Origin of the sequence: Pedobacter sp. MC2016-15, assembly GCF_026239695.1 — a bacterium.
GTDB lineage: Bacteria > Bacteroidota > Bacteroidia > Sphingobacteriales > Sphingobacteriaceae > Pedobacter.
The window spans coordinates 1-461,373 of record NZ_JAPIVS010000004.1 but is presented as its reverse complement, the minus strand read 5'-3'; the positions used below and the strand labels follow the sequence as shown (position 1 = coordinate 461,373).

Sequence of the window (461,373 nt, the reverse complement as noted above, 5' to 3'; positions counted from 1 at the left end):
GGCGAAGAACACAATGATTCCATCGGGCATTTGCTGGAAGCAAAGATTCTGGAGGGAATGATCCGCATGTATCCCCGGACAGCACTGTCCATGGAAATGTTCGGCACAGATGTACAGCCGGTTATCAATGAATATCTTTTATCCCTGATCTCCGAGAAGAATTTTATCAAAGAAGCAAAGGCATGGAATAACTATAAGGATTACAAGCCGCTAGTTGAAATCGCAAAAGCTGCCCATACGGATGTGATTGCAGCAAATGCGGCAACCCGTTACAGCAATGCAGTAACAATCGCCGGATTAGCGCAGCTCAAGGAATTTCCTGAGGCATCCAGAGCTTTCCTGCCACCTCTGCCGGTAGATACCGCAACCGGCAGGTATCATGAAAAGTTTATGGAAACACTTGGAGGACACAGTATGGGCGCCATGAAAATTTATCAGACCCAGAACCTATGGGATGCTGCCATGGCCTGGTCTGTTGCCAAATATGCAAAGGCCAATCCGGGCAGAAAGATCCTGCAGATGAACGGCAGGTTTCACAGCGATGAAAAATTAGGCCTGGTAGCACAACTAAAAAAGTATGCTCCCAGGCTTTCTGTAGTAAATATATCCTGCTTTTCTGCCGGCAGTGCTGATGCAAAAGACACCGCAAAGTATGCAGCCATTGCAGATTATGTGATTATAACCGATTCAGGAAAAGTAAATTAACTTTATACTGTTCTGGTTTTCAACAGGTCTCTGATTTCAGTTAGTAAGGTTTCTTCTTTCGATGGTGCAGGCGGAGCTTTAGGGGCTTCCTCTTCCTTGCGTTTCATCGAATTAATGGCTTTTACCATCAAAAATATGATGAAGGCTAAAATGATAAAGTTGATCACTTCAGTAGCAAAATTACCCCATGCAAATACAGGACCGGCCTTTTTCACATCTTCAAGTGAAGCGTTCGGGTTTGCAGCCACAAATTCACTTACTTTGTCGTTCAGTGGAATGTAGTAGTTGGTAAAGCCCTTATCACCAATCAACAGACTTATTGGAGGCATAATCAGGTCGTTCACCATAGAGGTAACAATCTTTCCAAAAGCACCTCCAATAATTACACCGACAGCAAGGTCTATCACATTACCCTTGACGGCAAACTCCTTAAATTCTTTAACGAAACTCATAATAAATTTATTTTATGTACAATATCACTTATGGTATAAACTTACATAAAGATAATGTGTTTCCGCACCTGTATTCTTAAAAGCTATAAAACAGATTTGATACTTTTGAGGAAAGCAAACTTCCCTTTATGACCTCCCGTATCATAAAAAATATAAAGTTTATCATAAATATGGGTATTATATCGAAAAAATAGCGCCAAATACAATAATAGACTTGACTGTATAGTTTATATCTAAACCAAATGCTTATTTTTGAAACGGGTCAAAATACCATTTCTACAAAACATGCTTAAACAACATTTACAACAAAAATTACTTCAAAAATTATCTCCGCAGCAAATTCAATTTATCAAATTGCTGCAGGTTCCTACTGTTTCACTTGATACCCGTATAAAAGAAGAATTAGAAGAAAACCCAGCGCTCGAAGACCCAAGTTTAATGATCGCTGAAGAACCTAAAGGAGAATATGACGACCTGAATGATACTCCCGACGATTTTGACGGTGGTTCTAAAGAAGAAAATGTTGATGAGTTTAACGTAGATGATTATCTGCAGGATGATGCAGGTAATGATTATAGTACATCATACAATAACAGTGATGATGATGATGAGAAAAAGGAGACGCCAATAGCGATAGAAAGTACGTTTTTTGAAAGTCTGCAGGAACAGCTTGACCTTGTTCCCCTGTCCGACCGCGACTTTATTATCGGTAAGCAGATTATCGGTAGTCTTGATGACGATGGTTATCTCAGAAGGCCCATCACTTCCATGATTGACGACCTGGCCTTTTCACAAAACGCCATGGTTGAAGAGGAAGATGTACTGGAAATGCTGAAAGTAATCCAGAGTTTTGACCCTCCCGGAATTGCTGCCCGCGATCTGCAGGAATGTCTGACCCTGCAGCTGCGTAGAAAAGACCCGCTCAATCCGATTATTCAGAAGGCCATCCTGATCGTGGAGAACTATCTTGATGAGTTTACCCGTAAACACTACGATAAGCTGGAGAAATCACTGGGACTGAACAGCGAAGATTTAAAGGAAATCATTGCCGAGATCCTTCGCCTGAATCCGAAACCGGGTGATTCTAACCAGGTAACTACAAAACAATTACAGGTAATTCCTGATTTCCATATTTCCAATAACGATTCGGTACTGATCCTTACACTCAATTCAAAAAACGCTCCTGAGCTGAGGGTGAGCCGTTCTTACATTGATATGTTTGAGCATTATGACAAGGCTGCCCAGAAGGATAAAAAGTTAAAGGAGGCCGTGCAGTTTGTGAAGCAGAAACTGGATTCTGCCAAATGGTTTATCGATGCCATTAAACAACGTCAGCAGACTTTGTTAAAAACGATGAATGCCATCATGCAGTATCAGTATGAATATCTGCTGACAGGTGATGAGCGTAAAATGCGCCCGATGATCCTGAAAGATATTGCAGATAAGATCGATATGGATATTTCAACAGTTTCCAGGGTAGCCAACTCCAAATATGTGCAGACAGAATTTGGAACGTTCCTGCTGAAATCATTCTTCTCCGAAGCCATACAAACTGAAAGCGGCGAAGAAGTGTCCAATAAAGAGGTGAAAAAAATTCTTGAGGATTGCATTGGCAATGAAGATAAACGCAAGCCTCTGGCTGATGAAAAACTGACAGAAATCTTAAAGGATCAGGGATATAACATTGCCAGAAGAACGGTAGCTAAATACAGGGAACAGATGAATATTCCTGTAGCGAGATTAAGGAAAGAGCTTTAGGCAGATCCGCTGTTTAATTCCTGCCAGCACAACCGGAAATCGCCGGAAAGTGAATCCAGATGGGCGAGCTTTTCCTGGAAATTCTCGATACCTGTTTTGAATTCGCCAGCGCTAGGTATATCAGATACGGGAACAGGATCCATCGCAGTATCCCTGTTCAGGAGTTTTCCTATGATCTCCCCTATCTTTTCCTGATCAGGTGTATCCAGGCTGAATTGATCGCTGGATAAATAAATGGAGGTAATTACCGCATTTATTTTGTACAGGATCTGGCGCATGGATTTCATTGCGCTGATATTAATTCTCTTTGCCAGCGGCTCCACAGATGCATTATCCAAAGCCTGCGAAAATCTATAAATCGCCACATTCGCCAGTTTCCTGGACAACCGTTCATGGGTGATATCCCGCGCAGCATGGCTGTGCTTTTCAACCGCAGCCTTAAGATATTCACAGCTGTCGGTTACTGCCCATCCAATCATCTCATGTAAACGTGTGGCATCCCATATCGGAAAAAGAAAGATCGTTGCCAGTGATACAAAACAGCCTGCAAGTGTATAGATAAAGCGCGAAAGCATGATATGGTTGATCTGCCCGGTATATACCACCAGTACCATGGTCACGGTGAGGGTAACAAAAAATGCACTTACCCCATAATTTAACCTGGTCGTACCATAAAACCCAAGCAATGAAATAGCCACCAGCGCCAGAATCACAACATTGGAACTGATCAGAAAACATAGCAGCACCGCCACCAGCAAACCACTTAGACTCCCCTCCAGCCGCTGGATATTCCGCTTTTTTGTCTGTGCAAAACCTGGCCTTGAAACAACCGCGATCGTTAAAAATGTCCAGTATCCATAGTCAGATTTTCCAATAGCCATGAGGAACAAAAATGTAATGGCAAAGGAAATGGCCAGCCGCAGCGAAAACCTGAATACCGGCGAACTGAATGACAGTGCAGAACGGGTGACGGGAGCGCTACGGTCTACAAACTGATCATAGGCGATGGTTCCCAAGTTATCTTCTACACTCAGTTTCTGTGAGGGCACATTTGCCGTAATTTGCTCCAGTACCTCTGCAATCTGATCAAGATTCTTCGTCAGCCCCTCAACAATGTGTAATTGAGCTGCATTAAGATTTCCCGATTCTGCATCCAGCTGAGACCTTTTCGCCGTAAACATGGCATGATTAAAATCATGAATTAAATAGGAACTGCTGACTTTACTGCGTTTATAGATCAGATCCATTTCCGTTCCGAGCAGGTTGATCAGATCATGCACTGTCTTCAGCGCTGCAGTATCAGCCATGGTATTTCTGATATAGGTATAATCGAAACTGAGCGCATTGAGCCGCTCATGCAGATCGATCAGCAGTAGAGCACGCCCTAATAACACCTGTCCATTTTCATTTTTGATATTCATGGTCAGGTTATCCGTCAGCAGGAGACTTCTTAAATACTCATGTTGCTGGTTGATGGCTACATGCAGTTTGATTGCAGTAGTCTGTTGCTGATCAAAAGGAATATCCAGGTTATAATATTTTGCCTTTTCCCTCAAATAAAGTGTACTGGTCTTGAGGCATAAAAGGATGGCATGGTTCAATGATCGGTACGGACTGATCTGGGACTGAATGACGCTGAGCAGGAAATACCAGATACCACCAATGGCAACATAGGCCGTAAACAGGTAGGGATTTGCTGGCTTTATGCCGAAAACTACTGTTGCCAACACAATAGCTACGCTACCAATCACAGACATCTTATCACCGAAAACACTGAGCATCGACAGGAAAAAGGCAGCGGCAACAAGTGTGATTGCTGCTAATGCAGGCAACTTAACAGTACAGGCGACGATAAAAGCGGTGACCGTAAACACTACAATACTGCTCAGCGCAGTCCTGATTTTATGGGTCCTGTTATCAGGCAAATCAGTAAGACAAATCAATAAAACTGTTGCAGCGATCCCAATTGCGGCCTCCTTATTGCCCGCAGCAAAAAATACAACCAATGGAACAATGACAGAGATCGTGTTTCTCAGGGCATCAGAAAAATGTTCACCACGCAGGAAATCAAGAAAGGAAGATTTCTCCTGTGAAAATCTTAAGGGGATCTGTGTGAAGCGCTTTTTCAAGCTCAAAGATAACAAAAATGTAGCTATGAAATGAGAAAGCGCTCAGTCAACTCTATTACTGGGGAGCTAATTCCGTAGCAATAGCCAGCCTGTTCCAGCCGTTGATGGTGATCACAGCAGTCATCAGTTGCGCCAGCTGGGTATCATCATAAAATGATTTTAGCTTTTGATAAGTTTCATTTGACAGACCACCATTGGCAATCAATGTCATCTCCTCTGTCAGTGCCAGTACAGCTCTTTCCTCATCTGTATAGATCCCATGAGCTTCTCTCCAGGCATTCAGCAGGTAAATTCTCTGTTCTGTCTCACCATTTTTTCTTGCATCTACGGTATGCATGTTGATACAGAAGGCACAACCGTTGATCTGGGATGCCCTGATTTTGATCAGTTCCTTCAAAGTTTTACTGATGCTGGTAGTACCCAGGTAATTTTCCAATCCAAGCAGCGCTTTATAAGCTGCAGGTTCAATGTTCGCAATGTTTATTCTCTTTTCCATTTCTTTAATGATTAATTGATGAATCAAAGATCCGGAGAAGGCGGTTCAAAAAACTTAAGCTGGTTTAAGAAATGCGGCTACGGTTGCTTTTTCCTCAATTCACTCAGATATTCTGGTGTAAGACCTAAATAAGAGGCCAGCATATACTGCGGAATGCGCTGAACAAATTGCGGGAACATGCTGATGAAATGCCGGTAGTTTTCTTCTTTGGTATGCACATGAAAAAACTTCACCCGCATCTGAGCCGCCGCATAGGCACGTTGCATCATCAGGCGAAAGTAACGTTCAAGTTGCGGAATTTTCTCCAGCAGTTTTTCCTGTTTATGGTGTTCTATGGCAATGATGGTAGAGTTTTCTACCGCCTGGATATAGAAATGAGAGCTACCCTGTGTGGTCAGACTCATATAGTCGGCAATCCACCAGTTCTCAAGGGCAAACTGGGTAACCTGTTCAATACCCTTCTCGTTTATAAAATACATCCTGATCAGCCCCTGCTCCACAAAGTAATTTGCCTTGCAGACCTGACCTTCTTTGAGCAGAAAATCTTTCTTTTTAACGTTTAGAGTTTTGATACCGGACAACAGCAGCTCTTCCTCTTCAGCATTTAAAGAAATCAATTTTTTGATGTGGGCAAGGAAATTTGGATACATAAGGTCAGGGTCGCTGACCAAATGTATCCAAATTTGTTAATTCTTTTTCAGGTTTTTCTCCAGGCGTTCCTCGGCTTTTTCAGCTTTCTTTTCCTGTTCCCTTTTCTCTTTACGCTGCTCCCTGCCGGATTTCTTTACATCACGTTTCTCGGCACGGACGATATTATTGTTTTTCCTGTTGTATAAGGCATCCACAATACCCTGACCTGTTCTGCTGAATACCTTAATCTCAGGTTTTTCCTGCGTACCGGTAACTACAACAGGCACACCAATCCAGCCTGCAGGCGGCAGACCAACTTTCACCAATACATCCAGCAGTCCGTTCAAACTTACCGTTCCGCTGATTGCTGGTCTGAGTACAGACACCTTGAAAGCAAATTCATCAATATGGATCAGGTTATTCTTGATATGCGTTTCAATATTTACACCTTTCATATCCGGGTCATTAAAAGCGTCAGCGCCAACTTTGTCGCCAATGACAGAAAGCATCTTGTAATTTTTTACCGCTACATCGCGAAGGTTGACCACACCACCACCTTCAAGAGACGGATAGATAGGACTCATATTTTCATCAAAGTCGCCCTTCAGCTTGTAATCCAATGACACAATCCCGCTAACGTCTTTTGCAGAAGTAGCCAGCTTACGCATCATGTCAATTTCTTTGTATGCCCTTTGCACATTAAAGTCCTGCACTTTAAAGCCGACATCAAAGTTGGCCGTCAGCGGCGATTCGTCCTGATAACGGGCATCAATGTTCATCCGGCTTCCCGCGATATCAAATGATGTATTTTTCAGATAAATCTGCCCCCCTTTTACTGCAGCCATTCCTTTAAGCTGTCCGATGTTCAATCCCTGAAATTCCACCTTTTTTGCATTGGCCGCAAGGGAAACATCCAGATTTTTCGGAACGATGACTACCCCACTGCTCTTAGGATTTTCGGCTTTGGCATACTCAATCTCTATAGATTTGTCGTCATTATCCCCACTCTTCAGCGCCATAAACTCATCCACCAGGATATAGTTCGAGTTCAATACAAAATTTCCATGAAGCGTTCCCTTACGTTCCAGAAAATAATTGATCGTATTCAGGAGATGTCCGTTCAGAGAGAAATCCGACTTTCCATAGGTGGCATAGAATTTCCTGAACCACATTTTCTCGTTCTCAAACTCGAAGTTCCCCTCTTTCAAGTAAAAAGGCTTCGGCATGTATGATGTATTGGCTTTAATGTTTTTGATGACCAGTGTACCTTTGTTATCAAGCTTGCTGTACTGACCCGTCGTAGCGTAACTCTGACGGCCATTCAGCGACAGGTCGGCTGTAATCAGACCACTAATGTCCAAACCTTTTCTCGCAAACACCTGATATATTCTTCCAATATTCAATACCCCTTTTGCACGGACCTTATAGAGTAAGTCCTCAAAGTTCTGCAGGTCAGCATTCACAAAGACCGGATTTCCTTCAAAATCAAATTTAAAGGGATCAAGTTTTACCCCGAGGCTGCTAAAGGTGCCATCCGTATTCTTGATGTTTGCGGTCATGTTGATATTCTGGATCGGGTTTGGATAAGATGCAGTTTTTACCCATCCGTTTTTCAGATCTATGTATCCATTGGTTTTCGGGAATAGCTTTTTATCCATGCTGAAGATTCCGTTTGCCTTCACATCGGCATTCATCAGACCTTTAAGTTCCAGATCTTTTAAACCCAGCGCTTCATCAAGCGTCTGCAGGTTGAGTGCTCCCTTTGCATCAGCATTGATCATCATCTCACTCAATCCTTTGGTTTTCACCACTGCCCTGAAATTATTTTTGTCGCCAAGGTCGAAGCTGAACTTCTTCAGGTCCAGTGTCAGTTGTTCAGGGTCTAAAGCCGGAGCATCAATATTCAGGTCGACATTGAGATTATTCATCGGCACCGGAGCTTTTGCACTGGAGATCGTACCATCGTTAACGAATAGCCGTGCTGTAAATCTCGGTTTAAGTTTCCTGGGTTCACTGAACTGACCTTTGAGACTAAAATACAAATCACTGTTACCCTCAATTTTGGTGTCTTTGGCCCAGTCCAGGAACTGCGGTGGCAGTACAGAAATCATATCCCGGATCGTCGTTTTTTCAGAGGCAGCTTTAATATCCAGGTTATAGCCATCTTTGAGGATAGTGACGAAACCCGTAAATTTGAGCGGAAGATCATTGATCTTTAACTCGTTTTTCCTCAGTACAAAAGTCAGTGCATCCGTATTGATCCTGGTAATCAGATCGGCACGCAGATATTTTTGTCGCGCATAATAAATCCTGTCCATGCTAAAGTCCAGCTGATCAATAGCCAGATCAGTCTTCAGATCAAAAATATCTTCACTCAATCCCCCGCGGCCGGTGTAGTTAAGTCCTTTTGCATCCACTAAGATTTTTGCAGGGTGGTCATTGTATTTGATACGCCAGTTCCGGAATTTTATCAGATCCAGCTTCACAGATGTGCCTTTTCCTGTAGTATCCTTCGGACTTTCAGAAGGGCTGGAGATATAAACGTTATAGTTGGCCTGTCCTTTACTGTTGATGTAAACATTGGCAAAAGCATCCGTAACATAGATCTCGTCAATCTTTACCTCTCCATCAAAGATCAGGTTTTTCAGATTGATACCAACCGCCACTTCCTTTGCAGCAAGCAGCGTATCCTGCTGAAAGGGTTTTGAGCCCTGCAGCAACAGGTCATCTACAGACACCGTCAGAGATGGAAAATGCCTGAAAAAGGTAAGATGAGTTTTCTTGTAATCCAGCTTGCCTGCCAGACGTTTATTGGCAAATATTTTTACCTGCTCAGAAATAGTTCCCGGAAACAGGATTGGAATAATAAACATCAGGAACAGAATAGATACGATGAAGATGCCGAGCCATTTCAAGGTCTTCAGCACCAGTTTTTTTGCGTTTTCCATATGATGAGCCCTGTTAAAGCAGGCATTACAGTCAACACAGTTAAACCGGAATGGTTTGATATGGAGCTAAAATCTATGTTCTAACCGCATTTCAACGCGCTAAAGCAGGTTCTGACGGAGCAAAAACTGGAGCTGTTTATTGACAATCAGGAGTGATTCTATCAGCTCCTTATTCTCCTTGCGCAAGGAATAAATTTCAAAAGCCTTCTCTATATTGATGCGGAGGTTATCATCATTCCATGGTTTTTGGATGTATTTATAGACCTCCCCCTTATTGATCGCATCAATGACAGCAGTGATATCTTCATAGCCGGTCAGCAAAAACCTGATCGGTTCCGGATAATCCGGAATCACAGATTCTAAAAACTCAATCCCTGTCATACCAGGCATCCGCTGGTCGCAAATGATAATCTGAATCAGCTCGCTCTCGAGGATCTTTCTTCCTTCTACTGCAGACTCAGCAGTAAAAATGTTAAATTTTCTTCTGAAGCTCGCCTTAAATGCGCTAAGATTATGCACCTCATCATCTACATACAGAACATTAATTGGATTATCGGCACTCATCAGATTGGGATCGTTTTTTTTTAAAGATATTGCTTTTATCAATTTATAAGAATTTATTTTTCGATAAAACCTGCCGGAGTATAGGTATAAATTATTTTAATAAAAATTCAGGGATAGCGCTTCAGTGTAAATTATCCCTTACGATGTATCGAATGTGTAATTAAAGCATTAATTTGAACATTTATTTATCAAAACATAATATCAAACTTAACTAGACAGTAGATTTTATGCTATATTTAGAATTTAGGACAGCTACCTATGTCTAAACTATAATCAACTGATAATCACAGTGAAAATTTGCTTTTAACCCCGTAATACCACTAACTTTAATTCTTACATCATTCAATGAGCGCGATTAGACAAAGCAGGAGAACCCGAAAATTAATAATGTTATCATTTATTCAAAGCCTGTAAGATGGAGCAAGGTTTAAATAAAGAAAATCCAGAGGTTAGGCTTAGAGCATTCAGAGCAATTGATGATCCGGAAACATGCGATCTGTTTGTTGAAGGACATACACATGTTTTAACCAGTATTGGGGTGACAAAGGTAACTTCTTCAAAGAATGGATGGACCACCAATCCGGCAGCATTTGTAATTGTTGTTGAATCCCTGGACGGGAAGAGAGTCTACGGTGGTGCCCGCGTCCATGTTGCCGGGGGATCTGAACCTCTGCCTATTGAATCGGCCACGGGAACGCTGGATAGTGGCATCTTTGATCTGGTTTGGCGCTGCGCCCAGCAAGGTACTGGTGAACTGTGCGGACTATGGAACTCCCGCGAGGTTGCCGGTTATGGCATAGGATCTATCTTCCTGATCCGTGCTGCTGTCGCCATTGCCCACCAGATCGGTCTGCAGTCCCTTTTCGCACTTTGTGCCCCCTATACCATCAAACCTGTAAGGTGTGTAGGTATGGAACTGGAAAACAGCATTGGAAATGAGGGTACTTTTTATTATCCGAAGCTCGATCTCGTCGCTACCACGATGCTGCTGAAAGATGTGCCCGTACTGGCACTTGCACATGAAGAAGATAAAACAGCCATCTTCAAAATCAGGGAACAGTCCAATATTGTCCGCATGGAAGAACTCCGGGGCAAGGAAATAAAAATCCATTACGAAACCCAAATCCCAAATCTCGACAAATGGCATCTGGAAGAGGTCATAGCCAACGCTAACGTCAACTTCATCAAACACAAAACAACAATTGATCAGGATATAAATTTCTTGTAGTTGCATGGCTGAAATAGCCGCATTTATCAATCCTCATCTTTAAAAATATTCAACATACAATGACAGATATTTCAAATCTTCTGGAACTCACCTCAGTCAAACAAACAGAATACAAACCTGTGCTGCTCAGAATCAATAACCCGGCAGACCGTGCCACATTTGACAATCTGATTACTGAGGGAAAAATAACTTTTATGCATGATGAACTTTATGTTCAGCTGCAGGAGCTCGTAAAGAGCATGTACCCCTCCATCAAAATAAAAAACGAAGAATATCCGGACCTCATCAGTAAACACCTTGACGGGAAAGACATTTTCAGTTACGGCGTATGGGCATATTACCCCTGGTCACAGCGCCTCGTGCATATACTGGATGAAGAAGAATTTGTTGAAGTACGCACCAACAGAAACAGATACAAAATCACCAAACAGGAACAAGACCTGCTCAAATCAAAAAAAATAGGCATCGTAGGTTTATCGGTTGGCCAGTCGATCGCACTGACTCTGGCTATCGAGCGTACATGCGGAGAACTCAGATTAGCCGATTTTGATACTGCCGAACTGAGCAACCTGAACAGGATCCGCACAGGCACATTTAACCTGGGTATCAACAAAGCTGTGATTTCTGCACGTGAAATTGCAGAAATCGATCCCTATATCAAAGTTATCATTTTCACTGATGGCCTGCATGCCGGAAATATGGAAGAGTTTTTTACCGGAACCGGAAAGTTGGATCTGTTCGTGGAAGTGTGTGATGGATTGAATGTGAAAATTGAAAGCCGTTTCAAAGCCCGCGAGCATGGTATTCCTGTAGTAATGGATACCAACGACCGCGGTATGCTTGATGTGGAACGCTTTGATACCGAACCGGAAAGAGCAATCCTGCATGGTTTGGCAGAAGGCCTCAATCCAGATAATATCAAGGATCTTACGAATGAGCAGAAAATCCCTTATATCCTGAAGATGATCGGTGCAGAAACCATCTCGACACGGTTAAAGGCATCCATGCTCGAAGTTGAGCAATCCATCAATACCTGGCCCCAGCTGGCTTCGTCGGTTACCCTTGGCGGCGCACTTACAACAGATGTATCAAGACGCATCTTACTTGATCAGTTCCATGACTCCGGCAGGTATTATATCGACCTGGATGAACTGGTAAAAGATGAAGAAAAGGCCCTTCCGGAAAAAAACCATGAGGAGAATCCATATCAGCCACTGGAGCCACAGGCTATGGAAAAAGTCATTGATCAGTATTTTCAGTCGACACCCGCTGCAGAACATCTGATCTCCGACGGGGAGCTTGACCAGCTCATTGATGCTGCTGTTGCTGCCCCATCGGCGGGGAACAATCAACCCTGGAAATGGGTGTTCAGCAAGGGTGTATTATTCCTGTTTCATGACAAATACAGGTCATGGTCATGGGGAGATTACTACGAAATGGGCTCACATATGGGTCTTGGTGGAGCTATTGAGAATGTACACCTGCAGGCTGCAGCGCTTAATTTACAGGATGAAGTTGCACTCTTCCCTTTGGGAGAGGAAAGTGGTCTCGCAGCTACTATCCGTTTCACATCCGCCACTGAAGCTGCCGGCGCTGAAGCAATAGTTTTAGCAGAACATCTGTTCAGCAGACATACCAACCGGAAAATTGGTGTACGTCAGGATATTGATAAAGAATTTTATCAAAAGATAGAAAACCTGGTTGCACAAGAAGAAGATATTCATCTGTACTATACAGAAAATGAGGCAGACCTGGAGGTATTGTCAGAGATTATTGCTGAGTGTGATAAGGTAAGGCTGTTAAATGAAATGGGCCATGAAGAATTCTATCATGAACTCAGATGGAGCAGAGAAGAAGCCGAACTTACCAGAGATGGAGTTGAAGTAGCATCAGTAGATATCACACAGAGTGAGATTGCCGGATTTAAAGTGGCGGGCGACTGGAAAGCGGTGGAGCTTTTATCCAGATGGGACAAGGGAAATGCCTTTAAAAAACTATCCACCAAAGCCGTTAAAAGCGCTTCAGCACTACTCACTTTCGCTATCGATGATTTTAACCATACGCAGCTGATCAATGCAGGCAGGGTGGTACAGAGAGTATGGATTCTGGCAAACCAGCAGGGTGTATCTATACATCCGATGTTATCGCCAGCTTTCTTTTTCAACCGCCTCATTCATGGTCAGGGACAAGCTATACCTGAAAAGGTTGCAGGAAACCTTCATCAGCTAAGGGAACAGTTTCTGGAAATTTTCCCGCTTGATCAGGGAAATCAGGACAGAAAAGAAGTGTTCATCATGAAGGTAGCTATTGCTGATACCGTAGGAAAACCTTCTCTACGAAAAGACAAGACTGAACTATTTTATAAATTTTAATCTCAAGCATTTACGACACCAATGTTATTCAAAAAACACGCGTATAAAGTAAAAACTTCTTTAATCATACTGCTTTTGTTATGCTGCAACCTCCTGTCTTCTGCCCAAACTGCAGTCGACTTCAAAGGTAAATTCGGCGTCATTGGTAATCAGATTGAGATTTTAACAGACAGCTCTTCGAAGCTGACGCTAAAAGATGCCATGGCATCTACGGCATTTAAAAAATCGGACAGCGAGTTTCCAAACCTGGGCATAACTCCGTATTCATACTGGATTAAGTTCAGCATCAGGAACAGTTACAGTCATGAAAACCTGGGTCTGCAGTTGTTACAGCCAATGATTGATAAGATTAACTATTATCAGGTAGATAATGGACGGATAGTGCGCTCAAACAGCAGTGGACAAACATTGCCATTTGACAGCCGGCTCATCAAACACCAGTCGTACATTTACCCTGTGGTACTTACAAAGAACCAGACCGATACGTTCTATCTTCATGTCAGGAGTGGCAAACAGCTGGTATTGCCGATCTATCTTGGTAGTATCGAGCAGGTCATAGAAAACACCCTGACAAAGGATATTACTTTTGGTATTTACACGGGTATTATACTGGTTATGCTATTGTATAATCTGTTTATTTTCATCAGTACCAAGGATAAAAACTACTTCTATTATGTAGTTTACCTGGCAATTGTACTCATCTCTCAAGCCTGCATGGAAGGCTTTGTCTTTAGATTTATATTGCCCGGAGAACCGCAGATCGCCAATATGTTTATCTATATCGCCACCGCATTAATTGGCGTGGCCGCGATAGAGTTTTCCAAAAGTTTTTTGTCGGCCAAACAGCTCACACCTAAACTTTATAAAGTTTCTTATCTGTTCTGGTTTCTATATACCCTTCAGATCGTGCTTGCCTTTACGGGTAATTTTAATGCAAGTTACGGACTGATGCTCTCAGTGGCGATGATCAGCGCCTTATATGTACTGTACATGGCCGTTGTGATTGTGATGAAAGGCTTCAGGGCAGCTAAATTTTTCCTCATCGCCTGGTCCTTCTTTATCCTCTGTGTAGTTACCTATGTGCTCAAAGATTTTAACATTCTACCCTATAATAACCTGACAGGTTCGGCGCTTTTAATTGGGTCCGGAGTAGAAGCCATCTTACTATCATTTGCACTGGCAGATAAAATAAACATCTTCAAGGCAGAGAAAGAAAGGTCACAGGAAGAGACATTGCGGGCTTTGCAGGAAAATGAAAGAATCATCCGTGAGCAAAACGTATTACTCGAATTAAAAGTAAGTGAACGTACGCTGGAACTGAGCGAGTCAAATCATGAATTGGGCATCACCCTCGAAGATCTGAAGCAGGCGCAGTCACAATTGGTAGAATCAGAAAAAATGGCCTCTCTGGGTCAGTTAACTGCTGGTATAGCCCATGAGATCAACAACCCGATTAACTTCGTTACGGCCAATATAAAACCGCTTAAACGCGATGTCGACATGATGTTTGATGCTTTTGCTTTTATCGAGGAAATCAGCTTGTCTGACTCTTCTATTCAGGAAAAACAACAGAAAATCAATGAGTACAAAGAGGAACTCGATTTCGATTACCTGATCATAGAAATCAATGACCTGCTGAAGGGAATTAAAGAGGGTGCCAGCAGAACGGCAGAAATTGTAAAAGGACTGAAGATCTTTTCGCGCTTGGATGAAGATGATCTCAAAGTGGCTGACATCAATGAAGGTCTGGATTCAACCCTGGTTATTGCCAATAACCTGCTCAATAACAGCATCAAAGTAACCAGGAACTTTGCTGATATACCGCACATAGAATGTTATGCGGGCAAATTAAACCAGGTATTTCTGAACATCATTTCAAATGGTGCTTATGCCGTGCACAAGCAATTTGGAGATACACCGGGCGGCGAGATCATCATTACCACCACAGCGGATGAAGAGTATGTTTACATCAACATCAGGGACAATGGCACGGGGATGGACGATAAGACGCAGAAAAAGATCTTTGAACCTTTCTTTACCACAAAGGATGTTGGAGAAGGTACAGGTCTGGGCATGTCTATAGCCTACAATACGATTAAGAAACACAATGGGCATATACACTTAAAAAGTGCTGCCGGAGAAGGAACGGAATTTATTTTGCAATTGCCGGTTATTCACAAGGTAATTGCACTTTAATCGATTGGAGATCAGCAGAAATCAGAAAGGGGTTTCTGCGCTAAGAAAGAAGTCGTTGTCTTAACATAAACTCAAGCTGGTCATTAGAGCCAGCGAGTTTTTCATTCATATCAGTGAGTTCGGCCTTTTCAAGATACTTGTCGTAGGCCCGCTTGATCGTCATATCCAGTTCTTCCTCATTCCATGGCTTGGCCAGGTAATGGAAAATCTTGCCTTTATTCACGGCGTCTACCACAGCGTTCATATCTGCATAACCGGTTAACAGGATCCGCATCGGGTCAGGGAATTTCTCCAGAACCTTCTCCAGAAAATCTACACCTGTCATTTCCGGCATACGCTGATCCGTAATGATCACATGAACCTTCTTCGCTTCTAAAATCTTCAGCGCCTCTTCGCCACTGATGGCAATCAAAACCTGATACTTGATCCGGAAAGTAGCTTTGAATGAAAATAAGTTATTTTCTTCATCGTCTACATAAAGAATTGTTATTTTATCTGCTGACATATGCGTGTAATTTACAATAAATCATTTTCAAGCCCTGCCGGGGTAAGTACAACTAATCAAAAGAGCTACCGAAATAAAATAGGCCATATTTGTGGCAACTCATAATAATTTAAAAATAATAGTAAAATTAATCAATTTTGTAGTGTAATCGCATGATAACAGGTTTTTATTTTAATGCCTCTGTCATATTTTAAAAGTGCCCCATAATGACGCTAATAAATAAACCTATACTTCAAATACTATTACAAAAGGAGAAATATAAAATTCACCCTGCGGATATTTTAAATAAAAGACCTAATATTCGAACTAATTTTGTAGTGAAAACATAAAAGCCATTTTTATGTTGTTATAAAAGTAAATGACGGTAAGGAATTTATTGTTACCTTGCCTGTAAACACACTGATAATATGACTCGCTCACCTGTTAAAGTTTTATATATTGATGATGAAGAAAATAATCTTCTCGCATTTAAAGCAAGTTTTAGGAGACAATATGAAATTTACACTGCGAATTCCGCGGCAGAAGGATTAAAGGTGTTGCAGAATTTACCGGTTGAAGTCATCATTGCGGACCAGAAGATGCCTCACATGACCGGTGTAGAGTTTTTTAAGAGCATTACAGATTCTTATCCTGATCCGATCAGAATCCTGTTGACAGGTTATACGGATATCTCCGCCCTGGCAGATGCGATCAATCACGGCGATATTTACAGGTACATCACTAAACCATGGAACGACCTGGAGCTGCATAATTCTATCAAAAATGCACATGAGGCGTACCGCTCTAAGATAGACCTCAGAAATAAAGTGGATGAACTGGAGAAAACCAACGATGAGCTGAACAGGTTTATCTACAGTATCTCTCACGAATTGCGGGCCCCACTGGTATCTGTCATTGGCATTGTCAACCTGGTAAAAATGGAAGGTCTTTACAATTCCAGCGGCGAGTACTGGGAACTGATTGAATCCTGCTCCAATAAACTGGATTACTATATCCAAAAAACTCTTCAGTATTACAAAAACAATAAAACTACCTCAGACAAATCGGAAATCGATTTTAAAAAGCTGGTAGACGAACTCATAGATCTTTATTCGTACACCGACAGGGACACCCAGTTCAAACTGAATATCAACCAGCCTCATCCATTTATGGGGGATTCATTCAGGCTGGAGGTGATTCTGGGGAACCTGATCTCCAACGCCATTAAATATCAGAAAGATACAGAAGAACAGAAACTCGTGGAAATATCGATTGATGTGACTCCATTTTCTGCAGAGATCTCTATCACGGATAATGGCCTTGGTATTCTCAATGAACATCTGGAAAAGATATTTACACAGTTTTTCAAAACTAAAAATAACAAAGGAAGCGGACTGGGATTATTTATTGTGAAGGAAGCATTAAATAAGATGAATGGAAAAATTTCGGTGAATTCTTCCTTGAATCAAGGTACAACTTTCAAAATTACTGTTCCGAATGCTAATTAACGTAGAAAGACCATTACGGGTAATGTTGATTGATGACAACATCATTGATCTGAAGATCAATTCAAAGATTATCCTGATCTCTAAATTATTTGATGAAATTATCCAGTGCCAGTCTGGTGAAGAAGCGCTGAGCTATTTCACCATGCACTCCGGTAAGCTCAACAAACTGCCGAATCTGATCCTGCTGGATATCCAGATGCCGGAGATGGACGGATTTGAGTTTCTTGATAATTATAAGCTCCTGCCTGAGGAATGGAAGGCCAATTGTCTGGTGGCGATGCTTTCATCAACACTGGACTTTGGGGATATCCGCAAGGCAGAAGCTAATCCATATGTACTTAAGTTGTTAAAGAAACCGCTGATTCCTGCTGAACTGGCGACGATCTTTAACGCGAATTTTAACCTTACCGACTAAACTCATTTGGTATCAGTTGCCCGCTCCTCGCAAATTTATTTGCTTTCCCCAATTCCAGGAATGCCGCCTGGGCAGCCTTTACATTTTCATCTTTACCTCCCCAAATCTCCAGTGCCGGCTGATGCAGCGCTCTTGAAAAGGAATAGGTAACAGGCCATGGCAGCTCTGACTGGTAAATATGATTGATGGCATTTAAGTGCCCCGAGGCAAGTTCAGGTTCCTGTCCCCCGGAAAGGAATGCAATGCCTGCAACAGTGGCTGGTACCGCATTGAGCAGACAATTTACCGTATAAGCTGCAACTTGTTCTGAATCTACTTTTTCTGTTGAATCCTCACCGGGTAATACCATATTAGGTTTGAGAATCAATCCCCTCAGTTCTACTTTCAGCAGGTTAAGCTGGTAGAATAATTCACGTAAGGTTCTTTCTGTAACTTCCGCACAACGTGCGATAGAATGATCGCCATCCATAATCACTTCGGGCTCTACAATCGGAACAATTCCGGCATGCTGACAAGCCGCAGCATAACGTGCCAGGGCATGGGCATTGCTGATGATACAGGCTTCAGAAGGTAAATCTCCGTCAATAGAGATCACCGCTCTCCATTTGGCAAAGCGCAAACCTTTTTGTCTGTAGCTGATGAGGCGTTCTGTGAGATCATCCAGTCCTTTGGTAATCTTCTCTCCGGGAAATCCGGGAAGGTCCTCAGTGCCTTCATCCAGCTTGATACCAGGAATTACTCCGGCCTGCTGCAGGATATCGAGAAAGCTCCTTCCTGACGAGCTTTGCTGGTCTATGGTTTCATCAAAAAGGATGGCTCCATTGAGGTAATCTCCGATTCCGGGAGCAGTAATGAGTACTTCACGATAAGCTCTTCTGAAGGCTTCTGTTTGCGGTATTCCGGCAGCTTCAAAACGTTTGTTGAGTGTTGCTACACTTTCATCTAATGCGACTAAACCTTTGTGGTCTGCCACCATTGCACGAGCAGTCCTGATAAGTTGATCTCTGTGTTCCATGTCAATTGAATATTATACCTGAAGAACAGGCTGACATCCCCAATTGTTCAGGAGCAGAAAGATCTATACACAGCGATGACGAACAGAAAATTTATTCCGGAAAGTTCTCAGGGAATTACGATTTCAGCAATTGAAAGACTTTGTTTACATCTTTCTCATCGCTCGATGTAAACTTCAGTTTCTTATCAGGTCCGTAAAAGAACATGGCAGGATATTGCTTGGGGTGGAATGACATGATAAAGACATGGTCACGGTCCTGCAAAATCTTTACGTTTTTTTGAACAGCGAGCTGTTTTGCAAAAGTATTGGTAAAATAATCGATAGAACGGTATTCATCCTGCGATACCAGGTAGATGTTTACGTTCGAAAGTTCTTTGTAACGTTTATTGAATTGTGATACTACTTTCTGGCAATGACCACAGGTAGCATCAAAGAAAAACACAAATGATTTTTTACCTGTCGGGATATTGTAGGTAGAGAAAGGTGAGTTATCCCTGTTATAAAAAACAGCGGTAGGAACGGTTGTACCCAGATCCTGTGCAACTGCACCAAAAGAAAGAAAAACTATTGTTAAGCAGGTTAGTAAAAGTTTCATATGTGTGTATGTTCAAAAATTTCTTCAAATATCGCTTTCAGGATTCAGTGTTATGTCAGTTAAATTACAGTTTTGTGTAAAATACAGATGGTATCCTGAAAGCGATAGAAGGTTATAGTGTGTTGTAATACGTGATCAGCGTTACAACATCTGCATCGTTTTTAAGATTGAGCTTTTCTGCTTTGATATAAGTTTCCAATTCAGATTGTTTGTTACCCAGGGCAGCAAGTATTGCTTTTTTGTCTTTTTTTACTGCAGTGCCTTTGCCGTCTTTATAGATGTAATACCTGGTAATCTCCTCAAAAGATTTTGTTGCAGTTGCGGAGTTGTACTCTTTGTTTGTCAGGATGTTTTTGGAGGTTCTTTTTAAAAATTGAGTTTTTCCATCTGCGAGTACTTCGAAGTAATAAGTATTTGTTGTAGAAGGGATGTTCGCGTAGCCAGTTCTGTAATGACGAGTCACCGTAGTTCCTGAAAGCGGAACATTAATGGAGAAGTCGCGCACCTGATCCAATAGTGCAATTGATTCATCATTATCTCCCATTACATACATTTTATCTTTCACAAGATCATACTTGATGTCCATGTCTTTGTATGTTTTACCATTGGCCAGCGTGAACGTGCCTTTAGACCAGTTAGGATTCACATAGGGCGAGCCCTGGATATCAACATATTCATTTTTTGCTGTAACCTGGCCTTTTGCATCATAGACCATAAAATAAGCTGCCTGGGCAAATACTGAGGCACTTGAGACTGTTAAAAAGCCTGATAGTAAAAAGGTGAGACGTTTTTTCATAGCGTAATTCGTATTTTTGGAAATTAACAAAAAATATATTGCAATCAAAAAGAGTTTAAACAAATAAGGCTCCCTGAATTCAGGGAGCCTTATCATTCAATTTATTTAAAATTAGTACCCAGGGTTCTGTGTTACAGTTCCAGCAGAGTTAATAATTTCAGATTGTGGAATTGGGAACAGGTTACGGAAAGTTTGCGTAATACCTGTTTCATTGTAACGACGCAAATCAAAGAAACGTTGTCCTTCATGAGCAAGCTCTAATCTGCGTTCTTTTCTGATCGCAGTAAGAAGCGTTGCCTGAGTTGCAGCTACTGACGGAGTCAAGCCTGCACGTGAACGGATTACGTTCAAATCAGCTAATGCTCCTGTCAGGTTGTTTAACATCGCTCTTGACTCAGCACGCGTTAAATAAACTTCCGATAAACGCATCATGATCACGTTATCAATACCAGGGTTTACCTGAGAATATTTCAATTGTTTTGAAGCAGGGCTTGTACTGAAGTTAACATTTCTTCTCAAATCACCTGCTTCGAATGCATCGCGGAGGTTAGTTGAAGAAGAAACCTCGTTTCTGCCACCAACTGATGTTGGGTAGTAATAAAACGCAAGGTTGTTTGCATCAGTAGCATTGTACTGAAGTTCCCAAATGGATTCAGTTGAGTTTTTACCAGTATACATGGCAGCGTATGAGGCACCAGGAACCAATGTATAAGTAGGAGTTGAACCAGTAATGATCGTAGTAGTCAAAGCTTCAGCATCAGCCCATTGTTGTCTGTACAACTGAACTCTTGCTTTCATCGCGATTGCAACATTCTTGTTTACCCTTCCAGCAGAAATAGTGTTAGGTAATTTAGTAATTGCATCATCCAGATCTTTTAAGATTTGAGTATAAACATCAGCTTCAGAAGATCTTGGAACTCTCTCATTTGCAGTGGCAGTAGTTAATGTCGGGTTCAATCTCAAAGGAACACCCAGACCACCTGGCTGGTTATAGCCTGTCGGGCTACCACCAAACATTCTGATCAAATCAAAATACGCAACCGCTCTGATGGTTTCACATTCACCGATAGCACGGTCTTTAAGAAAAGCCGGGTCGTTAATGTTTGGTGCTGCTGCGATGATATTATTAGCCCTGTTAATGGTTCCATTGATATGGTTCCAAATGCTGTTAATATCAGTACTTTCAACCGCTATGGTTTTATTGGCAACCTGAGACCAGGTAGGAAATGTACCTGTCCATGTTAAGTTATCAGCATATAGATCAGGGAAAACCAGATAATTTAGCGTCATGTAGCCTGTTTGCTGAAAGCCATCATACACACCAATGATACCTGCTTCCACTCCCTGCCTTGTAGTATAGGCTGTAGAAGCGTCCAAAGCCGTTTGAGGCTGCTGATCAAGTGTTTTTTTGCAGGATGTACCAATTAGTAATGCCGGCAAGATTATATATAGTAATTTTTTCATGTATTTAAGATTAGAATCCAACGTTTAGACCAAATGTGAACGTCTTCGCTTGTGGTGAAGTTAAAAAGTCTGTACCTGCAGAAGCCGGAGTACTGTTAAAAGTACTTACTTCCGGATCAAAACCTTTGTAGTCTGTAATAGTTACCAGGTTTTGCGCAGCTGCAAATATTCTCAGTTTTCTTACATGCAGTTTAGCAGCTAAATCAGAAGATAAGCTATAACCAAGGCTCAGGTTTTTCATACGTGCATAAGAAGCGTTCTCAACAAATCTGTCTGAAACTCTGTTGTTGGTGTTAGGGTCTCCTATAACCGCTCTTGGCATAGAGGTATTTGTATTGGTAGGTGTCCAGCGGTCTAATGTTGTTGCAAATTGACCATAAATAGTGTTCATACCTTCAGCAAAAGAACGCGTCCAGTTTAACACATCGTTGCCATAACCAAACTGCCATAACATAGCCAGGTCAATGTTTTTGTATTTGAATGTATTGTTAAATCCACCAGTGAATTTTGGTTGTGCAGAGCCTAAAATAGTTTGATCTGCAGAGTTTACTACACCATCACCATTGATATCTACAAATTTGATATCTCCAGGAGCAGTTCCAGCTACCTGATATAATGCAGTAGCACTACCTGTTGCAGTTCTTGCAGCAGCATTTAAGGCATCGATCTCAGCCTGGTTTTGGAAAATACCAGCTACTTTATAGCCACGGAATGATCCTACTGACTGACCAACTTCCAGCCAGCTACCAAAACCTGAAGCAACAGAAGCATTATTGTTAGCCAGAGATAAGATTTTGTTTTTGTTGAAAGAGATATTGAAACTTGTTGTCCAGTTAAAATCTCTGCTTTTAACGTTGATGGTTTGTAAATCTAATTCTAGACCTTTATTTTCTAGTGATCCAAGGTTGGTTGTATAACCTGTAAATCCTGTTGAACCAGCTAAAGGCAATGAAGCTAACAGGTCATTGGTTTTTCTGTAGTACCAGTCAGCACTTAAAGTAATTCTGTCATTCAGGAAACCGAAATCAATAGCGATGTCTGTTGAAGTAGTTTTCTCCCATGTCAGTTTAGGATCACCCAGCTGCGATGGATATAAACCAGCTACACCAGCGAAAGCAATACCTTGTGAAGCAGCAGTGTTATAGCTACCTAATAAGGTTCTTGAAGCGAAATCATTGATGAAGTTGTTACCTGTTTTACCCCAGCTACCACGTAGTTTTAAGGTAGATACCCAGTTGATATTTTTCATGAAGCTCTCATCAGAGATCAACCATGCTGCAGACAATGCAGGGAAATATCCGTAACGGTTTCCATCAGCAAATCTTGATGAACCATCGCTACGTAAAGTTGCTGAGAAGATATAACGGTTTTTATAACTGTAGTTCGCTCTTCCGAAATAACTCACTAATGTTGAACTAAATCCAGCAGATGATGCATCTGTCTTTACCGCGGCAGCAGATAATCTTTTGATATCATTACCAGGGAAGTTAGTTCCTGAAGCAAACAACGTTTCGTTGCTATCTTTTTGCCAAGACTGACCTGCTAATAAGTTCAGTGAGTGATCTCCAAAAGTTTTGTTGAAAGTTAATGTATTCTCATTCAAAAGGTTCAAATCTGAATAATAAGCTTCAATACCAGAACCATTTGTTGGAGCAGCACCGGCATTTAATGTTGAAGGAACAAACCTGCGCTCATGATAAATCTGGTAATCAGCTGCGAAATTTGTTCTGAAAGTCAGAGAAGGTAAAAGTTTGTATTCGCCATATACATTTGATAACAGACGGCTAGCAACAGTTTCGTTGAAAGGCTCTTTATAAGCAGCAATCGGGTTTTCAACTGAGCTGTACACATCGCGGCCATAAGTACCATTCGCATTGTAAGCGTTAATTGCAGGACTAATTAAGATAGCAGAACTCAAAACACCGTAAATGTTGTTATCATTGTTGATACGGCTGGAAACACTACGGTTAAAGCTGGTGCTTGTACCTACCTTGAATTTATCACTGATCGTATGATCAAGGTTTAAACGTGTGTTAAAGCGGTTAAAGCTAGAACCTTTTAGTATTCCGTCCTGATCAAAGAAGCCAGAGGTAATATTAAAACGAGTTTTTTCATTTCCACCATTGATGGATAGATTATAGTTGCTGATCGGAGCAGTGCGGAAAACCTGATCCTGCCAGTCAGTTGTAGGATAAGTAGCCGGATCTGCAGCCAATAATGGTCTTCCAAGGGTGTTGGAGATGTACTGGTTCAAAGTTACGCCAGCAGCAGCAATTTGAGTAGCATAGCGATTTTGAACAGCGTCCTGATACAACTGAACATACTGAGGACCAGTTAATGCATCAATCCTTTTAGTTGTTTGCTGAAAACCAGTGTTATAATCCAGGTCGATATTTGTTCTACCTGTTTTACCTCTTTTAGTAGTTACAATCACAACACCGTTTGATGCACGTGATCCATAGATTGCTGCAGCAGCAGCATCTTTCAAAACGTCAATTGATTCGATATCATTAGGATTGATATCATTCAGTGCGTTGGTTTGTCCGTTACCAAAACCGATCTGAGAGTTACTTCCAGTCTGAATTGGCGTTCCGTCAATTACATATAAAGGTTGTGAACCTGCGTTGATCGTAGAGACACCACGAACTCTTACAGTTACTGCACCACCCGGAGTACCAGATGCAGAAGTAACTTGTACACCAGCAACCAAACCTTGTAACGACTGGTCTAAACCTGTAACAGGACGATCTTTGATGTCTGCAGCTTTGATACCTGCAGTTGCACCAGTAGTAGTTCTTTTAGAAGTACTACCATAACCAATTACAACAACATCGTTCAGAGTTTTCTGATCAGAAACCAGTTTGATGTTATAAGTAGATGAATTTCCAATAGTAAGCGTTTGCGACAAGTAACCGATAAATGAGAATACCACAGAATTGCTTCCGGCAGGAACATTCAGTGTGTAAGATCCATCAGCGTCGGTTTGAACGCCATTATTAGAACCGGAAACTTTAATTGAAACGCCAGGAAGTGGCAGGCCGTCTTCGGATGAGGTTACCCTTCCTCCGATTTTTTTGTTTTGTGCATAAACACTATTCAGTGCCAACGCGCATACGGCAAGAAAAATTAGTAAAATTTTCTTCATTCGTGAATGATTTTAGGTTAGTTAATAAATTATTAGTGATGAAATATATATCAGATATTTTACAAACAAAGAATATAATTACACTTTTCAATGATTTTTTTGAAATTATTAATATAAAAAACTAATAATCAATAATAAAAACGTTGGATTAAACGTTACGACATGCTAATCCGTTTTATAAACTGTTTTCAACCCCTTTAAAAAAATTATATTCTATAGAGGAGTGATATTCATAATATTACAAGGATACTCTACTATTCAAATAGAATATACCACACATGAAATTAGCAACCAGAGATAAAAAGGTGAAAAATATTCGACAAATCCGGGTAGAATGGGACAAATGGGATTGAAGACAGCAGTCTGGGAGACTTCAGGATCAGTTAAGGATGCCTTCGAGGCAATAACGCAGCAAAAAAGGTTCAACAGCGGATCTCTGGCGGCGCTTTAACGGCCGGGGGGTAAACAAGCACCGCTTCAGCACCGCCTGAGTACCGCCTGAGCACCGCCTCCGGTCCGCTATTGATCCCTTGTTAATCGGTCATTGGGTCGAAGCCATCCCGAACGCTCCCAAGACACTCCGTCTCCTGCATCGCCATAGCTACAGGATTGATTAATGTCCCGATCATTTCCGGAACAGGCACATCCGTACTTTCACTATAACCATGTGTCAGTAAACGCACCCTGTTGATGCAAACCCGGGTAAACTCCGGAACGAACAGATCGAACTTCGCATACTTTCCCTCCAGTTCCGGATTTTCCTCCTGAAACTCCAGAATCGTATCAGCAACAGCTTTCCAGAAGTGCTGTTCATCATAACCTACACAAGTGTGAAAGATATTTCCGAGGTACCTGAAGACAGCATCAAAGATCCCCGAGAGGATAAACAGCGGCGCCAGCTCATCATCGATCTCACGTAAAACATCCACCAGGTCTTCGGGTAAGGTAGCTTTAGATTCTTCGGTGAGCACTATCTCCTCCACAAAATCCTTGATGATGATACGCTGTGGAATAAAGTCTTTCATCACCAGAATGGTATTCTCCCCATGCGGACTAAAGAAGAAGGCATGTTTGTAGAAGATCCTCAGCACGGGTTTGAGATAAGCACGCAGGTAAGCCTTAAGCCAGGCCGCGGCACCGATACCTGACTTCTCAATCATCGCCCCCACCAGACTTTCGCCTGCATCATCAACATACAGCAAACTCGCCATTGTCTGGATCCTCTCTCCCGGTTGCAGGTAGTTCTCTGCACTCTCCCGCCAGATTACTCCCAGAAACTCCTGGTACTGATATGGGGAACCGGGAATTGCACTGTACTGTGGATGCGTGTATGATGCCGTAGCCACTTCGCCAAGCAGCACCACCCCGGTTTTTCTGAGATACTCATCGCGGTCCAGCATCTGTTTTGCCCAGTTCGTAACACGCGGCGCAATGGCCAGTTTCTTTGGCGACAAGCCTCTGTAAATCGACGTATTTAAGATTGAAATGGCCGTCTTCACATAATGTTTTCCGGGATGACTGATATTAAAAAAAGTACGGATGCTCTGCTGGCACATGTATTCGTCTTTTCCTAAAGCCAATGGTACTATATACTGACTGGCAATATCATGTGCTAACTGCAGCACAATTTTATTGTTCCACTGCCATTCATGCACGGGGATCAGCAGGTAGTCTGAGGGATTCAGATCTTTATCACGCAGGATATCTTTGAAAGCCTCCAGCTGTGCGGCACCCAGCTCCTCTTCGTAAAACGAAGCAGCGGTAATCGTATCGAGCGACTTAAATGCTGCTCTGCTCTGATGTACTGCCAGCCAGGCCAGCTGTGTAGCCTGCCCCGCCTCGGGTGCATATCTGCCCTGGTCATCATGATTAAAACCTATCCTGCCCTTATTTATCGTAGCCCAGGGATGCCCGTCCATCTGGTGTTCTATGGTCTGATAATCTGCATCCGCCAGCTGGCCCGCGCTGAGCCTCCCCTTTTCATGGATATAGGCATCAGCATATAGCGTATTGAGCGTTTCCTCAACAAAATGCGCCAGCGTGAATGGCTTGATGCCAAAAGTATGCTGCATTTCAGTGAAAAAAGCAGGTGCATTGTTTAAGGGGACAGCTACACCGTCGACATATTTGATCAAAGTATCTTTTAGGATATGCCAGTAATCCAGCGCCCGGTGACAGGCAGAAAACGAATAGGAGATCTGCTCATGATCAGTGGATAAACGGAAATGCGTTAATCCATCCTGCTCCCTGCCAACAATCTCCGGCTCTGCCAGTTTCTCATGCATGAGTTCTGTGATAGACTTCGCGATATAATTTAGATTTACCTTGTTCCAAATCTCTTTATTGAGCGGCTTAACCTGATCAAAGTGCCTGTAATTCATCATTCAATGTTTCAATCGTTAATAATTCATTTGTTTTTTCTACACCAAACTGCTGGAAAGCTATCCTCTTTTCGGCTTTGTAGACTTCCCTGCCCAGGATCGTATTAATGATCACCGAATTGCGATAGGCACCCATTCCCAGATCGGGGGTTACAAAACCATGCGTGTGTAATTCAGCATTCTGAACAAAAATTTCGCTGCCCTGATGGTCGATGGTATAATGACGTCCGACATGGTATTGCTGATCTTCAGTACGCACAATCCGATCTGCAATTCCTTTCAGGAAAGAGGGCTCCTTATACTGATACCCCGTTGCCATCACCACAAAATCTGTCTGCTGAAGAAATTCCTGTTCCTGTTCGGTATGATAAAAACTCAGGTGATATCCCCCTTCTTCCACGACAGTGATCGTATTCAGCTGGCAGTTGGTACTCAACCTTACATTGAGCTCCTCCTGATCAAAACTCAGTTCATAGAGTTTGTCGAAAATCTGATTGATCAGGTCATAGTTGATGCCTTTGAACAGCTGATTTTGTTTCGCTAAGACCAGCCTGCGTTTCTCTGCGGGCAGGTTATGGAAATAGTCGACATACTCAGGAGAGGTCAGCTCCAGCGTCAGCTTGGAATACTCCAGCGGGAAAAACCTGTCCGGGCGGGTAAACCAGTTTAACTGCATCCCGTTCTCAGTTTCCGGCAAAAGGTCGTTGAAGATCTCCGCAGCACTTTGTCCGGAGCCGATGATGCTCACACTTTTTTGCTGCAGCAGCTGCCGCTTGAAATCCAGATACTGCGAAGTATGGATCACATGGGGATGGACACCATGACCACAGGACTCCGGGATCTTTGGCACCGTGCCGGTACCTAGAACAAGCCTGCGGGTATAATACATTACCTTTTCAAAAGTCTTTTGATCTTCTACCAGCAGTTCGTAACAAGCCTGCGACTCATTATAGGCAGTACTGATCACTTTTTGTCCGAAGCGGCAGGATGGCAATTGCGCGATTACCCATTTGCAATAAGCATTGTACTCCTTACGCAGGATATAAAAATCCTCCTTGATATAAAACTTATACAGCCGGTCCGTCTGCTTCATGAAATTCAGGAAACTATAAGGACTTGTAGGGTCTGCCATCGTCACCAGGTCGGCCATAAATGGAACCTGCAGCGTGGCATCACTCAGCATCAGTCCGGGATGCCAGCTAAATGAGGGCGACTGGTCCAGGAAGACTGCAGAGAGTTCTGTTAATGGTGCCGTGAGCGCCGCCATTCCGAGGTTAAAAGGCCCGATGCCTATGCCTATGATATCATATATTTTATCTTTCATCTGCTTATTGATTAAACGTCTTCCATCTGCCCTGTCAGGTTTACCTCTTTGCTCTCAGGGAATTTCTCCCAGTACCAGTCGCGGTAGCAGAAAGTCAGATTTGCATCTTTATGTGGCATCTTCAGCACCTGCTGATACTTAAATCCAAGGCGTGTCGTAAAAATGTGCATCGCTCTGGATTCTACCGCTGCCTCACCGATACATTTACCTACAACAGGCTGCAGAAATACCCAATCCATCAGCACCTGCCCACAGGGGAAGCTGAACTTTTTGTCCTTATCAGTAGGTGCGATCAGCAGGTGAGAGCCATAATCTGTTGGCAGCGCATCATAATAAGCACCCACAGATTCCCTCATCGGCCAGTACGGCTCCATCGTGAATGTCGGTACACCGTTCACCTCCCCGATAAAACTATGCGAATGATCACTTGGGATCAGCGTGCGGTAAAACAGCTCCAGCTCTCTGATCGGCCCATCCATTTTCCATATCGGCTTGGCATGCTCCTGGTTAAACCAGTCGTGCACCATTTCCAGATCCCTGTCGATATCAAAAGAGCGCAGCGTAATCGTAATCTCCTCTTTCGGGAAATACCTGCTGTACAGGATCTCTTTGGTCTGGGGTTTTATCAGGTTATCACAGAAGAAGTATCTGCTCAGCGGATTTGGATAATCCCTGTATATCGCAGGGTTATCAATGGGAGCACTGGCTTCGTCAATATTATGCAAATTGGTGAGCAGGTTACCTTTCACCTGCCAGCTACGGCTGTTGATCACATAATCTACGAGACCCGTGGTATCATTATCCTCATATTGTTTAAACTCAAGGTACACCAGATCGATCAGTTCCCGCTCATCCGCCAGCCCGTTACAGCCCAGCGCATTCACAATCCCCATCAGGTTATTGATCAGAAGATAGTACGTGTACTTCGGCAGGATATAGTCATCAGGCACAATAGCCCCGCTCTGATCAGCCAGGTCAGGCAGATAGCTCAGCAGCTCCTCGGATTTGCCTTCTCTGAAGAAGAAGCCCTGGTTATCCCTGAAATAAAGTTTAGCAGGGAAATTCTGGCTGTCCAGTTCCACCAGTACATTTTGCTGGTGAAATTCAAAGGCCATCCCGTACTTATTGAAGATCCCGATAATGGGACCTACACAAATATGAAGATATTGCTTAAACCAGTTTATGGCCACCTGCTCCAGAGGTTTGTTCTTTTGTTCTGCAGCCGCACGGATCACATTGACAATCCTGGGCTCCTGGCCCAACACCCCGTCCTGGCAAAGTGCAGCGAGTAAGGTGACGTTTTTATCAGCAGCCTCGCCCTTAAATACATTGTGCCTGATGCTGGTATTGAAGCCATTGATCAGCTTTCCCTGATGGGATACCGTGATAAAAGCAGGGTCCGTGATCAATTCTATTTCCGGATATTCTTTTTTTAGCGATACTCCCAGCTCTTTTTTCAACAGGCGGCTTACATCGTAGCCCCGGTGTAGTTCGCGCAAGAGGTTTACACGCTCAGAGTTAGTGATCTTTACATGCAGGGAAAACTTAAACATCCAGTCGCTCTCCCGGTTATAAACCGTTCGCACCGATGAAGTAGCCGTATACATTGGACCCCAGCTACCCAGACTATAAAGTAAACCTTCCTCCTCCATCTCTCCTACTTCAGGTAATCGGAGCAGGTATTTCGCTTCCCAGGGATGCATGGGCACTACCTTATATCCCGGATGCCGGCTCAGCAGATCCAGCAGAGGCTGGTCGGCCGACACATATTGCGTTAACTCTTCCCTGAAAACATCAGTGACAGGAAAGCCTTCGGCATTTTGTTCGTTTACATTTCCCGGAGCTATTAAAAAATAGGCAAGTTGAAACTGCCCCGCGGTTTCGGGTGAATACAGCATCAGCTCTGCTTCATTTTTGAAACCCATTCTGCCCTTTGGCAGCGGATGCGCATAATGTCCCAGCACCAGCGATTGCTCCGTTTCTATAAAATTCATTCGCACAGCATTGACATTTTTCCCTGTGCGGTTGATGTAGTCAAGGTATAAATTCATATTATCAATGCTATTGAGGAGACGCCCCCGCACCAGATCCTGATGTATTTCAGGAAACTCATCATGCGCATACATGATCACCAGCTCCATAAAGCGCATTGGATCAACCGGCCTGAATTCATCTGTTTGCAGGTTGCGTTCTGCGACAGGAAAATCAAAGAGGTGGCGTCCGCTTTCAGCATAGTGCTTCAGCGGGGCAAACACTTCAAAGCCCTGGCCTGAAAAATCAAAGCGGATGTGCAGGTCATGCTCCGTTCCTCCCAGGTATGCCGCCAGCGGTTCATCATATTTTGGTTTCCCGATATAACGGCTCCAGTTGGTAAATTCCCTGCAGTAACTGTTCAGTAGCGCATTGAAATTAATTTCTTCTGAAATCTGCTGTAGTTTTGTTAAACTGTAAGTATTCGTTTCCATGTTGTTTGATGATTTTGAAGATATTTTTAACGTGATCAACTGTGGTGAGCGGATTGAGCAAAGTAAATTTGAGATAAAAAGCCTTGTTGATTTTGGTACCTGCAACCAGTGCTTCGCCCCCATTGAACATACTTTTTTTGATAAACTGGTTCATCTTGCAGAGGTCGGCACTACTGTTTCTGGGGTTGTACCTGAACACCAGCGCACTGATATCAGATTCGTTCATCAGTTCAAATGCGGGGTCTGCCTGTAGCAGGGCGGCAATGTCAGCTGCTGTCTGGATAATCGTTTCAAAATAACCGCCCAGCTTAACCTTGCCCATCAGCCTGAGGGTAAACCAGAGCTTCAGCGCATCGAAACGCCTGGTTGTCTGGATGGATTTGTTGACCTGATTGGGTAGTCCGTCATGGTCATGATCCTTGGGATTCAGGTAATCCGCATGATGCGTGATCAGGTTGAACAGCGTTCTGTCTTTTACCAGAAAAGCCCCGCTGCTTACGGGCTGAAAAAACGACTTATGGTAATCTACCGTAACAGAATGTGCCAGTTCGATGCCGTTGATCAGACTCCGGTATTTGCTGGTCAGCAGCAGTCCACAGCCATAAGCGGCGTCTACATGATACCACAGATTATATTTTGCAGTTAACCTGCCAATTTCTTTCAGGGGATCGATATTTCCAAAATCTGTAGTTCCTGCTGTGCCTACTACTGCGATGGGAATATTTCCTGCAGCCAGCTCCTGCCGGATGGCATCTTCCAGCAGGATGGAGTTCATCCTGAAACTCCGGTCTGTCTTTATTTTGATCACAGATTTTTCACCCAGTCCCAGCAGAGAGGCATTTTTCTGGATACTGAAATGGGCCATTTCAGAAACGAATATCCTGAACCTGGAGGCTTCGGGTGGTAATCCGTTCAGTTTGATATTGTGCTGCAGGTGCGTCAGCGAAAAATGATCCCTGGCCAGCAGTAGTCCCATCAGGTTACTCTGGGTACCCCCACTGGTAAAAATCCCGTCGGATTCTTTTGCATAGCCGATCTCCTTACAAGTCCATTCGATCAGCTTTTGTTCCATCAGCGTCCCCCCTGCGCTCTGATCCCAGGTGTCCAGGGACGAGTTGATAGATGAAATCATCACCTCCGCAGCTATTGCGGGGATCACCAGGGGGCAATTGAGGTGGGCAATGTATTCAGGATGATGAAATGAAACAGCGTGACTGGTATACAAAAGCTCAACTTCGTTCAGGAGCGCCCTGTAGTCCATCAAAGGACTGTCCAGATCTACATTTGCGAATAATGGCCGGAGCTGTGCGGGACTTACCCCACTGAAAGGTTTTTTGTTAGTATCCAGGAAACGTTTGACGGCCTGGCTAACTTTCCCTACCGCATCCAGGTACTCCTCTGTATTGTCATGATGAAAGATGTCCTTCAGCGGATCTTCGTCGAATAAAAGATTTAAGTTTTCCTCCGCCAGATTGATTGTAAGCATATGGTCTTATTTAATAACAGGTAAATTATAGAATAGAGTCTTTGAATGCTGGTACTGGTAAAATATTTGGTTGCCTGAGAAAAAGACAATAAAAAGCGGTAATCAGCACGAAATAAAATGCACTGACAGGAGCAATATATTGCTACAAATTTTCTTTACAAAGAAGGGTATTATTTAGAATAATTCAAAACTATATTTAGAACTATTATGAATAAATAGTCAATTAGCTAATTTACAGGTATATAAATTGCTGACAAATGTTTAAAATTTACCAAAACACAAATAGATGTTTTAACTCACACGATTTAGCAGTATGCGAAAGGGGGAAATTAGAGAAAATAGATTTTAGCCGTGAATAGCCTGTTTGTTGCCGTAACTCTGGATGAGTTCACCTTCAAATTCCAGCCACTCTTTCCACCTTTTATCCACATCAATATCGATCGTATATTTACGGGCAAAGTTGAGGAAAGTCGTATAATGTCCAGCTTCTGAAACCATCAGATTATGATAGAATTTAGCCAGTTCGGCGTCTTTGATATTTTGTGATAACACACGGAAGCGTTCGCAGCTCCTGGCTTCGATCATCGCTGCAAATAACAGCCGGTCTATAAAAGCAGAATTCCTGCTGCCATCCCTGCGGTTAAATTTGACCAGCCGGCCCACGTAATCATCTTTACGTTCTCGTCCCAGGGTATACCCACGTTGTTTGATAATGTCAACCACCATCTGGAAATGCTGCATCTCCTCAATGGCGATGGCTGTCAGCTCCTCCACGAGGTCCATGTGTTCAGAATTTTGCGTGATTAAAGTGATGGCATTGGTGGCCGCTTTCTGCTCACACCATGCATGGTCAGTCAGGATTTCCTCGAGGTTAGATTCTGCAATGTTTGCCCAGCGGGGGTCCGTCAATAATTTTAATCCAAGCATGTGTATCTGAATAATTCTTCCTTCGCAAAATTAGTAATAATTTAGACGAATGAACAAAAAGAGAATCCTCATCATTGGATTGGTATGGCCGGAGCCCGGTTCATCCGCTGCCGGCACCAGAATTATCCAGCTGGCAGAGTTGTTTCATGAGGCTGCATATGAGGTGTTTTTCGCTTCCGCAGCACTCAAATCTGAGTTCAGCTATCCTTTGCAGGAAATCGGTGTGCAGGAAAAGGAAATCAGGCTGAATGATGAAAGCTTTAATACTTTTGTGAAGGAAATGATGCCTGATGTCGTGCTCTTTGACCGCTTCGTCTCTGAAGAACAATATGGATGGCGGGTACAGCAGGAATGCCCTGATGCGATGCGGATTTTAGATACTGAGGATCTCCATTTCTTACGATACGCAAGACAGGAGGCTGTAAATACCGGCCTTCCCCTGAATTTATATACCGATACAGCCAAGCGTGAGATTGCATCAATCCTGCGTTGCGACCTCTCCCTGATCATTTCTGAAGTGGAGATGGATATCCTCCAGGAGCAGTTTAAGATCAGTGAGGACCTGCTCTATTACCTTCCCTTTCTGGAGGAAGGACTGACACTAAAAGAAGTGCTTACCTGGAAAGCTTTTGAAGAGCGCGAAGGATTCGTGTTTATAGGTAATTTCCTGCATGAACCCAACTGGCATACGCTGCAGGTACTCAAGAAAAGTATATGGCCAGAACTGCGTAAGAGATTGCCGGGGGTGGTACTCCATATCTATGGTGCCTACTCCTCGCAAAAGGTCATGCAATATCATAATCCAAAGGAGAATTTCCTGGTACATGGTCGTGCCAAAGATGCGCGGCAGGCTATTGCAGCACACAGAATATTGCTGGCACCCATTCAGTTTGGAGCAGGCGTAAAGGGTAAATTTATCGATGCGATGCAGACAGGAACGCCTACGGTAACCAGCTCCGCAGGTGCAGAGGCGATGCGTGGAAAGCTGGACTGGAACGGGGCAATAGCCGATGATACGGAAGACTTTATCGATCAGTCTGTTAAATTATACAAGGATGAGGATCTATGGTCAACAGCTCGGAATAACGGTGTTAAAATTATCAATCAGCGTTATAAAAAATCTACATGGACAATCCTCTTTCTGGAGAAACTGAAGGAATTATCCGGAAATTTATCCACACACCGCAATGCTCATTTTGTTGGGCAAATCCTTCATTATCACGCTTTAAACAGCAGTAAGTACCTTTCTCTCTGGATTGAAGAGAAAAACAGGCAGTCTAAATATTAAAATATCTTTGTATCATTGCGCCCTTGTATAAAGATATATAGATATGAAGATTATAGCTGTTATAAACCATAAAGGCGGCACAGGAAAAACAACTTCAGCGCTGAATATTGGCGCCGGATTAGCACGTTTAAAAAAGAAAACTCTGCTGGTTGATATCGACCCGCAATCAAACTTAACTGAAGGACTCGGACTGAGGGATGTAGAAACATCTATCTATGACAGTATAAAAAATGATACTCCGCTTCCGGTAACCAACGTCTCCGAGTATCTGGATATCATTCCTTCCTCTCTCGATCTTTTGGGTGCCGAAATCGAACTGGTATCACGTTTAGGAAGAGAGACCATCCTGAAAAGATTGCTGAAACCGCTGGCCGGAAAATATGATTATGTACTGATCGACTGTGCACCTGCACTGGGAATGCTCACCGTAAATGCACTGGTTGCAGCAGACACGGTAATGATTCCTTTAGAGGCTGAATATTTTGCCTACAGGGGAATCGACAGGCTAGTATCCATTATCTCTGATGTAAGGACGCATTACAATGAAGCGCTGACTATCGGGGGTGTGTTTATCACCAAGATCAACCCAAGAAGGGTGATCACTGAACAGATCACTGGCAGTATCAAAAAATATTTTGATGATAAGTTATTTGATACTTCCATCAGAATCAACGTGGCCCTGGTAGAAGCACAGCTGAAAGGAATAGATGTTTTTGAATATGCACCAACCTCTAACGGCGCAGTAGATTATTCAAATCTGGTAGAGGAGATTTTAGTTAAAATATAAAGATTATGGCAAAGAAAAACCTGGGTGATATCGAGGATAACAATAAGAATTTAGGTGGAGTATCAGCCCTGTTCAATTCTCCTCTGAAAGAAAGCCCTAAAAAGGAAACAAAACCAGCTGCACCGGCTGAAGAAGAAATTGTAACCTACCCCCTGCGCATGAAAAAAAGCGCTTTGAAAGCTTTAAAAATTATGGGTGCACAAAAGGGTATAACCGTCAAAGAACTGATCATGTCAGTGGTTGAAAAGGAATACGACCTGTAATAAAAAAAGGGTTGTCAATAATTAACTGATAACCCTTTACTTTTATACTATTGCGGCCTTATTGCACCTTTAACGTTCTTCTTTGCGTAGTATGCACACTGAAATATCCCAGTGCATTGTTGTCAATATTTGAAGGCGGATTTCCAGGTGTTACACCCCCACCCGGGCCGTTCTGGGTTTGCTGACTCAAGGTATACCAGTACGTGAATACATCTTTGTCTATACACTGCATTTCCACTTCCACTGCGTCACCCGTTTTCAGTTCTTCATTGGTATCATCATCGAAAAATAGCGGATTGTTCACGTCATTACCATTGGTGAGGCGATCGTTATCAGCAAATACAGCTTTGATCTGTACCCCATTTACTTTCATTATCCAACGGTACTGATTCACCTGGTCGGCAGGATCCTTAAAATGTACTTCTACAATCTTTAAATCGTCCCCGCCAAAACTGATAATTTTGGTGCTCAGGGAATTGAGTCTCACCAAGCGCTGCAGTGTAGATTTAGCAGTGTAGGTGACATTTTTTGATACTACCCTCAGGGTATAAGTACGTCCGGTTTCGGCCCTCATGGAGTTCACCGTATATGTTCCCGGTTTGGTTTCTGTGAAAGTCCAGGAGCGGTTATTATCATCTGTCACAGTCACCTGTGCCCCGGTTATCGCAGGATAAGTATTGCTGTTGGTGTAGGGAACAGATTCGTTTATAGTAACCGTTTGTACGCCCAGTCTGTCGGTGATGTTTCCTTCAATAACAATCTGATTGGCAGACGTATCGAGTTTTACATCAATGACCTTTTCACAGGAAGCAAAAGTGATCAGAATGAGCAGAGAGAGAACGGTGTAAGATATATATTTTGATAAGAATTTGTATGTCAGCATGGCGATTAGAATTTGAAGTTATACGTAACAGATGGAATGATGCCAAACAAGCTGGTTTGTACAGCTTCAGTTTGCGTAGGATCGTTCTTTTTATCCCTGAACTGTATAGAATATGGGTTCTTGCGGTTGAGCGCATTGTAAACCCCAAAACTCCAGCTCGACTGATATATTTTGGTTTCTTTTGCTTTGAGTGTAGCACTCAGATCCAGCCTGCCTGTATAAGGCATCCTGTTGGCATTACGTTCGGTGTAATAATATGTTGTTAAGCCACCCACGCTGTATTTCCCTGCCGGGTAAGTCACCGCATTACCGGTACTGTAAATATAATTTGCAGAGAATGTCCAGCGCGGGTTCAGGTTATATATCCCTACGACGGCAAGGTCATGTGTTCTGTCCTGTCTGGCGTTGTAGTAATTTCCGTTATTGATACCATCAATCTTACGTTCAGTTTTTGACAAGGTATAACTGATCCAGCCGGTCAGTTTGCCCTTCGTCTTTTTAGCATACAGCTCGAGACCGTAAGCGCGGCCGGTACCATACAACAGTTCTGATTCAACAGTAGCATTGGCAATCAGTTCAGCTCCATCCCTGTAGTCGATCTGGTTTTGCATCCATTTATAGTATACCTCTCCGGAAAACTGCAGGGAATTATCTTTGCTGTTTCTGAAATATCCCATGGCCACCTGATCTGCCAGCTCCGGTTTGATATTGTTACTGCTCATCACATACTGATCTGTAGGTGATCCCGTATTGGCATTGGTCAGGATGTGGATATTCTGCGTATTCCTGTTATAGGAAGCTTTGATCGAAGTTTCATCTGTGAGGCTATAGCTGGCGGAGAAACGTGGTTCAGGATAGATATAAGTTTTTACAAAGTCGCCCTTACCCCTGTTAACGGTTGAAGAGATTTCTCCGGCACTGTTATAGGTATTGAAAGCACCAGGACCCAGTAAGGAGAATGAACTCAGACGTACCCCGTAAAGAATATTGAATTTGTCGGTCAGTGCCCATTCGTCAGAAACGTAACCTGCAAGTTCCAGTCCATATCTGTTCTCAACCGCTAAAGGATTAAAACTTGAATTACCGCTGGTGGTGATATCTGAGGGTGCAATGCGGTGATGTATCGCCTGCACACCAAACCTGATCACGTGTTTATTGCTGTAATACTGCAGGTCTTCCTTCAGGTTATAGTCGCGGATCATCGAAGTCACGCGGGCATTGTTATCTGCATCCAGCAGCTCCACCGCATAATGGTATTTGTTGTAGATGAAGGAAGTATTGGAGAATAGCTTATCGTTAAACACATGGTTTAAACGAATGGTAGCCGTGGTATTTCCCCAGTCGTTCGCAAACAAGTCTTTGATACCGATGTTGTCCTGCCCGAAATAGCCCGAAGCATAAATCGTATTCTTATCATTGAACTTATAATTCAACTTGGCATTGATATCATAAAAATTCAGGGTATTGCCGTTGAGTGAAGAATCGGGAGATGCTTTTAATAACAGATCGATATAAGTTCTTCTGGCACTCAGCATAAATGAACCCTTATCTTTTACTATTGGTCCTTCCACTTTGATACGCGAAGCGATCAGTCCGATACCGCCTTCAGCAGCAAACTCCTTGTTATTACCATCCTGCATCTTCACATCGAGCACCGATGAAAGGCGGCCGCCATATTGTGCCGGCATCCCTCCCTTATACAAACTCACATCCTTAATGGCATCTCCATTGAAGGTAGAGAAAAAGCCAAGTAAGTGCGAGGAGTTATATACAACAGCTTCATCCAGCAGGATCAGGTTCTGATCTGCGGCTCCACCCCTTACGAAAAAGCCAGTATTGCCTTCCCCGCCAGCTTTTACCCCTGGCAGCAGCTGGATAGTTTTGAGCACATCTTTCTCGCCGAAAAGCACAGGCAGGTTATCAAGAGATTTCATATCAAGCTTGTCCAACCCCATCTGCGGACTGCGGACATTTTCATTTTTACGGTTTTTGGATGTAATGACCACTTCATTCAGATCGCCTTTGCCCGAACCGAGTTCTATATTCAGTTTCAGCGGCGCATTCAAAGAAATCTTTTTGGTATAAGTTTCATAACCGGTATAGCTAACGATCATCTCATAATCTCCGCTGTTGCCAGAGAGGGAGTAGAAACCATAAGCATTACAGGAAGTACCAAAAGACTGCGTAGCGTTCTGGATTTTCACCGTGGCGCCGATCAGGGTTTCTCCGGTTGCAGCGTCCCTGATGGTACCACTGACGGTGAATTTTTGTTGTGCAATAGCCTGGGAACACAGGCATAGGAATAGGATTAACGACAGGTAACTCTTTTGTATCATGAATGAGGATTTATTAATGTTAAAACACGCTGCCCGCGAAATACCCTTAGTAGTTCAGAAAATAAATATCAATGGGCTATTTTTTTATCATATTGAAGCTGTAAATCCCTGAGCGCAGCGTCGTAACCTGCCCGCTCCATAAAGGCTGAAGGACGGTATGCATCCCCCGGCTGATGTTTCTTGTGCAATCCAAACTGGCTCGCATGAGAAGACAACCAAATATCAAATGATAATGTTTTCATTTGACTGAATGTGTAAGCGTAATCTGCTTCGATCTCCGGATAAGCTGTTACTTCAGAGAATTTTTTCTCCGTCACAATGCTTGGCATATTGGCTATCAGCACTTTGTAAGAGCGCTCTTTATCCTTCACATCAAAAAGAAAGCTGCATGAACCTTTGGTATGCCCGGGGTGATGCAGCATCACCAGATTCATATCCGCCAGTATAACTGTATCTTTATCATGCAGCAACCGATCAGCTTTAAGTGGCTGATACGTTTTACCAGCTCCCCCCAGGGCATAATCAGAACTACCGCCATCTGCCATCACCTGTGCATCTTTTTCATCCGCCATCATTGTAGCACCGGTCATCTTTTTGATGGCCGCCATCGCTCCCATATGATCGTAGTGCGCCTGGGTGGTCAGCAGAATCTTTATATCAGCAAACTTAAATCCAAGGGCTTCGACACTGGCTTTAATCGTCTTTGCCGAAGCTGCCAGCCCGGTATTGATCAGGATATGGCCTTTTGGTGTAGTCACCAAATAACAGGCAAGGTCGTAAGTTCCAACATAATAGAGATTACCCGCAATCCGAAAGGGGGCATAGGGCTGAGACCACTCAGGAGACAGATTTTGTGGTTCCTGAACTTTCTGTGCATCTGCAGCAAAACTGATTACTGAGCATAATACTGCCAGTAAACTTATTTTTAAGGTATGTATAAGCATATTAATAAGTTAGAACAAATATATGCTTTTTATGCAAAACCTGCGAATCTGAAGCCATTAGCCCGGAGATAAGCCGGCAATGCAATAAAATCTCTTGCCAATTGAAAATGAAATAATGTATATTTAAATTCAAATTGATTATCATGATTCAATCGATCCGTACTAAAGTTCCGGCTTTTTATGCTACCGCTCTGGCCTTTTTATCTGCAGGCCTGATGAATATACCATCCGTAAACGCGCAGTCGCTCCCGCCCGTGGAAACACAGGCCGCCAATACAAAGTATAAACCTGCTTTCGCCGGACAAACCCGGGTAGCAGGAGTAAAAACCAAAACTCCGTATTCCGTTGTTATTTTAAGTAAAACGTTAGAGCACCCCTGGGCAATCGCTCCCCTGCCCGATGGCCGCTTCCTGATTACGCAAAAGATGGGCACTATGTGCATCGTAAACGCTGCCGGGAAAACTGTTAAAAATATCACTGGCCTGCCGGAGGTAGTTCCCGACGGACAAGGGGGACTGCTCGACGTGGCTCTTGACCCGCAATTCGCGACAAACAGGATGATCTACTGGGATTATTCTGAGCAGACGACAGGTGGTACGCTCCTCGCTATTGCAAAAGGAAAGCTCTCAGCAGATGAAAGTAAAGTGGAAAACATCCAGGTGATCTACCGCGCCACACCGGCGTACAAGGGAAGCCTGCAGTTTGGATCCCGCATTGTATTTGATAAAAACGGAGATCTTTTTGTCACTACCGGCGAACGTTCAGGATCTGACATCCGCATGAAGGCACAGGCACTGGACGCGGCGATCGGAAAGGTGATCCATATTACCAAAGCCGGAAAACCGGTACCCGGGGGACCATTTGCCAATACACCCAATGCAAAACCGGAAATTTTTGCCCTTGGATTGAGAAGTCCTGAGGGTCTGGCCATCAACCCCGCAACCGGCGAGTTATGGGAATCAGAATTCGGTCCGCGGGGTGGAGATGAAATCAATATTATCCGTCGCGGAAAAAATTACGGCTGGCCGGTAGTAACCTATGGTCTGGAGTACAGCGGCGATAAGGTGGGCGCAGGAATACAGCAGAAAGAAGGTGTACAGCAACCCGTGTATTACTGGGACCCTGTACTCTCTCCTTCAGGGATCGTATTTTACAATAGCAATGTGATCCCGGAGTGGAAAGGTAATCTGTTTGTAGGAGGTCTGAGCAGTATGCACATTGCGCGACTGGTCATCAAAAACAACAAAGTTGTGGGCGAAGAGAGGCTGCTGAAATCTGAAGGCGAACGCTTCCGTGCGCTGACCGTTGGGAAGGATGGCGCCTTATATGCCGTTACCGACAGCGGAAGGTTATACCGTGTTGCTAAGAAATAGACTGAAAGTATCTCCGACTTGTATTGATAATATTCTGCCCGCAATTTAGAGGTCCTTTATTTGGCATTTGTCCGGTTTACATTCGGTGTCCAAGGGTTGATTACAGGGGTTTAATAGGGTGTTGACAGGCTCAAAAGGTAATTTGAGCCTGTCAACACCCTGTCAACACCCTGTTAAACCCCTGTTAGGTGTTGGTCAATAGCAAATCATACCCGAAGAAGGTATGCTATACAAATGAAGAAAAACCAGAACAGAACCGACCAGATCAATAGCATAACATCTTCCTTTCAGCACTGTTTTAGGGATATCATCTGTATCTTTGCGGAAAATTAGAAATATGAAGAGGCACAAAACCGTCAGAACTATTTTTATTTTCTTTCTGCTGGTGATACAGCTGATATTTCTATCGGAAATATTCAAGGAAAACACGCATTCCATATGGATTGTAGCATTACTGACAGTGCTTTCCATCCTGGTATTGCTGACTTATCTGCGCGGAAAAATCCACCACAGGGATCATGCTTATGAGCATATACTAGTGGTTTTATGGATACCTGCAGGGGCGCTAATCACCTTTTATCTCAACCATTTTCTGAGGTTTGGACCTGTACTATCTGCTGCCCTCGTAGGCACCGCAGCCTCCTTCGTTCCTAATTTAAGAAAAAATTCACATTACCTGCAGCAATTACCTGCAGCACTGTATTGCGGGGCCTTCATTGGCATGTCGAGCTCCGGCGTAGCCCCAAATTTCACGTTTATTACCACGGCAAGCATTTTCACTGCAGGTTTGCTGATCGTGTCTAAAAACCTGTTTGCCGGTGTAGGTGGTAAGCTGGGTACGCTTGCTTTTGCCGGTGTGGTGCTTACATCTTTTCTCTTTTTCCTGATCGCATCCTATGTATAATTTCCTGATCCTGTTTGCTGTCAGCTTTATCAGTCCCATCATCACATTTTATGTAAATGAAGAACTCAGACAGGGGCCGGTACGCGCATCTGCACTGCTATCGCTTCTGGTCGCTTTATTGTTCTACTGCTTCCCAAATATGCTGGACAGTTACCTTACAAAGAACATTCCGGTGGTATTTATTGGGGGGTCCTTTATCGGCATGGTTTCTTACAGGATCTTATCCAACTACTTTCTGATGGGTATCGCAGGACTTCTCTTTTGCCTCATTTATCTCAATACCAGCAAGTTTTTTACGGGGTATGGCGGTGCAGTAGGTACGACTTCAGCTATAGCTTTGCTTGCTGTGCTGAGTATCCCTGTCTTCACAAAGAAGCGACGGCTGACCAATGGGATGATGTTGTTGCGGAAAACGTTATTCAGAACCGGTAAGGGGGATAAATAAAAAAGGCCGGAAGAATCTCCCGGCCTGTAGTTTTTATATGGTGTGAAATTTTAAAATTCGTATTTAGCCGTAAGCCTCACGTTTCTTGGGATATCATAGATATAGGTGTAGTAAGAAACTGAGGTCGCTGTTTCTGCAGCAAGTTTAGTATAAGAACCCTGAGTCAGCAATCTGCGGTCAAGCAGGTTATTCATCAAAGCAGAGATGCTGAACTTACCTTTTGCATAGTTGATACCTGCATCAAAGCGTACATAATCAGGCAGCATTGTTTGTGTTGGTCCTGATCCTGTATAACGTTTAAACTGCATCTGGTAACCACCAGCAAGTCCGAATCCGTTTAGGAAAGAATTTGTATTTCTGAATCTGTATGATAACCAACCATTGGTAATATGTTTAGAAGCATTGGCCAGGTAAGTACCTTCAGCGTTTCTTGCCGGATCTTTGTTTTCGTCGTTAGTTACTTTCGGATCTGTATAGGCATAGTTTAAGGTCAGGTCTAAACCTTTGGCAACTTCCCCTACCAGGTCAAATTCTATACCCTTTGATTCCACTTCACCCAACTGCACCATAAAGTTGTTAGGATCACCCAAAGGATAAGCCGGATCAGGTGTCAGCACATTTTTCTTTGTGATCTTGTAGGCCGCAAATGTAGAGTTCCATTTTCCGTCAAACCAGTCTTTCTTTAAACCAACTTCAATATTATTTCCTGTAACAGGTTTAAAGGTAGCTCCTGTTGCAGAGCGTGATGCCTGAGATTGCGGAATGAATGCCTGATCGTACAGAGAGTACACCGAGAAATTATTCGTAATAGAATAACTTAAACCTACTCTTGGCGTAAATTTATTATCTGACATCTCTGCGGCGTTGGTTTTACCGACAGTGTTTGCATGTGTGAACCTACCCGCTAATGTTAAGCGTAATTTTTCCTGCAGGAATCGCAGTTCATCCTGCAAATAAGCTCCCGTGTATGTCGTATTGGTTGCATAAACATTTGCTCCTGAACGGTTCTGAATGCTTGTTGATCTGTTGAATACCGGGATATCGCCAGGTGCAATACCATAAATTGGATTGTAAATATTGAATACCTGGCCATTAGGCAACTTCAGATCCGGGATACCTGAAGAAGAGAAATCTCCCCATGTTTTCAGGTTACCCATATCCAGTCCACCCAAAATTCTGTGCGTTACAGGACCTGTCACTACTTGTCCCTGCAGGTACATCTGCACATTTTTATTGATTGCCAGCTCTTCGCTGATGTTCAGCGCTCTTTTCATATCGCCATTGGCTGCAATCGAAGAAGGCCATGGCGTACCACCTTTCAGTTCATAGTTCAGATAAGCAACCTGGGCATTGAAAGTCCAGTCTTTATTCAGCTTGTGATTCAGGTACAAGGTAACGTTATGGTCATTTAGCTTAGCCGGATCCAGTGAAGGGTCTCCAAGGAAGAAGCTAGGCGCGGTATCACCATATCCTCTTGGAGAAAACCCATAGTTTCCTAAAGCTTGCGCTTCCACATGCTGATGGGTATATTCTGCTGTAAATTTCGTATTGCTGTCAATCTGGTAACTGATCACCGGTGCAATTACATATTTATCGTTGTAGTTGTACTTATTGAAACTTCCTTTCGACTGTGCTGCCAGGTTTAAACGCATCAACAGTTTTCCATCAGTTGTCAGTTTGGTATCCAAATCTACGGCTCCACGATAAAGATTATAACCGCCGGCGCTCATAGACACAGAGCTTTTGTTTGTTCCTGTAGGTTTTTTGGTCACTACATTATAGATACCACCCGGTTCGCCATTGGCCATCATGAATCCTGAAGGACCTTTTACAAACTCTATGCGCTCAATTGTTGCAGCATCATCTGCCAGGGGGCCCCATGGTGTTTTCAGGTTCATCCCGTTACGGAATGCCGGAATAGAAAAACCACGCATAAAGATATTCGCATACTGCGCATCCCAGTGACCAACCCTTACAGCTCCACTCACGTTTCTGGTTACGCCATCCACAACATCAAAAACCATCTGATCTGCCATCACCTGGTTGGTAACTACCCTGATGTTCTGTGGCAGCTCCAGTAATTTAGTCTGCTGGCGTAATGATGGAGAAGTTGTTTCCACTTTGTATTTTTTGTTGCTGGAAATCTGAACGTCCTTTAGTTGTGACAAATTCTCATTCAGCGAGAAGTCGGAAATCACGGTACCTTTTGTTACCGTAACCTGTTTTTCTTTGGGATACAGACCCACTGCAGATACCACTATAATATATCCGCCGGTTGGAACTTTATGAATAGTATAAGTCCCATCTTCGTCTGTTACAGCACCATACGTTGTGCCTTTCAGTTTCACCGTTACTCCCTCGGCAACGGTACCATCAGCGGTAGTCACCCGACCTCTGATCCTTCCTGTATCCTGGGCAAATAACTGAATATTTATAAATACCAATAAAATGAAAGAAAGTAGTTGTTTTTGCATTAGCTCATTAAGTTTAATTAAGAATATTTTCGGTCACAAAGTAAAGGCTAATTTACCAGTAAACAAAATTATTTTTAAATAGTCTAAATAACGAACTAATACAGGATAAGTACATGTCTCCCGGTTACGTTCTATTGTCCCAGTGCAATATTTTCGAGTTGTTTACTGAGCTGATCGATCACCTGCTGTGCTGCACTGATCTGTTGTTTAGCTTCTTCCCAGTTATGCTGTTCGATCGCCTCTCTGATTCCCGGCAGGGTTTTTACCCCATATCCTGTATAAAATCCCGGTGCATAAATGCTGTGACGGTACCATGGGCGCTTCGGTAATCCAGCCGAAATCAGCAAGCTTTTTTCAGCCTGATAAACCGTCTTATTAAAAGCAGATGCCAGTTTAGGATCGGCCAATGCCTTTGTGCTTGTTTCGTTCAGTTTCACCGCGGATATTTTTAGTCGTGACAGAGCCTGATCGAAAGCACTGAAATCGAATGCCGGTACTTCAGGATTTTTAACAGGAGCAGTGAATTTTTCTTTTGGGTCTGCGGCCAGCTGGTAAATATTGCTTGCAATCAGCTGATTGTCGGTACTGTACTTCTCCCGCATCTGGTCGGCCAGCTGTTTGATCTCAGTTTCATACTGGCTGATTACCCCGCTCAGGTTCACAAAATCGAAAGGTAAAACTTCGGCATCTGCCAAACGTAAGACCGCACGGCCTGCAGTTTTTGCCAGCGCCACGCCATAGACAAAAGTGCTGTCTTTGAAACGTACATAATCATCATAGGAGTCGTAAATGGAGTGGTAATCCCCTCCCGCATCTTCACCACCATAACACAGATTGAGCGATGGAATACCCAGGTGTTGTAAAAATGCCGAGTAGTCAGAACCCGTTCCCAGTGCAGAGAGTGTCAGCGTGTCTTTTGTCAGTGCTGTTTTCTGTGCTTTTGCTGAGCTTGCATTCAAGGCTTCCTTAGCTCTTTTACGCTCAAAAACAGATACACCTGTTAAAGGATCTTTCACATCTTTTGCAATCTCACTGGTGAAATTTTCCAGGGCATGCGAGCCACCAGCTTCCAGGAAGCCACGACCATTGCCATCAGAGTTGATATAGGCAACAGCTTTTTCAGAGAGTTCCTGCGCATGGTCCTCTACCCACTCCGTGGAGCCCAGTAAAGATGGCTCTTCGCCGTCCCATACACAATAAACCAGGGTTCGCTTAGGTTTGTACCCTCCCTTAACCAGTAAACCTATGGCCCGTGCCTCTTCCAGCTCGGCCGCCAGACCACTCACCGGGTCACTGGCACCGTTTACCCAGGCATCATGGTGATTGCCCCTGATCACCCATTGATTGGGATACTGGCTGCCCTTGATTTTGGCAATCACATTATATGCAGGCACCAGATCCCAGTTGTGTTCTATCTTCAAATGAACTTTTGCTTTTCCCGGGCCTACATGATAGGTGATCGGCAGTGCGCCACGCCATTCAGCAGGTGCCACAGGGCCACCCAATGCTGACAACAATGGCAATGCATCGCCATAACTGATCGGCAATACAGGAATTTTCAGGATCGTTTTTGCATCAGCTCTATCCAGTCTTTTAGCCTTTGCCGTGGCGCCTATATTTGGCGTGAGCGGGTCGCCAGGGTAGATCACCATATCCATCACTGAGCCCCGCTGTACCGTCTGGTCATTTTTGAAGGGACCTTTAGGATAGACTTCACCCTGGTAAAAACCGTCATCTTTAGGGTCTGAGTAAATGATACACCCTATAGCACCATGCTCGTAAGCTACCTTGGGTTTGATCCCCCGCCATGAGCGACCGTATTTCGCGATTACAATTTTTCCTTTGACATCTATCCCCAGCTTTTCAAGTTTAAGGTAATCATCAGGCAGGCCATAGTTGACAAACACGAGCTCGCCACTGACATCACCATCGGCACCCCAGGCGTTGTAAGTTGGTAATTGCCCTTCCTGTCCGGAGGTAGCATCTTCTGCAAAGGCAGGCTCTTTTAATTGGGCCGTATACTTTGTAGGGTAAGTAAGTTCAAGCAACCTGGTCTTTGGGGTTGGAAATAACACCTGATAGGTCTCGATCTTTGCATCCCAGCCATATTCTTTAAATTTCTGCAGCACCGCCTGGGCTACAGCTTTCCCTCCTGCGGAGCCGAGATGATGAGGGTGTGCAGAAAGTTCTTTCACATACTGACCTACGTTTACATTGCTGAGCTGCTGGTCAAACTGCTGCTCAGTTTGCGATTGATTTGCTGAAGATGCGGCTGTAAAGCCTTTGATGGTTGCATTTTGTGCGTAAGATGCCGAGTAACCTACAAGACACAGTACGCCCAGAGTCCTTATCATTTTCATAAAGGAAATGTTAATTTAGATGGGTTTATGGTTTGAATTGGAAAGAACATAAATCAGATGACACGAAGATAATTAAATTCTTAATAAAGACTACTAAATTAGTAGTACAAACAAACATTAACTTCATTTTGAGACATTGAAGGGTATAGAATGATATATTTACCAAAATTTATTTTTTGATGAGGTTACTGTTTCTGATGATTTTCATAAGCCTGGTTATCAATACCAGTGCACAGGTTTTGCGTAAAAGAACAACCATGCTGATGGGCAGCCGCTGGCAGATTACGATCGTTGCCGGAGATTCCCTCAGGGCCGAGCAAAATATTGATACCGTCATCCAGGAGGTTTCGCGGATTGAGTACCTCATTTCTGACTGGAAGCCTGCCTCGCAGGTATCTCAGGTAAACTCCAATGCAGGGATCAAACCCGTAAAGGTGGACCCCGAAGTTTTTGCACTGACAGCAAGGGCGATTCAGCTCTCTGAAAGTACCGGCGGCGCATTTGATATTAGCTTTGCAGCCATGGACCGCATCTGGAAATTTGACGGTTCTATGGACACGATGCCTTCAGCAGAGCTGATCAGGAAATCAGTGGAAAAAGTAGGCTACAAAAACATTATTCTCGACAGCGCTAACTCAACTGTATTTCTGAAACTAAAGGGAATGAAGATTGGTTTTGGGGCATTGGGAGAAGGCTACGCGGCAGATCAATGTCGAGAAATGATGCTAAAAAAAGGCATCAGGGCAGGCATTGTCAATGGTTCCGGTGATATCAGCAGCTGGGGTACACAGCCGGATGGCAAGCCCTGGACGATTGGCATTACGGATCCCATGAACAATGACAAACTGATCGCAACTCTCCCTCTGCGGGAAAGCTCAGTGGTGACCTCTGGAAGCTATGAGAAATTTGTAATGTTTAATGGTAAACGTTACTCGCACATCATTAATCCTGTCACAGGATATCCCGTTACGGGATTAACCAGCGTGACCATTGTAGGTCCGAGTACAGAAACAGCAAACGGTTTCAGCACCTCCATGATGGTTCTGGGAAAGGATGCAGCACTCAGCTTTATCAAAAGATATCCTGAGTACCGCTATATCCTGATTACTGAGGGGGGACAATTTATCTCCTCTCCGGAATTGAAGATCCGGAAGAAAAATCAGTAACAATCTGTCAGGATCTGGCCGCGGGATTCATAATGACTTACACTCTGCTGGCTTTTGAGCTGACAAATCTTTTCCAGTGTTTCCATGACATCCTTTTGCATGGCCAGAGAACCACAAATCATGATGACACCACTGGCTGCCAGCACTTCAGCGATCATCGTGGCATCCCTTTCCACCAGGTCGTTCACATACTGTCTGCCTCCCTCGCGTGAAAAAGCAGGGTTTAGATTCAGGACTTTCTGAGCTGACTTACTCTCTTCCAGCATCGGCTGATAGTTTGAGTAAGATGCAAACTCGCGAAAGCCGCAATACAGGTGACAAGGAATCTGCCTGCTGTTCTGACTAATCATCCCCAGAAACGGTGCAATACCTGTTCCGTTAGAGATCATCACTACCGCTGCTGCCTCTGCAGGGAAATGGAAGTGTGTATTATTGATGATCCTTGCGGAGATCTTCTGCCCGGGTTGAAGTCTTTGTAAATACCCGGAACCCAAACCCTCTGCGTGTAGTTTCACATGAAGCTGGATCTGTTTATTGATTACTGCGATGGAATACAGACGCTCACGGTGATCGTTAGCCGGATAAATTGCCAGCAGATCGCCGGAAGTGACGCGTTTGCTCCTGCCGGGATGCAGGTTTAACATAAAGGTATCTCCTGCAGCGACATCCTGGGGACTATTGCCCAGCACTTTCAGTTTTTGCAAAGCTTTTTTACTGGCATAAAGTTCCGGGGATACCGCAATCTGAACACCCGACTGCTGCGACCAGGCTTCTGCCCATAAACTAAAATCTTCCGGAGATTTGTCGTTCACCGTATGAATATCTGTAAGGGGCTTCGCCCATTCCTGTGCAGACAACAACAGGTTTACACTGAAGGCGAACTTGCAGAAATCAGGATAGGCATGAGAGCCGAGACCCAGTACAGAGTAGTGTATCTGCTGCTGTTGTGGATGTTTTTCCAGCAACGCCATAAATTTCGTAGCATTGGCTGGCGGATCACCAAGTCCATAGGTTGCAGTAACTATAATAAAATGCGTTGCCTTTGGAAAAACCGTATAATTATTGAGCTCGGTAATAAATGACTTCTCCCCTGCTCTGAGTAATTGCCTGTGTATCGCAGCAGCAAAACCGTAGGTACTTCCATTTTCAGAGCCTACCAGGATAATAAACTTACTCTCTTCAGCCTTATGGGTATTGCGCGTTCGGTTGGATCTCCGTTTTAGCGTAATGGCAAAGCCGGAATAGATAAAAAACAAGATATTGACCGAAGCTGCAGCAAGAATAAAGGCCCATAGACCACTGGCCCGGCCGGTATGTAGGTTGAGGCTGAGATTGGCCAGGGATACCGCAGCAGGATAATGTGTTTCTCCTAGCAGATCCCCCGTAACCTGGTTAACCGCCAGTTCGCCGGTCTTTAGCTTCAGCGTGTAGTAATCCTCGGCATCTTCCGAAAAGGGGAACTCAACGGATTCAACTTCTGACAGATGTATTCCTTTGAACACCTCAAAATCTACGTCCTTTCTGACTGGTTCTGTACGGATCGCATCAAAGTCGACTTTCGGTGATTCCGTCTTTACATTCAGTAACTCAAACCTGACCATTGACAGGTAGGTACCACTGAGGGCAATGACGAAGACCGGAACCAGCGACCAGCGGCTGAGCATCACATGGTAGTACTGCGCAAAGCTGTCGCGCGTGATCTTCGTAAAAAAGCGTCTGATCCCTCGCTGCCGCTGGATAAGCAGGATAATACCCGAAACCGTGATGAGCAGCAGCAGGAAAGCTGTTAAACCTATAAAAAACCTGCCCGTTTCATGTAGAAAGAGCGAGCGGTGCAATCCTGTTACCCACTGAAAAAACTCGGTCTGCTGCTGCGGGACCCCTAATCTTTTTGCATGGATAGGATCCACGTAACTGAGCAGGTCCCCGCCCTGATCATCTGTGCCTTTGATCTCCACAAAGCCTTTCGGGTTAATTTTGATCTCTGTGATGCCTTGATACTTTTGCCTCAGCAGCGGCAGCGTCTGATTAAGGGTAATCTTATCAAATCCATCTACTCGGTACGACTGAAATTCTGCAGCAACAGGTTCAAAGGACAGGATAATCCCGGTAATTGCGGCAAGCGTAAGTAATAGAAAAGAAGATACAGCCAAAGCTAAATGGCTGTATCTCCAGACAGAAATGGTCATAGAAAAAATTTATTAGTTAGCGCTGAAACGCACATACCGGATATAACCGGTTCCTTCGCTTTTCGCAGCCAATGCCGCCGTAGTCAGGGGAATTTCCAGGTCTTTGACATGGTATTTCTGATCCTCTACGGCACTTTCAAATCTCAGTTTGTAACCCGCATTGATCTTTGAGGGGTCAATCTCAATGACATTTACACTGCGGTCGCCCCCAGTTACAGAGGCACCGGTGATGGCGCTGATATTTGGTTTTTTCAGGTAAAACTTGTTCCACTCTTTGAGGGTTTTATACCATTTTTTATCCGCGCCCATCACGTACAGGGTTTTCTCATAAACATCCTTGCTGTTGATCAGCGAGATGACAATGTAGGCTCCGTCGCCCATGTAATTGGTCATCTGGATCATACACTTATATTTATTGCCGCCCTGTGCCGCAGCGTTATCTGGTCTGGCACAGATCATCAACAGGAGAACAACTGTTATTTTATATAAATTTGACATCATTATTTCAGGAAGGTAACGGATACATTATTTTTGGTAAGCGATTCATTTTCACTGGCTAAACTGAAGGCAGTTTCCTCGAAGTTTGTTTGTGCATCTTTTTTGGCTCCAATAGAAAGAAGATACTTCATCACTGTATCGTCTTTGGCGATCATCGCCGACTTATGCAATGCTGTAATTCCTTCTTTGTTTTTCGCGTTTACGTCCAGTCCCAGCGGCTCCAGGCTTTTCAGCAGGGATAGGTTGTTTTTGGCCACCGCAAGGTGATACAAACCATCGCCATTTTCCTGCGGAGCCTTAAAGTCAAGACCATGTTGCTGCAGCAGTTTAATCTTTGAAGCAAAGTCATCTTGTCCCGGGCGACCGCCACCACCACCTCTTCCGCCCTGCGAGCGGAAAGATTCAATGGCATAGTACGCCAGGCTGTTGCCTTTTTTATCCAGCACTTTTACATCAGCACCTTTGCTGATCAGGAAACTGATCACTTCAGATGAATTTCCACGAACAGCAAGGCTCAAGGCAGACATCCCTTTTTGATTCTGCAGGTTGATGTCTTTTACCCCTGCCAGCAGCATCGCAAAAACAGCAGTGTCTCGGTTCGAAACAGCAGCATTCATCAACACTGTATTTCCATCTTCGTCTGCCTGGTTCACATTTACTCCTTTCGACAGGAAATAAGCGATTACTTCTTCCTGTTTAGGCTTGCGCACAACCGCATGTAAGACATTAGCCCCGTCTTTACCGGTTACTGTTGGTTTCAGCTTCAGGCTTTCCAGATACTGATATACTTCCAGCTTCGTTGCTTCCCTTCTGGAACCCTGAGCTGCCATCAGCATGGCATTCTCATTTGGTCTGATCCCTTTTTGCTGTAGTTTTTTTAGCAGACCGATATTTCCGGATTTTGCTGCATAGCTAAACGCGTTGTTGCCCGCAGCATCAGTACTGTTCAGGTCCAGTCCTTTGGAAACAAAATAATTGGTCAGCAACAGCTCGGGATCATTGGCGATAGCGATCAGCAATGCATTTGCACCATCAGCATTCAGGCTCTTCTTCAGATCCACACCGCGGGAGATCAGCAGGTCGTAAACTTTCGTATTCTGCTGTCCGCTTCCGGCTGCAAAAAGTACCGGTGTAAAACCATGGCTGTCTTCGTTATTTGTTTTTGCGCCTTTGCTCAACAGATAATCCATCGCGCTCGTATTACCCCTGATTGCTGCCCAGTGCAGGTAGTTCCTGCTGTCGTGCGTTACTTTGGCTACGTCATTACCTGGCTGTGATAGCAGGAATTTAATCGTTTCATCCGATGCATCAGCATTGATCGCCATCACCACCGGATCAAAGCTCATCGCGTTCAGCTGTGAAGGGCTGTTTCCTTTTTCAATTTCAGCTTTCACGGCAGCGACATCCGGTTTACCCTGCCAGAAAGCAGGCGTCAGCAGCGTATTCTGCTGTGCGCTGGCAGCGAGGGAAAACATGCTCAATAGTGCTACAAATAGTTTTTTCATCTTTATGATTTGATAGTAAACAAAAAAGTAGATGCCGCATTAAACGACATCTGCTTTTACTAAAAGATTTGAGGGATAAATTAGTATACTCCGATATAACGGTTACCTGCTTTGTTGATCAGTTTAGCACCAACAGTCATCGCACCGGTTTTTCTGTTGAAGATATAGATATTTCCATCCTGGCCAATAGGGGTTACCACGATCATTACATCATCACCATTTACAGCAATATTCTGGTATTGGTTAAAGCTTAAAGTTGCTTCACCAGGGATGCTCACTTTGGTAGCCGTTTTTGCATTCAGGTCGACACGTGCAATATATCCCCCCGTGCGGGTTCCTGCGCTGTTTACCAGGCTGTAGATCACATAACCAATACCATCACCTACATATCTCCAGGTTTCGATATAGCTGTCAGACACACTTAGCGCCTGATCCAGGTTCAGTACGTAGGAATTATCATAATCGTTAGTTGTTGCACTGATTCTTAAGATTTTCGAACCACCTTTACCCACACCTTCACCATGACTTGCCTGATAAACGTTTCCATCAGTACCTACGTATAACATCGTACTGCGGTAACCATTGGTATTACCTACAGCCTGTGTAGAAGTAATGATTTTTGGATTGGTCAGTGAGGGATAGTCAAGCACCAAAGTTTTTGATCCTGTTCTCGTAGCATTATCAGCCGTGAACGTTGGAGTTCCATTCGCTGCAATCGTGAATCTCGCAGGATTTACTTTACTTACCTGGGCGCCGATAAACACTTTATTTCCTGCTTTATTAATTACCGGAGCATCTAAACGACCGATATTGTAACCTGCAGCTTCATCTTCAGCAGACATCGCCAAAGGGAAATTTGTTGTGGTCAGAATCTTTGGGTTGTTCAGATCCAGGCTCAGGATACTTGCAGTACCTCTTCTGTGCTTAAACACAAAGTTTGGGCTTGTACCTTCGTATACTGAAGTTACAGCAGCAACGTTTACCGCCACACCAATACCTTCAGCAGCTTTCACCCAGCGTGGAGAGGTTGTTACATAATCCTTTGTTTGTACCTCTGCGCCATCAATGGTAAAGTTTTTACCACCTTTTACCAGGTATTTGTTGAAGTTACCTCCGTCATCACCTGTATACTGGATGTTGTAGATAGAGTTACCATCGGCAGATGCCTGCAAACGGGCAGTACGCGATGATTTCACATGCATACCGTTGTCAAATACGTTGACAGAGATGTTGGGGTTCTTTGCATCCGCAGCAGATAAGCTGTAAATCATTGTTCCACCATCACCATCTCCAGGCTCATCCTGCATCAGCGCACCTGATACCGTTACCCAGCGGTCAGCCTGCGTTTCGTCAGGATTATCGCCATTATTATCTTTTTTACAGCTGCTTAGCGAGAAAGTAAGTGCAGCAGCACTGCAGATCATCATAGTAAAGAATTTCATCTTCATAGTCGTTGTCGTATAGGGTTAAAATTTATTGATTGTATAGTTAAGTTTGAGATAGAAGGCCCTGCCCGGTTTCTGCACTCCGAAATTGTCATAGATCTCGGCGTTCAGGATATTTTTAGCATCAAAGCTGACCAGGAACTTCCTGTTGGGGAAGCCATAGCTGAAGCCTACGTTCTGCGCATATTGTGCAGGAGTAGTATACCATTCCGATTCAGGCCAGATTGTCCTGAAGGGAGCTACATATCCAATGGTGTAATACAGGTTTACCATTGATTTTTTCTGTATCAGGTTATCCATTCTGTATTGAACATTTCCATTCATGGTAAAGAAGGGCTCGTTAGGAATCTGTTTGTTGTAGTAGTCCAGCTGCTGGCCGGTAGCCGGATCAAACTGTATTTTGTACAGGGAATTGAATTTGGAAAAATTGAAGAGCACATTCAGCTTTTTGTAGTTGTAGGACAGCTCTCCCTCAAATCCCCTCGACTGCGCCTTGCCGAGGTTGACAAAGGGAGATACTTCAATTTCCTGATCATTGAGCAGCGTATTTGCTCGGCGCATGATCCTGTCCTTGATATTTCTCCAGAATGCGTTTCCTGATAATGAAAGTCTGTGACCACTAAAGTCGAACGTTCCCAGTTTAAAGCCAGCATTAAAGTTGTCGCTGATCTCCGGTCTTAATGTTGGATTGGCCTGGATATTCTCATCCGGACTACCAAAGATCTCATTGTCGGCCGCCATCCTTACCGCACGCTCCGTTGAACTGATCAGAATCACTTTTGGAGTTAACGCATAGGACACTGCAAGACCATAGCCCGTCGCTGTCCTACTGTCGCTGATCGTTTCCATGTTCACTACATTCTGCCCGTTGACGACGGTCACGATAGGGCTAACCCTACCGATCTTTTGCTGGTATGACTTCCCAAAAATATTTGTAGTCAGCCTGTTATTCAGCCATTGTGCTTCATAGTTCAGGGAGAAAACGTTCTTTGAAAGATCATTGGAGCCCTTAACCGCATTGTCGCCTACAAAAACCAGCAGGTTCTCATCCTGTCTGTCAATGTCATAATAGACATGGTTTAATGAAAGCCGGTGTCCTGCAAAAATATCGTAACTCAGGTTGGTTCTCAGGTTCGTAATTTGCCTGTCGATCGAGGTAATCGTTGGAATACCCTGTTGTGCCCCATCGCGGGTACGCATCAGGTTTCCGTTAAGGTCGCGGCGAATCTGGCCATCCCAGTTATACAACCAACTCACCGTATCCTGGAGATAAGTATTTCTTTCGCTGTACACCCCGTTGAACTGCAGGTTCAAACCTTTGGTCAGCAGGTCTCTTTTGTTATAGGTCAGGTTGAACACATTCGCTTTTGCATCAGCAAATCTGCCTTTATATGGAGTTCCCATGGTTTGTCCATGCTGGATTTCCTTGTGTGAATCCGAGCCATTGTAGCCCAGGAAAAATGCATCTGCCCATTTTACATCGGTAAATCCCAATTCAAACCGTCCCCCGAGAGCCCGGTACGCATCATTGAAACGACGGGCACGGTGGTTCCTGGTGACCACCCCGTTAGGTTCTACATTTTTAGAGAACCGCCCCCATATTTCATAATCATTATCTGAGTAACTGTAGAACCCGGATGCCCTTGCTGTCAATCCATTTTTGGCATTACGGTACATGCCGCTCACATCAGATTGCGTAGTATTGAAAGAACCATAAGAAGTCGAAAGTACAATATTGTTGTTGCCCGTACCTTTTTTCATTACGATATTGATGGCCCCCCCAAGCAAGTCGCCCGACAAATGAGAAGGTAAAACGCCCTTGTACACCTCTATCCTTTCGATCATGGCCGGAGGAATATTATTCAGGTTGAATGACGATCCATAAGTGGAGATATCGATACCATCGATAAAAATGCCGACAGATCTTCCTGTCATCCCATTCAGGTTGTACTCCACTTCTGATCCCAGTCCGCCGTTTTGCCTTACCCTGACCCCTACAGTACGGTCCAGCAGTTCGTTGGTCTGCAGATTTCTTAGGGAAGCTTCCCTGGTATCTATGACATTGACCGCAAATCCAGTCGTTTCTATCTTCCTTTTCTCCGTTGCTCCCTGTACCGTCACCTGGTTCAGCTCTTTGTCTTTCGTCGCTTTTACCTTGGCATTAAAAATCATTTGAGCTGAAGAAACCTTAACATCAAAGCTTTGAACAGCCGTAACTACTGAACTGATCATCAGTTTATACGTTCCAAACTTTAGATTGTCGATATGATATGCGCCATTTTCATCCGTTGCTACCACCCTGTTTAAAGATTTGATACTTACTGTAGCACCGGGAACGACATGATTATTGTCATCAAATACTTTACCGGAGAGGTTTCCGGTTTGGCCATATACTATTATATGTAAGAAAATAAATAAAATGATAAGTAAGGAGCGTCTCATTAATTGTTGTAACTTTTTTAGTAGATTCTTTAGAAGCGATCTTAATAAGAATAACTTCGCTGCAAAGATATAGGCCACATATGACGCAATCGGGAGAAGTAATAACGCTAAACGGAGAAAATTCAACGCATCTATTCAGTTTAAACAGAGGGACTTCCCTGCAGCATTCCGATTCTCATTCTTCATTCAGCAGCATTACAGCGGCTTTGAGCAGGGCTTCCAGGAATTACTGCATGCACATGATCTTTATTCTGAAAGGCAGAGTGAATGGATATTTGCCGGGTTCCAGGAAAGCTGCTGTTACCTTTAGCGAAAAACAACACAATATTTTGCTGATCAACGAAAAACTTAGTCTGCAGGTTAAGACTGAGGAACATGAAGTGATGTTTATCAGCATGGATCATTCTTTTCTTTCAGGATATCTTCCGGCAGAGCATTCCGGTTATCAAAACCTGCGCAACGGCATCGACCAGGATGAGCCGGCAGTATTTTCTGCATCAAACCTGCATATCACGCCTGAGATCAGTTCCATTTTGCAAGCCCTTAAAACATCCCCCCACACCGGATTCTGTGAAAAGCTCTTCCTGGAGTCCAAGATCCTGGAACTGCTGGTACTGCAGATCTCGCAGTTTGAGTTGCTGAAAGATAATACTCCCTCCCTGCAGCTTAAAAAGGAGGAACTTCAGAAGATGTATGAAGTAAAAGAAATCCTGACAGAAGATCTTACGCAGCAGATCTCGCTGCGCAGCCTGGCCCACAGGGTGGGTACAAATGAGTTTAACCTGAAGCGTAATTTTAAGCTTGCCTTTGGCACCACGGTTTTCGGCTACCTGAATCAGTACAAGATGGACTGGGCAAAGCGCATGCTGATCGAAAAGGATATTACGATTGCAGAGGTGTCAGAAAAGACGGGATATAAGTATGCCACGCATTTCAGCAGTGCCTTTAAAAAGTATTTTGGATACCTGCCCAATCAGATTAAATCCGGAAAGTTATCTCTGCTGATCTTTATTGAAGACTTTGTGGCTATCTTCGAAAATCTGGAGATGATTTTTGGCCTGGGCTAGCCGTTGTAAATGAATATCCGCGGCAGCATTGGCCACCGCAGATATCTTTTGGATTACTTGTACATCGCATCAATTTTCTCCAGGAACTCTTCCAGCGGAAGAGAATCTCTCATGGACTGCAGCCCTTTGGTATCTTCACCTACCAGGTTTCTGAATTTGTTGTTCGCACCTGTAGCGATGGCGAAAATCTCATCAACAATCAGTTGTGGCTCCGAAAGCATGGCATTATCCCTGTTTCCCATCAAACCTTTGAGTTTTGTGGTGATCGCATCATAATCTTTGATTTCTGAACTCTCGCCCCAGGTTACATTATTTACAAAATTATTTCCTTTAAATCCACCAATCTCCAGCAAATGAAGGTCGATATTTAAAGGTTTCAGTTCGTAATAAAGACCCTCGGTGAAGCCTTCCAAAGCAAACTTGGACATGTTATACAATGAGCCCAGCGGCACGGCGGTGAATAATCCCATATAGGAACTGATGTTGATAAACTTGCCACCACCATTAGCTCTGAAGTGTGGAATAAAAGCTCTTGTAACGTTGATCGGCCCACGTACATTTACGGCATATTGGGCATCGATAGCGTCCTCGGCGATCAGTTCGAGCGCACCATATGTGCCTTGTCCTGCGTTGTTGACCACCACATCAATTTTCCCAAATGCTGCTGTCGCCTTTGCTACAGCCTCAGCCACCTGTACAGGATCTGTGACATCCAGTTTGAAAATTTTAACGTTTTCGTATATACTGAGCTCTGTTTCTTTTTCAGGACTGCGCATTGTTGCCGCTACATTCCAACCTTGTTCAGCAAAATATTGTGCTGTGAATTTACCTAAGCCGGTACTGGTACCGGTAATAAAAATTGTCTTAGCCATTGTGATATATTATTTGAATTGTTTACTATTAGTTCGTTGATATTACTTTAGATCAGGATGCATCTGCAGCTTCCATGATTACTTTAGCTACCGCTTGAGGCTGCGAGATGAATACTACATGTGAGCCTTTGATCTCCGTTATTTTTGCTTTGGCCCTTTGATACATTTCGCGCTCGGTTCCGGGGTTTATTGCTTTATCTTCTGTAGCCACTATTCCATAACTTGGCTTTGTTTTCCAGGCAGCGACAGTTACCGCTTCTGCAAAACATTGACCGACGATCGGTGCCTGTGAATCCCTCATAAAATCGCTCTGTTCTTTTGACAGATCAGCAGAGAAGCCACTGTGGAATTTTGCAGGTTCAAAATATACCCTGCCCGTCTGGTCTGGAGCTGTAAATCCTGCCTCTGGTGCCTGTGGCGCTGCAGAGACCCATTTTACTGTATTTTCTCCCGCATCAGGAAGAAAAGCGGCTACATATACCAGTGCTGCTACTTTTGGATCTGCGCCCGCCTGGGTAATGACCGTACCACCCCAGGAATGGCCCACCAGAATTGCTGGCCCATCCTGTTGCGCCAGAACACTCTTTGTAGCTGCGACATCAGCTGCCAGCGAGGTCAGTGGATTTTGTACCATGCTCACATGATATCCCTTTTTTGTGAGGATCTCGTACACTGCCTTCCAGCCTGATGCATCGGCAAATGCGCCATGCACCAGCACAATATTTTTTACTGCTGCCTTCTGTGCATGAGCGGTATGGCTCAGGCTCAGCAGCTGACAGGTACTTAATAATGCTACGATGATGAGCAGTTTAATGGTGTTGAATGGTTTTACTGTTGCTTCCATGAGAATATGATTTTTGTGAATAAATATTATTGAGCTGTGACAGGAGAAGAGGAAAGTTTAGCCCTGCCTGCAGCATTGATGACCCCGCTGCCAGTATTTTGCAGAAAGCCCACGATCTCCCAGTCTTTTACATTGAATCCTGCGGGCAGTTCAAACTGTTGCGAACCATTCTTTTCATCCTGAAGGTTAAAAGTGTACAGCTTTCTTACAATCTGCGCATGACTTAATGTCCTGCCCTGATTTTCGCCTCTGGTCACATTGCTTACGGCGTGTTTTTCTACGACAGCAATCATGAGCTTATTGCCTTTCGTATTGCCTTCCAGCTGGAAATCCACTTTCATCTCTCTGCCGGTTTGCTGTCCCTGCAGGGATATTGATTCATTGGGTTTAGCACTCAGGGCTTTTTTAAGTGCCCATTCTGCGGCATTTTCGTCGCCGCCGGTAAACTCTGATTTTCCGTTTACAATCACCTGCGGGGTGTAAACCAAACCTGAGAACTGCTGACTGTACTGATACTGGCGTTTGCTGAACTGGGAGCTTCCGAAAACATCTTTCCAGCCCTGATGATCCCAGTAATCTACATGATAAGCCAGGACATACACAGGCCTGTCGCCCGCTTCCTGCTGGATACGTGCCAGCAGTTCATCAGCTGGCGGACAACTGGAACAGCCTTCTGAGGTAAACAGTTCCAGTACTGCGAAGCCATCGCCTACGACACTTCTGTTTGTTTTAGATGCAAAGCTATTGTTAACCAAAGCTGCGGTAACGATAAGGAGCGCAAATGCAGCACCTATTATTGACAATTTGATCGGTTTCATACTATTTTTTTGATTCAAAAGTAACTGTCAAATCAGCTGAGGTCCATCACTTCTTAGCCCAGTCAGACATATTGAGCTCCCAACCGGGAATTATCTGTCATGAAAATCCTGTGCTTACCTGTCGCCCATCCAGGATAGAAAAACATTAGTCTTTTCTTTATTGATCAGTAATTTGTCCGGCGTATCCATCAGTAGTCTCACAAAGAGTTTACGCAGGAAATAATGCTCCACTTCTTTGATCGCTTTAAAATTGATCAGGTATTTACGGTTTACGCGGAAAAACTGTGATGAAGACACAGAGTTCATAATCTGGTCAAGAGACTGATTAAGGGAATACTCTTGCTCATCAAAGCACATCATTGATACAGTCTCGTTCCGGATGAAGAAAAATGCGATATCATTTGTCTGTACCGTGGTGTATTTTTGATGTTTGAATACCAGAAAACTTGTCTTTGTCTTTTTGATATCCTCCGGCAACTCTCGTTGTGAAGCGTCAGCAAGCTCCCTGCTTTCCAGCATATTCTTTTCTCTCGGAGCAAGCAGGATGTTATTAGGTAAATACAAAAGATCTTCCTTAATGAAAATCATGTCATAGCTAAGCACCTGCTCTTTCAGATCCATAATTGCTGTATTTTTTTGGAAGTAATTCATATCAATGATGTTAATGTTTAATCGTCCTTTTGATGGCTCTCAGACTGTAAATACAAAGCCTGTGCCGTTCAAATAATCATTTGATATACAGATGAATAAACCAATAGCACCCCTCATGAAAACATGGTATTTCATGATTTTGGTGATACCGAAATTAAATCTGGTGATAACCGGAAGGAAACTGCTTGGAAGGCAAAAAGCTGATCGTGATTCGTGTTCCTTTCAGGTTCTCGAATTTGATACTCGCATTGATTTCTGCGCTCAGACCCTTCATCAACTCTATACCCATCGATTGATATTCAGTAAGCAAAGGATCTCCCCTTAGACCTATGCCGTTGTCCCGGATCTGAAGGATCATAAGCTGGTTTTCCCCGGTTAATGAAATTTGAATTTCAGCAGATTTTTGAACCGGGAAAGCGTATTTGATGGAATTGGTTACTGCCTCATTGATGATGAGACCCAGGGGAATGGCATATGAAATATTCAGCGTCACCGGGTCAATATCAAAGGCAAAGCTGATAAATCCCTCTACACCAAAATCTGTTTGCAGGTTATTCACAAGCTCGGGAATGTATTCTGTCATATCAATCGTATCCACATGTTCCGTTTTGTACAGTTTCTGATGGATGAGCGACATTGCAAAAATGCGGTGCTGACTATCCTCCACGGCTTTTAAAGCATCATCCTGCAGATACTGGGCTTGTGATTCCAGTAAGCAGATCACTGTGTGAAGATTATTCTTAACACGATGGTGCAGTTCTTTCAACAGCCAGTCGTTTTCGGCAGCCATCTTGCTGAGCATCTCATTTTTTTGAGAGATCTCTCTTTTCACTTTTCCAGCTACCATGAGTTGCCTGTACAGCAAACCGGCAGCTACAATCAGCAGTGCAATTACTACCCTGAGTGCCATTACCCGATCTTCTTAAAAATACCGAGTTTGGTCATCCTTGATTTCAGGGTCGACGAGTTGATATCAAGAAGATCCGCCGCGCCGCCCGGGCCATATATTTTCCATTTACTTTTCGTCAGCGCATTCAGGATATGATCACGCTCATTTTCTGTAATTGATTTTACAGTCCGTGTACCAGCAGCGACAGCTTGGTTGGATACCGGAAGCACTACCTTTTCTATCAGGTTAGCATCGCACAGCAAAACCGACCGCTCGACGAGATTCATCAGCTGCCGGATATTTCCGGGCCATGGATGTTCGAGCAACGCCTTCCGTACAGGATCTGTAAATCCGGAAATACTTTTATGGTTTGCAGCAGCGAAGACTTGCAGGTAATGTTCCGCTATTGGTAAAATATCGGCCTTTCTTTCCCTCAGCGGCAATAGCTCTATGGGGAAAACAAACAGGCGATAGTAGAGGTCAAGTCTGAAGCGGCCCGCGGTAATTTCTTCTTCCAGATTCCGGTTAGTTGCTGCGATAATCCGGACATCTATCTTTTTACGTTGTCCGCCCAAAGGGCAAATCTCTTTTTCCTGCAGTACCCTCAGCAATTTTGATTGTACTTCAACCGGCATCTCTCCGATTTCATCAAGAAAAATGGTTCCCCCCTCTGCCTGCTCAAATTTACCTGTGCGCTTTTCTACCGCACCGGTGAAGCTTCCTTTCTCGTGACCAAAAAGCTCGGATTCTATAAGCGTGGGAGATAGGGCGGCACAATCTACGATAATAACAGGCTTTACCTGACGTGCTGAATGGTCATGAATAGCACGGGCTACCAGCTCCTTTCCGGTCCCGCTTTCACCCAGAATCAGTACAGGGCTTTCAGCTGCAGCGGCAATTTGTATCAGGCGACTCAGATCCTTGAGTCCAGAGCTCTTTCCCGACATACCAAAGTTGCCTGGACTCAGATTTTTGGCATTGGCCCTGGTGTTTTGCATTCTGGAAACCCGTGCCAGTGAACGATGTTCCGCATGGAGATCTGCGGCTATTTCAAGCATTGCCAGCACGTCCTTTTCACGGAATGGCTTTACAAGAAATCCATAGGGTGAGGTTTGCCGGGCAAGTTTAAAGGTAGCTTCATCTGAATTGGCTGAAAGATAGATAAACGGGATATTGCGACTCTTGAGGGCAGGGGCCAGGTCTATTCCGGTTTTATCTCCCTTTAAGGAGATATCCAGCAATACCAGGTCCGGCATATCTGAACGCAGGGTCCTGAGCGCTTCTTCAACCGACTGCGCAATGGAACATACACGGTGACCGGCATGTTCCAGCATCTTGCGAAGGTTGTTTGCCTCAATAAACTGGTCTTCTACTATCAATACAGTGTTTTTCATACAAATTTCTGCTTCATTTGGTTTTTATCTGACAAGACCACAAACGCCACACACAAATTCATAATTGCAAAGGCTATGCCTAAGACTATTCATTTGATTTACAGACCAATTACAGAAATAAAGAGATCATGAAATCATTAATTATCATGATTATTCACGAGATATAATGATTTCAGCCAAATTGTTTGGAAATGCCCAGTTTAACCATTCTGGATTTCAATGTGGAAGAGTTGATATTGAGCAAGTCTGCAGCGCCTCCAGGACCGTAGATTTTCCAGTTACATTTTGCCAGGGCAGCAAGAATGTGGTCCCGTTGGTTGTCAGTCATCGATTTCACACCTTTTATTTCTAAATGAGTAGTAGCAAACTGCCTGAAGACTGGCAGGGCAACCTGGTTGATGAGCTGCCCCTCGCATAGAAGGACAGCACGTTCAACCAGGTTGATCAGCTGCCTGATATTGCCCGGCCATGGATAGCCGAGCAATGCCTTTCTGACGGATTCAGAAAAACCGGAGATATTTTTATGGTTGGCTGCTGCAAAAACACTGAGGTAATGCTCGGCAATCGGCATAATATCGGCCTGTCTTTCCCGTAATGGCAGCAGCTCTATAGGAAACACAAACAACCGGTAATAGAGGTCGAGTCTGAAACGACCTGCAGCCACTTCCTCTTCAAGATCCCGGTTCGTAGCTGCAATAATGCGCACATTGATCTTTTTACGTGTACCACCAAGGGGACAGATTTCTTTTTCCTGTAATATCCTGAGCAATTTGGACTGGATCTCCAGTGGCATCTCCCCTATCTCATCCAGAAAGATCGTACTGTTTTCCGCTTGTTCAAACTTGCCAATTCTTTTATCTACCGCCCCGGTAAAGCTGCCCCGTTCGTGTCCGAAAAGTTCAGATTCTATGAGTGTGGGCGATATCGCCGCACAATCTACGATCACCATTGGCTTTTTACCACGTACAGAATGATCATGAATAGCTCTGGCTACCAGCTCCTTTCCTGTACCACTTTCACCAAGTACCAGTACCGGGCTCTCTGCTGCGGCAGCGATCTGCACCAGATAGGCCACATCTTTCAAACCCGAACTATTCCCGGACATACCAAAATTGTCCTCAACGATTAACTCCTTTCCTTTCATTACGCTTATAATTTCGTCTTTTTTCCTTTAACGAAGATATATAAACATGGTTCCTGATCAATGCGAAGGCTGGTTTCCCTTATGATACCAGTGGTTTCATTTCATAACCCTCAAAGTCGTTCACCACCTGCATCGACAAGCCCAGTGCGTCTGCAACTCCCTTACCATAGTCCGGATCAGCCTTGTAACAATTGCGAATATGCCGGATCTGGATGAACTGCTGTGCGGAACCTATTGCCGCCGCGGTGTTGGTAAACAAAAGCTGTTGCTGTTCTGCAGACATCAGGCGGAACAGGTTGCCTGGCTGGCTATAGTAATCCTCATCCTCACGGTGGTCCCAGTGAGTTGCATCACCGCTAATCTTTAACGGGGGCTCAGAAAAATCCGGCTGCTGCTGCCATTCACTGAAGCTATTAGGTTCATATGATTTTGCACTTCCATAATTGGCATCTATACGCATGCTGCCATCACGGTGATAGGAATGGTATGGACATTTGGGGGAGTTTACCGGTATCTGGTGGTGGTTTACACCCAACCTGTAACGTTGTGCATCCCCATAAGAAAACAGACGTCCCTGAAGCATTTTATCCGGAGAAAAGCTGATCCCGGGAACAACCTGTGCAGGGTTAAATGCCGCCTGTTCCACCTCCGCGAAGTAGTTCTCAGGATTGCGGTCCAGCACCAGTTCACCAACCTGCATCAGCGGATAATCCTGATGCGGCCATACTTTGGTCAGGTCAAAAGGATTAAGGTGATAAGAATACGCATCCTCCTCTTCCATCAACTGAACATACAATGTCCATTTGGGAAAATCTCCATTTTCAATACTCTCATACAGATCCCGCTGATGGCTTTCTCTGTCGTTACCTGCCAGCGCCGCCGCTTCCTCATTGCTCAGATTCTGAATACCCTGGGCAGTCTTGAAATGAAACTTTACCCAGTAACGCTTTTGATCTGCACTGATCAGGCTGAAGGTATGGCTGCCGAAACCATCCATATGCCGGTAGCTTTTAGGTAGACCGCGGTCGCTCATTACAATCGTCACCTGATGTAGCGCCTCCGGCAACAGTGTCCAGAAATCCCAGTTGTTATCTGCACTTCTCATATTAGTGCGCGGGTCCCTTTTGACGGCGTGGTTAAGGTCTGGAAATTTCAATGGGTCCCGCAGAAAGAAAACTGGTGTATTGTTACCAACGAGGTCCCATATACCCTGCTCGGTATAAAATTTGATAGCGAAGCCGCGTATATCTCTTTCTGCATCTGCCGCCCCCCTCTCACCGGCAACAGTCGAGAAGCGGACAAATAAAGGCGTAGTTTTTCCAATCTCTGAGAACAGTGCGGCTCTGGTAAAACTACTGATGTCATGCGTAACCGTAAATGTACCATAGGCGCCAGAGCCTTTGGCATGCATTCGCCTTTCCGGGATCACTTCTCTATCAAAATGAGCCATCTTTTCCAGGAACCATGCGTCCTGCAGCAAGGCCGGACCACGTCTTCCGGCAGTCATGATGTTTTGATTATCTGTTACAGGTGAACCTGTACGGGTGGTTAATTTCTTCGGTTCCATCTTTCTACAGTTTAGCAGTGATCTTTTTACCTAAATATTCATCATCAAATACTGCTCTTGTATAAATGACAGGATACAATTTGCGGTACATCAGGTAAGTGACAGATACCATTACAAATGCAATAATGGCATCTACTGTAGCCGGGAAACCCAGCACAGCGATTTTTGACAGGAAAGCAAACAGGATATCGAAATATATCCCTGCGAAAACCCATTCTTTCAATCTCAATAATCTGTTGGGTGTAAGCAAAACGACAACGCCGGTAAGTTTGGCCACCCCAAGGATATAAATGAAGTGTGGCGGATAACCTAATTTTAAGGTGATGTCCCAGATTACATCGTTATGGGTGAGTTCTCCGAGGCCGCTTGCAGAAAACCATAAGGAAGTCATTGCAACCCCGATCCAGTAAATTGTTTTTGTTGTTTTGAGTGTCATAGCTGTTCTTTTTTTAAGTTTCTGAGACAAAGATGAAGCTTGCCCCACAGCTAAAACAGCTCAAAATACTTCAACCGGACGATTCAGCCCGTCAACCAGACAGTTTAAGTCCCCTATTGTCTAATTCAGCTCTCAGTTTGTCGGCACCAGCCCTTTTTTGATAGCAGAACAGGCAGGCTGCCTATAATTTTACCTCCATAAACTAGAACGGATCATATGAAAAACTCTAATCCAAGCCCCTTAAAAAAGCTGCTCTTGATAACTGGCATAGTCGTGATCGGTATTACAGCCCTGCAATTCAGGGATGCGCCAGTTGTGAATCCACCGGTGACCGCAGAAGTGCAGCTTCCAGATGATGTTAAAGCTATCATCGAAAGAGCTTGTTACGATTGCCATTCCAACCTAACCGAAATCGCATGGTTTGATAAAATCCCAGGAGCCTCACAGCTGGTGGCCAAAGATGTTACTGAAGCACGCTCGAGGCTTAACTTTTCTGAGTGGGACAAAAATCCACCGGCAGTGCAGCAACTATTACTTTGGGAAGTGGTGAATGCGATTGCAGAAGATAAAATGCCACTGCACAACTATCGCTTGCTGCATCCCGGAGCAACAGTGTCAGCAGCAGAACTGGACATACTGAAAAAGTATGTAAATACCCTTTCCGGGAGACATAAAATTGATACTGCCCGCATTATCCGTAATAATCAGCCGGAGCTGTCGGCAGCAATCAGGAAAGTCCCTGTATCACTGAACGGCATCCCCTACGCTGCGGATTATAAAACCTGGAAAGTGATCAGTGCCACCGATAAATATGATGGTGGAAGCATGCGTGTGGTATATGGAAATGACATCATGGTAAAGGCCATTAAAGAGCACACCCTTCCCTTTCCGGACGGTGCCAAGATCGTGAAAGCGGTATGGGGTAAACAACGCGAAGATCAGGATGGGAATGTGCTGCCCGGCAACTTCCAGAATGTGCAGATCATGATCAAGGACAGCAAGAAATATCAATCTACAGAAGGCTGGGGCTTTGCAAAGTTTGACGGACTGGCACTTAAGCCATTTGGAAAAACTGCCGCCTATGCCAACACCTGTATCAACTGCCACCGTATGCTGGTACCCGAAAGCGACTTCGTATTCAATATTCCTACAAAATAACTCACCTTAAAAAAACGATCATGTTTAAAAAATCATTTTGCGTCATCGCACTGGGTTTATTGCTCTTCTCCTGTACACAAAAACATCAAACTCAGCTTGCCCCGGAATACCTTTTTGATCAGAGCGACGAGCATGTCATCAGCTCAGTAATCAACAACAAGCAAAATACCATCTCTATCATTTACGGGAACGACCTGGCATTGAAGTATGCCCATGACACTTTGAGAATGCATACCCGCGGCGAAAAGTTCATTATGGTTACCTGGATACAAAAACCTATGCCACACTGGTATGGCACCAATATGAATGGAAATATCCTGTCTGTAGAAACGGTGAAGGTTTCTCAGAATCCCAATGGGGATGTGCTGTATGACTACCAGTTGCAGCAGAAAGACGGACACCATTTGGTAAAACGTGAAGCAAATAACGACAAAAGGATAAAACTAATCACCGGTCAGATGGCCGCAGTATTCCCATGAATCCAAATATAATATACATATAATCCAATCAAACAATGAAAACGAACATCAGAATCTTAAGCGCAGTAATCGCCACCACTCTCCTGTTGAGCACAGGAAATGCCGGCTTTGCACAAAATCAGCCAGCGGACAATTTAAATTCCTCAGGGCATAGCAACGATGAATCCATCCGGCCTTTCAGGGTAAATATTCCGGATGCCGCCATCACCGATATGCGTAAGAGGATCACTGAGACGCGCTGGCCGGAAAAGGAAACAGTAGCGGACCAGTCGCAGGGGGTGAAGCTTGAAAAACTAAAAGAATTATCTCAATACTGGGCCACAGATTACGACTGGAAAAAGGCCGAAGAAAAGCTAAATGCCTTTCCGCAGTTTATCACCAACATCGACGGACTGGACATTCATTTTATACATGTCCGTTCCAAAAATCCGAAGGCCATGCCTATGATCATGACTCATGGCTGGCCGGGATCAGTATTTGAGCTGCTTAAAGTTATCGGCCCACTGACAGATCCTGTAGCGTACGGGGGTAAGGCAGAAGATGCATTTGATCTTGTCATTCCTTCGATTCCCGGCTTTGGATTTTCAGGAAAACCTACAGCGACAGGATGGGATTCAGACCATATTGGCCATGCATGGGCAGAGCTGATGGCGCGCCTGGGTTACAAGAGCTATGTTTCACAGGGTGGAGACTGCGGTTCGGTGATTTCTCAGCGTATGGCTAAAAACCACGAGAAAGGTCTGATCGGTATCCATGTGAATATGCCTGCCACGGTACCTGCCGAAGTAGCTAAAGCACTTAAAAGTGGCGAAAAAGCACCTGCAGGATTGTCTGCCAAAGAACTTGAAGCATTCAAAACGCTGGATATTTTCTATCGTAACAGCACAGGATATTCAGGCATGATGGTCACCCGCCCGCAAACGATTGGCTACAGTCTCGCGGATTCACCCGTTGGACAGGCAGCCTGGATGTATGATGAATTTGCAGGATGGACATTTTCTGGTGGCGATCCGGAGAAATCACTGACCAAAGACGAAATGCTGGATGACATCTCGCTGTACTGGTTAACCAATACAGGTGCCTCATCAGCAAGGATCTACTGGGAAGATCATTCCAATAACTTCAATGCCGTAAACCTTAGTCTGCCCGTAGCTGTAACGGTATTCCCCGGAGAAATCTACAAAGCCCCAAAAACATGGGCTACAAGAGCTTACCATAACCTGATCTACTTTAATGAGGTGGATAAAGGCGGACATTTCGCGGCATGGGAAGAACCACAACTCTTTACAGAAGAGGTACGCAAAGCTTTCAAAACACTGCGTTCATCAGTTAAATAATACAATCTTTAATCAAATTAACAATGGAAACGCTAAAAGGAAAAACAGCTCTCATAACCGGAGGCAATAGTGGTATAGGGTATGCGGCAGCGAAAGAACTGAAAGCACAGGGTGCTCAGGTCATCATCACAGGAAGACGGCACGAGGCCGTAGCCAATGCCGCTGCACAGCTTGGTATTAATGGCCTGGTCTCAGATCAGGGCAAGGTCACTGATATAGAAGAGCTTGCAGCTGAGGTAGCTGAAAGGTTTGGCAAAATAGATATTCTCTTTATCAACGCAGGTGTTCTGGGTGGCTCTGCTATCGAAGGCGCCACTGAATCTGATTTTGATCATGTAATGGATGTCAATTTCAAAGGTGCTTTCTTTACGTTGAGCAGGTTTATACCTCAGCTGAATGATGGAGCCACAGTGGTGTTTCTGTCGTCTAACCTGGCGAGCATGAACGCAGCAAATTCTTCCATCTATTCATCAGGAAAAGCTGCGCTGAATTCGGTAATGAAAATTGCCGCAGTAGAGCTTGCACCGCGACAAATACGTGTGAACAGTATAAGTCCCGGCCCCACTCAAACTGATCTTTTAAACAAATTGGGTCTGGACGATGAATCCCGTAAAGGTTTGGACGATTACCTGATTGAACGCACTCCGCTGAAGAAAATTGGTACAGCAGAAGATGTTGCAAAATTGGTAGCTTACCTCTGCGGAGATGCAGGGAGCTATATCACCGGGACAGAGATTGTCATTGATGGTGGCAATCGGTTGTAATATCAGTAATGGATCATAAATGAAAAGCGCAGGAATATATTTCCTGCGCTTTTATCCGTTAAAAACTTATATAAGTAATGAACAAATGATGACTGAAGAACAGATCATAAGAGCGGGCGACGTGTTGTCAGATCCGCGGAACCAGAAGGAGGAAATCCAGGCTTTGCAGGATACCATGTATGTTGTGGGTGGCAAGTGGCGCTTGCTGATCATCAATTCTATATGCAATGGCAACAAGAGATTTCGCGAAATTCAGAGAAGCATACCCGGACTAACCACTAAAATGCTCTCCAGGGAACTGAAAGACATGGAAGCAAACCAACTGATCAAGCGGACGGTCACAGATGCAAAACCTCTTATGGTGGAATATGAAGAAACAGATTACTGCCTTTCCTTTGGTGGCATCATCCTGGAGATGATCAGCTGGGGCAAAAAACACCGGGAGCGCATCAAGAGGGTTTAAAGGTCGGGGACCGAAATGCCCGATCAGGCTTCCAATATGTCCACTTCAGGTTATCAGTCATTTACATACCGCGATAGCGAAGCTAAATTTGTTTTGTCAACAGATCGCAGAAGATCTGCAGACATATAAAATTAAAGCCAATCGCAATTCATATGGAAAATCTAAATGTTATTAACCGCCGCCGTTTTTTGGGTATTGCCGGTATCGGTGCAGCAGTACTGCAGTTCACAGGATTAAACACCCTGCAGGCAAGTCCAGCAGAAAAACTTGAGTTATCTTCTGCCAGAACAAATCCGCGCATTTTTACCGACATCAGGCAAGTAAAAACTTCGGTACTCGACATCGGCTATGCAGAAGAAGGACCGGCAGATGGTCCTGTAGTGATCCTCCTTCATGGATGGCCTTACGATATACACAGCTACAGCGAGGTATCCCCCCTGCTGACAGCCCAGGGTTACAGGGTGCTGATTCCCCACCTCCGCGGACATGGTACTACGACATTCCTTTCCGCAAAATCTGCGCGTAACGGCCAGCAGGCTGCCATTGCTAAAGATATCATCGAATTTATGGACGCCCTGAAAATCAAGAGCGCCGTAGTAGCGGGTTTCGACTGGGGTGCGCGGACAGCAGATATTATGGCTGCACTATGGCCAGAACGCTGCAAAGCGCTGATTTCCGTAAGTGGATACCTCATCGGTAGTCAGGAAGGCAACAAAAAGCCACTGATACCCGTAGCTGAGCAGAGCTGGTGGTACCAGTACTATTTTGCAACTCAAAGAGGTTATGACGGTTACAAAGCAAACACCAACGCTTTTGCAAAACTCATCTGGCAAACGGCATCTCCAAAATGGAAATTCGATGACGCTACTTTTGACCGCTCAGCGGCTTCATTTCTCAATCCCGACCATGTGGACATCGTGATCCACAATTACCGCTGGCGTCTCGGACTTGCCGAGGGAGAGAGTAAGTACGACGTTTACGAGAAAAAGCTGGCTACCCTTCCGGCGATCACGATCCCAGCGATCACACTTGAAGGAGATGCTAATGGTGCTCCACATCCAAAACCACAGGACTATGCATTCAGGTTTAAGGGCAAATACAAACATTATACACAGGAAGGCGGCATTGGCCACAACTTTCCTCAGGAAGCGCCCAAAGTATTCGCAGATGCAGTAATTGAAGCCGCCGGAATGGCAAATACTTAGATATATTCATTTACCAAACAAACTAAGACAACATGGAAAATCAACCAATTATTGAAACGACTAACACCGCAGGAAACCAGATTACTAAAGTGCTTTATACCGGCAGGGTACATATCACCGGCGGACGTGACGGAGCAGCAAGAAGCAGCGACGACCGACTTAGTGTAAGCCTTTCTTCACCTGGCGGACCGGGTAATGGCACCAATCCGGAACAATTATTTGCCGCCGGATGGTCGGCCTGTTTTATCGGCGCAATGAAGCTCAGCGCAGCAGCATTACATATCACTTTGCCAGCAGATACTGCGATTGATGCGGAGGTTGATCTGGCAACGGGGGACCAGGGTTATTCACTGCAGGCACGTCTGAACATCAGCTTACCGGATCTGCCGCTGGAAGATGCACTTAAGGTGATCCAGGCTGCACATCAAACCTGTCCCTACTCAAAAGCTACCCGTGGCAATATCAACGTGGAGATCAATTTAGCGATATAATAGCTCCAGCCCGGCAATCGAGATGCCGGGCTTATATTTTAAAGAGCATCCGGTACACCAACTCTTTACGTTCAGCGAGGATTTTACCGAAATCATTTTTAGACAACTGAAAAAATTGCTGATACAAAGGCGACATGATAATCGGATAGGACAGTAAAGAAAAGAGATTGATTAAAAAATGCACCGGGTTCATCTTTTCGATGTTGCCCGCCTCCATTTCCGCGGCCACCTCTGCCAGAAAAGATACCACAGGTCCCTCCTTAATTTTCGAAATCAGCGTATGTCCTGCCCGGTTCATCTCTGTAACCATAAAGGTTTCCTCATAGGGAAATTCACTCATTTCTGTGAGATAGATATCCATCAGCTCATCTACTTTCTTTGGAAAAGGATGATCAGAAAGCATAGCCTGATCCAGCTTTAAACTCAGGACAGTCATTGATTCCTGGAATACCTGGGAGATGAGCTGATCCCTGGTTCGGTAGTAGTAATGAAGCGCAGAGCGATTCATACCCGCAGCATCTGCAATATCCTGTGTAGTGGCATGTAGCTTTCCTTCAGAAAACAACAGTCGCTTTGCCGCAGCTTTTATCAATTGATCAGTTCCTGTATCTTTTAATGGCATAGGTATTTATTTCATGATAGATTAATCTCTCGGTCGATCCCGATGTCAGCGATAAAATGCTGATCGTGAGAAATGATCACTAAGGTTCCATGATAACTTTTAACGGCTTCAGTCAGTATCTCAAGACTTTTGATATCCAGGTTATTTGTCGGCTCATCCAGTATCAGCAAGTCAGGAGTGTTGTTGCTTACCGCCAGGCAGCAGAGTGAGAGCTTCATCTTTTCACCACCACTCAGGTCTTCAGTTTTTCTTTCCCATGACGCTTTAGGAAACTGAGAATAGATCAGCAACGACTTCAGCTGATGCTCCTCCAGCTGTCGTGTGTTATCAAATGAGAGCTGCTCAACTACAGTCAGGTCTGGTCTTAGCGAAGAATAATCCTGATCCAGATACAAATACCGGAAAGGATTGCGTTTTATCGTTCCTTCGCTGGGCTCCATTACTCCGGTGATCAGGTTAATCAGCGTAGATTTCCCTGCACCATTATTTCCCGAAATAAACAACCGGTCCCCCGATCGCAATTGAAAGCTCAAAGGTTTCCACAAAGCTTTATCACTATAACTGAAACTCATTTTTTCTGCCTCTACCAAGACCTTTCCATGGTGCATATCTGAAGCAGCAATATCAATTTTCAGCACCAGGTGCTGCTGTATCCGGGAACGTATCTGCTGGATCTGGTCTGCTATACCTGATGTTTTTTCCTGCTGTTTATCCAGTATTTTTGCAGTGCTCTGCTCAGCTTTGATCTTCAGACCACCGGCAATAATCCTCGGCAGAGAATTGCTTTGTCCCTGAGCCTTTCCCCGTGCCTCCTGCTTCTGTCTCTGTTCTGCCAGATCGCGGGCTTTCTGCTGTGTTTGCTTTAAAGATTTTGATTGCTCCTCCAGTTGCGACTGCAGTGCATGCAGCTTCCCATGTTTTTGCTCTGCATAGAAATCGTAATTGCCGCCAAACACTTCCAGGCCAAAGGCCGAGAGCTCTATAGTTTTGTTGATCAGGTTGAGCAAATGCCTGTCATGGCTGACCATCAGAATGGTTGCACGGCTGGATAAAATATACGCATAGAGTTTTGCCCGGCTAGCGGCATCCAGATGGTTGGTCGGTTCATCAAGTAAGATGACCGAAGGCTGCCATATCATGATTCCTGCCAGAAATACTTTCGTCTTTTCCCCGCCACTTAGCTCTTGCATCAGCTGTGCCGGAGACAGGTGGCCGATATCCCATTCGTTTAGAGCGTCATTCACTTTATCTTCGATCTCCCAATCATCCTCCAGCTGATCAAAAAGCAGCGGATCAGCATCACCAGCGGCGATCGCACGGAATGCATGAAGTTTTTTATCCACCCCAAGGGTCTGCGCAATGGAAAAAGCATCATACTGCCCCAGATGCTGTGGTACAAACCATGGTTTTTCAGCCACATTCAGTTCCCCCCCTGATGCGGATAACTGCCCCGCAATAATCTGCAGCAAGGTAGATTTACCCGCACCGTTGTTGCCTACCAGTGCCGCTTTATCAGCTCTGGCAATACTTAGATTGAGCTGCTCAAATAGCACCTCTTTATCCGGATGTACATAACTTAAGGAATTGATAATAATGCTCATAAAGGACCCCAAAGATAGTCAACATTTTTATTAAACAAAATTGTTGACTATAATTATATGTTTATATTTGAGCAGAAACCGGTTCGGAGGCCGATTGTCTGCTTCAGCAATCAAATTGTCCGGTTTATGGCTTGGCATAGTGCTAAAGCAGCTTAATATCAGTAATTTTAATCCTTATGAACAATAAGATCAGGATTGCGCCTGTGGTGATCTGGGGAAGCTCCATCTTTCTGGGTCTGCTTTCCTCAGTGCCTCAAATAGCCGCTATGCACTTCAATACCCTGGAAGCGCTGGTCAACGCTGGTATCACTGCTACCTTCGCAGTGGTGATGTGGTATTTTAACATTTTCATGTTATCGCGGCCGGTTAAAAAAGCAAAACAATCCATTTCATATGCCCGCCTGCTTGAAAGTCTGCTCTTCGGAATGCTCGTGATGTTTGCACTGGCATGGATACAGCAGCTCATCCTTTCGCATATCAACTTCGGACCGGTGATGTTGATGGTTGAAGTCAGGGGTATACTCATTAACCTGGTTTTTTACATGTTCCTCCACCTGATACAGCAAAATTATGAGAACCAGACAGTAAATATGGAACTGGAACGGATCAAAAGCGATAACCTTGGTGCACAGTATGAATTGTTAAAACAGCAAGTGAATCCACATTTTCTTTTCAATAGTCTGAATACTTTAAAGGCAATGGTAGAAACGGAAGATCCTGATGCGGTGGATTTTATATTGAAGCTCTCCAATTTTTACCGGTATACGCTGGAGAGCAGGAAGCTCGACCTGATCCATGTGTCTGAGGAAATGGAAATTGTAAAAGCATATTTGTTTTTACAGAATGCACGGTTTGAGGGTGGTTTTACATTTCAGAATGAACTGCCGGAAGAAGCTCTGGCAACGCTGATCCCTCCCTTTACCCTCCAGCTGCTGGTAGAGAATTGCATCAAGCATAATGTGGTTTCACTGGACAAACCTCTGCATATCCGCTTGTTTGGAGATACGGAACATATTATCATTGAGAACCCTATCAGACTTAAAACCGGCGATCATCATTCGCTGGGTGTAGGGCTCAAGAATGTTCAGCTGAGGTACGGCCATCTGCTGGAGAAGGAAATAGAAATTATAAACGACGGTAAAATCTTTCAAATTAAACTACCCATTATAAATGAATATAGTCATCATTGAAGACGAGATAAAAACGGCGAAGTCGCTGGAAAATATGATCTTAAGCCTGCGCCCTGATGCCCGGATCACAGGACAGTATCAAAGCATTGAAAGCTCGGTTGAAGCCCTGAAAGCCAATGCACAGCCTGATCTGATTTTCATGGACATACAGCTGGCGGACGGTTTGTCATTTGAGATATTCAAAGCAGTAAAAATCACTTGTCCGGTTGTGTTTTGTACAGCTTTCGACGAATATTCGCTGGAGGCTTTCAAAAGAAACGGGGTAGATTATGTGGTGAAGCCATTTTCGAAGGATGATATCAAAAATGCATTTGCAAAAGTGGATGAGCTGAAGAACTTTTTTCAGCAGCAGGTGGTACCCGATCTGGGCGATCTGCTGGCAAAGTTAGGTACATCTCCGGCCAAAACGAGTTTTCTGGTATTCAAGAATCAGAAATATGCTACAGTGCAGATAACTGATATTGCGTTTTTTTATATCCGCAATGACAGCACATCAATTATGTGTTTTGATCAGCAGGAATTTTCACTGACACAATCACTCGATCAGGTAGCCGCGTCGGTTTCCTCACAGCAATTTTTCAGGGTAAACAGGCAGTATCTTGTTAATTTTAAAGCCATTAAAGAAGTGGAACATTATTTCCTGCGCAAGCTATACGTAAAACTCAGTATTGAAACACCTGAGAAACTGCTGATCAACAAAGAAAAATCACACAGCTTTCTCAGGTGGATGGAAGAACGTTAGTCCGGCTGGCTTAATTTTTCAGGAAAGCATTTACTGCAGTCACGAATTTAAGATGATTCTGGAAAAACCCCGCATGTCCGGCATCAGGATAGATATCCAGTCGGGCATTTGGAAAGCTTTTGGACATGTTAACAGCATTGACCACCGGCACCGGGATATCATTCTCTCCCTGTGCGATATAAACAGGCTGCGTAACCTTTGTAAGCTCATTTAATGCCTCAGGATAAGGCTGTGCCCAGCCCAGTACTGCAGTCACTTCTGCTAGGCTACTTTCAGCGCTGAGAACTCCATCCCGATTAAGCTGCCTTTGCTGTGTCCTGAGGTAAGAGGCCTTTCCGGCTGCAATACTGCTGGCCGAGCTGGTAAATCCTATCTTCAGAAAACCTTCTTCCGGACTCAGTCCCGACGTTGATGCGAGTACTTTGGGAAGGTCACTCAGCCCCAGGCTTCCTTTCGGCCCCGTACCTGTCAGCACCAGCTTATTAACCAGTCCGGGCTCTGTCAGAACGATTTGCTGAGATATGAAGCTACCCATAGAGAATCCCATCAGGTTCACTTTAGTGTAGCCCAGCGATCGGATAAAGTTTACCACACCCTTAGCCATATCCGGAATGTTGTCTGGAGTTTTCCCCGTTGACGAAGCTACCCCTTCAATATCAAAAATGATCACTTTGTTTTCCCGGGCAAGACCGTTAGTAACCGCCGGATCCCAATCATCCATTGAGCCGCCTAATGCCGAAATCATCACCAGTGGTATTCCAGCCTGATTGCCCAGTGTCCGGTAGGCGTATTGTGCATCTCCCGTTTTTGCAAACTTCGTTACCGCCGTCTGGTGATAATCTGCTTGCTCATCTGGAACTTCAGTCTCCTGATGATCCTTTTTACAGGAACTTAAGCCCAGCCCAAGTAAAACTAAAAGTCCGGCTCTCCTGATTAATGTTGTTGTGTTTTTCATTTCCATCACTGCTGCATTTAAGTAAGTCATACCCAAAAGTAGATAGAGAGCAGCATGGCCCACAGTTGAGAGTGTCTGAACCGGACAAATCTTCAGCTGGTGTAGACAGAGACCCGACCGGATCAAACAATATGGAAGTTGATTGACTTGGCAACTAGCTCTGTGAGTGAGGTGACCTGTAGTTTGATGTATATATTTTTGATATGGCTCCGAACAGTTTCATAGGATATATTCAACTCAAAACCTATCATTTTATAACTTTTACCCTTCACAATATAGGTCAGAACTTCCTTCTCACGGACTGTCAGTTTATAGTCTACAACTGAAGGTTCTACGGGGCATTCTTTACGTTTCACCATTTCTATCACTCGTTTTGCCACCTGAGGACTCATGGATGAGCCACCCGCACGGATCTCCCTGATCGACTGTACCAGTTTATCCTTCAGGTCACTCTTAAAAATATAACCGGAGGCACCTGCCTGTAAGGCATGATAGATCTCACTATCTTCTTCCGTTGAAGTTTCAATGAGTATCTGAATGTGGGGGAAATGTTTTCTAAGCAGGTCAATCGCTGAACCTCCCCTCTCCCCTGCGATCGTGATATCCATGATCACCAGGTCAGGTGCCGACTGACGCAGGTTTTCTATAAATTCATTCACATTACCATATACACCCACAATCTCCATCTGCAACTCAAATTTCAGTAATTGCAGAATGCTATTGCGTACATTCCTGTTCTCCTCGAATACAGCGATGCGGATAACAGGACGGATAAAGCTGTCATTTTTAATCTGATACATTTCTTTTTGCATAAATTCATCCTCGTCAATACCTTACAGATCTGGATACCAGATCAAATGACGGCTTATCACTTCGGCTTTACAACTAAATGTTGTGTGAGTTCGACATATCAGTCCTTAAAGCAGACAAATCCGTTCTTTATCCCGCCACCTGTTTGCTCAGGCCATGGTCAGCTTCAACGACCAACTCCTCAGCAGAACAGTGTGCCGGATCACAGTTAATGATAATTCTCGTACCCAGATTGGTTTGAAAACAGATCTCGGCATTGATATCATGGCAAAGACCTTTAATCAGCTCAATTCCCAGCGACTGGCAGGCCTGCTCTCCTCCATTGCATGGCATGCCAATTCCGTCGTCAGCTATCGTGAGTATCAATTCCTGCTGATACTGATAAAAGATAACTGATATTGTTCCTTTCTTATTTGCGGGAAAAGCATACTTAATGGCATTTGTCACCGCTTCATTGATGATCAATCCAAAAGGGATGGCATGTGAAGCACTGAGTGATATCGCGGCAACGTCAATTTCAAACTTGATCCTTTCGGGGATATCAAAACTTCTTCTCAGATTTGAAACAAGTTCAGGTACATACTCAGCCATATTGATAGTTTTGATATCCTCTGAGCGATACAGTTTCTGATGGATAAGGGACATCGCAAAAATGCGGTTCTGACTCGTTTCCACAGCTTTCAGTGCATCATCTTTAAGATATCTTGCCTGTGATTCCAGCAGACATATGAGGGTATGCAGGTTATTTTTTACCCGATGGTGCACCTCCTTGATCAGCCAGTCCTTTTCAGACAGAAAACGCTGCAGTGCTTCATTTTGCTGACTGATCAGCAGGTTATTTTTTCTTGCAGTGACGATCTGACGAATCAGCAACAATGTAATTACGAAGAGCATGAACGCGCCTGCTATAATCCAGTTTCTGGAAGCTTTAGCCTGATTCAGAGCCTGAGCTAAATCTGGATTGCCATTGAGGTTACTCATACTCTCTGCAAAGGATGTGAGCGCCAGGCTAATGAGGAGGATTAAAATAAGGATTTGCCGTTTCATGATCTGTAGAGTTTTTGCGCTGATTTTATATTATTTTTTACTGTGCGTAGCCAGGATTCTGCTCACCTATCCCGGGATTGGCAATAAATTCATCAGCAGGAAGGGGAAGTATATACTGCTGTTTTGAGCTGATAGAGGGTTTTAGCTGTGACACCACTGCCAGAGGTAGACGCAGTAAAGCCATCCAGTCGGCTCCATCTTCCCCCAATAGGTTTCGTGCGATCTCAAGATAGTTCTGCATCAGCAGCTCATCAATAGTGGCAGCAGCTTCCAGTGCAGTAAAGTCTGTCACGCCAGCTCCAGACATCACAGCTCTAAGCAGCTGTCTGGCCTGTTGAAGATTGCCCCCGGATCTGATCACTGCTTCTGATTCCAGCAGATATACTTCGCTTAAGCGGAAAACGTAGGAAGTCTCTGACAACTGGCTGGGCTGTGCACCATAGGCGATATATTTCTGAAAATACCAGGTACCAGGACTAATAAGCGTATAATCACTCGCCGCACCAACCATCCATTTACCTCTGGGATCAGTTGCCAGCAGATCCTTTAAAGTTTGTTTGGCTACCCATAGGTCAACTTGCCCGGGATAATAAGCACGACTCAGACTCAGCAAATTCTTCTCCTGACCGCTATTCGGTTGTATACCTAAAATCACCTCAGCACTGGATAAGCCCTTCACGTAAAACAAATCTTTGAGGTTATTCTCCAGTTTGTAACGACCCGATTGCCTGATGGTTTCAGCCAGGCTGATTACCTGCTGATAATCATCAGTCCCGGCGCGGCTAATCAACACCCGCATCTTTAAAGCCATGGCTGCCCATCTCGTGGCATAATATGGGGGGCGCGATACCGCTGCATTCGCAATCGCATAGTCCAGGTCGGCATTGATAAAATCGTAGCTTGTCCTCACATCGCTCCTGCCCTGCGCCAGTTTACTCACTGCCGAAGCTTCCCGCCGGATCAGAATACCAAATCTGCTGGATATATCCCACCATTGCGCAAAATAACTCAGCAGCCGGTAATTGGCGTATGCCCTCAGAAAGCGGGCTTCAGCAAGCATCTCATTTCTCCTGTTCCCTGTAAAAACTTTTGCATCAAGAGCCGTTACACCTTTAATCACATTGTTGGAGGCCTCAACCAGCTGATAGCAATTCTGCCAGATACCTTGTCCAAATTTATTACCCATCTGGATACTATTGGATTCGTCAGGAAATGGAGCACCGTAGCCATTCCCGATAAAGCCAGCGTACAGGCTTCCGGGAATTTCGTGGCCCGACCAGTCTGTAGCATTGTTCGTCATGCCGCCGGCCAGGCGGAAGTAAGCACCATTCAACACATTCTCTGCTGTACTTTGATCTATAATCGCATTCGCATCCACAACCCTGTCCTGAGGTGGCGTACTCAGTTCCTTTGAGCAGGCACCCAGCAATATGGTAGCGATAGTTACCACTATTCTGACGGCTATCTTTTTCATACATCTCTTCATAAATTAAACCTTAAACCAAAACTATATTGCCGCAGGGTCGGGTATGAGGCATCATCCGTATACCCGCCAATTAAACTATAGGGATTATTACTCACCTCGGGATCGGGTCCCGGATATTTAGATATTATCAACAAATTATTACCTGCCAGGTAGATGCTGGCACTGCGAATGCGGAGTTTATCCAGGATCATTTGTGGCAGGTTATAGCTGAAAACCAGCGATTTCAGTTTGATATAGGAAGCATCAAAAACATTGAAGGTAGAAATCCCCTGCTGCGCACCGATCTGCCCCAGCACCAGTGCCGGATTATGGGATTGTGGATTGTCACCGCTGTGATGATCCAGAATATCTCTGAGATGGTTAGTGATATCGGGCAATCCCAGATCGTTTCCCCTGGGCAGATAGATGAGATCGCCTCCATAGGAAAAGCTGAACAAGGTCAGCAGACTGAATCGTTTGTAGGAAAATGTATTGGTAAACCCTCCAAAAAACTCCGGTTCGGCTTTACCAATGATCATCTTCTCCGGACGCCCGGCAGAGGGTCCGGAGCTGACTGTTTGAAATCGCGGTTCACCTGCAGCATTTACACCCAGGTAGCGCGTACCATAAATTGCCCCTACAGGCTCACCTTCGGTCAGGATCGTATTTCCCAGCGTATTGACAGCAAATTCATTGAAAAGTGGCGTTTTCAGCGGATCGGATAAAGTCTGATTCAGTTTGAGAACCCGGGATCGGTTTCCAGACACATTCAGCGTAGTATTCCACTGAAAGCTTTTGTTTTTAATGATATCCGCCCCCAACTCCAATTCAAGTCCGCGGTTTCTGATCGTACCATAGTTCTGTATCGCTGTAGTATATCCTGAGCTTGAGGGCACCTGCAAGGCAATGAGCAGGTCGGCCGACCGCTTACTGTAATACCCAAAACTTCCGCGTAACCTGAAATCAAACAGGGCGAAGTCTATCCCCGCATCCTTCTGCAGCGTCGTTTCCCATTTCGTCTGGTCGTTTCCCAGCTGTGAAGCAACCACAGCTTTGCTGCCCGCATAAATTGCCTCTGTATATATTGTATAAAAAAGGTTATCAGCTATATTCTGCGTGCCGGTGAGCCCCGCACTGGCGCGCAGCTTGAGTTGACTCAGCCAGCTTACATCCTTCAGAAAGCTTTCTTCATTGATCAGCCATGCCAGTCCTGCAGATGGAAAATAGCCCACCCTGTTATTCACCGGGAATTTGGATGAGGCATCCGACCTTCCTGTAAAAGTGACAAGATATTTGTCACTATAGGCATAATTTGCCCGCAGATAAAAGCTCAGCAGTGCCGCGCGGTCACTGAGCTGGGCAGGGTGATAAGTAGAGAAAGTATTTAATTTTGATTGTTGCCAGGATGCCCCTCCCAATAAAACCAGGCGGTTTCTGGGATTAAACTGCTTTTCCCAGGTCAGCGTATTCTCGTAGAAAAGTGCTGTTTCCTGCGTTTCGCCCTGTGTGGTAATCCCTCCATTTGGGCTGGGATCCGGTGCCGCGATGAATACCGTTGCAGGCACATAATTATACTGACGGTAGGTATTGTAATTCAAAGCAAATGTGCTTTTGAACTTTAATGATTTCCTGATATCATATTCCAGCGAGAGCGAGCCCAGCAGCGTAGCTGTATTGGCATGGTTCCTCCCCTGAAGCAAGTTAAAAGGATTTTGCACACCTTCCGCAAGAAAACTTCCTTCAAAGCCGGAAAGAAATTTCTTTGGCGAGCCATCCGGTTCAAAGGGTGCAAAATTCGGTGGAGCTAAAACCGCCGAGGTATATACTCCATTACTGATATTATTGCTGGTAAAACCATAATCCAGATTACTCAGGAGACGTATATGTGTATTGATATCGTTATCTATAGATATCTTCCCTGCAATACGGCTAAAATCCGTCCCCAATACAACACCAGTGCTGCGATTATAGGAAAATGAGGTATAGTATCTCGAATCATTGCCGCCCCCACGAATATTGATATCTGCATTTTGCACTTGTCCCACACGGGTAACGAGGTCAATCCAGTTGGTATTGTTTTGAAAATATGCAGGGTCGGATAAGATGGATTCCGCAATATAATAATGTGGAAGCCCGCTTTCGTCCTGCATGCGGTTTAAATTGGCAGCCCCTTCTTTGAGTATCGATGCATACTCTGGCCCATTGAGCACATTGAGCGTTCTGGGAGTACTGAAAGCCTGATAATAATTAACTTCTACAGCCGACTTTTGATTTCTGACCCCTTTTTTCGTCGTGATGATTACCACACCATTCGCGGCCTTGGATCCAAAAATCGCTGTTGCCGATGCATCTTTTAAGATGTCGATAGATTCGATATCGTTGATATTCAGCAGCGCAAGAGTGTTCAAACCACGGGAATAAGAGGAACCTACAGTTGTTCGTGCTGAAGGATCCAGCGTGAGGTATTCTATTGGATGTGTCAGGTCTGCAGCCGCCTGGATATACCTGTTCTCAATGGTTACCTGTACCCCATCGATCACATATAGTGGATCATTCCCACCGATGATCGAGGCAGCACCCCTGATCCTGATCTTTGCCAATCCTCCCGGCGAACCATCGCCCTGCACCACCTGCACACCCGCCGCCTGTCCAGACAATGCCTGGTCGACCGAAGTATAGGCTGTGTTTTTCAAGTTCTCCATATTCACCGATGAAACCGCACCGGTCAGGTCCTTCCTTTTCGAGGAGCCATAACCTACCATCACCACTTCTTCCAGCGCATTAACGCTTTGCTGTAAACGGATGTCAAGTTCAGTACCCTGCAGACCTGTAAGCGAAATCAGCTGAGTTTCATATCCTATATAATTGACTTCAATAAGGGCATCCGCAGGAACATCTGCCAGTGTAAAACTCCCCTTATCATCGGTAGCAGTCTGCCTTTTCAGGTGCTGAACAGCAACCGTAACGCCTGCAAGTGCCTCCCCTTTGCTGTTTGTTACCGTCCCTGTCAGTGTGCGGAGGAATGATTTTATCTTTTCCAGAGCGCCGGATGGCCTGGCTTTTATCACCACCGTCCTGGTACTGATCATATACGTGAGCGGTTGTCCTTCAAAGACTTTCTTCAGCACCTCTTCAAAATTAGCTGAGCTGATCTTTAAAGTAACCGGTCTCGCATTTTTCAGGTCGTTTTCTGAGTATACAAAGTTGTATCCACTTTGTGCCTTCAACTCTGCAAAAACCTGCCTGATCGGAGCCTGACGAACAGAAAGGCTGATGCGCTGCGCAAAAGAGAATGCGCTGAGCATCATCATCAGGATCAATATGAAAAGGCTTCGTATGTTCATTATCAAATAATTTTTCCTGATCTGATTCACTTAACCATTATTTCGAAACGACAACCCGTTTTCCTTGTATATGGAACTGTACCTTGCCCGTGAACTGCAGGATATTCAGGTTTTCTGAAAGACTTGCCTTTCTTGAGATCGTACCGCCAAACTGATCTTCCGGAATTGTCCCTCTGTACTCCACATCCACATCATACCATCTGGCCAGCACCCGCATGATCTGCTGGATACGATCAGCCTCAAATAGCAGTTCACCATCTTTCCATGATAAAATTTCAGCAGTTTCAACCTTTGTAACCGAGAATGTCTTACCCTGCAAAGCACATTGCTCACCCGGCGACAAGTACCGTACAGCATGATCTGCCGCTGCGACCACCTTCACCCTGCCCTCAAGGAGGGTAGTTTGCACTTCTGGTTCATCATCATAAGCATTGACATTGAAATGTGTGCCCAATACTTCTACGGTTTGTTTTTTACTGATCACCCTGAACGGTCTTTCTGCTTGGTGAGCTACCTCAAAATAGGCCTCGCCACTGAGTTCAACTGTGCGCTGATGTGCGGCAAAAACTACAGGATATCGTAACGAGGAGGCAGCATTCATCCATACCCTGGTTCCATCAGGCAGTACCAGACGCTGAAGTCCGGCACCGGATGGTACGAGAAGCGAATGATAAACTCCCTTATCCTGCCTTTGTGTCTTTTCATAAGCTAAAACCCCGGTATTGGATAAAATCATCCCGCCGCTCTCCTTACCGGCCGGCAAGCCCCTTGTGGCACTGTCCAATGTAATCTTCTTCCCATTTTCAAGAATCAGTACAGGGTACCTGGTTCCACTTGTTTTCACCAGCATCTGATCATTGGCATCATGGGATTTATTTTTTTGATACTGCGATAAAAACAATGCGAGTAAAGATAAGATGACAAGCACTGAGGCTGCCGCAACAATACGTGGCCAGAGAATTCCTGATTTTAGTTGATCATCGAGCCCAGCCCTTTTACGTGTACCCGCCCAGAGTTCCGCTGCAAGATGATCAAAATCATCAGCATCAGTTAATTTCCGTTGTTCAGATTCATGGAGATACCAGTTCTCGATTAGCGCCCTTTCTTTGGGACTGGCCGTTTGGTCAAGGTACCTGACAAGGAGTTTGTCTGCTTCTTCGTAATTCATACGCTCTGCTTTAGGGGATACTTAAAGGAAAAACACATGAAAATACCGCAGGGGGTATCGCTATAAAAAAAATCACTTCAGGAATGTAGCCAGAATCAGCATCGTTGCTGCGCCCCCTTTATCTTTAAGATTAGTACGAAGGGTTTTGAGTGATTTATGGATCTGCTTTTTAACCGTTTCCTCGGAGGTGCCTAAACTTTCAGCAATTTCCCTATGGCTGAGATGCTGCTTACGGCTCATCTCAAATACCTGACGCATCCTGGGTGGAAGGGCCTCAATTTCACGTTCTATCGCCGCCAGCAGATCCCGTTCTTCCAGGTAATGGAGGGTAACTTCACTGGCTTCAGTGGCAAATTCAGACAGAGAATTTAAATATTCCGTCCGGAATTTACGTTGCCGGATATTGTTTAACACCAGGTGACGGGCCGACACATACAAATATCCACCCAGATTTTGCTGCTCCGGAATTTTTTCGGCCCGTGTCCATAAGTTGCTAAAAAGTTCCTGCAGCAGATCTTTGGATTCTTCTTCATCCTGCAGCATCTTATAAATATGGCCATAGAGCAGGCGCCAGTAGCGACGGTAAATTTCCGTATACGCCAGCTGATCGCCTGATCTTAGAAGGTCAGCGAGTTCGGCATCATCATATGAAGTATAGGCCACCATAATAGAGCCGTAAATATATAGAATATTGCTTGCACTGCTCCTACCATATCGGCTTCAGGCCATAAACCTTCAGCTCTTTGACTTCGATATTATTTCCAAAGAATTTGAGACCTTCAGTATTACCTTGCTCCGGCTTGCGTTCCAAAGAATAAGAATATGCACCGCCGTCGATAAAGATCTCTATGGAAGTCCTGTCGATATAAATTTCAGCGGAGATTTCCATGCTGGTCATATCTTCCGGTGAATAGAAAACACGGTTTACAAGATTATAATTCATGTCATAGTCCAGCACCTTCTGCCCGGATAAACTGAGGCCGGCACTGGTAGCATGTGACAGTTTAATCCTGGTTTTGATGCGCAGTCCATCCTTGCTGCTGTACTCCTTTAGCTTTTCAGTGGCATCCTTCGCAGTCAGGTTTGTCCATTCGCCCAGGCTTTCAGATAACTGCTCTGTTTCCTTCACCGGCATACTGAACAGACGGGCTCCGTCCTTGGTATTTTTCAGTGTCAACACTGTTGGCAGCAGCATCATCCCATTGAAAGGCATCCCGGGATGGCCTACCCTGCCCCATCCGATCTGTATCCTTCGTCCGTCCGACTCAGGGATGTTGGTGAATGTCTGGGCGGCATAGATCGTTCCGTTCGAAAAGTAGTGCTTGCCAGACTCCGGTGTAAATTTCTTACCGTCAAAAGCGCCAATCATGTAGGTATTTGAGGCCCCGTACATCACCCATTTGGTTTTGGAGGCATCACCATCGACAGGCAGTTCAAAGAGGTCAGGACACTCCCAGAATCCTGTGGTATGGGATTGAAAAGTCCAGTCCTTCAGGTTTGCCGAATTGTAGATCGAGTGGCCATCACGTTCGTTCAGTACCATCACCCAATGTTTGCCGGGTTTGTACCAGAACACCCGCGGATCCCTGGTATCCACACTGTTCCATTTCGCTTTGGAATCGATGATCGGGTTTTTGCTGTATTTTGTCCAGGTACGTCCCTTATCCAGACTGTATGCCACACACTGCACCTGTTTGTCGTCTGAAGCCACAGTATATGTAGCTACCATTGCCGGTGTTTTTCCTTTGTTAAATCCTGCTGTATTCTCATAATCTATCACTGCAGAACCAGAGAACATCGTTCCGAGGTTATCCGGGCTCAGGGCTGTCGGCAGCTCCTCCCAGTGGATCATGTCCTTACTCACAGCATGTCCCCAGGACATGTTCTCCCACTCTTTTTCATAGGGGTTATGCTGGTAGAACAGATGATACTCCCCTTCATAAAAGATGAGTCCGTTCGGGTCATTGATCCATCCCCGCTTTGTGGTAAAATGAAACTGTGGTCTGTTCTTCTCCTTATACATCATCTTCTGACCTTCTATTTCATCATTCTGATAGATCTTTTTCAGTCCGGCCTCATCCCCGTCATAGCTGATGGTGATGGTCTTCCCCTTTAACGCCGTCACATCACAAAATACCCAGTATTCCGGTTCATCTTTCGCCAGTCTGATTTTGAAGGCACGCTCTTGCTTACCGCCCACAGCGAATTTCATTTCAGCTCTTGCCTGCGACTGCGCGATGGGCAGATTGAGGTAACGTTTGTTAATTTTAAGCACTATATCAGCTGCTGAAGCGCAAGTGAATGACGCCATTAGCATGCCGGTGCCCAGCATCATCTTGAAGGTAGTTTTCATATATAAGAAGAATTAGTGCATCGTCAGGTTAGAACCGATTTGTTCGAGCGTAGTGCCTTTTGTTTCAGGCATGATCCTCCATACAAAAAGCAGCTGCAGGATCATCATGGTCCCGAAGAAGAAAAACGTAACTGCGCCCCCCAGGCTTTCTGTGAGGTAGGGAAAGTAGAAAGCAATCAGCGCGGCCATGATCCAGTGTGTAGAACTACCCAGGGTTTGTCCTTTAGCACGGACCTGCGTAGGGAAGATTTCTGAAATAAATACCCATATAACCGCTCCCTGTGAAAAGGCGAAAAAAGCGATGAAGACCATGATAAATATCGGGATAGCCATGCTTCCCTGGATGTTGAAATAGAAAGTAAAACCTACGAGAAACAGGGAGATAATCAGCCCCACTGAGCCGATCAGCATGAGTACCCTCCGTCCTACACGGTCAATAAAATTGAGTGCCAGCAGCGTAAAAACAAAGTTGATAATTCCTATGCCTACCGTAGATAAAAGCGATGAATGCTTGCCTAATCCCGCCAGCTCAAAAATCCTTGGGGCATAATAGATGATGGCGTTGATACCAGAAACCTGGTTAAAAAACGCAAACAGCACTGCCAGCATGATCGGTACTTTGTACTGACCGGAGAACAAACCCGGTGATTTGACACCCTTGTCTGTACTGCTCAGCTGATCAGATTCCTGTATAGCACTCAGTTCTTCATTATAATTGGAAGGGTTGATAATTTTAAGGGTTTTCAGCGCTCCTTCAATATCTCCTTTTTTGAGGATCAGCCATCTCGGGCTCTCCGGAATAAACTTGATCAGGATCAGGAATACCAGCGAAGGTACCGCCTGTACCCCTAACATCCATCGCCAGGAATGCTCTCCGGTCTGGCTGAGCAGGTAGTTGGACAAATACGAGATCAATATCCCTAACACCACGTTAAACTGAAAGAGTCCTACCAGTTTCCCACGTTTATCTGCAGGAGAGACTTCGGATATGTAAATCGGTGCCGTCACAGATGAGGTCCCCACACCCAGACCACCTAGGAAACGGAAGGCAAGGAAAAGGTACCAGTTGTCTACAAGAGCCGTTCCCAGAGAAGATAATAAGTAAGCCGCGGCTACAAAGGCCAACGTGTATTTTCTGCCGAAGGCATCAGAAGGTCTGGATCCCAGCAGGGAGCCGAAAACCGTACCAATCAGGGCAATTGAAATTGTCAGTCCATGCTGAAATACGGAGAGGGACCAGTATTGCTGGATAGATTTCTCCGCACCAGAGATCACTGCGGTATCGAAACCAAAAAGGAAACCACCGAGCGCAACAACTATGGACCATGCCATAACAGAATTTGTTTTCATCTATTTATTTGGTTAGAAATTTTTGATCGCACAGTATACCCACACTGATGCTTGTGATTTAAATGTAATATCAAAATAATTAAAAACAAAGAAGATCACAAAAAATCGATTATTGTCTTTCTTTATTCAGATTCGGAAAGACCCGTTTCGAATCAGGGAGATTTCTGAATAAGTGCCATGGTGTTGTAATCACGAACCAGGTCACCCAAAATCTGAATACTGTTTCGGATCTCAGTAGTAAGTGGTGCTCCAAAACTAATACGGATAAAATTACTGAACCGCCCGTCGGTACTGAAAACCTGTCCGGGTGCAATACTGATATCCTTCTCCATCGCCATGCGGAACAGGCTGAAAGCATCAATACCAGCGTCCAGTTCTATCCACAGGACATATCCGCCCTGTGGCGCAGTGATGATAGTCCCCGGGGGAAAGGAATTGGCAGTTGCTTCCGTATAATGGAGGCATTGCATGTGAAGCATCTTACGTAGTTTGCGCAGGTGAAGGTCGTAACGGCCGGTCTCAAAGAAGTTCGCTACAGCGGCCTGCGTAGGTGTGGCAGAACTCACGGTATGCATCCGCTTCATGCGGAGCACTTCTTCTTTGAAACGACCAGGGATGCACCAGCCTACGCGGTACCCCGGAGCGAGCGACTTAGATACTGAAGAACATAACAATACCAGTCCTTCGGTATCAAAAGCCTTGCAGCTCAGGGGCCTTTTCCTGCCAAAGTACAGGTCGCCGTATATATCGTCTTCAATCAGTGGAATCTCCCTGGTTCTTAACAGCTCCACCAACTGCTGTTTCCTGGTATCTGATAGCAGCGCCCCGGTTGGATTGTTAAAGGAGGGCACAAAGAGGCAGGCTTTGATCGCTGTTGTTTCCATTACCTGCTCCAGATAACCGATATCAAGGCCATCTGTGGGATGTACAGGTATCTCCAGGACTTTCAGGTCGAGACTCAGCATGACATTGAATATCCCAAAGTATGTCGGACTGTCAATCGCAACGGTATCACCGGGTTTGGTCAGTGCCCGCAGACAAAATATCAACGCCTCCATACAGCCATGGGTGGTCACTATATCATCAGGAACGATGGCACAGCCCCAATTGATGCTATGTTTAGCAATCTGCCTGCGCAGAGCGATATTCCCCTGCAGCACTTCATAATGGCCGTTTCCGGAAGTGCTTTTCCGCAATGATTCCATCATCGACTTATTAAGTTTTGCTACAGGCATCAGCTCTGCTGAAGGCAAAGCCTGCGACAGCCGGATCATGTGCTCGTTGGGGATGTGTCTGAAAACGGTAGCGATCATCTCATCCACATTCACTGGCGTGGTATCCGGCAGCATCACCTGGCAGGGCAATGATTGCCGTGTCTCCTGATATCTTTTCCTGACAAAATAACCCGAGCGCGTTCGCGCTTCAATCAGTCCTTTATTCTCCAGTTCAACGTAAACTTTATAGGCTGTACTAAGGCTCACACCTTGTTCCCGGCTCAGCATTCTTACAGAAGGAAGTTTATCCCCGGGAGACAAAACACCCTCGCTTACCTGCTGTTCAAACCTCGCTGCAATCTGTTCGTATAAAAATTGATCTTCCATCTGTTATGGTCAAAAATAAAAAATCTGCATCTGTTTTTGTATGCCATAGATGGATTTCTTTGTAGAAAAAAAGCTATGCAAGCTCATCCTTTTACGCCCGCACAAATTGAGCAGTTCAGAAATGATACACCTGGTGCTGCTCACATCGTTCACCTCAATAATGCTGGTGCTTCCCTGCCGGTATCCTCAGTGGTAGATACCGTAATCCAATACTTACAGGAAGAAGCGTTAACCGGAGGTTACGAAGCTGAAGCGAAATACAAGCAGGAACTAGCCGATACCTATACGCTGATTGGCAGGTTGATCAACGCCGATCCTGAAGAGATTGCCCTCGTAGAAAATGCCAGTACCGGCTGGTGCATCGCCTTTCATGGTATTGATTTTAAACCGGGAGACGAAATACTGATCTCGGAGCTGGAATACGTGACTAACATGATCGGTTTTTTGAATGCCGAAAAATTGTACGGGGTAAAGATGGTGGTGATACCGAATGATGAACAGGGTAATTTTTCGTTGAAGCAGCTGGAGGCCGCGATCAATCCCAAAACTAAGTTGATTGCCGTTACGCATGTCGCCTCAACAACCGGTGGTCTGCTGCCTGCAGAGGCCATTGGGCGGATTGCTGCCCGGCACAAGGTCATGTACCTGCTGGATGCATGCCAGAGTGTAGGACAAATGCCTGTAGATGTAGAAGCAATCGGCTGCGACTTCCTGTCTGTAACCGGACGGAAATACCTGCGTGCACCACGTGGAACAGGATTTTTATATGTGAAACAGCAAGTGCAGGACAAACTGAAAACGCTGTTCATCGACGGGCATTCGATCAAAAGTATAAGCGAAAATGATTATCAGCCATTGGGCGATGCCAAACGTTTTGAGTTCTATGAGAAAAATAGGGCGTTAACATTAGGGCTTTCTAAAGCCGTATCCTATGCCCTGGATCTTGGTATTGATCAGATTTGGGAACGTATCAGTCACCTGGCTGCTTTGCTCCGCAGTAAACTTGGAGAAATTGCTGGAGTACAGCTTCATGATACCGGTGATCAGCTTTGCGGTATTGTCACTTTTTCTTTGAGCGGGGTTAACTGCCAGCAGGTAAAAGAACGGCTTGCAGAAGAGCATATCAATGTCTCCGTGGGATTAGCCAAATCAACTTTGTTATACATGAACAAACATCAGCTGCAAAACGTAGTGAGGGCTTCCGTACATTATTACAACACTGAAGCAGAGCTGGATATGTTATGCGCTGAGATCAAAACACTCATGTAAGCATGCATGGTAAAATGATAACAAAATCCCTTTTCAATCCAATAATATAAAATAATACCAATGCAACACTGTTGCGTTGGTATTATTTTATATACCTTTGATTTCAAATTTTGGAAATGAAAAGAATACCTGTTACTGTCTTAAGTGGTTTTTTAGGAAGTGGTAAAACCACCCTGCTCAACCACGTCCTCAATAATAAATCAGGACTCAAAGTAGCTGTCATCGTCAATGACATGAGCGAAGTAAACATAGATGCCAGACTGGTTGAGAGTCAGGGTGGCTTATCGCGAACTGATGAGAAGCTCGTTGAAATGAGCAATGGATGTATCTGCTGCACATTGCGTGAAGACCTGATGATTGAAGTGAAAAAATTAGCTGCAGAAAACCGTTTCGATTATATTTTGATCGAAAGCAGCGGCATTTCGGAACCTATACCTGTTGCGCAAACCTTTTCTTTTGTAGACCAGGTACAAGATATAGATCTTTCCCGGTTCAGCTATATCGATACCATGGTTACGGTGATTGATGCTTATAACTTTTACAGCGACTTCGGTACTGCAGAAAGGCTGACAGACAGAAATCTCACCAATATCGACGGAGATGACCGCACGATCGTCAATTTGATTACAGATCAGATTGAGTTTGCCAATGTGATCATATTGAACAAGACTGATTTGGTTGCTCCCGGGGATCTGAAGCTCATTCATGCCCTGCTCAGAAAACTCAATCCGGATGCCCGGATTATTGAAAGTTCCTTCTCTAAAGTTGATCCTGCTGCAATTCTAAATACAGCGATGTTCGATTATGAGGCGGCTTCAGCTTCGGCCGGCTGGATCAAGGAGCTGAACAACATTCACACTCCTGAAACTGAAGAATACGGTATCAATTCCATGGTCTTCAGAGATAGCAGGCCATTTCACCCGGTCAGGTTTATGAAATTTCTGCAAGAAGATTTTCCTTCCAATATTATCAGGTCTAAAGGATTGTACTGGCAGGCCGACCGCCCTGAGCAGGCTATGAATTTGTCGCAGGCCGGCGGATCATCACGTCTGGAAAGTGCAGGCGTATGGTGGTCCAGCATGTCCTATCACGAGAGAATTGCCTACGAGGATTTTGCAGAGAACCAAGAACTGATTGAATCAAAGTGGCACCCGCAATTTGGCGACCGGCAAAATGAATTGGTTTTTATAGGTCATCATCTGGATTGCGATCTGCTCAAAGCACAACTTATTCAATGTTTATTAGATGAGACTGAAATTGGAGACTATCTAAATGGAAATTTCAAAGTCACTCCTATATAAGTGTACGTGGATCGGATACCCACGTACACTATAGTTTTAGAAGTTATAATAGAAGTTCAGGTTAGCTGTTGTACCGATACCTCTTACATATTCTGCGTCAACAGCACGGTACTGAGTCACTACAGGATAATACGATTTGTTAAATAGATTCTCTACGCCGAGTGCTGTGGAGAATTTACTGCTAAACTTATAGTTAGCTGCAAGATTAAACAGATGAATAGATGTCACTGGCCCTTCACTGTTGGCATACAAGCCGTTAGTTCTCACATCAAAGCGGTCCCTGCTTCCGGTGTAAACCCAGAAAAGTTTCAAATCAAAAGCACTGGTCGGACGGTAGCCCAGATAGCCTGTAGCTTTTGGTGGAGCGATACGCAAACCGTTCAGGTATGCTTTATTGCCATTACTCTGCTCAGATTTACCTTCAACATAGGCATAACTTCCTCCAACAGTCCATTGCTGAGTCAGCAGCAGGTCGGCAGTAAGTTCGTAACCGTGAATATTTTCAGGCTCCCTTTGGGCAACCAGCACGCCACTTCCATTATCAACCAGGTTAGCACCCAGATTAGAGGTACTTTTATAATATGCTGCGGTAAAGTTAAGCTTGCCAATTGTAGTACTGAATCCAGCCTCATAATTGTTGGTAATAATAGGATCGGTAGAGATACTTTCCAGGTTGGTACTCGTCGCGCTGCGTAAGATACGGCCCAGTTCATTGATGGCAAATCCCTGTGAGAAACTCACAAAAGGGTTAAAGAAATCATATTTATTGTAGCGTAATCCCGCGTTGAAGGTAGTAGCATTGTAAGGAATTTTACCCCCTGTAACTGCGATACTGCCCTGATTGTCTGGTCCGCGGGCAATGGTATTGTAATCTTTCACTTTTACCCTGGCATTCTCATAACGGATACCCGCCTTCAGGATGAAATTGCTGAGCAGATCCAGTTTCATCTGCGCGTAAGGTGCAAGGTTTACCATGTTCATATCCGGAATATATACACGTCCGTCGGTCAGAATCTGGTTCGTGCGGTCGTTAAGCAGGTCCAGCCCGTAGGTCACCTCCCCCTCACCCAGCGTACCCATTTTCCATGGGGTATTCAGTGTTAAGCGTACCCCCTTTTTAAACGACTGGATCTTGGTTTGTCCAGGTCCGTACCAGGCTGTCCCCTGGGCTACATAACGGTTCATAGAGATAAAGCCATTATAATAAGCTGACAGATCCAGATTTGTATTTAAAGGCAATGCCTTGTTATGGTAGGTCACCAGCACATTGTGGTTGTATGGAGTTCCTGCAGGCTCTCCCGGATCTTCACCCTTCTGACCAACAGAAGGATTTACACCATATTTACCAATCACATTTACATAGTCGCTGTTTTGCGTGCTACGGAAAAGATTGTAAGATGCTGTTACATCACTGTTATCGTCAATATGGTAGCCCAGCTTTACAAAAGCATTGGTGAGTGAGTTCTCTCCAAGACCGTCAGGCTGTGCGTTCACTTTGCCTTTGGCATCACGTTGCACACCGGTATAGTTGTAGGTACCGTTCACCACGTAAGAAAAACGATTTAATGTTCCTGCAAAAGATTGCGATACACGGTAGCCCAAAGTTTGATTGGGATGTGCCAGATTACCGCTCAGCCCTACGCTTGAGGTTCCTGAAAAAGCCCTGTCGACCGCCGGTTTTTTGGTTATGAAATTGATGATACCACCTGCCGAGCCGTTCCCGTAGATGGATGTAGCACCCTTGATCACCTCAATTCTTTCGATTACTGCGGGATCAATCGTACGGATATCGCGGCTACCGTTCATCAATGGCGTGGATTGTGGGATCCCGTCTACCAGTACAAGCACTTGACGACCACGAAGTGTTTGTCCGGAGTTGGTGGCTTTATTGGTGGCTGTTCCCAAACCCGGAACCAGGTTACCCAGGATAGAAGCTACAGAAGGATTGACGTTGATCTGCTCCGCCACCTGGCGCTGGTTCAGGATCGTCACCGAAGAGGGAACGTCTCTGATGCTTTCTGCCTTACGTCCTGCAGTGACAACCACTTCGGAAAGTGCGTTTTTCTCCTGCAACTGCAGTGAAAGGTCAGTTGTCTCACCCGCCGTCAGCATAATTTCCTTGCTGATCGTCTGGTAACCTACGATGCTCACCGTAAATTGGTGTTTGCCGGCAGTAAGTCCTGCGAAGCTGAAGCGTCCTTCTTCATCAGTATGGCCGTTTGCACCACCTGAAATCAAAATAGTTGCATGTGAAAGCACTTGCCCGGATGCATCAGTAATCACACCAGTAACGGTAGCAGTCCCTGAATCTTGAGCGGCTGAAGAGTTAGGGGATACAAAGAATAATATTGAAGTGAGGATTAGAATCCGGGAGAGCTTGCTTAAAAGCAGTGTTCGTCCCGCCTGAATGGCTGAAGTATAAAGTTGCATATCTAATGATGAGTAATTCGGGGACTAATATAACTTATTTAGATCAATTCCAAGTAGTAGACTATTAAAATATTTAAGCTTGTCCTAATAATTTATCGTCAGGCTTCCTTGTAATTCGTCAATCATTCGTCAAAAAACTTCATAAGCAAATCATAGATTTTGTTATACCATATCAAACGCTACCTTTGAAACATACCACTTAGTATGTAATGAAGAAATCTGAAGAAACTCGATTGAGCATTCTTAAAAATGCTGCACAACACATGTACATAAAAGGATATCAGGCCACGAGCATTGACGATATCCTATCTTCTATGCAAGTGACAAAAGGCGCCTTTTTTTATCATTTTAAAAATAAGGAAGAGATGGCACTGGCTATCCTTAGGGAACTGATGCATCCAATGATGAAATCGATGATGGTCGTTCCTCTGAATTATTCTGAAGATCCGGTTAAAGATATTGTGATCATGATGAAATCTTTGTTGGGCGACCGCGTGAATTTTGATCCAAGATATGGCTGCCCATTGGTCAACCTGATCGAAGAAATGACACCCTTGAGTGAGCCTTTTAGCCAGGCTTTACAAATGCTGACCCTCGCCTGGATAGATGCTATTGCTGATTGCCTGAAACGGGGGCAATTACGTGGGAAAGTCAGGCAAGAACTGAATACCAAAGATGCTGCAACCTATATTGTGGGGGCCTATGCTGGTGCCAGAAATATGGGTAAAATGTTTGGTCCGGCTTCATATCAGAGCTTTTTAACGCAGTTCATCCATTACACAGAAACGTTAAGCTAAAAAAATTTACCCATAAACATACCAGTTAGTATCTTATTTAATTATGTTTTTAATTCTACTTTTTCTTCACTCTCTTTTCCGTTGGCTGGTATTGATCAGTCTGATTTATACCATCATATTTTTTGCAAGCAAATACATACGAAAATTGCCTTTTACAAATTCGGATAACCGGATCAGACACTGGACCGCAACTATCGCCCATTTGCAATTGCTCATTGGTATGGCGATTTACTTCAAAAGCCCGGTTGTTTCGTATTTCAGGTCGCCTGAAAAGAAGCTTATTTCCGGCATAAACGACTTTTCTTTTTATGGTTTGATTCATATTTCAATGATGATTACCGCAATCGTCATTATTACCCTGGGGTCTGCATTCTCTAAAAGGGAGGATAATGAGCAGAAGAAGTTTTTCCTGGTCGTCATCTGTTATGGAATTGCCTTACTGATCATTCTGTGTGCTATTCCATGGCCTTTTTCTCCACTCGCACAAAGGCCTTTTTTCCGAAATCTTTAAATAAATACATATGATGAAGCTATTCTCAACAAATATTGGCCGTCTGCGATTGATCGGGTTTCTGGAAGGTCTATCTCTGCTTGTACTGCTGTGTGTAGGGCTGCCGTTAAAGTATGGATACAATGATCCTTCCCTTGTCCAGGCACTGGGACCCATTCATGGTGCGTTATTCCTGCTATTTGTAATCAACACCATCAGTGTAGCGATACAAGAAAAATGGAAAATGAGTGATACCCTCAAAGTGCTGGTTTCATGTCTTCTTCCACTGGGGACATTTATTGCCGATCATTTTATACTCAGGCCTGCGTATAATGCTACAGTTCCAAAACATTCTAACAAAGTTTCCTAAATTCGTACCACGATGATCAACTACGACCAAAAACAATTCAGACCGATCCGGAACTCAGATAACGGCGAAACCTCAGGAGATACCATATTCCACTACCAGCAACAGGGAAACATCCTTACTGCAGTATATTCAGGAGGACAAATTAAAAGCGGGCAGCTCATCGGATTGGTAGATGAGCAGGGAAATATTGATATGCGTTATCATCAGGTCAACCTGAAAGCTGAGCTCATGACAGGCAAATGCAGGTCTACACCAGAGATTCTGCCGAACGGTAAGATACGTTTACACGAAGTTTGGGAATGGACATCCGGCGACCTTTCACATGGTGAATCTGTGATCGAAGAAATATAATACACAAAAGGGCACCCTACCTTACCATTGCCTTCCGGAGAATCTCCATCAGTTCCTGTTTCAATGCCAGCGGCTCCATGATATCTGCAACATCAATGAACTTCAAAAACCAGCGTACAAAAGCAGTTGGATGCACCGTGCAATTGAAATACATCATTACATGATCGCCAGTTTTTTCTTCTTTATAAAATCCGTAGCTGTCGCGATCCCAGAACAGGAAATGCGCTGTTTTCAGGTCTGCCCTGACCCTGATCGGGATGGCCGGCATAATATTGAGATCCTCACGTAGCTCCCGCAGCGCCGGATGTTTGCGGGTGAAAGGAGTACCGGTTAAGGTCGACTGCCTGATCCTGTCCAGCCTGAAACTACGGTAATCGTGGCGCAGAAGGCAGAACGCCAGTACATACCAAAAGTCTTTTTCGTAGTATAATCCCACAGGTTCAATCTCGCGGACTTTGGTATCCTTATCGCTGCTTTTATGGTAGCTGATTTTAACAATGTCCTGACCTGAGATACTGCTGAGCAGGGTATTGATGATGTCTGGCAGATAGTTAGCAGCTTCAGTTTCCGGGTTCACCAATAGCTTATCATCCAGATGCTGTAAAGTCACTTTCTGCTGACCATGCAGGGAGCTCTTCACTTTTACCAGTACAGATTCAAAATGTTGTTTGATAAATTTTGTCTGGTGCTGCTGCATCATCTTTTCTGCAATCAGCAGGCTCAGTACTTCCTCATGGGTAAACCTGGAGGGCTGGATGCGGAAGCCTTCGGATATGGAATATCCTGAACCATCGTGATAAGTCACCGGCACTCCCGCAGCTTCCAGAGCTTTCAGATCCCTGTAGATGGTTCTCTTACTCGTTTCAAACCTCGACTGCAGCTCAGTGATATTGACTATAGCTTTGGACTGCAACAGAAAGAACAGTTGTAGTATACGGTCAAAGCGTTTGCTGATATCCATCCCTAGACGTTCTGGGCAATCCTTTTCCTGATTCCTTTTTCCTTTAACATCTCCGCAATCTGGTTTACCATATGAATGGAGGCTTCGATCTCGTCTTTCCTGATCGCCACGCTTTCTATATTGAAACCAAAAGGAAGGCAATGCTCCGTACAAAAGGAGATTAACTCAGCGGCGATGTCCAGACATACCTGCACTGATTTTTCGAGCATGTTTTCTGAACTTTCAAGCTCTGCTTTCAGCTCATCTGGCACATGGATACCCAGCCACTCCATAAAATGCAGGGTTCTTAATGAACCACAGGCCGTTAACGTAAAGATGATTGTGGGTGGAACGCTGCCCTGACTTTTGCAAGCTGCGCAAATATCCACCACCACTTTCTTCGCATAACCCACGTTGAAAACACATTGCGAGATAAAGTAAGAAACCCCTTCTGCCGCCTTGTCCAGGATACGCTTGTCCTCATCTTTAAGCACAGCATGCCTCTCCGGGATGGTCACGGCTCCGATTACCGACTCATGTTCATGTTTACGCCATAACTGGTACGCCTCTGGCAAACTCGTTTTGACCTTAAAATCCGGCGCAGGCACACCTACAAAAACGGGGTAAAAGCTTTGCTCGCCCAGTGCAGCCAGCCATGCTGAAAGTTCTTCCCTGCTGTACTTGCCTGCCGGACGGTAGATGATCTTCGGGATTTCCAGTGCTGACAGATAGCTGCCCGCAAATTTGAAGGGATCCAGCGCATTGATAAAAGGAAATGGCCTTTCAACTGAGGTGCGCGCAGATTCATCCTGTACATCGTACACAATCAAAGCATCAATATCCAGAGGGATCAGCCTTGCGATGGTCCGTTCTGCAATCTCCGCAATTCTTTCCGGACTGGTTTCCGATTTTGGAGGGGTAATCCCGTACATCAAAATCCCCGACTCCCCCGATTTTATTTTATCTATGAACATAAGGCAACAATATATAAATTTTGTAAACAAGGGCAAGCGATAATTTTTATCTGCCTGCCCTCAGAGGTATTAAATCAACCTTCTACTTTGATTTGTTCGCGCGCTTGCTTCGCCGCAGCAACCATATTCTCCAGGGCAGCTTTAGTCTCCGGCCACTTCCGTGTTTTAAGTCCGCAATCCGGGTTCACCCACAGGTTGCGCGCCGGAAGCAGATCGGCCGCTTTCGCTAAGAGCGATGCCATTTCTGCTGTACCCGGTACCCGCGGGGAATGGATATCATATACCCCCGGACCAATTTCATTGGGATACTCAAAATGCGCAAAGGCCTGTAGCAGCTCCATTTGTGATCGCGATGTCTCAATGGTAATTACATCGGCATCCATAGCCGCAATATGTTCGATGATATGATTGAACTCACTGTAACACATATGGGTGTGAATCTGGGTTTTATCCTGCACACCACCAGCCGTAATCCGGAAAGCTTTTACTGCCCAATCCAGGTAATGCGGATGTTTTGCTTTCCTCAGCGGTAACCCTTCGCGGATAGCAGCTTCATCAATCTGTATAATGGCTATTCCTGCTTTTTCCAGCGCCAGCACTTCGTCACGAATCGCGAAGGCGATCTGGTTAGTGGTAATCTCACGCGGCTGATCGTCACGCACAAAGGACCACTGCAGGATCGTTACCGGTCCCGTCAACATCCCTTTCATCGGCTTTGCCGTTTGTGCGGCAGCAAAAGAGCTCCAGCGCACGGTCATGTTGCGCGGGCGACTCACATCACCATAAATTACCGGTGGTTTCACACAGCGGCTGCCATAACTTTGTACCCAGCCGTTTTTCGTAAACAGGAAGCCATCCAGCTGTTCCCCAAAGTACTCCACCATGTCATTACGCTCAAATTCGCCATGTACCAGCACATCCAGGCCAATCTCTTCCTGCCAGCGGATCGTCTCTATTGTCGCCTGCTCTATGGCTTGCTCATACTGTTCAAAGCTGAGATCGCCTTTTTTATACCTGGCACGCAACTGGCGGATATCATCCGTTTGCGGAAAGGAACCAATTGTAGTTGTTGGAAATGCCGGCAAGTTAAATCGTTCATGGTGCAAACGCTGACGCAGTGGGAAGGCACTATGGCGACTGGCATCCGCATCGCTGATTGCAGCAATACGTTTTTTTACTTCCTCTTTATGCACTTTTTTTGAAGAACGACGGCTTTCAATTGCACTTTGGTTAATTGCCAGTAGATCAGTATTTCCCTCTGCAATCTGACGAAGCTCATCAATCTCAGTCAGTTTTTGTTTGGCAAAAGCCATCCAGTTTCTGATCTCCGGATCGATAGCTGTTTCCAGTTCCAAATCAATCGGGCTGTGCAGCAGAGAGCAGGATGGGGCAATAATCACACGATCGGCACCCAGCTTCTCTACAGCCTTGCTGATCAGCCCGAGGGATTTTTCGTAATCGTTTTTCCAGACGTTGCGTCCGTCTACCACACCTATTGACAGCTTCAGGTTATCGGGGATCAATGCAAGTACTTCATCCAGCTGCTCTGGGGCACGTACCAGATCCACGTGGAGCGCATGTACAGGAAGAGAAACCGCAAGCAGGCTGTTATCGAGCAGTGCTTCAAAGTATGTGGCAATAAGTAACTTGACGCCACTTACACGATTTGCAATTGCACGATAAGCGTATTCAAATGCTTCTTTTTCTTTCTTTGAAAGATCGAGCGACAAACATGGCTCGTCCAGCTGGATCCACACTGCGCCTTGTAGCCTCAACCTATTGATGACGGCCACATATACAGGTACCAGTTTTTTGATAAGATCGATGCGTTCAAAACCCTCTTCCTTCTCTTTTCCCAGTAACAGATAACTCACCGGTCCCAGGAGCACAGGTTTCGCCTTTTTGCCCAGCTGTTGCTGTGCTGTATTATACTCACTGAAAATGTTTTCGCTGAAGATATCAAACTCCTGATCTGCAGTAAACTCCGGCACGATATAGTGATAGTTGGTATCCAGCCACTTGGTCATTTCCATTGCTGTAATGTCCAGGCCGTCCTTCTGATAGCCACGGGCCATAGCAAAATAAAGGTCGATCTCTGTGTTCGTTTTGATGGCCGACAAAACCGGTGAATACCGCTTAGGGACGTTGCCCAGCAATAAGCTGGTGTCCAGTACCTGGTCATAAAAACTAAAGTCGTTACAAGGGATCAGATCGATACCTGCATCCAGCTGGCTCTGCCAGTTTTGTTCTTTAATGGTTCGAGCAACATTGTTGAGTTCTGCAAAGTCAATTTTGCCAGCCCAGTATTGTTCGCATGCTTTTTTCAATTGTCTGTGGCTTCCAATCCTTGGGTAGCCGAGGTTTTGTGTCAACATTTCTTTCAACTTTTTAACTGGCATAAAGATACATTTGAAGATTATATAACTTTATAAAAGCTAAAAATCAGATAAATAATGCTGTTAAATCAAAATCTAAAGCATAATATGCTTTTAAAAGATTAATATTGCTGGCTGAAAAGAAGAATATTCTATGAACGACTTAGACGAAACGGATTTACTGCTGCTGAAGATCCTGGCCAACAACTCAAACCACACCAACAAAGAACTCGCGGCGATGGTAAATCTCTCCCCCTCACCTGTTTTTGAACGCATGAAAAGACTGGAGAGCAACGGCTTTATCAAAAAGTATATCGCCATTCTGGATGCAGAGAAATTTAACCAGGGTTTTATTGTTTTCTGCAATATCAAGCTGAAACAGCATGATAAAAAGATAGGCCACCAGTTTGTAGAAGATATCCTCGGTATTGATGAGGTGGTGGAATGTTATAATATCTCGGGGGATTACGACTTTATACTAAAAGTATATGCCAAGGACATGAAGCACTATCAGGATTTCGTCTTTAACAAACTGGGCTCTGTAGAAAGTATAGGCAGTACGCACAGCACTTTTGTCATGGCCGAAATCAAAAACACGCACAACATTAGTTTCTAAAAGAACAACGGCCGGGGGATGAACCACCGGCCGTTCAAATATCAATTAATAACCTGGGTTATTGGGCAATAAGGAAGGATCTATCAGGATCTGATCCTGTGGCACTGGTAAAATAAGCTTATTCGGATCAGTGATATTGAACACCGCAGCTGCACGTCCTGTACGTACCAGGTCAAACCAGCGGTGAGGCTCCAGTGCAAACTCAATCCGGCGCTCATTTTCTATCGCCAGCAGCACTTCAGCTTTTGTGAGCGCAGGCGTTACACCTAAACCAGCCCTGCTGCGTACCGCATCCAGATCGGCACGTGCTGCCAGCAGCTGTGCGGCGCTACCCTGTTCGGCACGTGCCTCTGCACGGATCAGGTACAGCTCCGCAATACGGATCACGAAACTCGGATCTGTAGCCGGCGATCGGTAGTACAGATTACCATACCAGCGTCCCTGGATATCCCGGGCAACCAGCACATTCCTGTTACCCCCTACCAGAGGGTTGTTTACCAGCGCTACAAAAGCATCATTGGGAGCCCACTGGCGCGTTCCGCCGTTTTCCTGTGGCTGCCACTGGTTACGGTGAGCATTCGTTTCCGTAGCACTGTAGAAAATCTCAAATACAGACTCCTGTGTACCACGTGCGTTGCCCGCGAAGAAAGCACTATACGGTTTCAGCAGAGAATAGTTATTGTCTGTAATCAGCCTGGTGGCAAATGCTTCTGCCTGTGCCCAGTCTTTATTGTAAAGGTAATATCTCGCTTTTAAAGCATATACCGTTTTGCGCGTGGCGCGATAGCGGTCGGTAGTCTCCGGCAGTAAAGGCTCTGCAGCATTCAGGTCGCTCAGTGCCTGCGCATACACTTCAGCTACCGGGCGACGGCCGAGGCCCCTGTTATCGGCAGGACTCTGTGTAGGTGTGGTAATGATCGGCGCTCCCCCCCAGGTTCTTGCCAGATCAAAGTAAGCCAGGCCGCGGATAAAATACGCTTCGCCGATAATCTGGTTTTTCTGTGCCTGTGTAAAAGTAGCATCATTCACATCAGGTACTCTGGCAATCACATTATTTGCCCGGCTTATCGTTTGATAAATTGCGATCCAGGCACCACTGATCGTGGCATTTCCTGAACTCACATTGTGGTTGATAAATTCCTGCACCTGCGACTGTGAGCCTGTCCACTGGATATTGTCGCCGGACAGGTAGCCGATTGATTGAAAGGTTGTACCATAATACCCTCCTGAGCCCAGGGATGAGTATACCCCATTGAGCGCAGTCTGAGCAGAAGTTTTATCAAAGATCGTCTGGTCGTCAGAGATCGATGCTCTGGGCTCCACTTCGAGAAACTTCTTGCATGACGTCAGTGCCAGGGTTGATAAGAGAAAATATATAAAGTTAATGCGTGTCATAATAGTTATAAAGTTACGTTCAGGCCAATTTGAATAGTTCTTGGTTGCGGCGGGGTACCTAAATCTATCCCCTGCTCGTTCTGTGCGCTGCTGGCACTTGATTCAGGATCAAGACCAGTGTATTTGGTCACTGTGAAGAGGTTGGTACCAATGGCGTAAATACGCAGGTTCTCCAGACCTACCTTTCTCGATATCTTTTTAGAAAAAGTATAACCTGCTGTTAAAGAGCGCAGACGCAGGAATGAGCCGTTCTCCAGCCATCTGCCTCCACCATCTTTGTAGTTGTTATTGTTGATACCATCCGGACGAGGGGTGTCAGTGATATCCCCCGGCTGCTGCCACCTGTCTACGTTGCTCGCAAAGATGATCCTTGCGGCATCCCTGGCACCACCGCCTTCACCAAAGAAACGGTTGTGGTTGTACACCTTGTTGCCATATGAAAAGGCCATGAACACGTTAAGATCAATGTTTTTGTACGTAAAGTTGTTGGTTAATCCTCCAAAAAACTTCGGCCAGATGCTGCCCAGAATCTGACGGTCGTCTGCCGTGATCTTGCCGTCTTTGTTATAATCTTCATAAATCACGTTACCCGTTTGCGGGTCTACGCCCAGCTCTTTATATACCCAGAAAGAGTACAAAGGACTACCCTGCTGCTGCAGAATCAGGTCGCGGCTGCCAAACTTCACTGGCTGGTCCAGTTTCTCAATTTTGTTTTTGTTTTGAGAAACGTTGAAGCTGCTGCTCCAGTTAAAATCTTTGGTTTTAACATTTACAGAGCTCAGGGCAATCTCAAATCCGCGGTTGCTGATCTCAATGCCGTTGTCAAAGTAGCTGGATAGTCCCTGCGTAGCGGCAAGAGGTCTCTGGATGATACCATCAGTAGTGTATTTGCGGTAGTAATTAAACTCAAAGGTCAGCCTGTTATTAAAGAAGGCCGCATCCAGTCCCAGGTTTAACTGTGAGGTCTGCTCCCAGCCTAGTGAAGGGTTAGAAATCTGCTGGGGCGCAGTACCCGGATTTCCCTGATAAGGCGATCCACCTGCCCAGAGACCAAGCGAAGCAAAATCGCCCGCCCCGTTCTGGCTTCCTGTAATACCATAACTGGTACGCAGTTTCAGGTCATCAATAAAACCTGCATCTTTCAGGAAATCCTCTCTTTTGATATTCCATGCGGCACCAATACCAGGAAAGTATCCCCATCTCTTATCCGGGCCAAAGGCCGATGAACCATCAGCGCGCAGACTGACATCCAGTAAATACTTATCAGCGAAATTATAATCAAGCTTGGTGAAAAATGAAGCCAGGTTTCTCTTCGACCAGCTTTCTGAACCTGTAGTCACGGCAGCAGAAGAAATCAGCTTATAGGAGTTATTGGCAAATCCTGTACCCTGTGCATAATTCCGCGAGTACGAGGTACTTTGCACCGTATTACCCACTAAAACGCCAAAGCTGTGGTTCGTATTGATCTTTTTGCGGTACGTAATGGTTTGCTCGTTCAGTAACGTTGTACGCTGACCAACGGATGAGGTTGCCAGGCCATTTGGTGAACCGGATAGCAGGAAAGTGTTCCAGTATTCTGATTCATTATAGTTATTGTAGTCGGCACTTACACTCGATCTGAACTTCAATCCCGGAAGGATGTCTGCTTCCGCATATAGGTTACCGATATAACGTAAGCTTGTAGAGTTCACATCATAGTTATCTAATAATAAGGTGACGTTATCAAATCCTGCGCGGCCAACCAGTACACCCTGGTCATTGTAGGGCGAAAGATATGTTGGGGTATGCAGCGCAGCTTGTAACAATCCGCCGGCAGGGCCGTCACCCGCGCGACCTTCATTACGGTAGCTGCGCGCAAAGGTGTTGCTGATTCCCAGCGTTACTTTGTCCGTTACCTTCTGGTCAAAATTGGCTTTAAAACTCGCCCTGTCGTAAGAGATCGGCTTGAGGATAGACTCCTGTTTATTGTAACCACCGGCGAAATAATAGCGCGAACCGTTGTTTCCGCCACCGATAGAGACATCATAGTTCTGCAGGTTCGCCGTACGGAAAACCTGGCTCAGGCGATCGTAAGTCTGCTGCTGCTCAGGTAAGCCCCTGCCACCTTCAGTCGTTGGTCGGAATGGCCTGGTGGCAAATGTGCCGCCAGTATTTACCCAGTTTTCGTTTACCAGCTGGGCATGCTGCTCACCGGTAGTTAAGTCCCACAGTTTTTCGGCCTTTGCCCATCCCTGCGAAAGGTTGAAGTCTATTTTAGGCTTCTGGTTAAACTTTCCGCGTTTGGTGGTAATGATGATGGCCCCATTGGCGGCACGTACACCATATAAAACTGTAGCCTCAGCATCCTTCAATACAGAAATACTTTCTATATCGCTGGGGTTGATATCTGCTATCGGCGATGTTGCCTTTCCACCGGTACTGTAGGTTTGTAAACTTCCGTTCTCAATAAATACCCCGTCAATAATGTACAGCGGGTTGTTGTTACCGTTCATACTGGTGGCACCGCGCAAACGAACATTGATCGTTTCGCCGGGTACCCCCGTATTGGTGTTGATCTGCAGACCCGCAACTTTACCCTGTAGCTGTGATTCAAAACTTCCGCCGGGGATCGCTTTCACATCATCCAGTTTTACTTTCGCTACCGAACCAATCAGGTCCTTCTTTTCCTGAGTGCCATAAGCCACCACCAATACTTCGCCCAGTTCCCTGGTTTGAGAGACCAGCGGGATATCAATATTTTCTGAGGTAGCGTTAATTTCCAGTCTGTCGTAACCAATATAATTGATGATCAAAGTATAAGGAAATTTTTGTCCGGTAGTAAACTCGAAGCGTCCATCTCCGTCTGTAGTTACCTGGTGGGTGGTGCCTTTGATTTGTACAGATGCCCCTGGCAGTGGATCTTTGGTTCTGGAATCAAACAGGCGGCCACTGAGTTTAGAGTTGATGATAGGCCGCTGTGTTTGTGCCGATGTGATTCCCGGCAGCAGGATCAGAAGGTAGAGCAGAAATCCCGTCAGGATATGGCTGCTGAGCCTGTTTTTCGACCCGGAATGATAGCCAGGTTTCGTTCGGTTTGGGGCATAGGAATGCCCACTTAAATCATGCGTAAAAGTGTAGTTCATAAAAAATCAGGTTAAATGTTATGCCTGAGCCTGTTGGCTCTGCGCAACAAATAATGTTTGTTTTTAAGGATGATCACCATGGTGACCGGTTGAAGAAAAGATTGAGGAATGCCTGGATTAAACCTTTTAGCAGCCTAACAGATACAGCAACAACATCGCATAGAATTTGCTGGTGTGTAATCTAAGTAGGAGACGTTAAGAGTTTTCATCGCTTGATTTGTTTTGCCGTAAATCGCCGCTAACCAGCGGCTTTCATTTGAATACCACGCAATTATAAGCATCTTAATCAGATAATCCAATTAATACTACTTTTTTAGTAGACTTTAATTGTAAAATAAAAATGACAAAACTATTGAGGGGAGCTTCTCTACCCCACTCAGATGATATTGTGGTGTATAGCCTTTGCGACTACACCTGTCAGAGAATTTACATCCAGTTTTTCATAGATACTTTTGATATGAGTTCTGACCGTATCATAGCTGATATTTAACTCCATACCAATCATCTTATGACTTAAACCATCAACTACAGCTGCAAGCACTTGCCGCTCACGTGGAGTGAGCTTATATTCAGGTACCCGAGGATGGATTCTGCCAATCAATCCTTTCTGGAGGGTATTGATCACTTTTCGTGAAATCGAGGGACTCATCGGTGATCCTCCATTATAAAGTTCTTTGATAGCATTGATAAGAAAACGATTCAGATGAGTTTTCAATATATATCCTGAAGCTCCCGCAGCAATGGATTGAAATACCCGCTCATCATCTTCAAACACCGTTTGTATGAGAATCTGGATATGCGGAAATTTGTGGTTCAACGTTCTCACGGTTTCGATGCTGTTTACCTTTGCCATCTCGATATCCATGATGACGATATCTGGTCTTAAGCGATAAATATCCCTTACACAACTGACTGCATTTTTATAATTTCCGACGATCTGAAAGGCAGGATCTGTATTCAATAATTCGGTAATCCGATGACGAACATTATCATTTTCATCAAATATCGCTATCCGTATAGACATGATTTATAAATTGATTTTTATGAATTGACTATACAAAGGTCATCAGAAAATAACCCCTGAATAATAGACATATAGCAAAGTCTTATGCATATTTTTCCCTGAGGATGTATTTTGTATCAATATACTTATCAAATAATTATCAAAAATGGACCAGTAAGTAGCTTCAGCTGGATACTCCGGAAGGAGCAGCAGTTAATATTTCAGATTAGGTCTGATAAAAGCTCATGAGTATCGGAAGACGCTGGCGTACCTGGGGCGACTGCATGGGATCATAGTGAAAAAGCTCTTTTCCCTTCTGGCTGACCCTGATAGAGAAGGGTTGCTTCAGAACTTCTGTCAGATGATAAACACTGAGTAATTCTGCAATATCCTCGTGCCAGCTGGCTGTGCTGTAAAGAGATACAAATGAGGTTTTGCTCAGTCCTTTGTATACAGCTGCTGCCTCTGAGGGAAGGAATTTTCTGCCGCCCCGGCGAAAGTGGTTTTTCACCAGAACAGAGTCTGCAAGAGGTTGCTGATGTGTAAAAATATCCTCCCAAATACCCCGGGCAAAGTTTTGCGTAAAAGTATTTTGTTTAGTTTTTCCGGCCAGCGTGTCGGTAGAGATAAGCCCGGTTGATCCGTCCAGCACATGTGTACCTTCATGTAATAATACGTAAGTGAATGCACTCAGTTTTCCGGCATCTATTGAGACCGTTATAGATGAGTCGCCACTGCTATAGCAGGTACGTTCTTTTTCAGTCACCCATTCAGAAATGGTTTGCGGAAGGATCCCTGCCCTGAAGGCAATATGATATTGTTTATCCTCGCCTCCCGCAGTGAGGGGTGCTGTTAAAGCTGTATTTGGCATATTATCCAGAAAGCTGATACTTTTGAGGTGCTGCATCAATACTTTCTGATGCCGGGAAGGAAGTACCGCAAATGCATCAGACACAATCTTCATCTCCTCTTTTGTGAGTGGATGTTCCTTCGGTGACATTCCTGCATCCTGAAACATCCTGATGACATAAGCTGGCGTTGTACCAACCCTCGACAGGAAAGCAGACTGTGGCTTGTGCTGAGCAAAACCTGGCAGGGCTGCGCAGATGAGTGCAATTAGAACGTTGATGGGATTTCGTGATAGTATCATGGCAGTACTAATGAAAAGTTTAAATCTCAATCTCATCTAAGTTGCTTTTCATGAGATATTTAGTTCTGAAACTGGAAGGTGATTCACCGGTTTTGATAAAAAATAGCCGGCTGAAATAAGCAGGATCTTCATAACCTAAATTATAGGCGATCTCCTTAGCCTTCATATCTGTATGCACAAGAAGTCTTTTGGCTTCCAGAATGATACGGTTTTTTATGATTTCATTTGGCTGAGGAAGATTCAATCGTTTAAACCTGTGCGTAAGTGTTTTTGGTGCCACCAGCAACAGATCTGCATAGTCTGCAACAGTATGTTTATTCCTGTAATGCTTATCTACAAGTAAAGTGAATTTCCTGAAACAATCCGGATCACTATCGCGGTCTGTCAGTACCCCGCCCAGGTGTTGCTGTTTCCAGATCCGTGCAGACTTGATGAAGAGCTGCTTCAGGTAAGTGCGGAGCATCTCTTCCTGAGAAGAGTCTTTGAGGGCGAATTCAGTCTCGATATGAGTGAAGAGATTAGTGATAAATTCAGCGTCCTGATCAGGAACACAAGTCATGGACACATTGTTAATATTATTAAACAAAAGTCCGTCGCATGCCACCTCTTCATCATGGATTTCAATGCAGTAAAAATCACGGTTATAGAAAATGAAGTATCCCTCATTTCCTTGCAGGTCCTGAATGTTTAACACCTGGCTAGGGGTAACAAAGAACAATGCAGGACCTGCTGCACTATATTGGCTAAAATCCACCTTAACCTTACCTCCCTGAGGTAAATAAATGACTTTGATGTAAGACTTGTAGGCTTCAGAATTCAGGAGATTCTGGCTTTCCTGGCTCACATGTATCAACCCTATCGTTTTAAAGTTGTTGTCAAATACCTGCTGTTTCATCTTCGTATGATTTTAATCTGAGTAAAACATACTCCTTCATTACCTGGGATAAATTTCGGTAGTAAACAGATTAATAACAAGTACGGAAATACGATTCATATAGGGACATTTTTAGCCCTATTTCAATTTAAAGCCTCCTTTCTGATTCCTTTATCGGCACATCATTGATGCTGGCATACCTTTTTTGCATCAGGCCATTTTCATCAAACTCCCAGTTTTCATTGCCATATGCACGAAACAATTCATCCTGATCATTGCGGAATTCATATTCAAACCGCACAGCAATCCTGTTATTGCTGAAAGCCCAGAGTTCTTTCTTCAGTTTATAATCCAATTCCTTTTCCCATTTGGCGGTCAGGAATTGTACAATTTCTTCCCGACCGTTCACAAAGACCGACCTGTTGCGCCACTCACTATCTACTGTATAGGCCATAGATACTTTAACAGGATCCTGGCTGTTCCAGGCGTCTTCAGCCAGCTGTACTTTTTGTTTTGCTGTCTCTACATTAAATGGAGGCAGCGGGAATTTTTGTTCCATCGTTTTTTCATTTTAGTATGAGAGCAATTATAGGATATTTCTCCAGGTTATGAAAAGAATATCAGCTTCCCTGATATGATATTTTTAGGAAGCAGCATTTATTTATTTGATATATTGTCTTGAAACAGCAAAGCTAATTTATCTCAGGAATCGTTCCGTCAGTTCAAAAACACGGTCGATCCACACTACCGTAGTTCCTGCAATCACAATGGCAACGAGTTCTAAAGTAAATTTCTGCACGATCTTTCTGTCTTTCACAGTTTTCCAGATAATGGGCAGGCTGATTACCGCACTGGCGAGTGATGAAAGTATAGCCACACTACCCGCAACGGATGCCGTAATCTGCGCGTGACTAGCCATTGTCGCTGCAGCTGCAGTGGTACTGGCGCTACTGATCAATCCTCCGAAAACACCTGTAGCCAGCATACCGTAACTGCCGAAGCCCCTGGTGAGCAATGTTCCTCCAATTTGTATCAGCACAAATAGCAGCCCGAAGGTAAGCACCTTGGGCACCGAGATTGGTGTATCCAGATGTGGAGTATCAACTTCCTCTACTTTGATCACTTCATTACTATCATTTCTGACATCCATCCATATACATAAACCCGAGACCAGAGACATCGCTATCAGCGGTAACAGACTTGCGGGTAATGCTGCAGGGCAAAAGATCCCCACCAGAATCAGGTTTCTCGCAAACATTGCAATGTTGGTGAGCAGGCATAAAACAGTGATCTTGGAGGTCAAAGCCCTGGTCTGCGCCCTGCCGCTGATCTCTGCCACGGTAGCCGTGCTGTTTACCAGTCCCCCAAAAATAGCCCCCCAATACAAGCCATCCGTGCTGAAGATTCTGAGGAAAACATAATTGAGAAAGCCAATACCCGAAATTGCGATCACACTCAGCCAGGCATCACTGGGATTGATTAAGTTCCAAGGATCGATATACCTGTTGGGCATCAGCGGATAGATTACAAAACCGATCAGTCCCAATATAATCGCACTTCTGATTTCCGAAGGTTTTAAACCACCCGCAAAGCGATTCAGTTCTATCTTCCATGCCAGTAACATCGTCATCGCAATGGCACCGGCAACGGGGGTAAAGATATGGCCGAAGCCTACCAAAACTCCCAGCAGGTAATCTACGATCAGTGCTGCCGAGGTGGCAATCTCCAGCGTATTGTTTACCCTTAAACTCCTTACATTGATGCCTGTAATCAGCAGAAAAACACCCAGCATGGATACAATAACAATTTCCAGTCCGATGATGGAAGAAAGTACGCCCAGTAATGCAATGATTGAAAATGTGCGGATTCCGGCTTCCTGGTGCGACCATTTACGTTCCATTCCGATCAGCATGCCGATACCGACTCCTACAACAATTTTTAACGCAACTGGCCCGGGGTTTAGATTGATAAATTCCTTGAGTGATTCCATTCGTGATGATATAGCTTCAATATAAGGAATTTACAGCGTAAGAGCCCTATTTCAGCTTATATATCACCGTTAAGATCGTATCTGTTTTTTCGAATTGGTGGTTACCTGGCGTATGATGGAAAGAAAAAAATGTGCTTACAGGACTTTAAGTACACTAAAGCGTAAGTATCCGTTTTCAATTTTTTGCGATTGTTTATTGTCATTAAAAACAGTCAAGTTGAATTTAGCTTCCAATAAGTAATCCTTTTCCCTTTTGGTAATACTGATGATTTCAAATTTGGAATCCCTCTGGTCTGCCGAGATAACTGAAGCTGGTTTAGTTAAATCCCATTGGGTATAGGACTTGTAGTCGCCCTTGTCATTAATAATCCTGACTGCAATTCCTGATATGGAATTGTTTCTCCAATAATCAGTTGCATATTTATACATTCCCGGAGCAAAGATGTCAATCCGGTTTTTAGGGTACTGCAGCCAGCCTCCATTATTCTCACTTGCAAATTCTGTTATATCCTTGTTATATACTTTTATAAAAGAAAGGATGATAAATGATTGGTCTGCTTTTATTGCAAAATCTCTCACAAATAAAAGGGAATCCTCATCACCTTTTATCAGATAGCTATGATATTCATCCGAGGTAATTTTAGTATTAGATTGTGTATTGAGAGTTGTGCCCTTTTCGATATTATTTGACACGTACTTTTTCCCATTTACGGTATAAGATACTGAATCTGTAAGCAGTTTTGCAGTGCGGGGATCCTCGTTTGTTCCTTTTTTACAAGCAGAGAGCATCAGCAGGCATAAAAAGAGACCTAAAAAATTTACTTGTTTCATATTTTATTTTCCCATTTGTAGTCAAATTTAAAGAAAAACAGCGATTTAAAACACAATAAATAAAATAGATTTAAAATTACAGTTATAACAATAGCATGAAGAGAATATCTTTTCGATAAAGTATTGACAAGAAAGTAAATGTGAATTTATCTATGTTAAATTACAGTAATGAAAAGTAATTGATCTCCAGGAATTTCTGCATGCCTTTGATGCCGTTAACCTTTGTTTCGATTTCTTTTACCACACCTGCGACTTTTATTTTTTCGGCTGGCAATTTTAGTTTACCACGATCATGGGCAATCAAGAATACTTCCTCGTTATGATCATTGCTGATCTCGTACAGATCATATCTGTCCATGACAGGTTCGGGAACGAACATCGTTACTTTACCAGTGAATATAGGGATCAGTATGAAGCCATTAAATTCTGATTTACTTTCTTTTACAGTGGGAATTCCTGTAAGAATTACATTTCCTCCAAGTACACCTAAATGATCAACCTCATGCACCATGAGTTCATGGGCCTTATATTTCAGAAACCCTCTCCTCAACTTATCATCCAGGCTGGATATGATCTCTACCTGATCTATTTTCGCCAACTTTGAAATTGATAGCTCTAAGAATAATATAAGATGTTGCTTTTCATTGGTCATACCAGCAACTTTAGCCAGTTCCGCAGCGTTGATTTCTCCGTCTCCGGCTTTCGTGAAAAGGTTAAAGAAGTGACCACCATTATCTAAATGGTTCATCGCTTCATTGATATTTTGAAAAGGTATAAGTTCTTTCATTGCAATTATATTCTTAAGATGCTACTCAATGCATAAAGTTACACGAAAGAACAATTTCCGGTCGCTATTTCTATATTTAACCTTAGAAAAACATTCATTCGTGCAACTATAGCAAAAAAAAGTTGCCTATTTAGCTAAGCCTCCTGCAAGTTTAATCTAAAGAATCCTATGAGATCAACCTTATCCCTCTTATCATTAATTTTATGTTTATCCTTGTCGGCATTAGCAGGTTTTTCCCAAACGCCAACAACCTTTCAGTCTTACCAGGTCGAGGTTAAAGGTGTAAATTTCAGTGTCGATCCACGCATAGAATTCTTTCATACGGTAGAAGTTCTCAGCGGTTTACCACTGGTAAATTTTATCGAACTGGATTATAAGCAGGACATTCTGATTAAGCTTGCTCCATATAAAAATCATCCCCTGTTTGCCTACCTGAAGCGAAACAGCCTGTATGGAAAGCTCTTCAATTCTATTGATGCGCCTATCTGGACAATGCTACATATGACTGAAGATCTGGAATGGCGCAAAGATATTCCTGTTGCAGAGGCTAAGGACCCTGGCCTGGATTCACTGCGTCTACTCATGAAAGATTTTGCAAAGAAATCCAACTATGTCCAATTCTTTAACAGCCATGCAGATTTTTTCCGCATCGCTTTGTCAACTCTTACCTACAATTTACCCAATTTCAATGAAAAAGATCGTTTGCTGAATTATTGCGGAAGCAGCGGCGGAAAAAATATCCGGTTCAATGTTATCCTCAACTTCCTGGGCTGGGGTAACTTTGGGCCACGGATTTTTAAGAAAGATGGTGCTGGGTTATATGCCGTAATCGCGCCCGAAAAAACTGCCATACGAGTACCCACCTTTGATGTTTCAGCACTCTACCGCCTGCTATGGCATGAGTTTGCGCACTCCTTTGCGAATCCTGCTGTTGAAAAACATCAATCACAATTTGATCAGTTTGAGTGGATGTGGCACCCCATAAAGGAACCGATGAAAGCTCAGGGCTATCATTCCTGGCAATCAGTGGTCAAAGAACATCTCACTGAAGCTATCGCATGCCGCATGGCCGCACTTAAGTTCGGTGAGAACGCTGCCGACTTAAACTATGTACGACGCCAATACGGAATGCAGTGGATTTATCTCCACCCATTGCTGGATGCACTGAAATACTACGAGAAAAACCGTCGTAAGTATCCTACATTGGAGAGTTTTATCCCAGAAATCATCACTGCTTTCAAACAGGTAAAGCAGAGTGATATAGACCCCTGGATGGCAGAAACTGATATCATCAGAAAGCCTAAAATCAGCTCCATACCAATAATTGACGATATCTATGGTCAAAAAGATATCTTGTTTGTTCTTTCAAGTGATGAAACAGACAAAGAAGCAGACCGAAAACTGAAGGACTTTATAAATAGATTCAAAAATATGGTGCCAGCATTGAAAGATGGCAAAGTAGTAATGGATACTACGGCTTTGAAAATGAACCTAACTAACTATAATCTTTCGGTCTGGGGTACACCACATGGTAATAAATTCTTGCAAAAATATATCAGACAGATACCATTGTTGATAGAGGATAAAAAAGTAATAGCAGAGAACATATACCAAGGCACTGGCTATGGAATACTAATGGCTTGGGTTAACCCTTTAAACACAGAAAAAGTGATGGCTATTTACACCGGACAAAATCCGGCCGATGTCATCGATTTTAATCAGATCCCGAATGGTGCCGGAAATTATCACATTTTTAATAACAAAGTCACGCTAAAGCAGGGAACCTTTATTCGTCAGAATGATATCTGGTTCGCAAAATAGATGATGCTTGTGTCAGGCTAACTCTCCTTTGCAGCCTCAAAATGTAAATCAGCTTTCATCTTAACCAACTTACCTAATAGAAGCGTGCTGGGCAGGCTGGCATTTTTGGATGCCGCAGCAACTGCAAAGTTCAAAGTTTCAATCTCTGTTTCACGATTATTTAGTATATCCTGATAAGTAGAAATGAGTTGTCCGTCAGACATTTTACTCAACAGCAGGATATTTTCCAGCATTTCGTCCAAACCTAAGTTCACACCTATCCCCTTTGCTACCACAAGACACTCCTTCACCACCTCTGTAGCAAGAGCCATGGCTGAAGAATCCCTGTAAAATACACCATTATCAATTTCTAACAGAGGACATATAGAATTGAAGACACAATTACTGATCACCTTTTTCCAGATCACAGTCCGGATATCTTCCTCTGCCCGGAAGCCAAATATCGATGTATTTATTTCTTCAATAATATACTCTAGCATTGATGATGAACCAGATATCGTACCAACCGGAGATGCTGCAACAGGTTTAAACCGCACCCTGTTGCCTGTTAACGACTGGCTTGTGGTAAATAAAACACACCTGTACAGATTCTCAAAGCCATACTCAAGAAAAGGTTTTTCTACATCCAATCCATTCTGCAGGAATACGATTGGCGACTCATTAGTTTTAAACCTGAGTTTCTCCGCCAAGGCCTCATTTCCAAAAGACTTGGTAGCGAGCAGAATAATTCCATCGAGGCTGTCATGATGATTCAATGTGCTGATCTTCAGCTCTGCCTGCAACACACCATTTTCAGTTTCTACCTCTATACTTTCAGTGCTGACCGGTTGCTGATCCACACTTCCTCTAATGATGGTTACCTTCTTTCCATTTAAAGTGAGCGCTACAGCTAAAGCTTTCGCAATTACTCCGTTACCAATAATATATATATCCTTCATCTAAGCAAAGCTATTGGTCTTGTTAAGATTCTGATATCCCCTAATGTGGGGCTTTCAAATACATTTGTTACGCCATTTCCTTCAGAAAAACCTCTTTGATCTGCGCAATCTCCGCATCATAAATTGTCTTTTTTCTGGTACCGAAATAAATCGTGTTCTCGATATGTTTAAAGCCATCCCAGATCAGGTTCAGGCTACCGTTCTCCAATTCTTTCATCGCTAGGAAGTCGGGTATCACCGCAAGACCTTCCCCGCTGCTGAGGCACCTCACGATGGAGCTGATATTGGGAACAATATAGTTGGGTTTAAAATCGGGACGCTTGCCGAAGTTCAAATGCCAGAAGCGCCGTAGATGCTCCATATCGCCCGTAGTACCATACCAAAGCTGCTTCTTTAACCACTGCTGAATCTGGGGCCTTTTGGCATCGTCCAGTATTCCCATAAGTTCGGAAGTATCCGTCCGCGCTCCGCCTACTACCACTATTCTTTCCTTTGAGAAAGCCTCATACTGTATTGCGGGATAATCACCTTTCTGAGGCGTAATGATCAGGTCCAGAATACCTGCGTCCAGATCGGCCAGCATCTCGGGATAATCGCCAAATTTAATGATCACATTGAAATCAAAGCTGGGCAGGTAAGACTCCAGTGTAAACTGAAAGGTTTCAAAGCACATGCCGATGCTGATTGTAGGCCGCTCCTTCTCCGTACTGCGATGAAAATGATGCTCTGCCTCTTCCAGTTTAACGATTGCCTCCAGCGTAAAGTTATACAAGACCTTTCCACGCTCTGTAGGCACCATTTTCCTCGAAGTACGATCAAAAAGCTTGTACCCCACATATGCTTCCAAAGAGTTGAGGTGCAGACTGATGCCAGGTTGTGAGACATACAATGCCTCTGCAGCAGCAGTAAGGCTACCGCGTTCATAGATAGCTTTAAAGCTTCTGAACCATTCTAAGTTGACCATATCTTATTATAATTATAATGATACAAAGGTATAACTTATACTATTTTAATTATAACACTTAGCCCAGTAACTTTGTCCTATCAAGAAGAAAAGAAATGAAAGAATCTAAAAAAATATTTGTTATCAACGGTGGTCAGGTATTCGGTCATTCCGGCGGAAGGTTTAACAGGACGATCTACGAAGCGACACAGCAGTTTTTTGCAGATAAGGAAGGATTTGAAATCCGCTCTACAGATATCAATGATGCATATGACCCCGAAGAAGAAGTAAAAAACTTTGTTTGGGCAGATACGATCATCTACCATACCCCAATCTGGTGGTTTCAGTTACCACATGGTTTCAAAAAGTATATCGATGAGGTTTTCACTGCCGGACACCGCAAGGGGATATATAACAGTGACGGACGTAAAGCGGAAAACCCGGAAATCAACTATGGTACAGGTGGCATGATGCACGGACGAAAATATATCGTAACCACTTCATGGAACGCACCTGCTACGGCTTTTACCTTACCAGGTGAGTTCTTTAATGAAACCAACGTGGATGAAGGACCGCTGTTCGGTTTCCACCGCATGAATGCCTTTGCCGGTATCGAACAGCTGGAAAGCCTCCATTTCCACGATGTGGAGAAAAATGCAGATATCGAAAAAGACCTGCAGCGCTACCGCTCACACCTGGAGAAGGTATTCCATCTGACTGAAGAAGAGGAACAAGTACTCAACAGCATTTAATGCTGTTGAGTTGTGTTCAGATAACGATCAAAGAATTCATAGATCCTCAGCATCTGGTCTATCCTCTGCCTGTTATCCCCTGATCTCACCAGCTCATGGCTGGCACCCGGATGTCTGACATATTCAACGGGTTTACCCAACACCTTCAGGCTTTTATAAAACATATCACTTTGTACCGTTCCTGTTCTGCCATCATTCTCACCATGAAACATCAGCAGCGGCGTATTGACGCGCTGTACAAAGTTTACCGGCGATTGAGCTTCAAGTACCTTCCTCACCGCCGGATCCCATGGGTAACCGCCAAAATACCGCGGTACCATGCGCCAGACATTGGCTTCGCCAAAGAAGGTCGCAAAATTATACACTCCCCGCTGGCTGCTCGCCGCCAGAAACCTGTTGTCATGACTAATAATCCAGGCCGTGAGGTAGCCTGCATAAGAACCACCACTGATCAATAGTTTCTTCGGATCTGCCCAACCCAGGGCAACCGTCCGGTCTACAGTAGTCAGTACATCACTTGCAGGACCTGGTCCCCAGTCATTCAGATTAGCCTTGAGGAAAGCATCGCCATAACCATTAGATCCCCTTGGGTTGCCATATACCACAGCAATTCCCTGCGCACAAAAATACTGGAACTCATGCCACATCGACTGATCTCCCGGACCCCACATCGAAGCGGGACCACCATGCATTTCCAGTAGCAATGGATATTTCTTTGTAGCATCAAAATTAATTGGCTTCATCACCCAATACTCTACTTCCAGTCCCTTATCATTAACAAAAGTGTATTTTTGAGGTATACTCAGTTGTTTGTTGGCTAGCCAGCCAGAGTTGAGTGCTGTGAGCACCTTTGGAGCTTTCAGTGCAAGGTCCGAGCTGTACACTTCTGAAGGATTACTTACCGAGGTTTTCACATAGATAATCCGGTTACCAGAAATATCAAAATCCGAAAGACCATCATCCTCAGAACTCAATTGCGTCACCTTACCATTTGATAACAAAGCATTGTAAAGCGGCGATCCGCCATTACTGGAAGCAGTAAAGTATACCGACTTCTCATTTTCTGCAAACAATACATCACTCTTTGAGCGGTCCAGTAAAATTTTGATAGCCTGAGCATTTGCGTCAGCTATTTTTTTCACAAAGAGTTGCGGCACATTTACCGTTCCCGGAACCGATGTTTGGTAAGCAAGCCACTTACCGCTTTCCGATACTGCGGCAACACTAAAAGATTTACCTTCTTCTCCCAGCAACTTTGTAAGTCCGCTGCCATCAGCATTAACGGTGTAAATCTGGTCTTCCAGTGCATTATCAGGATGATGCAATGAATCCAGTTTGCTGGTCAGCACCAGTTTATCATTACTCAGGAACTTCGGGTTACTAAAAGAATAAAAGCCCCTTGTTATCGCTTTTGGTACGGCAGCAGAATCTGCATCCATGATAAACACATGTGTAAAACGCAATTCGCTTGTCGTAGTTGTCTCGTTTTGGAACTGTACACGGGTAAGAACTTTAGCCTTCTTGTCGGATTCATTCGCGCTCAGGTAAGCCCTGATCTCCTCAATGCTGCCGTTTGCATTGCTTTTGGCCTTAGTGATTTTCAGATCTTCGTTAGCAGAGAATCCAGGTTTCTCATCATTCCAGGCTGGTACCTTATGCTCAGGGTTAAGACTGGCATCTGCCACGTATTCCTGTAGAGAAATCGAAGAAGTAAACAGAATCCTGCGACCATTCGGGCTCCAGGAAAGACTGCCTGCACCATATTTAAAATTGCTGATCTGCTGTATCTTGCCGTCAGCCACCTGTAACAGAAAGATCTGCTGTTTCCCCTTTACGTTTCTCAGGAACGCAATTCGTTTGCCATCAGGACTGTAGGCTGGCTGTGAGACTGCCTCCTTACCTTCAACAAATGGAACAGCCTTTGCCCCTGCTCTGAGATCCAGCTTCCAGAACTGGTTCTTATACGTAAAATCGTTTTTATCTTTCTCGGACGGAACAATGCTGTTCACAGAAAAAAGAACTGTAGAACCGGAAGGAGAAATCTGAACATTTCCTGCCCTTTTGATCAGCAGAAGATCAGTCACCGCAATTCCTTCTTTTTGCACCTGTGCCTGAAGCTGTGAAGAAAGAAGAGTAGAGGCAACTAAGAATACGAATATTTTCATTTTATAATTTTATTTGAGCAGAAGATCCATTAATAGATTAGCTGATACTTCTCCTTTATGTTTGATAAAGTCTCGCGGAGTTTTATCGCCAATTTCATAAACAAGCGACTCGGCACCATACTGTTTAAAGAGATAACTAAAAGCAGTATAAGTAGGTCCACCGCTGTACAGTGATTTTACGTTGGGCACATATCCCGGGATTTGTTCCTGGGTTTTGCGGAGCCAGCTGGAGATCAGGTCCGGATTGTCGCTCTTCAATTTTGGATCTACACGGTAGTAAATATCATCATAGGTAGAATGGAAGTCGATTGCAAAGACCAGCTTGTTTCCCTGATCACTAATCTCCTTCTTCAGAAAATCCCTTACTGCCGACGACTCTGGTTGGTTGAACGCATCCCAGTCGCGATTTAAGTCTACACCACCGGTATTATGTCTCCAGTTTCCTTCATCAACACCATCTGGATTCATTAGCGGAACTATATATACCAGGTATTCCTTCAGAAACTTCTTAGACAATTTAGCATCAGAAATCAGCGTCTGTACAAAGGCTGTCATCGCATAATGCCCTGTCACCTCCGGTGGATGTTGCCTGCCATAAATGAGGATGCGCTTTTTACTCGCTGGGTTTCCTATTTTCAGTACTGTCAGCGGTTTTCCCAGTGTACTGGTGCCAATCTGCAATGCAGTAGTATTTGGCTGATGGTTCAGTTCAGCAACCCATCCGGAAACATGCTTACTCGTAAAAAGCTCCTGCGCAGCCACCCAGGTGGTATCTTTACCTACCTTAAGTTTAAACTCATAGTTTTGCGGTACAGAATCAAGTTCAAAGTACTTTTTTGCCCCCGCAGTTTCCAGAGATGACCAACTCAATCCGTCCCTGCTGATTTTAGCAGGGTAACGGTGCCTCCCCTGCAGATATGTTAAACTAATAGTAATATTCTTTTCTTTGGCCGCCCAGACCTTAAAGGCATACCATGGACTGCCATTTATGGGTACATTTTCCGGACTGATCAGCGCTGTGTAGAGTGTATCATTTACTTTCAGCATACCATTCAGTCTTCCACCCTCAAAGTCATTGCTGAAATAAACGTCATCTCCCTTTTGTAAGAAGATGCCTTTCCATTGACGCAATACCGGTCGGCTGACCGTAGATACACCACGAATTGGCCCCTGACCTTTGAACCCTGTTTTATTCTGAGCCACAGCAACATTCCCCAGCAGAAGAGCGGCAATATAAATCGTTTTTATATTTATCATTTTCATTCTATTTATCCAGCAATTCCTTTAGCTTTTCCTGAAGCTGCTCTCCGCGAAGGTTCCGTGCTACAATTACTCCCTTGGAATCTATCAGGTAGTTGCCCGGAATTGCCCTTACCCCGTACAATTTAGCGATCTCACTTTTCCAGTACACCAGTTCAGAAACCTGTGGCCAGTTCAGGTGGTCGTCATTGATTCCCTGCACCCAGCTTTCCTTATTTTTATCCAGTGAAACACCAAAGACGCTGAAACCTTTATCCTTGTATTTCTGGTAGGCCGCAACAACATTCGGATTCTCCTTACGACAAGGTCCGCACCATGAAGCCCAGAAATCCAGCAGTGTGTATCCTTTAAGATTATCTGAGAATTTGATTGTTTTCCCCGAAGGGTCTGTTCCGGAGAAGTCCGGTGCTTTTTTCCCTACAGCCAGTCCGTCCAAAACTTCAACCAGCTTTTTAAGCTCCAGGACATAAGTGTTATTCGCGAGGCTCTTGTCTAGCAGGCCAATGTTTTTTGTGATATCCTCAGGACTTAACCTGTACGACCAGTTGCGGTACAGCACATATGCGGATACAATTGATGCCGGATGGTCTGTAATAAATTTGCTGATTTCCAGATCGCGCGTGTTCTTGTAAGTTTCAAAAAGATCCTGCGGAGCAGATCCCTTCACTGCTGAACGGCTATATCCTTTTACAGGACTCAGGTTCACAGAGATCTTTCCCTGATCCAGGAAAACATACAGCGGGATGCGGGTCGTATCAACACTTAGTCCGTATAATTCCGGAAGCACCACAGCAGAGCTGAATTTAAATTTTCCATTGGTTACTACTGCCGAGTCTACAGTGCTGAACATTTTATTATGAAATTTCTGCAGATAAACCTTATTGACAACGGTGTCAGCAACTGCGCCTTCAAGGTTCAGTTTGCTCTTCTGCTGTGCGCCAGCACTGAATACACTCAGCGAGAAGGCAGCGATTATAATTGATTTTTTCATGTGTTTTCGATTTATGGGTTAGTAAAGTTTATTGGTAGCTAATTCTGTATTTGGTGCCGGAAAAACATAGTTGGCCGCCGTTGTTGCTACGGCCGGCGTTTGCAGGTTCCCATCGCCTTTGGCCGGCAAGGCCTGCAGGTTTCTCAGCAGGTCCCCGGCGCGAAGCCCTTCGCCCAGCAGTTCAATTCTGCGCTCCTTCCATATTGTTTCTACCAGGGCTTGCTGTGTAGCAGTTGCCGCTGCAGGAAAAACGTAAGCAGCATCAGAACGCTGGTGAACAGCTTTAAGCAAGTTGGTGGCCAGCACCAGATTACCTGTTCTTGCGGCAGCTTCAGCATAATTGAGCAGTACCTCTGCATAACGGATGACAGGAATGTAGTCAAGAAAGGGAGATGGCTTTGCATATTTTCTGAAATATTGCTTTCCTGAAACAGTTCTCGTCAGTGCTGTCCGGCGTGCGTCAGCAGTTCCCCATTGGGCATCTCCAAGTATTCCTGCCGGGTTCAGGTAGTATTCCAGGTTGGTATTGTAGATATAAGCAATGGACGACTGACCCGTATAAGAATCCAGTGTGCTCATCGGAATACTGAAAATAGATTCTGCCGTAGCGTAGTCGGATGAGAAGATCGTAGCTATAGAAGGTTGCAGGGCATGTTTCACCGCCGTTGCGGTGGTACTGAACGGCGCTGTTGTTTGTGGCGCCAGTTTCTCCGCTTCTTCAGCAACTTTGGCGTAGTTGTTCATGGAGAGGTAAACCCTTGTTTTCAGCGCAATGGCGGCACTCGTATGTGCCCTGGTTGTATTCAGGTCGTTGCTGGTATAATTTTGTGGCAAGGCAGCTTCAGCTTCATCCAGGTCTTTGAGCACCTGTGCGTATATTTCGGCTACAGAGCTTCTAGCAAGATCGTTGTTTTCCGGACCTGCCTCTGCCTTCAAACGCAGGGGTACACCTTTAGAGGCCCCGGCATCCTTGTTATAAGGTTGTCCAAAACTGATCACCAGATCATAGTAAGCCAGTGCTCTCAGAAATTTTGCTTCCCCAACATACTGAGCGGCTTTCGCATTAGTTACCACGCCAGGGTTGGCGGCCAAACCAGCGATCAGTGTATTGGCCCTGTTGATCGTAGTATAGGCTGCCGACCACAAGTTGTTGATATCGTTAGAACCAGAACTGTAAGCGTTATTCCATCCGTCATATCCGGTATAAGTATTGGCAGTGATGTTCAGGAAATCTTCCCCTCTCACATCCTGGTACAGCAAAAACCTGCCGCCATAGAGACTTGCCCCTTTCAGCGCTTTGTATATCCCGTTTGCCACACCTTCAATCCTTGCCGGTGATTTAAAGATATCCTCGTCAGAGATCGTGGTTTCTGGTGCAATAGTCAGATCGTCATTTTTCTCGCAGGAACTGATCAGTGCAGTTGCCGACAAAAGAAGAATGAATTTATATTTGATGATGATTCCGTAGTATTTGTTCATGATGATTTAAGATTTCGATTAAAAACTTAGATTAAGACCCAGTGTGAAAGTCCTGCCCTGACCAATAGAGTTTTTCTCTACACCGATAGACGTTGTTGTATCGCCGTTAGAGGCAGTCTCAGGATCAGATCCCGTATAGCCCGTTAGCAAAAACAGGTTATTTGCCTGGCCATAGATCCTCAAACCTGAGATATCGAGTTTATTCAGGAATTTCTTTGGCAAAGAATACCCAAGTACCAGCGTTTGTAACCTCAGGAAGTCTGCTTTCTGCGCATTCTCAGAGATAGAAAATCCATTGGAACCATTGGAGATCACATCATTATAAACCAGTCTCGGGATATTGGTCACCTGACCCGGGGTAGTCCATCTGTCAAGAACATCAGTTGAGTTGTTGTAAAAACGCTGATCCAGCAGTGTACCCCTGGTACCGTTTAACATCTTGTTTCCTCCAGAATATGTCAGGTTTACGGTAAGGTCAAAAGCTTTGTACTGGAAACTGTTGGAGAAACCACCATACCATGTTGGTACAGAATTACTTAAGATCTGATAATCAGCCACGGTAATCGCTTCAGCGGTGCGGCCGTCCAGGTATGTCCAGTTGCTTTGTCCTGTTGGTACCGCAGCGCTGTATTGTACTTTTTCACCGTTTTTATTGATAAAGATACGACGCCCGTTTTCAGGGTTAACACCCGCACTTACCGCACCATACAAACTGCTTACAGAGTAGCCTACACGCGTCACATTGTTCGCTTCTGTAGTCGTCTGCGTATAACCGATAATGTCGCTGTTGCCTTCTGCCAGTGCTGTAACCCTGTTTTTTACGTGTGTATAGTTAAATGAAGCTCTCCAGTTAAAATCTTTGCCAGTCAGAACTGTACCCGATAGGCCCAGCTCAATACCCCTGTTGTACATGGCACCCACGTTGGTCAGGATGGCATCGCCCGGTAAACCTTTTGAAGGCGACTGCGGACTGCTCAGAATCAAACCATTGACATCATTGTTGAAGTATTCGGCAGAGAATTGCAACCTGTCATGAAATAAACCCGCTTCTATACCTCCGTTTGTTTGTTTACTCGTCTCCCATCCGAGGCTCGGATTTCCTGCCTGCGACAGTGCCCATGTTGCTGCAGATCCATAGATTGATGCCGCATACAGGTTAAGAGAGGCGTAGGCCGATGAAAGATTTCCGTTACCCACTTTACCCCAGCTCCCTTTAAGTTTCAGGGAATTTACCACAGCGCTCAAGGCCGTGTTTTTATAAAAAGATTCTTCACTCAGCAACCATCCGGCAGATACACCGCCAAAGTTACCGTACTTGTTATCACCACCAAGAGCAGAGTTCCCGTCTTTTCTGAAGTTTGCAGTTAAGAAATACTTGCCCGCATAATCATACGATAACCTGAAGAATGAAGAAAGGTAAAGTTTTTCTGATATGCTGTTGCCAGATGAGCGGATGGTTGCCCATGTACCCTGGTAGTTTTCAAAGAAAGGATCAGAAGTCCCTGTCTGGTTGGCGCCCCAGGCGGTGTAATTAAATTTCTGAACATCATATCCAGCTAATGCGGCGATGTGGTGTTTCTCTCCAAACCTCTTGTCATAGTTGAGGGTGTTGGTAAAGTTGTAGTTATTTCTGAGCGCAGCGATATTGGTTGCAGAACCGCCGGCAGAAAAGCCCGAGGAGCCAAGCAGAGGACTCAGGTAGGTAATATTTTCAGATCTCAGGCGGTCGAGACCATAGTTACTTTCAAAGGTTAACCCATCCAGCAGTTTAATAGATGCATGAACATTCCCTACGATATGATCATTAGAAGTTTTGTAGGTACTGTTATCAAACAATGCTCCCGGATGCCATAAGGTATTGGTAAACAAGTTATTTCCGGCGCCTAACGTTCCGGTGGCACTCAGGTTATACGAACCATCTGCATTGTAGGGAGAAACGTTCGGTGGCAGAGAGAAAGCCAGTCGCCCCGCACCAATCAGCAACAAACCACTGCTGCTCAGTGAACCCGTATTTTGCGCTCTGTTGTCCGTATTGTTATACGAGAAGTTACCTGTCAGCTTAAACCAGCGGTTTACCTGGTGATCAATGTTAAAGCGCAGCCCCTTTCTTTCGAATGTATTGTCCTGCGTAATCCCCTGCTGTTTGGAGTAGTTGGAAGAGAAATAATACTTTGTAGTTTCATTTCCACCGCCAACGCTGATATTATGGTTATGGGATACCCCGGTGCGATAAACCTGGTCGTACCACCGTGTATCCACATTCGAGCCGTCAGCATTTTGTGAGGGAAAAAAAAGCGCTGAAGCCACATTCGCGTTATTTTCATTTCCGCTCAGGATTTTGCTGTTCAGTACAGCTTCGTTTTTGATCTGCACATATTGCTCACTGTTCAGCAGCTCCGGCAATCTCGAAGCATTGGTTATGCCCACCCATGCGTCATAGGAAACCTTTGCCCTGCCCTGTTTTCCCTTTTTTGTAGTTACCAAAATTACACCACCGGCAGCACGAGAGCCATAGATAGAAGTTGAGGCCGCATCTTTCAGTACATCTATCGATTCAATATCAGAGGGGTTGATGTCAGATAATGGATTATTAGCTACAGAGTTGGTAGTAGAGATATCTCCCGTATTCACAGGGATACCATCCACCACAACCAGAGGAGAAGAACTGAGTGAAATAGAGTTTATTCCGCGGATGCGGATCACCGGCGCATCATTAAGTACACCACTAGGCGTAGATATCTGTACACCCGGCGCCTTTCCTATCAGCGCCTGCTCAAAACTCTGAACAGGAATGTCCTTTACCGCTTCGGCTGTGATCCTTGCTGCAGAACCAGTAAATTCTTTTTTCGCCTGGGTGCCATAACCCACAACCACAACATCTTTGAGGTTGGTATTGGAGGCAGATAGTTTGATCTCGCTGAATGATGACCCTGGTGTTTTCGTGATGCTGGTGTATCCTACATAACTGAAGGTTACCGCCTTGTCATCAGCAGTCACGGTGATCGAGAACTGACCGTTTGTTTTGCTCAAGACCGATCTGCCGCTTTGGTTTGCCTTGATAATTACGCCTGGAATAGGGCCGCCTGTTTCAGCATCCCTCACGGTTCCGCTAAGTTGCCTGTCCTGTGCGAACAGTCTTGCAGAAAAAACTACAAGTAGTAAAATAAGACTCAGTAAGTTTTTTTTCATAATAATTGAGTGTAAAAATTGGACATAAGAATTCCATCGCCTGGTTAAGGCCGTGATTTAAGGTTGAGAAAATTAGTAGGTTGGCGAGTGCCTAGCGCATTCGCATCGACATATCAGAACAATAGTGAGGATTACAATTTGGCTGACATGATGGAGAGTAAGAGCACATTAAAATAGATTTTTGCTGATCGCGTTTCATTGTAATTATTGATAAGTTTTAAAAAATGGTTTGAAACTTATTCAGATTTTTCCAAGGAAATCTCTCTTATCTATCCTCATTTAAGAGGAAGGATTTAGCACCTTATTTGGCAACAGGTTGCTAAGACATCACAGGGCCCATTCCCTCAGTCTTTCTGGATAAGTAACACAGATATGATCTGCTGCTACAAATGTATACAAATTTAGTAGACTTTAAAATTTATCTAGTATTTTTTTTGACTGATCCTGTAAAATTGAGACTAATGGATTTTTAGAGAGACGAAAAGATTGAAAATCAGGTCAGTTGAGTTCAATAATAATATCTTTATATAGATATGTACTGATATATAGATGTCATGATATTTTGTACGAATGATATATCTTCGGGAGCTGTGACAAACTGTTGTCACACGTTGTATTGATCTTTGAATTCAAATCAAAAACAATTATGATGATCAATTATCTCTCAACAATGAATTGGACAAGTGTCCTGATTGCATTTTTACTGTATTTCTTTTTAGGAGGCCTGTGGTTTACCTTGTTGTTTAAAAAAGCCTATGCCCAGTCGTTGGGTAAAGTCGGGCAATTGCCGGAGAAACCAGCTCCCATTTTTATTGTAGGTCCTGCGTTGTGTTCATTTGTCATTACCATTGCCACATCGGTTTTGATCTACGCGCTGGATATCTCTACGATCAGTAGCGCGATCGAGTTTGCAATGATTGTAGGTATAGGTTATCTCGTCGCCAATACGGTTAATATTGCGATCAACCCTAATATTCCGAATCCAATACTTTACGGAATCATCAGCGGCACATACCACCTGACGGGGATTACTATTGTTTGTGTGGTGCTTGTACTGATGAAGGCTTAAATCATCAAGGCTTTCCCGAAGCTTTCGCTGAGGGAAGCCATTGATCTATTCTTTTATCTTCGCTATGATGATAAGAATACCTTTAAAGACAAAATAAAGTAATACCGGAATAGCCAGGAACATTGCTACTATCATTATTTCTGGTGTACCAAGGGCTGCAAGAATTGAGTTCATAAAGGTTGAGATTAAAGCGTTTATAGGATGTATAACAAATATATAAAACTGACGATAAAAAACAAGTCTTGATAACGATGCATGATACAGAAATAATTTCACCGGCTAGTCAGGCAGAATGGAGAGCGTGGTTGATGAAGAATCATCTCTCCTCAGCTAATGTATGGCTGAAATTCTATAAGAAGAAATCTGACAAACACAACTTTACCTGGAGTGCCGCAGTGGATGAGGCGCTGTGTTTTGGCTGGGTAGATAGCAGGCGAAAACCTCTTGATGATGAAAAGTTTATCCAATTCTTTTGTAAGCGCAAAGCTTTAAGTACATGGTCAGAGATCAATAAAGCAAAAGTTGCAAATCTGATCGAAACACAGCAGATGATGCCTGCAGGCTTAACTGCTATCAACATTGGTAAAGAAAACGGTTCATGGAATTTCCTGGACGACATCGATGCTCTTGTTCTCCCTGCAGACCTGAAGTTGGCATTTGAGCAGCAATCCGGCACTCTGGAGTATTATTCTAACTTGAGTAAATCTGTTAAAAAATCAATCCTGCAATGGCTCAAATTTAGCAAGACTGATAAAACCCGCAAAAAGCGGATCATTGAAATCGTAAGTGCTGCTGCCCTGCAGGGCGTACCATCAGCAATCAGACGCTAGGTGATCTGTATTCTAAATGTGATGTACCTCACATAATCACCAGCCTATTTCAAATGTGATGTAGGTCACGGTCAATTCTCTCTGTTTCATGGCAACTTTGTGATGTAATCAATCAGGAATCATTCACTTAATAGCCAACATTATGCAAAAAGAACTTATTGTAAAATGGAAAATCAAAGAAACAGAAACAGCAGGCGTCCTTAGTTTACTGTCAGAGCTGGCAGCAGAAACAAAGAAAGAAAAAGGAAACCTTTATTATGCGATCTATCAATCAGAAACAGACGCTAACGAACTCATCCTACACGAGCGCTATGCGGACGAGGAAGCGCTGGATGCCCACAAAAATTCAGTTCACTATCAAACCATAGTGGCCGGAAAAATCATTCCACATCTTGAAGTACGCGAAGTAACCTTTGTAAAACAATTAATTTAAAAATTCAATATCATGAGAAATATTTTGATCATCGTTTCCAATGCCAATGCTATTGGTCCGAACAACAGAAGAACAGGGATTTTTTTACCTGAAGTAGCACACCCTTATGCAGAATTTGAGGCGGCAAATTACCAGATTGATTTTGCCAGTTTAACAGGAGACACGCCCTATCTGGATGCTTTAAATCTGGCAGACGACCCTCAAAACTTATCCTTCTTAACCGGAAAAGGCTGGGCGGACATGCAAAAAGCAAAGAAATTGGCTGATGTGGATGTTAGTGCATATGACGGGATTTTTATTCCCGGCGGATTGGCACCCATGGTGGATATGCCGGAAAATGAATTGCTTAAAAAAGTGATTAAAGAAGCTTACGAACGTCAGGATGCCGTTGGCGCAGTATGTCACGGTCCGGTTTCGCTGCTCAATGTAAAACTGAGTGATGGTACCTTCCTGTTAGAGGGCAAAAACATTACTTCATTTACTAATGAGGAGGAGAATAACTACGCTGCTGCTGACGTACCATTCCTTCTGCAAAGTGCATTGACAAACCAAGGCGCTAAATTCCATGAAGCAGAACCGTGGTCAGCTCACAGTATCATTGACGGCAATCTGATAACCGGTCAAAATCCGGCTTCAGCAAAAGGAGTTGCTGAAAAAATGATCAAGTTTTTAGAAGACTAAAAAATGGAATGCCCTGATAGATGCTATTGGGGCATTACTTCTTAGTACAGGCGACTCAACGTCTCCCGCGATACGCCAAGATAGGCTGCGATCAGATGTTTGGGAACTACATTGTACAGCAAGGGATACATTTTCAGCAGTTCTTCATAACGATATTTGGCATCATTATTCATAAACGACAAGAGCCTTTTCTGAGAGGCTACGTACCCTCTGTTGGAGCGCCAGCGGAAAAAATACTCCAATGCATAAATTTCAGAGCAAAGCCTTTCTCTATCCTCACTGGAAAGACATAGCACTTCTGAATCTGTAATGCAGTCGAGGTTAACAGTGGCGTCTACCCCACCGTATATTGCATTATAGTCAGAAGCCCACCAGGTAGACATGGCAAACTGAAGGATAAACATCTTCTGATCATCATTTACATAGAAAGTTTTCAGGCAGCCATTCAGTACAAAATATTCACTATCCACTTTATCACCCACACTGATAATAGTTTGTCCTTTTTTATAAGATTGGGGTTTAAAATGAGAAAAGAAATAATCAAACTCTTCATCTGTCAGAGTAACGGTTTTGGCCAGATGCTGCTTTAATATATCCTGAGGACTCATGTGATGAAAGTATTAAAGCCCTAAGATATAAAATTTGTGTTGGGCATACTTACAAATACTTATTGACTATCTCCATGTAGTAATCCCAAACTTTTTGCTCATTCTGAAGTGAATTGTATTCTTCGTCCAAGTTTTTATAGGTGATATAAAACAGATGCACTAGTTAACATAAAATTACGTTTAATCTTAAACTCGAATATATATTTAATCATAATGACTTATTTAAACATTAAAGAAATTATTTATATTTGAAAAGAGTCAGTAAATTTTGATTTGACAACAATTTACAGATCAATATTACATCACTTACAGCTCATTTTACATTAAATTTGATCTGTAAATTAACTTAACATGATCCATAAATGAAATATTCAGACAACGATATAGTTGATTATGTAGAACGGAATCCATCAAGTTCTTCTGTTCAAATATATGAGAGCCTAAATGAAGGTTCTTATGCGACCATGAAGAGGAGGTTGGCGGCCCTAGTACAACGCGGCCAAATTTTGGCTGAAGGTCAGACGCGAGCAACAAGATATGTGGTGAGTCCCGCAAGCAGGCTATTCAGCTCAATCAACATAGATCTTTACTTTGAAAAAGAAATCGATGATCGCGAAATTATAGAGGTCTTCAATTTCTCTTTAATGAATGAAATCCTTCAGGAAGTAAGTTTATTCACAGATGAAGAGAAAGACTTCTTGAACAACCTACAACAAGAATTCGACACCAATGTCTCACATATGTCTCCCAGCGCTTACAGTAAGGAAATGGAAAGGCTGGCAATTGACTTAAGTTGGAAATCATCACAGATTGAAGGAAACACCTATTCCTTACTTGAGACCGAACGTCTTTTAAAGGAAAAAGAAACAGCGTCTGGTAAACCGAAAGATGATGCTACTATGCTATTAAATCACAAGGAGGCTATCAATTTTATTTTGGAAAACCCTGACTATGTTGTTCCCTTGTCATTAACCCGGATCGAGGATATCCACAGTCTGTTAACTAAAGACCTTGCAGTAGAACGAAACATCAGACAAAGACGTGTGGGCGTTACTGGTACGAATTATAAACCGCTGGATAATGAACATCAAATAAGAGAAGCGCTTGAAAACATGTGTAATTTGATTAATAACAAGGAAAATGTTTTTGAAAAGGCACTGCTAGCCCTCGTATTGTTATCTTACATACAGGCTTTCAATGATGGGAACAAGAGAACCGCCCGGATCGTTAGTAATGCGATTTTGGTTGCTAATCGATATTGCCCAATATCTTTCAGAACCGTTGATTCAGTAGAATATAAAAAGGCAATGTTAATATTTTATGAGCAAAACAATATCAGCATTTTTAAAAGAATCTTTATTGAGCAGTTCCAATTTGCAGTAAAAACTTATTTTTAAATTTACAGTTCCGGATTCAATAAAACACCTAGGTATCGCTGAAACCTGGATGGCCTAGAACTATAGTATATTTACAGCAAATCAGATCACACTGCAGCTATGAATCCTTTCATTCTTGCCCTTAAAGCCCGCAACTTAACTGTAGAAATCCACCAGCACTCCGCTTATCAGATTGTTATATCAAAGGATAACCCTTTCAGGTCAACCATTGCAGGTAGGCTCAATGAAGGTATCCATGGTTTTTTGATCAAACCACATGTACCACATTTTTGCGTTGCTGAAAAAGGAACATTGAATATCCTTAATGTAGAACCTTATTCCAAAGTTGGTTTAGAACTCGCAAAGAGGTTTAACAATGACCAGGATACTATAGTATTTTATAACCCCGCTGAAGCAAATATATTTTTTGAGACCATTAATGACACGTTTGATATTCACACTATCATTGGTGCTTTAGTATCACAACTACCTACTGTGCAATATGATGAGCGTGTAGCAAAAATTATTGAATACATATCTCTTAATTCCTTTCGGCAGGATATTACGCCGCAAACCTTTGCTGACCTCGTTTTCCTCTCCCCTTCCCGTCTGACAGCATTGTTTAAACAACAAACGGGTAGTAGTTTGTCCAAATATTTATTGTGGACAAGACTTCGTCACGCGATTTTCACCACCCTTTCAGAAAAAGACAGAAGTCTCACAGATATTGCCTATGGCACAGGTTTCTATGACTTGCCACAATTGAACAAGTACATGAATGAGATGTTTGGTATGCCACCAAAAGCTTTAAAGTATAACAGTGATCTGATACAAGTTTACTAACACCGCTATTCTCAAATTTGAGCTATCAATTAAAAGATAGCAAAATGAAAGCAATAGCATATCACAAGTTTGGAAACACAGCTGTTTTGCAAACAGTAGCAGAAGCAATACCTGCAATTCAATCAAATCAGGTATTAGTAAAAGTTAGTGCCGTTTCTATCAATCCAATGGATTGGAAAATCAGGAAGGGCGAAATGAAGTTGATGTCCGGTTCAAAGTTCCCAAAACACACCGGAGTTGAGTTTGCAGGAATCATTGAAGAGGTTGGAAACTCGAATTTTAAAAAAGGCGACGAAGTATTCGGTGTGGTGAAAAACCCGATGAAAGAAGGAGCATTAGCAGAGTTTGTTGCAGTGCCGTCAATCTCTGTTTGGAAAAAGCCTGCTACTATTAGTTCTGCTCAGGCAGCTTCTATCCCGATTGTTGGCGCCGCTGCCGTCACGATGATCGAGAAAATGGGAGATATCAATACCAACACCGAGATTCTGGTGAATGGCGCAACGGGTGGACTTGGTATGTTTCTGCTTCAATTATTGAAGCAAAAAGGAGGAGCGATAACAGCTGTTGCGAGTACCAAAGCTGTCGAGTTTGCTACCAGATGGGGTGCAACCACTGTCATAGATTATACTTTAGAGAACGTATTGTCAGGAAATAAATCTTATGATATAATCATTGATCTCTCAGGCAAAATGGGATACGAAAATGCCAGGAAGATCATGAAGAGAAAATCCATCTTCTTAAACCCTACGCCAAAGCCTATTGAGATCCCTATCTCGCTTTTCAAAAACTTCTTTACAGGTAAAAAGCATGTTGTTATTCTGTCTGCACCATCTTCAAAAAACATAGGAGTGCTTCAGAATGCGATAGATAAAGGCTTACAAATTGAAATCAATAAGATCTTCCCCTTTACCCAGTCTGTAGAAGCCTATGATTACGCCGAAAAAGGTGGTGTTGTTGGCAAGGTAGCAATCAAATTATCTTAAAAATTTATCAATATTAATATCATCATGAAAAAGAAAATAGTAGTACTGGGTTCCACTGGAACTGTGGGCAGTAAAATATCAGAAATCCTTTTAAACCAAGGTCATCTTGTAACATTAATTGCTAGAAACACAGAAAAATTAGACAAATACCGCGGTCTCGGAGCAACAATTATTAAAGCTGACATCACAGATGTCGATACCTTGGCCCATGCTTTTAAAGATGCTGACAGTGCATTTATTCTTATGCCAGATAATGTACAGGCAGAAAATACTAGAGTATACCAAAGACAGGTTACCGGCAACTTGATCGAAGCAATTCAAAATTCAGGCATCAGGTATATTGTAAATATGAGCAGCCTGGGCGCGCAAATGCATGAAGGAACTGGTATAATGGCAGGAACAGGCGAACAGGAAGTTAGGCTCAATCAGCTGAGTGATGTAAATATCCTCCATCTTCGTTCAGCCTATTTTATGGAAAATTTCCTTCGAACAATAGGACTTGTAAAAAATATGGGGATCAATGGAACCGCAGCAGATGGTGATCACGCTATACCCATGGTAGCTACCCGGGATGTCGCTCATGTTGCAGCTGGGTATCTTTCAAATGCTAACTTCAAAGGCAAATCAGTTCAAGCGGTTATGGGTCCACGAGATTATACACTTCGCCAAGTTACCAACATCATTGGTGCAGCTATTGGTAAAGCTGATCTGGCATATGTACAGCTTCCCGTAGAGCAGGCCCGTCAAGCATTTCTTAAAAATGGATTTTCAGAAGATTTCGTAGATAATCTCATAGAAATGGGAACCTCGATTAAAACAGGTTTCATGAATTATCAAAAGAGAAATGATTCAAGTACCACGCCAACAACAGCAGAAGAATTTGTAACTGAAGTTTACCTGCCCACATACAATGCTTAAAGAGTGTTCTTACAAAATGTAGTGTAATAAGGGTTGTTATAGCAATCCTTATTCTTAGTGCATTACTAACCAAATACCTGTAAACCCCATATTATTATGGTATCCTAGATTGTAATCCCTTTTCAAAATGTATTACGAAGATTTCAGTATTCTCGCAAAAAAGGTTCAAAAACCTAGACCCTCAGCAGATGAACTTATTACGATAGTTTCTGAACTTCTCCTGAAATTAGTTCCCGACGATCCAGCGCAAATTTGCCGTATCAAAACAGACAATAATACTCAAGGCTACTGACGCAGTTGAGCATAAACCTGTATAAATAACAGCAAATAAAAAAACAACATGAAAACATTAATTATCGTTACCCACCCGGACATTGAAAATTCAGTAATCAACAAAAGATGGATTCAGGAATTAGAAAAATTCCCCGAACATTTCCATGTACACCAATTACATAAAGTTTACCCTAACCAGCAATTCGATATAACAGCAGAACAAAAACTGGTCGAAGAACATGATACGATCGTATTGCAGTTCCCCTACTACTGGTTTAACTGCCCTGCATTGTTAAAAAAATGGATGGACGAGGTTTTTACCCACGGCTGGGCATATGGCAGTCAAAGTGGGTATAAATTAAGAGGGAAAAAGATTGCGTTGGCTGTATCACTGGGTCTAAAAGAAGTAGACGTCCAGCCCGGCGCAACTTATAAATATTCGCTCGAGGAAATGACACGACCTTTTGAATTGACATTCGAGTATCTGAAAGCTGATTACAGACCACTTTTTGCCTACTACGGGATGACATTTAATCCTTCTGAAGAATGGATAGAAAAGAGCGTTCCCCTGTACCTTGATTTTTTGAACCAACATAAATAACCAGTTGATCCAATATTAAATCTGTACTATCATCATTTCTTCTCAGGTTAATCAACAGTGAAAATCATCTGTACATTTCACTCGCTTTTTTGTTCCCTTCCAGTAGCAATATTGTTCAGTTCAGACTAATATTCGGGATCTTCTTCCAAATAATTCTTTGTTTTGTCAGAACGCTCAGGAAAAAATAAGAATAACAAAGCAGATTGATTAAAAACAATTTTAATGGCGTATTTAAAATTAAGATTATTTGTATTTATTACGATGTTAACACTTTCCTGTGATATTGCAAAAGCCCAAAAACATGTATCATATTTCTTTGGCAAATGGGATGTGCTCGCAAAAATACCAACAGGTGACAAGCAAATGCTGTTTGAATTTAAAGACGAATCCGGACAGCTTACAGGCGCATTGTTAGACGCTTCAAGTCATAAGATATTGTCACCGGTGAATGTAAAATTAAGGGATAATATGCTTTCACTTCAATTGGTGACTGCCAACACAAAGATGGTTCTAACATTAAAACCGAACGGGATAAACGAGCTCAAAGGTGTATTTGGGACCAGGTATCCAATTCATGGAATACGGATTTACAGCTCTTATCATTAATTCATCTGGTCATACATGTCTTAGCTTACGTTATGGCTTCACTGAGGACTGTCTCCAAAACAGCCCTATTGTTTTCACCCCATTCCTCAATGCTAATGATCAAAGGCAGGAGACTATTTCCCAGTGCAGTTAACTGGTATTCAACTTTAGGAACTTTAGTATCAAAAGAAACCTTTTCTACAAAGCCATGCTGCACGAGTTCATCCAGTTGCTTGTTCATTACCCGCCTGTCAACCGCTATTTTTTTCTGTAGAGCTCCCGGCCTTTTAAGACCTACCGAGATATAATAGATCAACATCAGTTTCCACTTTCCGTTCAAAAGTTCCTTAAATACATGCAGGCCACATTCCTTCCTGATCGGGATTTTCTTTTTGTACATCGCTAAGTCAGTCAATTGTAAAAGCAAATAGGCACAAATTTGTGCGTACTTGCTGTCATGTCAGTAATCAAATACGTTTGTCTTAAATTATAAAAGACATGATCAAATTTACATTTTTAGTTCAAAAACTACCGGGCATGAGCCTTGAGGAATTTGTGGATTATCACAAAAATCACCACGCCCCTTTATTCTGTTTCATCCCTGAGACAGAACTTTACGTGAGAAAATATGTGGTTAACCACCCTATAGTAGCTGAAGGGTTTCCCAAACCGTTATACGATGCTGTAGTAGAAATCTCGTTTGACTCCTTTGAGGATTTCAATACCTTCTTTACATCAGAAAACTATCTGACTAAGGTGCGTCCAGATGAGCCCAAATTTTTTGATACCGTAAATTATATTGCAATGGCAAACAATGAAACAATTGTTAAAGCTGGTGTATAATTATAACTTTATTAATAACGCACGTCTCACTCTTTAGTCAGATGTGCGTTATTGATCTTCAGTATGACGGATCATATAACATCAAATAGAAATTAGGGCTTTTTTTTTAATCTTAAATCGTAGCTCGAGCTTTCTGCTGTCAGTGATATTATCTAATATTACAGAATGACATTTTTTTACCGACCTAACTTCTTGATTTGTTTTTTACTTTTTATATTATTTGATACAACAAACACTCATGGCCAGGATAAAGAAGTATATCAGGTTTTCAAACTTGAACAGAAAATAGGAACAGAGGTTATTTCTACACTAACAAGGAATGATAGTACCTTCATCAATATCGCAACTCAATTACAAGACAGAGGTTATCCTATACAGTTAAAGATAGATCTTAGAATTACTAATGATAAAATAAACCTTATATCAAAAGGGCAAACCTCCCGATTTAAGGAGGAACAATTGGATACTGAGGTAAATTTGATTAATGGATTCCCGATAAGTGATAACGGTTCAATCAAGATCAGGGAACTGCTAATCGCGTATTGGATAAAAATGGGTAAACCAAAATCGATAAAATCTGCAATAAGCGGATCTGACATCACTATCCAGGAAATGATTAATCCGTTTAAGGATGATGCAAAGCTTAGCGAGTTGCAAGCTTATATGATCAACCATGACCTTGATGAGGTTCTTTGGCTGAACAAAAAAGGTAAAAGCGTTTTCTTTGCGACCATAGATTCCGAAAATGATAAACGAGAATTAATCAGCGAAGACTTTATTGCAGAATTTGAAAAATTGAATCAAGAGTCATCACGATACTTAATTCAATCATACATCTCAAAAAGCAAAGTGTTGGCTGAAAAGCAATCTACGATCGCAATCCTGGCCGGAACTATCGTAGACATCGCGCAAAACGGCGAATTACGGGAAAACAACATGGTCTTAATAAAAGATGGCAGGATCAGTTACGTGGGAATTACTGACAAATCACTTATTCCTACCGGAGCAAAAGTGATTGATGCCACAAATAAATTCCTTATTCCTGGATTGTGGGATATGCATGCTCATATTTTTCACCCTTCCTTCCTGGAAAAACAGCTACTCTCGGGAGTCACTTCGGTAAGGGATATGGCAAATGAATTTGATCTGGTAGTTAAATTAAAAGAGCTTACAAAAGACAAGTCGGTACCTACACCGGATCTATATGCTGCTGGTTTGCTTGATGGTAAATCACCTCGCGCACTAGGAAGAATTCTGGCTACTAACGCTGATGAAATTAAGACAAATATATTGAGATATCATAATGCTGGGTTTGATCAGATTAAAATTTATGACAACATTAAAAAGAAAGATTTTAACACAATCGTTGATTTAGCTAAACAGTATAAAATGGATGTTGTAGGACACTTACCGACGGGGTATACGATAAACTATTTTATAAATAATGGAATGAAGAGCGTAAGTCACATACATTTTTTCATGAACAGCATTAATTGGAAAACGAATGACCTAATAACCGCGAACAGGCCATTACTTGACAGTTTAAAGTCGCACCATGTTTACTTGGATCCAACATTAAATATCTATCAGCTGATAAAAGATAGCAGACTTGGAAGCTTTAGAAAACTAGTTAAGTTATTTTCAGATTATGGCATATCAATAGTTGCCGGGACAGATAATGAGGGCACTATTTCTGATGAAATTCAGAACTACATTCAATCAGGAATGAGTCCTCTGGATGCGATAAAATCAGCAACAATTATACCTGCGGTTATGATGGGAGCATCAGATGTTAGTGGAAGTATTGAAAAAGGCAAAAATGGAGACTTATTGATTCTGGATGAAAATCCATTATTAAATATAAGTACCTTAAAAAAAATTCATACCGTCATCAAAGGGAGCTTTATAATTCATCCATAAGAAGACATTTTCTTCCATAGCAAACGACATTCCCATTCTGTTATGCCTTGAGAGGTAAGAGGGCTAGTGCAGAACTTTGTTTGTAATCTGCAGATAGCCATTCTTTTCTTTAATCATAGATAGACTTTGTAATGAACATATATTTTAGGTATTTTTGATGTACACCTTATCAAATTGCATTTATGCACACAGTAGATCTTATTTCCCGAAGGATAAATACGCTCTTTAGACTTGGTGAGAGGAAAGATGGAGTTTTTTTAACTGATCTCAGGAAGGAGTATCGTTCAGATCTTCAAAATTTTATTGTAGGCGAAACTTTAGGCGTACGAGACGGAAAAGTAGTTATAGGCAAAAACACTTATAAAAGATGGTTACAAAAGATTAAAACTAATGGTTTTGATTATGATGTAAAATTTATTTAAATGGCGATTGAAGATCAATTTAAAAAAATAAACTCGCTTCAAAAACAAATTCTAAAGCTGGAACCAAATCCTATAAAATGGGCCCCGGATTACTTGGAAAAAGTAAAAGTTGATTTTACTTATGCATCCAATAACCTTGAAGGTAATAAGATATCACACGGACAGACAATACAAATATTAAAGGATTTCGTTAGTCCAAAGGACACTTCAATTTCTGATTATCTCGATATCCTCAATCATAAAAGGGTTCTTGATTTGGTTTTCGAAAACTATCAATCAGAACGTATTACTGAAAGTAATATTAAGAAACTGCACAAAGAGTTGATGAAAAATCCTGCGCAATGGGCGGATGATACATATTGCGATCCAGGCAAATATAAAATTTTTGAAAACCGGACCTATAGATCTGACGGTAAAGAACATCTATATGCAGAGCCAGAGAAAGTCCAACCTGCTATGGAATTACTAATTAGGGAGACAAATGAAGCTTTAGGCATTAATTCTACCAATAGTGAATTTCACCCACTGTCTATAGCTACACGTTTTCATTACGTATTTCTTAATCATATACACCCATTTGGTGACGGAAATGGCAGAATAGCACGGATTTTTATGAATCTTATTTTATTACAGAAGGGATTTCCCCCTATTTTCATAAAAGAAGTTGACAAAAGAGATTATCTGGACTGTTTTACAAAAGAAGAAAAACACCCGGGAACGATGCTTGAATTTATGACAGCACAATTGATTGAGAGTCTAAAATCAAAAAAAAAGTACCTCATTGCAAGTTTGAATAAACAGTGATATTTACGCAGAAAAGATCTAACAGGTGCCATAATTCTTTAGGTTAATACGCAAGATCTTCGTAACCTCTTTGTAACGGTTTTGCGTGAATTTCATCAAAAAATTATATAAATCCTGCCAAAGAGTCACTGCCCTTGGCGTGTTTGCTAACTGAAATTAACAAAAGAAAGCAAAAAAGCCGTTCTTCTTTTCGAAAAACGGCTTTTTATCCAGTGGGCCAAGATGGGCTCGAACCATCGACCAAAAGATTATGAGTCTTCTACTCTAACCAGCTGAGCTATTGGCCCGCGAAAAATCTATTAGATTTTGCGAGTGCAATGTTACATATTTGTATTCAATTTTAAAAACAGTTTATGGAAAAAATCAAAAATATAATCTTCGACTACGGCAATGTCATTTTTGCGATTGACTTTACGATTGCACAAAAGACTCTTACACAAATCGGTATCCCTAATATAGAGAATTTTTTCGGACATAAAGGACATAATAGTTTATTTGATGAATTAGAAACCGGCAGCATCACTCCTGCCCAATTTCGCGACGGAATCAGGCTTGAAGCACAAAATCCTGCACTCGCAGATGCTGAAATTGATGCCGCATGGAACAGTTTGCTGATCGGCATTGTACCAGAGACACTGGAAACACTGGTAGAAGCTAAGAAACATTACAGGACTTTCCTGCTCAGCAACACCAACCAGATCCACTTCGATTACTTCACAAAATATCTTAAAGATGAATTTCAGGTAGAGGGTAACGACCACCTGTTTGAAAAAACGTACTACTCGCATGAAATGCTGCTCAGAAAACCTCACGTAGAGATTTTTGAACGAGTGATCAAAGAGAACAACCTGAACCCGGCAGAAACCCTGTTTATAGATGACAGTCCGCAACACCTTGTAGGTGCCAAAGCTGCCGGACTGCAAACCCTACTGATGACAGCACATCCCAAAGATCTGGGTGCCTTTTTAAAGAGTAACGGCATTTTGGTATGATCGAAAACAACCATAAAATACAGCCAAAGAAAAAGACCTCTTTGAAAGAATTTTATCCCTTTTATTTAAGCGAACACCAGAACACGACAAACAGGTTCCTGCATTTCACAGGCATATCTCTTTTATGCCTGTGTTTTATTACCTCGATGCTGTTTCATAACGTTTACTTTTTTATCGCCATACCTTTTGTGCTGTTCGGCTTTTCCTGGATAGGACACTTGTTTTTTGAAAGAAACAAGCCCTCTACATGGAAATATCCGTTTTTTAATATCGCCTGCGATTTCCTTTTATTCGGAGATATTATCATGGGCCGTCAGGGCTTCAAATCAAAATAACTGATATTGATAGGATTTATACCCACCCATAGATTACCTCTATATCGACATAGAAATTAGGTGTTGGCGTACCATCTGAATAGTGTATACTTTTATCCCATTCTTTAATAGGAAAGCAAGATAAAAGTATACACAACATGGAAGATAGAAACAAACCAACCCGCACACTGACCACTGCCTCCGGCAGACCATACACTGAACACGAAAACACACAATCTGTAGGAAACAGAGGTCCACTCTTGCTGCAGGATTTTATCCTGCATGAGAAAATGGCCCACTTCAACAGGGAGCGCATCCCCGAGCGCGTAGTACACGCCAAAGGAACGGGAGCATATGGCAAATTCACTGTAACACACGACATATCAAAATATACCAAAGCCAAAATCTTTAACCAGATTGGGAAAGAATGCAAGATCTTCCTGCGTTTCTCTACTGTAGGCGGTGAAAAAGGTAGTGCCGACTCCGAACGCGATCCGCGTGGATTCGCTTTAAGATTATACACTGAAGATGGCAACTGGGATATCGTAGGTAACAACACACCTATTTTCTTTATCAAAGACCCAAAGAAATTCAGTGATTTTATCCATACACAGAAACGCGAGCCAAGGACAAACCTGAAAAGTCCAACCATGATGTGGGATTTCTGGTCGCTCAATCCAGAGAGTCTGCACCAGGTGATGATCCTGATGAGCGACAGGGGAACGCCTTACTCCTACCGCCATATGGATGGTTTTGGCAGTCATACCTTCTCGATGATCAATGCAGAAAATGAGCGGGTATGGGTAAAATTCCATTTCAAAACTCAGCAGGGCATACAGAACTTTACCGGCCCTGAAGCTGATTCCATGCGTACCCAGGACATGGACCATGCACAGCGCGATCTAGTTGAAGCGATAGATAATCAGGAATTCCCAAAATGGAGTGTAAAAATCCAGGTGATGACCGAAGAGGAAGCACAAACTTTCAGATGGAATCCATTCGACCTGACTAAAGTCTGGCCACATGGGGAGTTTCCGCTGATTGATGTAGGAGAAATTGAGCTGAACCAGATCCCTAAAAATTACTTTGCACATGTAGAGCAATCGGCATTTGCACCTACCAACCAGGTGGATGGTATTGGCTTCTCACCAGACAGGATGCTGCAGGGACGTATTTTATCCTATCCTGATGCTGCACGTCACCGTTTAGGCGTAAACTATGAGCAGCTTTCTGTAAATGCCTGCCCATTTATGACCAATAACTACCACCGTGATGGTGCCATGAGGTTTGATGACAATGGCGAAGACAGCCCTAACTATTTCCCCAATAGCTTTGGCGATGTAGTGCCTGATCAAAGTTATAAAGAACCTGCTCAGGAACTGCATTCGAGCACGGCCGACTGGTATGACCGCAATGCTGGTGAAGGTGATAACGATCACTACACCCAACCGGGCAATCTGTACCGAAACGTAATGACTGAAGCAGACAGGAATAACCTGATCAATAATATAGTTGGCGCCATGAGTGGTATCAGCGGACCAAAAAGGTCGCAGATCATCAACCTGCAGTTATGCCATTGGTTCAGGGCAGATATCAGTCTGGGAATGGCGATTGCCAGTGGATTAGGCATTGACGCCGCACAGGCGATGCAACACCAAAGTCATCCGGCATAAACCAGAATCAGCACCCCGCTAAAAAAGGCAGGGTGCTGATTCATCTTCATTTCTTTAGCGTTACCCTTCCCAGGTACTCTGTGTCTGAAACCCTTTTCTCATCAGCAGAAACAAAGAAGATCCAGCAATGGATATGATGTCCCTCAAGTTGCGGATATCCCTTATAAATCCATTTGAGCGCTGTTCTGGGAACGATCTCACGCGAATGCATCCCAAAATAAAGATTTTTGCCCTTTGTTTCATCAAACAATACAATAACAGCCCGATCATGCAGACGGGACGTTTTTCCCGGAAATGGATTGAGCTCCCAGCTCAGTTCAAAACCCATTTCTTCAACTGCAACAAAGGAACCTTTCCAGCAGGCATCTATCTTTTCAATTGGACGGCTCCACTGCACTTTACTGAAATCGATACTAAAATCCGGATATGTGCCTTTCAGGGCATTCCGCATCAGATCACTCATAGATTCATTGATCTTTGTCTTTCCGGATTGCCTGCGCAACTGATAGCCAAGCCCTGGCACATCATACCCTATCCGGAGCAGAAATTCATTTGCACATTTAAACTTTGCACGCTGAATATCCTGAGCTGCCGTCTGAGAATCTTTTTTCGGTGGTGATGGTACTTCTTTAACTACCTCTACACCTCTCATTACGCTTAATACTACCGTTCCGACTTTCCCCCTTATTCCTGATAAGACTGATCTTTTTCTTGCAACACCCATGATTACCAGATTAATTGTCCCAAATAAACACTGTTTGAAATACGGCTGCGGTCATCGGTGACAAATCCAATATAGATTTCAGCAGCATAGCCTCTTTTGATCCCATCGAGATGCAAAAGATATTCACCCCTGTGGCGCTCTGTACAACTCATTTTTGAACATGTTGTTTTGAGCTCGGGGAAATATGCCATCACCATTACCTGATCGGTATAATGGTCTTCATCAGTAATGTTTTCAGGGTTCCACGCAAAGGCAAAACCTTTTTCGGTCAGTTGCACGGTTGCATCCTGCGGAGGTAACATGGTACCCTGGGTGATTCGAAGTTCTGAAAAATCAAGGTACTGATTGGGATATTCTCCTTTAATCGCATTCTTCCTTGCATATGATACCATCTCATTCCAGGGAGTTTGTCCTTTCGGTTTTCCTTTAGCCCAGGATCCTACTTTTACAAATTCCTTTAACGGTGGTAAATAGTATGAACAGAGTGAACAGTCCCGCCTCACTGCTGACTGTAATTCTGTAGGAGGTATAGTAGTAGCCGCCGGAGCTTCACTAACTGTTGTTTCCCTGTCCTTGTGTTGTGAATACACCTGATTCCCAACTTTTCCTGACCAGCCCGTAGCTGGTCCTCTTTTTACAATACCCATTTTGATTATGATTAAGTTTATAATTTTTCATTTCTATTAATTTATTTTGAAATGATAACTACGCCTAAAATCAAATGAGTTCGAATATGAGTATTAGGATACCGGAATCTTTATGATTTAGAAGCGCAGATGATCATTTATTCTGCCTGAATAAGCGAGTTCTTGTGCCATATGCCACAAAAGTAAGAACAACATTTAGCTCTAAAAAATATTTTTTCACATTTACACATACAAACGTAGCGCACTGTATATGAGACAACTATAACCTGCATCTTGCACTGGTTTCATATTGGTTATAGAGAACTCTGCGTGTATTCCCTGAGAGGTTTAGAAGAGCTTCTTACGTGGCTACCCCGCACATACCTCAAACATACCGCGGCCTTACCTCAGGCTTACCTAAAAGGTAAAGCTGGGGTAAGGCCGCGGTATGTTTAAAGTAAGGTTGTGGTATGGCTATAGAAAGCACACACAAAACACTCGGGGATCACACAGGAATCTCAGTCAAAGCAGTACCCGACTGAGGTGTGTGACGTAATATCTTTATGAATCTCTCCTGTTTTTCTCTCTGGCAATCAGGTCCAGCTCACGGCTGGTTTGCCCGGCAATGGAAGTATTTTCCTGTGCTCGTCTGAACAGGTAAGGCATTACTGCTTTTACAGGTCCGTACGGCACGTACTTAGCTACATTATAACCTGCATCAGATAAGTTAAAACTCAGGTTATCACTCATACCCAGCAGCTGTGAGAAATACACATGTGGATGGTTATGACTGATCGCATGCGTATCCAGCAGTTCTGCAAGCACCCTGCAGCTAGTTTCATTATGCGTACCGCATACGATACCGATCTGGCTGATATTTTCTACAGAATAAGTAATAGCAGCGTTGTAATCTTTGTCGGTAGCCGCTTTATCAGGCTGGATCGGTGAAGTATATCCTTTTTCGGCTGCCCTTTTACGTTCCTTCTCCATGTATGCCCCACGGACAATCTTGGCACCCAATACAAATCCAGCCTCTTTTGCAATGAGGTGGTCTGCTTTGATATGCGCCAGTTTATCATGGCGGTACAATTGATAAGTATTGTATACGATCAGTTTTTCTTTGTTAAACAGCATCATCATATCGATAGCCAAAGCATCGATAGTTTTCTGTATCCAGCTTTCTTCAGCATCGATCATTACAGGCACATCCTTTTCAAAAGCCGTTCTGCAGATCCTTTCGCAGCGGCGTTTAACACGCTCAAATTCTGCCGTTTCATCTGCAGTAAGTTCCTGTTTTGCATCCAGCTTCTCCAGCAGGGCAAACCTGGCAATACCCGTGATCTTAAATACCGTAATGGGAATACGCTTGTCGCCCGCAGCACGGTCCACCGTTCTGATAATCTCCGCACAAGTGAAATCGAAGACATGCTCCTCCTCTTCTCCTTCAACAGAATAATCCAGGATGGTTCCAACTTTACCCACTGCCAGCTGTGCAATCGTATTTTCACATTCTGCGATAGTTTCGCCACCACAAAATTGCTTGAAGATCGTAGATTTGATCAGCCCCTGAATAGGAAGCCCGATATTTAAAAACAGGTTGGTTACCGGTGGCCCTACCTGGGTAAGAAAATTGCTGCTCATTACTTTGAACAGCCAGTAAGCGCTGTTGAGTTCTTTCTTTGATTTACTTCGGAAGGCGATCTCAGTATTATCAAAATTTAATTTTTTCCCTTGGGATACTTGCATTTGGATTGATAAGTTAGTCAAACGGCTGCAAAAATATAAAATCCGCGACTACCAAAGGTAAAACGCTTTGTTTTTAATTGTAAATTTGTGGCACAATGATAGAATTTAAATTAGAAGGTGAATTTATCCCTATGATCCAGCTGCTTAAAGCAACCGGACTGGTGCAAAGTGGCGGCGAAGCCCAAACTGTTGTAGAAGATGGTTTGATCAAGTATAATGGCAACGTAGATTACCGCAAGCGTTTGAAAGTACGCCAGGGCGATGTAATTGATTTTATGGGAAACCAAATTAAAATAGTTTAATGAATACAATTGAGAGTTCCGGACACAACATATATTTTGATACCAAATTAGCCCCACTGGCTGAAATCATAGAAAAAGGTAAGTACAGCAACGTTTTCGTGTTTGCCGACCGCAATACGGCCGAAGCCTGTCTGCCTGTGTTCAGGGATATGCTGGATGATTTCAGTGGGTTCGACCTGATAGAGACTGATCCGGGAGAAGAAAATAAAAACATTGATTTCTGTATCGGGATCTGGAAGACTTTACTGGATTTTGAGGCGGACCGCAAATGCCTGATGATTAACCTGGGCGGTGGTGTAATCACTGATATGGGTGGTTTTGTAGCATCTACCTACAAACGTGGTATCGATTTTATCAATATCCCTACTACCCTGCTTTCTCAGGTTGATGCCTCTGTAGGCGGAAAGACAGGAATTGATATTGATAACATCAAAAATATGGTTGGTACTTTTAGCCTTCCGCAGGCAGTATTTATCGAAACCGCCTTTCTAAAGACTGTACCCCAAAGGGAAATGTTATCAGGTTTTGCCGAAATCATCAAACACGGTCTGATTGCTGATGAGAAATACTATCAGGAACTCAAAGCACAGGATTATCAAAATATAAGCACTTCAATTATCCACCGCTCTGTGGAGATCAAGAATGAAGTGGTAACTGAAGATCCTTTTGAAAAAGGAAGACGTAAGATCCTCAACTTTGGGCATACCATCGGCCATGCCGTAGAAAGTTATTCCCTGAGCAAAGACAAGAGTCCACTAACACATGGTGAAGCCATCGCGATAGGTATGATCTGCGAAGCCTGGTTATCTCATAAAAACAGTGAGCTCTCTGCAGAAGAACTGGCAGAAGTACGCACTTATATCGCCAGCGTATATCCTGCTTATCAGATTAAAGAAAAATCATTTGATCAGCTGCTATCTCTGATGCAGAGTGATAAAAAGAATGAACACGGGAATATTCTCTTTTCCCTGCTTGAAAAAATCGGAAAATGCACATGGAACTGCCGTGTTTCTGAAAGCGATATCCGCGAAAGCATGCAATATTACAATCAAACCTGGGCTAAGTAATTAACCCGGGTTTTCCCTATTACTTTTACAGTTTAACCGGTATAGCGAAGCAAAATTTTGAGATAAGTTTCAAAAATAGTCATGATATTTCATGATTTCTATTTGGATCTGGTCTAAATAACACTATATTTGCCGCATAAAAATGCCACACGGTTTCGGACCCGTGTGGCGTAACGGGCAAAACCCGCTAACCTTTAATCGTAGTTAAAAGTAATGCAATTTAAACAAATTTTGCTGTTGGCCATCTTATGCGCCAATGTATTTTTCGCGGGGGCTCAAACTCAGTCCTCCAGCATCAGTGGAAGCCTTAGAAGCAACCTCGGTGAGCCAGTTCATTCTGCCACAATCAAACTTCAAAACACATCTTATGGTGCAGTGTCTGACCAGAATGGTCAGTTTACGATTAACAACGTAAAACCTGGAAACTATATTGTGCTGATTAAGGCTATCGGCTTTAACGACCACAAAACGGAAATCAAACTTGCTGCCGGACAAAACCTGAAACTCAGCATCAAGGTTACCGAGAATGTGGAGCAAATGGAAACGGTTAATGTCTTAGGACGTACTGTTGCTCAGGAAACCAACAGACAGGCCTTTAACGTTACCGCAATTGATGCCAAAAAGCTGTACAACTCAACTCTGGATATCTCTGGTGCCCTGGACAGGGTTGCAGGTATCCGTGTAAGAGAATCAGGCGGTGTAGGATCTAATTTTAACCTATCACTCAATGGATTCTCTGGTAATCACGTGAAGTATTTTATTGATGGTATTCCTATGGATAACTTCGGTACTTCATTCCAGATCAATAACATTCCTATCAACATTGCTGACAGAATCGAGGTGTACAAAGGTGTAGTGCCAATGTGGCTGGGTTCTGATGCCTTGGGTGGCGCAATCAACATCGTAACTGGAGACCGCTACAGAAACTATATTGATGTATCTTATTCTTACGGATCTTTCAACACACACAGAAGTGTTCTCAACGCCGCTGCAACCAGTAAAAACGGATTAACTGTTCAGCTGAACGCTTTCCAGAACTACTCAGATAATGACTACAAAGTAAAAGTAGAAGCATCAGATATCTATACTGGTGCTTTTGCTCCTGCTGCACTGCTAAGAAGGTTCAATGATAAATATCACAACGAAACGGTTATTGCCAATGTAGGTGTGGTAGATAAGAGTTATGCAGATAAATTGCTGATTGGATTCACAGCAGGTAAGAACTACAAGGAAATCCAGACTGGCGCCCGCATGATCCAGGTATTCGGAGCATGGCACAGAAAAGGTACGATCCTGATGCCTACGCTGAAATACAAAAAAACGAACCTGATCCCGGGATTAGATGTAACCGTTAATGCTAACTACAACTTGGGTACAGAACAAAACATTGATACGGTTAATGCAAGGTATGACTGGTTTGGTAATTCAAAACCAACCGGCACCAACAGTGGTGAGCGCTCCAGAAGTATGTATAAATACAAGAACAACAACGGACTCGCAACAGCGATGTTCAACTACAAGATCAACGAACGCCAGTCGGTAGCTTTGAGCAACGTATTTAACACCTTCAACAGAAAAGGCAGCGATGAGCTGAACCCTACCAATAACGACTACGAAACTACCAAAAAGAACACGAAAAACGTGTTGGGACTTGGCTATAACTACGATGTTAAAGATAGATGGAGTACGACTGTATTTGGTAAATATATCTCACAAAATAATACCATCGGAAACAGCGCAAACGCCAGCTCATTAACTACAAAATTTGGTTATGGTACAGCAGCAACCTATTTCCTAAACAGGAATCTACAGTTAAAAGCTTCATACGAACTCACAAACAGAATGCCTGACGCACAGGAGATCTTTGGTGACGTAGAAAATCAGGAAGGAAATCCTTCACTGAAGCCTGAAAAAAGTAACAATATCAACCTGGGTGCCGGATATAGCTTCAGCTTCAATAAGGTGAATAATTTCTCGATCAATGCCAATGCGATCTACAGACATGCTGACAACTTTATCTACAACAGGCTTAACGCTAATCAATCGAAACTGGTTGCAGACAACAGAGATGGTGTACGCACCTGGGGCGGTGATGCAGAAATCAGATACTCTTATAAAAACTGGTTAACTGCCGGAAGCACGATTACTTATCAGTTCCTGCGTAACCTCCAGATGTATGAGCCCGGATATACTTCGGTAAGTCCGCTTTACAAAGATCAGATGCCAAACATCCCTTATTTCTTTGGAAACACAGATGTGTCGGTTACGCTGAAAGATGTAGCCAGAAAAGGAAATACACTGAACATCGGATATAATCTGCTTTATGTACATGCCTTCTGGCTGTATTGGCCAAGTCTGGGTAGTAGAGCAGCGGGTGATGAAAAACGTGTTGTTCCGCAGCAATTCTCTCACGATATGAACTTTGTTTACAGCATGGCTGGAGGCCGCTATAACATTGGTGTAGAAGCAAAAAACATTACCAACGCTTTCCTGTATGACAATTTCAGTCTGCAAAAACCAGGACGCGGATTCTATTTAAACCTGAGATATTTTATTAATAAAACCACTAAATAACATACCAATTAAACGATAGTAAAAATGAAAACAAAATTTACAAAAGCCTTCGTGGCACTGGCCTTTGCAGCCGTATTTGCTTCATGTTCAAAAAGTAACGATTCTGAAGCTGTAGCTAACGATCCCGGAAACTATATTCTAGCGGTTACACCTGTGGCGTCTACTGGTGTTGCAGATTACCTGCTTACGGCAAGTGACCTTGAAAAAGGTACAGTATCCATTCTTGGAAACGGTATTGAGCAAGACGGTACTTACAGATACTATGTAACTGCTAATAACAAGTTTTTCAGCATGCTTTACGGACAAGGAAATCCTGGAGCTGTAACTACCTATAACATCACCAATGGTAAATTAACAAAACTATCAAACTTTGCATCTGAAACTGTTCAGGCTTTTGCTCCTGTAAATGATGATATCTTGATGTTAAAAATTCCAAGAGCAATCACTAACCCGCTGGCTAACTACTACCGTGTGAATACGAATAGTATGCTGATTGCAGGCGAGGGAACAATCAATACACAAACCATTTTAAATAATGGCGAAACGGCGTTCTTTAGCTGGATAAAACAGGTAGGAACTAAGGTTTATGCACCATTCTTCTCGATCAAAGCATGCTGTGGAGCTGCTTTCGGTACGGCAAATCCAGACAATGCATGGATTGCGGTATACTCTTACCCGGACATGAAATTTGAAAAAGTGATTACTGACAACAGGACCAGCTTCATCGGAAGATATTTCACCGATGGTCTGGCAGTAGTTGAAAACGGTGATACTTACGCTTTCTCTTCTTCAGTAGCAACTAGCAATGGTACTATTTTAAACTCTACAAAACCATCTTCAATTACAAGATTGAAAGCAGGTGTTACAGAATTTGACCAGACTTACTTATACAACGTTGAAACAAAATCAAATGGTTATGTAATTACCAACTGGACTTATGTTGGTGGCAACAACTTTGTAGCCAACGTATCGAAAAAAGCTGACAAAGGTGCTTATGTAGTAGGAAATGAACTGGCTATCATCAACGTTGTAGATCAGTCGTTCAAATTGGTTACCGGATTACCAATCCCGGCAGAAATTACCAACATCACCAGCAATAACTACTCTCCAAAAGATGGTAAAACTGCTTATTATGGTTTGAATCTGAAAAACGGTACCAGCTATGTATACAAAATCGATGCATCAAACGCTACAGCTACACAAGGTGTAAAAGTTGAAGGTGGTGCATTAACTGCGATCCAAAACATTAAATAATCATTCACGCATCTCAAACTAAAGCAATGATCACAGGAACCAATAAACCCCCGTTTAAGAAGAAAACAAAAGATTCTCTCTTTACCCGCATTAACAAATGGCTGCATCTGTGGCTGGGGCTGGTATCCGGGATCATTGTTTTAATCGTTTGTATTACAGGCTGTATCTGGGTTTTCAATGAAGAAATTACGGGTCTTCTGGAGCCGGAAACAAAAATTGAAAAGCAGGATAAACCTGTACTTACACCCTCGCAGCTCAGCGCAATTGCTACAGACCTCTATCCCGATAAGGTAATCGGCTATGCACAATACCAGCAGGGCAGAACCGTAACTGTATCACTGAGAAACCCTAAAGAACAGGGACGTCGTGGTGGTGGTGGCGTAACGCTCAATATCAATCCTTACACCGGCGAGGTAGTGAGCAAAGAAATACGCAAAAAAGGCGATGTAGATTTCTTCAGGTTCATCCTGAACGGACACCGCTTTTTATGGATGCCCTATGCTGTTGGCCGCCCTATTGTCAACTACGGTACCCTGGTATTTGTAGTGTTGTTAATCACCGGACTGATCTGGTGGTATCCTAAGAAATGGAACAAGAGTACGGTCGACAAAAGTTTTAAGATCAAGTGGGGAGCTTCTTTCAAAAGGGTAAACCTTGACCTCCACAACGTACTGGGTTTTTACTCACTCCTGTTCCTGCTGGCAATTGCCATGACAGGGATGGTGTACGGTATCAGATGGTACAGTGAAGGTTTATACTGGGCTACAACCGGCGGTGAAAAGCTGGGAGAATTCAGGGATATCAAATCCGATACGGTAAACATCAAACACCTGTACACGCCACAGCAGGCAATGGACGTTGCATGGAAAAAGGTAATTGCCAAACATCCGCGTTCTGAAGGATTCTATTATTCTTTCCCTGATACTGCAAGAGCTAAAGCCAGCATAGGTATCACCGTATATCCCACTGCAGGACAGTTCTATAATAACCAAAGTTATTCGTTCGACCAGCATTCGCTGAAAGAGCTCAAAGGCAAAGGCGTATATGCCATATCTTACGAAGCCTCGGGCTTTGGTGGTAAGCTGCGCAAGATGAACTACGATATCCATATTGGCAGTATCCTGGGTTTTCCGGGTAAAGTACTGGCTTTTCTGTCTTCATTAATTGGGGCGAGTCTGCCGATTACAGGTTTCCTGATCTGGTATGGCCGCAAATTCAAGAAAAAGAAAAAAGCTACGGGTGTGGAACAGAAAACTGCCGGAGCAGCTCCAAAGCCAAAACTAAAGGTACTTCCTAAACAGGAAGAGCCCGTATTTTAAGTTAAAGCCTATACACTATTACAGGTCAAAACACACAAAAAATAATTTTTTTTATTTTACTATTGACAAATTAAATTTTGTTACTACATTTGGAAAAATAAAAAACACCAATGCGGTTTGTTTGACAAATCCAAAAGACAAAAAATGAGAAACATCACTACATATTGGTTTGGTTACTTCTACTACTTTAGTAAGAGCCGGGACTGATATGCAATCAAAAGAAACAAGATAAATTGTATATGAAAAGTCCCGGCCTAAAGCCGGGACTTTTTTTTTAACGCAAATTTTCAAGCTTCTTTAACAACAAATTAACGCAGATAAATACTAAAATGAACACATCAGTAAGAGTAGCAATCCAGGGTATCAAGGCATCATTTCACGAAGAAGCTGCTTTCAAGTTCTTTGGCAACGACATTCAAACCATTGAGTGTAACTCCTTTAAGAAAACCTGCGAAGTGATGGAAGCTAACGGAGCTGACTACGTGGTAATGGCCATTGAAAACTCTATTGCAGGTAGCCTCTTACCCAATTACACACTGATCAGGGAACATAATTTTGCAGTTACAGGCGAGGTTTACCTGCCAATCCAGCTGCACCTGATGGGCCTGCCGGGGGTGAAACTGGAGGACGCACAATTTGTGACCTCACACCCTATCGCCCTGCGTCAGTGCATCGATTTTTTTGATGATTTCCCTCACCTTAAAATTGTAGAAAGCAGCGATACTGCAGCCTGCGCCAAAAAGATTAAGGACGAAGGTTTAACAGACACCCTGGCTGTAGCTAATACACTGGCAGCCAAATTATACGGACTCAATATCCTGGAAAGAAGAATTGAATCCAACAGCAAGAACTACACGCGTTTCCTGATCCTGCAGAAAGAGAAAAATGACGACCTGAAAGAGATCAGCAAAGCCTCAATCGTTTTCCAGGTAGGCAACCACGTGGGCGCCCTCTCACAGGTGCTGAACATCTTTGCAGAACACCAGGTAAACCTCAGCAAAATCCAGTCGATGCCCGTGCTTGGCAGAAGAAACGAGTACTACTTTTATGTAGACGTAGAATGGACAGACATGGACAAATATGACACCGCTATCCGCAAGGCCCTAAAATATACCGTGAACTTTAACATCATGGGAGAATATCTTAAAAACGACAAAGTATAATCACCCCCAAATAAACAAATTCGAAAACCCCCTATTAATTACCCATATCATGAAATTAAATCTTAATATCCAGCCTTTAGAGAGCTGGTTGACCCTTAAAAACGAACCGCTCATCATCTCTGGACCATGTAGCGCTGAAACTGAAGAACAATTGGTATCTACAGCGAATTTGCTGGCTGCAACAGGTAAAGTGTCTGTATTAAGAGCAGGAATCTGGAAACCACGTACCCGTCCGGGAGAATTTGAAGGTATCGGCAGCATCGGACTGGAATGGTTGAAAAGAGCTAAAGCTGAAACTGGCTTACCAACAGCTGTTGAAGTAGCTACTGCAAAACATGTGGAAGAAGCTTTGGCTGCAGGTGTTGACATTCTATGGATTGGTGCAAGATCTACTGCTAACCCTTTCACAGTACAGGAAATTGCTGATGCTTTAAAAGGTCACGATATCCCGGTAATGATCAAAAACCCGGTAAACCCTGACATCTCCTTGTGGATTGGTGCTTTAGAGCGTATCAACAATGCAGGTATCACAAAAATCGCTGCTATTCACCGTGGTTTCTCTTCATACGAGAAAAGCTCTTTCCGCAACGAACCAATGTGGGAAATGGCTATCCAGCTGAAAACTTTATGCCCTGAATTACCTATCATCAACGACCCCTCACATATCTGCGGTAACCGCGAACTGATTCCTTACATTTCTCAGAAAGCACTGGATCTGGATATGCAGGGATTGATGATCGAGTCTCATATCGATCCTTCAGTAGCATGGACTGATGCTAAACAACAAGTTACTCCATCAGCTCTTGCAGACCTGGTATCTAAACTGAACGTGCGCGACCCGGAATCTCCGAATGAAGCATTTACTGATAAACTGGTAGAATTACGTGAGAAAATTGATAAAATCGATGATATCCTGATCCAGAAATTAGGTGAGCGTATGGCTATCGTTGAGCAGATCGGTAACTACAAAAAAGATAACAAAGTGACTATCCTTCAGGTTAACCGCTGGGATGAGATCCTTAAAAAAGGAACTGCATTTGCAAGAGCGCTGAAATTAGACCTGAACTTTACAGAGAAATTCCTTGAGCTTGTTCATGGTGAATCTATCAGAAAACAAACTGAGATCATGAATGAAGGAAAAACTGAAGAAGAAATAGTTGAAGCTACATCAGGCGAAAAAGCATAACATTACAGGAACCTGCAGGAGCTTTGATGTATACAGCTCCTGCATGCTTTACCTGTCTATAGCAAAATGGTTACGACAAAAAAAAACGCGGTTGTTTCCTTTGGAGCACCAAAGGATATCCATGCAACTATTAATTTAACGGGTTCCAAAAGCGAGAGTAACAGGGCACTGATCATTGCCGCCCTGAGCAAGGGAATGGTAACGGCAAAAAATTTGTCGGACGCCGCTGATACTGTAGTGCTTAACAAAATTCTGGTACAGCTGAGTACAGCTTCGCTGGAAGAGCGCAGAACAGTAGATGTGGGCCATGCCGGCACTGCCATGCGCTTCCTGACAGCTTTCCTATCGACAATTCCCGAGCAGTTTAAACTGACAGGATCTTCAAGAATGCAGGAACGTCCGATAGGTATCCTGGTTGATGCACTCAAAAGTCTTGGTGCAGATATCTCCTATGAGAAAAATGAAGGTTACCCTCCCCTGCTGATCAACGGTGGTTTAAAAAATACGCCATCAGAAGTGGCTATCCGCGGAAATGTGAGCAGCCAGTATTTATCAGCTTTGCTGATTATTGCGCCTACATTGCCAAACGGTCTTTCTTTACAGATCACTGGTGGATTAACTTCTAGGCCATACCTGGAGATGACGCTGAACATGCTGGCTTCTGCCGGTATTGAACACAGCTGGGAAGGTGATACCATCCATATCAAACACCAGGTACATCAGTCGGCCACCCTCGTAGTAGAGCCTGACTGGAGTGCTGCTTCTTACTGGTACAGCATCGCGGCACTTGCCGATAAAGCAGATATCACCTTGCCAAACCTGCGTGAAGAAAGCCTGCAGGGCGACAGCGAGATCCAGCAGATCATGATCCCGCTGGGCGTAAGTACTTCGCGCAGCAGAGATGGCATCCGCCTGGTGTCTGCCGCTGAGGATGCCGTAACGGAAGTGTTAAACCTGAAGGACTGCCCGGATCTGGCACAGACAATCATTGTTTGCGCTGCTGCAAAGGGCTTAAACCTGGCCTTTACCGGACTGGAAACGCTGAAGATCAAGGAAACAAACAGGGTGCTTGCCCTGCAGACAGAACTGGCGAAAATCGGTGTGCTCCTGAATGAGGATAACGAAGTGTACACGCTGGACTGCTCAGGATTGCATTTCCCGGAGAAAATTACAATTGCTACCTATGATGATCACCGTATGGCTATGGCCTTTGCGCCACTGAGTCTGCTGATCAGAGAGGTTGAAATAGAGGACTACCAGGTAGTAGAAAAATCTTATCCCGATTTCTGGAAAGATCTGCAGAAAGCTGGTTTTACAGTAACTGAACTTTAACATAAAACAAAATGGCAGGTAATACATTTGGGCATTTATTCAGGATCTCTACTTTTGGAGAATCACATGGTGAAGCCATTGGCGTTATAGTTGACGGATGCCCTGCGCAGCTCCCGATAGATCTCGATTTTATCCAGTCGGAACTCGATAAGCGCCGTCCGGGACAATCCAAGATCACTACACAGCGTAAGGAAAGCGACACGGTACAGATCCTTTCGGGAACTTTTGAAGGCAAAAGCACAGGGACACCTATTGCCTTGCTGATCCCTAATGAAGACCACCGTTCAAAGGATTACGAACATAACAAAACTGTTTACCGCCCTTCGCACGCAGATTATACCTACGATGCCAAATATGGTATCCGCGATCACCGTGGCGGAGGCCGTTCTTCGGCACGCGAAACTGCAGCACGTGTTGCAGCAGGTGCCATTGCCAAGCTGCTGCTGAAACATTACGGCATCAATATCTTTGCCCATGTTTCTGCCGTAGGGACGATCAACGCTCCAAACTTACAGGCACTGAGTGCTGAAGAGCTGCTGACCCAGCGCGAAGATAATATCGTCCGCTGTGTTGACCCGGCTACAGCTAAGGAAATGATTGAATTTATTGACCAGGTCCGTAAAGATGGTGATACTGTAGGGGGAAAAGTAAGCTGCGTGATTCAAAACTGCCCTCCGGGATTGGGAGAGCCTGTTTTTGATAAGCTGCATGCGGAGCTTGGCAAAGCGATGCTGAGCATCAACGCTGTACACGGATTTGAATATGGTTCAGGATTTTCCGGCAGTGAAATGCGCGGATCGGAACACAATGATATCTTCTTAACCGATGGAGATAAAGGGCCTAAAACGCTGACCAACTTCTCCGGAGGTATCCAGGGTGGTATTTCGAATGGTATGGAAATCGGCTTTACAGTCGCTTTTAAACCTGTAGCCACCATTATGCACAACCAGCAGACAGTTAATGCCGCTGGCGAAGCCGCTGAGATCAAAGGTAAGGGAAGACATGATCCATGTGTTGTTCCTAGAGCCGTTGTGATCGTTGAAGCAATGGCAGCATTGGTACTGGCAGATCAGCTCCTGAGACACAGGGCAAGCCAGTTGTAAAAATTATATTAGAAATATCCGGCTGTTAATAAATGGCCGGATATTTTGTTTCATTGTAATTGTTCATCATTCCATATACCGCTTCTACCACATCATCTGCCGAAGGTTTGGTAAAGTAATCCCCATCGGTTCCATATGGAGTACGGTGCGCCTTGGCCGATAAAGTCTGCGGTTGTCCGTCCAGGTGGTAATATCCTCCCTGAACTTCCAGGATCTGCTGCAGAAGGTATGCAGAGCCTCCTCCCGGAACATCTTCGTCAACAATCAGCAGTTTATTGGTTTTCTTTAGTGAAGCCGCACACAGGTGCTCTGTATCAAATGGGAGAAGCGTTTGCGGATCTACGATCTCTACAGAGATACCCATCAGCGCCAGCTCCTCGGCAGCCTCTTCTACTACCCTAAGCGTAGAACCGTAAGAGACAATTGTAATATCTGTACCTTCTCTGACGATTTCGGCCTTGCCCAAAGGCACGGTGAAGTCGCCCACATTATCAGGCATCATTTCTTTAAGCCGGTAACCGTTCAGGCACTCAATGACCAATGCAGGCTCATCGGCACGCAAAAGCGTATTGTACATTCCTGCTGCCTGCGTCATGTTACGCGGCACACAGAGGTGTAATCCACGGAGTGATCCCAGGATCATTCCAATAGGCGATCCGGAGTGCCATACGCCCTCCAGGCGGTGCCCGCGGGTCCTGATGATCAGTGGCGCTTTCTGTCCTGCTTTGGTGCGGTAAGAAAGGCTGGCAAGATCATCACTCAATACATTGATGGCATAAAGCAGGTAATCCAGGTACTGGATTTCGGCTATAGGTCTGAGTCCGCGTAAAGCGAGCCCTATTCCCTGCCCTATGATCGTCATTTCCCTGATTCCCGTATCCGTAATCCTCAGGTCGCCATATTTGGCCTGCAGCCCTGCAAATCCCTGGTTGACGTCACCTATGGCGCCCAGGTCTTCACCAAAGGCTACCAGACGGTGATCACGCGCAAAGTTGGCATCAAAACAGGCGTTCAGCACTTCACGGCCATCCACCATTTTATTATCGTAATGGTAAGAGGCTTCAGTAAGCGCTATCGTATCGATACTTTCCTTCCCGTCTGTGAACAGTTTGGAGTTGTATCGTTCTTTGTTATCAGACTTTTGCCTGTCGTACCATGTCAGTAGCTGCTCACGTTCTGCAGAGCTTATTCCGCGGGTAATGCGTAAAGCTTTTCTGGCAGCAGAGATGATCTCTTTTCGCTGTGCATCGGGAGTTCCCGACAGTGTAGCAGTAATTTTACTGAGTAACGAATTTGAAGCAGCGAGGTTATTGATGAGTGAAATCGCCTCATCTTTCTCAATTTTAATATCACCGAGGAACTCGTTCCAGGCCTCTTTCTGGGCATCACGCACAAAGTTTTTCGCCGTGTTTTCCAGTTCCGTCAGCTGCTCTTCATCAATGATGGCAGACTCCAGCATCCAGATACGCATCTGGCGGATACAATCGTATTCTTTTTCCCACTCCAGGCGGCTTTTCTCTTTGTATCGTTCATGGGACCCCGAAGTAGAATGCCCCTGTGGCTGAGTCAGTTCCGTCACATGGATCATCACCGGCACATGTTCGTCACGGCAGACTTGTATCGCCTGCTGATAAGTCTCACACAGAGCGGGATAATCCCATCCTCTTACCTTAAAAATCTCATATCCATCAGCGTTTTCATCACGCTGAAAGCCCTTCAACACTTCGGAGATGTCCTCCTTTGTAGTTTGGTATTTCGCAGGTACTGAGATACCATAGGCATCATCCCAGATGGAGATAGCCATAGGGATCTGTAATACACCCGCAGCATTAATCGCTTCAAAAAACACTCCTTCAGAGGTAGAAGCATTGCCGATGGTGCCGAAAGCAACTTCGTTCCCTTTTACAGAAAAGTTCTTCAGGTAATCCAGTTCGGGGTTCTTTCTATAGAGTTTCGACGCATAGGCCAAACCTACCAAACGGGCCATCTGGCCGCCTGTAGGGGCGATATCCGACGAAGAATTTTTCATTTTGGTAAGGTCTTTCCAGGAGCCATCCTCATTGAGGGAACGGGTAGAAAAGTGGCAGTTCATGTTTCTGCCGGCCGATGCCGGATCGGCCTCCACATCAGGATTCGCATACAACTGTGCGAAGTATTCCTTCATGGTACAGATGCCTGTAGCGAAGGCGAAGGTCTGGTCGCGGTAATAACCCGAACGCCAGTCGCCATTCTTAAATGCCTTGGCCATAGCGATTTGCGGCAATTCCTTACCGTCGCCAAAAATACCAAACTTAGCCTTACCCGTTAAAACTTCCTTTCGGCCTAATAAACTCGCTTGTCTGCTTTCGAAAGCAATCTTATAGTCCTCTATCACAATCGTTTTAAAGGCTTCAAAACTTAATTCTGAAGCATCGATAGGGTTCGTTGTAAGTTTGTTATTTAGCATCATAGAAACAAAAGTTTATTGGGCAAAGATACGAATTTAATAAATTATGGCCGGACAAGTGTCGCAATATATAAATTAGTTTGGTGCTTTGAATTGTGAAGTAATTCAGTAAATTTGTTTAAAACATACATATATGAAAAAGCTAATTGTACTATTAACCTTTGCTTTAGGTCTGAGCGTTACCTCATTTGCGCAAAGTAAACCAGCTGAATTTAAGTTCGAAAAAGAAACATATGATTTTGGAAAAATTCCAATGGGCAAACCGGTATCTGTAGATTTCAAATTTACAAATGTGGGTGAAGAACCATTGATCTTAACCAAGGTAGAAACTACCTGCGGATGTACCGTTCCAACGTACACACAAACTCCGGTTCAGAAAGGACAATCAGGCTTAATTAAAGTTACCTACACTCCTGCAGGTACACCACTGCCGTTCAGCAAAAGCATTACGATCACTTCAAATGCGAAAACGACAACTAAAGTATTGTACATCAAAGGCGAGACCGTAGCTGCAAGCAGTAAATAATTTACTCATAAAATATTTTATTTATAAAAACCTCGTTAGTCAACGAGGTTTTTTACTTTTGCGCCATGCCATATATATCAGAAAAAGGGTCCCAAATGCCCGCTTCACCTATACGAAAGCTTAGCCCATTTGCTGCCCAGGCAAAAAAGGAAGGCAAAAAGGTTTACCACTTAAATATCGGACAACCGGATATTGCTACCCCTGAGGGGATGTTGAATGCGGTAAAAAATATCGACTTCAACGTTTGGGCTTATACTGAATCTGAAGGCACGCTGGCCTATCGTACCAAACTGGCGGAGTACTACAACAAAATTGGATACAACATCACGAGCGAAGATATTCTCGTAACTGTAGGTGGTTCTGAAGCGATTACTATCGCTATGCAGACTTGCATTGATGAAGGTGATGAGATTATCATCCCGGAGCCTTTTTACGCAAATTACAACGGCTTTGCCTGTATGAGTAATGTGGTGGTAAAACCTATTCTCTCGTTTATCGAGACTGGCTTTGCCCTGCCCCCTATTGCAGATTTTGAAAAAGTGATTACCGCAAAAACACGGGGCATCATGATCTGTAATCCCAATAACCCGACAGGGTACTTGTACTCGAAGGAAGAACTGCTCGCTTTGAAAGAGCTCTGCCTTAAGCACGACCTGTTCCTGTTCTGTGATGAAGCTTACAGGGAGTTCTGCTATGACGGTCAGGAGTTCAGCTCTCCGATGCATCTTGATGGTATTGAGGAGAATGTGATTGTAATCGATACAGTTTCCAAACGTTACAGTGCCTGTGGTGCCCGTCTGGGATGTCTCATCACCAAAAACAAGGCAGTGATTAAGTCGGCTCTTAAGTTTGCCCAGGCAAGGTTATGTGCAGGACAGATTGAGCAGATCGCAGGAGCAGCGGCAGTAGATACGCCGGACAGTTACTTTGAAGCTGTAAACAAAGAATATACGTTACGCAGAAATACGCTGGTTTCACGCCTTAATGGCATCGATGGTGTATTTTGCCCAAATCCAGGTGGGGCGTTTTATGTGGTTGCCAAACTCCCTATTGATGATGCTGATGCCTTTTGTCAGTGGATACTGGAGAAGTTTGACCATGAAGGGGCAACAGTGATGATGGCACCTGCAACAGGCTTTTACTCTACTCCCGGCTCCGGAAAACAGGAAGTGAGAATGGCCTATGTGATCAATATTGATGATCTGAATAAAGCAATGGACTGCCTGACGGTAGCCTTACAGCAATATCCCGGGAGAACTCTTTAGTTCTCCATCAGGGCATCCAGCTTGAGATCTTATAATTACTTCTTTTCTGATCTTTGTTACCACCATAAATTAGAGTTTTATTGACTTTGGCAGGTTTCGCCAATTCTTCAAAATAATTCATTTTTTCAAATAAAGATGGCTTAATAGTTTCTGTCGCCTTGATCTCGTAGATATCAAATCCACTATTGGTTTTTAAAAGAATATCTACTTCATGGGAGTTACTGTCTTGCCAGAAGTAATACTCACGATGCAGGTACATATGATAATTCTGTTTTTGAAATTCTGCAACAATCATGTTTTCAAAAAGATTGCCTTTTAACCTGTTTTCGACGAGTTCCTCAGAGGATCTTATTCCAAGAAGATAAGATAACAGTCCACTATCATAAAAGTATAATTTGGCTGTTTTCACAAGCCTTTTATTAAAATTTTCATGATAAGGCTGGAGCAGGAAAATAATGTAACTGCTTTCCAGGATTGATAACCATGACTTTGCTGTTGGTTGAGATATATTACAATCATTGGCTAAACCAGAGATATTGAGTAATTGGCCTGAACGGGTTGCACATAATCCAAGAAATGTGCGAAAAGCCCTCAAATCCTTAATATTTAATAATTCAGTAACATCTTTTTCTATGTAGGTCTGAACATAGTTTGCATAAAATATTACAGGGTCAATGTCGCGGTCAAATATGGCAGGATAAAAACCCCTGATGAGCGTTTTCGTGTATGAAGGATCAAAAATTGATGCTGCTTTCAGTTCAGAAAAATCTAAAGGAAGCAATTTAAACAAAGCAACCCTGCCGGCAAGTGTTTGTGTAATACGCTCTATTAAGTGAAAGTTCTGAGAGCCCGACAAAATAAATTGCCCCATCTGCCCTGAGGCATCTACCCTGCTTTGAATGTATGAAAACAATTGCGGTACACGCTGCACTTCATCGAATATGACCTTGCTACTATACTCATTCAGAAATCCAACAGGATCATCCATCGCAAATGAGCGGATATCAGGATCTTCCAGTGATATATACCTGTATGCTGAAAATATCTCTTTTAACATGGTAGTTTTACCAGATTGTCTTGGTCCGGTTACCGCCAGCACAGGAAATTTTGATAATTGAGATGTAATTATATTGGAAATTTGTCTAAAAATATACATATATGCAATTGACTAATATTCAGTAAATTTACTACTCTACTTTGAAATTACATAGAGTTCATTTTGAATTTACATAGATCCTATTTTGAAATTACATAGCTTCTGTTTTCAATTTACATAACTTCAATCTGCTATTTTGGACTACCCTTAAATTTAATTTCACAATTCTTGTGTTGCTCTCCATCACAACACCTATATTTGTAAGGTAAACTTATAAGTTTGTCTTACAAATATGTCTAAAAACACCCACCTTGCTTCCGCATTGAGAACTGCCACTTCGCATTTATTCAAGAGGCTCAGACAGCAAATCAATACGATCGATAATTTATCGATCACGGAAATCACTACCCTCTCCAATCTGTACAACCACCAGCCACTGTTTCCTTCACAAATGGCAGAAATGGTCAAGATCAAAGCGCAGTCGATGTCGCAGATCATCAATAAACTTGAGGAGGCTAAGCTCATCATCAGAATTCCTTCTGAAACAGATAAAAGAAAAATCGCAGTTTCACTCAGCCCATACGGAAAAGAAATGGTTGACCAAACCAGGCATGAGCGTGATGAATGGCTGAACGAAGCCATTGAACATTGTCTTACAGCCGCAGACAAAAAGTTGTTGCTGCAAGCCGTGGCACTCATGGATAAACTGATAGAATACAAATAAAAAAACAGAAAAAATCATGATCACTCAATTAGATCCCAAAACCGCACTGGTATTAATCGACCTGCAAAAAGGTATTACCGCCCTTCCCGTAGCCCATCCTTCAGCAGTTATCGTGGCCAAATCAGCAGAACTGATCGCAGCTTTCAGAAGTAAAAATCTACCGGTGGTGCTGGTTAACGTCAATCCACTGGGAGCCAAATGGACGCAAACCCGCGTAGAAGAATCTACCGCACCAAAAGGTGAAGTAGCCATCGCCGCAGCAAAAACAGCTATGGAACAAAACGGCTTTTTCGACCTCATGCCTGAACTACCTGTGGAGACAAATGATATCTATATTACCAAAACCAGCTGGAGCGCTTTTTACGATACCAACCTCCATGAGCAGCTGCAGAAATTAGGCATTACCAGCATTGTCCTGGCCGGTATAGCGACCAGTATCGGTGTGGAAGGTACCGCCAGAGATGCCAGCCGTCTGGGTTATAACATCACTTTCGCCACGGATGCGATGACGGACATGCACCTGCCGGCACATGAGCATAGCCTGAAGTTTATTTTCCCGCGTGTAGGAGAAACAGGAAGTACAGCAGAAGTGATCAAAAAACTAGCTGAACTGACATTGGGTACAGATATCCACTAACATGCCCGAAGTAAAGAGAGCGCCTTTCCCCTACAGATTCATGCTCCCGGTTGTGCTGGGAACGATGATGAATCCGCTTAATTCTACGATGCTGGCCACGGCACTCATTCCCTTATGCAACTCATTTCAGATCAGCATTGGATCAGGGGCAATTCTGGTGACTTCTCTTTACGTGACCTCTACTATCGCCCAGCCGCTCATGGGACGGCTGGCGGACATCTTTAGTGCTAAAACGATCAATCTGCTGGGCTTCGGACTGGTGCTGATCGCGGCGCTTGTAGGGATGTTTGCTCCGGGATTTGAGTGGCTGGTTGCATCCAGGATTATCCTTGGTCTTGGCACCTCCGCTTCGTACCCCTCATCAATGGCACTGCTCAATAAAAAATATGCAGCGCAAGGGCAGTCTGTTCCAGGCAATGTTTTGGGACTGGTGGGCATTTCAGCACAGGTGAGTATGATCCTGGGCCCCGTATTGGGTGGGTTATTGACGCAGTGGCTGGGCTGGCAAGGGATATTTATGATCAATATCCCATGGGTGATCGTTGCCGTTTACCTTTCCCAAGCGATTCCAAACGATCCGGTTAAAGAAAAACTGAGTACGAGAGAACTGCTGAAGAGGCTGGATGTGCCAGGTATCCTGATTTTCACCCTTTTTCTGCTCTCGCTTTTGTTTTTACTGATACAGCATAGCTTTAACTGGCAGATGATGATAACCGTAGCTGCTCTGTTTATACTGATGATACTTTGGGAGCGCAGGCAGGAAAATCCTTTTATTGATGTCCGCCTGCTCGCCGCCAATCCTTCGCTGCTGCTGGTTTATATCAGGGCACTTGCGACGAGTTATATTCTCTATACGATGTTATATGGCTTTCCGCAATGGCTGGAGGGCGTACGACATTTTAATCCGGCAGAAACAGGCTTATTCATGCTGCCAGACTCTATTGTTGCGATTGCTGTAGGGCTGCTGATTTCCAGGAGCCAGAAACTGTTTGAACAAAACTTACTTGGAGTGCTATTCATGCTGGCAACATGCGGGGGCATGTTTATGCTCAATGCCGATATCACTGTCATCATGATTGTGCTGATCACCGTTATAATGGGTATTGCCGAAGGAATAAACCTGATCGCGAACCAGGCCCTGCTGAATGCAGAGACTCCGCTGGACCAGAAAGGGGTATCATTTGGGCTGTACCGAACTTTTGCTTACCTCGGGGCTATCCTTTCCGGCTCGCAACTGAAAGTGCTGTTCCATACAGGTATTACCGATCAGAAATTTCACATCCTGAGCTACACTGCACTGGCATCGAGTATGGTACTGCTCATTTTGCTGGTACCGCTATGGAAAAGATATCAGCAGCGGGCTTAGCTCTCCATCAGGGCATCCAGCTTGTTCAGCTCTTCTACCAATTTACGTTTACCAACCTGCTGGCGCCACATCGCGTAGTACAATCCTTTTTGCTCCAGCAAATCGTCATGGTTACCGCTTTCAACAATATGTCCGTTCTCAAGAACGTAAATACGATTGGCATGCATGATCGTTGACAACCTGTGTGCAATGATCAGGGTGATATGGTCTTTAAGCTCAGAAAGCTTGTTTACAGTTTTTGTGATTTCTTCTTCGGTCAGTGAATCCAATGCTGAAGTAGCTTCGTCGAACAGCAGGATATTCGGATTACGCAGTAATGCCCTGGCGATCGACAAACGTTGTTTCTCCCCACCCGACACTTTCACTCCGCTCTCACCGATCAGCGTATCCAGACCATCTGAAGCACGGGATAATAACGACTGACACGCGGCTTTTTTCAAGGCATCATAACATTCTTCATCGGTCGCGTTTGGTTTAACGAATCTGAGGTTGTCCCTGATATTTCCGGAGAACAATTGTGTATCCTGGGTTACGAAACCAATTTTACGGCGCAGCTGATCCAGGTGGATATCATCAGTATGGGTCTGGTTATAGAGAACATCCCCTTTGAAAGGTTTGTATAATCCTACCAGGAGCTTGATCAAAGTTGTTTTACCCGATCCCGAAGGACCAACAAAAGCAACGGTCTCGCCTTCTTCTGCATGGAAAGAAATGCCGTTCAGCGCATTACGGTTACTGTTTTTGTATTTGAAGAATACGTTTTTGAACTGAATATGTTCAATCTTGTCTAAAGGTGCCGGCGCATCAGGAATACGCTCTATCGGCATTGCCATGATCCTCTTAAAGTTAGCCAGAGAGATCTGAGCCTCACGCCATGTAAGTGCCATATGGCCAAACTCCTGCAGCGGACCAAAAAGGAAATAAGAGTACAGCAGGAAACTGAAATACTGACCTGCAGAGATCTCCTTGTCGAAGATCAGCATCAGCATCACTACGATCATGGTACTGCGGACAATGTTTACGGTACTGCCCTGTATGAAACTAAGCATCCTCAGTATCTTTGTTTTAACCACCTCAAGGTTCAGGATTTTGTAGGTAGCCATATTTAAGCGCTCAATTTCCTGCTCGCCCAAACCGTGACTTTTTACGAGTTCAATATTCCTCAGCGATTCTGTAGAACGTCCTGCCAGCACTGATGTTTTCAGGATAATCGCACGGTGGATGACCTTTACTTTTTTGGAAAGTACCCAGCTCAGATAGGTGATGATAGGAACTGCCAGTACAAATACTATAGTTACTTTATAACTTATAAAGTAAGAATAAACACTAACGAAGATAATCCCGAACAAGGCCATGAAAGTGACATTGATCGAGGATTTGATAAAGTTTTCTGAGTCACTCCTCACCCTTTGCAGCGTATCCAGTTTCTCGCCACTGCGTTGCTCTTCAAACACGTGATATGGCATAGCGAGAGAGTGTTTCATACCGTCTGCATACATCTCTGCGCCTGTTTTCTGAGCTACGGTGATGGTAAAATAATCCTGAAAGTTATTGGCAATACGGGACAGGAAGGCGGCGCCAATTCCCAAACCGATGAGGGTTAAAATTCCCGAGAAATATTCATGCCTGCTAAGGAGGTCGCGTTTATTGATATAGTCGTCGACAAGTTTACCGGTTATCAGTGGTTCAACCAAAGAAAAGCTTTGATTGATAGCCGTCATTAACAAGGCAAGGACGACTGTCCATCTATGCTTCTTAAGGTAACTCAGCAGGATCTTCATAAATTCGGCAGATTAAAATTTATTATCATTTGAAATCTTCTACTGAAGATTTCAAAAAGTGTTTCATTAATTAATTGATCGTAAAGATTAAGTTCAAGCCGAATAATCCAGTATACAAGACAGTAAAGCTTTATTCTATCACAAATCGCAAAAAAATAGGCCAACCGGCGCCTCAAATATCTTTCCTAGCTAATAATGCTTTACATCAAATATGCTTTGACCAAAATTATGCCAGAATATAGCAGTGAACTGCTAAAAACCAGTTCTGGCATACAATGAACCAATAAAAATGAAAAAAATTCAAATACTGCCCTATCTGCTTAAATATGAAGGGATTTGATATTGTAAAAATAACACTAACAAACGGTGTTATTTTTACAATAACTGATTGCAGATCAAAGAAATTGGGGAGATGTATCTGATGCAGTTCAAACTGTAGAATCCTGATACAAACTGCCCCTTATGTCAACATGTAAAAATTGTACTACGATTCTGCTTCTGGCTCCGCTTTCTTCTTATTCACAGTATAAGAGGTCATCTTTTGAACTTTGCCATCTTTAAAATCATAGATATCGCAGTAAAACATATCATGGTGAACACCGGTACCCTCATTGATGCATTGCACCTCTCCGTCAACAACGGCATTATTGCCACTGATGATAATATGATCTTTGGTAGAGCTGATCATCTTCATGTCCGGAAAGGCCCTGAAAAAGTCTCCGATGCTTTGTTTACCCGAAAATCTCTGTTCGCCAACGATCGTCCATTCCACATCATCTGCAAGATGGCTGAGGATCAGGTCTACATCGTTTTTATCAAAGGCGTCAATCACGGACATCAAAAATTCTCTGGTATTGTCAACTGCTGTTTCCATAATGGTAAGTTTTGAATTGTTGACTAAAGATAGACATTCCGGCAACTGACATTGCTCCGTAAATCAGACAATATGCGGGGGTAAATACGACAAAGCGTTTATGTCAGCGGGCTCTTCGGCAGTTCGTCCGGCGCTGCTTCTTCAGCAGGCAACTTATCATTTGATCCAAATTTGATAATCAGGATTATTAAACTGAGGAGTCCGGTTACACCATTGGCAATCACCACCGGAAAATCCTGTCGGGTATAAGCATAGTAGACCCATAACATACTGCCCATCACAATCATAACATAGGTGGGGACTGATAAACTTTGTGTAGATTTTGTTTTGATAATTTTATAAGCCTGTGGAACATATGCACCTGTTGTAAAAAATGTGGCAATGTATCCTAGCGCTTCAAATGACGTCATATAAAAGATTTATAAATTTAAATAATTACCTGTTTAACCCCATAAACCAGGCCAGTATTGCCCCTCGCTCTATCCGGAATAGGAGATGAACATGTCAGTTTTTCTAATAATTATGCCGTTATTGCAGCTATGCGCACGCTGAAACAATTTGAGGCACTGGTGATCCACGACTTTGAGGAATCTGTATTCCACATGGAAAGTCATGGCCACACTTATTTCGAAATGGGCTACATTTATCAGGGTAGCGGAAAGCATTTTCTCAATAACAGTGTACTGGAATATACCACCGGCGATCTCTTCCTCCTCTGCCCTGAAGACAGTCATACTTTTGATATCTCAGAAAGAACACGTTTTGTATTTATCAAATTTACAGATGCCTACTTTAAACTTTTCCAGCAACCCGGTCAGGATGATTTCACCACAGCCGAAGCCATCCATATCATGAGGAATAAACTTCTGAAGGAAAATAAACTGGAAATCATCTATCCAAATTCAGAGATTTTAAAAACCAGCATAGACAGCATCCTGCTGGCCTCGCACAGTGATCAGGACAACAGCCATTCACAGATCATTTATCACCTTATCCTTACCATCATCGCAGTGGTCAAAAACAGTATCAGCACGATGGCCATCAATTTGTCGTTGATTGATCCGGCGCAGGAAACCCTGATCTCTTATATCCATGATCAGATTTACAGTCCGGCTGCCCTCAAGGTTGCTAACATCTCCCTGCATTTTAATATTGCACCAAAATACTTCAGTGCCTATTTTAAACGCCGATACAACATCTCCTACAGCCAGTATGTCAATCAGTATAAAGCCTCACTGATAGAACTCCGTTTTCAGTCGAGCCAGTTTACGATCAGGCAGGTGGCAGAAGAGTTTGGATTTGCCGATGAGAGCCACTTATCCAGGTTTTTCAAAAAACACCACCAGCTCTCACCGGGCGCTTATCTGCGTGAGCATTCCGGAAATAGCTAAGCAGATGTTTTAATTGTTCATTATTATCTTATCAAAGTACAAGCTATGCCATAGTTATAAGCCCGAACTTTGCCTCCGATTATATGAATTAACACTTTTAAAATTATGATTACTGAAAAACAAACCTTAGCAGTAGTATTAAATGCAAACTCAGAACAGGGCATGCAGGCTGTGAAAGATCTTATCAATCAGTATAACCGCGTATTGCTGGTAGGTGATAAAAGGAAAGAGCTGGATGAATGTGTGAATGAAATTGCCAAAGCAGCACCTGAACAGCAAGCTTACTATGTAGAAGCTGACTTGAGCAAAGAATTTGACCTCACTGAATTTATCAGTCTGGTAAAAAATAAATTCGGAGGGGCTGACTGCCTGATCAATTGCATGGAAATTGAAGACCAGACCAGCAAAACAACTTATGACCTTGCACTGGAGAAATTCCAAAAACACGCCATGAATTAATTAAATAGCTGACTGCCTGTATTATTCACATACGCATTTACTATTTAAACTAATTTATGAGAGAAGATATTCAAGAACAAAACACGCTTAGCCCTACCATCCAGAAATTAAACTACACGCCCGGAAATATCAAAGCCGGTATAGCGCATATTGGCGTCGGAAATTTCCATCGTGCGCACCAGGCTTACTACACCCATAAGCTGCTGAACAGCGGACAGGGGCATGAGGACTGGGGCATTGTAGGTATAGGCATCACCAAATCCGGTGCAACAATGAATGCACACCTCAAGGACCAGGATCACCTGTATTCCCTGACAGAATATGCGGCTGACGGAGGGATTGTAACCTCACTGATCGGTGCGATCGTGGACTACATCCCGGCACGTGCTGACGTAGAAAAGGCCATGACCCAACTGGCAGATCCTGCCATCAGGATCGTTTCGATGACCATCACCGAAGGTGGATATAAACTGGATCAGCATGGTAAATTCATGGCTGATGATGAAGATATTGTACATGACCTGCAACATCCTGACAGTCCGCGCACAGCATTTGGATACATTACCGCGGCATTACGCCGGCGCAGGGAATCTGGCACAGGGCCTTTCACAGTGCTTTCCTGCGACAACCTGCAACATAACGGAGACGTCACAAAGTATGTTTTCCTGTCCTTTGCAGAAAAACTTGATCCTGAACTCGCCAGCTGGATAGGCGAAAACGTATCCTTCCCCAATTCTATGGTGGACAGGATTACACCCGCGGTGAGCGAAGAAGATAAGATAAGGCTGAACCAGGACAGTGGTATCGAAGATGCTATCCCTGTATATGCAGAAGATTTTACCCAATGGGTGATTGAGGATAACTTTTGTGCAGGCAGGCCCGAATGGGAACTTGCCGGAGTGAACTTTGTTGACGATGTCTCTCCATATGAGCTGCTGAAACTAAGGTTTCTGAATGCTTCGCACAGCATGCTGGCCTACCCTGCCTTTCTTGCAGGATACCGGAATGTAGATACTGCGATGAAAGACCCGGTGCTTGAAGCATATCTGCTTGGATTTATGAACGACGATGTAAGTCCGATGGTAGAAGTTCCTGTGGATGTCAACTTATCGCTCTATAAAAAGCAGCTGTTTGAGCGTTTTGCAAATCCCGCAGTGAGCGATCAGCTGTCCAGACTATGTTTTCATGGCGGAGCAAAGATTCCGGTATTTATCCTGCCCACCCTGCTGGATATCCTGCAGCAGAAGCGCAGCCCCAAGCGGATAGCATTCCTATTTGCCGCGTATGCACATTACCTGAAAAACGGTAAGGACGATAATGGAGAGGCCTACACTGTTGATGCACCAAAAATTACAGCGGCCGACTGGCAGTTGATCAGCCATGATGATGTGCTCCGCTTTTTATCCATCTCCCCTTTAGCTTCCGCAAATCTTGATAGATACCCGGATTTTGTAAAACAATATGCCGGATACAGGGGTGCGATCGCCGAGAATGGAATTTTAAAGACGCTCTCAGCCATCAATGGTCTGTAAATTGTTGTAGGTTTCGCCCAACACGAATCTATATGACGCATCAGGAAGAATCACCGGAAAACATTACACAAAAGAATGAACAGCTGACATTGCTGTTTGCTCATTATGGCAGGGCGATTTATATCGGCCAGGTTTTAGAACAGGAAACCATCAATATGGTGGCGATTGATGAAATCGTTACCACCAACCCTGAGTCGGAAGCCGAGTATGACACCATCTGGGCAAAATACGATACCAGCAAGCAGATGATGGGCATCATGACGAGTTTATTGCAGCAGGCTTATCAGATTGATGAGGCCGATATCGAGGAGCTCAAACATCTGCTCGCACTTAAGAATGACCTGGCGGGCATCTACTTCAGGTTTAATGACCTGACAGCTGCTTCTGCTGAAGATACTGAACGCATGATCAATGATTTTGAAGGCTTTACCGACCGGGTACAGGTGATCAATGAAAAATTACGTTTGTACAGGCAAGCCTACAGCACCCAAACGGGCATGACGGATGAACGCATCGCGACAGCTTTTGCCGTCCGCAAAACAGAAGTGCCAACTATCGGATAGAATCATTATTTTTGGGTAAAGCCTTTTACTATGAACAAAATTGATAAAAAAGAAATCAAACAGGAAGTGTTCGACCTGTATGATGATTATGCACATAACCGCCTGAACCGCCGGTCATTTATGCAAAAACTATCCGCCTACGCTGTGGGCGGCTTAACCGTACCGGCGCTGATGAGCTTCCTGATGCCGGATTACGAAGGCAACATCCAGGTGAAGGCTGATGACCCCCGACTGAAATCAGAATTTATCAACTACTCCTCTCCAAAAGGAGGAGGAACGATCAAGGGATTGCTGTCCAAACCGAAAGATGCCAAAGGCAAACTGGGTGGGATCATCGTTGTTCATGAAAACAGAGGCTTAAACCCCTATATCGAGGATGTAGGCAGAAGGGCTGCCCTTGCAGGATTTATCTCTCTGGCACCTGATGCACTTTCGCCGCTGGGTGGATACCCTGGTAATGACGAAGCAGGGCGTGAGCTGCAAAGTAAAAGGGATAAAGGCCAGATGGAGGAAGATTTTATCGCCGCCTTTGAATACCTGAAAAACCACAAGGACTGTAATGGTAAGGTAGGTGTTGTAGGTTTCTGCTTTGGTGGTGGTATAGCGAATATGATGGCAGTACGGGTACCTGATCTTGCTGCTGCAGTGCCTTTTTACGGCAGTCAGCCCGCGCTTACAGATGTGCCCAAAATCAAAGCACCGCTGATGCTGCATTATGCTTCACTGGATACCAGGATCACTGAAGGATGGCCTCCATATGAAGCTGCGCTGAAAGAAAATAACAAAAAATACCAGGGTTTTGTCTACGAAAACGTGAACCACGGTTTCCATAATGACACTACTCCGCGTTATGATAAAGCCGCTGCAGACCTGGCATGGAAACGTACGGTTGACTTCTTTACAGAAAACCTGAAGTAAACTATGGCTTTACAGCCGACTGCAGTTCTTTCTGTTTGACGATATTAAATTTGTACAGATCGCTTGTCGGCACCAGCTTGCGGGTAGCCTTATTGATGTCTTTACCCTCTTCAGACCATAAATATGGGCGGAAGCTGTAAGATTTACTACCATCGAGGTTGCCAATAAACTGGTCCCAGCTTGTCCAGCGTAGACCTTCATAAAATTTAGAGAGGTCGCTGTCGAAACAGAACAGGATAAACTCACCATACCCGGCATTCAACGGCTCCCAGTTTAAGCTGTTGGGTGCCAGGTAATATATATTTTTAAGATCAGAGCCAAAGGCTCCGTAGTTAATGGCGAAAAAGCCTCCCGCAGCATCATCTGCTACGAGCAGGTAATCTGGCTTATCTCCATACTCCTGCATAGTTTTCCCCTTATTCCATGCCGGCACGCTACGGTTTAACCTGGTGCTGCCCGATCCTAAAATTCTGAGCCATCCGTTATCCACCATGATACCGCCGGTATTGTAGATGATGGAACCCAGTGTAGAGTAAGTAGATACCTGCATATCAAATAATGCCTGCTGACCCTTTGCGGAGTCGACCGGCAATACTTCTACTTTATTTTTTGCGGATTCTATCCACTTTTGTACCAGTGGCCAGGCCGGATCTTTGGTATTGACCAGCTCCCCGAGGGTCTGCATTTTGTTCTGAGCAAAACTTGTGGTAGAAATGATGCTTAAAAAGCATAGGATAAGCGCCTTATATTTCAATTTCATTTGTAACGTAATCATCTGCTGCAAAGATATAAACCTATTGCCGAACTTTTCCATTCTGTTGTCATAATAGGTTTTAACTATTCAATATAGATTTAATTGATTATGATAATCCCTTTCAATACCCTAGCTTTATAATGCACAACAATTACTTCTTGCAAGTATCATTCAAAATATAAACTATCAAGTATGGAAAATGAATCAAATGACATCAGTAAATGTCCCTTTCACAATGGCAGCATGAAGCACAATGTTGCCGGCGGTGGTACCCGCAATAATGATTGGTGGCCTAACCAGCTAAAGCTTAACATCCTGCGCCAGCACTCTCCCCTATCTAACCCCCTGGGCGAAGATTTCAGCTACGCTGAGGCTTTTAAAAGTCTTGACCTTGAAGCAGTGAAGGCTGACCTGAAGGTGCTGATGACAGACTCGCAGGACTGGTGGCCGGCAGACTTTGGCCATTATGGTGGTTTATTTATCCGTATGGCATGGCACAGTGCCGGTACTTACCGCGTGGGCGACGGACGTGGCGGAGCAGGAGCAGGCTTACAACGCTTTGCGCCGCTTAACAGCTGGCCTGATAACGTGAGTCTGGACAAGGCACGCAGGCTGATATGGCCCATCAAACAAAAATACGGCAACAAGATCTCATGGGCTGACTTAATTATCCTCACAGGGAACGTAGCTCTGGAGTCTATGGGCTTCAAAACCTTCGGCTTTGCCGGCGGCCGCGAAGATGCCTGGGAGGCTGATGAATCTGTTTACTGGGGTTCTGAAACTACCTGGCTGGGTAATGATAAACGTTATGCTGATGGTACGCCGGGCGAACGTGGTGATGGGGTACTGGTATCTGATGAAGATGCCGATGGACATAAACACCAGTCGCGCAACCTGGAGAAACCGCTCGCAGCAGCACATATGGGGCTGATCTATGTAAACCCTGAAGGTCCGGATGGCAACCCTGATCCGCTGGCCTCAGCAAAGGATATCCGCGATACTTTCGGCCGCATGGCGATGAATGATGAAGAAACAGTGGCGCTGATTGCCGGAGGACATACTTTTGGTAAAACTCACGGTGCAGCACCCTCAGAATATGTAGGTAAAGAACCTGAAGCTGCCGATGTAGACTCGCAGGGTTTTGGCTGGAGCAACAGCTTTGGCTCTGGCAGTGGTCCTGATGCGATTACCAGCGGGCTGGAGGTAACATGGACAACAACACCTACACAATGGAGCAACAACTTTTTTGAAAACCTGTTCGCCTATGAATGGGAATTGTCTAAAAGCCCGGGAGGTGCACACCAATGGGTAGCAAAAAATGCGGAAGCGATTATTCCTGATGCCTATGACAGCAGCAAGAAACATTTGCCGACGATGCTGACGACGGACCTTACACTGAGGATTGATCCTGAATTTGAGAAGATTTCCAGACGTTTCCTGGAGAACCCGGATCAGTTTGCCGATGCTTTTGCCCGTGCATGGTATAAGCTGACACACCGCGATATGGGTCCTGTATCCCGTTACCTGGGACCGGATGTTCCTGCAGAAGAGCTGCTGTGGCAGGATCCTCTTCCGGCAGTTGACCATGCGCTTATCTCAGAAGCTGACATCACTGCCCTGAAAGCGAAAGTCCTGGATTCTGGATTAAGTATATCGGAACTGGTGTCTACAGCATGGGCTTCGGCATCTACTTTCCGCGGATCTGATAAACGTGGGGGCGCCAATGGTGCACGTATCCGCCTGGCACCGCAGAAGTTCTGGCAGGTGAATAACCCTGTGCAGCTGCAAAAGATCCTGAATGCGCTGGAAGCTATCCAGCAGGAGTTCAATGGTTCGCAAAGCGATGGAAAGAAAGTTTCGCTGGCAGATCTGATTGTGCTGGCAGGGGCTGCAGCAGTAGAAAAAGCTACTAATTTTTCTGTAACTGTGCCTTTTACTCCGGGACGTACAGATGCCTCGCAGGAACAGACCGATACTGAATCTTTTGGTTACCTGGAGCCTGCAGCAGATGGTTTCCGCAATTACCGCAATACGAAACTGAGAGTCTCTACCGAAGAGCTGTTAGTAGACAAAGCGCATCTGCTGACGCTTACAGCCCCGCAGCTGACGGTATTGATTGGTGGTTTGAGGGTGCTGAACGCGAATTTTGACGGCTCAAACAATGGTGTCCTCACTACTCAGCCTGGTTTGCTGAGCAATGATTTCTTTGTAAACCTGCTGGACATGAATACAAAGTGGCAGGCAGTTTCTGAAGACAAGGAAGTTTACCTGGGAACTGACCGCAGCAGCGGCAACATCAAATGGACAGCTACACGTGCCGACCTGGTACTGGGCTCCAATGCTGAGCTGAGGGCTGTGGCTGAAGTGTACGCAAGCGCAGATGGTAAGGATAAGTTTGTGAAGGACTTTGTGGCGGCATGGACGAAGGTGATGGACCTGGACAGGTTTGACCTGAAATAACGTTTACTTTTTTAATACAAAAAGGCATCCTCAGGGGTGCCTTTTTGCGTTATCAGGACTATAGGTTGTAAAGTTTAGTTCGATCATGTTCAAACATTTACAAAAATTTACAGTTATAGGTTAATTACAACCATAATTTGAACCCATTGGCCGCTCAAGAATCAACTACAAATACTAAAAGGTTTAATGTCGCACGGTTATTTTTAATCCTCGGGCTGGGCGTGTTGCTGGCTGGAGAGGCTTACTTTGGCCTTGAACTCTACAAGCTTTCGCATCAGCAGAAAGAAATCAAGGAAGACTATTCCGAGACCAACAATGTAATGCACGGACTCTTTGCGGCCGACCAATGGCAGGATGAGATCGCCGGCATCATCAAACATCAGGTCCGCGATTTCAGCATGACAAAAAAACAGAAAAGACAGCTACAGCTGGAGGTTGAGGAGGTGATTATGGCAGTAATCAATAAAGCTGAAGCCCTGGTCAATAAACCATCGAAGACATTCAGCGGGAAAATCAAAAAACTGGCCATTAAGACCTTTGTAAATACCGACAAAATTAAAGCACAGGTACCTTCTTTTGCCAAAACTGTGATTGCAAAAGCAGATAATCGCTCTACCAAAAAGAAGGCCAGTAGCATGGCCCTGGGCAAGTTTGAAGAAGTTCAGAAAACAGGATATATTGACAGTACAACAAAGGTAAATACCGCTTTAAATAAGAGTATGTACCAGAAGTATCATGTTTCGAGCAGAATTGAATTTAATGAGAAGGTACTCTCTTTGCTGGCAAAAATAAAAAAGGTGACGTACAATTATTGTTTTGGAATGCTGGCCTGCATCGCAATTGTATTGTCGCTCTGGTGGATCTTTCGCAAGAGGACAGATTTACATGCTACGCTGTTTATCATGTCACTCCTCTTTGCATTTATTCTTCTGGCGGTTGGTTTGACGGCCTCAATGATTGAGGTAGATGCACGTATCAAATCGCTTGACTTTGTGTTACTGGGTGAACATGTAGTTTTTAAAGACCAGGTTTTATTTTTTCAGAGCAAAAGTATACTAGATGTGGTGCATATTCTGATCAGCCAGTCTGGAATAGATTCTATACTGGTAGGTGTGCTGATCCTTATCTTCAGTATCCTTTTCCCGATTATGAAACTAAGCAGCACGGGTATACATCTGCTGGGCAGAAAAAGTATTGCAGAGAACAGATTCATCAAATACTTTGCCTTTCAATCTGGAAAATGGAGTATGGCCGATGTGATTGTGATTGCCATTATGATGACGTATATCGGTTTGAATGGTTTGCTGGAACGTCAACTGGCAGGACTGAATGTGAAAAGTGATTTCCTGACAATTATTACGACCAACAATACGGCATTGCAACCCGGCTTTATCATTTTTATCAGTTTTGTATTATACGGGCTTATACTTTCCACCATCCTGAAGTATATCACTCCCTACGATTCACATTAGGCATCAACCTTATTATTATTTAATACTTTAAGACATTGACTACTCAGCAAACAAATACTACAACCGGCAAATTTGGATTGTCCAAAATCTTACTCATTCTTGGGTTAAGTGTACTTCTTTGCGGGGAAGCCTGGTTGGGTTATCATCTTGATATCCTTGCAAATGAGCAAACCCAGATCAAAGAGGATTACAGTATGTCTAACAACATCACATTTGGACTTTTTTCCCTTGACCAGTGGCGTGAAAGAATTGGCGCGGTAGTGGATCGTCAGGTGACTAACTATAAAATTACTCCGGCACAGAAGAAAGCCATGCAAAAGCAGGTGGAGCAGCAACTGAGCGGAATGATCAGCAGCATCGTCAAAGAAGTGAATAAACCACAGGAATCTGTTGGCGGAAAGTTAAAGAAGTTTGCTTTTAACCAGTTTGTTGATCCGAAGGACTTGTATGAACAGGTACCTTCCTTCTCCCGCACGATTGTTAACAAAGTGACCAGTCCGAGAAGCGTGAACAGGTTAAAAGATATTGCCAGCAGCAAGATAGACCAGCTGGAGGATGAAACATACGACAGTACGAGTGTGGCTTATAATCAGGTTACCAAAAGTTTATACGGGAAGTATAAGGTATCTAATGCCGCAGATTTTGATAAGGAGATTACCACCCATCTGGCTGACATTCACAAAGTCACCTATAACTATGCCTATGCCATGCTGGCCTGTGTGGTTCTGGTCATGATCCTCTGGTGGTTGCTGCGAAATAAACGTGAGCTGCAAAATACGCTGTTTATCATGTCTTTATGTTTCGCCTTTATTTTGCTGGCCGTGGGAATGACAGCACCAATCATAGATGTGGATGCCCGCATCCAGACACTTGATTTTATGATGATGGGCAAAAAGGTAACGTTTGAAAATCAGGTATTATTTTTCCAGAGTAAAAGTATCATGGGGATTGTACATACTTTGATTGAACAACCAAAACCTGATGCCGTTCTCGTGGGTATTCTGATTATGTTATTTGTGATTATCCTTCCTCTGCTGAGAATGATCGCCAAGGGAATTGTCATCCTGGGCAACGAAAAGTTGTCGCAGAACAAGGTGGTGAAATACCTTACTTTTGAGCTGGGGAAATGGGATATGGCAGATGTGATGGTAGTTGGTATTGCGATGACTTATATTGGTTTGAACGGTATTTTGAAAAGTCAGCTGTCCAACCTGAATATCGACAATGAGTTCTTAAAAACTACGACAGTAAACTACACCTCATTGCAACCTGGATTTATCATTTTCGTAGGTTATGTAGCTTTTGAGATGGTCTTAACGTACCGCTTAAACCGTATCAAAGCAAATGATCCAGTAGTTCATTAACTTATCTTCCTGATTCGTCGACATATGTAGACGGAATTTTACGACATATATCATTTTCATACAATTTGATTAAAATTAGTTTTGATTTAAAGATCAGCGTGCCTTTCCATGCCCGTACACGATCTACAAAAAAATTAATTTTAATAGTAAATTATGAGAAGACTATTCGTTCTGGCAATAGCTATATGCAGCATTGCACAAAGTAAAGCACAATCCACTGAACCATTGATCGGTGCCGATATGATCGTGTTTAATGCAAAAGTTAGTACCGGAAGCTTAACCAAACCTGAAGCTTCTGCTATTGCAGTAAAACGAGGTAAAATTTATGCTGTAGGCACTGATGCCGAGATAGTAAAATTGAAAGACAGCAACACCAAAATCATTGATGCAGCTGGCAGACGTCTGATCCCGGGTATCAGTGATGCCCACATCCACATCTTGAATGAAAGAAGTTACAATTACAATGTCAGATGGGAAGGTGTACCCACGCTGAAGCGTGCATTGGAGATGTTAACTGAGCAGGCAAAACGAACTCCTGAAGGCCAGTGGGTGAAAGTAATCGGGGGTTGGTCGCCCTACCAGTTTGAAGAGAAACGATTGCCGACTATCCAGGAAATCCGGAAGGCAGTGCCAAACAGACCTGCAATTGTTCAGTATGCTTACAACCGCGCATTTTTAAATGAATTGGCCATGAAAGCTTTTGGTGTTGGCACCAATCGTTTTCCGGCATTGCAGGGTACAGTTCTGGAGAAGGATAAAAAAGGGAATTATACAGGTGTCGTAGATGGCTATACATTTACGTTTATCTCTCTTGAGGCGATGGTGCCACAGGCTTCAAGTGAGGAGCAGCTCAGTTCAATTACAAATGTGATCAATAGCCTCAACCGCTTCGGAATCACTTCAGCTCTTGATGGGGCAGCATTGATCGGACATCCCCACGGACATACTCAAATACAACATCTGGCAAAGGAGAATCGTCTCAATGTGAGGATGCCATTTATCGATCTCCAATATGGTGATGCCAACAGCGGTAGTCTGATAGATGCAGAAATTGAAGCGGTAACAAAGAAGTCTCCTATCAGTCCGGGAGAAAACCTGCACCCGACGATGGCGCATGGTCATGAATATGAAGGTGCAGGCGAATTGCTTAGAATAGAGTTGCATGATCATGAAAATTTTGACAGACCAGCGGTAGTGATCGATAAGGAAGTAATGCGCCGTTACATAACAGAGGACATTACCAAGCTTGTAGAAAAAGGCATTCCTTTCCGCATGCATATCAGCTATGAAGAAAATATCTCTCCCTTTCTGGACGCACTTGAAGCGATCAACCAGAAGACACCTCTGGACGGTTTACGCTGGAGTATTGAACATGCCGAAACGATATCTCTTGAGAATGCCGCCAGGGTAAAAAAACTGGGTGGTGGTATCGCCCTGGACACGAAAATGGCGATGCACGCCGACGCTTTTATCAAAACCCATGGAGCGGAGAAAGCGGCACAAACGCCGAGATTGCGTGAGTTGTATGACAGTGGTGTTCCACTTGTGATGACCAGTGATGCATTCAGAGTCGCCTCTTTTAATCCATGGATTGGCATCAGCTGGATGACCACAGGAAAATCGGTATCGGGCAGAGAAGTACTGGCAAAAAATAACCGGCTGACAAGAGTAGAAGCATTAAAACTATTTACAGTGGCTCCAACCTGGTTTGAAAATCAGGAGGGTGAAATGGGAAAAATCATTCCTGGTAATTTTGCAGATTTCACCTTGCTAAACAAAGATTATTTTACAGTTCCGGATGATGAAATAAAAACAATTTCTTCTTCATTAACGGTAGTAGATGGCAGGGTGGTTTTTGGCGCAGACGAGTTTAAGAGCTTGTCTCCGAAGTTACCTGAAACACTGCCGGTATGGTCTCCATTCAAAACTTTCGGAGGCTTTTATAACAATAAAGATTAAAACGAGACTTATGAAAACATTTACATTGACTTTTTTTCTTGCATTGATTACGCTCTGCGTTTCAGCACAAAACTGGAAAAGCGACCCGGAGCATTCTAGATTGGGTTTTAATATAAAGCATATGCTGATCTCAGAGGTCAGCGGTGTCTTTAAGGATTTTGAGATAGAGGTTAAGGCAGCGAAGCCGGATTTCAGCGATGCGGTGATCGCATTAAGTGCTAAAATTGGTTCCATTGATACAGAGGTTGAGGCACGTGACAAACATCTGCTCAGTGAGGATTTTTTTGACGCGGCAAAGTATCCAGGCCTTCAGTTTAAAAGTACATCTCTATCACGAATAGACAAAAACACCTATTCCGTAACGGGGAAGTTAACCATGCACAATGTAACCAAAGAGCTGAAGATGAAGTTGGTCCATAACGGCACCATAAACAACGAAGTGACGAAGAAAAGAACTGCGGGTTTTAAGGTCACGGGTACAGTAAATCGTTCTGATTTTGGAATAGGGAGCAAATTCCCCGGCAAACTGGTAGGTGATAACGTCTTTATTACCGTAGATGCCGAGCTACAATTACAGTAAAAAAAAAGCCCTCTGAGAAATCTCAGAGGGCTTTTTTTGTGGAGCCGAAGGGGTTCGAACCCTTGTCCAGTTGTGTGGCAAATTATGCCTTCTACATGCTTATTTTCCATTTTATTTTCGGGATCAGACGGGCCGGAAACCTACCTTGTCTTTCTCCTTAGATACTTTATCTCACGACTGTACCGTACCTTACAATCGCCAGCGTCATTTATTTCGATGCCCTTGATTCTGGCCTAAAAACGCGGCAACCAGAAGGACAAAAGCTATTTAATTCTAAATTAAGCAGCTAAGGCGTAGTTATTTTCGCCAATCAAAGTGTGAACGTTCTCTTTAAAGTGCTCTCCGTACAACGCACTGCATGCTAACATACGTACCTCCACCCTGTCAAATCCAAAACGGCCCCAGTACATATCCGATGCTCGAAGGTTAACTAATCCTTTTCTGCCATCGGGCTACAAATATACGAAAATTATGCCAGAAATATGTTGCCAGCATTAAACTACAGCGGCAGACTGAAATAAAAAGTAGATCCTATGCCCTTTTCACTCTCCAACCAAATCTCCCCGCCATGGCGTTTGATAATCTCTGCGGATAAGTATAGACCTATCCCGAAGCCAGATATACTCTCTGTATGCGCACTTTCCACCCGGTAAAAACGGTCAAAGAGTTTGTCCTTATCTTGTTCGCGTATACCCATTCCATCGTCTCTGACACTTACCTGAACTGTATCTCCAATAAGTCTGCACTCCAGTTCTACCAGTTCCCCGCGTGGAGAATACTTTACGGCATTGCTGATCAGGTTAGTGATCACCTGACCAATTTTATCCCTGTCGGCATTAACCAGCACAGCATCACATGGAATCAGCCTTATCTCATGTGTGGAGATGACCAGTTGACTTTCTTCAATGATTTCAGCGATCAGCTCATCCATTTTGAAATCCACCCTGTGCAGATGGATTTTTCCGGATTCGAGACGTGACAGGTTAAGGAAACCATTGATCAGCGCACTCATCTTGTTAATTTGCAATTCTACTTTATTCAGCGAGCTGATAGCGAAAGTATTTTCTTCCTTCTTAGAGCGCGCATGTAATACCTGTACATAAGCCTTTAAGGAAGTTAGTGGTGTTTTCAGCTCATGGCTTACCATGCCGATAAAATCATTTTTACGGATCTCATTCAGCTTCTCATTGGTAATTTCCAGCACGGAGCCTACAAAGCGTACCGGCTGGTCATGCTCATTGAAGAACACCTTCCCCTTAGCCCTTACCCATCGCAGTTGCTGATCCTCTGCCCCTACCGTGCGGTATTCCACATCATAGTCGCCATTACTTTCAGCTTTGATAAAAGCCCTGTTGATAATTTCGCTGATCCTTACCTGATCCAGGACATGTAATCCCGGCAGGAAGTCGCCCTCATACGAAACTTTATTTTTGTGAGAGATGCCGAACAACAAGCGACAGCGTTCATCCCATTCCATCGTCCCTTTTACCAGGTCCATATCAAAGGTTCCCAGCTGCGCAGCCTCCTTTGATAAACGTGCCTGCTCATAAGCCCGTTCCAGGGCATCAAGCGTTTTACGCTCAGCGGTAATATCCTGTAAAGTTCCGCTGAAACGCGTTACTTTCTGCTCATTGTCGAAAAGTGCTTTGCCTTTTGCGCGCACGGTGCGCGGCGTCGGGTCATGGGGGTTTATGATTGTATATTCTATATGATAGTTTCCACCTGAACTGAAAGTCATGGCCTCCTGTATGGCGGAAACCACCAATGAGCGGTCTGACTCTATGATTCCGTTCAGTGCTTGTGACAAATCAATTTCTGTATCAGGCTGCAAACCAAACCAGGATTTCAACCGGTTATTACCTGTAAAGCGGTTGGTTACAGGATCTAAATCCCAGGTACCAAGATCAGCGGCATCAATGGCAAACTGCAGCTGGTCTTCACTATATTTAATCTGGTCACTACGCAGTTTCTCTTTTTGGAAGTTTATGCCGTTATTGATCGCGGCGGCAAGCTGGGAAGCTACAGATTCCAGGAACTGGAGGTAGGTATCATCAAACCTGATCAGGCTGTTCAGTCCTGCGATAAATACCCCGGTGGTGTCGTCACCATATTTCAGGGGGATAGCGATGGCCTGAAGATCGGCAACCTGTACCGGAACACCAGAGCTTAGCGCTTCCTTCAGCGGCCATACCGCCTGTGAGGTGTCAATCGTCTTTAATCCCGCCTGCTGTGTCAGCGTAAAGGTATCATTAGAAATATCATAGGCATACAGCAGCGAAAATGGGATATCGTGCTTAAAGTCCTGCAGTAGGATAATGGCCCCGCTGTAGGCTTCCTCAAACGTACTGAACTGATGAAGCTGGAGATTTAAGGCCTGCAGCAGCTGGTTACGTCTTTCATTCATTACCTGATAAGTAGTTTCCATCACTGCATTGAAGATACCGCAGATCTTTCCATTCTCATCCACTATCGGGGATAAGGTGTAGTCGAAGTAGCATTCCTCAGTAAAGCCAAAGCGATGGATCAGAAACCGTTTATCATGATTACGGATAGAATTACCCGTCGCTATCACATTGTCAAATTGCGGCTTAATCTCCACCCATGTTTCAGGCCAGGACTCCCTTCGTGGTTTACCCATGATATGCGGATGTCTGTCGCCCGCGATGGTCCTGTACGCATCATTATAAAAAAGATGGTACTCTGCTCCCCAGTACATCGCCATGGGAAAGCTGGAATTGAGGCAAACACTAAGGCTCATACGGATACAGGTCGGCCAGCTTTCCGGATTGCCAAGAGGAGTTTCCGCCCAGTTCAGGCTACGGATCACTGCTCCGGCTTCACCGCCGCCTTTCATGAACTGAAGATGATTTTCGGAGCGCTTTTCAGACATATGAATGGATTAAAATAACATGAATTTACCCTGAACCGGAAACACCAGTTTAAAGCCTGATTGATTATCCTTTTTTAATTCACTGACCAAAGCTTTTTCCTCGAGGCCAAAAGACTTCATATGAGTGATCACAAGCGGCACCGCTTTAAGTGCATTGAGGCCTGCAAGCTCAGACAACTTCCCCATCTCCTGCATCAGCAGGCGGGGTGTAAGATGGCCAAAGAGTAATTTATCAGGTTGCTTATCAAAAAAAGATGTTTCTATAAAAATAGCTTTTAGCTGCTGTTTTCTGACCAGTGGAGCAATTGCCGTCCACAGTTGCTGCAGATGAGTGGAGTTTTCAATCTGATCAGCTCCGGTATCTCCAAGGTATAAAAGATAATCCCCGCCATGCTGAATGAGAAAGGCAGTACTTTCATAGGCAGGTCCATGACTGAGTGGGAAAGCTGTAACCACCATCTCTGTTCCTGCAAGCTCCATCTTTTGTGCAGGCTTAAGATATTGATAAGTATATTTATCAAGATGAGGCGCATCACCTTCATTGGTAAAGTTTGCCCAGGCTTTCCAGGTAAAATATTTATCCTTTAATACCTCCGCAACAGAAGGCAATGCATAAATATTCTTTTTAGCGTCTTCGGGAGAGTTCATGATCAGGCCGGCAACATGGTCCAGATGCGCATGTGAGATCATGTATCCTTTGATTTGATCTTTTAATATCTCCTCAGGAGTACCCTTCAAGGATCTGGCAGCAATGGCAACATCAATCCCATGACGTACAGTTCCGGCATCAGCACATATATAATTGTCAGTACCAACCGGAGCGATCATATAAGCTGACAGGTTACCCTCATCAAGCCCCCCTTTTATACCAAGTGGCAGCACCTTAAAGGAATGTTTCTTTTGAGATTGCGCTTGTACGCCGCTGCATGAAAAAATAAAATAGCACAGCAGAAAGAAAATAGAGTTTTTGATCATAGGTAGTACAACAATATACCGGAAAGGTCGCCTGTTAACAAATATATCTTTTTTTCGCAAGACATAAAATTAACCCGGTCAGCACTGATAAAGCCTGTAGTTGTATGGCAGGGTTACTGCAACTGATATATGATAACCAGGTATTTAAAATAAAGTCCATGAAAAGTATTAATATCAGTGTAGATCAGGAGATCTATAAAGTTGAACACCCCGTATCAACTATCAACATTTACAAAATCTTCCACCAAAAGGGTTTTTACGAGATTACGAGGAACAGATTCAGTGGGAAATGGAAAGTGTTATTACAGACGGAGGACTCAGCGAATTTTCCATTGGGATCGATTGGAAAAGCAATTGAAGAGAATTTAGGAATACTCAACTAGCCCGGAAAGCGTAATTGCTGTTGATTTTGTTACCCCAATTGTTCTTAAATTTCCCATATTTTACTACTTTTGAGCAGAAAAAAAATTACCTGACAATTACCGATAAAATCAATATTATGTCAAATACAGAAGTAACTATCATTATCCTGATTCTTTGTATCATCATCGCTGTAACGGCATACTCTCTTTCTTTTCTGATCAAAAAGAAAAGTACTGATGACAATCATTCAGCACACTAAAATAGCATCCTGCGGATGTCAGTAATTTTCATCCGCAGGTTCGCCAAAAAGATTTGCTGCAAAATTTACCAGGAAGAGTTCTTTCTTTGACCTGGTAACAGCGGTATACAACCACCTGAGAAATTCCAGGTCTATCATTTCGTCGGTCAGATACCCCTGATCCACAAATACAGCATCCCATTGTCCACCCTGAGCCTTATGGCAGGTAACTGCATAGGCAAATTTGATCTGCAAGGCATTGTAATAAGGATCTTCCTTGATGGCCAGCAGCCTTTCCCGCTTATTGGAGATATGCATATAATCTTCAGTAAGACCTTCAAATAACTTTTTACTGTCTTCGTAGGATAAATTCGGGCTTTCTCCCTGCAGCGTATCCAGCATTACTTTACAGGTGATGTGACCGGCATCGGGATAATCCAGGAATTCCAGCTGCACTTCAGAAAAACGGAAACCATACCGCTCCTCTTCATTTCTGACCCTCACAATTCTCGCCATATCGCCATTGGCAATAAATGACGTAGACTCATTATCCGGCAGCCAAAAATAATTATTGCGCACCACCATAATCTGATCGCCCCCCGTAAGTTCCTCCTCCCGGTATAACAATCGCACCCTGATCTGCTGGTTATATACATTTGCAGATTTGTTTGAACGGCACACCACCAGCGAGTTTTCAATATCAAACTTACCGTAAGCATATTCCAGGCCCTCTACCAGCTTGAGGCCCGTCATCCGGAAGATATCTTTGTATCCTTTGGTAATAAATCTCGGCAATTTGATCTTTGCCCCTGCAGTTCCCTGCTCAGCGATTTTGATATGTGCATTGATCAGGTTGCGCAACATGGACGCATTGGCGAGGATGCCCGACTTCTGCCCCTGCCGCACTACTTCCTTCAGTTCTGTTTCCATTACCTGGAGACCGAAGGTTTGCGCTACATAGGCTTTATTCAATGCGGGGGAATCCAGGCTTCCCACCGGAGGCAGCTGCGCCGTATCCCCCACGAAGAGGACACCGCAGTTCTTCCCATTATAGATGAACTCCATCACATCCTTCAGAAAGGAGGAGCCATTTTGGGTATTCCACTCATCAGCGATCATGGATGCCTCATCAATAATAAAAAGGGTCCGTTCTGCCAGGTTTGGTGCCAGCTGAAAGCTGAGGTCCATAGACACGGCCGAGCGTTTACGGTAGATCTTTTTGTGGATGGTCAGCGCTGTACGCCCCGAGTAGCTGCTCATCACCTTGGCAGCGCGCCCTGTTGGCGCAAGTAATGCCGGGCGGAACCTGAATGCCGGCAGTGCCTTCACCAGGGCTGCAACAGAAGTCGTTTTACCTGTACCCGCATATCCCCTGAGAATAAAACACTTGTTATCAAGCTCTCCGGATAAAAAATCTGCCATCTGCCGGCAGAAAAGCAACTGTTCGGCAGTGGGTTGAAACTGATAAGACTGTGCAATTATTGCTGCTTTATCCATTTTACAAATATGCAATGGTGTGGTTATAGAAAAAAGAATTAATTTTGTTAAGATGAACAACAGTAAAAACAGCATCTTATTAGTGGACCCGGAGTTTGATCCCAATACTGCTTCAGACTGCAATTTGGTATTGAAGATTACTGCGGATAGCTTTTCCTATGCCGTGATCGACAAAAACAGCAGACAGCTGAAGGCTGTTTTTGACCAGCAGGAATGTGAAGATACCGCTGCTGAACTGGCTTCTGCGATCAGGAAGGACAATTACCTGAGCCTGCCTTATCGCGAGATCAAGGTATCTGTGTACACCCCAAATACGATTGCTGTTCCGAATGCCCTTTTTAATAAAAACGAGCTGAACAGTTATGCCAATTTCTTCGCCGAGGCATCTTCCAGTAATTTATATACACGCCCCTTTGCAAAGTTTGGATTTACATCGGTCTTTAACCTCGAAAAGTTCATCGAGGAAACACTGGATAAATCACTGGCCAGCGCTGCAAGATATGAACACCATACCCCCCTGCTGGCGTTGGGTTCCTTTTTAGAAAATACGGCTCTGCTGCTTGATTTTACAGCAGGCTCATTCAATATGTTATTACTGAAAGACCGTAAAATGATCTTTCAGAACTCCTTCCAGATTGCCCATCCGGAAGAATTTAACTACTATCTTTTATTATTGATCCAGGAATTGAAACTCAGCCCTTCGGGCACTACGGTATTGCTTAGCGGCATCATCCATCAGGATGACGGCTATTACAACTGCCTGAGTAAGTACTTTGGCGACTTACGTTTTAATCTCCCTCCGGCTAACCAGTTTGACCAGACTATCCTCGACGATATGCCCGCTCATTACTACAGCAGCCTGCTAGCACTCGACCTATGCGTATAATTGGCGGTAAACTTAAAGGTATCCGCATGAATGCGCCTGCCAGCCTTCCTGTAAGGCCTACAACGGATATGGCCAAAGAGGCACTGTTCAATATTCTTTATAACACGTACGATTTTGACAGCTGCCAGGTGCTGGACCTGTTTTGTGGTACGGGAAATATCAGCATTGAATTTGCTTCACGCGGCATCAAACAGGTGACCGCAGTAGATAAACATTCAGGCTGCATTTACTGGGTGCAGTCAGTAGTGGATAAGTATAAACTCAATGAAATTAGATTGAAAAAGGCAGATGTGTTCAAGTTCCTGGAGACCCATAACCAGTCTTACCAGATCATATTTGCAGATCCGCCCTACGACCTGCCCACTATTCCGCTGATTCCGCAGCTGGTAGCAAAAAACAAACTGCTTACAGAAAATGGGCTGCTGGTTGTAGAACACCCTTCGTTACTTAAATTAAATGACCAGCCGGGTTATACAGAAACCCGCAGATATGGAAATTCATCGTTCAGTTTTTTTAATTATACGCCATAGCTCATGAAGATAGCCCTTTTTCCCGGATCATTTGACCCCCTCACCATTGCGCATGCGGATATTCTCAAACGCGCACTGCCGCTGTTCGACAAAGTAGTTATTGGAATTGGCCTAAACAGCTCAAAAAAAAGTTTTTTATCCGGCGAGGTAAGACAGGAGATCGTAAAATCTGTATTCGCCAGTTACGACAATATCGATGTGCAGTCTTACGAAGGACTTACCGTAGATTTCTGCAAGAAGATCAATGCTACCTATATGATTCGCGGGATTCGCTCTGTCGGGGATTTTGAGTACGAAAGGGCAATTGCACAGATCAACCAGACGATGATGCCAGATATGGAAACCATATTTATCCTGAGCAAACCCGAATATTCGGCGATCAGCTCCACCATCGTCAGGGATATTCTGCGTAACCAGGGGGATGTATCCCCCTTCCTTCCAAAGGAAGCGCTTACATTTCTTTAATCAGCTTACCGGCTTTGAGCACATCCACGATTGAGGGATAGGTATTTTTGAGCACAGGTTTCAGGTCTGCAGCTTCCAGCCATTCTGCTTTAGTGATGCCTTCCTCCTTTTGAGGGATCAGCTTAGGCACGCCTTTAACATCCATGCTGTACCAGTTGGTTCTTTTCAGCACCAGCTTGCCGCCCATTTCATATACATGATAGGTTTTGCATAGCCGCTCGTTATTGGAACTGATCTTTACACCACATTCTTCTTCTACTTCACGCAGGCCGGCTTCTTTCATTCCCTCTCCTTTTTCTACCTTACCCTTTGGAAGATCCCATTTTTTATTCCTGAAGATAAAAAGATAGGCACCTTTGGCGTTCTTTACCAATCCTCCCGAAGCCTTGATGATCACAAGGCTCTTTTTGATCTTCCGGAACAGTGCTTTAGGGTCATCAGTAACGATCGCGTAAGGCGTAGCAGACAGTTTACCAAGTTTCTCGTAAAAGGCCTTGAAGTTAAAGCCCTTCTCTTCAATCATTTGTATTGTTTCAGATTGTTCCGGTAATTTATCCGCTATGATCAGCGTATTGTCGTTAATGTAAATCCTGTATGTTTTCATGGGTATGATCGTTTGTAAAAAAGCTGGTCCAGGAAGCTCTTATGGGTTTTTTCAGGAAATAAAAGTATAAAAAATATGAGCTTTACAAAGAGGATAAGCAGATTATTTAAATTAAAATCTACTACTTTCTATTTATCACATTGAGTATCAATTGCTGGCAAAAAAAGGACAATTGCCCTATACAAGGAAGGCATTATTTTGAGTAATTTTGTACCATGTATAATAAAAGTGATATTGAATTAAAGGTAGCTGAATTTTTACTTCAAATTAAAGCAATAAAGTTACAGCCCAATAACCCCTTCACCTGGGCATCAGGCTGGAAATCCCCTATTTATTGCGATAATCGGGTAACGCTCTCCCATCCCTCAATAAGAACATACATCAGACAAAAATTGACGCAGCTGATACAGGAAGAATTTGGTTCTGTAGATCTGATTGCCGGTGTGGCCACTGCCGGTATTCCTCAGGGCGTACTGGTGGCACAAGAATTAGGATTGCCATTTGCCTATGTGAGGGCTAAAGCCAAAGAACATGGTACAGGAAGTTTGATTGAAGGAGAGATCGTTGAAGGTCAGCGTGTAGTGGTAGTAGAAGATCTGATCTCTACAGGTAAGAGCAGTCTGCAGGCAGTAAATGCACTGAAAGATGCTGGTTTATCTGTTGCAGGTCTGGTATCTATATTTACTTATGGCTTTGACATTGCTGATGAAAACTTCAAAGAAGCAAAATGCCGCTTCGCAACATTATCTAATTATAACACACTGATAGAATACGCAGCTGAAAACAGCTTTATTGCACAGGGTGATGTGGATGTATTGAATCAATGGCGCAGAAACCCATCTGAATGGGGACAAAACTTAGATAAAAACCCAGCATAACCTATGACCGTTATTGAAAGTGCAACTGTGGTGAACAAGCCCATAGACCAGGTATATACTTACTTAGCCGACTTAAATAATCATCAGCAACTGATGCCAGACAATATATACAACTGGACTTCAACAGCAGATGAGGCAACGTTTACCATTCAGAACATGGCGAAACTATCTATCAAAATAGCCAGCCGCGTAGAGAATAAAGAACTGATTGCCGTACCCTCAGAGGAAGCACCTTTTGCTATCGAAATGAAATGGACAGTAGAAGACAATGGTGATGGTACCACAACAGCCAAACATATCCTTTCTGCAGACCTGAACATGATGATGAAAATGCTCGCCTCTGGTCCCCTGCAAAAACTCGTAGATCACCAGACGGCAAGACTCACAGAGATTCTAAACTAATAGCCCATGAGACAGAATATCAGTCTCATGGTATAAAAACAGCCACTTTTTCAGGTGGAAGTAAAATTTCTGGACATAATTTCCGATGCGCCCGGTTTTAGCGGGATGGCATCTGTTTTGATCGCCTCCAGACATGAACTTCAACAACTTTACGATAAAAGCACAGGAAGCGATTCAACAGGCTTCTGAAATAGCCCAGGGCAACCAGCAACAGGCTATTGAGACAGCTCACCTGCTTAAAGGCCTGCTTACTGTTGATGAAAATGTAGTTTCTTATGTACTAAAGAAACTAAATGTAAATCTCAATAACTTAAACCTGCAGCTGGATGAACAGATTGCCAAATTCCCTAAAGTAAGCGGAAGCAATGGCTATCTCTCATCGGGTTCCAACTCGGCACTCCAGAAAGCACAATCTTACCTGAAAGAGTTCAAAGATGAATTTGTATCGGTAGAACATGTGCTGCTTGGCCTCCTTGCAGTAAATGATAATACTGCAAAACTCTTAAAAGACCAGGGGGTAACAGAAAAAGATCTTAAAAAAGCAATTGCAGCATTGAGGGGTGATAACCGTGTTACCGACCAGAATGCAGAAGCAACGTACAACGCTTTGAATAAATACGCACGTAACCTTAACGAATATGCAGAATCCGGTAAGCTGGATCCTGTAATTGGAAGGGATGAAGAAATCCGGAGGGTCATTCAGATTCTCTCACGGAGAACAAAAAATAATCCGATTCTGATCGGTGAGCCAGGCGTGGGTAAAACTGCGATCGCCGAAGGTATAGCCTTCAGGATCATCAAGGGTGATGTGCCTCAGAACCTGAAAACCAAAACCGTCTACTCCCTGGATATGGGTGCCCTCATCGCAGGAGCTAAATATAAAGGTGAGTTTGAGGAACGCCTTAAGGCAGTGGTGAAAGAGGTTACACAAAGTGATGGCGACATCATTCTGTTTATCGATGAGATCCATACCCTGGTAGGTGCCGGTGGCGGTGAAGGTGCAATGGATGCAGCAAACATCCTGAAACCAGCACTGGCCCGCGGAGAACTCCGTGCCATAGGTGCAACCACATTGGATGAATACCAGAAATATCTGGAAAAAGATAAAGCCCTGGAACGTCGTTTCCAAAAGGTAATAGTGGACGAACCTGATACACAGGATGCGATCTCTATCTTACGTGGTTTGAAAGAAAGATACGAAACGCACCACAAGGTGACAATCCGGGATGAAGCTATCATTGCTGCCGTGGAGATGTCGCAAAGGTATATCAACGACAGGTTCCTGCCGGATAAAGCGATCGACCTGATGGATGAGGCAGCCTCAAAACTGCGCCTCGAAATGGACAGTGTACCGGAAAACGTGGATGAGCTTGACCGTAAGATCATGCAGCTGGAGATTGAGAGGGAAGCCATTAAGAGGGAAAACGATGATAAAAAAGTAAAATCCCTCGGTGAAGAAATAGCCAATCTTTCTGCTGAGCGCGATCAGCTCAAAGCGAAATGGCAGGGCGAAAAGGATGTGGTTGACGGTATCAATACCCAGCTGGAACTGATCGAGAGTTACAAACTTGAAGCTGATCAGGCAGAGCGTGCGGGAGATTACGGTAAGGTTGCGGAGATCCGTTACGGAAAGATCAAGGAAGCACAGGACAAAGCTGAAGAGCTGAAGGTAACGCTTGAAAGTCAGCAGGGCGAAGGTCGCATGCTGAAAGAAGAGGTTACTGCAGACGATATCGCTGGTGTGGTAGCACGCTGGACAGGCATCCCGGTAACGAAACTGGTGAGCAGTGAACGCGAAAAATTGTTAAACCTGGAAGACGAGCTGCACAAACGTGTTGCCGGACAGGATGAGGCCATTGAGGCTATTTCTGATGCCATACGCCGCTCAAGAGCTGGCTTACAGGATAAACGCAAGCCTATTGGATCATTCATCTTCCTGGGAACAACCGGTGTGGGTAAAACAGAGCTGGCAAAGGCTTTAGCAGAGTTTCTGTTCAATGATGAAAATGCGCTTACCCGTATTGATATGAGCGAATATCAGGAAAGACATGCCGTATCAAGGTTAATCGGAGCGCCTCCGGGATATGTTGGTTATGATGAAGGTGGTCAGCTTACCGAAGCTGTACGCCGCAAACCTTACTCGGTAGTGCTGCTGGATGAGATTGAAAAAGCACATCCGGATGTATTTAATATTCTGCTGCAGGTACTGGATGATGGCCGTCTGACCGACAATAAAGGCCGTACGGTGAACTTTAAAAACTCGATCATCATCATGACCTCCAATATTGGCTCTCACCTGATCCAGGAGAACTTCAAGGAACTGGAAGACCATAACAGGGATGAAGTGATTGCGAAAACAAAAAATGAGTTGTTTGAGCTGCTGAAACAAACGATCAGACCTGAGTTCCTGAACAGAATTGATGAGCTGATTATGTTCACACCGCTCAACCGCAGCGAGGTGAGGAACATTGCTGAGCTTCAGTTCAGACATGTACAGGAAACACTTGCAGAAATGGGTGTGGAAATTGAAGCATCTGTGGAGGCATTGGACTGGCTTGCGGAATTAGGCTACGATCCGCAATTTGGAGCAAGACCATTAAAAAGGGTGATACAAAAGCGTATTCTCAATGAATTATCCAAAGAAATCCTTTCCGGAAAGGTTACCAAAGACAGCAAGATTAAGTTAGATATGTTTGATCATAACTTTGTATTCCTCAATACAGTGCCCGAAAAGGCGGAATAACAGATCAATGAATAAAGAAGCCGGACGTAATGAAAATTCGCCCGGCTTTTTTGTGCTTTTTATTTTTTTAGCGTCAAAAATAGCTGTAGTTAAGTTCATTTTATTTATAATTTTTATCATGTGTACCAAGATGGCTGAATAATTGATTATATATCGGTATTCACTTATATTGTATATGAAAATAGCTTATATATCGACGTACCCTCCCCGTGAATGCGGTATTGCCACATTTAATAATAACCTTTTAAAAGCGATTGCCCACGATACCAAATCGGTGTCTGCAGACAGTTTTGTGGTCGCAATGACGGATTCAGAAGATCTCAGCACTTACGAATACCCGAGCGAAGTTCAGTACAGCATCAGACAGGAAAATCAGAAAGACTATATCAGGGCTGCTGATTATATCAACACCAGTTTAACAGATGTATGCATTTTAGAACACGAGTTCGGAATTTTCGGCGGTGAGAGCGGTGTATATATTCTACCATTGATCGCACGTTTACAAAAACCTCTGATCACCATTCTGCATACGATCCTAAAAGATCCGTCATACATGCAACTGACCATTATCAGGGAAATTGCGAAATATTCTTCAAAGCTGGTAGTGATGAGCCACCGTGCTGTGGGATTTCTGACGAGCATCTATGGAATTCCTGAAGATAAAATCAAACTGATTGAACATGGGGTTCCGGATCTTGAACCTAAATTGAATAATGAAGTTAGAAGTTCAGCAACTTTTAAAGATAAAAAGGTACTGTTTACTTTTGGACTGATCAGTCGTAACAAAGGTTTGGAGACTGTGATTGAGGCACTGCCGAAAATTGTAGCCAAGAACCCGGATGTGCTCTATGTGATCCTGGGTACTACCCACCCCGGGGTTATAAAAAACTCCGGAGAGGAATACAGGGACAGCCTGAAAAGACTGGCCAAGAAACTGAATGTGGAGAAAAACCTCATTTTCATCAATAAATTTGTTTCCGAGGAGGAGCTGTACGACTACCTTACAGCGGCTGATATGTATATCACGCCTTACCTGAATGAAGCACAGATTACCAGCGGAACCTTATCATATGCCGTTGGAGCTGGTGCCGCAGTGATCTCTACGCCGTACTGGCATGCTCAGGAGCTGCTGGATGAAAACCGCGGTAAATTGTTTGATTTTAAAGATGCTGATGCGCTTTCAGATATCGTTAATGATTTGTTCGAGAATAAAGATCATCTCGCAGAACTGAAAAGCAACGCTTATAACTATGGCTTGCATTTGCGCTGGCCTACTACAGGAAGTGTATTTATCAATACCCTGCAGGAAGCAATTACAGATGCACAACAAATTCAGGATATCAATAAACCGATCGTTGACCCTGATATGATGCCTGCTTTCAGCATGGCACACATCCAGCGCTTGACGGATGATACAGGAATTGTACAGCACGCCAAATATGGTATTCCTAACTTAAAAGAAGGATACTGCGTAGATGACAACTCCAGGGCGTTGCTGATGGTAACGATGGCATGGCAGCAGAACAAAAGCAAGGTTGCCCTCGAATTGTTGCCTGTATACCTGAGTTATATTCAATATATGCAGCTTGACGACGGAAACTTCAGAAATTTCCTGAGCTTTAGAAGAGAGTATCTGGATGAGGTTGGAACTGAAGATTCCTTCGGCCGTACAATCTGGTCTTTAGGTTACCTGATTAACAATGCTCCGAATAATTCATACAGGGAATTTGCAAAGGAACTTTTTATTAAGTCGGTTCCACATTTTGATAAACTCAGACACCTGAGAGGACTGGCCAATACGATGATCGGATTGAGCAGTTACCTGAAATCACAACCTTATGATGATTATTTCATCAATGAGCTGAATAAGCTGGCTATCCCTTTAAAGGCTGCCTACAATGCTCATAAAGGCGATGACTGGCATTGGTTTGAGGAAAAACTAACATATGACAATGCCATATTACCACTGGCACTTTTATCACACTACGAAACCACGCAAGATCAGGAATCACTTGCTATAGGTCTTGAAAGTATGGAATACCTGACAGCAAAAACGCTGGACAAAGGATACCTGAATCCGGTAGGTAATGATGGCTGGCTGCACCGCGGTGAAGAAATGGCGATCTATGACCAGCAGGCGATTGAAACTATGGCCATGGTGCTGATGTACTTCAAGGCTTATGAGATTACGCACGACCTGAAATATATCAGCCAGATGTACCTGAGTTACCAATGGTTCCTTGGAGAAAACAGTCTGAGATTGCCTCTTTACGACTATGAGACAAAAGGTTGTGGCGACGGTATCCAGCCTTATGGCATCAACAGGAATCAGGGTGCAGAAAGTACGCTGGCCTACTGGATATCACACCTTACCGTGCTGAAGTCGCTTGAATTTGAATACGAGTTCAGTGCGAAAAAAGATGCTGCTGCGCCATTGAAAGAAGAGGCGGTTTAATGAAGTTAGCCGTTTTATCGCCTGTGGCATGGAGAACTCCTCCGCGCCATTACGGCCCATGGGAACAAATGGCATCAAACCTCACCGAAGGTTTGGTTGCCGCAGGACTGGATGTAACACTGTTTGCAACCGGAGATTCTATAACTTCCGCCACGCTCAAAAGCGTGGTGGAAATTGGTTATGAGGACCAGCGCGGACAGGATGCTAAGGTGCTGGAATGTTTGCATATTAGTAACCTGATGGAGCAGGCCGATGAGTTCGACCTCATCCATAACCATTTCGACTTTCTGCCTCTCACGTATTCAGGTCTGATCAAGACTCCCCTGATTACCACTATCCATGGTTTTTCTTCAGAGCGAATTATACCTGTATATCAAAAATATAACCACAGGGGGCATTATGTATCCATTAGTGATGCCAACCGCCATCCTGACCTGGATTACCTGGCTACAGTTTACAACGGACTGGATACCTCCAATTTCAGCGTAAATCCTGAAGCAGGTGACTATCTGCTGTTTTTTGGGAGAATACACCCTGATAAAGGGACATCGGAAGCCATTCAGATTGCGCTGAAGAGTAAAAGAAAACTCATTATTGCAGGGATCATTCAGGATGAAAACTATTTCAATGAGAAGGTTAAACCCTTCCTCAGCGAGGATATTGAGTTTATCGGCTCTGCAGGTCCGGAAAAGAGAAATGAACTTCTGAGGGGAGCCTATGCGTTGCTGCACCCGATCAATTTTGATGAACCTTTTGGTCTGAGTGTGGCCGAAGCCATGTTATGTGGCACACCGGTCATTGCTTTTAACCGGGGATCGATGCCAGAACTTATTAAACATGAAGAAACCGGTTTCTTAGTATCGAATGTTGAGGACGCAGTAAATGCTGTTGCTAATACACATTCAATCAACAGAGCATATTGCGCTGAATGGGCAACACAACAATTCTCAAAAGAAAAAATGGTAGAAGACTATCTAGCCCTCTACCATCAGATTTTATAACGCTTTAGAAGTTTTTCTGGCTTTTGCGGGCGCCGGTACAGGAACAGTTTCCTGTATTGGTTCTTCCGCAGATTTCAGCAGTTTCTCCAGTAGCAAGTCTATTTTTACCGTTGCGAATGAAGAACAGTAGTCTGATAAACCATAAGGGATGATCAGCTCGCCATTGTGGATAATCGAACCACAAGAGTACAATACATTCGGCACATATCCTTCTCTCTCATCATTGTTTGGTATCACGAGAGGTTCAGTTAAACGTCCAATCTCTTTTGAAGGATCTTCCAGATCAAGTAAGCTAGCTCCAAGTACATATCTGCGCATTGGCCCCACTCCATGTGTAATGATCAGCCATCCAGCCTCTGTTTCTATCGGAGAGCCACAATTACCGATCTGGATAAATTCCCAGGGAAACTGTGGATGCTGTAGTTTGACAGGGTTGTCCCAAACGGTAATCTTATCAGAATACATAAGGTAGTTATTCCAGCCATCGATACGGGAGATCATCGCATATTTACCATTGATCTTGCGCGGGAATAAGGCCAGGTTTTTATTGGCAGCTCCTGCCCCGTGCAACGGACTGATCTTGAAGTCATAAAAATCCGTTGTCTGCAGTAGTTTAGGCATAATCATAGCACCATCAAATGCCGTATAGGTTGCGTAGTACACTACACTGCCGTCTTCTTTGATAAAACGTACAAACCGGGCATCTTCTATTCCCTTACGTTCAAATTCTGAAATCGGGAAGATGACACGGTCAGATATATCGGTATCCCTGGAGAAACTGATCTCATGATAGGTATCAGACAACCAGAGTACTTTATCATATTCCAATTTCCTGAGATCATCTTCCTGCAGGTTTTTAGAATCCAGGATGATCCTTCTAAGGATGGTATAATCAAATTTATCTTCGAGCTTGGCACCCAGCTCATCCAGAATATTAAGGTCGATCCTGGAATCCGCAGCTTTTTTAAGAAACAGCTTTTTGTTGTAAACTGCATTACGGACAATCTCTGCCTCATCAATGTAGTTTCCGGCAGGCTGTACCGTGATATTGCCATTGATGTCGATCAGTGCCCTTCTGAAGACTACAGAGGAGATGTGTCCTTCTCCCACAGCCCTGAAGCTGATGATCAGTCTTCTTTCGCCCTCAACGAGCTCTGACTGGTCAGGGTCTTCTACCACTGAAGGGTTAAAGAAAGCAGCCGACTCAATCGAGTACTCATGAGTGAAATAGGATCCCAGCAACAAGCGTTGATATTTACTCAGGCTTTCATAATCGATATCGAGTTCATCCAGCACATACTTGATCTTTTTGCAGTTGCGGGCAAGTATCTTGGTGATGTTTCTATGGCGCTTGGAATATTCCTGCAGCAGCGGCGAAATGAGACCGAATACTTCACTTTCCGGTAAGGCTACAACTCTTCTGATTACTTCTCTGGCCCGCTCATCTCCGTTAAAAAAGAATCTGGCAATAACGCGCTTCGGATCAGGATATACTTTTATAGGTTTTCGTTCAATGTATAGTCTCATAATACAGTAACATTAGTAAGTGGCATAAAGGTTTTAATGAAGTTAGATTTTTTTATTTGAAACCCTCCCATTTTAATTCAATTACTACAACGAGATTAAAATACGATTAAAAAAACTGACACTAGAATCTGACAGATTAACAAAGAAAGTCAAACTGTCCGAAAAGCAGACAAAGTTAATTTGATGTTAAAATTATGTTAATTGTCACGTCAAAATAATAAGAGCCAAACTAAAACATTTTATCTTACTATCCGATAGCGATTTAGAAAAAATGCCTTTTCCAGTTTGCAATGAAGGTTATTCTTTGGCATCAGTGTTGACTATATGCCAAACATAGTCAGGCATTAAAACCAAGAGCCTGGCTGATTTATAAATTAAAAAGCAACAAAATGAAAAAATTATTATTATCCCTGTTAGCTGTTTCAGCTTTAGCATTCACCACTCAGGCACAAACTGAAAAAGGAAACTTTATGGTTGGTGGTAACGTAGAATTCAACTCAGGAAAAACTGACGGAAATCCTAAATCGGACATCAATTTCTCTGTTGTTCCAAGCGTAGGTTACTTCATTACAAATGACATCGCTGTCGGTACAGGAATCGGTTACCAGTTTGCGAAAGATTATAACTACACAACAATTAACCCAACAACAGGTTTTTCTACAAAAACATCTGCTTTCGTAGTAAGTCCATTTGTACGTGGTTACAAAGGAATCACTGAGCAATTCAAATTCTTCGGACAATTGTCAGTTCCAATGTCATTTGGTAACACAAAAGCAGGAGATGTTAACGGTGATAACTTCACTAAAGTGAGCAAAAACAACAACGTAGGTGTTGCTTTATCTCCAGGTTTCGCCTTCTTCCCAAGCAAAAAATTCGGTATCGAGTTTTCAGTTAACGGAATTAGCTACAATGATTTCAATGCTAAAGATGCAAATGACGTGAGCACTGGCGGAAGCAAAAACTTCAACATCGGTGCAAACTTCTTTGCTCCAAAAATCGGTGTTCAGTTCTACTTATAATATGTAGAGATTCTACACATTTAGTTTTTGAGAAAAGCCCTGGTATGATGAGGTACCAGGGCTTTTTTGTTTATTTATTTCTTTCTATTTCCCTGTCCATTTCAAGGATATCCACTTCCGCGGCATGACTAAAATCGCCGATCAGGTATTTATTAAAATGATCTGCCAGCTTCCAGAAGGCATATTCTGTCATCGCACCAAAGGCATGACGCGCGCCCGGAACAATTACAAACTCAAATCTCTTCCCTGCTTTCATGAGCTCTGCTGCAAGTTTGATTGAATTGGCAGGATGCACATTGTTATCCATATCTCCAGCCATCACCATCAAATGACCTTTTAAATTCTTTGCGAGGTCGGGATTTTTATCGATGGAATATTTGAAAGTCGTATCGCCTTTGGCAGAAACAATCTCTTTTACTCCATGGTGTTTCTCACTCCACCATCTGTTATAAATACTATTGTCATGGTTCCCTGCATTGGAAACTGCAGCTTTGAAGAAATCAGGATATACCAGCATCGCAGCTGTAGACATAAATCCACCGCCGGAATGTCCTGTGATCCCTACCCTGCTGGCATCGATATAGCTAAACCTGTCGGCCAGCTGCTCTACCGCTGCCTTTTTATCCGCCAGTCCGTAGTCACGCAGGTTTCCATAGCCGTAAGTATGGTACCATTTTGAACGTGCAGGGTTACCGCCACGGTTTCCTACAGTAATGACCACATAACCAAATTGCGCAAGGCGGTCAACCCTGTCCATGCTTTTATTGAACGACTTGTTCACAGCCTCTGTCTGTGGTCCCGGATAAACATATTCAATAATCGGGTACTTCTTCTTTGGATCGAAATCAAAGGGTTTATACATGACCCCATAAATGTCTGTCAGGCCATCATCTGCCTTCACCTTAAATGTTTCAGGAAACTTATAACCTGTAGCCATCAGCAGAGATAGGTCGGCCGTCTCCAGTGTCATCACCTTCATCCCGTTCCTGTCCAGCAATACCGACTGCGGTACGGTGTTCACCCTGGAGAAGTTATCTACAAAGTAAGAAGCTTCATCATTCATATTTACCAGATGGTCAAAATCACCGGCATTCAGTAATTTAAGACCCGAACCATCAAAATTTATCTTATACAAATGCACGTAGTAGGGATCTTCTTTTGCTTCCCTGCCATTCGCGGTAAAATAAAGCACCCGGCTTTTCTCATCTATGTTTACAATATTCTCACAGTGAAAAGAACCTCTGGTAATCTGGTTTTTTAATTTGCCCTTTGCATCAAAAAGGTAAAAATGTGCCCATCCATCGCGCTCAGACCAATGGATAATCTCTCCGGTATTTTTTACCAGTCCCGGGCGGTTGATCTCCACATAGGTATTAAAACGCTCGTCGATCACAGGCGTTACCACACCGGTATTGATATCGGCGGCACAAATGTCTACCCTTTTCAGATCCCTGCTTGTTCTTGACAGGTATAGCTTACTGTTATCACCCAGCCATAAACTTGGCCTGAACTCATTGTCTCTGTCCTTATTGAGCGCAGGTGCGGGCCAGACGGAAACACTCTGATCTTTAAAAGCAGCTACATTCAGTTTTTTAAAGGATTTGGCAGCAAAATCAAACACCAGAATTTCATTCTTCGGCGTTTCCTTATCTCCCGGCATCTCATATTTGTACGTTTCAAGCGTTGGTCTTGGTGAAGCCGTGTTATTGATTACCCAGAGGTCCTTTACCAGACGAGAATCCTCCCTGTTGAGCACAAAATGTTTGGCATCGGGCGACCACATCACACGTGCAGGTCTTCTCTTTTTATTTTTCTTTTCATTTTCCACGTTATCTTCCCCGTCGCCATCGGCGCCGTACGCATAGAACTTGACACCATCTTTAGTCAGCTGATGTTCTACAATCGTACTGTCATCCTCATTCTTCACCGCCTTCAGGTAATTAACTTTGTCCATCCAGTACAGGTTATAGTTACGGGTAAAGATCACGGCCGATGAATCCGGTGCTACCGATCCCCATTCTGGTTTCGCCTTTGGCTTTTCGTAGTTCTTCACTTCTGTCAGTCGCGCTGCAGCAAGGTCGTAGTTGAAGAAAAAGATCTTCTTCTGCATAGAATCAGCAGCCTTCTTATCTTTTCTGTCTTTCTTCAGTTCTTCGATAGAGCTTTTCAGTTCGAAGCTGATACTCTTCTCATCTTTTGAAAACTTCAGGTTTTCGATCGGCAGATGCTGGGCATCAAAAGGATCGCGGATGATGGTGGTTATTTCTGCAGCGAGTGTGACTGTATTGAACAGCGTTTTTTTGCTTCGCTGTGCCGGGTCGACCATATACCACTGTTTGCCTGCGGGTGTTTCATATTCGTACCAGAAGCGCTTGCTTAGTTTTAACCAGTGCGGATCAACCGCGATGGAATATACCATCTTTTTGATTTTCTCAGGTGAAAAGCGCGATGCCAGCTGGTAGTTAGCTTTAGGAGCATCAGTAACAGCTTCGGTCAGGGTAAAAGTTCTGGACTGTGCACAGACACTGAAAGATATGGAAGCGGAAAGTAAGATAGATAGGTATAATTTCTTCATGAATTAAATTTATAAAAGCTTCTAAATTATTTAATAAAAATCTATAAAGTGGACAACTACTGTAATATCTTAGCTAGTTATCCTCAGAAATGAAATGCTTTGGAATTATGTAGCATATTGCCTGCTGATTTCATAGTTTTGCAGCCACAAATAAATATCAATTACCTTAATGAAACATTATATCTTATCTATCATTGCAGCAGCACTGTTATTGAGTGCCGGCTGTCAGTCAAAATCTAAAAGCGCCGATAACAATGCTGCTGCAGATACCACCACTCAAACTTCTGCCTCTGCAGCTCCGGCATCGACAGCAAAAGCCGTAGATATCTCAGGTGTAAAAGTAGCAGATGCAAAAACCATTTTAGCACGTAAGCAAGTACCGATCCTGTGTTATCACCAAATCCGCGACTGGAGAGCGACCGATTCTAAAACCGCTAAAGATTATATAGTGCCGATTGATGTTTTTAAAGCACAAATAAAAATGCTGGCCGACAGCGGTTACCATACCATCCTGGCTGATCAGCTTTACGATTACCTGAACAATGGCACTCCCCTGCCGAGCAAACCTATCGTATTGACATTTGATGATACCGACCTGGACCAGTATACCATTGCTGCACCAACGCTGGCAAAATATGGATATAAAGCTATGTACTTTGTAATGACGGTTTCTTTAGGAAGACCTAACTACATGAGCAAGGCACAGGTGAAAGAACTTTCTGAGAAAGGGAATGATATCGGATCACATACCTGGGACCACCACAATGTAAAGAAATACCAGGGCAAAGACTGGGAAACTCAAATTGATAAACCTACCAAAACTTTAAAGGAAATTACCGGTAAGGATATTCATCATTTTGCTTATCCTTTTGGATTATGGAATCCTGAAGCGATTCCGGAATTAAAGAAAAGAGGATTTAAAACTGCGTTCATTCTGTCTACTAAACGTGATGAAAATGATCCGCTTTTCACGATCAGAAGGATCATCGCCAGCGGTTACTGGACACCAAAAACTTTAAGCAACAGCATAAAAAACAGTTTTTAACAAATAAAAACAAAATTAATTTATAGCCCTTCAATTTAGTTTGAAGGGCTTTTTTTATGTCATTCAGGGGGAACCGGCAAAGCCTTAAAACTCAATTGTGTAGCGCATGAGCATTAGACTTCGTTTTTATAGATGTTTGATATGCATATCATCAAAAAACGCACAGAACAGATCAGCTGTGAATACTTTTATTAACCAATTGATAATTTTAAATCAGAATTTATGAAAATCAAATCTGTTATTGTTGCGCTCTCCATACTTCCTCTTCTATTTTCATGTAAAGATGATAATGACAATGTATCTCCCGGACAAGGGGGAATAAATGATAGTTTCAATTCTTCAACGCAATCCTGGCAGGGTGATTTCGCAGATTACCCTAAAGACAGTGATGCTTTTTATGAACTTAAATTCTCACATGAGAACCTGCCGGCGCCATTGAACCAGTCGTCCAAAGGCCTGTTCCTATCTGGCAATAACCATAGCGATGATCTTTTCATGTTCATCAAAAAGAAAGTATCTGGTCTGCAACCTAACCAGACCTATAAAATGAAGATCGATGTAGAACTGGCATCCAATGCCAGGAGCTCCGATTTCGGGGTCGGTGGCAGCCCGGGTGGCAGTGTCTATATTAAAGCCGGGATGTCTGTAAAAGAACCAGCCAAGGTGCTTGATAACCAGAATTACTATCGCGTAAATATCGACAAAGGCAATCAGGCTACCGGAGGTGCCGATGTGGTCGTCCTCGGCAATATAGATAACGGAGATAAACCGGAATATGCTTTAATCAAACGTTCCGGAGAATTTACCGGCAAGACTGATGACAAGGGTGAAGTTTGGGTCATGGTAGGCACAGACTCAGGATTTGAAGCTGTAACGGCACTTTATTATACCAAAATAGAGGCTTCCTTTGCGGAGGTAACGGAATAACCGGAAGGTAAACAAGATGCGAAACCCTTGTTAGTAAATAGCAAGGGTTTCGCATCCTGTTACTGGATATCCTTAATAGTATATTCGTTCTGATTGAATTTGAGAGATTCCCCAGTTTTCTTTCCGATCAGCAGCTGTCCTATCGGCGAGGCAGCGGAAATGGCAAAAACAACTTCGCCCTCCACGTGGAGTTGTCCGGCACTGATGCTGATATAAAAAATACCTTTAGAAGTAAATACCAGACTCCCGTTTCGCACACTGTCATCCCCTGCAGGCACATGCTCCAGCGAGGTCAGCAATGCTAAATTCCGCTGCCCGTCAAACAGGAGGTTCTTATTTCTTGCAATATCCTGCTGCATCATTTCACGGGTAGTCTCAAACTTATCGCCTGCACTGCTTTTGGTGTCATCATTACTGGCTTCCTGCGCCTGCTTCAGGGCAGTTTCTGCCGTATCAATCCGCTGCAGCACAAAGTCCATACAGCGCTGGTAGATCTGACTTTTTATTCCTCTATCCATCTCACCTTGTCTTGTATCGGGCCACGTTTGGCCGGCCTTGGGGCTTCATTATGGAAACCCATGAAGAACAAACCAAAACACCTTTCATTCTCTGCCATATTGAAATAGGCCGGCAGCTGGTCGATCGTTCCCGGTGAGCTCCAGTAGGCACCAATATTCAGGGCTTCGGCTGTTAATGCCATATTTTGCACGGCACAGGCAAAAGCTGCAATTTCTTCCCACTCAGGAATCAGGTCAGGATGAAGCTGCGCGTTCAGGATGATGATAGCGTTCGACTGGTCTGCTTTCTCCACCAGGGCTTCATATTTCTTTTGCAGGAATTGATGCGGGGGGGTCTGCTCCTGGTATAAACGTGCCAGTTCCAGTCCGAATTTATGTTTACCCTCCTTACGCAGGACGATAAAACGCCATGGTTCTGTTAATTTATGTGTAGGTGCATAATTTGCACTTTCCAAAACCTTCAAAATTAATTCATCAGGAATTTCCTCCCCGGTGTAGCTTGGCGGAAAAATGCTTCTCCGGCGTTCTATGATTGAACTGAGTATCTCTATTTCGTTTGCCATATATCGTGTAAAACACAAAAATAACATTTAAAGCCGAACTAATGAATCCGATCTCTTCCGGGCATTCTACTAAATAATCGTTACCTTTGCGGCTTATTTTTGTGCAATATGATTTCAGTATCTAATTTATCCCTGCGTTACGGAAAACGTACCTTATTCGAAGATGTCAATCTAAAATTTAACCATGGCAACTGCTATGGGGTAATTGGAGCTAATGGCGCAGGTAAATCAACCTTTTTAAAAATTCTTTCTGGTGAGGTTACCCAAACATCAGGCAGTGTAGCCTTTACACCGGGCGAGCGCATGGCAGTGTTGAAACAAAACCACTATGAGTTTGATGAGTTTTCTGTTCTTGAAACCGTAATGATCGGGCATAAAGAGCTGTATGACATCATGAAGGAAAAAGATGCAATCTACCTGAAAGAAGATTTCTCAGACAAAGACGGCGAACGTGCCGGCGAACTGGAAAACAGGTTTGCAGAAATGGATGGCTGGAACATGGAAAGCAACGCCGCAACCATGCTCAGCAACTTAGGTATCAAAGAAGAGTTTCACGGTAAACAACTAAAAGAACTTGACGGAAAGCAAAAAGTACGTGTGCTCCTTGCACAGGCACTTTTTGGAAATCCTGATATCCTACTGCTGGATGAGCCTACCAACGATTTGGACATCGATACTATCGCATGGCTGGAAAACTTCCTCGCAGATTATCAAAGCATCGTTTTGGTAGTTAGTCACGACAGGCACTTCCTGGATGCCGTTTGTACGCATATCGTAGATATCGACTTTAGTAAAATGAGTATCTACTCTGGTAACTATACCTTCTGGTATGAGTCGAGTCAGCTGGCATTGAAACAACGCAGCGACCAGAATAAGAAACTTGAAGAAAAAGTAAAGGAGCTGCAGGAGTTTATTCAGCGCTTCAGTGCGAATGCTTCAAAATCCAAACAGGCAACTTCACGTAAGAAGGCCCTCGATAAGATTGACCTTACAGAGATCAAACCATCCAGCCGTAAATACCCGGCTATCATGTTCAACAACCTGGGCAGGGAAGCTGGTGATCAGATCCTGCAGGTAGAGAAACTGTCCAAAACGGTAAATGGTGAAGTGATGTTCAAAGACATCAGTTTCATGGTGAACAAAGGCGACAAGATCGCTATCGTTTCACAAAACAGTTTGGCTACTGCTGCCTTCTATGAAGTGCTTACGGGCCGCGATCAGGATTTCAGCGGAGAGTTCAAATACGGAGTTACGATCAATATTGCGGATATACCAAATGATAACACTTCATACTTTGAAGGTAAGGATGAGAACCTGGTAGACTGGCTGAGAGAATATTCTGACACAGATAAAGACGAGCAGTTTGTACGGAGCTTCCTGGGCAGAATGCTGTTCTCTGGTGAGGAAGTATTGAAGAATGTGAAAGTGCTGTCCGGAGGTGAGAAAATGCGCTGTATGTTTTCACAGATGATGCTGAAACATGCGAACCTGTTGTTATTTGATGAACCTACGAATCACCTTGACCTGGAATCGATCACAGCCCTGAACAATGGGATGAAAGACTTTAAAGGAACGATCCTGTTTACGTCAAGGGATCATGCCCTTACAGAATCTGTAGCTACCCGTGTTATTGAAATCACGCCAAAAGGAACTATCGATAAGATGATGACCTATGATGAATATATCAACAGCGATGATGTTGCACAGTTAAGGGCAGAAATGTATAAATAACTGATATTCTTTAAATAATAAGAATGGGCATGGTAAACTTTATCATGCCCATTTTGTTTTATAGGAAATAATATCAGATCATGGAAAGAGAAGAAATAAAAACGCTGCTGGCGTCTATCGAACAACAAGTGAGCGCTTCCATCCTTGGAGGAATGGAAGAAACTTATAATGAACTGGAAAGAATGGGCTTTATCGCTTATCACTATGATGATGCCCATCCATCGGTAACAATCACCCAGAAAGGCCTGGACTACCTGGAAAACAACTAACAAAAGCATTTGCTATCAGCTCCGGCTATTGGTATATTTGTACCCCATGAAGACAAGTCCCGCCGACATATTAAAAGAGCATTCGCTGAAACACACCAAACAGCGTGTTCGTGTTTTGGAGGAAATTGCGATGGATACTGTTGCGATATCGCAGCCGGAGCTGGAGAAAAAATTGGGTAAGGAAATTGACAGGGTCACCCTGTACAGAATCCTGAATATCTATGAAGACAAAGGCATACTGCACCGCATCATGGATATGAATGGTACAGCCAACTATGCGATATGCTCACCCGCCTGTTCGGAAGAGCATCACCACGATGAACATGTACATTTTAACTGCACCAACTGTGCGAAGATATATTGTCTGGAGGTGAAAGTGCCAAAAATGACGATGCCTGGCGGTTTTAAAGCATCAACTGTTAATACTACCGCTTATGGCATCTGCGAGAAATGCAGCAAACTTAAAGCATAAAAAAAGGCGCAGAAATCTGCGCCTTTTTTATTAAATATATATTCCGGGAACTAGTGTCCAGAATGTCCGTCAGCACCATGTGCATGACCATGACTTAATTCTTCTTCAGTAGCTTCACGAACAGCCAGGATTTTTCCGCCAAAGATCAGGTTTTTACCAGCCATAGGGTGGTTTAGATCTACAGAAACTGTTTCTTCATGAATGGCAGTAACGCCAGCTCTGAAATGGTTTCCTTCATTATCCTGCAAAGGAATAACATCACCTACATTAGGTAAGTCAACATCCTTGAACATATCTTTTGGAAGATCAGCGAAAGCTCCCGGATCTTGTTCTCCGTAACCATCAGCTGCAGTCAATTCAAATTTATATTCATCACCAACATTCAGGCCAGCTAAATGCTCTTCAAATTTAGGCAACATCATGCCTGTACCGTATAAGAAAACCAAAGCATTTTGCTCATCAGCTTTTTCTACGAAAACTTGTTGTCCTTCTTCATTAGTCGTATGCAGTTCATACGTCAATGAAACCACTGTATTGGGTTTAATACTCATTGGAATCTTATTAAGTTAAATAATTTATTGTTTTACAACTGCTATTACAGACAGCTGAATTTGATTTATTGCGGCAAATATAGATTTTTGTTTCGTTGCTTTGTCTATCCTAACAAAGGAACATTCGAATTTGTTCCTGTTATTCCAAATTTCTCTTCCAAACTACAGTTTTACTTGATCAGCATCTGCTGAAAACTCAGGCTATCGCCCTTGAAAGCATTGAAATCAACGACATGACTGATTCCGGTGATCCTGGCTTTATCCGAATGTTGCCAGAATTGCCATTTGGTACCAGCGCCGGCCTTCAGTTCTGCCTGATAATAATGGGCGATCCAGAGCGGGTAACCATCAAAATACCCTTTCAGATAATCCCTGTAAAATACCAGTCCCGAATAGATGATCGGCTTCACCCCTGTCTTTTTCTCCACATGACGGATGAAATCACCAAGCTCGGCACGCATTTTCTCCGGCGTCTGACCACTCAGGTCTTCTACATCTACGACAGGCGGCAAATCACCCTCTTCAAACTTCACCGTCTGCAAAAAGAACCTGGCCTGCCATAATCCCGATTTCCTCGGAATAAAGTAATGGTAAGCCCCGCAGACAATCCCTGCCTTGGGTGCCTCTCTCCAGTTTCTCTGGAAATACGCATCCACACTCGATATTCCTTCAGTAGCCTTGATAAAGGCAAAAGTCACATGAACACTGTCTTCCTTCATCCCCTTTACCTTCTTCCAGTCGATTTTTCCCTGGTAAGAAGATACATCTATCCCATGGACACTGAAATTCCTGGGGATGCGTATGGCATAACTTTTATAACTCCGGTAGTTCGGGTCTTCCCCGATATCCTTGATCCAGCTGATCGAAGAGGTAAACAGTTTTAATACATAGCCATAATACAGTGGCGAAAACAGGATCAGCAGCAGTGCCGCAATCAGGAACTTCAGCTGCAGCGGCATCGGCTTTTTCTTTTTCTTTACAGGTACCTTCTTCCGTCTTGCTGCAGGCTTTGTTGTGCTGCCTGCAGCTTTGGAGGTACGTGTAGTTTCTGGTGCTGTAGCCCTCTTCAGGAGCTCCGTGGGTTTCTTTTTTATCGGTGGGGGCACGTCTTAAATTTATTTACTCAGTTCCGCAAAATACTTGTGAAACAAGGGTAAAGTCTCAATTCCCTTATAGTAGTTATAGATATCGTATTTCTCATTAGGGGAATGCAATGCATCACTGTTCAGGCCAAAACCCAGTAAGACAGATTTGATACCCAGTACGCTTTCAAACATGGCAACGATGGGAATACCACCCCCACCACGTGTTGGGATAGGTTTCTTACCAAAGCTGTCTTCAATTGCTTTTTCAGCCGCACGGTAAGCGATGCTGTCTGTAGGCGTCACCACAGGCTCGCCGCCATGCAGGTTTGTCACCTTCACTTTAACTGTCGCCGGTGCAATCTTTTCTATGTGGTTCTGGAAGAGAGCGGTGATCTCATCAGAACTTTGCTTAGGTACCAGTCGCAGGGAAATCTTTGCAGTGGCTTTTGATGGCAGTACTGTCTTTGCGCCTTCACCTGTATAACCACCCCAGATACCGTTGACTTCCAGGGTAGGTCTGGTACCAGTACGTTCTAAGGTAGAATATCCCTTTTCGCCCCATTCTTCAGCGATATCAAGATCTTTCTTATAGTCATCCAGATTGAAAGGGGCCGCATTTAAAGCATCCTTTTCATCCTGTGAAAGCTCAGCCACATTGGTATAAAACTCAGGAATGGTAATGTGGTTATTCTCGTCATGGAGAGAGGCAATCATCTGGCAAAGGATGGTGATAGGATTGGCTACTGCACCACCATAAATACCCGAATGCAGGTCTCTGTTTGGTCCTGTAACTTCAACCTCCAGATAAGCCAGGCCACGTAAGCCTGTATCTATTGAAGGGTTCTCCATGCTGATCATCGAGGTATCTGAAATCAATACCACATCTGCTGTCAGTCGCTCCAGATTGTCTTTTACAAAAGCTCCCAGGTTGGCCGAGCCCACTTCCTCTTCACCCTCGATCATGAATTTAACGTTACAGGCGAGTGTACCTGTCTTCATCATCAGTTCAAAAGCTTTTACATGCATATAGAACTGTCCCTTATCATCTGCAGAGCCTCTGGCATAGATCTTTCCATCGCGTACCGTGGGCTCAAAGGGAGGCGTATGCCATAACTCCAGGGGATCTGCCGGCTGCACATCGTAATGACCATACACTAATATCGTTGGCAGTGCCGGATCCAGAATCTTCTCGCCATATACAATAGGATAACCCGCAGTGGGGCAAACTTCTACCTGATCTGCACCAGCTTCCTTCAGTTTTTCAGCTACAAAATCAGCCGCTTTTAAGACATCTCCCCTGTAACTTGGATCTGCACTTACCGAAGGAAAGCGTAACAATTCGAACAACTCATCCAGAAAACGCTGTTTGTTCTCTTCAACATATTTTTTTATCTCTTGCATAACCTTTGAATTTGGACAAAGATATAGAATTGGAGCTCAAATAGCCAGTGATTGCCCGCCATTCAATTTACCAACATGTTGCGATAAGAGCCGGAGTTTTATTATTTTTGTAGCTTTAATATAGCAAAAACAGAATCAATTTGGATTACTTAGCAGGATTAAACCCTCAACAGCGTGCAGCAGTAGAAAACACCCAGGGACCAGCAATGATTGTTGCAGGTGCCGGATCAGGTAAAACCCGTGTAATTACCTACAGGGTGGCACATCTGATCGAGAAAGGTGTAGATGCATTTAATATTCTGGTACTGACATTTACCAACAAAGCGTCGAAAGATATGCGCGAGCGTATCTCAAAAGTTGTGGGTACTGAGGCAAAAAACCTCTGGATGGGTACTTTCCACTCTGTTTTTGCCAAGATCTTACGTGTAGAGGCCGAGAAGATTGGTTATCCTTCGAACTTCACCATCTATGACACGGACGACAGCAAAAGCCTGATCAGGGCCATCCTGCGCGAGATGCAACTGGATGATAAATTGTATAATGCAAACTTCGTCTATAACCGCATCTCTTCGGCAAAGAACAACCTGGTAAGTCACGTGGAGTACATGAATAGTGCGGAAATACAGGCAGAAGATGTCAGTAACAAACGTCCGATGCTGGGTGTGATCTACGAAACCTACACCAAGCGCTGCTTTAAGGCAGGTGCCATGGATTTCGATGACTTGCTTTTCAAAACAAATATCTTGCTGAAAAACCATCCTGATGTGCTCAACAAATACCAGCAGAAATTTAAATACCTGATGGTGGATGAGTACCAGGATACAAACTTTTCACAGTATACTATCGTGAAGAAACTCGCAGCAGCCTATCAGAATATATGTGTGGTGGGTGACGATGCGCAAAGTATCTACGGTTTCAGGGGAGCAAACATCCAGAATATCCTGAATTTTGAGAAGGATTATCCGGACCTGAAAGTGTATAAGCTGGAGCAGAACTACCGCTCTACCCAAAATATTGTTGAAGTAGCCAACAGCATCATTGCCAACAACAAAAACCAGCTGGAGAAGAACGTTTTCTCAGAAAACGAATCGGGCGACAGGATCAAGGTGTCACGTGCCTTCACAGATAATGAGGAAGGTAAAATTGTGGCCGAGGCGATCGTTCAGGACAGAAGTTCAAGCGGCTTAAACTATAATGATTTCGCCATCCTCTACCGCACAAACGCACAGTCGAGGGCCATGGAGGAGGCTTTGAGAAAACTCAATGTACCTTACAGGATCTATGGTGGTCTCTCTTTCTACCAAAGAAAAGAGATTAAGGATTTAATTGCATACTTCCGCTTAACTTTCAATCCCAGTGATGAGGAAGCGATAAAAAGGGTGATTAACTATCCTCGCAGGGGACTGGGTGATACGACGGTCGACAAAATCATTGTGGCGGCCGACCAGCACGATATCACCATGTGGGAAGTGATTCAGGACCCGCAGAAGTATATTGCAGGACGTATTGCCAATCAGCTGAATGATTTCGCGATGCTGATCAAAAGCTTCCAGGCAGAGTCAAAAAAGCTGGATGCCTATGAAACTGCATTGTACATCGCTCAGCATTCCGGTATCCTGAAAGAACTGCATACTGACGACAGTATTGAAGGCCGTAGCAGGTATGAAAACATTCAGGAGTTACTAAACGGTATTAAAGAATTTGCCGAGCGTGAAGATATTGAAGACCGCAGCCTGGCGATCTTTATGCAGGACATTGCCCTGCTGACTAATGACGACCGTGAAAGTGATAAACTGCAGGATACGGTATCAATGATGACGATCCACTCTGCCAAAGGATTGGAGTTTAAGAATGTATTTGTGGTAGGTCTGGAAGAAAACCTGTTTCCTTCACAGATGTCGCTCAATTCCAGAACAGACCTGGAAGAAGAACGTCGTCTTTTCTATGTGGCCATTACACGTGCCGAGAAAAAGCTTACGCTAACCTACGCCACTTCGAGATACCGCTGGGGAACGCTTACCAATTGTGAGCCAAGCCGTTTTATCAGCGAGATCAGTGCGCGCTACCTGGAATTGGAAACCGTAAAAGCGCCAAAGACGAGTATCAGCTCTGATAGTTTTGACGGGGAACGCCGCTCATGGTCGCAGCAAAGGGATACATTCAGCAAGCCTAAACCTGCCTCATCTGCAGGCAGCACCACTTCGGTTTCATCACCAAGACAAAAAAATACGATGTTGCCTACTGCGCATGTTCCTACACCAGGATTTACGCCGAATGCAGCGAATGAGTTTCAGAATGGTATGGAAGTTGAACATGAGAAGTTTGGCTTCGGTAAAATCATCAACCTGGAGGGCAACCTCCCGGATGTTAAAGCGACCGTTTTTTTCCAGGGATTAGGAAACAAACAATTGTTATTAAAATTTGCTAAATTGCGAATTGTAAAATAAGGTTTATCTTTAACCAAAATATGCTATAACAGGCCTTTAACGCTATCATATCCCCTATTAGCAATGGCCATTAGAAATAATATAGAATGAATTTCGACTATAATACCACAAGAAACGAGTTAATTCTTGCAGAATACGGGCGCAATGTACAGAACATGGTGAAGTACATTATTGAACTTCCCGATCTGGAAGAACGTAATAAATATGCTCAGGCGGTGATCGACCTGATGGGTTTTCTGAACCCTCACCTGAGGGATGTTGCCGATTTTAAGCACAAACTTTGGGACCACCTTCACATTATCTCTGGATACCAGATCGATGTAGACAGCCCATACCCGAAACCTACCCCTGAAGCTGCCCTGGTAAAGCCTGCACATATTGGCTATCCGCAGCAAAAGATCAAGTACAAACACTATGGTAAAACCGTTGAAGTGCTGATCGAAAGAGCCAAAGCCGTTGAAGAACCTGAGCGCAGGGCTGCAATGGTACAAGGCATTGCCAACTTCATGAAGATGGCCTACGTAACCTGGAACAAGGACAGCGTAGCCGATGAAACGATCTTTAAAAATCTCCGCGAACTTTCCGGAGGTCAGCTTGAACTCGAAGAAAACGTCAACCTGGCGAAGGTTGAATTCAGACCCCCTGTTAACCGCGCTGCTACCAATACCAACCGCGGACGCAATAATAACAACAATAACAAGGGAAGACAAAATAATAATAACAACAACAATAACCGCCCCCGCAGCAATAATAACAATGCGAAGCAAAGACACTAAGGGCAGATTTACAGACTATTTACGTTAAGCACACATGAACGCATTTGAAATTATAGGCGGGAAGAAATTAAAGGGTGAAATCCAGCCGCAGGGCGCTAAAAACGAAGCGCTTCAGATTATTTCGGCCGTTCTACTGACGGAAGAGAAAATTACCATCAGCAATATTCCTGATATTAAAGATGTTAACAAACTAATAGAGCTGCTTGGCGACCTCGGTGTTGCTGTAGAACGTTTATCAAAAGATACTTACACTTTCGAAGCTAAAAATATCGATCTTGAATTCTTCAAATCGGACACCTTTAAATCCAAAGGCGGAAGCTTGAGAGGTTCGATTATGATCGTTGGCCCGCTGCTCGGCCGTTTTGGTAAAGCTGCCATCCCTAAACCAGGTGGTGATAAAATTGGCCGCAGAAGACTGGACACCCACTTCCTGGGATTTGAGAAACTGGGTGCCAAGTTCGTTTATGACGCCAAAGAATCATTTTTCAATGTAGATGCTACTAACCTGCAGGGAACATACATCCTGCTGGATGAGGCCTCTGTTACAGGTACTGCCAATATTGTAATGACTGCAGTGTTAGCAAAAGGCACTACTACCATCTACAATGCAGCTTGCGAGCCTTACCTGCAGCAATTGTGCAAAATGTTAAACCGCATGGGGGCTAAGATTTCCGGTATCGGTTCTAACCTGCTGACCATTGAAGGGGTAACCAAACTGGGCGGTACTGAACACCGTATGCTGCCTGATATGATCGAAATCGGTTCATTCATCGGCCTTGCCGCTATGACTGAATCAGAGATCACGATCAAAAACGTATGTTACAATGAGCTGGGAATGATCCCTGAGGTATTCAGGAAACTGGGTATCAACTTTGAACTGAAAGGTGATGATATCTATATCCCTTCTCAAAAGCATTATATCATTGATACTTTTATTGACGGATCTATACTTACCATTGCTGATTCTCCATGGCCGGGCTTCACTCCTGACCTGCTGAGTATTGTTCTGGTAGTGGCTACACAGGCGAAAGGCTCGGTGCTGATCCACCAGAAGATGTTCGAAAGCCGTTTATTCTTTGTTGATAAACTGATTGATATGGGTGCACAGATCATTCTGTGTGATCCGCACCGTGCTACTGTAAATGGTATCGACAAACAATATCAACTGAGAGGTATCAGTATGACCTCACCAGATATCCGTGCCGGAGTATCACTCCTGATTGCAGCCTTATCTGCAGAAGGAACCTCTACGATCTATAACATCGAGCAGATCGAACGTGGATACCAGGATATAGATACACGTCTGCGTGCCCTTGGTGCACAGATCAAACGTGTGGACGGCAATGGTCCGAGTCACTAGTTAAATGACAAAAGAAAGGCCGGTAGCATCAGTTACCGGCCTTTTGTTTTATGCAGAAATTGCATTGATAATATCATACTGTGTGATAATCTCAAACTTTCCATGTTCATCCTCTACGATCACGGCACTGTTCTCCTTATTGATCAGTGAAGAAATCTTATCAATTGAAGTATTCAGATCTACAAAAGGGAAAGATGCCGACATGATTTCCTGCACGTAGGCAGATTTCAATGATGGATTTTCCAGTAAAGCTTTCAGGATGTCCCCTTCCGCCAGCTTACCGATAATCATCCCTTGCTGGGTTACCGGAATCTGTGAAATGTTCAGCGTATTCATGGTGTTGATCGCCTCTACAATCGTTTTCTGACAATCTATCGTGTAGATTTCTGTTTGCTCTTTTTTAGCAATGATAGACTTGGCCGTTAGTTTCTCATCTTTCAGGAAGCCACGCTCTCTGAGCCAGTCTTCATTGTACATCTTACCCATATAACGGCTGCCATGATCATGGAAAATGACAACCACGACATCTTCAGGTTTCAGCTGATCTTTCAACTGCAGCAGTCCCGCAATGGCAGAACCCGCAGAGTTTCCAACGAATATACCTTCTTTGCGGGCGATCTCCCTGGTCATCAAAGCGGCGTCCTTATCAGTTACTTTTTCAAATAAGTCGATTATGTCAAAGTTCACATTCTGAGGAAGGAAATCTTCCCCGATACCTTCTGTGATATAAGGATAGATCTCATTTTTATCAAGAATCCCTGTTTCTTTATATTTTTTGAATACCGATCCGTAGGTATCAATACCCCAGATCTTTATATCAGGATTTTGCTCCTTCAGGTATTTTCCTGTGCCCGAGATAGTACCGCCGGTACCTACACCTACCACCAAATGGGTAATCTTACCCTCAGTTTGTGCCCATATCTCAGGACCAGTCTGCTCATAGTGAGCCTGACTGTTGGACAGGTTATCATACTGATTTGGCTTCCATGAGTTCGGCACCTCACGCTCCAGACGTGAAGAAACAGAATAATAAGAACGTGGATCTTCAGGTTCAACATTAGTAGGACAGACAATCACCTCGGCACCAAAAGCACGTAAAGCATCTACTTTCTCTTTACTTTGCTTATCAGTTGTCGTGAAGATACACTTGTATCCTTTGATAATTGCCGCCATGGCAAGACCCATACCGGTATTACCGGATGTACCTTCGATAATCGTTCCGCCTGGCTTCAGCTTGCCGCTTTTCTCGGCATCTTCAATCATCTTCACAGCCATACGGTCTTTAATAGAGTTACCAGGATTGGTAGTTTCTATTTTTGCCAGCACCGTTGCAGGAATTTCTTTGGTAATGGTGTTCAACCTTACCAGGGGAGTATTCCCAATTGTCTCTAATATATTGTTATACCACATGGAACAAAAATACGACTTGATCCCTAGATTTTTATTTAAAAATAATATTCGTAATCAAATTTTGATTTACCTGTACTGGAAAAATTTAATTCTGAAAGCTCCGGGTAAACTGAGCTGCCAAACACTAATATATGGTGCAACCTGAGGTAGGAATCTCAAACTGCCTGATAAATATTGCCCGGAAGAGTAACAATCAGACCTTTGATCTCCAGGTTGAGCAGATGGATGGCCAGTTTACTCTGCTGTATATTGGCATGGATGGCCAGTTCATCAATCCTGTACGCTGAACTTTGCAACAACTTCATGATGGTTGTTTCAGGTATGCTGAGGTTGAGTGCCAGGCTTGTCTGACGTACAGGTTTCTGATCTGCCACAGCTTCCCAGCCCATAAAATAGATGAGATCACGTGGATGCATGATCAACCCTGCCCTGTTGGTTTTGATCAGGAAGTTGCAGCCTTCAGAATACTGATTGGTAGTCCTTCCGGGAAAAGCATATACATCACGGTTATAGGAATTGGCGATCTCAGCCGTGATCAGTGCTCCGCCTTTGAGCGCTGCTTCCACAACGATGGTCACGTCAGCAATACCTGCGATAATGCGGTTCCGCTGTGGAAAATTCTCCTTATCAGGATGGGTATACAAAGGGAACTCCGTCAGCAAGCCCCCCTTGTCCAGCATTTCCCTGGCAATGCCACGGTGTGCGGCAGGATATAACCTGTCCAGTCCATGTCCCAGAACCCCAACGGTGGGAATGCCCTTCATCAGACTCTGTTTATGAATCGCCACATCGATACCATAGGCAAGTCCGCTGACGATCATCACATTGTACGGTCGTAAGGTATCAGCGAGCTGCTCACATAACATCAGACCATAGGACGTAGCCATTCGGGTTCCTACAACGCTGACGATACGCGGATGATTGAGATTGGCAGTACCTCTGTAATACAACATCATTGGGGCATCAGCGCAGTTTTGAAGCCGTTTGGGGTAACGCTGATCGGTATAGAAAAGAGGTTCAACCTGATGTTTCTGCAGCCGTTTTAATTGCTCTTCGGCAACTTTTACAGCATCTGTGCGAAGAATCTGGCCGGCTGTGACGGTGCCAACCCCCTCAACCTGAAGCAGCTCCTGCACACTTGCAGAGAAAACTGCTTCGGCAGTACCGAATCTGGTCAGGAGACTTCTGGCAGTCACATGACCAACTTTCTGAATTAATGTAAGCGCAATTTGATGGACTAAACTCATAGGCTAACTTAATACCGAAGCCTGTTTAGTTGGTAATTTTTTTTTAAAAAAGCTGCGCCCTACTGAGGGATATAGACGACGTACTTGGTTTCAAAAAAGTCTTCCTCGAAATAGGCAGACAGCGGGTAAAGCTCAGCTTTAAGTCCTGATTCTTTGATTTCTTCTGCGAGCTCACCACCTTTCAGATACAGGATACCGTTGGCAATTGCATGATTAGACTGTTTGGTAAACTTTCCCTTAATCCATGGATAGAAGTCAGACAGACGTGTTACAGCCCTGGAAACTACAAAATCATATTTGTCGGTCACCTGCTCTGCACGCAAATGAGAAGCTTTTACATTGGTTAAGCCCAGCGCTGCAGCCACTTCAGTTACCACTTTGATCTTTTTACCGATAGAATCTACCAGGTGGAATTGTGTCTCCGGAAACATTATTGCCAGTGGGATACCGGGAAAACCGCCTCCGGTTCCTACATCCAGTACTTTGGTACCAGGTTTAAAGGCACAGAACTTTGCAATACCCAGCGAGTGCAGGATATGGCGCTGATACAATTCTTCGATATCTTTTCTCGAGATCACATTGATCTGGGCATTCCAAAAACTGTACAGATCGTATAATTGATCAAACTTTGCGATCTGATCTTCACTGAGGTCTTTAAAATACTTCTGAATGAGGGCTGAGCTTATTTCCACGTAACTTTTTTAACAAATATAGACAGAATGCCATTAAACACTAAGAAAATGAACAGAAGAATATCCAAAACAGGAAACCACCACCGTAATCCCGGGTAACTGAGGCGCTTTAAAAGACGCGGATAAATAAAGCTTCTGATCAGCAGGCTCAGGACAAATATCCCTCCCGCTATATAATTTGCAGGTGTAAAAAACAAACAGGCGATAAAAACTGCATAGAAGGCAAACTGGATAATGATCTGTGAAGACAGGATAAACTTATGCGCAGGTTTATACAATTTCCCTGCTCCAAAATGCCTTTTTTTCTGTTTGAGATATGCCCCGAAAGAAGTATTGGGAGCCGACCATACATGCGTATCCGGGTGGATGCGGATTTCCGTATTCCGACGGTTGGCATGGGCATTGACAAAAAGGTCATCATCGCCCGAGGGGATATGCATATGTGCCGCAAATCCTTTTTTCTTAAAGAAGAGCGATTTCTTATAGGCCATATTTCTTCCCACTCCCATATAAGGCATACCTTTCAGCGCAAACGAAAGATAATTTACTGCGGTAAAGAAAGTTTCAAACCGGATCAGGCTATTCAGCAATCCGCGTTTACGGAAGTAGGGAGAATAACCAAGCACGATTTCAGTATCTTCATCATCAGGTTGCTGCATTCCCTTTAGCCAGTGCTGTGTTGCAGGCTGACAATCGGCATCAGTAAAGACCAGCCATTCATTGGCCGCAGCCTTGATACCCATAGTCACGGCAAACTTTTTTCCTGCGATAAACTTTTCACCTTCGGATACAGTAACCACTTTAAGATGTTTGTATTCAGCAGCAAATCCTTCCAGCACTTCGCGGGTTTGATCCCAGGAGCGGTCGTTTACCACAACAACCTCAAAGTCAGGATACTCCTGATGCAAAACGTATGGCAGGTATTCTTTCAGGTTTTCGGCCTCATTACGGGCGCAAATAATCACACTGATAGGTCTGCTGACAAGTGACGGTGTATTTTCTACTTTAACAATTGCCAGTTTTAAATGAACGAACAGACTGAAATAGAGCTGAATGACAAAACAAAAAATGAGGATGCCCAGCAGGCAACTCTCCAATAAGGTTAATTCCACGATGTATTTTTGAAAGAGGTCAAATTTCTGATTTTTAATCTGTAATTGCCTGCTATGTTGGTAAAAAAATTTAAGCGGTAAACCGGGTGTTTTTTGCTATTTTTGCCCAGATTTTTCGAATCGTACACACATTTATGAAATTTACCTTACAGGCAAGCGATACACAGTCTAAAGCCCGGGCAGGAGTAGTTACTACCGCTCACGGCGATATCCAAACCCCTATCTTCATGCCAGTTGGCACCGCCGGAACAGTGAAAGCCGTTCATCAGCGTGAACTTGAAAATGATATCAACGCACAGATCATCCTGGGCAATACTTATCATTTGTACCTCAGACCGGGACTGGATATCATTGAAGGGGCTGGCGGACTGCACAAATTTATTGGCTGGGACCGCCCTATTTTGACCGACAGCGGTGGCTACCAGGTGTATTCACTGAGCAAAGTAAATAAGATCAAGGAAGAAGGTGTAACCTTCCGCTCCCATATCGACGGTTCTAAACATTTGTTCAGTCCGGAATATGCAATGGATATCCAGCGTACTATCGGTGCAGATATTATCATGGCATTTGATGAATGTACTCCATACCCCTGCGATTATAAGTACGCTGCGAACTCTATAAATATGACTCACAGATGGTTGAAGCGTTGCTGCAAACGTTTTGACACAACAGAACCTAAATACGGTTTTGACCAGACGCTGTTCCCTATCGTACAGGGCTCGGTATACAAAGACCTGAGAATGAAATCTGCGGAATTCATCGCTTCCATGGACCGCGAGGGTAATGCCATCGGAGGACTATCCGTTGGTGAGCCTGCTGAAGAAATGTATGCCATGACAGAAGTGGTTTGTAATATACTTCCTGTAGAAAAACCACGTTATCTTATGGGTGTTGGCACACCAATCAACATCCTGGAAAACATTGCATTGGGTATTGATATGTTCGACTGTGTAATGCCTACCAGGAACGCACGTAACGGGATGCTTTTCACGAGAAACGGAATTATCAACATCGGAAATAAAAAGTGGGCGGATGATTTCTCACCACTGGATGAGGAAAGCGACTTGTATGCCGATCAGGTATATTCCAAAGCATACCTGAGGCACCTCATGCATTCAAAAGAGATGCTGGGCGCACAGATTGCAACTTTGCACAACCTCCATTTTTATCTGTGGCTGGTAAAAGAGGCCAGGGAAAAAATTATTTCTGGTGAGTTTTACGACTGGAAGAACAAAATGGTAAAAATCTTAGGGAATAAATTATAGATGAACATCCTCAAAAGCAGAATAAAGATTATTGATGGCTATATTATTGGCAAATACCTGGGTACATTTATTTATACCCTGTCAATCTTTGTCATCATCATTATTATCTTTGATTTGTCTGAGAAACTCGATGATTTCCTGGGTAACAACCTAACTTTCTGGCAGGTAATCTCACTCTATTATGCGGGGTCGATTCCCTTCTATGTGAATATGCTTTCCCCACTGATCAACTTTATTGCGGTGATTTTTTTCACGGCAAAGATGGCCGATCAGACCGAAATCGTACCTATTCTGAGTGGTGGAGTAAGCTTTAACCGCTTCCTGCTCCCCTATTTTGTTTCCGCTTTTATCATTTTTGCGGCCAACCTGGCTGCTAATTTATACATTCTGCCCTACACCAATACGCTGAAAAACAGCTTCGAGAATACCTATATCAAGAAAAACGACTCGCCCAGCAAGACCAATATTCACATGAAGCTGGACGAGAATACGTATATATACATCGACGATTTCAACAACAAGACCAAATCTGGGTACCGCTTCTCCCTGGACAACTTCAATGGTGATGTAATGACCAAAAAGCTTGTGGCTGATCAGATCAAATGGGATTCTCTGAAACGCAGCTGGAAGCTGACCAACTACTCTGTGCGCGACGTAAAAGGACTCAAAGAAACCATGGTTACCGGCGCAGCTAAAGAAAAGGATACCATTTTAGACATGCGTCCTGATGATTTCTCTGCATATGAAAATGTCTATGAGAACTTGAGTAACCAGGAATTGTCGGATAAGATCAGGAAAGAAAAGATTCGCGGTTCAGGGATCTGGAACGACCTGCTTTTTGAACAATATAAACGATGGTTCCAGCCATTATCGGCCTTTGTACTCACACTGATCGGCGTAGCACTGTCCTCCAGAAAAGTTAGGGGCGGTGTTGGGTTGCCGCTGGGGATCGGTATTGTTTTAAGTTTTCTTTATATTGTATTAAACCAGTTTGCAAAAATGTTTTCTCTCAAAGGAGGCATCCCACCCCTGCTGGCGGTATTGATACCCACCATCTTCTTCGGATTGCTGGGCATGTACCTCTTAAAAAAAGCACCAAAATAATGACCGGAAAAGCGCTCTCAGACGTTAATAAAAATCTTCTTATCCTCCATTTTACCGTCTTCATCTGGGGATTTACCGGGATCCTGGGCGCTTTGATTTCTATCGGAGCCGTTCAGATGGTATGGTACAGGGTCATGATTGCGAGCATCACGCTGTTTGTTTATTTTAAAATCAGCGGACTGAATCTGAAGGTCAGCACTACACAGTTCCTGCAGTTTTTCTTTACCGGTGCCATCGTGGCGCTCCATTGGATCTTATTCTTTGGCGCCATCAAAGCCTCTACGGTATCGGTCACGCTCGTATGTTTGTCGTCCTTTACCCTGTTCACCGCCATACTTGAACCGCTGATTAAAAAGACCGCATTACAGGCAGGGGATATTTTCATAGGGTTGGTTATTATACTGGGGATTTACCTGATCTTTAAATTCGAATCTCATTATACTACAGGGATTATCCTGGGGCTTTCGGCCGCTGGTGCTGCCAGTTTATTCTCAATTATCAATTCCAATTTCGCAAAAAAGAGTGATGCCCGGGTGATTGGTTTCTATGAACTTTCAGGTGCTTTTTTCTGGATTACGGTCTATCGCCTGCTGGATAAAAGCCTGCTTCAGGAGAGTTTTAACCTGAGTGTGTCAGACTGGATTTATCTTGTAGTCCTTGGCACGATCTGTACTGCGCTGGCTTACATTGCAGGTGTTTCCGTGATGCGCACGCTGTCGGCCTTCCGGGTAGCCTTGATCAGTAACCTGGAGCCTGTTTATGGTATCATTCTGGCTTTTATTTTCTTTGGTCAGAGAGAAACCATGTCTGCGGGTTTCTATATGGGATCTGCGCTGATCCTGGCCGCTGTCTTTTTATACCCTGTTTATAAGAGACGCAGAGGCATAGCCTGATTACATTCCTGTTTGGCGTATATATCCAAATGTTAAACATAAAATATTATTGCTGAGTACAGCTGAAATGCTGTATATTCAGCCTGTTCCGGAAGATCGGCACAAATGGAGACACAGCAGGGTAAAAACTATTTACACCTATTGCTGTTATAAATATTTTAGCAAGCCCGTACAATGCACTTCTCCCGAACATTCAGAAAACTATTATTCAGTGCATTCATCACCATCCCCTCACTGTTAGTAGCAGACAGTGCGAGGGCACAAATTTATGATAGTGAACAAAACCCCTTTAGTGTAAACTGGCGCCAGATTAATGCGTCCGGATTCAGGATCATCTATCCGGTTGAGCTGGAATCTGAAGCACAAAGGATGGCTAACACTATACCCAATATCTTCAGCCGTGTAGGTGGAAGTCTTGGCGTCAGAAAAACGAAGATCCCGATTATCCTACAGAACCGCGGAGTAGTAGCTAATGGATTTTTCCAGATGGCCCCCCGTAAGGTAGAATTTTTCGCTACCCCACCGCAATATTTTGACAGTCAGGACTGGCTGAACAACCTTGCTGTTCATGAGCTGAGGCATGTTGCACAGGCGGATAAACTGACGGGAGGCAAAGAGTATCCCTTCCCTCAGGAAGTCTATTATGCCTGGTTTGGCGCAAGTCTTCCGCTCTGGTTTTTCGAGGGCGATGCCGTCAGCAATGAAACTTCGCTCACCAACGTAGGCAGGGGCCGTCAGCCCAACTGGATTATGCCCTACAGAACAGCGATCCTGAACGGTAAAAATTACTCCTACAGCAAAGCAGCTTTCGGTTCACAGAAAGACGTCGCACCGGGTTACTACCAGATGGGCTACCTGATGCTTTCTACCCTAAGGGAGCACTCCGGAGAATATATTGTAGATAGCCTCCTTTCCGATATCAAAAAACGTCCGGTACGCCTCTATCCCCTTGCCGGAAGTATGAAGAAATATACCGGTAAAACGGCGAAGCAGTGGTACGATTCCCTGACGGTAAAACTGAGAAACGACTGGGGTAACCAGGCCAGCATTACACCATCCCGCGACTATACTTCACTAAACAGGCAGGCAAAATTTGCAACCAACTATTATCTCCCTGTGCAATTGCCCGACGGAAAAATCCTGGCATTGAAAGACAGCAAAGCTGAAACGGCGGTACTGGTACTGATTGACCAGAATAAAAAAGAAAAAAGGCTGCAGCGTCTTGCCCAGCAGGAACAACCCTGGTTCAGCTATGCCAATGGCAAAGCAGTTTGGGACGAGGTACGCTTCGATGGCCGGTTCCTGAGAAGAAGTTACAGTGTCATCTGCAGCTACGACATCCAAACGGGAAAACTAAAAAAACTGACTTCCAGATCACGAATCTTCGCCCCGAGCCTTTCACCGGACGGATCAAAAATTGTAGCAGTAAGTATCGACCTGAGCAACAAGATCAATATGATCGTCATGGATGCCTCATCTGGCAAAATACTGCGTACCATACCGAATCCGGAGAATCTGCATATCCAGACTCCTTCATTCAGCGCTGACGGCTCGTTGATCACTTATGTCAGTGTTTCTGAATCCGGAAAGGCCATCTGGACAGTTGATCAGGCGGGTAAAACCAATAAGATTGTCAAAGAAACGATCCAGCAGTTGAGCAGGCCGGTATTCATTGACCAAAACATTGCAGTCAACGCACATTACAGCGGTATTGATAATGTATATAGCGTGGATATCAACTCAGGAAAAATCAACGCGCTCAGCGCATCAAAATACGGCGCGTTTAATCCCACAAAAATTCCGGGCACCGACAGTATCGTATTTAATAACTTCAACCTCTACGGCTACGAGATCGCAAAAGCTAAGATTGAACCTACCCCTGCCGGAAATAATAATTTTGTCTTCTTTGGGGCCGCTGCTGCAAAGCAGGAGAATACAGGTAATGTCTTTTCTGAAGTACCAGACAGCACTTTTACTTCCACCACCTACAAAAAGCTGGGTCATATGATCCACTTTCACAGTATCAGTCCCGATGTGGAAGATGAATATGTTTTTGGCCTGCGGCTGAAGTCGAACAACCTGCTGAGCACTGTTGAAACTCAGCTCGGTGCTGATTACCACCGCGACCTGGGTAGGTTTGAGTACCTTGCCGGGATCAGCTTCAAAAGTTTGTACCCGATTTTTAATCTCAGCTACAACAACAGACCACGCAGGTTCTTTTACCAAACCAATAACGGATCACGGGAAGGCGACTTCAGGGAAAACTACTACCGCTTAAATGTACAGGTTCCCCTAACGCTCACAGCCCAGAACCATTTCTTTGATTTCTCGGTCAATGCAGGAACCAGTTACACACAGCGGTATCAGACGGAAAGTATGCCCGCCAACTTTATCAGGAAACTGAACCTGCCACTGGAAACAGGATTTAGCTTTACACATTCTATCCGCACTGCGGAAAGGGATATCGCTCCAAGGTGGGCGCAGATAATGCGTTTAAGTTATCTTGCTCAACCATGGGACAATAATCTTGCGGGTAACTTATTCGCTGCTGAGGGATTTGCTTACTTCCCCGGACTTGGAAGAAACCATACTTTCCTCGCCAATTTCAACTACCAGGAAACCTCAGGAATATGGATCTACAACCAGGCAATAAATACTGTTTATGGCTACAACAATATCCTGGCGAAGGAAAAGCTAAGAAATACACTGTTACTCAACTACCGCTTCCCCATTGCCTTTCCTGATGCAGAAATTGGCCCACTGGCTTACATCACCAATGTACGTGGAGGTGTTTTCTGCCACTATGAAAACATTGGAAAAGGTACTGGCCTCTCCCAGCCAAAAACATATGGCTTTGAACTAAAAAGTACGATGAATGTGATGCGCTATTCGCCGGACCTGGAAGTGGGCACAAGAATTGTGTTCGTTAACAGGGAATACAATCAGAATCCTATATTTGAGTTTATGTTGAACTACAACTTTTAAAATTATGCGCGCTAAAACAATCTTCATCATTATCGTCACTATCGTGATCACTGTTTTTCTGATGATCAATACCGATGCTGTAGAATTTGATTTTATCTTTGGTACGGCACAGATTTCGAAACTGCTGGTTGTAGGATTGTGTACTTTTATAGGGTTTATCCTCGGCTATGTCGCCGGTCGCCCAAGAACAGTAATCAGCACTTATGATGACAAGTTTCCTGATCAGGAGAAGGTCAGCTCAAGCCCAAAAGACGGGCTGAGCGATGAAGACAGAGAATATATCAGCTGATTAGCTATGGATCTGATAGGAAAACCTGATCTCGGCAGAACGGCCGATAATGTTGGATACTGAGCAGTATTTTTCAAAGGTGAGGTCCAGTGCACGCTCAACTTTAGGAATGCTGAGCTCTCCAAACAGATCGAAGTGAATATTTATCACTTCAAAGATCGCCGGCACCTCGTTATCCCTGCGGGTAGCAGTAATTTTGATTTTCACGTCATCAAGAGGTTCTTTCTGTTTGGTAAGCACATTGATCATATCAATCCCACTGCAGCCACCTAAACCTACCAGTAACATCTCCATTGGCCTGAAGCCCTTGCCCTCTCCGCCTATAGCCGGATTCGCATCAATACCTACTACTTGTCCCTCTGCGTTTTCTGCTTCGAAATGAAATTTTTTATTTTTCCTTGCTAAGTTAATTTCCATGGTTCTAAATATTGTAAAATACCCTATTGGTTTTTTCTAATTCGGGGAGGGTTACCGCGCTATCAAATATCGCAAAAACACTTGAGCCACTGCCACTCATCAACGCAAATGTGGCACCTGCATGATAAAGATCGGTCTTGACTGCTGCAATTTCGGGATATTTATTGAAAATCGTTTCTTCAAAATCATTCTTCATTGTTTCTTTCCAGCTGTTTACCGGCATGCTCAACACCTCCAGTACATTCAACGCCGGACGGGCGGGCTTTAATCCCCCAAAGGCATCTGCGGTAGAAACGTGAACAGGTGGTTTTACCAACACCATGAAATAAGCGGACAGGTCAATTGTTGCAGGTACAAAGCGATCGCCCCTATCGGTAGCATATGCAGGAGTGTTCTCAATAAAAAATGCACAATCTGCTCCCAGCACCCTGGCGTAATCTTCCATGGCAATCACGGATAGTCCGAGTTCAAATTTGGTATTGAGCAGCTTGATCAGAAATGCTGCATCTGCAGAACCTCCGCCCAGTCCCGCACCCACAGGTATATTTTTCAATAATGTAATCTGTTGCGGCGGCAGGTCAAAGTCCTTTTTCATCAAATGGTAAGCCTGCAGACAAAGATTGTCTTTACTGTCACCGGGTATAGCTACTCCCCTGATCTCGCAGAAAGTATTTTCTGCATCAGTGATCTCTATCGTATCATAAATTTTAACGGGATAAAATACCGTCTCCAGGTTATGATACCCGTCCGGACGTTTTTCTATAACGTTTAAACCAAGGTTGATCTTGGCATTGGCAAATGCAAGCATTTTGTAATTTTAAGGATGAAGTCACAAACTTAAAAATTATGACCTATCTTTCATTCAGGATGGCGACTTAATTCTGCCGGAATATAATTAGTTTTGTGGCTTATGAAACAATATCTGGATTTAATGCAGCACGTACTGGATACGGGCGCACAGAAACATGACCGGACAGGAACAGGAACCATCAGCGTTTTCGGCTATCAGATGCGTTTCAACCTGCAGGATGGTTTTCCTATGGTAACCACCAAGAAATTACACCTCAAATCCATCATCCATGAACTGATCTGGTTCCTGAGTGGTGATACCAATATTAAATATTTAAAGGATAACAACGTAAAGATCTGGGACGAATGGGCGGATGAAGAGGGTAACCTCGGCCCGGTGTACGGCTCACAATGGCGGTCCTGGCCAACACCTGATGGCGGTCATATCGATCAGATCAGCAAGATCATTGATACGATAAAAAACAACCCTGATTCACGCAGGATCATTGTATCAGCATGGAATGTTGCCGAGATCGACAGCATGGCCCTGCCACCCTGCCACGCCTTTTTCCAGTTCTATGTGGCGGACGGCAAACTCAGCTGCCAGCTGTATCAGCGCAGTGCAGATATATTTTTAGGTGTTCCTTTCAATATTGCTTCCTATGCGCTGCTCACAATGATGGTAGCCCAGGTATGTGGCTTGCAGTATGGCGACTTCATCCATACTCTCGGAGATGCACACCTGTACAATAACCATATCGAGCAGGCAAAACTTCAGCTGAGCAGAGATGCAAAACCCCTGCCTGTTATGGAAATCAATCCTGATGTGAAAGATATCTTCAGTTTCAAGTTCGAAGACTTTAACCTGAGTGGTTATGAACCTCATCCTCATATTAAAGCCGCTGTAGCCGTATGATCATCTCTATCATGGTAGCAATAGCCGAAGACGGTGCTATAGGAAAAAACAATCAGCTGTTGTGGCATCTGCCGGCCGACCTTAAACATTTTAAACAAACCACCAGCGGACATACCGTGATTATGGGACGTAAAACCTACGATTCTGTAGGGAAACCGCTGCCCAACCGCAGAAACATCGTGATCAGCAGAAATGCATCGCTGGAGATACCTGGCGTGGAGCTGGTGACAGATCTGGAGTCCGCTATTGCCCTGTGTGATGAAAATGAAGAGGTTTTTATCGTTGGAGGTGCTCAGATCTACCGGATGGCTATGGGTATCACTGATAAAATTTATTTAACAGTGGTGAAAGGAACTTTTGATGCGGACACCTACTTCCCTCCTATTGATCCTAAGTTCTGGGAGGAAACTGATAAAATCAGTTTTGAGGCGGATGAAAAAAACGCCTGGCCATACACTTTTTCAACCCTTCTCCGCAAATAGTATAGTATCCCTAATAAATATTATATAAGGCTGACTATTAATTAAAAAATTAATTAGATTTGCCGACTTGTTGAAAAAAATATACAGCATACAAATAATTACAAACAAAAATGCAAGGTAAAGGTTTCATTAAATTTATGGCAATACTTCTAGGTATTGTCTGTGTGTATTCACTCTCGTTCAATCTCGTTACATCGAAGGTAGAAAAAGACGCTAAAGCGTATGCCAAAGGTGACCTCGTTAAAGAAAAAGCTTATCTGGATTCTATGGCAGCTGTGCCTGTTTATCCGGTTTTAGGGTTTGATTATCAGTTCTGTAAAGGAAAAGAAATCAACCTTGGTCTTGACCTTAAAGGTGGTATGAACGTAACGATGGAGATCTCGTTGGGTGAACTGGTAAAATCTTTGGCCAACAATACTGACGATGTTAATTTTAACAAAGCATTAGCCAGCGCACAAACGCAGTTAAATGCAGGTGGTAAAGATTTCATCACTTTGTTTGTAAATGACTTTGAGAAAAACAGCCCTAACGTAAAACTTGCAGATTTCTTCTCTAACCAGGATAACGCGCAACAGCTGAAAGCCAATGCGAGCAATGCTGAAGTAAAAACTTATTTACAAAAAGAAGCTGCCAGTGCTATCGACCGTTCATTCATCATCATCAGAAGCCGTATCGACGGATTTGGTGTAGTGAGCCCTAACATGCAGAAACAGGAAGGTACTAACCGTATCCTGATCGAGATGCCAGGTGTGCAGGACAAAGAAAGGGTTCATAAATTATTACAAGGTTCGGCAGAATTACAATTCTGGCAGGTATATCAAAATGAAGAGGTTTACTCGATCATGGAGAATATCAACAAAACTTTGTCTACAGTTTTAAAAGATACTACTGCAACTACAGCAGCTGCTGATACATCAGCGAAAAAAGGAAGCGCTCTCGCTAACCTTGCCAACAAATCTACAGGTAAAGATTCTGTAGACCTGAAAACTAAAGAACTTGCAAAAACCAACCCACTGTTTGCTGTTTTAAATATCCCTACTTATCAGGGTGAAAACGGACAACCTGCTTTACGTCCGGGAGCAACTGTTGGATGGGTAGCTCAAAAAGATACTGCAAAAGTAAACGCTTACTTCAGAACTCCTGAAGTTGCTGCCATCATTCCGCAAAGCATGAAATTCATGTGGAGCGTTAGACCGATGGATGGTACTAAAGTTTTTGAAATGTACGCGATCAAATCTGTTAACCCTGATGGAAAACCAGATTTAGGTGGTGAGGCAATCAGCGATGCACGTCATGATTACGATCAGCAGGGTAAACCTGAAGTGACCATGTACATGACTGGCGAAGGTGCTCAGAAATGGAAAAAAATTACTGCTGAAGCTTCTGCTGATGCAAACAATAAAAAAGCAATTGCTATTGTCCTTGACAATGCTGTTTACTCTGCTCCAACTGTGCAGAACGAAATCCCTAACGGTATCTCTTCGATCACAGGTAACTTCACTGTAAACGAAACTCAGGATTTAGCGAACATCTTAAAAGCAGGTAAACTGCCAGCTCCGGCACGTATCGTTGGTGAGTTTGTAGTTGGTCCTTCGTTAGGACAGGCAGCAATTGACAACGGTTTACTGTCATTCGTACTTGCCTTCGTGGTGATTCTTATCTTCATGGCACTGTACTACAACAAAGCGGGATGGGTAGCTAACCTTGCATTGGTGATCAACCTGTTCTTCATCATGGGTATCCTGGTTTCACTGGGTGCTGTACTGACATTACCTGGTATCGCTGGTATCGTTCTTGTAATCGGTTTATCGGTAGATGCGAACATCCTGATCTTTGAACGTGTAAGGGAAGAATTAAACCACGGTAAGAGCACAGCAGCGGCAATCTCTGAAGGTTTCAAACATGCAATGCCTTCGATCATCGACTCAAACGTGACGATCCTGATCCTGGGTATCATCCTTTACGTTTTTGGTAGCGGACCTGTACAGGGTTTTGCAACTACATTATGTATCGGTATCCTGTCCTCACTTTTCTGCGCGGTATTGATCTCACGTTTAGTTTTTGATGCTTTACTGAACAAAAACGCAAACATTACCTTCGGTAATAAAGCCACAATCCACGCTTTCAAGGATATCGCTTTCAACTTTGTTGGACGCAGAAAGTTATATTATGCAATTTCTTCGATCATCATTGTCTTAGGTATCGTATTTTACTTTAAAAACGGTGGTTTAAGATTGGGTATCGACTTTAAAGGAGGAAGAACTTACATCGTTCACTTCGATAAATCGATGGATACTGAAGATGTGAAAGAGAAACTTGCTCCAAGCTTCAAAAATGAAGAGCTGCAGGTTAAAACTGCCGGTAATGATCAAGACTTAAAAATCACTACTACTTACCATATCACTGACCAGGATGCTGGTGCTGATAAGCTGGTAGAAGATGCCCTCAGAGCTGGCCTGGCTACAACTGGTGTTAAATACAGCATCGAAAGTAACCAGAAAGTTGGACCGATCATCGCAAGTGATTTAGTATACAGTGCTTACGGTGCAATTCTGTTCTCTTGTCTGGTGATGTTTATCTATATCATCGTAAGGTTTAAGAAACTGAATTATGGTCTGGGTGCTGTTATCGCATTGTTCCATGACGTATTACTGGTATTATCATTCTATACCATCCTGGATGGCGTATTACCATTCTCCCTGGAAATCGGACAAGACTTTATCGCAGCGATCCTGACGGTAATGTCGTACACGATGACTGAAACAGTTGTTGTATTTGACCGTATACGTGAGAAACTTGCTGAAGCAGGTAAAGATGACCTGTATGGCGAAGAACGCAATACACTGATCAACTTTGCACTGAACAGTACTTTAAGTCGTACCATTCTGACCTCACTGACAGTATTCTTTGTATTATTGGTGATCTTCATCTTCGGTGGTGAGAGTATCCGCGGGTTTATCTTCGCCTTACTGATCGGACGTATCATTGGTACCTACTCTTCACTGTGTATCTCTACTCCTATCGTTATCGACCTGGGACAAAAGAAACCAAAACTGAACTAAGCAGTACTTAACATATCTGAAAGGCTTCCCCAAAAAGGAAGCCTTTTTTTATTCTCATATTTTTGATTTAAATTGGCAGCCTAACCAAACAAGCTATGAAGTTGATTGAGTGTCCGCGCGATGCAATGCAGGGAATACATGAGTTTATTCCTACAGCTCTCAAAGCAAAATATATCAACCTGCTGCTGCAGACAGGTTTTGATACGATTGATTTCGGAAGTTTTGTATCACCGAAAGCTATCCCCCAGCTGAACGATACTAAAGAAGTACTGGCGCAGCTCGACCTGGGGAATACAGCTACGCAGCTGCTGGCGATTGTAGCCAATCTCAGAGGCGCAGAAGAAGCAATGGACTTCCCGGAGATCAGGTATGTCGGTTTCCCTTTTTCAATCTCTGAGACCTTCCAGCAGCGAAATACGAATTCAAGCATATTACAATCAATGACGACAGTTGAGCAAATGCTGGAATTGTGCGACCGCCATGGGAAAATAGCTGTGATCTATTTATCTATGGGTTTTGGAAATCCTTACGGAGATGAATATAGCTCTGCAATTGTTGAAGAATGGGCCGCAGCATTGGTGGACAAGGGCACAAAGATTTTGTCACTGTCAGATACCATTGGTGTTTCTACCCCGGCACAGATCAATGAACTGTTACCCATGCTGACAAAAAGTTTTCCTGAAACGGAGATCGGCCTGCATTTACACAGTACCCCGGGGAGCCGGCTTGAAAAGATTGAAGCTGCTTACCACAGTGGATGCAAGCGATTTGACAGCGCGCTGAGAGGATTTGGGGGTTGCCCGATGGCAAAGGACGACCTGACAGGTAATATGGCCACAGAAGACGTTATAGCCTATCTGGAGCAACAGGGAGAGCAGCTGCATCTGGATCATTCCAAACTACAGCACGCTTTGGTATTGTCCTCAGGAATTTTTATTGCTTAACCATTCTGAAATGCTGGATACCGGCTTCTTCAAATTGTTCCCCTTCGATCGCGAAGCCAAATTTGGTATAAAGGCCTACGGCATCACTCTGCGCATTCAGGTAAATCGGCTGGTCATCATCAGGAATATCATCCAGCACCGCAGCAACCATAGCTAGTCCAACTCTTTTACCACGGAATTCAGGTAATACTGCAAAGCGCTCCAGTTTGTATCCTTTATCAGTTTTACGATAACGGCAGGCACCACAGGGCTGGTTGTCCAGCAGGGCCAGAAAGTGGACTGAGACATCCTCATTTTCCAGCTCCAGTTCTGCAGGCACTCCCTGTTCTTCAACAAAGACTTTACGGCGGACAACAAATGCGCTTTCGAGTTCTTCTTTTGTTCTGATCTTGTTAACCTGCAGTATTTCCATGGTGCTCTTTGATTGGTTTATGTGGAACAATGAATATCGCCCTCTTGTTTGAAAATATCATCATTAAAGGGCGATATGAATCTGCTAAAATTTATTGACATAACTTCTGAAATAACCGCATTCCTGGATGATTTCATTGTAAAACGCTGTGTTCCTGTACTTACTTTTAAGCTCGGCAAAATACTTTGCTGCATAAGCGGTGCTGAAGTCGAATTCCCAGTAGTATTTTTTCTGATTGGCGGGTTCATTATACAGGTCATTATAGATCGCGTTGCGTTCACACTTGGCAGCCAGAAAAGTACATTTTGCCTTTTGTGCATTCGTTTTTGCAGCCAACCCAGCCCTCAGGTAATATTTTTCGGCCAGGGCCGATGACGTAAATACCGGTCTGAACTCCTTTGGAATATCCATCGGAGAAGTAGAACTGAAAACCGTAATCTCCCGTTGATAGAAGTCCCTGGCATTGCCATAATGGGTGATGTTGTAATAGACATTTCCCAGCAGCAGATTGTTGGTATAGAGATTTTTTCCCGCAGCAATTTCCGACTGTATGGTTTTGATTGTTCTGAGCAGTGTCAGCGGAGTATACTTTTTGGTCTGCACAGCCTGAAAGTCGCAATCGTGACAATCATTGATCCTGCTGTTAAAAGGATTGGCCATCATGTCTTGTGCTGCACTCTTACCGGCCTTTTCAAAGGAGCTGATCGCCGCATCGGTTTTTTCCTGGTAGGTCAGCATTAATCCCTGCTGATAATGCAGGTCGGCCAGGTCATATGGATAATAGCGAAGCATTGTTTTTTCAAATTCGGTTTTGCTGCTTTTGTTCAGCAGCGCTTTCATGGCTTCAATATTTTTATCATTGGCATAAAATGCAGTACCCGACTGGAAACACTCTGCTTTGATCAGTGCGCCCTGTTTTTTGTATCGGGCCGACAAAATCCTGATGCTTTCAGAGAGGGCACGCTGATACCTCAGATTCGCAACGGTATCCTTCTGATCCCTGAGGTCGGCCAGCCAGTTGAGATCTGCAATCATACTGCTCTCGGCTTTGCCATCTATATTTTTCAGGCTGCTCAGTGTCAGGTTCCAGTGCAGCAAGCGGTACTGGGCTTCGAGCAGGCGGTCATTCGCCGGTAACTGCGATTTCGCCTGTGCGTAATATTTTGCGGCAGGAACATAATCGCCGTTCAGTGCATGCAGATAGCCTGCTGCCATATTCCAGTACCATGGTTTCCGGGTATCTCCCTTTGCAGCAATTCTGCCTGTCAGCGCAAGATCTTCAGCCTTTATTTTTGGGCGTGCTCCCGTATCCATCACGGAATCAAAACTCGGAACTTCTATCCTGTTGATCAATCTGCTCAGCAAAAGATCCAGTTTTTCTGACTTCGGATTGAGCAGGTAGATGTTTTCTATTGCCCTGTTTTCGTCATGCACGGTGCCCAGCATCTGCCAAAGGGTAATTTTCTCTTCATTGTTTTTAGCCAGCGCCAGACTACCGGCCCAATCCTTTTCATTCTGCGGATGGAAGCTCCATTTACTGGGGATCTTCATTTCCGAAGAGAAGTTATAACACAGGCTATACAGGTAATTGGCCTGGGCATAATCCTGGCGTTTGTAGTAGTGTCCGGCGAGGTAGCCCAATGAACGATAGTACATACTATTTTTCGGAAAGCTGTTCTCATGTTGCCTGAACAATGTCACCAGGCCGCTGTTGTCTGGTCCGGCACTGCTGTCGGCCTTTAGTGCCGGTAGCTCCTCAAAATAGGCGTAACGTAGCAGCTGGAACCAGTAGCGTTGTTTGACAAAGGGATCACGGCTTTTTTTGAAGGCTTTCTCAAGCGAGCCTTTAATTTCGGGTGCTGGTGTAACCAGAGGAACTTTCTCATCCCAGTAATAGGTAGTATTGGATACGGCAAACTGTTCACACTGTTTGGCCAGCAAGAGATAGCTGAAGAAGGTTTCTCCCTGTTTTTTGCTCAGGCCTGATGTTTTCAAATCCGGCAATGTTGCTGGGAGAGCGCTGAGTTTCCCCTTGAAATACTGATATGCCGAGTCGATGCCGCCATAGCTTGCCGTAAACAACAAGGTGTTCACATCTTTTACTGCAACCTTATTTTTCAGGTGACCATCCCACTCCTCTACCACCTGCCGGTTATACCTGGTATTGCTGTTATCATTTACATCCGTACCGTAATAACTTTGCCAGCTGTTATAAAAAAATGGCGAATATTGTCGGTCGACAAAAGCCTCGGGTGCGAAATTAGAATAGTCCGCTTCATCCCAGTCGCCCCCACCACAAGCCCAGACAATACCGGCGGCGCTGATCAGTGAAAAACTAAAAATGAGCAGAAATTTCTTTAATATCTTTTGCATATAAGGGTAATAAACTGGTTGATGAGATTTCATAGTAAATGATATGCCGGTTTTCCATGGGAGCGAGGTATTTCGAAACCTGCCTCGCTGCCTGCTCAAGGCTTTCGGCATCCATACCTTCAAATTTAAACAAATCGCCGTTTTTTATGTAAAGGCCTTTCAGATAAAAACTTTTGAGTGCTTTAAAGACATGAGCGGATACCGGTCGAAAATTTGCAGGATTGGATAGATCGGCCATGCCGAGCTTTGCATAGAGCTGTTGTATTTTGCCCTCCCTGATCTGAATCGCCCAGGAAAATACAGGCAGGGCCACATCCAGCGGTAGCTGATAATAAGGAATGGCAGCAGTATAGGCCGTTGCATCCTTCTCATTATAAATGGAGTTTGGGGCATTGAGGTCTGCCGAGATCTTTCCCATATTATAAAACATGAGCAAACCCTTATCTACCGGAGGGACACCTGTGCGTTCAGGGTATTTGATCTGGTGTAAGCGAATAGTAGCTTCCAGCTTTTTGCCACTGTACCGTTTAAAGGCACGCAGAAAGGCAAAGTATGTGGTTTTGGTAGATACCGACCAGTCGCAGTCAATCTGAACATTCTGGTATTGGATCCCCTGTTCCGAAGTAAGCCGGCTGAGCAGGCGGTTGACTTTAGCAGCGAGGCTGTCTGTTTCTGCCGGACGGGTATATGTCAGGGCCTGGTTCGTGATATAAATTACCGGCGTGATATGGATTCCTCTTAAAGACTGTTTCACAGCAAGCAGACCATCAGGCAGGCTTTGCCGGGCTTGTTCATTCCATACTACATCAAAAAAGCGGAGATACAGTTGCTTATCCGCAGCAGTATGTAGCAGTTCAGTCTCCATATCATTTAGCTGAAGCACTGTTTTCCAGTAATAAAAAGCAGTGTGTACCTGACCATGCTTTTTGCAGCTGCCCATCACGAGCAGTAAAATACAGCATAAAAGAGTCCTGATCATCCCGATAAAGGTAAAAAAAAAGCGCCTTCAAATGAATGAAGACGCTTTTCTATCTTTTATTTTACTTACAATTTGTCACTTGCATTTCTGCAGTTCAAATCTTCGAAAGCCTGAGTTAAACGCGTAACAAAAGTTTCTTCACCTTTACGTAACCATACGCGTGGATCATAAAACTTCTTGTTAGGTTTATCTTCTCCATCAGGGTTTCCAATCTGGCCCTGAAGATAAGCTTCGTTTTTCTTGTAATATTCAAGGATACCTTCCCATAATGCCCATTGCATATCAGTGTCAATGTTCATTTTGATGGCACCATACGAAATTGCTTCTCTGATTTCTTCCTGAGTAGAACCTGAACCACCGTGGAATACAAAGTTGATAGGTTTCTCAGCCGTAAGTGCAAATTTCTCTTTTACGAAATCCTGTGAGTTCTTCAAGATCACTGGCTGAAGTTTAACGTTTCCTGGCTTATAAACACCGTGAACATTACCAAAAGCAGCAGCGATAGTAAATTTATCACTTACTTTACTCAATTCTTCGTAAGCATAAGCTACTTCAGAAGGTTGTGTATATAATTTAGAGCTGTCTACATCGCTGTTATCAACGCCGTCTTCTTCACCACCTGTAACACCCAGCTCAATTTCGATCGTCATGCCTAATTTAGCCATACGAGCTAAATATTTTGCTGAGATCTCCATGTTTTCTTCGATTGACTCTTCAGAAAGGTCAAGCATATGCGAAGAAAATAATGGTTTACCTGTTTCAGCGAAGAATTTCTCCCCGTGGTCTAACAAACCATCAATCCATGGCAATAATTTTTTAGCAGCGTGGTCTGTGTGTAATACTACAGCAACACCATAATGCTCAGCTAATAAATGAACGTGTTTTGCTGCTGATACCGCACCAAGGACACATGCATTTAAGTTGTCATTATTTAAGGTTTTACCCGCATAGAATTGCGCGCCACCGTTAGATAATTGAATCATCACTGGTGAATTCACCGCTTTAGCAGTTTCCATAACTGCATTGATCGTATTTGTACCGGTAACATTAACTGCTGGTAATGCAAATTGATGTTTTTTCGCCTGTTCGAATAGTTCTTGAAGGGCATCTCCGTAAATTACGCCTTTATAGCCTTTTAAACTCATTGTTATTAGATTTTATATCTGCCGAAGTTAGGAAAAATATCAGGCCGGGCAAATCAATGAACGATTATTTTACCTTAATCTAGGCTAAACTGTTCTAATTTTTTTTCGTTTCTTTGTAATCGCATTTTTCAAAGAATAACATGGCTTGGTTTAAGAGAGAAAAAAAAGGGATCAGCACGCTGACGGAAGAGAAAAAAGAAGCGCCTGACGGCTTATGGAACAAGTGTCCTAACTGCAAGAAGGCTTTACACAGCGCTGACCTTATAGAAAATAAGTATGTTTGTCACTACTGTGACTATCATTTAAGAGTAGGATCTAAAGAATATTTCCAGGTATTATTTGATAACAATGAGTTTACAGAACTTTTTGCGAATTTAACTTCAGGCGATCCGCTGAACTTTACTGACAGCAAACCTTATACTGACCGTCTGGTAGACACCATGTCTAAAACAGGCTTAAGAGACGCTATTCGTGCAGGTGTAGGAAAGATTGAAGGTGAAGACCTGGTAATTGCCTGTATGGATTTCAACTTCATCGGAGGCTCTATGGGTTCGGTAGTGGGCGAAAAGATTGCGAGATCAATCGACTACAGTATCAAACACAAAATTCCTTTCCTGATGATCTCTAAATCCGGCGGCGCAAGGATGATGGAAGCGGCATTCTCATTGATGCAGATGGCAAAAACTTCTGCCAAGCTGGCTTTACTGAGTCAGGCAAAGATCCCTTATATTTCATTGCTGACCGATCCTACCACTGGTGGGGTTACAGCTTCATACGCCATGCTGGGCGATATCAATATCGCTGAGCCGGGTGCACTGATCGGTTTCGCCGGCCCAAGGGTAATTAAAGAAACAATAAAAAAAGATCTTCCTAAAGGTTTCCAGACTGCTGAATTTGTGCAGGAGCATGGTTTCCTTGATTTTATTGTAGACAGAAGAGAGATGAAGGCAAAGCTGGCTTCTTTCCTGAAGATGGTGAAAAACTAGACTGCAAAGCTGTCCAGAATCTCCAATGCTTCGCAAAAAAAAGGCTGAGTCAGAGTCCGGCTGCATTAATTTGCTACGCAAAAGAACGCTAGGCCGGACTCTGACTCAGCCTTTTTTTTAGTTTATCCTAGGCAGGGTGTACTAACCCTCAACCCATACATATCTGTTGCATAAAAAAAAAGTCTTCTGTATCGAGGCCTTTTGCTGCGTTTCAGCAGCAGGCAGCCTTGATACAGAAGATTCTTTTTTGCAATTAAGGATAAACCCTCAGCGGATTACTTAGCAGTAGGATCCGTAGATAATGAGTACGGATAAGCACTTTCAGCAGTTCCTCTGTTTTTGTTCGGCTGTGCAGACATATCAAAATCTAAGGTAGCACCTTTTAACAGTTCTGAGTGACTGATCCAGTTCTTCTGGTAATCCTGTGTATTGAACTTCATCGACTGGATGTAACGGTTATCCGCACTATTTGACGGCGCATTGATCACTACCTGTTTTCCATTTTCAAGATTTAGCGTCACCTTTTTGAATAGCGGTGCACCCAATACGTACTGGTCTACTGCCGGCGTTACCGGGTAGAAACCTAAAGAGGAGAATACATACCAGGCCGAAGTCTGCCCGTTGTCTTCATCACCACAGTATCCATCAGGCGTAGCTTTATACAGCCTGTTCATCGCTTCCCTTACCCAGTACTGAGTTTTCCAGGGTTGTCCCGCATAGTTATACAGGTAGATCATGTGCTGTATAGGCTGGTTTCCGTGCGCATACTGCCCCATATTGGCAATCTGCATCTCACGGATTTCATGGATCACGAAACCATATTCTTTATCATCAAAAATTGGAGGTAAAGAGAACACTGAATCCAGTTTACTCACAAACTGATCCTTTCCACCCATTAACTTCGAAAGCCCGTCGATATCCTGGAAGACAGACCATGAGTAATGCCAGCTGTTTCCTTCGGTAAAGGCACCACCCCATTTGAATGGGTTAAAGGGCGACTGGAACGAGCCATCCTTATTCTTTCCGCGCATCAGGTTGGTAGAAGGATCGAAAAGGTTCTTGTAGTTCATCGCTCTCTTTTTGTAGAGACCGGTTTCTGAAGCAGGTTTCTTTAATGCCCTGCCCAGCTGATAGATCGTAAAGTCGTCATAAGCATACTCCAAAGTTCTGGCCGCGTTTTCACTCACCTGTACGTCGAATGGTACATAGCCGAGTTCGTTATAGTACTTTACTCCTGCCCTGCCCACAGCTTCGATAGGACCTTCATTGTTCGCTCCATGTTTTAAAGCTTCGTATAGTTTCTCGATATCATATCCGCGCATACCTTTGATATAGGCGTCAGCAACTACCGAGGCAGAGTTGTTACCCACCATGATGTTGGCATAACCAGGACTCGACCATTCCGGCAGCCAGCCACCTTCTTTGTAGTCGTTGATCAGGCCTTCCTGCATCTCTTTATTGATCGAAGGATAAACCAGGTTCAGGAAAGGATAAAGTGCCCTGAAAGTATCCCAGAAACCTGTTCCTGCAAACATGTATCCCGGTAAGGTTTTACCTGTATAAGGGCTCCAGTGAACAACCTTGTTGCTGGCATTGATCTCATACATTTTGTTGGGGAAGAAAAGCGTACGGTACAGACTTGAATAGAAAGTACGTGTCTCATCTACTGTTCCGCCTTCTACAGCGATCCTGCTCAAAGTTTTGTTCCAGGTAGCCTTTGCTTTCTCTTTTGTAGTTTCGAAGCTGTCTTTCGCCAGTTCTCTTTTGAGGTTAAGATCTGCCTGTTCAACACTGATGAACGAGGAAGCAACTTTCATATTCACCTGCTCCCCTTTGGCCGTTTTGAAACCTATGATCGCACCTGAATGGTCGCTTTGCAGCTCGAGCGTATCTTTGGCAAGCGTTTTTCCATGCCAGGTATTTGCAGAAGTGATAGGCTTATCAAAATACATCACAAAATAGTTTTTGAAGTTAGGTAGCGGGCCTCTTGCATATTTTGTACTGTAACCTATAATTTTTCCTTCTTTTGGCAGGATCTTGATATAAGAACCCTTATCAAAAGCATCTACAACTACATAGGAGCTGTCAGATTTAGGAAAAGTAAAGCGGAACTGTGCAGCGCGTTCCGTAGGTGTGATTTCCGTAGTCACATCGGCATCTGCCAGGTAGACACTGTAGTAGTATGGCTTTGCCACTTCGGCCTTGTGCGAAAACCAGCTTGCCCTGTCATCCTGAGTAAATCTTAATTTACCCGTTACCGGCATTACGGAGAACTGACCATAGTCATTCATCCATGGTGAAGGCTGGTGTGTTTGCTTAAATCCCTTGATTTTATCAGCATCATAAGTATATGCCCAGCCATCGCCCATCTTTCCTGTTTGAGGAGTCCAGAAATTCATTCCCCATGGGAGGGCGATTGCCGGATAAGTATTACCATTGGACAGATCAGGTTTACTAGCAGTACCCATCAGGGGGTTAATCCATTCTACAGGATCACTGATCTTATCTGTTTTCTGCGCTAAAGCCGGCATCGCGGCAGCGATAAACAACACTGATAAGAAGTGTTTCATCATAATATTTGTGTTTATTAATAATTAAAGGTTTATTCTAACTAAAAACGTTTTAGCAAATCTTCAACCTCTAATGTACCAGAAATATGGGGCCGCACAAATTAGTACTATAATATTTACAAAAAAAAGAGGCTGTAGATTATACAGCCTCTCATTTATAGATTCTTAACTTTAGAAATCCCTGCCTGGTGTAACCCCCGGTTCATGTCCGGAGCCCAGAGGTTTGTTTTTCCTTTCCGGTGTGTTTGAGAATGCGGATGAACCGGAACCAGCGCTTGATGATGTTTCACCGTTGCTGAGTTCATCATTCTCATCCGTAGTAGTTTCTTTATATACTGTTTTTTTGTTTTCCTCGTCTTTGTTGTGTTCTTCAGGAGTAATCATAACTTTTGGTTTTTAGTAAAAAATAAGTAGATTACTATAACAACAGGCAAAAAAATCAAATTGTTTGTCACAATTCTTTAAACAGCTCAGACAGCTACATTTTGTTCTACGATCTGTCTGACCTTCTCCACCACATAGTCGATCTCCTCCTTCGTATTGTGTTTGCAGAAAGAGAAACGCACTGATGGCCTGTTCGGGTCGGCCCCGATAGCAGTAAGTACATGTGAACCGATGTTAGAACCCGAAGAGCATGCACTGCCACCTGAAGCAGAAATACCATTGATATCCAGATTGAATAACAGCATATCCGACATTTCCATTTCGGGGAAACAAACATTCAATACTGTATACAAGCTTTTTTCCGGTTCTGTTTCCCCGTTAAAGCCAATGCCCGGCACTTCTGCCAGCAACTTTTCTTTCATATAGCTTTTCAGCTCCTGCACCTCCTTCTGGTGCTGCTCCATATCCGCATAGGCCAGTTCAAGCGCCTTCGCCAGTCCCACAATACCATAGATATTCTCGGTACCGCCACGCATATTGCGTTCCTGCGCACCTCCAAAGATCAGCGGGTTAATTTTGATATTATGATTGATATAGATAAACCCTACCCCTTTAGGGCCATGAAGTTTATGTGCTGCACAAACGATAAAATGCGCCTTTAATTTTCTTACATCATGAACATAATGCCCCATGGTCTGCACCGTATCACTATGGAAGATGGCATCATATTTTTCGCAGATCTCTCCTACCCTTTCCACATCTGTGAGTGTACCCAATTCATTGTTCGCATGCATCAGCGAGACCATAGAACGCGGATTCTCCTGCAGCAACTGTTCCAGGTGGTCATAATTGATTGCTCCCTTATGATCAATATTGACATAGCTTAGTTTATCAATGGTACCGTCTTTCAGCAACTGGTCCATCGTATGTTCTACAGCATGGTGTTCTATTTTAGAAGTAATTGCATGTTTGATACCGAATGCAGCAATCCCACAGCGTATGGCCATATTATCAGCTTCGGTGCCACCTGAAGTAAAGAAAATCTCGGCCGGGACTGCATTGAGCAACCCTGCCACCGTCTTCCTGGCCTTTTCGAGCAGCGTGCGTACCTCACGGCCCTGCGCATGAATTGAAGAGGGATTACCATAAAAGTTCTCCATCACATGAACCATCTCTGCGATCACCCTTTTATCCAGGGGCGTAGTTGCAGCATTGTCTAAATAGATTCTGTCCATCTGTATTAATTCAAATTTAGTATTTCTTTGATATCAGCGATAATTTGACTGGCGAGGCCTTCGGCTACCGCTTCGTTTTCCGCTTCACTGTAAATACGGATAATCGGTTCGGTGTTCGACTTGCGCAAGTGTACCCACTCCTTATCAAATTCAATCTTCAACCCGTCAATAGTAGTATTAGGCTGGTTTTTGTATTTGTCCTGTACCTTTATCAATAACGCATCGATATCCATTTCTGGTGTGAGTGTGATTTTATTTTTCGATATATGATAACTCGGGTAACTGCTCTTCAGCTCGGATACCGATTTACCTGATTGTGCCAGCTGCGTTAGAAATAAAGCAACCCCTACGAGCGCATCCCTGCCATAATGCAGTTCAGGATAGATGATACCACCGTTTCCTTCTCCCCCGATAATCGCATTTACCGCTTTCATCTGGTTTACCACATTGACTTCACCTACCGCGGCAGCATGATATTCTGTACCTGCCCACATTGTTACATCTTTCAATGCACGTGTTGAAGATAAGTTGGAAACCGTATTTCCCGGTGTATTTTTTAACACATAGTCAGCCACGGCTACCAGCGTATACTCCTCACCAAACATAGAGCCGTCTTCCGCTACAAAGCAAAGGCGGTCCACATCCGGATCCACCACGATCCCCAGATCAGCCTTTTCTTCCTGTACCACCTTCGAAATCTCCGTCAGGTTTTCCGGCAGTGGCTCAGGGTTATGAGGAAACTCCCCATCCGGCGTACAGTACAATTCATAAACAGTATTTACACCCAATGCTTTCAGCAGCGCCGGAATAAAGATCCCTCCGGTAGAATTTACACAGTCGATCACCACCTTGAAATCAGCTTTCCTGATCAGCTCCACATCTACCAGCGGCAAGGCCAGGATTGCATCTATATGTTTCTGCAGATAAGTGTCATCATAAGTTACCTTTCCCAGGTCATCCACATCGGCAAATGCAAATTCAGATTTTTCAGCGATGTCCAGCACCTCTTTGCCATTGGCATCATTGATAAACTCACCTTTTTCGTTTAGCAGCTTCAGGGCATTCCATTGTTTGGGATTATGGCTGGCCGTGAGGATAATACCTCCGCCCGCTTTTTCCATAGGAACAGCGATTTCTACTGTAGGCGTAGTGGATAGCCCCAGGTCTATTACCTCGATGCCCAATCCTAGGAGCGTTCCTGTAACCAGATTATTCACCATCTCTCCGGAGATCCGTGCGTCACGGCCAAGAACGATTTTTCTGATGCCAGTATTTTGGATTACCCATGAACCATAGGCTGCAGTAAACTTTACGATATCAATTGGTGTGAGTCCGTCACCGGCGATTCCACCTATTGTTCCCCTGATTCCGGAGATAGATTTTATGAGTGTCAAATGCTGTAAATTTTAGTTTTCAAAAATACAAAAATTAAGAATGAATACCAATTAAAGCGAATTGATCCTAATATCTGCCCTGTTTGCTATATTTGCCCTCTATAAAAACACCCTATGCAGCGTAAATGGTTTCAGTACTGGTTTAACTCTCCCTACTATCATATTTTATATAGTCAGCGGAACGACGAAGAAGCCGAATTTCTCATAGATAATTTAACTGCATACCTCAAACCAGCCCTGCATTCCAGGATTCTCGATATCGCCTGTGGCCGCGGACGCCATGCTGTCTATTTAAATAAAAAGGGATTTGATGTTACTGGAATAGATCTTTCTGAACAGAGTATCAAATATGCGAGACAGTTTGAACAGAAGCACCTGCATTTTTTTGTGCATGATATGCGTAAACTGGGATACATCAACTACTATGATATTGCCATGAACCTCTTCACCAGTTTCGGTTATTTTGAAACTGAGAAAGAGCACGTCAACGCCCTGAAATCTTTCAGAAAAAGTATCAAGGATGATGGCACACTGGTGCTGGATTATTTTAACACCCAGAAGATCCTGAAGAACCTGACACAGCGCGAAACTAAAACGATAGAGGGGATAGAATTTGATATCCACAAGTTTGTTTCTGAGGGTAAGATCATCAAACATATCAACTTTGAGCATAAAAGCAAGCACTTTGCCTTTGAGGAGAGAGTACAGGCTTTTACACTCGAAGATTTTCAGCGTATGTGCGAGAAAAGCGGTTTGTCGATTACGGCAACCTTTGGCAGTTATAACCTCGATCCCTATGATGTGATTAAATCTGAACGTTTAATTCTCATTTGTAAAAAAGTATGATAGAAAGCCTATATAATTTTGATATAGCCCTTTTTCTAAAAATCCACAGGGGTCTATCCAATGGCTTTTTCGACTGGCTGATGCCTTTGGTAAGGAACCGTTATTTCTGGTCGCCTCTGTATCTGTTTATCATTATCTTTTGTTTCAAAGAATATAAAAAGAGAGGCTGGTATATCATCGGCGGCGTCCTGCTCACCTTTGCCCTGGGTGATTTAACATCCTCAAGGCTCATCAAGCCCTTCGTAGCACGCCTGCGGCCCTGCAACGACTTCAACCTGGCCAGCGAGATCATTCACAGGGTTCCCTGTGGCAGTGGTTATAGTTTTCCTTCGGCCCATGCGACCAATCATTTCGGAATTGCTATCTTCCTGATCATGGTATTTTATCCCCGCTGGAAACCCATTCTTCCTTTGGGACTGGCCTGGGCCTTCCTCATCTCCTTTGCCCAGATTTATGTCGGTGTACACTTTCCGCTGGATACCCTCGCCGGAGCAGCACTGGGAACTATAGTAGGTCTCATCGTATCTCAATTTTATAAAAAACTACAACCGGGAATATAATGGAAATCTGGAAACTCCTTATGCTCTTCTTTTGTGCTTTTTTCGGAGGGCTGTCGATCTTTTTGGTGAAAAGCGATAAATCCCAGCTGCTCAAGCTTATCCTTTCCTTCAGTGGAGCCTATTTGTTTGCGATAACAGTATTACACCTGATTCCGGAAGCTTACAGCGGACCGGATCATGCGGAGATTGGTATTTATATCCTGATTGGATTTCTGCTCCAGATTTTCCTGGAACAATTTTCTGAAGGGGTGGAACATGGTCATATCCACAAACACGGCGAAGGTCATACTTTCCCCTATGGCATTATGATCAGCTTATGTCTTCATGCTTTCCTCGAAGGGATGCCCCTGGCCGCAGATCAGCACAATGCACTGATCTTCGGGATTTCATTGCACCATATTCCTGCAGCCTTTGCCCTATCGAGCATTCTGCTGCAGAACAAATATACCTTCAGGGGCGTAGCCTTCTATCTGCTCATCTTTGCACTCATGGCTCCGCTGGGATTTCTTTTCAGCTATGGCATCAGCAATGGAAGTATTGGTGGGATAGAAACTTATTTCCATAAGATGATGGGTATAGTCATTGGTATCTTCCTGCATATATCCACTACGATATTGTTTGAATCCAGTGTAGACCATAAAGTTTCCAAAAGAAAAATGATCGCCGTGCTGCTGGGGATCAGCATTGCCTTAACAGGGTTTTATTTAGGAAGACATTAAGCCAGGGGAATTAAAACTTCCCCCTCGCTTTAATCAGCAGCGCAATCAACTGTTCAGCTTCAGCTTCCGAAATATTCGGCGACAAAATCTCTGATAAGCTTACTTCACTGTCTATTTTCTTTAGCAGTTTCAACCCTTTGTCGTTGATCAGGATGTCTACTGCCCTTTTATCATAGTTGCTTACATTTTTAATCACCAGATCTTTATGCACCAGACGGTCAACAATCCTCGAGGCATCACACATCTTGTCGAGCATCCTCGATTTTACGAGATTGATCGTCGACGGGTTTGGGAACTGACCCCGGAGAATCCTTAATACATTAAACTGCTGAGAGGTAATATCGTATGGCGACACAGCCTGTTTAACTTTATCGTTACACCAGTTATGTGTGTAGGATACGTTCACAATTGCCTCATGATATGCGCTTTCATAACGGGGAGCTTTGGTTTCTTTCAACATTACACAAGTTATCTAAAGGTTACTAACTACTTTTCTTCTGACTTTCTTTTTTTATGACCTTACCATATTTCCAGGGACAATTTAAGCATTTGTTTTTACAGCAAAATCCCCTCTTAAGGTGATATGCCTCAGTAAACACCATCAATCCAGCCTCATTGAAATAGTAGTCGTCACTTTTTTTCATCAGTTAAGCAATTTAACATCCAAAATGTTTTGAAAATGTTCTTTCAATTGTTTACCGCTACCATGAGTTGTCCAAACCTGGGATGGACTCACCTGTTCAATGGTTAAAATAATATCTTTCCAGTCAACATGGTCAGATATATACAATTGTAATTCATTATTGTTTTGTAAATGTTTCCAACCTGTAGCAAATACCCGTATTACATTCACTGCCTTGATATAACTACGATATACCAGGGGTGGCACCAGGTAAATCATTCCCGTTAAATTCGCCTTCATCACCTTGCGGTCATATACTTCATATTTTCCCATATCTATGCCCAGCGACTCATAAATTTTGACAAAGGGTAGTATACTATGGTGTACAAGTATCCTCTTTTCCGGACAATGATCACTGATCAGGCGGATCAGTCGCTGGCTTTTACCCAGCGCGTAGGCGCCCAGCATAATATTGCTTTGGGTAGAGTTCAGCTTAAGGATTTCTTCTACCGCATCCGGGTGACTCGTTTCAGGATCGGCGAAAGTAGTTTCTGTAATCAGTACATCAGCCTTTACAAACTCTATAGGTTCACAGGTATCATCAGGCTGCAATTTATAATCGCCCGTGTACAGGTATTTTATACCCTGGTATTCCATCAGCACTAATGCTGATCCCAGCATATGTCCTGCCGGCACAAAACTGATCCTGACCTCATTCAGTACAAATCCCTGATGGAAACTATACACATGGAATTCACCACCAGCGAACTTCTTATAGCGCTGTTTCATAAACAGCGAGGTGGCTTCGGTGCAATATACATTGATATTACCCCCTACCGCATGGTCTCCGTGAGCATGCGAAATCACAGCATCCTTCACTATTTCTTTTGGATCCAGGTAAAAACCACCATACGCGCAAAACAACCCAATCTTGGTTGGTACCAGGAAATCTTCTAATATCATTTATTCTGTAATTTTTATAAATCGATTGTGCAGTTCCAGGACCTGTAGAATCAGAGACTGACTTTCGTCATTCCTGATCATGAAATCTGCCATTTTCAGCTTCTCTTGGTCCGTCAGCTGCTTGTTCATCCTCGCCATCACCTGCTCTTCCGTAGCCCCGTCTCTGTCCATTACCCATTTCAATCTGTGTGTCACCGGGGCAGTGACTACCACATTCAGATCAGATAGTTTATAAGACCCGCTTTCAAACAGGATGGCTGTTTCTTTCAGAATGTAGGGAGTATCAGCGGGAATACTGCCCAGCCAGCTGTCAAAGGCTCTGAATACGGCAGGGTGAACCAGCGCGTTGAGTCTTGCCAGTTCTTCAGTATGATTGAATACGATGCTGGCGATATGTTTATTATTCAGCTTGCCGGCAGCATCATAACTTTCTTCTCCAAAGGCCGCCTTTACCCCCTCAATCAGTACCGCATCGGTTACCATAATTTCTTTTGATACCGTGTCGGCATAAAAAACGGGAACACCAAGGCTCGCAAAGATCCTGCAGACCATACTTTTGCCACTCCCTATTCCGCCGGTAATGCCAACTTTTATCATTGCTTTTCGATGATGAAGTCGACCTTCTCAGGAACGAGTTTAACCTTCTTACAATAATCCGGAAAACGGGTGAGTTTGACGCTCAGCTGGCGGTGGTTTTGTACCTTCCACTCATTGAGGTCAACTGCCGCTTCTATAAAGTCTTCATTTACCTGCTGGTAGCTCGATAGCGCAACTAGGAACGTGATCTTTAACTTTTTGGGATACAGCTTTACGTTATAGTATTCAGTATTATTGAGTACCTTGATCGGTATTTCGAGTGTTTTCTCCGTAAACTCATCGACAGGCAATTTCACTTCAATCGTCGAGGGAAAGATATTGACGTTCTTTTGCAGGTTCGGTTTCATCGCTACCCTTGACACTGATGGACGCTGGATATCCTTCAGCTTTAGCGTATCCGTTTTCCATTCCCTGATCTTTTCCAGTTCTTCCTGCGGACCAGATACAGTGACATAATCCGGGCCCAGCTCGATATCATCAGAGATCCCAAACTGCCTGGCAAAAGTTAAATTGGATACCAGCTTTACAGGTACCTTTTTTACAGTTCTTTTAGAAAAATCGAAGTAGAGTGTGTCGGGGCGTACAGATATAATCTTCTGTGAGGTTTCCAGCTGACTGTTCACGCTGTATAACTGCTCCGAAAAGAGGATGTAATTTCTGTTGTTGAGTTTATCCAGGCTGATATTGATCGAAGGAGGACTCACGCGGAGCCTTGCAAAGAGCAGTTGCCAGCCGGTACCTTCTACCAGCAGGTCTACCGTGTCCGACTGTAAGGGATGAAATGCTTTTTTCTGTGGGAAATTCTTATATACGAGTACAGTTTTGGCGGTATACACATACTTATTGTTCAACGCCAGAAACAGCCATCCTGCAATCGCCAGCAAAACGCAGGTGATCAATACCAAAACGCGCTTTCGCTCTATTTTTGTAAGTCTTATAAAAGGCATGGCTGTAAAGTAAACAAATTTAATAAAACAAAAAAGCCGCACCAAGGAAGGAGCGGCTTTACGTGTAAATTAATACATTAAGCTTTAGGCACTTCCGTAGATGCTTTAGTAGCATCCAGAGAAATCGCACTCTTATCAAAACGGATTTTAGTTCCACCTTCAACTTCAATCAGGAAAGTAAGTTCGTTCATATCAACGATTCTACCATGGATACCCGCAGTAGTAACGATCTTATCCCCTTTTTTCAGGTCGGCAACCAATTTCTTGTGATCTTTTGCTTTTTTAACTTGTGGCCTGATCATGAAAAAGTAGAATACTACCATGATCAATACCATAGGAACCAATGTACTCAACATACTGTTTCCGCCGGCTGCTTGTAAAATTACTGTAAGTGTCATATTTATTTGTGTGTGTGATAATTAATTATTTCGCAGCTATTTCCTGTACCTCACCAATCAGGTGTACTTCAGTAGTTGCCGGGTTGGCATTTGAAGTGATGGTCACAATCTTATCCTGCATCCCCATTTTACCGGTACTGTTAAAAACAACTTTAATCACTCCTGATGCACCAGGCTGAATCGGCTCCTTTGGAACATCCGGTGTAGTACATCCACATGTTGCTGTTGCATTGGTAATAATCAGCGGGCTTTTTCCTGTGTTTTTAAATTTAAACTCATGATTTACCTTTTCCCCCTGATTGATTTTGCCAAAGTTGTACATTCCACTTTCAAAACTGATTACAGCTGCATTTTCAGGTGCTACAGTTTCAGTTTTTGCTGCATTAGCTGTATCAGCTGTTGTTGACGATTTTGATTGCTGGCAGGCTGCAAAAGAGGCCGCAGCCAGAGCCAGTACAAAAAGTTTCTTCATATTATTCTTCAATTAATCCGCGACCTACTTTTTTGATACTGTTGGTACGTTTCAGGTCGCTCAATATTTTGTCCAAGATACCGTTAATAAACGAATTACTTTTCGGAGTACTGTAATCTTTCGATAGGTCAAGGTATTCGTTGATCGTTACTTTTACCGGGATAGACGGGAAATTCATCAGCTCGCAAATCGCCATTTTCATCAGGATTGTATCCATCAGGGCGATCCTTTCAGACTCCCAGTTTTTCGTACGTTCAGCGATCAGCGCCTGGTAGTCATTGTTATTTTTCAGCGTGTACACAAAAAGATCTTCCACAAACTTTCCATCTTCTTTCCAGTCTGCACTGATAGGTGTCAGCTTGTTTTTGAACGGATCCTCTGAAGTAAAGTTTTTCAGCGTTTTCGCCACCATTCCCTGCATCACTTCCTTATCTACAGACCAGTTGATAAACTTATCTTCAAAAGCCTGTATAATATTCTGGCTTTTCAGAATGATCTTCCTGAAGATAAATTTAATAATCTCTTTTGATCCTTCCAGGCTGTCATCTGCATCATCCAGATAAGCAGTATATTCAGGAGTTGATTTTAATTTATTGTAGATAGTTTTGATAAATTCAGGATCGGCATGCCAGTTGATCTGGTACTTGTTTACGGCCGCTTTGAACTCGGGGTTCTGCTGCAGCAGCACGATAAACCTGTTGGTGAGTAACTTCTTGTTGGGATTCAGATCTTCTGCCGTCGGAAAGTGTTTGTTAGACCTTTCGATCGCATCAATCTCAGTATATTCAGTAATTTCAGAAAGTAATGCCAGCATTCTGACATACATCTCATAAACATTATCAATACTGAGTAACAATTCTTTCTTCGCAGAATTGAGATCTTTTTTTTCAGTCATTTGCCATGCAAAAATGTTTTGCAAAGCTTTGATTCTTAAGTGCCTTCTATTTAACATGAATGTAAGAACGAGTTGGTAAATTACCGGTTATTAAAATGATGATTTTATTTTCTTTATATCGCTTATTCGTTTTTCAACAATCCTGTTAGCCGCCAGGATGGTAGGTATTTTATCTGCTTTAGACATTTTGATCACATTGCGCGTAGCATCGTAAATGTTTTCCGTCAGCTGCATGGTACGTTTTTTTCCGAAACCTGTCAGTTCAGAATAGCAGTTGATCAGTCCGCCGGCATTAATCAGGTAATCCGGTGCAAAAAGAATATTCTTCTCCAGCAACAGCTGACCATGAACCTGCTCATCAGCAAGCTGGTTATTGGCAGAACCGGCAATGATCGCAAACTTCATCCGCGGTATTGTCCTGTCGTTTACCGTAGCTCCCAATGCACATGGCGCGTAAATATCCACATCCAGTCCAAAGATCTTATCTGCGTCAACAGGCTTAGCTTTATACTTGCGTGCTACCTGATGCAGACGCTCTTCATTGATATCGCTGATAAACACCTCTACGTTTTCCTGCCTCAGCAACTCTACCAGATGTTCTCCTGCATTGCCAATGCCCTGCACTACTACAGAACGTCCTGCAAGAGTATCTGTTCCAAACACTTCCTTAACGCAGGCTTTCATACCCAGAAATATTCCTTTGGCCGTCGCCGGAGATGGATCCCCCATACCGCCGATAGACTCAGGAACTCCGGTTACGTGCTTAGTTTCCATGCCGATATACTCCATGTCTCTTGTCGTTGTACCCAAATCTTCAGCAGTAATAAACTCACCGTTAAGATTTTTAATAAAACGTCCGAAACTGCGCATCATTGCCTCCGATTTACCTTTTCTGGAATCACCGATAATAACCGCTTTACCACCACCAAGATTCAGCCCTGTAATCGCTGCCTTGTAGGTCATACTCCGCGATAAGCGCAGCACGTCTTCCAGTGCTTCTGTTTCAGTGGCATAATTCCACATCCGTGTGCCGCCCAAGGCAGGCCCCAGCGTGGTATCGTGGATGGCAATTATTGCTTTCAAACCTGTATCAGGATCACTGCAATAGACCACTTTTTTATGCCCTAGGGCGCTTAGCTGATCTAAAATTGAGGTTACCACAGAACTCTTAGCAGACATATGATTTCGTTTATCAAACAGTCTGCAAAACTAATGATAAAAAAGATTAATTACATTGTTTTAACTAAACAGTTTTCAAAAATCCTCCTCAATTGGCTAACTTTGCCCACACATGAAGCACCTTCTTTTTCTCAATAAATACTTTTATAAATATAAATGGTGGATTGTTCCGGGGGTGTTTTTTGTGATCATTTCCAACATCTTTGGAGTGATCCCCGCGCAGGTCATTGGACATGCATTTAACCTGATCACAGAAAACATCCAGATCTATGGCCTGTTCAATGGTTTTGAAAGACAACAGATCATCTACGATATTTTCAGCTATAGTCTTTTCTATTTCGGCACACTGGTTTTAATACTGTACCTGCTACGTGGCCTCTTTCTCTTTTTCATGAGGCAGACACTTATTCTCATGTCGAGACATATTGAGTACGACATGAAAAATGAGATCTACGCACATTATCAGGAACTGAGCCTGGGCTTTTACCGCAGGAACAATACCGGAGACCTGATGAACAGGGCTACCGAAGATGTAAACAGGGTACGGATGTATGTAGGTCCGGCCATCATGTATGCGATCAACACATTGGTGTTATTTGTACTTATCGTTACCTCCATGTATTCGGTGAACCCCCGGCTGGCCACTTACTGTCTGCTGCCCCTGCCGGTGCTCGTGATTATTATCTACTACGTAAATACACAGATCAACCATAAGAGTGAGCAGATCCAGGAGCAGCTTTCACGACTGTCCAGTTTTGTTCAGGAGCGCTTTTCGGGGATCAGGGTCATCAAATCCTATGTGCGCGAAGATTATACCCGTGAAATCTTTGCCCGTGAAAGTGATGGCTATAAGACCAATGCAATGAGCCTGGTGCGTGTGCAGGCGCTTTTTTACCCTACCATGCTATTGCTTGTGGGATTAAGCACCATCCTTACTGTGTACATTGGAGGTGAGCAGGTACTCGATGGTTCCATTACGGCAGGGAACATTGCAGAATTTATTGTCTACGTTAACCAGCTGACCTTCCCTGTTACAATGCTGGGATGGGTAACCACACTCATCCAGCGTGCCGCAGCGTCACAAAAAAGGATCAATGAGTTTCTGGAATTAAAACCTGACATCCGTTCAGGAACAAATCCCGCAGGAGAAATCACCGGAAAGATCAGTTTTGAAAATGTAAATTTCACTTACCAGGATACAGGTATTGAGGCCTTGAAAGATGTTTCGTTTACCATTGAAGAAGGCCAGTTTGTGGCAGTCATAGGCCGCACAGGGTCAGGAAAATCCACACTTGCCAACCTGATCATGAGAATGTATGATGCCGATTCGGGCAGCATCTTTATTGATGGACAATCACTTTCAGATATCAATCTCAATTCTTTCAGAAACCAGGTAGGCTTTGTACCACAGGAGGTTTTTCTCTTTTCAGATAATATCCGTAACAATATCGCTTTTGGTCTGGATAGTGTGACAGATGCCGAGATAGAAAGTGCAGCCCGGAATGCAGCAGTATACCATAACATTATGGACTTTGAACTGCAGTTTGATACGATGCTCGGCGAGCGCGGAATCACCCTTTCCGGCGGACAAAAACAGCGGGTATCGATTGCCCGCGCATTGATTAAAGAACCTAAGATCCTGATCTTCGACGATTGCCTTTCAGCGGTAGACACGAGGACGGAAGAAGAAATCCTGACAAACCTGGGGAATGTCATGAAAGGAAAGACAAGTATCCTGATTGCGCATAGGATTTCTACCATCAAAAAAGCAGATAAAATCATCGTACTCGATGAAGGAAGGATCGCAGAGCAGGGTACCCATGATGAACTGTTGAATCTGCATGGTATCTATGAAGAAATGTTTTTAAACCAGTTATTGGAAGAAGAAAATAAATCTCTTTAATTTCTATTTTGATCTTTACTGATTAATAGTTTATATTTACCCGAACCAAAACCAACGCAATACCAAACATGGGAGAATTTGACAACAAAGAGAGAGAAGAGGTTTTTTCTAAAAAAGTAAGGGCCGGTAAGAGAACATATTTTTTCGACGTGAAAGCTACTCGCTCAGGCGACTATTATCTGACTCTCACTGAAAGCAAGAAAAGACTGGAGGATGGTGTATTTGTAAAACATAAAATCTTCCTTTATAAAGAAGACTTTGAGAAGTTTGTGGAAGGTTTAAACGAAACTGTAGATTATATCAAAACTCATCAGGATGTGGTAGAAAAACGCTACGAATATTCTGAGAACCATGAGGCTGCGGTAAAGGGCATCAGTGACGACTACTCTTTTTAGACATTCAAATCCATTCAGAAGCTCCACCGGGGCTTTTTTTATGCGATAATAACTGAGGCTTCCTGATGAATAAGTAAAATGGTAACGCCTTTTGGCGCTACCCTTCCTTAATGGCGCATTCTTTTACCTGCGCTGCATTTACCAATATCCAGTTTTCTTCTTCAGACACATTGGTGCCCAATACAATCTTCTTGCTTTTCTGAAGCTGGCTTTCTATCGCTGAAAGTAGTTCAGCAGAAATCACCTTATTCAATATTCTCACAGGCTCGTCAAGCGCATCGGTTTTTATTTCAAGATCGTAAATACCTGAAACAAGTGTCCGGCAAATGATCAGCTCCACATTGTCATCCTGAGCTACACTTTTCAAGGCCTCAAACGCACTGATGATCTGATCCGAATTCCCTGCCTTGAAACCAAGAATGATCGATGGATTCAGCTCCGCTTTGTCACTGTCGTTTGATAAATATATTTCATCAACATCGGCTAATATCGATTCTATTACTAATCTGTCCATAATTTACTTCTTTAGAAATCTATACTGGTAAAAGGAATGAAAGGCTGTATTGTTTGGTTAAAGATTAAAATATAAAATGGCCTTTATGACTAAATCGATATATTAACCACGTTAACAAAAAATCTATGAGTATATTCCTTTTTATGATGGGCGGCGTCAATGTCGGGACCGCCGAAATTATGATTATCCTGCTGGCACTGTTCGTTGTTTTTCTGATCGTAAGGAATATCGTTTATCAACCGAAGGAGTAATGCCCGGAAATAAAAAAACAAGGAACATGAGGTCCCTTGTTTTCTGCATGATATAAAAATTACACTAACGTAGCGTCCAAAGTAATATCCAGATTGTAAGCTTTACTTACAGGACAGTTAGCTTTGGCACCAGCTGTAATTTCTTTAAATTGCTCTTCAGTGATATCAGGAATGCTGGCTTTAAGCACCAGGTTTGAAGTAGTGATCGTGCCTGTATTGGTATCTAAAGTTATTGTCGCTTTAGTTTCCAGCGAAGTTGGGGTAAAACCTGCTTCTGTCAGATCCAGGCTTAATTTCATGGTAAAACAGCCTGCATGTGCAGCTGCCATCAGTTCCTCAGGATTTGTACCAACACCCTCAGCAAATCGGCTGGCGAATGAATATTGTGTCTGATTTAATACAGTACTGTCAGTGGTTAACGTACCTTTACCTTCTTTAATGGTGCCATTCCAAACGGCTGTTGCATTACGTTTCATATTGTCTTTTTTTTAGTTTTATGAGCGTTGAAAATGTTTAATTAAACAATTTAATTCACAGCAAAATTTAGTCCATATTCCGGCCCAGCAATTTAAATCCCCAGGCACATAACAACAACAGCAGTATCAGCCCGATCCATAGCCAGTTATAGCCAAACATTTCTGCCAGATAAAATCCTGCAGATGGGCCAACGACCTGCGATACCGACCAGCTCATCGAATATCCCGCAGCATACTGTCCTCTGTTATGGTCATTCGTGCGGCTCATCACAAATGTATTGATAAAGGGTAGCGCCAGCATCTCTCCGATCGTAAACGTCATGGTCACCAGAACTGCCGAAAGCACAGGTATCATCCCGGGCATTAACAAAATAAGGTAAGACGCGGCAATCATCAGCACCCCCATAATGATATACTGAATGGGCGATTTCTTATTCTCAATTTTGCTGATCATTACCATTTCAAAAAGCGCAATGATCAATCCGTTCGATCCCAGAATCATTCCTATCCAGAATTCATCGATGTGCCATACTTCTTTATAAAAAATAGGAACTACCCTGAAGAGCAGAAAAAAACATGTCGTCAGCATGACATTCAGCAGCAGGAATTTCATAAAAAGCACATCCTTCCATGGCTTGGCTACAGCAGCATGTTGTAGCTTATCAGCAGCAGTTTTCAGTACAGCTCGTCCCGCCGGCAGGACAATAAAAATGGCGATACCCGAAAGTACACTTACACTTCCATCTACAATAAATAACAATGGGTAGCTGAATGAAGCGATCATGCCCCCTATACCACTGCCTATGGCAAAGCCAAGATTATTGCTCAGTCTGTTGAGGGAATATGACCTTGTCAGCGTTCCCGGAGCGGCATACACTGCAATTGCAGCATAGTTTGCAGGTTTAAAGGCTTCGGAGAAGAAACTAATCAGCAAGGTGAAGACACAAAGCATCTCAAAATGGGTAATGGTAGAGAACAGGATAAAAAACACCCCTGAAAGAATCGAAGAATAAATCTGCACAGCACCAAAGCCGATCACATCCGTAAGTTTACCGCCAACTGAAGCACCTACAAGAGAGCCCGCACCAAAAAGCGCAATGATCAGTCCGGCGTCAGACATCGGCCGGTGCAGATATTGTGTCATGTACAGACTCATGAAAGGCACGGCCATACTGCTGCAGCGGTTAATGAACATCACTGTGCTCAGTATCCAGGTTTCGCGGCTTAATCCAGAAAATGACTCTTTATAGGTAGTAACAAGATTGTTTATCATTTTTTGTAACGCTCAAAGAACTCCATCGTTCGCAACATCTGATCCACACGCTGCCTGTTATTTCCTGAACGTGTCAGCTCATGGGTACCCCCCGGATGTCTTACATATTCTACGTCACGTCCCAGCACTTTCAGCGCCTTGTACATCATTTCAGATTGTATAACACCCGTCCTCAGGTCATTTTCTCCATGGAAGATGATCAGCGGGGTATGAATTTTATCCACATAGGTGAACGGGGATTGCGCTTTCAGCAAATCAGCCACATTGCTCTCCCATGGATATCCGCCAAAGTAATTCGGTACCAGCCGCCAGGCATTGCCCTCACCAAAGAATGTACTCAGTTCATACACACCACGCTGCGCGCAGGCCGCCTTAAACCTGTTGGTATGACCTACGATCCAGGCGGTAAGATATCCGGCATAAGATCCTCCGGTAATAAATTGCTGTGTGGTGTCCGCCCAGCCTTCGGCAATGGTAAGGTCCAGTGCTTTAAGGACATCCCTTGTTGGTCCATCCCCCCAGTCTTTCACATTGCCACGCAAAAACGTTTCACCATAGCCACCCGAGCCACGGGGATTGCTATATACCAACCCATATCCCATACCGGTATAGTACTGAAATTCATGCCACATACTTGCCTCCCCTGGTCCCCACATCGCAGAGGGGCCACCGTGGATTTCCAGCATGACCGGATATTTTTTTCCTGCTTCCATCGCTGCCGGTTTCATCACCCAATATTCTACCTCCATGCCCAGCTCATTTGTAAATGTCTTTTTAACAGGAAAATTCAGCTGTTTTGTGGCCAGCCATGCGGTATTCAGTTGCGTAATTACTTTAGGGTTTTTATTCTGCAGATCGGCCAGGTATACTTCAGAGGGATCAGCTACAGTAAGCCTGGTGTATACCAGCTGCGACTTGCTGATGTCAAATGAAGTAATCCCACTATCAAAATCTGATAGTCTTGCTATGTTTTTTGTAGAGAGGTTATATTTGTAAACAACGTTGCCACCATTGGAAGATGCCAGAAAATATACAGATTTATTATCTGTGCTCCAGGTCAGTGCATCCAGATTGCGGTCCATTGCAAGGCTGATTGTTTCCTTGTTGCCAAAATTATAGACAAATGTTCTGCTGATGTTTACTCCTGCAGCAGGCTGCGTTTGATAAATGAGCCATTTGCCATCGGGAGAGATATTTCCCGCATTATAGCGATATGCAGATTCGCTCAAAATCAGTTCCGGCGTTCCTCCCGAAACAGGCATCTTGTAGACAGCCGATTCCTGAGACCTGTCGGGATGCTTTTCAGGGTTCAGATCAGCATTGATCACAAGGTATTTACTGTCAGGACTGATATCAGCCAGGCTATAGCTATAGAAACCGCCTGTCAGGGCTACAGGTTGCGCATCCGCTTTCAGCAATGATAAGCTAAACAACTGAATATATCTCAGCTCGGGATTAGTAGCCGCTTCTCCCTGAAAATTGAGCCTGTTGAACACCTTCGCTTTTTTATCCTTCTCATTTTGCTGTAAATAGGTTCTGATTTCTGCAAGAGAGCCATCGGCATTTCCTTTGGCCTGGTTATGATAGATGGCCTCAGCATTTAGCCCTGGTTTCTCTGCGTTCCACAAGGGAGCGTTTTTAGCAGCATTCAGCACTGAGTCTTTCAGCAGTTCTTCTGTACTGACTGAAGCAGAAAAAATCAGGATTTTTCCATCGGGACTTACAACCGGACTTGCCGTTGCATAACGGAAATCGGTTAATTGTTTTGCTTCCCCACCATTCAGCGGCAGGCTGAACAACTGGGATTTCCCTTTCACTGTTCTTGTAAAAAACAGTTGTTTGCCATCGGCAGACCAGCAGGCTACGGCAGTGTTCTCTTTGTTATTGGTAATGGCACGCGGAGCAGCACTTAAATCTGCCGGGGCCAGAAACCACTGATACTGATAATCATATTCAGACTTCTGGTCATCGTTTGGCACAATTGACTGAACACTATAGATATACCATTTCCCATCCGGAGAGAATTTGATATTTGAAGCAGTTTTAATCTGATAAAGATCACTTACCAGAATCCTGCCCTTTTGCTGGGCCAGGGAGTTGAAAGAAAACAGGAATAAAAAGAGAAAGTAGAGTAGTTTCATATCAAAGAGGTTAATGCCTAAATTTAGAAACATTACCTGAAACTTACATGATCAATTCGAAAAAACAAGAAACTTAATTTTAAAGCTAGCTGCACTTAAGCCGTTTCAGTTCCAAAGAAAATTTGCTGATGGGCATTGCAGATGATTTCCCTGATAGCAGCAGGAAGGTCACTGTTCACACAGAAATCTACTTCCAGTGTTTCCAGATCCAGTTTAAAATGATCGTAGATACTTTCGATCTTGTCCAGCCCCTTCTGAATAGAGTGCAGACAGAAATAATAGCTGTATTCCATCTCCAGATTATTGATCACATTAAAGAAAGAAACATGTAATTTTTGCAGTTCTGTAGCTTCCATGGAAATCCTCTCAGGTCATTTGGTTTAATTCGTTAAATCAAATATAGAGGATTGACCTGCCCCTTCCAATGCGCAAAGTAAATGAAGCTGAAAATAGCTTTTTGTAAAAATGAAAAACAGCTTCGCCGCAAATCAAGGTTTTCAGCAGCTCTTTTCAGCTTAAGATTAATGTTTATCTGGTTTGAGCTACGGGAGCAGATTTCTGCAGAAGTGATGCACGTTGTGGCGTTCTGCTACATTGACCCAATGCTACATAGATCAGTACGAAGATCAAAATGGTAGATAAACAACCGCCACCTAATTTTTTGGCACCCCAGCCAGCAATGATAGTTTTAAAGAAAGAGTTCATAGTTTAGAATTTAGTAATGAACAAGAATCTGGTCATTTAGTTTTAAGCGCAGAAGAAATTTTAAGATCATCCAGGTATTGCTGTACCACCGGGATATCTGCTGCAGCCCAATCCAAGGCAGGCAGTTCTTCAGGCTGAAGCCAGAGAAATGCGGCATGTTCTGTCAGTTTGAGCTCCCCGCTTTTGATGCGGCAGATAAATGGGATCAGCCGGATTGCCGGCTCAGCCTTATGCTCATAAGGTAACATAGGCCTGAGAATTTCTATATCTACCTGCAGTTCTTCGGCAATCTCACGAAAAAGACATTCTTCGGGCTGTTCACCTGATTCCACTTTCCCACCGGGAAACTCCCATTTCAGCGGCAAACGCATGGACATACTTCGCTGAGCAACAAAAACCTTCCCCTCCTGACCTATAATTACTGCACAGCTTACGTCTATCATTGTTCTAAAATAGAAAAATCAGTTTACAAAACAATATGGCTGTCGGCAAACTCTAGTCCGGCGGCGATAAGTCCGGGCTGCTCGTCGGCACATTCCTGCCCTTCGCAGATTACAAGTCAGACAACAGGTATTCCGGCATCCCATTTGGATTAGACCATACAACTAACACACAAACAAATGAAAAGAATAATTTTAGCTGTCATCTTCGGAGTAGCTTCGTTAAGCAGCATCAATACTAAAGCACAGGTGAACGTAAGTATTAACATTGGTTCACAACCACAATGGGGGCCTGCAGGATACAACCATGTAGATTATTATTACCTGCCGGATGTAGACGCCTACTATAATGTTCCTGCCAGACAATATGTGTATCTGAACAACGGTGCATGGGTATGGAGAAACAGTCTGCCATCGCAATACAGAGGGTTCGACTTATACAACTCCTATAAAGTGGTAATGAATACACCTAAACCCTACCTCTCACACCAGACTCATATCAGGGAGTATAGCAGATACAAAGGTTATAAAGGCAAACAGGCGAACATCAGGGATAGTAAAACCACAAGATATGTCAGTACCAGGAACAATCCCGGCAGAGGAAAAACTACTGTAAGGACAAAAACAGTCAGAAACACATCGGTAAAAACCAACAATGGAAGGAATGAAAGGGGTGGCCGTGGCCGCTAAGCTTTCCACAGGTTATCAACATGTAATGTGGAGAAACACAACAACTCATCAAATCTTTTACACATTTCAAAGTATTGATGGTTAATTATTTATAAATGTTATCCACATGATTTGTTAATAACTCAAATCTTATACACAAAAGAAAAGCCGGATAAATCCGGCTTTTCTCATTGTATGAAATGGTTGATATGAGGCTTATTGAACTACAACACCATCTTTGTTGATTTTAATAAAAGCTACTTCAGTACCTTTTTTAACATCGATGTGGTAGAATTGAGTTTTATCAGCATTAGTTACCAGGAATGCAGTAGTTGGTGTCCAGTCCTTATAAGCATCAGCTTTTAAAGTTGTAGTTACAGGAGCAGGAAGCTGATCCAGTTTTACAGGTACTTTCTGAGTGCTATCCTGTTGAACTGTTACCGCTGTTGGCTCTTTAACTTCTGAAGCTTTTACTGTTGATATACCTGCGAATGCTAATACTGTGGCTGTTAAAATGAAATTTTTCATAATGGTTTTTTTTATGTGTTGACCCGAAACCGATGTAAGCTTCAAGTCGCTCGTTTAATTTTTTAATTATCTAATTCGATTAGATATATCGCATAATAGTGCCATCTTTGGCACACCAAAACAATTACCTGATTTTCAGTCAATTAAAAAATTTCATCTTAAATTTACGTGTGGAGGAAGTCCACAACTTGCCGAAAAGAGTGTCAATCCAGTGATACAAACAGCTCCGATTGCATAAGCCAGATGCCATTAACCTTACGCCACATCGCCGAATAATTACCCCGGAACGGTTCAGTTTTGTAATTCCAGCTGCCAGTTTCCCATGCCAGGATGCTACTGTCACCAATGATGATCTCGGAAGGTATCCTTTCAAATACAGGTGGATCTGCAGCGAACATGTCGGTAAACACGGCAACAAGCGCTTTTTTGCCGATGTACTGGCCTCCCTCACCTGAAATCACAACCATATCATCCATCCAGTATTTTGATACACCTGCCACATTATGTTCACGAATGGCGGTGTTAGAATTGTAGCGCGACTGGCGGATAATTTCTATAGCTTCTTTTTCCTGCTGATCCATTGAGATTTGTATTTCATCGTAAAACTAACAAGAAATGTGTGAATTGTACCTCCTTTATCAGCATATTTTCGGTAATTTGCTACATAATATGATGCGATGCTTATAGGAATAATTGGCCTGGGTGACATGGGCAAACTTTATGCAAAACGATTTGCCAAAGCCGGATACCAGGTCTGCGGTTCAGATCTGCCTGAGTTTTATGAAAAATTAGACGAGGAACTTTCCCCGCTGGGAATTGAGCTGATGGTTGACGGAAGTGCTGTTTCCAGAAAATCAGATATCATTATATATGCCGTAGAGGCAGAAAAAATTGCCGAAGTTGTACAAAGATATGGCAGTGCTACCAAGTACGGCGCTATTGTGGCGGGACAGACTTCGGTAAAACATCCTGAGATTGCCGCTTTCGAAGCACATCTTCCAAAAGATGTGAATATCGTGACCTGTCATTCCTTACACGGCCCCGGCTTTGATACCAAAGACCAGACGTTAATTGTGATTCCTTACCGCTGCAATGCGGAAGCCTATATGCGCATGGTGGATGTACTGACGGCACTGGAATCCGATCTGGTAGAAATGAGCGATTACCATACCCATGACAAGATTGTAGCAGACACTCAGGCAGTAACGCATATGGGATTTGAAAGCATGGGCACCGCCTGGAAAAGTGCGGGTTTCTTTCCCTGGGAGAATGCATCTTATTTTGGTGGGATTGATAATGTTAAAATCCTGACGATGCTCAGAATCTTTAGCTACAAAGCACATATCTATGCCGGACTCGCCATATTGAATCCCTATGCGCGCCAGCAGATCAAATCTTACGCACAATCGGAATCGGATCTGTTTAAAATGATGATCACGGAAAATGAGAAAGATTTCCGGGAACGTATCATGAGAGCAAAAAGCTTCCTTTTTCCCGATACCAAACAGTTCCTCTTACTGGATAATGAAATCATGCAGGAGTTTTCGCTGTCTGGAAGTGGAATACCGCGCAGCCCGAATTCACACCTGAGCCTCCTGAGTATGGCCGATGCATGGTATCAGCTGGGCATCAACCCCTATGACAACCTGATCTGTCAGACGCCGCCTTTCAGACTCAGACTTGGAATCGTAGAATACCTTTTTAGAAATGAAGAATTACTGGAAGAATCCATTGAGGCTGCTATCTATAACAAACAGATCCGTACAGATGATCTTGAGTTTCATTCCGCGGTGAGGGAATGGTCATCCATCATTGGATATGGCGATATGAACGGGTATAAACATCATTTCAATGATGCTAAACTTTTCTTTGAAGACCGGCTGGAGCACGGAAGGCTGCAAAGTGCAGAACTGATCAGCAGGTTAAACCGCAGTTACTGACCAGTTCTGTAAACATTTATTTATTCTGCTGCAGGAGCGTGAAATGCCCTTCTGGCAATGAGTTTCCATTCGCCTTTGGTTTTCTTCCATACCAATACAATATTCAAGTGCGGCGCAGCGGGCTTACCGCCATCATTTGTAGTTGCATCTAACTGGTGGCTTACAATGGCAACATCGCCTGTAACGCTAATACTTTGTTTCGTGAGCGCAATGGTCTTGAAATCCGATTTTTTTGTAGAAATCTCTTCTACGAATACTTCCTTGCTCTGAATCTTCCCGCTGGAATGGGCGTAAGTCAAATCACTGGACAGCACGCTTTCCAAATCAGCCTTATTCCCGCTGATCATCGAGGCTCTCAGTTTCTCTACTGCTGCTGCAACGAGCGTTTCATCTTTAGACTGGGCGCTGGCAGCAAAACTGCCGGCAAAAATCAGGAGTATTAATGATAGTTTCTTCATAATTTATATTTGATGATTAAAGTTATAGAATAAATGGGTATGGAGCATAATTAAACCGATTTAATTCGCCGCTAAAAATGAACAGGATTTTTGGAAAATGAACAGAAAATTTCAAAACAGAACGATTATTTTAGTGTTACGCTTCTTACATATGATTATTTTATGACTAATAAACCTCTCCCACTACCTGATAATGAGATAGAAAGAGTATTCAGTCTGGCAGAATTCGATGTTGACTATTCCAATATGGAAGATCAGTTCAAAGATCTGACTACACTGGCTGCAAATATCGCCGGTACCAAAATCTCACTGGTAAATCTGATAGACTCTTTTACGCAATGGACCGTCGCCAACCATGGCCTGCGAACAGGGCAGACGCCCAGAGAAAACTCTATATGTCAGTACACCATCACTGTTGATGATCATTTCGAAATACCCGACCTGACACTGGATGAGCGTTTCAAAGAAAAGGAATATGTGACCGGGCCGCTCCAGCTGAAGTATTATTTTGGTGTGCCCGTTTCAACGCCCGAGGGGCATCATATCGGTGCACTGTGTGTGATTGATGAAGAGCAGAAAAGCCTTAGTCCTGAAAAGATAGAACTGCTGAAACTTGTTGCGTCTGAAGTGGCCAACAGGCTTACTGCTTTAAAAACCATTGATACACTGAAGAAAAGTCTCGCAGAGAGCAGGGAATTGCAAAAGAAGATCGCCCATGAGATCAGGGGACCGCTTGCAGGAATTATTGGTCTTTCCGGCCTGATTGCAGATCAGGGTTCAGAAAGTACGATAGATGATATCCTCGAAGCCGCAGCACAAATCAATAGCAGCAGCAAGGAAATGTTAAGCGCTACCAATGAAATCACGTCAGATATCGAAATTGAACCACTAAAAAAGGAAGAATTCAATCTGCATATTTTTAAAGATAAACTCGAAAGATTATATATTCCGCAGGCTGTCAGCAAGGGGATAGAACTTGAAGTTAATGTGTCTGAGCGAACCAAGTTTGTTCCATTCCTGAAAAATAAGATGTTGCAGATTGCCGGAAATATGATCAACTGCGCCCTCAACTGTACCTCAGAAATGGGCCTGATTACGGTCGACCTGGAAGTAAAGCCTGAGCCTACCTTCAACCTGCTGAAAATTAAAGTGACTGATTCCGGATCTGGAATGAGTGATACAGCTGTTGATCAGCTGCTACTGGGTCAGGAAACAGAGGCTTCAGACCAATGTCATGATAAATCCGGTTTACTACTGGTGAAAAGACTGACTAATGATCTGAAAGGAGAGTTTAAATTACGTTCCATTGATGGCAGCGGAACCATCGCAGAGGTAATATTAAATCAGACCTATGTATAAATATGAATACACATCTTGATATCTTTATAATAAAGATATCAAGATACTTTTATCTACAGATGTCTCTCGATGATGCTTTGCAGCTGATTTGCCGGGATTACGCCAGACTGGCGCCATTTCACTTCTCCACCCTTAAACAGAATCAATGTAGGAACTCCCTGGATCTGGTACTGGTTTGAAACTGCAGGATTTTTGTCGACATCCACTTTCAGTATTGTTGCACGCTCTCCCATCTGTCCCTTCAATTGCTGAAGAATAGGCGCCATCATTTTACACGGACCACACCATTCGGCAGAGAAGTCTACCAGTACGGGTTTTTCTGATTTAATGATATCTGTGAAGTTTGACATGATCTAGGGTTTACGGAATAACATTCCTGAACATGGTATTGTTTTACCCTGTAAAAAAGAAGCGGGGATATCAATTTCTCAACATCCCCGCCATCTAAATTAACGCTCTCGGTAATATAAACGCTCAAAAATTGAAATATTGTGCGTTGACCGTATTTTTTTTAAATTATTTCTTCCTCAAACTTTTTGTATTTGAATACCAGCTGAGAAACCGGGATCAGCAACAAGCCACAAAGTCCGAATACGATGAAGGCAATACGCAAACCGAAGGCATGCGCGAGATAGCCAATCAGCGGAGGACCTAAAAATGTCCCTGTGATATAATAGGTGGCAATAATAGAGATTGCCATTCCTGCGGAATACTTTCGCGAATTGCCCGCCATGGAGTAAGACATCGGAATAACTGAGGCCGTTCCAAAACCTACCAGTGAAAAACCGATCATAGCGATCCAGAAATGTGGAATAATTACAGCCATAGCAATACCGCTGATGATAAAAAGGGCACTCATGAGATATGTTGCTGACATGCCTATTTTTCCTATGATCAGATCGGAAAGAAAACGCGACATCGCCATAAACAACATAAAAATCAAATAACCATAAGTAAAGATCTCTACATGCAGCACCTGCTGGAAATAGATCCCGCTCCAGTCGAACATCCCTCCTTCACAAACGGCCGATAAAAAGGCTACAATACCGAGACACATGATATAAGGATCAGGCTTGCCGATAATGATTTTATTTCCGCTTGCAGAACGATCCCCCTTTAACAAAAACCTGAAGGAATAAACCGCCATCAGTAACGTGATGCAGGCCACAATCATAAAGTGAACCTGTATAGAGGCATTCAAAGCCAGTAGTATAGTAGAAAATGCCACTCCTGCAATCCCTCCGGTACTCCAGAAACCATGAAATGATCCATTGATCTTTTTCGTATACAGCTTTTGTACAGTGATCGCCTGCGTGTTCATGGAAATGTTGAAAATCCTGGAGGTAAAGGCAAATAAAACTACCGCCACCACGAGCGCCACAGTGTTGTGCGTAAAACCAATCAGTGCCATGGCCAGCGAGTTTAAAGCATAACCTACAGTCAGTGGAATGCGGCTGTCATACTTCGACACCAGCCAGCCTGTAATCGGCAGTCCGATCAGTGAGCCTACAGGCATCGCCAGCAGGATAGAGCCCAGCTCGGCATCATTGAAACCAAAGGCCATTTTAATAGTTGGAATCCTCGAGGCCCAGGTAGAAAAGCTGAAGCCTGACATAAAGAAAAATGTACTCAGGAATATCCTGTGGGTATTTTTGGAGATGATATCGTTCATTTATGCCGCAAAGATAAGCAACACAAGTGATTGATTAATACGATTTATCCTTTTGTATAGAGCAGCAGTTCTCTCCAGGCATCCAGCTTTTGCACAAAAGTTTTTGAAGCATTGGCACCACTCGGTGATGGCAGCAGATGGTATACCTTTGCCGGGCTCTTTTTTACATATTTCAGGTAAAACTCTTCGGCTTTCCGGCTGTCAAAAAAGACATGTGTGATATTGGGATACTGAGCGTAGAAAGCCGCGAAATCATTAGTAACCTCGTTTTTGATATTGCTGTCCAGACTCCCTTCACAGGTACAGGACTCCAGCACATCCCATAAAGCAATATGATGCTCCAGTAAAAAGGACTTTCTGGATGCATAGTCAGCTTCTACTGGCTGGTCATAAAGCGCATAAATCAGTTTCCAGAAATGATTTCCTGCATGACCGTAATACTGCTGCAGCCGCAGTGACCTGTCGCCGGGCATGGTACCCAGCAGTAGCACTGTACAGTGTTCATCAATAATTGGCGGAAAAGCAGTTTTAATGGGGTTACTTACTGGATCGTTCATCTATAATTGAGTAACGTTAAGGATCAGAATATGTTCTCAAAATTTAAATATACTGAGTTTTTAAAAAAAAATATTCATTCCCGATGGGGGTAAATGCATTGATGACAGTCTTATATTTAGTAGAACAAATTAAATTCAGATGAAACAATTTTTAAAACTCACTGCCTTATTCCTTTTCGCACAGCTTTGTCAACTGCAGGCACAAACATCGGGGAGGCCGGATGCCGGACGCAAGACCTGGGACTTGACCGCCTCCTTTAATCCCGCAGTAAATCTCAGAGACGCAGGTCTTTCCCTGGGTGCTGACATCCGGGTTGAACGGCGGCTGACCGATCTGCTGGGAGCGACATTCAGTGCAGGATTCACCTCCGTTTCTCGCGACAAGTTCATTGGTATCGCCGACCAAAACATTATTCCGCTAAAAATAGGCGCAAAAATCTACGCAACAAGCAAATATTACCTCGCCGGCGATATAGGATTAGCCATAGATATCAATGGAAATTCGAATACTGCCTGGTCGGTCATCCTTGCCAAACAGCTGAACAATAGATTTGACATAGGAATAAAGTACGACGACTACGCCTATCCCAACCTACTTGGGCTCAGATTGGGATACCGTTTATTTTAACATGATCATAGGCTGTTCCTGTTCCGATAATGCTACCTTTGCAGATTGAATAACGGAAACGCTGATGATACAAATAGGACAATACAACGAACTCAGAATTATAAACAAGACAGAAACAGGCCTGATCCTGTCAGACGGCGATAAAGAAGCGCTGTTACCCTACAACCATGTCCCTAAGGACGCGGAAGTAGGTGAGAATATCAATGTTTTTGTCTACATGCATAAGGACGGGAAATTGTATGCCACAACGCAAAAGCCTTTGGCCTGTGTGGGCGACTTTGCCTATCTTACAGTAGTAGAAGACGGCGAGAATGGTGTTTTTATGGACATTGGCATCGACAAAGATGTATATGTGCCCGAGAGAGAACAAAAGCGCCCGATGTTTAAAGGGGATAAACATGTAGTTTATGTGTTCCTTGACGAGTCCAACGACCGTATGGTAGCCTCTTCACGATTGACCAACTTTGTAGAGGAAGAGGATATCGACTTTGAGGAAGGTGACGAAGTGAGCCTGCTGATTGTCGATCGCAGCGACCTGGGTTACAATGCGATCATTGACAACAAGTATATCGGTTTGCTCTATACCAATGAATTGTTTGATCAACTGAATCCCGGCGAACAGAGAAAAGGCTGGATCAAAAAAATCAGGGTAGAAGGTAAAATTGACCTGAGCCTGCAGCCTATGGGTTATGGTCATATCCTCGATATGAAAGACGTACTGATGAAAATGCTCGAAGAAAACCAGGGCGTGCTTCCTATTGGTGATAAAAGCACACCTGAAGACATTTACGAGCTTTTAAAAATCAGCAAAAAAGCTTTTAAGAAAACCACAGGTGCACTGTATAAAGAAAGACTGATCATGATCGGTGATCACGAAATCAAATTACTGTCTGAATAAAAAAAATCCGGTTCTGATGAAGAACCGGATTTTTTTATGCATTTACGCTAATGATCTCATTATAGACACCATCCCATAAATGGATACGTTGCTGGAGTGACGCAACTGCAATTTCCTCTGCTTCTTTCCAGAACTCTTCATTTTCACCGCAAAGCTCTGCAGTCATGTCAAGCGCTAAATGTGAATGATGATCACCATCCACTTCAATATGGCGATCCAGGTAATACTTTATCAGCGAAAGCTGACCTGGAAATTTCTCATTCAGATCCCTGACAATCGAGATAAACATCGCCGGAATCAGGTCCTCCCTGCCAAATGTAAAGGCAGCCGATTGCAGATGGGACTGTTTTCCATCGATCACCTCAAAGGTGAAATCTACAAACTCACGTGCCTCCTTTGGGATATCCGCTTCAGTATAGGCTTTGAAGAATGACTTTTCTTCTTTTAAGATCGCAGTAAATTCCATTACAGGTTTGGTATCCGCGCCACACTGTTCCATCGCTTCCAGATACATCTCGTAGTGACTTTTACGTATTCCTGCTGCATCCACATCAGATTCCTCTCCGGTAACGATCTCATTAATCAGGTATCTGGTATTGGCATTCCCTACCGGAAACCACGGGGTGCTTGTACTTGTTAATCCAATCTGCAGTGATTTAAGCAGCGACATAAAATCCCACACTGCATACACATGATATTGCATAAAGATTTTCAGGTCCTCGATATCATTGATTACTGAATAAACTTTATGGTTGATAATTTCCTGTCTTAATGGTTCTATTACGGACTGTATCCTGGCAATATGGCTATTCATCTTAATTTATCGTTTTATTATAATGGCGCAAAGGTATCAATTTTTTTCTCCTCAGCCCCTGCAGTGACAATAGTATGTCCTGGTTAGCGGTGGCATCGTAATGGTGGTCGCCCGGCAGCAGGCGCAGGGAAAAGTTTCTTTTCTGAACCGTTTCCAGGGGTTTTGGGTTTTCCCTTTCTCCATAAAAGCAGAACACAGGAATTTTTATAGCTTCCACCTCGGGCAGCACTTTATAGGGTTTATCGTCGCCGGCAAGGTTCAGCAAATCCGAAGTATGCACCATAAAATCCGAAGAAGCAAAAGGCGACAGCAAGGCGATGGCTACCACCTTATTCTTCATTGAAGGCACCATGCGGTTGTAAATAAAGGGTACGACATCAGCACCAAAAGAATACCCGCAGAGGTAAATCCTGTTTGTTTTATAAAGAGCCGCATATTTGCTGATCAGCTGCATCACATCCTCAGCAGTCTGCTGTGGGCTTCGCGCCGTCCAGAAGTAAGTCCTGGAATTAAACCCTATCGTTTCAAAACCTTCTGCAGCAAAGCCGGTACCCAGCCGGTCTTCGAAATCCAGCCAGCCCCCGTCACCGGAAAACAGGATCAGTAATTTTTTTGACGTAGAATCTACACTGGCATAGGTAATCACGGGAAGGTCGAAGTCATGAGTTTCTACTCCATGATGATTCGTCTGCCGTATTCTCGACAGTACGCCGCAGCCTGACATCAACAATATCAGCATCAGGCCCATCCCTTTTTGCCAGTGTTTCATCACCCTGATATATTATCCAAAGGTAAACTGATCAATTCTCACCCAATGCATACCCGCCGCTTCGGCAGCTTTTACTCCCGGGATTCCATCTTCAAATACCAGGCATTTCTTTGGGTCAACCCCCAGCAGCTCCGCGGCTCTGAGAAATGGATCCGCAAAAGGTTTTCCTCTCGGTGTTTCCCCCGCACAAACCAGTACCTCCACATATTCGCTTACGCCAATAATTTCCAGCGTACGCTGTACAGCGATCCGGTCGCCACCAGAAACTACTCCAATCCTCAGTTTACCCGCATTGGCCTTCAGGTGTTCCACTACATAAGGAATAGGCAGCACCTTACTGATATACTCGTCGGCAAATAACTGTGCTTTACGCGATCTGAATTCCTCCGGGTCCATAGTGGCATTATACCGCAGGTTCAGCTCTTCCACAACATTTGCTATCGGCCATCCCGCAAGCTCATCAATAATTGCGGGATCCATGTCCACGGCATATTGTTTCGCTACCTCTACATAAGTTGCTGCATGGGCAGGCATATTATCAGCCAGGGTGCCATCACAATCATATAAAAATGCCTGGTAATCTCCTTCTGTTAATTTACTGAGCTTCGCGAAATCCGTTTCTTCCATAATTCTTTTTGTATGTTAATGATCTGAGATCGTATCTGTTTTTTTCTGAAAGCTGTAAATCAGATATGCAAGTGCCGGCAGGATGAACACACTGCCGATCAGCAGTGCATAGCCAAGCGCTTCCATCGTTTTTTGTTCACCCTGATCTGCCAGCAGCGACAGGTTTTGTCCGCCTTTTAACAAAACAATATCCGGGAAGTGGCTATATGTTGCTGCAAACAGAATCATCGTTACCTGAAAGCCCGCCAGTATTCTCATCATGACCGGTTTATTCTTGTTCAGGAAGAAGAACATGATCACCAGTGAAATTGTTGCCAGTACAATCGCTATGATACCCGGAAGATCACTGAATATCCAGGTCAGCAGTGGAATATGATTGATAGCAGCAGCCACAAAAACCAGCGCCCCCGCCCCCATCACGACAAATATCAGATGTGTGGCTTTGCGTGTAAAGCGCTTCCGGTCGTATTCATCGTCTGCCTGCCCGATAATAAACACCGCTGCGAGGTAAGCACAGATCGTCACGGTAAACACCCCGACGGCCACAGAGAATAAGTTGAGCCAGCTGTAGATATAAGCGGACACAAAATCATTCGCCTCCAGATCAATTCTTGAGGAAACCACGCTGGCCGCAATGATTCCCAGGAAAAATGGCGTAAGCACGCTGGAGAGAATAAATATCCTGGTATATATCTTCTGCATATCATCCTTTACGGCATCATAGTTTCTGAAAACAAAGGCTGTACCCCTGGCAATGATCCCCAGCAGCATACATACCAGAGGGATATGCAGATAAATAGAAACAGTAGTATAAATCCTGGGAAAGCCCACAAAGAGGATCACGATCACGATGATCAGCCACATGTGGTTTGCTTCCCACACCGGGCCTATAGCCTCATACATGTTCTTGCGCGTGCGGTGTCTGTTTGCCGGGGAGGTAAACAATTCAATGATACCCGCACCAAAGTCGGCACCCCCCAGCAGTACATATAAAAGTATAGCTGTCCAGAGAAAAATGATCACTACGTATACCATGGTTTATTGAGTTTTATGATCGGTGGATGAATCGTACAGTTTGCCAACCATCGTAATCTGGCGGAACAATAAAAAGCTGACAATGATCGCCAGGGAGATATATACCGCGGTGAACAAATAAAATGAGTAGGCAATACCAGGCATAGGCGTTACCGCATCCGCTGTGCGCATCACCCCATAGATAATCCAGGGCTGCCTGCCCACTTCCGTCACCGTCCATCCCGCCTCCAGCGCCAGATATCCCAGAGGTGTGGCCAGCACAAATAGTTTGAGCAGCCACTTGCTGTCCGACCAGCTTTTTTTCTTGATCAGCGCGATGAAATACAGGAGCGACAGGGCCAGCATCGCCATTCCCAGACCTACCATAATCTGAAAGGCAAAATGCGTGACCATTACCGGTGGATGATCTTTTTTAGGGAATCTATCCAGCCCCTTTATCTCCGCATTGAAATCATTGGTAGCCATAAAACTCAGCAGTTTCGGCACCTTCAGCGCATAGTTCACTGTTTGCGTAGCCGTATCCGGAATCCCGCCAATCACGAGTGATGCTCCTTTTTCTGTATGGAAATGTGCCTCCATCGCCGCCAGTTTTGCGGGCTGCCTCACAGCAACATCCTTCGCCGAAATATCTCCGCTCAGGGGTTGTAAACATGCTGCTACCGTGGCAAAGATCGCCGCAATGCGGAACGCCTTATTGTGAAAAGCCACATTCTTTCCCTTTAATATCATTAAGGCATGTACACCTGCAACAGCAAATCCTGTAGAGACAAAGGCGGCTACACACATGTGTAATGCCTGCGAAAACCAGGCAGCATTAAACATCGCCTTCATGGGGTCTATGTTTAGGTACTGTCCGTTGACGAAATCAAATCCTGAGGGACTGTTCATCCATGAATTCGCTGCTACGACGAGAATACCTGATAAGAGCCCCGTGATCCCCACCATGACACCTGTGAGCCAGTGGAACCAGGGATTAAAGCGGTTCCATCCATAGAGATAAAACCCAAGGGCAATCGCTTCGATAAAAAACGCTGTTCCCTCCAGGGAGAATGGCATTCCGAAGATCGGCCCGGCATGTTCCATAAAGCGTGGCCAGAGCAGTCCCAGTTCAAAGGAAAGTACAGTACCTGAAACTGCACCGGTAGCAAAAAATATCGCTACTCCCTTGCTCCAGGCTTTGGTGACATCAAGATAGATCGTCTCTTTTTTCTTCAGCCAGAAATAATGGGCTGTAGACATAAAGAATGGCATTACCATTCCTATACAGGAGAAAACAATATGGAAGCCTAAGGAAAAGGCCATCTGGAGTCGGGCAGCTAAGAAATCATCCATCCTGCAAAAATAGGGGTATTGGCTATTGCGAGATAGCTTTAGACCTAATCTTTTGCTTAGTTAATGTAATAATTTGCTGCCATCATCAGATGGCCTTCAAAAGAATTATAAGGTGTTTAAACCCTGTTAACAGGTTTAACGTTTTCCGTTTCAAATTTACTTGCCGGTCGTACAATCATACGCAGCGACTGATCGTTAGTCAGGTACGCCACACCCCAGTTGTACAGGGTCCTGATCCTGTTTCTGTAATTGATCAGTGATAACAAGTGAATAAACAACCACATCAGCAGTGCCAGCAGTCCGCTAAAGAATAACTTAGGTTTTGGTAAGTCGGCCACCGCCTTGTTTTTGCCAATGATCGCCATTGAACCCTTGTCATAATAACTAAAAGGCTTCCATGCAGCGTTTGACAGATCTTTGATCAGGTTTTTTGCCAGGTTTTGTCCCTGTTGAATAGCAACCTGAGCAACCTGCGGATGTCCCTGCGGGAAATGCGGGTCAGTAGTTTGAATACACGTATCACCAATGGCAAACACATCTTCCATTCCCAGCACTTTATTATTTGCATCTACGATCATCCTTTTTCCCCTGCCATAGACAGCTTCAGGTATGCCTTTGAAAACAATGGCAGTAACTCCCGCAGCCCAGATCAGGTTTTTGGATACGATGGTATCACCATTGGCGAAATGTACCACATCATCCGTAAAATCCTTAACCAGCGCATTTAAACGTACTTTTACACCATTTTTCGTCAATGTATCGTAAGCATATTTTTGAGATTTCTCACTCATTGGTGTCAATAAAGAGGGCAAACCATCCACCAGGTAAATCTCACCATTGGCACCTGCCAGTTCCGGATAATCCTTGGCGATGATCGTTCTTTTCATTTCCGCAAACATGCCTGAGATCTCTACTCCGGTAGGGCCGCCACCTGCCACCACTACCGTCAGTAATTTCCTTCTCAGTTCCGGGTCAGTAGAACGTGATGCAAGCTCCAATCTTTCCAATAACGTATTGCGCATCTGCAGTGCATCAGAAATGGTTTTCATGGGAATTGAATTTTTCTCCACGCTTTCCATTCCAAAATAATTGGTAATGCAGCCAGTTGAAAATACCAGGTAATCATAACTGATCTCGCCTGTAGAAAGGATCAGTTTCTTCTGTTCCGGTATCACCTCCTCCAATTCGCCCAGTCTGAACGAGAAATTTTTTATGCCCCTGAAAAGTTTACGGAAAGGATACGAGATATTGGAGGTTTCAAGGTAACCTGTAGCTACCTGATAGATTAAAGGAGGAAAAAAATTGTAATTGTTTTTATCGACTAAGACAACGTCAAATGACCCGTGGTCAGCAAGGTTTTTTGCCAGGTTTACACCAGCAAATCCACCGCCCACAATGACTATCTTTTTTGGAGTGTTATTCATTTTTAACAGCTATTGATGATTTATTACCCCATTTACAGCAATAAATGTGCTAAGATTCAGTTTATGCAAACATTATTTTGTCATGTTAGACATACATCATTTCATAGCTGTGACAATTTGAATAACAATTTGAGTAATTTTACAAAAACCACAAAAATATGCCTGATTTTAGTCCAGAACACAGCCCGAATCCATTTCAATTGCTAAAAAAAGGGAAGTATGTTTTCACTGATTTATTGGAAGAAAAACAGGATCCCAATGCAAGTGTGCCATATTTTACTGCCAAAGCGATCATTATTGAAGAAAACCCTGATAATTTTACCGGTGATGTCGCACATGTCAGGCTGAGCGATCTGATCCTGAAACAATCCAGTTATATTGATGAAAACGGAAAGATCATTGAAGCGCATAAACTTTATACCTGGCCACGCAACCTGGGTAGCACCCCACAGTGGACGGCTGCAAAACAGGAGTTTCTGAATCAGTTTATCCTGAATTTCCCTATCGAAATCCTGTCCCTGCAGGAGCATGGTGGTGTAACCTGGAGATTTATCAGTCCGGAGCAGTTCAAGAAGCTTCCTGCAAACATCAATGCCAGTCCGGAATTCCAGGATTTCGCAGCGCACAAGAACGACTACTTTTTCCTGCGCCAGCCCCTCAATGAACCAAAATAACAGGCGCTCTACCTGATCCTGATGATCCTCAGCTCATCCAGCATTGCCTGATTAATTTCCCCGTTCATGTTCTCATTCCAGTCCTCCAGCGATAAGCTGAGTTCATGACTTCCATGCGAAAGTTCCAGCTGAACCAGGTTACTGTGACCCCAGTCAGACCATTCATCCTTCCCGCGTTGCGGAAAAACAAAAGTACCTGCAAAAGCTCCATCCAGACTGAGGGTTCTGATGGCACATTTGTTATCTGTATTGGTGGGCCCGTTCCCATTGGCATACCTGAAGTCGAGCGCATAAGTGCCACTTTCGGGCACATTGACCATGATGGTGACCCTTTGATTTTTCGTTTTGCTGATTTCGATAAATCCCTTGCCGGAATATCCCTGGTATGGAAGCTCCGACTTATCCGTCACGAGCGACAGGTCGATGTGGTTGATTTTTTGTTCAGGATAAACCGACAGCGGTTCACTCGCAAAAGAACCGGTTCCAGAGCTGTCTACAGCAATCACCTGATATTCTCCGTTTTGCAGGGCTTTATAGCTCAACTCCTCAGTTTTAGCCACCTCTTTCCCATTGTGAATGATCGTGTAAGTGCTCGCACCCTCAACTTTTTCCCATGTAATCAGCTGATCCCTGATTTTTAACAGAGGTGCTGCCGGCGAAAAAGCGTCTGCCACATTGGCGATATTCCCTTTTACCAGCTGGTTATTCGCCAGGATAATCTCTATTTTGTGTAGCCCTGACAGATCGGCCGGAACAGTTGCAGCAGGCAGGTCGTTCCCATCCATCTTTATCGATTGTATCCGGTTTCCATGTCCCGATAGGCTGATGTCAAGAATCGCATTCCTGTATTTGAAATTCTTCAAAGTACGCTCTCCTTTTAAAATTTCCGGCACAAAAGGTTTAAATACCAGTGAGCTTTCACGGATATCAATCCCGAACAACACTTTGTAGATCATGCTCAGGTTGCCCGACAAGCTCCATAACATATTGCTGGAGTTTACCTGCGTTCCTGCAAAATCGCCGTTCGAAGAAACAAAGTTTTCCTTGTTGGTGAGGAACAGTGCTGCAGGGCGGTATATCGCGCTTAAGCTCTGCACCACGGCTTCTGCATTGCCAGCTTTTGCTGCGGCTATCGACCAGTACGACTGCACAAATGGCCAGACGGCATCATTATGATAGGGTGGGATATCCGGAATTTGTGGATAGATGCAGGGAATTCCGAAACCCGTTACAGGCGTGCGGGCAACGACAGATTTCTGACGCTCCGCATCTGCGATATCAAACAGTACCGTGAGGGCCTCTCCCAGTGCTTCTGAGCGTGGAGATAAAACAGGAAACTGTCTGCCATAGAGGTATTGTCCATAGTACCCTTTTTCGGGCATCCATAAATGTGTGTTGATTCCTTTTTTGATCTGCTCTGCCAGTGCTGCATACTTATCTGCCGCCTGCTGATCTTTCAGCAGAACTGCCATTTGCGACAGCACTTTATTCACCTGATAATGAACGGCGTTGGTACCCAGGTTTTCTGAAGAATAGATATCGGCCGACTGCATCCATTTGGGATAGGTCTGATCGCGCCAGTCGAGGAACGACGATTCACCCCTCACAAGCCCGGTTTTGCTATCATACACATTCTTCAGGTCATCTTCCACAGAATTTCTGATAATCCGGTACGCTTTGGCCAGCCAGTCCTCATCTCCCGTAGTTTTATATACTTCCCAGGCTGCTACCGCCCAGATCATCCTGTCGGACGATACCGGCCACGAGCCTCCGGAACCCGTATCCTGTATCACTCTTTCATTTTTAACTTTCCTCATCAGGCTATACTCAGCAACTTTCGGCTGCAGGGTAGCCATAGATAAAATGATGCTGTAACTGATATCACGGGTCCACACCCCCGCCCATTCTTTTCCTGTCCTGAAGGTACTGTCGGGCTCTATGGCGTTCTCCATCTCCTCCAGACCCAGATTATACAAGGCATCCATCATCGGGATTTCAGAAGTATACTGTGGAAAGGCAGAAATATCTTTTGATAAATGCCAGGAGGAAGCAGTAGTTTTTTGCGCCTGCGCCTTGTTCATTTCCAGTGTGATGGTATAGATCCCATCACCATCCTGATCATGCAGTTCCAGTTCCCTGTGGTTGCCCAGGTTATCAAAATCCCAGATCAGCGGACTGGTATTTCCGGCGACAAATACGCCTTTGAAATCTGTCTTATAGATCTTTGTGCCGTTATAGGTGGTAAAAAAACCGGTACGCTCAAACTCGTCCATGACATGCTTCAGGTCTAAGCGGATCGTAAACCTCGTATCCGGCTGCAGGAAGACACCTTTCGCAGGTGTTTGAGGATCGGTATATTGCTGGCCGAATTTGATCACCGGACTTTCAAATGATCCGTTGTCAGTGATGATGTTTACCAGGTGATTCTTGCCGATGGGCAGTTCGTTATCTTTCCCGTTGAGGCTGAATTTAAAAGATATTGCCGGACTGATCTCTTTATTGACCGGGCTCTGGTAATTCGAGCTGACTGAAGTAGCGGAAAGCGCCAGCGCCTCAAAAGCACCCTGGATAACCTTATTTTTTGATAAACTATAAAAATCAGACTGGTAAATTTCGTCCATTGGTTTTCGCGACTTACATCCCGTCAGGGATAACAGTAAAAAGGAAGGAACAATTATTTTAGAAAAAGATGGCTTCATTATTTCGGGGTAATACAATTACAAACATATCCGACTGCCGCTATTCCTCCAAACAGATTACGAATAATCCTTAAAAAAACTTTTGAAAGGAGAGACCATAACTCAGCAGCAGGTTTTCGCGGTCAGTCCGGGATACCCGGTTATAGTTCAATGCGGTGGTCAGGCTCAGCCATTTGTTCATCTTAAAGGAAAGCGCAGAGTTAGACCTGAAATTGTAGTCCTCCCATTTTTTTAATGAAGGCTGAAAGAATGTGGAATTATCCAGTACAATAAACTCCCTGATGGTAAACTTAAAAACTATCCTGAAAGAGTTTCTGTAAGTTTGATACACATCAGGCACATCATCTTCAAGCAGCAGGTCACTGCTGTCAAACAACACCCCGTCGCTAATGTTTACATACGCATTTCTGGTATCAAAAAAACTGTAGGCCACACCCGCTCCGGCAAGCAACTGATTGTTTATTTTTAAAGACTTGCTGGTATTATAATTGGCCAGTCCCCAGTAAAAGAAATGAGGTACAGAGCTGTAAAGGTTAAAATCCAGTGCAGAGGTAAAGTCATTGTTTGTAAGATCCCGGTTCTGCTTTCCATACACCCAGCTATTGCTGAAGTTCATGTTAAACGTTTTCTTCCTTACACCAATTTTTGCAGCATTGTTCAGCAAATAAGTATTCCCGTCGTTGGTCTTGTTGATTGAGCCTGTAGAGGTATAACTGACGGAATACTGTGTGCTATCGGTAAACTGAGCTGCTGCAAAAAATGGAAAAAGAGTAAAGAGGAAGATATAAACAGGCTTTAAAGGCATAGGCAAACACAATTTTACTAAAGCTAACATTGCCTGTCATAGATTGTTTGTATCTGATGCTGATTAACACTTATGCCAGGCTGCTATCCCAGTCCTTCCAAACCGGTTCGTACCCCTGCTCTCTCAGCATCTCCGCTATTGCTGCAGGACTCCGTTCATCCGAAATCTCAAACTGTTCGAGCGATTCAGGTTCAACGGCATACCCACCCGGGTTTGTCTTTGATCCGGCGCTGATCGCCGTGATGCCCAGCTTCACAATATGATCGCGAAATACGGTAGACTCACGGGTAGAGATCGACAGCTCTACTTCTTCATTCAGCAACCTGTATGCGCAAATCAGCTGCACCAGCTCCCGGTCGTTCATTTCAACTTTCGGTTCCAGTCCCCCGCTAAATGGACGCAGCCTTGGGAAAGACAGGCTATACTTGCTTTTCCAGTATTTTTTCTCCAGATAGCCAAGGTGTAAAGCCGTGAAGAAAGAATCGGTACGCCAGTCTTCCAAACCTATCAGTACCCCCAATCCCATTTTGTGTATCCCAGCTTCCCCTAACCTGTCGGGCGTCTCCAGCCGGTATTCAAAATTCGATTTTTTACCCTTCGGGTGATGCTTTCTGTAATCCTCGCGGTGATACGTTTCCTGATAAACCAGCACCGTATTCAGCCCCAGAGGGATCAGCTCCTGGTAATCCTGCAGATCCATCGGTTGCACTTCCATCGAGATATGCGAGAAATGCGGACGGATCAGCTCCAGCACCTTTTTAAAGTAATCAGTATGCACCGTCTGATTGGCCTCCCCTGTCACCAGCAACACATGGTCGTAGCCCATCTCTTTGATCACCGCTACCTCCTGCATGATCTCCATCGGGGATAAAGTTTTGCGTCTCACCTTGTTGTCGAAGCTAAAACCACAGTAGGTACAAATATTATTGCACTCATTGGAAAGATAAAGTGGTACATAAAGCTGCATCACCCTGCCAAACCGTTTGAGCGTCAGCTGCCTGCTCAGCTGAGCCATCTGTTCCAGATATGGCGCCGCTGCCGGCGAGATCAGCGCTTTAAAATCCTCAAGCGTGCGTGTGTTTTTTGCCAGCGCAGCTTCCACATCGGCAGCGCTCTTCGCATAGATACTCCTGCTGGTTTCCTCCCAGCTATAGGAATCAAAAATATCACTAAAGCTCATCCAGAAAAGAAGTTAAGGGACTGCTTGCTGCAGCCAGTGAACTGATAGCACCCAATTTAGCCTCGTAGGCCATTCTTCCTGCTACTACGGCGATCTTAAAGGCTTCGGCCATCTTTACAGGATCTCCGGAAACCGCTATGGCAGTATTCACCAGCACGGCATCTGCCCCAATTTCCATCGCTTTGGCGGCATCTGAGGGGGCCCCTATCCCGGCATCCACAATCACCGGAACATTACTCTGGCTGATGATCATTTCCAGAAAATCGATGGTCTTTAAACCTTTATTGCTGCCAATGGCAGATCCCAGCGGCATCACTGCGGCTGTTCCCGCATCTTCGAGCCGTTTGCATAATACCGGGTCTGCGTGGATATAGGGAAGAATGATAAATCCCAGTTTCGCCAGTTCTTCGGTAGCTTTCAGTGTTTCGATGGGATCAGGCATCAGGTATTTGGGGTCCGGGTGGATCTCCAGCTTGAGCCAGTTGGTTTCCAGTGCCTCCCGTGCCAGCTGTGCGGCAAACACCGCTTCCTTTGCATTGCGCACACCCGATGTATTGGGCAGCAAGCTGATGTGTGAATGTTTCAGGTGACCAAGAATATCGTCATCCTGACCTTTCAGGTCCACCCTTTTTAAAGCGACCGTCACCAGTTCAGATCCCGAGGCCAGCAAAGCCTCTTCCATCAGCACCGCTGAATTAAACTTGCCCGTGCCAGTCAGCAAACGCGAGCCAAATACTTTATCTGCTATAGTTAACATAAAATTCTGCATTTAAATTATTATCCCTTGTCAATAATCCCGAGAGCGCTATACCATGAACACCTGCTGAGTACAACAGCTCAATGTCATGCTGCTCAATACCACCGATCGCAATGACCGGCGTAGTGATTCCGGCCTCAACCATCTGCCGCAGAATTGTTTCATATCCGGTAAGTCCGAGTATGGGACTCAGGTTCTTTTTGGTCGTGGTATAACGATATGGCCCAAGGCCGATGTAGTCTACCCCCTCCTGCACCCTTCTGAGTACATCTTCAAACGTATTGGCAGTACCGCCGATACATGTTGATTCTCCTAAAATTGCCCTTGCCTCTGCGACAGGCATATCATCGAGGCCCAGATGTACGCCATAGGCATCAACTTCCAATGCGATCTGCGGATAATCATTGACGATCAGCCTGGCACCATATTTTGTACAAAGCTCAGCAGCTTGTCCGGCAATTTCCAGCACCTCTTCTTCAGCCTGATCCTTGATCCGTAGCTGTACCCATTGTACCCCATTTCGCAGCACTTTCTCTATTGCTGTGAGATGTGAGCCATCGGCTGCTGCCTGGGAGATATACTGTAATTTATCTATAATCATTTTTAATTGATTTTAGGAGGCTTTTTAAAGCCGTTAAAGGAGAAGCAGCCTGGTGCCAGAGGCTTCCCAGTACTGCTGCCCCATCGAAATTCATTTGTTTCAACTGCGCCAGTTTTCCTTCCTCTACACCACCAATGGCAAAAACTTTAACCTTATGGGCAGGCAAAATGAAGTCGCCCGGCAGCACAGTTTCGTAACCAGCCTTTGAAATACTGTTAAACACCGGGCCGTAGAATACATAATTAAAGCCTTCCAGACTGGAAATCTCTTCCAGGTCATGTACCGAACTGCTCAGATAAAAACCATCATCACGTAGCCGTGCTATATTCTTATGCAGCAACGCTCTTCTTTCAGCCTCTTTATAATGCAGGCGTTTAAGACCAAATTCCATCGCAAGCTCATGGTGCTGATGGATGGCAATCCGGGGATAATACCCCGGATCAATGCCATCCATCAGCACGCGGAACTGTCCGGGATCATTCATCTCTTTCCTGAGATGAAGCAGCTGCAGACCTTCAGCAAAAAACTGATTAATCAGTGCTGCTTCTTCTTCAAAATACGCTGGTGGCGTTACGACAATCAGCTCCATTTACAGATAGATCTCACTGCCCTTTTCTGTAAACTCGCGTGATTTCTCTGCCATACCTTTTGCAAGCGCGGCATCTTCGTCTACCCCCTGCTTCGCAGCATATTCCCGCACATCCTGCGTAATTTTCATGGAGCAGAAATTTGGTCCGCACATCGAACAGAAATGGGCGATCTTAGCACCATCCGCCGGCAGCGTTTCATCATGGAATTCCTTCGCCGTATCCGGGTCAAGAGACAGATTAAACTGATCTTCCCATCGGAACTCAAACCTCGCCTTACTCAGTGCATTATCGCGGTATTGCGCCCCGGGATGCCCCTTTGCAAGGTCAGCAGCGTGAGCAGCAATCTTATAGGTGATCACCCCATCTTTGACATCTTTTTTATTGGGCAGGCCCAGATGCTCTTTTGGTGTCACATAACACAACATTGCCGTACCAAACCAACCGATCATCGCTGCACCAATGGCAGAAGTAATGTGATCATAGCCCGGTGCAATATCCGTTGTCAGGGGCCCTAAAGTATAAAAAGGAGCTTCAGAACAATGTTCAAGCTGTTTCTCCATATTTTCCTTGATCAGGTGCATCGGAACATGCCCCGGCCCCTCAATGATCGTCTGCACATCGTGTTTCCAGGCAATCTTTGTAAGCTCTCCCAGCGTTTCCAGCTCAGAAAACTGCGCCTCATCATTGGCATCGGCAATACAGCCCGGTCTCAGTCCGTCGCCCAATGAAAAAGCCACATCATAAGACTTCATGATCTCGCAGATCTCCTCAAAATGTGTATAGAGAAAACTCTCCTGATGATGCGCCAGGCACCATTTTGCCATGATTGAGCCCCCACGCGATACAATCCCTGTCACCCGTTTGGCCGTCAGCGGAATGTACCGCAGCAGCACCCCCGCATGGATGGTAAAATAATCTACCCCCTGTTCCGCCTGTTCGATCAGCGTGTCCCTGAACAGCTCCCAGGTCAGGTCTTCAGCCTTGCCGTTCACCTTCTCCAGCGCCTGATAGATGGGTACTGTACCGATGGGCACAGGTGAATTGCGGATAATCCACTCCCTCGTCTCATGGATATTTTTGCCCGTGGAGAGATCCATAATGGTATCTGCACCCCAGCGGCAGGCCCAAACTGCCTTTTCCACTTCCTCTTCAATACTTGAGGTGACGGCCGAATTACCGATATTCGCATTGATCTTCACCAGGAAGTTCCTGCCAATGATCATCGGCTCCGATTCCGGGTGATTGATGTTCGAAGGGATCACAGCCCTGCCTGCTGCAACTTCCTGACGTACAAATTCTGGCGTAATATGCCCTTTTGGGGTATTTGCGCCAAAGCTATGTCCTTTGTGCTGGTGGTTCATGGCCACCGCCTGCTCTCCCAGCTGCGCATTCACCAGATCTATCTGCTGGTTTTCACGGATGGCAATATATTCCATCTCTGCCGTGATGATACCTTTCTTCGCATAATGCATCTGGCTGACATTGCTGCCCTCTTTGGCGCGGTAAGGCTGGTGCTGAAAAGCAAAACGCAGGTGATCCAGACTGGGATCATTGAGCCGTTTTGTACCATACTCAGAAGAAATCCTGCTCAGTTTCTCCACATCGCCCCTGCCAGAGATCCACTGTTCCCTGATCCGTGGCAGACCGGCTTTCACATCAATCACCGCGTTGGGATCGGTGTAGGGACCACTCGTGTCATAAACCGTTACAGCCGGATTGGTCTCCGTTAAACCAAAGCCATTATGGATCCTGGTGTCACTAAGACTAATTTCACGCATGGCAACTTCAACGGGATGAAGTGTACCTTTCACAAAGATTTTTCGGGATGCCGGAAAGGGTGTCCTGCTGATCACTTCGTCATTCGGAGTTTTTTCTGTTTTCATAGTCTGTGTTTAGAGTAAACGGATCTAGCCCCCCTGTGTAGCTTTGATCAGTACCACCTGGTCGCCAGCCTGCAGCATATAGTCGGGCCATTCGGATTTTGAGACGATAGCCTGGTTAACAGCTATGGCAATTCCATTTCCGGGAACCTGCAAAACAGCAGATAAAAGCTGCGATAAAGAAGCGGGTGTATTGAGCTGAAGGATTTGATTGTTTACGGTAATTTCCATCTTTTATTTTTTTAAAACGATAGGAATTGCCTGTAACAGGAGAGGAAAAAGACAATAGCAAAATTGTCCTACTTTTCCCTTCGGCAGTACTAACTGCATCAGGTTCAAAGGGTATATCTCAGCGCAAGGCACCCCTAAAGTTTTTTGTAAACGTATAAATTATATCCAATAAAAGAAAATTATTATTTATAAATCGAATGTCTGAACATACGTATACATCAAGATTTAAAGATATCTCGATGTCAATATACTCTACAAATCCCCTGTGTTTACATCTCATATCATTGTCACAAAAACCATCCATACATCAGATGTTTAAATTAAAAAGCACACCTTTGAAACATCAGACGTTTACAACAGAATTAAAATGAAGCTTTCAGATAAAGTCATCGCGGCAATCAAAAAAGATATCTCGTCAGGTCGACTTAAAAAAGGTACGAAAATACCTGCTGAACCAGAGTTGATGGAGGTTTATCAGGTAGGACGTTCCACGATCAGAGAGGCGATAAAGACCCTTTCCATTGCCGGAATCCTCAAAGTACAGCAGGGCTCGGGAACCTTCGTAGCTTCAAAGGTAAAAGATGAATCACTGACCCAGCGTTTGCGCAGGGCTGAATTTGAAGAGGTCAATACTGTCCGGGCGGTACTCGAAAATGAGATGGTTCGTCTTGCCTGCGAAAACCGCAAAGCAGCGGATCTGGATCGCATGATGGAACTACTCGAACAGCGGCAGAAAGCGATCACTGCCAATCAGCAAAAGAAGTGCGCCGATGCAGATATTGCCTTCCACATTAGCATTGCCAAAGCTTCGGGAAACCAGGTGCTTGCCGACCTATACGAAAACTTTAGCCTGGTGCTGCTGGATTTCTTTTCCAAACGGGAGCAGAGCATCGAACATTTCCAGCGCAGTCAGCCGGCACACGAGGGTCTCGCTGCGGCCATTGCAAAACAGGATGATAAATCGGCAGAACAATATTTAAAAAGTATCTTACACCACAATTATTAATATCATGACTATTTTTACCTTTACCCTGATCCTACTTCTGGGCGCCTATCTTGCGGGACTGGCCGGCTCTCTTACCGGCCTTGGCGGTGGTGTAGTGATCATTCCCCTGCTCACCCTGTTTTTCCATGTAGATATCCGTTATGCAATCGGAGCAGCCCTGGTGGCGTCCATTGCTACCTCATCCGGTTCTGCAAGCGCCTATGTCAAGGAAGGAATCACCAATGTACGCCTCGGCATGTTCCTCGAAATCGCTACTACCATCGGAGCAGTTATGGGTGCCATCCTGGCGATTTATACGCCTGTCAATATTGTAGCGATCATGTTTGGTGTCATGCTGATCTTTTCTGCCGCCATGACCCTGAGAAAGAAAAGTGAAGCAGCCCTCGAAACCGGCAGCAAATGGTCGTATAAACTAAAACTCAACGGAAGCTATCCTACCAAAACCGGCCCTGTAGCATATAAGCTCGAAAACGTTGGTGCAGGTTTTTCCATCATGACTATTGCCGGCATGCTTTCTGGCCTGCTGGGTATCGGCTCCGGTGCTCTTAAAGTCCTCGCTATGGATACTGCTATGAAAGTACCTTTCAGGGTAAGTACCACTACCAGTAATTTTATGGTAGGTGTTACCGCTGCGGCCAGTGCCGTAGTATATCTGCAAAGAGGTTATATCGATCCCGGAATTGCTTTCCCTGTGATAATTGGTGTACTGGCAGGTGCTTTTACCGGTTCAAAATTACTCATGAAGATCAATGTGAATTCACTGAAGCTCATCTTTAGTATCGCGATCACGATGATTGCCCTGAATATGATTTACAATGGTTTAAACCACAAATTCTAAGCACTATGGCTACGAAAGAAAATAAAAAAATGACCGATTATGATATGGAACAGCTGATCGGACAGGTGCTGAGACTGGGTGTACTGATTTCAGGTACAGTTGCGATCATCGGCGGAATCTGGTACCTGTTTCAAAAAGGTTCCGGTACGCCCCACTATACAACATTTAACGGGGAGCCTGCTGGTTATACGAGTCTTACAGGGATATTCAAAGGTTTAGCTACCGGCAGTGCTTCAGAGATTATACAGCTGGGAGTAGTGATCCTCATCGCTACCCCCATTGTCCGCATTTTCTTTTCCCTGGCATCCTTCGTTATTGAAAGAGACAGACTATATGTCATCATTACCTCAATTGTATTGCTGATTATCCTCTTCAGCATGTTTTCAGGATTACATTAATCCAGCTATGCGGGTTTAACTGCTACTTCTTTTGGTTTGTAATAAACAAACAGGGCAGTAGCAGTTAAGCCTATAGCACCCTCAATCAGCACCGCCGGTCTTGGTCCCATCAGGTTGGCCAGCCATCCGATCAGTAAACTTCCTACAGGAATCAGTCCCTGGTAAGCCATCACATAGTAACTGATTGCACGACCTCTCATTTCCGGAACTGCATGCGTTTGGATATAGGTATTGATCGCTGAACTTTGTCCCATCATCCCTACTCCCGCAAAACCCATAAACAACAGGGCAATAGGCAACTGTGGAGAGTACGACAATAATATCAGGCTAAAGCCAAGCACCCCGCCGGCAATCATAATCAGTTTCATCAGCGTATTGCTGTTTTTAAGGTTAGCCAGATAAATAGCACTGACAATAGAACCTAAACCTGCGGCACTCTCAAACCAGCTGAATGTTTTGGCATTACCATGAAAGATATCTTTGGCAAAAATGGGCATCAGCGTATTAAAAGGCATCACAAAAAGACTGCTGATACCGATCATCATGATCATACTGCTCAGTTCTTTATCGCCCGATACATATTTAAAGCCCTCCTGCAGTTCTGTCCAGATACTTTTCACCGGCCTGGCAATTACAGGAGTATGTAAGTTCATCATAAACAAACAGATCAGTACCGGAATATAGCTTAGAAAGTTGCCGATAAAACATACATCCGTACCAAAAGTACTCAGGATAATCCCCGCCACTGCAGGTCCTGCAATACGGGCAAAGTTGGCCATGGAAGAATTTAATGCGATGGCATTGGGAAGATCATTTTTATCATCCACCATTTCTACCATGAGCGACTGCCTGCAGGTGACATCAAAGGCGTTGATGACACCCTGAACCAAACTCAGTCCAATGATCATCAGGATATTCTCGTATCCCAGGAACAGCATCCCTGCGAGGGCTCCCGCCTGCAACATGGAAATCACCTGCGTAACGACCAGGATCCTGTAGCGGTCATGCCTGTCGATCAGACTACCGGCATAGGGAGATAAAAACAGGGAAGGGATCAGACTCACAAAACCAACAACTCCAAGTAACAGCGCCGAACCCGTAATCTGGTAAACCAGCCAGCTCACCGCCGTCTTTTGCATCCAGGTCCCGATCAGGGAAATGGATTGTCCATAAAAAAAGAGCTTGAAATTTCGTGATTTTAAAGATCGGAAAACAGTCATGGTTTGTTGTATTGTATTACAGCAACAAATTTCGGCATTCATTATCTATTTATAAAATTGATAGATTTAATGATTTTGATTAGTTTTAACGATCGATTATGGAAGTCAGACAACTCAATTATTTTATCAAAGCCGCAGAGCTGCTACACTTTACCGACGCCGCAGCAGCCTCCTTTGTTACACAGTCGACCCTATCCCAGCAAATCAAACAGCTGGAGGAAGAACTCGGCACACCGCTGTTTGACAGAATCGGCAAGCAGGTACGTCTTACCGAAGCGGGAAACATCTTTCTGATCCATGCGCGAAAGATCATTCTGGATATCAAAAAATCCAAGCAGGCTTTATTTGAATATGGCAATATGATGAATGGTCAGCTGAACATCGGCGTAACCTATTCATTCAGCTCCCTCATTCTTCCTGCACTCACCCCCTTTTCTGAGAAGTATCCGGGCATCACCCTGCATGTAGAGTCGGGTCCTGCTTTGCAACTGGAAAATAAACTGAGAATGGCCGATCTGGATATTATCCTGGCTTTTCACGAACAGACGGATGGCGACGGACTGGAAATGCAGCCGCTATTTGCATCAAGGGTGATGATGGTGGTATCAAAAAATAACCCGCTGGCAAAACTCAGTAAGATCAGCTTAAAAGAACTTGCAAAAGCTGATCTCGTCCTGCAGGGCACTGGTTTCAACTCCAGGGATATGCTCACCGAGATCTTCAAAAAGAATAAAGTATCACCGACGATCAAACTGGAGATGAATGATGTGCATTCCCTGCTCTCCATGGTAGAAAGGGGTAACTGGGTAACCATCATCAACGAGAATGCCATCGCCAACTGGGAGGGACTTGTTGCGATCCCTATTTCAGGAAAAGAACTGTACAGGCAGGCCTCCATATTATGGCAGCAGGGCGTTTACCGCAAAAGATCTGCGGTCTTATTTATGGAAGAACTGATGAAGGTGATCTAGTTCTGAAGCGACAATCTGTACTGGAAGATATCTTCAATAGATACTACCGTCGTTTGCTGATCTTCGGCAAATACAGCCACTTCAGGTAAACGTGACATGGTGCCATCCTCATTGGTCAGCTCACACAATACTGCCACAGGTTTTAAGCCTGCCAGCACCATCAGGTCGATACTGCCCTCGGTATGCCCGCGTCTGCCAAAAACACCATCCGCATTGGCCCTTAAAGGAAAAACATGTCCTGGTCTGGAAAGATCTTCCGGTTTGGCACCGTCAGCCACAGCAGTCCGGATCGTTTGTATCCTGTCGGCCGCAGATACGCCTGTAGTAACTCCTTCTTTAGCTTCAATGCTTACTGTAAAAGGCGTATGGTATTTACTGGTATTGACATGTACCATGGGTGGCAGCTCCAGCAGATCTGCCTTCTCAGAAGTGAGGCACAAACAGACAATCCCGCTACAGGTACGGATCATTAAAGCCATATCCTGCATCGTCATCGTAGCCGCGGGAAAGATCAGGTCGCCTTCATTTTCACGACTCTCATCATCCACAACGAGTACCCCTTTACCCCGCTTCAGGCAGTTGATTGCATTTTCAACTCTCTCTGTATAATCTTTTCCGAAACGCAACAACTCACTCTGTTCTTCCATACTTCAATAGGTTCTTTTTGATGCTGCAAAGGTGTACAAATAACGGCTCAATTCAAATTCAATACTCAAATTTGGTTGATCAGGCTTTTTGCAGGCTGATGAAAAAGGTCGTACCCATGCCGATCTCACTTTCTAACCATATTCTGCCGCGTTGCAGCAGGATAAATTCTTTGCACAATACCAGGCCGAGGCCTACCCCTTTTTCATTATTTGTACCGTAGGTGCTCTCAGATTGAAGCGAGAATATACTTTGCTCATTCGATTTAGTTATACCTACACCGTTATCCTTCACACTGATGCGGCACTCTCCTTCCTCCTCTTCGGCACTGAGGCTGATCGATCCGCCGAAAGGCGTAAATTTAATGGCGTTATTGATCAGGTTCCTGATCACGAGTTCCAGCATATCATGATCGGCCATTACCTTGGTCCCTTTGGGGATGTGATTGCTGATGACAATAGCCTTTTCCCCGGCCAGACTCGTCTGTAACAATATCGTATGTTCCAGCGTTTCCAGCAGATCCAGACTTGCCAGTCTTACCATCACGCCGTCCATCTGCGTCTTGCTCCAGGAAAGCAGGTTAATCAGCATCTGTCGGGTGTAACGGGTTTCGCGCAGCAGGCTGGAATGAATCATCTTCTTTTCAGCCTCATCCAGATGCTCCTCAAGTGACAGTTCCAGAAAGTTCTGTATAGAGTTTAAAGGCGAACGGAGGTCGTGCGCCAGAATAGAAAACAGTTTGTTTTTCGACTGATTGGATAACTCAAGCAGCTCTGCACGGTTTTCTGCAAGTGTTTTTTCACGGTTGTGGCTATTGATAATACTGGTGATAATAAAATAGACAATCAGCAGGGTAAAGAAATATACATAAGCGAAATCCAGTGAGCGTGCAAAGCCATCTCTGTGTTTCAGAGGAACCGCCTCGGGATAGTGATATTGATAGGTAATCAGCAATATTGCCACAATAATATTGACAACTACCCAGAGAAAACGCTGACTGACGGGCACAATGCTCATCACCAGAAAGAAAAACAGCATATAAATCACTAAACTAGGTCCGTTTATCCCTGAATTGTTCAGATAAAAGATCACAAACACAATATTTCCCAGCACACAGAATATAAATACCGCTAAACTGTGCTGATATTTAAACTTAGAAAGATAATACAACCCGCAGGCCGCAAAAACAGAGGGAACAAGTAATAAACACAGCTCATACAAGCCAATATAGTAGTTAAAAAATATACTACAACTGAAAAGAATAATCGTAAAAATACAGGTGATGTGAAAGATTCTGGCTTCGAGGGTATGAGTTTCCGGACTGCCGGTCAATGCTGTCCAGTTTGATCTTATTCTATCCTTAGTTATCATATAGGGGCGTTCGCAACAGGCTTTTAGGAGATTTTCTTAGCAAATAAACACTTATATATATTAATCATTTAACAAAAATTATATAATAATACGAAATATTCTGTAAACACCAGATACAAATTGTGACTTCTATCACCTTTTAAGGTTTCTGAAGTCATTTTACCCCTGCTCAATACCAACCATTTTTGGGGTATAAAAAAAGCAGGATGAATGAGCAGCTAAACATATCTATTGATACACAATGTTATCATTGTGGAGACAGTCTTCCGCTTTCAGCTTTCCAGGCAGACGACAAGCAGTTCTGCTGTGCAGGTTGTAAGAGCGTTTACCTCATTCTTTCAGATCATCAGCTCAGCAGCTATTACGTGTATAATGCTGTTCCGGGTGCTTCACAAAAGAAAAAAGCAGCACACTTCGACTATCTCGATGAACCTGCTATTGCCGCAGAGCTGGTAGATTATACCGATGACCATACCACTGTGCTCAGCCTTTACATTCCGGCGATACATTGCAGCTCCTGCATCTGGCTGCTGGAAAACCTATATAAAATTAATCCAAATATTACGGCCTCACGTACGGATTTCCCTAAAAAACAGGTAACGGTAACTTTCAGGAACCAGCAGATTTCCCTGCGGCAGGTTGTTGAGTTGCTTAGCTCCGTTGGCTATGAGCCGCTGATCAGCCTGCAGGATATGGTTAAAAAGCAGCAGTCTGACCATTCAGAACGCAACCTGGTCACTAAGATCGCGGTTGCCGGCTTTTGCTTTGCCAATGTGATGATGCTCAGTTTCCCGGATTACTTTGGCTTTGCCGCCTTTGAGCAGAACTTCAAATCATTCTTCAACTGGATCAATCTTGCACTCGGCGTTCCCGTACTGCTGTACAGTGCGCGCGACTACTTTATATCTGCCTGGACAAACCTTAAAAACGGCATCCTCAACCTGGATTTCCCACTGGCACTGGGTATTGCCGTGATGTTTATCCGCTCGGCTATTGAGATTATTACCCAAAGCGGGCCAGGCTTTATCGACACGCTTTGCTCTCTTGTATTTTTTATCCTGATCGGTAAATGGATGCAGCAGCGCACTTATCACTACCTGTCTTTTGAACGGGATTACCGTTCTTATTTTCCTGTGGCTGTCACTTGCATTGCCGATGGAAAAGAGCGCCAGGCTCCCCTGAATGAACTGAAAAGGGGCGACCGCATTCTGATCCGCAGCAATGAGATTATTCCTGCTGATGCCATCCTGCTCAAGGGAGAAGCAAGGCTGGATTTCAGTTTTGTCACCGGTGAATCCCTGGCGGTAGAAAAGGTACTGGGAGAGGTAATCTACGCCGGAGGAAGGCAACTGATGGGCGCCATCGAGCTCGAAGTGCTGAAACCTGTATCACAAAGTTACCTGACCAAATTATGGAACAATGAGACCTTTGCCGCAGAAAAAGATCCTATACAGACCTTTAGTAATACCGCCAGTAAATATTTTAGTATTGCACTGCTGCTGATCGCCAGCGCCGCCGGACTCTTCTGGATCAATACCGATCTCAACAAAGCCGCAGCAGCCTTTACTGCAGTGCTGATCATCGCCTGCCCTTGTGCCCTGGCATTGAGTTCACCTTTTACGCTTGCGGCCGTATTGAGCATCTTCGATAAAAACAAATTCTATCTGAAAAGCACAGCTGTCATCGAGGAGCTTGCCCGCATCAGTACGGTTGTGTTCGACAAAACAGGGACGATTACCAACCCTGAAGCCAGTGGATTTGAATTTAAGGGCACACTGCGGCCAGAGGAAAAACAAATGCTGAGCGACCTGGCCCGCAACTCGGGACATCCACTCAGCAGGGAACTGGTTAAATGGCTGGATCTTCCTGCACTGTACCCCGTCAACTTATACCGGGAGCAGGTGGGCCGTGGTATTACCGGGACGGTCAATGGGCAGGAGCTCAGAATCGGCAGTGCTGCCTTTTTGGGTATCAGCGTAAAAGACAAAGGCAGCGTAGTACATGTGTTGATTGATGATTGTTACTGCGGATATTTCCGCTCCGAACAGCGCTGGAGACCAGGATTCAAAGAACTTGCACTAAAACTGGGGCAGGATAAAGACCTCCACCTGCTCTCAGGCGATCAGGACCAGGACCGCGAATTGCTGACACCATTTTTCCAGCGGATACAGCAGATGCACTTCAGACAAAGTCCGCAGGATAAACTGGACTACATCCTGAACCTGCAGGACCAAGGGCAAAAGGTGATGATGCTGGGCGATGGCCTCAATGATGCAGGAGCTTTAAGACAGAGCAACCTCGGCGTTGCCGTGACAGACGATATCAATAATTTCTCACCGGGATGTGACGCCATCCTGGATGGAACAGCTTTTGACAAACTGCCACGCTTTATGAGGCTCGCAAAAGACGCGGTTAAGGTGATCCATATGAGTTTCCTGATCTCTGTCCTCTACAATGTCATCGGTTTATTCTTTGCCGTACAGGGTCTGCTGTCTCCCCTGATGGCGGCAATTCTCATGCCCTTAAGTACGGTTACCATTATACTATTCACTACGCTCAGCGCAAGATTTTACGCCCGCAAAAACAACCTGTTATGAACATCATCTATCCCCTGCTCGGGCTGAGCATCGTCATTGCCCTGCTCTTTTTAGGAGCCTTTTTATGGGCGAATAAGTCGGGCCAGCACGACGACATGTACACCCCTTCCGTCAGGATTCTCTTTGACGACCAGCCGGAAGAACCCAATGACCAACAAACATAATTCAAATACACCATCACACGTTTTATCATGACCGAAAAGTTTTACTACGACAACAAGACCGTCAGGAATTTCGCTATCGCCACCGTTGTATGGGGCATAGTCGGGATGACGGTGGGGCTGCTGGTTGCATTCCAGCTCTTTAAGCCCGCTATGAACTTAGGGACACAGTACACTACATTTGGACGCGTCAGGCCGCTGCATACCAATGCGGTGATCTTCGCCTTTGTAGGTAATGCCATCTTTATGGGCGTCTACTATTCATTACAGCGCCTCCTCAAAGCCAGGATGTTCAGTGATGTCCTCAGCAAAATTCACTTCTGGGGCTGGCAGCTGATCATTGTGGCCACTGCCATTACGCTGCCGCTGGGCTTCACCACTTCGCATGAATATGCAGAAATGGAATGGCCGATAGATATCGCCATCACGCTGATCTGGGTGGTCTTCGGAATCAATATGTTCGGAACGATCTTCAAAAGACGGGAGAAACATATGTATGTGGCCATCTGGTTTTACATTGCCACCTTCATCACGGTAGCGGTACTGCATATCGTTAACTCTATAGAATTGCCAATATCATGGTTCAAGAGTTACTATGTCTATGCAGGTGTGCAGGATGCCCTGGTACAATGGTGGTATGGACATAATGCAGTGGCATTTTTCCTCACTACGCCTTACCTGGGTATGATGTACTACTTCCTGCCAAAAATGGCAAACCGCCCGGTGTATTCCTATAAACTGAGTATCCTCCATTTCTGGTCGCTCATTTTCATCTATATCTGGGCAGGACCACACCACCTGCTGTATACGTCCCTGCCTGCATGGGTACAGTCGCTAAGTACTGTATTTTCTGTGATGCTGATCGCGCCAAGCTGGGGAGGGATGATCAACGGGCTGCTCACTTTGCGTGGCGCCTGGGATAAAGTAAGACAGGATCCCCGTCTCAAGTTTATGGTGGTAGGTATTACCGCTTACGGTATGGCAACCTTTGAAGGACCAATGCTGGCACTGAAACAGATCAATGCCATTGCACATTATACCGACTGGATAGTAGCCCACGTACACGTTGGTGCATTGGGATGGAACGGATTTTTAACTTTCGCCATCCTGTACTGGATCGTGCCGCGAATCTACAATACAACCTTATATTCCGTAAAACTGGCTTCATTCCATTTCTGGATTGGTACCCTGGGCATTATCTTCTATGCGGTTCCTTTGTACTTCGCCGGTTTCACACAGGGGCTGATGTGGAAAGAATTTACTCCTGAAGGATTACTGAAGTACCCTAACTTCCTGGAGACACTACTGCAGATTATACCGATGTATATGATGCGTGCGCTGGGTGGTACATTGTACCTTACCGGAGTCATCGTGATGACGTACAACCTGGTGAAAACCATGGCTGCAGGGAAACTCGTGGCCGATGAAGCTGCAGAAGCTACTCCGCTGCCAGCGGTATATGTGGCGCAGGGCAGCGACAAAAAATGGCACCGCATACTGGAACGCAAACCACTGCTGTTCCTCGGACTTTCACTCGTGGTCATCCTGATCGGGGGTATGGTAGAGATGATGCCAACGTTCACTGTCAAATCAAATATCCCTACCATCAGCAGCGTAAAACCGTATACTCCGCTGGAACTGCAGGGACGTGATCTGTATATCAGGGAAGGCTGTGTAAACTGCCACTCGCAGATGATCCGCCCCTTCCGCTCCGAAACTGAGCGTTATGGCGAGTACAGCAAAGCCGGTGAGTTTGTTTACGATCATCCCTTTCTGTGGGGATCCAAACGTACGGGACCAGACCTGCAGCGCGAGGGTGGTAAATATGGAAATGCATGGCACTATAACCACCTTTTCGACCCGCAGGCAATGTCGCCCGGCAGTATCATGCCACCCTACGAATGGCTGATCGACCAGAAGCTGGATACGACAACCACGCGTTCAAAGATCACTGCCATGCGTTCACTGGGGGTACCTTATGAAACGGGTTACGAGCAGATGGCTAATGCAGCATTAGAGAAACAGGCAGAAAGCATTGCGCTGGATTTAAGACAGAACAACATCAAAGTAAAAAGCGACAGGGAGATCATAGCCATTGTGGCCTACCTGCAGCGCCTGGGAACAGATATCAAAGCAAAGTAACAACAACACCATGTTTAAGCAATTTTTAGAAAACGCTGAGGGAAACCAGGGGTATCTGCTCAGCTCCCTAGCCATCTTCCTTATCTTTTTTATCCTGGTGGGCATATTCGTGCTTACCATGAAAAAGGATGAAATACAATACCTGAGCGAACTCCCACTAAACGATGAAGACGATGAAAGAGGCAGTTAACAGCAGCTGGACAGACAGCATTACCTCTACAGACATTGTGATCTGCATGATGGTCATCACTTCCCTGATTGTCCTTTGGGTATCATTACTGCTGCTCAAAGTGATCCAGTTTTATGTAAAGGAAGTGACCTCACCTACGGCTTTTGCCACACCTGAAGAGAAAGCACAACGGCAACTGGAAGAAGAATCCAGGAAAGCCTTAGAGAAAAAGAAACCTACGATATGGACTAAGCTCATGCAGCTGAAACCGATCGAAGAAGAAGCAGAGCTGGTGATGGACCACAAATTTGACGGGATCTCGGAACTCAATAACCCTACCCCTGCCTGGTTTATGGCGCTCTTTTATGGCACCATCCTGTTTGGCATCGGCTACCTGCTTAACTATCATGTATTTCACTACGGTCAATCGCAGGAAGAAGAATATGTGGCGGAGGTGCAGCAGGCCTCAGACGATAAACTCGCCTTTCTGGCCAGTCCGGAGAACAAGGCCAGTGCTGTCAATGAAAATAACATGGAGCTCAGTACAGATGCCGCAGTGCTGAAAAGCGGTCAGGCTTTATTTGCCACGCGTTGTCCTCCATGCCATGGGGATGCCGGTCAGGGGCTTGTAGGCCCTAACCTGACGGATGAGTATTGGCTGCATGGCGGCAATGTCAAAGATGTATTCAAGACCATCAAGTATGGCGTGCCGGAAAAAGGAATGATTGCCTGGGAAAAATCTATGAGCCCCCAACAGATCTCCGATATCACCAACTATGTGATGTCTTTAAAAGGAACAAAACCTGCCGGTGCGAAAGAGCCGCAGGGCAACAAAGAATAATATGTCACAAAGTCCTGCACAATTCAGAGATCAGATCAGTACGGTTACTGAGGACGGAAAAAAACGGAAATGGCTCTACCCTAAAGTCATCAAGGGGAAGCTTTTCCGTTACCGTGAGCTGCTCAGCTACTTCTTTCTGACGCTGCTGTTCGCCGCGCCCTTTATCAGGCTGAATGGCGAGCAGCTGGTGCTCCTGAATGTTCTGGAACGCAAGTTTGTATTTTTCGGAATCATCTTCTGGCCGCAGGACTTTTACCTATTTGTACTGGCACTGATCTCCTTCATGATCTTCATTGTGCTGTTCACGGTGGTTTTCGGCAGGGTCTTCTGCGGATGGATTTGTCCCCAGACGATATTCCTCGAGATGGTCTTCCGCAGGATTGAAGCCTGGATTGAAGGGAGTCCTGCGCAACGGAAAAAACTGGATGAAGGACCTCTGACTACAGAAAAGCTGAGCAAGAAAAGCATTAAACATGCTGTATTCCTCCTGATCTCTTTTCTGATCGCCAATATCTTCCTGTCGTACCTGATCGGCAGCAGCACGCTGCTCAGGATCATTACTGAACCGGTATCCCGGCACCTTTCGGGATTTATTTCCATCAGTGTATTTACCCTTGTTTTCTACCTCGTATTTTCAAGAATGAGGGAACTGGTTTGTACGGTGGCTTGTCCTTATGGCAGATTACAGGGGGTATTGCTCGACAATCAGAGTATCATTGTCGCCTATGATTACCAGCGCGGGGAACCAAGAGGTAAACGAATAAAAAAAGAAGAGCAGCTGAAGGGCGACTGTATCGACTGTGAACTCTGCGTTCAGGTATGCCCAACTGGGATTGATATCAGGAATGGTACCCAGATGGAATGTGTAAACTGTACCGCCTGTATCGACGCCTGTGATATGGTGATGGAGAAAATCCAGCGGCCGGCAAGGCTGATCGGCTTTAAATCTGAGGACGAAATCCTGCAGCGCAAAGCTTTTGCCCTCAACAAACGGGTATATGGGTATGCTGCCGTGCTGTTTGTCCTGCTGGGCACGCTCAGTTATCTGCTGATCAGCAGGAGCGACGTAAAAACTACCATCCTGCGCGCAGGCGGAACTTTATATCAGCTGCGCGATAAAGAGCATACGGTAAGTAACCTGTACAATGCAGAATTGGTTAATAAAACTAGCCGTCCCCTGCAGTTTGAGATCGTGCCGGATGAGCCGGGAGTAAAAATACAGTACATCCAGAAAGAAGACCGCCTGGCGGTTGGAGGCAGTATCAAGATTACGTTTTTTGTCATTCGCCCACAGACATCCATCCAGCGGTATAAATCAACCATAGGCTTCAGACTGATGTCCGGCGGAAAACAGGTTGATCATTTTGAAACGACATTTATTGCACCTGTAAACGAAAAATTATGAATTGGGGAACAAAACTGATAATCGGCATGGCCAGCTTTATGCTCTTTATTGTGGCATTGGTGCTGATCATGTTCAACAGCAGGAAAGATGCGCTGGTTGATGCTGACTATTATGAAAAAGGCATCAATTACAACAAGGTGTACAACCGCAGGGAACAGACAAAAACTGACCATGCGACGCCTGAGATCGCTGTAACGCCGGATATGATCATCATCCGGTTCAGCGCACATGCAAAAGGAACGGCGGCGCTGATGAGGACCTCCGATAAAGCGCTGGACAAATTCCTGCCTTTTGAGAGCAATACAAATCATCAGCTGATCATCCCTGCACATCAGCTCACAAGGGGCTCATGGCGTCTGATCCTGGAATGGATCAGTCAGGAAAAAAGTTATTTGTATGAACAGGAAATCATATTGTGATGAGTGATCAGCACCTTGCTTTTATGATCGGGCTCCTCGGCAGCATACACTGTGTAGGCATGTGCGGACCGCTGGCTTTTGCGATCCCCTCGCTCAAAACCGGATGGGGATACCTCATCGTTAACAAACTGCTTTACCAGGCAGGCAGGATCATCTCCTACTGCCTTTTGGGCGTCCTGATAGGTCTTGCCGGCCGTCAGATCTGGCTTGCAGGTGTACAGCAGGGTGTCAGCATCCTGAGCGGCCTGCTGATCCTTGGGGCAGCAGCCTCCAGGCTGTTCCGCTTTTCTTTTGGCAAGTCTGATTCTATATGGATTAAGCCCTTTAACAAAGCCCTCGGCTATGCCTTAAAACACAAGGCCAATCACTTGATCATCGGTATCATCAACGGCTTTCTCCCTTGCGGTTTTGTCTACCTGGCCTTAGCCGGAGCCTTAAACACCGCGACTGTCAGTTCTGCTGTAAGTTATATGTTCTGGTACGGATTGGGAACGCTGCCGCTGATGTTTATCGCTGGCATTAGTGCTGGTTTTACCAGCAGGATCTTCAGACAGCAGCTCAATAAAGTGGTTCCCTATTTTATGGTATGCCTCGGCTTATGGTTTATACTGAGGGGGCTGGAGCTGAATATTCCCTATCTGAGCCCCGCCCCCGCCGGCACTGCTGAATGCAGGTAAGAATTTACATACCAGCTTTCATCTTCAATAAAAAGACAAAATTACAGTTATTAATTTAAATGAAATAAATTTCTTTTATTTTTCAAAAAAACATCTTAAGATTGTATAGTCATGCAAAAAACACTGGAAACTCATACTTATTCTAATGATGAAGGAGAAAAAGGCAATAATAAATGTCAAGGGTACTGAGATTACAATCATCAAATATCAGGAAAAAGACTTTATCTCTCTGACCGACATGGTAAAAAACTTTGAGGGGGGAAGCACCCTGATTGAAAACTGGCTCAGGAATAAAGATACGATCCTTTTTCTTGGGGTCTGGGAACAATTGAACAATCCAGATTTTAATTCCTTCGAATTCGAGGGAATTAAAAGTGAGGCCGGGAGGAATAGTTTTTATCTCTCTTCAAAGAAATGGATAGACACAACCAAGGCGATTGGCTTAAAAGCCAAGACAGGTCGATATGGTGGTACATTTGCCCATAAAGACATAGCTTTTGAATTTGGCTCCTGGTTAAGCCCGGAATTTAAATTGTATTTGATTACAGAATTTCAAAGACTGAAAGAAGACGAGAATAGACGATTGTCTTTAGACTGGAACCTGAATCGTACACTTTCAAGAATAAATTACCGTATTCATACAGATGCTATAAAGGAAAACATAATTCCACAGCACATTTCCAACACGCAAATCAGCTACGTTTATGCTAATGAGGCAGATGTGCTGAATGTCGCACTTTTTGGTAAAACGGCCAAGCAATGGAGTGAGGACAATCCAACGCTAAACGGAAATATGCGAGAGCATGCGAGTATCAAACAGCTGCTAGTACTAGCTAACATAGAAAGTATGAATGCAGAATTTATAAGAATGAAGATTCCACAACATGAAAGAATCATTAAGTTAAACCAGATAGCTATAACACAATTAAAATCTTTACTGGCTGATCCGTTGGTGAAAAAGATAAATTGACGGGCACCTACCCTGCCATGCTGAACAGCTGGGTCTGCGGCTGATTGGCCCAGAGCCTCGCATCCAGTGCCATGCAGATATTGCGGAGAAACCTCTTACCCTCAGGTGTCACCTGCAGCTGATTTTCATCCATCACTACCAGGCCATCCTCCGCAATCAGCCGCATCCGCAGTAAGCCCTCCCAGAGGGAAGGTGTCTGCTGTTCAGGCGCTGCCCATGAGGTTCTGCCGGTACACATCAGGTTTAAGATATGCCTGCGGATCACCAGGTCCTCGGCATTGAGCAGATGTCCTTTAAACAGCGGAAGACGGCCGGCGTTAACCAGCTCCAGGTACTCCTCTACCTTTTTCACATTCTGCGCAAAGGCTGTCCAGCTGTCGCTGATCGAAGACACCCCCAACCCGATCATCAGTTCACTGTACTGATGAGTGTAGCCCATAAAGTTACGGTGCAGTCTGCCATCTTTCTCCGCAGCATACAGCGAATCCAGCTCGAGGGTAAAGTGGTCCATACCGATCTCGTAGTATCCCCCCTGTTTCAGCATATCCCGGCCAAGCTCATAGAGCTTTTGTTTCTCATTGGCATCAGGAAGATCTTTTTCCGTATACCTGCGCTGACCTGGTTTCACCCAGGGCACATGTGCATAACTGTAAAAAGCGATCCTGTCTGGTGTCAGTTCCAGTACAGATTCAATAGTCGACTGCAGTCCTGCTGCATCCTGCAGTGGTAAGCCGTAGATCAGATCGTAGTTTACTGAGGTATATCCTATCAATCGCGCCAGGTCCGTTACCTGCGCCACCTCTTCTACAGTCTGTATCCTGTTGATCACCAGCTGCACTTTAGGATCAAAATCCTGTATTCCCAAACTCAGCCTTCTGAAACCCAGACTATGCAGCACCCGCAGATGAGCTTCAGTGGTATTTCCCGGATGCGCCTCAAAGCTGAATTCCGCTTCGGGGTGGATAACTGCCGGCGCCAGGATGCCCTCAATCAGCATCTTCAGGTTTTCGGGTTTAAAGAAGGTAGGCGTACCCCCGCCAAGGTGGAGTTCACGGATCAAAGGTTTTCCCTGAAAGATGAGCTGATAGATCTCCCATTCCTTCAGCAGTGCCTGGATGTAAGGCTGTTCGACCCCATGATTGCGGGTGATCCGTGTATTGCAGCCGCAGTACGTGCAGAGACTCTCGCAGAAAGGTAGATGGATATAGAGACTGATGCCATCCCTGTCATTGCTGTGCTTGAAAGAATGCCGCACCTGCCTGATCCATCCCTCTTCGTCGAAGCCCGCAGCATCCCAGTAAGGCACTGTAGGGTAACTCGTATAACGCGGTGCAGGAACGTGGTATTTGTCGATAAGCTGCTGATTATTCATGGCCCGGAGTATGAGGTTTAACCTGGTCACAAGACCTGGAACAGATACATGAGGCGCCCAGGCAACGATTTTCCTGCCATTTATCCAGGTTCAGGATCGTTTCTTTGGCCAGTGCAAATGGTAGTTCCTGATCCGGCACCGCCAGCAGGGCCATGGCCGGAACACTCGCGATTTTGATATTGCGCTGCGCTGCGGCATCCTGATCAATATGGAGGGTTACTGTAGAGCGCGTAGCGAGATATTTCACCCCCAGGTCGGCCAGACGGTTAATTACTGTGGCAGTAACCTCGTCGTCAGTAAAAACGATGACAGCTTCTTTCCCCTCTGCATAACTTACAGTTTCGGGTGTCAGCGAATTTGATATGAGAGTAATCTCATGCTTTTTATGGTTGGCTATTGCCAATGGTTCTTTTTCAAAAGACTTAATGCTGTAGGCTACTACTCTCATCCCAAATTGATTGATTTATCATCAAAATTAGCAGCTTGCTGTCTGCTATGGAATGAGATCGGTCAGTCAGAAATATGATCCTGATCAGTTTTTCATCTGCTGGAGCCTTGCATGATCCAGGATACCAATCTGGCTGCCCTTTCTGTCGATGATCCCTTCATCCTTGAAATCACTCAATATCCTGCTTACCGTTTCTGTAGCCATCCCGGCCATTGCTGCCAGGTTATCGCGTGAAATGCGCAGGCTGATCTGCCCTTCCTGTTTCTCCAGCTTGCAAAGCCTGATCAGCACCTCCGACATCCGTTTACGCACCGAGTGGTAAGCCAGCTGCAGCAACTGCTCCTCCTTGTCCAGCAGGTTGTTGGAGAGGATATGTATAAACTGTCTGGCCACGTCAGGATAGCGGTTCAGCAGCTCTTCCAGCATCTCTTTAGGAAGCAGGCAAACCGTGGTGTCTTCGAGTGCCTCAGCGGTTTCGGCATAAGGTTCATTGAGCAGGAGCGCGGGAATCCCGAAATATTCGTCCGGGCCATACATCCCCGTCAGCAGTTCCCTCCCGTCCTCACTCAGCCTGATGGTTTTCACCTTTCCGCTCAGTACCAGATAGATGCCACTAACAGTATCACCTTCGTAATAAATAATTTGTTTTTTCCTGATGCTGCGCACCTTACGTTCCAGGATCATCTTGTCCAGTTCCTTTATGCCCGCATTGCCGGCCGCAAGGGTCGTCAGCTGCGCGATGGATTTGCTATAGAACTGCTCCTGTTTATCCCTTTTGTTCAAACGGCTTTCAATCGCATTCAGCAGTTCAACATCATCAAAAGGCTTCACCAGGTAGTCATCAGCACCCATTTCCATGCCCTTGCGCATATCCATCCGTTCCGCTTTTGCGGTCAGGAAAATAAAGGGTGTGGCCGTAGTTTGCGGGTTCTTATTTAACAGATACAAGACCCCGTAACCATCCAGTTCGGGCATCATGATATCACAGAGAATCAGGTCGGGCAGGTTCGCATTTGCCAGCTCCACACCAGCTTTGCCATCCCCTGCTTCAAACACCTCATATCCGGCAAGTACAAGTATTTCCGCTATGCTTTCCCTGATATCGTCATTGTCTTCAATAACCAGTATCCTTATTTTCTTCATAAACCGTTTATCTGTTAAAAGTGAGAACGAATGTCGTCCCCTGGTTGATTTTGCTTTCAAACTGCACTTCACCTTTCATGAGCCCCACGTAGCGCATCACGATGTTAAGTCCCAGCCCTGTTCCCGGAATGCTCCCGGTGTTATGAGCCCTGAAAAAAGGCTGAAACAAATGTTTCTGATCTGTATCAGGAATACCAATACCATTGTCCCTGATCGTCACGATATACTGAGTATCGCTGACTTCTGTATTAAATTCGATGAAAGTATGTTCGCCTGAATACTTGATCGCGTTGTTGATCAGGTTGATCATACAATTTTTGATCAGGTTCTGGTCCAGCAGCACCATACTTTCCAGTCCGGTATGCTGATAGATGATATTCTGGTTCTGCTTGGCAATCATCTGCATTTCCTCAGTGATTTCCTCGGCAAGTTTCACCAGGTCGAATCCCTGAAAGGCAGGCTCTACCCTGCCGGCTTCCAGCCTCTCCAGCGAAAGGAAATCATTCAATATCGTGGTCAGGTTGCCTACAGCATTCTTTATTTTGTGTACATGTTTGGCAATCTGCGGGTTCTCATAAGGCTGCGCATACTTCTCGATAAGCGAGGCTGAAAGCTGCACAGAACTCAGTGGCGTACGGAACTCATGCGAAGCCATGGAAACAAAACGGCTTTTCATCTGGTTGAGCTCTTTCTCCTTTTCCAGGGAGATGCTCACCTCCTCCTTTGCTTCACGGAGTGCCGTTACTGTTTTTTTGAGCGATTTTGTACGTTCGTCTACCAGGGCTTCCAGCTCTGTGGCATATTCCCGGAGGCGTTCTTCCGCTTCTTTCTCTTTCGAAAGGTCGTGGATGAAGCCAGTGAAGATTGTGCGGTCTTCATACTGCACCTCACTTACCGCAAGGCGGAAAGGAAAGGTAGAGCCGTCTTTACGGAGACCATTGACTTCTCTGCCTATCCCAATAATGTGCTTTTCGTGGGTGTTGTGGTAGTTACCGATATAACTGTCGTGTGCCGACTGGTCCGGTTCGGGCATCAGCATGGAAATATTTCTGCCGATCACCTCCTCTTCCCTGTAGCCGAAAAGCTTTAGTGCTGATGGATTGAGACTTTCCATGATCCCCCTGCTGTCGATAGTGATAATTCCATCTATTGCCGTGTTGATGATCGCATGTAAAAGCCTCGCATTTTCCATATATGGTGTTTTTGCAAATATAGCTAAATACCAAGTACGGTAATAATCAGGATCACACTGTGCACCAATAAACTTAATCCAAAGAGAAAGATGGTAGACCTGGTATTGGCACCGCTCATATTGGCTACAATATTGGCGAAAAAGATCACCATGCTCACTGCCAGACATGGAATGACATGTCCATCAAGAGAATATACCAGGATAAAAGTAACGGGAACAAGCATGGTTGCATGCAGGATCAGAGATACCAGGAACCAGGCTAACCTGTTTTTTTGCTGACCATCAGCGAATGTTATAAATTTTGTCCATAAAGATGGAGCAGGCTGGGTTGTTAATGCTATAGTTGCCATAATATTGATGTTTTGATAGTTCAAATATCTGCAGGTGTGGTCTTTATTTTCATGACCGTCATCACATTGGCGGCTAATGTTTGTCATCCAAAATCGTGACCACCATCATATTTTTAGCTGGAATTTCTGCGCTATTTTGCTGCTACAGATAAAACCAAAAGCGCATGACCCATACCTTCCACATTCCCGTTTTGGGATTAGGCTATTCCATAGATACACCGTTAAAAGTAGCCCGTTATGGCATTTCTTCCGTGATTTCTATTACCGATGATGAGCTCTGCGAACGCATGCGCGAATTTCATCTGAAGGAAAACCAGCTGGAGTATATTCCCATCCCCAAGGAAGAAGAAGATAGTCGCGCCCGAAGGATTACCGCCTATCTCAACCTGCTGCACCGACTGGTCAATGAGCAATTCAGGCTGCTGCGGTTACAGAGTTTTGCGCCCGGTAATGATATCCATAATTACTTTGAACTGCTGCCCGGGAATTCCCGCGCGAAGATGATATACAGGCATATGATGCAGATGGAAGAGGGCGAAGAAAAGGATGTGCTGCAGAAAGAACTGCGCTGGCAGATGAATGCAGGAAACATCGACGTGAATATCATGTCAAAAGTGGACAAGGCTAACTATAGCGCCGGCAACGAAAACCTGGGTAACGATTATACCGATGCCGTAGCTGCGATGCGCGGATTTGCCCTGAGCAGCCTCTACTCTTCAGTAGTGATCTCTGCGGGATTGAACCCGCGTTTGTACTCCTATATGGAAAGCTGCACAGATTTCTTCCCTGATAAAGCAGTGCTGATCAGGAAGAAGATTATCCTCAAAGTGAGTGATTACCGCTCTGCGCTGATACAGGCAAAGATGCTGGCAAAAAAGGGATTATGGGTAACGGAGTTCAGGGTAGAATCGGGACTGAACTGCGGCGGACATGCTTTTGCTACCGAAGGACTGCTGCTGGGGCCTATCCTCGAAGAGTTTAAACAGAAAAGAACAGAGCTGAATAACGAGCTATACGCAATATATCATGCTGCACTGGAAGCGAAGGAGATCAGAACTCCCGCGAAAGTGGCATTAATGATCACCGCACAGGGTGGCATCGGCACTGCCGAAGAGCATAACTTTCTGATCAACTATTACCAGCTTGATGCTGCGGGATGGGGCAGCCCGTTTCTGCTGGTTCCGGAAGTAACAAATGTTGATCAGGATACCCTGCAGGCGCTCGCAGCCTCCAGTCCCGAAGATTATTATGTCAGCAATTCTTCCCCTCTGGGTGTGCGGTATAACAATTTCCGCAAAAGCACAATGGAGGATCTTCGTTTGCAGCGTATTGCCAAAGGCAGACCCGGAAGCCCCTGCAAAAAGAAATTCCTGATCACCAACACTGAGTTTACAGAGCAGCCAATCTGTACCGCCTCCCGCGAGTATCAGCACCTGAAAATCCAGGAACTGCAAGCTACAGAAAGGGAGCCATCACTATTTAAGGAGAAGTTTGATGCGATCACGGAGAAGATCTGCCTGTGCGAGGGGCTGTGTACCTCAGCATACCTCAAAAATGATATGCTCAAGCCTCGTGAAACCAAAGCAGTAAGTATTTGTCCGGGTCCCAACCTGGTATATTTCGCAAAAACCTATTCCCTTAAGGAAATGGTGAACCACATCTATGGAAGGGAGAGTATCAGCTTTAAAATCAGTCGCCCCAACCTCTTTATCAACGAGCTGAACCTCTACGTGGATTATCTGAAGCAAGACCTCCATGCACAGCTGAACGACCTCAATGCCAAAAAGACGAAATACTTTGAGAAGTTTACAGAACAGCTGCAGCATGGTATCAGTTATTACAGGAACATGATTCCTGAATTGCGACTGACAACAGCTGCAGCTGCCGAAGAGTTGCGCCAGCAGTTGCTGAACGCAGAAGATCAATTGCATTCGATTTCAGGAATGATGCTGAAGACTAACTGATATAAATATGGATCTATAAATTCTCTTGCAACCAAGTCTACATCTTTTGTAATCAGGTATTGACAAGTCATCTAATAATACTTACCTTTAACGTTAGTAACGCTTAAAGGTAATATGATACTTTCTTTCGGATCTAAAGAAACAGAGAAAATATGGGATGGCATCAGGGTATCAAAGCTGCCTATGGAAATACAAACCATAGGTAGAAGAAAGTTACGTATGATTAGTAACTCACAGAATCTCCAGGATTTGACCATTCCTCCATCTAACAAGTTAGAGAAGAAAAAAGGTGATATGAAGGACTATTACAGTATCCGGATAAATGATCAATGGCGTATCATTTTTAAATGGTCCGACGGAAATGCGAGCGAAGTAGAAATTATTGATTACCACTAAAAAATATCTTATGGAAAAGCTACCTAACATTCATCCAGGTGAAATTCTAAATGAGGAATTTTTGATCCCTCTAAATATTACAGCATACCGTTTAGCAAAGGAAACTAATATCCCTCAAACCCGCGTCTCAGAAATTATCAGAGGAAATAGGAGAATAACCGCAGATACTGCCTTGCGTTTGAGCATTTTCTTTGGCAATTCTGCAAGATTCTGGCTAGGCTTACAGGATGATTATGATATTGAAAATGAGTTAAATGATAAATCAAAAGAGTTTGATAACATAAAGGCGTTTGCGATCGCCTCATAGTCTCCAAACACCTTTTAACCTTTACAAAAAAGGCCTTTGAGATCTGAAAGGCCTTTTTTTGTAGCGGATATTTATATTTCTTATTTCATACCAGCCTGAATAGATTTTGCTTTTTCAAAATGACCTGTAATCACAGGAATCGTTTTATTGGCAAAATCCTTCACCTCTTTATCCGCTGCTTCTGAGCCAGATTTAAACAGGGCGATAGTCTTATCATGATCGGTCACCATCATTTCGATATAGTGTTTATCAAAATCAGCACCTTTCATATTCTTCATCGCATCCAGATGTGCTTTTAATTCAGAAGGATATTCCATAGGAAGAAGAATCTTCTTTTTCTCAGCCAATGCCTTTAATTCATTGTTGGCTTTGATATGATCTGCCACCATCTGTGAAGCAAAAGCTTTCACCTGAGCGTTGGATGATTTCATGGCGATCTTACCTGCGTCTACTTCCATCATGCCGCCAATAGCAGCCTGTTTCAAAAATGCAGATTCATCACCGTCAACTTTAGACATATGGGTATCATCGCCGGTTTTACCAGCACTGCCACCAAGGCTATCCGGGCCTGAACCCAGTGGTACCGCACCACCTGCTGTATCTGTTGCTCCTGAATCTGCAACAGCAGAATCACCTGCGCCAGCACGGTTTTCAGGACTGCTGCATGCCTGGAAAGTACAGGCTCCAATAACTAATATTCCGAATAAATTTAATGTTTTCATAGGATGATGTTTTGTTTAACATAAAACATCAGATATCCGAAAAGGTTTTCTAAGCCTTTTTACCGGCTCTGGAAAGCATTTGCAGCAGCAGCGCCAGCAAAACCACCAGCACACAGCCAATCAGGTTGAGCCACAGATAAGCTACTACCTCCTGCCATCCGCAGATACACACGATCACTTCAGTAATGATCGCCGCCCAGAATACCGATCTGCCGTTCACTTGTTTGAGGTAAAATGCAACCAGGAATACCCCCAGTATCGTTCCATAGATATAGGAGCCCAGAATGTTCACCGCTTCAAGCAGGTTCCCGATCTTGCTCGCGTACAGGGCCATCCCGATACATACGGCACCCCAGAGGACTGTCGACCAGCGTGAAGCCTTCAGGTATTTTTCATCTCCGGCCTCTTTATTCAGCAGCCGCTTGTAGATATCGATCACACTGGTAGAAGCCAGCGAATTGAGCGCACTCGCCGTAGAGCCCATGGAAGCCAGGAAAATGATTGCAATCAGTAATCCTATCAGCCCCTGTGGCAGATATCTGGTCACGAAGCTCAGGAAAACGTAATTGTTATCATTGATATCAGCACCCTTATCATTCTTCAGCATGAGGTCGGTCAGCTCTTTACGCAGTACCTTTGTTTGTCCGTCTGCCTGCTGCAGCACAGACCGCTGCTGGTCTATGGCCGACTGGTCGCCCAGGTCCAGAGCCTTGTTCAGCTTTACCACCCCCTGCTGTTTCTCCTGAAATACCTGCTCATACTTTGCTTTCAGCACCTCAAGCTGCGGACTGTAACTGCTTTTCTCCAGTTTGTTCAGCTCAAAACTGTTGAAGAAAACCGGCGGGCGGTTGTACTGATAGAATGTAAATACCAACACCCCGATCAGCAGAATCAGGAACTGCATCGGTATTTTCACCAGCCCGTTCATCAGTAATCCCAGTCTGCTCTGCCCTACCGAAGAGCCCGTCAGGTAACGTCCAACCTGGCTCTGATCGGTTCCAAAGTACGATAACTGCAGAAAAAAGCCCCCGATGAGGCCACTCCAGACATTGTACTGGTTATTCCAGTCGAGCTTAAAATCAATCGCATTTGTACGCCCCATTTTTCCGGCGATACTGATGGCTCTGCCAAAGCCGATGTCTGCCGGCAGCAGCTGCACCACCATGATTCCCGCAGCAAAAAGCCCGAGAAATATGATACTCATCTGTAGCATCTGCGTATAGGAAACGGCCTTGCTGCCCCCATAAACGGTATAGGCAACCACAATCCCACCGATACATAAGGTGGTATAGGTCGTGTTGATATTCAGGATAGTGGATAAAATAATGGAAGGCGCATAAATCGTGATGCCCGTAGACAGACCCCGCTGTATCAGAAACAGCAATGCCGTCAGAGCCCGCGTTTTGAGGTCGAAGCGCTGCTCCAGAAACTCATATGCCGTATAAACTTTCAGACGGTGAAAAATCGGCACAAAGGTGATACACAAGACAATCATCGCCAGCGGCAGCCCGAAATAAAACTGGACAAAGCCCATCCCGGAAGAAAAAGCCAGTCCCGGCGCCGCCAGAAAGGTAATGGCACTCGCCTGTGTAGCCATGACCGACAAACACACGCTGTACCATGGTGATGACTGGCTGGCCAGTAAATATCCCTCGATATTCTGGGCACCGCGACTTTTATATACTCCATAGGAGACAATCACGATCAGTGTAAGTATCAGTACCGCCCAGTCTATCTCGCTCATTGAAAATATTTTGTAAAAAGGTAAAATGCGGCAATCAAAAATATCAGCCAGCCGATCAGCAGCAGGTAAAACTGTTTCCAGCTCTTCACAAAAGGAGGCAGATCTTGATTGCGCTGAGGTTCCATCACTTAGTTTTTAGAGATCAGGTTTACAAATAAACGGTAAGCTCCGGGCACACCTGCAGGCAGCTCTCTGAAAAAGGCCAGAGAGGTGTATACAAACTTTCCTTTTCCATATGGCGCCACCAGCAGAGATCCGTTGCTGGAAGGCTCCCCGGCATCATTCATGCCCAGTATAGGTACATAATGGGAGTCGATCTGATCTGCAAAGTACAAACCACGCTCCTGTATCCATCCATCAAAATCTTTTGCCGTAATTTTATTCGGGAAATTCAATGAAGGATCATTTGGGGCCAGAAAGCTCACTTTTGCCTGCTCGTCTGTAACCCTGTCGCGCGAAAGCCTGAATGGATAAGGGCCGATATTGTTTGTTTTTAAACTGCCGTTCACATTATACTGGACAAGCATTGTACCTCCGTTTTTCACATATTCCATCAGCCTGGGCTGCATACCGCTCAGCTGTTCGTTGATATTGTACAGCCTGACACCCGTAATGATCGCATCATATCCCGAAAGGTCGCCATCGATTACTTGTTTCTCCGTCAGCCAGGTCACGTGGTAGCCGATTTGTGTCAGCGATTCAGGAATGAGATCCCCCGCTCCCGCAATGTAACCGATGTTCATACCGGAGAACTTCAGGTCTGCACGCTCCACTTTGGCTTCAGCAATGGGGAACAGCGTTTGCACAGGGATATGGTCGTAAGCCAGGACTTTAAGCCCCTGGTTATACGTCTTGCCTTCTACAGTTGCCGAGATTGACAGCTTACCTCCGGACACGTTGCCCGCCGGCGTCACCACAAACTCCAGGTTTTGTACATCGCCTTTTGTCTTGAGGTCGACATCAGCCTTTTCAGGGGATACCTTCCAGCCTGCAGGCAGTTCAGGCCTGATCACAGCTTTCAGCTGGTCCTTAAACGCTTTCAGCTGCACAGTAATTTTCTTGGCTGTGTTGTTACTGAACACAAAAGATTTCTCGGTCATGGTTGCCGTTACCGGAGGTGCTACCACCAATGGCTGATACAGTTCTCCCTTTACAGGATCAGTACGTTTATAAACTATAGGGCGGGTGATATCGATAAATTGTTTTCCAAAACTGATCCTGAAGACCCCGGCCTGTGGAGCTGGTGCTTCGGGCATGCCCAGATGTGACAGTGAATCGATCATATAACTCCCGATAGGATGTGTCTTTTTTAACCAGTAAGGCTGCGTGATGCCTATAGATTTTGCAGGTATCGTTACGGTCTGTGTTGCCATCTGGTTTGGCAGCAGCTCTGTTACCTTTCCGCGGCTCCTATCCTGCAGCGTAATTTTCATTGGAAAGTTTTTTCCCACCCGTGATATCGCACTGATCAGTACCGGAATGGATTCATCCAGCGCATAGGCAGGTTCAGGGGCCACAGTTTCCAGCCAGATGCCCGCACAGGCAAGAATCAGCTCATCCAGCTGCTGATGTTTAAAGGGCAGGTTTTTCACCTCCTCTTTCAGATCCAGTAATGCAGGGATAGATTTTGAGGGATCTGTAACGTCGTAGGAAGTATAAATCGCATTCAGCAGTTGCTGGGCCTTTGCGGTTCCCTTGTTTCTGTCCAGTTTGAAATCCAGACCTTCAAACAGATCCGTTTTGGCGGCATCACCTGCTACAGGACTAAAAAACTCGATGGATGAGCCCCGCTGCAATGAAGAACCAAAACCCTGACTTTTATGGTTGGAGCGGCTCAAGGCTGCGATTTCTCCATAACTTTTACCCAGAAGGGGATTGAATGTTCCCACATCCAGCTTTAGCTGATCGTCGGCAGTAGTATTACCCCCGCCTCCAAAGTTGAAGGTATTCCAGACAATGCGTTTAGCCTGCCACACTTTAACCTGTTTAAGTTGCTCAGGAAAACGTTTGGGATCTGCGGCTGCAGCAAAAGCTTCCCTGGCGAGGATGGCCGAAGCCTGATGGTGGCCATGACCGGCACGTGCATCTTCAGGAAAACGCGTGATGATCACATCCGGTTGAAAATTGCGGATCACCCATACCACATCCGAAAGGATCTGTTCCTTGCCCCATATTTTAAAACTCTCTTCAGAGGTCTTTGAAAATCCGAAATCATTGGCGCGACTAAAAAACTGTTCTGCCCCATCTGTACGCCTGGCTGCGAGTAGCTCCTGCGTACGGATCAGCCCCAACAGGTCTCCCTGTTCGGTACCGATCAGGTTTTGTCCCCCATCACCTCTGGTTAAGGATAAATATCCGGTACGGACTTTCCTTTCCCTGGAGAGATAGGTAAGCAGGCGTGTATTTTCATCATCAGGGTGTGCAGCAATATATAATACACTGCCAGTGACATTTAAGCCTTCGAGGCCCTGCCTGATCTCAGCAGCATTCAGCTGCGTTGAGGCCTGGGCTTTCACAAAATATGGCACAATACTCAGGAAGCATAAAAACGGAATACGGTAATTCATACAGCAAGTTTAATTGCCGAAAATAATTAAAATTACTCAAGCAACAGACATCCTGCCCTGAACTAACGTAACAATACTATAGAAAAGCCTACAAGAGGATTTTGCTGCTGAATTCCTTATCGATAGTGATATATCCGGGATATTTGATCAGTGCACCGGCAACCATGATACTTGGTTTGATCTGTAACGTTACCAATCCTTTGCGATCTCCTCCACGCAGGAAGTCAGAGATCTCAGACATCACCTTATTATTGGAAATAAACTGGTAAACATTCACGTTTACAGCAACCGGCACTACTACAGACTGTCCTGCAGCGATGCTCACCTGGCGGTCTACAAAACCTTCGGCAAGCTCCTGGTTATTGATTAAAACTTTATATTCAAACTGATTGATCGCTGCCAGGTTGCCTGCAGGATTCTCAATTTCCATATTGAGTGTTGCACGCAATGGCACATCCTTTCTCAGCAGTCCAAAAGCCAGGGCAGGTAAACTCCCCAGGTTAATATCCTGATTGTTCATCAGACGCTTCACATCGGTTCCGGCAACAGAAATACCACTGGCTGATATCACCCTGTACCTGCATTTTTCCAGGGCTTTGATCTGCTGCGCCTGTTTGTTCACTCCGCAACCAAACAGCGTTACCGCTGCTAAACATATAACCAGTAATTTTTTCATGATCTGAGGATATTATTCTATGACACTATAACGGTCAAATATAGAATTATTGCCTTAATATCCTCTTCTTGATCTTGCAGTACTTCTGCTGATCAGTTTATCGAAGCTGATTCCACCGGCACCGGAGATGAGCAGTACCACATAAACGAGCAGGTAATGCAGCGCAGGTTCCTGTTTACTGATCGGATCACCGGCATGTACAGTGAGCAGGGCTACCAGCATGGTGATCATCAATGGTATGACGGCCAGCCTTGTAGCCAGACCAAAAGCAAGCAGCAATGAGCAAAATACTTCGGCAAATACAGCAAGTACCAGGGAAGCGGCTGGGCCGAAACCAAAGGGATCAGCAAACTGGATTTCCCCTCCGTCCAGCAGTGTATTCAATTTAGGAAGTCCGTGGGTGAGCATCAAACCGGCAATACCGATCCGCAACAACAACAACGCTAGGTCTAAACCGCGGTGATTATAGTTCGTAGTAAAGATTCTGTTCATGATCTTATAACATCAGTCCAAACATATATGTTTAAATAAAAATGACATTCTCCCAAGAATTGAAAAATAAAAAGAGACTTGCAGCGTTGGGGCATCAATTGAAGTATATGGTTTGTGCTGTCCAATCCTGAGGAAGAGGAAGGCTTTGGGATCATATGTTGTTTAGGTATTGTTCTTGTATTGGTCGTATTTCGTTTTGTGTCGCGATATTCTTCGGATATGGTTGGTGTATAGTTGGTATATCAAACGGATATACCAACTATACACCAACCATTAAGGAACTATATCCCAGTATTATAGTAACACAAAACGAAATACGAACGAGATACGAACAAAGTATACAAAAATACAGCACTTCAGAGTCTGTCTATTCCTAAGTAAAGTTTACATAAAGGTATTCCAGTAGAGGACAGATAGTATCTTATAAACAGCCTTAGAAGACCTTCAAAAGGCCTTTTTTAGGCCTTCGGTAGTCCAAGGGGCTATCCAACCCCTAACCAAGGCCTTAGCAATGCCTAAGAAACGCCTAAGAAACGCCTCTACAAGGTACTACAAGGGCTTTTTTGGGGAGCCACAAAAACAAAAAAAACACCAGCAACATTTAGCTGCAGGTGTTCGATATTTTCTATTTCCGGATAGATTCCGGAATGCCGGAAATTTAGTTTTGTGCTTCTTCCAGTTTCGCGATATTCCTGTAAGGGAATGAATTGAAAATATGGCGGCGTGCAAATCTGCCCGGAGAATCAGCATTCACCAGTTTCACATAAATCGCTCTTGGAACTTCAAAATACTCATAGGCACTTCCGTCCAGGAAATACACCGTCAGGACAAGCCCTGCCCATTTGTAATCAGCAATACCACAAGTAGCTGTAGTTGCTGTATATTCTTCAATTGAAAGCGCAAGCGTTTCAGGGGCAATACTTACCAGGAAGTGGTAAGCCTCAATGATCTCTTTACTTTTTACTTCTGCGGCTAATTTAGCTTCATCGCTTTCCTGAAATTTATCCGGATGATATTCCTTCATTAAATTTCTGTAAACAGACTTTAACTCTTTAAGTTCGGCATCTTTCTGAACACCCAATAATTTTCTGTAATCAACAATCTTCTTCATAATGTATTTAAGGGCAATAACTGTTTGTGATTAACAGGCTGAATGGCAGCATCAACCGAAGGATCAGGGAAACATTTTTGCAAAGGTACAATTTTAAAAATGAAACAAAGATTAAGGTTATGTTATTGATCTTTAATGACTTTTTAATATCCCTTTAATCCGGCTTTAACTGGCTCATTTTAATTTTGATGATAGCTAAAATTTCAGAAAATATGTATAATACAACATTACTTGCTGCCCTGGGCACGCCGGAAATCCTTGTCATCGTAGTCGTGGTCCTGCTCCTTTTCGGTGGAAAAAAAATACCTGAGCTGATGAAAGGACTGGGACAGGGAATCAAAGAATTTAAAGACGGTCAAAACGGACGTGAATGAGTTTGGAAATAGATAGTTACCTTTACGGTTCAACTAACACCACTCGGCCAATGTTTAAGATCGGATTAGCAGAAGATGACGCCAAAATAGCCAGCCTCATAAAAACCGGGCTGCAGGAGCACAATTACAGCGTAACCACTATTGCTGATGGCGCCCTGGCTCTGGATGCCTTTCAGGAAGAAGCCTTCGACCTGATTATTCTGGATGTCATGATGCCGGGAATGAATGGTATTGAAGTATGCCGTCAGCTGCGGGAACATAACAAGGAAGTACCCATACTGATGCTGACAGCACTGGGATCCGTAGACGATAAAGTACTCGGACTAAACTCGGGAGCCGATGATTACCTGGTGAAACCTTTTCACTTCAAAGAGCTGCTGGCACGCATCGAAGCCCTGCTGAGGCGTCATGCCCCGGCCTTTACACAGCAGAAAAACCTGCTCAGTTACGCAGACATTGTGCTGGATACCTACAGCAAAACCGTACAGCGCAGCGGCAGAGACATACAGCTTACCGCAAAGGAGTTTACGCTTTTAGAGCTTTTCCTCAAAAACCCAAACCGCCTGCTTTCACGTCAGTATATTGCCGAAAATGCCTGGGATATCAGTTTTGATACCGGTACCAACGTGATCGATGTATACGTGAACTTCCTCAGGAATAAGATCGAAAAAGGTTTTGACACCAAACTGATCCACACCAAGATCGGCATGGGTTACATCATGAAATAAAAAAAAACATGAAGATCAAAGACCGCCTGGCCCTGTATTTCACGCTGATCAGTACGCTGACGCTGCTGTGTGTACTCGCTGCGGTATATTATTCTTTTGGCAAGGTCATGGAAACCGAGTTCTTCGACCGGCTGACAGACCGCACAATGGTTACTGCCAAGCTGTACCTCAAAGCCGATGAGATCTCCAGTGATGCCCTCAACGAAGTGCGTGAACAATATCTGGAAAAGCTGAACGGCGAGGTGATCCGCATTTACAACGAGCGCAACCGTCCCGCTTTTATTGGGGACGACCAGCAATTCTGGACCAACGAAACCATCAATCTCGTCAGGCAGCAGGGAAAAGTTCGTTTCAAAGATGGCAACAGTCAGGTAGTAGGGATCTTTTATAAAGATAACCAGGGTGATTTCGTGATCATTGCTTCGGCAACCGACCGGGGCACAGAAGTAAGAGTCAGGCAACTGCTCAGGGTCATGGTGATTGTATTCATCATCATCTTTATCGGCCTGCTGGCCTGTGCACGCTGGATCGCCGAAAGGATCCTGGCTCCTCTCAATACCTTTATCGAACAGGTGAAACTGATCAAATCCAACAACCTTCATTTCCGTGTGGAAGAGGGGAAAAACAAAGATGAGATCAGCCTCCTTTCGCAGAATTTCAATAATCTCATGGAACACCTGGAGCAGTCTTTTATCCTCCAGAAAACATTCGTTGCCAATGCCTCCCATGAGCTGCGCACACCCGTTACCAGGATGATTATCGGCACTGAGATTGCCCTCTCCAAAGAACGCGAACAGCAGGAATATGAAGCAGCACTGCAGTCGGTGCTGGAAGATGCCGAGAAACTGGAGAATATCATTTCAGCCTTACTGAACCTGGCGCAGGCCGACCTGGAATATAGTTACTCAACAGCTGAAGATATCCGGCTGGATGAGCTGATCTGGAAACTGCAGACAGAATGGAACTACAAAAAAGGGGCTAACCAACTACAGGTAGAGATGATCAACATGCCGCTGGACGATGAGTCCTCGCTGATCATCAGGGCGAACCCCACGCTACTGCAGATTGCGCTCGACAATATCATCAGCAATGCTTTCAAATTTTCTGATAACCAGCAGGTGAGCTGTGTAATGGAAATGACTACCAGTGGCATAATCCTGACGATCAGCGACCGGGGTGTCGGTATCAGTGAAGATAAACTGGAGGAAATCTTCAAACCCTTCTACAGTTCATCCGGCAAAGCCGAACATGCAGGCAATGGAATGGGCTTATATATGGCTCATAAAATCATCACTTTGTTCGGTGGAAAAATCAGCGTTTCGTCAACAAAAAACAGCGGAACAACCTTTAAAATAGCCTTTTAAGCATTTTAATTGGTTTTTAATAAGCCTTTAATACCCCTTTAATTCCCCCGGATTAGATTTGTTTAAAACAACAAGTCAATGATCACTCCCTCACTGAAACTTTATCAGTTTATCCTCTGCATCGCCCTGCTAGGTTTTGCAGAAAAATCTGTAGCGCAGTCGGCCGATACGCTACAGCTTACCCTGCCACAGGCCGAAAAACTCTTTGTACAGAACAACTATCAACTGATTGCCCAGAATTATCAGACAGATCAGGCAAAGGCCGATATTATCACTGCAAAATTATTTGATAACCCGACACTAAGCGGAGAAACGCAGCTGTACAATTCTGAAAATAAAAGGTTCTTCCAAACATCTCTACCAAACGGGCAGTATAGTGCATCCATCTCCCAGCTTGTAAAACTTGCCGGTAAACGCAACAAAAATATACAACTGGCTGCTGCAGGTGTTAAAATGGCCGAGTATCAGTATTTCGACCTCATGCGTACCCTGAGATATAACTTAAGGTCTAACTTTTACAAAATCTATTATGCACAGCAAAGTGCCAGGCTCTACCAGGAGCAGATCAGCTCGCTGCAGCAATTATTGTCGGCTTCAGAAGCACAGCTGAAAGCGGGTAATCTGGCGGTTAAAGATGTCATCAGGATCAAGTCGCTGGTATATACCCTGCAAACGGAATATACCAATCTGGAGAATGATATAGAGGACATGGAGACGGAGCTCAAACTGATGACGAATCTTAAGGCAGACAGTAATATCAACCTTGTGATGGACCCCGCAGAAGAGCAAAATTATCAGCTGGACAAAACTGTATATACCGGTTTACTGGACTCTGCACGTAACAACCGGGCCGATCTTAAGCTTACCCAGAGCGGTATCACTTATGCCGAAAAAAGCCTGATGGTACAAAAAGCAATGGCAGTGCCTGATGTGGAAGTTTCATTGGTGTACGATCTGCAGGGAAGTCACCCAAACAACTATACCGGACTGGGTTTAAGTATTCCCTTACCACTATTCAACAGAAACCAGGGTGAAATCAAAAAGGCGAAGATTGCGATCGATGCCGGCAAGAATGCATTGAACCAACAGGAAGCAACTTTAGAAAACGAAGTGTCCAACAGCTATAAAACGGCCTTGCACACGGAAAACCTCTACCAGGGCTTTGACAAAAACTTTAATACCGACTTTGATAAACTCATCACCGAAGTGATCAAAAACTTTAGAAACAGAAACCTCAGCCTGATCGAGTTTACTGACTTCTACGATTCCTACAGGCAGAATGTGCTGCAGATGAACGATATCAAATATCAGCGTATGAATGCCAAAGAAGAAATCAATTATGTCACCGGTTCTACAATCTTTAAATAACCCTACAATGCAAACCCAACTAAAAAAACTCAGTATGCTTACGCTCAGCATCCTGACTACCGCTCTGATTTTACAGGGATGTGCTGAGCACCCGAAGGAACAACCCAAAGAAGATAAATTTGTGCTGACAGACTCGCTGCTGAACAGACTGCTGATCGATACGGTGAAAGATCCAAACAGCGAAACCGACCTGAGCTTTTCTGCCAAAATAGCTCCCAATGAAGAAACTACAGCGAGGATATTTCCTATGGTGAGTGGCAATGTTCGCTCTGTGCCTGTCAAACTGGGCGACCATGTTTCCAAAGGTCAGGTGTTGGCTACACTGGGCAGTCCGGAAATGGCCAGCTTTGATAAGGATGCGATCAGTTCTTCTGCCGAGCTGAACAACGCAAAGAGAAACGTCAAACTGGCGCAGGACATGTATAACAGCGGTTTATCCTCTGCCAGGGAGCTTGAAGAAGCCAAAAATGATTTCCTGGTAAAACAGGCTGAAGACAGACGCAGCCGTGCCGTGCTCAACCTCAACGGAGGAAGTACAAATGGCAGTTATACGCTGAAAACTCCGATCTCAGGTTTTGTGATCGAGAAAAATATCAATAACAATATGACCATCAGGCCAGACAACAACCAAAGTCTTTTTACCGTGGCTGACCTTTCCAATGTATGGGGTATTGTCAACATTTATGAATCTGATATTTCCAGTATACAGCAGGGTGATCCGGTTAAAATTTCCATCCTTTCCTATCCTGATAAAGTCTTCACAGGTAAGATAGATAAAATCTATAATGTTTTGGATCCTGATAGTAAGGTGATGAATGCACGTGTGGTGATCCCTAATCCGGGACTACTACTAAAGCCGGGGATGATGGCTACGGTACAGATTGCAGCGAAAACAAACAGCGATCTGCCATCAGTAAATGTGAACACCATTGTGTTTGATGAAAACAAAAATTATGTGCTGGTACTGGATAAAGTAAAGAAAGTACGCGTACAGGAAGTGACCATCGAACGCCAGTCGGGCGACACTGCTTATATCAGCACTGGCTTAAAAGCGGGCGACAGGATTGTGGCTTCGAAGACGGTATTCCTTTACCAAAGTCTTAAAGATTAATTTTCAGTACGCCAGTTTAAACTCATTGTAATGAACAAATTCATTAAATCGATCATAGGTTTTAGCTTAAAAAATAAGTACTTCATATTTTTTGCCACGCTCGTGATGATCGTTGCAGGCTATCTCAGCTTCAGGAGCACTACCATAGAGGCATTCCCTGATGTCACCAACACCAATATTACCATCATTACCCAATGGCCGGGCAGAAGTGCGGAAGAAGTAGAAAAGTTCGTAACGCGCCCGCTCGAAATTGCCATGAACCCTACAGAGAAAAAGACAAGTATCAGGTCTTCTTCTTTATTTGGGCTCTCCATTGTGAAGATCACCTTCGAAGATGATGTGGATTATGCATTTGCACGTGTGCAGGTGAACAACCACATGGACGATGCAGATCTTCCTGCAGGGGTTTCCCCGGGCATACAGCCCTCATCGGGACCTACCGGAGAAATCTTCCGTTACACGCTGAAGAGCGACAAAAAATCTGTCAGAGAACTGAAGACGCTGCAGGACTGGGTGGTAGAAAGAGAGATTCTTGCTGTACCGGGTGTAGCTGATGTGGTGAGCTTTGGCGGAGAGGTGAAAACATATCAGATCACCGTAGATCCGCAGAAATCTATCCAGTATGGGGTTACTGCCAAAGAACTTTTTGATGCCGTATCCAAAAGCAATATCAATGTAGGTGGGGATGTGATCACGCAGGCTGGTCAGGCCTATGTGGTACGTGGTATAGGTGTACTTAATAACATCGACGAGATCAAAAATGTGATTGTTGATAATATCAATGGTACTCCTGTATATGTAAAAACTATCGCTGAGGTTACTGAAAGTGCATTGCCTCGTCTCGGACAGGTGGGCAGGGACAATGATCCCGATGTGGTAGAGGGTATCGTTGTGATGCGCAAGGGCGAAAACCCTAGTGAGGTGCTGAAACGCCTCAAAGAAAAAATTACTGATATCAATGAAAACATCCTTCCTTCGGATGTAAAGATCAATACTTTCTATGACCGTGAAAACCTGGTCGATTATGCGATCCACACAGTGATGCACAACATGATGGAAGGAATAATCTTCGTAACTGTTATTGTATTCCTTTTCATGGCAGACTGGCGGACAACACTGATTGTATCCATCATCATTCCCTTGGCCCTGCTTTTTGCTTTCATCTGTCTGAAGCTGAAAGGCATGTCTGCAAACTTGTTATCGATGGGGGCTATAGACTTCGGGATTATCATAGACGGTGCCGTCGTGATGGTTGAGGGTATATTTGTCGCCCTCGACCACCGTGCGGAAAAAGGGGGCATGGAGAAGTTCAATAAGCTCAGCAAACTGGGGATTATCAAAAGGGCTTGTCTGGAGAATGGTAAAGGGATCTTTTTCGCGAAGCTGATCATCGTGACCGGCCTGCTGCCGATCTTTACCTTTGAAAAAGTGGAAGGTAAGATGTTCTCGCCCCTGGCATGGACCTTGAGTTTTGCCCTGCTGGGAGCGTTGATTCTAACCTTTACCCTGGTACCAGCCCTGGCCAGTGTACTGCTGAAAAAGAATGTAAAGGAGAAACATAACTTTTTCCTGAAGGCCATACATAATGGAACACTCAGGATTTACAATGCTGCATTTAAAGCCCGCAAGCTGGTATTCCCTGTATCGATGATCATATTAGTTGCTGGTATGTTCAGCTTCAAATTTCTCGGTACAGAGTTTTTGCCAACCCTCGATGAGGGCTCCATATATGTCAGGGCAAGTGCCCCATTGAGCATCTCGCTGGATGAAACCAAAAAGCTATCCAATGAGATCCGTAAGATCTTCCTTCATTTCGATGAAGTAAAACAGGTGGTCTCACAAACAGGCAGGCCAAATGATGGTACAGATGCAACAGGCTTTTACAATATGGAGTTCCTGGTAGACATTTACCCAAAAGACGAATGGAAACGCCATGAAACCAAAGAGCAGCTGGTAGAGCGTATGCAGGAAAGACTGAAAGGTTATCCCGGTATTGCGCTTAACTTCTCGCAGCCGATCTCGGATAATGTGGAAGAAGCGGTATCAGGAGTTAAAGGTTCCATTGTGGTGAAGATGTTTGGCAACGATTATAATTACATCGAGAATGAAGAGGAGAAGATCGAGGCTATCCTTAAAACCGTGCCTGGTATCGAAGACCTGGGGATACTGAGAAATCTTGGGCAGCCGGAGCTGCAGATCAATCTCGACCAGACAAAAATGGCATTATATGGCGTCACTACTGAAGACGCGAATGCGGTGATCGAAATGGCTATCGGCGGGAAAGCCGCAACTCAGATCTTTGAAGGGGAACGCAAGTTCGACCTGAGGATCAGATATCCGGATTCGTTCAGACAAAATGAAGAATCGATCGGCAACCTGCGCATTCAGAGTTTATCAGGTGCTAAAATACCTTTGAGTGAGATCTCGACAATCAAAAAAGTAACGGGCCCAAGTATTATTTACCGCGACAAACATGAGCGTTACGGTGCGATTAAATTCTCTATCAGGGGAAGGGATATGGGAAGTACCATTGCCGAAGCACAGGCAAAAGTAAATGCGGCCATCAAACTTCCAAAGGAATATCGCCTGCAGTGGGCAGGTGATTTTGAGAACCAGCAAAGGGCTACTGCAAGATTATCACAGGCAGTGCCGATCAGTTTATTGCTGATCTTCTTTATCCTGTTTGTACTGTTTGGAAACATCAAAGATTCCCTTCTGGTACTCAACAATGTACCTTTTGCCATGGTGGGTGGGATTTTAGCCCTCCTGGCATCAGGAGTTAACTTTAACATTTCTGCCGGTATCGGCTTTATAGCGCTGTTCGGAATCTGTGTGCAGAACGGGGTGATCTTGTTAACAAGGTTTAAAACGAATATCGCAGAGCTGAAATATCATCCTACATGGACGTTCGCAGATGCGCTGAAAGATGGTATCGCTACGCGCCTGCGTCCGGTGATCATGACGGCCATGATGGCGGCTATTGGTTTGATGCCCGCGGCATTATCCACAGGAATAGGATCTGAGGCCTCTAAACCATTGGCTATCGTAGTTATTGGAGGCTTGATAACGAATACGCTGTTCAGTCTTTTTGTATACCCTATCGTATTTTACTGGGCATACCGCAAGAAAGTTGAACATATCGTAAATACAAGAGACGTTGGTTAGGGTTGTGTTTGCAGGATCAGGAAGGATTGGCAGGTTCTGAATGATCCGCGACAAACACTAAAGAGGGGTTCTGCGAAAGCAGGCCCCTTTTTATTTTGATAGCTTCCCGGGGCGAAAACAGATGGTCTGATCATTAAAAAGAAATCAGCCGAAACACTCCTACTTTAAATCTGTTACCTAAATATAAAACCAATATTATGGCAGATCTAGAATTACATAACCCGGAGTTTGACATCGTTATCAGCCTGGGCGGACAAAGCAAGACAATCACAGTTAAACCTGATGAAACCAGTGATGGTGTAGAGTATTACAAATGCAAATCCGGCGACGAGGAGATCACGCAGATCAGGCAGGATGAAGACCATAAATGGGAACAACTCTGGGGAGACCTCAGCGATGAGGAGGTTGCTGCAATTGGTGAGGCTATTGAACAAAAACAATAAACATGGAGACACATCATTCACATCTGAAATTACGCTCAGGTAATTTCTCGATAGAAAAACAGCAGCATGAAAATGTTGGATTAACGGAAAGGTTTGTTTCTGTGTTTGCCGGAGCAATCCTGATCAGTAAAGGGTTGAGAAACCCTTTCAAACCAAAACTACTGTATGGTGCATACCTTACTTACAGAGGTTTTACCGGGCGTTGCTTACTTTATGAGCAGCTCGATATCGATAGTACAAAACCGCAGGCGGTGAACATCCGCGGGGAGTTTGTGATCGACCGCCCTGTTGCCGATGTATATGCCCATTGGAAAAACATCAATAATCTTCCGGGCAGCATCAACCAACTGCTCGATGTAAAGGTGCAGAGCGAAAAGTTATCGCACTGGAAAAGCAAGGTGCTCGGTCATCTGCTTCCCTTAAACTGGACTGCAGAAATTATAAAGGAAGAAGCTGGTCACCTGATCGGCTGGAGATCTGCAGCGGGTTCAGTACTGCAGCATGTAGGTAAAGTGGAGTTTGATGCAACGCCAGACGGAACGGGTACTATCCTTAAGATTGTGCTTTCCTATCATCCGCCGATCGGAGGAGTTGGAATAGGCCTGGCAAGATTGTTCAACCCTGTGTTTGAACAGCTGCTCAGCAAAGAAATAAAGACCTTTAAACATGAAATAGAAAGCCCTGCCCACTATTAACGGCGGGACTTTCTATCTTTATTAACGTGATGCCAGTGCAATACCGCCGATAGCGACAGCAAGAATCATAAAGGCATAAAATGCGATGACAATAATGGTGATGATGCCATAGAATTTAAAATATGATTTCATCTTCCCCATGGCGACCGACAAACTTGGCTGATCTGCATATAAAACGGCCTGATTGGTAGCGGATGAGAACTTATTCAACAGATAGCTGGGATAGAAAATGAATACCGCAATCATCAGGTACATGATGGTGAGTCCGGCGGCACCAATTTTCATGAGTGGGCTGTTGGGGCTTACGGCAGATACACTATCCAGCACTGCGCCGGCGCTAAATGCTCCGATGGCCGTCATACCGGCGAATACAAATCCTACGATAGACAAAAATTTTGCCCATTTTGCAGTTTCATACAGATAACTGCGTACATCCTCTGAAATCCATAATGCTTCTACTTCATCTTCATGAGGGGAAACCGGATCTATTTCTTCAAAGTTGTCCATAATGTTGAGATAGATTATAACGTATATTAATTTGTTAAACATAATGAATATTTGGGTGTGCCGCAAGTTTCTTGGCTCAGGCATTTAAAAAAATTGATACCTTTGCGGCAAATCAAGAAAAAAATCATTCATGGCATTACAATGTGGTATAGTTGGTTTACCAAATGTTGGAAAATCTACCCTATTTAACTGTTTATCAAACGCAAAAGCTCAGGCTGCGAACTTTCCTTTCTGTACTATTGAACCTAACATCGGTGTCATTACTGTACCTGATGAAAGGCTTACTAAACTGGCAGAACTGGTAAAACCAAACCGTGTGGTTCCCAATACAATTGAGATTGTGGATATCGCCGGATTAGTGAAAGGTGCATCTAAAGGTGAAGGACTTGGAAACCAGTTTTTAGGAAATATCAGGGCTACCAATGCGATCATACATGTTTTACGTTGTTTTGATGATGGCAATGTGATCCACGTAGATGGTTCAGTTGATCCTATCCGCGACAAAGAAATTATCGATACAGAACTACAGCTTAAAGATCTCGACACGGTGGAAAAACGTATCCAGAAGGTGGAGAAAATGGCTAAAACTGATAAAGAAGCAAAACGTACCTTCGATGTTCTGAGTGTGCTGAAACCACATTTGGAAAGTGGCAAATCCGTACGCTCTGCTCCTCTTGAAAAAGATGATTTTGAGTTTATTGAAGGCCTGGGTTTACTTACTCAGAAACCTGTGATGTATGTATGTAATGTAGATGAGAATTCTGTCATCAACGGAAATGCATATGTTGACCGTGTGAAAGAAGCCGTTAAGGACGAAAATGCCGAGGTACTGATTATTTCTGCAAAAATAGAATCAGAAATTGCTGAACTGGAAAGCTATGAAGAGCGTCAGGAGTTTTTGTCTGACCTTGGACTTGAAGAGTCTGGTGTGAATAAACTGATTGTAGCAGCCTACCGCCTTCTTGACTTATATACTTACTTTACTGCAGGTGTGCAGGAAGTTCGTGCATGGACAATTACCAAAGGTTTTACGGCACCACAGGCTGCCGGTGTGATCCATACCGACTTCGAAAAAGGTTTTATCCGTGCTGAGGTAATCAAATATGCAGACTTCGTGACTTTAGGTTCAGAGAACGCATGTAAAGATGCCGGAAAACTGGGTGTAGAAGGAAAAACATACGTAGTGGAAGATGGCGACATCATGCACTTCCGTTTTAACGTTTAATACGAGCAAACCCGCTTCTGCCATCATGGCGAAAGCGGGTTTAAATTTTACTGGACATGACTGAATATGCGCTCATCACCGGTGCCAGCAAAGGCATAGGAAAATCCATTGCCCTGCTGCTTGCAAAAGCTGGTTATAACCTGTTAGTGGTAGCGAGATCAGCATCCGCACTGGAAGAGCTTTCTTCCCAAATTCAAAAGGAATACCCGATTGAAGTATCCTATCTGGCTATCGATCTCTCAGATCCTGTTGCCAGCGAAATGGTTTCCAAATGGTGCTCGTCCAAAACTTCAGCTTTAACGATCCTGGTCAACAATGCAGGCTTTGGACTTTGGGGTCCCTTTGCCGATCTGCCTCTTGCTGAGCAGATGAATATGCTGCACCTGAATGTCAGCACGGTAATTGAGCTGAGTCACCACCTCCTGCCTCTGCTCAAACAGCAGAAACAATCCTATATCCTGAATGTGGCCAGTACGGCCGCCTATCAGGCGCTCCCTACCCTGTCCATCTATGCGGCTACAAAAACATTTGTGCTAAACTTTAGCAGGGCGATCAGGTATGAGCTGAGAGATTCATCAGTAAGTGTAAGCTGCCTCTCTCCGGGTCCGACAGATACCGCATTTGCGAGTCGCGCCGGATTGGATGTCTTTGCAGATCTTGCAGAAAAATTTAATATGACACCAGAGGCTGTGGCACAGGCCGGACTCAAAGGCATGTTCAGCAAAAAGGCCGAGATTATCCCGGGCTTCACAAACAAGGTTTCCTCATTTTTTGCAAGACATATGCCAAAGGCTGTGGTTGAGCGGGTTGGCGCCGGCTTATATAAAAAATAATTTTTAAAAAAAATTTGTTTGGCTAAATATTTTGCTACATTTGTATTGTCTACTAATTAAGTAGACTTTATTTTAAATGGCAAATCACAAACATATCTTCAGCGCATGTCCCATGCGAATGTCCTTTACCCAAAAGGCTGTTTGTTGCTGTTGTTGCCATTAATCTCTATTCCCCTTATTGATTAATCCTACATCCTCCAGGCCCCTTTTGCAGGCTTAGAGCATTCTTATTCTATTCATTCGTATTTAAAAATTACAGTCATGGACAACTTATCTATAAAATTTACCCTGGGCAGCGAAATCACTGCAGAGCAGAAAGAGTTTTTTAACAAAAATGGATTTATCCATTTCAAAAATTTCATCAAAAAGGAAACTGTAGCTGATATCATTGAGGCTTCCGAACAGGTTCAGCAGCAATGGATCGACGAGCAAAAAGTTAAAGTGAACGGGATACCTGTCAAATATGGTAAGGACCTGGACGGCTCGCCGATCGTACAGCGTTTTGCTTTTATCAATCAGCACCACCCCTTGTTTGAAGGACTAACGCATGACCCGCGCTTTGAAATCCTGCTGGATCTGATCGGTCCGGGAGCAAGACTTGGCACCGAAGAAAAAGACGGCATGGTGCTGAACCATTATGTAAATGGTGTTGACAGCAAGTTTACACAAATGGGCTGGCATACTGACGGCCTGCGCGATATCTTTCAGGGAACGAAGCTGAATCCGATGCTGAATGTGGGCACCCACCTGAGTAATGTAAAACCAGAGAACGGCGGACTGAGGGTATTACCGGGAACGCATAAACAAAGTTTATACAACATGTTATTCAGGAAGAGGTATTTTCTTGACAATAAGGCGGACCGCGAGGAAATTGCGATTGTCCCTGATGCGGGCGACCTGACTATTCATGACGGAAGGCTCTGGCACCGTGTGGCGCAATCTGCCGTGACAGGTGAAGAGAGTCGCAGGAGGGTAATTTACCTGCCAATAATTGCAGGCAGGTTTGAGCCTAAAAACGAAAAAAGCCCTACAGCATTTTATCAGCGTTTTGCAGGTTTCGTTAAATAATACGGCGATGATCATTGGATTAATAATCACCTATCTCGTACGCACAGGGAAACTTGCTTTGATAAAAAAAACTATACATAGATACCTATATATATAGATATCTATGTATAGATATATTGATATGTCTTTATAATAATACGCCTGTCAGGAACATCACTGCGACTGAGAAATAGATAATCAGTCCGGTCACGTCTACCAGCGTAGCAACAAAGGGAGCGGAAGAAGTTGCCGGGTCGGCACCCAGTTTCTTTAACAGGAGCGGAAGCATTGATCCCGCAAGAGAGCCCCACAATACTACACCAACGAGTGCAATACCTACCGTTACCCCTAGCAATGCCCAGTGTGGCCCGTAGAGGTCAGAGAAGAGCGTCCAGGTAAAGATCCTGAGGAAACCTATTGTCCCGAGAACAACTCCTAGCATCAGCCCGGAGATCAGCTCGCGTCGCATTACCCGCCACCAGTCGCCAATAGTAATTTCTCCCAGTGCCATCGCCTGAATAATCAGCGTTGAAGCCTGAGAACCGCTGTTTCCTCCACTGGAAATAATCAGGGGCACAAACATGGCTAGCACCACGGCCTTGGCGATATCTGCTTCAAAATGCGCCATCGCTGTTGCGGTTAACATTTCTCCAAGGAAAAGCACCACCAGCCAGCCGATCCTTCTTTTGAAAAGTCCAAAGATCGGCATATCCAGATAAGGCTCATCCAGTGCCTGGGTACCTCCGATCTTATGCATATCTTCTGTATACTCTTCATTGGCTACCCAAAGGATATCATCTACGGTAACTATTCCAAGCAGTACATTATTATCATCCGTAACCGGAAGGGCAACTCTGTTGTTCATTCTGAAAACATTGATGGCTTCTTCCTGCGGATCGTTTGCATTTAAGGCAATGGAACGGTTATCCGTGAGGGCTACAACAGGCACACCCGGATCGGCAAGGAGAATCTCCCTGATCCTGATATCGTCAAGCAGCACACCATTCTCATCAATCACATAGATCACATCGATAGTTTCAGAATCTTTACCATATTTCCTGATATGCTCCAAAACCGTTTTAACAGTCCAGTCTTTTTTAACAGCCACATAATCCGGCGTCATCAGACGGCCAACACTATATTCGTTGTATCCCAGCAATCCAAGGGCCTCCACCCTGTCTTTTGCTGGCAGAAGGATAATCAGTTTTTTTACGGCATCGCCCTGCAGTTCAGAAAACAGGGAGGTCCTGTCGTCCGGAGGGAGAAGATTGATCAGTTCAGCAAGTTTTTCACCGGGAAGCTTTTTGATAATCTTCTCCTGGGTTGGGAAATCAAGTATCCTGAAAACATTTACAGCTCTCTTAATAGATAAGGTATCTATAAATGTAACTGCGTACTGTGGAAGATCGTCTATCAGGTGTTCTACATCAGATATGTTGAGTGCATCTAAATAATCTCTTAATTCTCCTTCAACATTCCGCTCAATTATCTCGATAACCTCGTCTACTACCTTTTCTTCCATAAATACGCTTTTATTTTTTTTACATCGTTTACTACCTTTTCAAGATTGCAAAAGTGATGTTTTATTTTTAAAAACGCATTACTGACCGGACAAAATAAATAGAGTTTCCTACACCTGCAGAATTAGCCAAGAGTCCAATCTACAATTTGCCCGATCGACTTCATCAACTTGTTCTGTTTGACAGTAGAAATTTCCGGTTGATTATTTATACCAGTGTTCTGTGCGGCCAAAATGAGGTGGTCTGTACCTGCCTGTAACAAGGTAGAAACAACATTACAATAAGTTTGCTCATGGGGAACACTTTCTTCTCTTACGATATCCTTAACCACTGGATTACCCTCGGAGATTTCTGTTACAAGAATTGCCTCCATCTCGCAGTGATTGTAAATAATGCCAGCCTGTTCTGTCAGGACTTTGTAGACCCTATCCTTAACAGTGAGTGGGGAGCTGGGGTCACCCTCCTCTTCTGACATGTACTTTGCCCAGAAATGCATATCTAGTATACATTCACGAACTAATTCTGTAAAACTGCCGAAATAGCGATAAATCAGAATTTTTGAAACTCCGGCTACTCTTGCCACTTTGTTAACGCCTAATGCTTTGAATCCTTCGTTTTTGATAATGTCACCTACCGCATTCAGTAATTTCTGTTTTGTGTTTTCTTTGTTTTTCATAAGGAATATATTTGGTTATAATAAGATAATATGGCCGCTGTGAATCTGAGATCCATAACGCTCAGTAAAATATCACAATTACCTCATAGGTAGACATTTGGTTTATTTTTATAATTATCCCAAGTTATGACGGAAGTTCCTACAACAGCAATAACTTATATGAAAGGGGTAATATATTATATGAGAACGCAATATTTATCAATTTATGAGTTCTTTATTATTAATGGTTGTATCTTTATGTGTAGAAATTAATCCCTAACAACACAAAAGAGTGTATTTATGATAATGAGTTGTATTGCCATCGATGATGAACCCCATGCAATTGATGAACTGGAAGATCTGATTGCTCAGGTGCCAAACTTGAATCTATTGTCAACTTTTTCCGATGCAAAACTTGCGATTGCTTATCTGCAGGAAACAGGGCACGTAGACATCATTTTTTCTGATATCAGTATGGCGGTTCTAAACGGCATTGAAGCCGCGGAGATCATGAACAAATATTGTCATTTCCTGGTGTATGTAACAGCACACCGGGAGTATGCTCCTGAAGCTTTCGGCGCCAGGGCTGATGGTTATTTACTCAAACCAGTTACTTATATCTCCTTTACGCAAAAGATTGAAGATATCAGTAATAAGTTTCAGGATATCATCAGGTTGCAGCGTGAGGAAAATCAGTTTCTTTTTATCAAGGGAGGACAAAAAAGCAGTTTTATAAAGATCAAATACAGTGACATCGTATATATCGAAGCAATGCTGAATTATATTATGATTCATACGACCACCGGACAGGAGATTACTTATATCGGATTGAAAGCAATGGAAGATAAACTGCATGTGATGGATGTGTTTTTCAGGATTAACAAGTCGATTATTATTTCTCTGAATTATCTGGATCGCGTAGATGGGAATATTGCAAGGCTTGCAAATGGTACGAGTTATCAGGTTGGGGAGAAGTATAAAAGTGTGTTTCTTGAATTTCTCAAGAAACACACTTTGAAGTCTTAGTAAGGTTTTAGGCGTTGTTCTTAGGAACAGCCCCCGAGTTTGTCGCAGTAGGACCAAAAACGGTACTTGGATCTGCACTGATAAATAAACCATCCCTACCAGATTGATTTTTAAAAACAAACAACGTTCTTTTAGATAATTTGAAATTTCTTTTACTTAGGTTCATAATTATGGTTTTTAAATGATGAACCCAATGTTATTTAAGAAATAAATTCTCTTTTAATTTATTATATCACATGCCTGATTTATTATACAAAACAGGGTTAACAGCCTCATTATTAAGGACTATACTAAAATATAAAGTTCATATTGTGTGTTGGTTGATATACATCTGGTATGAGATGTCCATGATTATTATGCAGTCAATGATGCTTCCATGGATAGTCTATTTGTTGTTCTATTCCCTCAATATTTCCTTATTTTATGTTCATTCCAGAATTGTTTTAAGGAAGGCATACATCAATAGATTTTTTACTATATTTTCTATTGCTATACTGACACTAGCAGAACTGGCAGCTTACTTTGTTATCACCTATTTATGTACATTATTTTTTAAAAATTTGGGGTATGAGGCCTATCAGGAATCCTTCTTCCAGCGCAGGTATCTCATTGGCACATTATGGAGAGGAATATTCTTCATCCTCTATGCTACTGGATATTATTTCCTTTATAGTTATTACGAAAAAAAAGAAAAAACCTATAGACAGGACATTGAAAATGAAAAACTCAAAAACGAAGTCCTGCGTGCGGAACAGGATTTTCTGCGGGCACAAATCAATCCGCACCTGCTCTTTAATACATTGAGCTTTATCAAGTACGCGGCAAAGAAAAACCCGGAGGAGGCGGATCAGGCAGTAATGAGATTATCCGGGATCATGAATTATGCGCTGGAAAGCAATACGCAAACCATCAAATTAACAAGAGAGCTGGAGCAGGTAGAAAATATCATTGAGCTCAATCAATTAAGATTTAATCACAAACTGAACATCAGGTATTGCACACAATTGGAAAACAATGAGGTGAGCATTATTCCGATCGTATTGCTGACACTGGTAGAGAATATTTTTAAACATGGAAATCTGCAGGAAGAAGCTTATCCGGCAGTGATTACTGTAATAGCGAATAACGAACATATCATTATAGAAACCAGCAATCTTCCAAATAATCACAGCAACGCGATCAGTAACAATAAAGGTCTGTTAAACATCAAACTCAGGCTTCATCAGACTTATAAAGATCAATATGAATTTCGTCAGGGCCTATCCGGCAATTTATTCAAAGTTTACATAAAAATTAATTTACACAATAATTAAACTTGATCACCAAATTCATATCTTTAATATTAACATATTAACATTAAAATTGATTTTGGGAAATGAAGCTAACACTCTCCGCATTCAGCATTTGCCGCACACCTGTATTTTCTGTTAATGAAGATCCCGGCCATGTGTGGGAAGAATTAAAAGAATATATCCACGAATCTTCTCCCGAATTTTTCGGGTTAATCAAAGATCAGGAATACTACAATATGACTGATTTAGATCCCAAAATCCGGTTTACCCTATGGAAGTATTTTAACAGGGCAAAATACAGGGCTACACCCTTCGGAAACTTTGCTGCCTTCTCCACACTACCGGTGATCAGAGGAGATCAATCCGAACCGATCATCCTCAATAAAGAAACCAGTATACACCGCTTCCCGAACTGGCAGGAAAAGGAACGTATTAACTACGACCCCAAATTTCTCAGCAATCATGCAATCTTCCTCAGAACCAATACCACAGTTTATTCCTGTCACACCGAATTACGTTATGTAAGTATTGAAGATGCATCATTTGAACTTTCAGCGATTTCTGCATCAAAAACGATTACTGAGACACTAAAATTTTGCCATACCCAGCGTACACTTCAGGAACTTCGCAGTTTCCTGCAGCATACACAGCGCCTGAGCGCTTCACTTACGCGCTACTTCATCGAACAACTGGTAGGCACACAGTTGCTGCTGACGGATTTTCAGCCCAATATCACCGGAACAGATTATTTCAGCAGGATTGGATATAAGGTGGAAGATAAAAAAAACGACTATATCATTGCGGAAAGAAAAAGATACTCGGGACAGCTTTCTGAGAAAAACCTGAGCATCCTCCCTGAGATCATTAACTTTCTGAACCTTCATTTACCGTTGGCAGAAAACAGCTCCCTGAAAGATTTTAAAACTAAATTCAGTAAAAGGTTTGAGCAGAAAAAGATCCCCATCATGGTTGCCATGGACCCCGAGATTGGCATTGGTTACAGATCACTCACACAAAATAAAGAAGACGACCAGCTTGTTCATGAGCTTAAAGTTTACAGACAACAGGCTCAATCTCCGGCAAGCAATATCAACTATAGCCCTCTGCATACATTTCTGCTCAATGCAATGATGGATCGTCAAACTATCCAGCTGGAAACATTTAAAGAGGCCGGACACGACAATCAGGTGGCGGTACCGAACACACTCAGTGCAATGCTGCAATTCTATGATGGAAAATTGATTCTTAAGCAGCTTGGCGGGTGTACAGCAAATTCACTTCTGGGAAGATTTACAATGGCAAGTGATGAAATCACCACTGCGGGAAAACATTTCGCCCGGCTGGAACAAACTGCTAATCCGGAAATATTATTTTTTGATATCGCCTATCAGATTGAGAAAAATGCTGATAATATTAATCGCAGGAAATGTATTTACGATTATGAAGTTCCAATCCTGAGCTGGTCGGAAAGCAATCAGATTATCGACCCTGATGATATCCTGCTTTGTGTGGAGAATGATGAACTGGTACTCTATTCTGCAAAATACCAAAAACGCATTGTGCCAAAGTTGGCTTCAGCATATAATTACACACGTTCAGATCTATCAGTCTACAGGTTTCTTTCAGACCTGCAGCACCAAAACCTGCGTACAGATCTGAATCTCAAATTATCGGACATGTTCCCAGGATTATTTTACTATCCCAGGCTGCAATATAAACATGCGGTATTATCCCCGGAGCGATGGCTGGTGCCCAACCACATCTGCAATGGGAAGGATAAAGCACAAACCTTAACAGCACTCATGCAATGGCTTGAAGAAATTGAGCTGAAAGCTCCTTTCACATGCGGCTTTGCAGATCAGACACTCGTATTTAATCCGGGTTTGGAAGAAGATATGATGTTCTTTCTTCTTTTCTGCAAGAACAAAACAGCCTTCTATATTGAAGAGACTTTCATTCATGAATCCCAGCTGGTGACAGATCACCAGCAACAACCCTACCTCTCTGAGTTCATTATCAACATCGAGCATCAGCAACAGATATACTTTTCCTATCCTTTTCAACAAAAAGAAAACCTGATCAATATCAAAAGTGCCTTTCTGCCAGGAGAAGAATGGGTTTATTTTGAAATCTACTGTCAGCCCACAAGCAGTGATGCGATATTGCTGATCATCGCCAGAGATTATCTCCGCACTGTGAAAAAGAAGCTGAAAAACTGGTTCTTTATCCGTTACAATGATCCCTCCTATCATATCCGGCTACGACTGAAACCTGCCCGCAATGAAGATATCGCAGAGCTGATATCCAGGCTTTCGCATCTGCTTGCCCCATATTTTGAATCGGGAATGATCTCAGACCTGCAGCTAAGAACTTATCACAGGGAAACCGAACGTTACGGACCGGGACGCATGGAGCTGGTGGAGAAATGTTTCAGCAACAACAGTAACCTGATCCTGTACCTGCTCGGCAAACCAGGTACTGTCAACCGTCATTATTATCAATCTATACTTCTGATAGAAGAAGTAATGGACGCAGCATTCAGCACACAGCGGCAGCTGAGCTATGCAGAGCAAACTGCGGCACGGTTCGCTGCCGAAATGGCGCTCCCTTCTGAAGGATCAAAGAAAATAAACCTGGGTTATAAAACTTTTTTAAGCGACAGCGCAGTGATACACGTAAACAAGAACACTCAGAAAAAACTATCAGAAACAGCTGCGTATTTTCTGAACGTACTGGAAAAATGTGACGAAAATGAAAAGGAAAAAATGTTATTCGACCTTTTCCATATGCATACCAACAGACTGTTCAGCAACGACCAGCGGGTGCATGAAATGATCATGTATTATTACCTCACAAAGAAAATAAAGACCAGATTAGGACGTCTGCAACAAAATGTCAATTGAGATAAAAATTAGCCACAAGTAATTGGATTTCACAAAATTAATTCTTAAAAAATTTCTGACTTTCAACAAAATTACTAATTTTACATTAGTGGTAACATAGCAGTTTTAGTTATGAGCTGATTACTGCCAGCAATAGATGATTTTATGAATCCTTCAATCAAAAATTATTTTAATGCTCCATCTTTATTGATGACCAGCTTAGAAGCAATAGAGCGTTTTCAATCTGCACATAAGGTATATCTTAAGACGGACAACGAGGAATCGAGAACGTCAATGGCAAAGGCGCTCCAAACGGTAAAATTATTGCAAACGGAATTATCTGCCCCGGATGAATCTGCAGACAAGATCAGAATTGCGTTTCTAAAACAGGTGACCTCACTGGAAGAAAAAATTGAGGCCATCCACCTTGATGATCTTTTTCCGGATCTCTACCGGGACAGCGAAACCCCTTTCAGGCTGCTGACAGATATACTGGACTGCTTTAAAATATCCCTGATCTCAAAGGGAGAATCATGTCCCTACATCGAGCTTTCCAGCAGCAGCAATGAATGGAAAGATCATGGTGTAACGGCCTTTTGCCGGGATGTAAAGAATAATCTGCGGGAGATAAAGTTCAGCAGCTTATGGGATGCCCTGCAAACCTATCAAAAAAATAAAACGCAGCTGAGCTACACCTTTGAAATCCTTTCGATGACAGGAAATTTAGGAAAGCATTGAGTATTTGAAACATATTTTCCTATCTTCGCCAAACTGTCTCCGTAGTTCAATGGATAGAATTTTGGTTTCCGGTACCAACGATGGGGGTTCGAATCCCTTCGGGGACACAGAAAATATTAAAAAAGGCCTTTAAAGAGATTTAAAGGCCTTTTTTCACATCAGACGCTTCAGAAAACACATTCTCTGACACCTGAGCAGATGATTTTTCGGAAGTTTAGCGAACAATCATTTCCCTTTTGATCAAATCAAAGGTCACTTTTTTACCGATCCAGTTTAGCGTGACGATACCATCATAAATCAACCCTTCAATAAAAGATGCTTTAACATTCAGGCATTCCACAGAGGCTGCCGCAGTTGCGCGGATCGATTTCACATTAGACTGATAAATTGTAGTTTTCAGCGCCGGGTTGAATTCACTGGGAATGACTTTTTTATCGGCATTCAGGGTATCAATTTCCAAGGCGGGAATATGTGCTGAGTTGAGACGATAGACGCCATCACCCGCCCCACTATCTATTGAAAACTGTAAAATGAGTTTATCATTCACTTTGAAGTATGCAAATACGCTGAGCGCTTTGCCCCTGGCATCATCCAGCTGCAAGGGGATTGTTTTGCCGGATTGGCGAACAGCAGCCATGCTTTTATCAGTTTCAAAAATGATTTTTTTATCCTTATAGTCAATTGTAAATGGCTGTTTCCTGAAACTCATCAAAGAGATCAACCCATCAATGGGGCCAAAGTTTACATCAAAAATAGTAAGCACGGGATTCTTCTCGGTAAAACTGCCTAGAGCAACCGTTTGTGCATCATAAAGCGGGGCAATAAGTTTCTCACCAGTGGCACGAAAGCCAGTGTAGCTGCCGTCCTGTTTGTGCAGCACACCTAACTTTTCCGAAAAAGCTTTTGTGACTAATGTCAGACCTGCGCCTGTATCAAATATGAAGTTCCCTTCTACCCCATTAATTTTGGCTTTGACCATGATATGGCCCTGCGGCGAAAGTTCAAAAGGAATTGAAGATTGTGCCCGAATTGTTCCGGCTGCCAACAGTATAAAAAGACAGAGATAAAGGGATTTTACCCGGGAGTTCAAAGTAGAAAGCATTTTAAATGTATAATTATGAGTAAGTATAATCATAATCTACAAATCTGCGAACTAAAATTTAAGTTACGCCTATCAAATAATACTAAAAAACTCCAGCAACAACCTACCCATAAAGATCAGTACAAGAGAAATGTAGATAAAAAACCCATAATCCGGGTGTTTATCATCAGAAGTTCTTCTATGTAAATCCATTTTCTTCATTTAACCTGCTACGGATAGATAATAATTCATTAAATCTGTCAGTTCTTCAGTTTGAGGCTGCTGACTTTCTTTAGCAATAGCTTTAATATGTTCAGTGATGATTTGTTCTCTGCGAATTTCTGATTCACTTCTTTTTTCCAATGATTTATTGCAACAAAGGAATGGAGAGGACATTTGATATTGGTTGAATAATGTTTTCATAGCAAATTGTTTATGTTTGATCGTACAAATATATACCAGATCCCGTGGGTACAGATTGCAATAATCGAAGCATTAATTGCAAAATTCAAACAAATTTTGAAGACCGCTCATTTTACATTAGGTTTGGGTTAAATAATTAAAACCCAACGCCCTTGAGAGCTTTATTTATTGCAGTCATCCTGATATGGAGCCTCGCAGGTCATGCACAGTCCGCAAACCATCAGCAGGCAGATACTGCGAAATTCAACCTTGTCAATTCCTACATTGCGAAAAAACAGTTTGATCAGGCTGCTATGGAGCTTAGCTCAATATTGGATCATCAAGCGAAATATGAGAAAACAAGTATCGCCAAAGCCTATTCACTGAAGGGAAACATCTTCCTGATGCAGAGAAACCCTGACAAGGCACTGGAGAATTACTTCCTGAGCCTGGACCATTATGATATCAAAAAAGACAGTACTGAGCTCGCAAAGCTGCATACCAATATTGGGACCTTATACTCCATGCTGAAACAGCTGCCCAAAGCAAAAGAATATTATCTAAAGGCACTGTCATTAAATCCAAGACCTGACGCAGACAGATTGAAAACCATGACCAATCTGGCAGGAGTATATGCTGAGCTAAGAGAAAAAGAACCTGCTTTTAAGACCTTTACTGAAGGAATCAGTCTGGCGCAAAAACTCAGCAATTTACCTTTGGAAGCTGTGCTTCGCACCAACCTCAGCAATTATTATATCGAAGAGAGGGACTGGAAAAATGCGGTCATTAACGCCAAAAGCAGTATTGCGATCAGGAATAACCTCAAACAACCCTCATCAGTAATCACCCTGAATAACCTGGGCTACGCAATGGTACAACTCAAACAATATGATGATGGTATCAATTGTTATGCAGAAGCCATGAAAACTGCCAATCCACAAGAGCAACAACAACTGCATTATAACTTGTATCAGGCATACAAATCCCTGGGCAACACACCTAAATCGTTAAACTCCCTGGAGCAATACAGTAAGGTCAAAGATTCCCTGTCAAAGTTAAACTATGAGCAGAAGGTTGCCGAGATCAGCGCCAGCTATGAATCACTCAAAAAACAGAATCGCATAGATCACCTCGAGCAGGAAAATGTCATTCAGAAAAAACAACTCAGGGAACAGCTGTTCCTGATCATTGCTGTCATACTGATTGCCCTGTTGGTTTCCGTATTAATTTATATGCGTTTCAAAAACCTCAGCATCAAAGAAGCCCTTGAGAAATCGCAGATCAAACGACAGCTGCTATTGCTGCAACTTAACCCCCACTTCATCTTCAATGCCCTGCAGAGCGTCCAGCGTTTCATCTACCTGAAAGATCAGGAACAGTCAATGCAGTATTTGAGCAGTTTCAGTAAGCTGATCAGGCTCACGCTAGAAAATTCTGACAGAGATCTCATCCCGCTGGATGAAGAGATAGAGATCCTGGACAACTACCTGCGGCTTCAAAGCCTCAACCACAGTCCTGCCTTTCAGTATAACATCAATGTTGATCCTGCCCTGCCAACCGAAGATATGGAGATACCTGTGATGCTGCTACAACCATTTGTAGAAAATGCGGTCATCCATGGCATGAAAGAACAGCAGGAAGGAAAGATAAAAATTGACATCCGCCAGAATGCTCAGGCACTGCATATTTTGATAGCTGACAACGGAAAAGGGAGAGATTTCGGTGCCCCGGGATCCAACAACAGCCTGCACCGCTCCATGGGAATGGATATCCTGAACCAGCGCATTACCGAATTTAACCGCGAAAACAAGCACTATATTCAATTAACGATCAGCAATGCACTGGATGCGAATTATCCGGGTACGGCAGTTCAGATCAGTATAGCCACATCAAAATGAATAATACCCTAAAGATGTCCTGCCTCCTTCTTGAAGATGATCAGCACTGGCTGAGCATCATGCAAGAAACCCTGCAGCAGCATTTCCCGCAGATGAGCATCTGTTCCAGCACCAATATCACTGAGGCCAGTGAAGCCTACCTCAGATACCAGCCTGATTTACTGATCCTCGATATCAATCTTCCTGACGGGCTTTCCTTTGAATGGCTGATGGAGCTGCAAAAGCAGGAAAAAAGATTCCGGGTGATCTTCACCACTGCCTATGCCGATTATGCACTGCAGGCCTTCAGGTTCAGCGCACTGGATTTCCTGCTGAAACCCTACCTGCCCCAGGAACTGACGGAAGCCGTGGAGAAGGCACAAAAAAGTATCAGCGACCAGCATTACCACCAGCAACTGGAAACCTTTATTCATAATTATACCCATCAGGATCAGAAGGATAAAAAGATTGTGTTGAGAACACTCGATGAAATCTTTATTGTCCCTATCGCAGACATACTCAGCATCGAAGCTGATAACAGTTACACCAGATTTTTACTGAAGAGCAGACAACAGATACTTGTCTCGCAATCGCTCAAAGAATTTGACAGCCAGCTTAGTCCTTCGGGCTTTATGCGCGTACATCAGTCGCACCTGGTGAACCTGAAGCATGTCACCGGCTATAAGAAGAAGAGCAATATGCTCCTGCTGGAGGGTGAGCTCCAGATCCCTGTTTCGCAGCACAAAAAGATCAAAGTAATGGAGTACCTCAATAACTTATAGGAGAAACAGCTGCAAATACAAAGCAGATACCAGCGAATTCAAAACAGTAACCTCTGAAGCTATTTTCATATCCCCCGTGTCTGTAAATTTGATGGATATATACCTATCTGTCAGATGATAAAATACAAATTGATAATTGCCACTTTGATGTTGACCGCCGGGATGACCCAGGCGCAGGCACAGTTTTTAAAAAGACTTCAGCAGAAACTTGAAGATAAAGTTGACAAAAAAGTTGATGGAATGATCAACGGTCCGAAAGGCAGCTCAGGCACAGGCAGTGCTGCAGGCAAATCCACCAAGCCCCTGCCAAAGCTGGAAGAAGTATATTCTTTCGTTCCCGGCCGCAGCCTCTATTTTGCAGATAATTTTGCGACAGATGCAGCTGGCCGCATGCCCCGGCAATGGAAATCCAGCGGTGGCGGCAGCATTGTTACCGTACCGGATGTACCGGGAAAATGGCTGGCCCTGGCTCCACGTACAACGTACAGAATAGACAGCATCCTGGCGATGCCGGGCAATTTCACTGTTGAGTTTGATATCCTGACACGCAGCACCCAGGCAAAAGACATCGGTGCACTGGTGTTTGGTTTTGCCAGAGACAACTCTAACCGCAGCTATATTCAGGATGCCTATAACGATAATGCCATCACCGGAACACAGTTACATTTCTGGAATGAAGATGTGAACAACGCCAGCAGTGATACCAAAATAAATAACTCTCTGGAGTACCCTTTGAGTAACTATGGAAATACCGTTTTACATGTTTCCATGTCCATTGAAGGGGAAAACATGAGGGTTTATTTAAACAGGTCCAAGCTTGTAGATACCAGGATGTTCAAAACAAATACCATTAAGTATTTCTACCTGAGCGCACCCTATGATTACGAAGGAGAAGCGATGGCCTACTTTAGTAACCTGGTGATCTCAAAGCTTTAACCTTTCCACCTTACCGGGGAAGGCAGAATTACCATCAAGGTTGACGAGTTTCAGATCTTCTACCCCATGACTCTCCACTACATGCCCAAAATAATCAGGACGGTGACTGCCCCAGTTGACAGCGCTGTTCCTGATGGTAATATGTTTGGCCTGATCGAAGTAAAAGCCTGAAGTAAGCCCTTTTAAAAGCCCCTCTACATTGGCCGGCCGGCGGTCGTATGTACCTCCGGGCAAAGCAGTAGTTTTATCGATAGACAGATCCACCTGATCGAACACAATGCCGGTCACCTTATCTGCTGTGGAGCCACCCACATAAACACCGTTTTCACTCACACATCTGATATTACTGAAGTAGATATTGCTGACCGCACCTACACGGCCTTCAGTTTCGCCCCTAGGAAAACGCCAGCCCGCATCCTTGTTGTTTCCTTTGGCACGCGGATAGGCAGTTACGTATATCGGCTCTGCCTTGCCCCACCAGACATCAGAGAACAAATGAGAATCTACAATGATATTGGAGAAGATCACGTCAGAAACGGTTCCTTCATCGCGGTTCTGGATGCCTATGCCCCTGTTGCTCTTTTTAATGATGCAATTATTGATCAGCACATGACTGATGCTGTCCATGTTTTCGGAACCTATTTTAATGGCGCATGAGCGCGATGTCATGGTACAGTTGTTGACCACGATATTCTGGCAGGGGCCAAATTCTTCATACTCACGGCGGTTTTTCAGGCAGATACAATCATCTCCGGATTCGATATAGCAGTTGCTGATCCGCACATTCGTGCTGTGGTCGAGGTCAATACCATCACTGTTCCTGACCTTCAGGTTATTCAGCAGTGTGATGTTGTCTATCGCTACATCGTCGCAGCCGATCAGGTGCACTGTCCAGTACGCAGAATTGCGGATCGTCAGGTCCCGGATACGGATATTTTTGCCACCCACGATGGTCAGCAGGTGTGGTCGCGGATCAATCACATTGAAAGGCTTCAGTACAAAGGAATCATCCAGCTCCGCCCCCATAAATGAGATCCCGTTGCCATCCAAAGTTCCTGCACCGGCAATCGTGACGTTCTTCAGGTTCTCCCCACCGATCCAGATGGTGCCCTCGCCCTTATTCTGCCGGAAAGCGCTCTTCGTGTACACCTTTTCATCAGGATTGGCAATTACCGTAGCATTGACCTCTACAATAAACTCAATGTTGGATTTCAGATCAAAAGGACCTGCCATAAAAATCTTGCCTGCCGGAACGATGACTTTACCACCACCCGATTTGGAACAGGCATCAATAGCTTTCTGGATCGCAATGGCGTTATCTGTTTTTCCATTTCCTATTGCGCCGAAATCTGTGATGTAGAAATCATCCTTCGGCTTTGCCTGAAGCAATTGAAAAGCAGCAAATAGAAAAAAGAAAAGGAGGGCGGTAGTTTTTAAGCGCATATCTGGTATTTGTAAACGCCGGCTAAACTATAAATTATAAAACGAAGAGGCTATTATTTTTTACGAAAACGGTTTCGGTTACCTGCAGGCAGTAGAATCTCTTTTGATCAGCGTCGACTTCAACGTCAGCCATTCATTAGGTTCCGGATGTTTTTTATCGAGAATTCTGAACAGGATAGCAGCCGCCTCTCTTCCCATTTCGAGCGCTGGCTGCGTGATGGTTGTGAGTGAAGGATTTAATAAGGGAGCGGTATTCAGATTGGAAAAACTGATAATTTTGAGGTCTTCAGGAATAGATATAGCCAGCTCATTGCATACGTAATAGCAGGGTAAAGCCAGATCTTCGATAGATGAAATCACGGCATCCGGTCGCTCATGCAACATCAGCTGTTTGATATTGTGGTAGTTTACTTCCGCATTCTTATCATAGTTGACAGTCAGTTTATCACTGTATTCCAGCTGAAGTGCTGACAGGGCATCCCGGTAACCGGACATCCGTTGTTTACCGGCATTGAGGTTGTTCAGTGCATACAGATAGGCAATCTTTTTACAGCCGCATTCCACCAGGTAGCTGGTCGCGTTATATGTACTTTCATAATCATCTGTGGTGATCTTCGCGGCGTCAATATCTTCATAAACACGGTCGAAAAAAACTGTAGGGATTTCTTTCACCAGTGTAGCAAAATGCTCATGGTTATTGTTATCGCTGGAAACAGAGATCAGTATGCCATCCACCCTGCCACTGAGCAAGCTATCAGTAAATGCAATTTCCAGTTCTGTATTTTCATGGGTCTGATAGATGAGCACATGATAGCCGCGCTTACGGGCAACCTCTTCGATGCCATTAATGGCCTGCGAAAAGAAGTTATTGGCCACCTCAGGAATGATCACAGCGATAGTTTTTGTTTTGTGACTGCGGAGATTACTGGCTGAAGGGTTACGGTTGTACTTCAGCATCTTAGCGAGATCCCAGACTTTCTGTTTGGTCTCAATGCTGATTTCGTAACTATCATTAAGAGCCTTAGACACAGTGCTTATAGAGATATTCAACTCTTTTGCCAAGGTTTTAATCGTAATCGTCTCCTTCATGAACTCAAAATTTTTGGATATAATTGAAGCCCCAAGATAGCAATCAACTCAAACGTTTTCGTAAATAAAATCAGAAGAAAACAAAATAATATACTTTTTATTCACAGTTTTGGTGAATAAACCAATTAAATGGTTTTACCTATCCAAATATAATACACATTAAAATCAATTGTATGAACAAACTTAGACCCAAACTTTCTAAGGCAAAAAGTTTTTGCGGCATTCTGTGCTTTGCATTGCTTTTTTCTTTTTCTTTTACCTATGCACAAACCGTTACTGTTAAGGGTATTGTGAAAGACGCTCAGGGTGTGACCATTCCCTCTGTAACGATCGTCATTAAAGGAACTACCAAAGGAACAACGTCTGATATGAACGGGGCTTACACGATCGCTGCTACCAAGGGCAGTACTCTAGTATTTCGTTTTGTAGGTTACGAAGCGAAAGAAGTGGTAGTGGGCGACCAATCGACCATCAACGTGGCACTCGCCGATGTAAGCAATAAACTCAACGACGTAGTTGTTGTAGGTTATGGTACAACGACAAAAAAGGAACTTACCAGTGCCATCACCACTGTTAAAGCCGAGCAATTTAACGCTGGTGTTGTGGCGACACCTGCAGACCTTTTGGAAGGTAAAGTTGCGGGTTTGAACATTACCGGTGACGGTAACCCGAACTCCACTCCTACAGTTACTTTGCGTGGTCCTTCTTCACTGCGCGGCGGAGATGCTTCGATTCCATTTTATGTGATCGATGGTGTACCGGGAGCAGATTTTAAGTTGCTGGCACCATCTGACATTGCATCCATAGACGTATTAAAAGATGCTTCGGCCTCGGCAATCTATGGTACAAGGGCAACCAACGGGGTAATTATCGTGACCACGAAAAAAGGCAGACCAGGTCAGCTAAGAATGACTTACGATGCCTACGGATCAGTAAAGTCTGTAGCCAATCAGTTTGAGGTAGCCACCGCAGCACAGCAAAGAGCTTATGTACAGGCGAATGGTTTGACTTTTACACCGGCAAATGACAACGGTGGCAATACCGACTGGCAGAAGGCGGTGACACGTGAAAGTGCGTATGCACAAAACCACAACTTATCTTTTGGCGGTGGTACAGATAAAACGATTTTTGGGGGTAGCATCAACTACCTGGGCGATCAGGGTATCGTAAAAGGAAGCGATCTGAAAAGGGTTATCGGACGTTTAAACCTGTCGCAAAAAACATTGAACGACAAGTTGAAACTGGATTTCTCACTGAGCAACTCGGTAACCAACTCGAACCTGATTGTGGACGACCTGCCACTGACGACTACCAACGGACAAAATCCAGGTTTGTTTAAATCTGTGACGCAGTACTTACCTACGCGTACGATCTATAATGCCAATGGTTCATTGTACAATGACCCTACTTTACAGCTGGGTTATAACCCTGTAGGACTAATCACTAACGATACCTACAAACAAAAGCTGAACCTGATGCTTGCCAACACAAGAGCAGAACTTCAGTTACCTTTTGGCATCACTTACAACCTGAACCTCGCATACCAGTCGAGAAGAACAGACAACACGATCTATTACAACCAGGTGTCAGAGCTTGCCCCGAACCTTGGAGGAAAAGCAGTGCGTACTACGCTTGAAGATACCAAGAAACTGATGGAGCAATATATCACCTACGACCATAAATGGAACGGCGATCACGACTTTAAAGCGCTGGTAGGTTATGCTTTTGATGAGACTACCAATGGTGACGGATTCCGCTCCGTAGCACAGAACTTCCCTTCTGATGCGCTTGGAGCAGGAAACCTTGGCCTGGGTTACCAGACAGGAAACCGTGCCGACCTGAGTACAAATACAGCTTATGAAACTTTGAGACTGATCTCTTTCTATACCCGTTTGAACTATAGCTACAAAGGAAAATACATCCTGCAAGGTTCGATACGCCGTGACGGATCAAATGCTTTTGGGGTGAATAACCGCTGGGGATACTTCCCTGCAGGATCAGCAGCATGGAGAATTATCGATGAAGATTTCATGAAATCACAAAGTCTGTTTGACGACCTGAAAGTACGTGTAGGTTATGGTAAAACCGGAAATGCACAAGGATTCTCACCTTATACCCCGCTTACATTGTATGGTACAAAAGGTAGCTTCTACAATGGTGGTATCTATGCAGGTGCTGTGGGTGTAACGCAAAACCCTAACCCTGACCTGAAATGGGAAAGTACAGCTACTACCAATGCCGGGGTCGACTTCTCCTTATTCAAAGGCAGACTGGGTGGTTCCGTAGATGTGTACAGCAAGAAAACATCAGACATGATTGTTGACAGACCTGTTTCCCTGATCAATAACTTCGTGGCAACGACTACTTCTAACGTGGGTAGCATGAGCAACAAAGGGGTAGAGATTGGTTTGAATGGTACGCCAGTAAAAACTGAAGACTTTACATGGGGTACCTATGGAAACATCTCTTTCAACAAAAACAGGATTACTTCACTCGGATCTAACGTATCAAAAATTTATTCCGGAGCTCCTGAAGGACCGGGACAAAGTGGTATCAGGGTTTCAATTATCGAAGCAGGTTATCCGCTTGGACAATTCTATACATTGAAATACCTGGGTCTGGTAAATGGAGTATCAACGTTCCAGGGAGCGAACGGACAGCCGACCACCACTCCGGTAAGTACAGATCAGACCTATGCAGGAAATGCACAGCCTACCTATATCTTTGGTTGGGGTAACGATTTCTCTTACAAAAAATGGAGCCTGAACTTCTTCTTCCGCGGACAGGGCGGTAACAAAATCATGAATGCTTCACTGGCAAGTTTCAATACTCCTGCACAGGCTTCAACACATGGTATCCCTACCCTGACGCTTACCGAACCGGTTACAGATATCAATGCAAACCGTTACTCGACAAGATACATTGAGGATGGCGACTTTATCCGTCTGGCCAATGCCACGCTCTCCTATAAGATTAAAATAGGAGGTAATTATGTACATAACCTGCGCATCTATGTAACAGGCACCAACTTGTTCCTGATCACTAAATACAAAGGTGTAGATCCTGAATTAAGCCTGAACGTGAACAACCAGCAAAGCGGACAGTTCATCGGTGTAGACAGCAACAACTTCTACCCAAGAACACGCAGCTTCCTTGCCGGCCTTACCTTAGATTTATAAGAACCTCAAATACGATTGTCATGAAATACTTCAAAACATATAAAAAATTCAACCTGCTGCTTTTGCTTGCAGGTGCTGCCTACCTTAGCGGTTGTACCAAGCTTGATGTAGCCCCTAAAGCTGCATTGACACCTGACAACTTCCCTACTACCCCAGCACAATTTGTGCTGGCTACAGGACCGATTTACACCAATTTTGCAACCGGACCCGGCCGTACATACTGGATGATCCAAAACCTGAGCGCAGACGAAAACGTCCTCGTTGCCCGTGGCGGAAACTGGTATGACGGCGCGGTGTACGCCCAACTGTTCCTGCACAATTACAATGCTGACAATGGAAACATTGCCGCAAACTGGTCATGGGGCTTCGGTACCATCAGTCAGTGTAACCAGGTATTGAGCCTGTTTGATGCCGCACCGGAAAGTGCAGCGAAAACGCAGACCGTAGCTGAGGTAAAAACCATGCGTGCCCTGTCCTATTTTTATATGATGGACCTGTTTGGAAATGTTCCCATCAACGCTACATTTGGTGATGTTTCTGATCTGGGTACCAAAACCCGTGCGCAGGTGTTTACGTTCATCGAAACTGAACTGCTGGCGCAGATTCCTAACCTGAGCAGCACAACCGGCTCCGCAACTTATGGAAGGCCAACCAAATACCTGGCTTATGCTATTCTTGCCAAAATGTACCTCAATGCACAGTACTATACAGGAACAGCAAGATGGCAGGATGCAGTAACGATGTGTGACAATATCATCTCCAGCAACCAGTATGAGCTGAGTGCCGACTACCTGGCGATGTTCAAACAAAATAACGGACCGGCGATCAAAGATTTTATCTTCGCTACGCCTTATGACGGACTGAACATTCTGGGTATGACTTACGCACGTTTTACCCTGCACCCAAGTCTGCAAACCAAATACAGAATGCCATATACCCCTGCGGGACCAATGTATACACTTCCGACTTTCTATGCTTTATTCAATGATGTGAATGATTTAAGGAGGAAACAATACCTGACAGGTAAACAATACAACAATGATGGCACGCCTATCCTGGTTAGCACTACCAACAAAGGCTTGAGCGATGCTTATAATGGTCCGAGCCCTACAGCAGCTGTACAGCACCACCTTGAGTTTACTCCGGATATCGTGTTCAGAAACGTGGCTACATTTGATGTGGGCAATGATGAGCTGGCAAATGAAGAAGGCTACCGCAACAACAAATTCTATCCGGACAGCATCAGCCCTGTGCGTGACCAGAGCAATGACGTGCCTATGTTTAGGTATGCAGATGTGCTGCTGGAAAAAGCAGAGGCGATTTTGAGGGGTGCTACACCTACCCAGGGACAAACGGCATTGGCACTGGTAAACCTGGTACGTGCACGTGCTAAAGCTACACCGCTGACTTCAGTAACGCTGGCAGATATCCTCGACGAGCGTGGCAGGGAGTTCCCTATGGAAGGCTGGCGCAGGAATGACCTGATCCGTTTCGGACAGTTTGAAAAAACTTACAGCATTAAAACTGACGCCGATCCCAACCACCGTATCTTCCCTATCCCCCGTGCAGAGATCCAGCTAAATCCAAAGCTGATCCAAAATCCGGGCTACAACTAAATCTCATAAGGAATCATCATATTTGTTTTAATCATTAACTTTAATGAATGCAGCTGCCTGAAATGTCTCAGGTAGCTGTTTATCACAATTTACATGAATCATCTAACAGTCTTCGATTACGTTGTTTTTTTAATTTATTTCATTATTGTATCCGGATACGGGTACTGGGTGTACTGGAATAAGAAGAAAACAGGTACCAGTACGAAGGATTACTTCCTGGCTGAAGGCTCGCTAACCTGGTGGGCGATTGGCGCATCTATCATTGCCTCCAACATTTCCGCAGAACACTTTATCGGCATGTCGGGCTCCGGCTTTGCCATGGGATTGGCAATTGCCAGCTACGAATGGATGGCAGCAGCTACGCTGATCATTGTGGCGGTATTTTTCCTGCCCATCTATCTCAAGAATAAAATTTATACGATGCCCCAGTTTCTGTCGGGCAGGTATAACAATACGGTGAGTACACTGATGGCTGTTTTCTGGCTGCTGGTGTATGTCTTCGTAAACCTTACCTCAATCTTTTTCCTGGGTGCTATTGCGATTGAGACCATCACCGGTATTCCATTTAACACCTGTATCATTGCCCTTGCAGTGTTCTCCGCACTGATTACACTGGGCGGGATGAAGGTGATCGGGTATACAGATGTGATCCAGGTATTTGTGCTGGTAGCGGGTGGTCTCGTTACCTGTTATATGGCGCTGAATATGGTGTCTGACAAATTCAGTATCGATACTGTTCTTGGTGCCCTTCCGGTATTGAGAGAGCAAGCCGGAGATCACTTCCATATGATCTTTCACAAGGGCGATAAATTCTACAGTGAACTGCCTGGTATTGCAGTACTCGTTGGAGGATTATGGATCAACAACCTCAACTACTGGGGATGTAATCAGTATATCGTACAAAGAGCATTGGGAGCTGATCTCAAAACCGGACGTAGTGGATTGTTGTTTGCTGCTTTCCTGAAAATGCTGATTCCTGTGATTGTTGTCATACCGGGTATCTGTGCCTATGTACTTTATCAAAAAGGCTATTTCCAGCAGGAGATGATGGACAACGGCGTAGTGAAGCCGGATCATGCTTATCCGGTACTGATGAATTTACTGCCTGCAGGATTAAAAGGCCTTGCCTTTGCGGCACTAACCGCAGCCATTGTGGCTTCACTGGCAGGAAAATGCAATAGTATTGCCACGATATTTACACTGGATATCTACAAGAAGTTTATCAACCAGGGAGCATCGGAGAAAAAGATGGTGAATGTAGGGCGCTGGTCTGTAGTCATTGCCTCGCTGATAGCCATTGTAATTGCACCTGCACTGCGCAGCTTTGACCAGGTGTACCAGTTTATACAGGAATATGTCGGCTTTATCTCTCCGGGGGTGTTTGCGATCTTCTTATTGGGATTCTTCTGGAAAAGAACCACTTCAAAAGCAGCCTTAACTGCTGCACTGCTCACTATTCCTTTATCCACTTTATTTAAATTCCTTCCTGAAATCAGCCAGGGGGCAATTGAGCCCATCCCTTTCCTCAACAGGATGTCATGGGTGTTCTGCATAATTATTGCGGTAATGGTTCTCATTACACTGTCCGATCCGAAGAGTAAAAATAATCCGCAGGGATTAGAGATAGATACGAAAATGTTTAAAGTTAGTCCGTCATTTATGGTGGCCTCGGTATTGATTTGCGGTGTACTCGCTGCCTTATATACCGTGTTTTGGTAAGTAACAAATTAAATTATCACAATAAAACTAAAGCGTATGAAAGACTTAAGCAAACAGGAGATCTCTCCATTGTCTAGCCTCGATGAATGGGAAGACGATGTGTTAAAGAGATATCCTGAACCAGGTACTCCGGCGAAAAGCAAAGATGAATTCAGAAACTATGACAGCCCGGAAATTGAACCAGTAAGGGAATTCTATCGTCTCAATCATAAATATCAGACCTATGGCAATGTGCTGGCAAAAAAGGCCAATTTCCTGCAGTTTGATAAAAAGGAAATGCCATGGTGGCAAGCTATGGAATACCTGAACACGCTGATCGATGATTCAGATCCTGATATCTCATTGGATCAGTTACAGCATTTGTTACAAACTGCCGAAGCAATCCGCGCTGACGGGCATCCCGACTGGTTTGTGCTCACCGGATTTATCCACGACCTTGGTAAGGTATTGTGTTTATTCGGCGAACCGCAATGGAATGTGGTAGGAGATTCATTTCCCGTAGGATGTAAGTTCTCTGATAAGATCGTTTATCCTGAGTTCTTTGCAGACAATCCGGACAGTACTGATGAGCGTTACAATACAAAATATGGCGTATACACGCATCAGTGTGGTTTAGACAATGTACATATGTCATGGGGACATGATGAATATCTGTACCATATTACCAAAGACTATCTTCCTGAAGAGGCCTTGTATATGATCAGGTACCATTCGTTCTACTCACAACACAGAGAGCACTCTTACGATCACCTGCTAAACGCACACGACCAGGAGATGTTCAAATGGGTAGATAAATTCAATCCTTATGACCTCTACTCGAAAAGTCCCAAGCCGCCTGTAGTATCAGAACTGAAGCCCTACTATGAAGACTTAATCGCTAAGTATTTACCGGCAACAGTTAAGTTATAGTATGTACCATTCAGCGCCTCAGCCAGTCCCGTTACCACATCAGCGTATTTGTAACAGGACTGGCTTTTAATCTGCATCGATGAGCCATTTCTGCAGCACTGAGGCAATCGTCTCCTCTACAAATGGTTTTGTAATCACATCATCCATTCCTGCATCATAACATCTTTTCTTGTCGCTCCGCAGACAACTGGCCGTAACGGCAATAATAGGAACATGCGTGTTTTGTTCCAGTGCCCTGATCCTGGTTGTGGCTTCATAACCGTTCATATCCGGCATCTGGACATCCATGAGAATCAGGTCGGGCAAAGCGGTGCTGCAGGAGGCCAGTGCCTCGCGGCCATTGAAGGCCTCCACTAATCTGACGTTGGGAATAATCCTCTTAACTACTGTTTTGGTCAGCAGCATGTTGACCGGGTTATCCTCTGCAATCAGGATCGTCAGCGTATCTGTGTTGATATTCTTTGGATTTATATTTCTTTCAACTGTTATTTCCGGTTTAATATCGGCACTGCCCTCCTCTGCTCTGAAACTAATATCAAAATAAAAAAGGCTGCCCTCATCGACTGTACTTTTGAGTTGAAGCTGAGAACCCATGAGCCCCAGCAGCTTATTGGAAATCGTTAATCCAAGTCCCGTACCTCCATATCTTTTGGTCACCGAACCATCTTCCTGAGAGAAAGCTTCGAAGATCTTGACCTGTTTATCCCTGCTGATGCCAATCCCCGTATCGCTAACCCCGAATCTAAGGGTAGAACGGTTGCCGCTGACGTTCAGTAATTGTATCTCTAACTTTATTTCTCCTTTTTCAGTGAACTTGGATGCATTGCCCAGCAGATTGATCAGCACTTGCTTCAGACGGATTTCATCGGTCCAGACAAAACGGGGCAGATCCGGATCAATATGCATGTGCATCTGTAATCCTTTTTGTTTGATGGTATGAATAATGATATCTGTAGCATCTGAAGCCAGCTGATAAATATCAAATCTTTCCATATTGAGATCCATCCTGCCTGCTTCAATTTTTGCGAAGTCGAGAATATCATTAATGATCGTTAACAAAGAGTCTGCCGACTGGTTAACGATGCCCACATACTGGAGCTGTCTTTCGTCGAGATTTGTTCTGAGCACCAGATCAGTAAAGCCGATAATTCCGTTTAAGGGTGTTCTGATCTCATGGCTCATGTTGGCCAGAAACTCAGACTTAGCCATATTTGCCTGTTCGGCGAGCTCCTTTGCAATTTGCAGTTCTTCTTCTTTTATTTTTTCAGCTGTAATATCCCTGCCGATAGAGAAAAACTGCCCTGTAGAAAGTTCGGGAGTGGTGGTCCACTGTATATGTTTATACTGCCCGTCTTTAGAGCGCAAACGATGCGTGTAGTGGACAGTCGCTTTTCCACTCAATAACCTCTGTGACTCTTCGCGAGTACTGATGACATCGTCAGGATGAACGAGGTCGAAAACAGGGGTCCGAAGTAGAAACTCTTCAGTCCATCCCAGGATTTTTTGAAATGATGGATTTACCTTCTCAAATAATCCTGATGAATTACTGACTCCGATCAGGTCATTGGACAGGGTAAAAATCTTTTCAAAATGTCTCAATTCTTCCTTTTGCCGGCGTTGTATGATCAGTGCCATGATTTCATCTGCCAACAGCTCCAGTGTCCTTTTCTGCATTGCTGTTAAGGCCCGGGGTTTATAGTCTACCACAGCCAGAGCTCCAAGAGCATAGCCCTTCGGATCTATGAGTGGATAACCGGCATAAAATCTGATTTTGGGTTCATCCAATACCATTTCGGATGTTTTAAACCGCTCATCAAGGGAGGCATCGTTGACTTCCATCAGCACCTTATCCAAGATTGCATACTGACAAAAAGATAAATCACGGCAAGTTTGACTGGCATCGAGACCAGTTATAGATTTGAACCATTGCCTATCTTCGTCGATAAAAGAAATCAGCGCAACAGGTGTATCACAAACCAGCGCAGCCAATTCGGTAATGCGGTCGTATTCATCCTCATGCAATGAGTCTAAGATGGCATAATTATGCAGGGCGTGTAAACGCTCCTTTTCGTTTTCAGGTAGGGGTGTCTTAGTCAAAATTCTTATTGGAGAGCTTCTTCTTTAAAGCTAATGCAATATGAAGTTAGAAAAAGTGCCCCGTATACCTGCCGTTCAGTTCATTCATTTAAGCGAAGGAATACGCAAAGAATATCATTATATACTGATATCAATATATAAAGACACAGCGACTACCGTTCTTCTTCCGGTAAGAGGGATGCATTGATAAACTCTTCCAGCTTGTCCCCTATTTTTTGTTCATGAAGATCAATTTCTGTGAGTGTGATCAGTTCATCGGTGATCCAGATCTCATAGACAGCTTTTCCATCAGTTTCAATAACGATTCGTTCATTATTGATTCCATACTGGAGCTGATCTTTGGGATACATCTCTTTGAAATTGCTTTTCAGCAGATCATAAAATAGCTTCGCAGTAATGTTTTTTGTGTTTGTAAATGTTTTCATAGGCAAATATTCAACAAGACGTTTTAAAGTTATGTTTTCATTTTTTTACCCCTATGGGTTGTAATGACTTCTCAGAAACTGGTGGTGACCATCAGCTGTACCACACCGGTTGTTTCATCGCCCGTATCCTCACGCTGCAGCCAATGCGTATAACCGAGTTCCATATCCAACTTTTTACTGAAACGGTAACCTGCGGAAGCATAAGGTCTGTTTTGATCCAGAAAGCTCCCATTAACGTTACCTTTGTTCTGTACATTCAAAAATACTTCATCCTGCAGATTGGCATAGATTCCACGGGTAAAATCCTGATTGGCAACCAGGGGGATCTGTGCACTCAGCAATACACGGGCACGCTGTGAAAACTGGTACCGCTCTGCCTTTACAAATCTTTGTTCAAGCCTGGTTCTGAACATCAGCTCCATACGTTCGAGTTTAAAATTGTGGAGGTACTGCTGGTAGATCCGATGTTCCGGTACATAATGTTTCTCCCCTTCTTCAACTTCCCAGTCGCCCTTGCGTGCATAACCCAGTGCTACACTCTGATCTTTATTGATTTTGTAATTCAGTGCTGTCCGCAGCAGCAGGGCGGAAAAATACGTCAGGCGGTCGGTCGTTCTTAACTGTACATCAGCAAGGATATCAAATTTTTTTGTGATTTCCTGCGTGTGGGAAAGAAACAACCATGCAGCATTATCCTGGGCAGAAAGACTCTGCGGTATAAATAATACGAGGAGGAATATCCATATCAGTGGTTTTCTATTTGCGCTCTTTCTTTCCTTTATCATGAATGCATAACCCACATTTCATCATAAAGTTCGGCAGCAAAAGATTTAATGTTCAAACAATTTTCTCAGGAAACCGTTAGCGTAATATTGATTAACTCTTACAAATAAAATCATGATGAAAAGACTTTTTTACTTACTGGTAGCAGCACCATTTTTTGTTGCCTGTAACTCGCAGTCAGATAAGGGCACTAACACTGATAACTTGTCACAGGATACCGCCACAACAGGGGCTCTGAACCTTCCTGCACCCGATACCAATGCAGCGAAAAACAATTTTAGCAAGGTGATCGGATGGCCGGCCGGAAAAACTCCTGTTGCGCCCGAAGGCTTTACTGTATCGGCTTTTGCCACCAATATGAAAAGTCCGAGAAGTATCTATATCGCTCCAAACGGAGATATCCTGGTAGCACTTTCCAACTCCGAGCGGGATGCTAAAGATAAAATTGCCAATGCCATCAGTGGTAAAGCAAAATCTGAAGTAGGCGGAGAAAGTGAAAACACGGTCTTGCTGCTGAGGGATAAAAACCAGGACGGTAAATTTGAAGTAAGAAGTACTTTCTTATCAGGATTGAACCAGCCATACGGAATGCTGATTATTGGCAATTCATTTTATGTAGCCAATACAGACGGTTTATTTCAGTACCCTTACCAGCCAGGGGCAACAAAAATTACCGGTAAAGGGAAAAAGATTGTGAGTTTACCTGCCGGAGGATACAATAACCACTGGACAAGGAACCTGATTGCCAATGCAGACAATTCAAAAATCTATATCTCGGTTGGCTCAGGAAGTAATGTAGGCGAAAATGGAATGGAGTATGAAGTTCGCCGTGCCGCCATTCTGGAAGTAAATCCTGATGGTACAGGTGAGAAGATCTACGCTTCGGGGTTGAGAAATCCTGTGGGACTGGATTGGGCTCCTGATACCAAAGTGTTGTGGACTGCAGTGAATGAAAGGGATGGCCTTGGAGATGATTTGGTACCCGATTATATTACCAGTGTGAAAGAAGGTGCATTCTACGGATGGCCTTATTCTTACTATGGACAGAACGAAGATCCAAGGATGAAGGGTAAAAGACCAGATCTCGTAAAATCTGCCATCGTACCTGACATGCCTGTTGGCTCACACACCGCTTCACTGGGACTTGCCTTCTATACAGGAAATAAGTTCCCTGCCAAATATGCCAAAGGCGCCTTTGTTGGTCAGCATGGTTCATGGAACAGATCAAAGCTTTCGGGGTATAAGGTGGCGTTCATTCCTTTTAAAGATGGAAAGCCTTCTGGAAAGATGGAAGATTTCCTTACAGGCTTTATTGCTGATGAATCAAAAAGTGAAGTGTACGGCCGTCCGGTGGATGTTGCGGTAGCTCCTGATGGTTCTATCCTGGTTGCTGACGATGTAAGCAGCACGGTATGGAGAGTGAGCATTAAATAGCGCTTCAGAAAAACTACGCAAAGAGCTGCTGCATATGATTTATGCAGCAGCTCTTTTTTTTGGCACACCACCTACAGGAATAAACAAACACAAAACAGGAATATTTTTCCCCATTTAAGCTTTTTAACTCATTTCAATTACAATAAATTCATTAACTATAATTGAAATAGGTTACACTAATGAGCATACAAATACACGTTTAATAGCATTTAAACGCTTTAAAATAAGCATTTTCATTTTTAGCCGCCCCAGTTAATCGCCACGCAAAAATAATGCGAGCAACAATTTCCCCGTTTTGAGTAATTCCTCAACAACACCTATTGCAGGACAGAATAGTTTCCATACATTTGTATCTAAATAAACGGTCCAAAAATGGAAAACCAAAAAGTCTATAATTACACATCAGAGTCAGCAAGGATACAGACTCCATCATTTCTCCAAAAAATGATCATCGCAGTTCAGAATTTATTTTCTGCCAATACGGTTTCCGCGGAAAAGTTGATCCCGGTGAGATCTTCCTACAATCAGGAGGCAAAGACTGGTCTTAGGCATGCAGCCTTGCTGAACATGCTAAACCATGGTAAAAATTATGATGATGCGAATTTAATTTTGGATGAGGCTGAAGACTGGGAATTGGACTACGACCTGTTAAATCCGTCAAAGATTGCTGTACATGGCAAAAGTGTTTGGATAGACGCCCAGGACTAAATTTACGATAGCTACAATATAAAAAGACCAGGTGCTGCATATGCAAGACCTGGTCTTTTCAATTTTGAAGGAATACTAATTGATTTTTCTCAATTCTATTTCCACCCTTCTGTTTTTTTGTCTTCCTTCAGGAGTTTTATTTGTAGCAACAGGCACAGTACTTCCATATGGAGTAGTGACGATTCTGTTTTCTTTAACACCCTTGCTTATAAGGTAGTCTTTAACACTTATTGCCCTGTTATCTGACAACACCCAATTGTACTTATATCTTCCTCTCGAATCTGCATGACCTCTCAGCGACACAGCGTAATTATCTTCCTTGATCGTATTTGCCAACTCGTCTAAATTTTTATAGTAGTTATCTCTGATGGAGGGTTTATCAGTATCATATTCCAGGTTTTTGGTCAATACAAGCAGTCGCCCGGCCTTTTTAGAGACTACTGGAGGTTTAGATTTATCAGACAGAACTGAGCTGATGCTGACGCCTGCGGTCGCCAATATGAGGAGAAATGCAAGAACTAGGGTACCGGTTTTAGTTTTCATGTACTTTGAATTAATGATTAGATGATATTTATTGCAAACATAACATCCTCATAAATAAATAGTTTAGCTTTAAACACCCGGGTTTTGCGATTTGTATACCTTCTTACCAATAGCCCTATAACACAGACAGCTCCAAAAAATTGGAGCTGTCAGTTGAACAAATCGTCAAAAATATTAATTGAACTTATTAGATTTCTTAAATTCCTGGTTGTACATCTTCAGGTTACTTTTCAGTGATTGGCGGGCAACATGAATCCTGGTTTTAACAGTTCCGATCGGGATGTTAAGCATATCCGCAATTTCATGGTACTTATAACCCTCAAAATATTTAATAAAAGGAGTATAATATTCATTACTTAACTGCGACAGTGCCTTGTTTACGTCATCGCTGATAAATTTATTATTAGCCTGGTTATCCGTTGCACTTTTTAATAACTGCGCAGAGTTTACTTCTTCAGTAGTATCAATGATGCTGCGTTGTTTAACCATCCTCCGGTAATCATTGATAAACGTATTTCTCATTATCGTGTATAACCAACCTTTAAGATTCGTTCCTTCCTGATATAATTTTGAATAACGAATAGCTTTTAACATGGTCTCCTGTACCAGATCATCTGCATCGTCAATGTTTTGCGTGAAATTCATTGCAAAGTTTTTAAGGGCAGACTTGTGGTCGTTAATTTGAAAATTTAAAGAATTGTTAATCATAATAGGAAGATTAGGCGTTTACAATAAGTCTTTTAGATATGCTTAAATATTTCCAACTCTTGTACCAAACACGTGTATTGATGCCGAATCCATGTGTAACCAAAAAAAATACAATGAATAATACGTGGGAAAATGATTAAATAAAAAGATCGAATATTAACAATAAAGAACTATAACAAATAATTTATTGACTATTATTTCTTATAATGACACCAAACAACACTTATGAGTGTTATTTCAAAAACTTTCTTTTTATCAAAATGAGGCATGCAGAAGTCGTGGCACATAGAATGGCATTCAGAATCACAATCTGACACATTTGTGAATGTACTATTTTTGGTACAACATATAAATGTAATTTATCAGGATTTTGTATTTCTGCTGCTGAGATAGGCGTGCCAGAGGATCATACACGCCACTGTACGGTACGGTTTCCATTGTTCAGCGATGCCTGATACGCCTTCTCTGGTAATGGTAGAAGGCAGTAATTTCACCTTTTTTAAGGAGTTTACTGCAGCAAGATCTCCCAGCGGAAAAATATCCTGACGCCGCAGGATGAACATCAGATAGATGTCAACCGTCCAGTTGCCTATCCCCTTCAAACTACAGAGCTCACGACGAATATCATCATTTTCCTGATCTTCCAGGGAAGTTAGATCTAACTGTCCGCTAACGATGGCGCCGGCAAGATACCTTACATATGCTATTTTTTGTCTGCTGAAAAAACATGATTTTAGCTCCTCATCAGACAGCAACAATATCCTGGCAGGAGTTATTTCTTTTACATGTTCTTTCAGTTTATTTAATGCCGCCAGTGCAGATGCCAGCGAAACCTGTTGTTCCAGAATGATGTGTACCAGACTTTCAAATGTATTGGGTCTGCTCCACATTGGTGGATAACCATATGTAGCAATCACCTTTTCAAGGTCGGAATCTGTTGCGGCAAGCTGATCACAAATCAAATGATAGTTTGATTCAGTTAATTGGTCTGGCATAGGTGATAAAAGTACAAAATATCTTAAAATACTTTTATTCAACTATTGAACCCACCTGCGATGACATGGGTGGTTCCTGTGATATAGGTATTGCTCACGGAGCCAAAGAAAAGGAGTGAATGAGCAACTTCTTCAGGCTGGGCATATCTGCCGAGAGGCCTCATCGACATCATGATCTTTTTCAGTTCATCCTTGTTACCGGAGATCAGCACTTCCTCCGGATCGCGCATCATTCTGCCTTCAAAATTTATGGGATCGATGGTATTCACTCTGATATTCCTGTGGGCAACTTCCAAAGAAAGTGTACGCATTAAACGCACCATGGCATGTTTGCTTTCTGTATAACCACCCGTGTCTGCAGCCCCCCAATGCCCGGCCGTTGATGATACCAGGATCACACTCCCGCCATCATTCATTTCCGGCAAAACATACTGACAACCGAGCCAGGCGCCACTGAAATTTACCCATTTGGCATAGGCAAAATCTTCTTCAGCAAGCTGCACCACGGGCCTGATCATCCCTATCACTCCTACACAATAGATATACACGTCAATTTTACCAAACTGCCTGCATGTCTCACCGACATAAAACCTGGTATCTGATGTTCTGGTCACATCTGCTACAACAAAGGCTAACCTAGGATGATTTAAAGATTTAGCGGCAGTCTCCAAAGCATCCTTAACCTTATCTACCAACATCACCGAAGATCCTTTTGCTAAATATAATTTTGCAGTAACTAATCCAAGAGCTCCCGCACCGCCAGTGATGACCACCACTTTATTACCCAGTACTTCCATTGAGATATAATTTAAATGAGTATCAACACCCCAATTAACTCAAAAACCGGCAGGATTAAAATCCCCAAAAGTGGTAGCTTATCATGACCTGTTATAGCTGTGATGAATTATTGTAAAACAATCTGCTCTGAATTAGGTTGTTCTTGAAACATCTACAATTTTAAACTAAAACACTATTTAAAACTTACAACTATGGGAAATTTACTTTATTTAATCGCAGTTATTCTAGTTATCATTTGGGCCATCAGCTTCCTTGGAGGTTTTTATACAGGCGGAATTATTCATGCATTATTGGTTATTGCAGTAATCGCAGTAATTTTGAGATTAATCAGAAGTGCCGCCTAGATCACATCATAAAAACAAAAAAGCCGGCAGATTTATGCTGCCGGCTCTATCAATGTGATTTAGCTCAGTTTATTCCAGTGTTTTTACACCGCTAATATCCATCGCATCCTTCTGATGCAGATCTAATACCACAACCTCATTATTTCCTTTTTTCAGCCAGTTGGCAGGACAGTACAAATGAAATTGCGGACCCACATTCCAATATCTTCCCAAATTGTGCCCGTTCACCCAGATCACACCCTTCTTAAATTTACTCATATCCAGATAAGTATCCGCGGCAGCTTTCAAAGTAAAATTACCTTTAAAGAATACGCCATCATGGAGATCACTTTTCTCTGCAGGTTTTAATCCCTTTACAAAATCATCGTCCATAGGAAGGTTAAAGATTTCCCAGTTGAAGAGCGTCATACCTTCAAGCGCAACACGGTCCGTAATACCTTTACGATCTATCATATACTGGGCAAAATTGATATGCCCCATATTTTCTACCAGGATTTCCAGCACAGGATCTTTAACATCCGTCACAGGAAGTTTGACAGTCCATTTACCACCGTCACGATACACGGTATCCACCAGCTTACCATTTAATAATACCAATGCATAATCATGAGGTTCTGTGATCATCAGCTCACCGCTTTTGCGACCGATCAATTTTGTCCGGTACACGATAAAACCCTTGTACTGACCCATGCTCTCCATCGTTTTTACCTGCGGAGATTTAACCGCTTGAGGTAGCACATTCCAGATACTGGTAAATGGCTGCATACTGAAAGCAGGTACAACAGTAACAGCTGTAGGTTTTGGTACCTTTGGTAATTTTTTACCGGTGTATTTGGCGATCAGCTCGCGCAAGGCAAAGTATTTTTTGGTAGGCTCACCTCGTTCATTAATGGGTGCATCATAGTCGTAACTCGTGATATCCGGCTGAAATTGAGTAGGTGTAAAAGCGTTTGCACCGGCATTGAACCCAAAATTTGTTCCGCCATGTATCACATATAAGTTGAACGATCGCTTGTGTTCCATCAGGTAGGTCACTTCTTTCAGAATATTAGCTTTATCAGGCTTCTGGTATTTTTCCTTCCAGTGTGTAAGCCAGCCCGGATAAGATTCTGCACTGAAGGCCGGCACATCAGGGTTCTGTTTAGCAGCCTGTTCAAAATCGGCATCACTGCCCCCGCTGTCGAGACCAATAGCCGCACCTTCAACTGTACCCGCTTCCATCATGAATGGCGTCGGACCATCGGCAGTGTAAAATGGTACGTTAATCCCATTATCAACCCACAGTTGCTTTAAAGCTTTGAGATATTCCTTGTCGTTACCATAGCTGCCATACTCGTTCTCAATCTGCACCATCAGCACCGGACCGCCATTGGTAACGAGCAGCGGTTTGAGTTGACGGGAGATTTCGGAAATATATTTAGTTACCGCAGCCATGTATCTTGGATCAAGACATCTGAGCCTGATATCAGGAATACTCAGCAGATAAGGTGGAAAACCTCCAAAATCCCATTCTCCACATACATAAGGCCCCGGCCTGAACAATACCCACATACCCTCTTCCTGGCAGATACGTACAAATTCAGCAATATCACGGTTTTCTGATTTCCAGTCGAACACCCCTTCTTTTTCTTCGATATAGTTCCAGAACACATAGGCTGCAATGGTATTACACCCCATTGCCTTAGCCATCTGAATGCGGTGTCGCCAGTACATTTTCGGTATTCTGGCAGGGTGCATCTCGCCGCTGATCATCTGATAGGGCTTGCCATCCAGCATAAATTCGTTTTTAGCAAAAGAAAATGAATGTTTTTGCTGTCCCTTAGTATTCCCGGCCAGCAAAATGAATAAAAGTATCGGAAAAAAGTACTTCATGAGTATAATAGAATAGTTTAAAAGCTAAAATTAAATATTTTCGTCATTCAGAATGCGCATTTAAGATTTATTTCAAGATAATCGTCAAACAACCCCCATTATTGGGCATTGCAGCAGCCTGGTTTTATGCAGAAGTTTACCAAAGTAAAATATCCTTATTTCGATTTCCCCGGGGTGCCTCCGGATTTATACCGGAGTCGGGGTGATAGGTTAGTTAATAACGTCAAAAGCCGGTTACTGTGGATGCAGACCGGCTTTTGTTTGATATAATCACCTGTTTAGGGGATTTATACTATTCTGAATTATTCAGATTTTTACATCAATCATTCAAGATTATCCAGGACTAATTCCAGTATCTCTTCTGGAAATTATATTGGAGATAGGTAATAACTTGAAAGCCGGTTGTTGTGGATGCAAAACCGGCTTTTAATTTAACTATGGATTTGGTACCAGCAGTCTGTTACTTTGCAGTTCACGTCCTGAGATCGGCCAGATATAGTTAGGTGCTGTTGGCGCAACAGCCGGTGCTATTCCCGAAGTTGCATTTCCCTTTGTAGGCAGTGCCAAACCTAAACGTTTCAGATCAGGAGTCCTGAACCCTTCACCCAGCAACTCAATGCGTCGCTCTGTAAGAATCGTGTTTACCAGACTCGCCTCAGTACTGATGTCAGCTGCAGGAAATGTAAAAGCAGGATCAGAACGACGTCTGACAGCATACAATAAGTCGGTAGCTCTTGTCAGGTTACCCGTTCTGGCACTGGCCTCCGCTGCATTCAGTAATACTTCAGCATATCTTACCACAGGGATATAATCTGTAAAAGGTGATGCCGTTTTGAATTTAGACAGGTAAGTTATCGTTCCTGCTTTGGTCAGCAATGTGGCACGTGCATCGGTAGTGGAGTTCAATGCCGGATTAGCCAGGATGCCCGCAGCATTCAAATAATATTCACTGTTCCCTGGTGAGGTATTAAAATAAAATGCAAGCTGGTTTTGTGTTCCCGGTGCATCAGTAGTTGTAAACGGTAAGGACAATAATGTTTCAGAAGCCGTCGCTGTTCCGGTATATGCTCCATTGAATACATTGGAGATGCTGGCGTCAAGCCTGCTTCCTCCGGCAGGGGCCTGAAATGGCGCCGTTGTGGAGATGATTTTTGCAGACTCTGTCACTACCTGTGCATAATTGGCCTGCGTAAGATATACCCTTGCTTTTAAAGCAATTGCCGTGTTTTTGAAAGCACGGAAGGCACCCGCGGAGGGGGTTGCCGGAAGTTTTGTTTCAGCATCGTCCAGGTCTTTAATGATCTGGGCATACACCTGGGCCACAGTACTTCTGGCCAGATCATTTGTGCCTTCGCCGGTAAGCGTGGTTTCAGCCACTAACCGTAACGGCACTCCCAAACTTGCGCCATTATCAAAAACATATGGTTTGGCATATGTTTGTACCAGGGCCAGATAGGATAAAGCTCTCAAAAATTCTGCTTCCCCTATATACTGATTGGCAAGAGTGGCGTCAATTTTCGAAATATTAGCCTGTAAACCTGCAAGGAAGACGTTGATACGGTTGATAGCTGCATAGGAACGGCTCCATAGGTTAACTACCTCATTGGTATTGGAGTTTACATTTTGTCCCCAGGTGTCCAATCCTGTAACACCATTAGGTCTGTTTACAATAAACTCATCCCCACGGATTTCGTTATAAATGATATATCGTCCTCCGTAAAACTCACCATGTTTTACACCGGAATACAATCCATTCACCTGAAGCAGGATCCGGGCAGGATTATCAAATGCTTCGTTATCAATAATACTGGTTGTTGGCGTTGGATCAAGGAGATCCTTTGTGCAGGAACTAACAAACACCATTACAGATGCAAGTAAAGCTACACTTATGCTGTTTTTATATTTTCTTATAGTCATCATTGTTGTCAAAATTAAAATCCCACATTAAGTCCGAATGTAAATATCCTGCTGGAAGGAACCCCGTTACGGTCTACGCCCGGTGCTAGATTGGAGTTACCATTGGTAGAGACCTCAGGATCTGATCCGTCATAACCCGTAACTACGGCAAGGTTGGTTGCCTGTACGTACAGTCTTAATGAAGCTATACCTGCGCGGTTAACCAGTTCCGTAGGAAACTTATAGCCCAGAGCTACGTTCTTCAGCTTGGCATATGCCCCATTTTGAACATTGGAAGAGTTCGGAATAGCAGAACCATTAGAATAATTATCGCCATATTCCAGTCTTGGGATATCAGTGATCTGGCCCGGTGTAGTCCAGCGGTTAAGGATATCCGTATGGTTATTCCAGAAACGCTGATCTCTGAGCGTCGCCTGAGTACCATTGTAGATTTTATTTCCTCCTGAAAAAGTAATACCCACGGTCAGGTCGAAATCTTTATAGGTGAAAGTGTTGTTCAATCCTCCATAAAACGTAGGGATACCTTTGCCCACAATTTTTCCGTCGAGCGTTCCGTCAATTGCAGGTGCCGGAGTGCCATCAAGATACGTCCATGCTGTACCACCTGTTTGTTTGTATTGCACTTCGCGGCCAAAGCGGTTAATGAAGATACGGCGCCCGTTTTCCGGATTTACGCCTGCTGTAGGAACTACAAAGATAGAACCCAGTGTATGACCTACTCTGGTAATGTTTGCGGTTTCCAGACCTGAAGTTGATCCATAGATATCTGCGTTACCCTCTGCCAGTGCTGTCACCTTATTGTTCAGCGTACTGATATTGAAATTTGTGGTCCAGCTGAAATTGTCCTTTACAATATTTCTGGAGGTAATGTTAAACTCAATACCACGGTTGAACATTGAGCCTACGTTTGCAGCAATGGTATTAACAGGATCACCCGGGATACCGCGTGATGGTGATTGCGGAGAATTCAGGATCAGGTTATTAATACTGTTATTGTAGTAATCAATATCTGCCGTGATGCGGCCTTTAAACATGGTGAAGCTGATACCTGCATCTGTCTTTTTACTGGTTTCCCATTTCAGGTTAGGATTTCCTGCCTGGCTGAAGAAAACGGTAGAAGTACTGCCGTAGAAGCCAGAATTGAAGAGCGCCAGCGAAGCAAAATCATTAACCCCGATATTACCTACTACTCCATAACTTCCTTTTAACTTGAAATCATCAAAGATATTTCCCAGGCTGCTGTTTTTGAAGAAATCTTCCTCAGCGATATTCCAGCCAATTGACGCTCCGCCAAAGTTTCCGTATTTATTGTTGGCAGAAAGCCCTGAGAAACCGTCACGTCTGAAAGTTCCGCTCAATAAATATTTTTTATCAAAATCGTAAGTTACAGTACCAAAGAACGACCTGAAACCATTTTCTGTATTGAAGTTACCTGTAGCAGCAACACTACGTGAATTGAGGAAGTTACCCTGAAAATTATTAAAGTATCCGTCTGCCAGGTTGGTTCTTTCTGTACCAGTACCAACATTTGTAGTATGGTATTCTTCCTGACCTACCAGAGCATTGATATGATGTTTATCAATAGCAACGATATAGTTTAATGTATTGGTCCAGTCTCTCCTGTTATATTCTTCAAACGTGTTCAAAGCCAAACCGTTGTTACTTTGTCCGTCACCTGAAAGTGGATTCTGGAAAGTTGTATTGGCAGTATTTAACTTATTCAGGCTGTACTGGGTCTTCAGTTTCAGACCTTTCACAATTTCCAGCTCACCATACACGTTGGCAATAATATTGTCGTTTTTTGAGGTAAACCTGTCATTGTCAAGCAGTACTACAGCATTCGGGTAATTACTGGCAATTGTATTCGCGCCCAGTCCTAATGTACCGGTAGCAGTGATATTGTAAGAACCATCGGGTCTGTAAGGAGAAACATTTGGTGCAAGTACCAGCGGTAATCTTGCAAGACCTCCTGTATTATAAGCCTGACCAAGCAAAGAGCCCGTGTTAGGACCAATATTTAAGGAATTACTGTAACTAAAGTTGGTTCCGACAGTAATTGCTTTAGACAAATGGTGATCTACGTTCCCTCTGAAGATCTTACGTTCAAAAGAGTTGGTTTTGATAAAACTCTCCTGTTTACTGTAACCAGTAGAGAGGAAATAGGATGTGCTTTCACTGGCACCTGAAACACTCATGTTGTGATTCTGTGAAACACCTGTCTGATATACGACATCAAACCAGTCAGTGTCAATAGTTTTGCCACTGGCATCCTGCTGCAGCGCAAACCCGGGGTCCAGTCTTGGAGTGGTATTGGCACGGGCTTCATTTTTAATGGTGACATATTGCTCGGCATTCAGCATATCTGGTAAATTGAACGCCTTCGTAATACCTACCCAGCCATCGTAGTTCACCCTTGTTTTTCCCTGCTTCCCTTTTTTAGTCGTCACAACAACGACGCCATTTGCAGCCCTTGAACCATAAATAGCTGTAGAGGAGGCGTCCTTCAGGATATCGATAGATTCTATATCATTAGGGTTGATATCCCCCAAGGGGTTATTGGATGCACTGTTACTGCTTACAGATGCCGTATTGCCGGTCGTTCCAGTAAATACCGGAACACCATCAACAACAATCAGCGGATATGAACTCAGTGATATAGAGTTAAACCCCCTGACCCTGAAAACCGGTGGGTTATTTAAAACACCATTTGGCTGAATAATATTAACACCGGCTGCCTGACCAGCAAGTGCCTGATCAAAACTCTGAACCGGCTTATTTGCTATCTGTGCAGCACTCACCTTTACGGCCGATCCTGTAAAATCCTTTTTGCTCGTACTGGAATAACCGGATACCACAACTTCACTCAGTTGATTCTGACTGGAAACCAATAAAACATTAACCCTGCCCGATGAAGCTGAAACAGTTTGGGTAGCATAGCCTACAAAGGTAAATATCAAACTTTTATAATCAGACGGAAGGCTGATTGAGTATTCACCGGCTGCATTGGTTCTTGCGCTGGGACCTCCACGGCCTGTTGATATACTTACGCCTGGTAGTGCGGTGCCATCACCTGAATCGGTGACCTTACCTGTAATGGTTCGTGTTTGTGCAAAGGCTTGTACGCCAAAAAGCAAAACTACCCCTATTAAATAGAGTATTTTTTTCATCATTTTAGTTTTAGTTTAGTTATATAATAGTTAGAGATTATTTATTGTGAGATGAAAATGATCAGATCTGACCTGATCAGTATTCTTTAATGCTGTTTATATCATAGGCTACAGGTTTGAATTTGTTTATAAAAAAAAAGCCTTTCGTGAATTGAAAGGCCGGCGGGTTCAATAGTTGTACAACAACCTACCTTTCAAATTCTTGCCTGCATCTGCAACACGAATAGCAGTCGACATATAGTTTGAAAAGAAGTTGATTTTGAGAGTGTCTGTTCATTATTCAAATATATAATATAATTCTACTAAATTAGTAGACTAAATAAATAAATTCATGAAAATTTACCTGATATGAATGTATAACCTCAATCAACCAATATTTATTTAGGTATCAGCTTAGTTTTTATCAGCAACATCTTCCATTTTACATCAATAGTAAAATTTTTAAACATCAGTGGAAGCAAGAGTACTCACTCTGAAGAAATAAAAAAAATAAAAGAAGATTTTAAATTACGCAATCGTTCCCGGAAAACAGAAAACTGTTCTTTATTAACAATTTTTTAAAGTATAAATCGGAAAAACAGAGTAGTAACATTAAAATTTTGCTTACAGCAGCAACTATTACCAGCAAACAAGGCAACATGGCATAAATCGCTGTATTTATTTGAAAAAATAAGAAAAATTTTAACTTAAACAGGAATAACAGGACTGATTAACCAGAAGTTGAGAGGCTATAAACCCTAAAAACAAAGAAAGCGGAGACCTAAAGTCTCCGCCAGAAAGATTTGAGCAGTACTACTGCATTGTTTTGTTGAGCGCAATGATTGCTGTCCGGAAATCTTCACGGGCTACGAGAAACTGGATATTAACTTTTCTAAGGGCGAAACCTGCACTTTTAATATCCACTCCATGTTCAGTAAGTGCAAGCGCACTTTTTCCAAGTAATCCGGGCTGATCCATATTTGAACCGAGCAGGCAGACCATCGCTGCTTTCTCTACGGTAACTTTTTCAAATTTGCTTTCGAGGTCGGTGATGAGTTTTTTATCAAAGTCACGTTCCCAGATCACGATAGTGATGCTGTTGGCACTTGTAGCCTTAAATGTATAGCTCAATTTATGATCAAAAAAGATCTGCATAATCTGAAGGTCACTTCCGACATTACCCACCATCAGCGGATCATATACATCAATAATCAGTAACTTATCTGTCCCGGTAATCAGCTCGACACGTTTATGCTCAGAAACAAATTCGCGTGTGATCAGTGTACCGGGATGTGAAGGTTCAAACGTATTTTTTATCCGAAGGTTAACACCGTTGATCTCTAATGGCTTGGAAGCTTTAGGGTGTATAGCCTCCATACCTACATCAGCAAGCTGATCAGCGATATCGTAATTTGTATATCCTACAGGAATACAGTTTTCGATACCAACCATAGCCGGGTCGGCTGTAGAAAGATGATATTCCTTATGGATGATCGCCTCTTCGGGTTTCAGAAATTCAGCAATTTTACTGAATGTCACTTCAGAGTAACCCCTGTCGAACTCACGCATAATTCCCTCGGTACCTTTGGCATACCCGGTTACAATACAAATCGTTTTCGCAAAATCAATTCTCTTGAAGGCGTGTTTTATTCTTTGATCGATGGTATAGGCAAGATGGTCATCAAAACCACTTAAGTCTACGAGTGTGGTATTAATTCCTTTATTCTGAAGTATATTGGTGAAGTTAAAAGCCGAATGGCTTTCACCGATCGAGGCCAGAATTTCCCTGGCTGCCTGTAAAATGCCTTCCCTGCTTACATAGCCCGAGGCCAGTATATTGGATAAATTTTCGAGGTAAGTCTGGGCTTCCAAAATGTGTTTCTCGATAAACTGATCAGCTGCACTGAGATCAAGTCCGAGAGCTGCGTACTTTTTATTTATCGCTTTCAGTTTGACGATCAGCTCTTTCAGCGGTTTATGAAAGTTCTGATGTTTGGCTATTCTGTGGTAGACTCCGGGAGCTCCTGTCTTTTTGTTTTCGAGCAATAAGTCAGTGACACCTGAAAATGCCGATACGACAAATATTCTATTGTACAATTGGTCGCCTGTACGCTCAAATAAAATTATATTCTGAATAACATCTTCAAGGGCACTCATTGAAGTACCGCCTATTTTTTCTACTGTTAACATGGTTTTAAGAAATGATTGACCTAAAGTATCAATTTTATATCAGATGCCGTATCATTAATATTCCCTTAATACTGCCGGAAAAGGCGTATTTCTTACAACTTATTTGAGTACAGAGAAAAGCGAAGCCCTGCGCAAATGCTACAGGGCTCCTATTTTGGTGTGTGTTTTTCTTTTATATTAAAGGTATATACTATTATTGTAATATCCTAAATTTTTTAAAAAAGTAATTATAAATTTTAAGACTCGGGAACCATTGCTGCAACAGTATTACCTTTGCCGTAATTTAATGATGAAATGAACTATAAAAATATACTGTTACCCTTCTCAGTCGCTCTCGTATTGCTTTACGAAACGAGTTGCCAGCAATCACAGCAAACCGACTTTAATACCTATGGCCGTAAAGTATCTTCAGATACTCTCAGGACTAAAATCAACTTACCAACCCCGGCCTCCTCAGCTGCCCCACAGCATTATAAAAATGCAGCGACTGAGACTCCACAAAAAAATGATAGTATAGCCAGCCAAATGTTGCTTGGAAATCCCAGCAATGCCACCAATAGTACAGTTAATGCCGATAACTACCTGATCGACCACAAGTACTATATAGAAAGTTACAGCCGTAGCAGGGCAACTCCAAACTGGGTGAGCTGGCATATAGGTGCTGAAGATCTGGGTAACACGGAACGCCTCAATAACTTCAGACCGGACACCAGTTTGCCCGGGGGTTGGTATGAAGTTAACCAGTCGGCCTACAAAGGCTCCGGCTTTGACAAGGGCCACAACTGCCCCAGCGGAGACCGTACCAGTTCTACTGCTGCAAACTCCTCTACTTTTCTGATGAACAACATGATACCACAGGCGCCAAACAATAACCAGCATACCTGGGAACATCTGGAAAGCTACTGCAGGAACCAGGTAAAAAAGGGAAACGAAATATACGTCATCATGGGCAGCTACGGCAGCGGTGGAAGCGGCAAAAATGGCTATGCTGAAACCATAGACAATGGAAGAATCAACGTTCCTTCCCATATCTGGAAAGTAGTTATTGTGATTCCTGAAGGCAGTGATGACCTGCAAAGAATAAATACCAATACGCGTGTGATTGCAGTTGATACACCAAATGATAATGCGATAGCGCCAAACTGGATGAAGTACCTCTGCACAGTGAGGGACATCGAAAAGGCAACGGGTTATGATTTGCTGTCTGCACTGCCCAGGTCAGTGCAGAACCGTATTGAAGTGGAAAAATTTAAAGGTGGAAATTAAGGGCAGATTTAATTTAAACCTACCAGAATGCGTTTGATCTTAATCCATGATACCCGGCCGAGGAGGTAGGCCACGCTCAGGATCACTGCCAGGGCGAGCCCGAAATACAGTTCTGCAGTGTTCTCCCTAAACCATAAAATCGCAATAACAGTTAACAGTGCGATTAAAAAAAATAACTTTCTCATTGTGTTTCTAATTGTTCTGCGAATCTGGTAATAATTCGGTTACAATTTAAAACAGTCCGGGTCAATAGCTAAAATGTATCGACGAATTGAAGTTTTCGGAGCTCCGGGCATCACATTTATAGGTGTTGTAACTTAACATACATTTAACGTCGTAGTATTAGCGCTTTCGTATTCTTGCTGGTGCTCTTTTTCAACTTACGTCTCTTAAAATCTTTCAAGGCCAGGCTCCTTCTAAGTTTCTTCTCATTTATCCCGGTTATCCTGATCTGGCTATGTACTTATCTGTTCATCAACGCCCAGCAGCGCAATCTTAAGGTCTTTTCTACCGGTCTGGGCAGTATCCGGATCCAGTATCTGGAAAGCACAGGCTATCTTCAGAAGTTTATGCTTTCAGGCTATCATGAACCTGCTTTTTATCAAACAGGCAAACAAAAAGATATTGACAAATTTCTGGAACTGCAGAACAGTATTATCAATAACCTGACAAGGCTTAAATCAAAGGCCCAGCAAAATCACCTCGACATGAATATGCCGCTGGACAGCCTCATTCATATCAGCAGACAAACACTTCATCTGGGAAGGTCACTCAAAGACGTTTATTTTAAAAAAGGCTTTGAAGACGAAGGCCTGGAAGGTAAAATGAGGCAGTATGCACACTGGATTGAGCGCTCCAAAGCCATCCCGGCAAGCGAGATCTTACAGCTGAGACGGCATGAGAAGGACTATATGCTGCGGGGAAAGCCAGAATATGAGCAATTGTTCTTTCGCGAAATCGACTCCCTGATGATGCGTTCAAGCCCTGATGAAAGTTACCAGGCACTCAAAAACTACAGGGACCTGTTCAGCGTCTTTGTGAAATATACCAAGGAGCTCGGGGTGTATTATAAAGCCGGAATTTCTCCACAAATACAACATCAGATCAGTCAGTTTGATCGGCAATATATCAATACTGATAACATAGCCACCAACGAAACTCATCTGTTACAGGGACATTTTAACACCATCCTCGTAATCGTTTCTGTCGCGGTCGTGTTGCTTGTGATGTTTCTTAGTCTTACTCTTTCTAAATACCTGACCCGTGATATTCTGGAACTGAACAACAGAATGGAAGCCTTTATCAACTCAGATTTCAGAGACATCCAGTCGTCAGACAGCGGAAAAGGCAGCGCATCCCACATCAATGAAATTGAAAAATTATACAGGGATTTCAATTTGCTGAAAACTACCCTGAAGACCTATATTAACAACCTCAACCGCCATACCGAGCAGTTACAAATTCAATCGATAAAATTGCAGGACCTCAACGAAGAGTTGCAGGTACAGTCAGAGGAACTGCAGGCACAGTCGGAAGAATTACAACTGCTGAACCAGGATTTACACGGCCAGAAAGAGCAGGAAGAATCCGCACGTGAAGAAGCTGAAAAAGCAAATCAGGCCAAGAGCATCTTCCTGGCTACAATGAGCCATGAGATTCGTACACCATTGAACGGGGTACTCGGGATGACCTCCCTGCTGCACGATACCAAATTAAATGCCGAGCAGGCTGAATATGTAGATACTATCAGGATCAGTGGCGAAAGTTTATTAAACGTGATCAATGATGTGCTAGACTTCTCAAAAATTGAATCCGGGAATCTGGAACTTGATCCTCATGATTTCAATGCCAGAAGATGTATCAAGGAGGTGATTGACATGTTTGAGGGAAGAGCAGCTGAAGCAGGACTCAACCTGATCTATGAAGTTGACCAGGCGGTTCCTGAACAGATTGCGGCCGACAGCCTACGGTTAAAACAGGTGTTGATTAACCTGCTGGGCAATGCGATTAAATTTACCAGCAAGGGAGATGTTTATCTGGGGGTTAAACTGGCCAGTATCAATCCCGATGGCACTCTTGTTCTCTCTTTTGAAGTGCGTGACAGTGGCATTGGAATTCCTGCCGACAGGCTATCCAGGTTATTTAAGGCCTTCTCACAGGTAGACTCTTCTACTACCCGTAAATATGGGGGCACGGGTCTGGGCCTGGCTATTTGCGAAAGACTTGTGCACCTGATGGAAGGCACCATTACGGCCACGAGCAAGGCTGGCAAAGGCAGTTCATTTATATTTACCATGAAAACGGAAGTACGCCCTACGGACATCCTGCCGAACACAGATCTGGCTAAACAAGGACAGGCCAATGCAGGCTTACTGGCAGAAGACTTTGCCCTGAAAAATCCATTGAACATACTGGTGGCTGAAGATAATATGATCAATCAAAAACTGATCATGAGGATATTGACCAAACTGGGATATGAGCCTGTGCTGGCAGTAAATGGCCTGGAAGTACTTACTTTATTGAGCAGCCATGATATTGATGTCATACTGATGGATATCCAGATGCCCGAAATGGATGGTCTGGAAGCAACCCAGGCTATCCGCAACAGCAGCATGAAGCAACCGGTGATTATCGCCATGACAGCAAATGCAATGCAGGAAGATAAAGATGAATGTTTAAGACTTGGGATGAATGATTATCTCTCCAAACCAATACATATTGAAAGCCTGCTGACCGGACTGTCTAAAGCAGCAGAAATCAGTATGGCGGTTTAATGTTAAGAACACAGTTATGCTTAACATAAAGATAATATTAACACAACATTAATATAACATATCTTTGGGGTAACAGCAAAGATATATGAAAAAAAGTAAGCTTAAATCTCTGGTAAAATCAGCCAGGAAAACCGCAGAAAAAGATATCCGTTTGAGTTTGGAAGCAAGCCTGAAGGATTTAGCAGCCCAATTTGGAGAAGGATCAAAAAAACTTAACAAAGACATTCAAAAAGGATCGAAACAACTGGCAAAAAAACTTGCAAAGGATCTCAGGATCGATAAATCTGCTTTCATGACGAAAGAAGATGCTGCAATTGTTGAAGCAGAACCGCAGCCGGCAGAAACCGAAAAAGTATAAGACATCCATCTTTATCGTCAATTAAACAGTCCTCTGTTAGAAGGACTGTTTAATGCGATTCTACATTGCGTATCCACGCGGGCATTGTTTTACAGATGCCATCATCACATCTTCTCTGCAATGTCACTGAAATCTCAAAAACAAAACTTTCCTGAGCTGGGATTATAAAGAACAGTACATTTACGTAACTGATTACATAATTACCTACCATATATACTCATGGAATTTTTTGATAAAGTTGGAAAGATCGCAATAGGAAGCAGACTACGCATGCTTACCGAGAAAATAACAGAAGACGCTGCACATATTTACAACCTGTATGAAGTTGATCTTCAGCCCAAATGGTTTCCCGTTTTCTATGTTTTGTCACAGGGAGAAGAAAAGACAATCACGGCCATTGCAAAAGAAATCAGGCACTCCCACCCTTCAGTGAGCAAGATCATCAGCGAGATGACAAAGAAAGGTCTCATCATAGAAAAAAAAGACAAAGCTGATGGCAGAAGAAGTATTGTGAAGCTTTCCAAAAAAGGAGCTGAGATCAATGAGAAAATCCAGCATCAGTTTACAGATCTGGAATCAGCCATAGATCAGATCTCTGAACAGACCAATCACAACCTGTGGAAAGCCATTGAAGAATGGGAATTTATCCTCGAGCAAAAATCATTGCTGACCAGGGTGAAAGAACACCGCAAGAAACGCGAAAGTGAAAACGTTCAGATCGTCGATTACAAACCGGAGTACCAGACGGCCTTCCGTGCCTTAAATGAAGAATGGATCTCCACTTATTTTAAAATGGAAGAAGCCGATTATAAGGCACTGGATAATCCCGAAAGCTATATCCTTAACAAAGGCGGATCAATCCTGGTGGCATTGATCGGCAATGAGCCCCTTGGCGTATGTGCACTGGTAAAAATGGATGATCCGGACTACGACTATGAGCTGGCCAAGATGGCCGTTTCACCAAAGGCGCAGGGAAAAAACATCGGTTTTCTGTTGGCCCAGGCAGTGATCAGCAAGGCGAAAACGATGGGTGCTGCCAAAATTTATCTGGAAAGCAACACCCTCTTAAAGCCTGCAATTAATCTCTACCATAAACTGGGTTTTGAAAAAGTTGCAGGGCGCGCTACGCCGTACGAACGTTGTAATATTCAAATGGAGCTGGTGATAGCTTAAAAAGATCTGCGAGTTTATCCACCACATAATCTACTTCTTCCGCAGTATTGTATCTGCTGAAAGAAAATCTGATCGTGCTGCGTGAAGGATCAGTACCCAGCGCATGGAGTACATGTGAGCCTGTGGCAGAATGGCTGCTGCAGGCACTACCGCCGGAAGCACAGATCTGGAAGATATCCAGATAATCAAGAGGAGAAGCACCGGTAAGAGTTTGAGGGATAGCTGCACTGAGTACAGTGGAGAGGCTCAGGTTTTTCTGCGCAGAGTTACCGTTAAATCTGACGCCCGGAATAGCGTCATTGAGTTTATAGATCATCCGTTCCTTAAGATCAGCGATATGTTTCTGGTAGGCATCCCTGTTTTCGTAAGCGATTTCAAGCGCCTTTGCCAGTCCTACGATGCCGGTTACGTTTTCCGTTCCGCTGCGCTGGCTGCTTTCCTGGGCACCTCCGTTAATAAAGGGACGTATTGCTGCAGAAGAACGTTTGTATAAAAATCCGGCACCCTTTGGGCCGTGGAATTTATGGGCCGATCCTACGAGGAAGTCCGCTTTGAGCTTTTGTGTATCATACACATATTGCCCCATGGTTTGTACAGTGTCTGAATGGAAAACAGCACTGTACTTACTACAGACTTCAGCGATTTCATCAATATCATTCAGGTTACCCACCTCATTATTTCCGTGCATCACTGAGACAAAAGCCCTTTCTCCCGCAGCCAGTAACTGCTCCAGGTGCGAGAGTGACAAGTTTCCCCGGTCATCATGTTCCAGAAATACCAGTTCGATCTCCCCGTTCTGTTGAAGCGTTTTCAGCGTATTGAGCACGGCATGGTGTTCGAATGGCGTCGTAATAGCCAGTTTGATCTGATTTTCGCGAATGGCAGAGAGGATAGCCGTGTTGTCAGCTTCGGTACCACCTGAGGTGAAGATAATATGTTCTGGTGTCGTATTTAACAGCTCCGCAATCACCTTCCTTGATTTCTCAACCGCTGTTTTTGCATCCCTGCCACAATGATGGGCAGATGAGGGATTACCAAAATTTTCGAAGAAATATGGCTGCATAGCCTGGAAAACATCAATGCTTAGAGGGGTAGTGGCTGCGTTGTCAAGATAAATTTTCATTTCCATCAATTTTTTAAAGGTGATTAAATATTAAATAAACTTATGCAGAGAGGCAGATGGAAATGTTCTTATCTATCCGCTGATAGCGGAAGGATTTAGCACCTTGTAAATACAGGTTGCTAAGACTTCACAGGGCCTTTCCCTCAGTCTTTCTGGATAAGTAAAATAAATTTAAGAACTGTTTATTAAGAGCAAATATAAGTATAGTCTACCAATTTAGTATAATTTATTTTGATATTTTTTTCGTGCCTGCTGCAGAAGGAAACCAGACCGTCATTTCGCCCTCACCGCGGTTTGCCCAACCATAATATGGAATGGCCGTAAAAGCTTTACCCTTCAGCACATTTACCCCTCCCAGCAAATCCGGTTCAAACTGTGCCTTAAACACAGCATTAGCGGGTAACTGCAAATTGCTCACCCTACCCCCATTGTCCTTCCATTCGGCGCAATAAACCAGCGGACCTCTTTGCAGAGCTGATTTACCAATGTTATCTTTTAAGTTCCTGCTGGCCACCACCTGGCGTACTTCCATATGCAGATCCATCTGCACCAGGTCGTTCGGCTTCCATGTGCGGGAGATCAACGCATATCCGGCTTCAGTCTGATACTTTACCGGCTGCCCATTCACCTTTATGACAACAGGTTTGTTTGATGCTTTTTTAAAACTATACAGATCCGAAGGTATAGCCTCATTTTTTGTCCAGCCCGGGAGGCGGAAGCGTAAGGTAAATTGCTGCTCCGCCTGAGGAATGACATGGAAAGTCAGTAATCCATTCCAGGGATAATCATTCTGCTGTTCAATCTTTACAGGCCTGCCGGCGATCTGAAGATCCGCAGTGCCACTGATATATAAATTGATATAAATATCCTGATCACGCTGTGCATACATATAACCTGGTAATGAAGGTAAAAAGCGTGCGATATTGGTTGGGCAGCACGAACATTCAAACCATCCGGAACGTCCGGCTTCAAGATCTTTATGCGTAAATCCCTTCGTTACCTGTAATGCATTGGTGTAAAAAAAGGACTTTCCATCGAGGCCTACCCCTGATATCAGCCCGTTGTAGAGCACCTTCTCCATGACATCAGCGTATTTCGAATCCCCATGCAGCAGGAACATCCTGTGGTTCCAATACACATTACCTATAGCTGCGCAGGTTTCGTTATAAGCCGTGGCATTAGGCAAGTCGTAATCTCCGCCAAAACGTTCCCCGTTTGGTACCGCTCCTATCCCTCCCTGCACATAAATCTTCTTAGCAACCATATTATTCCAGATGCGGTCGATGGCCTCGATATAAGCCTGATCACCCGTTAAGGCTGCAACATCGGCCATGCCGCTATATAAATACATGGCCCTGACGGCATGCCCCTCTGCCTGATCCTGAGCCGTCACAGGCGCATCGTCCTGGAAATAGCTGCCGTTTTTCCAGACATCGCTGCTCGATTTATCGTATTTTCTTTTCCCCCGTTCATCGATAAAGAACTTCGCCAGCTGTAGATAATCCTGTTTCCCTGTAATACGGTACAGCCGCACCAGTCCCATTTCTACGATTTCGTGTCCCGGGGCTACGTGTCTTTTGCCCGGCCCAAAAGTTTGTACCAGCAGATCAGCATTGAACAAAGCTATATCCAGGAGGTTGCGCTTTCCGGTAGCCTGATAATGTGCTGCCGCAGCCTCAAAAAGATGCCCGGAGTTGTAGAGTTCATGACTCATATTATTCTCTTCTACCCAGCGTTCGGCACCCGCCCATTTATGGGGATGCAGCGGGTCAATTGTGCGTGCTGTATAGAGATAACCGTCCGGCTCCTGTGCATTTTTCACCGTAGTGATCAAAGAATCTACATAGTTGCCCAGCTTTTCATCCGGGTGTAAGGCCAGGGAATAGGAAGCCCCTTCAATCGTTTTGTAAATATCAGTATCATCAAAAGGAAACACAGTACAGAACTTCCCCTTTTTTGCCGCTGCCATTCTGAAGTTATTGATGCGGCCTGTGTTTTCACAGCGGGCAAAGGATGCCGGAATAGTGACAGTACGGTTCGTTTCTATGCGGGGTAACCAGAAAGTATCCTCAAGTTGTACTTTAGTAAAGGATAAAGGCTGAATGGGATAATCCTTTTCCTGTCCAAAGACTAAGCTGCTAACGCTCAGTCCCAGCAGTAAAGCAATTGCTGAACTCTTCATATCTCTAAATATATTGGTACACTAATGTACCAAACAGATTCTGAATAAAAGGCATTTAACGTCACAAAGACGATTAAAAATATCGCTATAAAGAAATCTGGCAGCGTTCGTTTTGTAACACCTCGAGGAAGCTATCCCTGTCGTACACCTTCTTCAGCTCTGCCTCTTCCTTTTTGTACGTATCTTTAAGTTCTTTTCTGTGCATGGCCTGTGAGAAGCGCCTGATATCATCCTGGCTGCCAAGTGTCAGTCCGGGCACCTGCTTCGGGCGGTTATCATCCCCGATCGCGACCATCGTAAAATAACTTGTATTGGTATGTTTTACCACATGTGTTTTCAGGTTTTCTGAAATCACCCTGATGCCGATAATCATTGAGGTATTGCCCACATAGTTTACCGAAGCCATTAATGATACCAGCTCTCCCACTTCTACCGGTGCCAGGAAGTTCACCACATCAATCGAGGCAGTGATACAATAGCCGTCAGAATGTTTGGCCGCACATACATAGGCCACCTTATCCATTAAACTTAAAATAATGCCTCCATGGATCTTACCGCCAAAATTAGAATAGGAAGGGATCATCAGCTCTGTAAGTGTAATCTGAGAATCTGCGACAGGTTTAAAGACTTGCATTGACAATGGGATTAGGGCTGCAATTTAGTTTTTTTTGTACAAATTTGTAGCTATGCAGAGCCCAGAGAAACGATTTCAGTTTATACCCTTTTTTATTCATATTCTCATCCCGATGATTTTCGGTGCCCTGGGTGGATTCATCACTGTCAGATCAGTGAAAACCTGGTATCCTGGTATTGCAAAACCTTCATTTAATCCCCCCAACTGGCTATTTGGCCCTGTATGGTCGGTCTTATTCCTATTGATGGGTATCGCCGCATACCTCGTCTGGCAGAAGAGGGCACAAATCAAACATTTTCCGAGAACGGCTGCCATTTATTTCATACAGCTGATCCTGAATCTGATGTGGTCTTTCCTATTCTTTTATACCCATCTGATAGGTGCGGCACTCATCGAAATCATCACCCTGCTCGCTGTCATAGTCATCAACGGGATGGTCTTTTATAAGATTGATAAAACTGCTGGATTATTGTTCATACCCTATTTTCTATGGGTAAGTTTTGCTGCGATCCTCAACTATAATATTTATATTTTGAATCAGGTCTGAAAGAAAACCTGTATTTTAGGGAAGTGATCTCTTCAAGAAAACTTCTCCTGTTCATCATCTGTTTCTGGGCATTTCACGCTTATGGCCAGAAGGTTGGCCTCGTATTGAGTGGTGGAGGCGCAAAAGGACTGTCACATATCGGCACCCTGAAGGCCCTCGAAGAAAATCACATCCCTATCGATTACATCACAGGCACTTCCATGGGCGGCATCGTGGGCGCTTTATATGCCGCAGGGTATTCACCAGCTCAGATTGAAAAAATAGCACTGACCACAGAGTTTCAGGATTGGGTAAATGGCCGTTACAAAAGCGATTACAGCTACTACTTCCAGAAGAGCAGCACCAATGCATCTCTGATTACTGCAAAGATACAGGTGGATACCTCACTCAGAATGAGTATCAGAAACAACCTCGTGAATGACATCCCGCTGAATTTTGCACTCATAGAGCTCCTTTCACAGGCTTCAGCAATCGCAAAGGATAACTTTGACGACCTGTTTGTGCCTTACCGATGTATGGTTTCAGACGTTTTTTCACAGACCAGTATTACGGTAAAAAATGGTAGTCTGGCAGAAGCAGTACGTGCCACGATGACGGTACCATTGATTTACAGACCCATCAAACTGGACAACAAATATGTGTTTGACGGCGGTTTATACAATAACTTCCCTGCCGATATTATGAAAAAGGAATTTAATCCTGATTATATGATCGGAGTAAATGTCTCTGCCAAGAATTTCAAGGAATATCCAAAGACGGGTGATGAGCGACTGATGAACCGCCTGATGATGTTTATGTTCCTTGCAAAATCAGACTCAACGCTGATTGGCGACAATGGGACATATATACAGCCTGATGTTCAGGATTACAGTGCCAGTAACTTTTACCCCGTGGCAGAGCTGATTAGGAAAGGTTATGATGCAGCGATGGCCGACATGCCAAGACTGCTGCAGGAGGTAAAGCGCAGGACGAAACCTCAGGACCTTGCCATCAGAAGAAATACTTTTAACAACAAAAAGCCTCAGCTCAGATTTACTGAGGTATTGGTTACGGGCGTGAACAGTCAGCAGAAACGGTATATCCAGCGACTTTTTAAACGGGATAAGTCTACGTTCGACCTGGCTGATATCCGGCAGGGATACTACAAGCTGGTGGCAGATGAAACCTTTGAAACCATCTATCCCAAGATCTCTTACAGCCCAACTTCTGACAGCTATACCTTCGAAATTGTGGCACAGCCAAAGAGAAGCTTTAAACTCGATCTCGGCGGAAATATCTCCAGCAGACCTATCAGTACTGTCTTTCTGGGGCTGCAGTACAATTACCTCGACCGCAAAGCCTATACTTTTGGCACCGAGTTTTATTCCGGCCGTTTTTATGAATCTGCCCAGCTGAATGCACGTATAGATTATCCTTCGCGCCTGCCCTTTTTTCTTGCTGCAGAATTCACCTATAATCACTTCAATTACTACAATACCAGTAAGATCTTCATCGAAAACCCACATCCGACCTATATCGAGCAGTCGGACAGAAAGATCGAGATCAAAGCCGGCATCCCGCTCAACCGCAATACCAGGATCACGCTGAGCACCTCATTTATCAATAATGACGATAATTACAGTCCCACCAACAGCTTCAATACAGGAGATATTTTAGACCAGACCATATTCAACGGATTACGGTCCGGCGTAACCTTTGAGCAGAACACCTTCAACCGTAAACAATATGCGAACAAGGGTCGCAACTTCCTCTTTGCTGTAAATTACTTCACCGGCAAGGAGAATTATACCCCCGGAAATATATCCCGGAATGTTCCGGCCGTCGTGTCAGACATTACTGAGTTCCGCAAGTTCAGACAGTGGTTCAGCCTTAAGATCAGTGATGAAAATTATTTTTTCCAGCAGGGCAACTATACGCTGGGTTATCTCGCAGAGGGCGTAGTGTCTAGTCAGCCTTTGTTTTCCAATTACTATGCAACATTACTGGCAAGTCCGGCATTCTATCCATTACAGGACAGCCGTTCCCTCTTCCTTGAAAAGTTCAGGGCATCAACCTACCTGGCAGGAGGACTGAAGAATGTCTACCGACTGCGAAGAAATATAGACTTCAGAGTTGAGGCATTTGTGTTCCTGCCTTATCAGGAAATTACGCAGATTGGCTTTCAGGAAGTAAAGAACTCCCCCACCTTTAACCGGCTGCATTATGCCGGTACTGCCGGATTGGTTTATCATACACCTGTGGGACCGGTAAGCCTCAGCTATAATTTGTATGATGATCCGATAAAAAGAAACGGCATTTTATTACATTTGGGCTATCTGATCTACAATAAACGATCTATAGAATAGCAAAAAAATAAATCTCAAGGATAAAAAATGAAAACGATCTTCTACTGTTTGTTACTCTCACTGATCTCTTTATCAGTTTTTGCCCAAAAATCAGATATCAATAATTTCATCGTCAAGGAAAGCCTGTTAAAAAACAGCAAACTGGCAATCATTGCGGCAGATTCACTGGAGCAGCCCGTAGAAACTATCAATGGTCTTTACACCTTTACGGTAAGCGGATTTACACAGCAGCTGAAATTCAATGATGGTGTGGCCATACTGCCAATGCAGCTTGACAAATCCTCCTTTGTATATATCAAACACCAGAATGACGCGGGAACACACAGCAAGCTGCTGTATATTTATAAAAAAGACGGCAGCCTGAACCCATTTACGATCAATAGTTTATGGATGGTACTGTTTCCTTTGATATTGATCTTCCTGGCTTTTGCTTTCAGAAAACTGATTATCATTGTGGTCATTATCCTGCTGGTCTATATTTATTTTAACCATAGCAATGGTCTGCACCTGTCAACCTTCTTTGAATCTATCTTTGACAGCTTGAAGGGAGCCTTTTAGAAAGGCAGGCCGATACCGAAATTATACTGGAAGAAATGGTATCCGTCAGGGCTGTTTCTCTCCAGGTAGTCTCTCTTAAAATCTCTGGTACCGCTAAACATCTTTTTGATCACCCACTGGTCTGCTGGTGCAAACTGCGGGTCTCTGAGTTTAAGACCTACGTCAAACCTGAACACAAAGTACTGCAGGTCGTACCTTAAGCCCATTCCGGTACCTACACCAAGCTGGTTGCCCAGGTTTTTAAAATCAAAATAGGTCTCTGGCTGTGAATTACCCGAAGAGATATTCCATACGTTTCCGGCATCTAAAAACGCCGCCCCGTTTAGCTTAGAGCCGAAGAAGTTATCCAGCAGCCTCCAGCGGTATTCGAGGTTGGCCTCGATATGCATTTGCCCAAGCTGGTCGATACCATACAGAGTTGTTCTCGCTTCCTCAGTAGTAAGCCTGTCGCCACGGTTATAATTACCGGGCCCCAGCGTTCTTGCCTGCCATGCCCGTACACCACTTGCACCACCGGCGAAGAAAAGTTTTTCAAAAGGAATGGCCGTAGAGTTTCCATAGGCATATCCCACCCCACCATTGATACGTGCAATAAACTGCCTCGTTTCACTTATATTTTTATACCAGCGGATATCCACCTCCGGACGAACATACTGGTTATAGGGAAGCCCCAGCACGCTTGCATAATCTCCCGCTGTAGGGTTGTGTTTGCTGCCAAATAGTTTATTGGCAGCAGCAAGTCCGTTACCTGCAATATCAATGTTCCCCCTGAAATACACAAAGCTGTTGCCCGGGATCAGGAGTTTGTTGGCATTTAAAGTGTAGGCATATTTCATACCCAGGGTGATATCTTTTCTGGCCAGCAGCGTGATGTTATAGCGATAATCACGGAATATATTTTGTCCTTCGACAGTATTGGAGTCGATCAGCAGACCACCAAAGCGATATTCAAAGTTCAGTGGTGTGAATGAATGCAGTTTTGATTTTGTCTCTACCCATTGGTAGGTCAGTGAATTCAGAAATACGCGCCTTACAAAAAGGTCTTTCTGAAGCGAGAAGACGTAACTGGTAGAGAATATCGTGTAGGGCATTCCATTTTTGCCCATCATAGGGATCTCAAAGGGAACCATCAGCCTTGGCACCGCGAGACTGGCACTGAGGGAGAAATCACGCTGATAGATATCCGTAAATAATGAACCTCCCTGTCCTATCCTCGACTGCAATCCACCCTTGACCTGGAACTCGAAACGTTCTGCACCCCTGAAAATATTGTTATTCACATAGGTATTACTGATCGTAAACCCAACCGTCCCGGCATTAAAGGGCACCTCACCTTCCACCCTGTTGCTCATGCGTTTCTGTGGTATCAGCTGAATCACAGGATTTAATTTTGCGGTATCCTTATCCTTCACGTATTCTACCTTCACATTCTTAAATACATTGAGTTCATAGAGCCTGTCGTAGGTCAGGTTTTCTTTGGAGATATCATAAGTTTCACCCATTTTGATAAAGTCATACCTCACTATGGGGTTTCTCCTGAACCGTTTTGATAAATCTGTATAACGTAGGCCTCTGAAGATACGGTCATTCAGCTTGATGGAATCCGGGAAACCCTCTGTGGTTGGTGCGATCACGATGTTTGTCTCCCCGATTTTGTACTGCTTGTGTTTTACAGAATCCGGATCATCAATAAAAAGCTTCACATGAGTAGTGCTGTTGCGCAGTGCAGAATCTACCGTAAAACGAACATAGGGACGGGAAAAATCATAATATCCGTTTTCCTTCATTACCTCATAAATCTGTTCACGCTCATAGGCAAGGGAGTCGTCATCGTACTGCATGTCTGGATGAAGATGGGTAAACTTCGATTTCCCATTCATATAGATCTGGCGTACTGCAGAATCAGGGATAGCATAATCTACTTTTGCGATACGAAATGCAGGACCTGTATTGGCTTTAAAATCTACCTGAGCACGCTGCTTTTTGATACGGATCTCCGACTTCACTTTGGCCATGAAGAAGCCTTTGCTGATCAGGTATTTCTCGATCTGGTTTCTGGAGATCTCTACAAGCGTACTATCCAGTAAAGGAGCAGGTTTACCTACAGACTTGGTTTTAAAAAGCGTGTAAAAGATATTGTACAGTCCCACGTTGATTCCCAGCCTTGAGGCAGGACGGATATCTTTCTGAATATAGTTTAATGCCTCCTCTTTATACTTACCCGGAATACTATCAATTTCTACCTTTTTTACGATCGACTGGTTATCTTCAATCAACTTTGTAGAGGAACAGGCGCATATAAAAAGAATAATAAATAGTAATATTGCGGGAAAATGGAATTTATTTTTATAAATAGGATATGCTTTCAAAGTCTCAGATAGGTTTTATAAAATCATTACATCAAAAAAAGTACCGTAAAGAGCATGGGATATTTATTATCGAAGGAATAAAATCTATTGTGGAGTTTATACCCTCAGATTATGAGATTCATAGTGTATATTTTCTCCCACAATATCAACCTTTACTACCTAAATTACCAGCAAATATAAAGTTATTTGAAGTAACGAGTGCCGAACTGGAAAAGATAAGCACCCTGCAGGCCCCTCAAGGCATCCTGGCGCTGGTTAACATTCCTCAAACTACTGCGATTGACCTGAATACACTAAGGAACAAGTTCAGCCTGGTGCTGGATGGTGTTCAGGACCCGGGGAACCTCGGTACGATCATCAGAACGGCCGACTGGTTTGGAATTGAGCATGTGATCTGCTCTTCGAATACTGTGGAGGTGTACAACCCTAAAACTGTACAGGCCACTATGGGATCTTTGTGCAGGGTAAAGGTGAGCTACCAGAATCTTCCGGATTTGATAAAAGAAGCAGGCATACCCGTATTTGGGGCGATGCTCAATGGCAGCAGTCTCTATGAAACACAGTGGGGCGATGAAGGATTGGTGATTCTGGGAAATGAAGGACAGGGCGTGAGTCCGGAGATTGTTGATTTAATCAGTCGCCCGGTAACTATTCCAAGAGTGGGACATGCTGAATCCTTGAACGTTGCGGTATCCGCAGCAATATTTTGTGCAGATATTAGCAGAAATATGAAGAAATAAATTGCAACTTAAGTATTAATTGCTATTTTTGCAGCCTGAATTTCAACAGGTCGAGTGGCCGAGTGGCTAGGCAGAGGTCTGCAAAACCTCGTACAGCGGTTCGAATCCGCTCTCGACCTCCAGATTTATTTAAATTAAAAATATAAAGGTTAAGACCATGGCAGTTACCAGATTAAAAAGAAAAGACAGACAAAACCACGTAACTTCACGTTTAGAAGTTAAAACTTTGAAGTTAGCTACAAACATTGAATTAGGTAGCCGTTCAAAACAGTCTACAAAAGATCAGTTAGCTAAAAACAACCTGTTGTTGGATCAACTTTCTGCAGCTTTAAAAGCTTAAGTTTTTTTGTTAAAAAACAAAAACCCTTCAGGAAATCCTGAAGGGTTTTTTTATGGGCTATGCCCGGACTTTGTTCGGTATAAATAAGACAGTCGTCCGACACTAGTCCGACAGTAGTCCGACTTTTTGATACAAAACTCGGACTAATCTCACATGAATAACTTATTGGTGTCTCACTCATCCAAAGCAAGCTCCGGTAAAGCTATTACTTTACCAGTTCTTTACAGATTCTCTTTACAATAGCCGGTCCTTCGTAGATGAAGCCGGTATAAAGTTGAACAAGCGAAGCCCCAGCTTCTAACTTATCCTTAGCATCCTGCGGAGAATGAATACCCCCTACCCCGATAATCGGAAATGCTTTGTTTGATTTTTCTGATAAGTAACGGATCACCTCTGTGGAACGTTTCGTCAATGGTTTGCCGCTCAGCCCACCCGTTTCGGCAGATAACTCCGGTGCAGTATATAAACCACTTCTGTCGATCGTGGTATTGGTAGCAATGACACCAGCGATAGCGGTATCTTTCACTATTTCAACAATGTCATCCAGCTGCTCATTCGTGAGGTCCGGCGCAATCTTTAACAGGATCGGACGAGTAACACCATTTTTATGGTTACGCTCCTGCAGGGTCCTTAAAAGCTGCGTTAGAGGCTCCTTTTCCTGCAGTGCCCTTAAGCCCGGAGTGTTGGGAGAACTGACATTCACCACAAAATAATCCACCACATCGAAGAGGCGGTCAAAACACTTCACATAATCGCTTACAGCATCCTCGTTAGGGGTATTTTTATTCTTCCCGATGTTCCCACCGATCACGATGGACTTGTCCTTGGCTTTTAAGGCGCGTAGCCTTTCCGCCAGCGTGTCCACACCTTTGTTGTTGAAACCCATCCTGTTGATCAGCGCAGAGTCGTCAGGCAACCTGAACATCCTCGGCAGATCATTGCCAGGCTGTGGCAGAGGTGTAACTGTACCTACTTCGATGAAGCCAAATCCAAGATCACTCAAAGCTTCTACATACTCCCCATTTTTATCAAAGCCGGCCGCAAGTCCCACCGGGTTTTTAAACTTGATTCCAAATACTTCACGTTCCAAACCTTTGATATGGATATCAAAGCTGCTGCGTAAAATAGTTTTTCCCAGCGGGAAATGTTCATGAAACCACTGCAGTCTCTTTACTACGAAATGGTGAACTTTCTCAGGATCAAACTGAAAAAAGATGGGTTTAATAAGGCGATACATGCCACGAAGATAAAGAATATGTAATAAAAACGTAGATTTTGGATGTAGTTACCGCTGAATATCAAACAATATGCGCCTAAAAATTGTATTTTTGCACCTAACATGATTTCGATAAACGACTTAACATTCCTCATAGGTTCCAGGGCTTTATATGACGAAGCAAACTGGCACATTAAACCAGGAGAAAGAATTGGCTTAATTGGTGCCAATGGAACGGGAAAATCCACTTTATTAAAAATAATTGTAGGAGAATACGCTCCTTCTTCAGGAAGCATTTCCATGTCCAAGGACTTGAAAATCGGGTATCTGAACCAGGATTTACTTTCTTACGAATCCCATCATACGATTCTGCATGTCGCCATGGAAGCCTTTGAGCGCCAGAACCAGATACATGACGAAATCGAAGAACTCTTAAAAAAGATTGAAACAGATTATTCTGAAGAAGTTCTTAACAAACTGAGCGATAAGCAGCAGGAGTTTGAGGCTTTGGACGGATATAATATCGAGTACAAAGCCAATGAGATCCTTGCAGGTCTGGGTTTCAGTACTGAAGATCAGCACCGCCCGCTGAATACCTTCTCAGGAGGATGGAGAATGCGTGTTATGCTGGCAAAGATCCTTTTGCAGACACCCGATATCCTTTTGCTGGATGAGCCTACCAACCACATGGATTTACCTTCCATCAAATGGCTGGAAACATATCTCTCAGGATTTGAAGGTGCCATTGTGATCGTTTCTCACGACAGGTACTTCCTGGACAAGATCGTCAACCGCATCGTGGAATCACGTAAGGGCAAACTGACTACCTATGCAGGAAACTACACCTTCTACCTGGAGGAGAAATCACTGCGTGGTGAAATCCAGAAAGGTGAGTTTAAGAATCAGCAGGCCAAGATCAAGCAGGAAGAGAAACTGATTGAGCGCTTTAAGGCCAAGGCAAGTAAGGCAAAAATGGCGCAGTCACGTATGAAGGCACTGGACAAACTGGAACGTGTAGAGGATGTGGATGACGACAACCCTACGGTAAACTTCAGTTTCAAGTTCACCAAACCGTCGGGCCGTCACGTGGTGAGAATTGAGAATGCCACAAAGAAATATCCAAATATAGATATCCTTGAAAACGCAGAAGCAGTGATTGAGAAGGGCGATAAAATTGCCCTGATCGGTGCCAACGGTAAAGGAAAATCGACTTTATTGAGAATGGTTGCCGGCGTAGAGAAATTTGAGGGATCATGTGAAACAGGGCATAACGTAACCACAACTTTCTTTGCACAGCATCAGCTGGAGTCGCTGCACCTCGGGAACAGCATCCTGGAGGAACTGCAGGCCTTTGCACCAAAACATACGGATACAGAATTACGCTCAATCCTGGGATGTTTCCTCTTCACCGGGGATGACGTGTTCAAGAAAATCAAAGTCCTTTCCGGAGGAGAAAAGTCGCGGGTTGCCCTGGCGAAATCGCTCACAACAGATTCCAACTTCCTCATCCTGGATGAGCCGACGAATCACCTGGACATACAGTCTGTAAACATCCTGATCCAGGCATTAAAACAGTTCGAAGGAACGTTTATCGCGGTATCTCACGACAGGTATTTCCTGGATAATGTAGCCAACAAAATCTGGTTCATCGAAGAAGAGCAGATCAAACAATACCCGGGTACCTACGCAGAATATGAGATCTGGAACAGCAAACGTGTAATTCCGGCAGCAAAAAATATTCCTGTAAAACCCGCAGAGAAAGAAGTGAAGCCAAAAGCTGAAGCGAAACCAGTAACAGCGAACAGTCAGCAGCAGCTGAAAAAACTTAATGATCAGCTACAGAAGATCGAACTGGAAACTGTCCAGCTGGATAAAGATGTGAAAGCTGTAGAAGCTCAGCTTGCTGACGAGACAGTATACAGTGATCAGGCCAAGCTTGCTGAGGCCAACAAAAAATATTTGACTGCAAAGCAGCTGCTGGATACGGCCCAGAATAAATGGGAAGAACTGGCTGCTGAAATTATGGAACTTGAAAGCAACTAATGATTAAACAGGGAGTATTGCTCTTTTTGAATTTGTTCATCCTGCAGATTGCCGCCGCACAGCAGCAGTTTGTGTACGATAACCAGGTGTATAACACTCAGATTAAAACTGTACAGTGTTTCAATGCACAAAAAGAGCAATCCCTTCCGGTCATTACCCTGGGCTCTTCCGAGAAGTTATCCTTCTCTTTTGACGATCTGCGCGGGGGAAGTAAAAATTACTGGTATACGGTAGAACACTGTACGTACGACTGGAAACCCTCAGGAATATCCGCCCTGGATTATCTGGATGGCACTACTGAAGACAGGATTGTAGACTATGCCTATTCTTCCAAAACCCTGCAGAAGTTTACACACTATACACTGAGCCTACCGAACGACCAGATCAAACCGAAACTCTCCGGCAACTACCTGCTGAAAGTGTATGAGGATGGCGACCAGAAAAAACCGGTCTGCTCACAGCGCTTTTTTATTACCGACAAACAGGTAAATATTAACACTCAGATCATGCCCAGCAATGAGGTGTCTCTCAGGTTCAGCAACCAGAAACTGAATGTTACAGTCAGTTACACAATCACGATCCAAAATCCATATTCAGATGTAAAAATGGTGCTCATGCAGAATGGCAACCCACTCACTGCCATTCTGAACACTAAGCCCACATTTGTAAAACCGGGATCTGTGATTTACAATGACCTGGGAAGTAATGATTTTCCGGGAAGCAATGAGTTCAGGAAATTTGATGCACGCAGCCTGCGTTATAAGGGTGAACGTGTACAGGAGATCTTCATGGACAGCACAAACCATATCGTCCTGTTTCAGGACCAGAATGGGAATGCACCAAAATATTCGCAGTATAACGATGATAACGGTGCCTTCTTTGTGCGCAACCAGGACAACCTTGATAACGATACTGACAGTGATTATGAGCATGTGCTCTTTACACTAAACTCCAAAACGCCTTCAGATAACGGAAGTATATACGTAACGGGCAGGTTTAACAACTACACGCTCAGAGAGGAAAACAAACTGAAATTTGATGCAGTAAAAAAGAAGTTTTTTGTTGAGCTGTACCTTAAACAGGGTGTTTATGATTACCAGTATATATGGAAAGACAATGCAACAGGCAAAGTTGACAATACCTCTTTTGAGGGTTCTTTCTTTGAAACTGAGAACGACTACCAGGCCTTTGTTTATTATCGCAGACCTGGCAGCCGCTGGGATGAGTTGATTGGTTATCAGATGGTCTCTACTGCTAAGTAGTTTTAAGCACCCAGACAGAAACGCTGCCCGCCTGGCAGGAGAAATCTGCCCATCCATCTTCACCTACAGTAACCTCTTCAGGTTTGTAGCCCAAAGCATCCACAAATACTTTACCTGCTTGTGCCGGTCCCATTTCCATATGTTTGAAGCCTTCTTCCCCATTACTTAACACAACGGCCAGCCCTGAATTTTCATGCTCAGCATCACCTTCCCTGGTAAAGCCAATGCAATTGGGATGGTCAAAATATTCGCGCTGGATACCATGTGCGGCATCGCGGCGCAGCCTCACCATCACATCCAGATGGGGCACGCCAATCAGTTCTACATCGGCATCGTTGCCATCCGTATCTTTATCGATGTATTTGGCACCATACAAATCAGGATAAAATACACATGGTATGCCTTGTTCCCTCAATAAGATCAGTGCATAAGCCAATGGACGGAACCAGAAATCCACATAGGCCTCCAGCGACTGCAGGGGCTGTGAATCATGGTTATCCACAAAGGTAACTGACAAATGCGGATGTGATTCTACCAGCGTATTGGTAAAAATCTGCCCCAAATCATACTCACTTCCCTGTTTGCCTGCTTCGTAGAAGTTGTGGTGGAGCATAGAGTCAAAGAGCTGCATCCTGCCTTCAGTAACATCTACATAATCTCTGAGTTTCTGCACATCATCAAGAATCCAGTTCTCGGCAACGATAAAGAAATCCCGTTCATATTTACCCTTCATATGATCCAGCCATTCTGCCAGATATCTGGGAGAGATATGTTTTACGGCATCCAGCCTGAATCCGCCCATGCTGCAGGTTTCATAATACCATTCTCCCCACCGCTTCAATTCCTCACGGACGGCCTTATTGCGGAACTCGATATCATTAAACATCAGATAATCATAATTGCCCATCTCATCAGAAGGGACATCTTCCCAGCCTTCACCATATTCATTTTGTATGGAGAAAATGGCTGTCTCCTGAAGGTCCTCTGCCCAGTCGATACCACTGAAGCAGCTTTTATCCCAGATAAATTCTGAGTATTTTCCCTTTCTGCCCGGGAAGGTGAACTTAGTCCATGCTTCAATTTCAAACTGATCAGAGATGAGTTCTGCGCGGTTCTCAGGATTGACACGTTTCACAGGTATCTTTTCCAGTTCATCTGCTCCGGCCTTGTGGTTAAAAACTACATCGGCAACCACCATGATCTCCTGATCATGCAGTGCCTTTATTGCCTGCAGGTATTCATCTTTGGTACCATACCTGGTAGGAACACTCCCCTTCTGGTCGAACTCCCCGAGGTCAAACAAGTCGTAACAATCGTAACCTACAGAGTTTTCCCCTTCTGTCGATTTGTAGGCTGGCGGCAGCCACGCTCCGGTTATTCCTAAGTCTTTCAGTGATTTAGCCTCAGCAGAGACTTTCTTCCATAATTTTATTTCGTCGTTGTAGTACCAGTGAAAATACTGAACCAGAGTTTGATTAATCATTATTCGATATACGTTTTTCTATGAGCGCACAGACATAACATGATTGGCAGTTTTTTGTTTACTTTTGCAGCCAATATGAGCACAAAAGCTAAACATCCTAAAAATTCACTCACAGTGATGAATGAACTGGTTTTACCAAACGATACCAATACCCTGAATAATTTGATGGGGGGCAGGTTATTGCACTGGATGGATATCGCCGCAGCGATTTCTGCACAGAAACATTGCAACAGGATCGTGGTAACCGCGTCAGTGGATAATGTATCGTTTCAGCATGCGATAAAACTGGGGGATGTGATCACGATTGAGGCCAAGGTTACCCGTGCTTTTCATACTTCCGTAGAAGTGCGCATGGATGTATGGGCGGAAAATATCCCTTCCGGTACCCGTATCAAATCGAACGAAGCCTTTTATACTTTTGTGGCAGTAGACCAGAGTGGCCGTCCTATTCCGGTGCCTGAGCTTTCTCCGGAGACTGAAGAAGAGATTGAACTGTTTGCCGGTGCGTTGAGGAGAAGGCAGTTACGCCTGATCCTGGCAGGCAAGATGGACGCAAGTGATGCCAAAGAACTTAAGGCGCTATTTTTTAAAGAAAACTAAACAGGCAGCACTGTAAACAGTGCTGCAAATATTTTAGCTGCCCATTTCAAGGATCTTATCAAATTCTGTAGCTTTCAGTTGCATGACTGATAGCCTGCCCTGTTTTACCAACGAAATATCCTTCAGGCTTTCTTCAGCCTTGATCTGCTCCAGTGAGACAGGATTTTTAAGTGTTTCTACCGGCGACAAGTCCACCACTACCCAATTGGCGTCATCTGTAGTGGGATCCTGGTAAAACTCCCTTACTACCTTAGCAATACCAACCACATTTTTTCCTTCATTGCTATGGTAAAAAAGAACCAGGTCGCCTTCTTTCATCAGCTTGATATTATTGCGGGCCTGGTAGTTTCTTACACCGTCCCAGAAGGTACGCCCGTCTTTATTGAATTGTTCCCAGCTATATTTAAAAGGTTCAGATTTAACTAAAAAATAGTTCATTGTTTTATTTAAGGGTAAATTAATGTATCATTTTAAACAGGAGCTCTTTTAACAGTTCGCCATCGGTAACATTTCCCGTACTGTCAACACCCTTGCTTTTGAGGTCATATTCTCTCAGCAAGCTGATGATATCAAAGGTTTTGTTCATGTTGTAATTCCGCGCCGCCAGCTCGTAGTCCTTCACAAAGTAAGGGTTTACACCCAGCTCTTTGGCCGCATCATTTTTATTCTGAAGATAATGGTACTTCAGAATCTTTGAAAAGTAAGAATTGAGGTTTGCCATAACCATGACCATGGGGTTAGCCTTGAGATTATCAGCAAAGTAGTTGATGATCTGGTTTGACTTCAATACATTCCGGGCTGCCAGTGCTTTCTGTAGCTCAAACACATTATACTCCTTACTTATACCTATGTTTTTTTGAATGAGGTCAGTATCGATAGTCGTTTCCTTACTGATATTGAGCATCAGTTTTTCCAGCTCATTGGAGATCTTGGACAGGTCTGCACCCAGATATTCTGCCATCAGGGCCGAAGCCTGAGGAGCGATCTTCATCCCCTTTTCCTTTACCAGGTCTTCGATCCACTGGGCAAGTTTGTAATCCCTGACAGGGTCTGACTGAAAGACCACACCATTTTTAGTGATCGATTTGAACAGCTTTTTGCGTTTATCGAAGTTCGCATATTTGTAGCCCAGTACCAGGATCGTGCTGCTGAGCGGGTTTTCAAAATAGCTCTGTACAAACTCAGCCTGCTTACTGCTTCCTTCTGTTTCTTTAGACCATTTGAGGTCCTGCGCTTCCTTGACCACAATCAGCTGGTAGTCTGACATCATCGGATACCGTTTTGCCGCATTGAGAATTGTGGCCATATCAGTATCCTTACCATACAAAACCGTCTGGTTAAAGCCCTTCTCCATATCGTTCAGAATATGCTGTTCCATATAATGAATGATCTGATCAATATAGTACGGTTCTTCACCGTGCAGGAGGTATACAGGCTTAAACTTTTTAGCTTTAAGGTCTTTTATAATATCGGAAGCAGTCATAAATTATTCAAATGTAACGGCTTCAAACTAATTATTAAAGGTTATTTTTGCACAAATGGCATTTACACCAACAGCATTGAATCTTCCGCCCTATCCATTCAGGATTACGCTGAAAGAAGACCAGCATTTTATATTCGATGAGGTAAGGAAGAAACATCTTGTTCTCACACCTGAGGAATGGGTAAGGCAACATTTTATCCAGTACCTGATCAAAGATAAAAAGTTTCCGAGGTCACTGATACAAATTGAAGGCGGACTGAGTCTAAACCAGTTACAAAAGCGCACCGACATTGTGATCTTTAATACTTCCGGAGAACGGATTATGGTCATTGAATGTAAGGCGCCCGCAGTAAAAATTTCTCAGGCAGTATTTGACCAGGCAGCAAGATATAATTCTATACACAAGGCCCGGTGGCTGGTGGTGACTAATGGCTTGAAACATTGTTATGCACAAATTGACCACATCAGCTCCGCATTCCGGTTTTTTGAGGAATTACCAGAATACCAGTCGCTCTAAATAAAAAAGACATACAGATATCTATGCATCATAGTATCTGTATGTCTTTACGTTTTGAATCTACAGCGCAGCTAAGGACTCTTCGATAATCTTAATCTTTGCATCCGCATCAGCCTTCTTATTTCTTTCGTTATGAATAATTTCAGGCTTGGCATTTTGTACAAAACGCTCATTGCCCAGCTTTGCATCCACTGATTTCAGGAATCCCTGTAAATACGTCAGCTCTGCATTTAAACGAATTTTCTCAGCTTCCACGTCGATAGTTTCATTCAGCTGGATAAAGAACTCATCGTTCCCTACCATAAATGCCGAGGCACCGCTTACTTTATCATTCACAAAATCAACCTCAGTAATATTAGCCAGTTTGGAAATGATCGTTAACCATTTATCGTAGGCAATAGCAGAATTGACTTTGATACACAGGGGCAGGGCTTCTTTTGGTGAAATCTGTTTGGTGTTACGGATATTACGCACTTCTGCAACAATCCCTTTTACGGTTTCCACATCTTTCAGCAGTGCAACATCAGCAGTACCTACAACAGGGTATGGCGCTACAATAATGCAGTCCAGTTCACCTTTTACACCAAAGATCTCATCATGCCAAAGCTCTTCAGTAAGGAAAGGCATGAAAGGATGCAGGAGGCTTAATACCTTCTCAAAAAATCCGATAGTAGCCTTCAGTGTAGCGGCATCAACCGGGTGCTGATAAACAGGTTTAACCATCTCCAGATACCAGGCACAGAAATCGTCCCATACCAGTTTATAGGTAGTCATGAGCGCTTCCGATAAACGGTACTGATTAAAGTTATCTTCAATTTCGGCCAATGCTTCATTGAAGCGGTTTTCGAACCACAGGATTGCCTGCTCATTAGGATTTGGCAATGTTTCATCCACTTCCCATCCTTTGATCAGACGGAAGGCATTCCATATTTTGTTGGCAAAATTCCTGCCCTGTTCACAATAACTTTCATCAAACATCAGGTCGTTACCAGCAGGAGAGCACAATAACATACCAACCCTCACCCCGTCAGCACCGTACTTCTCAATCAGGCCGATCGGATCAGGAGAATTTCCAAGGGATTTCGACATTTTGCGTCCCAGCTTATCACGAACGATCCCTGTCAGGTATACATTGGTAAAGGGCTTTTTACCCATAAACTCATGCCCTGCCATGATCATACGTGCCACCCAGAAGAAAAGAATCTCCGGAGCAGTCACCAGGTCATTTGTAGGATAATAATAATTGATGTCCTTGTTTCCCGGCTCCTTAAAGCCATTGAAAACTGATATCGGCCATAACCATGACGAGAACCAGGTATCCATCACGTCATCATCCTGCCTGATAAAAGGCGCCAGCTGATGTTTAAAACCATTGGCTTCCTCTTCAGAGAATTTGCCATCGATATCTTTTACTTTAAGAAACTCGTTCAGTGCTTCTTCTTTTGTCTTGGCTACTACCCAGTTGCCTTTATCATCATACCATGCCGGGATACGTTGACCCCACCATAGCTGACGGCTGATATTCCAGTCGCGCACATTCTCCATCCAGTGACGGTAAGTATTTACAAACTTCTCCGGGATCAGTTTCACCTCACCATTGAGCACATCGGCTAAAGCAGGTTTTGCCATCTCGTCCATCTTGCAGAACCACTGCATTGACAGTTTTGGCTCTATTGCTGCATCTGTACGCTCAGAGAATCCTACCTGTGATTTGTAATCTTCCACCTTCTCCAGATGACCGGCTTCGTCCAGCAGCACCGCAATTTTCTTTCTTGCGATAAAGCGGTCTTCGCCTACCAGGATCACAGCCAGTTCATTCAGGGTACCGTCATCATTCAGGATATCGATAACCGGAAGTTTATGTTTTACGCCCAGTTCATAATCGTTAAGATCATGTGCAGGTGTTACTTTTAAGCAACCCGTACCAAAATCCATTGTCACATATTCATCCTCAATGATGGGAATCTCACGGTTGATCAGGGGTACGAATACTGTTTTACCTTTCAGATGTGTATAACGCTCATCATTAGGGTTGATACAAATCGCTGCATCCGCCATTATCGTTTCCGGACGTGTAGTAGCAACTGTCAGGTATTCTACATCACCATCGGCACTGGCCGGAGCGATAGAGTATTTGATATAATAAAGCTTTTGATTTACCTCTTTACGGATTACCTCTTCATCAGAAACTGCGGTTTTCCCGGCAGGGTCCCAGTTTACCATACGGATACCGCGATAAATCCTGCCCTTTTTGTAAAGATCTACAAAGCAGTCGATCACCGCTTCCGAGAGGTCATCCTCCATCGTAAAGCGCGTACGCTCCCAATCACAGCTGGCGCCGAGTTTCTTCAGCTGCTCCAGAATGATGCCTCCGTATTTCTCTTTCCATTCCCAGGCATAAGCCATGAATTCTTCACGCGTAAGATCTTTCTTACTGATGCCCCTCTCCTTCAACATCGCTACCACCTTGGCTTCAGTAGCAATCGAAGCATGGTCTGTACCTGGTACCCAGCAGGCATTTTTTCCCTGCATCCTGGCACGGCGGATCATCACATCCTGAATCGTATTGTTTAACATATGGCCCATGTGTAAGACTCCAGTCACATTGGGTGGAGGAATTACAATTGTATAAGGCTCACGCTCATCAGGTTCTGAATGAAAAAAGTTCTTTTCCATCCAATAGCTGTACCACTTATCTTCGGTTTCGGCAGGATCGTATTTAGTAGAAATGCTCATTATCGTATAAAAAATATCGGGGTTGAACTACAAAAATAAGATTTTTGAAGGAGAATGTTTATGCTTTCCACTCTTCATCGAGAATTGCAAATTCAAAACTGTCCATCCAGCCGGTTTTAAGCGGCAATATCTGCCTTTTTCTACCCTCCTGAGTCATACCCGCTTTTTCCAGCACACGGATAGAAGCCAGGTTTTCTACAGCACAGCCCGCCTCAATACGGTGCAGCTTTAAGCGGCCGAAACCAAAACCAATCACAGCTTTGATGGCCTCGGTAGCATATCCTTTATTCCAGTGTTCTACGTTGATCTTATACCAAACTTCTGCACTGTTGAATTTGGAAGAGGAAAGTTTCAGGGCGATCAGACCAATAAAACCACCTTTTTCAAATTCCACTGTAAAGGTGTAATTCTTGATGGTACGTTTCTGATGGTCGCTGATCCAGCCATCCACGATAATATTTGTTTCTTCGAGATCTTTGGGAATACCCAGGGTATTATATTGGTCTGTCTCTGCAAGATGATGCAGCAGATGTATGGCTTCAAGATCTGCCATCTCCACTAATCTTAGCTTTAAGCGCGCTGTAAAAAATTTTAATTCAGCCATTTATGCGTTCAGTTGTATGTATTTGGTTCTATGTTCAGCCACAAATATAGTAAATAAGAAAAGCTGCTGGGGATACCGCAGCCTGAAACAAATCCGGAAGAGGGTCGTATGACACAAATTACTGAGACTATTAATATAATTTTTAACATCCACACAATAATAAATGTTAAAATATGTTAATACTATATAATTCATTATTATCCAGCTATGAAAACGATCAAAGTATCCCTACTCCCGGGATTAATCATAAAAAAGCTCGGCCTGACCAAGATCTACTATTGGTTTAACAGGTAATATTTTTATTAGAATACCTTTTAGCAGCTACATTTTATTACTTTCAGCCTTCGGTACCACTCAACCTGTTATATCATTCCTGACAGGGTTTATTTGAGGTACCTGTTATTAACTGAAAGCAATGAAACCTAAACATCTGAAAAGCTGCATGGCAGCCTTAGGCATTATAGCAGCAAGCTATACATCCTATGCTCAACAAGCGCCAAAAAAATTCATTGATCCTGCAAATATGGATCTGACTGTAAAACCAGGAGATAATTTCTATGAGTACGCAAGTGGTACCTGGATCAAGAACAACCCTGTTCCTGCAAAAGAAACACGCTGGGGAAGTTTTAATGAACTCCGGGATTTTAATATCAATGCCGTAAAAAGTATCGTGGAAGATGCAGCAGCTGATCAGTCTGCCCCGGCAGGATCCGTTAAAAAACGCGTAGGAGATTTTTACGCCGCAGCAATGGATACAGCAACCATCGAAAAGTTAGGTTACACACCGATCAAGGCTGATCTTGCAAGAATCAGCAAGATTAAAGATCTGCAGGGTGTGATCGATGAAGCAATATCGATGCGCACATCAGGTATCGGATCGCCAATGTTCAGCTTCGGCGTAGCACAGGACAGAAAAAATGTAACAAAATATGTAGTATCTCTGGGACAGGGAGGAACAACTTTGCCCGACCGCGATTATTACCTGAAAGATGATGCCCGTTCTGTAAAGATCCGCCAGGCATACACAACCTACCTGACTACCCTGTTTACCCTTACAGGCTCTTCTGCTGCTGAAGCGGAGCAAAAAGCAAAAACGGTAATGGCCATTGAAAAATCTCTGGCCGAAGCGCAGATGCCCCGCGTAGAGATGCGTGATCCTTATAAAACGTATAACAAGTTTACAGTAGCCGATTTCAGCGCTACTACTCCAAACCTGAAATGGAATGCCATTTTACCAAAATTAATGGTAACAGGGCAGGATACAGTTTTGGTATCACAGCCTAAATTCTTTGTCGCTTTAGACGGAATGTTGAAAAATGTAAGTGTGGCCGACTGGAAAACATACCTGCAATGGTCAGTACTGAAAGGTTCAGCCGGAAGTTTGAGTTCTCCATTTGTGAAGGCCAGCTTTGCTTTCAACCAGGCTCAGACAGGTCAGAAGGTAGAAACACCAAGATGGCAACGCATGTCGTCATTAACTGACGGCGCAATTGGTGAGTTGTTAGGCCAGCTTTATGTAGCAAAATACTTCAAACCAGAGGCAAAAGCCAGGATGACTGAGCTGATCAAAAACCTGCGTACGGCATTTGAAATCCGTATTAAAGGCCTGGAATGGATGAGTGATGCTACCAAAGAAAAAGCGCTGGCGAAACTGCATGCATTTGTTCCAAAAATCGGTTATCCAGAGAAGTGGAAAAACTATGATGGATTGACAATCGGGCGTACTACTTATTTCCAAAACCTGAGAAATACAGGCGTTTGGGGATATAAAGAAATGGTATCACAACTTGGAAAACCTGTAGACCGTACGCGATTTGGCATGACACCTCCAACGGTGAATGCTTATTACAGTGCTACCATGAACGAGATTGTTTTCCCTGCCGGGATATTGCAATTCCCTTTCTTTGCTCCTGATGCAGACGATGCTGTTAATTATGGCGGTATCGGTGCTGTAATTGGGCACGAAATGTCGCACGGGTTTGATGATAGTGGTAGCCAGTATGATAAAGATGGTAACCTGCGCAATTGGTGGACAGCTGAAGACCGTAAAAACTTTGAAGCTAAAACCAAAGCTTTGGGCGAACAGTTTGATGCCTACACCGTGCTGGATACGGTACACGTTATCGGTAAACTGACGATGGGCGAAAATATTGGTGATCTGGGTGGTTTAAATGCTGCCTACACAGCTTTCAAACTTACTAAACAAGGTCAGTCTAACGAGAAAATTGATGGTTTTACTCCTGACCAGCGCTTCTTCCTGTCATGGGCACAGGTATGGAGAGGAAATATCCTTCCTGAAAGTGCTGCACAGCTGATTAAAACTGATCCACACTCTCCGGGTGAGTTCAGAACAATCGGTGCACCTGTAAATATGGATGCATGGTATAAAGCATTTGATGTGCAGCCAGGCGATAAGCTGTACAAAAAACCAGAAGACAGAATCAGAATGTGGTAAGCCAGAACCACACCTGAGCAAAAGCGCCGCCCCGGATCATACCAGGGCGGCGCTTTTCGTTTGGTAAGTATTTTTAGAACTTATATCCTATACCGGCACCCAGTAACCATGGATTGATTTTTACATCAGCCTTCATATTTCCCAAAACCGGTGCAAGCTCAGGATTTGCTGCTGGTGTCAGGTTAGCGCCATCAACAGTGGTTGTGGTAGACAAAAAGATCTTTTTCAGATCTATATTCACAAAAAATCTTTTGCTGATATCAATGTCCACACCGGCCTGTGCTGCAAATGCAAACTTGTTTTTGTATGCAATATCTTTCACTACCGGCCCCTGGTCTGCACTGTAAAATATGGTATAGTTGATACCTGCTCCAAGGTAGGGATTGAATATTCCCACAGGATAGTGATACTGAAGTGTCAGCGTTGGTGGCAGCAGCCACACCTTGCCCAGATCAACACTGGCATTGCTGGCGGCGCCGATTGCGCTGAGGTCTGAACCCACAGTGCTGACTTTATGCCGGGTGGTACCCAGTATGAGCTCTGCTGCCCAGTGAGGGGTAAAATAATACGTAAAATCCAGTTCTGGAATAAATGAATTGGAGATTTTGGCATCCCCGCCAATTACCCCAACCGAGGCACTCTCCTGTGGCAGGACTCCTACACCCCGGAGCCTGATTTTCCACCTGTAGGGACTTTCTGAAACTTTACTATCGGCCACCTGGCCAAAAACGCTCATTCCTGCAATCATTATTGCTGCAAATACGAATAACCTTTTCATAATAACTTGATTTATTTTGAAACAAATCTATCGTCATCACCAGGTTTAAATAATGTGTTACAGCACCCACAGATATGATAGTGGTCATAAAAGTTTTAGCCACTGTATTTTTCCCGGACTTTTTTTGGCAGCTTGTCCAGCACCATCTGTCTCGATTCGGCAATTCTTTTTTTCAGTTCCGCAGCAGGCATCACTTCCAGATCTGCCAGACCTATCCATTGTCTTTTTGCGAGATGATATGCCTGGCTGATACCGTCACGCGCAATCAGCTCATCAAACTCTTCAGGGTCACATTTCATGGCCAGATTTCCACCTGAGAGTGAGCTCATCACAAAGATCTTTTTTTCTATCATGAAGCAGAGGTTGTCATCCCATTTTACGTCTTCCGTAGTCCCCGGCAGACTCAGACAATATTCCCGGAACATTTCTATATCCATCATCAATATAATTTAAGCTAATTTAAGGAAATAGGATAAATTTGCAGGAATGAATATTATTACCCCTACAGGAGACGGCTCCAATACTTTGTATAACGAAACCATTGGCGAACATTATCACTCCAAACATGGCGCCCTGCAGGAGAGCAAACATGTATTTATAGATGCAGGCCTCAAACATGCTCAGGAAAGCTTCCCTGATCAGCCCCTGCAAATCCTGGAAATCGGTTTTGGGACAGGATTGAATTTCCTGATGACTGCTGCCTTTGCCGCCGAACAACATCTGCACATCAATTACACAGGTATCGAGGCTTATCCACTAGGCCGCGAAGAACTGAGCGCTACGCTGTATGACCAGTATGTGCCTGCGGAAATCTGGGAAAACTTTATCAGCAACTATGATCAGGCGCTCACAAAATCAACAGCAGTAAACAGCCGCCTGCAGCTGACCATTCCTCATATTACGCTGCAGGAATTCCATACCGAAGAGCGCTTCGACCTGGTTTACTTTGATGCCTTTTCGGTGCAGCATCAGCCGGAAATGTGGTCTGAGGAGATCATCGGCCATGTCTGCTCTTTCCTAAAACCCGGAGGTATCTTTGTCACGTATGCCATTACCGGCAAGCTGAAGAGGGCACTGAAAAGTTTTGGCATGAGCATCGAGAAACTGCCGGGTGCACCCGGAAAAAGGGAAATGCTGCGCGCTATAAAAAACACCCAAACATGTCATCCCTAAAATTGTTCTTCATAGATCTAAGACAATAAAAATGGATAAAAGAAAATTAGGAAGTACAGATCTACTGGTTTCTCCAATTACTTTTGGAGGTAATGTTTTTGGCTGGACACTGGACGAGGCAAAATCTTTTGAAATACTTGACGGTTTCTTTGAAGCTGGGTTCAACTTTGTGGACACCGCTGATACCTATTCGAGATGGGTAGAAGGAAATGAAGGTGGTGAATCTGAAAAGATCATCGGCAAATGGATGAAAGCAAGAAATAACCGTAATAAGGTGATCCTGGCTACAAAAGTTGGTGGCGATATGGGCAGCGGAAAAAAAAGCCTGGCGAAAGCACATATCATCGCATCGATAGATGGCTCTTTAAAGCGTTTGCAAACAGATTACGTTGATTTGTATCAGTCGCACTATGACGATCCTGAGACGCCAATTGAGGAAAGCCTGGAAGCCTATGACCAGCTGATCAGAGCGGGTAAAGTCAGGTGGATCGGTGCCTCAAACTTCAGTGCCGGGCGATTGAAAGAATCCCTGGACATCAGTCAGCGCCTGAGCCTTCCGAAATATCAGAGTTTTCAGCCTGAGTACAATTTGTACAAAAGGGAAAACTTTGAAAAGGAATTTGAGCAGATTTGTCTGGACAATAAGCTTGGCGTAATTGGATATTACTCACTGGCCAGCGGCTTCCTCACAGGAAAATACCGTTCTGAGGCCGACTTCGGAAAAAGCAAAAGAGGCGCTGGCATCAAAGCCTATATGAACGACAGGGGATTTAAAATTCTGAAGGCTCTGGATGAAGTGTCGGAACAATACAATTCTGCTCCCGCAAGCGTAGCTTTGGCATGGCTGATTGCCAGACCATCAGTTACGGCTCCGATCGCCAGTGTCACCAGCCTGACGCAACTTGAAGAACTCACAAGGGCCGCAGCATTAAAACTGAATGTAGAAGATATAGCAATTCTGGACGAAGCAAGTTCCTGGTAGCACGCCTATGAAAAACGTCTCTCTCCCATTTTATGCCAAACTGGCTTTGGTATTATTTGCCATTATCTGCCTGGGATACCTTGCCATTCTTGGACAAAGTATCCTGGCACCTTTAATGGCTTCAGTATTGCTGGCTTTTTTACTCCTGCCCCTGGCAAATTTCCTGCAGTTTAAATGCAGGTTGAAAAGAGGCCTGGCTTCTATCGTTTCTGTCGTGTTGATGATCGCTGTTATAGCAGGGATCATGGCTTTTCTCGCCAATCAGCTGAGTGACCTCGGACAGGACTGGCCGCTGCTGAAACAACAGGCTACACATTCCTTTGAAGAACTGCAGCACTGGGTGTCAAGAACTTTCCATGTAAATGCCCACAAACAGATAGATTATCTGAGAAACAGCGCTGCAAATGCTATCGCCACCAGTGCTACCGTTGTTGGCGTTACGCTGATGACGCTTTCATCCACGCTCCTCTTCCTGGCTTTCCTGCTGTTGTTTACCTTTTTTATCCTGAACTATCGTGGGGTTCTCTACTCCTTTTTAAAGGCGGTATTTAAGGAAGAGCACGAACAAAAGGTGAGTGACATTGTGGGGCAGATACAGTACATTACCAAACGTTATATCCTCGGTTTATTTTTGCAGATGCTGATCGTTACCGGACTGATGGTGACCGTACTGAGCATCCTCGGTGTAAAATATGCGGTACTCCTGGGTCTGATCACGGGAATCTTTAACCTCGTTCCCTATGTAGGCATCTTCTCAGCGCTGCTCATCAGTATCCTGATTACTTTTGCTACTGCCGGTGCCGCAAAGGTGCTGCTGGTGATTATTGCATTTGTTGCTGTGCACGCCCTTGACGGCAATATCCTGATGCCACTGGTAGTGGGCTCAAAAGTAAAGATCAATGCCCTGTTCGCCTTCATCGGTATTGTAGTGGGAGAAATGATCTGGGGTATCTCGGGCATGTTTCTCTGTATCCCCTATCTGGCGATGCTGAAAATCATCTTTGACAGAGTTGATGAACTCAAACCATGGGGAATCCTGCTGGGTGAAAAAGTTAATCCTTCGAAGAAGAGAAAAGTGTACCGCATCACCAAAAAGATCAAACTGGAAGAACCTGAATAGAAAATTGTACTTTTGCCTTTCAACCTTATCATCATGCCCAATACTATTCCACCCGTAACAGCAACAGATCCATCATCAGCGTTTTTAAGATTGTTAACCATACTGGACTCCCTGAGAACAGAGTGTCCCTGGGACAAAAAACAGACGATGGAGACGCTGCGTCACCTGACGATAGAAGAAACGTATGAGCTTTCTGATGCGATCCTGGACGGCGATCTGCAGGAGGTTAAAAAAGAATTGGGCGATGTAATGATGCACCTTGTATTTTACGCAAGGATAGCCTCAGAAACTAACGACTTTACGATTGTCGATGTGCTGAACAGCGTTTGCGACAAACTGATTAACCGCCACCCGCATATCTATGGGGATGTGGAGGTACAGGATGAAGCAGATGTAAAAAGAAACTGGGAGCAGATCAAGCTCAAAGAAGGAAACAAGTCTGTTCTTGGCGGTGTGCCTGCCTCCCTGCCTGCATTGGTGAAGGCCGGCAGGATACAGGAGAAAGCCCGTGGCATTGGTTTCGACTGGGACAACAAGACGCAGGTTTGGGACAAGGTTGAAGAGGAACTTGCAGAGTTCAAAAATGAGTACAATACCGTAGATAACGAAGCCATAGACATTGAGAAAGCAGAAAGCGAATTCGGCGACCTGATTTTCTCACTGGTGAACTATGCCAGATTTATCGGGATCAATCCCGAAAATGCGCTGGAAAAAACCAACAAGAAGTTCATCAAGAGGTTCCAGTATATCGAAAGCAAGGCCCAGGAAAGTGGAAAAGCGCTCCAGGATATGACACTTGCAGAAATGGATGTTTACTGGAACGAAGCGAAGACTTTGAAATAAGGACTTTCTACGAGTGCTTTTTCTTCATGGTCATCTTAGCCTTCTGGCCAATGCCGTAGTTATAGTTTTTCGTGTTGCTCTCTTTCTTTTCGTGATACGCTCCGCCACCGGCAGGCTCATCAGTCTTGGTTTTTACGACGCGATTTTTATCCTGAGCTTTTGCCTTTGTTTGTTTCTCGATCAGCAGCTCTTCAGGAAGATCTGAAATCTCCATCTTCTGTCCTATAGACTGCTCGATCTTTTTCACCTGTACCAGCTCCATATCGGTAGCAAAAGTGATAGCCACTACTTCTTCAGGATTTTCTTTATTTTTGATGATCCTGCTCAGGAAAGTTTCCTTTTCTTCAGGTACTTCGAAATGGAAAATGAAAGGCAATCCATCCAGGTTTAAAGCGCCTTCGCCCTCATTGGCAACTACCAGTACCCTGGCTTCAGGACTTTGCTTGAAGTCTTCGAAATCATCAAAGCCATCTTCATCAAAATGCAGGGGCTTTAACATGGAATACTCCATCTCTTTACTGCTGGCAATGCTTTTTGTCAGTTTCTGTGCAGCTAATCTTGTATTCACAAATACAACTACCTTATCGAAAACCTCATCATCACGCAGGAGATGATGCAGCAGATTTACTTTTGTCTTGTAGTTAGGGAGATGGTATAAAACCTGGCTGACAGTTTCAGCTTTGGTATCTCCAAAGTCTTCCACTTCGATCGTAGTTGGGAAGTTCATAAACTGATCTGTCATCTTGGTCAGTTTCTCATGAACTACTTCTGTAAAAACCAGGTGCTGGCATTTTCCTGCACTTCTGGCCAGCTCACATACCGGCAGCTGCATGCCCTGCTTGATGATCAGCTCAGCATCATCCACAATAAATGTCTGCAGTTTGCTGAGATTTAAGCCCAGTTTCAGATAGATGGCCCTTGCACGTGGTGGCGTGGCTACCACGATGTCAATACCCAGCACAAGCTCATTGATTTCTGCCTCTACACCTCCAGTACCGTAAAGACCCACGATATTGAGGTCGCGGTTTTTGCTGAGCGATACAAACTGATCGATTACAGCAATAGCCCGGTCTTTGTCGGCCACCAGGATCAGCACCTTCGGCGCGTCGTCCTTTGTGTATTTTAAACGCATCAAAACCCCAAGAATATAAGTTGTTGTTTTCCCCGATCCTTCAGGTCCTACAGCAAGTACATCTTGTCCCCCAAGGATTCTCGACATTGTTTTTGCCTGAATTTCTTTCGGGGTTAAGTAGCCGGCATCAGTCATTGCTGTTACCAGGGACTTACTAAGTTTTAATTTATCTAACGACACAGTTTTACAGTTAAAATTGATATTGCAGCAAATTTACGCAAATAAGCCCAACATCCGGTATGATCTGCTGCCGGAAATTGTAAATTAGCGCATTAACTAATATTTACTCCAATGAAACGAACGTTACTCAGCCTGTTTATACTGAGCACATCACTAAGCGTATTTTCCCAGGATGCAGTAAGCTACCAGCTGCCTCCAAAAGCCATGGCCGACCTGCTGCTGGCGAAACCTACCCCAACCATCAGCATTGACGGCAAAGCCGAATGGATTTTACTCAGCGAACGCAACACCTACTCTTCTGTAGAACAGCTGGCTATGCCGGAAGTACGGATTGCAGGTTTAAGGATAAACCCGGCAAACTTTTCACTCAGCAGGCAGTCTTACATCAGCAACTTCAGCCTGCAGAATGTTAAAACTGGCAAAACTAGCGCAATCAGCGGATTGCCGGTGCCTCTTGCTGCCGGTATTCCGGAATGGAATCCCGGGGATACCAAAATCTCCTTTACCAATACCACAGCAAAGGGAGTAGATCTTTACGTGATCGACGTAGCAACGGCGAAAGCCACTAAAGTGAACAAACAGCCATTGAACGTCATCTTAGGAAACGGGATAAGCTGGATCGATTCTGAAACCATTCTCTACAGGGTGGCTACAAAACCAGCATCGGCAATGCCACAAAAACCATTGATGCCCAAAGGCCCTACCGTACAGCAAAACCTTGGCAAAACTTCTCCCAGTGCTACTTTCCAGGATTTGATCAGATCTCCTTACGACGAACAGTTGTTTGAGTTTTTTGGCACCTCGCAACTGGTACAATATAAAAACGGGGTTCAGACCCTCATTGGAAAACCGGCGATTTATGCCAATGTCAATGTATCTCCCGACAAAAAATACCTGCTCGAGAAAACCATCAACAAACCTTTTTCTTACCTGGTGACCTCCCGTGGGTTTCCTTCTACCGTGAAAGTGACAGACCTTAGCGGCAAAACTGTGAAGGTGCTGGCAGAGCTCCCTTCTACCGAAGGTACTCCATCAGGATATGACAATACACAAAATGTTACGCGTGATTACGACTGGCGCGATGATGAGGCTGCAACGCTCACATGGGTAAAGCCACTGGACAGCGGGCTGATCAAAAACAAGGTGCAGTTTCATGATGCTGTATTTGCCCTCAGTGCTCCTTTCAATGGCAGTGCAAAAGAATTGTTCAAAACTGAAACCCGTTATCGCGGCACAGTCTGGGGAAATACCACAATGGCCCTCGTATACGAAGGTCTGCGCAGTAAGCAAACCAGTAAAGTAAGCCGTTATAACCCTTCAACGGGTAATGTTGAAACGCTTTACGCAGTGAACCAGACGGATGCGTACAACAACCCGGGAACTCCTGTAACTACAAAAAATAACTTTGGCCGCAGTGTGGTACAAACTGTAGATAACGGAACGAAACTACTGATGAATAATACCGTAGGTTCATCGCCTAAAGGTGACCTGCCTTTTCTGGCGAAGTTTGACCTTGATACCAAAAAGAACGACGTGATCTGGCGTAGTGCTGAAGGTACCTTTGAATATGTTGCCGATGTCATCGATGCGAACAAGCTGGTTCTGCTGACAAGAAGGGAATCACAGAAAGATGTTCCCAATTACTTTATCAAAAACCTTAAACTACGTATCGCCGACAGAGCGGTGACGCAGTTCAGCAATCCTTATCCTTCGCTGGAGGGTATCATCAAAGAAAAGATCTCTTACAAACGCTCGGATGGTGTAGACCTGACAGGTAATTTATATCTGCCAAAGGGTTATGACAAAGCTAAAGATGGCCCCCTGCCAACGCTGATATGGGCATACCCGCGGGAATTTAACTCGGCCACAGATGCCGCACAGATCAGGGGTTCAAAAGACCGTTTTACGATGATCAGCTGGGCGTCCCCAATCTTCTGGGTAACTCAGGGATATGCGGTGCTGGATGAAGCGGAAATGCCAATCGTTGCTAAAGAAGGGAAGAAACCAAATGATACCTATGTAGAACAACTGGTAGCAAATGCAGAAGCCGCAATTAATAAACTTTCAGACCTGGGAGTGGGCGACAGGAACCGTATGGCTGTGGGCGGACATAGCTACGGAGCATTCATGACGGCCAACCTGCTGGCTCATACCAACCTGTTTAAAGCCGGACTTGCCCGCAGCGGTGCCTACAACAGAACCTTAACGCCTTTCGGTTTTCAGAACGAAGAGCGTACCTACTGGGATGTGCCGCAGTTGTATTATGAGATGAGTCCGTTTAGCTATGCCAACAAGATCAAAACCCCGCTTTTACTGATCCATGGTGATTCTGATGATAACCCGGGAACCTTTCCGATTAACAGCGAACGTTTGTTTAACGCCATTAAAGGATTTGGTGGCACGACGAGGTTTGTATTTTTACCTTACGAGGCACACAGCTACCGCGGCAAGGAAAACCTGCTACACATGTTATGGGAGATGAATAACTGGTTAGATACCTATGTAAAAAAGGTAAAATAGATTGACCCTTTTTGATATTGCCCCGCAGCTTACAGATCTGCGGGGCATATTAAATTATTTAAACCTGATGGCTTTGAGGGGAGATACCCTGCTCACCAGCATGGAAGGCAGTATCAGTACAAGCAAACAGATCACCAGTGTTGCGAGATTGAGCAACAGGATATCTGTAAGATGAAATTCAATGGGCACATACGCCAAATAATAAGATGACTGGTTGAGTTTGAAGATATGGGTATACTGTTGTAAAAATCCCAGTCCCAGCCCCAGTACATTGCCCAGCAGCAGTCCCAGCCCTACCAGGTACAGTGCGTTATAAAGAAAGACCTTCATCACACTGTAATCCGTCATTCCGAAGGCTTTCAGCATCCCGATCATATTGGTACGCTCCAGTATCATGATCAGCAGGGCCGTAATCATATTGATCACACCAACAATCATCATCAGGATCAGCAATACCTTAGTATTGACATCCAGCAATGACAACCAGGTGAAGATGTTTGGAAAATATTCCTGCACAGATTCTGATTTCAGGTTCATATCCAGATTTGAATAAATCTCTTCAGAGACCGGCTGCAGCGCTGAAAAATTCTTCAGCCTGATTTCTATTCCACCAATCTGGTTGGGTTCCCAGTTGTTCAGTCTCCTGATGATATTGATATCGCCCAACACAAAACCTTTGTCAATTTCTTCGACCCCGATATCATAGATACCTACAATCTTGAAAGGACGCTTGCGTGGCGGATTCTGCACAAAATACATGATAAAGGTATCACCGGTTTTCAGCTTGAGCCTGTTTGCAGTAAAAGCAGAGATCATGATCTCTTTGGTGGCCTTAAGGCTGTCGGTAAAATCTATCACCCTGCCTGTCACCAGATGCTTCCGGATATAATTCCAGTTAAAACTACTGTCTATCCCCTTGAAGTTAATACCCTCCACTTCATCATTGGCTGAAATAATTGCCGGTTTGGTGGCGTAGGGCTGATAGAAGAGAATATTTTTATTGTTTTTAAGATCGGAGAGCGTTTTTGATGAGGGCACAAAAGGTGTAAGCTCAAAAGAATTGTTAAGATCCAGTTTGAAGACCCTGACATCTCCAACATAACCCCTTACTTTTTCCTGAATTTCTGTTTTGAAACCCTTGATTATAGCTACAGAAAGCATCATTACAGCCAGACTGAGCATTACGCCCGAGATAGCGATACGAACAATCAACTTGGAGAAGGTACGCTCAGATTTGATGGCAATACGCCTGGCTATGAAATATTCTGTATTCAAATTTTTTCAATAAACTGTAACTTAGCAAAAATGGTTATTTGATTTTAAATTCAACTATAATTAATTAAAAAAGGTACTGAATGAAACTATTCCCAAGATTAACCTATCCGCTCGCTCTTTTGGTCCTTGCTGTGCAGGCCTGCGATGCCAGTCCGAAAGCAGCTAAAAGTACAAACATATCAACATCCGTACTTGTGGCAGACAGTTCAAAAAAAACTGAATCAGCAATGCTTACCGGTGCAGAACAGACGGAGAAATATCTGCCGCTGCTGAAGGGTAAGCGTGTGGGCATGGTGGTTAATCCTACTTCTGTAATAGGTCAAATGACCAGCGTGGACAGCCTGATCAAGGTTGGGGTAAATATCGTGAAGATCTTTGGCCCTGAGCATGGCTTCAGAGGTGATGCCAGTGCGGGCATTACCGTAAACGATGCCATCGATGAGAAAACAGGCATCAAGGCTATCTCCCTGTATGGGAAACACAATACGCCCAGCACGGAAGATTTAGCGGACATCGATATCATGGTTTTTGATATCCAGGATGTGGGTGTCCGTTTTTACACTTACATCAATACCCTGCAGCATGTGATGCAGGCCTGTGCTGAAAACAAAAAAGAGCTGCTGATTCTGGACCGGCCCAATCCAAACGGGTTTTACGTAGATGGCCCTGTATTAGATCCGCGGTTGGTGTCGGGAATCGGTTTAAAGCCTATACCTATCGTTCATGGACTTACTGTTGGCGAATATGCACAGATGCTGAATGGCGAAGGCTGGTTAAACAACAAGCTGAAGTGTAATATCAACATCATCGAAGTAGCCAACTATTCCCATGACATGCCCTATGAATTGCCCGTGAAGCCTTCCCCAAATCTCAATACGCAGCAATCAATTTTATTATATCCTACACTGTGCCTGTTTGAAGGCACATATTTAAGTCAGGGTCGCGGTACTCAGTTTCCATTTAGTGTACTGGGAGCACCGGCACTGAAAGGAAAATACAAGTTTTCCTTCACCCCAAAAAGTATAAAGGGAATGGCAGAAACACCCTTGCACCAGGACCAGGCCTGTTATGGTTTAGACCTCAGAAATTATGATATTTCAAACATTAGAAAGGATAAAACGTTAAATATTAAGTGGCTGATCGAATTGTATAAAGCTTACCCAAACAAAGCTGACTTCTTCAATATGAAACTGAGTAAGCAAATGGGTAGTATTGATAAGCTTGCGGGAGTGTATACCCTAAAGGAACAGATCATCGCAGGTAAATCTGAAAAGGAGATCAGGGCAAGCTGGGAACCCGGTTTAAGCCGCTACAAGGAGATACGCAAGAAATACCTTTTGTATCCTTAACTTAAAAATCTACGAATATGAATACTGAACCAAAAAAGAAAAACGACAAACCAAGCAGTAATGTTCAGGAGCCTGTTCCTGAAGATAAAGTTGACCAGGGAAACAAAGCTGTAAAAAAGCCTGAGGATAAAGATTATACAAAAGATAATCCACAATATAAAGATCCTGCAAAACAGCGGGAAAGGGAGGAACAGCCTGTTGATCCTATCAAAAAAGCTCCGGCAAAAGATTAAAGAAAAGAGGGATAGTTTTTATCCCTCTTTTTTTATTTCTTGGTTTTCAACTGCTTCTGCGCTTCCTTTAAAAACTTCATCAGCACCTTTTCATCATTTTCTATGGCTTTCTCGGTATTCGGCATCTGCACATGAATTTTCTTCAGGTACTTTGCCAGCTGGTCATTTTCAAAAGCTTCGAGCAACAGCGGATAGACGTATGAACTTTTACATACCGCACGGGTATTCCCGAGTTTGACAGCTACACAGTCGAGCACCTGTACAATGATCTTCTTCTTAGGCCGTTCATCTTCAATATTGCCAGAGCATACTGCCAGCTGCCTCAGCGCCTCCAGCGTGCCACCCCAGGTACGGAAATCCTTGGCAGTAAAATCACTGCCTGTGATTTCTCTTATATAATCATTGATTTTACCTGAATCTACAGCCTTATGTTCTTTTCCTTCGGTATAATACTGGAATAAATCCTGACCAGGAATCTCCATACAGCTTTTTACCATCTTCGCCAGACTTTTATCTTTGAGCGCGACCTCCTGTTTAACACCTTTTTTGCCGATAAATTTTAGCTTTAGCGTATTGCCATCAACTTTGGCATGTTTGGTTCTCAGCGTAGACAAACCATAACTACCATAAAGTTGTGCATAGGACTCATTACCAACGCGGATGAGTGTTTTCTGCATCACCTGCACACAGATAGCCAATACTTTCTGCTCATCGTATTCTTTCCTCTTCAAATCTTTAGCAATCCTCTTTCTGGCTGCCGGAAGTGCCTTCCCAAATTCCAGTAGTCTGAAATATTTATGATCTGACCTGCGTGAAGTCCATTTTGGATGATACCGGTATTGCTTACGCCCCGCAGCATCCAGACCTGTAGCCTGCAGATAGGCATTCTTTTTTTGTGCAATCCATACAGAGGTCCATGCCGGTGGAAGTACAAGCGCCTTTACCCTGTCAAGCTGTGCCTCGTCAGTAATTTTCTCCCCATTTTTATCTTCATAATAAAATTTACCGGGTTTACCTTTCCTGTAAATACCAGGCATACTGTCAGTAACATATACTAATCCACTTTCTTTAATCTCTTCCGGCGTCTGCACCATATACTTTGAGCAAAATATGCGTTAAATTTTTACTTATTTTGTTTTCTTAAACACAGAAAAATGAAGATAGTTTTCATGGGTACCCCCGATTTTGCAGTAGCCTCTCTAAATGCCTTATACGAAAATGGTTACGACATTGCAGGCGTTGTTACCGCAGCAGATAAACCAGCAGGCAGAGGACAAAAACTCCAGGAAAGTGCGGTGAAAAAGTACGCTGTGGAGAAAGGTCTCAAGGTTTTGCAGCCCCTGAAATTAAAAGATCCTGAGTTTATAGAAGAATTACGTTCATTGAATGCAGACCTGCAGGTAGTGGTCGCTTTCCGCATGCTCCCGGAAATTGTATGGGATATGCCGGCAAAAGGAACAATCAACCTGCATGCTTCTCTGCTACCCAATTACCGTGGTGCAGCCCCCATCAACCACGCAATCATCAACGGGGAAACTGAAAGTGGGGTAACAACCTTCTTTCTCAAACACGAAATTGATACGGGTGATGTGATTTTCTCCGAGAAAGTGGCTATTGCCGATGATGATACCGCGGGCGATCTGCATGACCACCTCATGGAAGCTGGTGCGGGTTTGCTCCTAAAAACCGTTAAAGCTATCAATGAGGGCAGCTTTCAGGAGCAGCCTCAAACGGCTTCGGAGGATTTGAAACATGCCCCTAAAATTTTTAAGGAGTTTTGTAAAATAGACTGGACCCAGCCTGTAAAAACCATATACAACCTGATCCGTGGTCTTAGCCCCTATCCTACTGCATTTACAGAACTGAACGAGAAAACCATCAAAATATTTAAGGCAGAGTACGAGGAAATCCAGCCAGATGTTGCTCCCGGAAGTTATGTCACCGATGGAAAGACTTTTTTAAAGTTTGCTGCAGCTAATGGCTTTATCACTCTGATTGATCTGCAGTACGAAGGCAAAAAAAGGATGATGGTCAATGACTTTTTAAGGGGAATGCGTCTCTAAATCTACAGGGCGTTTAGCATTGTGCTTAAGGATTTGGTGATTTCATTAAAGTAACGCTTTCTTCCATAGCCCATCACCCAGCGGATACCTGTAGTTGCATTGGTAATAAAAACCTCGTCGGCCTCATTGAGTACTTCGGGGTTAATCTGTGCCTCAACAATGGAAATACCGTTGGCTTTTGCTGTTTGCATCACGATATTACGCATCACACCGGCGATACAACCTTCAGAAAGTGCAGGGGTATAGATTTGTTTATCGTAAACTACAAAAACGTTAGAGCTGATGCTTTCACAGAGAAAACCATTCTGATTGAGGATAAATGCTTCATCCAGCCGGTGCTGTTTCTTATAAAGCCCGGCCATCACAAATAATAAAGAATTGCTGGTCTTGTAATTTGAAAGTTTATTGACCGGTTTGGTGATCTCATCGTAAACGTTGATGATCAGCCCCTTTTTGTTGAGTTCATACCCACGTTCATGGATTGCTGAAGCCTCCAGTACATAAGCCGACTGATTACTTTCAGGTGTATATAACCCATCCGCATCGCGGTACACGGAAAGACGAAACCTGGCATTGTCTTTCAGCTTATTCTTCTTGCACAGTTCAGCGGTTTTTTGCTTCAGGAAATACTCATCAAACAAAAAGCCTCCATCCATTTTCAGGGCGTTCATACCTGCCTGCAAACGATCGGCATGCAGGTCTGCAAAATTCAACTTGCCCCCCGTCATGCGCATAGATTCAAAAAGACCATCACCATATCTGAAAGCACGGTTCTTTACCGTGAATACGTTTTCATCTATAGCAATGAACTCATCGTTATGTAAGATATATTCCTGTTGCATTAATTGTTATGCCTGTACAATATAGTTTCTCCATTTGTTCAATACTCCCTCAAAATCCGGAGGAAGTGGTGCCTCAAATTCCATATATTCCTTTGTTGTAGGATGTATGAAACCCAGGGTCTGGGCATGCAGTGCCTGTCGTGGTAACATTTCAAAGCAGTTGGCAACATATTGCTTGTACTTCGTAAACGTTGTTCCCTTTAATATCTTATCTCCGCCATAGTTGGCATCATTAAATAAGGGATGCCCAATATGCTGCATGTGTGCCCTGATCTGATGCGTGCGTCCTGTTTCGAGCTGACAACTGATCAGGGTTACATAATTTAAGCGTTCTAAAACAGTATAATGTGTAACAGACCATTTGCCCTTCTCTTCATCATCATAGACGTCCATAACAATTCTGTTTTTTGCACTTCTGCCGATATACCCAGAAACTGTGCCATTTTCCGCAATATCACCCCATGCCAGGGCAATATATTTTCTGGTGATGCTGTGGTCATAAAACTGTTTGGCCAGTTTGGTCATGGTGATCTCGTTCTTACTGATGATCAGCAGCCCTGAAGTATCTTTATCAATTCTATGCACAAGTCCGGGACGGCCTTCATTACCAGGCAATTGCGGCAGCTGCTCAAAATGAAATGCAAGGGCATTCACCAATGTACCTGTATAGTTATTAAAACCCGGATGTACTACCATCCCTGCAGGTTTGTAAACGATCAGCAGGTCATTGTCTTCATATACAATATCCAATGGAATATCTTCAGGATAAACTTCTGTATCTCTCGGGGGATGAGGAAATACGATCGAAATTTCATCTGCGGGCTTCACCTTATAGCTGGCCTTTACTGTAGATTTATTCACGAGCACGTTACCAGCATCGATCGCATTCTGAATGCGGTTTCTGGAGGCATTCTGCATGCGCTGCATCAGGAATTTATCTATACGCAATGGCGACTGACCGCCATCAACAACAATATTAAAATGCTCGTATAAATCCTGCTCTTCCAGTTCCAGTCCGCTGTTGGTATTTTCCATTCTTAATTTTATGATTCAGTTTACAAAACTAACCTTTAACAATTACATTTCTCGAAAGAAATGAGCTGGCACAGCATAATGATTTATATTTGCCTGATGTTTACAGCACTGAACAGTCCCCTGCAACAATTGAATCATCCGGTTCTGACTGATTTATGGATAAAAAGGGATGACCTGATCGATCCCTATATCTCGGGAAACAAATGGCGCAAGCTAAAGTATATACTGCAGGATGCGGCAGAAAAGGGCAAGAATCACCTGGTCACTTTTGGCGGTGCGTATTCAAACCACTTAGTGGCCACCGCTGCCGCTGCTGCCAGATCCGGTCTGCAGGCAACTGCCTTTGTTCGGGGAGAAAAGGTACTGAACGAAATGCTGCTGCTCTGCCAGTTGTATGGAATGAACCTGATATTTACAGACAGAGAAAGTTACAGAGATAAACAACGATGTTTTGAGCAGCACTTTGCCGGAGATATCAGTGCTTATTTTATCAATGAAGGCGGTGCCTCTGCAGAAGCGGTAAAAGGCTGCGCTGAAATTATTGCAGAACTTCCGCAGGATCTTGATCATCTGTTTTGTGCAGCCGGCACAGGAACTACAGCTGCAGGCTTACTACAGGGGATTCGGGATGCAGGCTTAAAAACAAAGCTACATGTGATACCAGTTTTAAAGGGCGCTGATTTTATCAGGGATGATATTCAAAAATACGTCCCGGAAACAGCTTCGTTGATTTTACACACCGGTTATCATTTTGGGGGATATGCGAAGACCCAGCCAGCATTGCTCCGGTTTATCAGAGATTTCAGCGCAGGGCATGGCATTCTGATCGATCCGGTTTATACGGCCAAGATGTTCTTTGCCATTGAAGACCTGGCAGCTCAACACTACTTCCAGTCTCATGAGAAGATCGCGGCCCTGCATACCGGCGGACTGCTCGGGATCATGGGAATGAAGGAAAAATTGCTTTAAAAACCCCCGCTATAGGGGGTTTACCCCGGGACATACTTGAATTAAATTTACAGAAAATAAAATTGACTGTTATTTAATTACCCGCAGGCAGCAGCCAAGTGATGCGGGTCGCATGTACGTCCTCATGAGAAAGAATTTAGCTACAATAGTTTGTACGATTACGCTGTGCCTGTCCCTGGTTACGCAGGCACAAACCCCGAACAATGGTCACCTCACAGGAAATGTGGTTGACGACCATCAAAAACCTATGGATGATGTTTCTGTAGCATTGCTCAGGGCAAAGGATTCTACCGTTGTAAAAGGCGCTATAACTTCTGCTGAGGGCAGCTTTGTTTTTGACCACCTGCCTGAGGACGCTTATCTGATTGCGTTTAATATGATCGGCTATGTCGGGGTGATCAAAGGCCCTTTTAGAATTGATCAGCAACACCAGGCTTACACTTCCGGAGATATCTTACTCAGCCCAACCTCAAAACAATTGAACAGTGTAAACATCGTTGCAAAGAAACCCCTGTTAGAAAGACAGGTGGATAAAACCGTACTGAATATTGAAAACAGTATCCTGGCCACAGGGAATACTGCACTGGAAATCTTAAGGAAAGCACCCGGGGTAAGTGTAGATAAAGATGGCAACATCAGCATGCGGGGCAAAAAAGGCGTAAGTTTGATGATCGACGGAAAGCTGACCTATCTCTCTAATGAGGAAGTGGCCAACTTACTGAATGCTACCGATGGAAATGCCATTTCCAGCATTGAACTGATTACGAACCCTTCCTCAAAATATGATGCTGCCGGCAATTCAGGCATCATCAATATCAGGCTCAAAAAGAACAGGAATTACGGAACTAATGGAACCGTAACTGCTGGCGCAGGTTATGGCAGATATGATAAGGAAAACAGTGGGCTCACCTTCAACAAGAGAGAAAAGAAGTTTAATATTTTTGGAGATGTAAACTATTCCAGAAATAAAAGGTTTACGGATCAGGAAGTTGACCGTGTGACAAATACAAAAAACGGTCAGACATTCTTTGACCAGAGTGGTGGCTATTCCGGGGTCAGAAACAATACCAATTATAAAACAGGCTTGGATTATTTCATCAATGATCAGCATACCATAGGGATGGCACTGAACGGCTATCTGACCAAAGCGAATCAGGTAACTGATATCAATACCCGGATCAGTAAGGATCCTCATCTGACAGATTCCACTTTGAAGGCGATAAACCCAACCCGGTATACTTACCGGAACACGGCCTATAATTTGAATTATAAAGGTGTATTAGATACCGCAGGCCAGGAAATTAGCTTCGATGCCGATTTCTCCAGGTACAAAAGAGATAAAACCGACATATATAATAACAGCTGGTATGATGTCAACGGGCAATTGATCAGGCCAACAGTAACCTTTAGAAATCCAACACCTTCACTTGTTAAAATATGGGTAGTTAAAACAGACTACACGTATCCCTTCAGCAAAAAAATGAAACTGGACGCCGGGCTAAAGAGCAGTTTCGTCAATACGGAGAATACTACCATCATTGATAACCTCAGAGACAATCAATGGCAAAATGACGTCCGTCAAAGTAATCACTTTATGTATGATGAAAATATCAATGCTGCATATGGCAATTTCCGTGCTGAACTCAAAAGCTTAACCTTACAGTTGGGGCTAAGAGCAGAACAGACAAATTCAAAAGGTTATTCATTGGAAACCCAGACCACCGTGAACCGCCACTATCTGAATCTCTTCCCAACTGTTTTCATCAATCGGGTACTTTCCAAAAACCATGAGATAGGTCTTTCTTACAGCAGAAGAATCGAAAGACCAAATTATTCTTCCTTAAATCCATTTATACATTATCTTGATGCTTATACTTATTCTCAGGGAAACCCATTTTTAAATCCTCAGTACACTAATTCATTCGAAGCCTCCTGGTCGTATAAAAAGACGATCAACACCAGTCTTGGCTACAGCCACACCAGTGATGTCATTGCCTTCGTCACCCTGAATGATACAGCCCGGAAAACCCTCGCGGCATCATACAGAAACCTTGCATCTTTGGACAGCTATAATTTTAACATAAATGTTCCGCTTACGCTCACAAAATGGTGGTCCACAAGTAATAATCTGACTGTTTTTTACAACCGGTTTACCTCTCCTGAGCTGTTTGGCGCAGCGTTTAAAAGCGGAAAACTTTCATTCAATATCAACAGCACACAAACATTAACCATAAATCCCACGCTGAGTGCCGAAGTTTCAGCATATTATAATTCCAGAAATATTGAGGGCACCGCTTCAAACAGGGAGTTATACAGTGTAGATATGGGATTAAGTAAAATGCTGCTGAACAAAAAACTCAGTATCAAGCTTGCTGCAAGTGATGTCTTCAACACGCTGAGATATGTCTCCAGGAGCAAAATACCCGGACAGGATTACGTTTACAATGCGAAAGAGGAAACCAGGATATTACGCCTGACCGGGGTTTATCACTTTGGTAGCAGCGCCATTAAAGGAGCGAGAAAAAGAAATAAGGGATCTGAAGAAGAGCAGAACCGCGCAAAGTCTTAAGTTCTGAGAAAATATTATCTGAGAGACTTGATCTGCTGCAATTCAGTTTTTAAAATTTCTATCTCTTTCTCATTATGACTATTCTCAATATAGAAATAAATGGCGCAGGCCAGGAATATTTTGCCCAGCAGGAATACAGCTGCAAAGATCCATCTCCATATTTTGCTGATCCGCATATGTCCGGATTCTGCTTCTACTTCTACAAACTGGCTGCTCTTACGGGATTTAGAGGATTCAGAAGATCTGTCTCTGTAAGGCATATCAATGGTTAAAGCATCAGATTCGCGGGCTTTAATGATTTCATTGATATTGGCTTCGATCTTTGGCCAGGTGCCCGGAGGAGGAGTAATAGCCATGCTCTGTGAAATATGCTCAAGGTCTATTTCAAGATCCCTCAGCGCTTCCGAAATTTGCGGGTGTTTTGCTTTCAGATATAATAATTCCCTGGCTTCTGCTTCTGAGGCCGAACCTAATACATACGCTTCAAGCACTCCACTTTCTATGTATTCGTTAATTTTCACCACTTTTTCTCAGTATAGCGAAAGCCTCTTTCAAAGTCTTCCGAATGAATTCCTCAGTTTTATTTAAATCTGCTGCAAGTATCGCAACCGTTTTCCCGTAATAGTAGATATCAACAAAGATCTGCTTTTGTTCTGCTGACAATGCTGCCAGATAGGGATCATCAGACAGCCGGAACGTCTCGCCGTTTGCAATAGCTCTTCCTGAAACCGCAGTGTATGACACTAACTTCACTTTGGCATACCGTTGCAGCTGTGCCCAGTTTCGGGGACCTTCAGAGTTTTCATCTCCAAACTCCTCAGAAAGCTGACAAAATATACGCACTAAACAGTCTTCAGCTAATTTGCGGTCTTTCACGATTTCTTGAACATAGCCCAATAGCACCCCTGCATACTTATCATAAAGACTTCGTATGCTTTCTGGCTTACTTTCTACAAGTACCTGTCTGTCAGTTTTCAGCATCTGTGTTTTTTCTTTATCAAACTGATCTAGTCAAGACTAAACTACAAGTCTTTATCTGTTTTGACAAGATATAAAATTAAAGAAAGTTTAGAGGAATTGAAAATAAATAAACATTTTACCCTTTATCAGCCTGTGCAGAATGAAACTTAGCAAATAGAACGATAGTTTTTTTAATTAAATGGCACAATAAATAAGATGAAAAATATCGAAGATCATGATTAAACGATTTATCATCTATCTCTGCAATAGTCCCTATAATATGCCCTGGATTTGTTAATCAGGCTGTTTTTCATACATTTGACAGAACCAAAATATAAAACTATGTATCAACTTACTGTTGCCCCGGAACAGGTAAATGAAACGTTAAGCCAGCACGTTTTAGCTGATGGATTTGACCTCACGTATGATATGGAGAAAAGCAAAGGAGCCTACCTCTATGACTCCAAATACAACCGTAATCTGTTGGATTTTTTCACCTGTTTCGCCTCTGTCCCTCTGGGATATAACCATCCTAAGATGTTAAACGACGAAAATTTCAAGCATCATCTGTTATTGGCGGCAATGGCAAACCCATCCAATTCTGATGTATATACCCAGCAATATGCCCAGTTCGTAAAAACATTTGGAAAAATTGGTATTCCCGATTACCTGCCACATGCCTTCTTTATCGCGGGCGGTGCACTGGCCATTGAAAACGCCATTAAAGTAGCAATGGACTGGAAGGTTCAGAAAAACTTTGCCCGTGGATATCAGCAGGAAAAAGGATTCAAGGTACTGCACTTTGAAAAAGCCTTTCATGGAAGAACAGGTTATACCCTGAGCTTAACCAATACATCTCCGGAAAAGACCAAATGGTTTGCAAAATTTAACTGGCCGCGGGTTTCTGTACCAAAAGTGACCTTTCCACAGGAGGGGGATAACCTGATTCAGACCCTTCTTTCTGAAGAAATCTCTATCGCTCAGATCAAACAGGCTTTCGCTGAAAATAAGGATGATATCTGTGCAATCATCATCGAACCCATACAATCTGAAGGTGGCGACAATCACCTGCGCGAGGAATTTCTGATTCAGCTCCGGGATCTTGCTGATGAGAACGAAGCCCTGCTGATTTACGATGAAGTGCAGACAGGAGTTGGCTTAACAGGTAAGTTCTGGTGCCATCAGCATTACACTGAAAAGGCGCGTCCGGATATTCTTGCTTTTGGGAAGAAAATGCAGGTCTGTGGTATATTGGCTGGTACTAAAGTGGATGAAATAGAAAACAATGTTTTTAACGTACCTTCGCGAATCAACTCTACCTGGGGCGGTAACCTGGTGGACATGGTGAGGGCAACGCAGATCCTGCAGATCATTGATGAAGATAAACTTTGTGAAAACGCTGCAGAGGTTGGACAGTATCTGAAAGAAAAACTGGAAGCCCTTGCCAGGAGGTATGATCAGATCAGCAATGTTAGAGGCAAAGGACTGCTCTGCGCATTTGATTTGCCTGACTCTGAGATGCGTAATACTTTTATCAGGAAAGGGTTGGAACACCATACATTATTCCTGGGATGTGGCCAGCAGACGATACGGTTCCGCCCTGCCCTTATTGTAGAGAAAAGCCATATTGACCTGGGTATAGAGGTCATGGAAAAAATTTTAGTAGGAATATGAGAAACAGAAAAATAAATACATTCCTGATTGTTCTGGTTTTATTTTTAGTAGGCTGGATGCTGAAGGCCACTTTCTTCCAGCCGGGTGCTGGAGACTTAAAAGGAGGCTTTAAGCAGGTTGCTGAATATAGAAATGAAAACAATACCGGCCCTGTTCAATATGTATTCGCTGTCACCGTAAAGGATACGGTCTGGTCGGAAATGGAAACCTATGGAAATTACAAACCACATCATAAAGGTGGAACGACCAAAGTTTATTATTTTCTGGAGGGTAGTCCGGTACCTTCAGAACTTTCGCCCGGAAAGGTAAACTTCGGCAGTTCTTTCAATACATCATGTGTGGCGATGTATGAAAAAACTGCCGTAGGCAATGTTATTGTCACGAAACATCCTTTCCAGGATGAACGAAAGGAATCTATTTAAGTAACTCAGCCAGTTTCGACTGCAATTCCTCTCCCCTTAAATTTGTTGCAGCAATTTTTCCTGATGGGTCAATCAGGAAGTTCTGCGGTATGCTATTGATGCCGTACAACTGAGCAGCTTCACTGTTCCAGAATTTAAGATCCGATACCTGAGTCCAGGTAAGGCCATCTTTGGCAATCGCCGCCAGCCACTGTGCTCTTTTACCCGGTTGGTCGAGGGATACCCCCAGCACAGTAAAGCCCTTGTCTTTGAACTTATTGTAGGCAACAACTACGTTCGGATTCTCAGCACGGCATGGACCACACCATGATGCCCAAAAGTCGAGGAGCACATATTTTCCCCGGAAGCTGGAAAGCTTCACCGGCTTATTGTTTACATCATTCAAGGTAAAATCAGGTGCCATCGCCCCTACCGACGTTGTTCTGGCAGCATCCAGACTTTTGCCCAACTCTACACCTGCAACTGTAGCACGGATTTTTTCAGAAAGCCCCTGATATAAAGGATCAATCTTTGCCACATCGATGCTGCCTTCACCTGCAAGTTCACGCAAGGCCATAAGGCTGAAATAAGAATCAGGGTTTGCTTTGATAAAGTCAGCCTGAAGCCCATTCAGTTGCTCTACGTATTTTTCATAACGTTCCTGCATTCCGGTTTTGTAGGACTGGTCTTTTTGCTTTTCCTCAGGAGCAGCACCATATTCTGCATTTAGAGCAGCAATGCCCTGAACAGGAGCCGCTATAAATTTCATATATTTTACATTGTCATCGTTCAGCTTTGAGCCTGTGATGACCGCATTTTTAATAGAATCCTTTGCGGAAATGGTGATTACTGCCGGTTCCAGAAAGACCACCTCATTATCCGCAGTCCTGTCCAGTTTCATCAACCCCTCACCTTTATGGTCCAGGATCAGACGCCCCAGTGTTGGTCCGCCCACTACCCCTTTAAACATAAAAGAGCCCTTGGTCAGAACAGCAGAGTCAATTACTTCCTTTTCATTTGCTATATATCTCAGGTAGGCTTTAGCGGGAGAATTTAGCGTACCAATCTTTCCGTTGAGTGTAAATTCTCCATTTTGCTGGCCACATGCCAAAGCCGGAGAGGCTATCATTAATGCTAAAAATAATTTCTTCATCAGCTTATATCTCTTACAATTTTTTGCAATTTATCCCAAAATAAGGAATAATACATTATCTTTCATACCCCCGGCAGAAGTATCTACCGCAAGTCAAACAGATTATCTACGCCAAGAAGTTTGCGGGAGGTAAAACCTTCAGCATAGGTAGCTCCAATGGATCTGCCAAATTCCCTTGCCCTTCCGATGGTACTTTCAAAAAACTCTGGTGAGGAGATATATGTCTGAGGTTCATCCAGATCAGAATTAAAAAACTGGGTTTTAAATGCTTTGATAGATTCCAGTTTGGTCTCCATATAAGGCGTAATATCTACAATTACATCAGGCTCGATATAGGTATCCTGGATATATTGTAACAATAACCGTGGCCTCCACGCCTGTTGTTCTGTACCCTGTTCAAAAGTTTTGATTTTTGATAATCCCGATAGGAATACAGCATCGTTTGACAAGTCGCCCGCGCGTTTGTGATCAGGGTGCCTGTCGCGCAAAGCATTGCTCAACACAATTTCCGGTTGATATTTCCTGATCATGCGGATAACTTCCAGCTGATGAGCTTCGTCATTCTTAAAAAACGCATCTTTAAATTTCAGATTTTCGCGGGCATGGAGGCCCAGGATTCTTGCTGAGTCTGCGGCTTCGACATCACGGGTTTCCGCAGTTCCGCGGGTACCTAATTCGCCCCTGGTAAAATCAATGATCCCTACTTTTTTCCCGAGGGCAATATGTTTTAAAATAGTTCCTGAACAACCCAGTTCCGCATCATCGGGATGGACAGCTAATACGAGTATATCTAATTTCATGTGTGTGATTATTCTTGTATGATCATTATTGCCGGTAAAATCCTGAAGAAGCAATAATGGCTTCAATATCCCTTTCTTCTTCGGGATTGTAAGTGCTTTTTAGATTGTGGCCCACAACACGGGCAACGGACTGATAGAGGAAGGCCTTTACTCCCCCCTGGGTTTCTTTCACGATCTCGTAAGTGGTACGCCCAACTTCACGGTCGATCAGTTTAGTGAGTATTTGTCCCTGTGTGATCGTCAGCTCTTTGATCTCTGTTTTAAACATTTGCTTGATTTCCTGATCACACTGTTTGACTAACTTCTTGTGTTCTTTACGATCTGTTGTTAAAGCCAGGTCCCGTTCCAGCTGCTCATACCTTCTTTTTGCAAAAAGTGCGTATGGCATCACCTTTAAGACATTATAACGGAGACGGTTATAAGCGGCACGGTCAGCAGGACTTTTGAAGATACGCTCCGCATAGATAACTACCTCATTCAGAGACATCCAAGGGATCATTTCACCGTTATCATTGGTAGAGGCTACCCTGATTGTATCATTCTTACCCCTTGGAGGAAACTTGTAAGACGCAGGATTCTCCTGAGCATTTAGCCTTTCTGTGGTAATAATGACAAATAACAGAATAAATAACCTGCAAAATTTCATAAATTTATACTCCCACAAAGTTAAAGTAAATTTAATACATTAGGTTTATAACTGAATCTAATATAGCTTTAAACGTTTGACTAGCTAGAATTATTACGAAAAAAATACAATGAAGAACACCTTAGTGATTGATTTAGAAGCAGAAAAGCAGGAAATCCTGAAGCGATACCGGGCACTCTTGCGCGCCTGTAAGCCGACCATGCAGAAGGGTGATAAAAAGGAGATCAGGAAGGCATTTGATATGGCTCTCGAAAGTCATAAAGAGATGCGCAGAAAATCCGGAGAGCCTTATATTTATCATCCCATTGCCGTGGCACAGATCGCTGCTGAAGAGATTGGCCTGGGAACAACTTCCATTGTATGTGCGCTGTTGCATGACGTAGTCGAAGATACTGACATCACACTGGAGGATATCGAACGGGAGTTTGGGAAGAAAACCGCCAAGATCATTGACGGATTAACAAAGATCGCCGGCGTATTTGATTACAACAGCTCGCTGCAGGCAGAGAATTTCAGAAAGATGTTGCTGACCCTGGCAGATGACGTGAGGGTAATCCTGATTAAGCTCGCGGACAGGCTTCATAACATGCGTACCATGGATTTCATGCCAAGGCACAAGCAGTTGAAAATTGCTTCAGAAACAATTTATCTGTATGCACCACTTGCACACAGGCTGGGATTGTATGCCATCAAATCCGAACTGGAAGATTTGTCCATGAAATATCTGGAGCCTGATACCTATAAATTTATTGCTACCCAACTCAACGAAAAGAAAGCAGAACGTACCTTATTTGTAAAGCGTTTTGTAGATCCTATCAACGAAATACTGGCTGAACAGGGCTTTGTGGCCAACATCTACGGACGACCAAAGTCGATCCACTCCATCTGGAATAAGATGAAAAAGAAGAATATACCTTTTGAAGAGGTATATGATCTCTTTGCCATCAGGATTGTTCTGGACAGCACCCCTGAAAATGAAAAAGCAGATTGCTGGAAGGCATATTCTATTGTTACCGATTTGTACCGCCCAAATCCTGACCGGCTGAGGGACTGGGTGTCTTCGCCCAAGGTAAATGGTTATGAATCCTTGCACACGACGGTAATGGGTCCTAAAGGACAATGGGTGGAAGTGCAGATCCGGACTCAAAGGATGAATGAGATTGCAGAAAAAGGTTTTGCAGCGCATTGGAAATACAAAGAATCGAGCAATGACAATGGGCTTGACCAGTGGATCATGAAAGTACGGGAGATGCTGAATAACCCGGAGGCTAATGCGCTCGACTTCCTCGATGATTTCAAGATGAATCTTTTCTCGGATGAGATCTTCATATTTACCCCAAAAGGTGCGCTGATCCAACTCCCAATGGGTGCCACGGCACTGGATTTTGCATTTGAGATCCATACCGATGTAGGTGCGAAATGTATTGGAGCCAAGGTGAATCACAAGCTGGTGCCGCTGTCTTACAAATTGCAGAATGGCGACCAGGTGGAGATCATCACTTCCAGCAAGCAGACTCCTAAAGAAGATTGGCTCAATATCGTTGTCACAGCGAAAGCCAAGTCCAAAATAAAATCTTCACTGAAGGAGGAGAAAAGAAAAATTGCTGAGGAAGGCAAGGAAACACTGGAGCGTAAGCTGAAATCCCTGAAAATCACTTATAATACAGACAATCTGAATAAGCTGAGTTATTTCTTTAAACTGGCTTCCACACAGGAGCTTTTTATCGCAGTAGCCAACGGTAAAATTGAATTAAAGGACCTGAAGGAGTATGTTGCCAGCGAGAAAGAAATTGAGAATAAAGGTACTGAGAAGAATGATGGCCAGCAGATTGAAGCTTTATTAAATAAGGTTAAAGGTCCGGAATCGGATATCCTGCTGATAGGTGAAGACCTGCAGAAAATAGATTATACGCTGGCTGCCTGCTGTAATCCCATCCCGGGAGATGATGTGTTTGGTTTTGTAACCGTTAGTGAAGGTATCAAGATCCACCGCACCAACTGTCCCAATGCCGCCCAGCTGATGGCCAATTATGGATACAGGGTAGTAAAGGCAAAATGGAACAAAGCCAAAGAGCTGACCTTCCTTACAGGTTTACACATTGTAGGTATCGATGATGTAGGTCTGATCAATAATATTACTAAAGTTATTTCAAATGATTTTAAGGTAAACATGCGTTCTATCACCGTTGATACAGATAATGGTATCTTTGACGGGTCAATTATGATCTTTGTAAATGATAAAGAGCACCTTGACAACCTGATCAAAAACCTTTTAGAAGTGAAGGGCGTAACCGGAGTTACGCGTTTCGATGCGTAAAATTTGAATAAATCTTATAGTTCTGTTTAAAAATTGATACCTTTGAAAGGAGTTTTAAAACTATGTCTACACACCACAACAGCGAGTTGGTTAGAAAAATATTTGAAGCCTACCTCGAAAATAAAAGTCTGAGAAAAACGCCTGAGCGTTTTGCGATCTTAGAAGAAATATATTCCAGAGATGATCATTTTGATGTAGAAACACTGTACATCCATATGAAGAACCAGAAATATCGCGTTAGCAGGGCTACAGTGTACAATACACTGGAACTGCTGGTTTCCTGCGATCTGGTGACCAAACATCAGTTTGGAAAAAATATGGCTCAGTTTGAGAAGTCTTACGGTTACCATCAGCATGACCACATTATCTGTATCGATTGCGGAAAAGTGGTTGAATTCTGTGATCCGCGTATCCACCAGATTCAATCTATGGTGGGCGACTTATTAAAGTTTGACATCAAACACCACTCTTTAAATTTGTATGGTACCTGCTTTGACTGTTCGGCCAAAGCCACGATCAAAAACAAGGAAGAAATCAAAAATGCAAGTTAACAGAACACAATTATAATCTTTTCTTAAATTAAAATAATGACGCAAGTAGACGTGCTTCTTGGCCTGCAATGGGGCGATGAGGGCAAGGGAAAAATTGTTGACGTTTTATGTCCGCAATATGATTTGATAGCTCGTTTTCAAGGCGGACCGAATGCCGGCCACACCTTAGAGTTTGATGGCAAAAAGTTTGTTTTAAATACCATTCCTTCCGGTATTTTTAACGAGAAAACCATGAATCTGATTGGTAATGGGGTGGTAATCGATCCCATCATTTTAAAAAGAGAATTAGATAACCTTAAAAAGGCTGGTCATGATCCAATTGCCACAGGCAAACTGGTGATTGCACGTAAAGCACACCTGATCCTGCCAACACACCAGTTACTGGATGCTGCCAATGAGCAGAAAATGGGTAAGGATAAAATCGGTTCTACACTTAAAGGTATCGGACCAACTTACATGGATAAAACCGGACGTAACGGTCTTCGTGTTGGGGATACTACATTGCCAGATTTTAAAGAACGTTACACCAAACTGGTAACAAAACATAAAGAATTGCTTTCGCACTACAACTTTGAATACGACCTGGAAGAAAAAGAGGCCGCTTTCTTTGAAGCTGTAGAATTCCTAAAAACTATTCCTCATGTTGACAGTGAGCATTTTGTGAACGGTTACCTGAAAGAAGGTAAAAAAGTTCTTGCAGAAGGTGCACAGGGTACACTGCTGGATATCGACTTCGGTTCTTATCCTTTTGTTACCTCGTCTAATACTACTACTGCTGGTGCCTGCACAGGTTTGGGCATTGCGCCAAACAGCATCGGAAGTGTGGTGGGTATCTTTAAAGCTTACTGCACACGTGTAGGAAGCGGACCTTTCCCTACAGAACTGGAAGATGAAGTGGGTGAGAAACTGCGCCAGGTGGGTCATGAATTTGGTGCTACTACCGGCAGACCCCGCAGATGCGGATGGATTGACCTTCCTGCACTGAAATATGCAATCATGCTTAACGGTGTTACTGAAATGGTAATGACAAAAGCTGATGTGCTGAGTGATTTTGATATGATATATGCCTGCACGCATTATGAGCATAATGGAGAAACAATCGACTATATGCCTTATGACATTATCTCTATCAAACCAACACCAGTATTGAAAGCAATTGAAGGCTGGAAAACTGATATTACTAAAATCACAAAGGTGGAAGAAATCCCTGCACAGCTGGCTGATTATATGGCCTTCCTGGAAAAGGAACTTGGAGTACCTGTAAAATACCTTTCTGTTGGCCCTGACAGGGTACAGACTTTGATTCTTAACTAGAATCATCAAATAAATAAGGCGGCTGTTTGCCGCCTTATTTATTTCCCCTCATTTCTATGGGCACAATGAATACACAGGATTTATCGATATTTAAACAACAGGCCTTACTTTGGGCAACTCAGTTCGAGGTTTGCTGCTGTCTTGATTCCAATCAGTACAGTGATCCTTATTCCAAATATGATTTTCTGCTGGCGGCAGGAGCACAACATCAGATAACAGAATCAGCAGGTCTTGCCTTTAATGGATTGAGAGACTTCTATGAGCAGCATCCCGGATGGATGTTTGGCATGCTGGGACATGACCTCAAAAACGAACTGGAGGAACTGAATTCTGCACACCCGGATCAGCTCCAATTCCCTGATGTTTTCTTTTTTGTACCGCAGTTTCTGATCGCTGTAAAAGACGGTCTGCCAACGATAATCACAGGCCCCGAAGAGCTGCTGAATACAATAAGCAACATCAAACTGCCTCCGGCATCTGCCGGCATAATCCCTGTTATCCTTTCAAAGATGGATAAGGATAGCTATCTGGAGAAAGTAGAAAAACTCAGGAAGTCGATTTCCCTGGGAGATATCTACGAAGTCACTTTCTGTCAGGAATTCTTCGCTGAGCAGGCCGCAATCAATCCTTATCAGGTTTATCAGAATTTAAAAGATGTATCACCTACCCCCTTCTCGGGATTCTTCAAACTGACAGACAAATATATTCTCTCAGCCAGCCCGGAACGTTTCTTATGCAAAAGAAAAAATCAATTGTTTTCGCAACCGATCAAGGGTACCGCAAAGCGGAGTTCAGATCCGGAGGAAGATGAAAAGATCAGGCTTGGGTTGCTGAATAGCACAAAGGAGCAGGCCGAAAATGTGATGATTGTAGACCTGGTGAGAAACGACCTTACCAAAAGCGCAGTTAAAGGGTCTGTAAAGGTAGAGGAGCTATTTGGGATTTACACTTTTCCACAGGTTCATCAGATGATTTCTACCATCAGCTGCACAGTTGATCCTTTGATACATCCTGTTGAGGCTTTGAAAAATACTTTCCCTGTGGGCTCAATGACTGGGGCACCTAAAGTGCGGGCCATGGAACTGATTGAGGAAACCGAATGTAGCAGAAGAGGTATTTACTCGGGATCATTCGGATATTTTGAACCCGATGGAGATTTTGATTTCAACGTAGTGATTCGTAGTATACTCTATAATGAGAGCAGTAAGTACCTTTCATTCCAGGTGGGAGGTGCAATTACCTATGCTTCATCGGCAGAAGCAGAATATGAGGAATGTCTGCTGAAGGCTTCAGCAATTGTTAAAACGCTGAAAGGCCGGTAAACCGGCCCTTCAGATTCTTAATTTTAATCTTTTATTAGTTTACAGGCTTGCCTGTAGTAGAGTTAAGGTATTTCTGTGCTTCAGGAAGATCTTTCTGGATCTGAGCGATCCTTGTAGCATCTGAAGGGTGAGTACTAAAGAACTCTGAGGGTTTTTGTGCGCCCTGACTTTGTGCCGCCATCCGCTGCCAGAAACCTACAGCTGTTGAAGGATTGTAACCCGCCATAGCCATAAATATGAGTCCTAGGTGATCTGCCTCCAATTCCTGTGTTCTCGAATTAGGCAGCAGATAAAGACCCTGGGCACCAATACCGTAAACTTGGTTGATCACTCCCTGTGTTGCAGCAGACTGACCACCTGTAGCTGCCCCTAAGAGTCCGCCTAAGCCCTGGGCTACGGCAGCTTTAGAAGCTCTTTCAGAAGAGTGGTGCGCAATAGCGTGTGCAATCTCATGGCCCATCACTGTTGCCAGTCCTGAATCATCTTTTGTCACCGGCAAAATACCTGTATACACAGCAACCTTACCACCGGGCATACACCATGCATTTACTTCTTTGCTGTCAATCAGGTTGAACTCCCATTTGAACCCGTCAATCTGCGAGGCATAACCATTGGCATTCATATATCTGGTAACAGCCGCAGCTATCTTCTGACCAATATTCTTTACCCTTACTGCATCTGCATTATTTAAAACCTTGGTTTCAGGAGCTTTGAGCAGTGTTGAATAACTTTGTGCAGCGGCAGTCTGCATTTCGCTCTCATTCACAAAACTTATCCTGTTTCTTCCGGAAAGCGGAACAGTGGAACAACCATAGTTCAGCAAAATCGCTGCAGTAATTCCTGTTAGTATTAACTTCTTCATCAGTATTAATTTAGTTGGTTTTTCATCAGTAAATATTTGTTTTCAGCGGCTATAATTTACGTCAAGTATTTGCTTTGTGAACTATAAGCTGTATGCTAACGCTGCTTCTTTTTAAACAGATATACTTTGGATTCCTTACCTTTGAGTAACCTTTCCAGGTTCTTCTGATGGGTAACCAGGATGAGGACACAAACACACATACTGTATAAAACCTCTGACTTAATTGTAGAGTGCAGTACAAAAACAATTCCCAGTGGAAAAGTAAAACCTGCACAAATAGAACTTAAAGAAACATATTTTGTTACCAGCAAGATCACGACAAAGACAAGAACACAAAGCATCGCTGCCGGAAAGTTAACTGCCAAAATCATTCCAAAAAGTGTCGCCACGCCTTTGCCACCCCTGAAACCGGCGAATATTGGAAATAAGTGGCCCATAACTGCTGTAACGCCCAGAGCCAGTTCATAATTTACAAATTGCGAGGAGTTGTGCGGACCGGTAACTGAAAGCCCAATAAAATAGGCTAGTTTAGTTGCCGTATATCCTTTGGCAATGTCAATCGTCATTACTGCAATACCTGCCTTTTTACCTAATACCCGGAAAGTATTGGTTGCACCTGCATTTCCACTTCCATATTCCCTGACATCAATACCATAAAATGCCTGACCAATCCATACAGCTGTAGGAATTGAACCACAGAGGTAAGCTAAAATAACTGCAGATATAGAAAAGATAGATATCATACCTTCTAATAGGCTTTTAAACTCATGTCTAAACTCTTAACCGAATGCGTAAGCGCTCCCATGGAAATGTAATCAACACCACATTCTGCATATTCCGTTATATTTTCTTCAGTAATTCCACCGGAAGCTTCAGTTACATAACGATGATCTATCAATTTTACGGCAGCACGAAGGTCATCAAAATTGAAGTTGTCCAGCATGATCCTGTTTACCATTCCTTTTTCAAGTACCTGGTTCAGTTCTGCAATATCTCTTACTTCTATCTCAATTTCGAGTTGCCTGCCCTGATCGGCCAGGTATTGATTCGCCGCGGAGATCGCATTGGTAATACCACCAGCATAATCTACATGGTTATCTTTGATGAGTATCATATCGTACAAACCTATTCTGTGGTTAACACCCCCACCTATACGTACAGCCCATTTTTCAAGGTATCGTAGTCCGGGAGTAGTTTTGCGGGTATCAAGCAGTTTGGTTGGAAAGTTATCCAGTAACTTTACAATGCGGTTGGTTTTAGTTGCAATGCCGCTCATCCGTTGCATACAGTTCAACACTAATCTCTCCGCCAGTAATATTGAATGGGTACTGCCTTCAACTGTAAATGCGATATCCCCATAGCTGACAGTCTCTCCATCAGTGATGAAAATTTCTGTTTGAAGGTTTGCATCTATCTGATTAAAGATTTCAATCGCCAGTTCTACTCCGGCCAGGATTCCAGGCTCTTTAACCAATAATTTTGCTTTACCGGTTGCGCCGGCAGGTATGGTAGAAAGTGATGTATGATCCCCATCACCGAGATCTTCAGCAATGGCATTCTTTATAAACAGGTCTATTAATTTCTTATCCAAAACTAGTATTTTAGATCAAAAATAGCATTTTTAACATAAATTAACGTTATTATTTATCCGGCTCAATCCTTAATTCCGTGATGAAAAAGGTATTTGACGTTTTTTTCAGTGTCACAGCAACCCTGAATTTGCCATTCTTAGTGTTGAGCGCAAGGATACCAAAGCGGTAATTTGGATTGGTATTTATCAGGTGAACCACAGCAGAACTCAGTGGCTGATTTTTAGTAAAAAATTCTCTCAGTATTTGTTCAGCCTGTGCTTTAGGATACACATCTTCTTCCTGGTTTACACCTAATTCTACCGAAGACGAGAAATTTTTACTGATCTCCTTTGAATTTGCGGACTTGAACAATGCAGATAAAGTATCTACAATATCGCCCTGAAAGGCCATAGCACTACATATCTGTGTCAATATCAACAGTACCGGAAGTAATGGTCTTATCATACTCTAAAGATAACAATAAATTTGCACACAAATTATGCCATTAAGAGATCATAAAATTCAATTAGATTATTGATCAAACACCAATAGGACTATATTTGTTAGGTTTTAAAAACCGGCGAAATATCAATACTATTCAAATGGACAATAAAAAAGTGATGCTCCTCATTCTGGACGGGTGGGGTTACGGAAAACAGGATAAATCAGATGCAGCATACGCAGCAAACACCCCTTTCTTTGATTCCCTGCTTCAGCAATACCCCAACTCCAAACTTGAAGCTTCAGGTGAGGCCGTAGGCTTGCCTGCAGGACAAATGGGAAACTCTGAAGTTGGCCACATGAATCTTGGAGCAGGCAGAGTGGTATATCAGGAACTCGGCCGTATCAATAAAGCGATCAGCGATGGATCCATCAAAACAAATACAACATTATCTGATGCATTTGAATATGCAAAAGTGAATCAAAAAGCTGTTCACTTTATCGGACTGGTATCTGATGGTGGTGTACATGCCCATATCAATCATTTAAAAGGTTTGTGCGATGCCGCTAATGAAAATGGTCTTAAAGATGTCTTTATTCACGGCTTTTTGGATGGCAGGGATACAGATCCTAATTCTGGTCTTGGCTTTATCAAAGACCTTGACCAGCACCTGAAAACCTCTACCGGAAAAATTGCAAGTTTAATTGGGCGCTACTATGCCATGGACAGAGACTCACGCTGGGAACGTGTAAAACAGGCATACGATGTAATGACAAAAGGTATCGGCGAGCATACGGCAGATCCTGTTGCTGCGATCGAAAAATCCTATGCCGAAGGTATCACTGATGAGTTTGTGAAACCTATCGTGGTTACAGAAAATGGTCAGGCGGTTGCTACAATTCAACCGGATGATGTGGTCATTTGCTTCAACTACAGAACTGACAGGGGACGTGAAATTACTGCCGCCCTTACACAGAATGATTATCCGGACGTAGATATGCACAAATTGCCATTGTACTATGTGACAATGACCAGTTATGATGATAACTTCGAGAACGTAAAAGTGATCTTTACCAAGGATGACTTAAGTGAAACTCTGGGCGAGATCCTGGAGAAAAATCATAAACATCAGATCCGAATCGCCGAAACTGAAAAGTATCCTCACGTAACTTTCTTCTTCTCTGGTGGCAGAGAGCAGGCTTTTGCAGATGAAAAAAGGATTATGATTCCTTCTCCAAAGGTTGCTACCTATGATTTACAACCAGAGATGAGCGCACAGGGCATAACTGATGCCATCATCCCGGAACTGGAGTCGGGCTGGGCAGATTTTATCTGTCTGAACTTTGCGAATCCTGATATGGTGGGTCATACCGGAGTATTTGAAGCAGTAGTTAAAGCTGTAGAAACTGCCGACCGCTGTGCCCAGGCTGTGGTTACCAAAGGTCTTGAAAATGGTTATTCATTTATCATTCTGGCAGATCACGGAAACTCCGAATATATGGTCAATGGTGACGGTTCTGTAAACACTGCACATACAACAAACCTGGTTCCATGTATTCTTGTTGGCACAGATTATACGAGCATTGCTGATGGAAAACTAGGGGATGTTGCGCCTACAATTCTTAAGATTATGGGTATAGAAAAACCTGCGATCATGACAGGAAAGGCCCTGGTATAATGAGGAATTCTTTATTCCTCTTCCTAATTGTTTTGTTTTTGGGGAGTTGTGATTCTGCAGCTCCCAAAAAACAAAATTCCGCCTCTCCCTACTTCGATCTGAAAGGCTTCATGGAGAAGGAAGTAAAACACCTCCAAAAGCTAAATCCCGAGATTGATAAAGCGGTAATGGTGAATGATTCTGAAGAGCATAAAAAAATAAAAATCAGCGACTGGCAGAAAGAACTATCTGCATTTTCTGATGCAGATATCAATAAGTCGGCCTGGCAAGGTCTGTTCAGCCGCCAAAAGAATGCAACAGAAGATACTTATACTTCTGATAATGATAAGGTAGCAGTAAAGTCTTTAACGATACAGTACAAGGATCACAGGATCTTCAAAATCCAGATTCTGATGAGTAATTCCAATACACTCTACACTTCTAGAGATACCCTTTCGTATTTTCCTGATAGCCTGTATGAGATCAGGAAAACGCAACATATCAAGCTGCTGAACCAAAAGAGTTACCGGATTACCGGGAGATTTATTTTTTAAATAAAAAAGGGTGCTCCAAATGAAGCACCCTTTTTTATTTTCATCTCAGTTTATTTTAAACTCGAGATTTGTGCTTTTACATAATCGATAAGCGAAATGATATCTTTTCGTAGCGGCTGAACGATCAGTACTTTCTGAAAATCAGCTACTGAACTGTTAAAGATGGCAATACAAGCTTCCTTATCAGCTTTTTTCTTGATCTTATAGGATTTATAAATTGCATAATCTTTATATGCCAAACCCCTGTTTTGTAACAGTTGAGTGTCTTCTTCGCCATTGATCTCTATTGCCTTCGTAAAATCTTTGATAGCCGATAAATAAAAGGTCTCGCGCATCTGATTTAAAGATTCCTTAGGATCATTCGCTATGTTTTGTCTGGCCTTTCCCCTGTAATAGTAGGCAGAATAATCTGAAGGTTTAACAGTAATCAGACGACTGTAAGTCTCGATGGAACTTTCGAAGTTACCACATTGAAAATAAGAATAACCGAGCATCTTTAATACACTTGGGCTGTTTGGGCTTTTGGAGTCGGCTTTTTCCAATTGAGCCACAGCTCCTTTGTAATCGCCTTTCATCATTGCCTGCATCCCTAACTTATCATAACTTCCACTTTGAGCAAAGCTGATTTGAGCACTAATAACTAAAAGTAATACAAGCGTTTTTTTAATGTAATTCATCAAGTTTTATTTAATAACAAATAAAGATATAAAATCATAGCCGATTAGCTAAAGGTAAAATATCATTTATAAATATTCAATGGGTTAACGCTAAAAATGATAAAATATGATAGTCACGCCAATTTTATTTTATAATCCTGCCTTTTTAACAGACAAAACACGATATTGAAGTTTTGGCATAACTGTTGAAATTATACACAATTGTATATAATTAATATTTTTGAAACGGCACACTGTCACATTGTCGTTTTTTATTTAGAAAGGCCTGTTTAATGAGTATAAAAGATCAGTTTGATTTTGGCAATGCACTACCCATCATAAATGAAGATACGGAATTTTTTCCATTAATGTCCCAACAAGATGAAGATGAGATGAATAACGAGGAAACACCGGATATATTAGCCATTCTTCCGCTTAGAAATACCGTATTGTTTCCAGGAGTTGTTATTCCTATTACAGTTGGCAGGGACAAATCCATAAAATTAATCAAGGAAGCCTACAAAGGTGACAAGATTATTGGGGTAGTCTCTCAACTGGATGTTTCTATCGAAGATCCTACTTTCGAACAGCTGAATAAAGTGGGTACTGTTGCCCATATTATCAAAATGTTGCAGATGCCTGATGGTAATACTACGGTAATCATCCAGGGAAAACAACGTTTCCGCCTGATTGAAGAAGTGCAATCTGAGCCTTATATCAAAGTTACTATCAGCAAATTTAACGAGGCCAAGCATAAAACAGACAAAGAATTCAAAGCACTGGTAGCATCTATAAGGGAGATGTCTTCACAGATCATCCAGCTATCTCCAAATATTCCCAGTGAGGCCGCAATGGCACTTAAAAATATTGAAAGCACTTCTTTCCTGATCAATTTCATCTCTTCCAACATGAATGCAGATGTAAAGGATAAACAGAAGATGCTGGAAATGGAGAACCTGAGGGCGAGAGCCATGATGGTAATGGAGTTGCTGACACTGGAACTGCAGATGATGGAGCTCAAAAACCAGATTCAGTCCAAAGTGCGCACAGATCTTGATAAACAGCAGAGGGATTACTTTCTGAATCAGCAACTGAAAACTATCCAGGAAGAACTGGGAGGTAATTCATCGGATCTGGAATATGAAGCGCTGGAAGCCCGTGCCAAAAAGAAAAAATGGTCCGTACAGGTTAAAGCTCATTTCAGTAAAGAATTGGAGAAGCTTGGAAGGATGAACCCTGCAGCACCGGATTACTCGGTACAAATCAATTACCTGGAACTGCTGCTAGACCTGCCATGGAATGAATTTACTAAAGATAATTTCGACCTGAAACGGGCCCAGAAAGTATTGGATAAAGACCATTTCGGATTAGAAAAAGTAAAGCAGCGTATCATTGAATACCTGGCAGTATTAAAGTTAAAAAGGGACATGAAAGCCCCGATCATTTGTCTTGTAGGCCCTCCGGGAGTTGGTAAAACTTCATTGGGCAAGTCTATAGCCAAAGCATTGAACAGAAAATATGTTCGTATGGCACTGGGTGGCATCAGGGATGAAGCAGAAATTCGTGGTCACAGAAAAACTTATATCGGTGCAATGCCGGGCCGTATTATCCAGTCGATCAAAAAAGCAGGCGCCGCTAACCCGGTTTTTGTGCTGGATGAAATCGACAAAGTAGGTTCAGATCATAGAGGAGATCCTTCATCAGCACTGTTAGAGGTACTTGACCCTGAACAAAACAATGCGTTCAATGATCACTATGTGGAGACAGATTACGACTTGTCGAATATCTTGTTTATTGCCACTGCAAATTCTTTGAGTAACATTCAGCCGGCATTGCTCGACAGGATGGAGATCATTGAAGTAAATGGATATACCATTGAAGAAAAAATAGAGATTGCCAAAAAATATTTGCTGCCAAAACAGAAAGAGCAGCACGGCATCAAAACCAAAGATATTGTTCTGAAAAATAACCTGATTGAAAAGGTTATTGAAGATTATACCCGCGAGTCAGGCGTCAGGGGCCTTGAGAAGAAAATCGGATCACTCGTGCGTGGGGTGGCAACAAAAATTGCCATGGAAGAAAGCTACGAAGCTGCACTCAGTCTGGAAGATGTGGAACGTATCCTGGGTGCTCCTGTGTACGACAAAGACCTGTATGAAGGTAATGAAGTTGCGGGTGTAGTTACAGGTTTAGCCTGGACACAGGTTGGCGGTGATATCCTCTTCATAGAAGCAAGCCTGAGCCCGGGAAAAGGAAAACTGACTTTAACCGGAAACCTGGGTGATGTCATGAAGGAATCTGCAGTGATTGCCCTCGCCTACCTCAGAGCGCACGCAGCAGCATTTAACATTGACAACCAATTGTTTGATCTCTGGGATGTGCATGTCCATGTTCCCGCAGGTGCAACGCCTAAAGATGGTCCTTCGGCAGGTATAACCATGCTGACAGCATTAACATCAGCCTTCACCCAGCGTAAGGTGAAATCGAATCTGGCGATGACAGGCGAGATTACGCTCCGTGGTAAGGTATTACCAGTTGGAGGAATCAAAGAAAAAATACTGGCAGCAAAAAGAGCCAACATCAAGGACATCATCCTTTGTAAATCCAACCGTAAGGATATCCTGGAAATCAAAGAAAACTACATTACTGACCTTAATTTCCACTATGTGTCGGAAATGAAAGAAGTAATTGATCTGGCACTGACGAAAGATAAGGTGAAGAATCCACAGGATTTAAGCATCAAACCTAAAGTCGCTTAAACTAATTGCACAGATAAGTTTTAACTCATATCTTTAAAGCTCCGGAATAACCGGGGCTTTTTTTTTGAACTCAACATGAAATATTCCGGTTACGCGCTCCTATTGTCAGTACTGTTCTTATCTCTTTCTGCCCAATCCCAAACTTATAAAAATGAGCTGGGCCTGAGAAGCGACAATGATTCATATCTTGGACAGGGATCCGATCGCTACTATACCAACGGACTATTCTTTAACTTCCGCCATGCACTGGATCAGCAAAAGCTGCCTGAGGGACTCGAAAAAAAGACATATGAGATCTCACTGGGACAAAAGATGTACAACCCCTATTCCGGAGATGCACCAAACCCTGCAACTCAGGACCGCCCATTTGCTGGCTACCTCTATGCTGAAGCGGCTATGAATTGGTTCTACAGCAATGAAAGCATCATCAAAACCTCAGCACAGATAGGAACAACAGGCAAGAACTCTCTTGGCGAAGCAGGCCAAAAGCTATTGCACCGTACCTTTGGATTCTACGACATTGCGGGATGGGACTATCAGATAAAAAATGAACTTGCGCTGAACCTCTCGGGTCAGTATACCAGATTACTGACACGTGCAGCCGGTGATGCTGTCGAATTTTCTTTTGAAGGATATGCTAACCTGGGAACAACTTTCAGCGGTGCCGGCGCAGGAATTCTCTTCAGAACGGGAAGCCTCAACCAACTTTTTAATTCCGCCTACACAAATGCTGTAATCGGCAATCATGCAAAAACAAAAACACTGGTAAAAAGGGAATTTTTCTTTTATGCAAAGCCTCAGCTGAATGTGGTTGCCTATGATGCTACGATCCAGGGAAGCATGTTTAACAATAATAGTCCGGTAACTTTCAGCCAGAAGCCTCTGGTATTTGCACAACAGATCGGAGCAGATTATAGTTCAGCGCGTTTTACAGTAGATTTTAGTGTCATATTCAAAACCAGGGAGATCAAGAGCGCTGCCCGGGCCCATCAATGGGGATCGCTTGGCTTATACTACAGATTCGGCAAAGCTGAATAATGCAGCAGGCTATTAAGCATCCAGACTCGGACGCCTGCGGCTTTCCTTCTTCAGGGCAATAGATTTTTTATCACTTTTCCTTTTCAGGATTACACTGCGGGGTGTGCGTGTAGGTTTTCTCAGTTTATCAACATGAAGTGCCGTACCCAGCAGTGCAATCAGCTTATCCAGCGTTTTTTCTTTATTGACCAGCTGACTGCGGTCTTCCTGTGAAATAACATGTAAGTTCCCCTCCTGATCCAGCCGGTGGGCAAGTTTGTCTGCAAGCAACTGCTTTTCATCAGGGCTAAAAAATTCCACAGAGGCAATATGCATGATCAGTTCCACTTTGCTCGAAACCTTATTTACATTCTGTCCCCCTTTCCCTCCGCTGCGCGAAGTTCTGAAGGAAACACTTTTCACGATTTCTTTTCTGTCAGGTAACATAAAGCAAAAATAATTCTTTCCTTTCAATACGCTGCAAATAAAGCGTGATTAATCTTTTAAAAAAGGGTCAAAAGACTAACTTTGCGCCATATGAGAAAAAATCTGGTTGTTGCGATTGATGGTTATTCTTCCTGCGGTAAAAGTACACTGGCAAAAGCGCTGGCAAAAAAACTGGGCTTCATCTACATAGACAGTGGAGCCATGTACCGCGCGGTAACATTATATTTTTTGCGCAACCATATCGACATGACAAATCATGATGCCATTGTCGATGCCCTGCAGCATATAGAACTGAATTTTCATTCCAGAGATTATGAATCTCACATTACCCTTAACGGTGAAGAGGTATCAGAGGAAATCAGGAAAATGCCGGTATCGGAAAATGTCAGTGAAGTTTCCGCTATTAAGGAAGTACGTACTGAAATGGTCAGACAACAGCAACGTATGGGTAAATCCAAAAATATAGTAATGGATGGCCGCGATATCGGTACTACTGTATTTGCAGATGCACAGGTAAAGTTTTTCATGACTGCCGATCCCAAAATCCGTGCGGAGCGGAGATATAAAGAATTACAAAGCAAAGGCGATACAGAAACATCCCTCGAAGATGTTTTTGAGAATCTTGCCCACCGTGATTATGCAGACACTACCCGCAAGGAAAGTCCGCTGGTACGTGCTGAAGATGCCATCATTCTGGACAATACTGATATTACACAGGAGGAACAACTGCAATTTGCGCTGAACAAGGTTACACCACATTTGACACCTCAGGATTAGCCTGCACTTCATCTTCAAATCAAACGTTTTGTCATCTGAATTCAAGCTTATACCGGGCAAGCAGTTCAAAATCAACAACATTTATTAAAATATTCTTTCAATAAAAAGATTATTTTCTATCTTTGCAGTCCCTAAAGGGAAAAGGAGATTAAATGATTAATGGCAAAAAAACAAGTAGCAGAAAAAGAACTAGAGGCTAAAAAAGCCGAATTACAAGGTGCAGACGCCCGTCTCACTGAAAGAGAAACTATTGAATCAGAAGCTGATTCTTTATCGATCGAGCAGATCAAATCATCTTTAGCAACACCAGATCAGGATTTTGACTGGGATGCAGACGACAAAGCTTTCGGAAAATACTCTGACGAAGACCGTAAAAAGTTTGAAGACATGTATACCGATACTTTCAATCAAATCAACCAGGGTGAAATCATTAGCGGTATCGTTGTATCAATCAACAACAAAGACGTAGTATTAAACGTAGGATTTAAATCTGACGGTTTAGTATCAACTTCTGAGTTCCGTGATACTCCTGATTTGAAGATTGGCGATACAGTTGATGTATTCGTAGAAGCTCCTGAAGATGCAAATGGTCAATTGATTTTATCTCGTAAAAGAGCTAAAACGCAAAGATCATGGGAATCTATCAACGAAGCCCTTGACAATGACAGAATCATCAACGGATTTGTTAAAAGCCGTACTAAAGGTGGTCTTATCGTTGACATCATGGGTGTTGAAGCATTCTTACCTGGTTCTCAGATCGACATCAAACCGATCCGTGATTACGATGTTTATGTAGGTAAAACAATGGAATTCAAAGTTGTGAAAATCAACCACGAATTTAAAAACGTTGTAGTATCGCACAAAATCTTAATCGAAGACGATTTAGAAAGTCAAAAAGTTGAGATCGTATCTAAACTTGAAAAAGGTCAGGTACTTGAAGGTACTGTTAAAAACATTACTGACTTCGGTGTATTCATCGATTTAGGTGGTGTTGATGGTTTACTTCACATTACTGATATTTCTTGGGGCCGCATAGAGCATCCGAAAGAAGTATTGAGCTTAGACGAGAAAATCAATGTAGTTGTTCTTGACTTTGATGACGAGAAAAAACGTATTGCTTTAGGCTTGAAACAATTGACTCCACACCCTTGGGAAAGTTTAGATACTAACCTTGTTGTTGGATCTAAAGTTAAAGGTAAAATCGTTACTGTAGCTGATTACGGTGCATTCTTAGAAATCATTCCTGGCGTTGAAGGTTTAATTCACGTTTCAGAAATGTCTTGGTCACAAAACTTACGCAGTCCACAGGAATTCCTTAAAGTTAGCGATGAAATCGAAGCTGAAGTATTAACTTTAGACCGCGATGAACGCAAAATGAGCTTAGGTATTAAGCAATTAACTCAGGATCCTTGGCAAAATGTTGCTGAAAGATATCCTATCGGAAGCAAACATACTGCTGTAGTTAAAAACATGACTAACTTCGGTGTATTCGTGGAAATTGAAGAAGGTATTGATGGTTTAATCCATATTTCTGATCTTTCATGGTCTAAAAAAGTTAACCACCCTAACGAATTCACTAAAGTTGGTGATACATTAGACGTAGTTGTTTTAGAATTAGACGTTGATAGCCGTAAATTAAGCTTAGGTCATAAACAATTAGAAGAAAACCCTTGGGATACTTTTGAAACTATCTTCACGTTAGATTCAATTCACCAGGGAACTGTTGTTAAAGTAACTGATAAAGGCGCTGTTATTGCTTTACCATATGGTGTAGAAGGTTTCGTACCAACTAAACACATGGCTAAAGAAGATGGTACTACTATCAAAGCTGAAGAAACCAATGACTTCAAAATCATTGAATTCAACAAAGATGCTAAACGTATCGTTGTTTCTCACGCCCGTATCTGGGAAGAGGCTAAAGCTGAAGTTGCTGCTGAAGAAAGAGCATCTAAGAAAAAAGAAGCTAAAGCATCCAGCAATGCAGTTAAAAAAGTTAAAGATTCAGTTGAGAAATCAACTCTTGGTGATCTAGGTGTTCTTGCACAATTGAAAGAGCAAATGGAAGGCGAAGAAAGCAAAAACAAAGCTAAATAATCTTAAAGCTTATATATTTGAAAAGCATCCCCTAACCGGGATGCTTTTTTGTTTTCAAATAAATTGTAAATGCATCCCCGTAATTCAATTCGATTTTTTATATTTGCCTAATCAATTTGTCAATGCAAAAAAGAACCCTGCTAGACGGTAAAAAGTTCCAAATCACAATTAAAAGACTTTGTCATCAATTAATTGAGAATCATACCGATTTTTCTAATACCGTACTTATTGGCATTCAACCCCGGGGCAGCTACTTCGCCGATAGGGTAAAACAAGAACTCACTCATATTCTTAAAACTGAAAACATCCGGAAAGGTAATCTTGATATTACTTTTTTCAGAGACGATTTCAGAAGAAAAGACGGAATTGTATCCGCCAGCAGCAATACTATAGATTTCATCATTGAGGGCTGCAACGTCATCCTTATAGATGACGTGTTATGGACCGGCCGCACGATCAGAGCTGCCTTAGATGCACTACTGGCTTATGGCAGACCAGCTAAAGTTGAACTCATGGTCTTAATCGACAGGAGGTTCTCCAGACATGTCCCTATTGAACCGGATTATATCGGACAACAGGTGGATAGCATGGATTCGCAGCTGGTAAAAGTGAGCTGGAAAGAAACCGAAGGTGAAGACAAAGTAATTTTATTATCAGAAAGAAATAAGTAAGAAATGGCAGCAGAAAAACTATCAACACGACATCTTTTAGGCATCAAAGACATCAACCTGAATGATATTGAATTGATTTTTGAAACTGCAGATAATTTTAAGGACGTGATCAACAGACCGATCAAAAGAGTCCCTTCCCTGCGTGATATCACAATCGCCAATATCTTCTTCGAAAATTCTACGCGGACCAAGCTATCTTTTGAACTTGCTGAAAAAAGATTGTCTGCCGACGTGATCAACTTCGCCGCCTCTTCTTCTTCAGTAAGTAAAGGTGAAACGCTGATTGATACCGTAAATAACATCCTGGCCATGAAAGTGGATATGGTGGTGATGCGGCATCCATATGCAGGAGCAGGTGTTTTCCTCAGCAAACATATCAATGCACAGATCGTAAATGCCGGAGATGGTGCTCATGAACATCCTACCCAGGCACTGCTTGATGCCTATTCCATCCGTCAGAAACTTGGCGATGTGAGGGGAAAAAAGGTAGTGATTGTGGGTGATATTTTACACTCCAGGGTAGCGATATCCAACATTCTCTGCCTGCAGAAATTAGGAGCCGAAGTTATGGTTTGCGGACCAACAACTTTAATCCCCAAACATATTGAAGCGCTGGGTGTAAAGGTGGAACACAATCTGATCAAAGCCCTAAACTGGTGCGATGTGGCCAACATGTTGAGGATTCAGATGGAGAGACAGGATATCAAATACTTCCCTTCGCTCAGAGAATATGCGATGATGTATGGTCTGAACAAACAGATTTTGGATAACCTGGATAAAGAGATCATTGTGATGCATCCCGGACCTATTAACAGGGGTGTGGAAATCACAAGTGATGTTGCAGACAGTAAACAATCGATCATCTTAGATCAGGTAGAAAATGGTGTTGCGGTAAGAATGGCCGTACTCTATCTGCTTGCTTCTCAGAGAGATTAACCTCTTTGTAACTTTCCTAATACCAATTTTACAAACTTTACGTTAAACAGTGTTATTAACACTTGTTAACTTCTATCGTTAACAAGTGTCTCTACAATTTTTATATTAGCACCAATATATTCAAACCAAATGCAGAAAAAATACCTTTTTATTCCGCTTTTATTGGCTGGTAACCTCACCACAGGTTACGCTCAGGTAAGTGCGTTAGTAAACCTCAATAAAAATTATCAGACTGGCCTCGAATTACTCGATAACGAAAAATATGTTGCTGCTGCCCAACAGTTCAGACTTGTAGAGCAGCTTAGAACAAAACCGGGAACACAGCAGGAGAGCAATTCGGAACTTTCTACACTGAAAGAAAATGCCAAATTCTATGCCGCTGTATGTGCCCTTGAGCTGGGCAATAACGATGCAGAAAGTCTTTTCCAGACTTTCATCCGTGACTATCCGCTAAACCCAAATACAAAGCTTGCCTTCTTTCATGTTGGTAAATCTTACTTCGAGCAAAAAAACTATGTAAAGGCTTTGGAGTGGTTCGAAAAAACTGATCCTTCTACCCTTTCCAAAAAACAACGTACAGAATACCAGTTCAAACAAGCCTATTCATACTTCGTGCAAAAAGACATCGCGAAAGCGGAACCTCTATTTGAACAAGTGAAAAATGAAGAAGGGCCTTTCCAGGAAAGTTCTATCTATTACTTTGCTTACATCAGATATCAGAATAAAGACTACAAAACTGCACTGGCTAACTTTGAAAAGTTAAAGGGCTCTCCTACTTATGAAGCGAGTTATCCTTACTACATCACCTCTATGTATTACCTCGACAAGAGATATGACGATGTGATCAGCTATGCCCTTCCTATTCTGAAAAGCAGTAAGCAACAGTTTGAAGCAGAAATGCTGAGCCTGATTGCGGCATCATATTTTGCAAAATCAGATTTCAAAAACGCAGAGTTGTATTTCCGGGATTTCTATTCGAAAGATAAATCAGAAAAGAAAAATAACCTGTTTATCTATCAGTATGGATATTCACTTTTTCAGCTTAACAAAACAAAAGAAGCAGTAACTGTTTTATCACAGCTTAATACTGACGACGTTTACCTTCAAAGCGGGATGTACACGCTGGGTCGTGCTTTCCTTAAATTAACTGATAAAGAAAAAGCCAGAAGTGCTTTCTTCAGGGCTTCGCGTTTGGAGTTCGATAAAGATATCCAGGAAGAATCATGGATCAACTATGCCCGCTTAAGCTATGAACTTGACTTCAATCAACAGGCACTGGAATCTACACAGAACTTTCTGAAACAATTCCCGCGCTCAGCGAAGATCAATGAAGCTAAAACTCTACTTGGAGAGATTCTCTTAACGAGTAAAAACTACCAGGCAGCAATTGACATCCTGGAACCTATCGTTAAAAAATCACCTGAAGCCGAAGAAGCATACCAGAAGGTAACTTATTTCAGAGGTCTGGAATTCTATAACGAGCGTGCATTTCCAAATGCTTTGTCGATGTTTATCCGCTCCAATGCTTATCCGGATGATCAGGAAATAAATGCCCTGAGTACCTACTGGATGGCAGAGTCGATGTATGAACTGCGCAAATTTGGCGAAGCGGTAAAAACCTTCGAGAAATTCCTGACTATGCCAGGTGCCGAAAAAACTAAAGTTTACAACTTTGCCAACTATGCACTGGCTTATGCAGCATTCGAAGATGAAAAGTACTCTAAGGCTGCCAATTATTTCGAACGCTTCCTCGCTGGAAACGACAAAGATAAAAACACTGTAGTTGACGCTACGGTACGTCTTGCAGATTCATACTTCGTAAATAAAAGCTATGGCAATGCCTTAAATTATTACAACAGGATCATCAGTGATAAATCTACCGGTGATGATTATGCTTTGTTCCAGAGAGGTATGATACAGGGTCTTCAGGATCAGAATGATACTAAAATTGCTACTATGCAAAGCCTGCTGCAACAGTTCCCTTCATCTAACTACGCGGATGATGCAGGCTTCGAAACAGCATATACTTATTTCAATAAAGGTGAACTGGACAGATCCAAAAATGATTTGACAGCGCTCATCGCCAAATATCCAAACAGCAGCTATGTCCCAAGGGCACTGGTAACCATTGGTCTGGTACAATACAACCAGGATCAGGATGACGCTGCACTGGAATCATTTAAAAAGGTAATTACTGACTACGCAAGTACTGAAGAGGCGAAACAGGCTCTGGAGTCAATCAAAAACATCTATGTAGACCGCGGGGATGCAAATGGTTTTATCACTTATGCCGCTACTACCCCAATCGGAAACTACACGGTGGCCGACCAGGATAATATCGTTTTCCAGGCTGCAAATACAATGTACCTGAAAGGTGATGCACAGGGTACTGTAGAAAGTGTAAATGCTTACTTCGATAAATATCCTAAAGCAATCCATGCCAAGGAAGCTAAGTTCATCAGAGCTGAATCTTTGGTAAAACTGAACCGTCCGGATGAGGCTATTCCGGATTATGAATTTATTCTGAACGACTGGACGAGCGACTGGACTGAGCGCTCTCTGATCAGTATTTCCAAACTTTTCCTGGATCAGAAGAAATACAACGAAGCAATCGTATACCTGAAAAGACTGGAGACTACTGCTGATTATAAATCACACTATTCTTATGCGATCAATAACCTGCTTAAGGCCTACACAGCTCTAAACAGCCCTGATGACATGCTCAAGTATGTTCAACTGACCAAAGAGTCGGAGAAAGCTTCAGAAGAAGAAAGGAACAGTGTTGATCTTTATGCTGGTAAAGCTTACCTGATAAAAGCCGATACAACATCTGCCGTAAAAGCATTCAGCAATGTAGCAGCAAAAACAAAAACGATCGCAGCAGCAGAGTCTAAATTTACACTGGCACAAATCCAGTACAATAAACGTGAATACAAAACTTCGCAAAAAACCTGCTTTGATATCATCAATAACATGCCATCTTATGATTACTGGGTAGCCAAGTCATTCATCCTGCTGGCAGATAACTATGTTGCCCTTAAAGACAACCTGCAGGCAAAAAGCACACTGCTCAGTATTATTGACAATTATGACGGTAAAGACGAAATCGTAGCTACTGCCAAAGAAAAATTACAAAAAATTAAATAAGACCAAGCATCATGAAATTGAGCAAACTAGTATATATATCCTTTCTTTTTCTTACCGCAGGCACACTTACAGTGAACGCGCAGGATAAAAAAACTACGGAGAAAAAGACCGATAAAAAAACCGAGCAAAAACCGGAAGAGAAGAAAGACGATAAAGCTGTAACAGAAGAAATTGAAGTAGTAAGACCATACAAACCAATTTTAGCCGAAGCGGTTAAACTCAGAAGAAGTCCGGATTTAAATGATGTAAAATCCTATAAAGCACGCTTCAACTATGCGCTTACTGACAGAAAGCTGATGCTGAACTCTGATATTGATAAGCTCTATGCACAGGATGTTGCTGCTGAGAAACAAGCTGAACTGATCAATAACTATGTGAAAGGTGGCCTGGGTTCTGCAAACACCATCTTCGGTGAAGCCTATATCAATATGGACAGAGACGAAGCCCTGCAGGTTGGTGGTTTCTTCAGACATTTTAGCCAAAGTGGTAAACTGGAAGGACAGAAACTTAGTCAGCAGCAAGCCAGCGTATTCGGACGCAGCATCGGTGATCAGGCTGTATTGAGCGGACGTATAAACTATGAAAGAAAAGGGTTCAACTTCTACGGTTTTGACGAAAACAATCCGCTGAGAAACCTTGATCCTGCCAAACAGGCATTCAACTTTATAGAAGCTGAAGGTGAAGTGGTAAATAAATATACAGAAGACCCTGATGCTCTCAGCTATGCCGCAAAGATCAACGGCTATATCTGGGGAGATCAGCTCTCTGCAAAAGAAAACTCAGTGGTCATCAACGGATACCTGAACAAAAGAATCAGCAGCTTTAATTTAGGACTTGCAGCGTCCACAGAATTTGGCAATACAAAAGATCAGCTGACAAATGTTAAGAATAACCTGCTGCGCTTAAACCCATACATCAGGTTAGAAGCAAACGGTATAAAGATCAACGCCGGAATTAACTATGTACAGGAATTCGGAACTGTTTCTGCCGGACATATCTTTCCTGCGGTAACAGCAGACTTCACGCTGATCCCTGATTACCTGCAGATTTTCGGAGAGTTGAAAGGTGATGTAAACAGAACGTCTATGAAAGAACTTACTGACGAAAATCCTTTCCTCAACAGCAATATTGCAATCAGAAATTCGATAGAAAAATTAAGCTTCAGTGCCGGTATTAAAGGTACAGGCGGTCCGGGCTTTGGATACAAAGTTCGCGTTTACCGTAAAGAAATTACGGATATGCCTTTGTTCGTAAACAACTTTAATGATCCAACCCGATTTGATGTAATCTACGACTTTGGTAATGCAAAAGTACTGGGTCTTGAAGGAGAACTTTCAGTACAGGTGAGCGACCAGCTAAAATGGACTGGTAAATTAAATCTTGAAGATTATAAACCTGCTTCAGAAACTTACAGCTGGTTCAAACCTCAGCTCCGTATCAACTCTAACTTGCTTTACAGTGTGACCGATAAGATTGGTTTCAATGCGGCCGTATCTATTCAGGATGCAAGCAACGCTAAACTTTATACGTCTGCGCCGGCAAGCCCTTATGTAATTCCTAATAGTGCAATTGAGACAACAACAAATGTAAAAGGATATGTCGACCTCGGAATTGGTGCTACTTACAAGATCAATAACAGGTTCTCTGCCTTTGCAAAAGCAAACAACTTACTGAATACAAAATACAGCAGATACCTGTATTATGAGGTGATTGGTGTTAACGTTTTTGGTGGAATCAGCTACTCATTCTAAGCAAATCGATTTTATAATTGGTTGATACGGAATTAAAATTTATTTTTACCAGAATGGATGTCTTGTCATATCTCTCAGAGCTTATTCAAACGCGTAAAGCCGTTGGGATTTCCGGTTTGGGAACTGTCTATAAAAAGAAAATACCGGGAAGGTATGATGCCGAAACGCATTCATTCATCCCGCCAAGTTATACGCTTGATTTCACTGATGAAATAAAGGAAGATTCCTTGCTTGCATCTTTTATTGGCACTAAGCGGAATGTTTCCATTGATACGGCCATCTATTTTATCAATGAATTTAGCACTGAGATACAATCAAGACTTGACCGTGAGCATTCAATCAACTTTGGGGAATTGGGTAAACTCGTAAAATCAGGGAACAAGATAACGTTTGAACCAGCGGAATCCATTAATTACGGCTTCGATTTCTATGGATTACCCGTAGTAAAAGATGAGCAGGAAAAAACAACTCCGGAAATCAGTACTGAAAATATAGCGGTTGAAGAGCCCCTTTCAACTCCAGAGGAGGAACCAACACTTGAATCTGTTACTGCTGACAATGATCAAACTGAGGAAAATCCTGGCGATACACCAGCAGCTGATCCTATCGCAGCAGAGTTAGCCCCCGAGCAGGAAGAAGTAGTTCCTGAAGTGAAGGAACCTGTAGAAGAAAACCCATTCGCCCAGTACAAAAAGAACGAACAGCAGTTGCGTGAGGAGATTGAATCCTTAAACTTTTATCGCTCAAAATCACCATACCTGAAATCTACAGGTCCGGGTGATGAAGAGGTGATCATGAAGTTAAATAAGATCAGTGCCAGGGAAGACGCTATAGACGAGAACTCATCTATAGATCCTTTCCCTGTTTATCCCGCCCAGGCAGAAGAACAAAAAACTATGCCGGCATACTTAAAAATTCTGATCAGCATTGGTATACTGGCATTGATGATGGGTATTGTTTATCAGATCAAACCTGATGTTTTTAATGGCCTGACGGGTAAAGCTCCGGCTAAGAAGTTAAGCACTTCAGCTGCTAAACCCGGGCTGTCCGCAGTGCCAAATGAAGATACGCTGACTACGGATTCTATCCAGAAAAATGGTGCTTCTCTGTCTCCTGCTGACACGCTGATCAATACGCTCCCTGCCACGCCGGTGGATACAGCTACAGTGTACGAAATCATCGGGGCCTCAATGCATGACCAGAAAGAAGCTGACAACTTTATAGCACTGATGAAAAAAAGCGGCATAGATGCAAAGGTGGTAACCAATATGTCCGGAAGAAGACTAAAAATGAGTATCGCTACGTTAAAAGATGAGAAATCTGCCAAAGAAGAATTGGACAGACTATCAAAAAAATTGAAAATACCAGGAATATACATTTACAGAAACAAACAAAAATAATATGACCACATTGCTTCAGGTTACTGCAGATACAGTAAAACAATTAACGGATACCGCTAATGCTGCAAACCAGGCTCTAGCTACTGCACCTCAGGAACTCCATTTCTTCGACTTGTTAATTAAAGGTGGATGGGTAATGATCCCGCTTGGCCTTCTGGCTTTCGCCGGACTTGTCATCTTCGTAGAGAGATACCTTACGATCAGAAAGGCTTCCAAATCAGAAACCAATCTGATGCTGCAGATTAAACAATATATTCATGACGGCCGGTTGGAAAATGCGATCGCGCTGTGCAGAAATACAAGTTCTCCATTGGGAAGAATGCTGGAGAAAGGTCTGAGACGTATTGGCAGACCTATCAAGGATATAGAAGCTGCAATTGAAAATGTAGGTAAACTGGAAGTTTCAAAACTGGAAAAAAACATCAGTATTCTTGGTATTATCGCGGGTATTGCACCCATGCTGGGTTTCGTGGGTACTATCGTGGGGGTAATTACCATTTTCCATGATGTTTCCATCAAAGGTGCTATTGAAATTGGTACGATCTCTGGTGGTTTATACACGAAGATGATCACCTCTGCAAGCGGACTGGTTGTAGGTATTATTTCATACGTACTGTATCATATCCTGAACGCAATGGTTGAAAGGATTATCCTGAGAATGGAGACTGATGCATTAGAGTTTATTGATCTATTAGAAGAACCAGGTAAATAATGAATCTGCGCAAAAGAAATAAAGCAAGTGTTGAAGTCCATACTTCAGCACTGAATGACATCATGTTCTTCCTGATGCTGTTCTTCCTGCTTGCTTCGGCAGTAGTAAATCCACAGGTAGTAAAGTTACTGCTTCCGCGTTCAGAATCTGGACAGCAATCATCAGCACAGAAAACTGTAACGGTTTCTATAGATGAAAAGCTCAATTATTTTGTAGATAAGCAAGCAGTTACACTGGAGACCATGAAAGCCAGTATCGAAAGGTATCAGCAGGCTTCTCCGGACCTTACGATTGTATTGTATGTAGCCAGAGGGGTTTCCATTGAAAACACGATGGCCGTATTTGATGTTGCTAATCAGTTGAAACTGAAAGTTGTATTGGCAGTAGAACCAAAAAAATAATGACTCCATATAAAGAGGAAAATAATTACCCTAAAGCAGTGGCTATCTCAACGGCAATTTTGGCCGGTTTGCTGGCATTGAGCCTGTTTATTGCCATCGGTACCTTCCAGCCACCTGAAGAGGCTGGTATGGGTGGTATGGTAGTGAACTATGGGACTTCTGTGGAGGGAATGGGCTCTGACTATACAAGTGTGGAAGAGCCTTCGGCAGATCCGAATGCCAACAATCAGGCTCCGGACAAAGTAGTTCCTGATCAGCAGGTTACTCCGGAAAAATCTGTTGAAAGTTCTGATAAGGAAATCGCTACACAAACGACAGAAGAAGCTGTAAGTATCAACACAAAAAAAACAAATAAACCCTCTACACCTACTGCCACAAAGGTGGAGGATAAACCTGCCAAACCGGCGATCAACCAAAACGCTCTTTACAAAGGAAAATCCAGCAAGGGTACTGGTGGTGGCGACGGAACAGGAACTACACCGGGCAACCAGGGCTCCGTGAATGGTGATCCACTTGCCAATAATTATGGCGAAGGAGGCTCTGGGTTCGGGACTACCCCTATTGCCCTGAGACGCTTTACCAATCTGGTTACGCCACAGGATGACGGACAGAAAACGGGTAAAATCGCTGTGCGTATCACTGTAAATAAACAGGGAATTGTTGTTGAAGCTACCCCCGGCGTTAAAGGCACTACCCTGCAAGACCTTGATCTTTGGGCTAAATGTAAAGCTGCTGTAATGGGCGCCCGCCTCAATCAGTCAGAATCTGCTCCTGATCTTCAGACAGGTGTTGTGGTATTCAATTTTAAAGTGAAATAATATCCTGATTTGATACGTTACTGTGTTAGATTTTTGTACTAATGAACTATTCTCAAACTCTCGAGTATCTATACAATAAACTTCCAATGTTTACACGCATTGGCGCAGCTGCGATCAAAAAGGATTTAGATAATACACTTTTGTTATGTGAGCATGTCGGTAATCCACATCTAAGGTTTAAGACCATCCATGTAGGTGGTACAAACGGAAAAGGCTCAACCTCACATATGCTTGCTGCCATATTACAGAAAGCAGGTTATAAGACCGGCCTGTACACTTCTCCGCATCTTAAAGATTTCAGGGAACGTATCAGAATCAATGGAAAGATGATGTCTGAAGATGCCGTTGTTGAATTTACGGAGAGAGAAAAAGAGAAAATCGAAGAAATCAGCCCTTCCTTTTTTGAGGTTACCGTGGCCATGGCATTTGATTATTTTGCTTCAGAACAGGTAGACATCGCTGTGATCGAAGTCGGATTGGGTGGAAGGCTCGACTCTACAAATGTCATTACCCCAGAATTATCTGTCATTACCAATATCAGTCTCGACCATACCAATTTGCTGGGCAACACACTGCCTGAAATTGCATTTGAAAAAGCAGGAATCATCAAACCGGGCATCCCTGTGGTAATTGGTGAGAAACAGAAAGAATCTGCCCCGGTATTCATCAGCAAAGCTGAGGAAACATCCAGTGAACTGGTATTTGCAAATACTGAACTGCGTCTTGATGATGTGCGCAATGAAGGCACACAACTGGTAGTTTCTATTTATAAAAACAACGCGAGGATCTATAAAGATCTTAAACTCGATCTGACCGGCCGTTATCAGCTTAAAAATGTACTTACGGTCATCCAGTCGGTCATCTTATTAAACCGTAACGGTTTTGCTATTCCCGAAGAGGCCGTGTACAGTGGTCTGGCGGATACCGTAACTATTACCGGTTTGCAGGGCAGATGGCAAACCCTGAGCCGCGATCCTCTTGTCATTTGTGATACCGGGCATAACATTGCTGGTATTCAGGAGGTACTTCAAAACATTCAGGCTACACCTTATAAAAAACTGCATATCGTGATTGGCATGTTAAAGGATAAGGATGTCAGCAGTGTGCTGCAGCTTCTTCCGGCTACGGCAAATTACTATTTCTGCGAGCCTGTACTGGAAAGAGCATTGCCTGCAACTGAACTTGCGCAACAGGCGGAAAAGTTCAATCTTAAAGGTAAAGTGTACGACAGCGTTCCTTCTGCATTGGAAGCCGCCAGAAACTCGGCTGATCCGCAGGACCTGATCTTTGTCGGCGGAAGTACCTTTGTTGTTGCAGAAGCGCTTTAAGAGGTTTCTTAACACTAATTTTATTTGTTTAAAGTTATATTTACCGCATTAAAATATAATGATGAAACGAACCTTGTTATTCGCATGCCTCTGCTGTGTATACAGCAGTACCTTCGCACAAAAAGCTAAGAATGCCAAAGCACCGGCAGCCGCAACAGCTACACTTGACCGCCCAAAATTAGTGATCGGACTGGTTGTCGACCAGATGAGATGGGATTACCTGTACCGTTATTACGACCGCTATTCAAACGGCGGCTTCAAACGTATGATCAATGAAGGATTTTCAGCAGAAAACACTTACATCCCTTATACCCCAACTTATACTGCTGTAGGTCACTCTTCAATCTATACCGGCTCGGTACCTGCAATAACAGGAATTATCGGAAACGACTGGTACGATCCACAAACAAGAAAACATGTATATTGTACTGATGACAGTACTGTAACTGGTGTTGGCTCAAAAAACGCTGCAGGAAAGATGTCACCTAAAAACCTTAAAAGTACAACCATTACTGACGAGCTGCGTCTCGCCACAAACTTTAAGGGAAAAGTGATCGGTATCTCATTGAAAGACCGTGGCTCCATCCTGCCTGCTGGTCATACCCCAACCGGGGCATACTGGTACGATGGTCAGACCGGCGACTTTATCACAAGTACCTGGTATATGAATCAGCTGCCTGCATGGCTGCAGAATTTTAACAGTAGGAAATTCGCCAATAATTATTATGAGAAAAACTGGGATACCATGTACCCTATTAATACCTACACACAGAGTACTGCCGATAATAAAGTTTATGAAGGCATCACCAGAGGTGAGCAGGCTCCCACATTTCCACATAACCTGAAGAGTTATACCGGTAAGAACTATGACATGATCAGAAGTACCCCTTACGGAAATACGCTTACACTTAAACTCGCAGAAGAAGCGATTAAAGCTGAAGGCCTTGGTCAGGATAACATCACAGATTTCCTGGCTGTCAGCTGCTCATCAACCGACTATGTTGGTCACCAGTATGGGCCAAACTCTATCGAAGCTGAAGATACTTACCTGCGCCTTGATAAAGACATGGAAGAGTTTTTCAACTATCTGGATCAGACAGTTGGAAAAGGCAAATATTTAGTATTTCTTTCTGCAGATCATGGTGCTGCACATGTCCCTGGCTTTATGAATGAGAACAACCTGCCGGGTGGAACAGTTGATAACAAAGCGATTATCACCGGACTGAACGGATATCTGGAAGGTAAATTCAAAATCAAAAAACCTGCTATGTTCGCCATGAACAATCAGATCATCTTTGACCATACCAATAAAGACCTGCAGAATATCGACTTCACTGCCCTGAAATCTGCGACCGTAGATTACCTCAGGACATATGACGGAATTGCGAATGCCGTAGACCTGAACAGAATCGCAGAGAGTACTTTGCCAGCTGTGCAAAAGGAAATGATCACCAATGGCTACTATCCACGTTTAAGCGGGGACGTATATTTTATTTTACAGCCAAACTATTTTGACGGGGGTAAAACCGGAACAACTCACGGCGCATGGAATCCGTACGATTCCCATATCCCATGTGTTTTCATGGGTTGGCATGTTAAGCCTGGTAAAACTAACAAGACACACCACATGACAGATATTGCGCCAACAATCGCAGCTATGCTCCATATCCAGATGCCAAGTGGTAACGTTGGTGAGCCTATCACTGAGCTGACTCATCAATAGTCTGTAAGAAAAAACTAAAAGCCGCAATATGCGGCTTTTTTTATGCCCGTTGCTTAACTTTAGATACCAAATATATTTCAGCCATGGAAGAGGTTACCAGTTATCAGCCAAAGCATAAGATACGTTTTGTTACTGCTACAGCTTTGTTTGACGGTCATGATGCCACGATCAATATCATACGCCGTATTCTTCAGTCTTCCGGAGCTGAGGTAATCCACCTGGGCCACAACCGCTCTGTCGAGGAAGTAGTAAACTGTGCCATTCAGGAAGATGTTCAGGGTATCGCTATTACTTCCTACCAGGGTGGCCATATCGAGTATTTCAAATATATGTATGACCTCCTTCGTGAACGTGATGCCACACACATTAAGATTTTCGCAGGTGGTGGTGGAGTGATTCTGCCTAACGAAATCGCAGAATTACAGGCATATGGGATCAGCCGGATTTTTTCTCCTGACGATGGGCGCAAGATGGGATTACAAGGGATGATCAACCATATGCTCGAACAGGCAGATTTCAACCCGGTCAGATCAATCAGTAATGAACTGAAGTCGATTCTGTCAAAGGACATCAAAAGTATTGCCAGAGCAATCACTGTCGCAAAAAATGATCCTGTGGGCGCTCAGGATTTCATAACTGAGCTAAAGACTAATAACCGGATACCCGTACTGGGAATAACCGGGACCGGTGGATCCGGCAAATCCTCTCTCATAGATGAATTGGTGAGGCGCTTCTTACTGGAAGTGCCGGAGAAAACTCTGGCGATAATTTCTGTTGATCCTTCAAAAAGAAAAACAGGGGGAGCTCTGCTGGGTGACAGGATCAGAATGAATGCCATAGATCATCCAAGAGTTTATATGCGCTCCCTGGCCACCAGACAGGCTAACCTGGCCCTCTCCGTCAATGTGCAGGAAAGCATCAATATTTGTAAGGCTGCAGGCTTTAACCTGATCATTGTAGAGACATCCGGCATTGGGCAGTCGGACACAGAAATCACAGAACACTGCGATGTATCTCTTTATGTGATGACTCCAGAATTTGGCGCGGCTACACAATTGGAAAAAATTGACATGCTCGATTTTGCTGATCTCGTAGCGATCAATAAGTTTGACAAAACAGGCGCAGAGGATGCACTCCGGGATGTGTGCAAACAATACAAAAGAAACCATCAGCTATTTGATACGCCGGATGAGGAGATTCCTGTTTTCGGGACTATGGCCTCTCAATTTAATGATCCTGGGATGAACAGTCTCTTTCTGGCTTTGCTGCAAAAAATCAAAGAGAGTACAGGTATAGATTTCCAGCCGAAGTTGAAAATGGTTGCTACAAGTTCTCAGAAAACATATATCATTCCGCCAGACAGGACAAGATACCTCGCCGAGATTGTGGAAGCAAGCGGTCAATATCTGGAATGGGTACAAAAGGAAACTGCTATTGCTACACAGCTCTATCAGCTAAAGGGTGTTTTGGATATAACTACAGACTCCGGGCTAAAAGCAACACTCCATGAATTATACCTGAATCTTGAAAAGCAACTTGATGAGCAATGCCGTAAGATGTTGGAGGAATGGCCGGAAACAATCAGGAAATACCAGCGGCAATATTTTGTTTATCAGGTGAGAGGAAAAGAATTCAGCCAGCCACTTCATTACAAATCACTTTCGCAGCTGAAGATACCAAAGATATCCCTGCCCAGGTACCAGGACTGGGGAGATATACTCCACTGGCTGCTAGTGGAAAATGTGCCTGGAGAATTTCCATATACCGCCGGAGTATTCCCTATCAAACGGGAAGGTGAAGACCCAACCCGTATGTTTGCCGGTGAAGGAGGTCCGGAGAGAACCAATAAACGTTTTCACTATGTATCACAGGGGCAATCTGCAAAAAGATTATCGACCGCATTTGATTCTGTCACGCTATATGGTGAGGATCCGCATCACCGGCCTGACATCTACGGTAAAATAGGAAACTCCGGGGTGAGCATCGCCAGCCTGGATGATGCAAAGAAATTGTATTCTGGTTTTGACCTCTGCGCTTCAGACACTTCAGTATCTATGACCATCAACGGTCCTGCTCCTATGCTGCTTGGATTTTTCCTGAATGCAGCAATCGATCAGCAGTGCGAAAAGTATATCCTCGCAAATGGGCTAGCTGAGGAAATAAATCAAAGGATTGACCACATCTACGCAGAGAGAATGATGAACAGGCCCACTTACCAGGGAAATCTGCCCGCAGGGAATAATGGGCTGGGGCTGCTGCTTCTGGGTGTAACTGGTGACCAGGTACTCGGTGCAGATATATACCAGGAAATCCGTACCGGGGCATTAAATTCCGTGCGGGGGACGGTGCAGGCTGACATTCTCAAGGAAGATCAGGCACAAAATACCTGTATCTTCTCAACGGAGTTTGCACTAAGAATGATGGGGGATCTTCAGCAGTTTTTTATTCAGGAAAACATAAGAAATTTCTATTCCGTATCGATCTCTGGCTATCACATCGCGGAAGCCGGAGCTAATCCTATTTCTCAACTGGCCTTTACCCTCAGCAATGGGTTTACATTTGTAGAATATTATCTGAGCAGAGGAATGCATATTGACGACTTTGCTCCAAATCTCTCATTTTTCTTTAGCAATGGAATCGACCCTGAATATGCTGTAATCGGACGTGTAGCAAGAAGGATATGGGCTAAAGCAATCAAAAATAAGTACAAGGGAAACGACCGTTCACAGAAACTCAAATACCACATCCAAACATCCGGACGGTCACTGCATGCCCAGGAAATCAATTTCAATGATATCCGAACAACGTTACAGGCCTTGTATGCGATATATGACAACTGCAACTCTCTGCATACAAATGCCTATGATGAAGCCATCACAACACCCACAGAAGAATCAGTACGAAGGGCAATGGCTATACAATTGATCATTAACAGAGAGCTGGGACTGGCCAAAAACGAAAACCCTTTGCAAGGTGCCTTTATCATTGAAGACCTGACGGATCTTGTTGAGGAGGCTGTACTCCTGGAATTTAAGAGACTAAATGATCGCGGAGGAGTTTTGGGTGCCATGGAGACGATGTATCAGCGTGGAAAGATACAAGAAGAGAGTTTATACTACGAAACACTTAAACATTCGGGAGAACACCCGATAGTGGGTGTAAATACATTTTTGAACAGCAATGGTTCACCAACGATCCTACCGGCAGAAGTGATCCGTGCAACTGAAGAAGAAAAACAGTATCAGATAAAGTCATTATTGGACTTTCAAACCCGCAATGCTAATGATTCAACTGAAATATTAAAGCAGCTGCAGATTACGGCGATAAATGGAGGTAACATCTTCGAACAACTGATGGAAGCCTGTAAAATATGTTCACTGGGACAAATTTCCAGAGCGCTCTATGAAGTTGGCGGACAATACAGGAGGAATATGTAAACAAAAAAGCCTGGATAAATATCCAGGCTCCATATATAAATTCTCTTCAGGCAGACTAAGAGTGAATCCAGCTGAATTTGTAGTCAATGGTAGGATTTTTCATTCTCTCAGCCACACGCAATAACCTGCTTGGTAAAGCCATGATATAGTCACGTGCTTTCTCACCAGCATCATTTAAGTCCAGCATACTTTCCAGTTTCCACTCATCAATCAATTGTTGCATGATCTCTACATAATCAACAGCGGTGTAAACGCCCAGACGTTGAGCAGCATCTGTAAAATGACCAAATGTTTGTCCCATTTTCATTCCCATTTCTCTAAGGAAATGAGCAGGCATTACAATTTTTTTGCGCATCATATCCTCAAAGGCTATCATGGCCTCATTCGGATCTACTTCAAAGATTTTAGACATAAAATCCTTGTAAGCTTTTGCATGTCGTGCCTCATCAGAAGCGATCACACCACACATCTTGGACAGCAAGGTATCACCATCTTTTTTAGCTAATGAAGCAACTCTCCTATGTGAGATATTTGTAGCAAGTTCCTGAAAACTGGTATAAATAAAGTTACGGTATGGGTCATGACCGGTACCAATGTCAAAACCATCAGCGATAAGATACTGAGTTGATATTTCCATTTGTCTCATATCGACACGACCAGACAAATAGAGGTATTTATTTAAAAGATCACCATGTCTGTTTTCTTCCGCTGTCCAGTGACGGTTCCATCTCATCCAACCGCCCTCTTCACTGCGACTCACGCCCTCCACCATGGCTAACCATGACTCATAAGTAGGTAATGCTTCTTCGGTAATTGTATCTCCAATCAATACAGCTACCAGATCATAAGAAAGGTCATTTGCATTTTCACGGAGAGCTTTAATATCCTGCAGAAAAGTTTCACTTGTAGAAACTGGCAGGAAATCAGTAGGCTGCCAATTTGTGTCAATTGGTTTAAGATAAGAATCCATCATTTCAAGCATATAGTGCTCGATATGAAGCATTACTTCTCTTCTTTTTTCAGCAAAAAAACTCATTATATGTGTGCTTTAGTTTAAGGACAAAGATAACCAAAATTATTTCAAAATGCTTTTTCAATGGCATTTAAATAACGAATTTAAGGTAAAGATCGTAATGTTTAAGAAAAAATAAATGAGGGTTATTATCCACTCTTTAAGAACAACAAAAAGGGAATTGTGTTTTGTAAAATGCAAACCTTATAAACAAGAAAAGCCTTTCAGTTTCCTGAAAGGCTTTTTTTAAGATTTGGCACCGACC

General features: G+C 43.7%; 406 protein-coding genes, 3 tRNA genes, 1 other RNA gene and 3 riboswitches (1 of these 413 only partly in view). Of the genes, 205 read left to right on the top strand and 205 right to left on the bottom strand.

Annotated elements, in window-relative coordinates:
* Positions 1-705: the 3' portion of a ChaN family lipoprotein gene (locus OQY15_RS14650; RefSeq protein ID WP_265792542.1), read on the top strand. It extends 183 nt beyond the left edge of the window; only the last 705 of its 888 coding nucleotides appear in the window; its start codon lies beyond the left edge, outside the window; its stop codon occupies positions 703-705.
* A gap of 2 nt (positions 706-707) precedes the next feature.
* Here OQY15_RS14650 and mscL read toward each other — a convergent pair whose 3' ends face one another.
* Positions 708-1,157, bottom strand: a complete 450-nt coding sequence (mscL, locus tag OQY15_RS14645) for a large conductance mechanosensitive channel protein MscL (protein WP_265792541.1) — start codon at positions 1,155-1,157, stop codon at positions 708-710.
* A 285-nt stretch (positions 1,158-1,442) separates the two neighbouring features.
* Here mscL and rpoN point away from each other — a divergent pair, with 285 nt between their 5' ends.
* Complete coding sequence (rpoN, locus tag OQY15_RS14640; protein WP_265792540.1) at positions 1,443-2,915, top strand: RNA polymerase factor sigma-54; 1,473 nt, start codon at positions 1,443-1,445, stop codon at positions 2,913-2,915.
* On the opposite strand, the gene OQY15_RS14635 is transcribed toward rpoN, so the two are convergent.
* The 5 genes from OQY15_RS14635 to OQY15_RS14615 all read right to left on the bottom strand — a co-directional run bounded on the left by OQY15_RS14635 (position 2,912) and on the right by OQY15_RS14615 (position 9,682).
* Positions 2,912-5,044: an FUSC family membrane protein gene (locus tag OQY15_RS14635; RefSeq protein ID WP_265792539.1), complete on the bottom strand. Its 2,133-nt coding sequence runs from the start codon at positions 5,042-5,044 to the stop codon at positions 2,912-2,914. The genes rpoN and OQY15_RS14635 overlap by 4 nt on opposite strands.
* A 55-nt stretch (positions 5,045-5,099) precedes the next feature.
* Positions 5,100-5,540 carry a carboxymuconolactone decarboxylase family protein gene (locus OQY15_RS14630; RefSeq protein ID WP_265792538.1) on the bottom strand — a complete coding sequence of 147 codons (441 nt, stop codon included), beginning with the start codon at positions 5,538-5,540 and terminating at the stop codon, positions 5,100-5,102.
* 77 nt (positions 5,541-5,617) lie between these two features.
* The gene (locus tag OQY15_RS14625) at positions 5,618-6,190 is read right to left on the bottom strand and encodes a Crp/Fnr family transcriptional regulator (RefSeq protein WP_265792537.1); all 573 of its coding nucleotides are present in this window, start codon (positions 6,188-6,190) and stop codon (positions 5,618-5,620) included.
* 36 nt (positions 6,191-6,226) lie between these two features.
* Positions 6,227-9,118 carry an AsmA-like C-terminal region-containing protein gene (locus tag OQY15_RS14620; protein WP_265792536.1) on the bottom strand — a complete coding sequence of 964 codons (2,892 nt, stop codon included), beginning with the start codon at positions 9,116-9,118 and terminating at the stop codon, positions 6,227-6,229.
* A gap of 99 nt (positions 9,119-9,217) precedes the next feature.
* Positions 9,218-9,682, bottom strand: a complete 465-nt coding sequence (locus OQY15_RS14615; protein ID WP_265792663.1) for a response regulator — start codon at positions 9,680-9,682, stop codon at positions 9,218-9,220.
* 415 nt (positions 9,683-10,097) lie between these two features.
* On the opposite strand from OQY15_RS14615, the gene OQY15_RS14610 reads away from it, so the two are divergent.
* Genes OQY15_RS14610 through OQY15_RS14600 form a run of 3 tightly spaced genes read left to right on the top strand, consistent with a single transcriptional unit; the run spans position 10,098 to position 15,478 of the window.
* Positions 10,098-10,910 carry a hypothetical protein gene (locus OQY15_RS14610; protein WP_265792535.1) on the top strand — a complete coding sequence of 271 codons (813 nt, stop codon included), beginning with the start codon at positions 10,098-10,100 and terminating at the stop codon, positions 10,908-10,910.
* Between the two features lie 59 nt (positions 10,911-10,969).
* Positions 10,970-13,282 (top strand): Rv1355c family protein, encoded by a 2,313-nt coding sequence (locus OQY15_RS14605; protein WP_265792534.1) that lies wholly within the window; start codon positions 10,970-10,972, stop codon positions 13,280-13,282.
* A gap of 21 nt (positions 13,283-13,303) precedes the next feature.
* Positions 13,304-15,478 (top strand): 7TM diverse intracellular signaling domain-containing protein, encoded by a 2,175-nt coding sequence (locus OQY15_RS14600; RefSeq protein WP_265792533.1) that lies wholly within the window; start codon positions 13,304-13,306, stop codon positions 15,476-15,478.
* A gap of 40 nt (positions 15,479-15,518) precedes the next feature.
* Here the strand turns inward: OQY15_RS14600 and OQY15_RS14595 are convergent, their stop codons facing one another.
* On the bottom strand, positions 15,519-15,983 hold the full coding sequence (locus OQY15_RS14595; protein WP_265792532.1) for a response regulator: 465 nt from the start codon (positions 15,981-15,983) through the stop codon (positions 15,519-15,521).
* 407 nt (positions 15,984-16,390) lie between these two features.
* Between OQY15_RS14595 and OQY15_RS14590 the strand changes: the two genes are divergently transcribed.
* Both OQY15_RS14590 and OQY15_RS14585 read left to right on the top strand, forming a co-directional pair.
* The gene (locus OQY15_RS14590; protein WP_265792531.1) at positions 16,391-17,470 is read left to right on the top strand and encodes a hybrid sensor histidine kinase/response regulator; all 1,080 of its coding nucleotides are present in this window, start codon (positions 16,391-16,393) and stop codon (positions 17,468-17,470) included.
* Positions 17,460-17,885 (top strand): response regulator, encoded by a 426-nt coding sequence (locus OQY15_RS14585; protein WP_265792530.1) that lies wholly within the window; start codon positions 17,460-17,462, stop codon positions 17,883-17,885. The genes OQY15_RS14590 and OQY15_RS14585 overlap by 11 nt, the downstream gene beginning before the upstream one ends.
* On the opposite strand, the gene OQY15_RS14580 is transcribed toward OQY15_RS14585, so the two are convergent.
* The 10 genes from OQY15_RS14580 to OQY15_RS14535 all read right to left on the bottom strand — a co-directional run bounded on the left by OQY15_RS14580 (position 17,875) and on the right by OQY15_RS14535 (position 33,483).
* The gene (locus tag OQY15_RS14580; protein WP_265792529.1) at positions 17,875-18,900 is read right to left on the bottom strand and encodes a class I fructose-bisphosphate aldolase; all 1,026 of its coding nucleotides are present in this window, start codon (positions 18,898-18,900) and stop codon (positions 17,875-17,877) included. The genes OQY15_RS14585 and OQY15_RS14580 overlap by 11 nt on opposite strands.
* 115 nt (positions 18,901-19,015) lie before the next feature.
* On the bottom strand, positions 19,016-19,495 hold the full coding sequence (locus tag OQY15_RS14575; RefSeq protein ID WP_265792528.1) for a redoxin domain-containing protein: 480 nt from the start codon (positions 19,493-19,495) through the stop codon (positions 19,016-19,018).
* A gap of 112 nt (positions 19,496-19,607) precedes the next feature.
* A complete protein-coding gene (locus OQY15_RS14570) occupies positions 19,608-20,291 on the bottom strand; it encodes a hypothetical protein (RefSeq protein WP_265792527.1) in 684 nt (227 codons plus the stop codon).
* Positions 20,292-20,402: 111 nt separating this feature from the next.
* Positions 20,403-21,755, bottom strand: a complete 1,353-nt coding sequence (locus OQY15_RS14565) for a RagB/SusD family nutrient uptake outer membrane protein (RefSeq protein ID WP_265792526.1) — start codon at positions 21,753-21,755, stop codon at positions 20,403-20,405.
* 10 nt (positions 21,756-21,765) lie between these two features.
* Complete coding sequence (locus OQY15_RS14560; protein WP_265792525.1) at positions 21,766-24,900, bottom strand: TonB-dependent receptor; 3,135 nt, start codon at positions 24,898-24,900, stop codon at positions 21,766-21,768.
* A gap of 533 nt (positions 24,901-25,433) precedes the next feature.
* Positions 25,434-27,284, bottom strand: a complete 1,851-nt coding sequence (locus OQY15_RS14555) for an IucA/IucC family siderophore biosynthesis protein (protein ID WP_265792524.1) — start codon at positions 27,282-27,284, stop codon at positions 25,434-25,436.
* The gene (locus OQY15_RS14550) at positions 27,262-28,605 is read right to left on the bottom strand and encodes a SidA/IucD/PvdA family monooxygenase (RefSeq protein ID WP_265792523.1); all 1,344 of its coding nucleotides are present in this window, start codon (positions 28,603-28,605) and stop codon (positions 27,262-27,264) included. Before OQY15_RS14550 ends, OQY15_RS14555 begins: the two co-directional genes overlap by 23 nt.
* Before the next feature lie 11 nt (positions 28,606-28,616).
* On the bottom strand, positions 28,617-31,070 hold the full coding sequence (locus tag OQY15_RS14545; RefSeq protein WP_265792521.1) for a GNAT family N-acetyltransferase: 2,454 nt from the start codon (positions 31,068-31,070) through the stop codon (positions 28,617-28,619).
* A complete protein-coding gene (locus tag OQY15_RS14540; RefSeq protein ID WP_265792520.1) occupies positions 31,015-32,556 on the bottom strand; it encodes an aspartate aminotransferase family protein in 1,542 nt (513 codons plus the stop codon). Before OQY15_RS14540 ends, OQY15_RS14545 begins: the two co-directional genes overlap by 56 nt.
* A gap of 345 nt (positions 32,557-32,901) precedes the next feature.
* Positions 32,902-33,483: a tRNA-(ms[2]io[6]A)-hydroxylase gene (locus tag OQY15_RS14535; RefSeq protein WP_265792519.1), complete on the bottom strand. Its 582-nt coding sequence runs from the start codon at positions 33,481-33,483 to the stop codon at positions 32,902-32,904.
* Between the two features lie 49 nt (positions 33,484-33,532).
* Between OQY15_RS14535 and OQY15_RS14530 the strand changes: the two genes are divergently transcribed.
* From OQY15_RS14530 to OQY15_RS14520, 3 genes are read left to right on the top strand one after another with little or no spacing between them, the layout of a single operon-like run.
* Positions 33,533-34,771 carry a glycosyltransferase gene (locus OQY15_RS14530; RefSeq protein ID WP_265792517.1) on the top strand — a complete coding sequence of 413 codons (1,239 nt, stop codon included), beginning with the start codon at positions 33,533-33,535 and terminating at the stop codon, positions 34,769-34,771.
* Positions 34,772-34,814: 43 nt separating this feature from the next.
* Positions 34,815-35,558 carry a ParA family protein gene (locus OQY15_RS14525; protein WP_265792515.1) on the top strand — a complete coding sequence of 248 codons (744 nt, stop codon included), beginning with the start codon at positions 34,815-34,817 and terminating at the stop codon, positions 35,556-35,558.
* Between the two features lie 5 nt (positions 35,559-35,563).
* Positions 35,564-35,821: a hypothetical protein gene (locus OQY15_RS14520; RefSeq protein ID WP_265792514.1), complete on the top strand. Its 258-nt coding sequence runs from the start codon at positions 35,564-35,566 to the stop codon at positions 35,819-35,821.
* 58 nt (positions 35,822-35,879) lie between these two features.
* On the opposite strand, the gene OQY15_RS14515 is transcribed toward OQY15_RS14520, so the two are convergent.
* The 3 genes from OQY15_RS14515 to bla all read right to left on the bottom strand — a co-directional run bounded on the left by OQY15_RS14515 (position 35,880) and on the right by bla (position 39,984).
* Entirely contained in the window at positions 35,880-36,704 is an 825-nt protein-coding gene (locus OQY15_RS14515) for a DUF4249 domain-containing protein (protein ID WP_265792513.1), read from the bottom strand.
* A gap of 5 nt (positions 36,705-36,709) precedes the next feature.
* On the bottom strand, positions 36,710-39,040 hold the full coding sequence (locus OQY15_RS14510; protein WP_265792512.1) for a TonB-dependent receptor: 2,331 nt from the start codon (positions 39,038-39,040) through the stop codon (positions 36,710-36,712).
* 68 nt (positions 39,041-39,108) lie between these two features.
* Positions 39,109-39,984, bottom strand: coding sequence for a subclass B3 metallo-beta-lactamase (gene bla / locus OQY15_RS14505; RefSeq protein ID WP_265792510.1), 876 nt, complete (start codon positions 39,982-39,984; stop codon positions 39,109-39,111).
* Positions 39,985-40,127: 143 nt separating this feature from the next.
* Here bla and OQY15_RS14500 point away from each other — a divergent pair, with 143 nt between their 5' ends.
* The 3 genes from OQY15_RS14500 (at position 40,128) to OQY15_RS14490 (ending at position 42,706) form a co-directional block, all read left to right on the top strand.
* A complete protein-coding gene (locus OQY15_RS14500) occupies positions 40,128-41,357 on the top strand; it encodes a PQQ-dependent sugar dehydrogenase (protein ID WP_265792509.1) in 1,230 nt (409 codons plus the stop codon).
* 337 nt (positions 41,358-41,694) lie between these two features.
* Positions 41,695-42,261, top strand: a complete 567-nt coding sequence (locus tag OQY15_RS14495; protein ID WP_265792508.1) for a hypothetical protein — start codon at positions 41,695-41,697, stop codon at positions 42,259-42,261.
* Positions 42,254-42,706, top strand: a complete 453-nt coding sequence (locus OQY15_RS14490; protein WP_265792507.1) for a hypothetical protein — start codon at positions 42,254-42,256, stop codon at positions 42,704-42,706. The genes OQY15_RS14495 and OQY15_RS14490 overlap by 8 nt, the downstream gene beginning before the upstream one ends.
* A 50-nt stretch (positions 42,707-42,756) precedes the next feature.
* On the opposite strand, the gene OQY15_RS14485 is transcribed toward OQY15_RS14490, so the two are convergent.
* Both OQY15_RS14485 and OQY15_RS14480 read right to left on the bottom strand, forming a co-directional pair.
* On the bottom strand, positions 42,757-45,180 hold the full coding sequence (locus OQY15_RS14485) for a TonB-dependent receptor (RefSeq protein WP_265792506.1): 2,424 nt from the start codon (positions 45,178-45,180) through the stop codon (positions 42,757-42,759).
* Between the two features lie 131 nt (positions 45,181-45,311).
* Positions 45,312-47,540: a transferrin receptor-like dimerization domain-containing protein gene (locus tag OQY15_RS14480; protein ID WP_265792505.1), complete on the bottom strand. Its 2,229-nt coding sequence runs from the start codon at positions 47,538-47,540 to the stop codon at positions 45,312-45,314.
* Positions 47,541-47,737: 197 nt separating this feature from the next.
* On the opposite strand from OQY15_RS14480, the gene OQY15_RS14475 reads away from it, so the two are divergent.
* Entirely contained in the window at positions 47,738-48,706 is a 969-nt protein-coding gene (locus OQY15_RS14475) for an FAD:protein FMN transferase (protein WP_265792504.1), read from the top strand.
* Here the strand turns inward: OQY15_RS14475 and OQY15_RS14470 are convergent.
* From OQY15_RS14470 to OQY15_RS14450, 5 genes are all read right to left on the bottom strand, one after another.
* Positions 48,700-50,895 (bottom strand): PepSY domain-containing protein, encoded by a 2,196-nt coding sequence (locus tag OQY15_RS14470; protein WP_265792503.1) that lies wholly within the window; start codon positions 50,893-50,895, stop codon positions 48,700-48,702. The two genes, OQY15_RS14475 and OQY15_RS14470, sit on opposite strands and share 7 nt — an antisense overlap.
* Before the next feature lie 12 nt (positions 50,896-50,907).
* Positions 50,908-51,396 (bottom strand): DUF2271 domain-containing protein, encoded by a 489-nt coding sequence (locus OQY15_RS14465; protein WP_265792502.1) that lies wholly within the window; start codon positions 51,394-51,396, stop codon positions 50,908-50,910.
* Positions 51,396-52,898: an ankyrin repeat domain-containing protein gene (locus OQY15_RS14460; protein WP_265792501.1), complete on the bottom strand. Its 1,503-nt coding sequence runs from the start codon at positions 52,896-52,898 to the stop codon at positions 51,396-51,398. The genes OQY15_RS14465 and OQY15_RS14460 overlap by 1 nt, the downstream gene beginning before the upstream one ends.
* A gap of 80 nt (positions 52,899-52,978) precedes the next feature.
* Complete coding sequence (locus tag OQY15_RS14455; RefSeq protein ID WP_265792499.1) at positions 52,979-54,340, bottom strand: hypothetical protein; 1,362 nt, start codon at positions 54,338-54,340, stop codon at positions 52,979-52,981.
* Positions 54,341-54,364: 24 nt separating this feature from the next.
* A complete protein-coding gene (locus OQY15_RS14450) occupies positions 54,365-56,785 on the bottom strand; it encodes a TonB-dependent receptor (RefSeq protein WP_265792495.1) in 2,421 nt (806 codons plus the stop codon).
* 80 nt (positions 56,786-56,865) lie between these two features.
* Here OQY15_RS14450 and OQY15_RS14445 point away from each other — a divergent pair, with 80 nt between their 5' ends.
* Positions 56,866-57,852 (top strand): AraC family transcriptional regulator, encoded by a 987-nt coding sequence (locus OQY15_RS14445; RefSeq protein ID WP_265792493.1) that lies wholly within the window; start codon positions 56,866-56,868, stop codon positions 57,850-57,852.
* A 53-nt stretch (positions 57,853-57,905) separates the two neighbouring features.
* Here OQY15_RS14445 and OQY15_RS14440 read toward each other — a convergent pair whose 3' ends face one another.
* The 9 genes from OQY15_RS14440 to OQY15_RS14400 form a co-directional block, all read right to left on the bottom strand.
* Positions 57,906-58,724 (bottom strand): SDR family oxidoreductase, encoded by an 819-nt coding sequence (locus OQY15_RS14440; RefSeq protein ID WP_265792492.1) that lies wholly within the window; start codon positions 58,722-58,724, stop codon positions 57,906-57,908.
* Between the two features lie 52 nt (positions 58,725-58,776).
* Complete coding sequence (locus tag OQY15_RS14435) at positions 58,777-59,568, bottom strand: alpha/beta hydrolase (protein WP_265792491.1); 792 nt, start codon at positions 59,566-59,568, stop codon at positions 58,777-58,779.
* Positions 59,569-59,594: 26 nt separating this feature from the next.
* Complete coding sequence (locus OQY15_RS14430) at positions 59,595-60,386, bottom strand: DUF1223 domain-containing protein (RefSeq protein ID WP_265792490.1); 792 nt, start codon at positions 60,384-60,386, stop codon at positions 59,595-59,597.
* A gap of 114 nt (positions 60,387-60,500) precedes the next feature.
* Positions 60,501-61,037 (bottom strand): LytTR family DNA-binding domain-containing protein, encoded by a 537-nt coding sequence (locus OQY15_RS14425; protein ID WP_265792489.1) that lies wholly within the window; start codon positions 61,035-61,037, stop codon positions 60,501-60,503.
* Positions 61,038-61,191: 154 nt separating this feature from the next.
* A complete protein-coding gene (locus tag OQY15_RS14420; protein WP_265792488.1) occupies positions 61,192-61,947 on the bottom strand; it encodes a sensor histidine kinase in 756 nt (251 codons plus the stop codon).
* On the bottom strand, positions 61,947-63,320 hold the full coding sequence (locus OQY15_RS14415) for a sigma-54 dependent transcriptional regulator (RefSeq protein ID WP_265792487.1): 1,374 nt from the start codon (positions 63,318-63,320) through the stop codon (positions 61,947-61,949). Before OQY15_RS14415 ends, OQY15_RS14420 begins: the two co-directional genes overlap by 1 nt.
* Before the next feature lie 172 nt (positions 63,321-63,492).
* Positions 63,493-64,464 carry a sigma-54 dependent transcriptional regulator gene (locus OQY15_RS14410; RefSeq protein WP_265792486.1) on the bottom strand — a complete coding sequence of 324 codons (972 nt, stop codon included), beginning with the start codon at positions 64,462-64,464 and terminating at the stop codon, positions 63,493-63,495.
* Between the two features lie 79 nt (positions 64,465-64,543).
* Positions 64,544-66,031 carry a catalase gene (locus OQY15_RS14405; RefSeq protein ID WP_265792485.1) on the bottom strand — a complete coding sequence of 496 codons (1,488 nt, stop codon included), beginning with the start codon at positions 66,029-66,031 and terminating at the stop codon, positions 64,544-64,546.
* 4 nt (positions 66,032-66,035) lie between these two features.
* Positions 66,036-66,467 carry a DoxX family protein gene (locus tag OQY15_RS14400; protein ID WP_265792484.1) on the bottom strand — a complete coding sequence of 144 codons (432 nt, stop codon included), beginning with the start codon at positions 66,465-66,467 and terminating at the stop codon, positions 66,036-66,038.
* A gap of 216 nt (positions 66,468-66,683) precedes the next feature.
* Here OQY15_RS14400 and OQY15_RS14395 point away from each other — a divergent pair, with 216 nt between their 5' ends.
* From OQY15_RS14395 to OQY15_RS14365, 7 genes are all read left to right on the top strand, one after another.
* The gene (locus OQY15_RS14395) at positions 66,684-67,625 is read left to right on the top strand and encodes a heme-binding domain-containing protein (RefSeq protein WP_265792483.1); all 942 of its coding nucleotides are present in this window, start codon (positions 66,684-66,686) and stop codon (positions 67,623-67,625) included.
* 20 nt (positions 67,626-67,645) lie between these two features.
* Positions 67,646-68,104, top strand: coding sequence for a hypothetical protein (locus tag OQY15_RS14390; protein WP_265792482.1), 459 nt, complete (start codon positions 67,646-67,648; stop codon positions 68,102-68,104).
* Between the two features lie 35 nt (positions 68,105-68,139).
* Entirely contained in the window at positions 68,140-69,441 is a 1,302-nt protein-coding gene (locus tag OQY15_RS14385; RefSeq protein WP_265792481.1) for an epoxide hydrolase family protein, read from the top strand.
* 23 nt (positions 69,442-69,464) lie between these two features.
* Positions 69,465-70,205: an SDR family oxidoreductase gene (locus OQY15_RS14380; RefSeq protein WP_265792480.1), complete on the top strand. Its 741-nt coding sequence runs from the start codon at positions 69,465-69,467 to the stop codon at positions 70,203-70,205.
* Between the two features lie 85 nt (positions 70,206-70,290).
* Entirely contained in the window at positions 70,291-70,668 is a 378-nt protein-coding gene (locus tag OQY15_RS14375) for a helix-turn-helix domain-containing protein (RefSeq protein WP_265792479.1), read from the top strand.
* 152 nt (positions 70,669-70,820) lie between these two features.
* Positions 70,821-71,873 (top strand): alpha/beta hydrolase, encoded by a 1,053-nt coding sequence (locus OQY15_RS14370; RefSeq protein ID WP_265792478.1) that lies wholly within the window; start codon positions 70,821-70,823, stop codon positions 71,871-71,873.
* A gap of 32 nt (positions 71,874-71,905) precedes the next feature.
* Positions 71,906-72,364, top strand: coding sequence for an organic hydroperoxide resistance protein (locus OQY15_RS14365; RefSeq protein ID WP_265792477.1), 459 nt, complete (start codon positions 71,906-71,908; stop codon positions 72,362-72,364).
* A 31-nt stretch (positions 72,365-72,395) separates the two neighbouring features.
* On the opposite strand, the gene OQY15_RS14360 is transcribed toward OQY15_RS14365, so the two are convergent.
* Both OQY15_RS14360 and OQY15_RS14355 read right to left on the bottom strand, forming a co-directional pair.
* Complete coding sequence (locus OQY15_RS14360) at positions 72,396-72,986, bottom strand: TetR/AcrR family transcriptional regulator (protein WP_265792476.1); 591 nt, start codon at positions 72,984-72,986, stop codon at positions 72,396-72,398.
* A gap of 11 nt (positions 72,987-72,997) precedes the next feature.
* Positions 72,998-74,587, bottom strand: coding sequence for an ABC-F family ATP-binding cassette domain-containing protein (locus OQY15_RS14355; RefSeq protein WP_265792475.1), 1,590 nt, complete (start codon positions 74,585-74,587; stop codon positions 72,998-73,000).
* A 176-nt stretch (positions 74,588-74,763) separates the two neighbouring features.
* On the opposite strand from OQY15_RS14355, the gene OQY15_RS14350 reads away from it, so the two are divergent.
* Positions 74,764-75,777, top strand: a complete 1,014-nt coding sequence (locus OQY15_RS14350) for a histidine kinase (RefSeq protein ID WP_265792474.1) — start codon at positions 74,764-74,766, stop codon at positions 75,775-75,777.
* Entirely contained in the window at positions 75,758-76,519 is a 762-nt protein-coding gene (locus OQY15_RS14345) for a LytTR family DNA-binding domain-containing protein (protein ID WP_265792473.1), read from the top strand. The genes OQY15_RS14350 and OQY15_RS14345 overlap by 20 nt, the downstream gene beginning before the upstream one ends.
* Positions 76,520-76,529: 10 nt before the next feature.
* Here OQY15_RS14345 and OQY15_RS14340 read toward each other — a convergent pair whose 3' ends face one another.
* The 10 genes from OQY15_RS14340 to OQY15_RS14295 form a co-directional block, all read right to left on the bottom strand.
* Positions 76,530-77,504: an alpha/beta hydrolase gene (locus OQY15_RS14340; protein ID WP_265792472.1), complete on the bottom strand. Its 975-nt coding sequence runs from the start codon at positions 77,502-77,504 to the stop codon at positions 76,530-76,532.
* Positions 77,505-77,596: 92 nt separating this feature from the next.
* Positions 77,597-78,274, bottom strand: a complete 678-nt coding sequence (locus OQY15_RS14335; RefSeq protein ID WP_265792471.1) for a response regulator transcription factor — start codon at positions 78,272-78,274, stop codon at positions 77,597-77,599.
* Between the two features lie 139 nt (positions 78,275-78,413).
* Positions 78,414-79,331 carry a sensor histidine kinase gene (locus OQY15_RS14330; RefSeq protein ID WP_265792470.1) on the bottom strand — a complete coding sequence of 306 codons (918 nt, stop codon included), beginning with the start codon at positions 79,329-79,331 and terminating at the stop codon, positions 78,414-78,416.
* Between the two features lie 37 nt (positions 79,332-79,368).
* Entirely contained in the window at positions 79,369-80,805 is a 1,437-nt protein-coding gene (locus OQY15_RS14325; RefSeq protein WP_265792469.1) for a RagB/SusD family nutrient uptake outer membrane protein, read from the bottom strand.
* An 8-nt stretch (positions 80,806-80,813) separates the two neighbouring features.
* The gene (locus tag OQY15_RS14320; protein ID WP_265792468.1) at positions 80,814-84,140 is read right to left on the bottom strand and encodes a SusC/RagA family TonB-linked outer membrane protein; all 3,327 of its coding nucleotides are present in this window, start codon (positions 84,138-84,140) and stop codon (positions 80,814-80,816) included.
* A gap of 37 nt (positions 84,141-84,177) precedes the next feature.
* A complete protein-coding gene (locus tag OQY15_RS14315) occupies positions 84,178-85,308 on the bottom strand; it encodes a FecR family protein (RefSeq protein WP_265792467.1) in 1,131 nt (376 codons plus the stop codon).
* A 72-nt stretch (positions 85,309-85,380) separates the two neighbouring features.
* Positions 85,381-85,974 carry an RNA polymerase sigma-70 factor gene (locus tag OQY15_RS14310; RefSeq protein WP_265792466.1) on the bottom strand — a complete coding sequence of 198 codons (594 nt, stop codon included), beginning with the start codon at positions 85,972-85,974 and terminating at the stop codon, positions 85,381-85,383.
* A gap of 40 nt (positions 85,975-86,014) precedes the next feature.
* Positions 86,015-87,661, bottom strand: a complete 1,647-nt coding sequence (locus tag OQY15_RS14305) for a DUF4980 domain-containing protein (RefSeq protein ID WP_265792465.1) — start codon at positions 87,659-87,661, stop codon at positions 86,015-86,017.
* Positions 87,662-87,673: 12 nt separating this feature from the next.
* Entirely contained in the window at positions 87,674-88,993 is a 1,320-nt protein-coding gene (locus OQY15_RS14300) for a sugar porter family MFS transporter (protein ID WP_265792464.1), read from the bottom strand.
* Between the two features lie 170 nt (positions 88,994-89,163).
* Positions 89,164-90,612 (bottom strand): PLP-dependent aminotransferase family protein, encoded by a 1,449-nt coding sequence (locus OQY15_RS14295; RefSeq protein ID WP_265792463.1) that lies wholly within the window; start codon positions 90,610-90,612, stop codon positions 89,164-89,166.
* A 75-nt stretch (positions 90,613-90,687) separates the two neighbouring features.
* Between OQY15_RS14295 and OQY15_RS14290 the strand changes: the two genes are divergently transcribed.
* Together OQY15_RS14290 and OQY15_RS14285 are read left to right on the top strand one after the other, a co-directional pair.
* The gene (locus OQY15_RS14290) at positions 90,688-91,881 is read left to right on the top strand and encodes an aminotransferase class V-fold PLP-dependent enzyme (protein WP_265792462.1); all 1,194 of its coding nucleotides are present in this window, start codon (positions 90,688-90,690) and stop codon (positions 91,879-91,881) included.
* A gap of 116 nt (positions 91,882-91,997) precedes the next feature.
* Positions 91,998-93,182 (top strand): GTP-binding protein, encoded by a 1,185-nt coding sequence (locus OQY15_RS14285; protein ID WP_265792461.1) that lies wholly within the window; start codon positions 91,998-92,000, stop codon positions 93,180-93,182.
* Positions 93,183-93,218: 36 nt separating this feature from the next.
* Here OQY15_RS14285 and OQY15_RS14280 read toward each other — a convergent pair whose 3' ends face one another.
* Positions 93,219-95,612, bottom strand: coding sequence for a TonB-dependent receptor (locus OQY15_RS14280; protein WP_265792460.1), 2,394 nt, complete (start codon positions 95,610-95,612; stop codon positions 93,219-93,221).
* A 209-nt stretch (positions 95,613-95,821) separates the two neighbouring features.
* On the opposite strand from OQY15_RS14280, the gene OQY15_RS14275 reads away from it, so the two are divergent.
* From OQY15_RS14275 to OQY15_RS14260, 4 genes are all read left to right on the top strand, one after another.
* On the top strand, positions 95,822-96,409 hold the full coding sequence (locus OQY15_RS14275) for a TetR/AcrR family transcriptional regulator (RefSeq protein ID WP_265792459.1): 588 nt from the start codon (positions 95,822-95,824) through the stop codon (positions 96,407-96,409).
* 145 nt (positions 96,410-96,554) lie between these two features.
* Positions 96,555-96,920 (top strand): hypothetical protein, encoded by a 366-nt coding sequence (locus tag OQY15_RS14270; protein WP_265792458.1) that lies wholly within the window; start codon positions 96,555-96,557, stop codon positions 96,918-96,920.
* A gap of 10 nt (positions 96,921-96,930) precedes the next feature.
* Positions 96,931-97,269, top strand: a complete 339-nt coding sequence (locus OQY15_RS14265; protein ID WP_265792457.1) for a DUF3817 domain-containing protein — start codon at positions 96,931-96,933, stop codon at positions 97,267-97,269.
* 12 nt (positions 97,270-97,281) lie between these two features.
* Entirely contained in the window at positions 97,282-97,620 is a 339-nt protein-coding gene (locus OQY15_RS14260) for a n-acetylglutamate synthase (RefSeq protein ID WP_265792456.1), read from the top strand.
* Positions 97,621-97,636: 16 nt separating this feature from the next.
* Here OQY15_RS14260 and OQY15_RS14255 read toward each other — a convergent pair whose 3' ends face one another.
* The 3 genes from OQY15_RS14255 to metE form a co-directional block, all read right to left on the bottom strand.
* Positions 97,637-98,581: a YafY family protein gene (locus tag OQY15_RS14255; protein ID WP_265792454.1), complete on the bottom strand. Its 945-nt coding sequence runs from the start codon at positions 98,579-98,581 to the stop codon at positions 97,637-97,639.
* 2 nt (positions 98,582-98,583) lie between these two features.
* On the bottom strand, positions 98,584-99,534 hold the full coding sequence (locus OQY15_RS14250) for a hypothetical protein (protein ID WP_265792453.1): 951 nt from the start codon (positions 99,532-99,534) through the stop codon (positions 98,584-98,586).
* A 74-nt stretch (positions 99,535-99,608) separates the two neighbouring features.
* Positions 99,609-101,909: a 5-methyltetrahydropteroyltriglutamate--homocysteine S-methyltransferase gene (gene metE / locus OQY15_RS14245; RefSeq protein ID WP_265792662.1), complete on the bottom strand. Its 2,301-nt coding sequence runs from the start codon at positions 101,907-101,909 to the stop codon at positions 99,609-99,611.
* A 154-nt stretch (positions 101,910-102,063) separates the two neighbouring features.
* Here metE and OQY15_RS14240 point away from each other — a divergent pair, with 154 nt between their 5' ends.
* Positions 102,064-102,525, top strand: a complete 462-nt coding sequence (locus OQY15_RS14240; RefSeq protein WP_265792452.1) for an Lrp/AsnC family transcriptional regulator — start codon at positions 102,064-102,066, stop codon at positions 102,523-102,525.
* 45 nt (positions 102,526-102,570) lie between these two features.
* On the opposite strand, the gene OQY15_RS14235 is transcribed toward OQY15_RS14240, so the two are convergent.
* From OQY15_RS14235 to OQY15_RS14195, 9 genes are all read right to left on the bottom strand, one after another.
* Positions 102,571-103,920, bottom strand: coding sequence for a RagB/SusD family nutrient uptake outer membrane protein (locus OQY15_RS14235; protein WP_265792451.1), 1,350 nt, complete (start codon positions 103,918-103,920; stop codon positions 102,571-102,573).
* A gap of 5 nt (positions 103,921-103,925) precedes the next feature.
* Positions 103,926-107,042, bottom strand: coding sequence for a TonB-dependent receptor (locus tag OQY15_RS14230; RefSeq protein ID WP_265792449.1), 3,117 nt, complete (start codon positions 107,040-107,042; stop codon positions 103,926-103,928).
* A gap of 376 nt (positions 107,043-107,418) precedes the next feature.
* On the bottom strand, positions 107,419-108,066 hold the full coding sequence (locus OQY15_RS14225; protein ID WP_265792448.1) for a response regulator transcription factor: 648 nt from the start codon (positions 108,064-108,066) through the stop codon (positions 107,419-107,421).
* A 205-nt stretch (positions 108,067-108,271) separates the two neighbouring features.
* Positions 108,272-109,195, bottom strand: a complete 924-nt coding sequence (locus tag OQY15_RS14220; protein WP_265792447.1) for a hypothetical protein — start codon at positions 109,193-109,195, stop codon at positions 108,272-108,274.
* 19 nt (positions 109,196-109,214) lie between these two features.
* On the bottom strand, positions 109,215-110,090 hold the full coding sequence (locus tag OQY15_RS14215) for a helix-turn-helix domain-containing protein (protein WP_265792446.1): 876 nt from the start codon (positions 110,088-110,090) through the stop codon (positions 109,215-109,217).
* Between the two features lie 127 nt (positions 110,091-110,217).
* Positions 110,218-110,628 (bottom strand): nuclear transport factor 2 family protein, encoded by a 411-nt coding sequence (locus tag OQY15_RS14210; RefSeq protein WP_265792445.1) that lies wholly within the window; start codon positions 110,626-110,628, stop codon positions 110,218-110,220.
* Positions 110,629-110,766: 138 nt separating this feature from the next.
* Positions 110,767-112,059, bottom strand: a complete 1,293-nt coding sequence (locus OQY15_RS14205; protein WP_265792444.1) for a DUF4010 domain-containing protein — start codon at positions 112,057-112,059, stop codon at positions 110,767-110,769.
* Positions 112,060-112,194: 135 nt separating this feature from the next.
* Positions 112,195-112,890: a hypothetical protein gene (locus OQY15_RS14200; protein ID WP_265792443.1), complete on the bottom strand. Its 696-nt coding sequence runs from the start codon at positions 112,888-112,890 to the stop codon at positions 112,195-112,197.
* Positions 112,891-113,050: 160 nt separating this feature from the next.
* Positions 113,051-113,677 (bottom strand): hypothetical protein, encoded by a 627-nt coding sequence (locus tag OQY15_RS14195; RefSeq protein ID WP_265792442.1) that lies wholly within the window; start codon positions 113,675-113,677, stop codon positions 113,051-113,053.
* Positions 113,678-113,845: 168 nt separating this feature from the next.
* On the opposite strand from OQY15_RS14195, the gene OQY15_RS14190 reads away from it, so the two are divergent.
* Positions 113,846-115,498: a DUF4932 domain-containing protein gene (locus OQY15_RS14190; RefSeq protein ID WP_265792441.1), complete on the top strand. Its 1,653-nt coding sequence runs from the start codon at positions 113,846-113,848 to the stop codon at positions 115,496-115,498.
* A gap of 17 nt (positions 115,499-115,515) precedes the next feature.
* On the opposite strand, the gene OQY15_RS14185 is transcribed toward OQY15_RS14190, so the two are convergent.
* Both OQY15_RS14185 and OQY15_RS14180 read right to left on the bottom strand, forming a co-directional pair.
* Positions 115,516-116,436 carry a ketopantoate reductase C-terminal domain-containing protein gene (locus tag OQY15_RS14185; protein ID WP_265792440.1) on the bottom strand — a complete coding sequence of 307 codons (921 nt, stop codon included), beginning with the start codon at positions 116,434-116,436 and terminating at the stop codon, positions 115,516-115,518.
* A gap of 67 nt (positions 116,437-116,503) precedes the next feature.
* Positions 116,504-117,400 (bottom strand): LysR family transcriptional regulator, encoded by an 897-nt coding sequence (locus OQY15_RS14180; RefSeq protein WP_265792439.1) that lies wholly within the window; start codon positions 117,398-117,400, stop codon positions 116,504-116,506.
* 95 nt (positions 117,401-117,495) lie between these two features.
* On the opposite strand from OQY15_RS14180, the gene OQY15_RS14175 reads away from it, so the two are divergent.
* Positions 117,496-118,131 (top strand): NAD(P)H-dependent oxidoreductase, encoded by a 636-nt coding sequence (locus OQY15_RS14175; RefSeq protein ID WP_265792438.1) that lies wholly within the window; start codon positions 117,496-117,498, stop codon positions 118,129-118,131.
* On the opposite strand, the gene OQY15_RS14170 is transcribed toward OQY15_RS14175, so the two are convergent.
* From OQY15_RS14170 to OQY15_RS14150, 5 genes are read right to left on the bottom strand one after another with little or no spacing between them, the layout of a single operon-like run.
* The gene (locus tag OQY15_RS14170) at positions 118,128-120,296 is read right to left on the bottom strand and encodes a S9 family peptidase (RefSeq protein ID WP_265792437.1); all 2,169 of its coding nucleotides are present in this window, start codon (positions 120,294-120,296) and stop codon (positions 118,128-118,130) included. The genes OQY15_RS14175 and OQY15_RS14170 overlap by 4 nt on opposite strands.
* 9 nt (positions 120,297-120,305) lie before the next feature.
* A complete protein-coding gene (locus OQY15_RS14165; RefSeq protein WP_265792436.1) occupies positions 120,306-121,553 on the bottom strand; it encodes a M14 family metallopeptidase in 1,248 nt (415 codons plus the stop codon).
* A gap of 7 nt (positions 121,554-121,560) precedes the next feature.
* A complete protein-coding gene (locus OQY15_RS14160) occupies positions 121,561-122,547 on the bottom strand; it encodes a TlpA disulfide reductase family protein (protein WP_265792435.1) in 987 nt (328 codons plus the stop codon).
* Positions 122,548-122,565: 18 nt separating this feature from the next.
* Entirely contained in the window at positions 122,566-124,026 is a 1,461-nt protein-coding gene (locus tag OQY15_RS14155; protein ID WP_265792434.1) for a RagB/SusD family nutrient uptake outer membrane protein, read from the bottom strand.
* A gap of 18 nt (positions 124,027-124,044) precedes the next feature.
* On the bottom strand, positions 124,045-127,215 hold the full coding sequence (locus tag OQY15_RS14150; RefSeq protein WP_265792432.1) for a SusC/RagA family TonB-linked outer membrane protein: 3,171 nt from the start codon (positions 127,213-127,215) through the stop codon (positions 124,045-124,047).
* A 262-nt stretch (positions 127,216-127,477) separates the two neighbouring features.
* A riboswitch (SAM riboswitch) is annotated at positions 127,478-127,579 on the bottom strand.
* Positions 127,580-127,885: 306 nt separating this feature from the next.
* On the opposite strand from OQY15_RS14150, the gene OQY15_RS14145 reads away from it, so the two are divergent.
* The 4 genes from OQY15_RS14145 to OQY15_RS14130 all read left to right on the top strand — a co-directional run bounded on the left by OQY15_RS14145 (position 127,886) and on the right by OQY15_RS14130 (position 130,228).
* Positions 127,886-128,284: a DUF1761 domain-containing protein gene (locus OQY15_RS14145; RefSeq protein ID WP_265792431.1), complete on the top strand. Its 399-nt coding sequence runs from the start codon at positions 127,886-127,888 to the stop codon at positions 128,282-128,284.
* A 308-nt stretch (positions 128,285-128,592) separates the two neighbouring features.
* Positions 128,593-129,114, top strand: a complete 522-nt coding sequence (locus OQY15_RS14140; protein ID WP_265792430.1) for a YdeI/OmpD-associated family protein — start codon at positions 128,593-128,595, stop codon at positions 129,112-129,114.
* A gap of 142 nt (positions 129,115-129,256) precedes the next feature.
* Positions 129,257-129,547: a putative quinol monooxygenase gene (locus OQY15_RS14135; RefSeq protein ID WP_265792429.1), complete on the top strand. Its 291-nt coding sequence runs from the start codon at positions 129,257-129,259 to the stop codon at positions 129,545-129,547.
* Between the two features lie 12 nt (positions 129,548-129,559).
* Positions 129,560-130,228 carry a type 1 glutamine amidotransferase domain-containing protein gene (locus tag OQY15_RS14130; protein ID WP_265792428.1) on the top strand — a complete coding sequence of 223 codons (669 nt, stop codon included), beginning with the start codon at positions 129,560-129,562 and terminating at the stop codon, positions 130,226-130,228.
* A 41-nt stretch (positions 130,229-130,269) separates the two neighbouring features.
* Here the strand turns inward: OQY15_RS14130 and OQY15_RS14125 are convergent, their stop codons facing one another.
* Complete coding sequence (locus tag OQY15_RS14125) at positions 130,270-130,836, bottom strand: Crp/Fnr family transcriptional regulator (RefSeq protein WP_265792427.1); 567 nt, start codon at positions 130,834-130,836, stop codon at positions 130,270-130,272.
* Between the two features lie 362 nt (positions 130,837-131,198).
* Between OQY15_RS14125 and OQY15_RS14120 the strand changes: the two genes are divergently transcribed.
* From OQY15_RS14120 to OQY15_RS14095, 6 genes are all read left to right on the top strand, one after another.
* Positions 131,199-132,233 carry a Fic family protein gene (locus OQY15_RS14120; protein ID WP_265792426.1) on the top strand — a complete coding sequence of 345 codons (1,035 nt, stop codon included), beginning with the start codon at positions 131,199-131,201 and terminating at the stop codon, positions 132,231-132,233.
* A 99-nt stretch (positions 132,234-132,332) separates the two neighbouring features.
* The gene (locus tag OQY15_RS14115; RefSeq protein ID WP_265792425.1) at positions 132,333-133,055 is read left to right on the top strand and encodes an AraC family transcriptional regulator; all 723 of its coding nucleotides are present in this window, start codon (positions 132,333-132,335) and stop codon (positions 133,053-133,055) included.
* Between the two features lie 44 nt (positions 133,056-133,099).
* A complete protein-coding gene (locus OQY15_RS14110) occupies positions 133,100-134,038 on the top strand; it encodes an NAD(P)-dependent alcohol dehydrogenase (protein ID WP_265792424.1) in 939 nt (312 codons plus the stop codon).
* Positions 134,039-134,062: 24 nt separating this feature from the next.
* A complete protein-coding gene (locus OQY15_RS14105) occupies positions 134,063-134,956 on the top strand; it encodes an NAD(P)H-binding protein (RefSeq protein ID WP_265792423.1) in 894 nt (297 codons plus the stop codon).
* Positions 134,957-135,296: 340 nt separating this feature from the next.
* Positions 135,297-135,830, top strand: a complete 534-nt coding sequence (locus tag OQY15_RS14100; protein ID WP_265792422.1) for an NAD(P)H-dependent oxidoreductase — start codon at positions 135,297-135,299, stop codon at positions 135,828-135,830.
* A 222-nt stretch (positions 135,831-136,052) separates the two neighbouring features.
* The gene (locus OQY15_RS14095) at positions 136,053-136,436 is read left to right on the top strand and encodes a hypothetical protein (RefSeq protein ID WP_265792421.1); all 384 of its coding nucleotides are present in this window, start codon (positions 136,053-136,055) and stop codon (positions 136,434-136,436) included.
* 25 nt (positions 136,437-136,461) lie between these two features.
* Here OQY15_RS14095 and OQY15_RS14090 read toward each other — a convergent pair whose 3' ends face one another.
* Positions 136,462-136,815, bottom strand: a complete 354-nt coding sequence (locus tag OQY15_RS14090; protein ID WP_265792419.1) for a helix-turn-helix domain-containing protein — start codon at positions 136,813-136,815, stop codon at positions 136,462-136,464.
* A 98-nt stretch (positions 136,816-136,913) separates the two neighbouring features.
* On the opposite strand from OQY15_RS14090, the gene OQY15_RS14085 reads away from it, so the two are divergent.
* The 4 genes from OQY15_RS14085 to OQY15_RS14070 all read left to right on the top strand — a co-directional run bounded on the left by OQY15_RS14085 (position 136,914) and on the right by OQY15_RS14070 (position 140,404).
* Positions 136,914-137,258 carry an EthD domain-containing protein gene (locus tag OQY15_RS14085; RefSeq protein ID WP_265792418.1) on the top strand — a complete coding sequence of 115 codons (345 nt, stop codon included), beginning with the start codon at positions 136,914-136,916 and terminating at the stop codon, positions 137,256-137,258.
* A gap of 165 nt (positions 137,259-137,423) precedes the next feature.
* Entirely contained in the window at positions 137,424-139,178 is a 1,755-nt protein-coding gene (locus OQY15_RS14080; protein ID WP_265792417.1) for an amidohydrolase family protein, read from the top strand.
* Positions 139,179-139,360: 182 nt separating this feature from the next.
* A complete protein-coding gene (locus OQY15_RS14075) occupies positions 139,361-139,600 on the top strand; it encodes a hypothetical protein (RefSeq protein WP_265792416.1) in 240 nt (79 codons plus the stop codon).
* Positions 139,601-140,404 carry a Fic family protein gene (locus OQY15_RS14070; protein ID WP_265792415.1) on the top strand — a complete coding sequence of 268 codons (804 nt, stop codon included), beginning with the start codon at positions 139,601-139,603 and terminating at the stop codon, positions 140,402-140,404. It begins immediately after the preceding gene.
* Between the two features lie 213 nt (positions 140,405-140,617).
* Here the strand turns inward: OQY15_RS14070 and OQY15_RS14065 are convergent.
* Positions 140,618-140,691: transfer RNA gene (locus OQY15_RS14065), tRNA-Ile, on the bottom strand.
* 66 nt (positions 140,692-140,757) lie between these two features.
* Between OQY15_RS14065 and OQY15_RS14060 the strand changes: the two genes are divergently transcribed.
* The 3 genes from OQY15_RS14060 to OQY15_RS14050 all read left to right on the top strand — a co-directional run bounded on the left by OQY15_RS14060 (position 140,758) and on the right by OQY15_RS14050 (position 143,383).
* Positions 140,758-141,396: an HAD family phosphatase gene (locus OQY15_RS14060; RefSeq protein ID WP_265792414.1), complete on the top strand. Its 639-nt coding sequence runs from the start codon at positions 140,758-140,760 to the stop codon at positions 141,394-141,396.
* Positions 141,393-141,731 carry a DUF962 domain-containing protein gene (locus OQY15_RS14055; protein WP_265792413.1) on the top strand — a complete coding sequence of 113 codons (339 nt, stop codon included), beginning with the start codon at positions 141,393-141,395 and terminating at the stop codon, positions 141,729-141,731. The genes OQY15_RS14060 and OQY15_RS14055 overlap by 4 nt, the downstream gene beginning before the upstream one ends.
* Positions 141,732-141,868: 137 nt before the next feature.
* A complete protein-coding gene (locus OQY15_RS14050) occupies positions 141,869-143,383 on the top strand; it encodes a catalase (protein WP_265792412.1) in 1,515 nt (504 codons plus the stop codon).
* A 46-nt stretch (positions 143,384-143,429) separates the two neighbouring features.
* Here OQY15_RS14050 and OQY15_RS14045 read toward each other — a convergent pair whose 3' ends face one another.
* From OQY15_RS14045 to OQY15_RS14035, 3 genes are all read right to left on the bottom strand, one after another.
* Positions 143,430-144,107 (bottom strand): DUF6266 family protein, encoded by a 678-nt coding sequence (locus OQY15_RS14045; protein WP_265792411.1) that lies wholly within the window; start codon positions 144,105-144,107, stop codon positions 143,430-143,432.
* 2 nt (positions 144,108-144,109) lie between these two features.
* Entirely contained in the window at positions 144,110-144,754 is a 645-nt protein-coding gene (locus tag OQY15_RS14040) for a DUF6266 family protein (protein ID WP_265792410.1), read from the bottom strand.
* 540 nt (positions 144,755-145,294) lie between these two features.
* Positions 145,295-146,479 carry a proline dehydrogenase family protein gene (locus tag OQY15_RS14035; protein WP_265792409.1) on the bottom strand — a complete coding sequence of 395 codons (1,185 nt, stop codon included), beginning with the start codon at positions 146,477-146,479 and terminating at the stop codon, positions 145,295-145,297.
* Between the two features lie 95 nt (positions 146,480-146,574).
* Here OQY15_RS14035 and OQY15_RS14030 point away from each other — a divergent pair, with 95 nt between their 5' ends.
* From OQY15_RS14030 to aroC, 9 genes are all read left to right on the top strand, one after another.
* Positions 146,575-146,781 carry an RNA-binding S4 domain-containing protein gene (locus OQY15_RS14030; RefSeq protein WP_265792408.1) on the top strand — a complete coding sequence of 69 codons (207 nt, stop codon included), beginning with the start codon at positions 146,575-146,577 and terminating at the stop codon, positions 146,779-146,781.
* Entirely contained in the window at positions 146,781-147,848 is a 1,068-nt protein-coding gene (gene aroB / locus OQY15_RS14025; RefSeq protein ID WP_265792407.1) for a 3-dehydroquinate synthase, read from the top strand. The genes OQY15_RS14030 and aroB overlap by 1 nt, the downstream gene beginning before the upstream one ends.
* A gap of 213 nt (positions 147,849-148,061) precedes the next feature.
* Positions 148,062-150,422 carry a TonB-dependent receptor gene (locus tag OQY15_RS14020; protein ID WP_265792406.1) on the top strand — a complete coding sequence of 787 codons (2,361 nt, stop codon included), beginning with the start codon at positions 148,062-148,064 and terminating at the stop codon, positions 150,420-150,422.
* Between the two features lie 24 nt (positions 150,423-150,446).
* Entirely contained in the window at positions 150,447-151,676 is a 1,230-nt protein-coding gene (locus OQY15_RS14015; RefSeq protein WP_265792405.1) for a DUF4374 domain-containing protein, read from the top strand.
* Between the two features lie 26 nt (positions 151,677-151,702).
* The gene (locus tag OQY15_RS14010; RefSeq protein ID WP_265792404.1) at positions 151,703-152,995 is read left to right on the top strand and encodes a PepSY-associated TM helix domain-containing protein; all 1,293 of its coding nucleotides are present in this window, start codon (positions 151,703-151,705) and stop codon (positions 152,993-152,995) included.
* A 329-nt stretch (positions 152,996-153,324) separates the two neighbouring features.
* Positions 153,325-154,158 carry a prephenate dehydratase gene (locus OQY15_RS14005; RefSeq protein ID WP_265792403.1) on the top strand — a complete coding sequence of 278 codons (834 nt, stop codon included), beginning with the start codon at positions 153,325-153,327 and terminating at the stop codon, positions 154,156-154,158.
* Positions 154,159-154,207: 49 nt separating this feature from the next.
* Positions 154,208-155,344: a chorismate mutase gene (locus OQY15_RS14000; RefSeq protein WP_265792402.1), complete on the top strand. Its 1,137-nt coding sequence runs from the start codon at positions 154,208-154,210 to the stop codon at positions 155,342-155,344.
* A 66-nt stretch (positions 155,345-155,410) separates the two neighbouring features.
* Positions 155,411-156,676, top strand: a complete 1,266-nt coding sequence (gene aroA, locus OQY15_RS13995; protein WP_265792401.1) for a 3-phosphoshikimate 1-carboxyvinyltransferase — start codon at positions 155,411-155,413, stop codon at positions 156,674-156,676.
* Positions 156,677-156,687: 11 nt separating this feature from the next.
* Complete coding sequence (gene aroC, locus OQY15_RS13990) at positions 156,688-157,779, top strand: chorismate synthase (RefSeq protein ID WP_265792400.1); 1,092 nt, start codon at positions 156,688-156,690, stop codon at positions 157,777-157,779.
* A 25-nt stretch (positions 157,780-157,804) separates the two neighbouring features.
* On the opposite strand, the gene OQY15_RS13985 is transcribed toward aroC, so the two are convergent.
* On the bottom strand, positions 157,805-160,228 hold the full coding sequence (locus tag OQY15_RS13985) for an alpha-ketoacid dehydrogenase subunit alpha/beta (RefSeq protein ID WP_265792399.1): 2,424 nt from the start codon (positions 160,226-160,228) through the stop codon (positions 157,805-157,807).
* Positions 160,229-160,358: 130 nt separating this feature from the next.
* Between OQY15_RS13985 and OQY15_RS13980 the strand changes: the two genes are divergently transcribed.
* Both OQY15_RS13980 and OQY15_RS13975 read left to right on the top strand, forming a co-directional pair.
* Entirely contained in the window at positions 160,359-160,751 is a 393-nt protein-coding gene (locus OQY15_RS13980; RefSeq protein WP_265792398.1) for a DUF1573 domain-containing protein, read from the top strand.
* A 65-nt stretch (positions 160,752-160,816) separates the two neighbouring features.
* On the top strand, positions 160,817-162,016 hold the full coding sequence (locus OQY15_RS13975; RefSeq protein WP_265792397.1) for a pyridoxal phosphate-dependent aminotransferase: 1,200 nt from the start codon (positions 160,817-160,819) through the stop codon (positions 162,014-162,016).
* A gap of 7 nt (positions 162,017-162,023) precedes the next feature.
* Here the strand turns inward: OQY15_RS13975 and OQY15_RS13970 are convergent, their stop codons facing one another.
* Positions 162,024-163,172 carry an ATP-binding protein gene (locus OQY15_RS13970; protein WP_265792396.1) on the bottom strand — a complete coding sequence of 383 codons (1,149 nt, stop codon included), beginning with the start codon at positions 163,170-163,172 and terminating at the stop codon, positions 162,024-162,026.
* A gap of 232 nt (positions 163,173-163,404) precedes the next feature.
* On the opposite strand from OQY15_RS13970, the gene OQY15_RS13965 reads away from it, so the two are divergent.
* Genes OQY15_RS13965 through OQY15_RS13955 form a run of 3 tightly spaced genes read left to right on the top strand, consistent with a single transcriptional unit; the run spans position 163,405 to position 165,839 of the window.
* A complete protein-coding gene (locus OQY15_RS13965; protein WP_265792395.1) occupies positions 163,405-163,836 on the top strand; it encodes a MarR family transcriptional regulator in 432 nt (143 codons plus the stop codon).
* Between the two features lie 16 nt (positions 163,837-163,852).
* Positions 163,853-164,473, top strand: a complete 621-nt coding sequence (locus tag OQY15_RS13960) for an isochorismatase family protein (protein ID WP_265792394.1) — start codon at positions 163,853-163,855, stop codon at positions 164,471-164,473.
* Position 164,474: 1 nt separating this feature from the next.
* Positions 164,475-165,839, top strand: a complete 1,365-nt coding sequence (locus OQY15_RS13955) for an MFS transporter (RefSeq protein WP_265792393.1) — start codon at positions 164,475-164,477, stop codon at positions 165,837-165,839.
* Here OQY15_RS13955 and OQY15_RS13950 read toward each other — a convergent pair.
* The 3 genes from OQY15_RS13950 to OQY15_RS13940 all read right to left on the bottom strand — a co-directional run bounded on the left by OQY15_RS13950 (position 165,836) and on the right by OQY15_RS13940 (position 168,904).
* Positions 165,836-167,620, bottom strand: coding sequence for an ABC transporter ATP-binding protein (locus OQY15_RS13950; RefSeq protein WP_265792391.1), 1,785 nt, complete (start codon positions 167,618-167,620; stop codon positions 165,836-165,838). The genes OQY15_RS13955 and OQY15_RS13950 overlap by 4 nt on opposite strands.
* Positions 167,621-168,104: 484 nt before the next feature.
* Entirely contained in the window at positions 168,105-168,494 is a 390-nt protein-coding gene (locus tag OQY15_RS13945; RefSeq protein WP_265792390.1) for a nuclear transport factor 2 family protein, read from the bottom strand.
* Positions 168,495-168,592: 98 nt separating this feature from the next.
* The gene (locus OQY15_RS13940) at positions 168,593-168,904 is read right to left on the bottom strand and encodes a SemiSWEET transporter (protein ID WP_265792389.1); all 312 of its coding nucleotides are present in this window, start codon (positions 168,902-168,904) and stop codon (positions 168,593-168,595) included.
* 57 nt (positions 168,905-168,961) lie between these two features.
* Here OQY15_RS13940 and OQY15_RS13935 point away from each other — a divergent pair, with 57 nt between their 5' ends.
* From OQY15_RS13935 to OQY15_RS13915, 5 genes are all read left to right on the top strand, one after another.
* Positions 168,962-169,885: an AraC family transcriptional regulator gene (locus tag OQY15_RS13935; protein ID WP_265792388.1), complete on the top strand. Its 924-nt coding sequence runs from the start codon at positions 168,962-168,964 to the stop codon at positions 169,883-169,885.
* 105 nt (positions 169,886-169,990) lie between these two features.
* The gene (locus OQY15_RS13930; protein ID WP_265792387.1) at positions 169,991-170,344 is read left to right on the top strand and encodes an SDR family NAD(P)-dependent oxidoreductase; all 354 of its coding nucleotides are present in this window, start codon (positions 169,991-169,993) and stop codon (positions 170,342-170,344) included.
* Between the two features lie 56 nt (positions 170,345-170,400).
* The gene (locus OQY15_RS13925; RefSeq protein ID WP_265792386.1) at positions 170,401-171,876 is read left to right on the top strand and encodes a mannitol dehydrogenase family protein; all 1,476 of its coding nucleotides are present in this window, start codon (positions 170,401-170,403) and stop codon (positions 171,874-171,876) included.
* A gap of 32 nt (positions 171,877-171,908) precedes the next feature.
* Positions 171,909-172,439, top strand: a complete 531-nt coding sequence (locus tag OQY15_RS13920; protein WP_265792385.1) for a hypothetical protein — start codon at positions 171,909-171,911, stop codon at positions 172,437-172,439.
* A gap of 30 nt (positions 172,440-172,469) precedes the next feature.
* A complete protein-coding gene (locus tag OQY15_RS13915; RefSeq protein WP_265792384.1) occupies positions 172,470-173,357 on the top strand; it encodes a dienelactone hydrolase family protein in 888 nt (295 codons plus the stop codon).
* Position 173,358: 1 nt separating this feature from the next.
* Here OQY15_RS13915 and OQY15_RS13910 read toward each other — a convergent pair whose 3' ends face one another.
* The gene (locus tag OQY15_RS13910; protein WP_265792383.1) at positions 173,359-174,117 is read right to left on the bottom strand and encodes a DUF2625 domain-containing protein; all 759 of its coding nucleotides are present in this window, start codon (positions 174,115-174,117) and stop codon (positions 173,359-173,361) included.
* A 186-nt stretch (positions 174,118-174,303) separates the two neighbouring features.
* Here OQY15_RS13910 and katG point away from each other — a divergent pair, with 186 nt between their 5' ends.
* The 5 genes from katG (at position 174,304) to OQY15_RS13885 (ending at position 181,946) form a co-directional block, all read left to right on the top strand.
* On the top strand, positions 174,304-176,571 hold the full coding sequence (gene katG / locus OQY15_RS13905) for a catalase/peroxidase HPI (protein ID WP_265792382.1): 2,268 nt from the start codon (positions 174,304-174,306) through the stop codon (positions 176,569-176,571).
* Positions 176,572-176,717: 146 nt separating this feature from the next.
* Positions 176,718-178,043, top strand: coding sequence for a paraquat-inducible protein A (locus OQY15_RS13900; RefSeq protein ID WP_265792381.1), 1,326 nt, complete (start codon positions 176,718-176,720; stop codon positions 178,041-178,043).
* A gap of 35 nt (positions 178,044-178,078) precedes the next feature.
* The gene (locus OQY15_RS13895) at positions 178,079-179,407 is read left to right on the top strand and encodes a paraquat-inducible protein A (protein ID WP_265792379.1); all 1,329 of its coding nucleotides are present in this window, start codon (positions 178,079-178,081) and stop codon (positions 179,405-179,407) included.
* 153 nt (positions 179,408-179,560) lie between these two features.
* Positions 179,561-181,366, top strand: a complete 1,806-nt coding sequence (locus tag OQY15_RS13890) for an amidohydrolase (protein WP_265792378.1) — start codon at positions 179,561-179,563, stop codon at positions 181,364-181,366.
* A 10-nt stretch (positions 181,367-181,376) separates the two neighbouring features.
* On the top strand, positions 181,377-181,946 hold the full coding sequence (locus tag OQY15_RS13885; protein ID WP_265792377.1) for a YceI family protein: 570 nt from the start codon (positions 181,377-181,379) through the stop codon (positions 181,944-181,946).
* A gap of 36 nt (positions 181,947-181,982) precedes the next feature.
* Here the strand turns inward: OQY15_RS13885 and ssrA are convergent.
* From ssrA to OQY15_RS13870, 3 genes are all read right to left on the bottom strand, one after another.
* Positions 181,983-182,349, bottom strand: a transfer-messenger RNA (tmRNA) gene (gene ssrA / locus OQY15_RS13880).
* 96 nt (positions 182,350-182,445) lie between these two features.
* Positions 182,446-184,836, bottom strand: coding sequence for an ATP-binding protein (locus OQY15_RS13875; RefSeq protein WP_265792376.1), 2,391 nt, complete (start codon positions 184,834-184,836; stop codon positions 182,446-182,448).
* Positions 184,837-184,845: 9 nt separating this feature from the next.
* A complete protein-coding gene (locus OQY15_RS13870) occupies positions 184,846-185,811 on the bottom strand; it encodes a 3',5'-cyclic-nucleotide phosphodiesterase (RefSeq protein ID WP_265792375.1) in 966 nt (321 codons plus the stop codon).
* 158 nt (positions 185,812-185,969) lie between these two features.
* Between OQY15_RS13870 and OQY15_RS13865 the strand changes: the two genes are divergently transcribed.
* On the top strand, positions 185,970-186,194 hold the full coding sequence (locus tag OQY15_RS13865; RefSeq protein WP_265792374.1) for a hypothetical protein: 225 nt from the start codon (positions 185,970-185,972) through the stop codon (positions 186,192-186,194).
* A 116-nt stretch (positions 186,195-186,310) separates the two neighbouring features.
* A complete protein-coding gene (locus OQY15_RS13860) occupies positions 186,311-186,433 on the top strand; it encodes a hypothetical protein (RefSeq protein WP_265792373.1) in 123 nt (40 codons plus the stop codon).
* A gap of 18 nt (positions 186,434-186,451) precedes the next feature.
* Here the strand turns inward: OQY15_RS13860 and OQY15_RS13855 are convergent, their stop codons facing one another.
* Positions 186,452-187,909: an AAA family ATPase gene (locus OQY15_RS13855; protein WP_265792372.1), complete on the bottom strand. Its 1,458-nt coding sequence runs from the start codon at positions 187,907-187,909 to the stop codon at positions 186,452-186,454.
* Between the two features lie 52 nt (positions 187,910-187,961).
* Here OQY15_RS13855 and OQY15_RS13850 point away from each other — a divergent pair, with 52 nt between their 5' ends.
* Genes OQY15_RS13850 through coaD form a run of 3 tightly spaced genes read left to right on the top strand, consistent with a single transcriptional unit; the run spans position 187,962 to position 189,790 of the window.
* On the top strand, positions 187,962-188,795 hold the full coding sequence (locus OQY15_RS13850; protein ID WP_265792371.1) for a DUF3822 family protein: 834 nt from the start codon (positions 187,962-187,964) through the stop codon (positions 188,793-188,795).
* Positions 188,786-189,325 carry an RsmD family RNA methyltransferase gene (locus OQY15_RS13845; RefSeq protein ID WP_265792370.1) on the top strand — a complete coding sequence of 180 codons (540 nt, stop codon included), beginning with the start codon at positions 188,786-188,788 and terminating at the stop codon, positions 189,323-189,325. Before OQY15_RS13850 ends, OQY15_RS13845 begins: the two co-directional genes overlap by 10 nt.
* Positions 189,326-189,328: 3 nt before the next feature.
* Complete coding sequence (gene coaD, locus OQY15_RS13840) at positions 189,329-189,790, top strand: pantetheine-phosphate adenylyltransferase (protein WP_265792369.1); 462 nt, start codon at positions 189,329-189,331, stop codon at positions 189,788-189,790.
* Here the strand turns inward: coaD and OQY15_RS13835 are convergent.
* Positions 189,777-190,394 carry an NUDIX domain-containing protein gene (locus tag OQY15_RS13835; RefSeq protein ID WP_265792368.1) on the bottom strand — a complete coding sequence of 206 codons (618 nt, stop codon included), beginning with the start codon at positions 190,392-190,394 and terminating at the stop codon, positions 189,777-189,779. The two genes, coaD and OQY15_RS13835, sit on opposite strands and share 14 nt — an antisense overlap.
* 215 nt (positions 190,395-190,609) lie before the next feature.
* Between OQY15_RS13835 and pyrE the strand changes: the two genes are divergently transcribed.
* From pyrE to OQY15_RS13810, 5 genes are all read left to right on the top strand, one after another.
* Positions 190,610-191,272: an orotate phosphoribosyltransferase gene (pyrE, locus tag OQY15_RS13830; RefSeq protein WP_265792367.1), complete on the top strand. Its 663-nt coding sequence runs from the start codon at positions 190,610-190,612 to the stop codon at positions 191,270-191,272.
* Positions 191,273-191,275: 3 nt separating this feature from the next.
* On the top strand, positions 191,276-191,674 hold the full coding sequence (locus OQY15_RS13825) for an SRPBCC family protein (protein ID WP_265792366.1): 399 nt from the start codon (positions 191,276-191,278) through the stop codon (positions 191,672-191,674).
* Positions 191,675-191,807: 133 nt separating this feature from the next.
* Positions 191,808-194,417, top strand: a complete 2,610-nt coding sequence (gene clpB, locus OQY15_RS13820) for an ATP-dependent chaperone ClpB (RefSeq protein WP_265792365.1) — start codon at positions 191,808-191,810, stop codon at positions 194,415-194,417.
* A gap of 175 nt (positions 194,418-194,592) precedes the next feature.
* Positions 194,593-196,872: a glycosyltransferase family 4 protein gene (locus tag OQY15_RS13815; RefSeq protein WP_265792364.1), complete on the top strand. Its 2,280-nt coding sequence runs from the start codon at positions 194,593-194,595 to the stop codon at positions 196,870-196,872.
* Positions 196,872-197,873 (top strand): glycosyltransferase family 4 protein, encoded by a 1,002-nt coding sequence (locus OQY15_RS13810; RefSeq protein WP_265792363.1) that lies wholly within the window; start codon positions 196,872-196,874, stop codon positions 197,871-197,873. Before OQY15_RS13815 ends, OQY15_RS13810 begins: the two co-directional genes overlap by 1 nt.
* On the opposite strand, the gene OQY15_RS13805 is transcribed toward OQY15_RS13810, so the two are convergent.
* Positions 197,868-199,400 carry a glycoside hydrolase family 130 protein gene (locus tag OQY15_RS13805; RefSeq protein WP_265792362.1) on the bottom strand — a complete coding sequence of 511 codons (1,533 nt, stop codon included), beginning with the start codon at positions 199,398-199,400 and terminating at the stop codon, positions 197,868-197,870. The genes OQY15_RS13810 and OQY15_RS13805 overlap by 6 nt on opposite strands.
* Positions 199,401-199,789: 389 nt before the next feature.
* Between OQY15_RS13805 and OQY15_RS13800 the strand changes: the two genes are divergently transcribed.
* Complete coding sequence (locus tag OQY15_RS13800) at positions 199,790-200,419, top strand: outer membrane beta-barrel protein (protein ID WP_265792361.1); 630 nt, start codon at positions 199,790-199,792, stop codon at positions 200,417-200,419.
* 70 nt (positions 200,420-200,489) lie between these two features.
* Here the strand turns inward: OQY15_RS13800 and OQY15_RS13795 are convergent, their stop codons facing one another.
* Complete coding sequence (locus tag OQY15_RS13795) at positions 200,490-202,994, bottom strand: DPP IV N-terminal domain-containing protein (protein WP_265792360.1); 2,505 nt, start codon at positions 202,992-202,994, stop codon at positions 200,490-200,492.
* Between the two features lie 169 nt (positions 202,995-203,163).
* On the opposite strand from OQY15_RS13795, the gene OQY15_RS13790 reads away from it, so the two are divergent.
* A complete protein-coding gene (locus tag OQY15_RS13790) occupies positions 203,164-204,039 on the top strand; it encodes a polysaccharide deacetylase family protein (RefSeq protein ID WP_265792359.1) in 876 nt (291 codons plus the stop codon).
* 222 nt (positions 204,040-204,261) lie between these two features.
* Positions 204,262-204,966 (top strand): hypothetical protein, encoded by a 705-nt coding sequence (locus tag OQY15_RS13785; RefSeq protein WP_265792358.1) that lies wholly within the window; start codon positions 204,262-204,264, stop codon positions 204,964-204,966.
* A 59-nt stretch (positions 204,967-205,025) separates the two neighbouring features.
* Here the strand turns inward: OQY15_RS13785 and OQY15_RS13780 are convergent, their stop codons facing one another.
* Together OQY15_RS13780 and OQY15_RS13775 are read right to left on the bottom strand one after the other, a co-directional pair.
* On the bottom strand, positions 205,026-205,484 hold the full coding sequence (locus OQY15_RS13780; protein ID WP_265792357.1) for a 3-oxoacyl-ACP synthase: 459 nt from the start codon (positions 205,482-205,484) through the stop codon (positions 205,026-205,028).
* Complete coding sequence (locus tag OQY15_RS13775) at positions 205,469-206,047, bottom strand: nitroreductase (protein ID WP_265792356.1); 579 nt, start codon at positions 206,045-206,047, stop codon at positions 205,469-205,471. Before OQY15_RS13775 ends, OQY15_RS13780 begins: the two co-directional genes overlap by 16 nt.
* A 108-nt stretch (positions 206,048-206,155) precedes the next feature.
* Here OQY15_RS13775 and OQY15_RS13770 point away from each other — a divergent pair, with 108 nt between their 5' ends.
* From OQY15_RS13770 to OQY15_RS13760, 3 genes are all read left to right on the top strand, one after another.
* The gene (locus tag OQY15_RS13770; protein ID WP_265792355.1) at positions 206,156-207,778 is read left to right on the top strand and encodes an ATP-binding cassette domain-containing protein; all 1,623 of its coding nucleotides are present in this window, start codon (positions 206,156-206,158) and stop codon (positions 207,776-207,778) included.
* A gap of 80 nt (positions 207,779-207,858) precedes the next feature.
* The gene (locus tag OQY15_RS13765; protein WP_265792353.1) at positions 207,859-208,047 is read left to right on the top strand and encodes a hypothetical protein; all 189 of its coding nucleotides are present in this window, start codon (positions 207,859-207,861) and stop codon (positions 208,045-208,047) included.
* A 46-nt stretch (positions 208,048-208,093) separates the two neighbouring features.
* Complete coding sequence (locus tag OQY15_RS13760; protein WP_265792352.1) at positions 208,094-208,519, top strand: transcriptional repressor; 426 nt, start codon at positions 208,094-208,096, stop codon at positions 208,517-208,519.
* 50 nt (positions 208,520-208,569) lie between these two features.
* On the opposite strand, the gene OQY15_RS13755 is transcribed toward OQY15_RS13760, so the two are convergent.
* From OQY15_RS13755 to OQY15_RS13745, 3 genes are all read right to left on the bottom strand, one after another.
* Positions 208,570-209,070: a peptidylprolyl isomerase gene (locus tag OQY15_RS13755; protein WP_265792351.1), complete on the bottom strand. Its 501-nt coding sequence runs from the start codon at positions 209,068-209,070 to the stop codon at positions 208,570-208,572.
* A gap of 170 nt (positions 209,071-209,240) precedes the next feature.
* A complete protein-coding gene (locus OQY15_RS13750; RefSeq protein ID WP_265792350.1) occupies positions 209,241-210,176 on the bottom strand; it encodes a glycoside hydrolase family 25 protein in 936 nt (311 codons plus the stop codon).
* 9 nt (positions 210,177-210,185) lie between these two features.
* Positions 210,186-211,556, bottom strand: coding sequence for a dipeptidase (locus OQY15_RS13745; RefSeq protein WP_265792349.1), 1,371 nt, complete (start codon positions 211,554-211,556; stop codon positions 210,186-210,188).
* A gap of 140 nt (positions 211,557-211,696) precedes the next feature.
* On the opposite strand from OQY15_RS13745, the gene OQY15_RS13740 reads away from it, so the two are divergent.
* The 3 genes from OQY15_RS13740 (at position 211,697) to murA (ending at position 216,139) form a co-directional block, all read left to right on the top strand.
* On the top strand, positions 211,697-214,003 hold the full coding sequence (locus OQY15_RS13740; RefSeq protein WP_265792348.1) for a UvrD-helicase domain-containing protein: 2,307 nt from the start codon (positions 211,697-211,699) through the stop codon (positions 214,001-214,003).
* Between the two features lie 86 nt (positions 214,004-214,089).
* Positions 214,090-214,779, top strand: a complete 690-nt coding sequence (locus tag OQY15_RS13735) for a DUF4290 domain-containing protein (protein WP_265792347.1) — start codon at positions 214,090-214,092, stop codon at positions 214,777-214,779.
* Positions 214,780-214,813: 34 nt separating this feature from the next.
* Positions 214,814-216,139, top strand: coding sequence for a UDP-N-acetylglucosamine 1-carboxyvinyltransferase (gene murA, locus OQY15_RS13730; RefSeq protein ID WP_265792346.1), 1,326 nt, complete (start codon positions 214,814-214,816; stop codon positions 216,137-216,139).
* A gap of 48 nt (positions 216,140-216,187) precedes the next feature.
* Here murA and OQY15_RS13725 read toward each other — a convergent pair whose 3' ends face one another.
* The 4 genes from OQY15_RS13725 to OQY15_RS13710 all read right to left on the bottom strand — a co-directional run bounded on the left by OQY15_RS13725 (position 216,188) and on the right by OQY15_RS13710 (position 220,600).
* A complete protein-coding gene (locus tag OQY15_RS13725; RefSeq protein WP_265792345.1) occupies positions 216,188-217,549 on the bottom strand; it encodes a pyridoxal-phosphate dependent enzyme in 1,362 nt (453 codons plus the stop codon).
* A 155-nt stretch (positions 217,550-217,704) separates the two neighbouring features.
* The gene (gene dprA, locus OQY15_RS13720; protein WP_265792344.1) at positions 217,705-218,796 is read right to left on the bottom strand and encodes a DNA-processing protein DprA; all 1,092 of its coding nucleotides are present in this window, start codon (positions 218,794-218,796) and stop codon (positions 217,705-217,707) included.
* A 59-nt stretch (positions 218,797-218,855) separates the two neighbouring features.
* The gene (gene rsmG, locus OQY15_RS13715; protein WP_265792343.1) at positions 218,856-219,488 is read right to left on the bottom strand and encodes a 16S rRNA (guanine(527)-N(7))-methyltransferase RsmG; all 633 of its coding nucleotides are present in this window, start codon (positions 219,486-219,488) and stop codon (positions 218,856-218,858) included.
* Positions 219,479-220,600, bottom strand: coding sequence for a glycosyltransferase (locus tag OQY15_RS13710; protein WP_265792342.1), 1,122 nt, complete (start codon positions 220,598-220,600; stop codon positions 219,479-219,481). Before OQY15_RS13710 ends, rsmG begins: the two co-directional genes overlap by 10 nt.
* Before the next feature lie 134 nt (positions 220,601-220,734).
* On the opposite strand from OQY15_RS13710, the gene tgt reads away from it, so the two are divergent.
* The 5 genes from tgt (at position 220,735) to OQY15_RS13685 (ending at position 227,136) form a co-directional block, all read left to right on the top strand.
* Entirely contained in the window at positions 220,735-221,865 is a 1,131-nt protein-coding gene (gene tgt / locus OQY15_RS13705) for a tRNA guanosine(34) transglycosylase Tgt (RefSeq protein WP_265792341.1), read from the top strand.
* Complete coding sequence (locus OQY15_RS13700; protein ID WP_265792340.1) at positions 221,866-222,969, top strand: LptF/LptG family permease; 1,104 nt, start codon at positions 221,866-221,868, stop codon at positions 222,967-222,969. It begins immediately after the preceding gene.
* On the top strand, positions 222,969-223,862 hold the full coding sequence (locus tag OQY15_RS13695) for a DMT family transporter (RefSeq protein WP_265792339.1): 894 nt from the start codon (positions 222,969-222,971) through the stop codon (positions 223,860-223,862). The genes OQY15_RS13700 and OQY15_RS13695 overlap by 1 nt, the downstream gene beginning before the upstream one ends.
* 174 nt (positions 223,863-224,036) lie before the next feature.
* Entirely contained in the window at positions 224,037-226,847 is a 2,811-nt protein-coding gene (locus OQY15_RS13690; RefSeq protein WP_265792338.1) for a hypothetical protein, read from the top strand.
* A gap of 4 nt (positions 226,848-226,851) precedes the next feature.
* On the top strand, positions 226,852-227,136 hold the full coding sequence (locus tag OQY15_RS13685; protein WP_265792337.1) for a LapA family protein: 285 nt from the start codon (positions 226,852-226,854) through the stop codon (positions 227,134-227,136).
* Here the strand turns inward: OQY15_RS13685 and OQY15_RS13680 are convergent, their stop codons facing one another.
* Positions 227,137-227,553, bottom strand: coding sequence for an OsmC family protein (locus OQY15_RS13680; RefSeq protein WP_265792336.1), 417 nt, complete (start codon positions 227,551-227,553; stop codon positions 227,137-227,139). It lies immediately after the preceding gene.
* 4 nt (positions 227,554-227,557) lie between these two features.
* Positions 227,558-228,361, bottom strand: coding sequence for a 4-(cytidine 5'-diphospho)-2-C-methyl-D-erythritol kinase (ispE, locus tag OQY15_RS13675; RefSeq protein WP_265792335.1), 804 nt, complete (start codon positions 228,359-228,361; stop codon positions 227,558-227,560).
* Positions 228,362-228,463: 102 nt separating this feature from the next.
* On the opposite strand from ispE, the gene OQY15_RS13670 reads away from it, so the two are divergent.
* The 4 genes from OQY15_RS13670 (at position 228,464) to OQY15_RS13655 (ending at position 233,746) form a co-directional block, all read left to right on the top strand.
* Positions 228,464-229,258 carry a thymidylate synthase gene (locus OQY15_RS13670; protein ID WP_265792334.1) on the top strand — a complete coding sequence of 265 codons (795 nt, stop codon included), beginning with the start codon at positions 228,464-228,466 and terminating at the stop codon, positions 229,256-229,258.
* Positions 229,255-229,740, top strand: a complete 486-nt coding sequence (locus OQY15_RS13665) for a dihydrofolate reductase (RefSeq protein WP_265792333.1) — start codon at positions 229,255-229,257, stop codon at positions 229,738-229,740. Before OQY15_RS13670 ends, OQY15_RS13665 begins: the two co-directional genes overlap by 4 nt.
* A 110-nt stretch (positions 229,741-229,850) precedes the next feature.
* Positions 229,851-232,802, top strand: coding sequence for a protein translocase subunit SecDF (gene secDF, locus OQY15_RS13660; RefSeq protein ID WP_265792332.1), 2,952 nt, complete (start codon positions 229,851-229,853; stop codon positions 232,800-232,802).
* A gap of 95 nt (positions 232,803-232,897) precedes the next feature.
* Positions 232,898-233,746 (top strand): hydroxymethylglutaryl-CoA lyase, encoded by an 849-nt coding sequence (locus tag OQY15_RS13655; RefSeq protein ID WP_265792331.1) that lies wholly within the window; start codon positions 232,898-232,900, stop codon positions 233,744-233,746.
* Here OQY15_RS13655 and OQY15_RS13650 read toward each other — a convergent pair.
* The 4 genes from OQY15_RS13650 to fbaA all read right to left on the bottom strand — a co-directional run bounded on the left by OQY15_RS13650 (position 233,736) and on the right by fbaA (position 238,655).
* Positions 233,736-234,158, bottom strand: a complete 423-nt coding sequence (locus OQY15_RS13650) for a GNAT family N-acetyltransferase (protein WP_265792330.1) — start codon at positions 234,156-234,158, stop codon at positions 233,736-233,738. The genes OQY15_RS13655 and OQY15_RS13650 overlap by 11 nt on opposite strands.
* Positions 234,159-234,242: 84 nt before the next feature.
* On the bottom strand, positions 234,243-236,531 hold the full coding sequence (locus OQY15_RS13645; RefSeq protein WP_265792329.1) for a hypothetical protein: 2,289 nt from the start codon (positions 236,529-236,531) through the stop codon (positions 234,243-234,245).
* Positions 236,494-237,510 (bottom strand): hypothetical protein, encoded by a 1,017-nt coding sequence (locus tag OQY15_RS13640; RefSeq protein ID WP_265792327.1) that lies wholly within the window; start codon positions 237,508-237,510, stop codon positions 236,494-236,496. The genes OQY15_RS13645 and OQY15_RS13640 overlap by 38 nt, the downstream gene beginning before the upstream one ends.
* Before the next feature lie 65 nt (positions 237,511-237,575).
* Positions 237,576-238,655, bottom strand: coding sequence for a class II fructose-bisphosphate aldolase (fbaA, locus tag OQY15_RS13635; protein WP_265792326.1), 1,080 nt, complete (start codon positions 238,653-238,655; stop codon positions 237,576-237,578).
* A 140-nt stretch (positions 238,656-238,795) separates the two neighbouring features.
* Here fbaA and accD point away from each other — a divergent pair, with 140 nt between their 5' ends.
* Entirely contained in the window at positions 238,796-239,641 is an 846-nt protein-coding gene (gene accD / locus OQY15_RS13630) for an acetyl-CoA carboxylase, carboxyltransferase subunit beta (RefSeq protein WP_265792325.1), read from the top strand.
* 275 nt (positions 239,642-239,916) lie between these two features.
* Here accD and OQY15_RS13625 read toward each other — a convergent pair whose 3' ends face one another.
* The 4 genes from OQY15_RS13625 to glmM form a co-directional block, all read right to left on the bottom strand.
* Positions 239,917-242,214, bottom strand: coding sequence for a GH92 family glycosyl hydrolase (locus OQY15_RS13625; RefSeq protein WP_265792324.1), 2,298 nt, complete (start codon positions 242,212-242,214; stop codon positions 239,917-239,919).
* A 168-nt stretch (positions 242,215-242,382) separates the two neighbouring features.
* Positions 242,383-242,595 carry a hypothetical protein gene (locus OQY15_RS13620; protein WP_265792323.1) on the bottom strand — a complete coding sequence of 71 codons (213 nt, stop codon included), beginning with the start codon at positions 242,593-242,595 and terminating at the stop codon, positions 242,383-242,385.
* Positions 242,596-242,681: 86 nt separating this feature from the next.
* Positions 242,682-243,830, bottom strand: a complete 1,149-nt coding sequence (locus OQY15_RS13615; RefSeq protein WP_265792322.1) for a cysteine desulfurase family protein — start codon at positions 243,828-243,830, stop codon at positions 242,682-242,684.
* A 5-nt stretch (positions 243,831-243,835) separates the two neighbouring features.
* The gene (gene glmM, locus OQY15_RS13610; RefSeq protein WP_265792321.1) at positions 243,836-245,224 is read right to left on the bottom strand and encodes a phosphoglucosamine mutase; all 1,389 of its coding nucleotides are present in this window, start codon (positions 245,222-245,224) and stop codon (positions 243,836-243,838) included.
* Between the two features lie 114 nt (positions 245,225-245,338).
* On the opposite strand from glmM, the gene OQY15_RS13605 reads away from it, so the two are divergent.
* The 3 genes from OQY15_RS13605 to OQY15_RS13595 are packed head-to-tail and all read left to right on the top strand — an operon-like array spanning position 245,339 to position 247,349.
* The gene (locus OQY15_RS13605; RefSeq protein ID WP_265792319.1) at positions 245,339-246,070 is read left to right on the top strand and encodes a class I SAM-dependent methyltransferase; all 732 of its coding nucleotides are present in this window, start codon (positions 245,339-245,341) and stop codon (positions 246,068-246,070) included.
* A complete protein-coding gene (locus OQY15_RS13600; protein WP_265792318.1) occupies positions 246,067-246,630 on the top strand; it encodes a phosphatase PAP2 family protein in 564 nt (187 codons plus the stop codon). The genes OQY15_RS13605 and OQY15_RS13600 overlap by 4 nt, the downstream gene beginning before the upstream one ends.
* Entirely contained in the window at positions 246,630-247,349 is a 720-nt protein-coding gene (locus tag OQY15_RS13595) for a ZIP family metal transporter (RefSeq protein WP_265792317.1), read from the top strand. Before OQY15_RS13600 ends, OQY15_RS13595 begins: the two co-directional genes overlap by 1 nt.
* Before the next feature lie 10 nt (positions 247,350-247,359).
* Here the strand turns inward: OQY15_RS13595 and OQY15_RS13590 are convergent, their stop codons facing one another.
* The 9 genes from OQY15_RS13590 to OQY15_RS13550 all read right to left on the bottom strand — a co-directional run bounded on the left by OQY15_RS13590 (position 247,360) and on the right by OQY15_RS13550 (position 253,422).
* A complete protein-coding gene (locus tag OQY15_RS13590) occupies positions 247,360-247,809 on the bottom strand; it encodes a MarR family transcriptional regulator (RefSeq protein WP_265792316.1) in 450 nt (149 codons plus the stop codon).
* A 22-nt stretch (positions 247,810-247,831) separates the two neighbouring features.
* The gene (locus OQY15_RS22420; protein WP_265792315.1) at positions 247,832-247,993 is read right to left on the bottom strand and encodes a DUF5522 domain-containing protein; all 162 of its coding nucleotides are present in this window, start codon (positions 247,991-247,993) and stop codon (positions 247,832-247,834) included.
* On the bottom strand, positions 247,993-248,934 hold the full coding sequence (locus tag OQY15_RS13580) for an exonuclease (RefSeq protein WP_265792314.1): 942 nt from the start codon (positions 248,932-248,934) through the stop codon (positions 247,993-247,995). The genes OQY15_RS22420 and OQY15_RS13580 overlap by 1 nt, the downstream gene beginning before the upstream one ends.
* Positions 248,935-249,531 carry a dephospho-CoA kinase gene (gene coaE, locus OQY15_RS13575; protein WP_265792313.1) on the bottom strand — a complete coding sequence of 199 codons (597 nt, stop codon included), beginning with the start codon at positions 249,529-249,531 and terminating at the stop codon, positions 248,935-248,937.
* Entirely contained in the window at positions 249,528-250,478 is a 951-nt protein-coding gene (locus tag OQY15_RS13570; RefSeq protein ID WP_265792312.1) for a CdaR family protein, read from the bottom strand. Before OQY15_RS13570 ends, coaE begins: the two co-directional genes overlap by 4 nt.
* Before the next feature lie 77 nt (positions 250,479-250,555).
* On the bottom strand, positions 250,556-250,876 hold the full coding sequence (gene yajC / locus OQY15_RS13565) for a preprotein translocase subunit YajC (RefSeq protein WP_265792311.1): 321 nt from the start codon (positions 250,874-250,876) through the stop codon (positions 250,556-250,558).
* Between the two features lie 25 nt (positions 250,877-250,901).
* The gene (locus OQY15_RS13560; RefSeq protein WP_265792310.1) at positions 250,902-251,348 is read right to left on the bottom strand and encodes a DUF1573 domain-containing protein; all 447 of its coding nucleotides are present in this window, start codon (positions 251,346-251,348) and stop codon (positions 250,902-250,904) included.
* 1 nt (position 251,349) lies between these two features.
* Positions 251,350-252,243 (bottom strand): transcription antitermination factor NusB, encoded by an 894-nt coding sequence (gene nusB / locus OQY15_RS13555; protein ID WP_265792309.1) that lies wholly within the window; start codon positions 252,241-252,243, stop codon positions 251,350-251,352.
* A gap of 90 nt (positions 252,244-252,333) precedes the next feature.
* A complete protein-coding gene (locus OQY15_RS13550; protein ID WP_265792308.1) occupies positions 252,334-253,422 on the bottom strand; it encodes a Glu/Leu/Phe/Val dehydrogenase in 1,089 nt (362 codons plus the stop codon).
* A gap of 112 nt (positions 253,423-253,534) precedes the next feature.
* Here OQY15_RS13550 and OQY15_RS13545 point away from each other — a divergent pair, with 112 nt between their 5' ends.
* Positions 253,535-255,325 carry an ABC transporter ATP-binding protein gene (locus tag OQY15_RS13545; RefSeq protein ID WP_265792307.1) on the top strand — a complete coding sequence of 597 codons (1,791 nt, stop codon included), beginning with the start codon at positions 253,535-253,537 and terminating at the stop codon, positions 255,323-255,325.
* Between the two features lie 68 nt (positions 255,326-255,393).
* Positions 255,394-255,720, top strand: coding sequence for a DUF3276 family protein (locus tag OQY15_RS13540; RefSeq protein ID WP_265792306.1), 327 nt, complete (start codon positions 255,394-255,396; stop codon positions 255,718-255,720).
* Positions 255,721-255,817: 97 nt separating this feature from the next.
* Here OQY15_RS13540 and OQY15_RS13535 read toward each other — a convergent pair whose 3' ends face one another.
* Positions 255,818-256,234, bottom strand: a complete 417-nt coding sequence (locus tag OQY15_RS13535) for a hypothetical protein (protein WP_265792305.1) — start codon at positions 256,232-256,234, stop codon at positions 255,818-255,820.
* Between the two features lie 125 nt (positions 256,235-256,359).
* Between OQY15_RS13535 and OQY15_RS13530 the strand changes: the two genes are divergently transcribed.
* Positions 256,360-256,485: a hypothetical protein gene (locus tag OQY15_RS13530; RefSeq protein WP_265792304.1), complete on the top strand. Its 126-nt coding sequence runs from the start codon at positions 256,360-256,362 to the stop codon at positions 256,483-256,485.
* 59 nt (positions 256,486-256,544) lie between these two features.
* Here the strand turns inward: OQY15_RS13530 and OQY15_RS13525 are convergent, their stop codons facing one another.
* From OQY15_RS13525 to OQY15_RS13500, 6 genes are all read right to left on the bottom strand, one after another.
* The gene (locus tag OQY15_RS13525) at positions 256,545-256,961 is read right to left on the bottom strand and encodes an OsmC family protein (RefSeq protein ID WP_265792303.1); all 417 of its coding nucleotides are present in this window, start codon (positions 256,959-256,961) and stop codon (positions 256,545-256,547) included.
* A gap of 67 nt (positions 256,962-257,028) precedes the next feature.
* The gene (locus OQY15_RS13520) at positions 257,029-258,234 is read right to left on the bottom strand and encodes an MFS transporter (protein ID WP_265792301.1); all 1,206 of its coding nucleotides are present in this window, start codon (positions 258,232-258,234) and stop codon (positions 257,029-257,031) included.
* A complete protein-coding gene (locus OQY15_RS13515; protein ID WP_265792300.1) occupies positions 258,231-260,375 on the bottom strand; it encodes a S9 family peptidase in 2,145 nt (714 codons plus the stop codon). Before OQY15_RS13515 ends, OQY15_RS13520 begins: the two co-directional genes overlap by 4 nt.
* 95 nt (positions 260,376-260,470) lie before the next feature.
* Complete coding sequence (locus OQY15_RS13510; RefSeq protein ID WP_265792299.1) at positions 260,471-260,731, bottom strand: hypothetical protein; 261 nt, start codon at positions 260,729-260,731, stop codon at positions 260,471-260,473.
* Positions 260,732-260,903: 172 nt separating this feature from the next.
* The gene (locus OQY15_RS13505; RefSeq protein ID WP_265792298.1) at positions 260,904-261,080 is read right to left on the bottom strand and encodes a hypothetical protein; all 177 of its coding nucleotides are present in this window, start codon (positions 261,078-261,080) and stop codon (positions 260,904-260,906) included.
* A 32-nt stretch (positions 261,081-261,112) separates the two neighbouring features.
* Complete coding sequence (locus OQY15_RS13500; RefSeq protein WP_265792297.1) at positions 261,113-261,523, bottom strand: (deoxy)nucleoside triphosphate pyrophosphohydrolase; 411 nt, start codon at positions 261,521-261,523, stop codon at positions 261,113-261,115.
* A 177-nt stretch (positions 261,524-261,700) separates the two neighbouring features.
* Between OQY15_RS13500 and OQY15_RS13495 the strand changes: the two genes are divergently transcribed.
* Positions 261,701-262,210 (top strand): hypothetical protein, encoded by a 510-nt coding sequence (locus OQY15_RS13495; RefSeq protein WP_265792296.1) that lies wholly within the window; start codon positions 261,701-261,703, stop codon positions 262,208-262,210.
* Positions 262,211-262,405: 195 nt separating this feature from the next.
* Here the strand turns inward: OQY15_RS13495 and OQY15_RS13490 are convergent, their stop codons facing one another.
* A complete protein-coding gene (locus tag OQY15_RS13490; RefSeq protein WP_265792295.1) occupies positions 262,406-262,717 on the bottom strand; it encodes a hypothetical protein in 312 nt (103 codons plus the stop codon).
* A gap of 203 nt (positions 262,718-262,920) precedes the next feature.
* Positions 262,921-263,298 (bottom strand): nuclear transport factor 2 family protein, encoded by a 378-nt coding sequence (locus OQY15_RS13485; RefSeq protein ID WP_265792294.1) that lies wholly within the window; start codon positions 263,296-263,298, stop codon positions 262,921-262,923.
* Positions 263,299-263,394: 96 nt separating this feature from the next.
* Between OQY15_RS13485 and OQY15_RS13480 the strand changes: the two genes are divergently transcribed.
* Positions 263,395-264,657, top strand: a complete 1,263-nt coding sequence (locus OQY15_RS13480) for a prephenate dehydrogenase (RefSeq protein ID WP_265792293.1) — start codon at positions 263,395-263,397, stop codon at positions 264,655-264,657.
* A 20-nt stretch (positions 264,658-264,677) separates the two neighbouring features.
* Here the strand turns inward: OQY15_RS13480 and OQY15_RS13475 are convergent, their stop codons facing one another.
* The gene (locus OQY15_RS13475) at positions 264,678-265,115 is read right to left on the bottom strand and encodes a nuclear transport factor 2 family protein (protein ID WP_265792292.1); all 438 of its coding nucleotides are present in this window, start codon (positions 265,113-265,115) and stop codon (positions 264,678-264,680) included.
* Positions 265,116-265,277: 162 nt separating this feature from the next.
* Between OQY15_RS13475 and OQY15_RS13470 the strand changes: the two genes are divergently transcribed.
* Positions 265,278-266,474 (top strand): GAF domain-containing sensor histidine kinase, encoded by a 1,197-nt coding sequence (locus OQY15_RS13470; RefSeq protein ID WP_265792291.1) that lies wholly within the window; start codon positions 265,278-265,280, stop codon positions 266,472-266,474.
* A 53-nt stretch (positions 266,475-266,527) separates the two neighbouring features.
* Here OQY15_RS13470 and trxA read toward each other — a convergent pair whose 3' ends face one another.
* The 3 genes from trxA to OQY15_RS13455 form a co-directional block, all read right to left on the bottom strand.
* The gene (gene trxA, locus OQY15_RS13465; RefSeq protein ID WP_265792290.1) at positions 266,528-266,824 is read right to left on the bottom strand and encodes a thioredoxin; all 297 of its coding nucleotides are present in this window, start codon (positions 266,822-266,824) and stop codon (positions 266,528-266,530) included.
* Positions 266,825-266,985: 161 nt separating this feature from the next.
* On the bottom strand, positions 266,986-268,146 hold the full coding sequence (locus OQY15_RS13460) for an MFS transporter (RefSeq protein ID WP_265792289.1): 1,161 nt from the start codon (positions 268,144-268,146) through the stop codon (positions 266,986-266,988).
* Positions 268,147-268,190: 44 nt separating this feature from the next.
* Positions 268,191-268,703, bottom strand: a complete 513-nt coding sequence (locus OQY15_RS13455; protein WP_265792288.1) for a DNA-deoxyinosine glycosylase — start codon at positions 268,701-268,703, stop codon at positions 268,191-268,193.
* Positions 268,704-268,842: 139 nt separating this feature from the next.
* Here OQY15_RS13455 and OQY15_RS13450 point away from each other — a divergent pair, with 139 nt between their 5' ends.
* Positions 268,843-269,331 (top strand): hypothetical protein, encoded by a 489-nt coding sequence (locus tag OQY15_RS13450; RefSeq protein WP_265792287.1) that lies wholly within the window; start codon positions 268,843-268,845, stop codon positions 269,329-269,331.
* Positions 269,332-269,395: 64 nt separating this feature from the next.
* The gene (locus OQY15_RS13445; RefSeq protein ID WP_265792286.1) at positions 269,396-270,229 is read left to right on the top strand and encodes a S1-like domain-containing RNA-binding protein; all 834 of its coding nucleotides are present in this window, start codon (positions 269,396-269,398) and stop codon (positions 270,227-270,229) included.
* Positions 270,230-270,263: 34 nt separating this feature from the next.
* Here the strand turns inward: OQY15_RS13445 and OQY15_RS13440 are convergent, their stop codons facing one another.
* The 6 genes from OQY15_RS13440 to OQY15_RS13415 form a co-directional block, all read right to left on the bottom strand.
* Positions 270,264-271,043 carry a DUF3050 domain-containing protein gene (locus OQY15_RS13440; protein WP_265792285.1) on the bottom strand — a complete coding sequence of 260 codons (780 nt, stop codon included), beginning with the start codon at positions 271,041-271,043 and terminating at the stop codon, positions 270,264-270,266.
* A 1-nt stretch (position 271,044) separates the two neighbouring features.
* Positions 271,045-271,812, bottom strand: a complete 768-nt coding sequence (locus OQY15_RS13435) for an AcvB/VirJ family lysyl-phosphatidylglycerol hydrolase (protein ID WP_265792284.1) — start codon at positions 271,810-271,812, stop codon at positions 271,045-271,047.
* A gap of 12 nt (positions 271,813-271,824) precedes the next feature.
* On the bottom strand, positions 271,825-272,439 hold the full coding sequence (locus OQY15_RS13430; protein ID WP_265792283.1) for an HAD family phosphatase: 615 nt from the start codon (positions 272,437-272,439) through the stop codon (positions 271,825-271,827).
* A 15-nt stretch (positions 272,440-272,454) separates the two neighbouring features.
* Positions 272,455-273,474 (bottom strand): cytochrome d ubiquinol oxidase subunit II, encoded by a 1,020-nt coding sequence (locus OQY15_RS13425; protein ID WP_265792282.1) that lies wholly within the window; start codon positions 273,472-273,474, stop codon positions 272,455-272,457.
* Between the two features lie 3 nt (positions 273,475-273,477).
* Positions 273,478-274,806: a cytochrome ubiquinol oxidase subunit I gene (locus tag OQY15_RS13420; RefSeq protein WP_265792281.1), complete on the bottom strand. Its 1,329-nt coding sequence runs from the start codon at positions 274,804-274,806 to the stop codon at positions 273,478-273,480.
* Positions 274,807-274,922: 116 nt separating this feature from the next.
* Positions 274,923-276,230: an NAD(P)/FAD-dependent oxidoreductase gene (locus tag OQY15_RS13415; RefSeq protein ID WP_265792280.1), complete on the bottom strand. Its 1,308-nt coding sequence runs from the start codon at positions 276,228-276,230 to the stop codon at positions 274,923-274,925.
* Positions 276,231-276,388: 158 nt separating this feature from the next.
* On the opposite strand from OQY15_RS13415, the gene OQY15_RS13410 reads away from it, so the two are divergent.
* On the top strand, positions 276,389-276,904 hold the full coding sequence (locus OQY15_RS13410) for a hypothetical protein (protein WP_265792279.1): 516 nt from the start codon (positions 276,389-276,391) through the stop codon (positions 276,902-276,904).
* Between the two features lie 8 nt (positions 276,905-276,912).
* Here OQY15_RS13410 and OQY15_RS13405 read toward each other — a convergent pair whose 3' ends face one another.
* The 8 genes from OQY15_RS13405 to thiS all read right to left on the bottom strand — a co-directional run bounded on the left by OQY15_RS13405 (position 276,913) and on the right by thiS (position 285,647).
* Positions 276,913-279,603, bottom strand: a complete 2,691-nt coding sequence (locus tag OQY15_RS13405) for a trehalase family glycosidase (protein ID WP_265792278.1) — start codon at positions 279,601-279,603, stop codon at positions 276,913-276,915.
* A gap of 70 nt (positions 279,604-279,673) precedes the next feature.
* Positions 279,674-280,408 carry a DUF481 domain-containing protein gene (locus OQY15_RS13400; protein WP_265792277.1) on the bottom strand — a complete coding sequence of 245 codons (735 nt, stop codon included), beginning with the start codon at positions 280,406-280,408 and terminating at the stop codon, positions 279,674-279,676.
* Positions 280,409-280,478: 70 nt separating this feature from the next.
* Positions 280,479-281,588 carry a 2-iminoacetate synthase ThiH gene (gene thiH, locus OQY15_RS13395; RefSeq protein ID WP_265792276.1) on the bottom strand — a complete coding sequence of 370 codons (1,110 nt, stop codon included), beginning with the start codon at positions 281,586-281,588 and terminating at the stop codon, positions 280,479-280,481.
* A complete protein-coding gene (locus tag OQY15_RS13390; protein WP_265792275.1) occupies positions 281,578-282,345 on the bottom strand; it encodes a thiazole synthase in 768 nt (255 codons plus the stop codon). The genes thiH and OQY15_RS13390 overlap by 11 nt, the downstream gene beginning before the upstream one ends.
* Entirely contained in the window at positions 282,326-282,946 is a 621-nt protein-coding gene (locus tag OQY15_RS13385; RefSeq protein WP_265792274.1) for a thiamine phosphate synthase, read from the bottom strand. Before OQY15_RS13385 ends, OQY15_RS13390 begins: the two co-directional genes overlap by 20 nt.
* On the bottom strand, positions 282,933-283,535 hold the full coding sequence (locus OQY15_RS13380; RefSeq protein WP_265792273.1) for a thiamine phosphate synthase: 603 nt from the start codon (positions 283,533-283,535) through the stop codon (positions 282,933-282,935). The genes OQY15_RS13385 and OQY15_RS13380 overlap by 14 nt, the downstream gene beginning before the upstream one ends.
* On the bottom strand, positions 283,536-285,419 hold the full coding sequence (gene thiC / locus OQY15_RS13375; protein ID WP_265792272.1) for a phosphomethylpyrimidine synthase ThiC: 1,884 nt from the start codon (positions 285,417-285,419) through the stop codon (positions 283,536-283,538). It abuts the gene before it with no gap.
* A 24-nt stretch (positions 285,420-285,443) separates the two neighbouring features.
* A complete protein-coding gene (gene thiS, locus OQY15_RS13370) occupies positions 285,444-285,647 on the bottom strand; it encodes a sulfur carrier protein ThiS (RefSeq protein ID WP_265792271.1) in 204 nt (67 codons plus the stop codon).
* A gap of 58 nt (positions 285,648-285,705) precedes the next feature.
* A riboswitch (TPP riboswitch) is annotated at positions 285,706-285,793 on the bottom strand.
* 221 nt (positions 285,794-286,014) lie between these two features.
* Here thiS and OQY15_RS13365 point away from each other — a divergent pair.
* From OQY15_RS13365 to OQY15_RS13355, 3 genes are read left to right on the top strand one after another with little or no spacing between them, the layout of a single operon-like run.
* Positions 286,015-286,653 carry a FadR/GntR family transcriptional regulator gene (locus tag OQY15_RS13365; protein ID WP_265792270.1) on the top strand — a complete coding sequence of 213 codons (639 nt, stop codon included), beginning with the start codon at positions 286,015-286,017 and terminating at the stop codon, positions 286,651-286,653.
* A 4-nt stretch (positions 286,654-286,657) separates the two neighbouring features.
* Positions 286,658-287,491: a sulfite exporter TauE/SafE family protein gene (locus OQY15_RS13360; protein WP_265792268.1), complete on the top strand. Its 834-nt coding sequence runs from the start codon at positions 286,658-286,660 to the stop codon at positions 287,489-287,491.
* A 5-nt stretch (positions 287,492-287,496) separates the two neighbouring features.
* The gene (locus OQY15_RS13355; protein ID WP_265792267.1) at positions 287,497-287,889 is read left to right on the top strand and encodes a DUF1634 domain-containing protein; all 393 of its coding nucleotides are present in this window, start codon (positions 287,497-287,499) and stop codon (positions 287,887-287,889) included.
* 5 nt (positions 287,890-287,894) lie between these two features.
* Here the strand turns inward: OQY15_RS13355 and OQY15_RS13350 are convergent, their stop codons facing one another.
* On the bottom strand, positions 287,895-289,109 hold the full coding sequence (locus OQY15_RS13350) for an MFS transporter (RefSeq protein WP_265792266.1): 1,215 nt from the start codon (positions 289,107-289,109) through the stop codon (positions 287,895-287,897).
* A gap of 98 nt (positions 289,110-289,207) precedes the next feature.
* Between OQY15_RS13350 and OQY15_RS13345 the strand changes: the two genes are divergently transcribed.
* On the top strand, positions 289,208-290,080 hold the full coding sequence (locus OQY15_RS13345) for a LysR substrate-binding domain-containing protein (RefSeq protein WP_265792265.1): 873 nt from the start codon (positions 289,208-289,210) through the stop codon (positions 290,078-290,080).
* Here OQY15_RS13345 and ribB read toward each other — a convergent pair.
* Both ribB and OQY15_RS13335 read right to left on the bottom strand, forming a co-directional pair.
* Complete coding sequence (ribB, locus tag OQY15_RS13340) at positions 290,077-290,727, bottom strand: 3,4-dihydroxy-2-butanone-4-phosphate synthase (RefSeq protein WP_265792264.1); 651 nt, start codon at positions 290,725-290,727, stop codon at positions 290,077-290,079. The genes OQY15_RS13345 and ribB overlap by 4 nt on opposite strands.
* 79 nt (positions 290,728-290,806) lie before the next feature.
* A complete protein-coding gene (locus OQY15_RS13335; protein WP_265792263.1) occupies positions 290,807-292,096 on the bottom strand; it encodes a HAMP domain-containing sensor histidine kinase in 1,290 nt (429 codons plus the stop codon).
* Positions 292,097-292,302: 206 nt separating this feature from the next.
* On the opposite strand from OQY15_RS13335, the gene OQY15_RS13330 reads away from it, so the two are divergent.
* The 9 genes from OQY15_RS13330 (at position 292,303) to OQY15_RS13290 (ending at position 301,477) form a co-directional block, all read left to right on the top strand.
* A complete protein-coding gene (locus OQY15_RS13330) occupies positions 292,303-294,693 on the top strand; it encodes a heavy metal translocating P-type ATPase metal-binding domain-containing protein (protein WP_265792262.1) in 2,391 nt (796 codons plus the stop codon).
* Positions 294,690-294,857 carry a cbb3-type cytochrome oxidase assembly protein CcoS gene (ccoS, locus tag OQY15_RS13325; RefSeq protein WP_265792261.1) on the top strand — a complete coding sequence of 56 codons (168 nt, stop codon included), beginning with the start codon at positions 294,690-294,692 and terminating at the stop codon, positions 294,855-294,857. The genes OQY15_RS13330 and ccoS overlap by 4 nt, the downstream gene beginning before the upstream one ends.
* A 24-nt stretch (positions 294,858-294,881) precedes the next feature.
* On the top strand, positions 294,882-296,996 hold the full coding sequence (gene ccoN / locus OQY15_RS13320; RefSeq protein ID WP_265792660.1) for a cytochrome-c oxidase, cbb3-type subunit I: 2,115 nt from the start codon (positions 294,882-294,884) through the stop codon (positions 296,994-296,996).
* Positions 296,997-297,006: 10 nt separating this feature from the next.
* Positions 297,007-297,186 (top strand): hypothetical protein, encoded by a 180-nt coding sequence (locus OQY15_RS13315; protein ID WP_265792260.1) that lies wholly within the window; start codon positions 297,007-297,009, stop codon positions 297,184-297,186.
* On the top strand, positions 297,170-298,006 hold the full coding sequence (locus OQY15_RS13310) for a cbb3-type cytochrome c oxidase N-terminal domain-containing protein (protein WP_265792259.1): 837 nt from the start codon (positions 297,170-297,172) through the stop codon (positions 298,004-298,006). The genes OQY15_RS13315 and OQY15_RS13310 overlap by 17 nt, the downstream gene beginning before the upstream one ends.
* Before the next feature lies 1 nt (position 298,007).
* On the top strand, positions 298,008-299,411 hold the full coding sequence (gene ccoG, locus OQY15_RS13305) for a cytochrome c oxidase accessory protein CcoG (protein WP_265792258.1): 1,404 nt from the start codon (positions 298,008-298,010) through the stop codon (positions 299,409-299,411).
* The gene (locus tag OQY15_RS13300; RefSeq protein WP_265792257.1) at positions 299,408-299,830 is read left to right on the top strand and encodes a FixH family protein; all 423 of its coding nucleotides are present in this window, start codon (positions 299,408-299,410) and stop codon (positions 299,828-299,830) included. Before ccoG ends, OQY15_RS13300 begins: the two co-directional genes overlap by 4 nt.
* A complete protein-coding gene (locus OQY15_RS13295) occupies positions 299,830-300,507 on the top strand; it encodes a sulfite exporter TauE/SafE family protein (protein WP_265792256.1) in 678 nt (225 codons plus the stop codon). The genes OQY15_RS13300 and OQY15_RS13295 overlap by 1 nt, the downstream gene beginning before the upstream one ends.
* Before the next feature lie 145 nt (positions 300,508-300,652).
* Positions 300,653-301,477: a KilA-N domain-containing protein gene (locus tag OQY15_RS13290; protein ID WP_265792255.1), complete on the top strand. Its 825-nt coding sequence runs from the start codon at positions 300,653-300,655 to the stop codon at positions 301,475-301,477.
* A gap of 7 nt (positions 301,478-301,484) precedes the next feature.
* On the opposite strand, the gene hemN is transcribed toward OQY15_RS13290, so the two are convergent.
* From hemN to OQY15_RS13265, 5 genes are all read right to left on the bottom strand, one after another.
* Positions 301,485-302,849, bottom strand: coding sequence for an oxygen-independent coproporphyrinogen III oxidase (gene hemN / locus OQY15_RS13285; RefSeq protein ID WP_265792254.1), 1,365 nt, complete (start codon positions 302,847-302,849; stop codon positions 301,485-301,487).
* Entirely contained in the window at positions 302,842-303,297 is a 456-nt protein-coding gene (locus OQY15_RS13280) for a lactate dehydrogenase (RefSeq protein ID WP_265792253.1), read from the bottom strand. Before OQY15_RS13280 ends, hemN begins: the two co-directional genes overlap by 8 nt.
* A gap of 84 nt (positions 303,298-303,381) precedes the next feature.
* Positions 303,382-304,440, bottom strand: a complete 1,059-nt coding sequence (locus OQY15_RS13275; protein ID WP_265792252.1) for a response regulator — start codon at positions 304,438-304,440, stop codon at positions 303,382-303,384.
* Between the two features lie 7 nt (positions 304,441-304,447).
* Positions 304,448-305,632: a PAS domain-containing sensor histidine kinase gene (locus OQY15_RS13270; protein WP_265792251.1), complete on the bottom strand. Its 1,185-nt coding sequence runs from the start codon at positions 305,630-305,632 to the stop codon at positions 304,448-304,450.
* Between the two features lie 23 nt (positions 305,633-305,655).
* Complete coding sequence (locus OQY15_RS13265; protein WP_265792250.1) at positions 305,656-305,982, bottom strand: hypothetical protein; 327 nt, start codon at positions 305,980-305,982, stop codon at positions 305,656-305,658.
* Between the two features lie 164 nt (positions 305,983-306,146).
* On the opposite strand from OQY15_RS13265, the gene OQY15_RS13260 reads away from it, so the two are divergent.
* The 3 genes from OQY15_RS13260 (at position 306,147) to OQY15_RS13250 (ending at position 308,649) form a co-directional block, all read left to right on the top strand.
* Positions 306,147-307,946, top strand: coding sequence for a hypothetical protein (locus OQY15_RS13260; RefSeq protein ID WP_265792249.1), 1,800 nt, complete (start codon positions 306,147-306,149; stop codon positions 307,944-307,946).
* Between the two features lie 114 nt (positions 307,947-308,060).
* Positions 308,061-308,342: a type II toxin-antitoxin system RelE/ParE family toxin gene (locus OQY15_RS13255; RefSeq protein WP_265792248.1), complete on the top strand. Its 282-nt coding sequence runs from the start codon at positions 308,061-308,063 to the stop codon at positions 308,340-308,342.
* 10 nt (positions 308,343-308,352) lie between these two features.
* Positions 308,353-308,649 (top strand): HigA family addiction module antitoxin, encoded by a 297-nt coding sequence (locus tag OQY15_RS13250; RefSeq protein ID WP_265792247.1) that lies wholly within the window; start codon positions 308,353-308,355, stop codon positions 308,647-308,649.
* Between the two features lie 80 nt (positions 308,650-308,729).
* On the opposite strand, the gene OQY15_RS13245 is transcribed toward OQY15_RS13250, so the two are convergent.
* The 6 genes from OQY15_RS13245 to OQY15_RS13220 all read right to left on the bottom strand — a co-directional run bounded on the left by OQY15_RS13245 (position 308,730) and on the right by OQY15_RS13220 (position 315,961).
* Complete coding sequence (locus OQY15_RS13245) at positions 308,730-309,371, bottom strand: DUF4142 domain-containing protein (protein ID WP_265792246.1); 642 nt, start codon at positions 309,369-309,371, stop codon at positions 308,730-308,732.
* Between the two features lie 49 nt (positions 309,372-309,420).
* Positions 309,421-311,115 (bottom strand): sodium:solute symporter, encoded by a 1,695-nt coding sequence (locus OQY15_RS13240; RefSeq protein WP_265792244.1) that lies wholly within the window; start codon positions 311,113-311,115, stop codon positions 309,421-309,423.
* 128 nt (positions 311,116-311,243) lie between these two features.
* Positions 311,244-313,682 carry a PIG-L family deacetylase gene (locus tag OQY15_RS13235; RefSeq protein ID WP_265792243.1) on the bottom strand — a complete coding sequence of 813 codons (2,439 nt, stop codon included), beginning with the start codon at positions 313,680-313,682 and terminating at the stop codon, positions 311,244-311,246.
* Positions 313,683-313,770: 88 nt separating this feature from the next.
* Positions 313,771-314,358, bottom strand: a complete 588-nt coding sequence (locus tag OQY15_RS13230) for a hypothetical protein (protein ID WP_265792242.1) — start codon at positions 314,356-314,358, stop codon at positions 313,771-313,773.
* 54 nt (positions 314,359-314,412) lie between these two features.
* Positions 314,413-314,850 (bottom strand): DoxX family protein, encoded by a 438-nt coding sequence (locus OQY15_RS13225; protein WP_265792241.1) that lies wholly within the window; start codon positions 314,848-314,850, stop codon positions 314,413-314,415.
* Positions 314,851-315,508: 658 nt separating this feature from the next.
* The gene (locus OQY15_RS13220; RefSeq protein WP_265792239.1) at positions 315,509-315,961 is read right to left on the bottom strand and encodes a KTSC domain-containing protein; all 453 of its coding nucleotides are present in this window, start codon (positions 315,959-315,961) and stop codon (positions 315,509-315,511) included.
* 212 nt (positions 315,962-316,173) lie between these two features.
* Between OQY15_RS13220 and tatA the strand changes: the two genes are divergently transcribed.
* The 8 genes from tatA (at position 316,174) to OQY15_RS13180 (ending at position 325,209) form a co-directional block, all read left to right on the top strand.
* Complete coding sequence (tatA, locus tag OQY15_RS13215; RefSeq protein WP_265792238.1) at positions 316,174-316,335, top strand: twin-arginine translocase TatA/TatE family subunit; 162 nt, start codon at positions 316,174-316,176, stop codon at positions 316,333-316,335.
* Between the two features lie 50 nt (positions 316,336-316,385).
* Positions 316,386-317,063 (top strand): response regulator transcription factor, encoded by a 678-nt coding sequence (locus tag OQY15_RS13210; RefSeq protein WP_265792659.1) that lies wholly within the window; start codon positions 316,386-316,388, stop codon positions 317,061-317,063.
* A gap of 8 nt (positions 317,064-317,071) precedes the next feature.
* Positions 317,072-318,427, top strand: coding sequence for an ATP-binding protein (locus OQY15_RS13205; protein ID WP_265792237.1), 1,356 nt, complete (start codon positions 317,072-317,074; stop codon positions 318,425-318,427).
* A gap of 78 nt (positions 318,428-318,505) precedes the next feature.
* Positions 318,506-319,795: a TolC family protein gene (locus tag OQY15_RS13200; RefSeq protein WP_265792236.1), complete on the top strand. Its 1,290-nt coding sequence runs from the start codon at positions 318,506-318,508 to the stop codon at positions 319,793-319,795.
* A gap of 7 nt (positions 319,796-319,802) precedes the next feature.
* The gene (locus OQY15_RS13195; protein ID WP_265792235.1) at positions 319,803-320,906 is read left to right on the top strand and encodes an efflux RND transporter periplasmic adaptor subunit; all 1,104 of its coding nucleotides are present in this window, start codon (positions 319,803-319,805) and stop codon (positions 320,904-320,906) included.
* Between the two features lie 30 nt (positions 320,907-320,936).
* A complete protein-coding gene (locus OQY15_RS13190) occupies positions 320,937-324,071 on the top strand; it encodes a CusA/CzcA family heavy metal efflux RND transporter (RefSeq protein ID WP_265792234.1) in 3,135 nt (1,044 codons plus the stop codon).
* A gap of 197 nt (positions 324,072-324,268) precedes the next feature.
* Entirely contained in the window at positions 324,269-324,514 is a 246-nt protein-coding gene (locus OQY15_RS13185) for a hypothetical protein (protein ID WP_265792233.1), read from the top strand.
* Positions 324,515-324,516: 2 nt separating this feature from the next.
* A complete protein-coding gene (locus tag OQY15_RS13180; RefSeq protein ID WP_265792232.1) occupies positions 324,517-325,209 on the top strand; it encodes a YgaP-like transmembrane domain in 693 nt (230 codons plus the stop codon).
* A 21-nt stretch (positions 325,210-325,230) separates the two neighbouring features.
* Here the strand turns inward: OQY15_RS13180 and OQY15_RS13175 are convergent, their stop codons facing one another.
* Complete coding sequence (locus OQY15_RS13175) at positions 325,231-325,716, bottom strand: hypothetical protein (protein WP_265792231.1); 486 nt, start codon at positions 325,714-325,716, stop codon at positions 325,231-325,233.
* A 130-nt stretch (positions 325,717-325,846) separates the two neighbouring features.
* On the opposite strand from OQY15_RS13175, the gene ychF reads away from it, so the two are divergent.
* The 3 genes from ychF to OQY15_RS13160 all read left to right on the top strand — a co-directional run bounded on the left by ychF (position 325,847) and on the right by OQY15_RS13160 (position 328,842).
* Complete coding sequence (gene ychF / locus OQY15_RS13170) at positions 325,847-326,941, top strand: redox-regulated ATPase YchF (protein ID WP_265792230.1); 1,095 nt, start codon at positions 325,847-325,849, stop codon at positions 326,939-326,941.
* Positions 326,942-326,997: 56 nt separating this feature from the next.
* Entirely contained in the window at positions 326,998-327,774 is a 777-nt protein-coding gene (locus OQY15_RS13165) for an SDR family oxidoreductase (RefSeq protein WP_265792229.1), read from the top strand.
* A gap of 261 nt (positions 327,775-328,035) precedes the next feature.
* Complete coding sequence (locus tag OQY15_RS13160) at positions 328,036-328,842, top strand: phytanoyl-CoA dioxygenase family protein (protein ID WP_265792228.1); 807 nt, start codon at positions 328,036-328,038, stop codon at positions 328,840-328,842.
* A gap of 127 nt (positions 328,843-328,969) precedes the next feature.
* Here the strand turns inward: OQY15_RS13160 and mgtE are convergent, their stop codons facing one another.
* Positions 328,970-330,343 carry a magnesium transporter gene (gene mgtE / locus OQY15_RS13155; RefSeq protein WP_265792226.1) on the bottom strand — a complete coding sequence of 458 codons (1,374 nt, stop codon included), beginning with the start codon at positions 330,341-330,343 and terminating at the stop codon, positions 328,970-328,972.
* A 122-nt stretch (positions 330,344-330,465) separates the two neighbouring features.
* Positions 330,466-331,017 carry a TetR/AcrR family transcriptional regulator gene (locus OQY15_RS13150; RefSeq protein WP_265792225.1) on the bottom strand — a complete coding sequence of 184 codons (552 nt, stop codon included), beginning with the start codon at positions 331,015-331,017 and terminating at the stop codon, positions 330,466-330,468.
* A gap of 279 nt (positions 331,018-331,296) precedes the next feature.
* Between OQY15_RS13150 and OQY15_RS13145 the strand changes: the two genes are divergently transcribed.
* Complete coding sequence (locus OQY15_RS13145) at positions 331,297-332,022, top strand: LytTR family DNA-binding domain-containing protein (protein WP_265792224.1); 726 nt, start codon at positions 331,297-331,299, stop codon at positions 332,020-332,022.
* 7 nt (positions 332,023-332,029) lie between these two features.
* Here OQY15_RS13145 and OQY15_RS13140 read toward each other — a convergent pair whose 3' ends face one another.
* Positions 332,030-332,188, bottom strand: coding sequence for a hypothetical protein (locus OQY15_RS13140; RefSeq protein ID WP_265792223.1), 159 nt, complete (start codon positions 332,186-332,188; stop codon positions 332,030-332,032).
* A gap of 394 nt (positions 332,189-332,582) precedes the next feature.
* Here OQY15_RS13140 and OQY15_RS13135 point away from each other — a divergent pair, with 394 nt between their 5' ends.
* The 4 genes from OQY15_RS13135 (at position 332,583) to OQY15_RS13120 (ending at position 337,041) form a co-directional block, all read left to right on the top strand.
* Positions 332,583-333,335: a histidine kinase gene (locus OQY15_RS13135; RefSeq protein WP_265792222.1), complete on the top strand. Its 753-nt coding sequence runs from the start codon at positions 332,583-332,585 to the stop codon at positions 333,333-333,335.
* Positions 333,336-333,397: 62 nt separating this feature from the next.
* A complete protein-coding gene (locus OQY15_RS13130; protein ID WP_265792221.1) occupies positions 333,398-336,217 on the top strand; it encodes a lantibiotic dehydratase in 2,820 nt (939 codons plus the stop codon).
* Between the two features lie 189 nt (positions 336,218-336,406).
* Entirely contained in the window at positions 336,407-336,934 is a 528-nt protein-coding gene (locus OQY15_RS13125) for a hypothetical protein (protein WP_265792220.1), read from the top strand.
* Between the two features lie 35 nt (positions 336,935-336,969).
* Positions 336,970-337,041, top strand: a tRNA-Arg gene (locus tag OQY15_RS13120).
* Positions 337,042-337,148: 107 nt separating this feature from the next.
* Here OQY15_RS13120 and OQY15_RS13115 read toward each other — a convergent pair.
* Both OQY15_RS13115 and OQY15_RS13110 read right to left on the bottom strand, forming a co-directional pair.
* The gene (locus OQY15_RS13115; RefSeq protein WP_265792219.1) at positions 337,149-337,913 is read right to left on the bottom strand and encodes a retropepsin-like aspartic protease; all 765 of its coding nucleotides are present in this window, start codon (positions 337,911-337,913) and stop codon (positions 337,149-337,151) included.
* A gap of 324 nt (positions 337,914-338,237) precedes the next feature.
* Positions 338,238-338,438 carry a hypothetical protein gene (locus OQY15_RS13110; protein WP_265792218.1) on the bottom strand — a complete coding sequence of 67 codons (201 nt, stop codon included), beginning with the start codon at positions 338,436-338,438 and terminating at the stop codon, positions 338,238-338,240.
* A gap of 152 nt (positions 338,439-338,590) precedes the next feature.
* Here OQY15_RS13110 and OQY15_RS13105 point away from each other — a divergent pair, with 152 nt between their 5' ends.
* The 3 genes from OQY15_RS13105 (at position 338,591) to OQY15_RS13095 (ending at position 342,012) form a co-directional block, all read left to right on the top strand.
* Positions 338,591-340,315, top strand: a complete 1,725-nt coding sequence (locus OQY15_RS13105; protein WP_265792216.1) for a histidine kinase — start codon at positions 338,591-338,593, stop codon at positions 340,313-340,315.
* Positions 340,312-341,076, top strand: a complete 765-nt coding sequence (locus tag OQY15_RS13100; RefSeq protein WP_265792215.1) for a LytTR family DNA-binding domain-containing protein — start codon at positions 340,312-340,314, stop codon at positions 341,074-341,076. The genes OQY15_RS13105 and OQY15_RS13100 overlap by 4 nt, the downstream gene beginning before the upstream one ends.
* Before the next feature lie 114 nt (positions 341,077-341,190).
* On the top strand, positions 341,191-342,012 hold the full coding sequence (locus OQY15_RS13095; protein WP_265792214.1) for a hypothetical protein: 822 nt from the start codon (positions 341,191-341,193) through the stop codon (positions 342,010-342,012).
* Here OQY15_RS13095 and OQY15_RS13090 read toward each other — a convergent pair.
* Entirely contained in the window at positions 342,001-343,455 is a 1,455-nt protein-coding gene (locus OQY15_RS13090) for a glycosyl hydrolase family 28 protein (RefSeq protein WP_265792213.1), read from the bottom strand. The two genes, OQY15_RS13095 and OQY15_RS13090, sit on opposite strands and share 12 nt — an antisense overlap.
* Before the next feature lie 78 nt (positions 343,456-343,533).
* On the bottom strand, positions 343,534-344,544 hold the full coding sequence (locus OQY15_RS13085; RefSeq protein ID WP_265792212.1) for a LacI family DNA-binding transcriptional regulator: 1,011 nt from the start codon (positions 344,542-344,544) through the stop codon (positions 343,534-343,536).
* 173 nt (positions 344,545-344,717) lie between these two features.
* Between OQY15_RS13085 and OQY15_RS13080 the strand changes: the two genes are divergently transcribed.
* The 4 genes from OQY15_RS13080 to OQY15_RS13065 all read left to right on the top strand — a co-directional run bounded on the left by OQY15_RS13080 (position 344,718) and on the right by OQY15_RS13065 (position 351,967).
* Positions 344,718-347,723 (top strand): SusC/RagA family TonB-linked outer membrane protein, encoded by a 3,006-nt coding sequence (locus OQY15_RS13080; protein WP_265792211.1) that lies wholly within the window; start codon positions 344,718-344,720, stop codon positions 347,721-347,723.
* Between the two features lie 20 nt (positions 347,724-347,743).
* The gene (locus OQY15_RS13075) at positions 347,744-349,339 is read left to right on the top strand and encodes a RagB/SusD family nutrient uptake outer membrane protein (RefSeq protein WP_265792210.1); all 1,596 of its coding nucleotides are present in this window, start codon (positions 347,744-347,746) and stop codon (positions 349,337-349,339) included.
* A 93-nt stretch (positions 349,340-349,432) separates the two neighbouring features.
* Complete coding sequence (locus OQY15_RS13070; RefSeq protein WP_265792209.1) at positions 349,433-351,058, top strand: sodium/sugar symporter; 1,626 nt, start codon at positions 349,433-349,435, stop codon at positions 351,056-351,058.
* Positions 351,059-351,094: 36 nt separating this feature from the next.
* A complete protein-coding gene (locus OQY15_RS13065; protein WP_265792208.1) occupies positions 351,095-351,967 on the top strand; it encodes an inositol oxygenase family protein in 873 nt (290 codons plus the stop codon).
* Between the two features lie 66 nt (positions 351,968-352,033).
* On the opposite strand, the gene OQY15_RS13060 is transcribed toward OQY15_RS13065, so the two are convergent.
* The 3 genes from OQY15_RS13060 to OQY15_RS13050 all read right to left on the bottom strand — a co-directional run bounded on the left by OQY15_RS13060 (position 352,034) and on the right by OQY15_RS13050 (position 355,274).
* Positions 352,034-354,064 (bottom strand): response regulator, encoded by a 2,031-nt coding sequence (locus OQY15_RS13060; protein WP_265792207.1) that lies wholly within the window; start codon positions 354,062-354,064, stop codon positions 352,034-352,036.
* 152 nt (positions 354,065-354,216) lie between these two features.
* Positions 354,217-354,489: a hypothetical protein gene (locus OQY15_RS13055; RefSeq protein WP_265792206.1), complete on the bottom strand. Its 273-nt coding sequence runs from the start codon at positions 354,487-354,489 to the stop codon at positions 354,217-354,219.
* 71 nt (positions 354,490-354,560) lie between these two features.
* Positions 354,561-355,274, bottom strand: coding sequence for a DUF2490 domain-containing protein (locus OQY15_RS13050; RefSeq protein WP_265792205.1), 714 nt, complete (start codon positions 355,272-355,274; stop codon positions 354,561-354,563).
* 112 nt (positions 355,275-355,386) lie between these two features.
* Between OQY15_RS13050 and OQY15_RS13045 the strand changes: the two genes are divergently transcribed.
* Both OQY15_RS13045 and OQY15_RS13040 read left to right on the top strand, forming a co-directional pair.
* A complete protein-coding gene (locus tag OQY15_RS13045) occupies positions 355,387-356,706 on the top strand; it encodes a sorbosone dehydrogenase family protein (protein ID WP_322973351.1) in 1,320 nt (439 codons plus the stop codon).
* Between the two features lie 372 nt (positions 356,707-357,078).
* Positions 357,079-357,414 (top strand): hypothetical protein, encoded by a 336-nt coding sequence (locus OQY15_RS13040; RefSeq protein ID WP_265792204.1) that lies wholly within the window; start codon positions 357,079-357,081, stop codon positions 357,412-357,414.
* A 75-nt stretch (positions 357,415-357,489) separates the two neighbouring features.
* On the opposite strand, the gene OQY15_RS13035 is transcribed toward OQY15_RS13040, so the two are convergent.
* From OQY15_RS13035 to OQY15_RS13020, 4 genes are all read right to left on the bottom strand, one after another.
* Entirely contained in the window at positions 357,490-357,957 is a 468-nt protein-coding gene (locus OQY15_RS13035; RefSeq protein ID WP_265792203.1) for an OmpA family protein, read from the bottom strand.
* A 174-nt stretch (positions 357,958-358,131) separates the two neighbouring features.
* Positions 358,132-358,665: an RNA polymerase sigma factor gene (locus OQY15_RS13030; RefSeq protein WP_265792202.1), complete on the bottom strand. Its 534-nt coding sequence runs from the start codon at positions 358,663-358,665 to the stop codon at positions 358,132-358,134.
* Between the two features lie 362 nt (positions 358,666-359,027).
* On the bottom strand, positions 359,028-359,660 hold the full coding sequence (locus OQY15_RS13025) for a DNA-3-methyladenine glycosylase 2 family protein (RefSeq protein WP_265792201.1): 633 nt from the start codon (positions 359,658-359,660) through the stop codon (positions 359,028-359,030).
* 38 nt (positions 359,661-359,698) lie between these two features.
* Positions 359,699-360,457 (bottom strand): SDR family oxidoreductase, encoded by a 759-nt coding sequence (locus tag OQY15_RS13020; RefSeq protein ID WP_265792200.1) that lies wholly within the window; start codon positions 360,455-360,457, stop codon positions 359,699-359,701.
* Positions 360,458-360,649: 192 nt separating this feature from the next.
* On the opposite strand from OQY15_RS13020, the gene OQY15_RS13015 reads away from it, so the two are divergent.
* On the top strand, positions 360,650-360,802 hold the full coding sequence (locus OQY15_RS13015; RefSeq protein WP_265792199.1) for a lmo0937 family membrane protein: 153 nt from the start codon (positions 360,650-360,652) through the stop codon (positions 360,800-360,802).
* Positions 360,803-360,871: 69 nt separating this feature from the next.
* Here the strand turns inward: OQY15_RS13015 and OQY15_RS13010 are convergent, their stop codons facing one another.
* The 4 genes from OQY15_RS13010 to OQY15_RS12995 form a co-directional block, all read right to left on the bottom strand.
* Positions 360,872-362,674 carry a beta-galactosidase family protein gene (locus OQY15_RS13010; RefSeq protein WP_265792198.1) on the bottom strand — a complete coding sequence of 601 codons (1,803 nt, stop codon included), beginning with the start codon at positions 362,672-362,674 and terminating at the stop codon, positions 360,872-360,874.
* 435 nt (positions 362,675-363,109) lie between these two features.
* Positions 363,110-364,594 carry a RagB/SusD family nutrient uptake outer membrane protein gene (locus tag OQY15_RS13005; protein WP_265792197.1) on the bottom strand — a complete coding sequence of 495 codons (1,485 nt, stop codon included), beginning with the start codon at positions 364,592-364,594 and terminating at the stop codon, positions 363,110-363,112.
* Between the two features lie 11 nt (positions 364,595-364,605).
* Positions 364,606-367,761 carry a SusC/RagA family TonB-linked outer membrane protein gene (locus OQY15_RS13000; protein WP_265792196.1) on the bottom strand — a complete coding sequence of 1,052 codons (3,156 nt, stop codon included), beginning with the start codon at positions 367,759-367,761 and terminating at the stop codon, positions 364,606-364,608.
* A 789-nt stretch (positions 367,762-368,550) separates the two neighbouring features.
* On the bottom strand, positions 368,551-369,927 hold the full coding sequence (locus OQY15_RS12995) for an aspartate kinase (protein ID WP_265792195.1): 1,377 nt from the start codon (positions 369,925-369,927) through the stop codon (positions 368,551-368,553).
* A 294-nt stretch (positions 369,928-370,221) separates the two neighbouring features.
* Between OQY15_RS12995 and OQY15_RS12990 the strand changes: the two genes are divergently transcribed.
* The gene (locus OQY15_RS12990) at positions 370,222-371,193 is read left to right on the top strand and encodes a DNA/RNA non-specific endonuclease (protein ID WP_265792194.1); all 972 of its coding nucleotides are present in this window, start codon (positions 370,222-370,224) and stop codon (positions 371,191-371,193) included.
* A gap of 8 nt (positions 371,194-371,201) precedes the next feature.
* Here OQY15_RS12990 and OQY15_RS12985 read toward each other — a convergent pair whose 3' ends face one another.
* The gene (locus tag OQY15_RS12985) at positions 371,202-371,378 is read right to left on the bottom strand and encodes a hypothetical protein (RefSeq protein ID WP_265792193.1); all 177 of its coding nucleotides are present in this window, start codon (positions 371,376-371,378) and stop codon (positions 371,202-371,204) included.
* A gap of 180 nt (positions 371,379-371,558) precedes the next feature.
* On the opposite strand from OQY15_RS12985, the gene OQY15_RS12980 reads away from it, so the two are divergent.
* The 3 genes from OQY15_RS12980 to OQY15_RS12970 all read left to right on the top strand — a co-directional run bounded on the left by OQY15_RS12980 (position 371,559) and on the right by OQY15_RS12970 (position 375,498).
* Positions 371,559-373,967, top strand: a complete 2,409-nt coding sequence (locus tag OQY15_RS12980; protein WP_265792192.1) for an ATP-binding protein — start codon at positions 371,559-371,561, stop codon at positions 373,965-373,967.
* An 85-nt stretch (positions 373,968-374,052) separates the two neighbouring features.
* A complete protein-coding gene (locus OQY15_RS12975) occupies positions 374,053-374,325 on the top strand; it encodes a hypothetical protein (protein WP_265792191.1) in 273 nt (90 codons plus the stop codon).
* Positions 374,326-374,544: 219 nt separating this feature from the next.
* Positions 374,545-375,498, top strand: a complete 954-nt coding sequence (locus OQY15_RS12970; RefSeq protein WP_265792190.1) for a bifunctional helix-turn-helix transcriptional regulator/GNAT family N-acetyltransferase — start codon at positions 374,545-374,547, stop codon at positions 375,496-375,498.
* Here OQY15_RS12970 and OQY15_RS12965 read toward each other — a convergent pair.
* The 3 genes from OQY15_RS12965 to OQY15_RS12955 form a co-directional block, all read right to left on the bottom strand.
* The gene (locus OQY15_RS12965; RefSeq protein WP_265792189.1) at positions 375,449-376,621 is read right to left on the bottom strand and encodes a cysteine desulfurase family protein; all 1,173 of its coding nucleotides are present in this window, start codon (positions 376,619-376,621) and stop codon (positions 375,449-375,451) included. The two genes, OQY15_RS12970 and OQY15_RS12965, sit on opposite strands and share 50 nt — an antisense overlap.
* A 65-nt stretch (positions 376,622-376,686) precedes the next feature.
* A riboswitch (SAM riboswitch) is annotated at positions 376,687-376,784 on the bottom strand.
* A gap of 63 nt (positions 376,785-376,847) precedes the next feature.
* Positions 376,848-378,803 carry a glycoside hydrolase family 127 protein gene (locus OQY15_RS12960; protein WP_265792188.1) on the bottom strand — a complete coding sequence of 652 codons (1,956 nt, stop codon included), beginning with the start codon at positions 378,801-378,803 and terminating at the stop codon, positions 376,848-376,850.
* A gap of 85 nt (positions 378,804-378,888) precedes the next feature.
* Positions 378,889-379,437: an acyl-CoA thioesterase gene (locus tag OQY15_RS12955; protein ID WP_265792187.1), complete on the bottom strand. Its 549-nt coding sequence runs from the start codon at positions 379,435-379,437 to the stop codon at positions 378,889-378,891.
* 52 nt (positions 379,438-379,489) lie between these two features.
* On the opposite strand from OQY15_RS12955, the gene OQY15_RS12950 reads away from it, so the two are divergent.
* From OQY15_RS12950 to OQY15_RS12940, 3 genes are read left to right on the top strand one after another with little or no spacing between them, the layout of a single operon-like run.
* Complete coding sequence (locus OQY15_RS12950; RefSeq protein WP_265792186.1) at positions 379,490-379,984, top strand: TspO/MBR family protein; 495 nt, start codon at positions 379,490-379,492, stop codon at positions 379,982-379,984.
* 23 nt (positions 379,985-380,007) lie between these two features.
* Entirely contained in the window at positions 380,008-382,329 is a 2,322-nt protein-coding gene (locus tag OQY15_RS12945; protein ID WP_265792185.1) for a patatin-like phospholipase family protein, read from the top strand.
* A 27-nt stretch (positions 382,330-382,356) separates the two neighbouring features.
* The gene (locus tag OQY15_RS12940) at positions 382,357-382,887 is read left to right on the top strand and encodes a hypothetical protein (protein ID WP_265792184.1); all 531 of its coding nucleotides are present in this window, start codon (positions 382,357-382,359) and stop codon (positions 382,885-382,887) included.
* Here the strand turns inward: OQY15_RS12940 and OQY15_RS12935 are convergent.
* Positions 382,884-385,163, bottom strand: coding sequence for a BamA/TamA family outer membrane protein (locus OQY15_RS12935; RefSeq protein WP_265792183.1), 2,280 nt, complete (start codon positions 385,161-385,163; stop codon positions 382,884-382,886). The two genes, OQY15_RS12940 and OQY15_RS12935, sit on opposite strands and share 4 nt — an antisense overlap.
* Before the next feature lie 83 nt (positions 385,164-385,246).
* Here OQY15_RS12935 and OQY15_RS12930 point away from each other — a divergent pair, with 83 nt between their 5' ends.
* From OQY15_RS12930 to OQY15_RS12920, 3 genes are all read left to right on the top strand, one after another.
* Entirely contained in the window at positions 385,247-385,996 is a 750-nt protein-coding gene (locus OQY15_RS12930) for a TrmH family RNA methyltransferase (RefSeq protein ID WP_265792182.1), read from the top strand.
* 48 nt (positions 385,997-386,044) lie between these two features.
* Positions 386,045-386,118 (top strand) — tRNA-Cys (locus OQY15_RS12925).
* A 35-nt stretch (positions 386,119-386,153) separates the two neighbouring features.
* Complete coding sequence (locus OQY15_RS12920) at positions 386,154-386,336, top strand: spore protein (protein WP_265792181.1); 183 nt, start codon at positions 386,154-386,156, stop codon at positions 386,334-386,336.
* A 205-nt stretch (positions 386,337-386,541) separates the two neighbouring features.
* Here the strand turns inward: OQY15_RS12920 and OQY15_RS12915 are convergent, their stop codons facing one another.
* Positions 386,542-387,573: a quinone-dependent dihydroorotate dehydrogenase gene (locus tag OQY15_RS12915; protein WP_265792180.1), complete on the bottom strand. Its 1,032-nt coding sequence runs from the start codon at positions 387,571-387,573 to the stop codon at positions 386,542-386,544.
* Between the two features lie 102 nt (positions 387,574-387,675).
* Between OQY15_RS12915 and OQY15_RS12910 the strand changes: the two genes are divergently transcribed.
* Both OQY15_RS12910 and OQY15_RS12905 read left to right on the top strand, forming a co-directional pair.
* The gene (locus OQY15_RS12910; RefSeq protein ID WP_265792179.1) at positions 387,676-389,595 is read left to right on the top strand and encodes an ABC-F family ATP-binding cassette domain-containing protein; all 1,920 of its coding nucleotides are present in this window, start codon (positions 387,676-387,678) and stop codon (positions 389,593-389,595) included.
* The gene (locus tag OQY15_RS12905; protein ID WP_265792178.1) at positions 389,595-390,857 is read left to right on the top strand and encodes a DUF5103 domain-containing protein; all 1,263 of its coding nucleotides are present in this window, start codon (positions 389,595-389,597) and stop codon (positions 390,855-390,857) included. Before OQY15_RS12910 ends, OQY15_RS12905 begins: the two co-directional genes overlap by 1 nt.
* Here the strand turns inward: OQY15_RS12905 and OQY15_RS12900 are convergent.
* Positions 390,850-392,340 (bottom strand): alpha-amylase, encoded by a 1,491-nt coding sequence (locus OQY15_RS12900; protein WP_265792177.1) that lies wholly within the window; start codon positions 392,338-392,340, stop codon positions 390,850-390,852. The genes OQY15_RS12905 and OQY15_RS12900 overlap by 8 nt on opposite strands.
* Before the next feature lie 75 nt (positions 392,341-392,415).
* Here OQY15_RS12900 and OQY15_RS12895 point away from each other — a divergent pair, with 75 nt between their 5' ends.
* On the top strand, positions 392,416-392,940 hold the full coding sequence (locus OQY15_RS12895) for an acyl-CoA thioesterase (RefSeq protein WP_265792176.1): 525 nt from the start codon (positions 392,416-392,418) through the stop codon (positions 392,938-392,940).
* 33 nt (positions 392,941-392,973) lie between these two features.
* Here OQY15_RS12895 and OQY15_RS12890 read toward each other — a convergent pair whose 3' ends face one another.
* Complete coding sequence (locus OQY15_RS12890; RefSeq protein WP_265792175.1) at positions 392,974-393,378, bottom strand: EVE domain-containing protein; 405 nt, start codon at positions 393,376-393,378, stop codon at positions 392,974-392,976.
* A 19-nt stretch (positions 393,379-393,397) separates the two neighbouring features.
* Entirely contained in the window at positions 393,398-394,423 is a 1,026-nt protein-coding gene (gene holA, locus OQY15_RS12885) for a DNA polymerase III subunit delta (RefSeq protein WP_265792174.1), read from the bottom strand.
* Positions 394,424-394,478: 55 nt separating this feature from the next.
* Here holA and OQY15_RS12880 point away from each other — a divergent pair, with 55 nt between their 5' ends.
* Positions 394,479-394,940: a type I restriction enzyme HsdR N-terminal domain-containing protein gene (locus OQY15_RS12880; RefSeq protein ID WP_265792173.1), complete on the top strand. Its 462-nt coding sequence runs from the start codon at positions 394,479-394,481 to the stop codon at positions 394,938-394,940.
* Between the two features lie 60 nt (positions 394,941-395,000).
* Here the strand turns inward: OQY15_RS12880 and OQY15_RS12875 are convergent, their stop codons facing one another.
* Positions 395,001-397,676, bottom strand: a complete 2,676-nt coding sequence (locus tag OQY15_RS12875) for a valine--tRNA ligase (RefSeq protein ID WP_265792172.1) — start codon at positions 397,674-397,676, stop codon at positions 395,001-395,003.
* Positions 397,677-397,734: 58 nt separating this feature from the next.
* Entirely contained in the window at positions 397,735-398,280 is a 546-nt protein-coding gene (locus OQY15_RS12870; RefSeq protein ID WP_265792171.1) for a GNAT family protein, read from the bottom strand.
* A gap of 415 nt (positions 398,281-398,695) precedes the next feature.
* Here OQY15_RS12870 and OQY15_RS12865 point away from each other — a divergent pair, with 415 nt between their 5' ends.
* A complete protein-coding gene (locus tag OQY15_RS12865; protein ID WP_265792170.1) occupies positions 398,696-400,735 on the top strand; it encodes a M13 family metallopeptidase in 2,040 nt (679 codons plus the stop codon).
* 73 nt (positions 400,736-400,808) lie between these two features.
* Here OQY15_RS12865 and OQY15_RS12860 read toward each other — a convergent pair whose 3' ends face one another.
* Together OQY15_RS12860 and OQY15_RS12855 are read right to left on the bottom strand one after the other, a co-directional pair.
* Entirely contained in the window at positions 400,809-401,513 is a 705-nt protein-coding gene (locus OQY15_RS12860) for an OmpW family outer membrane protein (protein WP_265792169.1), read from the bottom strand.
* Between the two features lie 95 nt (positions 401,514-401,608).
* Positions 401,609-401,953, bottom strand: a complete 345-nt coding sequence (locus OQY15_RS12855; RefSeq protein WP_265792168.1) for an MmcQ/YjbR family DNA-binding protein — start codon at positions 401,951-401,953, stop codon at positions 401,609-401,611.
* Positions 401,954-401,999: 46 nt separating this feature from the next.
* Here OQY15_RS12855 and mnmD point away from each other — a divergent pair, with 46 nt between their 5' ends.
* The 4 genes from mnmD to mazG are packed head-to-tail and all read left to right on the top strand — an operon-like array spanning position 402,000 to position 405,631.
* Positions 402,000-402,686 (top strand): tRNA (5-methylaminomethyl-2-thiouridine)(34)-methyltransferase MnmD, encoded by a 687-nt coding sequence (gene mnmD / locus OQY15_RS12850; RefSeq protein WP_265792167.1) that lies wholly within the window; start codon positions 402,000-402,002, stop codon positions 402,684-402,686.
* A gap of 31 nt (positions 402,687-402,717) precedes the next feature.
* Complete coding sequence (locus OQY15_RS12845; protein WP_265792166.1) at positions 402,718-403,668, top strand: aldo/keto reductase; 951 nt, start codon at positions 402,718-402,720, stop codon at positions 403,666-403,668.
* Positions 403,669-403,675: 7 nt separating this feature from the next.
* Positions 403,676-404,788 (top strand): AI-2E family transporter, encoded by a 1,113-nt coding sequence (locus OQY15_RS12840; protein ID WP_265792165.1) that lies wholly within the window; start codon positions 403,676-403,678, stop codon positions 404,786-404,788.
* 33 nt (positions 404,789-404,821) lie between these two features.
* Positions 404,822-405,631: a nucleoside triphosphate pyrophosphohydrolase gene (gene mazG, locus OQY15_RS12835; RefSeq protein WP_265792164.1), complete on the top strand. Its 810-nt coding sequence runs from the start codon at positions 404,822-404,824 to the stop codon at positions 405,629-405,631.
* 7 nt (positions 405,632-405,638) lie between these two features.
* Here the strand turns inward: mazG and OQY15_RS12830 are convergent, their stop codons facing one another.
* Positions 405,639-406,943, bottom strand: coding sequence for a DEAD/DEAH box helicase (locus OQY15_RS12830; RefSeq protein ID WP_265792163.1), 1,305 nt, complete (start codon positions 406,941-406,943; stop codon positions 405,639-405,641).
* A gap of 111 nt (positions 406,944-407,054) precedes the next feature.
* Here OQY15_RS12830 and OQY15_RS12825 point away from each other — a divergent pair, with 111 nt between their 5' ends.
* Complete coding sequence (locus tag OQY15_RS12825) at positions 407,055-409,463, top strand: prolyl oligopeptidase family serine peptidase (protein WP_265792162.1); 2,409 nt, start codon at positions 407,055-407,057, stop codon at positions 409,461-409,463.
* Between the two features lie 54 nt (positions 409,464-409,517).
* Here the strand turns inward: OQY15_RS12825 and OQY15_RS12820 are convergent, their stop codons facing one another.
* Complete coding sequence (locus OQY15_RS12820) at positions 409,518-410,738, bottom strand: FtsX-like permease family protein (RefSeq protein WP_265792161.1); 1,221 nt, start codon at positions 410,736-410,738, stop codon at positions 409,518-409,520.
* An 80-nt stretch (positions 410,739-410,818) separates the two neighbouring features.
* Between OQY15_RS12820 and OQY15_RS12815 the strand changes: the two genes are divergently transcribed.
* Both OQY15_RS12815 and OQY15_RS12810 read left to right on the top strand, forming a co-directional pair.
* Positions 410,819-412,087 carry a DUF1343 domain-containing protein gene (locus OQY15_RS12815; RefSeq protein ID WP_265792160.1) on the top strand — a complete coding sequence of 423 codons (1,269 nt, stop codon included), beginning with the start codon at positions 410,819-410,821 and terminating at the stop codon, positions 412,085-412,087.
* Positions 412,088-412,104: 17 nt separating this feature from the next.
* Positions 412,105-412,320 (top strand): hypothetical protein, encoded by a 216-nt coding sequence (locus OQY15_RS12810; RefSeq protein WP_265792159.1) that lies wholly within the window; start codon positions 412,105-412,107, stop codon positions 412,318-412,320.
* Positions 412,321-412,352: 32 nt separating this feature from the next.
* Here OQY15_RS12810 and OQY15_RS12805 read toward each other — a convergent pair whose 3' ends face one another.
* Positions 412,353-413,414: a DNA topoisomerase IB gene (locus tag OQY15_RS12805; protein ID WP_265792158.1), complete on the bottom strand. Its 1,062-nt coding sequence runs from the start codon at positions 413,412-413,414 to the stop codon at positions 412,353-412,355.
* A gap of 60 nt (positions 413,415-413,474) precedes the next feature.
* Here OQY15_RS12805 and fmt point away from each other — a divergent pair, with 60 nt between their 5' ends.
* Positions 413,475-414,383, top strand: coding sequence for a methionyl-tRNA formyltransferase (fmt, locus tag OQY15_RS12800; RefSeq protein WP_265792157.1), 909 nt, complete (start codon positions 413,475-413,477; stop codon positions 414,381-414,383).
* Between the two features lie 2 nt (positions 414,384-414,385).
* Here the strand turns inward: fmt and OQY15_RS12795 are convergent, their stop codons facing one another.
* Both OQY15_RS12795 and OQY15_RS12790 read right to left on the bottom strand, forming a co-directional pair.
* Entirely contained in the window at positions 414,386-415,225 is an 840-nt protein-coding gene (locus OQY15_RS12795; RefSeq protein ID WP_265792156.1) for an aminotransferase class IV, read from the bottom strand.
* 6 nt (positions 415,226-415,231) lie between these two features.
* Entirely contained in the window at positions 415,232-416,260 is a 1,029-nt protein-coding gene (locus OQY15_RS12790; RefSeq protein WP_265792155.1) for an RluA family pseudouridine synthase, read from the bottom strand.
* Between the two features lie 96 nt (positions 416,261-416,356).
* Between OQY15_RS12790 and OQY15_RS12785 the strand changes: the two genes are divergently transcribed.
* Both OQY15_RS12785 and OQY15_RS12780 read left to right on the top strand, forming a co-directional pair.
* Positions 416,357-417,229 carry a pyridoxal-phosphate dependent enzyme gene (locus OQY15_RS12785; protein ID WP_265792154.1) on the top strand — a complete coding sequence of 291 codons (873 nt, stop codon included), beginning with the start codon at positions 416,357-416,359 and terminating at the stop codon, positions 417,227-417,229.
* Positions 417,230-417,353: 124 nt separating this feature from the next.
* A complete protein-coding gene (locus OQY15_RS12780) occupies positions 417,354-419,798 on the top strand; it encodes a TonB-dependent receptor (RefSeq protein ID WP_265792153.1) in 2,445 nt (814 codons plus the stop codon).
* 14 nt (positions 419,799-419,812) lie between these two features.
* On the opposite strand, the gene OQY15_RS12775 is transcribed toward OQY15_RS12780, so the two are convergent.
* Positions 419,813-420,322 carry a hypothetical protein gene (locus OQY15_RS12775; RefSeq protein ID WP_265792152.1) on the bottom strand — a complete coding sequence of 170 codons (510 nt, stop codon included), beginning with the start codon at positions 420,320-420,322 and terminating at the stop codon, positions 419,813-419,815.
* On the bottom strand, positions 420,309-420,779 hold the full coding sequence (locus OQY15_RS12770) for a sigma factor-like helix-turn-helix DNA-binding protein (protein ID WP_265792151.1): 471 nt from the start codon (positions 420,777-420,779) through the stop codon (positions 420,309-420,311). The genes OQY15_RS12775 and OQY15_RS12770 overlap by 14 nt, the downstream gene beginning before the upstream one ends.
* 321 nt (positions 420,780-421,100) lie before the next feature.
* On the opposite strand from OQY15_RS12770, the gene lat reads away from it, so the two are divergent.
* A complete protein-coding gene (gene lat, locus OQY15_RS12765; RefSeq protein WP_265792150.1) occupies positions 421,101-422,432 on the top strand; it encodes an L-lysine 6-transaminase in 1,332 nt (443 codons plus the stop codon).
* Positions 422,429-422,854, top strand: a complete 426-nt coding sequence (locus OQY15_RS12760) for a hypothetical protein (protein WP_265792149.1) — start codon at positions 422,429-422,431, stop codon at positions 422,852-422,854. Before lat ends, OQY15_RS12760 begins: the two co-directional genes overlap by 4 nt.
* Here OQY15_RS12760 and OQY15_RS12755 read toward each other — a convergent pair.
* The 3 genes from OQY15_RS12755 to OQY15_RS12745 all read right to left on the bottom strand — a co-directional run bounded on the left by OQY15_RS12755 (position 422,847) and on the right by OQY15_RS12745 (position 425,432).
* On the bottom strand, positions 422,847-423,986 hold the full coding sequence (locus OQY15_RS12755) for a TlpA disulfide reductase family protein (RefSeq protein ID WP_265792148.1): 1,140 nt from the start codon (positions 423,984-423,986) through the stop codon (positions 422,847-422,849). The two genes, OQY15_RS12760 and OQY15_RS12755, sit on opposite strands and share 8 nt — an antisense overlap.
* A gap of 83 nt (positions 423,987-424,069) precedes the next feature.
* Positions 424,070-424,786 (bottom strand): bacillithiol biosynthesis deacetylase BshB1, encoded by a 717-nt coding sequence (gene bshB1, locus OQY15_RS12750; protein WP_265792147.1) that lies wholly within the window; start codon positions 424,784-424,786, stop codon positions 424,070-424,072.
* A gap of 25 nt (positions 424,787-424,811) precedes the next feature.
* Positions 424,812-425,432: a DUF4294 domain-containing protein gene (locus OQY15_RS12745; protein WP_265792146.1), complete on the bottom strand. Its 621-nt coding sequence runs from the start codon at positions 425,430-425,432 to the stop codon at positions 424,812-424,814.
* Between the two features lie 109 nt (positions 425,433-425,541).
* Here OQY15_RS12745 and OQY15_RS12740 point away from each other — a divergent pair, with 109 nt between their 5' ends.
* From OQY15_RS12740 to OQY15_RS12725, 4 genes are all read left to right on the top strand, one after another.
* Positions 425,542-427,749: a bifunctional (p)ppGpp synthetase/guanosine-3',5'-bis(diphosphate) 3'-pyrophosphohydrolase gene (locus OQY15_RS12740; protein WP_265792145.1), complete on the top strand. Its 2,208-nt coding sequence runs from the start codon at positions 425,542-425,544 to the stop codon at positions 427,747-427,749.
* A gap of 62 nt (positions 427,750-427,811) precedes the next feature.
* Positions 427,812-428,300, top strand: a complete 489-nt coding sequence (locus OQY15_RS12735) for a transcriptional repressor (RefSeq protein ID WP_142529464.1) — start codon at positions 427,812-427,814, stop codon at positions 428,298-428,300.
* Positions 428,301-428,336: 36 nt separating this feature from the next.
* On the top strand, positions 428,337-429,614 hold the full coding sequence (locus tag OQY15_RS12730; protein WP_265792144.1) for an adenylosuccinate synthase: 1,278 nt from the start codon (positions 428,337-428,339) through the stop codon (positions 429,612-429,614).
* 65 nt (positions 429,615-429,679) lie between these two features.
* Entirely contained in the window at positions 429,680-430,936 is a 1,257-nt protein-coding gene (locus tag OQY15_RS12725) for an anthranilate synthase component I family protein (protein ID WP_265792143.1), read from the top strand.
* 34 nt (positions 430,937-430,970) lie between these two features.
* On the opposite strand, the gene OQY15_RS12720 is transcribed toward OQY15_RS12725, so the two are convergent.
* The 4 genes from OQY15_RS12720 to OQY15_RS12705 form a co-directional block, all read right to left on the bottom strand.
* The gene (locus OQY15_RS12720; protein ID WP_265792142.1) at positions 430,971-431,798 is read right to left on the bottom strand and encodes a M48 family metallopeptidase; all 828 of its coding nucleotides are present in this window, start codon (positions 431,796-431,798) and stop codon (positions 430,971-430,973) included.
* A gap of 95 nt (positions 431,799-431,893) precedes the next feature.
* Positions 431,894-432,541, bottom strand: coding sequence for a glycerol-3-phosphate 1-O-acyltransferase PlsY (gene plsY / locus OQY15_RS12715; protein WP_265792141.1), 648 nt, complete (start codon positions 432,539-432,541; stop codon positions 431,894-431,896).
* A 5-nt stretch (positions 432,542-432,546) separates the two neighbouring features.
* A complete protein-coding gene (gene nadC, locus OQY15_RS12710; protein ID WP_265792140.1) occupies positions 432,547-433,389 on the bottom strand; it encodes a carboxylating nicotinate-nucleotide diphosphorylase in 843 nt (280 codons plus the stop codon).
* A 49-nt stretch (positions 433,390-433,438) separates the two neighbouring features.
* Entirely contained in the window at positions 433,439-433,834 is a 396-nt protein-coding gene (locus tag OQY15_RS12705; RefSeq protein WP_265792139.1) for a DUF4783 domain-containing protein, read from the bottom strand.
* A 137-nt stretch (positions 433,835-433,971) separates the two neighbouring features.
* Here OQY15_RS12705 and gpmI point away from each other — a divergent pair, with 137 nt between their 5' ends.
* Positions 433,972-435,489 carry a 2,3-bisphosphoglycerate-independent phosphoglycerate mutase gene (gene gpmI / locus OQY15_RS12700; RefSeq protein ID WP_265792138.1) on the top strand — a complete coding sequence of 506 codons (1,518 nt, stop codon included), beginning with the start codon at positions 433,972-433,974 and terminating at the stop codon, positions 435,487-435,489.
* Positions 435,490-435,599: 110 nt separating this feature from the next.
* Positions 435,600-436,022, top strand: coding sequence for a hypothetical protein (locus OQY15_RS12695; protein ID WP_265792137.1), 423 nt, complete (start codon positions 435,600-435,602; stop codon positions 436,020-436,022).
* Positions 436,023-436,072: 50 nt separating this feature from the next.
* On the opposite strand, the gene OQY15_RS12690 is transcribed toward OQY15_RS12695, so the two are convergent.
* Positions 436,073-436,699 carry a tetratricopeptide repeat protein gene (locus tag OQY15_RS12690; RefSeq protein ID WP_265792136.1) on the bottom strand — a complete coding sequence of 209 codons (627 nt, stop codon included), beginning with the start codon at positions 436,697-436,699 and terminating at the stop codon, positions 436,073-436,075.
* Between the two features lie 272 nt (positions 436,700-436,971).
* On the opposite strand from OQY15_RS12690, the gene lon reads away from it, so the two are divergent.
* Complete coding sequence (gene lon / locus OQY15_RS12685) at positions 436,972-439,437, top strand: endopeptidase La (RefSeq protein ID WP_265792135.1); 2,466 nt, start codon at positions 436,972-436,974, stop codon at positions 439,435-439,437.
* 75 nt (positions 439,438-439,512) lie between these two features.
* Positions 439,513-440,475, top strand: coding sequence for a lipid A deacylase LpxR family protein (locus OQY15_RS12680; protein ID WP_265792134.1), 963 nt, complete (start codon positions 439,513-439,515; stop codon positions 440,473-440,475).
* A 12-nt stretch (positions 440,476-440,487) separates the two neighbouring features.
* Here OQY15_RS12680 and OQY15_RS12675 read toward each other — a convergent pair whose 3' ends face one another.
* A complete protein-coding gene (locus OQY15_RS12675; RefSeq protein ID WP_265792133.1) occupies positions 440,488-440,901 on the bottom strand; it encodes a peptide chain release factor-like protein in 414 nt (137 codons plus the stop codon).
* Between the two features lie 90 nt (positions 440,902-440,991).
* On the opposite strand from OQY15_RS12675, the gene cmk reads away from it, so the two are divergent.
* The 13 genes from cmk (at position 440,992) to OQY15_RS12610 (ending at position 460,096) form a co-directional block, all read left to right on the top strand.
* Positions 440,992-441,678 carry a (d)CMP kinase gene (gene cmk / locus OQY15_RS12670; protein WP_265792132.1) on the top strand — a complete coding sequence of 229 codons (687 nt, stop codon included), beginning with the start codon at positions 440,992-440,994 and terminating at the stop codon, positions 441,676-441,678.
* A gap of 159 nt (positions 441,679-441,837) precedes the next feature.
* The gene (gene rpsA, locus OQY15_RS12665; RefSeq protein WP_142529450.1) at positions 441,838-443,772 is read left to right on the top strand and encodes a 30S ribosomal protein S1; all 1,935 of its coding nucleotides are present in this window, start codon (positions 441,838-441,840) and stop codon (positions 443,770-443,772) included.
* Positions 443,773-443,894: 122 nt separating this feature from the next.
* On the top strand, positions 443,895-444,443 hold the full coding sequence (pyrR, locus tag OQY15_RS12660; protein WP_265792131.1) for a bifunctional pyr operon transcriptional regulator/uracil phosphoribosyltransferase PyrR: 549 nt from the start codon (positions 443,895-443,897) through the stop codon (positions 444,441-444,443).
* A gap of 3 nt (positions 444,444-444,446) precedes the next feature.
* Positions 444,447-445,379 carry an aspartate carbamoyltransferase catalytic subunit gene (locus OQY15_RS12655; RefSeq protein ID WP_265792130.1) on the top strand — a complete coding sequence of 311 codons (933 nt, stop codon included), beginning with the start codon at positions 444,447-444,449 and terminating at the stop codon, positions 445,377-445,379.
* Between the two features lie 129 nt (positions 445,380-445,508).
* On the top strand, positions 445,509-448,526 hold the full coding sequence (locus OQY15_RS12650) for a tetratricopeptide repeat protein (RefSeq protein ID WP_265792129.1): 3,018 nt from the start codon (positions 445,509-445,511) through the stop codon (positions 448,524-448,526).
* Positions 448,527-448,537: 11 nt separating this feature from the next.
* A complete protein-coding gene (locus OQY15_RS12645; protein ID WP_265792128.1) occupies positions 448,538-450,277 on the top strand; it encodes a TonB-dependent receptor in 1,740 nt (579 codons plus the stop codon).
* Between the two features lie 53 nt (positions 450,278-450,330).
* Positions 450,331-451,677, top strand: coding sequence for a hypothetical protein (locus OQY15_RS12640; RefSeq protein ID WP_265792127.1), 1,347 nt, complete (start codon positions 450,331-450,333; stop codon positions 451,675-451,677).
* A 1-nt stretch (position 451,678) separates the two neighbouring features.
* Positions 451,679-452,389: a MotA/TolQ/ExbB proton channel family protein gene (locus OQY15_RS12635; protein WP_265792126.1), complete on the top strand. Its 711-nt coding sequence runs from the start codon at positions 451,679-451,681 to the stop codon at positions 452,387-452,389.
* The gene (locus OQY15_RS12630) at positions 452,389-452,790 is read left to right on the top strand and encodes a biopolymer transporter ExbD (protein ID WP_265792125.1); all 402 of its coding nucleotides are present in this window, start codon (positions 452,389-452,391) and stop codon (positions 452,788-452,790) included. The genes OQY15_RS12635 and OQY15_RS12630 overlap by 1 nt, the downstream gene beginning before the upstream one ends.
* Positions 452,790-453,608 carry an energy transducer TonB gene (locus OQY15_RS12625; RefSeq protein WP_265792123.1) on the top strand — a complete coding sequence of 273 codons (819 nt, stop codon included), beginning with the start codon at positions 452,790-452,792 and terminating at the stop codon, positions 453,606-453,608. The genes OQY15_RS12630 and OQY15_RS12625 overlap by 1 nt, the downstream gene beginning before the upstream one ends.
* An 86-nt stretch (positions 453,609-453,694) precedes the next feature.
* Positions 453,695-454,936 carry a folylpolyglutamate synthase/dihydrofolate synthase family protein gene (locus OQY15_RS12620; RefSeq protein ID WP_265792122.1) on the top strand — a complete coding sequence of 414 codons (1,242 nt, stop codon included), beginning with the start codon at positions 453,695-453,697 and terminating at the stop codon, positions 454,934-454,936.
* 58 nt (positions 454,937-454,994) lie between these two features.
* Positions 454,995-456,659 carry an alkaline phosphatase PafA gene (pafA, locus tag OQY15_RS12615; protein ID WP_265792120.1) on the top strand — a complete coding sequence of 555 codons (1,665 nt, stop codon included), beginning with the start codon at positions 454,995-454,997 and terminating at the stop codon, positions 456,657-456,659.
* Positions 456,660-456,742: 83 nt separating this feature from the next.
* Complete coding sequence (locus OQY15_RS12610) at positions 456,743-460,096, top strand: methylmalonyl-CoA mutase family protein (protein WP_265792119.1); 3,354 nt, start codon at positions 456,743-456,745, stop codon at positions 460,094-460,096.
* 55 nt (positions 460,097-460,151) lie between these two features.
* On the opposite strand, the gene OQY15_RS12605 is transcribed toward OQY15_RS12610, so the two are convergent.
* Positions 460,152-461,132, bottom strand: coding sequence for an acyl-ACP desaturase (locus OQY15_RS12605; RefSeq protein WP_265792118.1), 981 nt, complete (start codon positions 461,130-461,132; stop codon positions 460,152-460,154).
* Positions 461,133-461,373: the final 241 nt, after the last annotated feature.

Coding starts and splice junctions, on each gene's coding strand:
- OQY15_RS13245 (WP_265792246.1), bottom strand. CDS start 309,371: ATGAAAACATTAAATTTATTCGGAATATTAGTTATTGGAGCCTGTACT.
- OQY15_RS12650 (WP_265792129.1), top strand. CDS start 445,509: ATGCAGAAAAAATACCTTTTTATTCCGCTTTTATTGGCTGGTAACCTC.
- lat (WP_265792150.1), top strand. CDS start 421,101: ATGTATCAACTTACTGTTGCCCCGGAACAGGTAAATGAAACGTTAAGC.
- OQY15_RS14250 (WP_265792453.1), bottom strand. CDS start 99,534: ATGTTCATAGATAAAATAAAATCGGGGGAGTCGGGGATTTTGATGTAC.
- OQY15_RS12955 (WP_265792187.1), bottom strand. CDS start 379,437: ATGCAAGTCTTTAAACCTGTCGCAGATTCTCAGATTACACTTACAGAG.
- OQY15_RS13270 (WP_265792251.1), bottom strand. CDS start 305,632: ATGGAAAATGCGAGGCTTTTACATGCGATCATCAACACGGCAATAGAT.
- OQY15_RS14085 (WP_265792418.1), top strand. CDS start 136,914: ATGATCAAATTTACATTTTTAGTTCAAAAACTACCGGGCATGAGCCTT.
- OQY15_RS13915 (WP_265792384.1), top strand. CDS start 172,470: ATGAACAAAATTGATAAAAAAGAAATCAAACAGGAAGTGTTCGACCTG.
- OQY15_RS12675 (WP_265792133.1), bottom strand. CDS start 440,901: ATGTTACCTGACAGAAAAGAAATCGTGAAAAGTGTTTCCTTCAGAACT.
- OQY15_RS13605 (WP_265792319.1), top strand. CDS start 245,339: ATGCAGCGTAAATGGTTTCAGTACTGGTTTAACTCTCCCTACTATCAT.
- cmk (WP_265792132.1), top strand. CDS start 440,992: ATGAGAAAAAATCTGGTTGTTGCGATTGATGGTTATTCTTCCTGCGGT.
- OQY15_RS14095 (WP_265792421.1), top strand. CDS start 136,053: ATGGCGTATTTAAAATTAAGATTATTTGTATTTATTACGATGTTAACA.
- OQY15_RS14475 (WP_265792504.1), top strand. CDS start 47,738: ATGATTTTCATAAGCCTGGTTATCAATACCAGTGCACAGGTTTTGCGT.
- OQY15_RS14285 (WP_265792461.1), top strand. CDS start 91,998: ATGAAAAGAATACCTGTTACTGTCTTAAGTGGTTTTTTAGGAAGTGGT.
- OQY15_RS12840 (WP_265792165.1), top strand. CDS start 403,676: ATGAAAAACGTCTCTCTCCCATTTTATGCCAAACTGGCTTTGGTATTA.
- OQY15_RS13625 (WP_265792324.1), bottom strand. CDS start 242,214: ATGATGAAACACTTCTTATCAGTGTTGTTTATCGCTGCCGCGATGCCG.
- OQY15_RS12880 (WP_265792173.1), top strand. CDS start 394,479: ATGGCATTTACACCAACAGCATTGAATCTTCCGCCCTATCCATTCAGG.
- OQY15_RS13670 (WP_265792334.1), top strand. CDS start 228,464: ATGAAACAATATCTGGATTTAATGCAGCACGTACTGGATACGGGCGCA.
- fbaA (WP_265792326.1), bottom strand. CDS start 238,655: ATGAGTTTAAAAGGCTATAAAGGCGTAATTTACGGAGATGCCCTTCAA.
- OQY15_RS12785 (WP_265792154.1), top strand. CDS start 416,357: ATGTTTACAGCACTGAACAGTCCCCTGCAACAATTGAATCATCCGGTT.
- OQY15_RS12740 (WP_265792145.1), top strand. CDS start 425,542: ATGAAGAACACCTTAGTGATTGATTTAGAAGCAGAAAAGCAGGAAATC.
- OQY15_RS13125 (WP_265792220.1), top strand. CDS start 336,407: ATGACCAGCTTAGAAGCAATAGAGCGTTTTCAATCTGCACATAAGGTA.
- OQY15_RS14630 (WP_265792538.1), bottom strand. CDS start 5,540: ATGGAAAAGAGAATAAACATTGCGAACATTGAACCTGCAGCTTATAAA.
- OQY15_RS14450 (WP_265792495.1), bottom strand. CDS start 56,785: ATGAGACGCTCCTTACTTATCATTTTATTTATTTTCTTACATATAATA.
- OQY15_RS12790 (WP_265792155.1), bottom strand. CDS start 416,260: ATGGAAAATACCAACAGCGGACTGGAACTGGAAGAGCAGGATTTATAC.
- yajC (WP_265792311.1), bottom strand. CDS start 250,876: ATGACACTTACAGTAATTTTACAAGCAGCCGGCGGAAACAGTATGTTG.
- OQY15_RS13950 (WP_265792391.1), bottom strand. CDS start 167,620: ATGAAGATCCTGCTGAGTTACCTTAAGAAGCATAGATGGACAGTCGTC.
- OQY15_RS12760 (WP_265792149.1), top strand. CDS start 422,429: ATGAGAAACAGAAAAATAAATACATTCCTGATTGTTCTGGTTTTATTT.
- OQY15_RS12910 (WP_265792179.1), top strand. CDS start 387,676: ATGATTTCGATAAACGACTTAACATTCCTCATAGGTTCCAGGGCTTTA.
- OQY15_RS13885 (WP_265792377.1), top strand. CDS start 181,377: ATGAAAACATTTACATTGACTTTTTTTCTTGCATTGATTACGCTCTGC.
- OQY15_RS13525 (WP_265792303.1), bottom strand. CDS start 256,961: ATGAAACGTAATGCAACAGCCGTTTGGAATGGCACCATTAAAGAAGGT.
- OQY15_RS14520 (WP_265792514.1), top strand. CDS start 35,564: ATGGCAAAGAAAAACCTGGGTGATATCGAGGATAACAATAAGAATTTA.
- OQY15_RS14315 (WP_265792467.1), bottom strand. CDS start 85,308: ATGAATTACGAAGAAGCAGACAAACTCCTTGTCAGGTACCTTGACCAA.
- OQY15_RS14045 (WP_265792411.1), bottom strand. CDS start 144,107: ATGGGTGTTGCAAGAAAAAGATCAGTCTTATCAGGAATAAGGGGGAAA.
- OQY15_RS12655 (WP_265792130.1), top strand. CDS start 444,447: ATGGCAGCAGAAAAACTATCAACACGACATCTTTTAGGCATCAAAGAC.
- OQY15_RS14370 (WP_265792478.1), top strand. CDS start 70,821: ATGGAAAATCTAAATGTTATTAACCGCCGCCGTTTTTTGGGTATTGCC.
- OQY15_RS12920 (WP_265792181.1), top strand. CDS start 386,154: ATGGCAGTTACCAGATTAAAAAGAAAAGACAGACAAAACCACGTAACT.
- OQY15_RS14415 (WP_265792487.1), bottom strand. CDS start 63,320: ATGAAAAACACTGTATTGATAGTAGAAGACCAGTTTATTGAGGCAAAC.
- OQY15_RS12680 (WP_265792134.1), top strand. CDS start 439,513: ATGAAATATTCCGGTTACGCGCTCCTATTGTCAGTACTGTTCTTATCT.
- OQY15_RS12695 (WP_265792137.1), top strand. CDS start 435,600: ATGGAGAAGGAAGTAAAACACCTCCAAAAGCTAAATCCCGAGATTGAT.
- OQY15_RS13065 (WP_265792208.1), top strand. CDS start 351,095: ATGAAAGACTTAAGCAAACAGGAGATCTCTCCATTGTCTAGCCTCGAT.
- OQY15_RS14530 (WP_265792517.1), top strand. CDS start 33,533: ATGAACAAAAAGAGAATCCTCATCATTGGATTGGTATGGCCGGAGCCC.
- holA (WP_265792174.1), bottom strand. CDS start 394,423: ATGACTGCTTCCGATATTATAAAAGACCTTAAAGCTAAAAAGTTTAAG.
- OQY15_RS14565 (WP_265792526.1), bottom strand. CDS start 21,755: ATGAAAAAATTACTATATATAATCTTGCCGGCATTACTAATTGGTACA.
- OQY15_RS14430 (WP_265792490.1), bottom strand. CDS start 60,386: ATGAAACCGATCAAATTGTCAATAATAGGTGCTGCATTTGCGCTCCTT.
- OQY15_RS13435 (WP_265792284.1), bottom strand. CDS start 271,812: ATGAAACACTGGCAAAAAGGGATGGGCCTGATGCTGATATTGTTGATG.
- OQY15_RS12720 (WP_265792142.1), bottom strand. CDS start 431,798: ATGAAGAAGTTAATACTAACAGGAATTACTGCAGCGATTTTGCTGAAC.
- OQY15_RS14350 (WP_265792474.1), top strand. CDS start 74,764: ATGAACAATAAGATCAGGATTGCGCCTGTGGTGATCTGGGGAAGCTCC.
- nusB (WP_265792309.1), bottom strand. CDS start 252,243: ATGACTGAAAAAAAAGATCTCAATTCTGCGAAGAAAGAATTGTTACTC.
- OQY15_RS14185 (WP_265792440.1), bottom strand. CDS start 116,436: ATGAAGGATATATATATTATTGGTAACGGAGTAATTGCGAAAGCTTTA.
- OQY15_RS14445 (WP_265792493.1), top strand. CDS start 56,866: ATGACGCAATCGGGAGAAGTAATAACGCTAAACGGAGAAAATTCAACG.
- OQY15_RS14490 (WP_265792507.1), top strand. CDS start 42,254: ATGTATAATTTCCTGATCCTGTTTGCTGTCAGCTTTATCAGTCCCATC.
- OQY15_RS13290 (WP_265792255.1), top strand. CDS start 300,653: ATGATGAAGGAGAAAAAGGCAATAATAAATGTCAAGGGTACTGAGATT.
- plsY (WP_265792141.1), bottom strand. CDS start 432,541: ATGATATCTATCTTTTCTATATCTGCAGTTATTTTAGCTTACCTCTGT.
- OQY15_RS13405 (WP_265792278.1), bottom strand. CDS start 279,603: ATGAAGCCATCTTTTTCTAAAATAATTGTTCCTTCCTTTTTACTGTTA.
- OQY15_RS14320 (WP_265792468.1), bottom strand. CDS start 84,140: ATGAACATACGAAGCCTTTTCATATTGATCCTGATGATGATGCTCAGC.
- bshB1 (WP_265792147.1), bottom strand. CDS start 424,786: ATGAAATTAGATATACTCGTATTAGCTGTCCATCCCGATGATGCGGAA.
- OQY15_RS13620 (WP_265792323.1), bottom strand. CDS start 242,595: ATGATTACTCCTGAAGAACACAACAAAGACGAGGAAAACAAAAAAACA.
- OQY15_RS14535 (WP_265792519.1), bottom strand. CDS start 33,483: ATGCTTGGATTAAAATTATTGACGGACCCCCGCTGGGCAAACATTGCA.
- OQY15_RS14410 (WP_265792486.1), bottom strand. CDS start 64,464: ATGAAAGGAAAGGAGTTAATCGTTGAGGACAATTTTGGTATGTCCGGG.
- OQY15_RS13650 (WP_265792330.1), bottom strand. CDS start 234,158: ATGGAAATACTGCAGGTTAACAAGATCAGAACAAAAGAAGAACTCGAA.
- OQY15_RS14425 (WP_265792489.1), bottom strand. CDS start 61,037: ATGAATTACTTCCAAAAAAATACAGCAATTATGGATCTGAAAGAGCAG.
- OQY15_RS13960 (WP_265792394.1), top strand. CDS start 163,853: ATGATCACTCAATTAGATCCCAAAACCGCACTGGTATTAATCGACCTG.
- OQY15_RS13460 (WP_265792289.1), bottom strand. CDS start 268,146: ATGAACGATATCATCTCCAAAAATACCCACAGGATATTCCTGAGTACA.
- OQY15_RS13180 (WP_265792232.1), top strand. CDS start 324,517: ATGGAGACACATCATTCACATCTGAAATTACGCTCAGGTAATTTCTCG.
- OQY15_RS13355 (WP_265792267.1), top strand. CDS start 287,497: ATGGCTACGAAAGAAAATAAAAAAATGACCGATTATGATATGGAACAG.
- OQY15_RS13980 (WP_265792398.1), top strand. CDS start 160,359: ATGAAAAAGCTAATTGTACTATTAACCTTTGCTTTAGGTCTGAGCGTT.
- OQY15_RS14480 (WP_265792505.1), bottom strand. CDS start 47,540: ATGAAAATGATAAGGACTCTGGGCGTACTGTGTCTTGTAGGTTACTCG.
- OQY15_RS13985 (WP_265792399.1), bottom strand. CDS start 160,228: ATGATGCTAAATAACAAACTTACAACGAACCCTATCGATGCTTCAGAA.
- OQY15_RS14180 (WP_265792439.1), bottom strand. CDS start 117,400: ATGGTCAACTTAGAATGGTTCAGAAGCTTTAAAGCTATCTATGAACGC.
- OQY15_RS13265 (WP_265792250.1), bottom strand. CDS start 305,982: ATGGCAACTATAGCATTAACAACCCAGCCTGCTCCATCTTTATGGACA.
- OQY15_RS14190 (WP_265792441.1), top strand. CDS start 113,846: ATGAGATCAACCTTATCCCTCTTATCATTAATTTTATGTTTATCCTTG.
- tatA (WP_265792238.1), top strand. CDS start 316,174: ATGTATAATACAACATTACTTGCTGCCCTGGGCACGCCGGAAATCCTT.
- OQY15_RS13595 (WP_265792317.1), top strand. CDS start 246,630: ATGGAAATCTGGAAACTCCTTATGCTCTTCTTTTGTGCTTTTTTCGGA.
- coaD (WP_265792369.1), top strand. CDS start 189,329: ATGAAGATAGCCCTTTTTCCCGGATCATTTGACCCCCTCACCATTGCG.
- OQY15_RS14540 (WP_265792520.1), bottom strand. CDS start 32,556: ATGCTTACAATCAATCTGGCGGAGGAAAACTTAAATCTTTTATTCGAC.
- OQY15_RS14040 (WP_265792410.1), bottom strand. CDS start 144,754: ATGGGTATTGTAAAAAGAGGACCAGCTACGGGCTGGTCAGGAAAAGTT.
- mgtE (WP_265792226.1), bottom strand. CDS start 330,343: ATGGAAGAAAAGGTAGTAGACGAGGTTATCGAGATAATTGAGCGGAAT.
- OQY15_RS13230 (WP_265792242.1), bottom strand. CDS start 314,358: ATGAAAAAATTACTGGTTATATGTTTAGCAGCGGTAACGCTGTTTGGT.
- OQY15_RS13865 (WP_265792374.1), top strand. CDS start 185,970: ATGAAAAGTATTAATATCAGTGTAGATCAGGAGATCTATAAAGTTGAA.
- lon (WP_265792135.1), top strand. CDS start 436,972: ATGAGTATAAAAGATCAGTTTGATTTTGGCAATGCACTACCCATCATA.
- dprA (WP_265792344.1), bottom strand. CDS start 218,796: ATGAGTTTAGTCCATCAAATTGCGCTTACATTAATTCAGAAAGTTGGT.
- OQY15_RS14225 (WP_265792448.1), bottom strand. CDS start 108,066: ATGTCTATACGGATAGCGATATTTGATGAAAATGATAATGTTCGTCAT.
- OQY15_RS12625 (WP_265792123.1), top strand. CDS start 452,790: ATGACTCCATATAAAGAGGAAAATAATTACCCTAAAGCAGTGGCTATC.
- OQY15_RS12725 (WP_265792143.1), top strand. CDS start 429,680: ATGAATACACAGGATTTATCGATATTTAAACAACAGGCCTTACTTTGG.
- OQY15_RS13330 (WP_265792262.1), top strand. CDS start 292,303: ATGAATGAGCAGCTAAACATATCTATTGATACACAATGTTATCATTGT.
- OQY15_RS14035 (WP_265792409.1), bottom strand. CDS start 146,479: ATGCAAGTATCCCAAGGGAAAAAATTAAATTTTGATAATACTGAGATC.
- OQY15_RS14555 (WP_265792524.1), bottom strand. CDS start 27,284: ATGATGAATTACAGGCACTTTGATCAGGTTAAGCCGCTCAATAAAGAG.
- OQY15_RS12610 (WP_265792119.1), top strand. CDS start 456,743: ATGGAAGAGGTTACCAGTTATCAGCCAAAGCATAAGATACGTTTTGTT.
- OQY15_RS13545 (WP_265792307.1), top strand. CDS start 253,535: ATGAAGCACCTTCTTTTTCTCAATAAATACTTTTATAAATATAAATGG.
- OQY15_RS14310 (WP_265792466.1), bottom strand. CDS start 85,974: ATGGTGGCCTATACTTCATATGATGATGCCGAACTCGCTGACCTTCTA.
- OQY15_RS14005 (WP_265792403.1), top strand. CDS start 153,325: ATGAACACATCAGTAAGAGTAGCAATCCAGGGTATCAAGGCATCATTT.
- clpB (WP_265792365.1), top strand. CDS start 191,808: ATGAACTTCAACAACTTTACGATAAAAGCACAGGAAGCGATTCAACAG.
- OQY15_RS13030 (WP_265792202.1), bottom strand. CDS start 358,665: ATGATTAACAATTCTTTAAATTTTCAAATTAACGACCACAAGTCTGCC.
- OQY15_RS14355 (WP_265792475.1), bottom strand. CDS start 74,587: ATGAGCATTATTATCAATTCCTTAAGTTATGTACATCCGGATAAAGAG.
- pafA (WP_265792120.1), top strand. CDS start 454,995: ATGATGAAACGAACCTTGTTATTCGCATGCCTCTGCTGTGTATACAGC.
- OQY15_RS13870 (WP_265792375.1), bottom strand. CDS start 185,811: ATGATCAAAAACTCTATTTTCTTTCTGCTGTGCTATTTTATTTTTTCA.
- OQY15_RS14325 (WP_265792469.1), bottom strand. CDS start 80,805: ATGAAAAAGATAGCCGTCAGAATAGTGGTAACTATCGCTACCATATTG.
- OQY15_RS13470 (WP_265792291.1), top strand. CDS start 265,278: ATGACTAATAAACCTCTCCCACTACCTGATAATGAGATAGAAAGAGTA.
- OQY15_RS12995 (WP_265792195.1), bottom strand. CDS start 369,927: ATGTTAACAGTAGAAAAAATAGGCGGTACTTCAATGAGTGCCCTTGAA.
- OQY15_RS13680 (WP_265792336.1), bottom strand. CDS start 227,553: ATGGAAATTAACTTAGCAAGGAAAAATAAAAAATTTCATTTCGAAGCA.
- OQY15_RS14175 (WP_265792438.1), top strand. CDS start 117,496: ATGAAAGAATCTAAAAAAATATTTGTTATCAACGGTGGTCAGGTATTC.
- OQY15_RS14210 (WP_265792445.1), bottom strand. CDS start 110,628: ATGGAACAAAAATTCCCGCTGCCTCCATTTAATGTAGAGACAGCAAAA.
- OQY15_RS14160 (WP_265792435.1), bottom strand. CDS start 122,547: ATGAAAAAATCAATTATAATCGCTGCCTTCTCGCTGAGTGTATTCAGT.
- OQY15_RS13080 (WP_265792211.1), top strand. CDS start 344,718: ATGAACAAACTTAGACCCAAACTTTCTAAGGCAAAAAGTTTTTGCGGC.
- secDF (WP_265792332.1), top strand. CDS start 229,851: ATGCAAGGTAAAGGTTTCATTAAATTTATGGCAATACTTCTAGGTATT.
- OQY15_RS13560 (WP_265792310.1), bottom strand. CDS start 251,348: ATGAAGAAACTTTTTGTACTGGCTCTGGCTGCGGCCTCTTTTGCAGCC.
- OQY15_RS13415 (WP_265792280.1), bottom strand. CDS start 276,230: ATGAATAACACTCCAAAAAAGATAGTCATTGTGGGCGGTGGATTTGCT.
- OQY15_RS14600 (WP_265792533.1), top strand. CDS start 13,304: ATGTTATTCAAAAAACACGCGTATAAAGTAAAAACTTCTTTAATCATA.
- ychF (WP_265792230.1), top strand. CDS start 325,847: ATGGCATTACAATGTGGTATAGTTGGTTTACCAAATGTTGGAAAATCT.
- OQY15_RS13420 (WP_265792281.1), bottom strand. CDS start 274,806: ATGGATGATTTCTTAGCTGCCCGACTCCAGATGGCCTTTTCCTTAGGC.
- OQY15_RS14515 (WP_265792513.1), bottom strand. CDS start 36,704: ATGCTGACATACAAATTCTTATCAAAATATATATCTTACACCGTTCTC.
- OQY15_RS14420 (WP_265792488.1), bottom strand. CDS start 61,947: ATGGCACTCAGGGTAGTAATTGCACTGCTGATTGTAGCTGCCGGTTTG.
- OQY15_RS14510 (WP_265792512.1), bottom strand. CDS start 39,040: ATGATACAAAAGAGTTACCTGTCGTTAATCCTATTCCTATGCCTGTGT.
- pyrR (WP_265792131.1), top strand. CDS start 443,895: ATGCAAAAAAGAACCCTGCTAGACGGTAAAAAGTTCCAAATCACAATT.
- OQY15_RS14550 (WP_265792523.1), bottom strand. CDS start 28,605: ATGAAAGATAAAATATATGATATCATAGGCATAGGCATCGGGCCTTTT.
- OQY15_RS14385 (WP_265792481.1), top strand. CDS start 68,140: ATGAAAACGAACATCAGAATCTTAAGCGCAGTAATCGCCACCACTCTC.
- OQY15_RS13810 (WP_265792363.1), top strand. CDS start 196,872: ATGAAGTTAGCCGTTTTATCGCCTGTGGCATGGAGAACTCCTCCGCGC.
- OQY15_RS13240 (WP_265792244.1), bottom strand. CDS start 311,115: ATGAGCGAGATAGACTGGGCGGTACTGATACTTACACTGATCGTGATT.
- OQY15_RS13615 (WP_265792322.1), bottom strand. CDS start 243,830: ATGGACAGAATCTATTTAGACAATGCTGCAACTACGCCCCTGGATAAA.
- OQY15_RS12735 (WP_142529464.1), top strand. CDS start 427,812: ATGTCTACACACCACAACAGCGAGTTGGTTAGAAAAATATTTGAAGCC.
- bla (WP_265792510.1), bottom strand. CDS start 39,984: ATGCTTATACATACCTTAAAAATAAGTTTACTGGCAGTATTATGCTCA.
- OQY15_RS13095 (WP_265792214.1), top strand. CDS start 341,191: ATGATAAAATACAAATTGATAATTGCCACTTTGATGTTGACCGCCGGG.
- OQY15_RS14300 (WP_265792464.1), bottom strand. CDS start 88,993: ATGGCATGGTCCATAGTTGTTGCGCTCGGTGGTTTCCTTTTTGGTTTC.
- OQY15_RS14140 (WP_265792430.1), top strand. CDS start 128,593: ATGAAGAATCATCTCTCCTCAGCTAATGTATGGCTGAAATTCTATAAG.
- OQY15_RS14265 (WP_265792457.1), top strand. CDS start 96,931: ATGATGAAGCTATTCTCAACAAATATTGGCCGTCTGCGATTGATCGGG.
- OQY15_RS13440 (WP_265792285.1), bottom strand. CDS start 271,043: ATGAATAGCCATATTGCCAGGATACAGTCCGTAATAGAACCATTAAGA.
- OQY15_RS13700 (WP_265792340.1), top strand. CDS start 221,866: ATGAACATCCTCAAAAGCAGAATAAAGATTATTGATGGCTATATTATT.
- OQY15_RS14120 (WP_265792426.1), top strand. CDS start 131,199: ATGAAATATTCAGACAACGATATAGTTGATTATGTAGAACGGAATCCA.
- OQY15_RS14130 (WP_265792428.1), top strand. CDS start 129,560: ATGAGAAATATTTTGATCATCGTTTCCAATGCCAATGCTATTGGTCCG.
- OQY15_RS13850 (WP_265792371.1), top strand. CDS start 187,962: ATGAACAACAGTAAAAACAGCATCTTATTAGTGGACCCGGAGTTTGAT.
- OQY15_RS14455 (WP_265792499.1), bottom strand. CDS start 54,340: ATGAAATTCTTTACTATGATGATCTGCAGTGCTGCTGCACTTACTTTC.
- OQY15_RS13075 (WP_265792210.1), top strand. CDS start 347,744: ATGAAATACTTCAAAACATATAAAAAATTCAACCTGCTGCTTTTGCTT.
- OQY15_RS13695 (WP_265792339.1), top strand. CDS start 222,969: ATGACCGGAAAAGCGCTCTCAGACGTTAATAAAAATCTTCTTATCCTC.
- OQY15_RS13130 (WP_265792221.1), top strand. CDS start 333,398: ATGAAGCTAACACTCTCCGCATTCAGCATTTGCCGCACACCTGTATTT.
- OQY15_RS14570 (WP_265792527.1), bottom strand. CDS start 20,291: ATGAAAAAACGTCTCACCTTTTTACTATCAGGCTTTTTAACAGTCTCA.
- OQY15_RS12930 (WP_265792182.1), top strand. CDS start 385,247: ATGCTTTCAAAGTCTCAGATAGGTTTTATAAAATCATTACATCAAAAA.
- OQY15_RS13090 (WP_265792213.1), bottom strand. CDS start 343,455: ATGCGCTTAAAAACTACCGCCCTCCTTTTCTTTTTTCTATTTGCTGCT.
- OQY15_RS13345 (WP_265792265.1), top strand. CDS start 289,208: ATGGAAGTCAGACAACTCAATTATTTTATCAAAGCCGCAGAGCTGCTA.
- OQY15_RS12640 (WP_265792127.1), top strand. CDS start 450,331: ATGGATGTCTTGTCATATCTCTCAGAGCTTATTCAAACGCGTAAAGCC.
- OQY15_RS13655 (WP_265792331.1), top strand. CDS start 232,898: ATGAAGTTGATTGAGTGTCCGCGCGATGCAATGCAGGGAATACATGAG.
- OQY15_RS13385 (WP_265792274.1), bottom strand. CDS start 282,946: ATGATTATAGATAAATTACAGTATATCTCCCAGGCAGCAGCCGATGGC.
- OQY15_RS12825 (WP_265792162.1), top strand. CDS start 407,055: ATGAAACGAACGTTACTCAGCCTGTTTATACTGAGCACATCACTAAGC.
- OQY15_RS13815 (WP_265792364.1), top strand. CDS start 194,593: ATGAAAATAGCTTATATATCGACGTACCCTCCCCGTGAATGCGGTATT.
- OQY15_RS13025 (WP_265792201.1), bottom strand. CDS start 359,660: ATGCCAGACCAATTAACTGAATCAAACTATCATTTGATTTGTGATCAG.
- OQY15_RS14200 (WP_265792443.1), bottom strand. CDS start 112,890: ATGAAACAAGTAAATTTTTTAGGTCTCTTTTTATGCCTGCTGATGCTC.
- OQY15_RS14070 (WP_265792415.1), top strand. CDS start 139,601: ATGGCGATTGAAGATCAATTTAAAAAAATAAACTCGCTTCAAAAACAA.
- OQY15_RS13335 (WP_265792263.1), bottom strand. CDS start 292,096: ATGATAACTAAGGATAGAATAAGATCAAACTGGACAGCATTGACCGGC.
- OQY15_RS13890 (WP_265792378.1), top strand. CDS start 179,561: ATGAGAAGACTATTCGTTCTGGCAATAGCTATATGCAGCATTGCACAA.
- OQY15_RS12635 (WP_265792126.1), top strand. CDS start 451,679: ATGACCACATTGCTTCAGGTTACTGCAGATACAGTAAAACAATTAACG.
- OQY15_RS13310 (WP_265792259.1), top strand. CDS start 297,170: ATGAAAGAGGCAGTTAACAGCAGCTGGACAGACAGCATTACCTCTACA.
- aroA (WP_265792401.1), top strand. CDS start 155,411: ATGGTTACGACAAAAAAAAACGCGGTTGTTTCCTTTGGAGCACCAAAG.
- OQY15_RS13495 (WP_265792296.1), top strand. CDS start 261,701: ATGAAAAGAATAATTTTAGCTGTCATCTTCGGAGTAGCTTCGTTAAGC.
- tgt (WP_265792341.1), top strand. CDS start 220,735: ATGAAATTTACCTTACAGGCAAGCGATACACAGTCTAAAGCCCGGGCA.
- OQY15_RS14460 (WP_265792501.1), bottom strand. CDS start 52,898: ATGAAAAAACTATTTGTAGCACTATTGAGCATGTTTTCCCTCGCTGCC.
- OQY15_RS13070 (WP_265792209.1), top strand. CDS start 349,433: ATGAATCATCTAACAGTCTTCGATTACGTTGTTTTTTTAATTTATTTC.
- OQY15_RS13485 (WP_265792294.1), bottom strand. CDS start 263,298: ATGGATCAGCAGGAAAAAGAAGCTATAGAAATTATCCGCCAGTCGCGC.
- OQY15_RS14400 (WP_265792484.1), bottom strand. CDS start 66,467: ATGACACTCAAAACAACAAAAACAATTTACTGGATCGGGGTTGCAATG.
- OQY15_RS14500 (WP_265792509.1), top strand. CDS start 40,128: ATGATTCAATCGATCCGTACTAAAGTTCCGGCTTTTTATGCTACCGCT.
- trxA (WP_265792290.1), bottom strand. CDS start 266,824: ATGTCAAACTTCACAGATATCATTAAATCAGAAAAACCCGTACTGGTA.
- OQY15_RS12890 (WP_265792175.1), bottom strand. CDS start 393,378: ATGAACTATTTTTTAGTTAAATCTGAACCTTTTAAATATAGCTGGGAA.
- OQY15_RS12860 (WP_265792169.1), bottom strand. CDS start 401,513: ATGAAAAGGTTATTCGTATTTGCAGCAATAATGATTGCAGGAATGAGC.
- OQY15_RS13785 (WP_265792358.1), top strand. CDS start 204,262: ATGAAAATCAAATCTGTTATTGTTGCGCTCTCCATACTTCCTCTTCTA.
- OQY15_RS13015 (WP_265792199.1), top strand. CDS start 360,650: ATGGGAAATTTACTTTATTTAATCGCAGTTATTCTAGTTATCATTTGG.
- OQY15_RS22420 (WP_265792315.1), bottom strand. CDS start 247,993: ATGAAAAAAAGTGACGACTACTATTTCAATGAGGCTGGATTGATGGTG.
- mscL (WP_265792541.1), bottom strand. CDS start 1,157: ATGAGTTTCGTTAAAGAATTTAAGGAGTTTGCCGTCAAGGGTAATGTG.
- OQY15_RS12780 (WP_265792153.1), top strand. CDS start 417,354: ATGAGAAAGAATTTAGCTACAATAGTTTGTACGATTACGCTGTGCCTG.
- OQY15_RS12730 (WP_265792144.1), top strand. CDS start 428,337: ATGACGCAAGTAGACGTGCTTCTTGGCCTGCAATGGGGCGATGAGGGC.
- OQY15_RS13235 (WP_265792243.1), bottom strand. CDS start 313,682: ATGAATTACCGTATTCCGTTTTTATGCTTCCTGAGTATTGTGCCATAT.
- OQY15_RS13200 (WP_265792236.1), top strand. CDS start 318,506: ATGATCACTCCCTCACTGAAACTTTATCAGTTTATCCTCTGCATCGCC.
- OQY15_RS13390 (WP_265792275.1), bottom strand. CDS start 282,345: ATGTTAACTATAGCAGATAAAGTATTTGGCTCGCGTTTGCTGACTGGC.
- OQY15_RS13855 (WP_265792372.1), bottom strand. CDS start 187,909: ATGGATAAAGCAGCAATAATTGCACAGTCTTATCAGTTTCAACCCACT.
- gpmI (WP_265792138.1), top strand. CDS start 433,972: ATGGACAATAAAAAAGTGATGCTCCTCATTCTGGACGGGTGGGGTTAC.
- OQY15_RS14135 (WP_265792429.1), top strand. CDS start 129,257: ATGCAAAAAGAACTTATTGTAAAATGGAAAATCAAAGAAACAGAAACA.
- OQY15_RS13975 (WP_265792397.1), top strand. CDS start 160,817: ATGCCATATATATCAGAAAAAGGGTCCCAAATGCCCGCTTCACCTATA.
- OQY15_RS14375 (WP_265792479.1), top strand. CDS start 70,291: ATGATGACTGAAGAACAGATCATAAGAGCGGGCGACGTGTTGTCAGAT.
- OQY15_RS13250 (WP_265792247.1), top strand. CDS start 308,353: ATGGAAAAGCTACCTAACATTCATCCAGGTGAAATTCTAAATGAGGAA.
- OQY15_RS13645 (WP_265792329.1), bottom strand. CDS start 236,531: ATGCAAAAGATATTAAAGAAATTTCTGCTCATTTTTAGTTTTTCACTG.
- OQY15_RS14625 (WP_265792537.1), bottom strand. CDS start 6,190: ATGTATCCAAATTTCCTTGCCCACATCAAAAAATTGATTTCTTTAAAT.
- OQY15_RS12900 (WP_265792177.1), bottom strand. CDS start 392,340: ATGATTAATCAAACTCTGGTTCAGTATTTTCACTGGTACTACAACGAC.
- thiC (WP_265792272.1), bottom strand. CDS start 285,419: ATGAAAACAGAAAAAACTCCGAATGACGAAGTGATCAGCAGGACACCC.
- OQY15_RS14465 (WP_265792502.1), bottom strand. CDS start 51,396: ATGATGTCAAATTTATATAAAATAACAGTTGTTCTCCTGTTGATGATC.
- OQY15_RS13115 (WP_265792219.1), bottom strand. CDS start 337,913: ATGGTCAAAGCCAAAATTAATGGGGTAGAAGGGAACTTCATATTTGAT.
- OQY15_RS12990 (WP_265792194.1), top strand. CDS start 370,222: ATGAACTATAAAAATATACTGTTACCCTTCTCAGTCGCTCTCGTATTG.
- OQY15_RS14110 (WP_265792424.1), top strand. CDS start 133,100: ATGAAAGCAATAGCATATCACAAGTTTGGAAACACAGCTGTTTTGCAA.
- OQY15_RS13260 (WP_265792249.1), top strand. CDS start 306,147: ATGACCCATACCTTCCACATTCCCGTTTTGGGATTAGGCTATTCCATA.
- thiS (WP_265792271.1), bottom strand. CDS start 285,647: ATGGAAATTACCGTAAACAATCAAATCCTTCAGCTCAATACACCCGCT.
- OQY15_RS13540 (WP_265792306.1), top strand. CDS start 255,394: ATGGGAGAATTTGACAACAAAGAGAGAGAAGAGGTTTTTTCTAAAAAA.
- mazG (WP_265792164.1), top strand. CDS start 404,822: ATGCCCAATACTATTCCACCCGTAACAGCAACAGATCCATCATCAGCG.
- OQY15_RS14545 (WP_265792521.1), bottom strand. CDS start 31,070: ATGGAAACGAATACTTACAGTTTAACAAAACTACAGCAGATTTCAGAA.
- OQY15_RS14435 (WP_265792491.1), bottom strand. CDS start 59,568: ATGGAAGCAACAGTAAAACCATTCAACACCATTAAACTGCTCATCATC.
- OQY15_RS14220 (WP_265792447.1), bottom strand. CDS start 109,195: ATGATACTATCACGAAATCCCATCAACGTTCTAATTGCACTCATCTGC.
- OQY15_RS13455 (WP_265792288.1), bottom strand. CDS start 268,703: ATGAACGATCCAGTAAGTAACCCCATTAAAACTGCTTTTCCGCCAATT.
- OQY15_RS13300 (WP_265792257.1), top strand. CDS start 299,408: ATGAATTGGGGAACAAAACTGATAATCGGCATGGCCAGCTTTATGCTC.
- OQY15_RS12755 (WP_265792148.1), bottom strand. CDS start 423,986: ATGAAGAAATTATTTTTAGCATTAATGATAGCCTCTCCGGCTTTGGCA.
- ribB (WP_265792264.1), bottom strand. CDS start 290,727: ATGGAAGAACAGAGTGAGTTGTTGCGTTTCGGAAAAGATTATACAGAG.
- mnmD (WP_265792167.1), top strand. CDS start 402,000: ATGAATATTATTACCCCTACAGGAGACGGCTCCAATACTTTGTATAAC.
- OQY15_RS13765 (WP_265792353.1), top strand. CDS start 207,859: ATGGAAAGAGAAGAAATAAAAACGCTGCTGGCGTCTATCGAACAACAA.
- accD (WP_265792325.1), top strand. CDS start 238,796: ATGGCTTGGTTTAAGAGAGAAAAAAAAGGGATCAGCACGCTGACGGAA.
- OQY15_RS13000 (WP_265792196.1), bottom strand. CDS start 367,761: ATGATGAAAAAAATACTCTATTTAATAGGGGTAGTTTTGCTTTTTGGC.
- OQY15_RS14405 (WP_265792485.1), bottom strand. CDS start 66,031: ATGGAACCGAAGAAATTAACCACCCGTACAGGTTCACCTGTAACAGAT.
- OQY15_RS12690 (WP_265792136.1), bottom strand. CDS start 436,699: ATGAATTACATTAAAAAAACGCTTGTATTACTTTTAGTTATTAGTGCT.
- OQY15_RS12620 (WP_265792122.1), top strand. CDS start 453,695: ATGTTTACACGCATTGGCGCAGCTGCGATCAAAAAGGATTTAGATAAT.
- OQY15_RS13825 (WP_265792366.1), top strand. CDS start 191,276: ATGACCGTTATTGAAAGTGCAACTGTGGTGAACAAGCCCATAGACCAG.
- OQY15_RS13505 (WP_265792298.1), bottom strand. CDS start 261,080: ATGAACTCTTTCTTTAAAACTATCATTGCTGGCTGGGGTGCCAAAAAA.
- OQY15_RS13425 (WP_265792282.1), bottom strand. CDS start 273,474: ATGGTATACGTAGTGATCATTTTTCTCTGGACAGCTATACTTTTATAT.
- OQY15_RS14000 (WP_265792402.1), top strand. CDS start 154,208: ATGAAATTAAATCTTAATATCCAGCCTTTAGAGAGCTGGTTGACCCTT.
- OQY15_RS12855 (WP_265792168.1), bottom strand. CDS start 401,953: ATGATGGATATAGAAATGTTCCGGGAATATTGTCTGAGTCTGCCGGGG.
- OQY15_RS14340 (WP_265792472.1), bottom strand. CDS start 77,504: ATGACTTACTTAAATGCAGCAGTGATGGAAATGAAAAACACAACAACA.
- OQY15_RS14050 (WP_265792412.1), top strand. CDS start 141,869: ATGGAAGATAGAAACAAACCAACCCGCACACTGACCACTGCCTCCGGC.
- OQY15_RS14335 (WP_265792471.1), bottom strand. CDS start 78,274: ATGTATCAGATTAAAAATGACAGCTTTATCCGTCCTGTTATCCGCATC.
- OQY15_RS12805 (WP_265792158.1), bottom strand. CDS start 413,414: ATGGTGCAGACGCCGGAAGAGATTAAAGAAAGTGGATTAGTATATGTT.
- OQY15_RS13940 (WP_265792389.1), bottom strand. CDS start 168,904: ATGACGTCATTTGAAGCGCTAGGATACATTGCCACATTTTTTACAACA.
- ccoG (WP_265792258.1), top strand. CDS start 298,008: ATGTCACAAAGTCCTGCACAATTCAGAGATCAGATCAGTACGGTTACT.
- OQY15_RS12895 (WP_265792176.1), top strand. CDS start 392,416: ATGAGCACAAAAGCTAAACATCCTAAAAATTCACTCACAGTGATGAAT.
- OQY15_RS13360 (WP_265792268.1), top strand. CDS start 286,658: ATGACTATTTTTACCTTTACCCTGATCCTACTTCTGGGCGCCTATCTT.
- rpsA (WP_142529450.1), top strand. CDS start 441,838: ATGGCAAAAAAACAAGTAGCAGAAAAAGAACTAGAGGCTAAAAAAGCC.
- OQY15_RS13445 (WP_265792286.1), top strand. CDS start 269,396: ATGATACAAATAGGACAATACAACGAACTCAGAATTATAAACAAGACA.
- OQY15_RS14170 (WP_265792437.1), bottom strand. CDS start 120,296: ATGAAAATATTCGTATTCTTAGTTGCCTCTACTCTTCTTTCTTCACAG.
- OQY15_RS14615 (WP_265792663.1), bottom strand. CDS start 9,682: ATGAGTGCCGATAATCCAATTAATGTTCTGTATGTAGATGATGAGGTG.
- OQY15_RS14585 (WP_265792530.1), top strand. CDS start 17,460: ATGCTAATTAACGTAGAAAGACCATTACGGGTAATGTTGATTGATGAC.
- OQY15_RS13760 (WP_265792352.1), top strand. CDS start 208,094: ATGAAGACAAGTCCCGCCGACATATTAAAAGAGCATTCGCTGAAACAC.
- OQY15_RS13280 (WP_265792253.1), bottom strand. CDS start 303,297: ATGAGAGTAGTAGCCTACAGCATTAAGTCTTTTGAAAAAGAACCATTG.
- OQY15_RS13195 (WP_265792235.1), top strand. CDS start 319,803: ATGCAAACCCAACTAAAAAAACTCAGTATGCTTACGCTCAGCATCCTG.
- OQY15_RS14010 (WP_265792404.1), top strand. CDS start 151,703: ATGATCACAGGAACCAATAAACCCCCGTTTAAGAAGAAAACAAAAGAT.
- OQY15_RS13100 (WP_265792215.1), top strand. CDS start 340,312: ATGAATAATACCCTAAAGATGTCCTGCCTCCTTCTTGAAGATGATCAG.
- rpoN (WP_265792540.1), top strand. CDS start 1,443: ATGCTTAAACAACATTTACAACAAAAATTACTTCAAAAATTATCTCCG.
- OQY15_RS12875 (WP_265792172.1), bottom strand. CDS start 397,676: ATGAGCATTTCTACTAAATACGATCCTGCCGAAACCGAAGATAAGTGG.
- OQY15_RS14365 (WP_265792477.1), top strand. CDS start 71,906: ATGGAAAATCAACCAATTATTGAAACGACTAACACCGCAGGAAACCAG.
- OQY15_RS14060 (WP_265792414.1), top strand. CDS start 140,758: ATGGAAAAAATCAAAAATATAATCTTCGACTACGGCAATGTCATTTTT.
- OQY15_RS13925 (WP_265792386.1), top strand. CDS start 170,401: ATGAGAGAAGATATTCAAGAACAAAACACGCTTAGCCCTACCATCCAG.
- hemN (WP_265792254.1), bottom strand. CDS start 302,849: ATGAATAATCAGCAGCTTATCGACAAATACCACGTTCCTGCACCGCGT.
- OQY15_RS14030 (WP_265792408.1), top strand. CDS start 146,575: ATGATAGAATTTAAATTAGAAGGTGAATTTATCCCTATGATCCAGCTG.
- OQY15_RS13640 (WP_265792327.1), bottom strand. CDS start 237,510: ATGATCAGGACTCTTTTATGCTGTATTTTACTGCTCGTGATGGGCAGC.
- OQY15_RS14345 (WP_265792473.1), top strand. CDS start 75,758: ATGAATATAGTCATCATTGAAGACGAGATAAAAACGGCGAAGTCGCTG.
- OQY15_RS12960 (WP_265792188.1), bottom strand. CDS start 378,803: ATGAAGAGTTCAGCAATTGCTTTACTGCTGGGACTGAGCGTTAGCAGC.
- OQY15_RS13175 (WP_265792231.1), bottom strand. CDS start 325,716: ATGGACAACTTTGAAGAAATAGATCCGGTTTCCCCTCATGAAGATGAA.
- OQY15_RS13570 (WP_265792312.1), bottom strand. CDS start 250,478: ATGCCTTTTATAAGACTTACAAAAATAGAGCGAAAGCGCGTTTTGGTA.
- OQY15_RS14260 (WP_265792456.1), top strand. CDS start 97,282: ATGATCAACTACGACCAAAAACAATTCAGACCGATCCGGAACTCAGAT.
- OQY15_RS13450 (WP_265792287.1), top strand. CDS start 268,843: ATGAAACAATTTTTAAAACTCACTGCCTTATTCCTTTTCGCACAGCTT.
- OQY15_RS12845 (WP_265792166.1), top strand. CDS start 402,718: ATGGATAAAAGAAAATTAGGAAGTACAGATCTACTGGTTTCTCCAATT.
- OQY15_RS13590 (WP_265792316.1), bottom strand. CDS start 247,809: ATGTTGAAAGAAACCAAAGCTCCCCGTTATGAAAGCGCATATCATGAG.
- OQY15_RS14090 (WP_265792419.1), bottom strand. CDS start 136,815: ATGTACAAAAAGAAAATCCCGATCAGGAAGGAATGTGGCCTGCATGTA.
- OQY15_RS12795 (WP_265792156.1), bottom strand. CDS start 415,225: ATGCAACAGGAATATATCTTACATAACGATGAGTTCATTGCTATAGAT.
- OQY15_RS13745 (WP_265792349.1), bottom strand. CDS start 211,556: ATGCAAGAGATAAAAAAATATGTTGAAGAGAACAAACAGCGTTTTCTG.
- OQY15_RS14020 (WP_265792406.1), top strand. CDS start 148,062: ATGCAATTTAAACAAATTTTGCTGTTGGCCATCTTATGCGCCAATGTA.
- OQY15_RS13490 (WP_265792295.1), bottom strand. CDS start 262,717: ATGAAAAATTTCATTTTAACAGCCACAGTATTAGCATTCGCAGGTATA.
- OQY15_RS13380 (WP_265792273.1), bottom strand. CDS start 283,535: ATGGAGCTGATTGTCGTAACGCCACCAGCGTATTTTGAAGAAGAAGCA.
- katG (WP_265792382.1), top strand. CDS start 174,304: ATGGAAAATGAATCAAATGACATCAGTAAATGTCCCTTTCACAATGGC.
- OQY15_RS14165 (WP_265792436.1), bottom strand. CDS start 121,553: ATGATAAATATAAAAACGATTTATATTGCCGCTCTTCTGCTGGGGAAT.
- OQY15_RS12965 (WP_265792189.1), bottom strand. CDS start 376,621: ATGAAAATTTATCTTGACAACGCAGCCACTACCCCTCTAAGCATTGAT.
- OQY15_RS12985 (WP_265792193.1), bottom strand. CDS start 371,378: ATGAGAAAGTTATTTTTTTTAATCGCACTGTTAACTGTTATTGCGATT.
- OQY15_RS13550 (WP_265792308.1), bottom strand. CDS start 253,422: ATGTCTGCTAAGAGTTCTGTGGTAACCTCAATTTTAGATCAGCTAAGC.
- OQY15_RS12605 (WP_265792118.1), bottom strand. CDS start 461,132: ATGAGTTTTTTTGCTGAAAAAAGAAGAGAAGTAATGCTTCATATCGAG.
- OQY15_RS13755 (WP_265792351.1), bottom strand. CDS start 209,070: ATGAGTATTAAACCCAATACAGTGGTTTCATTGACGTATGAACTGCAT.
- OQY15_RS14485 (WP_265792506.1), bottom strand. CDS start 45,180: ATGCAAAAACAACTACTTTCTTTCATTTTATTGGTATTTATAAATATT.
- OQY15_RS14235 (WP_265792451.1), bottom strand. CDS start 103,920: ATGACACGCATTAACTTTATATATTTTCTCTTATCAACCCTGGCACTG.
- OQY15_RS12745 (WP_265792146.1), bottom strand. CDS start 425,432: ATGAAATTTTGCAGGTTATTTATTCTGTTATTTGTCATTATTACCACA.
- OQY15_RS13220 (WP_265792239.1), bottom strand. CDS start 315,961: ATGAAGAAGATTGTTGATTACAGAAAATTATTGGGTGTTCAGAAAGAT.
- OQY15_RS14595 (WP_265792532.1), bottom strand. CDS start 15,983: ATGTCAGCAGATAAAATAACAATTCTTTATGTAGACGATGAAGAAAAT.
- OQY15_RS14440 (WP_265792492.1), bottom strand. CDS start 58,724: ATGGCTAAGACAATTTTTATTACCGGTACCAGTACCGGCTTAGGTAAA.
- OQY15_RS13510 (WP_265792299.1), bottom strand. CDS start 260,731: ATGGAAGCTACAGAACTGCAAAAATTACATGTTTCTTTCTTTAATGTG.
- OQY15_RS13055 (WP_265792206.1), bottom strand. CDS start 354,489: ATGAAAACATTTACAAACACAAAAAACATTACTGCGAAGCTATTTTAT.
- OQY15_RS13690 (WP_265792338.1), top strand. CDS start 224,037: ATGCACTTCTCCCGAACATTCAGAAAACTATTATTCAGTGCATTCATC.
- OQY15_RS13600 (WP_265792318.1), top strand. CDS start 246,067: ATGATAGAAAGCCTATATAATTTTGATATAGCCCTTTTTCTAAAAATC.
- OQY15_RS13040 (WP_265792204.1), top strand. CDS start 357,079: ATGGAAAACCAAAAAGTCTATAATTACACATCAGAGTCAGCAAGGATA.
- OQY15_RS13210 (WP_265792659.1), top strand. CDS start 316,386: ATGTTTAAGATCGGATTAGCAGAAGATGACGCCAAAATAGCCAGCCTC.
- OQY15_RS12630 (WP_265792125.1), top strand. CDS start 452,389: ATGAATCTGCGCAAAAGAAATAAAGCAAGTGTTGAAGTCCATACTTCA.
- OQY15_RS13860 (WP_265792373.1), top strand. CDS start 186,311: ATGTCAAATACAGAAGTAACTATCATTATCCTGATTCTTTGTATCATC.
- OQY15_RS14590 (WP_265792531.1), top strand. CDS start 16,391: ATGACTCGCTCACCTGTTAAAGTTTTATATATTGATGATGAAGAAAAT.
- OQY15_RS14125 (WP_265792427.1), bottom strand. CDS start 130,836: ATGAGTCCTCAGGATATATTAAAGCAGCATCTGGCCAAAACCGTTACT.
- OQY15_RS12970 (WP_265792190.1), top strand. CDS start 374,545: ATGGAATTTTTTGATAAAGTTGGAAAGATCGCAATAGGAAGCAGACTA.
- OQY15_RS13410 (WP_265792279.1), top strand. CDS start 276,389: ATGCCTGATTTTAGTCCAGAACACAGCCCGAATCCATTTCAATTGCTA.
- OQY15_RS13910 (WP_265792383.1), bottom strand. CDS start 174,117: ATGAAATTGAAATATAAGGCGCTTATCCTATGCTTTTTAAGCATCATT.
- OQY15_RS14075 (WP_265792416.1), top strand. CDS start 139,361: ATGCACACAGTAGATCTTATTTCCCGAAGGATAAATACGCTCTTTAGA.
- aroB (WP_265792407.1), top strand. CDS start 146,781: ATGAATACAATTGAGAGTTCCGGACACAACATATATTTTGATACCAAA.
- OQY15_RS14195 (WP_265792442.1), bottom strand. CDS start 113,677: ATGAAAGAACTTATACCTTTTCAAAATATCAATGAAGCGATGAACCAT.
- OQY15_RS13930 (WP_265792387.1), top strand. CDS start 169,991: ATGATTACTGAAAAACAAACCTTAGCAGTAGTATTAAATGCAAACTCA.
- OQY15_RS14100 (WP_265792422.1), top strand. CDS start 135,297: ATGAAAACATTAATTATCGTTACCCACCCGGACATTGAAAATTCAGTA.
- OQY15_RS14580 (WP_265792529.1), bottom strand. CDS start 18,900: ATGGAACACAGAGATCAACTTATCAGGACTGCTCGTGCAATGGTGGCA.
- ispE (WP_265792335.1), bottom strand. CDS start 228,361: ATGCTTGCATTTGCCAATGCCAAGATCAACCTTGGTTTAAACGTTATA.
- OQY15_RS13085 (WP_265792212.1), bottom strand. CDS start 344,544: ATGAAGGAGACGATTACGATTAAAACCTTGGCAAAAGAGTTGAATATC.
- OQY15_RS14605 (WP_265792534.1), top strand. CDS start 10,970: ATGACAGATATTTCAAATCTTCTGGAACTCACCTCAGTCAAACAAACA.
- OQY15_RS13050 (WP_265792205.1), bottom strand. CDS start 355,274: ATGATAAAGGAAAGAAAGAGCGCAAATAGAAAACCACTGATATGGATA.
- OQY15_RS14240 (WP_265792452.1), top strand. CDS start 102,064: ATGAACGACTTAGACGAAACGGATTTACTGCTGCTGAAGATCCTGGCC.
- OQY15_RS13530 (WP_265792304.1), top strand. CDS start 256,360: ATGAGTATATTCCTTTTTATGATGGGCGGCGTCAATGTCGGGACCGCC.
- OQY15_RS13020 (WP_265792200.1), bottom strand. CDS start 360,457: ATGGAAGTACTGGGTAATAAAGTGGTGGTCATCACTGGCGGTGCGGGA.
- OQY15_RS13945 (WP_265792390.1), bottom strand. CDS start 168,494: ATGGAAACAGCAGTTGACAATACCAGAGAATTTTTGATGTCCGTGATT.
- OQY15_RS13875 (WP_265792376.1), bottom strand. CDS start 184,836: ATGTCTGAAAAGCGCTCCGAAAATCATCTTCAGTTCATGAAAGGCGGC.
- OQY15_RS14150 (WP_265792432.1), bottom strand. CDS start 127,215: ATGAAAAAAAACTTACTGAGTCTTATTTTACTACTTGTAGTTTTTTCT.
- OQY15_RS14205 (WP_265792444.1), bottom strand. CDS start 112,059: ATGGAATCACTCAAGGAATTTATCAATCTAAACCCCGGGCCAGTTGCG.
- OQY15_RS13205 (WP_265792237.1), top strand. CDS start 317,072: ATGAAGATCAAAGACCGCCTGGCCCTGTATTTCACGCTGATCAGTACG.
- OQY15_RS12815 (WP_265792160.1), top strand. CDS start 410,819: ATGAAACTATTCCCAAGATTAACCTATCCGCTCGCTCTTTTGGTCCTT.
- OQY15_RS14575 (WP_265792528.1), bottom strand. CDS start 19,495: ATGAAACTTTTACTAACCTGCTTAACAATAGTTTTTCTTTCTTTTGGT.
- OQY15_RS12905 (WP_265792178.1), top strand. CDS start 389,595: ATGATTAAACAGGGAGTATTGCTCTTTTTGAATTTGTTCATCCTGCAG.
- OQY15_RS13580 (WP_265792314.1), bottom strand. CDS start 248,934: ATGATATTAGAAGATTTCCTGGTACCAACCAAGATTGGGTTGTTTTGC.
- OQY15_RS13955 (WP_265792393.1), top strand. CDS start 164,475: ATGCCCGAAGTAAAGAGAGCGCCTTTCCCCTACAGATTCATGCTCCCG.
- OQY15_RS13845 (WP_265792370.1), top strand. CDS start 188,786: ATGCGTATAATTGGCGGTAAACTTAAAGGTATCCGCATGAATGCGCCT.
- OQY15_RS13735 (WP_265792347.1), top strand. CDS start 214,090: ATGAATTTCGACTATAATACCACAAGAAACGAGTTAATTCTTGCAGAA.
- OQY15_RS13275 (WP_265792252.1), bottom strand. CDS start 304,440: ATGAAGAAAATAAGGATACTGGTTATTGAAGACAATGACGATATCAGG.
- OQY15_RS14015 (WP_265792405.1), top strand. CDS start 150,447: ATGAAAACAAAATTTACAAAAGCCTTCGTGGCACTGGCCTTTGCAGCC.
- OQY15_RS13190 (WP_265792234.1), top strand. CDS start 320,937: ATGAACAAATTCATTAAATCGATCATAGGTTTTAGCTTAAAAAATAAG.
- OQY15_RS12770 (WP_265792151.1), bottom strand. CDS start 420,779: ATGCTGAAAACTGACAGACAGGTACTTGTAGAAAGTAAGCCAGAAAGC.
- OQY15_RS13725 (WP_265792345.1), bottom strand. CDS start 217,549: ATGTGGTATAACAATATATTAGAGACAATTGGGAATACTCCCCTGGTA.
- OQY15_RS14280 (WP_265792460.1), bottom strand. CDS start 95,612: ATGCAACTTTATACTTCAGCCATTCAGGCGGGACGAACACTGCTTTTA.
- OQY15_RS14255 (WP_265792454.1), bottom strand. CDS start 98,581: ATGGATATCAGCAAACGCTTTGACCGTATACTACAACTGTTCTTTCTG.
- OQY15_RS13920 (WP_265792385.1), top strand. CDS start 171,909: ATGACGCATCAGGAAGAATCACCGGAAAACATTACACAAAAGAATGAA.
- OQY15_RS13430 (WP_265792283.1), bottom strand. CDS start 272,439: ATGGAAGAAACGGATTTCGCGAAGCTCAGTAAATTAACAGAAGGAGAT.
- OQY15_RS13475 (WP_265792292.1), bottom strand. CDS start 265,115: ATGAAGAAACTATCATTAATACTCCTGATTTTTGCCGGCAGTTTTGCT.
- OQY15_RS13110 (WP_265792218.1), bottom strand. CDS start 338,438: ATGAAAACATTATTCAACCAATATCAAATGTCCTCTCCATTCCTTTGT.
- OQY15_RS13295 (WP_265792256.1), top strand. CDS start 299,830: ATGAGTGATCAGCACCTTGCTTTTATGATCGGGCTCCTCGGCAGCATA.
- OQY15_RS13480 (WP_265792293.1), top strand. CDS start 263,395: ATGCTTATAGGAATAATTGGCCTGGGTGACATGGGCAAACTTTATGCA.
- OQY15_RS13520 (WP_265792301.1), bottom strand. CDS start 258,234: ATGATAAACAATCTTGTTACTACCTATAAAGAGTCATTTTCTGGATTA.
- OQY15_RS14055 (WP_265792413.1), top strand. CDS start 141,393: ATGATCGAAAACAACCATAAAATACAGCCAAAGAAAAAGACCTCTTTG.
- OQY15_RS12705 (WP_265792139.1), bottom strand. CDS start 433,834: ATGATAAGACCATTACTTCCGGTACTGTTGATATTGACACAGATATGT.
- pyrE (WP_265792367.1), top strand. CDS start 190,610: ATGTATAATAAAAGTGATATTGAATTAAAGGTAGCTGAATTTTTACTT.
- OQY15_RS13805 (WP_265792362.1), bottom strand. CDS start 199,400: ATGAGACTATACATTGAACGAAAACCTATAAAAGTATATCCTGATCCG.
- OQY15_RS13970 (WP_265792396.1), bottom strand. CDS start 163,172: ATGTATATTTTTAGACAAATTTCCAATATAATTACATCTCAATTATCA.
- OQY15_RS13835 (WP_265792368.1), bottom strand. CDS start 190,394: ATGAAAACATACAGGATTTACATTAACGACAATACGCTGATCATAGCG.
- OQY15_RS13035 (WP_265792203.1), bottom strand. CDS start 357,957: ATGAAAACTAAAACCGGTACCCTAGTTCTTGCATTTCTCCTCATATTG.
- OQY15_RS13775 (WP_265792356.1), bottom strand. CDS start 206,047: ATGGCAAACGAAATAGAGATACTCAGTTCAATCATAGAACGCCGGAGA.
- OQY15_RS14145 (WP_265792431.1), top strand. CDS start 127,886: ATGAATTGGACAAGTGTCCTGATTGCATTTTTACTGTATTTCTTTTTA.
- OQY15_RS13800 (WP_265792361.1), top strand. CDS start 199,790: ATGAAAAAATTATTATTATCCCTGTTAGCTGTTTCAGCTTTAGCATTC.
- OQY15_RS13500 (WP_265792297.1), bottom strand. CDS start 261,523: ATGATAGACGTAAGCTGTGCAGTAATTATAGGTCAGGAGGGGAAGGTT.
- OQY15_RS14620 (WP_265792536.1), bottom strand. CDS start 9,118: ATGGAAAACGCAAAAAAACTGGTGCTGAAGACCTTGAAATGGCTCGGC.
- OQY15_RS13045 (WP_322973351.1), top strand. CDS start 355,387: ATGATGAAAAGACTTTTTTACTTACTGGTAGCAGCACCATTTTTTGTT.
- OQY15_RS12870 (WP_265792171.1), bottom strand. CDS start 398,280: ATGGCTGAATTAAAATTTTTTACAGCGCGCTTAAAGCTAAGATTAGTG.
- OQY15_RS14290 (WP_265792462.1), top strand. CDS start 90,688: ATGCAAGCTCATCCTTTTACGCCCGCACAAATTGAGCAGTTCAGAAAT.
- OQY15_RS13770 (WP_265792355.1), top strand. CDS start 206,156: ATGATTTCAGTATCTAATTTATCCCTGCGTTACGGAAAACGTACCTTA.
- OQY15_RS14115 (WP_265792425.1), top strand. CDS start 132,333: ATGAATCCTTTCATTCTTGCCCTTAAAGCCCGCAACTTAACTGTAGAA.
- OQY15_RS14330 (WP_265792470.1), bottom strand. CDS start 79,331: ATGAAACGGCAAATCCTTATTTTAATCCTCCTCATTAGCCTGGCGCTC.
- ccoS (WP_265792261.1), top strand. CDS start 294,690: ATGAACATCATCTATCCCCTGCTCGGGCTGAGCATCGTCATTGCCCTG.
- OQY15_RS14215 (WP_265792446.1), bottom strand. CDS start 110,090: ATGAAACAGCAGGTATTTGACAACAACTTTAAAACGATAGGGTTGATA.
- OQY15_RS13010 (WP_265792198.1), bottom strand. CDS start 362,674: ATGAAGTACTTTTTTCCGATACTTTTATTCATTTTGCTGGCCGGGAAT.
- OQY15_RS14360 (WP_265792476.1), bottom strand. CDS start 72,986: ATGCCATTAAAAGATACAGGAACTGATCAATTGATAAAAGCTGCGGCA.
- thiH (WP_265792276.1), bottom strand. CDS start 281,588: ATGAGCTTTAGTGATATTTTTGATTCCTATAGCTGGGAGGAAACCAGC.
- fmt (WP_265792157.1), top strand. CDS start 413,475: ATGAAGATAGTTTTCATGGGTACCCCCGATTTTGCAGTAGCCTCTCTA.
- OQY15_RS13185 (WP_265792233.1), top strand. CDS start 324,269: ATGGCAGATCTAGAATTACATAACCCGGAGTTTGACATCGTTATCAGC.
- OQY15_RS13165 (WP_265792229.1), top strand. CDS start 326,998: ATGACTGAATATGCGCTCATCACCGGTGCCAGCAAAGGCATAGGAAAA.
- OQY15_RS14470 (WP_265792503.1), bottom strand. CDS start 50,895: ATGACCATTTCTGTCTGGAGATACAGCCATTTAGCTTTGGCTGTATCT.
- OQY15_RS13350 (WP_265792266.1), bottom strand. CDS start 289,109: ATGACTGTTTTCCGATCTTTAAAATCACGAAATTTCAAGCTCTTTTTT.
- OQY15_RS14395 (WP_265792483.1), top strand. CDS start 66,684: ATGAAAAACTCTAATCCAAGCCCCTTAAAAAAGCTGCTCTTGATAACT.
- OQY15_RS12940 (WP_265792184.1), top strand. CDS start 382,357: ATGAAAACGATCTTCTACTGTTTGTTACTCTCACTGATCTCTTTATCA.
- OQY15_RS12915 (WP_265792180.1), bottom strand. CDS start 387,573: ATGTATCGCCTTATTAAACCCATCTTTTTTCAGTTTGATCCTGAGAAA.
- OQY15_RS14495 (WP_265792508.1), top strand. CDS start 41,695: ATGAAGAGGCACAAAACCGTCAGAACTATTTTTATTTTCTTTCTGCTG.
- murA (WP_265792346.1), top strand. CDS start 214,814: ATGAACGCATTTGAAATTATAGGCGGGAAGAAATTAAAGGGTGAAATC.
- OQY15_RS14230 (WP_265792449.1), bottom strand. CDS start 107,042: ATGAACTACACTTTTACGCATGATTTAAGTGGGCATTCCTATGCCCCA.
- OQY15_RS14560 (WP_265792525.1), bottom strand. CDS start 24,900: ATGAAGAAAATTTTACTAATTTTTCTTGCCGTATGCGCGTTGGCACTG.
- OQY15_RS13400 (WP_265792277.1), bottom strand. CDS start 280,408: ATGCCTTTAAAGCCTGTTTATATCTTCCTCTTTACTCTTTTTCCATTT.
- OQY15_RS13685 (WP_265792337.1), top strand. CDS start 226,852: ATGCGCGCTAAAACAATCTTCATCATTATCGTCACTATCGTGATCACT.
- OQY15_RS12810 (WP_265792159.1), top strand. CDS start 412,105: ATGAATACTGAACCAAAAAAGAAAAACGACAAACCAAGCAGTAATGTT.
- OQY15_RS14525 (WP_265792515.1), top strand. CDS start 34,815: ATGAAGATTATAGCTGTTATAAACCATAAAGGCGGCACAGGAAAAACA.
- OQY15_RS12975 (WP_265792191.1), top strand. CDS start 374,053: ATGAAAAAAAGTAAGCTTAAATCTCTGGTAAAATCAGCCAGGAAAACC.
- coaE (WP_265792313.1), bottom strand. CDS start 249,531: ATGATAAAAGTTGGCATTACCGGCGGAATAGGGAGTGGCAAAAGTATG.
- OQY15_RS13005 (WP_265792197.1), bottom strand. CDS start 364,594: ATGATGACTATAAGAAAATATAAAAACAGCATAAGTGTAGCTTTACTT.
- OQY15_RS13140 (WP_265792223.1), bottom strand. CDS start 332,188: ATGAACCTAAGTAAAAGAAATTTCAAATTATCTAAAAGAACGTTGTTT.
- OQY15_RS14155 (WP_265792434.1), bottom strand. CDS start 124,026: ATGAACAAATACTACGGAATCATCATCAAATATAAATTCATTCTTCTT.
- OQY15_RS14275 (WP_265792459.1), top strand. CDS start 95,822: ATGAAGAAATCTGAAGAAACTCGATTGAGCATTCTTAAAAATGCTGCA.
- OQY15_RS13145 (WP_265792224.1), top strand. CDS start 331,297: ATGATAATGAGTTGTATTGCCATCGATGATGAACCCCATGCAATTGAT.
- OQY15_RS13535 (WP_265792305.1), bottom strand. CDS start 256,234: ATGGACAGATTAGTAATAGAATCGATATTAGCCGATGTTGATGAAATA.
- OQY15_RS13780 (WP_265792357.1), bottom strand. CDS start 205,484: ATGGATAGAGGAATAAAAAGTCAGATCTACCAGCGCTGTATGGACTTT.
- OQY15_RS14305 (WP_265792465.1), bottom strand. CDS start 87,661: ATGAAAACTACCTTCAAGATGATGCTGGGCACCGGCATGCTAATGGCG.
- OQY15_RS13255 (WP_265792248.1), top strand. CDS start 308,061: ATGATACTTTCTTTCGGATCTAAAGAAACAGAGAAAATATGGGATGGC.
- OQY15_RS13160 (WP_265792228.1), top strand. CDS start 328,036: ATGGACAACTTATCTATAAAATTTACCCTGGGCAGCGAAATCACTGCA.
- OQY15_RS13665 (WP_265792333.1), top strand. CDS start 229,255: ATGATCATCTCTATCATGGTAGCAATAGCCGAAGACGGTGCTATAGGA.
- OQY15_RS14105 (WP_265792423.1), top strand. CDS start 134,063: ATGAAAAAGAAAATAGTAGTACTGGGTTCCACTGGAACTGTGGGCAGT.
- metE (WP_265792662.1), bottom strand. CDS start 101,909: ATGTTGACACAAAACCTCGGCTACCCAAGGATTGGAAGCCACAGACAA.
- OQY15_RS13515 (WP_265792300.1), bottom strand. CDS start 260,375: ATGAAACTACTCTACTTTCTCTTTTTATTCCTGTTTTCTTTCAACTCC.
- OQY15_RS14390 (WP_265792482.1), top strand. CDS start 67,646: ATGTTTAAAAAATCATTTTGCGTCATCGCACTGGGTTTATTGCTCTTC.
- aroC (WP_265792400.1), top strand. CDS start 156,688: ATGGCAGGTAATACATTTGGGCATTTATTCAGGATCTCTACTTTTGGA.
- OQY15_RS13315 (WP_265792260.1), top strand. CDS start 297,007: ATGTTTAAGCAATTTTTAGAAAACGCTGAGGGAAACCAGGGGTATCTG.
- OQY15_RS13790 (WP_265792359.1), top strand. CDS start 203,164: ATGAAACATTATATCTTATCTATCATTGCAGCAGCACTGTTATTGAGT.
- OQY15_RS14295 (WP_265792463.1), bottom strand. CDS start 90,612: ATGGAAGATCAATTTTTATACGAACAGATTGCAGCGAGGTTTGAACAG.
- OQY15_RS14610 (WP_265792535.1), top strand. CDS start 10,098: ATGGAGCAAGGTTTAAATAAAGAAAATCCAGAGGTTAGGCTTAGAGCA.
- OQY15_RS13150 (WP_265792225.1), bottom strand. CDS start 331,017: ATGAAAAACAAAGAAAACACAAAACAGAAATTACTGAATGCGGTAGGT.
- OQY15_RS12950 (WP_265792186.1), top strand. CDS start 379,490: ATGCAGAGCCCAGAGAAACGATTTCAGTTTATACCCTTTTTTATTCAT.
- OQY15_RS13365 (WP_265792270.1), top strand. CDS start 286,015: ATGAAGCTTTCAGATAAAGTCATCGCGGCAATCAAAAAAGATATCTCG.
- OQY15_RS14080 (WP_265792417.1), top strand. CDS start 137,424: ATGACATTTTTTTACCGACCTAACTTCTTGATTTGTTTTTTACTTTTT.
- OQY15_RS13225 (WP_265792241.1), bottom strand. CDS start 314,850: ATGAACAGAATCTTTACTACGAACTATAATCACCGCGGTTTAGACCTA.
- OQY15_RS13965 (WP_265792395.1), top strand. CDS start 163,405: ATGTCTAAAAACACCCACCTTGCTTCCGCATTGAGAACTGCCACTTCG.
- OQY15_RS14380 (WP_265792480.1), top strand. CDS start 69,465: ATGGAAACGCTAAAAGGAAAAACAGCTCTCATAACCGGAGGCAATAGT.
- OQY15_RS12645 (WP_265792128.1), top strand. CDS start 448,538: ATGAAATTGAGCAAACTAGTATATATATCCTTTCTTTTTCTTACCGCA.
- OQY15_RS12865 (WP_265792170.1), top strand. CDS start 398,696: ATGAAACCTAAACATCTGAAAAGCTGCATGGCAGCCTTAGGCATTATA.
- OQY15_RS13795 (WP_265792360.1), bottom strand. CDS start 202,994: ATGAAGAAATTATACCTATCTATCTTACTTTCCGCTTCCATATCTTTC.